This is a genomic window from Ruegeria sp. HKCCD4315, from assembly GCF_013112245.1.
GTDB lineage: Bacteria > Pseudomonadota > Alphaproteobacteria > Rhodobacterales > Rhodobacteraceae > Ruegeria.
The window spans coordinates 2,035,559-2,496,931 of record NZ_WVRN01000001.1 but is presented as its reverse complement, the minus strand read 5'-3'; the positions used below and the strand labels follow the sequence as shown (position 1 = coordinate 2,496,931).

436 protein-coding genes, 8 tRNA genes, 1 other RNA gene and 2 pseudogenes (2 of these 447 only partly in view) are annotated in these 461,373 nt (G+C 56.8%); 252 read left to right on the top strand and 195 right to left on the bottom strand.

Annotation, left to right across the window (positions count from 1 at the left end; genetic code table 11):
- Positions 1-180: the final stretch of an HAD family hydrolase gene (locus GS646_RS12415; RefSeq protein WP_171096351.1), read on the top strand. Its footprint begins 543 nt before the window's first position; 180 of the gene's 723 nt are visible here — the last part of the coding sequence; its start codon lies off the left edge, out of view; the stop codon is at positions 178-180.
- Between the two features lie 154 nt (positions 181-334).
- Here the strand turns inward: GS646_RS12415 and GS646_RS12410 are convergent, their stop codons facing one another.
- From GS646_RS12410 to thrC, 5 genes are all read right to left on the bottom strand, one after another.
- Entirely contained in the window at positions 335-958 is a 624-nt protein-coding gene (locus GS646_RS12410; protein WP_171096349.1) for an Isoquinoline 1-oxidoreductase subunit, read from the bottom strand.
- 14 nt (positions 959-972) lie between these two features.
- Complete coding sequence (locus tag GS646_RS12405; RefSeq protein ID WP_171646577.1) at positions 973-3,120, bottom strand: xanthine dehydrogenase family protein molybdopterin-binding subunit; 2,148 nt, start codon at positions 3,118-3,120, stop codon at positions 973-975.
- A gap of 3 nt (positions 3,121-3,123) precedes the next feature.
- A complete protein-coding gene (locus GS646_RS12400) occupies positions 3,124-3,582 on the bottom strand; it encodes a (2Fe-2S)-binding protein (protein WP_171646579.1) in 459 nt (152 codons plus the stop codon).
- Positions 3,583-4,053: 471 nt separating this feature from the next.
- Positions 4,054-4,842, bottom strand: a complete 789-nt coding sequence (locus GS646_RS12395) for a hypothetical protein (RefSeq protein ID WP_171646581.1) — start codon at positions 4,840-4,842, stop codon at positions 4,054-4,056.
- On the bottom strand, positions 4,839-6,248 hold the full coding sequence (gene thrC, locus GS646_RS12390) for a threonine synthase (protein ID WP_171646583.1): 1,410 nt from the start codon (positions 6,246-6,248) through the stop codon (positions 4,839-4,841). Before thrC ends, GS646_RS12395 begins: the two co-directional genes overlap by 4 nt.
- A gap of 73 nt (positions 6,249-6,321) precedes the next feature.
- Between thrC and GS646_RS12385 the strand changes: the two genes are divergently transcribed.
- The 8 genes from GS646_RS12385 (at position 6,322) to GS646_RS12350 (ending at position 17,349) form a co-directional block, all read left to right on the top strand.
- The gene (locus tag GS646_RS12385) at positions 6,322-6,915 is read left to right on the top strand and encodes a helix-turn-helix domain-containing protein (RefSeq protein ID WP_170335125.1); all 594 of its coding nucleotides are present in this window, start codon (positions 6,322-6,324) and stop codon (positions 6,913-6,915) included.
- Positions 6,916-7,178: 263 nt separating this feature from the next.
- A complete protein-coding gene (locus GS646_RS12380; protein ID WP_171646585.1) occupies positions 7,179-8,738 on the top strand; it encodes a trimethylamine methyltransferase family protein in 1,560 nt (519 codons plus the stop codon).
- A 172-nt stretch (positions 8,739-8,910) separates the two neighbouring features.
- Complete coding sequence (locus GS646_RS12375) at positions 8,911-11,361, top strand: FAD-dependent oxidoreductase (RefSeq protein WP_171185213.1); 2,451 nt, start codon at positions 8,911-8,913, stop codon at positions 11,359-11,361.
- Positions 11,362-11,375: 14 nt separating this feature from the next.
- Complete coding sequence (locus GS646_RS12370; RefSeq protein ID WP_170335119.1) at positions 11,376-12,374, top strand: GlxA family transcriptional regulator; 999 nt, start codon at positions 11,376-11,378, stop codon at positions 12,372-12,374.
- 260 nt (positions 12,375-12,634) lie between these two features.
- On the top strand, positions 12,635-13,981 hold the full coding sequence (gene dddP, locus GS646_RS12365; RefSeq protein ID WP_171646587.1) for a dimethylsulfonioproprionate lyase DddP: 1,347 nt from the start codon (positions 12,635-12,637) through the stop codon (positions 13,979-13,981).
- An 86-nt stretch (positions 13,982-14,067) separates the two neighbouring features.
- Complete coding sequence (locus GS646_RS12360; RefSeq protein WP_216600387.1) at positions 14,068-15,729, top strand: BCCT family transporter; 1,662 nt, start codon at positions 14,068-14,070, stop codon at positions 15,727-15,729.
- A gap of 28 nt (positions 15,730-15,757) precedes the next feature.
- Positions 15,758-16,714 (top strand): glycine betaine ABC transporter substrate-binding protein, encoded by a 957-nt coding sequence (locus tag GS646_RS12355; RefSeq protein ID WP_171185207.1) that lies wholly within the window; start codon positions 15,758-15,760, stop codon positions 16,712-16,714.
- Positions 16,715-17,070: 356 nt separating this feature from the next.
- Positions 17,071-17,349 (top strand): GFA family protein, encoded by a 279-nt coding sequence (locus GS646_RS12350; RefSeq protein WP_174825542.1) that lies wholly within the window; start codon positions 17,071-17,073, stop codon positions 17,347-17,349.
- Between the two features lie 136 nt (positions 17,350-17,485).
- Here the strand turns inward: GS646_RS12350 and GS646_RS12345 are convergent, their stop codons facing one another.
- The 4 genes from GS646_RS12345 to GS646_RS12330 all read right to left on the bottom strand — a co-directional run bounded on the left by GS646_RS12345 (position 17,486) and on the right by GS646_RS12330 (position 20,491).
- The gene (locus GS646_RS12345; protein ID WP_171185203.1) at positions 17,486-18,109 is read right to left on the bottom strand and encodes a class I SAM-dependent methyltransferase; all 624 of its coding nucleotides are present in this window, start codon (positions 18,107-18,109) and stop codon (positions 17,486-17,488) included.
- A gap of 9 nt (positions 18,110-18,118) precedes the next feature.
- Positions 18,119-18,865, bottom strand: coding sequence for a CDP-diacylglycerol--serine O-phosphatidyltransferase (gene pssA / locus GS646_RS12340; protein ID WP_171646589.1), 747 nt, complete (start codon positions 18,863-18,865; stop codon positions 18,119-18,121).
- Between the two features lie 12 nt (positions 18,866-18,877).
- Positions 18,878-19,552, bottom strand: a complete 675-nt coding sequence (locus GS646_RS12335) for a phosphatidylserine decarboxylase (RefSeq protein WP_171185201.1) — start codon at positions 19,550-19,552, stop codon at positions 18,878-18,880.
- 459 nt (positions 19,553-20,011) lie between these two features.
- Positions 20,012-20,491 (bottom strand): GNAT family N-acetyltransferase, encoded by a 480-nt coding sequence (locus GS646_RS12330; RefSeq protein ID WP_253746348.1) that lies wholly within the window; start codon positions 20,489-20,491, stop codon positions 20,012-20,014.
- A 411-nt stretch (positions 20,492-20,902) separates the two neighbouring features.
- Between GS646_RS12330 and GS646_RS12325 the strand changes: the two genes are divergently transcribed.
- Genes GS646_RS12325 through GS646_RS12315 form a run of 3 tightly spaced genes read left to right on the top strand, consistent with a single transcriptional unit; the run spans position 20,903 to position 23,204 of the window.
- The gene (locus tag GS646_RS12325) at positions 20,903-21,166 is read left to right on the top strand and encodes a DUF3489 domain-containing protein (RefSeq protein ID WP_058279951.1); all 264 of its coding nucleotides are present in this window, start codon (positions 20,903-20,905) and stop codon (positions 21,164-21,166) included.
- Complete coding sequence (locus tag GS646_RS12320; RefSeq protein ID WP_170476725.1) at positions 21,163-21,576, top strand: DUF2924 domain-containing protein; 414 nt, start codon at positions 21,163-21,165, stop codon at positions 21,574-21,576. Before GS646_RS12325 ends, GS646_RS12320 begins: the two co-directional genes overlap by 4 nt.
- Positions 21,576-23,204 (top strand): recombinase family protein, encoded by a 1,629-nt coding sequence (locus GS646_RS12315; protein ID WP_171646591.1) that lies wholly within the window; start codon positions 21,576-21,578, stop codon positions 23,202-23,204. Before GS646_RS12320 ends, GS646_RS12315 begins: the two co-directional genes overlap by 1 nt.
- Before the next feature lie 182 nt (positions 23,205-23,386).
- Here GS646_RS12315 and GS646_RS12310 read toward each other — a convergent pair.
- The 3 genes from GS646_RS12310 to GS646_RS12300 all read right to left on the bottom strand — a co-directional run bounded on the left by GS646_RS12310 (position 23,387) and on the right by GS646_RS12300 (position 25,093).
- A tRNA-Gln gene (locus GS646_RS12310) sits at positions 23,387-23,461 on the bottom strand.
- An 89-nt stretch (positions 23,462-23,550) separates the two neighbouring features.
- A complete protein-coding gene (locus GS646_RS12305; protein WP_171185195.1) occupies positions 23,551-24,540 on the bottom strand; it encodes an NADPH:quinone reductase in 990 nt (329 codons plus the stop codon).
- A gap of 91 nt (positions 24,541-24,631) precedes the next feature.
- Positions 24,632-25,093, bottom strand: coding sequence for an SH3 domain-containing protein (locus GS646_RS12300; RefSeq protein WP_171092660.1), 462 nt, complete (start codon positions 25,091-25,093; stop codon positions 24,632-24,634).
- Between the two features lie 198 nt (positions 25,094-25,291).
- On the opposite strand from GS646_RS12300, the gene GS646_RS12295 reads away from it, so the two are divergent.
- The 6 genes from GS646_RS12295 (at position 25,292) to GS646_RS12270 (ending at position 33,098) form a co-directional block, all read left to right on the top strand.
- The gene (locus GS646_RS12295) at positions 25,292-26,278 is read left to right on the top strand and encodes a D-glycerate dehydrogenase (protein WP_171185194.1); all 987 of its coding nucleotides are present in this window, start codon (positions 25,292-25,294) and stop codon (positions 26,276-26,278) included.
- A gap of 20 nt (positions 26,279-26,298) precedes the next feature.
- The gene (locus tag GS646_RS12290) at positions 26,299-26,682 is read left to right on the top strand and encodes a GFA family protein (protein ID WP_171185192.1); all 384 of its coding nucleotides are present in this window, start codon (positions 26,299-26,301) and stop codon (positions 26,680-26,682) included.
- Positions 26,683-26,793: 111 nt separating this feature from the next.
- Positions 26,794-28,581, top strand: a complete 1,788-nt coding sequence (gene ggt / locus GS646_RS12285; RefSeq protein WP_171185190.1) for a gamma-glutamyltransferase — start codon at positions 26,794-26,796, stop codon at positions 28,579-28,581.
- 93 nt (positions 28,582-28,674) lie between these two features.
- Positions 28,675-30,084 (top strand): FAD-binding oxidoreductase, encoded by a 1,410-nt coding sequence (locus GS646_RS12280; RefSeq protein ID WP_171185188.1) that lies wholly within the window; start codon positions 28,675-28,677, stop codon positions 30,082-30,084.
- Positions 30,085-30,169: 85 nt separating this feature from the next.
- A complete protein-coding gene (locus GS646_RS12275) occupies positions 30,170-30,448 on the top strand; it encodes a hypothetical protein (RefSeq protein ID WP_171185186.1) in 279 nt (92 codons plus the stop codon).
- A gap of 142 nt (positions 30,449-30,590) precedes the next feature.
- Entirely contained in the window at positions 30,591-33,098 is a 2,508-nt protein-coding gene (locus tag GS646_RS12270; protein ID WP_171646593.1) for an FAD-dependent oxidoreductase, read from the top strand.
- Positions 33,099-33,379: 281 nt separating this feature from the next.
- Here GS646_RS12270 and GS646_RS12265 read toward each other — a convergent pair whose 3' ends face one another.
- The 3 genes from GS646_RS12265 to GS646_RS12255 all read right to left on the bottom strand — a co-directional run bounded on the left by GS646_RS12265 (position 33,380) and on the right by GS646_RS12255 (position 35,511).
- The gene (locus GS646_RS12265; RefSeq protein WP_171646595.1) at positions 33,380-33,718 is read right to left on the bottom strand and encodes a carboxymuconolactone decarboxylase family protein; all 339 of its coding nucleotides are present in this window, start codon (positions 33,716-33,718) and stop codon (positions 33,380-33,382) included.
- A 69-nt stretch (positions 33,719-33,787) separates the two neighbouring features.
- Positions 33,788-34,441, bottom strand: a complete 654-nt coding sequence (locus tag GS646_RS12260) for a DUF938 domain-containing protein (RefSeq protein WP_171646597.1) — start codon at positions 34,439-34,441, stop codon at positions 33,788-33,790.
- Positions 34,438-35,511, bottom strand: coding sequence for an FAD-binding oxidoreductase (locus tag GS646_RS12255; protein ID WP_171185177.1), 1,074 nt, complete (start codon positions 35,509-35,511; stop codon positions 34,438-34,440). The genes GS646_RS12260 and GS646_RS12255 overlap by 4 nt, the downstream gene beginning before the upstream one ends.
- A 161-nt stretch (positions 35,512-35,672) precedes the next feature.
- On the opposite strand from GS646_RS12255, the gene GS646_RS12250 reads away from it, so the two are divergent.
- Together GS646_RS12250 and GS646_RS12245 are read left to right on the top strand one after the other, a co-directional pair.
- The gene (locus GS646_RS12250) at positions 35,673-36,101 is read left to right on the top strand and encodes a hypothetical protein (RefSeq protein ID WP_371732078.1); all 429 of its coding nucleotides are present in this window, start codon (positions 35,673-35,675) and stop codon (positions 36,099-36,101) included.
- Complete coding sequence (locus GS646_RS12245; RefSeq protein WP_171646599.1) at positions 36,098-37,330, top strand: HlyD family secretion protein; 1,233 nt, start codon at positions 36,098-36,100, stop codon at positions 37,328-37,330. The genes GS646_RS12250 and GS646_RS12245 overlap by 4 nt, the downstream gene beginning before the upstream one ends.
- 57 nt (positions 37,331-37,387) lie before the next feature.
- Here GS646_RS12245 and GS646_RS12240 read toward each other — a convergent pair whose 3' ends face one another.
- The 7 genes from GS646_RS12240 to GS646_RS12210 form a co-directional block, all read right to left on the bottom strand.
- The gene (locus GS646_RS12240) at positions 37,388-38,533 is read right to left on the bottom strand and encodes an iron-containing alcohol dehydrogenase (protein ID WP_171646601.1); all 1,146 of its coding nucleotides are present in this window, start codon (positions 38,531-38,533) and stop codon (positions 37,388-37,390) included.
- A 67-nt stretch (positions 38,534-38,600) separates the two neighbouring features.
- Positions 38,601-39,983 (bottom strand): aldehyde dehydrogenase family protein, encoded by a 1,383-nt coding sequence (locus tag GS646_RS12235; RefSeq protein ID WP_171185170.1) that lies wholly within the window; start codon positions 39,981-39,983, stop codon positions 38,601-38,603.
- A gap of 91 nt (positions 39,984-40,074) precedes the next feature.
- Positions 40,075-41,427: a glutamine synthetase family protein gene (locus tag GS646_RS12230; protein ID WP_171185169.1), complete on the bottom strand. Its 1,353-nt coding sequence runs from the start codon at positions 41,425-41,427 to the stop codon at positions 40,075-40,077.
- 88 nt (positions 41,428-41,515) lie between these two features.
- A complete protein-coding gene (locus GS646_RS12225; protein WP_171092576.1) occupies positions 41,516-42,547 on the bottom strand; it encodes a TRAP transporter substrate-binding protein in 1,032 nt (343 codons plus the stop codon).
- A gap of 67 nt (positions 42,548-42,614) precedes the next feature.
- A complete protein-coding gene (locus tag GS646_RS12220) occupies positions 42,615-43,940 on the bottom strand; it encodes a TRAP transporter large permease subunit (RefSeq protein WP_171185166.1) in 1,326 nt (441 codons plus the stop codon).
- The gene (locus GS646_RS12215) at positions 43,940-44,458 is read right to left on the bottom strand and encodes a TRAP transporter small permease subunit (RefSeq protein WP_171185164.1); all 519 of its coding nucleotides are present in this window, start codon (positions 44,456-44,458) and stop codon (positions 43,940-43,942) included. The genes GS646_RS12220 and GS646_RS12215 overlap by 1 nt, the downstream gene beginning before the upstream one ends.
- Positions 44,459-44,474: 16 nt before the next feature.
- Positions 44,475-45,260, bottom strand: coding sequence for an N-formylglutamate amidohydrolase (locus GS646_RS12210; RefSeq protein WP_171185162.1), 786 nt, complete (start codon positions 45,258-45,260; stop codon positions 44,475-44,477).
- Positions 45,261-45,363: 103 nt separating this feature from the next.
- Here GS646_RS12210 and GS646_RS12205 point away from each other — a divergent pair, with 103 nt between their 5' ends.
- The 5 genes from GS646_RS12205 (at position 45,364) to GS646_RS12185 (ending at position 51,349) form a co-directional block, all read left to right on the top strand.
- Complete coding sequence (locus GS646_RS12205; protein ID WP_171185160.1) at positions 45,364-46,236, top strand: MurR/RpiR family transcriptional regulator; 873 nt, start codon at positions 45,364-45,366, stop codon at positions 46,234-46,236.
- A gap of 105 nt (positions 46,237-46,341) precedes the next feature.
- Positions 46,342-46,415 (top strand) — tRNA-Gly (locus GS646_RS12200).
- A gap of 128 nt (positions 46,416-46,543) precedes the next feature.
- On the top strand, positions 46,544-48,364 hold the full coding sequence (locus GS646_RS12195; protein WP_171185158.1) for an ABC transporter transmembrane domain-containing protein: 1,821 nt from the start codon (positions 46,544-46,546) through the stop codon (positions 48,362-48,364).
- A gap of 159 nt (positions 48,365-48,523) precedes the next feature.
- Complete coding sequence (locus GS646_RS12190; protein WP_171185157.1) at positions 48,524-50,413, top strand: acyl-CoA synthetase; 1,890 nt, start codon at positions 48,524-48,526, stop codon at positions 50,411-50,413.
- 12 nt (positions 50,414-50,425) lie between these two features.
- Positions 50,426-51,349: an alpha/beta hydrolase gene (locus GS646_RS12185; protein ID WP_171185155.1), complete on the top strand. Its 924-nt coding sequence runs from the start codon at positions 50,426-50,428 to the stop codon at positions 51,347-51,349.
- 30 nt (positions 51,350-51,379) lie between these two features.
- On the opposite strand, the gene GS646_RS12180 is transcribed toward GS646_RS12185, so the two are convergent.
- The 14 genes from GS646_RS12180 to GS646_RS12115 all read right to left on the bottom strand — a co-directional run bounded on the left by GS646_RS12180 (position 51,380) and on the right by GS646_RS12115 (position 66,356).
- Positions 51,380-52,216 (bottom strand): alkaline phosphatase family protein, encoded by an 837-nt coding sequence (locus GS646_RS12180; RefSeq protein WP_171092558.1) that lies wholly within the window; start codon positions 52,214-52,216, stop codon positions 51,380-51,382.
- Positions 52,217-52,367: 151 nt separating this feature from the next.
- Entirely contained in the window at positions 52,368-54,005 is a 1,638-nt protein-coding gene (locus GS646_RS12175; RefSeq protein ID WP_171185153.1) for an ABC transporter ATP-binding protein, read from the bottom strand.
- The gene (locus GS646_RS12170; protein WP_171185151.1) at positions 54,002-54,817 is read right to left on the bottom strand and encodes an ABC transporter permease; all 816 of its coding nucleotides are present in this window, start codon (positions 54,815-54,817) and stop codon (positions 54,002-54,004) included. The genes GS646_RS12175 and GS646_RS12170 overlap by 4 nt, the downstream gene beginning before the upstream one ends.
- Entirely contained in the window at positions 54,814-55,770 is a 957-nt protein-coding gene (locus GS646_RS12165) for an ABC transporter permease (protein ID WP_171092552.1), read from the bottom strand. Before GS646_RS12165 ends, GS646_RS12170 begins: the two co-directional genes overlap by 4 nt.
- 15 nt (positions 55,771-55,785) lie before the next feature.
- A complete protein-coding gene (locus GS646_RS12160; RefSeq protein ID WP_171092551.1) occupies positions 55,786-57,372 on the bottom strand; it encodes an ABC transporter substrate-binding protein in 1,587 nt (528 codons plus the stop codon).
- Positions 57,373-57,607: 235 nt separating this feature from the next.
- Positions 57,608-58,711, bottom strand: coding sequence for a DUF4147 domain-containing protein (locus tag GS646_RS12155; protein ID WP_171646603.1), 1,104 nt, complete (start codon positions 58,709-58,711; stop codon positions 57,608-57,610).
- Complete coding sequence (gene dtd, locus GS646_RS12150; RefSeq protein WP_171646605.1) at positions 58,711-59,148, bottom strand: D-aminoacyl-tRNA deacylase; 438 nt, start codon at positions 59,146-59,148, stop codon at positions 58,711-58,713. The genes GS646_RS12155 and dtd overlap by 1 nt, the downstream gene beginning before the upstream one ends.
- Positions 59,149-59,190: 42 nt before the next feature.
- Positions 59,191-59,859, bottom strand: a complete 669-nt coding sequence (locus tag GS646_RS12145) for a nitroreductase family protein (RefSeq protein WP_171646606.1) — start codon at positions 59,857-59,859, stop codon at positions 59,191-59,193.
- A gap of 76 nt (positions 59,860-59,935) precedes the next feature.
- The gene (locus tag GS646_RS12140; protein ID WP_171646608.1) at positions 59,936-61,042 is read right to left on the bottom strand and encodes a TFIIB-type zinc finger domain-containing protein; all 1,107 of its coding nucleotides are present in this window, start codon (positions 61,040-61,042) and stop codon (positions 59,936-59,938) included.
- A gap of 46 nt (positions 61,043-61,088) precedes the next feature.
- On the bottom strand, positions 61,089-62,237 hold the full coding sequence (locus tag GS646_RS12135) for an SPFH domain-containing protein (RefSeq protein WP_171185142.1): 1,149 nt from the start codon (positions 62,235-62,237) through the stop codon (positions 61,089-61,091).
- Between the two features lie 22 nt (positions 62,238-62,259).
- On the bottom strand, positions 62,260-63,180 hold the full coding sequence (locus tag GS646_RS12130) for a DUF2927 domain-containing protein (RefSeq protein WP_371732108.1): 921 nt from the start codon (positions 63,178-63,180) through the stop codon (positions 62,260-62,262).
- A 49-nt stretch (positions 63,181-63,229) separates the two neighbouring features.
- Entirely contained in the window at positions 63,230-64,420 is a 1,191-nt protein-coding gene (locus GS646_RS12125) for a toxic anion resistance protein (RefSeq protein ID WP_171092540.1), read from the bottom strand.
- Positions 64,421-64,450: 30 nt separating this feature from the next.
- On the bottom strand, positions 64,451-65,365 hold the full coding sequence (locus GS646_RS12120) for a 5-bromo-4-chloroindolyl phosphate hydrolysis family protein (RefSeq protein ID WP_171646610.1): 915 nt from the start codon (positions 65,363-65,365) through the stop codon (positions 64,451-64,453).
- Positions 65,366-65,540: 175 nt separating this feature from the next.
- A complete protein-coding gene (locus GS646_RS12115; protein WP_253746349.1) occupies positions 65,541-66,356 on the bottom strand; it encodes a pseudouridine synthase in 816 nt (271 codons plus the stop codon).
- 61 nt (positions 66,357-66,417) lie between these two features.
- Here GS646_RS12115 and GS646_RS12110 point away from each other — a divergent pair, with 61 nt between their 5' ends.
- A complete protein-coding gene (locus tag GS646_RS12110) occupies positions 66,418-66,882 on the top strand; it encodes a nucleoside deaminase (RefSeq protein WP_171185136.1) in 465 nt (154 codons plus the stop codon).
- A gap of 8 nt (positions 66,883-66,890) precedes the next feature.
- Here the strand turns inward: GS646_RS12110 and GS646_RS12105 are convergent, their stop codons facing one another.
- Positions 66,891-67,583 (bottom strand): metal-dependent hydrolase, encoded by a 693-nt coding sequence (locus tag GS646_RS12105; RefSeq protein WP_171185134.1) that lies wholly within the window; start codon positions 67,581-67,583, stop codon positions 66,891-66,893.
- Positions 67,584-67,643: 60 nt separating this feature from the next.
- Here GS646_RS12105 and GS646_RS12100 point away from each other — a divergent pair, with 60 nt between their 5' ends.
- Positions 67,644-68,315 (top strand): ceramidase domain-containing protein, encoded by a 672-nt coding sequence (locus tag GS646_RS12100; protein WP_171185132.1) that lies wholly within the window; start codon positions 67,644-67,646, stop codon positions 68,313-68,315.
- Positions 68,316-68,388: 73 nt separating this feature from the next.
- Here GS646_RS12100 and GS646_RS12095 read toward each other — a convergent pair whose 3' ends face one another.
- Complete coding sequence (locus GS646_RS12095; RefSeq protein ID WP_171185130.1) at positions 68,389-68,952, bottom strand: DUF4202 domain-containing protein; 564 nt, start codon at positions 68,950-68,952, stop codon at positions 68,389-68,391.
- Between the two features lie 154 nt (positions 68,953-69,106).
- On the bottom strand, positions 69,107-69,265 hold the full coding sequence (locus tag GS646_RS12090) for a hypothetical protein (RefSeq protein WP_171092527.1): 159 nt from the start codon (positions 69,263-69,265) through the stop codon (positions 69,107-69,109).
- A gap of 228 nt (positions 69,266-69,493) precedes the next feature.
- Between GS646_RS12090 and gatC the strand changes: the two genes are divergently transcribed.
- From gatC to rnpB, 5 genes are all read left to right on the top strand, one after another.
- Positions 69,494-69,781: an Asp-tRNA(Asn)/Glu-tRNA(Gln) amidotransferase subunit GatC gene (gene gatC, locus GS646_RS12085; RefSeq protein ID WP_171092525.1), complete on the top strand. Its 288-nt coding sequence runs from the start codon at positions 69,494-69,496 to the stop codon at positions 69,779-69,781.
- A 3-nt stretch (positions 69,782-69,784) separates the two neighbouring features.
- Entirely contained in the window at positions 69,785-71,272 is a 1,488-nt protein-coding gene (gene gatA, locus GS646_RS12080) for an Asp-tRNA(Asn)/Glu-tRNA(Gln) amidotransferase subunit GatA (protein ID WP_171185128.1), read from the top strand.
- A 38-nt stretch (positions 71,273-71,310) separates the two neighbouring features.
- Entirely contained in the window at positions 71,311-72,015 is a 705-nt protein-coding gene (locus tag GS646_RS12075) for a hypothetical protein (protein WP_171185126.1), read from the top strand.
- Positions 71,966-72,682 (top strand): N-acetylmuramoyl-L-alanine amidase, encoded by a 717-nt coding sequence (locus tag GS646_RS12070; RefSeq protein WP_171185124.1) that lies wholly within the window; start codon positions 71,966-71,968, stop codon positions 72,680-72,682. The genes GS646_RS12075 and GS646_RS12070 overlap by 50 nt, the downstream gene beginning before the upstream one ends.
- 123 nt (positions 72,683-72,805) lie before the next feature.
- Positions 72,806-73,198: RNase P RNA component class A (gene rnpB, locus GS646_RS12065), an RNA gene on the top strand.
- Between the two features lie 6 nt (positions 73,199-73,204).
- On the opposite strand, the gene GS646_RS12060 is transcribed toward rnpB, so the two are convergent.
- The 3 genes from GS646_RS12060 to GS646_RS12050 form a co-directional block, all read right to left on the bottom strand.
- Positions 73,205-73,537: a GYD domain-containing protein gene (locus tag GS646_RS12060; RefSeq protein WP_171092518.1), complete on the bottom strand. Its 333-nt coding sequence runs from the start codon at positions 73,535-73,537 to the stop codon at positions 73,205-73,207.
- A gap of 67 nt (positions 73,538-73,604) precedes the next feature.
- Entirely contained in the window at positions 73,605-74,447 is an 843-nt protein-coding gene (locus GS646_RS12055; protein ID WP_171646612.1) for a DUF2182 domain-containing protein, read from the bottom strand.
- 13 nt (positions 74,448-74,460) lie between these two features.
- Positions 74,461-75,096: a DUF1326 domain-containing protein gene (locus GS646_RS12050; protein ID WP_171092514.1), complete on the bottom strand. Its 636-nt coding sequence runs from the start codon at positions 75,094-75,096 to the stop codon at positions 74,461-74,463.
- Positions 75,097-75,362: 266 nt separating this feature from the next.
- Between GS646_RS12050 and GS646_RS12045 the strand changes: the two genes are divergently transcribed.
- The 3 genes from GS646_RS12045 (at position 75,363) to GS646_RS12035 (ending at position 77,093) form a co-directional block, all read left to right on the top strand.
- A complete protein-coding gene (locus GS646_RS12045) occupies positions 75,363-76,070 on the top strand; it encodes a DUF533 domain-containing protein (RefSeq protein ID WP_171185120.1) in 708 nt (235 codons plus the stop codon).
- A 127-nt stretch (positions 76,071-76,197) separates the two neighbouring features.
- Positions 76,198-76,365: a 50S ribosomal protein L33 gene (rpmG, locus tag GS646_RS12040; RefSeq protein WP_037309480.1), complete on the top strand. Its 168-nt coding sequence runs from the start codon at positions 76,198-76,200 to the stop codon at positions 76,363-76,365.
- Positions 76,366-76,586: 221 nt separating this feature from the next.
- Positions 76,587-77,093 carry a hypothetical protein gene (locus GS646_RS12035; RefSeq protein WP_171185118.1) on the top strand — a complete coding sequence of 169 codons (507 nt, stop codon included), beginning with the start codon at positions 76,587-76,589 and terminating at the stop codon, positions 77,091-77,093.
- Between the two features lie 129 nt (positions 77,094-77,222).
- Here GS646_RS12035 and GS646_RS12030 read toward each other — a convergent pair whose 3' ends face one another.
- Positions 77,223-77,960 (bottom strand): Bax inhibitor-1/YccA family protein, encoded by a 738-nt coding sequence (locus GS646_RS12030; protein WP_171092507.1) that lies wholly within the window; start codon positions 77,958-77,960, stop codon positions 77,223-77,225.
- Positions 77,961-78,143: 183 nt separating this feature from the next.
- Positions 78,144-78,353 (bottom strand): DUF1127 domain-containing protein, encoded by a 210-nt coding sequence (locus GS646_RS12025; protein ID WP_171092506.1) that lies wholly within the window; start codon positions 78,351-78,353, stop codon positions 78,144-78,146.
- Positions 78,354-78,480: 127 nt separating this feature from the next.
- Between GS646_RS12025 and GS646_RS12020 the strand changes: the two genes are divergently transcribed.
- Entirely contained in the window at positions 78,481-79,362 is an 882-nt protein-coding gene (locus GS646_RS12020) for a LysR family transcriptional regulator (RefSeq protein WP_171185116.1), read from the top strand.
- A gap of 6 nt (positions 79,363-79,368) precedes the next feature.
- Here the strand turns inward: GS646_RS12020 and GS646_RS12015 are convergent, their stop codons facing one another.
- Positions 79,369-80,325, bottom strand: coding sequence for an NADPH:quinone oxidoreductase family protein (locus tag GS646_RS12015; protein ID WP_171647041.1), 957 nt, complete (start codon positions 80,323-80,325; stop codon positions 79,369-79,371).
- A 330-nt stretch (positions 80,326-80,655) separates the two neighbouring features.
- On the opposite strand from GS646_RS12015, the gene GS646_RS12010 reads away from it, so the two are divergent.
- The 3 genes from GS646_RS12010 (at position 80,656) to GS646_RS12000 (ending at position 83,308) form a co-directional block, all read left to right on the top strand.
- Positions 80,656-81,027 (top strand): helix-turn-helix domain-containing protein, encoded by a 372-nt coding sequence (locus GS646_RS12010; RefSeq protein WP_171092502.1) that lies wholly within the window; start codon positions 80,656-80,658, stop codon positions 81,025-81,027.
- A 40-nt stretch (positions 81,028-81,067) separates the two neighbouring features.
- Complete coding sequence (hisN, locus tag GS646_RS12005; RefSeq protein ID WP_171646614.1) at positions 81,068-81,859, top strand: histidinol-phosphatase; 792 nt, start codon at positions 81,068-81,070, stop codon at positions 81,857-81,859.
- A gap of 114 nt (positions 81,860-81,973) precedes the next feature.
- Entirely contained in the window at positions 81,974-83,308 is a 1,335-nt protein-coding gene (locus tag GS646_RS12000; protein WP_171646616.1) for an 8-oxoguanine deaminase, read from the top strand.
- Here GS646_RS12000 and guaD read toward each other — a convergent pair.
- On the bottom strand, positions 83,305-84,591 hold the full coding sequence (guaD, locus tag GS646_RS11995; protein WP_171185108.1) for a guanine deaminase: 1,287 nt from the start codon (positions 84,589-84,591) through the stop codon (positions 83,305-83,307). The genes GS646_RS12000 and guaD overlap by 4 nt on opposite strands.
- A gap of 139 nt (positions 84,592-84,730) precedes the next feature.
- On the opposite strand from guaD, the gene mgtE reads away from it, so the two are divergent.
- Together mgtE and GS646_RS11985 are read left to right on the top strand one after the other, a co-directional pair.
- Entirely contained in the window at positions 84,731-86,125 is a 1,395-nt protein-coding gene (gene mgtE / locus GS646_RS11990; protein WP_171185106.1) for a magnesium transporter, read from the top strand.
- On the top strand, positions 86,122-86,679 hold the full coding sequence (locus tag GS646_RS11985) for a 5-formyltetrahydrofolate cyclo-ligase (protein WP_171185104.1): 558 nt from the start codon (positions 86,122-86,124) through the stop codon (positions 86,677-86,679). Before mgtE ends, GS646_RS11985 begins: the two co-directional genes overlap by 4 nt.
- 3 nt (positions 86,680-86,682) lie before the next feature.
- Here the strand turns inward: GS646_RS11985 and GS646_RS11980 are convergent, their stop codons facing one another.
- A complete protein-coding gene (locus GS646_RS11980) occupies positions 86,683-86,910 on the bottom strand; it encodes a DUF333 domain-containing protein (RefSeq protein WP_171092489.1) in 228 nt (75 codons plus the stop codon).
- A 133-nt stretch (positions 86,911-87,043) separates the two neighbouring features.
- Here GS646_RS11980 and GS646_RS11975 point away from each other — a divergent pair, with 133 nt between their 5' ends.
- The 3 genes from GS646_RS11975 to GS646_RS11965 all read left to right on the top strand — a co-directional run bounded on the left by GS646_RS11975 (position 87,044) and on the right by GS646_RS11965 (position 90,558).
- A complete protein-coding gene (locus GS646_RS11975) occupies positions 87,044-87,859 on the top strand; it encodes a TIGR00282 family metallophosphoesterase (protein ID WP_171092487.1) in 816 nt (271 codons plus the stop codon).
- Positions 87,860-87,946: 87 nt separating this feature from the next.
- Positions 87,947-89,725 (top strand): SLC13 family permease, encoded by a 1,779-nt coding sequence (locus GS646_RS11970; protein WP_171092485.1) that lies wholly within the window; start codon positions 87,947-87,949, stop codon positions 89,723-89,725.
- A 95-nt stretch (positions 89,726-89,820) separates the two neighbouring features.
- Entirely contained in the window at positions 89,821-90,558 is a 738-nt protein-coding gene (locus GS646_RS11965) for a YbaY family lipoprotein (protein ID WP_171185102.1), read from the top strand.
- A gap of 13 nt (positions 90,559-90,571) precedes the next feature.
- On the opposite strand, the gene GS646_RS11960 is transcribed toward GS646_RS11965, so the two are convergent.
- From GS646_RS11960 to GS646_RS11945, 4 genes are all read right to left on the bottom strand, one after another.
- Complete coding sequence (locus tag GS646_RS11960; protein ID WP_171185100.1) at positions 90,572-92,233, bottom strand: FAD-binding dehydrogenase; 1,662 nt, start codon at positions 92,231-92,233, stop codon at positions 90,572-90,574.
- Between the two features lie 11 nt (positions 92,234-92,244).
- Positions 92,245-93,102, bottom strand: a complete 858-nt coding sequence (locus GS646_RS11955) for a bile acid:sodium symporter family protein (RefSeq protein WP_171185098.1) — start codon at positions 93,100-93,102, stop codon at positions 92,245-92,247.
- Between the two features lie 73 nt (positions 93,103-93,175).
- Positions 93,176-93,910 (bottom strand): glutamine amidotransferase, encoded by a 735-nt coding sequence (locus GS646_RS11950; RefSeq protein ID WP_171185096.1) that lies wholly within the window; start codon positions 93,908-93,910, stop codon positions 93,176-93,178.
- A gap of 16 nt (positions 93,911-93,926) precedes the next feature.
- Positions 93,927-95,699, bottom strand: a complete 1,773-nt coding sequence (locus GS646_RS11945) for an SLC13 family permease (protein WP_171185094.1) — start codon at positions 95,697-95,699, stop codon at positions 93,927-93,929.
- Positions 95,700-95,809: 110 nt separating this feature from the next.
- Here GS646_RS11945 and GS646_RS11940 point away from each other — a divergent pair, with 110 nt between their 5' ends.
- Positions 95,810-96,550, top strand: a complete 741-nt coding sequence (locus tag GS646_RS11940) for a YebC/PmpR family DNA-binding transcriptional regulator (protein ID WP_170352472.1) — start codon at positions 95,810-95,812, stop codon at positions 96,548-96,550.
- Between the two features lie 146 nt (positions 96,551-96,696).
- A complete protein-coding gene (locus tag GS646_RS11935; RefSeq protein ID WP_171185091.1) occupies positions 96,697-97,977 on the top strand; it encodes a permease in 1,281 nt (426 codons plus the stop codon).
- An 11-nt stretch (positions 97,978-97,988) separates the two neighbouring features.
- Here GS646_RS11935 and GS646_RS11930 read toward each other — a convergent pair whose 3' ends face one another.
- Together GS646_RS11930 and GS646_RS11925 are read right to left on the bottom strand one after the other, a co-directional pair.
- Positions 97,989-98,678, bottom strand: coding sequence for a nitroreductase family protein (locus GS646_RS11930; protein ID WP_171105729.1), 690 nt, complete (start codon positions 98,676-98,678; stop codon positions 97,989-97,991).
- Between the two features lie 27 nt (positions 98,679-98,705).
- A complete protein-coding gene (locus GS646_RS11925) occupies positions 98,706-99,599 on the bottom strand; it encodes a LysR family transcriptional regulator ArgP (protein ID WP_171185087.1) in 894 nt (297 codons plus the stop codon).
- Between the two features lie 88 nt (positions 99,600-99,687).
- Between GS646_RS11925 and GS646_RS11920 the strand changes: the two genes are divergently transcribed.
- From GS646_RS11920 to GS646_RS11890, 7 genes are all read left to right on the top strand, one after another.
- Complete coding sequence (locus tag GS646_RS11920) at positions 99,688-100,287, top strand: LysE/ArgO family amino acid transporter (RefSeq protein ID WP_171185085.1); 600 nt, start codon at positions 99,688-99,690, stop codon at positions 100,285-100,287.
- A gap of 40 nt (positions 100,288-100,327) precedes the next feature.
- Positions 100,328-101,236, top strand: a complete 909-nt coding sequence (locus GS646_RS11915; protein WP_171092466.1) for a DMT family transporter — start codon at positions 100,328-100,330, stop codon at positions 101,234-101,236.
- Between the two features lie 86 nt (positions 101,237-101,322).
- On the top strand, positions 101,323-101,895 hold the full coding sequence (gene betI / locus GS646_RS11910; RefSeq protein ID WP_171092463.1) for a transcriptional regulator BetI: 573 nt from the start codon (positions 101,323-101,325) through the stop codon (positions 101,893-101,895).
- A complete protein-coding gene (gene betC / locus GS646_RS11905; RefSeq protein WP_171646618.1) occupies positions 101,892-103,400 on the top strand; it encodes a choline-sulfatase in 1,509 nt (502 codons plus the stop codon). The genes betI and betC overlap by 4 nt, the downstream gene beginning before the upstream one ends.
- 70 nt (positions 103,401-103,470) lie before the next feature.
- Positions 103,471-105,129, top strand: a complete 1,659-nt coding sequence (betA, locus tag GS646_RS11900) for a choline dehydrogenase (RefSeq protein WP_171646620.1) — start codon at positions 103,471-103,473, stop codon at positions 105,127-105,129.
- 180 nt (positions 105,130-105,309) lie between these two features.
- Complete coding sequence (locus GS646_RS11895) at positions 105,310-105,831, top strand: thermonuclease family protein (RefSeq protein ID WP_371732076.1); 522 nt, start codon at positions 105,310-105,312, stop codon at positions 105,829-105,831.
- A gap of 100 nt (positions 105,832-105,931) precedes the next feature.
- A complete protein-coding gene (locus tag GS646_RS11890; RefSeq protein ID WP_171185079.1) occupies positions 105,932-106,171 on the top strand; it encodes a YdcH family protein in 240 nt (79 codons plus the stop codon).
- Positions 106,172-106,246: 75 nt separating this feature from the next.
- Here GS646_RS11890 and GS646_RS11885 read toward each other — a convergent pair whose 3' ends face one another.
- Both GS646_RS11885 and GS646_RS11880 read right to left on the bottom strand, forming a co-directional pair.
- The gene (locus GS646_RS11885; protein WP_171185078.1) at positions 106,247-107,647 is read right to left on the bottom strand and encodes a short-chain fatty acyl-CoA regulator family protein; all 1,401 of its coding nucleotides are present in this window, start codon (positions 107,645-107,647) and stop codon (positions 106,247-106,249) included.
- A gap of 63 nt (positions 107,648-107,710) precedes the next feature.
- Positions 107,711-108,916 (bottom strand): multidrug effflux MFS transporter, encoded by a 1,206-nt coding sequence (locus GS646_RS11880; RefSeq protein WP_171185075.1) that lies wholly within the window; start codon positions 108,914-108,916, stop codon positions 107,711-107,713.
- 183 nt (positions 108,917-109,099) lie between these two features.
- On the opposite strand from GS646_RS11880, the gene GS646_RS11875 reads away from it, so the two are divergent.
- From GS646_RS11875 to GS646_RS11865, 3 genes are all read left to right on the top strand, one after another.
- Positions 109,100-110,632, top strand: a complete 1,533-nt coding sequence (locus GS646_RS11875) for an acyl-CoA carboxylase subunit beta (RefSeq protein ID WP_171092450.1) — start codon at positions 109,100-109,102, stop codon at positions 110,630-110,632.
- Between the two features lie 112 nt (positions 110,633-110,744).
- Complete coding sequence (locus tag GS646_RS22900; RefSeq protein ID WP_171185074.1) at positions 110,745-111,230, top strand: DUF6497 family protein; 486 nt, start codon at positions 110,745-110,747, stop codon at positions 111,228-111,230.
- A 133-nt stretch (positions 111,231-111,363) separates the two neighbouring features.
- The gene (locus GS646_RS11865) at positions 111,364-111,717 is read left to right on the top strand and encodes a hypothetical protein (protein ID WP_171185072.1); all 354 of its coding nucleotides are present in this window, start codon (positions 111,364-111,366) and stop codon (positions 111,715-111,717) included.
- Between the two features lie 86 nt (positions 111,718-111,803).
- On the opposite strand, the gene GS646_RS11860 is transcribed toward GS646_RS11865, so the two are convergent.
- Positions 111,804-112,955 (bottom strand): DcaP family trimeric outer membrane transporter, encoded by a 1,152-nt coding sequence (locus GS646_RS11860; RefSeq protein WP_253746352.1) that lies wholly within the window; start codon positions 112,953-112,955, stop codon positions 111,804-111,806.
- A 650-nt stretch (positions 112,956-113,605) separates the two neighbouring features.
- Here GS646_RS11860 and GS646_RS11855 point away from each other — a divergent pair.
- Both GS646_RS11855 and GS646_RS11850 read left to right on the top strand, forming a co-directional pair.
- Positions 113,606-113,809 (top strand): hypothetical protein, encoded by a 204-nt coding sequence (locus GS646_RS11855; RefSeq protein WP_171185070.1) that lies wholly within the window; start codon positions 113,606-113,608, stop codon positions 113,807-113,809.
- A 116-nt stretch (positions 113,810-113,925) separates the two neighbouring features.
- Positions 113,926-115,971 carry an acetyl/propionyl/methylcrotonyl-CoA carboxylase subunit alpha gene (locus GS646_RS11850; protein ID WP_171646624.1) on the top strand — a complete coding sequence of 682 codons (2,046 nt, stop codon included), beginning with the start codon at positions 113,926-113,928 and terminating at the stop codon, positions 115,969-115,971.
- A gap of 76 nt (positions 115,972-116,047) precedes the next feature.
- Here GS646_RS11850 and GS646_RS11845 read toward each other — a convergent pair whose 3' ends face one another.
- Entirely contained in the window at positions 116,048-116,494 is a 447-nt protein-coding gene (locus GS646_RS11845; RefSeq protein ID WP_171092440.1) for a DUF4174 domain-containing protein, read from the bottom strand.
- Positions 116,495-116,662: 168 nt separating this feature from the next.
- Here GS646_RS11845 and scpA point away from each other — a divergent pair, with 168 nt between their 5' ends.
- From scpA to GS646_RS11815, 6 genes are all read left to right on the top strand, one after another.
- The gene (scpA, locus tag GS646_RS11840; RefSeq protein WP_171646626.1) at positions 116,663-118,789 is read left to right on the top strand and encodes a methylmalonyl-CoA mutase; all 2,127 of its coding nucleotides are present in this window, start codon (positions 116,663-116,665) and stop codon (positions 118,787-118,789) included.
- A 106-nt stretch (positions 118,790-118,895) separates the two neighbouring features.
- Positions 118,896-119,498: a VOC family protein gene (locus GS646_RS11835; RefSeq protein ID WP_171185064.1), complete on the top strand. Its 603-nt coding sequence runs from the start codon at positions 118,896-118,898 to the stop codon at positions 119,496-119,498.
- The gene (locus GS646_RS11830) at positions 119,495-119,983 is read left to right on the top strand and encodes a GNAT family N-acetyltransferase (protein ID WP_171185062.1); all 489 of its coding nucleotides are present in this window, start codon (positions 119,495-119,497) and stop codon (positions 119,981-119,983) included. Before GS646_RS11835 ends, GS646_RS11830 begins: the two co-directional genes overlap by 4 nt.
- A gap of 45 nt (positions 119,984-120,028) precedes the next feature.
- Positions 120,029-120,709 (top strand): molecular chaperone DjiA, encoded by a 681-nt coding sequence (locus tag GS646_RS11825; RefSeq protein WP_171092432.1) that lies wholly within the window; start codon positions 120,029-120,031, stop codon positions 120,707-120,709.
- 4 nt (positions 120,710-120,713) lie between these two features.
- Positions 120,714-121,715 (top strand): endonuclease/exonuclease/phosphatase family protein, encoded by a 1,002-nt coding sequence (locus tag GS646_RS11820; RefSeq protein ID WP_171185061.1) that lies wholly within the window; start codon positions 120,714-120,716, stop codon positions 121,713-121,715.
- A gap of 37 nt (positions 121,716-121,752) precedes the next feature.
- On the top strand, positions 121,753-122,127 hold the full coding sequence (locus GS646_RS11815) for a hypothetical protein (RefSeq protein WP_171092430.1): 375 nt from the start codon (positions 121,753-121,755) through the stop codon (positions 122,125-122,127).
- Between the two features lie 7 nt (positions 122,128-122,134).
- Here GS646_RS11815 and GS646_RS11810 read toward each other — a convergent pair whose 3' ends face one another.
- From GS646_RS11810 to GS646_RS11790, 5 genes are all read right to left on the bottom strand, one after another.
- Positions 122,135-123,679 (bottom strand): Ppx/GppA family phosphatase, encoded by a 1,545-nt coding sequence (locus GS646_RS11810; protein ID WP_171646628.1) that lies wholly within the window; start codon positions 123,677-123,679, stop codon positions 122,135-122,137.
- Between the two features lie 49 nt (positions 123,680-123,728).
- Positions 123,729-124,418 (bottom strand): DnaA ATPase domain-containing protein, encoded by a 690-nt coding sequence (locus tag GS646_RS11805; protein ID WP_171092427.1) that lies wholly within the window; start codon positions 124,416-124,418, stop codon positions 123,729-123,731.
- A complete protein-coding gene (locus GS646_RS11800; protein WP_171185058.1) occupies positions 124,419-125,492 on the bottom strand; it encodes an AI-2E family transporter in 1,074 nt (357 codons plus the stop codon).
- Positions 125,493-125,581: 89 nt separating this feature from the next.
- Positions 125,582-126,556: an isopenicillin N synthase family oxygenase gene (locus GS646_RS11795; RefSeq protein WP_171185056.1), complete on the bottom strand. Its 975-nt coding sequence runs from the start codon at positions 126,554-126,556 to the stop codon at positions 125,582-125,584.
- On the bottom strand, positions 126,556-127,920 hold the full coding sequence (locus GS646_RS11790) for an FAD-dependent oxidoreductase (RefSeq protein ID WP_171185054.1): 1,365 nt from the start codon (positions 127,918-127,920) through the stop codon (positions 126,556-126,558). The genes GS646_RS11795 and GS646_RS11790 overlap by 1 nt, the downstream gene beginning before the upstream one ends.
- Before the next feature lie 169 nt (positions 127,921-128,089).
- On the opposite strand from GS646_RS11790, the gene proS reads away from it, so the two are divergent.
- A complete protein-coding gene (gene proS / locus GS646_RS11785) occupies positions 128,090-129,430 on the top strand; it encodes a proline--tRNA ligase (RefSeq protein ID WP_171646630.1) in 1,341 nt (446 codons plus the stop codon).
- 116 nt (positions 129,431-129,546) lie between these two features.
- Here proS and GS646_RS11780 read toward each other — a convergent pair whose 3' ends face one another.
- The gene (locus GS646_RS11780; protein ID WP_171185051.1) at positions 129,547-129,906 is read right to left on the bottom strand and encodes a hypothetical protein; all 360 of its coding nucleotides are present in this window, start codon (positions 129,904-129,906) and stop codon (positions 129,547-129,549) included.
- A gap of 357 nt (positions 129,907-130,263) precedes the next feature.
- Between GS646_RS11780 and GS646_RS11775 the strand changes: the two genes are divergently transcribed.
- Positions 130,264-131,559 carry a lipoprotein-releasing ABC transporter permease subunit gene (locus GS646_RS11775; RefSeq protein WP_171185049.1) on the top strand — a complete coding sequence of 432 codons (1,296 nt, stop codon included), beginning with the start codon at positions 130,264-130,266 and terminating at the stop codon, positions 131,557-131,559.
- Positions 131,552-132,238 (top strand): ABC transporter ATP-binding protein, encoded by a 687-nt coding sequence (locus GS646_RS11770; protein ID WP_171092414.1) that lies wholly within the window; start codon positions 131,552-131,554, stop codon positions 132,236-132,238. Before GS646_RS11775 ends, GS646_RS11770 begins: the two co-directional genes overlap by 8 nt.
- Here the strand turns inward: GS646_RS11770 and GS646_RS11765 are convergent.
- Positions 132,222-132,659 (bottom strand): DMT family transporter, encoded by a 438-nt coding sequence (locus tag GS646_RS11765; protein WP_171092412.1) that lies wholly within the window; start codon positions 132,657-132,659, stop codon positions 132,222-132,224. The genes GS646_RS11770 and GS646_RS11765 overlap by 17 nt on opposite strands.
- 93 nt (positions 132,660-132,752) lie before the next feature.
- On the opposite strand from GS646_RS11765, the gene GS646_RS11760 reads away from it, so the two are divergent.
- Complete coding sequence (locus tag GS646_RS11760) at positions 132,753-133,157, top strand: cytochrome c (RefSeq protein ID WP_171092411.1); 405 nt, start codon at positions 132,753-132,755, stop codon at positions 133,155-133,157.
- Here the strand turns inward: GS646_RS11760 and GS646_RS11755 are convergent.
- Together GS646_RS11755 and GS646_RS11750 are read right to left on the bottom strand one after the other, a co-directional pair.
- Positions 133,148-133,840: a hypothetical protein gene (locus tag GS646_RS11755; protein ID WP_171092409.1), complete on the bottom strand. Its 693-nt coding sequence runs from the start codon at positions 133,838-133,840 to the stop codon at positions 133,148-133,150. The two genes, GS646_RS11760 and GS646_RS11755, sit on opposite strands and share 10 nt — an antisense overlap.
- A 42-nt stretch (positions 133,841-133,882) precedes the next feature.
- Positions 133,883-134,545 (bottom strand): DNA-3-methyladenine glycosylase I, encoded by a 663-nt coding sequence (locus GS646_RS11750; RefSeq protein WP_171185048.1) that lies wholly within the window; start codon positions 134,543-134,545, stop codon positions 133,883-133,885.
- Positions 134,546-134,968: 423 nt separating this feature from the next.
- Between GS646_RS11750 and GS646_RS11745 the strand changes: the two genes are divergently transcribed.
- The 7 genes from GS646_RS11745 to GS646_RS11715 all read left to right on the top strand — a co-directional run bounded on the left by GS646_RS11745 (position 134,969) and on the right by GS646_RS11715 (position 142,855).
- Entirely contained in the window at positions 134,969-135,919 is a 951-nt protein-coding gene (locus GS646_RS11745) for an ABC transporter substrate-binding protein (protein WP_171185046.1), read from the top strand.
- Positions 135,920-135,927: 8 nt separating this feature from the next.
- Complete coding sequence (locus tag GS646_RS11740; protein WP_171185043.1) at positions 135,928-136,977, top strand: betaine/proline/choline family ABC transporter ATP-binding protein; 1,050 nt, start codon at positions 135,928-135,930, stop codon at positions 136,975-136,977.
- Positions 136,974-139,040 (top strand): proline/glycine betaine ABC transporter permease, encoded by a 2,067-nt coding sequence (locus GS646_RS11735; protein WP_171185041.1) that lies wholly within the window; start codon positions 136,974-136,976, stop codon positions 139,038-139,040. The genes GS646_RS11740 and GS646_RS11735 overlap by 4 nt, the downstream gene beginning before the upstream one ends.
- Positions 139,041-139,145: 105 nt before the next feature.
- Positions 139,146-139,811, top strand: coding sequence for an NnrU family protein (locus GS646_RS11730; protein ID WP_171185039.1), 666 nt, complete (start codon positions 139,146-139,148; stop codon positions 139,809-139,811).
- Positions 139,812-139,880: 69 nt separating this feature from the next.
- Entirely contained in the window at positions 139,881-140,402 is a 522-nt protein-coding gene (locus GS646_RS11725) for a DUF2478 domain-containing protein (RefSeq protein WP_171185037.1), read from the top strand.
- Positions 140,403-140,489: 87 nt separating this feature from the next.
- Entirely contained in the window at positions 140,490-141,737 is a 1,248-nt protein-coding gene (locus tag GS646_RS11720) for a D-arabinono-1,4-lactone oxidase (protein ID WP_171646631.1), read from the top strand.
- Complete coding sequence (locus GS646_RS11715; RefSeq protein WP_171646634.1) at positions 141,734-142,855, top strand: alanine racemase; 1,122 nt, start codon at positions 141,734-141,736, stop codon at positions 142,853-142,855. The genes GS646_RS11720 and GS646_RS11715 overlap by 4 nt, the downstream gene beginning before the upstream one ends.
- A gap of 35 nt (positions 142,856-142,890) precedes the next feature.
- Here GS646_RS11715 and GS646_RS11710 read toward each other — a convergent pair.
- A tRNA-Tyr gene (locus GS646_RS11710) sits at positions 142,891-142,974 on the bottom strand.
- Between the two features lie 116 nt (positions 142,975-143,090).
- Here GS646_RS11710 and rlmB point away from each other — a divergent pair.
- The 4 genes from rlmB to GS646_RS11690 all read left to right on the top strand — a co-directional run bounded on the left by rlmB (position 143,091) and on the right by GS646_RS11690 (position 145,382).
- Positions 143,091-143,861: a 23S rRNA (guanosine(2251)-2'-O)-methyltransferase RlmB gene (rlmB, locus tag GS646_RS11705; RefSeq protein WP_171185032.1), complete on the top strand. Its 771-nt coding sequence runs from the start codon at positions 143,091-143,093 to the stop codon at positions 143,859-143,861.
- Between the two features lie 15 nt (positions 143,862-143,876).
- A complete protein-coding gene (locus GS646_RS11700; RefSeq protein ID WP_171185258.1) occupies positions 143,877-144,158 on the top strand; it encodes a hypothetical protein in 282 nt (93 codons plus the stop codon).
- Between the two features lie 98 nt (positions 144,159-144,256).
- On the top strand, positions 144,257-144,715 hold the full coding sequence (locus GS646_RS11695) for a YHS domain-containing (seleno)protein (RefSeq protein WP_171092397.1): 459 nt from the start codon (positions 144,257-144,259) through the stop codon (positions 144,713-144,715).
- Positions 144,716-144,911: 196 nt separating this feature from the next.
- Complete coding sequence (locus GS646_RS11690) at positions 144,912-145,382, top strand: CoA-binding protein (protein WP_171185030.1); 471 nt, start codon at positions 144,912-144,914, stop codon at positions 145,380-145,382.
- Here the strand turns inward: GS646_RS11690 and GS646_RS11685 are convergent.
- From GS646_RS11685 to GS646_RS11670, 4 genes are all read right to left on the bottom strand, one after another.
- Positions 145,379-145,951 carry a hypothetical protein gene (locus GS646_RS11685; protein ID WP_171185028.1) on the bottom strand — a complete coding sequence of 191 codons (573 nt, stop codon included), beginning with the start codon at positions 145,949-145,951 and terminating at the stop codon, positions 145,379-145,381. The two genes, GS646_RS11690 and GS646_RS11685, sit on opposite strands and share 4 nt — an antisense overlap.
- Before the next feature lie 69 nt (positions 145,952-146,020).
- The gene (locus GS646_RS11680; protein ID WP_171092391.1) at positions 146,021-146,338 is read right to left on the bottom strand and encodes a phosphoribosyl-ATP diphosphatase; all 318 of its coding nucleotides are present in this window, start codon (positions 146,336-146,338) and stop codon (positions 146,021-146,023) included.
- A complete protein-coding gene (hisF, locus tag GS646_RS11675; protein WP_171185026.1) occupies positions 146,335-147,096 on the bottom strand; it encodes an imidazole glycerol phosphate synthase subunit HisF in 762 nt (253 codons plus the stop codon). Before hisF ends, GS646_RS11680 begins: the two co-directional genes overlap by 4 nt.
- Positions 147,097-147,206: 110 nt before the next feature.
- Positions 147,207-149,429: a spermidine synthase gene (locus GS646_RS11670; protein WP_371732075.1), complete on the bottom strand. Its 2,223-nt coding sequence runs from the start codon at positions 149,427-149,429 to the stop codon at positions 147,207-147,209.
- Positions 149,430-149,654: 225 nt separating this feature from the next.
- Here GS646_RS11670 and GS646_RS11665 point away from each other — a divergent pair, with 225 nt between their 5' ends.
- A complete protein-coding gene (locus GS646_RS11665) occupies positions 149,655-150,101 on the top strand; it encodes a DUF302 domain-containing protein (RefSeq protein ID WP_253746353.1) in 447 nt (148 codons plus the stop codon).
- 4 nt (positions 150,102-150,105) lie between these two features.
- Here the strand turns inward: GS646_RS11665 and hisA are convergent, their stop codons facing one another.
- Positions 150,106-150,825, bottom strand: coding sequence for a 1-(5-phosphoribosyl)-5-[(5-phosphoribosylamino)methylideneamino]imidazole-4-carboxamide isomerase (hisA, locus tag GS646_RS11660; protein WP_171185024.1), 720 nt, complete (start codon positions 150,823-150,825; stop codon positions 150,106-150,108).
- Positions 150,826-150,959: 134 nt separating this feature from the next.
- Between hisA and GS646_RS11655 the strand changes: the two genes are divergently transcribed.
- On the top strand, positions 150,960-151,361 hold the full coding sequence (locus GS646_RS11655) for a DUF2147 domain-containing protein (RefSeq protein ID WP_171092385.1): 402 nt from the start codon (positions 150,960-150,962) through the stop codon (positions 151,359-151,361).
- Between the two features lie 3 nt (positions 151,362-151,364).
- Here the strand turns inward: GS646_RS11655 and hisH are convergent, their stop codons facing one another.
- Positions 151,365-152,003, bottom strand: a complete 639-nt coding sequence (gene hisH / locus GS646_RS11650) for an imidazole glycerol phosphate synthase subunit HisH (protein WP_171185022.1) — start codon at positions 152,001-152,003, stop codon at positions 151,365-151,367.
- A complete protein-coding gene (gene hisB, locus GS646_RS11645; RefSeq protein ID WP_171092381.1) occupies positions 152,004-152,591 on the bottom strand; it encodes an imidazoleglycerol-phosphate dehydratase HisB in 588 nt (195 codons plus the stop codon).
- Positions 152,592-152,745: 154 nt separating this feature from the next.
- Here hisB and GS646_RS11640 point away from each other — a divergent pair, with 154 nt between their 5' ends.
- Positions 152,746-152,985: an Lrp/AsnC family transcriptional regulator gene (locus GS646_RS11640; RefSeq protein WP_050602861.1), complete on the top strand. Its 240-nt coding sequence runs from the start codon at positions 152,746-152,748 to the stop codon at positions 152,983-152,985.
- On the opposite strand, the gene GS646_RS11635 is transcribed toward GS646_RS11640, so the two are convergent.
- The 3 genes from GS646_RS11635 to GS646_RS11625 form a co-directional block, all read right to left on the bottom strand.
- Positions 152,982-153,848, bottom strand: a complete 867-nt coding sequence (locus GS646_RS11635; protein WP_171185020.1) for a GNAT family N-acetyltransferase — start codon at positions 153,846-153,848, stop codon at positions 152,982-152,984. The genes GS646_RS11640 and GS646_RS11635 overlap by 4 nt on opposite strands.
- Before the next feature lie 81 nt (positions 153,849-153,929).
- Positions 153,930-154,004 (bottom strand) — tRNA-Gly (locus GS646_RS11630).
- A 33-nt stretch (positions 154,005-154,037) separates the two neighbouring features.
- Positions 154,038-154,112, bottom strand: a tRNA-Gly gene (locus GS646_RS11625).
- 148 nt (positions 154,113-154,260) lie between these two features.
- On the opposite strand from GS646_RS11625, the gene GS646_RS11620 reads away from it, so the two are divergent.
- Complete coding sequence (locus GS646_RS11620; protein WP_171185018.1) at positions 154,261-154,413, top strand: hypothetical protein; 153 nt, start codon at positions 154,261-154,263, stop codon at positions 154,411-154,413.
- 12 nt (positions 154,414-154,425) lie between these two features.
- Here the strand turns inward: GS646_RS11620 and GS646_RS11615 are convergent, their stop codons facing one another.
- From GS646_RS11615 to GS646_RS23220, 5 genes are all read right to left on the bottom strand, one after another.
- Positions 154,426-154,809 (bottom strand): MAPEG family protein, encoded by a 384-nt coding sequence (locus GS646_RS11615; RefSeq protein WP_171185016.1) that lies wholly within the window; start codon positions 154,807-154,809, stop codon positions 154,426-154,428.
- A gap of 78 nt (positions 154,810-154,887) precedes the next feature.
- Positions 154,888-158,325: a pyruvate carboxylase gene (locus tag GS646_RS11610; protein ID WP_171646636.1), complete on the bottom strand. Its 3,438-nt coding sequence runs from the start codon at positions 158,323-158,325 to the stop codon at positions 154,888-154,890.
- 160 nt (positions 158,326-158,485) lie between these two features.
- Positions 158,486-159,607 carry an alpha-hydroxy acid oxidase gene (locus GS646_RS11605; RefSeq protein WP_171185012.1) on the bottom strand — a complete coding sequence of 374 codons (1,122 nt, stop codon included), beginning with the start codon at positions 159,605-159,607 and terminating at the stop codon, positions 158,486-158,488.
- Between the two features lie 38 nt (positions 159,608-159,645).
- Complete coding sequence (locus tag GS646_RS11600; protein WP_371732074.1) at positions 159,646-160,824, bottom strand: diguanylate cyclase; 1,179 nt, start codon at positions 160,822-160,824, stop codon at positions 159,646-159,648.
- Positions 160,825-160,992: 168 nt separating this feature from the next.
- Positions 160,993-161,421 (bottom strand): hypothetical protein, encoded by a 429-nt coding sequence (locus tag GS646_RS23220; protein ID WP_371732073.1) that lies wholly within the window; start codon positions 161,419-161,421, stop codon positions 160,993-160,995.
- A 177-nt stretch (positions 161,422-161,598) separates the two neighbouring features.
- Here GS646_RS23220 and GS646_RS11595 point away from each other — a divergent pair, with 177 nt between their 5' ends.
- Positions 161,599-164,208 (top strand): ATP-dependent helicase, encoded by a 2,610-nt coding sequence (locus GS646_RS11595; protein WP_171646638.1) that lies wholly within the window; start codon positions 161,599-161,601, stop codon positions 164,206-164,208.
- A gap of 4 nt (positions 164,209-164,212) precedes the next feature.
- On the opposite strand, the gene GS646_RS11590 is transcribed toward GS646_RS11595, so the two are convergent.
- Positions 164,213-164,503, bottom strand: coding sequence for a DUF1330 domain-containing protein (locus GS646_RS11590; protein ID WP_171185007.1), 291 nt, complete (start codon positions 164,501-164,503; stop codon positions 164,213-164,215).
- Positions 164,504-164,876: 373 nt separating this feature from the next.
- On the bottom strand, positions 164,877-165,101 hold the full coding sequence (locus GS646_RS11585) for a DUF1127 domain-containing protein (RefSeq protein ID WP_171092343.1): 225 nt from the start codon (positions 165,099-165,101) through the stop codon (positions 164,877-164,879).
- A 993-nt stretch (positions 165,102-166,094) separates the two neighbouring features.
- Here GS646_RS11585 and mraZ point away from each other — a divergent pair.
- From mraZ to GS646_RS11535, 10 genes are all read left to right on the top strand, one after another.
- Positions 166,095-166,598: a division/cell wall cluster transcriptional repressor MraZ gene (mraZ, locus tag GS646_RS11580; RefSeq protein WP_171185005.1), complete on the top strand. Its 504-nt coding sequence runs from the start codon at positions 166,095-166,097 to the stop codon at positions 166,596-166,598.
- 4 nt (positions 166,599-166,602) lie between these two features.
- Entirely contained in the window at positions 166,603-167,595 is a 993-nt protein-coding gene (rsmH, locus tag GS646_RS11575; RefSeq protein ID WP_171646640.1) for a 16S rRNA (cytosine(1402)-N(4))-methyltransferase RsmH, read from the top strand.
- Positions 167,592-167,960, top strand: a complete 369-nt coding sequence (locus GS646_RS11570) for a cell division protein FtsL (protein ID WP_171092339.1) — start codon at positions 167,592-167,594, stop codon at positions 167,958-167,960. Before rsmH ends, GS646_RS11570 begins: the two co-directional genes overlap by 4 nt.
- Positions 167,957-169,744: a penicillin-binding protein 2 gene (locus GS646_RS11565; RefSeq protein ID WP_171185001.1), complete on the top strand. Its 1,788-nt coding sequence runs from the start codon at positions 167,957-167,959 to the stop codon at positions 169,742-169,744. The genes GS646_RS11570 and GS646_RS11565 overlap by 4 nt, the downstream gene beginning before the upstream one ends.
- 22 nt (positions 169,745-169,766) lie before the next feature.
- On the top strand, positions 169,767-171,266 hold the full coding sequence (locus GS646_RS11560) for a UDP-N-acetylmuramoyl-L-alanyl-D-glutamate--2,6-diaminopimelate ligase (RefSeq protein WP_171184999.1): 1,500 nt from the start codon (positions 169,767-169,769) through the stop codon (positions 171,264-171,266).
- On the top strand, positions 171,263-172,657 hold the full coding sequence (murF, locus tag GS646_RS11555; RefSeq protein WP_171184997.1) for a UDP-N-acetylmuramoyl-tripeptide--D-alanyl-D-alanine ligase: 1,395 nt from the start codon (positions 171,263-171,265) through the stop codon (positions 172,655-172,657). The genes GS646_RS11560 and murF overlap by 4 nt, the downstream gene beginning before the upstream one ends.
- Positions 172,658-172,693: 36 nt before the next feature.
- Complete coding sequence (mraY, locus tag GS646_RS11550; protein WP_171184995.1) at positions 172,694-173,776, top strand: phospho-N-acetylmuramoyl-pentapeptide-transferase; 1,083 nt, start codon at positions 172,694-172,696, stop codon at positions 173,774-173,776.
- Entirely contained in the window at positions 173,773-174,318 is a 546-nt protein-coding gene (locus tag GS646_RS11545) for an AAA family ATPase (RefSeq protein WP_171184993.1), read from the top strand. Before mraY ends, GS646_RS11545 begins: the two co-directional genes overlap by 4 nt.
- Positions 174,315-175,712 carry a UDP-N-acetylmuramoyl-L-alanine--D-glutamate ligase gene (gene murD, locus GS646_RS11540; protein ID WP_171184992.1) on the top strand — a complete coding sequence of 466 codons (1,398 nt, stop codon included), beginning with the start codon at positions 174,315-174,317 and terminating at the stop codon, positions 175,710-175,712. Before GS646_RS11545 ends, murD begins: the two co-directional genes overlap by 4 nt.
- A 99-nt stretch (positions 175,713-175,811) precedes the next feature.
- Positions 175,812-176,186, top strand: a complete 375-nt coding sequence (locus tag GS646_RS11535; RefSeq protein WP_171092324.1) for a glycine zipper family protein — start codon at positions 175,812-175,814, stop codon at positions 176,184-176,186.
- Here GS646_RS11535 and GS646_RS11530 read toward each other — a convergent pair.
- Complete coding sequence (locus tag GS646_RS11530; protein WP_171184990.1) at positions 176,183-177,364, bottom strand: NAD(P)/FAD-dependent oxidoreductase; 1,182 nt, start codon at positions 177,362-177,364, stop codon at positions 176,183-176,185. The genes GS646_RS11535 and GS646_RS11530 overlap by 4 nt on opposite strands.
- Positions 177,365-178,175: 811 nt before the next feature.
- On the opposite strand from GS646_RS11530, the gene GS646_RS11525 reads away from it, so the two are divergent.
- The 19 genes from GS646_RS11525 (at position 178,176) to GS646_RS11435 (ending at position 199,698) form a co-directional block, all read left to right on the top strand.
- Complete coding sequence (locus tag GS646_RS11525) at positions 178,176-179,999, top strand: adenylate/guanylate cyclase domain-containing protein (RefSeq protein WP_171646643.1); 1,824 nt, start codon at positions 178,176-178,178, stop codon at positions 179,997-179,999.
- Positions 180,000-180,020: 21 nt separating this feature from the next.
- Positions 180,021-181,157 carry a phosphatase PAP2 family protein gene (locus GS646_RS11520; RefSeq protein WP_171646645.1) on the top strand — a complete coding sequence of 379 codons (1,137 nt, stop codon included), beginning with the start codon at positions 180,021-180,023 and terminating at the stop codon, positions 181,155-181,157.
- Between the two features lie 18 nt (positions 181,158-181,175).
- Positions 181,176-182,753, top strand: coding sequence for a S8 family serine peptidase (locus tag GS646_RS11515; RefSeq protein ID WP_171646647.1), 1,578 nt, complete (start codon positions 181,176-181,178; stop codon positions 182,751-182,753).
- Positions 182,754-182,890: 137 nt separating this feature from the next.
- The gene (ftsW, locus tag GS646_RS11510; protein WP_171092315.1) at positions 182,891-184,054 is read left to right on the top strand and encodes a putative lipid II flippase FtsW; all 1,164 of its coding nucleotides are present in this window, start codon (positions 182,891-182,893) and stop codon (positions 184,052-184,054) included.
- Complete coding sequence (locus GS646_RS11505) at positions 184,054-185,151, top strand: UDP-N-acetylglucosamine--N-acetylmuramyl-(pentapeptide) pyrophosphoryl-undecaprenol N-acetylglucosamine transferase (RefSeq protein ID WP_171184986.1); 1,098 nt, start codon at positions 184,054-184,056, stop codon at positions 185,149-185,151. The genes ftsW and GS646_RS11505 overlap by 1 nt, the downstream gene beginning before the upstream one ends.
- Entirely contained in the window at positions 185,148-186,557 is a 1,410-nt protein-coding gene (gene murC / locus GS646_RS11500; RefSeq protein ID WP_171646649.1) for a UDP-N-acetylmuramate--L-alanine ligase, read from the top strand. Before GS646_RS11505 ends, murC begins: the two co-directional genes overlap by 4 nt.
- 75 nt (positions 186,558-186,632) lie before the next feature.
- On the top strand, positions 186,633-186,881 hold the full coding sequence (locus GS646_RS11495; RefSeq protein WP_171184982.1) for a DUF2484 family protein: 249 nt from the start codon (positions 186,633-186,635) through the stop codon (positions 186,879-186,881).
- Positions 186,878-187,144, top strand: coding sequence for a DUF2484 family protein (locus GS646_RS11490; protein ID WP_171184980.1), 267 nt, complete (start codon positions 186,878-186,880; stop codon positions 187,142-187,144). The genes GS646_RS11495 and GS646_RS11490 overlap by 4 nt, the downstream gene beginning before the upstream one ends.
- Positions 187,145-187,165: 21 nt before the next feature.
- Positions 187,166-187,459 (top strand): hypothetical protein, encoded by a 294-nt coding sequence (locus tag GS646_RS11485; RefSeq protein WP_171184978.1) that lies wholly within the window; start codon positions 187,166-187,168, stop codon positions 187,457-187,459.
- Positions 187,456-188,382 carry a UDP-N-acetylmuramate dehydrogenase gene (murB, locus tag GS646_RS11480; RefSeq protein WP_171184977.1) on the top strand — a complete coding sequence of 309 codons (927 nt, stop codon included), beginning with the start codon at positions 187,456-187,458 and terminating at the stop codon, positions 188,380-188,382. The genes GS646_RS11485 and murB overlap by 4 nt, the downstream gene beginning before the upstream one ends.
- 108 nt (positions 188,383-188,490) lie before the next feature.
- Positions 188,491-189,408: a D-alanine--D-alanine ligase gene (locus GS646_RS11475; protein ID WP_171184975.1), complete on the top strand. Its 918-nt coding sequence runs from the start codon at positions 188,491-188,493 to the stop codon at positions 189,406-189,408.
- Complete coding sequence (locus tag GS646_RS11470) at positions 189,396-190,403, top strand: cell division protein FtsQ/DivIB (protein WP_171184973.1); 1,008 nt, start codon at positions 189,396-189,398, stop codon at positions 190,401-190,403. Before GS646_RS11475 ends, GS646_RS11470 begins: the two co-directional genes overlap by 13 nt.
- Before the next feature lie 8 nt (positions 190,404-190,411).
- On the top strand, positions 190,412-191,746 hold the full coding sequence (gene ftsA / locus GS646_RS11465) for a cell division protein FtsA (protein ID WP_171092297.1): 1,335 nt from the start codon (positions 190,412-190,414) through the stop codon (positions 191,744-191,746).
- A complete protein-coding gene (locus GS646_RS11460) occupies positions 191,733-192,152 on the top strand; it encodes a hypothetical protein (RefSeq protein WP_171092295.1) in 420 nt (139 codons plus the stop codon). The genes ftsA and GS646_RS11460 overlap by 14 nt, the downstream gene beginning before the upstream one ends.
- A gap of 345 nt (positions 192,153-192,497) precedes the next feature.
- Positions 192,498-194,102, top strand: coding sequence for a cell division protein FtsZ (ftsZ, locus tag GS646_RS11455; RefSeq protein WP_171184971.1), 1,605 nt, complete (start codon positions 192,498-192,500; stop codon positions 194,100-194,102).
- Positions 194,103-194,315: 213 nt separating this feature from the next.
- On the top strand, positions 194,316-195,236 hold the full coding sequence (gene lpxC / locus GS646_RS11450) for a UDP-3-O-acyl-N-acetylglucosamine deacetylase (RefSeq protein WP_171184970.1): 921 nt from the start codon (positions 194,316-194,318) through the stop codon (positions 195,234-195,236).
- 126 nt (positions 195,237-195,362) lie between these two features.
- Positions 195,363-196,226, top strand: a complete 864-nt coding sequence (locus GS646_RS11445; RefSeq protein WP_171184968.1) for an outer membrane protein assembly factor BamD — start codon at positions 195,363-195,365, stop codon at positions 196,224-196,226.
- A gap of 36 nt (positions 196,227-196,262) precedes the next feature.
- The gene (gene recN / locus GS646_RS11440; RefSeq protein ID WP_171646651.1) at positions 196,263-197,912 is read left to right on the top strand and encodes a DNA repair protein RecN; all 1,650 of its coding nucleotides are present in this window, start codon (positions 196,263-196,265) and stop codon (positions 197,910-197,912) included.
- A gap of 100 nt (positions 197,913-198,012) precedes the next feature.
- Entirely contained in the window at positions 198,013-199,698 is a 1,686-nt protein-coding gene (locus GS646_RS11435) for a chloride channel protein (RefSeq protein ID WP_171184964.1), read from the top strand.
- A 3-nt stretch (positions 199,699-199,701) separates the two neighbouring features.
- Here the strand turns inward: GS646_RS11435 and GS646_RS11430 are convergent, their stop codons facing one another.
- The 5 genes from GS646_RS11430 to cobS form a co-directional block, all read right to left on the bottom strand.
- Positions 199,702-201,069, bottom strand: a complete 1,368-nt coding sequence (locus GS646_RS11430) for a DUF3179 domain-containing protein (RefSeq protein WP_171646653.1) — start codon at positions 201,067-201,069, stop codon at positions 199,702-199,704.
- A gap of 176 nt (positions 201,070-201,245) precedes the next feature.
- Positions 201,246-201,587, bottom strand: coding sequence for a DUF427 domain-containing protein (locus GS646_RS11425; RefSeq protein ID WP_171184960.1), 342 nt, complete (start codon positions 201,585-201,587; stop codon positions 201,246-201,248).
- Between the two features lie 63 nt (positions 201,588-201,650).
- Positions 201,651-203,441, bottom strand: a complete 1,791-nt coding sequence (locus tag GS646_RS11420) for an aminopeptidase P family protein (RefSeq protein WP_171184958.1) — start codon at positions 203,439-203,441, stop codon at positions 201,651-201,653.
- A 136-nt stretch (positions 203,442-203,577) separates the two neighbouring features.
- Positions 203,578-205,455, bottom strand: a complete 1,878-nt coding sequence (gene cobT, locus GS646_RS11415; RefSeq protein ID WP_171092276.1) for a cobaltochelatase subunit CobT — start codon at positions 205,453-205,455, stop codon at positions 203,578-203,580.
- A 123-nt stretch (positions 205,456-205,578) separates the two neighbouring features.
- A complete protein-coding gene (gene cobS / locus GS646_RS11410) occupies positions 205,579-206,565 on the bottom strand; it encodes a cobaltochelatase subunit CobS (protein ID WP_171092274.1) in 987 nt (328 codons plus the stop codon).
- 330 nt (positions 206,566-206,895) lie between these two features.
- On the opposite strand from cobS, the gene GS646_RS11405 reads away from it, so the two are divergent.
- The gene (locus GS646_RS11405; protein ID WP_171678505.1) at positions 206,896-207,753 is read left to right on the top strand and encodes a Hint domain-containing protein; all 858 of its coding nucleotides are present in this window, start codon (positions 206,896-206,898) and stop codon (positions 207,751-207,753) included.
- Positions 207,754-207,954: 201 nt separating this feature from the next.
- Here the strand turns inward: GS646_RS11405 and GS646_RS11400 are convergent, their stop codons facing one another.
- Complete coding sequence (locus GS646_RS11400; protein ID WP_171184955.1) at positions 207,955-208,503, bottom strand: hypothetical protein; 549 nt, start codon at positions 208,501-208,503, stop codon at positions 207,955-207,957.
- A gap of 137 nt (positions 208,504-208,640) precedes the next feature.
- On the bottom strand, positions 208,641-209,267 hold the full coding sequence (locus tag GS646_RS11395) for a J domain-containing protein (protein ID WP_171092268.1): 627 nt from the start codon (positions 209,265-209,267) through the stop codon (positions 208,641-208,643).
- A gap of 108 nt (positions 209,268-209,375) precedes the next feature.
- Between GS646_RS11395 and GS646_RS11390 the strand changes: the two genes are divergently transcribed.
- A complete protein-coding gene (locus tag GS646_RS11390) occupies positions 209,376-209,630 on the top strand; it encodes a BolA family transcriptional regulator (protein ID WP_171184953.1) in 255 nt (84 codons plus the stop codon).
- A gap of 12 nt (positions 209,631-209,642) precedes the next feature.
- Here the strand turns inward: GS646_RS11390 and GS646_RS11385 are convergent, their stop codons facing one another.
- The 7 genes from GS646_RS11385 to pepN form a co-directional block, all read right to left on the bottom strand.
- Positions 209,643-210,719, bottom strand: a complete 1,077-nt coding sequence (locus tag GS646_RS11385; RefSeq protein ID WP_171646657.1) for a PLP-dependent cysteine synthase family protein — start codon at positions 210,717-210,719, stop codon at positions 209,643-209,645.
- Between the two features lie 328 nt (positions 210,720-211,047).
- Positions 211,048-211,467 carry a DUF4177 domain-containing protein gene (locus GS646_RS11380; protein ID WP_171646659.1) on the bottom strand — a complete coding sequence of 140 codons (420 nt, stop codon included), beginning with the start codon at positions 211,465-211,467 and terminating at the stop codon, positions 211,048-211,050.
- An 80-nt stretch (positions 211,468-211,547) separates the two neighbouring features.
- Positions 211,548-212,804, bottom strand: a complete 1,257-nt coding sequence (pepT, locus tag GS646_RS11375; RefSeq protein ID WP_171184947.1) for a peptidase T — start codon at positions 212,802-212,804, stop codon at positions 211,548-211,550.
- Positions 212,805-212,951: 147 nt separating this feature from the next.
- Entirely contained in the window at positions 212,952-214,463 is a 1,512-nt protein-coding gene (gene gatB, locus GS646_RS11370; protein WP_171184945.1) for an Asp-tRNA(Asn)/Glu-tRNA(Gln) amidotransferase subunit GatB, read from the bottom strand.
- An 81-nt stretch (positions 214,464-214,544) separates the two neighbouring features.
- On the bottom strand, positions 214,545-215,804 hold the full coding sequence (locus GS646_RS11365; protein ID WP_171184943.1) for a hypothetical protein: 1,260 nt from the start codon (positions 215,802-215,804) through the stop codon (positions 214,545-214,547).
- A gap of 129 nt (positions 215,805-215,933) precedes the next feature.
- Positions 215,934-216,362: a hypothetical protein gene (locus GS646_RS11360; protein WP_171184941.1), complete on the bottom strand. Its 429-nt coding sequence runs from the start codon at positions 216,360-216,362 to the stop codon at positions 215,934-215,936.
- On the bottom strand, positions 216,359-218,911 hold the full coding sequence (gene pepN, locus GS646_RS11355; protein WP_171646661.1) for an aminopeptidase N: 2,553 nt from the start codon (positions 218,909-218,911) through the stop codon (positions 216,359-216,361). The genes GS646_RS11360 and pepN overlap by 4 nt, the downstream gene beginning before the upstream one ends.
- Positions 218,912-219,120: 209 nt before the next feature.
- On the opposite strand from pepN, the gene GS646_RS11350 reads away from it, so the two are divergent.
- The 5 genes from GS646_RS11350 to GS646_RS11330 all read left to right on the top strand — a co-directional run bounded on the left by GS646_RS11350 (position 219,121) and on the right by GS646_RS11330 (position 224,526).
- Positions 219,121-221,256, top strand: a complete 2,136-nt coding sequence (locus tag GS646_RS11350; RefSeq protein ID WP_171184937.1) for a malate synthase G — start codon at positions 219,121-219,123, stop codon at positions 221,254-221,256.
- 78 nt (positions 221,257-221,334) lie between these two features.
- A complete protein-coding gene (locus GS646_RS11345) occupies positions 221,335-221,760 on the top strand; it encodes a heme-binding protein (protein WP_171092247.1) in 426 nt (141 codons plus the stop codon).
- 219 nt (positions 221,761-221,979) lie between these two features.
- On the top strand, positions 221,980-222,756 hold the full coding sequence (locus tag GS646_RS11340; protein WP_171184935.1) for a gamma-glutamyl-gamma-aminobutyrate hydrolase family protein: 777 nt from the start codon (positions 221,980-221,982) through the stop codon (positions 222,754-222,756).
- 493 nt (positions 222,757-223,249) lie between these two features.
- Positions 223,250-223,636 (top strand): hypothetical protein, encoded by a 387-nt coding sequence (locus GS646_RS11335; protein WP_171646663.1) that lies wholly within the window; start codon positions 223,250-223,252, stop codon positions 223,634-223,636.
- A gap of 80 nt (positions 223,637-223,716) precedes the next feature.
- Positions 223,717-224,526: an autotransporter outer membrane beta-barrel domain-containing protein gene (locus tag GS646_RS11330; RefSeq protein ID WP_171184932.1), complete on the top strand. Its 810-nt coding sequence runs from the start codon at positions 223,717-223,719 to the stop codon at positions 224,524-224,526.
- A gap of 56 nt (positions 224,527-224,582) precedes the next feature.
- Here the strand turns inward: GS646_RS11330 and GS646_RS11325 are convergent, their stop codons facing one another.
- Together GS646_RS11325 and GS646_RS11320 are read right to left on the bottom strand one after the other, a co-directional pair.
- The gene (locus GS646_RS11325) at positions 224,583-226,823 is read right to left on the bottom strand and encodes a xanthine dehydrogenase family protein molybdopterin-binding subunit (protein ID WP_171646667.1); all 2,241 of its coding nucleotides are present in this window, start codon (positions 226,821-226,823) and stop codon (positions 224,583-224,585) included.
- Between the two features lie 3 nt (positions 226,824-226,826).
- Positions 226,827-227,291 (bottom strand): (2Fe-2S)-binding protein, encoded by a 465-nt coding sequence (locus tag GS646_RS11320; RefSeq protein ID WP_171184928.1) that lies wholly within the window; start codon positions 227,289-227,291, stop codon positions 226,827-226,829.
- Between the two features lie 99 nt (positions 227,292-227,390).
- Between GS646_RS11320 and GS646_RS11315 the strand changes: the two genes are divergently transcribed.
- Entirely contained in the window at positions 227,391-227,969 is a 579-nt protein-coding gene (locus GS646_RS11315; RefSeq protein ID WP_171184925.1) for a TetR/AcrR family transcriptional regulator, read from the top strand.
- On the opposite strand, the gene kynU is transcribed toward GS646_RS11315, so the two are convergent.
- Positions 227,962-229,155, bottom strand: a complete 1,194-nt coding sequence (gene kynU, locus GS646_RS11310; RefSeq protein WP_171184923.1) for a kynureninase — start codon at positions 229,153-229,155, stop codon at positions 227,962-227,964. The two genes, GS646_RS11315 and kynU, sit on opposite strands and share 8 nt — an antisense overlap.
- A gap of 175 nt (positions 229,156-229,330) precedes the next feature.
- Here kynU and GS646_RS11305 point away from each other — a divergent pair, with 175 nt between their 5' ends.
- From GS646_RS11305 to GS646_RS11280, 6 genes are all read left to right on the top strand, one after another.
- Positions 229,331-229,780 (top strand): isoprenylcysteine carboxylmethyltransferase family protein, encoded by a 450-nt coding sequence (locus tag GS646_RS11305; RefSeq protein WP_171184920.1) that lies wholly within the window; start codon positions 229,331-229,333, stop codon positions 229,778-229,780.
- Positions 229,781-229,907: 127 nt separating this feature from the next.
- The gene (locus GS646_RS11300; protein ID WP_171092230.1) at positions 229,908-231,479 is read left to right on the top strand and encodes a Re/Si-specific NAD(P)(+) transhydrogenase subunit alpha; all 1,572 of its coding nucleotides are present in this window, start codon (positions 229,908-229,910) and stop codon (positions 231,477-231,479) included.
- A 13-nt stretch (positions 231,480-231,492) separates the two neighbouring features.
- Entirely contained in the window at positions 231,493-232,947 is a 1,455-nt protein-coding gene (locus tag GS646_RS11295) for an NAD(P)(+) transhydrogenase (Re/Si-specific) subunit beta (protein ID WP_171184918.1), read from the top strand.
- 149 nt (positions 232,948-233,096) lie between these two features.
- Positions 233,097-233,453 carry a VOC family protein gene (locus tag GS646_RS11290; protein ID WP_171184916.1) on the top strand — a complete coding sequence of 119 codons (357 nt, stop codon included), beginning with the start codon at positions 233,097-233,099 and terminating at the stop codon, positions 233,451-233,453.
- Between the two features lie 107 nt (positions 233,454-233,560).
- Entirely contained in the window at positions 233,561-234,838 is a 1,278-nt protein-coding gene (locus tag GS646_RS11285) for a DUF3422 family protein (RefSeq protein ID WP_171092224.1), read from the top strand.
- Positions 234,839-234,945: 107 nt separating this feature from the next.
- The gene (locus tag GS646_RS11280) at positions 234,946-236,043 is read left to right on the top strand and encodes an MFS transporter (RefSeq protein ID WP_171184914.1); all 1,098 of its coding nucleotides are present in this window, start codon (positions 234,946-234,948) and stop codon (positions 236,041-236,043) included.
- 6 nt (positions 236,044-236,049) lie between these two features.
- Here GS646_RS11280 and GS646_RS11275 read toward each other — a convergent pair whose 3' ends face one another.
- From GS646_RS11275 to GS646_RS11265, 3 genes are all read right to left on the bottom strand, one after another.
- Entirely contained in the window at positions 236,050-237,030 is a 981-nt protein-coding gene (locus GS646_RS11275) for an ABC transporter permease (protein WP_171184912.1), read from the bottom strand.
- A complete protein-coding gene (locus GS646_RS11270; RefSeq protein WP_170375080.1) occupies positions 237,023-238,030 on the bottom strand; it encodes an ABC transporter permease in 1,008 nt (335 codons plus the stop codon). Before GS646_RS11270 ends, GS646_RS11275 begins: the two co-directional genes overlap by 8 nt.
- A gap of 96 nt (positions 238,031-238,126) precedes the next feature.
- On the bottom strand, positions 238,127-239,833 hold the full coding sequence (locus tag GS646_RS11265) for a peptide ABC transporter substrate-binding protein (RefSeq protein WP_171184910.1): 1,707 nt from the start codon (positions 239,831-239,833) through the stop codon (positions 238,127-238,129).
- Positions 239,834-240,117: 284 nt separating this feature from the next.
- Here GS646_RS11265 and GS646_RS11260 point away from each other — a divergent pair, with 284 nt between their 5' ends.
- Genes GS646_RS11260 through GS646_RS11240 form a run of 5 tightly spaced genes read left to right on the top strand, consistent with a single transcriptional unit; the run spans position 240,118 to position 246,680 of the window.
- On the top strand, positions 240,118-241,938 hold the full coding sequence (locus tag GS646_RS11260; protein ID WP_171184909.1) for an ABC transporter ATP-binding protein: 1,821 nt from the start codon (positions 240,118-240,120) through the stop codon (positions 241,936-241,938).
- Between the two features lie 5 nt (positions 241,939-241,943).
- On the top strand, positions 241,944-243,110 hold the full coding sequence (gene argE, locus GS646_RS11255; RefSeq protein WP_171184907.1) for an acetylornithine deacetylase: 1,167 nt from the start codon (positions 241,944-241,946) through the stop codon (positions 243,108-243,110).
- 43 nt (positions 243,111-243,153) lie between these two features.
- Complete coding sequence (locus GS646_RS11250) at positions 243,154-244,320, top strand: M20 aminoacylase family protein (RefSeq protein ID WP_171184905.1); 1,167 nt, start codon at positions 243,154-243,156, stop codon at positions 244,318-244,320.
- Between the two features lie 15 nt (positions 244,321-244,335).
- Positions 244,336-245,499 (top strand): M20 aminoacylase family protein, encoded by a 1,164-nt coding sequence (locus GS646_RS11245; protein WP_171184904.1) that lies wholly within the window; start codon positions 244,336-244,338, stop codon positions 245,497-245,499.
- Positions 245,500-245,516: 17 nt separating this feature from the next.
- Positions 245,517-246,680: a M20 aminoacylase family protein gene (locus GS646_RS11240; protein ID WP_171646669.1), complete on the top strand. Its 1,164-nt coding sequence runs from the start codon at positions 245,517-245,519 to the stop codon at positions 246,678-246,680.
- Positions 246,681-246,746: 66 nt separating this feature from the next.
- On the opposite strand, the gene GS646_RS11235 is transcribed toward GS646_RS11240, so the two are convergent.
- Positions 246,747-248,045, bottom strand: a complete 1,299-nt coding sequence (locus tag GS646_RS11235) for a 3-deoxy-D-manno-octulosonic acid transferase (RefSeq protein ID WP_171184901.1) — start codon at positions 248,043-248,045, stop codon at positions 246,747-246,749.
- A 1-nt stretch (position 248,046) separates the two neighbouring features.
- Positions 248,047-249,054: a GTP 3',8-cyclase MoaA gene (gene moaA, locus GS646_RS11230; RefSeq protein ID WP_171185253.1), complete on the bottom strand. Its 1,008-nt coding sequence runs from the start codon at positions 249,052-249,054 to the stop codon at positions 248,047-248,049.
- A gap of 91 nt (positions 249,055-249,145) precedes the next feature.
- Here moaA and GS646_RS11225 point away from each other — a divergent pair, with 91 nt between their 5' ends.
- A complete protein-coding gene (locus tag GS646_RS11225) occupies positions 249,146-249,577 on the top strand; it encodes a hypothetical protein (protein ID WP_171184898.1) in 432 nt (143 codons plus the stop codon).
- Here the strand turns inward: GS646_RS11225 and GS646_RS11220 are convergent.
- The 4 genes from GS646_RS11220 to glmU are packed head-to-tail and all read right to left on the bottom strand — an operon-like array spanning position 249,565 to position 253,982.
- The gene (locus GS646_RS11220) at positions 249,565-250,251 is read right to left on the bottom strand and encodes a DNA alkylation repair protein (protein ID WP_171184897.1); all 687 of its coding nucleotides are present in this window, start codon (positions 250,249-250,251) and stop codon (positions 249,565-249,567) included. The two genes, GS646_RS11225 and GS646_RS11220, sit on opposite strands and share 13 nt — an antisense overlap.
- Positions 250,252-250,255: 4 nt before the next feature.
- Positions 250,256-250,798, bottom strand: a complete 543-nt coding sequence (locus GS646_RS11215) for a pyridoxamine 5'-phosphate oxidase family protein (RefSeq protein ID WP_171184895.1) — start codon at positions 250,796-250,798, stop codon at positions 250,256-250,258.
- A 3-nt stretch (positions 250,799-250,801) separates the two neighbouring features.
- Positions 250,802-252,625, bottom strand: a complete 1,824-nt coding sequence (gene glmS, locus GS646_RS11210) for a glutamine--fructose-6-phosphate transaminase (isomerizing) (RefSeq protein ID WP_171646672.1) — start codon at positions 252,623-252,625, stop codon at positions 250,802-250,804.
- A gap of 4 nt (positions 252,626-252,629) precedes the next feature.
- Positions 252,630-253,982 carry a bifunctional UDP-N-acetylglucosamine diphosphorylase/glucosamine-1-phosphate N-acetyltransferase GlmU gene (gene glmU, locus GS646_RS11205; protein ID WP_171646674.1) on the bottom strand — a complete coding sequence of 451 codons (1,353 nt, stop codon included), beginning with the start codon at positions 253,980-253,982 and terminating at the stop codon, positions 252,630-252,632.
- Between the two features lie 134 nt (positions 253,983-254,116).
- Between glmU and GS646_RS11200 the strand changes: the two genes are divergently transcribed.
- The 3 genes from GS646_RS11200 to GS646_RS11190 all read left to right on the top strand — a co-directional run bounded on the left by GS646_RS11200 (position 254,117) and on the right by GS646_RS11190 (position 257,341).
- The gene (locus GS646_RS11200) at positions 254,117-254,788 is read left to right on the top strand and encodes an HAD-IA family hydrolase (RefSeq protein ID WP_171092199.1); all 672 of its coding nucleotides are present in this window, start codon (positions 254,117-254,119) and stop codon (positions 254,786-254,788) included.
- A gap of 39 nt (positions 254,789-254,827) precedes the next feature.
- A complete protein-coding gene (locus GS646_RS11195; protein WP_171092198.1) occupies positions 254,828-256,018 on the top strand; it encodes a DegT/DnrJ/EryC1/StrS aminotransferase family protein in 1,191 nt (396 codons plus the stop codon).
- A gap of 159 nt (positions 256,019-256,177) precedes the next feature.
- On the top strand, positions 256,178-257,341 hold the full coding sequence (locus tag GS646_RS11190; RefSeq protein WP_171184889.1) for an isovaleryl-CoA dehydrogenase: 1,164 nt from the start codon (positions 256,178-256,180) through the stop codon (positions 257,339-257,341).
- A gap of 53 nt (positions 257,342-257,394) precedes the next feature.
- On the opposite strand, the gene GS646_RS11185 is transcribed toward GS646_RS11190, so the two are convergent.
- Entirely contained in the window at positions 257,395-257,997 is a 603-nt protein-coding gene (locus GS646_RS11185; RefSeq protein WP_171184887.1) for an OmpW family protein, read from the bottom strand.
- Positions 257,998-258,133: 136 nt separating this feature from the next.
- Here GS646_RS11185 and GS646_RS11180 point away from each other — a divergent pair, with 136 nt between their 5' ends.
- From GS646_RS11180 to GS646_RS11025, 33 genes are all read left to right on the top strand, one after another.
- A complete protein-coding gene (locus GS646_RS11180) occupies positions 258,134-259,660 on the top strand; it encodes an AMP-binding protein (protein ID WP_371732072.1) in 1,527 nt (508 codons plus the stop codon).
- The gene (locus GS646_RS11175) at positions 259,657-260,121 is read left to right on the top strand and encodes a hypothetical protein (RefSeq protein WP_171184885.1); all 465 of its coding nucleotides are present in this window, start codon (positions 259,657-259,659) and stop codon (positions 260,119-260,121) included. The genes GS646_RS11180 and GS646_RS11175 overlap by 4 nt, the downstream gene beginning before the upstream one ends.
- Positions 260,118-261,725, top strand: a complete 1,608-nt coding sequence (locus tag GS646_RS11170) for a carboxyl transferase domain-containing protein (protein WP_171184883.1) — start codon at positions 260,118-260,120, stop codon at positions 261,723-261,725. The genes GS646_RS11175 and GS646_RS11170 overlap by 4 nt, the downstream gene beginning before the upstream one ends.
- Position 261,726: 1 nt before the next feature.
- Positions 261,727-262,152 carry an ASCH domain-containing protein gene (locus GS646_RS11165; RefSeq protein ID WP_171646678.1) on the top strand — a complete coding sequence of 142 codons (426 nt, stop codon included), beginning with the start codon at positions 261,727-261,729 and terminating at the stop codon, positions 262,150-262,152.
- Positions 262,153-262,157: 5 nt separating this feature from the next.
- Positions 262,158-264,089 (top strand): acetyl/propionyl/methylcrotonyl-CoA carboxylase subunit alpha, encoded by a 1,932-nt coding sequence (locus GS646_RS11160; protein ID WP_171646680.1) that lies wholly within the window; start codon positions 262,158-262,160, stop codon positions 264,087-264,089.
- 77 nt (positions 264,090-264,166) lie between these two features.
- Positions 264,167-265,018: a hydroxymethylglutaryl-CoA lyase gene (locus tag GS646_RS11155; RefSeq protein WP_171184876.1), complete on the top strand. Its 852-nt coding sequence runs from the start codon at positions 264,167-264,169 to the stop codon at positions 265,016-265,018.
- Position 265,019: 1 nt separating this feature from the next.
- On the top strand, positions 265,020-265,808 hold the full coding sequence (locus tag GS646_RS11150) for a crotonase/enoyl-CoA hydratase family protein (RefSeq protein ID WP_171184875.1): 789 nt from the start codon (positions 265,020-265,022) through the stop codon (positions 265,806-265,808).
- 187 nt (positions 265,809-265,995) lie between these two features.
- Complete coding sequence (locus tag GS646_RS11145; RefSeq protein ID WP_050602775.1) at positions 265,996-266,361, top strand: NADH-quinone oxidoreductase subunit A; 366 nt, start codon at positions 265,996-265,998, stop codon at positions 266,359-266,361.
- Positions 266,352-266,885, top strand: a complete 534-nt coding sequence (locus tag GS646_RS11140) for an NADH-quinone oxidoreductase subunit B family protein (protein ID WP_010442777.1) — start codon at positions 266,352-266,354, stop codon at positions 266,883-266,885. Before GS646_RS11145 ends, GS646_RS11140 begins: the two co-directional genes overlap by 10 nt.
- Positions 266,886-266,896: 11 nt before the next feature.
- Positions 266,897-267,499, top strand: coding sequence for an NADH-quinone oxidoreductase subunit C (locus GS646_RS11135; RefSeq protein WP_171092179.1), 603 nt, complete (start codon positions 266,897-266,899; stop codon positions 267,497-267,499).
- 24 nt (positions 267,500-267,523) lie between these two features.
- On the top strand, positions 267,524-267,646 hold the full coding sequence (locus tag GS646_RS23125; protein WP_256367953.1) for a hypothetical protein: 123 nt from the start codon (positions 267,524-267,526) through the stop codon (positions 267,644-267,646).
- The gene (locus tag GS646_RS11130) at positions 267,646-268,869 is read left to right on the top strand and encodes an NADH-quinone oxidoreductase subunit D (protein WP_171184871.1); all 1,224 of its coding nucleotides are present in this window, start codon (positions 267,646-267,648) and stop codon (positions 268,867-268,869) included. The genes GS646_RS23125 and GS646_RS11130 overlap by 1 nt, the downstream gene beginning before the upstream one ends.
- A complete protein-coding gene (nuoE, locus tag GS646_RS11125) occupies positions 268,869-269,987 on the top strand; it encodes an NADH-quinone oxidoreductase subunit NuoE (protein WP_171184869.1) in 1,119 nt (372 codons plus the stop codon). Before GS646_RS11130 ends, nuoE begins: the two co-directional genes overlap by 1 nt.
- A gap of 30 nt (positions 269,988-270,017) precedes the next feature.
- A complete protein-coding gene (locus GS646_RS11120) occupies positions 270,018-270,239 on the top strand; it encodes a DUF5337 domain-containing protein (RefSeq protein WP_171092174.1) in 222 nt (73 codons plus the stop codon).
- A gap of 12 nt (positions 270,240-270,251) precedes the next feature.
- Positions 270,252-271,550: an NADH-quinone oxidoreductase subunit NuoF gene (nuoF, locus tag GS646_RS11115; protein WP_171092173.1), complete on the top strand. Its 1,299-nt coding sequence runs from the start codon at positions 270,252-270,254 to the stop codon at positions 271,548-271,550.
- 5 nt (positions 271,551-271,555) lie between these two features.
- Positions 271,556-271,972 (top strand): MAPEG family protein, encoded by a 417-nt coding sequence (locus GS646_RS11110; RefSeq protein ID WP_171184867.1) that lies wholly within the window; start codon positions 271,556-271,558, stop codon positions 271,970-271,972.
- Between the two features lie 37 nt (positions 271,973-272,009).
- A complete protein-coding gene (locus GS646_RS11105) occupies positions 272,010-272,360 on the top strand; it encodes a hypothetical protein (protein ID WP_171092169.1) in 351 nt (116 codons plus the stop codon).
- 101 nt (positions 272,361-272,461) lie between these two features.
- Complete coding sequence (locus GS646_RS11100) at positions 272,462-272,866, top strand: DUF5333 domain-containing protein (protein ID WP_253746354.1); 405 nt, start codon at positions 272,462-272,464, stop codon at positions 272,864-272,866.
- A 3-nt stretch (positions 272,867-272,869) separates the two neighbouring features.
- Positions 272,870-273,316, top strand: coding sequence for a DUF5333 family protein (locus tag GS646_RS11095; protein WP_171184865.1), 447 nt, complete (start codon positions 272,870-272,872; stop codon positions 273,314-273,316).
- Positions 273,317-273,323: 7 nt separating this feature from the next.
- On the top strand, positions 273,324-275,345 hold the full coding sequence (gene nuoG / locus GS646_RS11090) for an NADH-quinone oxidoreductase subunit NuoG (RefSeq protein ID WP_171092166.1): 2,022 nt from the start codon (positions 273,324-273,326) through the stop codon (positions 275,343-275,345).
- Positions 275,342-275,557, top strand: coding sequence for a hypothetical protein (locus GS646_RS11085; RefSeq protein ID WP_171092164.1), 216 nt, complete (start codon positions 275,342-275,344; stop codon positions 275,555-275,557). The genes nuoG and GS646_RS11085 overlap by 4 nt, the downstream gene beginning before the upstream one ends.
- The gene (gene nuoH / locus GS646_RS11080) at positions 275,550-276,587 is read left to right on the top strand and encodes an NADH-quinone oxidoreductase subunit NuoH (protein ID WP_171092162.1); all 1,038 of its coding nucleotides are present in this window, start codon (positions 275,550-275,552) and stop codon (positions 276,585-276,587) included. The genes GS646_RS11085 and nuoH overlap by 8 nt, the downstream gene beginning before the upstream one ends.
- A complete protein-coding gene (locus GS646_RS11075; protein WP_171679255.1) occupies positions 276,556-277,365 on the top strand; it encodes a class I SAM-dependent methyltransferase in 810 nt (269 codons plus the stop codon). Before nuoH ends, GS646_RS11075 begins: the two co-directional genes overlap by 32 nt.
- On the top strand, positions 277,362-277,856 hold the full coding sequence (nuoI, locus tag GS646_RS11070; RefSeq protein ID WP_170331439.1) for an NADH-quinone oxidoreductase subunit NuoI: 495 nt from the start codon (positions 277,362-277,364) through the stop codon (positions 277,854-277,856). Before GS646_RS11075 ends, nuoI begins: the two co-directional genes overlap by 4 nt.
- The gene (locus GS646_RS11065; protein WP_171092158.1) at positions 277,853-278,263 is read left to right on the top strand and encodes a carboxymuconolactone decarboxylase family protein; all 411 of its coding nucleotides are present in this window, start codon (positions 277,853-277,855) and stop codon (positions 278,261-278,263) included. The genes nuoI and GS646_RS11065 overlap by 4 nt, the downstream gene beginning before the upstream one ends.
- On the top strand, positions 278,260-278,862 hold the full coding sequence (locus tag GS646_RS11060) for an NADH-quinone oxidoreductase subunit J (RefSeq protein ID WP_170615376.1): 603 nt from the start codon (positions 278,260-278,262) through the stop codon (positions 278,860-278,862). Before GS646_RS11065 ends, GS646_RS11060 begins: the two co-directional genes overlap by 4 nt.
- A gap of 4 nt (positions 278,863-278,866) precedes the next feature.
- Entirely contained in the window at positions 278,867-279,172 is a 306-nt protein-coding gene (gene nuoK, locus GS646_RS11055; RefSeq protein WP_005984024.1) for an NADH-quinone oxidoreductase subunit NuoK, read from the top strand.
- A gap of 7 nt (positions 279,173-279,179) precedes the next feature.
- A complete protein-coding gene (nuoL, locus tag GS646_RS11050) occupies positions 279,180-281,357 on the top strand; it encodes an NADH-quinone oxidoreductase subunit L (protein ID WP_171184861.1) in 2,178 nt (725 codons plus the stop codon).
- Positions 281,357-282,901 carry an NADH-quinone oxidoreductase subunit M gene (locus GS646_RS11045; protein ID WP_171184859.1) on the top strand — a complete coding sequence of 515 codons (1,545 nt, stop codon included), beginning with the start codon at positions 281,357-281,359 and terminating at the stop codon, positions 282,899-282,901. Before nuoL ends, GS646_RS11045 begins: the two co-directional genes overlap by 1 nt.
- A 15-nt stretch (positions 282,902-282,916) precedes the next feature.
- Positions 282,917-284,359 carry an NADH-quinone oxidoreductase subunit NuoN gene (gene nuoN / locus GS646_RS11040; RefSeq protein WP_171105703.1) on the top strand — a complete coding sequence of 481 codons (1,443 nt, stop codon included), beginning with the start codon at positions 282,917-282,919 and terminating at the stop codon, positions 284,357-284,359.
- A gap of 54 nt (positions 284,360-284,413) precedes the next feature.
- On the top strand, positions 284,414-285,163 hold the full coding sequence (locus GS646_RS11035; protein WP_171646685.1) for a biotin--[acetyl-CoA-carboxylase] ligase: 750 nt from the start codon (positions 284,414-284,416) through the stop codon (positions 285,161-285,163).
- Positions 285,164-285,175: 12 nt separating this feature from the next.
- Complete coding sequence (locus GS646_RS11030; RefSeq protein WP_171646687.1) at positions 285,176-285,955, top strand: type III pantothenate kinase; 780 nt, start codon at positions 285,176-285,178, stop codon at positions 285,953-285,955.
- Positions 285,952-287,619 carry a ribonuclease J gene (locus GS646_RS11025; RefSeq protein ID WP_171646689.1) on the top strand — a complete coding sequence of 556 codons (1,668 nt, stop codon included), beginning with the start codon at positions 285,952-285,954 and terminating at the stop codon, positions 287,617-287,619. The genes GS646_RS11030 and GS646_RS11025 overlap by 4 nt, the downstream gene beginning before the upstream one ends.
- A gap of 10 nt (positions 287,620-287,629) precedes the next feature.
- Here the strand turns inward: GS646_RS11025 and GS646_RS11020 are convergent, their stop codons facing one another.
- Together GS646_RS11020 and GS646_RS11015 are read right to left on the bottom strand one after the other, a co-directional pair.
- Entirely contained in the window at positions 287,630-288,331 is a 702-nt protein-coding gene (locus tag GS646_RS11020) for an NUDIX hydrolase (RefSeq protein WP_171184853.1), read from the bottom strand.
- Positions 288,332-288,356: 25 nt separating this feature from the next.
- On the bottom strand, positions 288,357-288,755 hold the full coding sequence (locus GS646_RS11015; RefSeq protein WP_171092142.1) for a DUF983 domain-containing protein: 399 nt from the start codon (positions 288,753-288,755) through the stop codon (positions 288,357-288,359).
- 220 nt (positions 288,756-288,975) lie between these two features.
- On the opposite strand from GS646_RS11015, the gene GS646_RS11010 reads away from it, so the two are divergent.
- Genes GS646_RS11010 through GS646_RS10995 form a run of 4 tightly spaced genes read left to right on the top strand, consistent with a single transcriptional unit; the run spans position 288,976 to position 290,883 of the window.
- The gene (locus tag GS646_RS11010) at positions 288,976-289,446 is read left to right on the top strand and encodes an EF-hand domain-containing protein (protein WP_171184851.1); all 471 of its coding nucleotides are present in this window, start codon (positions 288,976-288,978) and stop codon (positions 289,444-289,446) included.
- A gap of 6 nt (positions 289,447-289,452) precedes the next feature.
- Positions 289,453-290,070, top strand: a complete 618-nt coding sequence (locus GS646_RS11005; protein WP_171184849.1) for an RNA polymerase sigma factor — start codon at positions 289,453-289,455, stop codon at positions 290,068-290,070.
- Positions 290,060-290,413, top strand: a complete 354-nt coding sequence (locus GS646_RS11000) for a hypothetical protein (RefSeq protein ID WP_253746359.1) — start codon at positions 290,060-290,062, stop codon at positions 290,411-290,413. The genes GS646_RS11005 and GS646_RS11000 overlap by 11 nt, the downstream gene beginning before the upstream one ends.
- Complete coding sequence (locus GS646_RS10995) at positions 290,410-290,883, top strand: periplasmic heavy metal sensor (protein WP_171092134.1); 474 nt, start codon at positions 290,410-290,412, stop codon at positions 290,881-290,883. Before GS646_RS11000 ends, GS646_RS10995 begins: the two co-directional genes overlap by 4 nt.
- A 6-nt stretch (positions 290,884-290,889) precedes the next feature.
- On the opposite strand, the gene GS646_RS10990 is transcribed toward GS646_RS10995, so the two are convergent.
- A complete protein-coding gene (locus tag GS646_RS10990; protein ID WP_171184845.1) occupies positions 290,890-292,290 on the bottom strand; it encodes a diguanylate cyclase in 1,401 nt (466 codons plus the stop codon).
- An 88-nt stretch (positions 292,291-292,378) separates the two neighbouring features.
- On the opposite strand from GS646_RS10990, the gene GS646_RS10985 reads away from it, so the two are divergent.
- The 5 genes from GS646_RS10985 to GS646_RS10965 all read left to right on the top strand — a co-directional run bounded on the left by GS646_RS10985 (position 292,379) and on the right by GS646_RS10965 (position 296,752).
- On the top strand, positions 292,379-292,663 hold the full coding sequence (locus GS646_RS10985) for a DUF3572 domain-containing protein (protein ID WP_171184843.1): 285 nt from the start codon (positions 292,379-292,381) through the stop codon (positions 292,661-292,663).
- 24 nt (positions 292,664-292,687) lie between these two features.
- Positions 292,688-293,380 carry an HAD family hydrolase gene (locus GS646_RS10980; protein ID WP_171184841.1) on the top strand — a complete coding sequence of 231 codons (693 nt, stop codon included), beginning with the start codon at positions 292,688-292,690 and terminating at the stop codon, positions 293,378-293,380.
- Positions 293,381-293,497: 117 nt separating this feature from the next.
- The gene (locus GS646_RS10975; protein WP_171184840.1) at positions 293,498-295,057 is read left to right on the top strand and encodes a trimethylamine methyltransferase family protein; all 1,560 of its coding nucleotides are present in this window, start codon (positions 293,498-293,500) and stop codon (positions 295,055-295,057) included.
- 118 nt (positions 295,058-295,175) lie between these two features.
- A complete protein-coding gene (locus GS646_RS10970; protein WP_171184838.1) occupies positions 295,176-295,763 on the top strand; it encodes a heme NO-binding domain-containing protein in 588 nt (195 codons plus the stop codon).
- Positions 295,760-296,752: a GGDEF domain-containing protein gene (locus GS646_RS10965; protein ID WP_171646693.1), complete on the top strand. Its 993-nt coding sequence runs from the start codon at positions 295,760-295,762 to the stop codon at positions 296,750-296,752. Before GS646_RS10970 ends, GS646_RS10965 begins: the two co-directional genes overlap by 4 nt.
- A gap of 14 nt (positions 296,753-296,766) precedes the next feature.
- Here GS646_RS10965 and GS646_RS10960 read toward each other — a convergent pair whose 3' ends face one another.
- The 8 genes from GS646_RS10960 to GS646_RS23215 form a co-directional block, all read right to left on the bottom strand.
- On the bottom strand, positions 296,767-297,465 hold the full coding sequence (locus tag GS646_RS10960; RefSeq protein ID WP_171184836.1) for a CbiX/SirB N-terminal domain-containing protein: 699 nt from the start codon (positions 297,463-297,465) through the stop codon (positions 296,767-296,769).
- Positions 297,466-297,526: 61 nt separating this feature from the next.
- Complete coding sequence (locus GS646_RS10955; protein WP_171646694.1) at positions 297,527-298,459, bottom strand: AEC family transporter; 933 nt, start codon at positions 298,457-298,459, stop codon at positions 297,527-297,529.
- A gap of 54 nt (positions 298,460-298,513) precedes the next feature.
- Positions 298,514-299,311 (bottom strand): MBL fold metallo-hydrolase, encoded by a 798-nt coding sequence (locus GS646_RS10950; RefSeq protein ID WP_171184831.1) that lies wholly within the window; start codon positions 299,309-299,311, stop codon positions 298,514-298,516.
- Complete coding sequence (locus tag GS646_RS10945; RefSeq protein ID WP_171184830.1) at positions 299,308-300,114, bottom strand: TatD family hydrolase; 807 nt, start codon at positions 300,112-300,114, stop codon at positions 299,308-299,310. The genes GS646_RS10950 and GS646_RS10945 overlap by 4 nt, the downstream gene beginning before the upstream one ends.
- Entirely contained in the window at positions 300,111-301,232 is a 1,122-nt protein-coding gene (locus GS646_RS10940) for a DNA polymerase III subunit delta' (RefSeq protein WP_171184828.1), read from the bottom strand. Before GS646_RS10940 ends, GS646_RS10945 begins: the two co-directional genes overlap by 4 nt.
- A 3-nt stretch (positions 301,233-301,235) precedes the next feature.
- Positions 301,236-301,862, bottom strand: coding sequence for a dTMP kinase (gene tmk, locus GS646_RS10935; RefSeq protein ID WP_171184826.1), 627 nt, complete (start codon positions 301,860-301,862; stop codon positions 301,236-301,238).
- The gene (locus GS646_RS10930) at positions 301,859-303,025 is read right to left on the bottom strand and encodes a D-alanyl-D-alanine carboxypeptidase family protein (protein WP_171646696.1); all 1,167 of its coding nucleotides are present in this window, start codon (positions 303,023-303,025) and stop codon (positions 301,859-301,861) included. The genes tmk and GS646_RS10930 overlap by 4 nt, the downstream gene beginning before the upstream one ends.
- Positions 303,026-303,041: 16 nt before the next feature.
- Positions 303,042-304,346 (bottom strand): SPOR domain-containing protein, encoded by a 1,305-nt coding sequence (locus GS646_RS23215; RefSeq protein ID WP_171646698.1) that lies wholly within the window; start codon positions 304,344-304,346, stop codon positions 303,042-303,044.
- Between the two features lie 202 nt (positions 304,347-304,548).
- Between GS646_RS23215 and GS646_RS10920 the strand changes: the two genes are divergently transcribed.
- A tRNA-Ser gene (locus GS646_RS10920) sits at positions 304,549-304,638 on the top strand.
- 374 nt (positions 304,639-305,012) lie between these two features.
- On the opposite strand, the gene GS646_RS10915 is transcribed toward GS646_RS10920, so the two are convergent.
- The 3 genes from GS646_RS10915 to GS646_RS23210 are packed head-to-tail and all read right to left on the bottom strand — an operon-like array spanning position 305,013 to position 307,332.
- On the bottom strand, positions 305,013-306,692 hold the full coding sequence (locus tag GS646_RS10915; RefSeq protein ID WP_171646700.1) for a recombinase family protein: 1,680 nt from the start codon (positions 306,690-306,692) through the stop codon (positions 305,013-305,015).
- Entirely contained in the window at positions 306,689-307,105 is a 417-nt protein-coding gene (locus GS646_RS10910) for a DUF2924 domain-containing protein (protein WP_171646702.1), read from the bottom strand. Before GS646_RS10910 ends, GS646_RS10915 begins: the two co-directional genes overlap by 4 nt.
- Complete coding sequence (locus tag GS646_RS23210; RefSeq protein WP_170554399.1) at positions 307,102-307,332, bottom strand: DUF3489 domain-containing protein; 231 nt, start codon at positions 307,330-307,332, stop codon at positions 307,102-307,104. Before GS646_RS23210 ends, GS646_RS10910 begins: the two co-directional genes overlap by 4 nt.
- A gap of 448 nt (positions 307,333-307,780) precedes the next feature.
- Here GS646_RS23210 and GS646_RS10900 point away from each other — a divergent pair, with 448 nt between their 5' ends.
- From GS646_RS10900 to GS646_RS10885, 4 genes are all read left to right on the top strand, one after another.
- A complete protein-coding gene (locus GS646_RS10900; RefSeq protein WP_253746360.1) occupies positions 307,781-309,175 on the top strand; it encodes a DNA methyltransferase in 1,395 nt (464 codons plus the stop codon).
- Positions 309,168-309,599 carry a DUF5681 domain-containing protein gene (locus GS646_RS10895; protein WP_171646572.1) on the top strand — a complete coding sequence of 144 codons (432 nt, stop codon included), beginning with the start codon at positions 309,168-309,170 and terminating at the stop codon, positions 309,597-309,599. The genes GS646_RS10900 and GS646_RS10895 overlap by 8 nt, the downstream gene beginning before the upstream one ends.
- Positions 309,586-311,061: a phage terminase large subunit gene (gene terL / locus GS646_RS10890; protein ID WP_171646704.1), complete on the top strand. Its 1,476-nt coding sequence runs from the start codon at positions 309,586-309,588 to the stop codon at positions 311,059-311,061. Before GS646_RS10895 ends, terL begins: the two co-directional genes overlap by 14 nt.
- Positions 311,062-311,365: 304 nt before the next feature.
- Positions 311,366-312,259: an NAD(P)-dependent oxidoreductase gene (locus GS646_RS10885; protein WP_171119805.1), complete on the top strand. Its 894-nt coding sequence runs from the start codon at positions 311,366-311,368 to the stop codon at positions 312,257-312,259.
- Positions 312,260-312,947: 688 nt separating this feature from the next.
- Here GS646_RS10885 and GS646_RS10880 read toward each other — a convergent pair.
- The 6 genes from GS646_RS10880 to GS646_RS10855 form a co-directional block, all read right to left on the bottom strand.
- Positions 312,948-313,565: an N-acetyltransferase gene (locus GS646_RS10880; protein ID WP_171189178.1), complete on the bottom strand. Its 618-nt coding sequence runs from the start codon at positions 313,563-313,565 to the stop codon at positions 312,948-312,950.
- A gap of 223 nt (positions 313,566-313,788) precedes the next feature.
- Positions 313,789-315,105 (bottom strand): aspartate aminotransferase family protein, encoded by a 1,317-nt coding sequence (locus tag GS646_RS10875; protein WP_371732071.1) that lies wholly within the window; start codon positions 315,103-315,105, stop codon positions 313,789-313,791.
- Positions 315,106-315,546: 441 nt separating this feature from the next.
- Complete coding sequence (locus tag GS646_RS10870; protein WP_171189175.1) at positions 315,547-316,515, bottom strand: SMP-30/gluconolactonase/LRE family protein; 969 nt, start codon at positions 316,513-316,515, stop codon at positions 315,547-315,549.
- A 63-nt stretch (positions 316,516-316,578) separates the two neighbouring features.
- Entirely contained in the window at positions 316,579-317,538 is a 960-nt protein-coding gene (locus GS646_RS10865; RefSeq protein ID WP_171189173.1) for a glutaminase, read from the bottom strand.
- Positions 317,513-318,955 carry a sodium:alanine symporter family protein gene (locus tag GS646_RS10860; RefSeq protein WP_171646707.1) on the bottom strand — a complete coding sequence of 481 codons (1,443 nt, stop codon included), beginning with the start codon at positions 318,953-318,955 and terminating at the stop codon, positions 317,513-317,515. Before GS646_RS10860 ends, GS646_RS10865 begins: the two co-directional genes overlap by 26 nt.
- A gap of 391 nt (positions 318,956-319,346) precedes the next feature.
- Positions 319,347-320,225 carry a murein L,D-transpeptidase catalytic domain family protein gene (locus GS646_RS10855; protein ID WP_216600388.1) on the bottom strand — a complete coding sequence of 293 codons (879 nt, stop codon included), beginning with the start codon at positions 320,223-320,225 and terminating at the stop codon, positions 319,347-319,349.
- A 304-nt stretch (positions 320,226-320,529) separates the two neighbouring features.
- Between GS646_RS10855 and GS646_RS10850 the strand changes: the two genes are divergently transcribed.
- A complete protein-coding gene (locus GS646_RS10850; protein ID WP_171091906.1) occupies positions 320,530-321,507 on the top strand; it encodes a serine hydrolase in 978 nt (325 codons plus the stop codon).
- A gap of 507 nt (positions 321,508-322,014) precedes the next feature.
- Positions 322,015-323,124, top strand: a complete 1,110-nt coding sequence (locus tag GS646_RS10845) for an HlyD family secretion protein (protein ID WP_170788048.1) — start codon at positions 322,015-322,017, stop codon at positions 323,122-323,124.
- A gap of 128 nt (positions 323,125-323,252) precedes the next feature.
- On the opposite strand, the gene GS646_RS10840 is transcribed toward GS646_RS10845, so the two are convergent.
- Complete coding sequence (locus tag GS646_RS10840) at positions 323,253-324,152, bottom strand: LysR family transcriptional regulator (protein WP_171189101.1); 900 nt, start codon at positions 324,150-324,152, stop codon at positions 323,253-323,255.
- Between the two features lie 96 nt (positions 324,153-324,248).
- Between GS646_RS10840 and GS646_RS10835 the strand changes: the two genes are divergently transcribed.
- Positions 324,249-324,896 (top strand): class I SAM-dependent methyltransferase, encoded by a 648-nt coding sequence (locus tag GS646_RS10835; RefSeq protein WP_171189103.1) that lies wholly within the window; start codon positions 324,249-324,251, stop codon positions 324,894-324,896.
- A gap of 66 nt (positions 324,897-324,962) precedes the next feature.
- Entirely contained in the window at positions 324,963-325,436 is a 474-nt protein-coding gene (locus GS646_RS10830; protein ID WP_171189104.1) for a GNAT family N-acetyltransferase, read from the top strand.
- Here the strand turns inward: GS646_RS10830 and GS646_RS10825 are convergent.
- A complete protein-coding gene (locus GS646_RS10825; protein WP_216602072.1) occupies positions 325,403-326,554 on the bottom strand; it encodes an AraC family transcriptional regulator in 1,152 nt (383 codons plus the stop codon). The two genes, GS646_RS10830 and GS646_RS10825, sit on opposite strands and share 34 nt — an antisense overlap.
- On the opposite strand from GS646_RS10825, the gene GS646_RS10820 reads away from it, so the two are divergent.
- The 5 genes from GS646_RS10820 (at position 326,548) to GS646_RS10800 (ending at position 331,095) form a co-directional block, all read left to right on the top strand.
- Positions 326,548-327,375 carry an NmrA family NAD(P)-binding protein gene (locus GS646_RS10820; protein WP_171189105.1) on the top strand — a complete coding sequence of 276 codons (828 nt, stop codon included), beginning with the start codon at positions 326,548-326,550 and terminating at the stop codon, positions 327,373-327,375. The genes GS646_RS10825 and GS646_RS10820 overlap by 7 nt on opposite strands.
- Positions 327,376-327,403: 28 nt before the next feature.
- The gene (locus GS646_RS10815; protein WP_171241275.1) at positions 327,404-327,808 is read left to right on the top strand and encodes a DUF4345 domain-containing protein; all 405 of its coding nucleotides are present in this window, start codon (positions 327,404-327,406) and stop codon (positions 327,806-327,808) included.
- Positions 327,809-328,207: 399 nt separating this feature from the next.
- Complete coding sequence (locus GS646_RS10810; protein ID WP_171189109.1) at positions 328,208-328,510, top strand: DUF1254 domain-containing protein; 303 nt, start codon at positions 328,208-328,210, stop codon at positions 328,508-328,510.
- Between the two features lie 565 nt (positions 328,511-329,075).
- A complete protein-coding gene (locus GS646_RS10805; RefSeq protein ID WP_171646711.1) occupies positions 329,076-329,744 on the top strand; it encodes a glycosyltransferase in 669 nt (222 codons plus the stop codon).
- Positions 329,745-330,348: 604 nt separating this feature from the next.
- Complete coding sequence (locus GS646_RS10800) at positions 330,349-331,095, top strand: amino acid ABC transporter substrate-binding protein (protein WP_371732107.1); 747 nt, start codon at positions 330,349-330,351, stop codon at positions 331,093-331,095.
- Between the two features lie 253 nt (positions 331,096-331,348).
- Here the strand turns inward: GS646_RS10800 and GS646_RS10795 are convergent, their stop codons facing one another.
- From GS646_RS10795 to GS646_RS10780, 4 genes are all read right to left on the bottom strand, one after another.
- Complete coding sequence (locus GS646_RS10795; RefSeq protein ID WP_171189115.1) at positions 331,349-331,894, bottom strand: YdeI family protein; 546 nt, start codon at positions 331,892-331,894, stop codon at positions 331,349-331,351.
- Positions 331,895-332,319: 425 nt separating this feature from the next.
- Positions 332,320-333,585: an NAD(P)/FAD-dependent oxidoreductase gene (locus GS646_RS10790; RefSeq protein ID WP_170463992.1), complete on the bottom strand. Its 1,266-nt coding sequence runs from the start codon at positions 333,583-333,585 to the stop codon at positions 332,320-332,322.
- 127 nt (positions 333,586-333,712) lie between these two features.
- Positions 333,713-333,976 (bottom strand): hypothetical protein, encoded by a 264-nt coding sequence (locus GS646_RS10785; RefSeq protein ID WP_256367988.1) that lies wholly within the window; start codon positions 333,974-333,976, stop codon positions 333,713-333,715.
- Positions 333,973-335,178: an aromatic ring-hydroxylating dioxygenase subunit alpha gene (locus tag GS646_RS10780; protein ID WP_171646715.1), complete on the bottom strand. Its 1,206-nt coding sequence runs from the start codon at positions 335,176-335,178 to the stop codon at positions 333,973-333,975. The genes GS646_RS10785 and GS646_RS10780 overlap by 4 nt, the downstream gene beginning before the upstream one ends.
- Before the next feature lie 466 nt (positions 335,179-335,644).
- Between GS646_RS10780 and GS646_RS10775 the strand changes: the two genes are divergently transcribed.
- From GS646_RS10775 to GS646_RS10755, 5 genes are all read left to right on the top strand, one after another.
- Positions 335,645-336,754 (top strand): extracellular solute-binding protein, encoded by a 1,110-nt coding sequence (locus GS646_RS10775; protein ID WP_171646717.1) that lies wholly within the window; start codon positions 335,645-335,647, stop codon positions 336,752-336,754.
- Between the two features lie 88 nt (positions 336,755-336,842).
- Complete coding sequence (locus tag GS646_RS10770) at positions 336,843-337,985, top strand: ABC transporter ATP-binding protein (RefSeq protein ID WP_171646719.1); 1,143 nt, start codon at positions 336,843-336,845, stop codon at positions 337,983-337,985.
- A gap of 65 nt (positions 337,986-338,050) precedes the next feature.
- The gene (locus GS646_RS10765; RefSeq protein WP_216600400.1) at positions 338,051-338,944 is read left to right on the top strand and encodes an ABC transporter permease subunit; all 894 of its coding nucleotides are present in this window, start codon (positions 338,051-338,053) and stop codon (positions 338,942-338,944) included.
- Positions 338,945-339,787 carry an ABC transporter permease subunit gene (locus GS646_RS10760; RefSeq protein ID WP_171189117.1) on the top strand — a complete coding sequence of 281 codons (843 nt, stop codon included), beginning with the start codon at positions 338,945-338,947 and terminating at the stop codon, positions 339,785-339,787.
- A gap of 70 nt (positions 339,788-339,857) precedes the next feature.
- Entirely contained in the window at positions 339,858-340,421 is a 564-nt protein-coding gene (locus GS646_RS10755; protein ID WP_253746418.1) for a TetR/AcrR family transcriptional regulator, read from the top strand.
- A gap of 22 nt (positions 340,422-340,443) precedes the next feature.
- On the opposite strand, the gene GS646_RS10750 is transcribed toward GS646_RS10755, so the two are convergent.
- Entirely contained in the window at positions 340,444-342,903 is a 2,460-nt protein-coding gene (locus GS646_RS10750; RefSeq protein WP_171646725.1) for an FAD-dependent oxidoreductase, read from the bottom strand.
- 186 nt (positions 342,904-343,089) lie between these two features.
- On the opposite strand from GS646_RS10750, the gene GS646_RS10745 reads away from it, so the two are divergent.
- Positions 343,090-343,869, top strand: a complete 780-nt coding sequence (locus GS646_RS10745; RefSeq protein ID WP_171189123.1) for a class I SAM-dependent methyltransferase — start codon at positions 343,090-343,092, stop codon at positions 343,867-343,869.
- Positions 343,870-343,902: 33 nt separating this feature from the next.
- Here the strand turns inward: GS646_RS10745 and GS646_RS10740 are convergent, their stop codons facing one another.
- From GS646_RS10740 to GS646_RS10725, 4 genes are read right to left on the bottom strand one after another with little or no spacing between them, the layout of a single operon-like run.
- Positions 343,903-345,282, bottom strand: coding sequence for an aminotransferase (locus tag GS646_RS10740; RefSeq protein WP_171646727.1), 1,380 nt, complete (start codon positions 345,280-345,282; stop codon positions 343,903-343,905).
- 13 nt (positions 345,283-345,295) lie between these two features.
- The gene (locus GS646_RS10735; protein ID WP_170463977.1) at positions 345,296-346,471 is read right to left on the bottom strand and encodes an aminomethyltransferase family protein; all 1,176 of its coding nucleotides are present in this window, start codon (positions 346,469-346,471) and stop codon (positions 345,296-345,298) included.
- A complete protein-coding gene (locus GS646_RS10730) occupies positions 346,468-348,000 on the bottom strand; it encodes an NAD(P)/FAD-dependent oxidoreductase (protein ID WP_171646729.1) in 1,533 nt (510 codons plus the stop codon). The genes GS646_RS10735 and GS646_RS10730 overlap by 4 nt, the downstream gene beginning before the upstream one ends.
- Positions 347,997-349,610 (bottom strand): NAD(P)/FAD-dependent oxidoreductase, encoded by a 1,614-nt coding sequence (locus GS646_RS10725; protein WP_256367989.1) that lies wholly within the window; start codon positions 349,608-349,610, stop codon positions 347,997-347,999. Before GS646_RS10725 ends, GS646_RS10730 begins: the two co-directional genes overlap by 4 nt.
- Before the next feature lie 163 nt (positions 349,611-349,773).
- Between GS646_RS10725 and GS646_RS10720 the strand changes: the two genes are divergently transcribed.
- The gene (locus tag GS646_RS10720; protein ID WP_171189129.1) at positions 349,774-350,412 is read left to right on the top strand and encodes a TetR family transcriptional regulator C-terminal domain-containing protein; all 639 of its coding nucleotides are present in this window, start codon (positions 349,774-349,776) and stop codon (positions 350,410-350,412) included.
- A gap of 27 nt (positions 350,413-350,439) precedes the next feature.
- Positions 350,440-351,792, top strand: a complete 1,353-nt coding sequence (locus GS646_RS10715; protein WP_170463969.1) for an MATE family efflux transporter — start codon at positions 350,440-350,442, stop codon at positions 351,790-351,792.
- A 21-nt stretch (positions 351,793-351,813) separates the two neighbouring features.
- Here the strand turns inward: GS646_RS10715 and GS646_RS10710 are convergent, their stop codons facing one another.
- Positions 351,814-353,106 (bottom strand): FAD-binding oxidoreductase, encoded by a 1,293-nt coding sequence (locus tag GS646_RS10710; RefSeq protein ID WP_170463967.1) that lies wholly within the window; start codon positions 353,104-353,106, stop codon positions 351,814-351,816.
- 77 nt (positions 353,107-353,183) lie between these two features.
- Here GS646_RS10710 and GS646_RS10705 point away from each other — a divergent pair, with 77 nt between their 5' ends.
- The 6 genes from GS646_RS10705 to GS646_RS10680 all read left to right on the top strand — a co-directional run bounded on the left by GS646_RS10705 (position 353,184) and on the right by GS646_RS10680 (position 360,071).
- Positions 353,184-353,513, top strand: a complete 330-nt coding sequence (locus GS646_RS10705; protein WP_170463965.1) for a DUF6614 family protein — start codon at positions 353,184-353,186, stop codon at positions 353,511-353,513.
- Between the two features lie 235 nt (positions 353,514-353,748).
- On the top strand, positions 353,749-354,354 hold the full coding sequence (locus GS646_RS10700) for a TetR/AcrR family transcriptional regulator (protein ID WP_371732070.1): 606 nt from the start codon (positions 353,749-353,751) through the stop codon (positions 354,352-354,354).
- Between the two features lie 75 nt (positions 354,355-354,429).
- Positions 354,430-356,496 carry an FAD-dependent oxidoreductase gene (locus GS646_RS10695; protein ID WP_171646731.1) on the top strand — a complete coding sequence of 689 codons (2,067 nt, stop codon included), beginning with the start codon at positions 354,430-354,432 and terminating at the stop codon, positions 356,494-356,496.
- Positions 356,497-356,551: 55 nt separating this feature from the next.
- Positions 356,552-357,004, top strand: a complete 453-nt coding sequence (locus GS646_RS10690; protein WP_170353132.1) for a GNAT family N-acetyltransferase — start codon at positions 356,552-356,554, stop codon at positions 357,002-357,004.
- A 97-nt stretch (positions 357,005-357,101) separates the two neighbouring features.
- Positions 357,102-357,806, top strand: a complete 705-nt coding sequence (locus GS646_RS10685; protein WP_371732106.1) for an IS6 family transposase — start codon at positions 357,102-357,104, stop codon at positions 357,804-357,806.
- 285 nt (positions 357,807-358,091) lie between these two features.
- Positions 358,092-360,071 (top strand): bifunctional 2',3'-cyclic-nucleotide 2'-phosphodiesterase/3'-nucleotidase, encoded by a 1,980-nt coding sequence (locus tag GS646_RS10680; RefSeq protein WP_171646735.1) that lies wholly within the window; start codon positions 358,092-358,094, stop codon positions 360,069-360,071.
- A 307-nt stretch (positions 360,072-360,378) separates the two neighbouring features.
- Here the strand turns inward: GS646_RS10680 and GS646_RS10675 are convergent, their stop codons facing one another.
- The 9 genes from GS646_RS10675 to GS646_RS10635 form a co-directional block, all read right to left on the bottom strand.
- Complete coding sequence (locus GS646_RS10675; RefSeq protein WP_171646737.1) at positions 360,379-363,033, bottom strand: nitrate reductase; 2,655 nt, start codon at positions 363,031-363,033, stop codon at positions 360,379-360,381.
- Positions 363,033-363,365: a nitrite reductase small subunit NirD gene (nirD, locus tag GS646_RS10670; protein WP_171091868.1), complete on the bottom strand. Its 333-nt coding sequence runs from the start codon at positions 363,363-363,365 to the stop codon at positions 363,033-363,035. Before nirD ends, GS646_RS10675 begins: the two co-directional genes overlap by 1 nt.
- Positions 363,362-365,797, bottom strand: coding sequence for a nitrite reductase large subunit NirB (gene nirB, locus GS646_RS10665; protein WP_171182493.1), 2,436 nt, complete (start codon positions 365,795-365,797; stop codon positions 363,362-363,364). Before nirB ends, nirD begins: the two co-directional genes overlap by 4 nt.
- Before the next feature lie 4 nt (positions 365,798-365,801).
- Complete coding sequence (locus GS646_RS10660) at positions 365,802-367,481, bottom strand: ABC transporter ATP-binding protein (protein WP_171182495.1); 1,680 nt, start codon at positions 367,479-367,481, stop codon at positions 365,802-365,804.
- A gap of 5 nt (positions 367,482-367,486) precedes the next feature.
- Positions 367,487-368,569, bottom strand: a complete 1,083-nt coding sequence (locus GS646_RS10655; protein WP_171182497.1) for an ABC transporter permease — start codon at positions 368,567-368,569, stop codon at positions 367,487-367,489.
- Between the two features lie 73 nt (positions 368,570-368,642).
- Positions 368,643-370,007 (bottom strand): CmpA/NrtA family ABC transporter substrate-binding protein, encoded by a 1,365-nt coding sequence (locus GS646_RS10650; RefSeq protein ID WP_171182499.1) that lies wholly within the window; start codon positions 370,005-370,007, stop codon positions 368,643-368,645.
- 271 nt (positions 370,008-370,278) lie between these two features.
- Positions 370,279-371,448, bottom strand: coding sequence for an ABC transporter substrate-binding protein (locus GS646_RS10645; RefSeq protein WP_171646739.1), 1,170 nt, complete (start codon positions 371,446-371,448; stop codon positions 370,279-370,281).
- Entirely contained in the window at positions 371,445-372,029 is a 585-nt protein-coding gene (locus GS646_RS10640; RefSeq protein WP_171182502.1) for an ANTAR domain-containing response regulator, read from the bottom strand. The genes GS646_RS10645 and GS646_RS10640 overlap by 4 nt, the downstream gene beginning before the upstream one ends.
- Before the next feature lie 608 nt (positions 372,030-372,637).
- A complete protein-coding gene (locus GS646_RS10635) occupies positions 372,638-373,009 on the bottom strand; it encodes a helix-turn-helix domain-containing protein (protein WP_253746361.1) in 372 nt (123 codons plus the stop codon).
- Between the two features lie 124 nt (positions 373,010-373,133).
- Here GS646_RS10635 and GS646_RS10630 point away from each other — a divergent pair, with 124 nt between their 5' ends.
- From GS646_RS10630 to GS646_RS10610, 5 genes are all read left to right on the top strand, one after another.
- Positions 373,134-373,742 (top strand): NAD(P)H-dependent oxidoreductase, encoded by a 609-nt coding sequence (locus GS646_RS10630; protein ID WP_171182504.1) that lies wholly within the window; start codon positions 373,134-373,136, stop codon positions 373,740-373,742.
- Positions 373,729-374,448 carry a glutathione S-transferase family protein gene (locus GS646_RS10625; protein WP_171182506.1) on the top strand — a complete coding sequence of 240 codons (720 nt, stop codon included), beginning with the start codon at positions 373,729-373,731 and terminating at the stop codon, positions 374,446-374,448. The genes GS646_RS10630 and GS646_RS10625 overlap by 14 nt, the downstream gene beginning before the upstream one ends.
- A gap of 3 nt (positions 374,449-374,451) precedes the next feature.
- Positions 374,452-375,105, top strand: coding sequence for a DsbA family oxidoreductase (locus tag GS646_RS10620; RefSeq protein ID WP_171182508.1), 654 nt, complete (start codon positions 374,452-374,454; stop codon positions 375,103-375,105).
- Between the two features lie 199 nt (positions 375,106-375,304).
- Positions 375,305-376,495 (top strand): low temperature requirement protein A, encoded by a 1,191-nt coding sequence (locus GS646_RS10615; RefSeq protein WP_171646741.1) that lies wholly within the window; start codon positions 375,305-375,307, stop codon positions 376,493-376,495.
- Positions 376,488-377,450: an ion transporter gene (locus GS646_RS10610; protein WP_171646743.1), complete on the top strand. Its 963-nt coding sequence runs from the start codon at positions 376,488-376,490 to the stop codon at positions 377,448-377,450. The genes GS646_RS10615 and GS646_RS10610 overlap by 8 nt, the downstream gene beginning before the upstream one ends.
- Positions 377,451-377,555: 105 nt before the next feature.
- Here the strand turns inward: GS646_RS10610 and GS646_RS10605 are convergent, their stop codons facing one another.
- The gene (locus tag GS646_RS10605) at positions 377,556-377,831 is read right to left on the bottom strand and encodes a hypothetical protein (RefSeq protein ID WP_171182514.1); all 276 of its coding nucleotides are present in this window, start codon (positions 377,829-377,831) and stop codon (positions 377,556-377,558) included.
- Between the two features lie 130 nt (positions 377,832-377,961).
- Between GS646_RS10605 and GS646_RS10600 the strand changes: the two are divergent.
- Positions 377,962-378,669 (top strand): annotated as a pseudogene (locus GS646_RS10600) (IS6 family transposase).
- A 193-nt stretch (positions 378,670-378,862) separates the two neighbouring features.
- Here the strand turns inward: GS646_RS10600 and GS646_RS10595 are convergent.
- Positions 378,863-379,792 carry a LysR family transcriptional regulator gene (locus tag GS646_RS10595; protein ID WP_171182516.1) on the bottom strand — a complete coding sequence of 310 codons (930 nt, stop codon included), beginning with the start codon at positions 379,790-379,792 and terminating at the stop codon, positions 378,863-378,865.
- Positions 379,793-379,897: 105 nt separating this feature from the next.
- Between GS646_RS10595 and GS646_RS10590 the strand changes: the two genes are divergently transcribed.
- From GS646_RS10590 to GS646_RS10550, 9 genes are read left to right on the top strand one after another with little or no spacing between them, the layout of a single operon-like run.
- Positions 379,898-380,959 (top strand): maleylacetate reductase, encoded by a 1,062-nt coding sequence (locus GS646_RS10590; protein WP_171182518.1) that lies wholly within the window; start codon positions 379,898-379,900, stop codon positions 380,957-380,959.
- A gap of 25 nt (positions 380,960-380,984) precedes the next feature.
- Positions 380,985-382,259: an ABC transporter substrate-binding protein gene (locus GS646_RS10585; RefSeq protein WP_171182520.1), complete on the top strand. Its 1,275-nt coding sequence runs from the start codon at positions 380,985-380,987 to the stop codon at positions 382,257-382,259.
- Positions 382,260-382,308: 49 nt separating this feature from the next.
- Positions 382,309-383,028 carry an ABC transporter ATP-binding protein gene (locus tag GS646_RS10580; protein ID WP_171182522.1) on the top strand — a complete coding sequence of 240 codons (720 nt, stop codon included), beginning with the start codon at positions 382,309-382,311 and terminating at the stop codon, positions 383,026-383,028.
- A complete protein-coding gene (locus GS646_RS10575) occupies positions 383,028-383,738 on the top strand; it encodes an ABC transporter ATP-binding protein (protein WP_171182524.1) in 711 nt (236 codons plus the stop codon). The genes GS646_RS10580 and GS646_RS10575 overlap by 1 nt, the downstream gene beginning before the upstream one ends.
- Entirely contained in the window at positions 383,735-384,598 is an 864-nt protein-coding gene (locus tag GS646_RS10570) for a branched-chain amino acid ABC transporter permease (RefSeq protein ID WP_171646745.1), read from the top strand. The genes GS646_RS10575 and GS646_RS10570 overlap by 4 nt, the downstream gene beginning before the upstream one ends.
- Entirely contained in the window at positions 384,598-385,695 is a 1,098-nt protein-coding gene (locus GS646_RS10565; RefSeq protein ID WP_171182528.1) for a branched-chain amino acid ABC transporter permease, read from the top strand. Before GS646_RS10570 ends, GS646_RS10565 begins: the two co-directional genes overlap by 1 nt.
- A 1-nt stretch (position 385,696) precedes the next feature.
- On the top strand, positions 385,697-387,454 hold the full coding sequence (locus GS646_RS10560) for an FAD-dependent monooxygenase (protein ID WP_171182530.1): 1,758 nt from the start codon (positions 385,697-385,699) through the stop codon (positions 387,452-387,454).
- A gap of 39 nt (positions 387,455-387,493) precedes the next feature.
- Positions 387,494-388,378, top strand: a complete 885-nt coding sequence (locus tag GS646_RS10555) for an intradiol ring-cleavage dioxygenase (RefSeq protein ID WP_171182531.1) — start codon at positions 387,494-387,496, stop codon at positions 388,376-388,378.
- Between the two features lies 1 nt (position 388,379).
- Positions 388,380-389,201 carry a 3-keto-5-aminohexanoate cleavage protein gene (locus GS646_RS10550; RefSeq protein ID WP_171182533.1) on the top strand — a complete coding sequence of 274 codons (822 nt, stop codon included), beginning with the start codon at positions 388,380-388,382 and terminating at the stop codon, positions 389,199-389,201.
- A gap of 46 nt (positions 389,202-389,247) precedes the next feature.
- Here the strand turns inward: GS646_RS10550 and GS646_RS10545 are convergent.
- From GS646_RS10545 to GS646_RS10505, 9 genes and pseudogenes are all read right to left on the bottom strand, one after another.
- A pseudogene (locus GS646_RS10545) lies at positions 389,248-390,225 on the bottom strand (pirin family protein).
- An 81-nt stretch (positions 390,226-390,306) separates the two neighbouring features.
- Positions 390,307-392,487 (bottom strand): xanthine dehydrogenase family protein molybdopterin-binding subunit, encoded by a 2,181-nt coding sequence (locus GS646_RS10540; RefSeq protein ID WP_171182535.1) that lies wholly within the window; start codon positions 392,485-392,487, stop codon positions 390,307-390,309.
- Position 392,488: 1 nt separating this feature from the next.
- Positions 392,489-392,941, bottom strand: a complete 453-nt coding sequence (locus tag GS646_RS10535; protein WP_171182537.1) for a (2Fe-2S)-binding protein — start codon at positions 392,939-392,941, stop codon at positions 392,489-392,491.
- Between the two features lie 55 nt (positions 392,942-392,996).
- The gene (locus GS646_RS10530) at positions 392,997-393,899 is read right to left on the bottom strand and encodes an efflux RND transporter periplasmic adaptor subunit (RefSeq protein ID WP_171182539.1); all 903 of its coding nucleotides are present in this window, start codon (positions 393,897-393,899) and stop codon (positions 392,997-392,999) included.
- Entirely contained in the window at positions 393,896-395,506 is a 1,611-nt protein-coding gene (locus GS646_RS10525; protein ID WP_171646749.1) for an MFS transporter, read from the bottom strand. Before GS646_RS10525 ends, GS646_RS10530 begins: the two co-directional genes overlap by 4 nt.
- Positions 395,490-395,798, bottom strand: a complete 309-nt coding sequence (locus GS646_RS10520; RefSeq protein WP_171091841.1) for a GNAT family N-acetyltransferase — start codon at positions 395,796-395,798, stop codon at positions 395,490-395,492. The genes GS646_RS10525 and GS646_RS10520 overlap by 17 nt, the downstream gene beginning before the upstream one ends.
- Before the next feature lie 24 nt (positions 395,799-395,822).
- The gene (locus GS646_RS10515; RefSeq protein WP_171182543.1) at positions 395,823-397,556 is read right to left on the bottom strand and encodes an amidohydrolase; all 1,734 of its coding nucleotides are present in this window, start codon (positions 397,554-397,556) and stop codon (positions 395,823-395,825) included.
- 131 nt (positions 397,557-397,687) lie between these two features.
- Positions 397,688-398,392 (bottom strand): hydrolase, encoded by a 705-nt coding sequence (locus tag GS646_RS10510; RefSeq protein WP_171091846.1) that lies wholly within the window; start codon positions 398,390-398,392, stop codon positions 397,688-397,690.
- A 30-nt stretch (positions 398,393-398,422) separates the two neighbouring features.
- Positions 398,423-398,677, bottom strand: coding sequence for a DUF1427 family protein (locus GS646_RS10505; protein ID WP_171182544.1), 255 nt, complete (start codon positions 398,675-398,677; stop codon positions 398,423-398,425).
- A 283-nt stretch (positions 398,678-398,960) separates the two neighbouring features.
- Between GS646_RS10505 and GS646_RS10500 the strand changes: the two genes are divergently transcribed.
- Positions 398,961-399,935: a LysR family transcriptional regulator gene (locus tag GS646_RS10500; RefSeq protein ID WP_171182546.1), complete on the top strand. Its 975-nt coding sequence runs from the start codon at positions 398,961-398,963 to the stop codon at positions 399,933-399,935.
- Here the strand turns inward: GS646_RS10500 and GS646_RS10495 are convergent.
- A complete protein-coding gene (locus GS646_RS10495; protein ID WP_171091852.1) occupies positions 399,897-400,517 on the bottom strand; it encodes an alpha/beta hydrolase in 621 nt (206 codons plus the stop codon). The genes GS646_RS10500 and GS646_RS10495 overlap by 39 nt on opposite strands.
- 14 nt (positions 400,518-400,531) lie before the next feature.
- On the bottom strand, positions 400,532-401,467 hold the full coding sequence (locus GS646_RS10490; protein WP_171182548.1) for a VOC family protein: 936 nt from the start codon (positions 401,465-401,467) through the stop codon (positions 400,532-400,534).
- A gap of 113 nt (positions 401,468-401,580) precedes the next feature.
- Between GS646_RS10490 and GS646_RS10485 the strand changes: the two genes are divergently transcribed.
- On the top strand, positions 401,581-402,492 hold the full coding sequence (locus GS646_RS10485; RefSeq protein WP_171182549.1) for a LysR family transcriptional regulator: 912 nt from the start codon (positions 401,581-401,583) through the stop codon (positions 402,490-402,492).
- Between the two features lie 203 nt (positions 402,493-402,695).
- On the opposite strand, the gene GS646_RS10480 is transcribed toward GS646_RS10485, so the two are convergent.
- Genes GS646_RS10480 through GS646_RS10460 form a run of 5 tightly spaced genes read right to left on the bottom strand, consistent with a single transcriptional unit; the run spans position 402,696 to position 405,656 of the window.
- Positions 402,696-403,823 carry a TonB family protein gene (locus GS646_RS10480; protein ID WP_171646751.1) on the bottom strand — a complete coding sequence of 376 codons (1,128 nt, stop codon included), beginning with the start codon at positions 403,821-403,823 and terminating at the stop codon, positions 402,696-402,698.
- Positions 403,820-404,197 carry a biopolymer transporter ExbD gene (locus GS646_RS10475; protein ID WP_171646753.1) on the bottom strand — a complete coding sequence of 126 codons (378 nt, stop codon included), beginning with the start codon at positions 404,195-404,197 and terminating at the stop codon, positions 403,820-403,822. Before GS646_RS10475 ends, GS646_RS10480 begins: the two co-directional genes overlap by 4 nt.
- Positions 404,198-404,201: 4 nt before the next feature.
- Positions 404,202-404,528 (bottom strand): biopolymer transporter ExbD, encoded by a 327-nt coding sequence (locus GS646_RS10470; protein ID WP_171647049.1) that lies wholly within the window; start codon positions 404,526-404,528, stop codon positions 404,202-404,204.
- A 31-nt stretch (positions 404,529-404,559) separates the two neighbouring features.
- Positions 404,560-405,225, bottom strand: a complete 666-nt coding sequence (locus GS646_RS10465) for a MotA/TolQ/ExbB proton channel family protein (protein WP_171646755.1) — start codon at positions 405,223-405,225, stop codon at positions 404,560-404,562.
- Positions 405,222-405,656 carry a hypothetical protein gene (locus GS646_RS10460; RefSeq protein ID WP_171646757.1) on the bottom strand — a complete coding sequence of 145 codons (435 nt, stop codon included), beginning with the start codon at positions 405,654-405,656 and terminating at the stop codon, positions 405,222-405,224. The genes GS646_RS10465 and GS646_RS10460 overlap by 4 nt, the downstream gene beginning before the upstream one ends.
- A 469-nt stretch (positions 405,657-406,125) precedes the next feature.
- Between GS646_RS10460 and GS646_RS10455 the strand changes: the two genes are divergently transcribed.
- The 5 genes from GS646_RS10455 (at position 406,126) to GS646_RS10435 (ending at position 413,296) form a co-directional block, all read left to right on the top strand.
- Complete coding sequence (locus tag GS646_RS10455; protein WP_253746365.1) at positions 406,126-407,070, top strand: FecR domain-containing protein; 945 nt, start codon at positions 406,126-406,128, stop codon at positions 407,068-407,070.
- A gap of 54 nt (positions 407,071-407,124) precedes the next feature.
- A complete protein-coding gene (locus GS646_RS10450) occupies positions 407,125-409,356 on the top strand; it encodes a CHASE2 domain-containing protein (protein WP_371732069.1) in 2,232 nt (743 codons plus the stop codon).
- Positions 409,357-409,596: 240 nt separating this feature from the next.
- Positions 409,597-411,057: a xylulokinase gene (xylB, locus tag GS646_RS10445; protein WP_171182561.1), complete on the top strand. Its 1,461-nt coding sequence runs from the start codon at positions 409,597-409,599 to the stop codon at positions 411,055-411,057.
- Positions 411,054-412,001 carry an aldose epimerase family protein gene (locus tag GS646_RS10440; protein WP_171182563.1) on the top strand — a complete coding sequence of 316 codons (948 nt, stop codon included), beginning with the start codon at positions 411,054-411,056 and terminating at the stop codon, positions 411,999-412,001. The genes xylB and GS646_RS10440 overlap by 4 nt, the downstream gene beginning before the upstream one ends.
- Positions 411,998-413,296 (top strand): cytochrome-c peroxidase, encoded by a 1,299-nt coding sequence (locus tag GS646_RS10435; protein WP_171182565.1) that lies wholly within the window; start codon positions 411,998-412,000, stop codon positions 413,294-413,296. The genes GS646_RS10440 and GS646_RS10435 overlap by 4 nt, the downstream gene beginning before the upstream one ends.
- Positions 413,297-413,303: 7 nt before the next feature.
- On the opposite strand, the gene GS646_RS10430 is transcribed toward GS646_RS10435, so the two are convergent.
- Positions 413,304-414,815, bottom strand: a complete 1,512-nt coding sequence (locus GS646_RS10430; protein ID WP_171646759.1) for a CRTAC1 family protein — start codon at positions 414,813-414,815, stop codon at positions 413,304-413,306.
- Positions 414,805-416,022, bottom strand: coding sequence for an ROK family transcriptional regulator (locus tag GS646_RS10425; protein WP_171182569.1), 1,218 nt, complete (start codon positions 416,020-416,022; stop codon positions 414,805-414,807). Before GS646_RS10425 ends, GS646_RS10430 begins: the two co-directional genes overlap by 11 nt.
- Before the next feature lie 192 nt (positions 416,023-416,214).
- Here GS646_RS10425 and xylF point away from each other — a divergent pair, with 192 nt between their 5' ends.
- The 4 genes from xylF (at position 416,215) to xylA (ending at position 420,684) form a co-directional block, all read left to right on the top strand.
- Positions 416,215-417,195, top strand: a complete 981-nt coding sequence (gene xylF, locus GS646_RS10420; RefSeq protein ID WP_371732105.1) for a D-xylose ABC transporter substrate-binding protein — start codon at positions 416,215-416,217, stop codon at positions 417,193-417,195.
- A gap of 75 nt (positions 417,196-417,270) precedes the next feature.
- On the top strand, positions 417,271-418,569 hold the full coding sequence (locus tag GS646_RS10415; RefSeq protein WP_171182571.1) for a sugar ABC transporter permease: 1,299 nt from the start codon (positions 417,271-417,273) through the stop codon (positions 418,567-418,569).
- On the top strand, positions 418,569-419,366 hold the full coding sequence (locus GS646_RS10410; protein ID WP_171174927.1) for an ATP-binding cassette domain-containing protein: 798 nt from the start codon (positions 418,569-418,571) through the stop codon (positions 419,364-419,366). The genes GS646_RS10415 and GS646_RS10410 overlap by 1 nt, the downstream gene beginning before the upstream one ends.
- A 10-nt stretch (positions 419,367-419,376) precedes the next feature.
- On the top strand, positions 419,377-420,684 hold the full coding sequence (gene xylA, locus GS646_RS10405; protein ID WP_171182573.1) for a xylose isomerase: 1,308 nt from the start codon (positions 419,377-419,379) through the stop codon (positions 420,682-420,684).
- A gap of 44 nt (positions 420,685-420,728) precedes the next feature.
- On the opposite strand, the gene GS646_RS10400 is transcribed toward xylA, so the two are convergent.
- Positions 420,729-421,154: a VOC family protein gene (locus GS646_RS10400; protein WP_171182575.1), complete on the bottom strand. Its 426-nt coding sequence runs from the start codon at positions 421,152-421,154 to the stop codon at positions 420,729-420,731.
- 191 nt (positions 421,155-421,345) lie between these two features.
- On the opposite strand from GS646_RS10400, the gene GS646_RS10395 reads away from it, so the two are divergent.
- Positions 421,346-422,749 (top strand): MATE family efflux transporter, encoded by a 1,404-nt coding sequence (locus tag GS646_RS10395; protein WP_253746366.1) that lies wholly within the window; start codon positions 421,346-421,348, stop codon positions 422,747-422,749.
- Positions 422,750-422,759: 10 nt separating this feature from the next.
- On the opposite strand, the gene GS646_RS10390 is transcribed toward GS646_RS10395, so the two are convergent.
- From GS646_RS10390 to GS646_RS10355, 8 genes are all read right to left on the bottom strand, one after another.
- Positions 422,760-423,857, bottom strand: a complete 1,098-nt coding sequence (locus tag GS646_RS10390) for a M56 family metallopeptidase (RefSeq protein ID WP_171182577.1) — start codon at positions 423,855-423,857, stop codon at positions 422,760-422,762.
- Positions 423,844-424,239 (bottom strand): BlaI/MecI/CopY family transcriptional regulator, encoded by a 396-nt coding sequence (locus GS646_RS10385; RefSeq protein ID WP_171089177.1) that lies wholly within the window; start codon positions 424,237-424,239, stop codon positions 423,844-423,846. Before GS646_RS10385 ends, GS646_RS10390 begins: the two co-directional genes overlap by 14 nt.
- A gap of 65 nt (positions 424,240-424,304) precedes the next feature.
- Positions 424,305-424,706 carry a DUF2160 domain-containing protein gene (locus GS646_RS10380; protein ID WP_171182579.1) on the bottom strand — a complete coding sequence of 134 codons (402 nt, stop codon included), beginning with the start codon at positions 424,704-424,706 and terminating at the stop codon, positions 424,305-424,307.
- An 8-nt stretch (positions 424,707-424,714) separates the two neighbouring features.
- Complete coding sequence (locus tag GS646_RS10375) at positions 424,715-425,512, bottom strand: carbohydrate ABC transporter permease (RefSeq protein WP_008759087.1); 798 nt, start codon at positions 425,510-425,512, stop codon at positions 424,715-424,717.
- Complete coding sequence (locus tag GS646_RS10370; protein WP_171089183.1) at positions 425,509-426,372, bottom strand: carbohydrate ABC transporter permease; 864 nt, start codon at positions 426,370-426,372, stop codon at positions 425,509-425,511. Before GS646_RS10370 ends, GS646_RS10375 begins: the two co-directional genes overlap by 4 nt.
- Entirely contained in the window at positions 426,369-427,445 is a 1,077-nt protein-coding gene (locus tag GS646_RS10365; protein ID WP_171089185.1) for an ABC transporter ATP-binding protein, read from the bottom strand. The genes GS646_RS10370 and GS646_RS10365 overlap by 4 nt, the downstream gene beginning before the upstream one ends.
- Position 427,446: 1 nt before the next feature.
- Positions 427,447-428,496, bottom strand: a complete 1,050-nt coding sequence (locus GS646_RS10360; RefSeq protein WP_171182581.1) for an ABC transporter ATP-binding protein — start codon at positions 428,494-428,496, stop codon at positions 427,447-427,449.
- Between the two features lie 82 nt (positions 428,497-428,578).
- Positions 428,579-430,318 carry an ABC transporter substrate-binding protein gene (locus tag GS646_RS10355; protein ID WP_171089189.1) on the bottom strand — a complete coding sequence of 580 codons (1,740 nt, stop codon included), beginning with the start codon at positions 430,316-430,318 and terminating at the stop codon, positions 428,579-428,581.
- Between the two features lie 243 nt (positions 430,319-430,561).
- Here GS646_RS10355 and GS646_RS10350 point away from each other — a divergent pair, with 243 nt between their 5' ends.
- Genes GS646_RS10350 through GS646_RS10320 form a run of 7 tightly spaced genes read left to right on the top strand, consistent with a single transcriptional unit; the run spans position 430,562 to position 437,948 of the window.
- Positions 430,562-431,923, top strand: coding sequence for a V-type ATP synthase subunit B (locus GS646_RS10350; protein ID WP_171646761.1), 1,362 nt, complete (start codon positions 430,562-430,564; stop codon positions 431,921-431,923).
- Positions 431,901-432,506 carry a V-type ATP synthase subunit D gene (locus GS646_RS10345; protein ID WP_171182583.1) on the top strand — a complete coding sequence of 202 codons (606 nt, stop codon included), beginning with the start codon at positions 431,901-431,903 and terminating at the stop codon, positions 432,504-432,506. Before GS646_RS10350 ends, GS646_RS10345 begins: the two co-directional genes overlap by 23 nt.
- Positions 432,503-434,299: a V-type ATP synthase subunit I gene (locus GS646_RS10340; RefSeq protein ID WP_171182585.1), complete on the top strand. Its 1,797-nt coding sequence runs from the start codon at positions 432,503-432,505 to the stop codon at positions 434,297-434,299. The genes GS646_RS10345 and GS646_RS10340 overlap by 4 nt, the downstream gene beginning before the upstream one ends.
- Positions 434,296-434,739 (top strand): ATP synthase subunit C, encoded by a 444-nt coding sequence (locus GS646_RS10335; RefSeq protein ID WP_171089197.1) that lies wholly within the window; start codon positions 434,296-434,298, stop codon positions 434,737-434,739. Before GS646_RS10340 ends, GS646_RS10335 begins: the two co-directional genes overlap by 4 nt.
- The gene (locus GS646_RS10330) at positions 434,739-435,416 is read left to right on the top strand and encodes a hypothetical protein (protein WP_171089199.1); all 678 of its coding nucleotides are present in this window, start codon (positions 434,739-434,741) and stop codon (positions 435,414-435,416) included. Before GS646_RS10335 ends, GS646_RS10330 begins: the two co-directional genes overlap by 1 nt.
- A gap of 1 nt (position 435,417) precedes the next feature.
- Positions 435,418-436,110: a hypothetical protein gene (locus GS646_RS10325; protein WP_171182587.1), complete on the top strand. Its 693-nt coding sequence runs from the start codon at positions 435,418-435,420 to the stop codon at positions 436,108-436,110.
- Positions 436,107-437,948 (top strand): V-type ATP synthase subunit A, encoded by a 1,842-nt coding sequence (locus tag GS646_RS10320; RefSeq protein ID WP_171182589.1) that lies wholly within the window; start codon positions 436,107-436,109, stop codon positions 437,946-437,948. Before GS646_RS10325 ends, GS646_RS10320 begins: the two co-directional genes overlap by 4 nt.
- A 9-nt stretch (positions 437,949-437,957) precedes the next feature.
- On the opposite strand, the gene GS646_RS10315 is transcribed toward GS646_RS10320, so the two are convergent.
- The 6 genes from GS646_RS10315 to GS646_RS10290 all read right to left on the bottom strand — a co-directional run bounded on the left by GS646_RS10315 (position 437,958) and on the right by GS646_RS10290 (position 442,778).
- Positions 437,958-438,032, bottom strand: a tRNA-Glu gene (locus tag GS646_RS10315).
- A gap of 24 nt (positions 438,033-438,056) precedes the next feature.
- A tRNA-Glu gene (locus GS646_RS10310) sits at positions 438,057-438,131 on the bottom strand.
- Between the two features lie 98 nt (positions 438,132-438,229).
- Positions 438,230-439,972 (bottom strand): single-stranded-DNA-specific exonuclease RecJ, encoded by a 1,743-nt coding sequence (gene recJ / locus GS646_RS10305; protein ID WP_171182590.1) that lies wholly within the window; start codon positions 439,970-439,972, stop codon positions 438,230-438,232.
- 93 nt (positions 439,973-440,065) lie between these two features.
- On the bottom strand, positions 440,066-441,049 hold the full coding sequence (glpX, locus tag GS646_RS10300; RefSeq protein ID WP_171182592.1) for a class II fructose-bisphosphatase: 984 nt from the start codon (positions 441,047-441,049) through the stop codon (positions 440,066-440,068).
- Positions 441,050-441,118: 69 nt separating this feature from the next.
- Complete coding sequence (locus GS646_RS10295) at positions 441,119-442,405, bottom strand: homoserine dehydrogenase (protein ID WP_171182594.1); 1,287 nt, start codon at positions 442,403-442,405, stop codon at positions 441,119-441,121.
- A 124-nt stretch (positions 442,406-442,529) separates the two neighbouring features.
- Positions 442,530-442,778, bottom strand: a complete 249-nt coding sequence (locus GS646_RS10290) for a hypothetical protein (RefSeq protein WP_171182596.1) — start codon at positions 442,776-442,778, stop codon at positions 442,530-442,532.
- Positions 442,779-442,879: 101 nt separating this feature from the next.
- On the opposite strand from GS646_RS10290, the gene GS646_RS10285 reads away from it, so the two are divergent.
- Entirely contained in the window at positions 442,880-443,467 is a 588-nt protein-coding gene (locus tag GS646_RS10285; RefSeq protein ID WP_171182598.1) for a TetR/AcrR family transcriptional regulator, read from the top strand.
- Between the two features lie 21 nt (positions 443,468-443,488).
- Here GS646_RS10285 and GS646_RS10280 read toward each other — a convergent pair whose 3' ends face one another.
- The gene (locus GS646_RS10280) at positions 443,489-444,400 is read right to left on the bottom strand and encodes a pirin family protein (protein ID WP_171182599.1); all 912 of its coding nucleotides are present in this window, start codon (positions 444,398-444,400) and stop codon (positions 443,489-443,491) included.
- Between the two features lie 157 nt (positions 444,401-444,557).
- Between GS646_RS10280 and GS646_RS10275 the strand changes: the two genes are divergently transcribed.
- Positions 444,558-445,037 carry a hypothetical protein gene (locus tag GS646_RS10275; protein WP_171182601.1) on the top strand — a complete coding sequence of 160 codons (480 nt, stop codon included), beginning with the start codon at positions 444,558-444,560 and terminating at the stop codon, positions 445,035-445,037.
- Here GS646_RS10275 and GS646_RS10270 read toward each other — a convergent pair.
- From GS646_RS10270 to GS646_RS10260, 3 genes are read right to left on the bottom strand one after another with little or no spacing between them, the layout of a single operon-like run.
- Complete coding sequence (locus tag GS646_RS10270; protein ID WP_171182603.1) at positions 444,999-445,595, bottom strand: TadE/TadG family type IV pilus assembly protein; 597 nt, start codon at positions 445,593-445,595, stop codon at positions 444,999-445,001. The genes GS646_RS10275 and GS646_RS10270 overlap by 39 nt on opposite strands.
- A 4-nt stretch (positions 445,596-445,599) precedes the next feature.
- On the bottom strand, positions 445,600-446,136 hold the full coding sequence (locus GS646_RS10265) for a TadE/TadG family type IV pilus assembly protein (RefSeq protein ID WP_171182605.1): 537 nt from the start codon (positions 446,134-446,136) through the stop codon (positions 445,600-445,602).
- Entirely contained in the window at positions 446,133-447,821 is a 1,689-nt protein-coding gene (locus GS646_RS10260; protein ID WP_171182607.1) for a pilus assembly protein TadG-related protein, read from the bottom strand. Before GS646_RS10260 ends, GS646_RS10265 begins: the two co-directional genes overlap by 4 nt.
- 331 nt (positions 447,822-448,152) lie before the next feature.
- On the opposite strand from GS646_RS10260, the gene GS646_RS10255 reads away from it, so the two are divergent.
- The 4 genes from GS646_RS10255 (at position 448,153) to rpoD (ending at position 454,144) form a co-directional block, all read left to right on the top strand.
- Positions 448,153-449,583, top strand: a complete 1,431-nt coding sequence (locus GS646_RS10255) for a Glu/Leu/Phe/Val dehydrogenase (protein WP_171089223.1) — start codon at positions 448,153-448,155, stop codon at positions 449,581-449,583.
- Between the two features lie 134 nt (positions 449,584-449,717).
- Entirely contained in the window at positions 449,718-450,014 is a 297-nt protein-coding gene (locus GS646_RS10250) for a hypothetical protein (protein ID WP_171089225.1), read from the top strand.
- A gap of 80 nt (positions 450,015-450,094) precedes the next feature.
- Positions 450,095-452,041: a DNA primase gene (gene dnaG / locus GS646_RS10245; RefSeq protein WP_171182609.1), complete on the top strand. Its 1,947-nt coding sequence runs from the start codon at positions 450,095-450,097 to the stop codon at positions 452,039-452,041.
- Between the two features lie 114 nt (positions 452,042-452,155).
- Positions 452,156-454,144, top strand: coding sequence for an RNA polymerase sigma factor RpoD (rpoD, locus tag GS646_RS10240; RefSeq protein WP_171089229.1), 1,989 nt, complete (start codon positions 452,156-452,158; stop codon positions 454,142-454,144).
- A gap of 172 nt (positions 454,145-454,316) precedes the next feature.
- On the opposite strand, the gene GS646_RS10235 is transcribed toward rpoD, so the two are convergent.
- Positions 454,317-455,336 carry an AraC family transcriptional regulator gene (locus tag GS646_RS10235; protein ID WP_171646765.1) on the bottom strand — a complete coding sequence of 340 codons (1,020 nt, stop codon included), beginning with the start codon at positions 455,334-455,336 and terminating at the stop codon, positions 454,317-454,319.
- Positions 455,337-455,622: 286 nt separating this feature from the next.
- Between GS646_RS10235 and GS646_RS10230 the strand changes: the two genes are divergently transcribed.
- The 6 genes from GS646_RS10230 (at position 455,623) to ribD (ending at position 459,256) form a co-directional block, all read left to right on the top strand.
- On the top strand, positions 455,623-456,102 hold the full coding sequence (locus GS646_RS10230; protein ID WP_371732068.1) for a thiol-disulfide oxidoreductase DCC family protein: 480 nt from the start codon (positions 455,623-455,625) through the stop codon (positions 456,100-456,102).
- Positions 456,102-456,650, top strand: a complete 549-nt coding sequence (locus tag GS646_RS10225) for a DUF4166 domain-containing protein (RefSeq protein ID WP_171182614.1) — start codon at positions 456,102-456,104, stop codon at positions 456,648-456,650. Before GS646_RS10230 ends, GS646_RS10225 begins: the two co-directional genes overlap by 1 nt.
- 78 nt (positions 456,651-456,728) lie before the next feature.
- Positions 456,729-457,133 (top strand): hypothetical protein, encoded by a 405-nt coding sequence (locus GS646_RS10220; protein WP_171182616.1) that lies wholly within the window; start codon positions 456,729-456,731, stop codon positions 457,131-457,133.
- Positions 457,134-457,154: 21 nt separating this feature from the next.
- Positions 457,155-457,568, top strand: a complete 414-nt coding sequence (locus tag GS646_RS10215) for a secondary thiamine-phosphate synthase enzyme YjbQ (RefSeq protein ID WP_171182618.1) — start codon at positions 457,155-457,157, stop codon at positions 457,566-457,568.
- Between the two features lie 120 nt (positions 457,569-457,688).
- Positions 457,689-458,159, top strand: coding sequence for a transcriptional regulator NrdR (gene nrdR, locus GS646_RS10210; RefSeq protein ID WP_050602693.1), 471 nt, complete (start codon positions 457,689-457,691; stop codon positions 458,157-458,159).
- Positions 458,156-459,256 carry a bifunctional diaminohydroxyphosphoribosylaminopyrimidine deaminase/5-amino-6-(5-phosphoribosylamino)uracil reductase RibD gene (gene ribD / locus GS646_RS10205; RefSeq protein ID WP_171182620.1) on the top strand — a complete coding sequence of 367 codons (1,101 nt, stop codon included), beginning with the start codon at positions 458,156-458,158 and terminating at the stop codon, positions 459,254-459,256. Before nrdR ends, ribD begins: the two co-directional genes overlap by 4 nt.
- Before the next feature lie 2 nt (positions 459,257-459,258).
- On the opposite strand, the gene GS646_RS10200 is transcribed toward ribD, so the two are convergent.
- Complete coding sequence (locus GS646_RS10200) at positions 459,259-461,259, bottom strand: capsular polysaccharide biosynthesis protein (RefSeq protein WP_171182622.1); 2,001 nt, start codon at positions 461,257-461,259, stop codon at positions 459,259-459,261.
- A gap of 3 nt (positions 461,260-461,262) precedes the next feature.
- Positions 461,263-461,373, bottom strand: the 3' end of a protein-coding gene (locus tag GS646_RS10195) for a polysaccharide biosynthesis/export family protein (RefSeq protein ID WP_171183613.1). The gene runs 1,008 nt beyond the window's last position; only the last 111 of its 1,119 coding nucleotides appear in the window; the start codon falls outside the window, past its right edge; its stop codon occupies positions 461,263-461,265.

The following is a 461,373-nucleotide window of genomic DNA, read 5'->3' as shown; positions in this document are numbered from 1 at the left end:
GTCGCGTGTCACCCCTATGACCTCGACGCTGCAAGTCAGGTAGGGTTCCGCACGGCGCTGGTTCGGCGACCGCTGGAGTGGGGCAACAAGCCTTCCGAGACGCCGGATCGGGGTGAAACCGGCACTTATGACATCGAAGTGGACAGCTTTACTGAATTGGCCTCTGCCCTTCAGATTTAGGTTGGGCAAAACTGAAGTTCAATTTTCGGTTCAAACCGCGTTCGACAGCCGGAATTTGATTGTTTGAAACACGATCCAGACCATGCTGGCCATAGATGAACCGGAGGCAGCTTAACAGAAGCCTCCGGATTATTTCGTGTCAGATCAACTCGCCTCAGCCCGGGCAGGCCGCGCCGGTTTCGATCCAGTTTACGGCCAGTTCCGAAAACCCTTCCCAGGATCCGGGCGCGGGCTCGCGGCCTTCGCCGGGGGTCCAGGCCCAGCCGACCAGAGTGTCATGCCCCATATGATGCGCGACCTCTTCCAGGGTTCGGCCACCATTGCGTTCGGGGTCTTTCAACTGGGCGCAGATCTCGGGTACGGTCAGGCCGACCCAACCCATGCTCTGCGGGGCCAGTTGCCAGTGACCGTTGCCGGGCACCGAGCCGGTTTCACCCAGAAACGGGCGGTTTTCCTCGCCGTGACAGGTGGTGCAGCGCATTGCGACCACACCGAAATTGTCCTCGGTCCGCGGAATCGGCGGCGAGTGCGGTTTCTGGTTTTCGCCTTGCAGCGGGCCACCGGTGACCGGATGGCAGTTGACGCAGCGCGCATGAGTGATGACCTTGGCCATTTCCTCGAAGATCGCGACCGAGCGGGCTTGCTCGGATTCGATGCTTTCAAAGCTCGCCGCGGTTTTCAGGCCGTTGACTTCCTCGGCCTGCGCCGCGCTACCGGGCAGCAGCCCGGTCAGCGCGATTGCAGCGGTCAGCGCCGTGGCACGAATGTCGAATTTCATAGCTCGATCTCCTGTCAAACGCGCACAAGCGGCAGGCGGCGGACGGGCTCACCCTTGAGGATACGCCAGGCGTTGCTGACGGCGGGGGCGATGGGCGGCGTACCAGCCTCACCAATGCCGCCGGGCTTTTCAGTGTTCACCGCAAGATCAATTTCGACCTCGGGCATTTCGTTGATCCGCAGCAGACGATAGGTGTCAAAGTTTTCCTGCTCAACGCGGCCATCCTCGGCAAAGGTGATCTCGTTGAACAGCGCTGCGCTGAGGCCATAGCCCAGCCCGCCTTCGATCTGCGCCTTGACCACATCCGGGTTGACCGCAATGCCCACATCGGCAGCGACCCAGACCTTGTGCACGCGGGGTTCGCCATCGACTTCGGAGACCTCGGCGATATAGGCGAAGTGCGCGTCATAGCTGGGATGCAGCGCAACGCCAAAGGCCTTGCCGTCGGCGCCTTGCACACCCCTCCAGTTCGCCATCTCAGCGACGCGCTCCAACACCCGGCGGTCGCGCGGGGACTTGTCGCCCAGCAGCTCCAGGCGACCCTGAACCGGGTCCTTTCCCTGGCCTTGCAGCACCTCGTCCAGGAACACTTCGTTCGCGAATGCATTGTGCGAATGGCCGACAGAGCGCCACCACAGATGCGGCACCTTGCTGTCAGTGCGGACCCAGCGGGCCTCGAACGCGCCGAAGTCGTAAGGTTTATGGATGGAGCCCTCGATCGAGAACGGGTCAACGCCGTTCTGGATTACCGCTTCAAAGGCCGAGCCGCCCATGATGCTTTCGGTGGCGAATTTGTTGAACCATCCGATAATGCGGCCAGTTTCGTCCAGTGCGGCACGGTGGCGGTGAACGACCTGCGGCCGGTAATACCCGCCCTGAATGTCATCGCTGCGAGTCCAGACCAGCTTATAAGTGCCTTCGCCCCCGGCCTTGGCAACATGTGCCAGTTCCTGCGCGAATTGCCCGTCATACTGCGCGCGCCGTCCAAAGCTGCCGCCGCCCAGAAGGGTGTTGATCTCAACATTTTCCAGCGGAATGCCGAAGATGTCCGAGGTGACCATTTGGTCGACACTCTGCATCTGGCTGCCCATCCAGATTTCCACAGCGTCGCCGCGGTTCTCGATCACACCGTCCAGAGCTTCGAGCGGTGCGTGGGCAAGGAAGGGCAGGCGGTATTCGGCTTCGATCACCTGAGCGGCGTTTTCGAATGCCGCGTTCAGGTCGCCATAGGTATCGGCAACGACGCCTTCACCATCGCGAGCCGCCGTGGCGACCTCTTCCAGTTGTTCTTCGGCCGAGCGGGTTTCCGCCTCGCTCAGGTCCCAGTCGATCAGCAGCGCATCGCGCCCCTTGAGGGCTGAATAAGTGTTTCTGGCATAGACCGCGACGCCGGTCGGGATTTGTTCTACTTTTTCAACGCCGTCGACCGCCAGAGCGGCCGAACTGTCCACCGATGCAACTTTTCCGTTGATCCAGGGCGAATGCGCCACGACGACCGTCAGCATGCCGTCGCGATAGACGTCCAGCGTGAACTGGGCCTCGCCCGTGGTCTTGATGGCGCTGTCAAGCCGGCGGATTTCTTCTTTGCCGATCAGATTGAACTCGGCCGGGTCTTTCAGCTTGGGCTCGGCAGGCGGTGTGCTTTCGCTGGCTGCAGCGACCAGTTCACCGAATTGCGCAGTCTTGCCGCTGCCGGTGTGGCTGATCACGCCGTTTGCGACGGTGATCTCATCAGCCGAAACACCCCATTCGCGGGCAGCCGCATCAACTAGCATGGCGCGGGCGGCGGCGCCGGCCTGGCGCATCTGGGTAAAGGCGTTGCGCACGGCGGTTGAAGCGCCGGTGCCCTGAATGCCGAATGCAAAGTTCTGATAGGTTGCGGTGTCGGCAGGCGCATGTTCGGCACGCATCTGCGACCAGTCGGCGTCCAACTCTTCGGCTACCAAAGTGGCGAAGCCGGTGAATGGGCCCTGGCCGAATTCGATGTGTTTGACGATAACGGTAACCGTGTTGTCTTCGCCGATGCGGACAAAGGCGTTGAGGTCAACGGGGCCGGTCGCGGCTTTTGCGGCCATCTTGTTGCCCATCGGCAGATGCGCCCCAATAATCAGCGCGGCACCACCGGCCAGAAAGCCGCGACGGGTGGGAGAGAATGCGGTCATGGATCAGGCCTCCAGCATCTTGGCAGCATTGTGGATCGCCTTGCGGATGCGCACGTAGGTGGCGCAGCGGCAGGCGTTTCCAGCCATCGCAAAATCGATATCTTCATCCGTCGGCTGAGGAATCTCAGTCAGCAATGTAGCAGCGGCAATGATCTGACCGGACTGACAGTACCCGCATTGTGGCACATCCAGATCAACCCAGGCCTTGCGCACCGCATCAGCCTCGGGGCCTTCCAGCGCTTCGATCGTTGTTACATCCGAGCCTTCCAGATCTTCGACCGGGGTGATGCACGAGCGGACCGGCATGCCATCGACCATGACGGTGCAGGCACCGCACTGGGCCACGCCGCAGCCAAATTTCGTTCCGGTCAGGCGCAGGTTGTCGCGTAACGCCCATAGCAAAGGTGTGTCACCCGGTACGTCGAGCGACACGTCCTTTCCGTTGATGGTCAGGTCCGTCATTTTGGGGAGGTCCTCTTTTTGGCTTGTCGTCAAGATTTTCAGCAGAGCTTCAGGTTTACAGCGCCTGGGGGGTCGCCTTTAGTGGTTACCTACATCTCGCAGGGGCAATCTATCAACCAGTATACTTTTAGAAACCTTAAAGACGGAAGTTATGCGTTCGAAGCTCATTGGGTAATCGCAGCGATGCCGCTAGGCGCTTGGAGGCAGGCAAACTTCTCGTGCATGTTGCATCCGGGCTCATACGTGGGCGGTTTGGGCGGATTCCAACCGCAAAGCAGGCTTTTCCAGCATTGGCTTCCAGTTGGGAGATCGGTCCGGGTCAAACACTGCGGCCGCACTTAGGTCTCGTTCCAGATTGCGTTTGGGCGCAGGCGCCTCGCTGAGCGCGTCCGCTTGCCTGTGGGTGCCGCGCGCGGATCGCCCCTACAGAGGCGTCGTCTTGGTGGTGTTAGCAGGTTCGTCGATGAAGACTTAGGCGTATCGCAAATCTGCGGCACTAATAGATATGTCGCTGTGCTTAGCTAGTGCCGCAAATTTATCTCGCCTGACCGAAATTAGCTTCTGATACGACCAAAGCGCGAATTTCTTTGGGTCGACATCTTTATCCCGGTCTCCAGCCTTTGCCGTATAGTCGCGCCAATATTCCGAAAGCAGGTCCGGAGAATAGTAGATTGGCTTTGGTTTCTCAACGTACCTCGCTATCAAGTTCTGGACGAGTTCGTCGTTCTCCCTCAGCGAAACGATAAGGAACCTTTCTTTCAAAGCAGAAAATGTGGGGTCACCAGCCGCAAACAATTCGCAGAACGACCCGCTTGAATCAGCCAGAACTGGCTGACTGGAATCCAGGCTAAGAAGGTCTTCGACTGCGGTGAGTTCAGCCTGCCTATGAAAGTTCTGCCGTTTCACATATTCGTTGAATTCAATCCCGCCTCTGTCTGGGTCTCCAGGCATCCCCAAATAGGAAGTCAATGGCGCAAGAGTGTCCTTGCACAATTCGTCGTCCAAGTTGAGTATGCCCAATTCCTGCAACTTGGACAGCATAGCTCCCTTGCTGACCTCGGCATTGAATGCATCAAGTATCTGCTTGCGCAAATACTGCCCCTGGATTTGGGCGTCTATCGACACATAGCGCCACGCCCCGGATTGGTTCAAAAAGCTCGAAAGGAGCGTCTTTCCAATTCCCGACATCCCGATCAGGAGGATGTCACGCGGTTCACTCAGAAGAGATTGAACTTCCGGGGTTGCACACGTCAGCTTCATGGTGTTGCGAATTTTCCATCAATCACACTTTGCACCGCTTCAACCGTTGGATCGACAGTTGCGAACTCTTCTTCGCGGGCAAACAAGTCTTCCAGCCGCGCCGGAGTTTCTGGGAATGTTCCAAGCGCTTCTTCAACTGCCGTCGGGAATTTTGCCGGATGGGCTGTTTCAGCGACAACAATGGGTCCGTTAAGCGTTGCCCTCAGCTGATCCGCCGCGAAGTAGCCGGTTGCCGAATGTGGGCAAATGATCTTGCCGAACTGCTTATGGATCTGGCGCATGGTGTTTAAGGCATCGTCTTTGCCGCACTTCATCGCGTCGAAGTCTTTGGTCAGTCTTGAATGCTCGGATTGCGAAAGTTCGTAAAAAGACCTCTCAGCGAGCTGCGTTTGCATGTCACGCGTTGCGTTCCCGTCGCGTCCTTTCAGAATCCACAGCATTCGTTCAAAGTTGCTGGAAACCTGAATATCCATGCTCGGCGAGATCGTCGGTATTGTCTCTGCCTTCGACATCATACCAGTCTCGAACAGCCGGGGAAGGACATCATTTTCGTTCGAAGTGACGATCAACTTCCCGATGGGAGCGCCCATTTGCTTCGCGATATAGCCCGCAAAGACATTTCCAAAATTCCCGCTGGGGACAGCAAAGTTCACGTGTTGGCCGTAATCGTTGTGGATTTTGACCGAAGCGTAAATGTAGTAGGACGTCTGAAGGAGGATCCGGGCCAGGTTGATCGAATTCACAGCCGTATAGCTATATTCTTTGGCAACTTCGCATTGATACAGGTTTTTGACTATGCTTTGGCAGTCATCAAAGTCGCCTCGAACGGAAATTGCCTGAACGTTTGCGGCTCCCAGGCAGGTCATCTGCTTGCGTTGAACATCAGAGACGCGGCCCTCCGGAAACAGAATTACTGCATTGGCTCGCGAACGTCCCGCAAAGGCATTTGCGGTGGCTGCGCCAGTATCTCCCGACGTTGCGCAGAGTACGGTCGCGCGTTTGTCAGTGATTGTGAGTTCCCGATCGATCGCTTCCGCCAAAGGGGCGAGGGCGTAATCCTTGAAAGCGAGTGTGGGGCCATGGAAAAGCTCCATGCTCCACAGCTGGTCATTCAGGCGAGAGAGGGGTGGGCCATCATTGCGTTCGAAACCGGCCAGCGCTTTTCTTATGCCTGTGGGGAAGTCGCACTGTTGCCACTCAGCTCCGCCAAACAGTGCCAGAACATCCGATGCAATCTGGTCGTAGGCCCGTCCGCCCAGCGTGGCCAATTCGCTGGATGTAAGTTCGGGCCAGGCCTCAGGCACGTAAAGACCGCCATCTTCTGCAGTTCCACGGCTTAGCAACTCTCGGAGGGATCGAGCGGGTGCGTTCCCGCGAGTACTTGAGTAGAGCATGGCATTTTCCAAGATTTCTAATATTGTGGATTTAGCAAGACCTCCATCGTTCGTAAACAAAAATCTAATATAGTGGAACTACGGAATGAACATACCTTCACCTACACCTGAAATTGGGAAAATTATGAAGGAAGCCAGGAAATCGCTGGGCTTGACCCTTGAGCGACTCTCTGAGCGTACAGGGGTGTCCCGATCGATGCTATCCGCCATTGAGAGGGGTGCCACCAACCCGACCTTTTCCATAGTCTGGGCCCTTTCTCAGGCACTTGGCGTTGACCTTAGCTTGCTTGAGGGCACGCCTGGTGGCGAGGATCCAATCGAGCATCTTCATCACTATTCCACGCCGATGCAGCGAAGTGCGGACGGTAAATGCGAGATTTATATGCTGAGCCCGCGACGCACTGTTCTTCCCGTAGAGTGGCACAGGCTTCTCATGAAGGTCGGAGCAGAGCTTGATTCAAAGCCCCACGCGCCTGGAACCTTCGAGCACCTGACCTGCCTGTCCGGCTCACTGTCGGTAACGGTCGCTGGACGAACTGTTCGGGCTGAGGCGGGCGATACATTGCGATACCGCAGTGACTGCAATCATCGCATTAACAACGAGGCGGATGGAGAAACGGAGGCCATCCTTCTCGTGGCTCAGCCGACTCAATATCAGGAACCTACAGCGTCAGTCTGAGAAGGCCTATAAAGTGTATTGACTGAATCATGGTATTTATCCAATATACCGCATCTCGTGCGGCATATTGGAAAACCAAAAATGAAACAGCGACTGGTACCTCCAAGTAATAGCGGACTTTTCCGTTCGCGGGCCCACGCAGGATTGAGCGACGAATCGCGGTCAGGTTTCTTTGCCTGCCGCCCTAAGCGGTAAATGACTTGAGGCGTAACGCCCAAACCACTCGTTCTCAGGCTTAACTCCGGCAATGAAGGTACTATCGGATGACTACTGATCAACTGGCCCAAAAGGCGCGCGGACGCCGAGGGCGTCGCCGTGATGGCGGGGCACCAGCTCCGGCAATCGTACAGCGCCCGTTCGCGCAGCTTAGGCGTTCCTATCCGGCCGTTGAGCTGATTTCGGATGATCAGGTTGAGCATATTCACCAGGCATCCCTGAAACTGCTTTCAGAAACCGGCCTGGACGTGTTGCATGATGACGCGCGCGCCGTGATGAAAAAGGCAGGGGCCGATGTCCGGGACGGTGAAGAGCGTGTGCGCTTCGATCCCGATCTGATCAACGAAGCCATTGCAAGCGTGCCGTCTGAATTCACACTGCACGCGCGAAACGCCCAGCACAACGTGACCATGGGCGGAAACAACATTGTATTCAACATGATGGCAAGCGCGCCGAATTGCTCGGATACGGATCGGGGTCGGCGCGCGGGCAATCAGGAAGATTTTCGCAACTTCCTGCGATTGGCCCAGATGCACAATGTTCTGCATGTGACAGGTGGATATCCGGTGGAACCCGTCGATATTCACGCGTCTATCCGCCATCTTGATTGTATTCAGGATTACATCACGCTGACCGACAAGGCCTATTGCATCTACTCACTTGGTGAGGAGCGTGTCTCCGATGCAATCGAGATGACGCGGATTGCCCATGGTCTGACCCATGACCAGATGCGTGATCAGGCCTGCATGTTCTCGATCATCAACACGAACTCTCCTCTGCAGCTCGATATTCCGATGATGCAGGGCGTGATGGCGTTGTCCGAGATGGGCCAGCCTGTTGTAATCACACCCTTCACGCTGGCAGGGGCGATGGCGCCCGTTACGATTGCCGGTGCCGTAACCCTGCAAAACGCCGAAGCTCTGGCGGGTGTGGCCTTTACCCAGATGGTGCGGCCAGGCGCGCCGGTGATGTATGGCGGCTTCACGTCGAACGTGGATATGAAGACCGGCTCGCCCGCGTTTGGTACGCCGGAATACATGAAAGCGCAGCATATCGGCGGACAGCTGGCGCGGCGCTACGGCATTCCGTATCGCTCTTCGAATGTGTGCGCGGCCAATACGGTTGACTCGCAAGCGGCATACGAGGCGGTCTTCTCGCTTTGGGGTGCCATCAATGGCGGCGCCAACATGCTGATGCACGGGGCAGGGTGGCTCGAAGGAGGGCTGTGCTGCTCGTATGAGAAGGTGATGCTTGATATCGACCTGCTGCAGATGATCACGGAATTCCTTCAGCCGGTTTCGACCAGCCCGGAAGACCTGGCGCTGGAAGCCATCAATGAGGTCGGGCCAGCGGGTCACTTCTTTGGCACTGAACACACCCAGGCGCGTTATCGCGACGCCTTCTATTCGCCAATCCTGAGTGACTGGCGCAACTTTGAGACCTGGCAGGAGGCCGGATCGCCGATTGCGATCGAGCGTGCCAACGCAGAGTGGAAAAACCGCCTTGCCTCCTACGAAGCCCCAGCCCTGGATCCGGCGATAAAAGACGAGCTTGACGCCTTTGTTGCCAAACGCAAGGCCGAGGGTGGCGCTGCCACGGATTTCTGACATTTGCAGGTTCGGCAGGACGATCGCGATGACCGGGATCGTTCTGCCGACCAGCAATCCACTGCAAAGAAGAGAACCCCTTTTCACCGAGATAGATGCTTTGGGTCAAAACGAGGAGTGTGCACCCAAATGCAGTCAGAGTGAAAGCTGAATTCCTGAGGAAAAACGAAATATGCCTACTATTCAGACCGACGAGTCCACAGGCGGAAAGAAACTGCCGTCGCACGCCAAAGTCGTTGTTATTGGCGGCGGCGTTGTTGGTTGCTCGATCCTGTTCCACCTGGCCAAGTTCGGTTGGAAGGATGCGGTCCTGCTTGAACGTGACGAGCTGACATCCGGCTCATCCTGGCACGCGGCCGGCGGTATCCACACCATCAGCTCGGATCCGAATATCTCGCGCCTGCAATCATATACGATCAATCTTTACAAAGAGATCGAAGAACTGTCCGGCCAATCTGTTGGTCTGCATCAGACCGGTGGCTTCTACGCCGCTTCTACCAAGGAATGGTATGACTACCTGAAGGGCGAGCGTTCGAAAGCGCGTTACATGGGCCTGGATCAGGAATTCATCTCGCCCAAGGAACTGGCTGAGCGTCATCCGCTGATCGATCCGGACCACTATCACGCGGTTCTGTGGGACGCGCAGGACGGCCATCTGGACCCGTCTGGCACGACCTACGCTTTTGCCAAGGCGGCCAAGGCGCATGGCGCCCAGTATTTCACCCACTGTGGCGCCACCGATATGACACAGCGCCCCGACGGCAGCTGGGACATTGTCACCCCCAAAGGCACGATCAATGCCGAGCACGTCGTGAACTGCGGCGGTCTGTGGGCGCGTGAGGTGGGCCATATGGCGGGCCTTCATCTGCCGGTTCAGCCGATGGAGCACCATTACCTGATCACCGAGCGCATGGACGAGGTCGTGAACTTTGGTCAGCAGCTACCGCACGGCATCGACTTTGAGGCCAACGTGTACTGCCGTCAGGAAGGGCAGGGCATGTTGCTGGGTACCTATGAGGCCCAGGCGACCCCGTGGAAAGTCGGCGGGACACCTTGGGACTTCGGTCATGAACTGCTGCCACCGGATCTGGATCGTGTGGCGGATCGTCTGGAAACCGCGTTCGAGCGTCTTCCGGCCATGGCCAATGCCGGGATCAAGGATGTGATCAACGGTCCGTTCACGTTTGGTCCTGATGGCAACCCGCTGATCGGTCCTGTTCCGGGCATGAAGAACTACTGGGTGGCGGTTGGTGTCATGGCAGGCTTCTGCCAGGGCGGCGGCGTGGGCCTAACCCTTGCGGAATGGATGATCGACGGCGAGCCATCCATCGATGTCTGGGCGATGGACGTGGCGCGTTTTGGTGAATTCGCGACACCGGACTGGGGCACAATCAAGTCGTCGGAAAACTACGAACGCCGGTTCGTGATGACCTTCCCGAACGAAACCCTGCCCAAGGGCCGCAAGCAGAAGACGACCGCGCTTTATGATCGCATGATCGCCAAGGGTGCGGTGATGGATCAGGGTTTCGGCCTCGAAAACGTACTCTGGTATGCCGACGGCCCGGAAGATGCGCACGAGGTTCCAACCTTTGAACGCAACCGGTCGCACGACTATGTCGCCCGGGAAATCAAGGCCGTGCGCGAAGCTGTCGGCGGCATTGAGATCGCCAACTTTGCCAAGCATGAGTTCAAGGGTGATGGTGTTCGCGAATACCTGAACCATATCCTAGCCGGCTTTGTTCCCAAGCCCGGACGCCTGGCGCTGACGCCGATGCTGACGCCCAAGGGCAAGCTTTACGGCGATCTGACGGTTGCCTGCCTGGCCGAGGATCACTTTATGCTGTTCGGTTCCGGCGCAATGCAGGAAGCACACCGCCGCTGGTTCGAAAAAGACCTGCCCGCAGGCATTTCTTATGCCAACGTTTCGGACGACTGGCACGGGATTGCCCTGTCCGGCCCGAAATCGCGGGACCTGCTGGCCCGGATCACCCGTGACGATGTTTCAGCCGAAGCCTTCAAGTTCCGTGACCTGCGCCAGACCTTTGTCGGCGGCGTGCCGGTGATCATCAACCGGATCAGCTTCTCTGGCGAATTGGGCTACGAAATCTATTGCAAACCGCAATACCTGATGCGTCTGGCAGACGCCATCGAAGAGGCCGGCGCCGATCTGGGCTATCGCTGGTACGGCGCGCGTGCGTTGCTGTCGATGCGACTCGAGAAGGGCTGGGGTGTCTGGACGATGGAATACCGTCCCGACTTCGACGCTGTCGAATCCGGCATGGATGACTTCATCAACTGGAAGAAGGACTTCGTCGGCAAAGAAGCAACGCTGAAAGCCCGCGATGAAGGCGTCTCGCAGAAGTTGGTGACAATGACCATCGACGTCGAGGGGATCGACGTGGCCCATGACGAGGCGATCCTGAAAGATGGTGAACCGGTCGGCTACGTCAGCTCGGGCGGCTATGCGCACCATGTCGGCAAGTCGATGGCGATGGGTTACGTCGCAGCCGAGTTCGCAACGCCGGGAACGACGCTTCAAGTGGAAATTCTGGGCAACTTCTACGATGCGCTGGTTCTGGCAGGACCAATCTACGACGCCAACGGCGCAAACATGCGTTCTTGATCAGGAGAAAAACCATGGGGCGGCCAGAGAAAGACATAGATGTGGTTCTAAGTGAACTTGTTGAGGTGAACCGCTTCGTATTCTTATTGATGCCCGGGTTCTCTGCATTGGAACTGGGATCCGGTATCGACTCTCTGGCCGCCGCCAACGAAGCATTGGGTAAGGCTTTCTTTCAATGGAAAACAGCCAGCGAAACAGGGGATAGCATAGAATCTTCTTCAGGGCTGACAGTGACAGCCGATGGCGCCTTGCCTGATGTACGACGTGGGGATTGCATCGTTGTTTGCTGCGCCTTTAATTCCCAAGACTACCCCAAATCCGGGAAGACTGCGGCCTGGCTACGGCAAGCCGCACGACTTGGAGCACGGTTTTTCGGACTGGGAGGTGGCGCACTGTTTCTCGCCCGGATCGGCATAGCGAACGAGGGGCGCATCAGCGCGCACTGGAGAATGAAGCCTGTCTTTGAGGAAGGCTATCTGGATCTGGAGCCTGCCTGCACAATTTTTGAAGAGACATCCAACATCGTCTCCTGTGGGGGGGGAGCCGCTACTCTGGACCTTTTTTCTTCCGTGATCCGCGAAAAGGCGGGCCCGGAAACATCCAGTCAGGTCGCTGACCAACTCCTTTGTGGCTCTATGCGTGATGGAAATTGTCGTCAGAGTATGTCCAGCCTTTACGGTTCGAAACACCGGAACGAAAAGTTGTCCAAAGCACTGAGCTATATGCAGGAAACCTGGGAAGAGCCTGTTTCACCGTCGGTTATCGCTCGTCAGGTTGGGATATCGACACGGCAACTTGAAAGGTTGTTTAGCCGATATCTGGGAATGACCCCAAAAACCTACATGATGGTTCTAAGGCTCGAGAGGGCACGCGTATTGCTGCAGCAAACCCAGATGCGCGTGATCGACGTTGCTACGGCCTGCGGATTCTCAACACAAAGCGTGTTCTCCAAACACTACAGAAGGCACTTCGGCATAGCGCCTCGAGAAGAAAAGGTTGTGCTTGCGCACTAGCTTCGGAGAACGGCGTTGCAATCAACTCAGACAACACTGGTCACTACGGAACTAAACTGTGTCGGCGGCAAAGCAGAACACAGAACGATCTCTTATGCCTTCGGTGTCCCGATCAACAATACCGCAGAAAATCGCACCCCGCTTACGACAATGGGGGGACTTCGCAGATCAAGCTATGAACGCAGCTTGAATGAAAGGCCGCGCAAGTCGGGACGCGGCTTTTTTTGCTTGCAATCAAGCGTCTGAAAGGAAAGCACAAAATGAACACCCATTACAGTGATCGGCGCAAGATTGACCCTAGCCAGGGCTTTCGTCTTGGCGATGGGACGGCAAATGACGGCGACCGGGTCGAGATTGGGCCGACCGCACTTGCCCATGCTGAATGGCGCGAGGCGGGGTTGGCGCTGCCCGATTTGACCGAGATGCGCAAGGCCCGCCACAAGCGCCTGACCGACGCCATCGTGGCCCGCGGCTATGGGGGTCTGCTGATGTTCGATCCGCTGAACATCCGCTATGCGACCGACACGACGAACATGCAATTGTGGAACACCCACAACCCGTTCCGGGCCTGCCTGCTCTGTGCCGACGGATACATGGTGCTTTGGGATTACAAGAACGCGCCGTTCCTCGCCGAGTATAATCCGCTCGTCCGCGAGAGCCGATCTGGCGCTGACATGTTCTATTTCGCCCGTGGCGACCGGATTGGGCCAGCGGCCGACGCCTTCGCTGCTGAGGTGGCGGACCTGCTGGCCACCCATGCGCCGGGCTATACACAGATCGGGATAGACAAGATCCAGCCTGCGGGACTGGACGCGATCCGCCGAGCGGGGCTGGAGTATCGCGACGGCGAGGAAGTCACCGAACGCACACGGGGCATCAAGACCGAGCACGAGTTACGCGCCATGCGCTGCGCCATTCATTCCTGCGAGCGTTCGATGGCCGCCATGGAAGAGTTCGCGCGCGCAGAAATTCCAAACGGCGGGGTGACCGAGGACGATGTCTGGGCCGTGCTCCATGCCGAGAACATCAAGCGTGGCGGCGAATGGATCGAAACACGGCTGCTCACCTCGGGGCCACGCACGAACCCGTGGTTTCAGGAATGTGGGCCCCGGGTCATCGCCGAGAACGAGATCCTCGCCTTCGACACTGATCTGATCGGGCCATATGGCATTTGCGCGGACCTCAGCCGTACATGGTGGATCGGTGACGAACTGGCGCCGAAACATATGTGCGAGAGTTACGCCGAGGCCGTCGAGCACATCCGCTACAACACGGCGCTCCTGCGCCCCGGCCTCCACATGGAGGAGCTGACACGCTCATTGCATGTGCTGCAGGACAAGTATCAGGCGCTGAAATATTCCTCTCCGATGCATGGTGTGGGCCTGTGCGACGAATGGCCATTGATCGCCTATCCCGACCGACTGGTGGACGGCGCCTTCGACGCCATTCTCGAACCCGGGCTGACGCTGTGTGTCGAAGCGCTGGTGGGTGAGGTCGGCGGCGACCACATGGTCAAGCTGGAGGATCAGGGAGTTGTGACTGAAAGCGGGTTCGAAACGATTTCGACCTACCCGCTCGATAAGCGCCTGATGGGAGAAACGGCCTAGCTGGCATTCGCAATATCCAAAGCCCGCCAGCAAACCCATGACACGGTCCGCTGACGGTTCGAAATTAGCATACAATGGAGGAAAGTATGAAACCACCTTTAGGCGAGTTGGACATTCCAGTTTCAGAGAGCGGCTTTTACGCAGGGTTCTCAAAGAACGTTGCCGTGTCCGCGAAAATCTTGGTGGGTTTGCTCATCGTGTGGGCCGTGGCCTTTCCGGAGAGTGCTGCAGAGACACTAGGAGCATTGAATGGCTTAATTCTGGCGAGCTTTAACTCTTGGTACATCTACGCGGTAGCGTTTTTCCTGATACTCTGCCTTGTTCTTGCGGCATTGCCGGCTTCCGGCAGACTTCGGCTGGGCCAGGACGATGAAAGGCCTGAATTTTCGAATTTCTCATGGTTTTCAATGATGTTCAGCGCCGGGATCGGCATTGGGATGCTGACCTTTGCGACGGCCGAACCGATTTACCACTTTCAGAACAACCCCCACGTAATTATGGGAGAGGTTTCCGCGCAATCGGTAGAGACCGTAAGGTCGGCTTATATCTGGTCATTTGCGCACTGGGGGCTATCGGCCTGGGCGTGTTACGCGATTGCCGGGCTGGGGTTCGCCTACTTCTCTTATCGCAGAAATCTACCACTTACGGTGCGCACCGCTCTTATCCCGCTTTTCGGCAAGTCGCTTTCGGGCCCGATTGGTCATGTCATCGATATCGTAGCCGTGGTGGCAACTATCCTGGGCGTTGCCCAGACCCTTGGCTTTGGTGTCGAGCAGTTTGTAGCCGGCCTTAACCGGATTGGTTTCGGTGACTGGTTGTTGGTGACCGGTGAGGGAGGAACACAAAAAGCGTCCTTTGCCGCCATCATCTTCGCCCTTGTGGTTATCATGGGTGCATCGACCCTGTCCGCACTTTCCGGTGTCGGCAAGGGGATCAAATGGCTCTCCAATATCAATATGGGGCTGAGCTTTTTCTTGTTGGCGTTCTTCCTGATTTTCGGTGCAACATTCTTTAGTCTGCAGGCCATGTTTGTCGGTATCTGGGATTACCTGCTGGCGCTGCCGGGAATCAGCTTTACCGTCTGGTCAGATGATGGAACCGAAACGGGCGCCGCACTCGCCGGCTGGCAAGGCGGCTGGACGGTCTTTTACTGGGCCTGGTGGATCGCGGTGACCCCATTCGTTGGTCTGTTTCTTGCCAGGGTTTCGCGAGGGCGCACAGTGCGCGAGTTCGTGTTGGGTGCAATGCTTGTCCCGGCAATGATGTGTTTCATCTGGTTCGCCTTTGTTGGCGGTACGGCCATCCACCTTGAACTTACAGGTGAGGCTGGGGGCTCGATTCTGGGCGCGGGAATCTCAGACCAGCTGTTTGCGACACTGGCCGTTATTCTCAACGACAATCTGACATGGGTCTTCTCAGTTATCGTTGTGGTACTTCTTTTGACATATCTCGTGACCACGGCAGACTCCGCTGTTTTGATCGTAAATACAATCAACGCCGCGGGCGACGACGGCCCGAAAGCCAAGCCTCACATCTATTTCTGGGGTGTCGCTCTGGCATTGGTGGTCGGAGCCCTGCTTGTCATAGGGGGCCTGGGAGCCATTCAAACCGCCATGGTAATTGCAGCTTTGCCATTCAGTTTGGCGATGGTTCTGATGGGCTTTGCACTGATCAAGGCGATCTACAACGATAGCCGAAGACTTGCCGAAGGTGTTCCGACCACCGCCCCGGCATCTGCTGCGGAATGAAACTTGATAGTGATGAAAGGACTTGGAGATGAAAACGAGTAAATCTTTTGCAGCTATCAGTGTGGCGTCCGCGGTAACTGCCGCCTCCACAGCCTCGGCGGCCGACATGGTCATTGGCGTCCCGAACTGGCCATCGGGGGAAGCCACCGCACATATTCTGAAGGTTGCCTTGGAAAGTCGGCTGGACTTGGACGTCGAATTACAGGACAGCACCAATGCAGCCATGTTTGCGGCTATGGATGCCGGAACCCTGCATGTGCATCCTGAGGTCTGGCTGCCCAGTCTTGACTACCTTCGGCGGGAATATGTCGACGGCCGAAAAACGGTTCAGGTAAAGTCCAGTGGCCCCAAGGGGGCGCAAGGAATGTGCGTGACAAAGGACACGGCGGAACGCACCGGTATCACGGATATCAAGCAGCTTTCCGATCCGAAAATGGCTCAGAAATTTGATAGTAACGGAGACGGAAAAGGTGAAGTCTGGATCGGTGCAGAAGGTTGGACTTCCACTTCCATCGAACAGGTCCGTGCACGTTCTTACGGCTATCACAAGACTATGAGCCTCCGAATCATGGACGAAGCCGACGCCTTGGCAGAACTGGGGGCTGCTGCCGGGCGGAATGAGAATGTCGTATTCTATTGCTATCAACCGCACTACATGTTCGAAGTGCACGACCTTGTTGTTCTGAACGAGCCAGCACACGTTAGTTCAAAGTGGATTATCGTGCCGCCCAACTCGATCCCGGGCTGGTTGGAGAAATCAACTGCCGGTGTCGCCTGGGATACTGACGATCTTCATGTCAGCTACGCGACCAGCCTGGAAAGCGCGCAGCCTGATGCCGTCGCAATGCTAAGCAATGTCAATTTGGAGACCGAGATGCTCTCGGAAATGTCCTTTGCCTTGGCGGTCGAGAAAAAGGACCCCGAGGCATTTGCAAAGCAATGGGTTGAAGACAATTCGGCTGTTGTCGACAGTTGGTTCCAGTAGTGACAAACGTTATCAAAAATGCTTCGGGCGGTAACGAATTCCGCTAGAGTGTTTGATACTCTTACGCCTTCCGGTCCAGAAGACCGGGAGGCTGGCAATGGTGTTGATCGGCTTTGCTCTGATCAAGGTAATCATCAACGATAGCCGCCGGAACGCAGTTGGTGTTACCTCTACAGTTCCGGATGCAGACCCAATGGTGGCCGAATAAAGTTTGAATAGTCACTGAGTGCCTACAGATCGTTTGTGGGCGCTCTTTCCGCATTCAATCGGTGGAGTGAAAGGTGAAACAATTTCGAGGCAGCTGTCATTGCGGTTCTGTAGAATTCACATTTTCGGTTCCGGACATCGATCATGCAATGCGATGCGATTGTTCATTATGTTCCCGTAAAGGCATGGTGATGAGTGCAACAGTGGTACCGCCTGAAGATATAAAAATCAGGTGTGAGCAGGGTGTTCTCTCAACTTACCAATTTGGCACAGAAACGGCGCGGCACTATTTTTGCAATCGCTGTGGAATTCATACATTCGTCGAGACGCGGCTGAACCCGGGCCACTATCGAGTTAACCTCGGATGCATCGATGAGTTGGACGCTCTTCGCCTACCTGAGGTAATCTATGACGGAAGAAATCTCTGACGCGACCAAGGCGCCTCTTGTGGTCAGAACATCTGAAATGCAATGACGTGGCCAACGATCTAGCTCCGAGATGAATTGACATATGTGTACTGGCTCGGCTGCCCGAAACTGAAAAAGCGGCCAAAGGTACTGGGTACTACGCGGCTTCAGATTTCCTCAGCACCAGAAAGGTCATCATCCCCAGCGGTGGAAGGGGCCTTTGCTCTTCGACGGCAAGCATATCCTCTTGCAGCACCGTCTCGATCTCGAAATCAGAATGCCAGCCGATTGTATTTGCCAGCGGGGCAAATATGCGTTCCATAGATGCAAGCAGCCCTCGCTTACGTTGGAAATGGTTGGTGATCACCACTCTGCCACCCGGTTTGCAGACCCTCGCTATTTCCGCCATCACCGTTTCCGGTTCCGGAACGACGGACAGCACATGCATCGCTGCAACCGTGTCGAAATGGTTGTCGGGAAATTCTATCGTTCGGGCATCCATTTGCACCAGTGCTTTGACATGCTTTAGTGACATGGCCTGAACCTTGTCGCGGGCCTTTTCTAACATGTCTTCGCTGAAATCGATCCCTGTCACCAGCGTCTCGGCCCCGTAATGTTCCAGGGACAGTCCGGTGCCCACGCCAACCTCCAGAACCTTGCCGGGACGCCTATTGATGTATTCAACCGCGTGCTGTCTCCCGACATTGGTGACAGCCCCAAACGTCCTGTCATAGACGGGCGCCCAGCGAGCGTAAGAGGTTTGAACGGCCTTGATGTCCATATCGAGTCCTTAACGGTTAGAAGGTAATTCCCTGTCGAGCCATGCCCAGGCGACCATTCCCACATACCCGACACAAAGAGCGATGAGCGTGGCCCAGGCAAATGTCAGCAGCGCCGCCCCCGCAACAGCGACACCGATGAGCAAAAACTTCACGTTCTCGCGAGAAATCCGCGTGGCCTTGAAAGACCATGTTGGTATGCGACCGATGAGCAGAAGACCGATGATCACCATGTAAAGGCAGATCAATACACTCGGCAGCAACGGGGCATCGGCGAAAGCGAAAGACAAATACATTGGCAACATGACCAGAAGCGCCCCCGCAGGGGCGGGGACCCCCTCGAAATAGGCACTGTCCTGATCACATGTCTCGGATTTGCTGCTCACATTGAACCGGGCAAGGCGCATGACGCAGCACACAGCAAAGAACAATACCGCAATCCACGCCGCGCTGGGTATATCCTGTAGGACCCAAAAATAGAGAACGAGCGGCGGAGCCACTCCGAAGTTCAGAAAATCTGCAAGAGAGTCAAGCTCGGCCCCCAGCTTGCTGTCACTGCTGAGTAGGCGCGCAATGCGCCCATCTAATCCATCAAGCACACAGGCAGCAATTATCAACTGGACCGCGAGTACGTAGTTACCCTGAACACCAAATCTGATTGCTGACAGGCCCGCGCAAATGGCCGTTATGGTCAGCGCATTGGGCAGCAAATGGATTAGCGCAAACCCGGTCTCTTCCTGTTTGGGGGGGTCTCCCATTGATCCGCCTACCTATTTTTCTTTAGACATAGATAAACTGGCAAGGACGGTTTCACCCGCAATCATCGTTTGTCCGACACGCACTTGTGGATCCACGCCATCCGGAAGGTAAACATCCAGCCGAGACCCGAACCGGATCAATCCAAATCGCTCTCCGGTTTTAAGCGCTTCGCCTGGTTTTACGAAGCAGACGATCCGTCTGGCCACTAGACCAGCAATCTGGACAACAGCCAGATCCTGATTGTTTGTCATACGAATACGCAAGCTGTTGCGCTCGTTATCAGCACTGGCCTTGTCCAGGGATGCATTGAAAAACTTGCCGGGGCGGTAGGCAACTGCGGTAATCTCCCCTTCAATGGGGGTCCGGTTCACATGACAGTTGAAGACACTCATGAACACGCTGACACGGGTGAGAGGTGTGTCGGGCATCCCAAGTTCTTTCGGCGGTACCGCAGGTTCGATCAGCGAAACCACCCCGTCCGCCGGGCTAACAATCAGGCCTTCTTCTGTCGGTGGCACACGTTCAGGATCGCGAAAGAAATAGTAACACCAAACCGTGAAGCCGACGCCAATCCAGCCCAGAATGTCGGACAAGAGAAACAGACCGACCGTTATGGCGGCAAAGATTGCGACAAACCTAATGCCTTCGGGATGCATCGGTTTGATGAACGTATCGCGCATGCGCATTGCAAGCTTTCCCTCAGGTCATTTGACGGCACTGTCATAAGTGGATTGGTGTGGAACGCAAGTGTGACTAGCGCGACCGGCGTCAATTGATATTAGGGTGTTACAAGTTGATGGGCACTATTTACAGCACCTCGGCGCTTAGGCTTCGGCCTTGTGACCGGTAAGCCAAATTATGCCAAGTTGAAGGGCGTGGGCCTGATTTCGGACCTAATAGTTCAGTATCCGCTTCAGCCCCAAAGCGGTCCTTCAAAACCGAGTTTGCAATGTCCGAGATGCGGACAAAACAGCCGTCGGCATCGCAGAAACAAATGTCTGCTCTATGCTGATGATTCAAATGGGGGGCCGCGATACATCGGGCAAACTTTGTGCCAACTTTTCGTACTGCAAAGTCGTTCTCAGGCGCTCATTGAGCTGTTTGACGACCGCGCTTCTTGCCTTCATTTTGTTTCCAGCAAATCGCTATAAGAGCGGCTTTCTCATCAAAACGAATGGTCCCTCCGGGTACGTTTGGAATTCCACAAATTCATAGCCGAGGGCCAAATAAAATTCTCGCGCGGTCAGTGAGGAATGAAGCATCATTTCCGGGATTGCCCTTTGTCGCGCCTCCTCTTCTATTCTTGCAACCAGCATTTTGCCCAACCCTCGCCCCTGGTACTCAGGGTCTACAAACATTGAACGCAGATAGTCATCTCTCAGACCCACCGTTCCAACGAGTTCGGTGCCCATGAAGCAAAGAAGAATTAACTCGTTTTCAATTCTTTTGGTGACCGGCTCCGGCTCAAAAATCGTGCACAACCTGTCGATTGACTTTTGATCGTAGTCCTTGAAATTTGAAACGCGAATTGTGCGTCGGATCAACCCACTGAGCGGAATTACATCGGCAACTGTTGCCTGTCGGATTTTGAGCGACGTCATCGCGGCAAACTTATCCCGGGACATGAGACATCGAGAAGCTGGCAGATACGACTAAGGCAGGCCGGAAGCACTTGGACTTCTCTATGTCTTTCACAAGAGTAAGCGGTTTCACAAAATTCATGGCGTTTCCTACCGGAATTATCGGATCAGATGATCCCATCACTATTGCAGACATTCTTTCGACGCGCAGCATCGGCAACATTGGGCTCGATGCAGTCATCTGAGTCTTTCCGTCAGATGACCGCTTGTGGTCGGAAAGTGGGCACGGAAGCCATTACCCACTGATCTAAAAAAAGTTCGGGCTTTCTCCTTGAATGGACTGGACTTCACGACGGTTCAGAGCGGTACTGTCTGTGTCGAATACGCCCGGGATCACTGGGCTCCACTCAGTACAGGGCGAGGAATAAACCTTTGCCCTCAGAGTGGAGAAACACGATGACAACACCAATTGCGGCAACCCAAAATTCGGACAGAAACACGAAGGTTGCCAAAAAGCCGACCCGCCAAAAGCAGCTGTACAAAATGCTGACGCGGAAGTCCGGCGTCACAATCGCACAACTTCAACAGACCTTCGGCTGGCAACCGCATACGGCTCGGGCGGCGATATCCGCGCAGCGCAAAGCAGGACGTGTGGTCGACAGGGCGGAGACCGACAAGGGATCGATCTACCGAATTGTCGAAATGCAGGGCAACCAATGAAAGCGGAGCAAAACGAAGATGTTTCGATCCAAATATCAGAGATCGAAGCCCTTGATCGCGCAGCGTGCCTCGACCGATGGCGAGAGACCTTCGGGCGCTCACCACCGAAGTATCTTTCGCCACAGTTCATGAAGCGGGTGCTAATCTGGGAAACGCAGAACAGGGCGCTGGGCGGTGTGTCTGTTAAAACCACCCGACGACTGAAGCAGATTGCAGCTGGGAAAACGTTGACCACGACCGCCAAGCCCGGTTCTCAGCTTGTTCGAGAATGGAACGGGCGGACTTACCAGGTCGAGGTCGTTGAGGGTGGGTACGTCATGGACGGTAAAACCTGGCGTTCGCTGTCAGCCATCGCCAAGTATATCACCGGCGCCCATTGGTCCGGCCCGCGCTTCTTCGGGGTCCAGTGATGCGCCGGGTCCGCTGTGCGATCTATACCCGCAAGAGCTCGGAAGAAGGGCTTGAGCAGGACTTCAACTCTCTGGATGCGCAAAGAGAGGCCTGCGAAGCCTACATCGCTAGCCAGAAGCATGAAGGATGGGAGCTGCTCCCGGATCGCTACGACGATGGCGGGATCTCCGGCGGACATCTCGAGCGCCCCGCCTTGCAGGGGTTGATGCAAGCCGTTGATGACAAACGCGTCGATCAAATCGTGGTCTATAAGATCGACCGGTTGACCCGCTCACTGGCGGACTTCGCAAAGCTTGTGGAACGGTTGGATCAAGCCGAAGCGTCGTTTGTGTCGGTCACGCAAAGCTTCAATACAGCGACCAGCATGGGGCGGCTCACATTGAATGTTCTGCTCAGCTTTGCGCAATTTGAGCGAGAGGTCACGGCTGAGCGCATCCGCGACAAAATAGCTGCTTCTAAGCGCAAGGGGCTTTGGATGGGTGGCAACGTCCCTTTAGGCTATCAGGCAGATGGCCGGACGCTGAAGATTGAGCCGGAGGAAGCGGCGACTGTTAAAGCACTCTATGATCTCTATCTTGAGCATGGCCTCATCCGCGTTGTGAAAGAGTGCGCAGACGCGACGGACCTCAGATCTCGGCGGCGCGTGCGTGGGGAAGGGCTGGTGTCTGGCGGTATTCATATTGATCGCGGGCATATCCATCATATTCTGAGCAACCCGATTTATGCCGGGCGGATTCGTCACAAAGGCCAAGTTTATAACGGTCAGCATCCTGCGATCATCGCGCCTGACGTCTGGGACCGGGTTCAGCAGATGCTGCAAGACGGGGCCGCAAAATCGCGAGGGGCCAAAAGCAAAGCCCGGCGATCCCTATTGGCTAGCAAGCTGTTCGATGAAACCGGCGACCGCCTGACACCCAGCCACAGCAGGAAGAATGGCACACGCCTGCGGTACTACATCTCCCACCGACTGGTGAAGGGCCGCAGCCAGAAGCATCCAGATGCTTGGCGTCTGCCTGCGGATGAACTGGAAACTTTGATCGCTGACGTCATCAGAAAAAACCTGAGCTGTCCGGATTTTGCTATAGCCCTCCTGCGGGACGTATCTGCCGCAGAGATCCCGGGCATCTCCACGAAATTGCAATCCATTCAAAGTGCGAAACAGTGCCTTGCTCTTGTCGCGCGAGTTGATCTCAAACCAGGCCAGGTGACTGTTCTTCTTGGCCACAGGGAAATAGCCGAGCAGCTTGAGTGCAAACTAGATCGGTTAGACATATCTGCCCTGTGCATCGAAGCTCCGTTCCGGATGCGCCGACGAGGAGTCGAGCTGAAGTTACATCTGGGAGACGCACCCTCGGAGGCGGATCTCACTCTGGTTCAGAACATCGTCAAAGCGCAGCGGTGGATGGCTATGATCAAGAGCGGAAAGACCTTTACCGAAATCGCAAAGACGGAAAGCACATCCAAGCGCCGCGTTCAGGATGTAGTCGATCTGGCGATGCTGGCGCCGGACATTCTCGACTCCATCGCATTAGGCGAACAGCCGGATGGCCTCACGTCTAACTATCTCATCAGGTCAGGCGTCCCGGCTCTCTGGTCTGAGCAACGCGAACGGTTTGCTAAGCTCTGAGCAAAACCTCTCCAAAATCTACCAAACTCGTACCGCCGAATTGGCAAACCGAGATTAAGGGCCGAAATCGGCCGTTTTTACTGCCTATCCCATGTCTCTGTCGAAAGTTGCTTGAGCCAAGGTGCGGAAATCACGCAGCAATATCGACGCAAACTCTCGTGAGCTGAAGATTAGTGAGTGGGTGGCTGGGGTGGTAGGATTCGAACCTACGATACACGGTACCAAAAACCGCTGCCTTACCACTTGGCTACACCCCAACGGTGAGCGGCTGTCTACGATTGTTGCTGTCGGGGTTCAAGAGCTATTTGGCAAAAAAATGTGACGGCCGGAAAAATTTTTGGCGTGTTCATTTGGTAGCAACCAACACTGCCCCGACGCGGTTCCCATCCTGAACCATGTCATGAGCGGCAGCGCAGTCTTCTAGTGTAAAGACTCTCTGGACAGGGCAGGTCAGGGCACCTTCGGTCAGTGCATTGTGTAGGGTCTCAATGGCGGCAGAGCGTAAATTTGCTGGCAAGAGATATATCAGGATCATCTCGAGCGTTACAGCCTTGAACATCATTGGCCCAAAAGGGAAAACCGGTGCCATGTTTTGCGCTGAGCCGTAGGCGTTGATGCGGCCGTTTTCGGCAATTACGGCGGTGTTCGTTTCGATATTTGCTCCGAATTCGACATCGATGACGCGGCTGATTGTGCGCCCGTCATTTGCGCCCAATATCTGATCAGCAAGATCTGGGCTGTTGTAGTCAAGCACCACATCCGCGCCAGCCGATTTCACCCGGTCGAAGTTGCGGCGGCTGGCGGTTGCGATGACGCGTGCGCCCGCCCATTTTGCCAACTGAACAGCCAGATACCCGACCGTACCAGCACCACCGTGAATCAGAATCGTATGCCCTTTGGGAGTGCCCCCTGAGAAAACAGCGTGGCAGGCCGTCAGTCCAGGAATACCCAGAACCGCACCAGTCTCGAATGACACTGAATCTGGTAATTCAACGGCTTGAGCGCTGGGCAAGGTAATGTGGCTGGCGGCTGTTCCAAATGCGCGTTGCCATTGCCCGTTCCAGACCCACACGCGCTGCCCGATCCGAGATGCGGGAACGCTGTCGCCGACAGCTGTGATCACGCCAGAGCCGTCGCTATGGGGGATGATCAAAGGGAAAGGAGGTTCCGTCACGCCCGGTCGGGTTCCGGCGCGGGCCTTTATGTCGGATGGGTTGACGCCTGAAAATGCCAACTCGACAGTAACTTCACCCGGACCGGGAGGAACCGGGGGAAGGTCTTGAAGATGCAAGACTTTGACTGCGTCTCCGAAAGCGGAATAGGTAACTGCGCGCATGGAATCCTCCGTTTGCCTCAGTTACAACTTAAACCGGCAGTGAATTCAAACCTTTTGCAAAAGGTGATCAGCGCAACCCTGGGCAGGTGTCTTATTCGCGGATCTCTGAAGGGTCGACACCCCAAAGATTCGCCTTCAAAGTCCAGCCCCGATAGCCACCCGCCGTGATCCGGCACCAGTCCAGCGAACACGTGCCAAGGCGGGCCACGACGCCGGTCTCGAAATGTGCATTCACGGGCGAGTTGGGGTCGGGGCGGGTATAGACGGGCAGCATGTCAGATTCGATCAGTACCGTGCGCACACCTGACAACAGAGCATAGTGAACCCAGCCACCGGCCCCGTCTCGGTCCTGAACTTTGCGCCAGTTGCCGTACTCCGCCGTCACCTGCAGTGGCATACCGCGCCGTTTGAAGACCCAGTCGATTCGATGGCTTAGCGACGGCCCGCGCCGAACGTTCCCTTCGGCGGCTTTCATTGACACATAGCGGGGCAGGGGAAGGTTGGTAACCGATCCGCGCTTGTCCTCGGCATGCGCAGCCCAAGAGCTGAACATGACCAGAAATACGGATATCGCCGCCAGACATTGGCGCTTTACCGGTCGAATACCACTCACTGACTGCCTGCTCTTATGCCTGTTGATCCGGTTTCGAAAAAAGGTCGACTCAATGCCACTGGGGTTCTTGTGCCCCGCCTTATCCTGCGCCACGATGCCATGGCGCGCGTCTGTTTGCAAAGCAGTGGGAGGGCCAAGGTGCCAAGAGAACGTCTGAGTGTTGTCGTAACGCGACGGTTGCCCGAAGCGGTGGAAACCCGGTTGAGCGAGTTATTTGACGTGCGCCTGCGCGATGACGACACGCCGATGACAAGAGATGAGCTGGTGGCCGCGGTACAGGAAGCCGATGTGCTGGTGCCCACGGTGACCGATACGATCGATGGTGGCCTGCTGGGGCAGGCGGGTGAAAACCTTAAGCTGATCGCCAATTATGGGGCGGGTGTCGACAATATTGATGTGTCCACAGCCCGACAGCGCGGCATTCTGGTTTCGAACACGCCGGGTGTACTGACTGATGACACTGCCGACATGACAATGGCGTTGATCCTGGCCGTAACGCGCCGCATTCCCGAAGGGTTAAGCGTGATGCAGCAGGGTGACTGGGCCGGCTGGGCTCCAACCGCCTTTCTGGGCGGGCGCATCGGGGGGCGGCGTTTAGGTATTCTGGGCATGGGCCGGATCGGGCAGGCCGTTGCGCGGCGGGCAAGTGCGTTTGGAATGCAAGTGCACTATCATAACCGTCGCCGGCTGCGTCCCGAGACCGAGCAGGAACTGGAGGCAACCTATTGGGAAAGCCTTGACCAGATGGTGGCGCGAATGGATGTGATCTCGGTCAACTGCCCATCGACCCCATCGACATTCCACCTAATGAACGCACGCCGACTGAAGCTGATGAAGCCGTCAGCCGTGATTGTTAACACGTCACGCGGTGAAGTTGTCGACGAAAACGCCCTGACGCGGATGATCCGTGCGGGCGAAATCGCAGGCGCGGGGCTAGACGTTTACGAGCAAGGCACCGATGTGAACCCTCGACTGCGGCAGCTGCCCAACGTTGTGCTCTTGCCGCACATGGGATCGGCCACGCTGGAAGGGCGGATCGAAATGGGTGAGAAGGTTATCATCAACATCAAGACCTTCGAAGATGGCCACCGTCCGCCAGATCAGGTTGTGCCCTCGATGCTGTAAGCCACCAGAAAGGAGCCTTCATGGACCGGTTTGAAGGGGGATGCCGCTGCGGACGTTTGCGCATCACGGCTTTGGTCCGTCCTCTTCGGGTTGGGATTTGTCATTGCCTGGACTGTCGCAAGCATCATGGAGCGTTGTTTTATGCGGCAGCAATATTCCCCTGCGAGGCCGTCGAGATTTCCGGCCCGTCACAGGGCTATGCGGATCGATTTTTTTGCCCAACCTGTGGTTCTCCGGTGTTTGCGCGCAGCGGTTCTGAGGTCGAGGTGCATCTGGGATGTCTCGACGAGCCCAACCAATTGACGCCGACCTATGAATGCTGGGCCTCGCGGCGCGAAGACTGGTTGCCCGAGTTCACTGGAATGAAGCGGTTTGACCAGAATAGGGACGATGCCGCGCCCTAGATGGCGAGGCGAAACCTTGCTGTTAAATCACGCCTGTACAGCAAACCATTGCAGAGCGCGGTCATTGCTTACAGGTTTGAAACAAAACGAAGTATTGGAGGATTTGATCAGATGAGGTGTGTTTCCGCTTTGTTACTTTCGGCATATGCGCTTTATACGCCGGTCCTGGCTCAGGAGGCGGCTGATGCCGTTGCGCCAGAAACTGCCACTGAAGGGCAGGTGCAGGCCCTGACCGAAGAGGTCATCGCTGCGCTCGAGGCCAAGCTGGACCGTGTTCCGGTCACATCCGAGAACTGGATGGTGGCCGCCGCCAACCCACTGGCCGTTGAAGCCGGGGCAAAAGTATTGCGCGCAGGCGGGTCCGCTGCAGATGCAATGGTGGCTGTGCAGGTCGTGCTGGGTCTGGTCGAGCCGCAATCCTCGGGCTTGGGCGGCGGAGCGTTTTTGGTTTGGTATGACGCAGCAACTGGGCAGATGACAACACTGGACGGGCGCGAAACCGCCCCACAGACAGCCACACCGACGCTGTTTCAGGACGAAAATGGTGAGCCGCTGAAGTTCTTCGATGCGGTTGTAGGGGGATTGTCGGTGGGCACTCCGGGCACACCAGCCTTGCTGGAAGAGGCGCACCGCCGTTGGGGCCGATCCTCTTGGCCTGGTCTGTTCACCGATGGCATCCGGTTGGCGGACGAAGGTTTCCTGGTCTCGCCGCGCTTGGCCAGCCTTGTTGAAAACGACGCCGAGCGCCTGTCGCGCTTTCCCCAGACGGCCGCTTACTTTCTGCCAGACGGAGAGCCTTTGCAGCAAGGGCAACGGCTGACCAATCCGGCCTATGCTGATACCTTGCGTGTATTGGCCAGTGAAGGGGCCGCAGGGTTTTATGGCGGTGAGATTGCTGCGGATATTGTCCGCACGGTGCGCAACGCACCGGGCAATCCCGGTGTTCTGTCCGGCATTGATCTGGCATTGTATCAGGTGATCGAACGCGAACCGGTTTGTGCTGCATACCGCGAATACGACGTCTGCGGCATGGGGCCGCCATCCTCTGGTGCGTTGACTGTGGGGCAGATTCTGGGGATGCTGAACAGCTATGATCTGGCAGCGATGGGCCCCGAAAGCGCGGAAGCTTGGCGGCTGATCGGAGACGCCTCTCGCCTCGCTTTTGCGGATCGGGGTCGTTACATGGCCGATACTGATTTTGTTCCCATGCCGACAAAGGGGTTGGTTGATCCGGATTATCTTGCGCAGCGCGCGGCTTTGTTGGATGCCGAAGGTGCGCTGGCCGAAATCGCGCCGGGTCAACCCGAATTCGACCATGCGCTGAACTGGGCGGATGATGTGTCGCTCGAGCTGCCCTCGACCTCGCATATCTCGATTGTGGACAGCTATGGCAACGTGCTGTCGATGACGACGACGATCGAAAACGGCTTTGGTTCGCGTCTGATGACGAACGGGTTCCTTTTGAACAACGAGCTGACGGACTTCTCGTTTAAAACCCATAGCGACGGTGTGCCGATTGCCAACCGGCTGGAACCCGGAAAACGCCCGCGTTCGTCCATGAGCCCGACCATCGTGATGCAGGATGGTGCACCGGTTCTGGCGATTGGATCGCCTGGTGGCAGCCGCATCATCGGTTATGTCGCCAAAGCGATCATCGCGTGGGCCGATTGGGATATGGATGTGCAGCAAGCGCTGTCCTTGCCACACTTGGTCAATCGCTTCGGAACCTATGACGTCGAGGCAGGCACCGCAGCAGAAGGGTTCACGGATGCGCTGGTGCTGCAAGGTTTTGAGGTCAACCCACGCGATTTGACATCGGGTTTGCACGCTATTGAAATCGGTGACGGGCTGAGCGGGGGCGCCGACCCGCGCCGTGAAGGGATTGCACTGGGCGAGTAGGTCCTTGGTATTAGTGGGTATTGCCCAAACTTTGCGGGCCTTTTAGTCATTGGCTGAAAGGCCCGCAGTGTTTTGGGGCAGGGGAGGATGACGATGGTACAAGCTAAGGCGTTGCCTAGAAATGAAACAGGCATAGAAACCGCGATCAGCATTCTCAAACAACGTTTCGGCGACAGGCTGCAAACAAGCGCAGCGATCCGGGAACAGCACGGCCACACCACGACCTGGATTGAAAACCAAAGCCCGGATGCCGTGGTTTTCCCGCATACAACGCAGGAAGTTTCAGACATTGTTAAAACCTGCGCGGCGCACCGCGTACCGGTTATCCCCTTCGGCACTGGCACATCGTTGGAGGGGCATGTGAATGCGCCGGCAGGCGGCATCTCGGTCGATCTGACGCAAATGGACAAGGTGCTGGCGGTTCATGCCGAAGACCTGGACTGCGTTGTGCAACCCGGCGTGACCCGCGAGGCGCTGAATACGCATTTACGCGATCAGGGTCTGTTCTTTCCGATTGACCCCGGGGCCAATGCGTCGCTGGGCGGCATGGCCGCTACGCGCGCTTCGGGCACCAATGCAGTGCGATACGGGACGATGAAGGACAATGTTCTCAGCCTCGAGGCGGTCATGCCTGATGGCCAGATCATCCGCACAGGACAAAGGGCCAAGAAATCCTCGGCCGGGTATGATTTGGCCCGTCTATTGGTCGGGGCCGAAGGTACGCTTGGGATCATCACGGAGCTGACCCTGCGGCTGCAGGGTATCCCCGAAGCGATCAGTTCAGCGCGATGTTCGTTTCCAACGGTGGACGCGGCCTGCCGCGCGGTGATGATGACGATCCAATATGGTATCCCGGTCGCCCGGATCGAGCTATTGGACGAAATGTCGGTGCAAGCCGCTAACGCCTATTCCGGGCTAAGCCTGCCGGAAACGCCGTTATTGCTGCTGGAATTTCACGGCTCGGAAAGCGGCGCGGTTGAACAGGCTGAAACCTTTGGCCAGATCGCAGAAGAATTCGGCGGTACCGATTTTGCCGCGACCACGACTACCGAGGAACGGAACAAGCTGTGGCAGGCGCGGCATGATATGTATTGGGCGTGTCTGCAACTGCGCCCCGGCGCACGCGGTATTTCTACGGATGTCTGTGTACCGATCTCATGTTTGGCCGAATGTGTGACCCAGACCCAAAGAAAGGCAGCCGAACTTGGCTTGCTTGCTCCTGTGGTGGGCCATGTCGGGGATGGCAATTTTCACACGCTGTTGCTGATCGACATGGAAAATGCTGAAGAGGTCGCCAAGGCGGACGCCTTTGTTGGCTGGCTCAACGATCTTGCGATCTCGATGGAGGGCACCTGCACGGGGGAACATGGCATAGGGCAGGGCAAGCGACCTTACCTTGAGAAAGAGCTTGGGGTTGCCACACAATATATGGCCGCAATCAAGGCCGCGCTGGATCCCCTCAACATTATGAACCCCGGCAAAATTCTGTCTGATCAGCCCTAGCGGTTTCGCGATCTGGTCCGTTTTGTGCCCTTAAATCGTCCACATGTTTTGATCTGAAAGGCGCACAGACAGACAGGTGGTCGACATGAGTGCAAAATATCTGGCAGGCTTTATTACAATCTGCGGATTGGCTGTTGCTGGGCTGGATTTTTACCAGCAAGCCAAGGCATCGGAAGACGGTATGGGCATCAAAGGCTATCTGGCTTCAGTATCTTCGCGTGCTGGGTTCGCAGATAACCATGCTGAGTCAGAGGCACAGGTATCCCAACCACAGGAACCAGCAGCTCAGAAACCTTCAGACGAAGGCGGCAGGCTGGTTTGCACCACGGTCGGAACCAGTAAACGCTGCAGTTCCAGTGGTTGAAATCGGCGGCTGAATGATCGATCTGCGACCTGCATTTGTTGTTCGGGTCGTTTTTTTCCTATCACTGGTCGGATGAATGTCGCGCGCCGCCCCTTAACTGCGCCATATGGTGTCAGCTGAATTCAAGGGGAGACGCCCGGTTATGAAAACCCAAGTCAAAGCACTGGTCGTTGGCGGTGGCGCCATCGGAACCTCGATTGCCTATCATCTGGCCAAGGCTGGCTGGGATGACGTGATGCTGATCGAACGGGACGAGTTGACCTCTGGCTCGACCTGGCACGCAGCTGGCCTTTTGCCGCTGTTCAACATGTCTTACGCAACCACCCATATCCACAAATACTCGGTCGACTTCTACAAGACGCTGGAAGAGGAAACCGGTCTGAACGCGGGCTTCGCGGTGGTTGGCAACCTGCGCATGGCGCAGACGCAGGATCGCATGGATGAATACATGCTCTATGCCTCAACGGCCGAGACATGTGACGTCAAATACGAATGGCTGACCCCGGATCAGATCAAAGAGCGCTGGCCTTTGATTGAAACCGGCGATCTGAAAGGTGCGATCTATCACACCGAGGACGGCTATATTAACCCCGCAGACGTCACGCAGGCCATGGCCAAGGGCGCGCGCCAGCGTGGCGTGGATATCGTCCGCAAAATGCAGGCTGATGCCTTCCACTGGAACGGTACCCATTGGGAAGTCACCTGCACCAAGATGGTCGAACAGGGCGGCAACCTTGTCCCATCCGACGAGCAGGTCGTCATCACGGCCGAACACGTTGTGACTGCATCGGGCAACCATGCGCAGCGCACCGCCAAGATGCTGGGCATCAAGATGCCTGCAATCCCGGTCGAGCATACCTTCATCGTCATGGACAAAGACCCCGAGCTGGTCAAATGGCGTGAAGCCGGCAACCCCGAGCACCCCGTTGTGCGCGACGCCGACAACGAATCCTACGCGCGCGAAGAGCGCGGCGGCTGGATTCTGGGTATCTACGAGCACGGCGCGCCTGCGCGCTTCGAATACGGCGTGCCGGACAGCTTCCGTGCCGACCTGTTCCCCTTGGACATCGATCGTATCGCGGATCAGTATATGGCTATGGCTGAACGCGTGCCGTCCTGCGCTGACTCCGGCCTGAAAGACGATTTCAACGGCCCAATCTGCTATACCCCCGACGGCAACCCGCTGGTTGGCCCGGCTCCGGGTCTGCGCAACATGTGGCTGGCCGAGGGTTTCAGCTTCGGTATCACCGCCGCTGGCGGCACCGGTTATTATCTGGCGCAGATGATGGTCGATGGAGAAGCCGAGATCGACATGGCCTCGCTGGACCCCAAACGCTACAGCAGCAACTGGATGACCACCGAGTTCGCGGCGCGCAAGAACGAAGAGTGCTACGAACACGTCTACATCCTGCACCACCCCGATGAAGAGCGTGAAGCCTGCCGTCCGCTGCGCACCGTTCCGGCCTATGACCGCCAGAAAGCACGCGGCGCTCAGTTCGGCTGGGTCAACGGCTGGGAACGTCCGAACTATTTCGGCCCCGTCGATGCACCTGACAACTTCGACAAGGAAAGCCGGTCGTTCCGCCGTGGTGGCTGGTGGCAGTACGCCGTCGAAGAAGCCAAGGCGATCCGTGAAGGCGTTGGCCTGATCGACGCATCGGCCTTCACCAAACATGTCGTCAAAGGCCCCGGAGCGACCCAGTTCCTGGATTGGTTCACCTGCAACAAGCTGCCCAAGGTCGGTCGTATCAACCTGACCTACGCGCTGACCTCGCACGGCACCACCCGCACGGAATACACCATCGTCCGCAATGGTGAGAACAACTACTACATCGTCTCTGCCGGTGCTTGGACCGAGTATGATGCCGACTATCTGCGCAAGGCGGCCGAGGACAAGATGGAGGAGTTCGGTTATATCGAAATCCAGGACGTGACCACTCAGTGGGGCGTTTTTGCCATCGCCGGACCCAAGTCCCGCGACGTTCTGAAAGAGGTCATCAAAGATGCCGATCCAGAAACCGCGCTGTCCAACAAGCGCTTCCCGTGGCTGTCGGCGCGTCAGATCGAACTGGGCATGTGCCCGGTCAACGCGATCCGCGTGGCCTACACCGGTGAGCTGGGGTGGGAACTGCATCACCCGATCGAGATGCAGAACTACCTGTTCGACCTGCTGGAAAAAGCCGGTGAGAAACACGGTATGAAGCTGGTCGGTGCCCGTGCTCAGAACTGGCTGCGCCAGGAGAAATCCTATCGCGCTTTCGGTACCGAACTGGGACGAGATGCAACTCCGCTTGAGGCCGATTTACCGCGCTTTGTGGACCTGTCCAAGGAGTTCTACGGCAAGGCCAAGCTGGAAGAGACCGGTGTGCGCGTGAAGTGTTGTACCCTGTTGATCGACGGACCAGACGATGCCGACCCGTGGGGCCGTGAGGTGCTATATACACCGGAGGGTGAGCGTGTGGGTCGTCTGACTTCGGGCGGGTATTCGGTGGCTTTTGAGAAGTCCATCGGCATGGGTTACGTTAAGCCAGAGCTGGCGGTCGAAGGTACCAAGTTGAAAGTCAAAATGCAGGACAAGCTGTGGGATGCAGTTGTCACATGCGACAGCCCCTACGATCCGAAGAACGAGGTTATCCGCAAAGACGGATAAGCCGCAGTCAATGGCATCAGCTGTGCAATAAATGCGCCGCCTATGGCGGCACATGCCTCCGGCGGAGGTATTAAAAACAGAAGAAGAGGGGGCTGGGTTCAAAATTCAGCCCCCCTGCTTTTTTGCAAGGGGGCCTTCTCCTGTTGCGGTCATCGGCGCCTCCGCCTGTACCGCAAAACCATCATTCCCGTTCAGAGTTAACGATCCGTTACTTCTTCTGTTCAAAAATACCTCCGCCGGAGGCAAGCCTGCGTCAGCAGGCTTTTGGGGATGCTCCCAGACTACAGGGTATTCAATTCGTCGAAACACTCCAACGCTTTGGCAGCATACATCATGGCTGGTCCACCACCCATCTGAATGGCCATTGCCAAGACGTCCGACACTTCATCTCTTGTCGCGCCAACTTTGACCAAAGCTTCTGTGTGTAGGGAGATACAGGGCTCGCATCGGAGCGTAACCGACATGCCCAAAGCGATGAATTCCTTTGTCTTGTAGTCAAGTGTTCCGCCTTCCTTCACAACCTTCCCAAGCGTCCCGAAAGCGCGCGTGGTTTCCGGGATGGACCCGTTGAGATTGCGTAGGCTCTTGCGCGTTTCAGAGAGTTTTCCTTGCCAGTCCATTGCAGCCGCCTTTTCATATAACGTAATCAGAATATGAGGCGGATAATAGGGCTCTGACTTTGATCTCGATCAGTCCGCTGGTCGCGATGAGATAAATGCGAGGTTGTTGGCGGGCATATCAACAGTCTTCAGTACGTTGAGACCAAATTCTTCAAACAACGCAAGTATTTCGGTGTCATTTTTGTACCCAATGTCAGGGTCTTGTTCCGTCAGAGCTTGGTGAAATCTCTTGTCTCCATCACTGGTGAGCAGTCCCGACCGCATAAATGGTCCATAAAGAACAAACCGCCCGGATGGTGCGAGTGCCTTGGCGACCTCTGCGACAATAGTTCGTGTTTCCTGCCAACTGATCAAGTGTATCAGGTTGATCAACACGATCATGTTTTGTCCGGCGAACCGGGCATGCCAGCCTGCGGCGGTCGCATCCAGTTCTTCGGCCAAGGCGACATTCGGAAACTCACGCACGTAGGCATCGATACTGGCCCGCCGATCTGGGTCGATTTCCGTTGGCTGCCACTCCAAGTCGGGTAACTGGGCCGCAAAAGCCGCCATATGCTGACCGGTCCCACTGGCGATTTCTAACGACCGCCCTTGTGGCGGAGCCCAGTCGCTCAGCAATGCGCATAAGACGTCAGAGTTTCGCGATGCCGCAGGGGCCACCATTTTGCCGTCCTCGGCTGTATTGGCGACACTGGCAGAGGGGGGAAGCTTGCGTTTGATCATCGCTTCAACCTTTCCGGGGTCAGCATGGCAACACTCTTGGCATCAAGGGCAGGGGGGGTTCCGACCACCAAATCGCAAAGCAGCTGAGAGGCGGCTGGTGCTGTTTGGAAACCATAACCGCCTTGACCCGCACTCCAGATGAATGTTGGGTCATGAGGGTCCCGTCCGAGCACCAGAGTTCCGTCTGGGGCAAAACTGCGCAGGCCGGCCCAAGTTGTTTCGACACGTTTGACTACTTCGGTCATCAGGGCTTCGTAGCGTGCCAAACCTTCTGCCAGAACCAAATCGTCGGCATAAGCATCCTGAGGTGGAACTGGGTCTGCTTCGGATGGCGAGACCAACAGTTTCCCGGCATCTGGTTTGGCGTACCACGTTTCACCCACGCCAAGCATCATGGGCCAGCACGACACATCATGGCCTCCGGGGGCGGGCAGTCGGGCCATAGACCGGCGGCGAGGCGTGATACCGATAGGTGGAAGGTCAGCAAGTCTGGCGATTTCGTCGACCCAGGCCCCTGCAGCATTAACCATATTGCGTGCTTCAAAACTCTGACCGGCGGTGACGATCCAATGTGTGTCTTTGCAGATGGCTGTGACTTTGTGCTTGGTTGAAACCGTCCCGCCGTTGTGCCGGATGGTCCTGGCGAAGTCCTGCAACAAACGATCCGTGTCGATGTCAAATGCGGCCTCGCTGACTGCTGCAAAACCGACCTGTTCGGGGTTCAGGATCGGAACGCGCGCGATGGCCTCATCTACCGATATCTGGGCCATGTTCAGGTCGTTGGAATCGGCATCGAACTGCTGAGATTGTTCTTGTGCACCGACGAGCATCAAACCCCGTGGGGTTAGATAGCCACCATTCTGTGTGTGTAGAAAGTCACCCCCGGCTTTGTTCAAAGCGATCACTGAAGGTGGTCCATAGCTTTCTTCAAACAATGCCGCCGACCGCCCGGATGCGTGATAGCCCAAGGCGTCTTCGGCTTCGAGCACCATCACTTTTCCGTGCGTCGACAGACGCGCGCCCGCGCTAAGTCCGGCGATACCGCCTCCGATGATCAGGAAATCAATCATTTCTTGTTAACCCTACAGATCAGAGATGGCCCGGTTTTCGGGAGAACATTTTCGCCCGCGCGCCTCTGGTTCGTTTTGCGTTTTGCCTTCCGGACTATAAGCAGCCTTGAATTTGTGCTTCAACCCGGTCAAAGACGTATCAAAATAAACAGGAGGGTAATGTGACTGCTGCGGACCTTCATCCAATGGCGACAGGGCATATTCCCCGATACGTCGTCGCAGCTGACGGAAGCGACTACCTATTCTCAGCGATGGTTGTTTTCTTTGTCGTTCTGGTGGTGCTGATCGGTGTTGGTTATCTGACGCTTCATTCCGTTCCCGAGAAAATGGCCCACGAAAACAATCACCCACAATTTCAATTGGTAGGTATTCTGGCGCTGCTTGCATTGTTTACACATAATGGACTTTTCTGGGTTGCCGCCATACTGGTCGCAGGGTTTCAATTTCCGGATTTTGCCACTCCGCTCCGAAACATTGCTGACGCCATTCGTTCGCTTTCTCGGGTCCCAGCGCCCGAGCGGGTGCCTGAGGTGACAGAACCAACGCCACCTGTGTCCGAAACAGGCGAAGTGCAGGAGCACAGCAAATGATCGAGACTATGCTCTGCGCCTTGATCACGGTGCTGCCCGACTATTTGTTCCGCCGGTTTGTTCAGGGTAAACGTATCGGTCGCGAGATCACGTTGTTTACCATGTGGTATGAATTGCGTTGGGGTTTGACGACATGCGCCATTCTGGCGCTGACCGTGATCACCACGCTGTTCTATTTTCACCCGGCCAGCAAAACCGCCGCGTCCTATTTCCGTACCGTGACGATCCTGCCGCAACTGGGCGGTCGTGTGTCTGAAGTATTTGTCAAAAGCAACGAACTCGTCACAGCGGGTCAGCCGATTTTCCGGATCGAGGATTTTACTCAGACCGCACAGGTTCAGGCGGCAAATGCTCAGATTGCGCAGGTTCAAGCCTCGCTTAAGGTTGCAGAAACTGACCTGGCCGAGGCTGACGCAGGTATTGCCGGGTCCAAGGCGGCTCTGGCGCAGGCGCTTGAGGATTTGGAGCGCAACACAACCTTGCGGGACGAAGGATCAAGTGCGGTACGGCTGGCCGAGATCGAGCGCCTGGAGAACCTTGTCGCCGAGCGTGAGGCCCAGGTTTTTGCCGCAGAAGCCAAACGCGCAGCGGTCGAACAGCAAATCGAAGAGTTGATTCCGGCGCAACTGGCCAGTGCCATCGCGCAATTGGACGCCGCACAGACCGAACTGGACAAAACAGTGATACTTGCCGGTGTGACGGGCCGGGTGGAGCAGTTTAGCTTGCAAGTCGGCGACTATGTCAGCCCTTTGCTGCGCCCCGCTGGTATTCTGGTGCCGTCCCATACCGGACATGATCGGTTCCAGGCTGCATTCAACCAGCTGTCTGCTCAGGTTATCAAGCCCGGCATGATCGGTGAGTTGGGCTGTATGACCAAGCCGTTCACTGTTATCCCTACGGTCGTGGTCGAAGTGCAGGATGTCATTCCTTCTGGTCAGATTCGTCCCTCGGACGAACTCAGGGATGTGCAGGCCAACAACAATCCCGGCTCGATTCTGGTGTATATGGAACCGCTTTACAAAGGTATGGCCGATGACATCCCTCCTGGCAGCAACTGTCTGGCCAATGTTTACACCGACAACCATGAGCGGTTGGAGCATGAGGATCTCGGTTTTTGGGAGGCCGCATTCTTGCATGTGGTGGACACGATCGGTGTCGTTCACGCGGCCGGTCTGCGTTTGCGTCTGATCCTGATGCCGGTGAATACTCTGGTTCTAACCGGGCATTGATCCGGTTTAGGTAACCCAAACGCAAAGGGCCCGGCAGTTTTGCCGGGCCCTTTGACTTTAAAGCGCTGCTTTGAACAGCTGTGTCAGGTTTTCTTTCGTCAACTCAATCGGGTTGCCCCCGCAAGAGGGATCAATGACCGCGCCTTCCACCAGCTCGGGGATTGACGCTTCGGTGACCCCCAGATCAGAAAGAGTGCGCGGGATGCCGAGGCTGTCGTTGAATTCCTGCACAAAAGCGCGGAAGCCTTCAAAGCCACCATCAATGCCCAGATAAGCCGCTGCCTGCTGGAACCTGTCGGCGATGGCGGGGGCGTTGAACTCCAACACAGCGGGCATACACACCGCGTTGGTCGTGCCGTGATGAGTGTTGAACACCGCACCGATCGGGTGGCTCATCGCGTGGATGGCACCCAGACCTTTCTGGAAAGCTGTCGCGCCCATGGCTGCTGCGCTCATCATCTGGGCGCGGGCTTCGATGTCGGTGCCGTCGGCATAGGCGCGCGGCAGGTACTCTTTCACCAGGCGCATGCCTTCCAACGCAATGCCCTGACTCATCGGGTGATAGTGCGGGCTCGAGAAGGCTTCAACGCAGTGCGCAAATGCATCCAGACCGGTACCTGCGGTGATGAATTTGGGCATTCCCACGGTAAGCTCGGGGTCGCAGATCACCGCGGCCGGAAGCACTTTGGGATGGAAGATGATTTTCTTGGCGTGGGTTTCCGAGTTGGTGATGACGCTGGCACGCCCCACTTCTGATCCGGTCCCGGCGGTGGTCGGGACCGCAATGATTGGGGCGATCCCGTCCGCGTCTGCTCGGGTCCACCAGTCGCCGATATCCTCAAAATCCCAAACTGGGCGGGATTGGCCTGCCATAAAGGCAACCATTTTACCAAGGTCCAGACCAGACCCCCCGCCAAAGGCGATCACCCCGTCATGGCCGCCCGCGTTATATGCTGCGATACCTGCCTCAAGGTTCTTTTCGTTCGGGTTGGGATCTACGTCGCTGAACAGCCCACGGCCCAAACCGGCAGCTTCCATAATGTCCAGCGTTGCAGAGGTGATTGGCAGATCGGCCAAGCCCTTATCGGTGACCAGCAGAGGTTTTTTCATACCGGCTGCGGCACAGGCTTCGGGCAATTCCTTGATGCGTCCGGCACCGAATTTGATTGCGGTCGGATAAGACCAGTTTCCAACAAGTGACATGTCAGGTTTCCTTTGTAATGTGCAACCTGTCCGGGCGAGGGCGTAAGACCCGAGCAGGCCGTCGTCTTTAGCCCGTGACCTTCTTAAGGTGGTAGGATTTGGGACGGGTGAGATTGTGGTACCCAATGACCGACAGACCGCCGCCGCGCCCGGTATTCTTGCATCCGGTCCAGCACAGGCCAGGGTCCAGATAATCCGCACGGTTCATGAATACCGTGCCGGTCTCGATCTGGTCGCCCACTCGCGCTGCGCGATCTACATCACGCGTCCAGAGGCTGGCGGTCAGGCCAAATTCACTGTCATTCATCAGCGCGATTGCTTCGTCATCCGACGAGACCTTCATGATACCCACAACCGGTCCAAAGCTCTCATCCCGCATAACGCGCATGTCATGGGTCACATTGGTCAATATCTGAGGGGTCAGATAAGCGCCGCCATCGTCCTCAGGTAAGGTTTCGATATGCGCTACCGCGCCTGCTTCAACCGCCTCGGAAATCTGAGCGCGCACTTCATCAGCGAAACGGACGTTGGCCATGGGTCCGATGGTCGTCTCAGCGTCCAGCGGGTTGCCCAGCTTATATCCCTTCACGATCTCCACGGCCTTGGCGACAAAATCGTCATAAAGGCTTTCGTGCACATAAATCCGCTCGATCCCGCAGCAGCACTGGCCCGAGTTGAACATCGCGCCATCAATCAATGTATCGACGGCGGCATCCAGATCGGCATCTTCCATGACATAGCCCGGATCCTTGCCGCCCAGTTCGGTGCCGACGCCGGTAAAGGTACCAGCCGCCGCGCGCTCCATCGCCTGGCCGCCACCGACCGAGCCGGTGAAGTTCACCAAGTCAAACGCATTGCCCGCGATCAGGTCATTGGTAACGTCATGGCTGAGGAACACGTTCTGGAACACATCTTCAGGCACACCGACTGCATGGAAGGCTTGCGCCATACGTTCCCCCACCAGCAGGGTCTGCGTGGCGTGCTTCAGGATCACCGTATTGCCCGCGATCAGTGCAGGGGCAACAGTGTTGATCGCTGTCATGTAGGGATAGTTCCAAGGCGCCACCACAAACACGACCCCGTGTGGAATGCGCTTGATGTAACGCCGAAACGTTTCGTCCTCGCCTACCGCGATATCAGCCAGAGATGTTTCTGCAATCTCCGCCATATGGCTGGCACGTTCGTTGAAGCCGCCGAACTCGCCACCATAACGCACCGGGCGGCCCATCATATGCGCAAGTTCTGGCACGATCTCATCATTCATCGCGCCAACAGCGGCCACGCCTGCCATGACAAGATCAATCCGTTCCCGCAGCGGACGCGCCGCCCAATTTGCCTGAGCGGCGCGCGCCCGGCCTGCAACCTCAAATGCCGCATCCCGAGACAACACGTCTCGTTCCGCGAAAACCGATCCATCAATCGGCGAGACACATTTCAACATCTGCCCCATGTTCACTCCGTATAGAAAGAAAGCAGGATCCCTGCTTCATCTGGCTAAAAATACCTCGGGGGTCTGGGGGCAGAGCCCCCAGCCAGCCCCCCTAAGCGCGTTCGAAACCGCGTGCGACTTCCCAGTCAGTCACCACGCGCTCGAATTCCTCGATCTCGACTTCAGCGGCACGTGTGTAGTGGTCGACGACTTCATCTCCCATGGCCGCCCGCAACATGCCCGAGCCGTGCAACGCATCCCGTGCGGCACGCAAGTTGCCTGGGATCATACCGGTTTCACCCTGATACACGTCGCCCGTGGTGGGCGCTTGCAATTCCAACCCTTCCTCAATGCCTGCGATCCCGGCGGCCAGCATCCCGGCCATTGCCAGGTAAGGGTTCATGTCCGAACCCGGGATCCGGCATTCCACCCGCACTGCCTTGGTACCGTCCCCGCACAGTCGGAAACCGGCAGTGCGATTGTCCACTGACCAAATGATCCGCGTTGGTGCGAAGGTGCCCTTCATAAAGCGCTTGTAGCTGTTAATGTAAGGGGCCATGAAATAGGTGTAGTCGGCAGCATATTTCAACAAACCTGCCATGTAGCTCTTCATCAGAGCGGACATACCCAAGTCATCTGCTGCGTCATAAAACGCAGGCGTTCCATCTGACCAAAGCGATTGATGGACGTGGCTAGAACTACCCACCTTCTCATGGTGCCATTTCGGCAGGAATGTCGCGGCATGGCCATGCTGCCAGGCGATTTCTTTCACGGCATTCTTGGCGATCGAATGATACTCGGCCGTGTCCATCGCAGGCGCGTATTTGATGTTCAACTCTTCCTGTCCGGTCTCGGCTTCGCCCTTGGTGTTTTCGACCGGAATGCCCGCGTCCCACAAGTGATTGCGGATCGGGCGCATCACATGTTCTTCTTTAGTGGTTTGAAGAATGTGATAATCTTCGTTGTAGCCCGAGATTGGCTCCAGATCGCGGAACCCTTCCTTGCGGATCTGATCAAAGCTTTTTTCGAACAGGAAAAACTCCAGCTCGGTGGCACACATCGCGTCATAACCCATGGCCTTCAGGCGATTGACCTGACGTTTCAGGATCGAGCGCGGTGCGTGCGGCACTTCTTCATGTGTGTGGTGATCCAGCACATCGCACATCACCATGACTGTGCCCTCAAGCCACGGAACCGGGCGCAGCGTGCTCAGATCGGGCTTCATGACATAGTCGCCATAGCCGCGTTCCCAACTGGTCGACGCATAGCCGTCCGGCGTGGCCATTTCCAGATCAGTGGCCAAAAGGTAGTTGCAGCAATGCGTTTCTTCCCATGCGCTCGCCACAAAGTGACCTGCATGAAAGCGTTTGCCCATCAGTCGTCCTTGCATGTCGACCATGCAGACCAATACCGTATCCACCGTACCTTCAGAGACTTGCGTCTTCAGATGTTCGAACGTGAGCATGTGCCACCTTTTTCTTTGCCGAGTTTAACTTTCGGCTATTCGTCGTGATTGACCCGCCCCTTAAGGGGCAGGTCAGGCTTGCAGCAAGTTAGCCGTAGCGATAAGGCCGTCCAGCCTTGAGCATGTCGGCGTTGTATTGCTTGAAGATTTCAACGACCTTCGCTTTCGTCTCTGACTCGGCTGCGATCTCGTCCCAGAATGCAACGGCCGCCGCTTCGACAGTTGCCCATTCTTCGTCCGGAATTGACGTCAGCTGCATCTTGTCGCCGTTGACGCGAAGGCTGGCCTCGCCACCCCAATACCACCACTGGCGATAATAGTGCGACTGATCGGTGCAGACGCGGAACAAGGTTTGCAGGTCTTCCGGCAGCTCATTCCAGCGGTCCATATTGGCGAAGAATGAGCCCGCCCATGCGCCCGAGATGTTGTTGGTCAGGAAGTAGTTGGTCACATCCGCCCAACCCACGGTGTAGTCTTCGGTGATCCCTGACCACGCGATACCGTCCAGCTCGCCGGTTTGAACCGCAACTTCGATGTCTTCCCATGGCAGTGTCACCGGCACGACGCCAAACTGGCTCAGGAAGCGGCCCGCTGTCGGGAAGGTAAAGACACGCTTGCCCTGCAGGTCAGCGAGGCTGTTGATCGGGTCTTTGGTCGCGAAATGGCACGGGTCCCAGGCACCTGCCGAGATGTGCTTGACGCCAACTTTAGAATACTCGGCGTCCCAGATTTCGTTCAGCCCGTATTGATTGAACAGAACCGGCACGTCCAGCGAGTAGCGCGAGGCAAACGGGAAGTAACCGCCGAACACGGTGACTTCGGTCGGCGACGCCATCGAGTCGTCATCCGACTGCACTGCATCGATCGTGCCGCGCTGCATGGCGCGGAACAGCTCGCCCGTCGGGACCAGCTGGTCTGCATAGAACAGCTCAATCTGCATCCGATCACCGGCGATGGTGTTGAACATCTTGATGGCCGGATCGATCACGTGTTCGGCCAGCGCCGGGCCTGCATAGGTCTGCATCCGCCATCTGATCGTTGATTGCGCCAGTGCAGGTGTCGCCAGCGCTGCTGCGGGCGCGGCTGCTGCGCCTTTCAGAAATGTACGTCTGTTTGTCATTCTCTCTCTCCGTTGGTCAGTTTCAGCAATGCGGGGGATACCCGCGATGCCCCGGTTTGGTCCGGGATCATTTGTTGTAAACATACTCCGGCAGCCACAGCGCGATCTGCGGGAAGGTCATGATAATGGCCAGTGCAAGCGTCATCACAATCACGAAGGGCAGGATCGACCCGTAAATGTCACGCAGTGAAATCTCCGGTGGCGCCATCGCGCGCATCAGGAACAGATTATAGCCGAAGGGCGGTGTCATATACGCGATCTGGGTCGTGATCGTGTACAGCACGCCATACCAGATCAGGTCGAAACCCAATGCCCCCACCAGCGGCACGTATAGGGGGGCAACGATGACCAGCATGGCGGTGTCGTCCAGAAAAGTACCCATCAGGATAAAGCTGAGCTGCATGAAGATCAGGATCACCCAGGGGTTCAGGCCCAGACGTTCGGTAAACAGATTCTCGATCGCACGCACAGCGCCCAGCCCATCGAACACAGCGCCAAAGGCCAGTGCCGCGAGGATGATCCACATGAACATACAGGTGATGCCCAGTGTTGACCGCACCGAGGTTTCGAAAACCTCGCGGGTCATTCGGCCCTTCAGCACCGCAGCGATAAACGCCGTCAAAGCGCCGATGGCCGAGCTTTCAACCAGCGAGGTCCAGCCGTTCACAAATGGCACCATCATCGCGGCAAAAATGCCCAGCGGCAGCAGACCGGCACGCAAGAGACGCAGTTTCTCTGCCATAGGAACATCACGTTCTTCCGCTGATAAAGCAGGACCCAAAGCTGGGTTAATCCGGCAGCGGATCACGATGTAAAGGATGAACATCGCAGCCATCATCAGCCCGGGCAGAAGCCCCGCCAGCCAAAGCTGACCAACCGGTTGACGGGCGATCATTGCGTAAAGAACCAAGACCACCGAAGGCGGCACAAGGATGCCCAGTGACGATCCGGCTTGTATCACCCCCGTCACCATCTTCTTGTCGTACCCACGTTTCAGCAATTCAGGCAGCGCAATCGTTGCGCCAATGGCCATACCTGCAACGCTTAGACCGTTCATGGCCGAGATCAGAACCATCAGACCAATCGTGCCAATAGCCAGACCGCCGTTCAGCCCGCCCATCCAGACGTGGAACATCTTGTACAAGTCGTCTGCGATTTTGGATTCGGCCAGCACATAGCCCATGAAGATGAACATCGGCAGCGTCAGCAGCGGGTACCATTTCATCAGCTTCATGGCGGCGGAAAAGCCAATGTCGTACCCGCCACGATCCCCCCAAAGAAACAGCGCTGCCATAACGGCGACAAAGCCGATGGCTCCAAAAACGCGCTGCCCTGTCAGCAACATCAGCATCATGGTCGAAAACATCAGGATGGCGATCATCTCGTATGACATCAGATCACCTCGCGCGGGATGTCATCGCCCTTGAGGCGTAGTATATCTTTGAAGAGTTCCGAGATGGCTTGAAGCAACATCAGGAACAGCCCCACAACCATGATCACCTTGATTGGCCACAGGTAAGGACGCCATGCGGTGGGACTGCGCTCGCCATATTGCAGCGAATAACTCAGCGAGTCGTAGCCGCCATAGATCATCACACCCAGATAGACGATCAGGAAGAACACCGTGATCGCATCGGTCCAGGCCCGCCGACGGTTCGACCATTCACTATACAGCAGGTCCATACGGACGTTCGATCCCATCTGAATGGAATAGGGGCCGCCGAGCACATAGTAGGCCACCATCGCAAACTGGGCCATTTCAAGGGTCCACAGAGACGGCAAAAAGAACGTCTTCGAGATCGAGGACCAGAGCAGAATGCCCATCATGACAAAGATGCCATACATGACCACACGCCCGATCCAGCGGTTCGCGCGATCAATGACCGCCACATATCTCCGCATGAATTTCATTGAGATACTTTCTCTGTCATGCTGTGGCCTCGGTGTTCGAAAAGGCAGAAATGACGGATTGCAGGATCGGCGCGAGCTGCCCTGCCATTCGGTTCACACCCGCAGGAGTGTCGATCAGGTCATTGCGCACCTCGATCATGACATTGGGCAACCCGCGTTTGATCGCGTGTTCCTGCAACGTATGCGTGACGCCGTCAGAGGCTGAGTAGGGTTCGTTCAGCGCGACCTTCAGCCCGGTGCCTTGCGCCTGTTGCAACATGATCCGGGCCGCGCGGTCGTCTTTGTCATGCAATATACCCAGCTCAACCGAGCGCGTCTGTCCCTTGTAGATCGGGGTGAAGCTGTGGATCGTGATGACCACGGGCGGCTCGTTTCTTGCGTTCAAGGTGGACGACAAAAGGTGTCGGAATGGGTCATACACATCCCGCACGCGCTGGGTGCGCTGTGCCGCCGTCAGATTCGTGTTTCCGGGTACTGAAAACACTTCGCTGAGTTGCGGCATGGCGTCTTCACGTTCCGGCGGGCGGTTGCAATCATAGACAAGGCGACTGACCCGAGAATGGACCAATGGCGCGTCCAGCGCACCCATCAACTCAACCGAAAGCTCCATTGCGCCAATATCCCATGCAGCATGGGACCGGGCCGCCTCCTCATCCAAACCCAGGCCGTGCAAAGCGGCGGGAATAAAGCGACTGGCGTGTTCGCACACCAAAACCGCATTGGCGCTGCCGCGTGCATTGAGCAGACGTGCAGCCGGTGCCTCGACGGTTTGTAATAAGGATGACTCGGAATCGTGATGCATAGGTAGCATTTGTTACAGCAGTTTCCCAACTGTCAAGAAAATTACTGTAGACAAAATTACAGGTGAGAATATTCTGTAACAAACATAAGAAACGAGGGTGCCGATGGCCACCGTTGTGAAACTTGTCAAACAGCGGATTCAGGATGAACTGGACGACCTGACCCGATCAGAGCGCCAGTTGGCGTCTATCCTGTTGCAGGATTATCCGATGGCAGGGCTGCAATCGATCACCAAGCTGGCAGCTGCTGCGCAGGTCTCGACCCCGACCGTTATCCGTATGGCCCGCAAGCTTGGGTTCGATGGGTTTCCGGACCTGCAGGATGCCCTGCGCGAAGAAGTGGCAGCGCAGATCAAGAAACCGATCTCGAAACGAGATGCCTGGGTTGTCGATGACGATGCCGAACACCCGACAACGCGCTTTGCGCAGGCCGTCTGGACAAACATGCGCCACACGCTGGAGCGTCTGGACAAAGAGATGTTTGACACTGTCGCCCAGTTATTGGCTGAAACGGACCGGCATCTTTATGTGGTGGGTGGCCGCATCACCCGATCCAACGCGGATTATCTGTTCAATCACATGCAAATCATCCGTCCCAACGTGACCATGCTGGGCAATTCAGCCAATGTTTGGCCGCAGTACCTTTTGGACATGGACGCGTCCTCGGTCCTGGTGATCTTCGACATTCGGCGATACGAGGCGCATCTGGAAAAGCTGGCCCAGGTTGCCTCGAGCCGGGGCGTAACAGTTGTGCTGTTTACCGACCAATGGGGTTCACCCATCGGAAAGACCGCAAATTACACCTTCCACGCGTTGGTCGAGGCCCCTTCAAGTTGGGATTCGACGATAGCGCTGCAGCTGATTTCAGAAACTTTGATTGCAGAAGTGCAAGAGGCCCGGTGGGAGGAAAGTAAGGAACGGATCGAGGAACTGGAGCAGTTTTTTTCGTCAACCCGGCTATTCCGCAATCAGGATTGAACGATCGAATCTGATTAAGCGCTTTGGTGCAAAAACGGTGGCACAAAATTTGCCACTTCCTGCTTGACGCGCACCTGTGCATGACTTAACCAACGCAAACCATTTGCGGGTATAGCTTAATGGTAAAGCCCCTGCCTTCCAAGCAGGCTATGTCGGTTCGATTCCGTCTACCCGCTCCAATCACCCTTACTTTTCTGCGTCAAATGGCCCTTTCGGGTGGCTGATCCATGTCGTGATGCTTGACCAGAAGGGCGGCTGAGGCCAAGAAAGCGTTCACTTTCTAGCGTTCAATCCATAAGGGCCCGACATGGCAAGACAGACCGCCAACATACCAACTCAAGCCGCTGCCCCCGGTGCCAGCGAAGAGCGGGCCCGCTCAAAGAAAATTGGGGTACTGGCCTCGCTCTGGCCTTTCATGAAGCCGTACAAGCTTTTGATGATCGGCGCGACTCTGGCGTTGATTCTGACCGCAAGCATGACGCTGACCCTGCCACTTGCAGTGAGGCGCGTGATCGACAACTTCCGTATTCAGGATGGCGAACTGCTGGATTGGTATTTCCTGGCGGCACTGGGTATCGCCGCTGTTCTGGCTGTGGGCACCGGCATCCGGTATGCGCTGGTCACGCGGCTGGGCGAACGTGTAGTGGCCGATATTCGCAAGGCCGTGTTCGACCGCGTGATCGCGATGAGCCCTGAATTCTATGAACGCATCATGACCGGCGAGGTGCTCAGCCGGATCACAACGGACACCACCCTGATCCAATCGGTGCTCGGGTCATCCGTGTCGATCGCGTTGCGCAACATGCTGATGTTCTTTGGTGGGCTGGTTTTGATGCTGCTGACCTCGGCCAAATTGACCGGGCTGGTGCTTTTGTTGATCCCGATTGTCGTTGTTCCGATCCTGGTTCTGGGCCGCCGTTTGCGCGTGATCAGTCGTGAAAATCAGGATTGGATCGCAGCCTCGTCCGGAAATGCAGGTGAGGCATTGGGCGCTGTTCAGACCGTGCAGGCTTTTACCCATGAAAAAGAAAGCCGCAAGCAATTCGGAGAGATGACCGAAACCTCGTATGTGGTCTCGTTGCGTCGCATTCAGACCCGTGCGATTCTGACGGTCATCGTGATTTTCTTGGTCTTTTCTGGCATCGTCGGTGTCCTTTGGATGGGCGCCAATGACGTACGAAACGGTGTGATGACCGAAGGCGTTCTGGTGCAGTTCGTGATCTATTCGATCATCATGTCAGGCTCGGTTGCGGCCCTGTCAGAAATCTGGAGCGAACTTCAACGCGCGGCCGGGGCGACCGAGCGTCTGGTCGAACTTCTGAATGCCGAAGACACCGTGACCGATCCTGCCAAGCCCTTGACCCTGCCCAAAGATGTTAAAGGTGAAATCCGGTTTGAAGATGTCAGCTTCCGCTATCCAGCGCGCCCCGATACCGTCGCGCTGGATCATCTGTCGCTGCAGGTCAATCCGGGCGAAACTGTCGCGTTTGTCGGACCGTCAGGTGCAGGCAAGACGACCGTCATTCAATTGATCCAACGCTTCTATGATCCCAATTCGGGCCGTGTCACGTTGGATGGCCATGACCTGCGAGAGCTGGATCGGGCAGATTTCCGTGCCCATATGGCTCTGGTTCCGCAGGACCCTGTGATTTTTGCCGCCTCGGCCCGTGAAAACATCCGCTTCGGGCGTTTGGATGCAACCGATGCCGAAGTTGAAGCCGCGGCTCGTGCAGCCGCCGCACATGAGTTCATTGCGGCCTTGCCGGAAGGGTATGACAGCTTTGTCGGTGAACGCGGTGTGATGCTGTCCGGTGGGCAAAAGCAGCGCATTGCCATCGCCCGTGCCATCCTGAGAGACGCGCCGGTTTTGTTGCTGGACGAGGCGACCTCGGCTCTGGATGCAGAAAGCGAACGTGCGGTGCAGGGCGCGGTAGACCAGATGCGCGCCGGGCGCACGACGCTGATCGTCGCGCATCGATTGGCAACCGTAAAAAAAGCCGACCGTATCGTCGTGCTGGAAGAGGGTCGTATCGTGGCGCAAGGCAGCCATGATGATCTGGTTTCTCAGGACGGGCTGTATGCACGTCTGGCCCGGTTGCAATTCACCGACGGTGTTGCCGCAGAATAAGGGTGACGCACGGGCATTTTCCCATTCGCCGTAGCGTCATTCTACATTTTACCCGTTGTCACAGCTAAGCCCTCGCTTGCGCGTGGTCGGTTTTGATCCCATCTTGGAGGCGAACAACAAGCCCGCGCGAAATGCGGGAGATCATACGGGAGGAACCACATGGCTTTTGTGGGATTGGAAGACAAAACGCGCATGGAACAGGAAATGCCGTGGGAGGATCGGGATTTACCCGTCACCTTCCATCAGCTCTTGTCGCGCACGGCAGAGAAGTTTCCCAACCACAATGCCATCAGTTTTCAACTGTTCTCGGGGCCAACCGACAAGGCCGAGACCCTGACCTGGTCGCAACTGCAGGGCAAGGTTAACCAGGCGGCGAACCTGTTCCGTTCGCTGGGCGTTGGCGAAAAAGATGTAGTGGCCTATGTGCTGCCAAACTGTAACGAGACGCTGATCACGATGATGGGCGGAGCGGTAGCCGGGATCGTGAACCCGATCAACCCGCTGCTTGAGCCGGAACAGATCGCGGCCATCCTTCGCGAGACCGGCGCCAAGGTTGTGGTGACGCTGAAATCGTTCCCAAAAACGGATGTGGCCCAGAAGGTGGAAGAGGCTGTGCGTCACGCCCCCAAGGTCAACACCATTTTGGAAATCGACCTGAATCGTTATCTTACGCCACCCAAATCCTGGCTGGTGCCGTTCCTGCGCCCAAAGATGGGTGACAAGGAAAAACTGGCCCATGCGAACTACAAGAACTTTAATAAAGAGCTGGCCAAGCAGCCGACCACGCTGACGTTTGAAGACAGCAAGGAAGACCGCGTTGCCTGTTACTTCCATACGGGTGGTACGACGGGTATGCCAAAAGTGGCGCAGCACAAGTATTCCGGCCTCGTCTATAACGGCTGGCTGGGTCACACGCTGTTGTTTGACGAAAACGACGTCATCATGTGCCCGCTTCCCATGTTCCACGTCTTTGCGGTGCACGTGATTATGATGGCGGCCGTGTCCTCGGGCGCACATGTAATCTTCCCGACACCGGCCGGGTATCGCGGAGACGGCGTTTTCGACAATTTCTGGAAGCTGATCGAACGCTGGAAGGTGAGCTTTATCATCACCGTACCCACCGCTATTTCGGCCAAAATGCAGCGCCCGGTCGATGCCGATATCTCAAGCGTGAAAACGGCCTTCTCTGGCTCGGCCCCGCTGCCGGTTGAGTTGTTCCGTCGCTTTGAAGAAGCCACGGGTGTGAAGATCGTTGAAGGCTATGGCCTGACCGAGGCCACGTGTCTGGTGTCGTGCAATCCTGTGGATGGTGAGAAAAAGATCGGATCGATCGGTATTCCGTTCCCCTATACGGATGTAAAAATCCTGCAAAGCGGGCCGGATGGACCGGTCGAATGCGGTACGGATCAAATCGGAGAAATCTGTATCTCGAACCCCGGTGTCTATGCGGGCAACACCTATACCGAGGCCGACAAGAATGTCGATCTTTACTATTACGACAAGTATTTGCGCACGGGTGATCTGGGGCGGTTTGACGAAGACGGCTATCTGTGGATCACGGGTCGCGCCAAGGATCTGATCATTCGCGGTGGCCATAACATCGACCCAGCCGAGATCGAAGAAGCGCTATTGGGACATGAAGCTGTCGCGTTTGCAGGTGCCATCGGTCAACCAGACGCGCATTCCGGTGAAGTGCCATGTGCGTTTGTCGAACTGGTCGACGGGGCGTCGGTCACGGAAAAAGAGCTTATGGACTACTGCAAGGTTCATGTACATGAACGTGCGGCGCAGCCCAAGCATATGACCATTCTGGACGAACTGCCGAAAACTGCGGTTGGTAAGGTCTTTAAGCCCGATCTGCGCAAGCAGGCCATCACACGTATCTATAATGGTGCGCTTGAGGCAGCTGATGTTTCGGCACGTGTTGTTTCAGTGATCGACGACAAAAAGCGCGGTCTTGTCGCGCAGCTTGACGCGAACGGATCTTCGGAAGACGATGTCTCAAAAGTGCTGGGCGCATTTACCCAGCCATGGGAGTGGTCTGAGTAAGCCGGAGGGACAATGGACTATGAACGCCTGATTGACGAGGAAACCTGGGCGTTCATACGTCGCACGGCTGAAAGCTATCCCGATGATGCGGTTGATCTTTCAATTCAGGATCAGCGTCGCGTCTATGACACCATGTGTCAGGATTTCCGACAACCTTGCCCTGCGGGTGTAGAAACACAGGATCAGGCGGCTGATGGCGTTCCGGTCCGTATCTACACCGCCGGGCAACCCACCCGAACTATCGTCTATTTCCATGGTGGTGGGTTCGTTGTGGGTGGGTTGGACAGCCATGACGATGTCTGCGCCGAACTGTGCGCCCAGACAGGGTATCGTGTTGTTTCAGTTGACTACCGGCTGTGCCCGGAACACGTGCATCCTGCGCAGTTCGAGGACTGTTGGACGGCGGTGAATTGGGCGGCGCGTGAATATGGTGACCCGCTGATCCTGGCGGGAGACAGTGCCGGTGGGAACCTTTCCGCTGCCGTTGCCCATCACGCGCGTGGGCGATTGGACGGCATCTTAGGACAAGTGCTGATCTATCCGGGGCTTGGCGGCGACCGTAGTCAGGGTTCATATCTTGAACACGCCCATGCGCCATTGCTGACATTGGACGATATCAAGTTCTATGAGACCGTCCGATGTTCAGGTGAACAGCCGCAGAACGACCCGACCTACGCGCCCTTGCAGGACAGCGACTTTTCGAACCTGCCCCCGACTGTGGTTGTGACGGCCGATTGTGACCCGTTGCGTGATGACGGTCTGAACTACTGTCAGCGAATTACCGCAGCAGGGGGCCAGGCCCATTGGATCAACGAGCCTGGCCTTGTGCACGGCTATCTGCGGGCACGGACCTCGGTAAAACGCGCTGCGGAAAGCTTCGAACGTATCTCGGTCGCTGTCGAAGCCCTGGGACAAGGGATCTGGTCTTACGACTAAAAATTATCTTGGTGCAAAGACGCTTTCGCCTTATCGCAGGAACACTTCGCCTTTCATCGTCTCTGCAATGGGGGCACCCATTCGGCTCAGGATTGTCGGTGCCAATTGCAACTGGCTGATGACGGTCTCTGCGTCAGGTCCTTCTGCGTCGCCGAAGTAATACAGTGCTGTTTCCTGTTGCAACGGGCCACGACCGCCGTGATGGCCGCGCTCGTCCTGCCCGTGATCGGCGGTTACGATCACATCATATCCCAGCTGACGCCAGCGGGGTATAAAAGGGGCCAGCATCTCGTCAGCGACAAAGCAAGCATGATCCATTTCTTCGCAATCGTGGAAGAAACGGTGGCCCATACTGTCCAGCGTGCAGGTGTGAAGGATGCCATAGTCCAGCCCGAAGCGCAGGCACAGATTGGTAAGTGTCCCATACAGGTCCACGTCGGATGGCGTCATCTGGTTGTCTTTGCCATATCCCGTCATGCTGTGGAAACGACCATGGTTGATCGTCTGGCTTTCGGGCTCGTCATATTCAATGTCACGGACATAGTCGAACGGGTGGCGGTTGAAGAACTGGGACCAGTAGCTATGCGTTACTGCTCCGGTTACGCCGCCACCTTCGCGAACCTGACTGAATACGTCCTTGTGGCTCAAACGAAAGACGTTGCCGTTGCCGGTGCAGCCATGTTCCTGCGGTGTCACACCTGTGTGGATTGACGCATAGCAGCTGGCCGACGTCGAAGGCAGCACGGCCCGCAACTTCCAAACCCGTGCGTCGCCACTGTCGACCCAGCCTTCCAGATTGCCAAACAAACGACGAAAATTGCGGTAGGGGACGCCGTCAAGAATGATGAGCAGAAGTTTGCGGTCCATGCCCGAGCCTTTCAGTAAATTCTTCAGCCGAGCCTAGGAGATTCGCGGCCCTATACGCGACTGTTCACGCCCCCAATAGCAAAATCCCGACACCTGTCATCTGACAAAGCACCGGGATTTTCAGATTTCATGGAACTGTCACAAGCGTGGATCAGTTCCCTGCGCTCTCCATCTTGCGATGGGCGACAACCTCTTCCAGCCAACCCAGATGCATTTCGGGCACCGAGCTGAGCAGAAGGTCGGTATAGTCGTCAAACGGCGGGCTCAGCACCTGCGATTTCGGCCCGTAGCGCACCACGCGCCCCTGATACATCACCGCGATGCTGTCGCTGATCGCGCGGACCGTCGCCAGATCGTGGGTGATGAACAGATAGGCCACGTTCTCGATCTTTTGCAGATCCAGCAGCAGCTTGAGAATGCCATCCGCCACCAGAGGGTCGAGCGCCGAGGTGACCTCATCACAGATGATCATTTTCGGCTTTGCCGCCAGTGACCGGGCGATGCAGACACGCTGTTTTTGACCACCGGACAGCTCGGCCGGATAGCGGTCGATGAACTTTTCGCCCAACTCGATCTCATCCAGGAGTTCGATGACCCGCTTGCGCTTTTCCGCGCCCCGCATATTGAAGTAGAACTCCAGCGGCCGGCCGATGATGGTTCCTACGGTCTGACGCGGGTTCATCGCCACGTCGGCCATCTGGTAGATCATCTGTAATTCGCGCAGGTCTTCGCGGGTTCGGCCTTTGAGGTCTGGCGATAGTTTGCGCCCGGCAAAGGTGATTTCACCATCCCGAGGGGGCAACAACCCGGTGATGACCCGCGCCAGCGTCGATTTACCCGAGCCGGATTCGCCCACAACGGCCAGTGTCTGCCCCGGATGAAGCTCGACATTGACGTTGTGCAACACGTCGAAGTTCAACCCCTTGTAACGCGCGGTGATACCGTCAACGCTGAGCACCGGTTCAGGTGTCGGCTGCTTTTCTTCATGCTCAATTGAGCGAACCGAGACCAGCGCCTGCGTGTATTCCTCCTGCGGATTGTTGATGATCTGATCCGTGTTGCCGTACTCGACCGTATTGCCCATGCGCAGAACCATGATGTCATCGCTAACCTGCGCCACAACTGCCAAGTCATGGGTGATGTAAAGTGCAGCAACCCCGGTGTCTGCGATGGCTTCTTTGATCGCCATCAGAACATCGATTTGGGTAGTCACATCCAACGCCGTGGTGGGTTCATCGAAGACCACAAGATCAGGCTCGGGGCACAAGGCCAGAGCCGTCATGCAGCGCTGCAACTGTCCACCCGAAACCTGATGCGGGTACCTTTCGCCGATATTGTCCGGGTCGGGCAAACCCAGCTTGGCGAACAGTTCACGCGCCCGACCTTCGGCCTCTTTGCGGCTGAACTTTTTCTGTTCGACCGCAGCCTCGACCACCTGATCCATGATCTTCTTGGCCGGGTTGAAGGATGCCGCGGCGGACTGAGACACATACGTGACTTCGCCACCGCGCAGCTTGCGGATATCCCCGTGCGAGGTTTTCAGGATATCACGCCCGTTGACCCAAACCTCACCACCGGTGATCTTCACACCGCCCCGGCCATAAGCCATTGAGGCCAGACCGATGGTGGATTTCCCGGCGCCGGATTCCCCGATCAGGCCCAGCACCTTGCCGCGCTCGAGGTCAAAGCTGACCCCGTGCACGATCTCGATGTCATGAGGTTTTTCACCCGGTGGATACACGGTTGCGCCGATCTTGAGGTCGCGGACCTTGAGAAGTGGATCGCTCATCCCCGGCCTCCTTTCAGTGATGTGGTGCGGTTCAGGACCCAGTCAGCCACCAGGTTGACCGAAATCGCCAGCGTCGCGATGGCGACAGCGGGATACAGCGCCGCACCGATACCGTAGACGATGCCGTCCTTGTTTTCCTTCACGATGCCGCCCCAGTCCGCCAGCGGCGGCTGAACGCCCAGACCCAGGAAGGACAGGGTCGAGACAAACAGGACCATGAAGATGAAACGCAAACCCAGTTCAGCCACCAGCGGCGACAGAGCATTGGGAAGGATTTCGCGGAAGATCACCCAGATCTGGCCTTCACCCCGCAGGCGCGAGGCTTCGACGTAATCCATTACTGCGATGTCCACCGCAACAGCGCGCGCCAGACGATAGACGCGCGTGGCATCCAGCAGGCCCATGACAATGATCAGAACAGGGATGGTGACCGGAACCATGGCCAGAACCACCAATGCGAAGATCAGCGATGGAATCGACATGATCAGATCAACTGTACGTGACATGACCTGATCGACCCAGCCGCCCATAACTGCCGCCAGAAAACCCAGGACCGAGCCGGTCACAAAGCTGAGGATCGTTGCTGCCGTGGCGATGAAGATCGTCGTGCGCCCGCCATAGATCATGCGGCTGAGAAGATCGCGGCCAATGTTGTCCGTGCCCAGCCAGAATTGCGAGCTTGACGGCTCCCACACGTCGCCGACGACCTCGGCCATGCCATAAGGGGCCAGCAGGGGGGCAAAGATGGCAACAAAGAAGTACAGGCCGGTAAAGCCAAGACCGATCATTGCAGAGATAGGAATGTTCTTCATTTCGGATGCCTCAACCTTGGGTTGGCAAGGATCGAGACGATGTCTGCAATCATGTTCAAACCGATATAGATCGCGGCGAAGATTACACCGCAGGCCAGGACAACGGGCACGTCACGCTTGGTCACGTGATCCACCAGATATTGCCCCATGCCGGGATAGACGAAGACGACCTCGACCACGACGACGCCAACAACGAGGTAGGCCAGGTTCAGCATGACCACGTTTACAATAGGTGCGATGGCATTCGGAAATGCGTGGCGGTAGATCACCTGAAAGTTGCTCAGGCCCTTAAGCTCTGCCGTCTCGACATAGGCCGACTGCATCACGTTTAGGATTGCAGCGCGGGTCATACGCATCATGTGCGCCAAAACCACCAGAGTCAGCACGATGACAGGCAAAGCGATAGAGTTCAGCTTTTGCCCAAGGGTCATGCTGTCGTTGATCATTGCAAGCGGCGAGAAGAAGCCCAGTTTGACGGCAACGAAGTAGACCAGCACATAACCGATCAGGAATTCGGGGATAGAGATCGTGGTCAGTGTGACCGCCGAAATCATCTTGTCGGGCCAGCGGTTGCGGTAGCGGACCGCCAGAAGGCCCAGGAAGATAGCCAGTGGAACCGAAATAATAGCGGCCCAGAACGCCAGAAACAGTGTGTTGCCCAGACGGCTGCCAACGGATTCAGCGATGTCGAGCTTGTTTGTCAGTGATTGGCCCAGATCACCCTGAACAATGCCACCCAACCATTCAAAATAGCGGGTCAGGGCTGGCCGGTTGAGGCCCATTTCTTCGCGCAGGTTTGCCAGCGCTTCGGGGGTTGCGGATTGGCCAAGGACGGCTTGCGCCGCGTCCCCGGGAAGGGCTTCAGTGAGGCCGAATATCAGAGCCGATGCACCGAAGAGAAGCAAGAGTCCCAGCGCTAAGCGCTGGAACACCAGTTTGATGATGGGATGCATATACAGTAGCCCGGATCAGACGAACCACATTTTGCGGGACATATTGCCGTTCATCAGCTCTTGTGTCGGGTCGGTTTCCCAACCGTCCAACTGGTTGCTGATGCCCTCAACAAAGTCGTTGAACATCGGACAGATCAGACCGCCTTCATCGCGGACCATCATGCCCATCTGGCTGTAGATACCTTTGCGCTTTTCAGGGTCAAGTTCAGCACGTGCGGCGAACAGCAAGTCGTCGAAGGCCGGGACCTTGAACCGCGTGTCGTTCCAGTCCGCAGTCGACAGATAGGCAGTCGCATACATTTGATCCTGAACCGGACGGCCACCCCAGTAGGACGCGCAGAATGGCTGAACATTCCAGACTTCCGACCAGTAGCCATCATTTGGCTCACGCTTGATCTCAAGCGGAATTCCAGCTTCTGCTGCAGACTGTTGGAACAGGGCCGCTGCATCTACCGCACCAGGGAAGGCGCCATCTGCCACACGCAGAATAATTGGCGAACCGTCATGGCCCGACTTTTGATAATGCTCAGCGGCCTTTTCAACGCTGAATTCGCGCTGCGGAATAGTCTCATCAAACAGCGGGTAAGCCGCGTTGATCGGCATGTCGTTCCCGATCGAACCATAGCCTCGAAGCACTTTCTCAACCAGATCCTCTCGGTTGATGGCGTGTTTCAGAGCGAGGCGCAGTTCGTTGCTGTCGAACGGTGCAGTGTCAATGTGCATGATGAAGACATAGTGCCCGCGACCTGCGGTCGAGTGCACTGTCAGGTTTGGCGCGCGTCCCAAAAGGTCGGCCACTTTCGGTTCGACCCGGTTGATTGCGTGAACTTGTCCAGATTGAAGCGCGGCCGTGCGGGCCGTAGCATCGTTGATCACGATCACTTCTACACTGTCGAAATTTCCGAAATCCGAGTTCCAGTGGTTTTCGAACTTTGTGTAAAGGTGGCGTACACCGGGTTCATCCACTTCTACCTTATAAGGTCCGGTTCCGATGCCTGCGCCAGGATTCTCCATCCCTCCGTCAGGCTGAACGATCAAATGATAGTCGGCCATCAGATAGGGCAGGTCAGCGTTTGGCTCAGTCAGCGTGACTTGGAAGTTGTCCCCGTCAGCTTTCATGGACTCGATACCTTTCATGATGCCAAGCGCACCAGATTTCGAGTCTTCGTTCGAGTGACGCTGCATCGTTTTAAGCACGTCTTCGCTGGTCATCGTTTTTCCGTTGTGGAACTCAACGCCTTGACGCAGCTTAAATGTCCATACTTTGGCGTCTGCGCTACCTTCTACGCTTTCTGCCAGGCGCGGTTCGATGGTGCCATCGGGTGCCACTTCAACCAACTGATCGCCGAATTGTTTGCCGTTCTGGAAGGGAACTGAGCTTGCATAGGTCGCCGGGTCAAGCGAGTTAGTTGATTCGCCACCTTGCAGGCCAAACTTCAGGTCACCGCCTTTTTTGGGCCCTGCCGCCCGCGCGGCATCCGCAAACATCGTGCTGGCCATCGCTGCCGAGACGCCTAAAGCCGCAGCTTTCCCCATAAATTCGCGGCGGGTCATCTTCCCGGCGGTGACCTGGCCGGCCATGTGCGTGATTTGTTCGTTCATTGAGTATTCTCCCTATTGAGTGGTTTTAGCCCTTTGCGGACTTTTTATTGACGCATGAGTCAAAGTTGGCGCATTTCAGACAACCGAGCAAGGATATTTCGCGCGTGCACCGAAAACGATGGTCTTCACGATGACGTCACGAACGCCGCCTTCGTGATCTGTAGATTGAGAAACCGTCTGCATATTCTTTCATTTTCGGTTCTTGATGGAACAAAGTGTAGGAAAATGCGTCAAATCATACGCGTATTGCGACAATTAGATCCATTACGTTGGTCCCGGTTGGTCCTGTCACCAAAAGCGCACCCGCTGAATCCAGAAAAGTACCGCTGTCAGCGTTTTGAAGGTAGGTTTCGGCTGCGTCCACCCAAGTTGCGCCAGTCACGATCCCTCCGGCTGCGTTTGTTGGGCCGTCCGTGCCATCTGTACCACCAACAACAACCGTCAGGTTCGTTTGACCTGAGATCTCTTTGGCCAATGCAAGCGCCAGTGCCTGATTTCGCCCACCGCGCCCTGGGTGACCGGGTAGAACCACGGTCGGTTCACCGCCAAAGATCATCACACCCTTGTCCATGCCGCGTAGCATCGATCCAAGCTTTGCCGCCACTCGCAGATAGTCATCGTGCAGCGCTTCGTCATTGGCCAGAACCGTTTGACCCGCTTCGCTTGCTGCTAAGGCAGCCGCATTTCGGGCATGTGCGTTTGACGCCACGATCTGTGTCGTCGCAGTGAAGCTGTAGTCATCTGGCAAAGCTCCAATGCCCGAGCCAATGACATTGAGATCGTCGCCGGGCACGTCTGAAATCGCCAGAACAGTCGCCTGTGCGCCTTTGAAATGAGACAGCAAGCCGCCGCCCTTGATGCGTGACAGCTTGCGCCGCTCGGCGTTCATCGCCCGAATGTCCATTCCCTCAGACAGCAGTCTGCGGTTCAACGCCTCCAGATCGCGTAAAGATGTGCCGGTCACAAGATCCTCGGCCAACGAGGACGCGCCGCCTGAAACCAACAGAAGGACATGAGAGCCCGGCGGCATCTGCTCCATCGCAACGCGGAGCGCGCGCCCACCCGCAAGGCTGCGGTCATCCGGCACCGGATGAGAGGCCTCGATCACCTCGACCGACTCGGGAAGATCGCGACCGTGTTCGTCTTTGGTGACCACAAGAGTGGGGATCGGACCAAACTGAGCCAGCGCCGCACGTGCCATCGCGGCAGCGGGTTTGCCGACCGCGAGAATCCGATCGGGCTTGGGAACACCCGGCAGTGCGGCCTTGGTAGCAGCGAACCCATCGACCGCATCAACTCCGGCCTGCCAAAACGAAACGGCTTGCTTTGTGATATCCATCAATTCTCAATCCAGATCGTGACGGGGCCGTCATTTACAAGTTCGACCGCCATGTCAGCCCCAAACTGCCCGGTTTCCACCGCAACACCTTGCGCGGCCAAGTGATTTGCAAATTCTTTATACAGGCGTTCACCCTGATCCGGCGGGGCTGCGGTTGAAAACCCCGGCCGGTTGCCGCTTTTTGTATCGGCGGCGAGTGTAAACTGGCTGATCACCAACGCCGATCCGCCAATATCCAGAAGTGAGCGGTTCATTTTCCCCGCATCGTCTTTGAAGATGCGGATCTTGGCCGCCTTTTCGGCAAGCTTCTTGGCCTGCTCGTTGCCGTCGCCCTGCATGGCGCAAACAAGAATCATCAACCCCTGTCCACATGATCCTGCGACAGTGTCATCAACCGACACTTTGGCATGCGATACCCTCTGCAATACTGCGCGCAAGGGATTCCTCCTTGTTATGCGAAAGCCAACCTCTGGGATTGTTTAATCCCGCCATTCCACAAAGTCACTCGGTGCGGCGCGTTTTGTGCGAAAGCTGTTTGCAGGATGATCAGGGTCCGCATAGCCAAAAGAAATCGCGCACAGGATCAAGCGGTCTTCGGGGATCTGAAAATAGCGATGCAAGAATGGACCGTAAGTAGCCAATGCGGCTTGTGGTATGGTCGCGATCCCCAACGCTTGGGCTGCCAGCGCGAAGGCCGTGACAAAACCACCGCAATCCATCGCGCCATAGGGGCCAAGCTCAGCCGGGCTTGAAAGGATGGCGCAATGCGGTGCGCCAAACAGGGCAAAGTTCTGCATCATTTGCTGCGCCGACCCGGCGCGGTCCCCGCGTTCCACCCCAACAGCTTCGTACAGCGCCCAACCACAGGCGCGGCGGCGATCCTGGTACACGCCGGAGTAGGAGGTTGGAAACGGCAGATCCGGTGCTGGGGTTCCGCTGACAGCCTCAGCTAACATTGCTTTACGGAACGCATCTGTTTCATCTGCGCTGGTGATCACCAACTGCCAGGGTTGTGCATTGCACCAGCTAGGGACTTGGGATGCGCTGGTGACGATCTGTTCGATCTGCGCTCGCGGTACTGGTTCTGATAGAAACGCACGGCAGGAATAGCGGTCTTTCAGCAGAGTATTCAGTTCAGCTAACGACACGGCAGACCCATCCCTTTGTTTCCGCGCTGAACATGACCGGGCTTTGCCCGATGCACAAGCCTGTCCGCAGGTCCGACTATTGCCCGGTGGCCGCCAAATACCCGACACCCGCAGCCACCAACAAACCTAGTACAACAGCGATGGTGATTTTGATCGCTGACCAAGGACGTTCGCCTTGAACCCGTCCGGTCCGGCCATTGACCACAAATCGGTAGGTCTGGCCGCGGTATTTATAGGCGGCCATCCAAACCGGCAGAAGGATATGCTTGAACGTGACATCACGCACATCTGTATCGACCGCATGAATGCGCTGACGGTCCCCGCCGATGTCAAAACGAACGTCCCGTTCAATTACGCGCGCCATATGGGCGCGGGCTTCGGCGTATCCTTCCCGCAGTTCAACGCTGTAGGCTTCAGCACGGAAACCGGCCAGGTATTCGGGCTGATAAGGTTCCAGCGCGGGCAGATCCCAGGGCTCCAGCGCGTCGGTGTAGCGTTTTGGAAGCGATTTGGAGGCCAACACCAACACGTCGTCAAAAAACCGCGCGACGCGGCCGGACTTGGGGGTCCAGCGTACCTTTGGCACTTGTTGCTGAACCCGCTTGCCGTCTCGCATTACGGTGCGGGTTTCATAATAGACAGTGCCGCGTTCGCCGCGATACGAAGACTTGGTGTCGGCGTCGAAGGTCCAATAGGGCACGTAAATACCCTGCATCTTGCGCCCTTTGCGTGCATATTCCTTCAACCCGTTTGGTGCGAACCACAATCGCCCCAACCAATCGCCCATCGCCTTGTGGGCTGATCGTTCGTCGAATGCAAAAGGCAATACGCCTTTTGGTTTGATATGCCGGTTGATCCCGGTATCTGTCACGACTGGTGTGGCGCAAAACGGGCATTCTGCTGCATGCGTGTTCGGGTCGAACTCCACCTGCGCGGCACAGTTTGGGCAGGACAGAACGCGGGTTTCCTCGATCTCGCTGTCCGGCAGGCGGTCAGCGATGGCGGCGTCAAAGTCCAGCTCTCGCAGACTTGCACCGCCCCACGGCCCGGCACTGATCGGCTCGGAATGCCCGCAATGATCACAGGTTAAGGTACCATCACCAGGGTTGAACCGGTAGTCAGCGCCACACTGGTCGCAGGGGAAACGGTGTTCGGTCGGGTCAGGGGCGGTGACGTGTGTCATGAATTACCCGGTGGTCATGATGAATAGGAAGGAAGACCGTGTTTGTTCACGTTCCAGGCGGAGGAGGCGGCAGGATTGTGAACAACTGCGCAAGTTCCTGCACGTCGCCTGCCTTTTTCCAACCGTCTTGTCCTGCGGTCCAGACATATGTGTCACGTGTCAGTTCGCCTTCGCTGGCCATGCGTCCCATCTTGGCTTTGGAAAACGGCCCACTTGTCTGACCATCCACGGCGATATGCCACACATGCTCGACAGGTGGTGGCGGAGGCGGTGCCGCGTGTGCTGCTGGTTGTGGGGCAGCGGGGGCGGGCGATCCCCACGGGCCGCTCGGCTGGCCCGCTGCCATGTTCGACATTTGCTGTGCCATCGCCATGCCCATACCCATGCCAAGACCAGCACCCATGCCGCCGCCTTGACCCGGATTGTTGGCTGCCGCTGTCATCGCTTCTGCTGCTGAATACTGCGTGAACTTGCCCAGATCGCCCGCCAACCCCATCGAGGTCCGCTTATCCAGCGCTGCCTCGACCGCAGGCGGCAGCGAGATGTTTTCAATGTAAAATTCCGGCATTTCCAGCCCATAGCTGTCCAAGACCGGCGAAACTTCGGCAGCGATCAGCTTGCCCAAATCGGCGGTGTTTGCGGCCATGTCCAGCACTGGAATGCCTGAGCCCGAGATGACGCGGCTGAACTCCTGCACGATGATATTGCGCACCTGAAAGCTGATTTCATCCATTGTGAATTCGCCGTCTGTCCCGACGATTTCGACAAGGAACTTGGCTGGGTCCTTTACACGCACCGTGTAGGTGCCATAGGCCCGAATACGGGTTGGCCCGAACTCGGGGTCGCGCAGCATGATCGGGTTTTTGGTGCCCCATTTCAGGTCGTTGAACCGAGTTGTGTTGACGAAATAGATCTCGGATTTGAACGGCGACTGAAAGCCGTGATCCCAATGCTGAAGGGTGGTCATGATGGGCATGTTGTTGGTCTCAAGCATATAGAGACCCGGCGTAAACACGTCGGCCAATTGCCCTTCATGCACAAATACTGCCGCCTGACCTTCGCGCACGGTCAGTTTGGCACCGTACTTGATCTCGTGCCCCTCACGCTCAAACCGCCAGACCATCGTATCACGGGTGTCATCCACCCAATGAATAACGTCAATGAATTCTCCGGTCAGAAAATCGAAAATTCCCATTTGGGTTCTCCTGTCCTTGGGGTCAGAGCGGCTGACCCATTAACTCGCGGGCAATAATACGTACGACGGGGCGCGCATCATCCACGCCCACACCAGGTTGCAGGCGCTGATCATACAGCATCGTCAACAGTTTCTCGTCATGGCTGGTCAGCAGCGCAAACTCATCATCATCGTTGAAAATCGAAGGCCGTGCTGCGGGGCTGTCATTGGACAGACCAAGTCCCTGCGCAATCTCTTCGTGAATACAACTGCGGCGTACCAGATCGGTCAGTTCGGCCCGGATCAACGCGACTGCACGCACATATTTGTAGGGCGACGCCCTGGTCGCAGAGGCAAAGACCAGACAGTCGAAATTGGCGCGTGGGTTGGCAACAAGATCCAGCGAAGCCTGGCTGATATTCGGGATCAATTGCTTCAGGCGCGACGCGACATAGGCGCTGTCGTCCTTGCCTGCGAAAAAGACATGGAAGTTGGCGTTGCGCGACACAACCGAAATCGGGTGCTGGGTCAAACCGGCCAGACGGCCTGCGAACACGCGAACCTGATCCGCGTCCTTAGTCCGCGTTTCGGGCAAAACCGAAGGGCCAAACTCGGTCTGGATGCGCACGGGGCCGGACCAACGGCTCAGCTGCCCATCTGTCTGGCGAGAACCGATCGAAACACTCTGCGTCGGATATTCGCTGTAAAACGCGATTGCTTCGAAGTTACGGGCCAGATCGTCGGCATCATAGGGCGTATCCGGTCCGCCGCCATCTGTACGCAACAGCCCCCGAACCAGAAGGTCGCGTTCAACCCGCTGGTAGAAGCGCGCCAGATCCTGACTGGCGGCAGAGGGCGGTACATACGCATTAGCCGCTGTCGGTGCGGGTTCGGGCCGGGGTTGCGGCGCAACAGTGGATGTCAGGGTTTCATCGCAATTGGCCAAGGCCAACACCGAAGTCACCCCTAACGCAAGTTTCAGAGAGTTGAAGCGCCGCACGCGGATCCCGCCTTTAGCCAGGAACCGACGTACCGGAATTGTCACCAATCCCGTCCCGGCGCGCTTTGGCAGCGGCCAGCGTGTCACGCAATTCGGTCTCCATCTTTTGCAATTCGACCTCAGCCGCCGCGCGTTTCGCTTTACCTTCGTCCGCAATCGCCAAGCTTTCGTTGATAGTTCCGATCAGGTCAGCATTGGCCTGCTTGACGGCTTCAATGTCGAACACGCCGCGCTCCATTTCCTCGCGGATCATCTTGTTGGATTCCCGCAGGTTGGCTGCATTCGAGGTCAGCAGTTCGTTTGTCAGATCATTGGCGTCACGTACGGCGGCTGCAGCCTCGGCGCTGCGCTGGATGGTGACAGCTTGCGCCAGCTGGGTTTCCCACAGAGGAACTGTGTTCACCAGCGTCGAGTTGATCTTGGTCACCAGCGACTTGTCGTTTTCCTGCACCAACCGGATTGAGGGCAGCGACTGCATCGTGACTTGGCGGGTCAGCTTCAGGTCATGAACCCGGCGTTCCAGATCGTCGCGCGCGGCACGCATGTCGCGCAGCTCTTGCGCTTTCATAACCTGTTGATCTTCGGGCGCGGCCTCAACTTCGGCTTCTTTCTCGGGAATGTCGTGGCTGTCCAATTCGGTCAGCTTTTCCTCGCCTGCTGCGATATACAGTGCCAGTTCGTCATAAAAGCCCAGCGTCTTTTCATACAGCAGATCAAGCGATTTGATGTCCTTCAGCAGCGTATGCTCATGGCTCAGAAGGTCGTCGGTTATGCGGTCGATCTGGCCCTGAACTTCTTCGTACTGGGCGGTGAACTTGGCAAACGGCGCGGCCTTGCCCAGCAGTTTTTCCCACCAGCTGCGTTCGCGGCGCACGTCCAGTTCACTGACCGAGAACCCTCGTATCGTGGTGACGATATTGCGTAGGCTGTCCCCGGCGGGGCCCACATCCTTGTTGCGCACATCCGCCAGCATGGCCTGACTGATTTCCTGCAGTTCGGCCTGTGCGGACGATCCGAAAGACACGATCGAGTTGGTGTTGCCCATGTCGATTTCATCCATCCGCTTGCGGATTTCGGCACTGACGGGTTCGTCGGCGTCTTCCAGCGACACGACCTCGGCCTGAGGTTCAGGCAAAGCTACGGCTGTGACTTCCTGCACCAGAGTTTCGGCCTGAACTGCCTTGTTCTTGATCTCATCGGACATGGGGATGTTCCTCGCTCAAATAGTGGCCGGTCAGTCCAACCGGACGCCCTCGCGCTGCAACCTTTCGCGCAGCACGTCAATTTCAACCGTCAGATCACTGCGGTCATCCAATAGCATTTTGCGCGTACGCGCGGCGAAATTCTGTTCCAGATCGTCAAGCAGCGCAGAATAATCCGCAAGCGCCTGCGCATCGCGGGTTCGGGCGTAGACGTCAGCAAACTTGACGGTCGCGTCCCGTGCGCCCTGCAGATAGACAGTCAGGTACTTTCTGGCACCGGCCAGATCGCGGGGGTCTTCTTCGACCGTGCGGAACAGATCCCGCGCGGTGTCCTGAAACCGTTTGACGCGGGCTTCGACCCTGCGGTCGCCTGCGCGTTTGATGGCGTCGGTCATCTCAGACAGATGTTTCTCGGCATCATCGACAACGCGGGCCACGCGGTCTTGTTGAAAGGTGTCGATCCCTTCCATGCCTTTGTCTTTCATCGGATCAATGCCGAATGAGACCGAGTGCAGAACGGTTGCCGCCACTCCAAAAAGCACCGGGGCCAACAAGCTGGCTTGTGCGGCGGTTTCTGCATCCAGAAACTCGGTCCTGTACGTGGCAAGTCCTGCACCCAGACCAGTCAGAATGCTTGCAAATATCTTGCGCGGAAAAGCAGGCCGTCGGGCGGTCTTTCGGGCGTTATATGCGGCTTCGGCCCGCAGACCTTCGCGCAGCAGGAACGCGGCAGCTGTCAAGATACCAGCTGCGATAAGCCCGATGGTCATGCCGATCGCACCATCGTTCAGCGACAAAAACACCAAAGGAATGGCCGGAAGAAACAGAAGGTTCGCCCGCGCACCAGCAGGTTCAACCCGTGCGCCGTCAAATTGCCCCCTTGGCAGAGGTGAATCGCCCGAGGTATCGCCCTGCGGGCTGTACTTGCCGCCAAACCGCTTTGCCATGGCCTACAGCCCCCCAAGCAGGCCGGTGCAGACACCAAGCAACAGCAGCAACAAGACAGCGTAGGCGAGTTTTTGCACTCCGCTTCCGGACATCACGCCCCCCAAACAGCAGCATTCACTGAAAATTTAGGGGATGCGAGGGCTTAGCGCTAGGGGGAAGGTTGTCGAACCAGCATCACTTGCGAGGTTTCTTGCCGATTGGTGCCCGTTTTCTTTGCGGTCGGGCAGTGCGTTTTGGTGCGGCATCGGGTTTCACGTCTCCGTCCAGCCCAAGTTGATCGCGCATCACCCGGCGGCGGATCTCTTCAACCTCGCCTTGCTTCAGGCTACCCAATTGGAACGGGCCGTAAGACACGCGCAACAGGCGGTTCACAGTGAAGCCGATATCTTCCATCGCGCGGCGGATTTCGCGGTTCTTGCCTTCCCGTAGGCCAATGGTCAGCCAGGCATTAGCCCCTTGCTGGCGATCCAGCGATACGGTCATCGGCTGAAAGCGCTCGCCTTCGATCACTAACCCTTTGCGCAGTGGTTCGAAATCTTCGTCCTTTGGTCGACCATTCACCCGCACGCGATATTTGCGCAACCAACCGGTCGAGGGCAGTTCAAGCTTGCGCTTGATCCCGCCATCATTGGTCAGCAGCAGCAATCCTTCGGAGTTCAGGTCAAGCCGTCCGACGCTCATAACCCGCGGCATATCTTCGGGCAGCTTGTCGAAAATCGTTTCGCGGCCTTTTTCGTCGCGCGTGGTTGTCACCAATCCCGCAGGCTTGTGGTACAACCACAGGCGCGAGGGCTCGGGTTCCGAGACGGGTTTGCCATCGACAACGATCTTGTCTTTTGCCGTGACGTTCAGGGCAGGGCTATCGATGATCTTGCCATTCACGGCCACACGGCCTGCTTCGATCATGCGCTCAGCCTCACGCCGCGATGCGATGCCAGCACGGGCCAGAACTTTGGCGATCCGGTCGCCAGGAGGAGGGGTCTTGTTCATGTCAGGCCCATACCGCATCCCGCGCGCTTGCGAAAGGCAGGTTTCTGATGCAGTCAAGGGCATGATGTTCAAATCTTATATGGATCAGGCTCTGGCCGAGGCACGCGCGGCAGCGGATCGCGGCGAGGTGCCAGTAGGGGCCGTTATCGTCGGACCGGACGGTTCCGTTGTTGCAGCGGCAGGAAACCGGACGCGCGAATTGAACGACCCAACCGCGCATGCCGAAATTCTTACCCTACGGGAGGCATGCGCGCGTGCAGGGTCCGAGCGGTTGCCGGACCATGATCTCTACGTCACGCTGGAACCCTGTGCGATGTGTGCAGCGGCCATGGCAGCCGCGCGCATACGGCGAATTTACTACGGCGCGGCCGATCCCAAGTCAGGGGGCGTGGCGCATGGCGCGCGCGTGTTCTCACACCCGCAGGCGCATCACGTACCCGAGATTTACGATGGGATCGCCGGTGACGAAGCAGCAGAGCTTTTGAAAGACTTCTTTGCTTCGCGCCGCAAAGACGTGCCGGGCTGAAGCCCGGCCTACAGTTTGATGGGCTGCATCACTACGGGCTCTATCACGTTGACCTCTGGCAGCCCGTCGATCAGCGTCTGCGCCGATTGTTCCAGGATCGGGAAGGTCTTGTAATGGCACGGAATAACCGTTTTGAAGTTGAAGTAGCGTTTGGCCGCGTAGGCTGTGGCCTTCATGTCCATCGTGAAATGCCCGCCAGCTGATAATATGCCGATGTCGGGTTTGTAATAATCTCCCATCCAATCCATATCGGCCATGATGTCCGTGTCGCCCGAGACATAAAGCATGTGCCCCTCGGCCGCGATCATGAAACCAACCTCACTGCCGCCGGTACGCAGCCCGTCTGGCGTCGAAAAAGTCGAGCTGTGAGACGCCGGAACCATCGTGACCTTTACCCCGTTCAGATCGACGGTGCCGCCTTTGTTGAAGCCGATGGTCTCGATGCTTTCGGCTTCGTTCCAGTATCCCATCAGATCGTACTGACCGACGACGGGGATTTTCAGGTGTTTGGCCAGAGGCAGTACATCAGCCACATGGTCAAAATGGGTGTGCGTCAAAAGGATATGGGTGGCCCCATCCAACACCGCGTCGTGCTGATCTTCCGCTAGAACGGGATTGCCGGTTAGCCAGGGGTCAATCAATAGAACCTGTCCCCGGGTTTCGATGCGGAAACTACCATGCCCCAGCCAAATAATGTTCATTCCAAATTTCCTCCAAAATGGTGTCTTGGCAGCAGCCTAGCATCGGCTATGTAAATTTCCATGGATTGGATTCGAGAAATTGATGGCTATTGTGAACGGCTGTCTCCGGACTATTGGGCAGAGCCAATAAACGCGATTACAAACGCAGCTTTTCTGATTTCTGCTTGGATCATGTGGAGGCGGGTTCGCAATCAGGACATGCCGCTCGCCATGGTTCTTGTTGCGCTTCTGGCGATGATCGGAATCGGCAGCTATCTGTTTCACACGCATGCTCAAGTCTGGGCGGCCCTGGCAGATGTGGCTCCGATCCTTCTGTTCATCCTGGTTTACATTTTTGCCGTGAACAAAAACATCTGGCGGATGTCTTCGGGATTGGCTTTCGGGGGGACGTTGCTTTTCTTTCCCTACGCGGCAGCAACCGTTCCGCTGTTTCAGCTTATTCCCGGGTTGGGGGGATCGGCAGGCTATGCGCCGATTCCTCTGCTCATCCTGATCTATGCGACACTGCTGCGGGGCCGAGACCCGGTCCTTGCCAAAGGAATGTCTGTTGGAGCGTTGATACTGATCCTTTCAATCACCTTCCGTGCGCTGGACTTGCCGGTTTGCGGGCAGTGGCCATTGGGCACGCATTTCATGTGGCACATCCTGAATGCCATCATGCTGGGTTGGATGATCGAAGTGTATCGCGCGGCCCTAATACGGGGCCGCTTTGCAACAGGTCTTGAAGCCTGAAAGGCGACGGGACGGTCCCTATCGATCGTCCTCTAAGTAAGAAAAGAGCGTTCCAGACTGCGTCAGTTCCGACTCAATCCTGAAAAGCTGCGGCCAGTTTTTCCGGCAAGTCGAATTCATTCAAAACCCGCGCGCGGCCCTCGGGTGACATCTTGCGGGCCGTCTTTTCAACGATGCTTTGGATTTTCTCAGCCGAGTGTTTCGCGGCAAAGGGCTGGAAATACCATTTCAGGAACACAAAGCAGATCACATCTTCCAGTGCCTGTACCTCTTCTTCGCGCTTGATGCCCTGTTTGCGCAACATCCGCCCTGCGGCCTCGACCTGGTCTGATTCATAACCTTCACGGATCATCAAGCCCATGACCACTTCGGCGTGATGTACGGCCTGCGCCTTGCGCCAGGCCAGATAACCCGCCCGGCCTTGGGGATATTCACTACGGGCCAGTTTCCAGCGCTCTACATGCTGACCACGGGCTGCAATCTGAAGGGCGTCAGAAGCGTTCGGGAACAAACGGTCCAACTCGGCGGACATGCGTTCGCCGTAAAGCAGCGCTTCGGGTCGGCCCTCGTCGAGGTTGGGGTCATGTGCATTGGCTGCATCGATTGCGTCCAGAACCGCTTGCTTTTGCGCGCTCATATTTTGCTCCACTGGCTTGCCTACGCCACGAAAGTTTCGCAGCCGTCTTGGATATTGTCTCTCATGCTAACGGCTTGCAGTGGGATGCGCATCCTGGAAAATGCAAAAAGGCCGGGTCAGAGAGGGGATGTCCGACCCGGCCAGGACCTGCGCTTTATTTGGCAGGTTTAACCTGATCCTGCGTGACCGGTTCCGCGACAGGGGACGGGAAGGTCAACGTGCGTGTCAGGTTGCTTGTGTCGATACCCAAAGCCATGGCCGGCGCGGCCAAAAACGTGGCGGACAAGACTGCGGCTGTGATCAGGGATTTCATTTTGTTTCTCCGGTTTGCGTTGGGTCGCTGTTTATAAAATGAACAGTACAGTTCAGTTTTCAAGGTCGATAATGAACTAATCAGTTTACTTTTTCGTATACCCCTCATTCAGATTTGAATGGCAGGCAAAGGCACGGAGCTCGAAACTCGGGCTCGCCCGTGGCGCAGTGGTCTTGCGACTGCCGCAACAGACGGGTAAACGCCCCATAACGTATATGAGGGAAGCCGATGTCGATTGACCAAAGCACCGCCGCCAAAGTGGCCAAACTGGCCCGGATCAAGGTCGAGGATGACGCGCTGCCGGCGCTGGCATCCGAATTCAACACCATCCTGGGTTTCATCGAGCAACTGAACGAAGTGGATGTCGAAGGGGTTGAGCCGATGGTTTCGGTCACGCCAATGCGCCTTAAGCGTCGTCAGGACGAAGTGACCGACGGTAACCAGCAGGACAAGGTTCTGGCCAATGCCCCCGACGCGCGCGAAGGGTTCTTCGCAGTCCCCAAAGTGGTGGAGTAAGACATGAGCGATCTGAACAAACTGGGCCTTGCCGAGGCCCGCGACGCGCTGCGCAAAGGTGACGTGACCTCGGTTGAGCTGACCGAATCCTGCCTGAAGGCCATTGATGAGGCTGACGCGCTGAACGCTTTTGTCCACAAGACGCCCGAAATCGCGCTGGAGCGTGCCAAAGCAGCGGACGAGCGGATCAAGGGTGGCGACGCGCCGTCGATGTGCGGCCTGCCGATTGGCATCAAAGATCTGTTCTGCACTAAGGGCGTACCGTCGCAAGCTGCATCGGGCATTCTTGAAGGCTTCAAGCCTGAATACGAATCTACTGTCTCGCAGCAATTGGCCGATGCGGGTGCGGTGATGCTGGGCAAGCTGAACATGGACGAATTCGCCATGGGCTCGTCCAACGAAACCTCTGTCTACGGCAATGCGGTCAGCCCGTGGCGACGCGGCAATGATGATGCACAACTGACACCCGGTGGATCGTCGGGCGGGTCAGCCTCTGCCGTGGCGGCCGATCTGTGCCTCGCCGCGACCGGCACTGACACGGGCGGTTCGATCCGCCAGCCTGCCGCGTTTGTGGGCATCACGGGTATCAAACCCACCTATGGCCGTTGCTCGCGCTGGGGCATCGTTGCGTTTGCATCCTCGCTGGATCAGGCTGGGCCGATGACCAAAGACGTGCGCGACGCCGCCATCATGCTCGAAGCCATGTGCGGACATGATCCCAAGGATTCCACCAGCGCCGAGTTGGCCGTACCGAATTTCGAGGCGATGCTGACCGGCGACATCAAGGGTAAGAAAATCGGTATCCCCAAGGAATACCGCATGGACGGTATGCCAGGCGAGATTGAAAAGCTTTGGGCCGAAGGGGCTGAGATGCTGAAAGCTGCTGGGGCCGAGATCGTCGATATCTCGCTGCCGCACACCAAATACGCGCTGCCAGCCTATTATGTGATTGCCCCGGCCGAGGCGTCCTCGAACCTAGCCCGTTATGACGGTGTTCGCTACGGTCACCGCGCGCAGCTCGCACAGGGCGACGGCATCACCGAGATGTACGAAAAGACACGCGCCGAAGGTTTCGGTCACGAGGTGCAGCGCCGCGTGATGGTCGGTACCTATGTGTTGTCGGCAGGTTTCTACGATGCTTACTACAACCGCGCGCGCCGCGTCCGTACCCTGATCAAGAAAGACTTCGAGGATGTCTTCGCCGCAGACGTTGACGCGATCTTGACCCCGGCGACCCCTTCGGCAGCCTTTGGTCTGGGCGAAATGACCGAAGCGGATCCCGTTCAAATGTATTTGAACGACGTCTTCACAGTGACCGTTAACCTGGCTGGTTTGCCCGGTATTTCGGTGCCCGCAGGGCTCGACAAACAAGGTCTTCCGCTAGGTCTGCAGCTGATCGGACGCCCGTGGGAAGAAGGCGATCTGCTCAACACCGCCTATGCGCTGGAAAACGCGGCTGGTTTTGTGGCCAAGCCCGGGAAATGGTGGTAAGCCTCAGGCAACTGAAGCACGAGATACGGAGCCAAGTGATGCGCGTTTTGCTTTTGGTCCCTGCCCTGACGCTGGTTGCGGCCTGTACCGATGTCGCGCCTCTGACCAGCACCGGGTTCAATACGCCCGAGTATCAGGCACAGCGCGAGGCGCAGTTGGCCGGGCAAGGCGCAGCAGGCAACCCGCTGCTGGCTCCTGTCGATGTGTCCGAGCAGCCGCTGGGCGCGCCCGGTGCGGCAGGCTTCGCAACCGGTGAAAACGCTGATATTGCCAATCAGGCCGCTGCAGCCTTGGCCAGCACGTCGGGGCAGGGCTCTGGCGTTGTGCCTGCAGCACCGGCATCAAACAACAGCGCAATTTCCGACGAGCAGGACTTTGCTGCGGTGTCCGAACGGCGCAGCATCGAATCCGATGCCGCGCGGATCGAGCAGAACCGCCAAACTTACGAAGTTGTGGCCCCAACCGCCGTGCCAGAGCGCAACGCAAGCGGTCAGCCCAACATTGTGCAATACGCCCTTAGCACCTCGAACCCGGTCGGCACACAACTCTACAGCCGCGCAGGTTTTAACCTGCAAGCCAAGGCTCAGAGGAACTGCGCGCAATTCCCATCCCCCGATCAGGCTCAGATAGAATTCCTGTCAAATGGCGGACCACAGCGCGATCGCAAGGGGCTGGATCCGGACGGAGACGGCTATGCTTGCGGCTGGGACCCAAGCCCGTTCCGAAGTGCCGTCAACAATTGAACTCTCACCCATTTGGCATCCGTCGCCTAATTTCGGCGAACGCCGAGACGGTCTAACGCCGTCTTTGATCGTGATCCACTACACAGCCATGGACAGCGCCCAGGCAGCTCTGGAGCGTCTCTGTGACCCGAAGGCCGAGGTTTCAGCCCATTACCTGATCGGCAATGACGGAACGCTTTGGCAGATGGTGCGCGAAGAAGACCGCGCATGGCACGCTGGGGCAGGGGAGTGGGATGGCAAGGACGACATAAATTCTCGGTCGATCGGGATCGAATTGGATAACACAGGATTGCATCCTTTTTCCGAACCACAAATGACGACGCTCGAAACTTTGCTACCTCGGATCATGAACACCTGGTCCATCTCGGCGTCGGGTGTGATCGGCCATTCCGACATGGCTCCGGGTCGCAAATCAGACCCCGGTCCACATTTTGATTGGCAACGGCTAGAGCGGCAAGCTCTGGCAAAACCGCGCGGTTCAGACGTCCCGTCAGCGCCACCAAGTCTGATGGCATTCCGCGCCGCCGCGCGACGGGCAGGTTTCACTGCCCCGGTGGAAGATACTCAACTGCTGGCTGCCGTTCGGCTGCGGTTTCGCCCTTGGGCAAAAGGCCCTCTTGAAACTGCGGATTTGAATGCGCTAACGCAGCCCAACACAATAACCTGATCCGCTCTTCATCTGGCTAAAAATACCTCGGGGTTGAATTGGCCGCAGGCCAAGAAGGGGCTGGCCCCTTTCCCCGCTTTCCACTCTTGACGTCGCAGGGCGCAAAGCCTACCCATCCCCCGCGCGGAGGGCCGGATGGCCGCTGGGGTCGCAAGGCCCGAGAGGAAAGTCCGGACTCCACAAGACAACGGTGCCGGGTAACTCCCGGGCGGGGTAACCCGACGGAAAGCGCCACAGAAATCAGACCGCCACACATGTGGTAAGGGTGAAACGGTGGGGTAAGAGCCCACCGCGCCGCTGGCAACAGGGGCGGCACGGCAAGCCCCACCGGGAGCAATGCCAAATAGGGTCCCCGCGCGGGATGGTCGGCGTCTGCCGATACCACCGCTAAGCGCGTCTTGGCTGAGAGGGACCGGGTTGGCAGCTTGAGCCGTGCAGCAATGCACGGCCTAGAGGAATGGTCATCGAAGGGGGGTAACCCCGGAACAAGATCCGGCTTACAGGCCCTCCGCGCGTATTGAATTACCCTCCGGGCGGCGTGTAAGCCCCGGTCAGCCGGGCGGCTTTTTCGGTGACCGCGACGAATTCATCCGCGGTCCAGGCGCGGACTGTCTCGATATTCGTCACTGCACCCGACGCGGCAACGGCCATGCCCACTGCGACGGCGTCGGTCCCGTCGGGGGCTTCGCTGATCACAACAACATCGTTGCCACCCGTGGTCATGTAAAAAGACAGCAACCTGCCGCCGACTTTCTCGAGCAAGGTTTTGACCGGGCCTGTGCGGTTCTCGGGCTTCTGCAACATGCCTTTGACGCCAGCTTGCGAGTAAGATGCATAAGTAATGAAAATGGGCATTGAAACCTCCGAGTTTTGACAATCAATTGGGGCCATTGCATCGGCTGGCCCCTTGGGCCGATTGGTGTCAGCCGCCGGTAAGAAACGGGGCCGCGATTAACCAAACTCCTGCACCGATCAGTGCCAAACCCGAGACCGGAACCAGCCAACGGGCGGTGGGGAGCAGTTTTTCAAGCGCCACATAGGCGGCAATGCCGACGATCCAGTACAGGTTCATGATGCCGCCGACGAACAGCAGCAGCATCAAAGCCCAGCAGCACCCCAAGCAATAGGTGCCATGCAGGCCGCCGGTTCTGAACGCCCCCAAAAGACCGGGGTGGTTGTGGTCCGCCAGAAATCGGGCGGGGCTTTGGCAATGACGCAGGCACGCGGTCTTCAGCTCCGAAAATTGATAGGCGCCCGCAGCCAGCAAAACGATTCCTGCAAAGGCGCCGGAACTTATTGCCATCATCGGACCGTCAGACAGTCCGATATGCTCTAACCCCCATTGCAAGGCGGTTGCGGCAAGACTGAAGGCCGCCCACGCCACCAGATAGCCCGACAGAAAGCACAAGCTGAATGTCGCGGCACGCGCTTTGTCTGGCCCTACGCGCTTGAGCGCGGTGAACAAAAGCACAGCAGGCGCAGCGCTTGGGGTCATCATGGCAATCATCATGACCCACCACATAAGAAAGATCAGCAGGGCGTAACCGATGCTCCAGGCTGTGGCAGAACCCATGGTCATGGGCTCGCCAATCGGGCCCGCCATCCGCGTCATTTCAACTGCGGACATATTCATGCCAACCCCGGCCACCGTGTACCACGCGGCAGCAAGAACGATCAGCAGAACGCTGCCCAAAACGATCACAGTGTCCTGTCGCAACAGCCGTTCAACGGCTCCGGCGTGGTGCGAGGAGTGTTGCCTTGTCATGAGGCACCCAAGTTTAAGCGCCCAATACGCCGTGACCCGAGATGTTCAGATGCGCCAGATGGGCGTGCGTGGCATCAAAGGTCAGGCTTATCTTGCTGCCGGTGGTTTTTGCCGAACCCGACGCAGCTTCGGCCTGGCGGTATTCGAACCCGTTTGGCAGTTGGATCGCCGCCCGATGTGGCGCGCCTGAGACGATATGGGGAATTGGGCTGACTTCAACGTCGAAAACACCCGTTACCTTTGCATACCCGCTGCGATCTTCGCGGCTCCAGTCCAACTCAATCGGAACGAACAGTGTTTCGTGCTTGGTCGGGGCCATCGCGCTGAAGACGTACCAGAATGTGGCCATTTCGTCGGTGTCTTCTCCGGTCATGATTGCCTGCAAGGCGGCCCGCTGATCGGCCGAGGCGCTTTCATCGATGATCAGTTGCATCTGACCGTTGCCTTCATGAATAGGTCCCGGCCAATGGTAAACACCTGCCGCCCGAAGACCCCCCAGATCAGTGTCGCCATAGTGGCCGCTTTGAATGTCGAAGACGACGACCGCCTCGCAATTGCCATGAGACGGCAAAACGCTGAACTGGCAAGGGCAGCCAAAGTTGCAATTGCAATTGGCCAATTCTTCGGCCTGAATAACCCATTCTGTCATGATAACCCCCCAAGAAAAGTCGTTTAAAACAACTCTGCTCAACGCGGGGCGATCCCGCACATGCTGCCTCGGAAATCGAGCCTGGATTTGGCTTCTTGGATGCTCGAACGTATCACAAATCCGTGATATGTACAAACATGACTCCGATTAAGCTGCGAGATACAAGCTTTACTACGAGGTCTAATCGCGCGTGAGTTGAATGCGGTATTCGATTTTACGTTCGGCTGTTAGGTTTGAGGCACAGATTTTAATCCGGGAGGTTGATTATGAGTTTTATGAAAACGCTGGCGTCTGTGGCCATCGGGTTTGCTGCGGCAAAGGGCATGGACAAGTATCAGAAAATGGGTGGAATGGCGGGTCTGCAGGATATGATGCAGGGCTCGGGTGGTGGATTTGGTATGGACCAGCTGGGCAAAATGGCCGAGCAATTTGGCTTGCCCGGAGGTGCAGCAGGACTTCAGGACATGATGGGCAAAATGGGACTCGGCGGCAGCGCTGCTGGAGCTGCTGGTTTAGGAGGCTTGTTGAACGCAATGCAAGGGGCCGCGAAAACGGCCAACCAACAGACCGGTGACATGATGGAAACTGTGTTCAGTGGCACCCCGGCTGGCGCAGCGATGGAAGCACAAGCCAAACTGATGCTGCGCGCCATGATTCAGGCGGCCAAGGCGGATGGCGAGTTGGATGATCACGAAAAAGAAATCATCCTGGGTGAATTGGGCGACGACATCAGCGACGAGGAACGGGCGTTTGTACAAGAACAGTTGAATGCACCGATTGATGTCATGGGATTGGCGGCTGATTCTGGCGCGCCGCTGAGAGCACAAATCTACGCCACATCTCTTGCCGCCATTCGTCTGGATAACGCGCGCGAAGCGTCTTACCTGCGGCAATTGTCCACTGCGCTGGGCCTCTCAGACGCGGAAAGAGACCAGATTCACACGTATATGGGGGCCCCGACCCTGACGGATTGATCTCGGGAGGGATTCCTACTGCAGGATAGGCCGATTGGCCTTGACATAGTTGGTGCAGCGCGTAAAAGCGCACGCTCATAGGAATTCAACCGAAAGGCCCCTGCCTTTTCGGACGCAGGAGATAACCATGGCGAAGCCGACGACAATCAAGATCCGCCTGAACTCGACCGCGGGCACGGGCCACTTCTACGTGACCAAGAAAAACGCGCGTACCATGACCGAGAAAATGACCATCCGTAAATACGATCCGGTCGTTCGTAAGCATGTTGAGTACAAGGAAGGCAAGATTAAGTAATCTGCCGTTCCACGTGGACATTTTTGTAAAAGGGGCTCTGTTTGGCAGAGCCCCTTTTTTCTGTTCAGTTCCGCGGCCCTGTGGTGATAAGTCTGGGGCAATCTGATGCGCCTCCGTTGCAGCGGCGCATCAGCGGTCGGGGCAATCGCATCGGCTGCGGCTTGCTTTTTACGGCACCCTGCCAGTACGCTTCAGCAAACCGCCACAAAATGTTGAGCGCCATGAAAAAAATCTTGTTGTCCACATTCGCCGTCCTGACCCTCTCGGCCTGTGAAGATCCGTTTAACCGTGAAGGTGTCGGATTCACCGGAATCGATGGAGAGCCGCGCACTATCTCTGATGTACCGGGTGCTGTTGCCTTTCTTCCAGAGGCCACAAACGTGCCGGCAGAACTGGCAGAGCTTCCGACCGTGACTTTGCTGGTCGATGAGACCGATCCGTCCAAAGTTGCATCAGTGGCAATCGACAATGGTGGTCAGACGCCGAATACAGCTGTTCAGCTCGAGGGCAGCGACACCGACCTGTTCCTCAGCACTGTCAGCGTCAACGGAACGTTGTTCGGTGTATTGCGGACTTCAACCAACAGCGTGAAAGTCGACAACTCAATTGGGATCGGCTTTGCAGAAGAGACCGAGCGATTCACCGGATGCCTGCCCGCGGGCAACGTGTTTCGCAAAGGCACGTCCGAGCGGAGTTCCGGATTTGCAGTTCCTCTGAATTGTAGCTGAGCGGTTTGAACCAAGAATAGGGCCTCACCTGATTGGTGGGGCTTTTTTGATTCTGGGGATCGGGAAAAATGACGGGTAAAAAGAAAAGGGCCGGTCAATGACCGGCCCTTTCGACGAGAAAAGAAACTGTTATTCGCGGCTACCCAGCAGTTGCAGCAGGAACATGAACATGTTGATGAAGTCCAGATACAGGTTCAGCGCGCCCATGATTGCGGCTTTGCCCAACCACTCCTGATCGCCTGCGTGAGCCATCTGAAGGTAGGTGGTCTTGATTTTCTGAGTGTCATAAGCGGTCAAACCTGCAAAGATCAGAACGCCCAGGATGGATACGGCAAACATAACGGCAGGCGATTGCAGGAAAAGGTTGATGACCATTGCAACAACCAGACCAATCACGCCCATCATCAGGAAGGTCCCCATGCCCGAGAGGTCTTTCTTGGTGACATAGCCGTAAAGCGACAGCCCGGCGAAGGCGATTGAGGTTACCAGGAAGACCTGAGCAATCGAAATGCCGGTGAAGGCAACAAATATCCAGCTGAGCGACAGGCCCATGACCGCCGCAAAGACGTAGAAGAACAGTTGGGCACCCGCTGCCGACAACCGGTTGATTGCAGCACCAAAGCCAAACACCATGGCCAGCGGAGCAAACATGATGATCCAACCCAGGATGTTCGGGCTCAGCGTGACCGGATCACGGAATACCGAAAGCAATTGAGGGTTTGAACCAACGGCCCAGGCCACGGCGAACGTGATCAACATGCCCACGGACATTGTGCCGTAGACTTTGTTCATATGGGCGCGCAGGCCCTCATCAATCTCGGCGGCGCGCGCGCCGGATGCCGTCCGGATCGTGTCGAATTGTGCCATCAAAGGGTCTCCCTTATCGAAAAGTTTAGTCGCCCCGGCAGTGCGGGGCGGTTTCCCCGTAAATATCGGCAACTAGAGGCTGTGTTTCAAGAGATTCCGGGCGAAAACCGACTAAAACACGCAACAAATTCGGCGACAGGTGATGCAAAGCCACCCATCGCCGTTAAAAAGTGAGTTTTGAACTTATCTTTTCCAGAAATCAGGCGCATCCCAGAAGAGCCGACGCGCCTCGGCAGAGGCTTCAGCGCGGGTCACTCCGATGTCCTCAAGCGCGGCATCATCCAGTTGTGCCAGTTCACGACGCTGCCGGTTCAGTTCCAATGCCCGAAAAAACCGCGACATCAGGGACAGTTTGGCTGGGCTGCAAGTCGTATGAAGTGCAATTTGGGTCATGATCTTTGTCCTTTCCAGGTTTTTCGATGCTTTCTGTATTCGGCATCAATTTCCTTGATTGATATGGAGGCATATGACATATTTTAAAAACGAATATTTTTGATGACACACATAAGGAGTCGTGAAGATGCGAAATCTGGACATTACGACCCTGCGATCCTTCGTGGCGGTTGCGGATCAGGGCGGTGTCACACGCGCCGCTGGTTTTTTGCACCTCACGCAATCCGCAGTGTCCATGCAGTTAAAGCGGTTGGAAGAGCTGCTGGGTTTGGAATTGCTGGATCGCAGCGGTCGCACTATCGCTTTGACGGCGTCAGGCGAGCAGTTGCTGGCTTATGCCCGCCGGATGATTTCCCTGAATGATGAAGTCATCAGCCGTCTGACGGATCAGGCATTCGAGGGCGAAGTGGTTCTGGGTGTGCCCCATGACATCGTCTATCCGGCGATCCCGCGGGTTTTGCAGCGGTTCAACGTGGATTTTCCGCGTGTGCGTGTGCAATTGGTGTCGTCGTATTCGCTCCAGCTGAAAGACATGTACAAGCGTGGTGAATGCGACTTGATCCTGACAACCGAGCCATCCACGGCAGAGGGCTCAGAAACCATAGCAGAGCTTCCTTTGCGCTGGATTGGTGCGCCGGGCGGGTCTGCGTGGCGCAAACAGCCGCTGCCACTGGCGCTTGGGCGTCGATGTCTGTTCCGACCGCAGGTGATCTCGGCACTGGATGCCGCTGGAATCCCGTGGGAGCTGTCGGTTGAAACTGAAAATGACCGGACCATCGAAGCCACGGTCAGTGCCGATCTTGCGGTGCACGCGATGTTGGACGGAACCGAAGCCTCGCACCTTGAACAAATCGAGTCTGGTGGCGCATTGCCTGACTTGCCGGCCCACAAGATCAACCTCTATGGCGGCGAATCGGGCCGTGGCGCGGTCGTCGAGGCGTTGGCGCAGTTGGTGCGTCAGAACTTTCGGATGCTGGGTGGCACACCGCTGCGTGCGGTGGTGGGGTAAATGCGATCAGGGCGTGATCACGATCTTGCCCGTCGACTTCCGCTGTTTCAGCAGTTGCATTCCCTGGGCGACATCATCAAGCGGCAGAGTGTGGCTGATATGTGGTTTGATCCGCCCTTCTGTATGCCACTGGAAAAGGGTCTCGAAGCTGTTGCGCACAGCTTCGGGGCGAAACTTCAGGTATCCGCCGATATAGAAACCGATAACGGTCAGGTTCTTAACCAATAAGTGGTTTGCCGGAATCTGTGGAACCTCGCCCCCGGCAAAACCAATCGGAAGCAAACGGCCCTCGGGGTTGGTGGCGCGAAAGGCGGCTTTGAACACGTCGCCACCGATGGCGTCATAAACCACGTCAGCACCGCCCAACGCTTTGACGCGCTCCCTCAGGTCTTCTGAGGTGTCGATCAGGTGATCAGCCCCTGCGGCCTGGGCGACGGCAAGCTTTTCCGTACCGCGCGCCTGCGCGATCACCCGGGCACCCATAAGTTTGCCAATCTCGACAGCCGTCAAACCAACGCCGCCCGCCGCACCGGTGACCAACAGCGTCTCGCCCGGTTGCAATCTGGCCCTGTAATCCAGCGCCATGTGACTGGTGCCATAGGCGATCTGTATCGCTGCGGCATCTTCGAAACGCATGGCATCTGGCAACAGGATGGCTCGATTCGCGTCAAAAACGCCGAATTCTGCAAGCCCGTCCTTTCCAGAATAGACTGCGATCCGGTCCCCCGGCATCAAACTTGACACGTCCGGCCCGACCTCATCCACGACACCCGCTATTTCCATACCCAGCGTAAACGGGGCAGGGGGCGTGTCCTGATACGTGCCCTTTTGCATCAGAAGATCGGCAAAGTTCAGGCCACAAGCCTTGATCGCCACACGCACCTGACCCGGGCCCGGAACCGGGACATCAAGATTGCACAACTGCGCCGCTGCTCCGTCAAATTGAACGCAATAGGCCCGCATCACTTTCCTCGCATTTTGGGTCATAGGCGCGCGTGAGTTGGCGAAAGTCAATTAATTTAGCATGACGGCGGGCACCGGAAAGCAAAAGGTCCTTTGTCAACATTGCGATCCGGAGCGTTGGGTAATTCATTATACAACCACAACCCTTCTTAAGGGGGTGTGACTCAACCGTCTTGAAAAAAATTCAAAAACCGGCATTATAAACGCTTAGTGCTGTGTAGGGGGCGGTACAGTCCGTAATAGGGGGTAATTAAGGGGAACCCTCTATGCATGCGATAGCGGACGTCGCGACCTCCCACGCAGATGTTTGTGTAGTATAGGAGAATACCAATGACTCATCACGTCGATGTCCATGTGGGCAAGCGCGTTCGGCATCGCCGCTGGCTGATTGGCATGACCCAACAGCAGTTGGCGCAACAAGTTGGTATCAAGTTTCAGCAGATCCAAAAATATGAGACCGGAGCCAACCGAATCAGCGCATCCCGCCTTTGGGACATCGCCGAGGCATTGGAAGTGCCGGTCAGCTTTTTCTTCGAAGGACTGGAAGAAGCCCAAAAAAGCGACGCGGAAAAGAAATCCGTTCCTGCCGATCTTATGGGCGACAAGGAAGCGCTGGATCTGGTGCGTTCTTACTATGCGATTCCGGAAAACCAGCGCCGCCGTCTGTTCGAACTGGCGCGGGTTCTCAGCGACGTCGCCTGAGTGACTTGACTTTGTTGGGCGTTGCTCGCACCTGTGGGCCATGCAACCGACAGCTATGAACGACATCGAAATCGCCGAAGAAATGGCTGACGCAGCGCGCGCAGCCATTCTTCCTTTTTTTCGTCAAACCAATCTGGAAACAGCAAATAAGCTGACCGATGGGTTTGATCCGGTCACAGTGGCTGACCGTGCAGCCGAAAAGGCGATGCGAGAGGTTTTAGCCCTGCGCCGCCCCGAAGACAGCATTCTGGGTGAAGAGTTTGGTGAGCTTATAGGCAGCAGCGGCCGAACCTGGGTTCTAGACCCTATTGACGGCACACGCGGATTTATCAGCGGCACACCAACCTGGGGCGTTCTTATTGCGCTGAGCGATCAGAATGGGCCGTTTATGGGCGTCATTGATCAGCCTTATATAGGAGAGCGCTTTGTGGGATCGCCATCCGGCGCTCATTTTTCTGGTCCGTTGGGCACCCGCAGTATGAAAACCCGCGAAACCAATACTCTGGATCAGGCAACTCTGTTTACTACGTTTCCCGAAGTTGGGACCTTGGAAGACCGGAAAGGGTTTCAGACCGTATCCGAGCAGGTGCAACTGACGCGGTATGGAATGGATTGCTATGCTTATGCGCTGCTTGCGGCGGGGCAGGCGGATCTGGTGATCGAAGCAGGTTTGAACTCTTACGACATTCAAGCGCCCATAGCGGTCATTCAAGCGGCAGGCGGGATCGTGACAGATTGGCAAGGTGGCCCAGCGCATGATGGTGGTCGTGCCTTGGCAGCTGCAAACGTGGACATTCATGCCGCCGCCCTTGAGATACTGCGCCATTTCTGAACACTGTTGCCGCGCACACGAATGGCGGTTAAACCGGATATAGCCGGTTCTTGAGCCCGTTTTCCGCCGGTCAACGCACTCCTTGCATGAAACGGGCAGATGCAGGAGAGCGATATGACCGAAATCCTACTCAAGAACGCTGACCATATCCTGACGATGGACGACACCCGGCGGGAATTGTCTGGGGCTGACATTCTGATCCGCGATGGGCAGGTTGCCCAGGTCGGGAAGGATTTGCACACGCAGGGCGAAGTTCACGATGCCTCGGGCTGTCTGGTGACACCCGGTCTTGTGAACACTCATCACCACCTTTACCAAACCCTGACCCGTGCCGTTCCGGGTGGTCAGGATGCGTTGCTGTTTGGGTGGCTGCAAACGCTTTACCCGATCTGGGCAAGGTTCGGACCGGATGAGATGTTCACCTCTGCCCAGATTGGCTTGGCTGAACTGGCGCTTTCGGGCTGTACGCTCAGCTCCGATCATCTTTATCTCTACCCCAACGGCGCGCGGCTCGAAGACACGATTTCTGCTGCGTCCGAGCTGGGGATGCGGTTCCACCCAACGCGTGGCGCCATGAGCATCGGCGAGAGCGACGGTGGACTGCCGCCGGACATTCTGGTGGAAGACGAAACCGCCATTCTGGACGATATGATCCGTGTTGTTGACGCGTTTCATGACCCGTTAGAAGGGTCGATGTGCCGCGTTGGCCTTGCCCCGTGTTCGCCGTTCTCTGTCAGCCGTGAGCTGATGCGCGATGCAGCTTTGCTGGCGCGAGACAAAGGTGTGATGCTTCATACGCATTTGGCTGAAAATGATGAGGACATTGCTTATTCGCAGGCGCAGTTCGGGTGCCGCCCTGGTCAGTATGCCGAAGATTTAGGCTGGACCGGCCCCGATGTCTGGCACGCCCATTGTGTCAAGCTGGACGGGGCCGAAATTGATCTGTTTTCACGCACCAAAACAGGCGTGGCCCACTGCCCGTGTTCCAATTGCCGCCTTGGTTCCGGCATCGCACCGGTGCGTGCGATGCGCGACGCGGGCGTCAAGGTTGGTCTTGGTGCGGACGGATCGGCTAGCAATGACAACGGCAACCTGATGCTGGAAGCCCGGCAGGCCATGCTGCTGCAGCGCGCGGCCAATGGCGCAGATGCCATGTCGGCCCGCGAAGCGTTAGAGATCGCGACGCGTGGCGGGGCCGATGTGCTGGGCCGCACCGATTGCGGCCGGCTTATGCCCGGCAAACGCGCGGACATCGCGATGTGGGACACAGGCTGCATCGAAAGCGCAGGCAGTTGGGATCCTGCCGCGTTGCTTCTCGCGGGACCGATGACCGTTAAGCATCTGTTTGTCGAAGGCCGTCAGATTGTGCGCGATGGGCATATCACTACGATTGATCTGCCCCGTGTGATCGAGCGTCAGAATGCGCTTGCGCGGGCGTTGCAGGCTTAAGCAGCCTGTTGCCCGCCGATCCAAACCTCGGCCACGGCCCGATCATCACCCATCATGATGGTCGGGAAGACTGCCTCCCAAACATCGTTTGCATGGGCCTCGCGCTGGGCGATGGCTGGGGTCGAGGCGAGGTCCAGCACAACCAGATCCGCCTCCATCCCCGGTGCGACATTGCCGATGCAGTCATCCATGCGCAGGCTACGCGCGGACCCGACTGTGCCCAGCCACAGCAATTGCGCCGGATGCAGCGGGCGGCCACGCAGTTGGCCGATTTCATAGGCCGCCGCCATTGTGCGCAGCATCGAAAAACTGGACCCGCCGCCTGTATCCGTGGCCAGACCGATGCGGTGGCCATCATGGATCAGACCGCTCATGTCAAACAAACCCGACCCGATGAAGGTGTTCGAAGTGGGGCAGTGGATCAGTGAGGCATCAACTTCGCGCAGCCGATCGCGCTCTCGGTCCTCCAGATGGATGACGTGCCCGTACAGGCCGTTTTGACCCAGCAGGCCAAACTTCTCGTAAGTGTCCAGATAGTCCCGCGCGTCGGGGAACAGAGACTGAACCCATTCGATTTCATCTGTTTGCTCGCTCAGATGGGTTTGCATCAGGCAATGAGGATGCTCTGCCCAAAGCGCGCCCATCGCCTCAAGCTGTTCGGGGGTTGAGGTCGGCGAAAAGCGCGGGGTGATGGCATAGGACAGCCGGTCGATACGATGCCACTTTTCCAGCAGGGCTGCTGATTGATCGTAAGCAGTCTGCGCTGTGTCTCGCAGACCTTCTGGCGCATTGCGATCCATGCAGGTCTTGCCCGCCACCACCCGCTGTCCACGTTGCTGCGCAGCCGTAAAGAATGCATCCACACTTTCGGGGTGGATTGTGCAAAAGCTGCACATCGTAGTGGTGCCATGTGCGGTGGTCAGATCCAGATAGCGATTGGCGATTTCACTTGCATAGACGGGATCGCCAAACTTCATCTCTTCCGGGAAAGTGTAGGTGTTCAGCCAGTCAATCAGCCGCTTTCCCCAACTGGCAATCATTGCCGTCTGCGGGTAATGCACATGCGGGTCAACAAAACCGGCCATGATCAGATGATTGCCGTGATCCCTGGTGACCGCATCAGGATGAGCCAGCGCCAAAGCATCGACGGCGCCAACATCTGCGATGCGCCCGTCTTCTATCACAACCGCTTCGTCCAACCGCGTGGCGTCGGTCGGCTCTCCGTCAAAGGGTGAGCCGATAAAGCTCAGAACGCGCCCTTTCAAAAGCGTCTTTTGCGCCATTTGCCCTGTTCTCCACCTGTTTGGAACCACGCATCAGCATAGGCGGACGAAAGAAGTGGGTAAATCGGCGCATTGTCATTGTTTTCCGGTAGCTGCTTCTTCTATTTAGAAGCCAATCGCCGAATAAAGGGGGCAGCGCATGACGACAGGCAGTGACGAAGCCGGACACGATCTGCCCCGGGAGGACGACGCTTATGCACTGGATCCCAAAGCCGTGGCTGCGATCCTCTATGCAGTGGATATCGATGATCGCGAAAAGCTGATCGAGTTGATGGAGCCGCTGCACGCGGCTGACATCGCTGACCTTCTTGAACAGATCAACCCGTTTGACCGGGCCCGCCTGATCCGCCTGTATGACAAGGAATTCGACGGCGACATCCTATCCGAACTGGATGAATCGGTTCGGGAAGAGGTGATCTCGGTCCTGAAGCCTGATGTTCTGGCGGACGCTGTGCGCGAGATGGAAAGCGACGACGTCGTTGACCTGCTCGAAGACCTTGAGGAGCTTCAGCAGGAAACCATCCTGGATGCGCTGGAGGATTCCGAACGGATCGCCGCCGAACAGGCGCTGTCCTACCCTGAAAATTCGGCCGGCCGTCTCATGCAGCGCGAGGTCGTCATGGCGCCCGAGCATTGGACCGTTGGGCAAACGATTGATTTCATGCGCGCCAATGATGATCTGCCCGAGCAGTTTTATCACGTGGTGCTGGTCGATCCGCGCCTGAAGCCAGTGGCGCAGGTTACTTTGGGCAAGCTGATGGCGGCCCGACGTGAGGTGCCGTTGCATGATCTGACGGAAGAAGAATTCCATATCATCCCTGTCGATCAGGACGAGGAGGACGTGGCGTATGCCTTCAATCAGTACCACCTGATCTCGTCCCCGGTTGTGGATGCTGATGGACGTCTGGTTGGTGTCATCACCATCGACGATGCGATGGTGGTTCTGGATGAAGAACACGAAGAAGACATCCTGCGTCTTGCCGGTGTCAGTGACGAAAGCTCTATTTCCGACAGTGTCGCAGCGACCAGTCGGCGGCGGTTGCCTTGGCTGGCGGTTAACCTATGTACCGCGATCTGTGCCTCGCTGGTGATTTCACAGTTCGAGGCTGCGATTGATCAACTGGTCGCACTTGCCATACTGATGCCGATTGTGGCCTCGATGGGGGGCAATGCGGGCACGCAATCGCTGACGGTGGCGGTGCGTGCTTTGGCGACGCGAGACCTGACCAATGCAAACGTGATGCGTGTTATCCGGCGCGAATTGTTGGTCGGCATGCTCAACGGGCTATGCTTTGCCATCGTGTTGGGTACCGTGGGGATGTTGTGGTTTGACTCTCCGCTATTGGGTGTCGTGATCGGATCGGCCTTGGTCGTGAACATGATCATCGCCGGGTTCGCGGGTACGGTAGTACCTGTCGTGCTGGACCGTTTGGGTGTTGACCCGGCGCTGGCGTCCGGAACCTTTGTGACGACTACAACGGATGTCATGGGGTTCTTCATCTTTCTTGGCCTTGCCAGCGTGGTGCTCTTGTGACCGATCTGACCGAAATCAAAGCCGCAGCCCGTAAGGCGGCCTTTGCGCGCCGCAAGGCTGCATTCGATACGCGTTTGCCCGGTGCAGCCGGACGGTTGTCCGAGGTTCTGGCGGGGCATCGGGGCGTACCCATGTCAGGCTATATGCCCATCAGAACCGAGATCGACCCTCTGCCCGCGATGGCCGAGGCATCGGCTTACGGGCCGGTTGGCGTGCCGGTCATTCAGGCCGCTGGTCAACCTTTGAAATTCTCTCGCTGGACGCCCGAAGGTGTGCTGAAAGATGGCCCGTTTGGTGCCAAAGTGCCCGAGGTGGATGACTATTTCGATCCCGAGATTCTGGTCGTGCCGCTGGTCGCGTTTGATGCAAATGGCGGTCGGCTGGGCTATGGCGGCGGGTTCTATGATCGCACGCTAGAAGGTTTGCGCGCCAAACGCCCGACGCTGGCCATCGGTTTCGCCTTTGACGCGCAAGAGGCCGAGGGCCTGCCGTTGGAGCCAACAGACCAACCGTTGGACATGGTCATCACGGAAAGTCGGGTGCTGACCTTCTAGCTGTTATTGCTCGAAATGGCTGCGCAAGTAATCCCAGGCATCCACTTCGGTGCCGTCTTTAAGGATACAGACGCCGTAGACGCTGCCATCTTCGTTTTTCCGAAGTTGATACGTCCCGTCGTTTTCGATGCAAAATGTTGCTGCGGGGTTGGGCATGGAGGTTTTGGTGCCTTCGGCAACGGCAGCCGAAGCAAACAAGACGCTGGCCGTCAGTAGAACTAAAGATTTCACGAAGAATTCCTTCTATATTCAAACGCTCTTTAAAAACATTGCCACAGGTGAATGTGAATTCAACCCTCAACTTGGCGGCAAATTTCATGCTTCCGCCTTGTTATTGCCCTGCACAGCCCCTACGACCCGGATCATGAGGATTTTGTTTCTTGGTGACGTCATGGGGCGCGCGGGTCGCGCCGCCGTTCAGCAGCACTTGCCGCGCCTGCGCGACGAATGGCGGCTGGATTTTGTTGTGGTCAACGGTGAAAACGCGTCGAACGGTATGGGACTCAGCGGCGATCACGCCAAGCTGCTTTTGGATGCGGGTGCGGATTGCCTGACGCTCGGTGATCATGCCTTCGACCAGAAGGACATGTTGCAATATATCGAGAAAGAGCAGCGCATCGTGCGCCCTGTGAACTTTGCCAAAGGCGCGCCGGGGCGGGGTCATCGGCTGTTCAATGCACCGGGTGGGCGCAAGGTTCTGGTCGTGCAGGTGCTTGGGCAGGTTTTCATGAAACGGCCCTTTGACGATCCGTTCTCGGCCATCGAACCGATCCTGAAGTCGCATCCTCGCGGGGGGCAGGCGCAAGCCATTATCGTGGACATGCATTGCGAGGCGACGTCCGAGAAAATGGCGATGGGCCACTACTGCGACAAGCGTGCCAGCCTTGTGGTCGGGACGCATACCCATGTTCCGACCGCGGATTCTCAGATTCTACCGGGCGGTACAGCGTATCTGACAGATGCCGGTATGTGCGGTGACTACGACTCGGTCATCGGGATGGACAAGCAGGAACCGATGCGCCGATTTATCACGGGTATGCCCAAGGCGCGGTTCACCCCTGCAAACGGTGAAGCCACGCTGAGCGGCGTGTTCGTGGAGACCGATGATCGTGACGGTCAGGCCAAATCTGTTCAAATGGTGCGCGTCGGCGGGCGTTTGGAGCAGGCTGGGCCCGAATAATCAACGTCAGGCTTGCTCTGCTGCGCGCAATGCGTGAAACTGCATGTCATCAGGCGCTTGGGCCCGGGTTCGGACAGAATACCACGAATGAATTTCCTTTCACTGACAGACACGGGCAGCGCAGTTCTGGCGCTGCTTATTGTTGCGGGCATGTTCATCATGTTCCTGCGCGAGGTGTATCCGACCGAGGTTGTGGCCATTGGAGGCGTCTCGCTGATGCTTGTGACTGGTATCCTGCCCTATCAAAGCGCATTGGCGGTTTTGTCCAATCCTGCGCCGTGGACCATTGCGGCGATGTTCATCATCATGGGGGCCTTGGTGCGAACGGGGGCGTTGGACTCGTTCACTTCAACCGCGCAGAAGCAGGCGCAGGTGAACCCACGTATCGCGATTGGTTTGCTCATGGGGTTTGTTGTTGTGGCCTCGGCTGTGGTGTCGAACACGCCAGTTGTGGTGGTCATGATTCCGGTTTTTGTGCAAATCGCCCGCACCCTGAATGTGCCCGCGTCCAAACTGCTGATTCCGTTGAGTTATGCCGCCATTCTGGGCGGCACACTGACGCTGATTGGCACATCGACCAACCTGCTGGTCGATGGTGTGGCACGCGCTCAAGGGATGACACCCTTTACAATCTTCGAAGTCACGCCACTGGGGATCGTCCTTGTGATCTATGGGATGTTCTACCTGCGCTTCATTGCGCCCAAGCTTTTGCCCGAGCGCGACAGCATGGCGTCGCTGCTCAGCGACCGGTCGAAGATGAAGTTCTTTACCGAGGCCGTCATTCCGCCAGACAGCAACCTCATTGGGCGCGAGGTGACAGGTGTTCAATTGTTCAAGCGGCCGGGTGTACGCTTGATCGATGTTCTCCGAGGGGATGAATCTCTTCGGCGTAACCTGAAAGGCGTCGAACTGCGGGTCGGCGACCGTGTCGTGTTGCGGACCGAGATGACCGAGTTGTTGAGCTTGCAAAGCAACAAGGAACTCAAGCGCGTGGACCAGGTGTCTGCCGTTGAAACCAAGACGGTTGAGGTGCTGATCACGCCCGGCTGCCGTATGGTAGGGCGGGCTTTGGGCATGCTGCGACTGCGCCGGCGCTATGGCGTTTATGTCTTGGCCGTTCATCGCCGCAATCAAAACATCGGTCGTCAGTTGGACGAACTGGTAGTTCGCGTCGGTGACACCCTGCTGCTGGAAGGTGCACCCTCAGACATCCAGCGCCTTGCAGCGGAAATGGACATGGTCGATGTCACACAACCGTCCGCGCGGGCATTTCGCCGTCGTCACGCACCCATTGCAATTGGTGCGCTTGTCGGGATTGTCGCCCTGGCCGCGCTGGGCATCGCGCCGATCCTCCTGTTGTCGATTGTAGCAGTCGCTGTGGTCTTGATGACCCGCTGCATTGACGCGGACGAAGCGTTTTCCTTTGTGGAGGGTCGATTGTTGGCATTGATTTTTGCCATGCTCGCCATCGGTGCGGCACTGGACAACTCTGGCGCGGTGTCGCTGATCGTCGAGGCCGTTGCGCCCGGGCTAGGTGCCTTGCCGCCGTTCCTGATCATATGGGCGGTTTATCTGTTGACGTCGGTCCTGACCGAGCTGGTCTCAAACAATGCCGTGGCCGTCGTTGTTACACCGATTGCAATCGGGCTGGCTCAGGCTGTTGGGATGGACCCGCGCCCCCTTGTCGTCGCTGTCATGGTTGCGGCCTCGGCATCATTTGCAACGCCGATCGGCTATCAGACGAATATGATGGTATACGGTCCCGGCGGCTATCGGTTTACCGATTTCTTGAAGGTGGGCGTCCCGTTGAACCTGACGGTCGGATTGCTGGCATCCCTGCTTATCCCGTTGATCTGGCCTATCTAATGTCGGCGCGAAATCGCCACTCGTAAACTGCTAGACTTGTAAATCCCGGGTGACACACAATCTTTTGTGAATGTGATTTGCAAAGAGGATTTGCCATGCTGACAACAGCCCAAGCCACATTGGCAGGCGCAGCAATTGCAACCATGATCAGTGGTGCCGCAATGGCCGGTACGGTTGAGGGAACTGCAACCTACCGCGAGCGTCTTGCGCTTCCACCTGACGCAACCCTGTTTGTCGAGCTTCAGGATATTTCGCTGGCCGATGCACCAGCCGTAACACTCTCGGCGCAAAGATACGCTTTGACAGGTGTGCCCGCGCAGTTTGAATTGACCTATGACGACGCGTTGATCAAGGAAGGGCACAGCTATGCGGTGCGCGCGACGGTCACGCAGGGGCAAAAGCTGTTGTTCACTACAGACACGGTTTATCCGGTCCTGACAAACGAAGCGGGGAACTCGGCTGACCTGTTGCTGGTCCAGATTCAAAGCCAAAAAAGCGCAACACTTGAGAACACCGAATGGGTCGCGGCAACACTAAACGGCGCACCGCTGCAGGCTGAAAGACGCCCCGAACTGAGCTTTGGGCAAGGCGGGGCCTTTGGGGGCAGTGGCGGCTGCAACCGTTTCAGTGGTCAGGCAGAGGTTTCGGGCAACCGGATCAGCTTTCCCGACAACATGGCCGCTACCCTCATGGCTTGCCCGCCCGAGTTGGATGAGGTTGAGCGCGCGTTTCTGAAGTCGATGCAGGCCATCACATCCTTTGCGATGGAGGGGGACGCGCTGGCTCTTCTTGATGCTGAGGGAGAGCCAGTGATCAAGCTGGTCCGTAAATAGAGCTGCAAGGCCGTCAGGCGACGGCCCTAGACCGCCCTGCGTTGCGCCCCGAAAAGATGCATCCGCCCAGGAAGGTTCCTTCCAACGCGTTGTACCCATGATAGCCGCCTCCGCCAAAACCGGCGACTTCGCCTGCGGCGAACAGGCCGGGCACCAAGTTGCCATCTTCCCCGATCATCTGGCTGTCAAGGTTGGTTTGTAGCCCGCCTAGGGTTTTGCGGGTCAGGACGTGCAGCTTAACCGCAATAAGCGGGCCGTTGGACGGGTCGAGGAACTTGTGCGGTTTGGCAGTGCGGATCAACTTGTCTCCGCGATAGTTTCTGGCGGCCAGAATCGCCATCATCTGGGCGTCCTTGGAGAAAGGATTGTCGACCTGCGAGTCGCGCGCTTCGATCTGCCCGCGCAGGTGCGCTTCCTCGATTAGTCCACCGCCCAGATGGTTCATCCCGTTGACCAATTCAGTCAACGTGTTGGCGACGACGAAATCCTCGCCATGTTCTTTGAACGCCTCGACCGGGGCGGTTGCCTTGGACCCGGACAGGATGCGCTGACGGATGACTTCTTTCCAACTGCCCGAGGTAAAGTCCGGGTTCTGTTCAGACCCGGACAGGGCGAATTCTTTCTTGATCACTTTCTGCGTCAGAACAAACCAGCTGTACTCGTACCCTGTTTTCAGGATTTCCTTCAACGTCCCCAACGTATCGAATCCAGGCAGGCAGGGCGGTTCCAGACGGTTTCCTTTGGCGTCGAACCACATAGAGCTGGGGCCGGGTAAAATACGAATGCCATGGGCAGGCCAGATCGGATCCCAGTTGCGGACGCCTTCGGTGTAATGCCACATGCGGTCGCCATTGATGACGTGTCCGCCCGCTTTTTCGCTGATCCCGATCATGCGGCCGTCGACATGAAAGGGCACACCAGCCACCATGTCCTTTGGCGGTTCACCAAGACGATCTTTGGGCCAGTTCTGCCGAACCATTTCAAAGTTACCGCCAATACCGCCCGAGGTAACGATGACCGAAGGTGCATAAACCTCGAACTCACCCACTTCGTCACGGTTGGTCTTGCCGCCGCGTTGGGCGGTGTCGTCAGCTAAAACCTCGCCAGATACGCCTTTGGCAGTGCCGTTCTGCATAATGATGTGGCTGACCTGATGGCGGAACTTCAATTGGATCAGACCGGCGCTGACATGCTCTTTCACACGTCGGATGAAATGCTCCAGAACGCCGGGACCAGTGCCCCAAGTGATGTGAAAACGCGGGACAGAGTTGCCATGCCCGTTCGCAAAAGAGCCACCGCGTTCTGCCCAACCTACGACCGGAAACCAGCGCAAACCCATCTCGTGCAACCACGGGCGCATTTCACCAGCCGCAAACTCGACATAACTCTCGGCCCATTTGCGGGGCCAGGCGTCTTCCGTGCGGTCGAACTGTGCGCTGCCCATCCAGTCACGAAGGGCAAGCTCTTGGCTGTCGTGTATGCCCATCCGCCGTTGTTCAGGAGTGTCGACCATGAACAAACCACCGAGGCTCCAGAACGCCTGACCACCCAGAAAGCTCTCGGGCTCCTGATCGACAATGATCACCTTCTTGCCTCGGTCGCCCAGTTCAGCCGCTGCTGACAATCCAGCCAGGCCCGCGCCGACGACAATCGCATCTGCTGTGTTCTTGGTCATAAACTGTCCTTTCAGCGTCGGCGAAACCAAACGAGGAACGGCAGCACGACGGCATACATCGTGATCCCGTAGACTGCGGACGGCAGGGCCAGAGGGCTAAATCCGCTCTCTGTGCCTGTGATAAGGGCCGCCAGTGTAATGCCCAGTGTCGAGTTCTGGATGCCAGTGTCAATTGATATGCTTTTACACTCGGCCCATGACAGATTTGCAGCCCGTGCGATCCCCAACCCGATGAGTAAAAGTGCAACGTTGAGCGAGATCAGACCGGTGCCCATGATGCCCAGGTTATCAATAAAAATCTGCCAGTTCCCGGCCAGGGCGGCCACAACGATCAAAACGAACAAAGCGGTTGCGAGCGTTGAAAGCCCATTCTCGATGCGGTTTGCAAACCCGGTTGCAAACCTGCGAACTATGACCCCGATGGCGACGGGAAGGGTGGTGATCAGAAACATGGCAATGGCCAGACCGCTGATCGACACATCAGGTGCGTTTTCCCCCATGAAATAGGTGATGGACCACGCGGCCAGAAAGGGCACTGTCAGGATTGATAAGATGCTGATCACCGCAGTCAGGCTGACGGAAAGCGCCACGTCGCCCTTTGCCAATTTGGTCAGAATATTGCTCGTAACACCACCGGGGCAAAAGCTGAGCAGCATGAAGCCAACTGCGATTTCAGGGGGCAGGCCAAACAGAGTGACGGTGAGGAACGCAGCGATGGGCAAAAGCACCACCTGACAGACCGCACCGATTGCAAACGGGTATTTTCGGCTCAGTACGCGCCGGAAATCTGCGGTCTCGAGTCCAATGCCAAGTGACAGCATGATAATGGCCAGCGAGATCGGCAGGCCAACATTGATGAGCAAGTCCAAGAACAACTCCTCCCAAAGTCGTTTCGGATCAGCCTATGCGAGCATGAAAGGCGCAGGCAACCGCGCCGTTGGGTCACTTGTAGCGTTCGACAAAGCGGCGCAGGATTTCGCCGGGTTGGGTGACGTCTGCGGCGTTGCAGATGTCGATCAGGCGCTGGGCGTCTTCGGGCGGGAAATAGCCGTGATGCTTGTAGATGTTGATGCGCTGTTCGAAGTCTTTTGCATCCGCTTCGGGGTGAAACTGCGTGGCATAGACGTTCTGACCAAAGCGGATCATCTGAAACGGGCAGGGGTCTGAGGCGACAAGATGCACGCAGCCTTCAGGCAGTGCCTGAACAGCTTCTTTGTGACCAACGAAGGCGTCGAATTCCGGGATCAGCCCGGCTGTCAGCGGATCCGAGGAACCATCTTCTGTAAGGTGGCAAGCTGAGGGTCCGACTGGTTCGCTGTACTGGTCTTTGCTCACGTCACCGCCCAGATGCGCGGCCAGAACGCCCAAACCATAGCAGCAGCCCATGAAGGGGTGATCCTGCGCCGTGATCTGCGGCATCAGGCCCATAACCGCGCCTTCGATCTTTGCGTCCAGTTCAGATTTCGTTGCTGGATCGTCGCTGACACAGCCGGGACCTCCGCCCACGATGACGCCTGCATAGTCCGTGACATCCAGATCGTCAGGCAGGTTCTCACAATCCAGCCGGATGCGATGGGTCAGCTCGGGCGTCAAACCGGTCTTGTCCAGAATCGAAGCATATTCGGCGTCGGATGCATCCGTTTCCGGTCGCAGTTGCAGGATTAAAAAGCGTTTCATGTGCTGCCTTTACCCGTCAAAGCGGCCAGAAGACAAGGATGGCAGGGATCGAAACCGCGATGATCAGCACCTCAAGCGGCAGACCCATGCGCCAGTAATCGCCGAACCGATAGCCTCCGGGACCCAGAACCAGCGTATTGTTCTTGTGTCCAATTGGCGTGAGGAACGCGGCCGAGGCCGCAACGGCAACCGTCATCAGGAATGGGTCGGGCGAAACCTCGAGCGTGCGGGCCATTTGTATTCCGACCGGCGCGGCGACAATGGCGGTGGCGGTGTTGTTCAGTACATCCGACAAAGTCATGGTTACGACCATCAGCACAGTCAGGATCGCCCAGGCGGGCAGGCCATCGGTCAGCTGGATCAGCGCATTTGCGATCAATTCAGTCCCGCCAGAAGTCTCCAAAGCACTGCCGAGTGGGATCATCGAACCCAGGAGGACAACCACCGGCCATTCAATGTGATTGTAGATATCCGCAATCGGCATGATCTTGGTCAGCACATAGGCAATGACCACCAGTCCAAGGGCAATGGGTAGATATATCAATCCAATACTTGCGGCCAACACAGCGGAAGCAAAAAGGCCAATGGCCATCCACGCCTTATCGTTTGCTGTGACGTTCAGACCGCGTCCGGCAAGGGGCAGGCAACCCAACCATTCCGTGACATCCGCCGCCCGGTCACGCGGGCAGAGCAGCAGCAGAATGTCGCCGGGTTCAACATCGGTTTTACGAACCTGTTGGGTGATTTGTCGCCCCTGACGTGAGATGCCCATCAGCACTGTACTCTGCCGCCAGGCTAGTCCAAGACCCTGTGCGGTGCGCCCGGTGATGCGGGCGCTTTCTGGCACGACCACTTCGATGACGTCCAATCCGTCACCTTCTGCCGTCAACACTTCTTGCCGTCGCGTGTCAGAAAAGTCGAGATTCAGCGCGGCGCGAAATTCGTCCAACGCCTCGGGCCGGGCTTCCAGAACCAGTGCGTCGCCTTCTTTCAACGTGGCATGGGCGGATCGGCCATAACGCCGCTTGCCATCGCGGATCAGGCCGATGATGGCGACATCGGATTTTTCAGCGGCCTCATAAAGCTCGCTGACGCGTTTGCCGATATGCGCGGATTCAGGGGGGACAGTTAGCTCGGCTATATACTCCGCCAATGCTTCCGATGTTTCAGTTTGCGGCCCGCGGTTAGGGATCAGACGCCAGCCGACCAGAGCGACAAAGGCAAGACCAGCAATTGCGGCTATCCCGCCCACGGGCGCAAAATCGAACATGTGAAACGGCTCGCCCAGTGTTTCCTGTCGGATCGATGCGATGATGATGTTCGGAGGGGTGCCGATCAGTGTTGCCATCCCCCCAAGAATGGTGGCAAAGCTCAGCGGCATCAGCGACAGACCCACAGACCGCCCCGCCTTGCGCGCGGTTTGGATGTCCACCGGCATCAGCAAAGCCAGCGCAGCCACGTTGTTCATGAAGGCTGACAGGACCGCACCGATCCCGCCCATCAGCGCAATATGCGCGCCCAGCCCACGTGAGGCATCGACCAATGTGCGGGTGATCATGAACACCGCCCCTGACCGGACCAAACCGGCAGAGACGACCAGAACCAGCGCCACGATGATGGTGGCCGGGTGGCCGAACCCTGCAAAAGCGTCATCCACTGGCACAACACCCAGCACGACACCGATCATCAGTGCGGCAAAAGCCACAAGGTCGTAACGAAACCGACCCCAAAGCAGCATTCCAAAAACCGTAATGAATAGCGCAAAAAGAATAATCTGATCCGTCGTCATACAGTCACCATAGTCCCAGCCTCGCAAGGAGCAAGTCGCTCTCTTGATCCCGCCCCCTGCAAACGTCTATATGAGCGCCGAACACGTAATCACGATGACGAGGACGCACTATGGCAGGCCACTCCAAATGGGCCAACATCCAGCACCGCAAGGGACGTCAGGACGCCGCGCGGTCCAAACTGTTTTCCAAACTATCGAAAGAAATCACAGTGGCCGCCAAAATGGGCGACCCCGACCCCGACAAGAACCCGCGCCTGCGTCTGGCGGTGAAAGAGGCAAAGTCGAACTCGGTCCCCAAGGACGTGATCGACCGCGCAATCAAGAAATCGGTTGCAGGTGAAGGCGACGAATACGAAGAAATCCGCTACGAGGGTTACGGCCCGAACGGTGTCGCGGTGATCGTCGAGACCATGACAGACAACCGCAACCGCACCGCTTCGACCGTGCGCTCGACCTTTTCCAAGAACGGTGGAAATCTGGGCGAGACGGGCTCGGTCGGGTTTATGTTCGACCGTAAGGGCGAAGTTGTCTATCAGGCGGATGCTGGCGATGCAGACACAATTTTCGAAGCCGCGATCGAAGCCGGTGCCGAAGATGTCGAAAGCTCGGAAGATGGCCATATCATCTGGTGTGCGGACACGGACCTGAACGATGTGTCAAACGCATTGGAAGAAGCACTGGGTGAATCGGAATCCACCAAGCTGGTTTGGAAACCGACTACGACGACCGAGCTGGGTCTGGAAGACATGCAAAAGCTGATGAAGCTGGTCGATGCGCTGGAAGACGATGACGACGTGCAGCGCGTCACAACCAACTTCGAAGCCACTGACGAAGTGATGGCTCAGCTCTGAGCTGCTGCAAATCGCCAATACGAAGCCCGGCCAATCTGGTCGGGTTTTTCGTTTTGGTACAAATTCTGAGGGTTATTGGCTGAATCCCCGTAAACGCATAGGCTGGGCGGGTGTTGATCCGCAGGGAAGGCGCAACCGAAAGGCCAATGACATCCGAAACACCTGATACCGCCAAGCGCAATGTACCGGTTCTGACCGGCCAGAGTATTGTGTCACAGGTTGCGTGGACGCTGGGCAGCCCATCGGTGGTATTGCCGTTTCTGGCGGTGTCTTTCGAACTGCCCATGTTTGTGGCAGGCGCGCTGGTTTCGGTGCGGATGGTTGGAAGCATGATTTCCGATTTCTTTCTGGCGCAGTCCATTGCAGCAAAACCGCAAAAGAAGCGCGCAATTGCCATAACCGAGGCCGTTATCGGTGCCTGTCTTGTCCTTGCAATGGCCGCAGCCGCGACCGGCGTCGTCCCTTTGATCGCCGTAGTTTTCGTTTCAGTCTTTTTTGTGATCGGTCTGGTGGACGAGGTTCAGAACCTGATGTTCACCGATCTGCTGGGCGATCATGTCCATTCCCGATCTCGCATGGTGATGCACTATCTGCAGCTTGGCGGAGGTGGATTATGTGCCATTGGCCTTGCATTGCTGGTGCATCAGATCACCAAGGAAAACCCACCCTTTTCCCGCCATTCCACAATGATCGGCGTGTCTGTCGCGTTCTTTCTGCTATCGGGTCTGTTGATGTTGGCGATGACAGAGAATGCACGCTCTGCCGCACCGGCAAAACCGACTGAAACCAAAACAAGGTTGTCGCTCAGGTCCAATGTTCAAGGTATTCTGGGTATGTTCGAGCAGGCCTGGTTTCGGCGTTACATGGCCATGCGTATGCCTTTGGTGGCAGTCTCGTTATCTGTCCCGTTTTTTGCGCTCATCGCGGCCGAGGCGCATCACAGTTCGGCGAAAGGTCTGACTGCGATGATCGTGTCTTCCGCCTCGGGGTATCTCGTTTCAGGACCGCTGTGGCAAATCGTGAACATGAAGTCTCATCGCGCCGTCATGGTGGTTGGCACCTTGATGGTGGCGGCAACCGGAGCTGTTCTTTTGGCGTTCCACTACTTGGGCATCGATCACGAGGTTCATCTGCATGCCGTCGCGCTGTTTGTTGTCACGGTCGCGGTGACAGGGATCAGCAGTGCGCGCAAACTATATTTTCTGGATGTCGCGCCCAAGGAACAACGTGTGCAGGGATCAGCCGCAATCAAGTCGTTCACACGATTGTTCGCGGTTCTGCTTTCGGCGGCCTTGGCCGCTGTCGCGCATATGCACGAGGTCGCCTTGGCGGTCGGCTTCATCGTTGCCGCCAGTCTGGTGGCCTGCGCGACATGCTATCGCATGATGTCACCCGTACAGAAGGACGCGCCCCTTTCGCAGGAATAATCCAGGGGTCTTCAGAAGAACGAAGAAATCTCCTCAAGCGGTTTCTTCAGCTTTGCCACCGCAGGTACCGTTGCGTTTTCCGAAGGGTGACCTACTGCGATGATCATTGTCGGTTTTTCCGATGCAGGGCGGTCCAGTGCATCGTTCAGAAACCGCATCGGATTTGGGGTATGGGTCAAAGTGCTGAGGCCCGCGTGGTGTAGCGCAGCCAGCAGAAACCCGGTGGCAATGTTCACGCTTTCCGGCACGTAGTAGTTCTTGTACCGCGTCCCATCTTCGAAGTGTCCCCAGCGCTGGGCGAACACCACGATCAGCCAGGGTGCAATAGTCAGATGTTCTTTGACAGCGTTGGTGCCGATGGGCTCCAACGCTTTTATCCATTCGTCACCTGCGCCGCCTGCGTAGAACCGGCGCTCCTCTTCTTCAGCTTCTTCTCGAATGCGCTGCTTTAGGTCAGGGGCCGAGATCGCAGCAAAATGCCAGGGTTGATGATTGGCGCCAGACGGCGCGGTGCCTGCCGTACGCAGACACGTTTCGATCACAGAGCGGTCCACGGGGCGGAGGCTGAAATCTCGCACCGTATGGCGCTGGCGCATCTTGTCGTAGAACTCTTGTGCGGCACCTTGCATGTCAGCATCGCTGATCTCGGACCGGTCAGGCAATGGAATGGGATCATAGCTGAGGGCATCGCGTGAAAACATCGGTTCCTCCGAAACTTTGGTGTGCGATCAGTTCGCGCTGGGCGGCAGCAGGACCTGCTTGGCGGCACGTTGAACCGCATGTGTAAGCGGTTTGAGGGCAGGTGCAAGTACGCGACCAACCTGCCAGCTGAGGGCAACATCCAATGGAGCATTGGTCAGGAGTGGCAGCAATCGCCCCTGTTCCAAGGCGTCTTTGGCAAGGACCGCCGGGTTCATACCCCATCCCAGCCCGGCAATCGCGGCATCCACGAAGCCGTTCGAGGATGGCAGGAAATGAAACGGCGGCGACATCTGGCCCGCGATGTATTGCGACAGCCATGCCTTTTGCAAACCATCCTTTTGGTTGAAAACCAGGCAGGGCGCTTTGCTAAGCGTGCCCTCGTTCACACCATCTTTGAACCACGTGTTGATGAAGGAAGGGCTGGCTGTGGGCAGGTATCGCAGCACACCCAGCGCCGTCACGTCACATCCGGTCACGGGACGTCCGCCCACAGTGACGGCTGCGCTGACCTCTCCGCGTTTCAGCCAGTCCGCCGAATGGTCCTGGTCGTCAACGACTAAATCGAACAGCATATCGGGCACTTGCGCCATTGCATCGATAAACCATGTGGCCAGAACATCGGCGGGTACCGCGATGCGCACCCGCGCGGATCGCGGGTTCTGCTCCAACGCCAAATCGCGGGCAAGTTGCGCCTCAAGAAGACCGACATCCTCGGCATAGCGGGCGATGCGCAACCCTGCGGGCGTTCCGGTGCAAGGCGTAACCCGATGGATCAAGGATGCGCCGACCCGATCCTCCAGCGCTTTGATCCGCTGGGAAACTGCAGAAGGCGTGACAGCCAGTTCCGCAGCGGCGGCTTCAAAGCTCCCAAGGCGCAGGATGGCTGACAATGCGGACAGTTGGTTTGGATCCAGCAGCATTAGAGTTTCTTAAGTCAGAGCAGAATCTTTAATTTGATAGGTCAAGCCAAGGGGCTTAGTCAACGCTTGGAAAGGTTCAGGAGGTTCCATGCCAACATCCATGATTGCCGGTTTTGCACTGGGTTTCAGCCTGATCCTTGCGATCGGTGCGCAAAATGCCTTTATCCTGCGGCAGGGACTGCGGCGCGAGCATGTTTTCATTCTGTGCCTGACCTGTGCTGTGTCCGATGCTGTTTTGATCGGCGCGGGAGTGGCCGGTTTTGGCACTCTGGCGCAGGCGGTGCCATGGTTCGAAACCGTGATGCGCTATGGCGGTGCCGCGTTTCTGACCTGGTATGGGCTGCGTAGCCTTGGCTCGGCCTGGCAGGGTGGCGCAGTGATGGAGATCGGCAATGGTCAGCGCACTAGCTTGAAAACTGCGCTTCTCACGGTGCTCGCCTTCACCTGGCTGAACCCGCATGTCTATTTGGACACTGTCGTGCTGATCGGTTCAATCTCGGCGCAGTATGACGACCGTCTGGGGTTTGCACTGGGCGCAATGACGTCCAGCTTTGTTTTCTTCTTCTCGCTAGGGTACGGAGCAGGCGTTCTGTCGCCTGTTTTTACCCGCCCGAGGGCGTGGCAGGTGCTGGATGCCGGGATTGGCGTTGTCATGCTGGGGATCGCACTGAAACTTGTTGTCATGTGAAGGGTTGTTCCTGACCGGGTTTCGGTGTTCAACCTAAGCCATGACTTCACACGCCGTTTCATCCCGCCCCATAGCAGGCATGTTCTGGATGTTTTCCGCCGGGCTGTCTTTTGTTGTGATGACGGCTTTGGTGAAGTCCTTGGGGACGACCATGAACCCGATTCAGGCAGCGTTTCTGCGATACGCTTTGGGGCTGGTTTTCTTGCTTCCGGCTCTGCGGTCGATCATGGCAACACGGCTAACGCCCCGTTTGTTGACTCTGTTCGGCGTGCGGGGTGTGGTTCATGCTGTTGCGGTGATGCTGTGGTTCTTTGCCATGACGCAGATCCCGTTGGCTGAAGTTACGGCTATGAACTACATGACACCCGTCTACGTGACTTTGGGGGCAGCCCTTTTTCTGGGCGAAAAACTGGCCTTTCGGCGGATCGCAGCAATTCTGGTTGCTTTGGTCGGGGTGTTGATCATCCTGCGACCGGGCTTCCGAGAGGTGTCTCCGGGGCATCTGGCGATGCTGGGCACAGCTTTGACGCTGGGCGGTTCGTACCTGCTGGCTAAGCTGTTGGTGCGCGATGTGCCACCTTCGGTTGTTGTTGCGCATCTTTCGATTTGGGTGACATTAGCACTGATCCCCTTTGCTGTGGCGGTCTGGACTCAGCCCAGCCTTCGCGATCTCGGGGTTCTGTTTCTGGTAGCCTGTTTTGCCACTGCCGGGCATTATTTCATGACCTTGGCATTGCAAGCTGCACCAGTGGCCGTCACGCAGCCGATTACTTTTCTTCAGCTAATCTGGGCCACATTGCTGGGCGCTGTTGTATTTCACGAAAGCGTGGATGTTTGGGTCGTTGCCGGTGGAACTTTGATCTTATGCGCTGTCAGCTTCATCTCATGGCGCGAAGCCGTGCTGAATCGCCGAGACTTGACGCCTCCGAGTATTGCGCCGAAGCTATGAGGTAGGTCCTACCGCGCCTTTCATTGATTGACGAGTCAATAAAAAACTCCTAATTTGGGATCATAACGCCTGTTCAGGGGGGAATGATGCCTAAAGTAGGAATGGAGCCGATCCGCCGGGATGCAATTGTCCGTGCCACGATTGCCGAATTGGGCGTGCAGAAATCCCTTGATGTGACAGTCAGCCAGATTGCGAAACGAGCAGGCATGTCCAGTGCACTGGCGCATCACTATTTTGGCGGCAAGGATCAGATATTTTTGGCAGCCATGCGTCAAATCCTGACGGATTTTGGCGAAGAGGCGCGCGCAAAGTTAAAGGCGGCCGCGCCCGAGGAGCGAGCAAAAGCAATCATTCAGGCGTGCTTTGCCCCCTCATGTTTCACACCGGACGTGATTGCCGCGTGGATGACCTTTTATGTTCTGGCGCAAACCAATGATGACGCGCTGCGCCTTTGGCAGGTCTATCAAGCGCGCATCCGTTCGAACCTTATCGATGCGCTTCGCCCCAAGATGAAGGATCCGGTTGAGGCGGCCGAAAACATGATCGCCTTGATTGATGGGCTATACATCCGAGCGGCTCTCAGCGCCCCGGAAGAGCCGCAATTGGCGGTGAACCACGCAATGCGCGTGCTCAACACTCTGCTCGAGGCCGAAAAATGACAAAACCAAACATTCTGATCCTGATGGTGGATCAGCTGAACGGAACCCTCTTTCCCGACGGTCCCGCAGACTGGCTTCATGCCCCGAATCTGAAGAAGCTGGCCGAACGGTCGACCCGGTTTGCCAACGCTTACACGGCCTCGCCGTTATGCGCACCGGGGCGGGCCAGCTTCATGTCCGGCCAACTGCCTTCGCGCACCGGCGTCTATGACAACGCAGCCGAGTTCCGCAGCGACATCCCCACCTATGCACACCACCTGCGCAGGGCGGGATACTATACCTGCCTGTCCGGCAAAATGCATTTCGTCGGCCCCGACCAGATGCACGGGTTCGAGGATCGTCTGACCACCGACATCTACCCGGCCGATTTCGGCTGGACGCCGGATTACCGCAAACCGGGCGAGCGGATCGACTGGTGGTATCACAACATGGGTTCCGTCACCGGCGCGGGTGTTGCCGAAATCTCCAACCAGATGGAGTACGATGACGAGGTTGCCTATAACGCCAAGGCCAAGCTTTATGATCTGGCGCGCGGCAAGGATGAACGTCCATGGTGTGTGACCGTCAGCTTTACGCATCCCCACGACCCATACGTCGCCCGCCGCAAGTATTGGGACTTGTACGAGGATTGTGAGCATCTTCTGCCCGAGGTCGCTGATATCGGCTACGACAATCAGGACCCGCACGCCAAGCGTATCTTCGACGCCAATGATTGGCGCAGTTTTAACATCACCGAAGAAGACATTTGCAAATCCCGCCGCGCCTATTTCGCCAATATCTCCTATCTGGACGACAAGATCGGCGAGATCATCGAAGTATTGGAAACAACCCGTCAAGAGGCGATCATCCTGTTTGTCTCGGATCACGGTGACATGCTGGGCGAACGTGGCTTGTGGTTCAAAATGAACTTCTACGAAGGTTCCGCGCGTGTGCCGCTGATGATTTCATCCCCTGATCTGCCTGCCGGGCGGATCGACACGCCGGTTTCCACAATCGATGTAACGCCAACCCTTGGGGCATTGGCAGGTGTCGACATGGATGAAATCGCGCCATGGACGGATGGCGAAAACCTCGTTCCGCTGGCGAAAGGTGTCGAACGCACCGCGCCGGTGGCCATGGAATACGCTGCCGAGGCATCCTACGCGCCGCTGGTATCGCTGCGCTATGGCAAGTGGAAATACAACCGCTGCGCGTTGGACCCGGACCAGCTTTTTGATCTCGAGGCCGACCCGCACGAGATGACCAATCTGGCAGACAGCCCCGAACATGCGGGTACGCTGCAAACCTTGCGTGCTAAATCCGAAGCCCGTTGGGATCTGGCCCGCTTCGACGCCGACGTCCGCGCCAGCCAGGCGCGGCGCTGGGTCGTGTACGAAGCGCTGCGGCAAGGGGGATATTACCCATGGGATTACCAGCCGCTGCAAAAAGCATCGGAACGCTACATGCGCAATCACATGGATCTGAACATCGTCGAGGAAAACGCCCGGTTCCCACGCGGCGAATAACCTCTTCATCTTTTCGAAAATACTCCCGGCGGAGGCATCCAACCTTCTCGGCGGGACAGGAGTTGTGGAAATGGAAGCAGATTTTGTCATCGTAGGCGCAGGGTCCGCAGGCTGCGCAATGGCATATCGCCTTAGCGAAGCCGGGGCCTCGGTCCTGGTGATTGAACACGGCGGGACAGACGCGGGACCGTTTATTCAGATGCCAGCCGCGTTGAGCTATCCGATGAACATGTCGCGTTACGACTGGGGCTATCAGTCCGAGCCCGAGCCGCATCTGAACAACCGTCGTCTGGCTTGTCCGCGTGGTAAGGTGATCGGCGGCTCGTCTTCGATCAATGGCATGGTCTACGTTCGTGGCCATGCACGTGATTTCGATACGTGGGCCGAGATGGGCGCAGATGGTTGGTCCTATGCTGATGTCCTGCCATACTATAAACGCATGGAAAGCTGGCACGACGGGGGGCACGGTGGTGATCCGGCATGGCGTGGCACGAACGGTCCGCTGCATGTCTCGCGCGGTCCACGCGAAAATCCCTTGTTCAAAGCGTTTGTCGACGCGGGCCAGCAGGCCGGATACGAGGTCACGGGCGACTATAACGGCGAAAAGCAGGAAGGCTTTGGCCCGATGGAACAGACCGTCTGGAAAGGGCGGCGTTGGTCGGCGGCAAATGCCTATCTGAAGCCGGCGCTCAAGCGCGACAATTGCGATATCGTACGGGGCCTGGCGTCTCGGGTTGTGATGGAAAACGGGCGCGCCACCGGGGTGGAACTGATCCGCGGTGGCAAGACTGAGGTCATCAAAGCCCGGCGTGAGGTTGTTCTGGCAGCGTCCTCGATTAACTCGCCCAAGCTGTTGATGTTGTCCGGCATCGGCCCGGCCGCGCATCTGGCCGAGCACGGGATTGACGTTGTTGCGGATCGACCGGGCGTTGGTGCCAACCTGCAGGATCATCTGGAGCTTTACATCCAGCAAGCCTCGCTGCAGCCAATCACGCTGTACAAGCATTGGAACCTGTTCAGCAAAGGTCTGATCGGGGCACAATGGCTGTTCACAAAAACCGGTCTGGGCGCGTCGAACCAATTTGAAAGCGCGGCCTTCATCCGGTCGAAACCGGGCGTAGAATACCCTGACATTCAGTACCATTTCTTGCCCATCGCGGTTCGTTATGACGGGCAGGCGGCAGCGGAAGGCCACGGGTTCCAGGCGCATGTCGGTCCGATGCGGTCTCCGTCGCGTGGGGCTGTGACACTGCGGTCCGCACAAGCTGCGGACGCGCCAGTGATCAAGTTCAACTACATGAGCCATGAACAGGATTGGGAAGATTTCCGCACCTGTATCCGTCTGACTCGCGAAATCTTTGGTCAGAATGCATTCAAGCCCTACGCCGGCAAGGAAATTCAACCGGGTGCCGCCGTGCAATCAGATGAAGAGCTGAACGGCTTTATCGCGGAACATGCCGAAAGCGCTTATCACCCCTGTGGCACCTGTCGGATGGGGCGCGCGGATGACAAAAACGCCGTGGTTGATCCCGAAGGCCGTGTGATCGGTGTGGATGGGCTGCGCGTTGCTGACAGCTCGATCTTTCCTCAGATCACCAACGGTAACCTCAACGCGCCGTCGATCATGGTGGGTGAGAAAGTATCGGATTCCCTGCTGGGCAAAGACCCGTTGCCCAAGGCCAATGACCGGCCTTGGATCCACCCGAACTGGGCGACGGCACAGCGTTAACCCTTTGACATGCCCCCGGTTGAATATGCGTGATTTCAGGCGCATATCGGGGGCATGTTAAGGATTTGTTTAGTTTTTGTTCTTCTCCTGCCATCTGTGACACTGGCCGCTGAACGTCTTTCAGGCCAGGTTAATGTAATAGATGCAGATACTTGGGACGTCGGCGGCATCCGAGTTCGCTTGCATGGAATCGATGCGCCCGAGCTGGATCAAGCCTGTCAGGACGACGAAGGATCAACTTGGCCATGCGGTGCTTGGGTGACGCAGGAGGTTCGCCAGTTATTCCAGGGAAAAACAGCATCTTGCATGCCGGTGGACCGGGATCGATATGGCCGCGTTGTCGCAAGATGCATGTACGGTGTACAAGATGCAGCCGATCAATTGGTGCGGCTGGGTTTGGCCTTTGCCTATCGCAAGTATTCACATGCCTATGAAAGCGCTGAGAAAGAGGCAAAGGCACGGCATGTCGGGCTGCATCGGCAGCAGGTTCAAGTGCCTTGGGTGCATCGCGCCGCCAGGAAGTCCGCGTCATCAAACGGGTGCCGGATCAAAGGAAACATCTCGGCCAAGGGCGAAAAGATATACCACATCCCTGGCCAGACCTTCTATGCCAATACCCGCATCAATACATCAAGCGGCGAGCGTTGGTTCTATTCTGTCGCTGCCGCCCGCGCCGCAGGATGGCGCGCGTCACGGCGTTGAAATTTGTATGAATCATGTATGAAATTGATCCGGGTCAAAGCGGGTTCGTCTGAGCGCGTGTACGCCTGATTTGCAACGACTTATTATGGAGCGAACGGATATGTCCCACACCCCGCATGAACTGGCTGAAGAATTTCCGGACAAAGTTGAATTGATGAGCCAGCTCAAGCAATCGGACGCGCATTTTGCCCGGCTGGCCGACGAGTACCATGAAATCAACCGCGTGGTTCATCGGGCAGAAACGAACGTCGAACCAATGGAAGATCTGGCTGAGGTTGAGCTGCGCAAAAAACGCGCGGCCTTGAAGGATGAGATCTGGGCGATCCTGTCCAAAGCCTAAGCAAAAAGATGGGGGCTCTGCCCCCGTCGCGGCCTGTGTCGCGACTTCCCCGAGGTATTTTGGGCCAGGTGAAGATCAGGTGACTTCGTAGGGCAGAGTGCCGCGCAGATGGGTGTCTATGCTTAGGCGACGTTCCAAGGGCGGAACCGAGCGCTGGTGGCAGGTTTGCCGTTCGCAGATGCGGCAAGAGATGCCGATCGGTTCGTATGCACTGGCGTTATTGATATCGAGATTATCGGCATAGACGAGCGCAGGTGCGTGTCGCACTTCACACCCCAAAGCGATCGCATAGCGCCGGACAGGGGCGCCGAAGGACCCGCCGGACTTTGATACGTCACGTGCAAGAGAAATATAACGAACCCCATCTGGTGTTTCTGCCAGTTGGCGAAGAAAGTGCCCCGGTGTTTCAAAGGCGCGGTGCACGTTCCACAAGGGGCACGCACCGCCAAACCGCGCAAATTGCAGGCGCGTGGCCGAGTGTCGTTTGGTAATCGTGCCGGCCTGATCCACCCGAACAAAGAAGAAAGGAATACCCTTTGCTCCTGGGCGCTGAAGCGTCGATAGCCGATGGGCAATCTGCTCGATTGAAGCTCCGAACCGATTGCTGAGCAGTTCCAGATCGTGGCGCTCTTCTTGCGCGGCGGTCAGGAAGACGGAATAAGGCATCAAAGACGCGCCTGCGAAATAGTTGGCAAGGCCGATCTTTGCAATCGACCGGGCCTCGTCGCTTTGGAACTTTGCAAAATCCAGCGTTGCTTCCAACAGCTTGTCCTGGCTGATCAATGCAACCTGCAACAGCAATTGGAACACTTGGGTTTGCGGCGCAGCGCGCGAGGACAGGCGCAGAATCTTGCTTTCGGCGTCATAACTGCGCAGTGGGTCCATATCTGAAAAAACGACCTGAATACCGCGCTCTGACAGGCTGTTCAGGGCGGCCTGCCGTATCCCTCCGGGGCCGTCTGCCCGATTGGCGAACAATTCTGCCGCCCTGTCCACAGCGTCGATATAGTTGTCGCAATAATGAAAGAAATCGCGCACTTCTTCCCACGGGCTGGCCTGAATTCGCGCATCTTCGCGCCCCAAGGCTTCGTCCAGTGACGCAAGGCGTTCGTGTGTTTGGCGGTAGGTTTTGTGTAACTCGATAAAGGCACGCGCCAATGCGGGGGCGTTGGATGCGGTCAGGCGCAGATCAGCCAGTGGCGGTTGGGCATCGGCGAACACCGGGTCGGCCAATGCCTCACGCATGTCAGATACAAGCCGCTCACTGTCGCCAGTGCTGAGTTCGGTCACGTCCATGCCGAATTCCTGCGCCAAGGCTAACACAACCGTCGTCGAAATCGGTCTGTTGTTGTTCTCCATCTGGTTCAGATAAGGCAGGGAAACACCCAGTTTGGCTGCGAATTCCCGCTGGGTCAGAGTCAGACGTGTGCGCATCTCGCGGAGCTTTGCGCCCGCATAGAGTTTTTGAGTCGCCATTGGGGACCTTTGCAAGTTTCCTAAATCCGAGTCCTAACTTTGCAAAGTGATCCGCGCAACCGATTAGAGCCCAAGTTGCCGTTCCCGCCGGATGACTGCTGCAATCGCACAAATAGCCAAAAGGGCTGTTGCCAGCATCAACCATAAAAGAGGCATAGCGCCGGTTTCGTGTGTCAATAGCGCGCCCGCCAATGCGCTTAGACCCGCGCCGCCGCCCAACATGATGGCACCGCTCAAGCCTGATGCGGTTGCAGCCAGGTGCGGGCGGACAGACAGTGAGCCGGCAGTTGCATTGGGGATGACCATACCGTTTCCGATGCCGACAAAGGTCATGAGTCCAAAGAAGCTGAGCGCCGTTCCGGTGCCCACAAGAAAAAGCGTTGCCGATAGGACGACGCCGAAAGCATTTAGCAGGCTGCCCCAAAACACCATGCGGTTCACGCCGACGCGCATAGAATAGCGCCCGCTGATGAAGTTCCCCGCAAAGTACCCAACGGCAGGTGCGCCAAAATAGATGCCAACTTGCGCGGCGCTCAGTCCGAATAATTCAGTTCCAATAAATGGTGCGCCACCCAGATAAGCAAAGAACGCTCCCGACGAGAATGCGCAGGCCAGTGAGTAACCCCAGAAGCGAGGCGAGGTCAGCAATTCGGGGTATTCTTTGAATTGCTGTATGAGTGATTTTCCGCTTTTTGCTGCCGTTTCGCCAAAATCCGTAAATGTCAGGAAAAGCGTCAAGGCACCAATGGCGAATGGCAGCCAGAAGTTTGCTTTCCAGCCGAACGCCTCTTCGAGAATGCCGCCAATTGCAGGTCCGATCATGGGGACCACGGCCATGCCCATGGTCACATAACCGATCATGGATGCGGCCTGGTCTTGATCGTACATATCCCGCACGGCCGCGCGACTTAGCACGATACCTACGACAATGACTGCCTGACACATCCTGAAGACCAGGAATATCTCGGCGTTCGGCGCATAAATGCATCCCAAAGTGGCCAGTAGGAAAAGCGCGAGCCCCCAAAGCAAAACCGGTCTACGACCCGCCTTGTCGGCAATTGGGCCAATCACGATTTGCAAAACGGCATTGATCAGCAAGTACAAGGCAATCGAGAGCTGCATGACCTTGTAATCGGTGTCGAAGTACACGGCCATGTTTGGAAGGCTGGGTAGGAACAGGTTCATGCTCAGGGCGGACAGGCCTGAGAGCAAGACAAGTGTTGCCAATGTGGGTGGTGTGCGCTGCGCGGCGCCTAAGCTGAACTGCATAGTTCACATGTATAGCTATTGAAATTCGGAATGCCAGTCGTTGAGAAAAATCAATTCGATACTTAGCTAATTTGCGGTTATCCAGAATGTTGTTGCTGATACTTTGCAAATTTGCCGAAAAGAGCTTTGGCTCAGACTGTCTAGCAGGTAGTGTCCCGTCAAATTTTAAAAGGGATACGCGTCATGAAAGACATCCTTTCGGAGTTGGAAAATCGCCGAGATGAGGCACGACTGGGCGGTGGGCAAAGAAGGATCGATGCCCAACATTCACGCGGCAAACTGACAGCACGTGAACGGATCGAATTGCTGCTGGATGAAGGCAGCTTCGAAGAATTCGATATGTTTGTCAGCCACCGCTGCACTGAATTCGGTATGGAAAACCAAAAGCCTGCGGGTGATGGGGTCGTGACCGGGTGGGGCACAATCAACGGTCGTATGGTCTATGTTTTCAGCCAGGACTTTACCGTTTTCGGCGGGTCGCTCTCGGAAACCCACGCGCAGAAGATTTGCAAGATCATGGATATGGCTGTGCAGAACGGAGCGCCGGTCATAGGGATCAATGACTCGGGCGGGGCGCGAATCCAAGAGGGTGTTGCGTCGCTGGCTGGGTATGCCGAAGTGTTTCAGCGTAACATTACGGCATCGGGCGTTGTCCCGCAGATCAGTGTGATCATGGGCCCCTGTGCCGGTGGCGCTGTTTACAGCCCGGCGATGACCGACTTTATCTTCATGGTCAAAGACTCGTCTTACATGTTTGTGACCGGTCCCGACGTGGTCAAAACGGTTACAAACGAAGTGGTGACTGCCGAGGAGCTGGGTGGTGCGTCGACACACACCAAGAAGTCTTCGGTTGCGGACGCGGCGTTTGAAAACGATGTCGAGGCGTTGGCCGAAGTGCGCCGATTGGTGGATTTCCTGCCCCTTAACAACCGCGAGAAACCCCCGGTCCGTCCGTTCTTTGACGAGCCCGGACGGCTTGAGCCGTCGCTGGATACCTTGGTGCCCGACAATCCCAACACGCCTTACGACATGAAGGAACTTATCACCAAAGTGGCGGATGAAGGTGATTTCTACGAGATCCAGGAAGACTTTGCCAAGAACATCATCACCGGTTTTATCCGTCTGGAGGGTCAGACCGTTGGGGTCGTTGCCAACCAGCCGATGGTTCTGGCGGGATGTCTGGACATTGACAGCTCGCGCAAGGCGGCGCGCTTTGTGCGCTTCTGCGATTGTTTTGAAATCCCGATCCTGACCTTTGTGGATGTTCCGGGCTTCCTGCCGGGCACGCAGCAGGAATACAGCGGTGTCATTAAACACGGTGCCAAGCTGCTTTATGCTTATGGCGAGGCCACAGTGCCCAAAGTGACCGTGATTACGCGGAAAGCATATGGCGGTGCTTATGTGGTTATGGCGTCCAAGCATCTGCGTGGTGATTTCAACTATGCCTGGCCCACAGCCGAGATTGCGGTGATGGGGGCAAAAGGCGCAACCGAAATCATCCATCGCGCAGATCTTGGGGATGCAGAAAAGACCGCGCAGCACGTTGCAGATTACGAAGATCGGTTTGCCAACCCCTTCGTCGCGGCCGAGCGCGGCTTTGTCGATGAGGTGATCATGCCGCAATCGACCCGTCGTCGTGTGTCCAGAGCGTTTGCCAGCTTGCGGGGTAAGCAACTGAAGAACCCATGGAAAAAGCACGACAATATTCCGTTGTAACCGACCTGGGGCGGTCAGGCCGCTCCGGTGTTCCTGTGCGTCGTCAGGCCAAAAACTGGGCAAAACCCGCTCAAAATTGAGGCGGAATTGACAAGAATCGGCAAATAGTTGAATGATCCGACCCATCAGACATAGAACAGCGCAGTTCACAAGCACTGCGCGCGCGATCCCGGAAGGAGGAGCTCGCCCTTGGCGGGTCCGGGATCGCGCCATTTGTCTAATGATCTGCCTGGCCTGCTCACCCGTCTTTGCTCAATCAGATACGCCGTTGCCGGTGCCGTCTGGCCAACCTGTGCATTTGGATGATGTCTTGCTCGACAACAATCCGGGCGAGCTTTGGGTGCGCTTTCGCTTCATCGCTCCAAAAATTGGCGCGACGGTAGGACGGATCACTTACGATGTTGCGTCCAAAGACATGGAGCATCTGTGCCAAATACTGGCGGTTCCCTATGTGGCCCAGCATGACTTGCAGCCTGTGCGAGTTGTCATTTCATTGGCGGACCGACCTGTAGAATTTGGCGATGCTGCCCCGGACGCGACGCAGTTTTTTGAAGCCTACCGGCTGGAGCAGTCCCGGTGTATCTGGGAGGGGCTTTGACCATGAATTCTTTCTTTCATGACGTCAGAGCATCTCAGACCAACGGTGCGGCTTTGGAGGTGCGCAACATGATCCCATCCCTTTTCGGGTTTGATTTTTCTTTGTCTGTCAGCGTTAAGCCGGAGGTATTGCCATGCTGAAGCATCGCGGCTTCCCCGGGCGTCTGTCTGGCACGGATTTTCAGTTTACTATTCGCCGTGCCAATCCCAAGGGCGTGACGCCTTTGACACGTCGGGAACGGTTCCGCGACCGTAAGCCTGCCGACAAGCGTGCGGATACCGCGTTCATGGAAGCGCTTTGGGCGCATTTCGGGGATCAGCCCTTCGAGCGGGGCAATCTGGACGCGGGTCGCCTGAGCTGGTTGTTCGGGCGCGAAGTTGTGCCTGCAGAGGACCCGTTTGATCCGTCCAGCTATGACGCGCTTTTGGTCATTGATGTGGATGTGGCCCGCGCATCTTTTCCCGAAATCATCGACGGGGTGGGCTGATTTTGTTATTGGCTGCCGCATATCAGTATGCTGAATCCGGTGTCGCGGCGATCCTGCCCGCAACTGGGCAGGATCTGTGTGCGGCATCAGAAGTTGAGTTGAGCGGCCAGCTGAACGCGGCTACCGTCAAAGGTGCGGCCGGTGGGCGCGTCGTTCCGCTCACCATAGATGTACTCGGCGCTGAGCGTCAGGTTGTCAGTTGCCTTGTAGAAGGCGTTGACATGGATCGTCTCCAACTCGGTGAAGGACAATGTGCCGGTCGAGGTGGGAAGATCATAATTCTCGCGACCGTACGCAATGCCGACATTCCATTTTGGACTCAGGTCTTGCCTGAATTCGACGGTATAGCCATCCACATCGTTCGCTTGCCCGCCGACAATCGCATCGCCAAGGCCGATCAGATAGGGGCCAAGGGCCTCACCCGTCACGTAGTTGACTTGGAACAGCCCACCTTGCCACGGGCGAACCGAGGCAGAGGCAGTGAAACCCGTTTGGTCAACTTCCACACTGCCGGAATTGGCTTTGCCATACAGCACCGCGCCCCGCGCAATATATGTGCCGTCATTGTATTCCGCCGAAGCCGTCAAGACCGGATCGTCAGAGTTCGAACCGCTGACATTTTCTTCCAGAGAAACGGCGAACTGAGCGTCGCCCCCAAGTTGCCCGGTGTATCGCAGCTGCGGGACACGGGCGAAGGCAATCCCGACCGGGCCGTTGAATTCCACCGAGGTGGGATAGGTGTCCAGCGGCTGGAAGTTGGTCCAGTACTGGCCGATCAGGAACTGATCACCGATCGTGATGTTTGCGTGGCGTATACGCAGTTCGGCAGTGCCACCCGAGCCAAACAGATCAAGCTCCAGCTGACCCCCGATGTCGCCGATCCCACTTGGCGTGGTGGTCCGCAGGCCAATCCGCGATTGGCGTACTGTCGCACCAAAGGTGCCATCGGTTGCCGCAGACGGTTCACCGATGACGTTCACAAAGGCAGTATCGCCCTGATCAAAGTCGAAATCGTAGAAGAAATCGGCCTTGACGTAGCCATAAACGTCCAAAGTGGTGTTGCCGATCCGAAAATCTCCGTCAGCGGGGCTGCTATCGGCGGATTCCAGCGCCTCAACCCGTGCGCGCAAGGCATCGAGTTCGGCTTGAGTCTGGGCATCCTGAGCATAGGCAAGCGTGCCGGTCACACTAAGCGCCGAGGCAGCAAGCAGGAGTGCCTTCATTCGTGTCGTCATCATGTGGGTGTTTCCTTGTGTGCGAGTGTGCATCCGCACCGTTTCACGCGGCCGATGACGACGGAAATCACGAGAATGGGACGAAAAACCCCAAATATCTCAAGGAAATGTGCGACTCGGCCCTGGAAAAATCACGTCAGGGTGAACCGATCTGTCAACCATATGAATGTGAATGCACTTTTGCAGTGCAGAAAAATGTCGCTGCGTGATGCCGCACGTGCAAACGGCCGCCTCTGTTTGGGTAAATGTAACGGCAATGTGACGGGTAGGCAGGGGCTGTCACCGATTTACCAGAGATCCTGGATCGGCACGAATTTGCGTGAGCTGTCTCGGTGTGGGCAGAAACCAGCCGAGATATCGCGTGGAAACAATACTGTGTTTGCAGGTGATATTGTGGCGTGCACAGTGAGTGGGCCGTGCGGCTCTACTTTGCCTGCGCCGCACATGCACCTACTATTCCGTACCCCTTCCTTACGCGGGCAGGCTTGTGTTCCCCACAAAAACCTGTCCGCGTTTTTCTTTTTGCGCGCAACGCGCAAAAAGAGGCAAAAACCTGCACAAAAGTTGCCTGTGCGCCCTCTGATATTGAATAACACGTCGCGTTTCGCGCATCAGAGCGCAAACGAAACAAGACAACCAGAAGGGCAGTCACAATGCGAATCTCAAAACTTATCCTCGTTGCAGCGGCCTGCGCGGGCTTGGCGGCTTGCGGTGACACCACGGGCGAACAGGCAATCTTGGGTGGCGGGGCCGGCGCTGTTGGCGCAGCCGTTCTCAACGCAGACCCACTTTTCGGCGCGGCCGTCGGCGCAGCGGGCAACGTACTGTATTGCAAAACACAGAACACCTGTAACTAACGCATCTTTTTCGGGGCGCCTGTCGCCTCGTCCGTCATCTCGCATCACGCCGTCGTGGGGATCGCTCCCTGCGGCGGCGTTTTGCGTTTCCAGAACACCAAGCCAAAGGACGTTCCATGTTCAATAAGATCCTGATCGCCAACCGGGGCGAGATCGCCTGCCGAGTCATCAAGACCGCCCGCAAAATGGGTATCGGCACAGTTGCTATTTATTCGGATGCGGACAAGAACGCGCTGCATGTGTCGATGGCGGATGAAGCCGTGCATATTGGCCCGCCCCCGGCGAACCAGTCTTACATCGTGATCGACAAGGTCATGGATGCCATTCGCCAAAGCGGTGCGCAGGCGGTGCATCCGGGTTACGGGTTCCTGTCGGAAAACGCCAAATTCGCCGAAGCGCTGGAAGCTGAAGGTGTTGCCTTTGTCGGTCCCCCGAAGGGTGCAATCGAGGCGATGGGCGACAAGATCACGTCGAAGAAAATCGCTCAGGACGCAAACGTGTCGACGGTTCCGGGCTATATGGGGCTGATCGAGGATGCAGATGAGGCGGTCAAAATCTCGAATGAGATCGGCTATCCGGTCATGATCAAAGCCAGCGCCGGTGGCGGTGGTAAAGGCATGCGGATCGCGTGGAACGACGAAGAGGCGCGCGAGGGCTTCCAGTCGTCCAAGAACGAAGCTGCGAACTCGTTTGGGGATGACCGGATTTTTATCGAGAAATTCGTCACCCAGCCGCGCCACATCGAAATTCAGGTTCTGTGTGACAGCCATGGAAATGGTATCTATCTGGGCGAGCGCGAATGCTCGATCCAGCGCCGGAACCAGAAAGTGGTTGAAGAGGCGCCGTCGCCATTCCTTGATGAAGCAACGCGTAAGGCGATGGGCGAACAAGCCGTGGCCTTGGCTAAGGCGGTTGGCTATTCCAGCGCAGGCACGGTGGAATTCATCGTCGATGGGGAAAAGAACTTCTACTTCCTTGAAATGAACACCCGTCTGCAGGTGGAGCACCCGGTGACCGAGCTGATCACAGGCGTCGATCTGGTGGAACAGATGATCCGTGTGGCAGCGGGTGAGTCTTTGATGATCACGCAGAATGACGTGACGCTGACTGGTTGGGCCATTGAAAACCGCCTGTATGCGGAAGATCCCTATCGCAACTTCCTGCCGTCGATTGGCCGTCTGACCCGGTATCGTCCTCCGCAGGAAACTGCGGCCGGTCCGATGTTGGTCAACGGCAAATGGCAGGGCGACGCGCCTGAGGGTGAGGCCGCCGTACGCAACGATACCGGCGTCTACGAGGGCGGCGAGATCAGCATGTATTACGACCCGATGATCGCAAAACTCTGCACTTGGGCCCCGACCCGTGAAGCCGCGATTGAGGCGATGCGCGTTGCCTTGGACAGTTTCGAGGTTGAAGGCATCGGTCACAACCTTCCGTTCCTGTCGGCTGTGATGGACCACCCGAAATTCATCAGCGGCGACATGACCACGGCTTTCATTGCCGAAGAATATCCCGATGGGTTCGAGGGCGTATCCTTGCCCGAAGCTGATCTGCGCCGGATTGCAGCCTCCTGCGCAGCAATGCATCGCGTGGCCGAGATCCGCCGGACCCGCGTGTCGGGCCGGATGGACAATCACGAACGTAAAGTCGGCAAACGCTGGGTTGTATCGCTGGAAGGCCACGAGTTCCCGGTTCAGGTCAATGCTGACAAAGAAGGTGCGACCGTCAAGTTCGAAGATGGGTCGACCCTGCGTGTGGCCTCGGACTGGACGCCGGGTGATCAGCTGGCCATACTAGATGTCGATGGCAGCCCGTTGGTTCTGAAGGTCGGCAAGGTTTCGGGCGGGTTCCGCATTCGCAACCGTGGGGCCGATTTGAAGGTTCTGGTGCGCCGTCCGCGACAGGCAGAGCTGGCCAAACTGATGCCGGAAAAATTGCCGCCGGATACCTCGAAAATGCTGCTGTGCCCGATGCCTGGTCTGGTCGTGAAAATCGATGTCGAAGTGGGGCAGGAGGTGCAGGAAGGTCAGGCGCTGTGCACCATCGAGGCGATGAAGATGGAAAACATCTTGCGGGCCGAGAAGAAGGGCACGGTTGCAAAGATCAACGCTGGCCCCGGCGACAGCCTTGCCGTGGACGAAGTGATCATCGAGTTCGAGTGATCATGCCAGTGCTTTCACTATACCTCCGACGGTCTCCGGCGTTCTGCGCCGGAGCTGCGTGGTATTGCGAAAGCGCTCAACCGCCCTCGCGCCGGTCGCGGATTTCGCGCTCACGCAGGGGTGTCTTGTCGATGGACCGGCCGATTTCTCGCACGCTCCAAGGGGCAGGTTTGCGCAGTTTGACCACACCGTCCTTGTCGACGAACACCATCTGGAACCCACGTGGACGCAACTGTGACCGAATCGGAGACCGCGCCGATGGGTCGGTATCGGTCAAAACCACCACATCCCGGTCACGCATGGCCTCTTCGCCGTCCAGCAGCATGTCGATCTGTTGTTGGAAGCGCGGGTCGGCAGGTGTGTCCGCAAAAACTACGATAGGCCGGTTGACCCATAGAAATTCGCTGAGTTCGCTGTCCCCGACCGGGCGAACAAAGCTGTCATCCGAGGGCGCCGTGCCGTCCGCCGCCCAAGCGGCCAGAGGGATTAGTGCCGAGAAAACAAAGGCAAGCGTGCGAGTCATGTGGCCTCCTGTTCTTTCGAATATAGCCCCTGTCTCCGCGATTGCGACTGACGATTTACACAGAACGCTCAAAATTTCGCGCTTGCGCCCCGACGCAATGGTCAAGCGCAGGACCTCAATGCGGACGCTTTTTGCGGCCGCCACCCGAGTTGACGAGAGGAAATTCAAATGACCGACACGAAGGACTGGAAAGCGCTGGCCGAGAAAGAGCTGCGCGGACGTCCGTTGGACGATCTGACCAAGGAAACGCTGGAAGGCATCGCCGTCAAACCACTTTATACGCAGGAAGATACCGCTGACTTGCCGCATATGGGCTCTCTGCCCGGGTTTGGTCCGTTCACACGCGGGGTGAAGGCGACGATGTATGCCGGGCGTCCGTGGACGATCCGCCAGTATGCGGGCTTTTCGACAGCCGAGGAATCAAACGCCTTCTACCGCCGCAACCTGGCAGCAGGTCAGCAGGGTGTCTCGGTCGCTTTCGATCTGGCCACGCACCGTGGTTATGACAGTGATCACCCGCGTGTTGTAGGCGATGTGGGCAAGGCTGGTGTGGCCATCGACAGCGTGGAAGACATGAAGATCCTGTTCGACGGCATTCCGCTGGATAAGGTTTCCGTCTCGATGACCATGAACGGTGCGGTGGTTCCGATCTTGGCCAGTTTCATCGTCGCGGGCGAAGAGCAGGGACATGACAAATCGGTCCTGTCCGGCACAATTCAGAATGACATTCTGAAAGAGTTCATGGTGCGGAACACCTACATCTACCCGCCTGAACCGTCGATGAAGATCATCTCGGACATCATCGAATACACCTCAAACGAGATGCCCAAGTTCAACTCGATCTCAATCTCGGGCTACCACATGCAAGAGGCCGGGGCGAACCTGGTGCAGGAATTGGCCTATACGTTGGCGGACGGACGCGAATACGTGCGCGCCGCGACCGAGGCCGGGATGGACGTGGACAAGTTCGCGGGGCGTTTGTCGTTCTTCTTTGCCATTGGCATGAACTTCTTCATGGAGATCGCCAAACTGCGCGCCGCGCGGACACTGTGGCATCGCGTGATGACCGAGTTCGGGGCGAAGTCTGAACGATCCAAGATGTTGCGCACCCATTGCCAGACTTCAGGCGTCTCATTGCAGGAGCAGGATCCGTACAACAACGTGATCCGCACAGCCTATGAGGCAATGAGTGCGGTTCTGGGCGGCACGCAAAGCTTGCACACCAACGCGTTGGACGAGGCGATTGCTCTGCCAACTGATTTTTCGGCGCGTATCGCGCGGAACACGCAGTTGGTTTTGCAGGAAGAGACCGGCGTGACCGACGTGGTCGATCCTTTGGCCGGTTCGTATTACATCGAAAGCCTGACCAACGAACTGGTCGAAAAGGCCTGGGCCTTGATGGAAGAGGTCGAGGAGATGGGCGGCATGACCAAAGCCGTGGCCAGCGGCATGCCCAAACTGCGGATCGAGGAAAGCGCGGCGCGCCGTCAGGCGATGATCGACCGGGGCGACGAGGTGATCGTCGGTGTCAACAAGTACCGGAAAGAACAGGAAGACCCGATCGACATTCTGGATGTCGACAACGTTGCGGTGCGCGAAGCACAGGTCGCGCGACTGGAACGTATCCGCGCAACCCGCGACGAGGCAGCGTGTCAGGCTGCGCTGGACGCGCTGACCACAACTGCCCGCGAGGGTGGCAACCTGCTGGCTGCTGCGGTCGAGGCCGCCCGCGCCCGCGCATCCGTAGGAGAGATCAGCATGGCAATGGAAAAGGAATTCGGCCGCCACCGTGCCGAGGTGAAAACCCTGGCCGGGGTGTATGGCGCGGCATACGAAGGTGACGAAGGTTTTGCCGCGATCCAGAAGTCCATTGAGGAGTTTGCCGAAGCTGAAGGGCGTCGCCCCCGTTTGCTGGTGGTCAAGATGGGGCAGGACGGTCACGACCGAGGTGCCAAGGTCATCGCCACGGCCTTTGCCGATATTGGGTTTGACGTCGACGTTGGGCCTTTGTTCCAGACACCCGCCGAGGCCGCGCAGGATGCCGTGGACAATGACGTGCATGTGGTTGGGATTTCCTCGCAAGCTGCAGGGCACAAGACGCTGGCCCCGCAGTTGGTGGAAGAGCTGAAAAAAGCTGGTGCCGAGGACATCATCGTCATATGCGGTGGCGTTATCCCGCAGCAGGATTATCAGTTCCTGTACGATCATGGGGTGAAAGCGATCTTTGGGCCGGGCACCAATATCCCCGAAGCTGCGCAGGACATCCTGCGTCTGATTAGTGAAGCGCGCGGCTAAACAGTGGCTAAGGTTTTTCGTCGAAAAATCTTGTGATCGCGCGCCGATGGCGGAAACATGCGACCAGACCTGATTGGGTCTGGTCGAATTTTTTTAGGAGGGGCGCATGTTGCTCGATCATCTGGCTGTCGCCGGAGAAACGCTGGAAGAAGCATCCGCGCATGTCGAACAGGCTTTGGGCGTTGCACTGCAGGCGGGCGGCAAACACGAGAAGTTTGGCACCTATAATCGATTGCTGGGACTCAAGGACGGCCTGTATCTTGAGGCAATTGCCATTGATCCCGACGCGCCCACGCCGGAACGGACCCGCTGGTTCGATCTGGACCGGTTCACAGGTAAACCGCGGCTGACCAATTGGATTTGTCGCGTGCCGGATATCGAAGCGTCTCTTTCGGTGTTTCCCGATGGTGTTGGAACGCCGATTGATCTGACACGCGGGGCCCTGAGTTGGCGCATGGCCGTGCCACCGACCGGCCGACTTCCCTTTGATAACCTGTTTCCCGCGCTGATTCAGTGGCAGGGGGATCTGCACCCGGCGCAGATGTTGCAGGACAGCGGCTGCCGCCTACGCAGGTTGGTCGTGTTCCACCCGGATGCGCTAATACTGGCCACGCATCTTGGCGCGTTGGACTGGGTGGTGTTCGACACTGGGCCAGCCGCTTTGCGGGCCGAGTTTGAAACCCCGCACGGCGTGCGTGTGTTGGAATGAAGGTCCGACAGGCGCAGCCTGCAGATGCACACGCGATTGCCGAGATCACCAATCAGATCATTCGCGAGACGTTGGTGACGTTCACAACCGATACCCGCAGCGTTGAGAGTATCGCCGAAGATATCCTCGCCCGAGGTCCCGGGTTTCTGGTTGCAGAAATTGAAGGCCGCGTGGTCGGGTTTGCGACCTTTGGGCCTTTCCGCTCAGGCCCCGGGTATGTCCACAGCTCGGAACACTCGATCCAACTGGCACCCGACGCGCGCGGCAAGGGTGCTGGCCGCGCCCTGATGGCGGCACTTGAAAAGGCCGCGCGTGCCGAAGGCGTCCATGTGCTGGTTGCTGGCATCTCGTCCGCAAACCCGTCTGCCATTGCATTCCACACAGCGTTGGGGTTCGAACAGGTCGGACATATGCCTCAAGTCGGTTACAAATGGGGGCAGTGGCTGGATCTTGTGCTGATGCAGAAAATTCTTTCACCGGAATGATCTATCGCACCTGACAGTCCCGGATTGTGGCGCTAGGGTACGGCCATGTCGATCTGGACCCGCATATCTGACGCGCTCAGCGCTCTTGCACAGGGCGAAAGCCTGACCGCTGTTTTTGAAAAGCTACGCTCGCCGCCTGAACGCTCGGTTGCGTTCACGATTGCCGTCATTGCGCTGGGCGCAAAAATGGCCAAAGCGGACGGGCAGGTGACGCGGGACGAGGTCACGGCCTTCCGCGACGTGTTCCAGATTGCGCGCGAGGATGAAGAAGGCGCTGCGCGGGTTTTCAATATGGCGCGCACGGATGTTGCCGGATACCAGGACTATGCCCGCAAGATCGCTCGGATGTTTTCCGAAGACAACACGACCCTCTGCGACCTGATGGAAGGGCTGTTCCACATCGCTATGGCAGACGGGTTTTACCATCCCAATGAAAACGAATTCCTGGAAGAGGTCAGTCGCATCTTTGGTCAGACCGACGCGCAGTTTCTGGCCTTGCGCGCGCGGTTTGTACCCGAGGCACCCAATGACCCTTACGTGGTGCTGGGCGTATCACGGGACATGCCGGTAACTGAGATCCGCAAAGTCTGGCGTCAACTGGTACGCGAGACTCATCCGGATGCGATGATGGCACGCGGTGTCCCGGAAGAAGCGATCCGGTTGGCTGAAAAAAAGATGATCGATATCAACCGCGCCTGGGATGAAATCAACGGCGCGGCGGCCTGAGAAGATGCGGCTGGCGACCTATAATATCGAATGGTTCGCCAATCTTTTCGACAAAAACGACGCCCTCATTGTCGATGAAAGCTGGTCGGGCAGGCACGACGTCACCAAGGCCCAGCAGGTCGAGGCAATTGCCAAGGTTCTGACCGCGATAGATGCTGATGCGGTTCTGATCGTTGAGGCACCGAACACCGGCAAACGCCAGAACACGGTACGCGCATTACAGGCCTTTGCCGAGGCATTCGATCTTCGCACTTCTGACGCGGTGATGGGTTTTGCCAATGACACACACCAGGAGTTGGCATTGTTGTATGACAGGTCAGTTCTGGACGTGCGCCACGACCCAAAAGGAGACGCCGACGACCTGTCCTCCCCTCGGTTCGATGGTGAATTCAAAATTGACCTGGATGTTGATGCGACTGAAGACATCGTCCGATTTTCCAAACCGCCAATGGAACTGGCTCTGACAACTCGTTCGGGCAAGGACGTCAGGTTGATCGGGGCGCATCTAAAGTCAAAAGCGCCGCATGGGGCAGATTCAAGGGATGAGGCGATCCGCATTTCGATTGCCAACCGCCGCAAGCAACTTGCGCAGGCGGTTTGGCTGGCCAGAAGGGTCGAGGCGCATTTGGCGCAGAATGAGTCTGTCGTTTTGCTAGGCGATCTGAATGACGGACCGGGTCTGGATGAGTTTGAACATCTGTTCGGACGGTCGTCGGTTGAGATTTTGTTGCAAGCGGGGCTGTATGACCCGCATGCGATCAGGGCGCATGAGTTCAGGCCGGGATCAGTGCCGTCCACTGCACGTTTCGCGCGCCCCGACGAAGGCCAGTTTCTTGAGGCGTTGCTGGACTACATCATGATCTCAGAGGATTTGCGGGCCTTTGATCCAGCCTGGCGCATATGGCACCCGTTTCGGGATGTTGCATGCTGGTCTGAACCAGAGTTGCGGCAAGCGCTGTTGGCAGCCTCGGACCATTTCCCAGTCACTCTGGATATTGATCTGTAGCCTTTGCAGCTTGCATCTGAAGGCTTATATCAACGTTATGAAACGGATTGTTTTGATCAGCGTCGTGTGGGCGTCTTTGGCGGTGCCAACACTGGCACAAGAAGACACGGGCAAATCCCTGATGGAGCAGGGGGCCGAGCTGTTTTTCGAAGGGCTGCGCAAGGAAATGGAACCGGCACTGGATGAATTGCTTGGGATGGCGGACGAGTTTGGGCCGGCCATGCAATCTTTCCTGCAAGAGATGGGCCCTGCGCTGGCGGAACTGGCGGCTGAGGTCAAGGATTGGAGCGCTTATGAAGTGCCGGAAATCCTGCCCAACGGCGACATTATCATCCGCAAAAAACCGATTGAAGACCTGCCCGAGCCTGAAGACAAGGATGAAGAGGTTCCCGAAGGCGCAACTGATATCTGAGACAATCTCAGTTCTTGATGATCACGCGCATTTCGGATTTCAGTGCGCTTGCCAGTGAATTCAAGCGCGCTTCGGCCACTTCGCTGAACAATGGTGCCGCAGCTTCGGGCAGATACAGCTCTAGCTCGCGTTTTTTGGGATAGAGTTTCAGTCGTCCCATATTGGCATCGTTGTGCATCCACAGCATCGCGCCAAATCGCATAGCTTTGCCCAGGATCTCGGCCTGTTTTTGGTCTTTCTCGTCCAGTAATTCATACAACGGGGCAAAACGGTTGCCTTCACGTTTGTTGCGATACCGATGCTGCAATGCTAGCCCGATAAAAACACGCTCGGAATGCTTCAGGCCACCAAGATTTGCGCGAGTGACATAGTCGAAACATGCTTCGGCCCGGTAATCCGGGTGGGCCCGCCAAGTGACGTCGTGCAACAGGCAGGCCGCCTTGATCAGGCGTACCCGGCTGGGCGGTGCTGACCGGAACAAGGGCATTACAAAATCATAAAGGTGGCGACCAAAGCCGGGCAGGCGCGCATCTTTGGCTTCGGAAAAACGACTGGCCTCGATCAAAGGGTCGCGGTCGCGCAGTTCCTGTGACATCTGTTCGTAAAGCAGGCCTTCGCGGATGCCATAGCTTGAAATCGCGATATCCTTGGGCTTGAACGTTCGGATCAGCCGCGCCAGCACGTCCATCGCATAGGGAATCAATGACATGCGCGAGCTTGAGACCCCAGCTTGGCTGCGCAGCTTGTCGGGATCGTTCTTTTCGATGAACTTGATCGTTTCACGCACCTGTTTGGTGGTCATGCGGTATTCGTGCAGCACGTTCAGCGGATAGCCCCGCCGCAGCATGTCCAACCGCGCAAAGGCGCGCCAACTGCCACCGACCAGAAACAGACGGTCCCGCTGCGGGCCCATCTGATCGCGCAGTTCCTCCATTGTTGACTTGATATGCCCCTTGCGCGCCCGTCGCCCGCCCTTGATGTCGCGTAGCTTCAGCGGCCCGAGGGCTGAGGTCACACGGCGGCCGACCTGACCGTCGCCGATTTCGGCCAATTCCATGGACGAGCCGCCAATATCGCAGATCAGGCCATACGCACCGGGCCAACCCAGCAACACGCCTTGCGCTGACAGGCGGGCCTCTTCAGCGCCGTCGATCACGGCCACATGCAGCCCGGTTTCCGCTTTGACCTGCGCGCAGAAATCCGGGCCGTCTTCGGCCTCTCGCACTGCGGCTGTGGCCACCACGTGCAGCCCGGGCAGATCCAAATCCATTGCCAGATGCTGGAACCTGCGCAGTGCCGCCAGCGCGCGGTCGCGCCCACGCGGGTTCAAACTCCCTGTCTCGGACAGGCCCGCGCCCAGTTCGCACATCACCTTTTCGTTGTAGAAATATGCGGGTGATCGGGCCGCCCCGTCGAAGATGACCATTCGAACCGAGTTCGACCCAACATCGACCACCCCGACCCGTGACAGAGCCCGCGTGCCAGGGTCGTCGAACAATGGTTTTCCGAATGGTCCCCAGTCCGGGATGTCGGTTTCGACGGTCTGATCCATGTGTCTTCCAGATAGTGCAGTCAGAGGATGCGAAATTGGAGCTTGCGGGTCAATCACCCGTCTCGATCTCATCCGGGCTCGTGTTTAAAACCCGCACGGCCAATGCGCGGGTGATGTCACGTTTTTCCGTCAATGCCAGGTGGTCCAGCTGTTTGACAACATTTGCGGCGGTTTCAAACCGGCGGTCCATATGCTTGACGAGATAAGCAATGACCTCGGGGCCGGGATTCAACTGACGGTCCACAAACAGCTTGGCCAGCACTGCGCCCAGCAGCGCATCGTCGGGCGGATCCAACGCGACGTGGTGGGCCCCTTCAACCCGGCTTTGCAGATCTGCCAGCGGCATTTCCCAGAACTTCGGCGCAAGCCTGCCGGTCATCAACAGGGCGTGCCCCTCGGCCAGAACCAGATTGTGCAGGTGAAACAGCGTTTTCTGCTGTTCCAGATCACCGGCAACCATCGGCACGTCTTCGACCGCAATCGGCTTTCGCGCCAGTTCTGGTACATCGTCATAGCGCAATTCAGACGCTTGAATGATGCGACCGCCGGTTTCAGCGGCCCAGACATGCGCCAGGTGGGTTTTGCCGGCGCCAGCAGGGCCGCTCAGCACCAGTTTGTTTCCGGGCCAGGATGTGGCCGAGATCATGGCTACGGCCAAAGCATTGGCAGGCGAGACAAAGAAGTCCTCGCGCCCAAGCGCAGTTTTGGCGGGCAGATCAAAGCTGAGTTGTCGGGCCATTTACTCGGTTTCCTGATCCTGGCTTTCAAGACCGGTGTACAGGCGGCTGTCCAGATAGAGCGAGGTTCCAAACCGAGCCAAAACGCCAAGGGCCGCTGCGACCGGAACGGCAACCAACATCCCGACAAAGCCAAAGAGCGCGCCAAAGACCGACAGCGCTAGCAACAGCCAAACCGGGTGAAGCCCAACGGAGTTTCCGACCAGTTTGGGTGTCAGAAAATTGCCCTCGGTCACTTGCCCAATGGCAAAAATACCCGCGATCAGGCCGATATGAGCCCAGTCGCCCCAGAACTGGAACAGTGCCAGTCCGATGGCCAGCGTGCCACCGATCAAAGCACCCAGATAGGGAATGAACGTGACCAACCCCGCAATGAAACCCACGATCAGGCCGAATTGCAGACCCGCGAGCATCAGAGCTACCGCATAATACGTGCCAAGGATCAGACAGACAGTACCCATCCCGCGTACGAAAGAGGCCAGAACGGCATCAATCTCGCTCGCTAACCGTTTGATGGTTGGCGCGTGATCGCGCGGCAGCAACTCTCCAATCCGGGCGATCATGCGATCCCAGTCCAACAGAAGGTAGACTGCAACAACCGGCACGATCACCAGAAGAACCACGATGTTGATGGCAGACCCCAGCGAGGTCAGCACCGTTTGCAAAACGTCCCCGGTTTTAGACTTGAGCGTTTCGCCAAAAGACACGAGCATCTGGTGCGTGCTGGATTCCCGGTCCAACAGGGATGGGAACTGTTTTTCTACGAAACCACGCAATTGCTTGAACAGCTCAGGCATCACGTCCACAAGATCCAGCAACTGGGTGATCAGGGCTGGCACGACCATCAGGATAGCCAACACAAACCCCAGAATGCCAACAACGGTAATGATTGCTGTGGCCGCCATGCGTGACAGGCCAAGCCGTTCAAGCCGATCAGCGACGGGATCAAGGAAATAGGCGATGGCCCCGCCGATCACAAACGGCAGCAGGACATCTCCTAAAGCCCAGAGGATCAATACAAAAACAAAAGCGACGACGCCCCAGTATCTCATCTGATCCTTAACCGGCAATGCCATCGCGATCCCCTTTTGCAGGTCTTTGATGGTGTTCTTGGCGTATCAAGGCGAGTGATGCAAGCGCTTCATTTGGCCTGAAATTGCAGCCTTTAGTCCTGAAGTGTCCCCAGTTCCGGCGTATTGTCGTCTGCGGTCTCATCGGGCCAGTTGGTGCGCCAGATTTCTGCGGACCAATGCCCGCAATGAACAGCAGGGCGGTCGAAAACAGGCAGCGCAGCCAACAATGGTTCGACGATGACGTCGTGGCGGGGGACGGCGAAGTAGGGGAAAGAATACCGCTCTTTGCCTGACCGGTTAACCACCCGGTGCGGCGTGGATTTCAACCGGCCGCCTGACCAAAGCTCTAGCATGTCGCCGATATTGACGACAAACCCGCCCGGCGGGCAGTTTGGTGTGATCCATCCCCCAGTGCGCGTCTGTACTTCAAGTCCGCCCACCGGATCTGGAGCGATAATGGTCAGAGCGTCCGTGTCCTTGTGGGGATGGATGCCATAGCCCGCCTCGCCCTCAGCCTGCGGCGGATAGTGTAGCAGGGTCATGTTGGTCATCGGGTCCTGGAACGCACTGCGCAGCGTGTTTGGCTTCAGGTTCAGACCTGTCTCTAACGCCCCAAGCAAAAGATCGGCGACCCGATCCAGTTGGCTCCAGTAACCTAGAATGATCTCTTTGGCGCCGGGTACTTCGTCCGGCCACAGATTCGGCCCGTACAAAGAACAGACCGAGCGTATCGGGGCATTTGCCGCGACTTCGTGATGCAGCTTGTAGCCTTCGTATTTGTCCGCGTTGCCCGAGCCATCGTTGGGTGTGAAGAACCCCATGGGGATATACCCGCGATAGTTTTCGCGGGTAATGGCCTGATCCCATTTACGCGACTCATCGATGGCAAAAATCTCTCTGGTCGTCTGTCTGACTTGATCAACAGTTTCCTGAGCCACGCCTGTTCCGGTGATGGACAGGAACCCGATCCCGGTACAAGCCTCAAGGATGTGCTGCACCGTAGCTTCGTATGCATCGGTTTTTGGATCGGTCAAAGGCGAGATGTCGATTGTTGGAATGCTGTCCATCAGTGAATCCTGACCCCTTGGCGTTCCAGTTCCGTGTGAACAGGTGCCAAGTTCAACTGGTCCAGGTCCTGATTGCTTTTCAATGACAGCGCTGCCGCAATGCCTGCACCCTGACCCATAACGGCACAACAGGCCATGTTGCGCGTGGCGGCATGCGCTACTCGACCTGCACCATGCGACCGGCCTGCAACGAGCAACCCCTTGATACCCTTTGGCAGCATCGACCGGTAGGGAACCTGCATGTACCGTCCCGTGGTAGGCAGGATCAGAATGCCATAACCGTCAATGAATTCGGGATAGATGCCAATGGTATCTTCAAACCGACCCTGATGGCGGGCATCGTTTTCGGTCATGTTATACACCGCGTCGATCTTGCGCGTGTCGCGGATGCCAATGGTCATACCGAAGTTTCGAAGCCGCGCGTTTTCACAGCCCGGCATGAACCGGCGCAAAGCGTCAATAGCCAGCATCGACTGGCGGCGGCCCTCGATCTCGCCGCGTGTCAGGCTGTCGGGGTCGGTGCCGTCGATTTCGGCCAAGTGGATGAGGTTCATATACGTCAGCTCACCGGTGTCATGCATTGCGCCCCAGGTGCCTGCGATGGTGTTCAGATGCGGCGGGATCAGCCCTTCATCTATGGCTTGCTGAAATGGCTTGTGAACAAAGGGCGAGAACATGTCGTCTTCCTTGCCGCTAGTCTCGATATTCCACTCACCGCCGCCGCCCCAGTCCTTGTAGGTCTGCGGGTCGGCCTTCACGCCCTCCATGAACGCGCGTTTATCGACGCCAGCCAGATGGAACATGACCGAGGCGGCCATCATGTCTTCACGCGGGGTCTTGTGGGTCGGTGCGCCTGCGCGGTGCGCCACATCCGCGTCGCCGGTGGCGTCGATTACCACTTTGGTCAGGATCGCCTCGCGCCCGGCTTTGGATTCGGTGATGATGCCGGTGATCCGGTCGCCCTCCATGATAGGGGCGACAAACTGACGGTGCAGCATTGGATGCACGCCTGCCTCTTCGACCAGCTTGTCGGCGACCAGTTTGAACCCTTCGCTGTCCAGCTCATAACTCAGCGACTGGCTTTCGGGGACAGCCGCGCCCATGTCTTTGGCACGGGTTTCGAATTCCATGCCGATACCGCCGGCCTCGACCGTCTGTTCATGGCGATACCAGGCAAACCCCTCGACGCCCACAGCAGTGATGTTGCCGCCCATGCAACCAAAGCGGTCGACCAGAGATACTTCGGCCCCGGCCCGCGCCGCTGCCAGCGCTGCGGCCAGCCCTGCGGGACCAGAGCCAACAACCAACACGTCGGTCTGATGGATGACAGGGATTTGGCGGGCGGGTTCCAGAATTGTTTGCATCGGCGCCTCTTGAGTTTCGCAATTCTGTTACAATTGAAGCTCTCGATTGGCGGGTCAATCAAAAAACCGACTGACGCGAAGTCGCAAAACTGCCAATGTTCGATTGCCCCCGGCGGGGCTTTGGAATAATCACCTGTGCAGTCGAATTCTTACCTTTGAAGGTCCATCCATGCGCCTGAGCCGTTACTTTCTGCCCGTTCTCAAGGAAAACCCGTCTGAGGCCCAGATCGTCAGCCATAGGCTGATGCTGCGCGCGGGTATGATCAAGCAGGCCGCCGCCGGTATTTATTCGTGGCTGCCGCTGGGCTTCAAAGTGCTGCGCAAGCTGGAAAACATCGTGCACGAGGAACAGGCGCGTGCGGGCCACATCGCGATCCAGATGCCGATCCTGCAATCGGCCGACCTGTGGCGCGAATCCGGCCGTTATGATGATTACGGTCAGGAAATGCTGCGCATGCAGGACCGTCACGGTCGCGACATGCTGTATACGCCCACCGCTGAGGAACTGGTGACAGATATCTTTCGCGGTCACGTCACCAGCTATAAAGACTTGCCGCTGACGCTGTATCAGATCCAGTGGAAATTCCGCGACGAAATCCGCCCGCGTTTCGGCGTGATGCGCGGGCGCGAGTTCTACATGAAGGACGGCTACAATTTCGACCTGACCAAGGAAGACGCGCTGCACGCCTATAACCGCCATCTGGTCAGCTATCTGCGCACTTACGAACGCATGGGCCTGCAGGCCATTCCGATGCGCGCCGATTCAGGCCCGATCGGCGGCGATGACACGCATGAGTTCCTTGTGTTGGCCGATACCGGCGAATCCGAGGTCTTTTATGACAGCGCAGTCACTGACCTGACTTTTGGCGACCGCCAGATCGACTATGACAACCGCGAACAGTGCCAGGCTATTCTGGAAGAGTTCACCTCGAAATACGCGCGTACGGACGAGACGCATGATGAGGCATTGTTCAACCAAATCCCCGAGGAACGCCGTCGCGTGGCCCGAGGTATTGAGGTTGGTCAGATCTTTTACTTCGGCACCAAGTACTCTGAAGCGATGGGCGCAACGGTTCAGGGTCCTGACGGAAAATCCGTCCCTGTTCATATGGGCAGCCATGGTATCGGCGTCAGCCGCCTGATCGGCGCGATCATCGAGGCCAGTCATGACGACAAAGGCATCATCTGGCCCGAGGGCGTAACACCGTTCCACTGCGGAATTGTGAACCTGAAGCAGGGTGATGAAGAAGCAGATGCGGCCTGCGACAAGATCTATTCGGCGTTGACCGCCTTGTGTCTGGAGCCGCTGTATGATGATCGCAACGAACGGGCAGGGGGCAAGTTTGCAACCATGGACCTGATTGGTCTGCCCTGGCGCATTACCGTGGGACCGCGCGGCCTGAAGAACGGTGTGGTTGAACTGACCTGTCGCCGTACAGGCGAAAGCGAGGAGCTGAGCCCGGAAGCGGCAGTCACCAAGGTTGCAGAAATCTATGAGAAGATCGCCTGATCGCAATCTTCAGGTGCACAATTAACAGTCACCGTGAACTCGTTAGAACAAACTAGGCGGCCAGCATTCTGATCTGGCCGTCAACCGCGGCCAACTCAGGTGGCCTGGCTTTGCTCTCAGTCCTGGTCTGCCGTCGGGCGCTCTGCCAGAACGTCGCCATTGGCACCGTCACCGCGCGCGACCACAATCGGTCGGCCCAGACGGCTTACCAGTTCGCGAAACTCGAGACCCAGAAACCGCAGCCCGCAAACGCGTGCGTCGGTCGTCCGATCCGTGATGCACAAACGCCCCTGACGGAACGCCAGCCGGTATCCTTTTTCCTTGAGGATATCAGCCAGATTGCTCCAGCTTGCTGCGCTGACAAAGATCGGCCGAATGGCCGCGCGCAGCAGTGCCGCTGTCTCACAATCCAGTTCTGTTGATGCCTTGCGGGTTGGAATTGCGCCCACGCCATTGTTAGAGATTTGAAAATTCATTGAGCGACCCCCGCTCTTTAAATGTGTTCCCCCATAGTTAGGGTGACAAAGTTTCTGAAAATAATCAAAAAGAGTAATAAAATTTCGCCCTCATTGTTGCCTTTTCGATTCACAGACTCACAAAGTGCGATGATTAACTTCATAACTGAAACAATATCACCTTGTCTGTGAAGGGCTTCACAACTCACGGTGTAGCGCCGCGTTTTGAAGTCGTCCGTTTGGCTGCGACTTGTAAGCGGTGACCCGAATCACTGCTACGCATTCAGGCCGAGGAACCAAGTCTTGGTGACTACCGGCTTGACCATCGGGTGAAATGCCGAAACTGTCGCCGCAAACAAGAAACACCCCGGAGCAGGCATGGCCAACACACCCCCGCCCTTTGCCCCTTTTGAATGGAAGATTGCATGGCGTTACCTGAGGGCCCGCAGGGCCGAAGGTGGTGTCAGCGTCATGACGTGGATTTCATTGATCGGGATCACCCTCGCGGTGTTTGCGCTGATCGCGACATTGTCGGTCCGGTCGGGTTTCCGTTCGGAATTTGTGGGCACCATTCTGGGAGCAAACGCACATGTGACGGTTTATTCTTCCGGTGAGATCGACGCGCAGGGCCGGGTCGACCGAACAATGGCCGATTACGAGGACCGCTCGGCCCGGATCGCGCAGGTGCCCGGTGTTGAAAGAACAGCACCTTTGGTCAAAGGACAGGTGTTGATCACCAACCGCGACCGCAGCAGCGGGGTTGAGGTGTTTGGCATCCGACCTGACGATCTGCGCGACCTGCCAGGTATCGCGCAGGCAGAACAGTCTGCAGGAAATCTGACTGAGTTTCAAAGCGGTGAAGATGTCATTGCCATTGGATCCGGCGTCGCGCGTAGCATCGGTGCCACCGTGGGGGATGTTGTAAAACTGACCTCGCCCAATGGTGTCAAAACAGCCTTTGGCACCTCGCCGCGTGTGAACGCGTATCGCGTCGTTTATGTGTTCTCGGCAGGTCGTTATGATATCGACCGCACCCGCGTGTATATGCCGTTCTCGCAGGCGCAAAGTTTTTTCAACCGTGAAGGTGTGGCGGATGAGATTGAGGTGATGGTGGAAAAGCCAGAAGAACTGGGCCCGATCCTGATCTCGATTCTCGAAGCCTCTGGCGTACGCAGCCAGATATGGACTTGGCAGGATGCGTCGGGAGGCTTTCTGCGAGCGCTGGAAGTTGAAGACAACGTGATGTTCATTATCTTGTCGATCCTTGTCCTGATCGCTGCGATGAATATCGTTTCGGGCTTGATCATGCTGGTCAAAAACAAGGGGCGCGATATTGGCATCCTGCGCACCATTGGACTTAGCGAAGGGTCGGTGCTGCGGGTCTTTTTTATCTGTGGGGCGTTCACCGGCCTGATTGGAACGGCGATGGGAGTCATTTTGGGATGCCTCTTTGCGATCTATATCGATCCGATCTTTTCCTTCGTGAATTATGTGATGGGCGGCGGCGTCTGGGATCCGTCGATCCGCGGCATCTATGCTTTACCGGCCGAGCTGCACCTGAGCGACGTGCTCAAAGCCATAGGCCTGTCGCTTGGTCTGTCTTTCATCGTCACCTATTTTCCAGCGCGTCGTGCGGCGCGTCTGAACCCGGTTGAGGCGTTGCGCTATGAATGATGTCACATTGCGCCTGAATGGCCTGACCAAAACCTACCTCAAGGGTACGCCGGGTGAAGTACAGGTTCTGCGCGGTGTCGATCTGGACCTGCGCGCGGGTGAGGCCGTGGCGATGGTGGCTCCGTCCGGTGCGGGTAAATCTACGCTTCTGCACATTGCAGGACTGTTGGATATGCCCGACGACGGAACCGTTGAAATCGGAGGGCAGAACGTAAGCGGAAAGGGCGACCGAACCAGAACCGCGCTGCGCCGACAAGATGTCGGGTTTGTTTATCAGTTCCACCACTTGCTGCCCGAGTTTACAGCGCTCGAAAACATCACCCTGCCGCAGCTGGCGAACGGTATTTCCGAAAAAGCCGCGCAAAAGCGGGCCATGGATCTTCTGGACCGGGTGGGCGTTGCCCCGCGCGCCAGCCACCGCCCAGCCGCACTGTCGGGTGGTGAGCAACAGCGCGTGGCTTTTTGCCGGGCGCTGGCCAACAAGCCGCGGGTTTTGCTGGCGGATGAACCGACCGGAAATCTCGACCCCGAAACCTCGGATCAGGTGTTTGATGCGCTGATGGCACTGGTCCGGGACGAGGGGTTGTCGGCCTTGATTGCGACGCACAACCTTGAACTGGCGGCGCGTATGGATCGGACGGTTAGACTTGAGGCTGGGGTGCTCAGGCCAGTTGAGTGATTGCAACACCAACGGCCATCACGGCAATACCCCCGGCTCGCATCCATGTCAGCGGCGTGATCTGAGCTCCAAACAGGCCGAAATGGTCAATGGCCGCTGTGCTGATCAATTGGCCCAGCAAAACAAAGAACACTGCGTTGCCCACTCCGAAATGCGGGGCGACGTGGGTGATTGACAGAACGTAGAACGCGATCAGCACGCCTGCCAGCAGCAGGTGTTTCGGGGCCTCAGCGACCTTGGATAGCGCTTCGAACCCCGGGAACAGCAGCATCACAAGCGCTGACGCGGCAAAAGCGATTGCGAACAGGATCACGGCGGCAGTGGTCGGCGATCCGATCAGCTTGCCCAAGGCTGCGTTCAAAGCGGCCAGAATTGGCACTCCGATCCCGGCTGCCAACATTATGGCTGCGTATTGTGTCATGTCCTGCATCCTCTCGCCTGCGTTGATCTGGATCATTGCGCCAAGGTGTCCACCGGGCAACCCTGCAAATGTCTATCGTGGCAGGAGGATACGATGTTCAAAGCAAAACTTGGTGTGCTGGTTTTATCAACTTCGCTCGCCACCTCTCAGGCGGTTTTTGCGCAAGACGCCAAGATCGGTGAGGAGCTTTACATGCACTATTGTGCAACCTGCCACGGGATCGATGCGACCGGGCAGGGGCCGATGGCCAGCGTGCTGGTTGTGCAGCCGAGTGACCTGACCAGCTTGTCTGGCGAAGGCGGCGTATTCCCAACCGCACGTGTGGTTGCCCGAATCGATGGGCGTGACCCGTTGGTCAGCCACGGCAGCCCGATGCCGGTTTATGGTCCGTATTTCGACGGGCAAGACACGTCCATGAAAACACCGCAGGGCCAGCCGATCCTGACAAGTCAGCCTATTGTGGATCTGGTTGCCTATCTGGAAACGCTTCAGGACTGACTGCAAATTCCGTCCACTTCTGCCTCGCTCCATGGCAAAAGAACCGCTCGTTCACGCCCTTTTTCCGGCAAAGGGGACAGGTCGAAATGTGCACCCAACATAGTGTGGAGCCTCGCTGTGCGCTCGGCCTGAGGGTCCAGCGCACGGCAACACACGTATTCCTCGACAATCGCGCCCTGTTGTTCGAAGCCATAGGACAAAAAGTCAGGTGAGGTATCCAGATCGAACAGATACGGATCCCGTCTTCCACCGTGTTCTGCCGCTGCTCGCAGAGGGTGATAGCCGGTGGTTGCGCGATTCTGCCATTGCCATACATGGGTCAATTCATGAGCCAGTAACATCGCGGCGATCAGGTTCATCTGATCGGGAAAGTCGGTCATGTAATCTTCCAGATACCAGTCGCGTGCAAAATAGACCTTGTTGAACAGGGCGACGGCTGCGGGTTTGCCAGTAACAAACCCCGCTTCGACAGGCGGCAAAATAAGTTCACGGCAGGCCAAACGTGGGCGTTCTTCCCGGAAATACGTGACCGGTGCGACTGGGGCACCTTCGACCAATCGCACATTATCCAAATTCAGTGTGTCGCCTTGAATGCTCTCTGCAAACACGCGCTCTGGTTCTGTCAGCGGACGCCCGCAGGACGATAGAAATAAGAGAGAAACTAGAAAAACGCGCAGAACCATATGAAGAATCCTAGTCTGCTGCGCCCGTTCAGCAAACCGTTTTCAAACGCTCATAGCCAGAACCCGGCTGATTTCCGTCAAGGATCGCCCGGATTGATCCATCCAAGTGTTAAAGGCTTGCTGGACAGCCACCATCGCCTTTTTGGACGTGGCAGGTTTGTCGATCACGCCTTCGGCAATCAGCCGGGCGGTAACGTCCTGGGACAGAATGAAACTGTCGCGCCCAATGAACCGCATAGCATATTGCGCCGACGCCCCGCCCAGACGCGAGCCGCGCTTGGCCAACATTGCCAGCAAGCTGATATAGTCTTCCGAAGGCCAGCCACCCAGCACTTTGCCTGCGCCGCCTTCTTCACGCAATTCCATAAGAAAAACGGCGTTGTCACGCACCGTCGAAATCTTGGTGCCGTTGCGCACGATTCGCGTATCCTGCAACAACGCATCGAATTTTTCGTCATTCATAAAGGCACATCGTCCCACATCAAAACCGTCAAACGCGGCTTCGAAGCCATCCCATTTGTTTTCGATGACCTTCCAGTTGAACCCAGCCTGAAAGATGCATTTTGTAATGATGGCCAGCCAACGATCTTCTGGCAGGGCTACCAGTTCATCCTGGGTTTTGGGTTTGTACAGCATAGCTTGCAACGCATCTGGCCCGCCATGTCGTTCGGCAGCAATTTCGAAGATTTCGTCAAATGCGCGCATTTACCCAGCCTCAGATATCACCTCTTGAGTGTTTGCCTTTTGTTCCATCTTTGCAATCAAAAAATAAAGCCGCCAGTTCATGACTATTTAGCGACCAATTTTTTGGATGGAAAAGAAAAAGTACGCTTTTTTCAAAGAAATACTCGACAAACAGTCGAAAGTTGGTTTCTGATTGACTCGTCAGTCAATGTCCGGCGCCACAGACCGTGGGACTACGACGGGCCGGGTTGAGTGCGGTCGTCGCGCTCGGGGGGGGGCGAAAGTGATTTGGCAGAGGAGCACTTTCTGTCTTTCATAGTCGCGACACTTTCCTTTTCCGGCAAAATTTGTGCATGTTGCGACATGGTATTGTCATCGACCAAATATACCGGCGGGATAACCCTCGCCGGGGTGGGCAAAACAAAAAAGACAGGGAGAAAGTCCATGAAAAAACTTAGTGTAAGCCTAATGGCTCTGAGCGTCGCGGGCGCGGTGCAAGCTGCGGATATGGGCGCCGTGGACGAGCCGATCAAACTGGCGATCAACGAATGGACCGGCCAGCACGTGACCACTCATGTGGCAGGTGAGATGCTCAAGGCTGCAGGATATAACGTCGAATACGTGACGGCGGGCATGATGAACCAATTCCAGGCTCTGGCTGATGGTGACATCGACGCGACGTTGGAAATCTGGTCGTCCAACGTGTCGGACGAGTACGCCAAGAAGGTTGACGAAGGAACCGTTGTTGAAATCGGCGATCTGGGCCTAGATGCCAAGGAAGGCATAGCATACCCCGCGCATGTCGCTGATCTGTGCCCGGGCCTGCCCGCATGGGAAGCGTTGAAAGATTGCGCGCAGGTATTTGCTACGGCAGAAACTCTGCCCGGTGGTCGCCTGGTCGATTATCCGGCCGATTGGGGCACACCCGGCGCTGACCGTATGACCGGGCTTGAGTTGCCGTTCAAAGCTGTGCCGGCGGGGTCCGAGGGTGCCCTGATCGCCGAGCTGCGCGCCTCGACCGAGCGTAAATCGCCACTGCTGATCACGTTCTGGCAGCCGCATTGGGCGATGTCGGCCTATGACGTTCAGTTCGTTGAGCTGCCTGCGGGCGAAGAGGCGTGCTTTAACGATCCGGCATGGGGGCCGAACCCCAATGCGGTCAACGATTGCGACTTCTCGCCGTCCCGCATCTTCAAAGCCAGCTGGAGCGGCATGGAAGACAAATGGCCCGCCGCTTATGAAATCCTGTCCAACTACCAACTGGCGGTCGAAGACCAGCAGCCAATGATGGGCGCGATCGACGTTGACGGTGGTTCGGTTGAAGAAGTTGTTGCCGCTTGGATGTCTGAGAACGAAGGCAAGTGGCGTCCGGTTGTTGACGCAGCGACGCAGTGAGCACGTAAGTGACTGATACGACGACGCCAGCCATTGCCTGCCAGAGTCTCTGGCAAGTCTTTGGCCCCGGCGCTGACAAGGCCCTGACCGACGCGCTGTCTCGGTCAGGGAATGACGCTGACAAAGCCGCCTCTGATCTGCGGGAAAACGGGTTCATCCCGGCGGTGCAGGATGCCAATTTCGAGGTCAAAGAAGGCGAGTTGTTCGTCATCATGGGCCTGTCGGGCTCGGGCAAATCCACTTTGATCCGTTGTATCTCGCAACTGTTGCCCGGCACGGGTGGCGAGATTCGGGTGGACGGTGAAAATGTTATCGGAGCCTCAAAGAAGGCGCTGACCGAGTTGCGCCGAAAGAAGCTGGGCATGGTGTTCCAGCACTTTGGCCTGTTCCCGCACATGACTGTTGCCGAAAACGTGGCTTATCCGCTGCGCGTGCAGGGCGTGAGCAAAAAGGAGCGTCTGGCAAGAGCGCAAGAAGTCATCTCACTTGTTGGACTTGAAGGTCGCGAAGACAGTTTCCCCCGCCAGCTTTCCGGGGGTCAGCGTCAGCGTGTGGGTATAGCGCGGTCGTTGGCCGTGAACCCCGATATCTGGTTTCTGGATGAGCCGTTTTCGGCCCTTGACCCCTTGATCCGTCGCCAGTTGCAGGACGAGTTTCTGCGCATTCAGGCGACATTGAAGAAGTCTATCGTCTTCATCACCCACGATATTCAAGAGGCGCTGAAACTCGCTGACCGCATCGCGATCATGCGCGACGGCAAGATCGTTCAGATCGGTACCCCAACTGATATCGTGCTGCGACCGGTTGACGATTATGTGCGCGAGTTTTCCAAGGATGTGGCCAAGGGTCAGCACGCCAAGGTCGCTTCGGTCATGCGGAGCGAGGCGGAATGTGGCCCAGACGATCCCGGCCTGACCACTTCGATGACGCTGGATGCCGCTCTTGCGCATTGCATGGAACTGTACGAGCCCGTGCCGGTGCGGGATGCCAAAGGCAATGTCGTTGGCACGGTACATCCCTCGGATCTGGCCGCCGCATTGCAGGTGGACGAAGCATGACCGCTGTCACTGATCTTCCGACGCAACGCAGCGCGCAGGTGACAGCGGGCGCGAAAGCCGCGCTGATCACGGTCACCGTCGGTGCGGTTTGCCTTGCGCTTGAGGGCATCGCCCCGTGGCTGGTCAAATGGCCTGCAGCATGGGAACTGCCTGCAACCCAATGGGTCGGGGCATTTCTTGACTGGTTTCTCAACCTGATCAAACCAGCGATGCGGCTGTTCTCGGACATGATGACCTATCCAATGAACTGGGCGAATTTCGTGTTAGGCAATACGCCATGGCCCATTCTGATCGGTATTGTGACCGCGTTGGGGTGGTATCTGGGCGGCTTACCCATGGCCGCGTTGGGTTTTCTGGGGCTTAGTTTCGTTCTGGCGTCGGGGTATTGGGCTGAGAGTATGAATACGCTGGCCCTTGTTGCCGTGTCGGTCCCGGTGGCACTTATTTTGGGGGGTGGTATCGGCATCCTTGCCAATGAAGTGCCGAAGGTTAAAACCTTTGTTCAAGCCGTTCTGGATGTGATGCAGACGGTGCCGACTTTTGCGTATCTGACACCGCTTTTGCTGCTGTTCGGCTTTGGGCCTGTTGTTGGCCTGATCGCCTCGGCCATCTACGCTGCGCCGCCTATGGCGCGCAATGTGATGTTGGGGTTGGAGCGGGTCGAGCCCGAGATCAAAGAAGCCGCCATCATGTCTGGTGGCACCCGGTTCCAGCAATTGTTTCAGGTCGAAATCCCTGCTGCCACAACGCAGATCATGGTCGGTGTGAACCAATGTCTAATGGCCGCTCTGTCGATGGTCATCATTGCCGCCGTTATCGGAGGTTTCAACGATATCGGGTGGGAGGTTCTGCTGACCATGCGCAAGGCCCAGTTCGGTGAATCGCTGATGGCTGGTCTGGTCATCGTGGTCTTTGCCGTGGTGATCGACCGGATGAGCGGCACGCTGGCAACCGAGCGCAAACGCTATGACAGCCGCGTTGTCTGGGCGATGCTGGGCTTTGCAGTTGTCTTCACGGCCGCCTTCTGGGCGCGGCTGCCGAACCCGTCCGAGCTGACCCTACTGGACCCAATGGCCGAAGCTGTGGACAGCGGCCTGACGGAGTTTACGCAAAACAACGGCCCGTGGCTTGATGCGCTTAAGAACAACTCGCTGTTCTATGTGCTGCTGCCGTTGCGGATCGGGCTGGATCAGGCAGTTCTGCCTTTCACCTGGGGCTTTCAGTGGACAGCGGGCATGAGCTATGGCCTGTTCGCCGTAGGTGCCGTGATTGTGCTTTTGATGGCGTGGCGCGGGCGGCTAACGGGTGGGCTGATTGTTCTGATCCTGATTGGCATGCTGGAAACAGGCATTGCCAACCTGCCTTGGCCCTTTGTGCTGACTGGCGCAGCTGCTTTGGGCTGGGTCGCAGGTGGGTGGCGTCTTGCGGCGCTTTGCGTGGGGCTTCTTTGCACCATTCTCGTTTCGGGTCTTTGGGAAAGGGCGCTTCTGTCGCTCTACCTCAGTGGTGCGGCAGTGTTTTCCTGCGCAGTCGTCGGCGGTCTGATCGGCCTTGCCAGCGCTGTTTGGGAGCCGGTTTGGAAAGTGGTTCGCCCGATCTGCGATATGTTGCAGACGATTCCATTGTTTGTGTTCCTGATCCCCGTGCTGATGGTGTTCCAGATCGGCGAATTTTCAGCGTTCCTCGCAATTTGTGCCTACGCGATTGTCCCGATGATCCGTTACACACGGCACGGGCTGGTCAACACGCCAGAGGAAATGATGGAGGCCGCAATCTCCAGCGGCGCGACCGAGTGGCAGATCATGCGAGACGTTCGTGCGCCTTATGCTGCACCGACCATACTGCTGGGGCTGAACCAGACCATCCTTTATGCCTTTGCGATGCTGGTCATCGCGGCATTGATCGGGACCACTGGCTTGGGGCAGTCGATCTATCTGGCGCTGGGTCAGGCGGATGTCGGGCTGGGGATCTCAGCCGGGGCTGCGATGGCGATTCTGGCACTGATCGCAGACCGCATCGTGCAGGGCTTTGCCGAAGAACGCCGCGCGGCACTTGGCCTTTAATACGGGGCAGGGGCGGCATGCCCGCCCCCGCGCAAAACTTGATTTCGGACAAGGAACCCACCGCCATCCTGATCTAGACCGGTCACAATACGTTCGGAGATCACCATGACCGGTTGGGTTCTATTCCTTGCAGCGCTTGTCACCTTTCTTCTCAGCCATGCGATTCCCGTGCGGCCTGCCGTGCGCGGGTGGTTAATCGGTACGCTGGGACATCGCGGGTATTTTACAGGATACTCGATCCTGTCACTCGCCGTGCTGGCCTGGCTGATCGTCGCGGCGGCGAACGCCCCTTATGTTGAGGTCATCCCACCGTTTGCCGTCTTGCGTTGGGTGCCTGTCCTTATCATGCCGGTTGTCTGCTGGCTGGCCCTTGCGGGGATCATCATTCAGAACCCGTTCTCTTTTGGCGGGCTGGGTGATCGCCCTTTTGATCCAGAGCAGCCCGGTATCCTGCGCACCACCCGCCATCCGATCCTTGCCGCGTTGATGCTGTGGGCATTGGCCCACTTGCTGGCCAATGGCAGCCTGTCGCATGTCATCCTGTTTGGCCTGTTTGCCGGTTTCGCGGCCATGGGTATGGCCTTGATCGACCGCCGCAAACATAGCGAAATGGGCATGGAATGGATCCGTTTGTCGCGAAACACTGCGCGCTTTTCACTCCGCGCGCCGCGTCCTTGGCCGCGCCCCTGGGTGTGGCTGTCCGCACTGGCCGCTTATGCGGTTCTACTTCACCTGCACGCACCTGTGATCGGCCTGTCTCCGCTTCCGTAGCTGGGGGAGTGGTCGGATGTACCTGAGCGTGCTATTTGAAATGTCGCAATGAAAAACAAGAGGTCCAAGATGAATCTGGCCTATGTCACAACCACCGATCGCGGTGCCACTGATCGCCTGTTAAGCGCTGTTGCAGAACACCTGCTGGCTTCGGGTGCGAAACTTGCGGGCGTTGTTCAGACCAACACAGAATGCGCGGACAGCAGCAAATGCGATATGGATGTGCGCGTGCTGCCCGAAGGAGAGACCATCCGCATTTCGCAATCGCTGGGAACACAGTCGCGCGGTTGCCGTCTGGATCCGGCGGCGCTGGAGCAGGCGGTGGGCTATGTAACGTCGTCGCTGGCTGACGCGCCACAGCTGTTGATCATCAACAAGTTCGGCAAGCACGAGGCCGATGGCCGCGGGTTTCGCCCGGTGATCGCTGAAGCACTGGCACAGGACATCCCGGTACTGGTCGGTGTGAACGGTCTGAACAGTGAGAAGTTTCAGGACTTCACAGGTGGTGATGCGGAACAGCTGGACTCGGACCTGAGCGCAATCGTCGCTTGGTTCGAGCGCGTAAACGCGCAGCAGGCCACCGCGGCCTAAACCAAGTCACGTCACGTAACACGCTGAATCCCTGCCTTGTTTCGCTGACTTCGGGCTGCAATCCTCGCAATACGGAGGATGAGCTGAATGTGGTCAAACTGGGCAGGAAACGAAAACACAAATACTGCGGTCATGCGTCCGACAACACTGGATGCGTTGCAACGCGCTGTAATGTCGCCTCAGACCCTGAGGGTCGTTGGCGCTGGCCACTCTTTCACACCTATTGTGGCAGGGGCCGAGCGTATTCTGGACCTGTCGCAGCTTGAGGCCCCAACAATCCGTGCGGCTGAGGACGGGCAGGTCTGGGTGAACGCCAACGCACGCCTGCGCGATCTGTCCCCTGCTTTGGCTGACCGAGGGCTGGCTTTTCGCAATCTTGGCGACATCAATACTCAATCGCTGGCTGGGGCGGTTTCGACCGCGACCCATGGCACAGGACGTGAACTGCCCTGTCTTGCCGCAGAAATCACGGATGCGCGCTTTGTCGGTGCAAGCGGTGAGGCCTTAACCTCGGCCGATATTCCTTTGGACATGGCACAAGTAACGCTTGGGTTGCTGGGTGTTCTGACCGAAGCTCGCATAAATGTTGTGCCCAAATACAATCTGCGCCGTCAGGTCACGCTGACCGATTTGCCGGAGTGTCTGGCGAACATGCACAGGAACTGGGCTGAGAACCGCAACTTCGAATTTTTCTACATTCCTTTCACTGGCAAGGCCGTCGAACTTCGCCATTCAGTGGTCGACGCGCCCGAAACCAAGGCCCCGCGTGATCTGGATATGCTGGCGGTCAAGGTTCTGAAACTTGCCCGAAACGCAGGGCGGTTCAGCGGTGGTTTGCGCTCAGCGTTGCTTAGACTTTTGACGATGGCGCAATCCGATGAGGATTATGTAGGCGAAAGCTGGCGGGTTCTGTGCAGTGACCGCCATATTCGCTTTAAAGAGATGGAGTATCACCTGCCCCCTGAGGTCGCCAGCGATGTGTTGGCTGAGGTGTTCCGCCGTCTCGAACGGGACCACAGGGACATCTATTTCCCCATTGAGGTACGACAGACCGCAGGCGACACTGCGTGCCTTTCGCCGTTTCAGAGCGGCCCGCGTATCTCTGTTGCTATTCACACGGATGCGGATGAGGACCACAGTCGCTACTTCAACGCGCTGGAACCGCTTTTTGTCGAGGCCGGAGGTCGCCCGCATTGGGGCAAGATGCACAGCCTGACATACCGGGAACTATCCGGCCTTTACCCCGATTTCGACCGCTTCTGCGCCTTGCGTGAACAGCTTGATCCGCAGGGCAAGTTCCTGACACCTGCCTTGGCGACGCTGTTTCAGCCATGAACGACCCGTATGTCGCCCGTCTGTCGCAATCGCTGCGAATCTATGGTGTGGATCATCCGGTCATCGCAATTGACCTGAACCGGCTCGAGTCCAATTGCGCGACGGCGAGGGCCGGTGTTGATACCGGGCTTGAGAAACGCTTGGTTGCTAAATCTTTGCCCTGCTTGCCGCTTTTGGATCAAATCCGGAGTCTGATCCCAACCTCGGGGCTTATGACGTTCTCAGAACCAATGTTGACCGCCTTGTTGCAAGCCGAAGGTGGCACCGATCACCTGATTGGCAAGCCTTTGCCCGTTGGCTCTGCAGCGCGTGTGCTTCAGGCAAACCCCGATGCCGCAGATCGGGTGCAGTGGCTGATCGACACCCCCGAACGCTTGCAGGACTATCTGACGCTTGCGGACCAGACCGGCTTGTCTTTGCGTTTGTCGCTTGAATTGGACATTGGGTTGCATCGCGGTGGCCTGAGCGCGGATCAGGTTGCCAGTGTAGTAAAAACGATTGTCGCACACCCATTGGCGCGGTTGAGCGGCGTGATGGGATATGAGGCGCATCTGGCAAAGCTGCCTTCTTTACTCAGGCCCCAAGCCGAGCGGCGCTGCGCCGAAGCCTATCGCCAAGCCGTTGCAGCTCTGCCCTACAGCGGCGCAGGGCTGTGCCTAAATACAGGTGGCAGCCTGACCTTTCAGGCTTATGGCGCAACCGGTTCCGCAACGGAGGTCGCCTTTGGTTCGGTTCTCGTCAAGCCTTCGGATTTCGACCATCCTTCGACAGCGGCTTTTCAACCTGCAGCTTTTATCGCGACGCCAATACTCAAGACCATGCCCGGCAATGCTTTGCCCGGGTTAGAGTTCCTACCGCGACACAAGACGGATGTTGCCGTGTTTGGCGGGCATTTTCTTGCGCAACCGGTTTATCCAGAAGGATTTTCCTATTCCTCAATCTTCGGCCGATCCAGCAATCAGGAGGTCTGGACAGGCCCGGCGTCTAGTATTGTGCAACCTGGTGACATTGCCTTGCTACGCCCGACGCAAAGCGAAGCGGTGTTGAACCAATTTGGCAAGGTTTTGGCTGTACGGGATGGTGCGGTTGTACAGGAATGGGAAACCCTGCCGAATTAACAGCAGGTTGCAATGAATCACACATCTTTGGAAGATGGTGGGCGACCCTGGAATCGAACCAGGCGTGCGTCTCCGCGAGGGAGTTACAGTCCCCTGCCACACCTTGCGGCCTGTCGCCCACTGTCAGGCGTTGCACCTGACGTGGAGGCGTGATTACTAGCGCACCAAAGGAGCGTCAACAGGAAAATTCCGCTTTGACGCAGGAAACCGAATTCTCGGCCCGGAGGCCCCTAAAATGAAGAAACCCAAATGGGTCGTCGAAAAGGAACAGGCGCGCAAAGCTGCTGCCGCCGAAACCGTCTGGCTGTTTGGTTTGCACGCGGTGCGGGATGCTTTGATGAACACAAATCGTCAGAAATTGCGCCTGATCGTGACCCGAAACGCGCGGGACAAGCTGGCGGAAGCTATTGATTTTGCAGGGATCGAGGCCGAGATGGTTGATCCACGCAAATTTTCTGCGCCCATCGATGCGGGATCGGTTCACCAGGGTGCGGCACTTGAGGTCAAGCCGTTGGATTGGGGCGGTCTGGCAGAAAACTGTATCGGTCGGGAAAACCCGCGCGTCATCCTGCTGGATCGCGTGACCGATCCGCATAACGTCGGGGCGATTCTGCGTTCAGCCGAAGTTCTGGGGGCCAGCGCCGTGATTGGTACGCGCCATCACTCTGCACCTGAAACGGGCGCGCTGGCCAAAACCGCCAGCGGCGCACTTGAGCGTCAACCTTATCTGCGGGTACGCAATCTTGCGGATGCGATCATCGAACTTCAGGGCATGGGCTTTCTGGTCCTTGGGCTGGACGGCGAAGCCGAAGTGACGATCGAAGGCGCGCTGGGCGAGGGGCGTGATCGCCCGGTGGCCCTTGTGCTTGGCGCGGAAGGCCCAGGCTTGCGGCAAAAAACCAAAGAGACCGTGGATCAGTTGGTGAAAATTGACGCAGCAGGTGGGTTTGGGTCGCTGAACGTCTCAAACGCGACGGCAATCGCCTTATATGCATCTCGTCCCTGAGCAAAGGAGAGCGTTATTTCCGGCCCATCCAAAATCGCCACCTGCTGTTATTGCGGGACCCGTGCGGCCCTAGTCCTGAAAGGAAAAGAGCGGCATGAGCTTAGTTGTTCAAGCTGCGGTGCGCCGCTGCATGATTTGAAGATGTTGCCAAAGCGCAAGGCTGAGAAGACCAAACCGGCGCGACCTGCTGTGTCTCATGTGGTGCCTCCAAAAGCGAAACGCAAAAAGAAGAAAAAGAGCATGTTCTCGCGCGTGTTCGACGAGGCTTGGGATGTGATTGAGGATATTTTCGACTGATCTCCCTGGCGTTGAAACTCGATCACATCCTTGTCAACAGGGCTTCCGTTGCCCGTGAAAACTTGCATCTTGATACTCTCAAGAACGCAGATTCTGACATGACGATGCTGATCCGACGTACCATCCTTGGCGCGCTGAGTGCCCTTTTCCTTTCTTCTGTCGCGTTTGCGCAGGATAAACCCGTCTATTTCGCCACCGAAGGCGTGGCCTTGGCCGGGTATGACCCCGTGACCTATTTCGAAGGCGCGACGCCTGTAATGGGTGCCCCGGAAAACGCGGTGATGTGGAAAGGGGCAAAGTGGCACTTTTCGTCAGCCGAAAACCGCGAGCGTTTTGAAAGCAACCCGCGCGCTTTTGCTCCGCAGTTTGGTGGATATTGTTCTTACGCGATGGCCAAAGGCGTCCTGAAAAGCACGGATCCCAACGCATGGCAGGTTGTCGATGGTCGACTGTACCTGACGCATTCACCGCAGATCGAAGTGATGTGGCGGCAAGACAGGGCCGAGTACATTGAAATGGCAGAAGAAAACTGGCCGGTGATCTTGTATCAGAAATAGGCGAGAATCAGCTAATTGTGAAAAGTCATCACAAAAATGCGCGCCCCCTCTTTTTTTTAACCAACTCATGCCTAAATGTCACAGTGACCGCGGAACGGAACTGCCGCGGGTCATTTCACTGTCCCTCGTTCCAACAACTGGCGCCCAAGGTTTCTTGGGCGCTTTTTTCTTTTGGGAACCCTGTTAAGGATAGGGTATGTCAGACTATTCCGATCAGCACCTCAAGAACATTCTGCAACGGACCAAGACGGTTGCCGTTGTTGGGGTGTCAATGAACCCTGTGCGGCCCAGCTTTTACGTGGCGCGCTATCTTTCGCTGAAAGGGTTCGATGTGATCCCCGTCAATCCGGGACACGCGGGCAAGGAACTGTTTGGCCAGACGGTGCGTGGCAGTTTGTCAGAGATATCCGGGCCAGTGGACATGGTCGACATTTTCCGGCGGTCCGAAGCTGTACCGCCGATCGTTGACGAAGCATTGGCGGCCTTCCCTTCCCTCAGCACGATCTGGATGCAAATCGGTGTCGAACACCCCGAAGCAGCCGCCCTCGCCGAAGCCCGTGGTGTGGAGGTGGTGATGAACCGCTGTCCCAAGATCGAATATCAGCGCCTGTTTGGCGAACTGCGTATGGGCGGGTTTTCGACTGGGATTATCTCGTCCAAGCTTTAGGGCGTTGTGGGCTGATAGGGTTTCAACCCGGCCACCTGTTCCTGCCGCCGTTTCTCTAGCACCACGTCGCGCGGCACCCACTCGTATCGGGTGTCCTCGACCAGTGGAGACCAGAACAAAACTCCACCATAGCGCCACGGATCCAGCACAACACCGTCATACAGCGATTCCCCCTTGCGGCTGATGATTGCCGTGCTGTGGTCGATCCTAAACGGATTGTCGGCATTCGCGATCGCGCGGTGCATCTCCAACGTTTGAAAGTTTTCCTGTTTCAGGCGGCGCTCAATGTCTTCGGCCCAGTGCCAGCATAAGCCGCGCGGGCGTAGTCCCTTGTTGACTTTTGTATTGTGGATCAATGGCGGATCGGTGATCTGGTATTCATCGACAAGTTGCGCGGTGTAGGCATAAGCGACTTGCGCCGCGCGTTGGGCTTCGTCGGGATCTACATCGGGACCCAAGCTTTGGATTTGAGTTGCCAGCCGTTGGACCTCATCCCCGGTCGAGGTTGGTGGCGCAGAGCAGGCCGAAGCAATGGCAAGCGTTGCCAAAAGCATAAAAACTCGGATCATGTCGCGCCCTCGGCCTGCCAATCTGACGTCCGAGTATAGCGGCCTAAACAGCAGCGCGGAAGCCGGGCGTTACCCCTTGGGGCGGGATGCTTTTTCTGCGATGCCGCTGACGCCCTGACGACGTGCCAGTTCGGTCAGGACATCATCCAGTGCCACGTCCCGCGCGGCCAGCATGACCAGAAGGTGATACAGAACATCAGCCGCCTCAGAGGTCAGCTTGGCTTTGTCATCCTTGACGGCCTCGATGATCGCCTCAACGGCTTCTTCGCCAAACTTCTCGGCGCATTTCTCGGGACCTTTGGCCAGCAGCTTGGCTGTCCAGCTGGAGTCCGGGTCTGCGTCTTTGCGGTCTTCAATCGTCCGGGCCAGATCGTGCAGGATGCTCATGTCAGCCTCATGGGAATGCCCGCAGCGGCCATGTGTTCCTTGGCCTCGCGGATGGTGTATTCGCCGAAATGGAAGATCGAAGCAGCCAGTACGGCGCTTGCACCGCCTTTGGTGACACCTTCGACCAGATGGTCCAGATTACCGACGCCGCCGCTGGCGATCACCGGCACATTCACCGCGTCGGAAATGGCGCGGGTCAGGGGCAGGTTGAAGCCTGCCTTGGTGCCGTCACGATCCATCGAGGTCAAAAGGATTTCCCCGGCCCCTTTGGCAACAACTGTTTTGGCAAATTCGACCGCATCAATACCGGTGGGCTTGCGTCCGCCATGGGTGAAAATTTCCCACTTGCCGGGGCTGACGGTCTTGGCGTCGATGGCGCAAACGATGCATTGGCTGCCGAACTGGTCCGCCGATTCCGCGATCACATCTGGGTTGGCGACGGCTGCCGAGTTGAAACTGACCTTGTCCGCCCCTGCCAGCAACAGGGCACGCACATCATCCTTGGTGCGCACGCCACCGCCCACTGTCAGTGGCACAAAGCATTGCTCGGCCGTGCGTTGCACCACATCAAACATAGTGCCGCGGTTTTCGTGCGTCGCGTGGATATCCAGAAAACAGATTTCGTCCGCTCCAGCGGCGTCATACGCTTTCGCTGACTCCACGGGGTCGCCTGCATCGCGCAGGCCGACGAAGTTCACGCCTTTGACCACGCGGCCGTCAGCAACATCAAGGCAGGGGATGATCCGGGTTTTTAGCATGTGGGCGTCCTTTGTTGCCGGACCTTTACCGGCAAAGCGCCAGTGATGCCACAGACGTTTTGACGCCTATGGCCCGGATTGCGCGGGCCACGGGCGCATGAAGAACCGCTTTAGCTGTCCCCTTCCTTCAGCAACTTAAGTGCTGAAAGCAGGTTGGCCTTGTCGTCGGTCCAGGGTTGCGCGCCGTCAGTCTCGACGATTTGCCAGTTCCCACCTTGCACGAAACCGTTAATCCGGGTCGCGTCGGGGCTCAGGATTACCACACTGCTGGTGGCGGCCCCGGTTTCAACCTGCTCTTCGCCCACGGCCAGCCGCTGATGCGCGGCTGTCAGGTTCAGGCTGTCGGCAATGCGAGCCAATGGCGGAACCAGATCGTAGAAGCGGTTGGTGATATGAAACACCAGAAGTCCGTCTTCACTCAGGCGACGCGTATACATCTCAACCGCCTCCTGCGTAATCAAGTGCAGAGGGATCGCGTCTGAACTGTAGGCATCCAGAACAAGGATATCGAAGGCAAACGGCATTTGTTCCAGTACGATCCGGGCGTCACCCAGATGTGTTTCTGAATCGGGCGTGCATTCAGACAGGTAAGTGAACAGCGACGGATCGCGCGCGATCTGATCGACGGTTGCGTCAATCTCGAAGAAATCCCAATTTTGGCTAGGTTGGCGGTAGCAGGCCAACGCACCTGTGCCCAGGCCAACAATTCCGATGCTGTCAGATTGTTTGCCAAACTCAGAGGTGATCACCTGCGCCATCGGGCCTTCGGGGTGATAATAAGACAGCGGCGTTGGCCGTGTACCGTATTCCGATTCGCGCTGCCAGCCATGTACCGTAGTGCCGTTTTTGTAGACGCGGTAGCCGGCGCTGGAATAGACCGAATGCACGCCAAAAAAGCTGCGATCTTCGAAAACCGGATCGTTCTTGACTGCGAAGGCTGGTAGCAAAACGATGGCAAGTACGACCGGGATGCGCAGGGCTTGAGCCCGGAATAGATACAGAACCGCAAAGATAAGCACGAACAGCGCGCCTGCGCGGGGAATGTCTTCGCTCAGGATCGCAATGCTGCGAGTTGCACCTGCGGTGACAAGGATGAATACGCTGGCCGCGGCGCCAATGATGACATGGCGCAACGCAAAAACGGGTGCTCGAACAAGGAACAATCCCCCTGCCAGAATCATGGTGATCGGCGCCTCAAGCTCTCGGGTGAAGGCAAGTGGCGCTACAATCGAGTTGAATAACCCACCGATTGCGCCGCCCACGGACAGGGCGATGTAGAACACCGTCAATTGTTCGGCTGACGGGCGCATGTCGTAGAGCATGCGGTGTGCGAAGAGTGCGACAACGAATAGAACGGGGACGTAGAGCAGGATGACCACAGGTGCGTCATGTTCACTGACCACCTTGGACACCAGCACGACGCCAACAGCCAGTGCAACGAGCATTGGCACGTTCAACGCATCCAGGGTCAAGTGTTTCCACTTGGCGAAGGCAATGACGAAGGATAGGATGTAAACCGCCAAAGGAACAACCCAGATTAGTGGGAGTGCGCCAAGATCCGTGCTGACCCGTGTCGTGAAGGACAACATCAAAGACGAGGGGATGAAGGCAACAAACACCCAGACGGCGATCTGTTTCAGAGCTGGAAAACTGGTTTTGAGCGCTGCTCGCGTTGAAGTCTCGGCCTGTCGAGACCCTTGCAGTGCGATCAACCCGCTACCGAGTAATAGTGCCCCGAAAAGGACGAACCCGATCAACCAGGCAAAGCTGATTTCACCTGCCCCGAAGAACGGATCAGCGACCAGAGGGAAGGCCAACAAGGCCAGCAAAGACCCAACGTTACTGGCGCTGTACAGGAAATAGGGATCATCAGCCGACGGCCCGCCCGATTTGGCGTACCACGCCTGCAACAAAGGCGCGTTTGCAGACAGAACCGCAAATGGCACACCAACGCCCATGGCAAACAAGCCGAGCGTTTGCAGCGCGGTAGATGTTGATGCGTCGTAGCTCCATATATCGCTGGTGGACAGCGGCAAAAAGGTCAGCGCTGCGACCCAAAAGGCGAAATGTGTAATGATCTGCCAGCGCAACGGCAGGTATTTGGTTAAAAGGTGCGCATAGACGTAGCCGAGAATCAGGACGATCTGGAAGAACAGCATCGCAGTTGTCCAGACTGCCGGTGCGCCTCCGATCTTGGGTAGAACCAGTTTCGCAAACAGGGGCTGCACAAAGAACAGCAAGCTCGCGCTTGTAAAGATCGCCGCACAGAAGATCGCAACCGTTGCGGTTTTGAATCTGGATGTGTTCGGGACATCAATGCTGGAAAAACTCACGCGCGCCACCTGAATTGGATCGTTTGAGGCGTAAATTAGGCGCGAATTCCGGCTGAATTGGGGCTTGAGTGGGTGAAATGTTGGACTTTCGCCCGGATTGTTCGCGAATTTGAGGGTAAATTTGACGTTCTTAATCAGGCAAAGCTTTGCCGATGCCAGACTTGTGATTGTGAGAATTGTGAAACTTGAGACAATTGGGGTGAATTTCACAAAAGGAAATCCGATATGCGAACACTGATACTTGCTTCAATTCTCACGTTCGGAGGCGCGCTGTCCGCCATGGCTGACGACATCATCAAAGTACAAACAGATAAATCCGTTTCTGAAGCGCTGGATGCGCTGGAAGCTGCGGTTGGCAATGCCGGTGCCACTGTGTTTGCCCGCATTGACCACGCAGCTGGTGCGGAAAAGGTCGGTACGCCCATTCCCGCCAATCAGGTGCTGATTTTTGGCAATCCTGCACTGGGCACACCCGCGATGCAGATCGACCCACGCGCCGGTTTGTTCCTGCCGCTTAAGGTTCAGGCGTATGAGGACGCCAACGGCCAGGTCTGGCTGACCTATGAAGACCCCAAAGAGACGATGGATGAACTGGATGAGGTTGAAAAGTCACCCGTCATCGAAAAGATGCGCGGCGCACTGGCCAAGCTGACTGCCGCCGCCGCGCAGTAATCCATCAAGACAGGGCGCGAATGGCCTCAGCCAGGTCGATCGCGCCATCATAGAGCGCCCGGCCCGAGATCGCGCCGTTCAGCTCGATACCGCAATCGCGCAAAGCAATCAGGTCTTCCAGTGAGCTGACACCGCCCGAGGCGATAACTGGGATGGATACGGCCTGTGCAAGCGCGGCGGTGGCCTCGACATTCGGTCCCTGCATCGCGCCGTCCCGGTTGATGTCGGTATAAATGATGGCTGCGACGCCTGCGTCCTCGAAACTGCGGGCCAGATCGGTGACCTGAACATCAGTCTCCTCGGCCCAGCCTTTGGTCGCCACCATGCCGTTGCGCGCATCGATGCCCACGGCGACCTTGCCGGGGAAGGCTTTGGCCGCTTCGCGCACCAGATCAGGGTTTTCAACCGCAACTGTACCCAAAATGACCCGCGCCAATCCCTTGTCAATCCATGTTTCGATCGTGGCCATGTCCCGGATACCACCGCCTAACTGAGCAGGCACGTCGCAGGCTTTCAGAATCGCCTCAACCGGGGCGGCATTGACCGGCTCACCCGCAAATGCGCCGTTCAGATCCACCAAATGCAACCACTCACATCCGGCCTCGAAAAAGGCACGAGCCTGTGCGGCTGGGTCTTCGTTGAACACAGTGGCCTTGTCCATTTCACCGCGCAGCAGGCGCACGGCGTGGCCGTCTTTGAGATCGATGGCTGGGTAGAGGATCATGTCGAGCGGCCCTATATCTGTGTTACACGCGCGGGATATCGCACAGGCAGGGCAGGGGATGCAACGCGACGCTGGGTCATTCTTGCCCGTCGGTCCTTGGCGGGTCAGACTGCCCTCAAAACAGGGAGAAAACCATGAAGAAATTCACTTTTGCAGCGGGCTTGTCGCTTCTTGCGACTGGCGCTTTGGCAGCAGATCCTGTCGACGGTTTGTGGAAGACCGCACCTGGCGACACGGGCGGTTACCTGCATGTCACGATTTCTGAATGCGGGAGCGCGATTTGCGGCACCATCGACAGCGCATTTGACGCAGATGGCAACCAGCAGTTGGAATATGAAAATCTGGGCAAACAGATAATTTGGGACATGGTCCCTGAAGGTGGCGGCAGCTATGACAGCGGTAAGATCTGGGCCCCGGACCGCGACAAGACTTACAATTCGAAAATGTCGCTGGACGGCCAGAACAAGCTGACCGTCAAGGGGTGTGTGGCTGGCGGTTTGATCTGCCGGGGTCAGACCTGGACGCGCGTCCAGTAATCCTCAGGGTGTCCAGGTCAGGAAATTGCCCAGCATACGCAGACCAACATCCTGACTTTTCTCGGGGTGGAACTGCATCCCAACCATCGTGTCGCGGCCGATCACGGCCGTGACCTCTTGCCCATAGTCCACGTAAGCCAGCCGCTGTGCTGGGTCGTTCACACGAAAATGGTAGGAGTGGACGAAATAAGTGTGATCGCCAGTTTTCACCCCGTTGAACACTGGGTGATCGCTTTCCAAGACCAGATTGTTCCAGCCCATGTGGGGGACTTTCAGGGTAGCATCCGAAGGCTCGATTAGGACAACATCGCCCGCAACCCAGCCCAAACCTTCGGTTTCGCTGTACTCATGGCCCTTAGAGGCCATCAGCTGCATCCCAACGCATATTCCCAGAAACGGGCGACCTTTCTGTTCAACCGCCTCGACCATCGCGTCATAGATGCCCTTGTGCCCACGCAGTTCAGCTGCACATGCGGGAAAGGCTCCATCTCCGGGTAAAACCAAACGGTCCGCCCGGGCGACAACATCAGCGTCCGAGGTCACAACAACCTCACCGGCGCCGACCTCTTGCGCCATGCGCTGAAAGGCTTTTTCTGCCGAGTGAAGATTGCCGCTTTCGTAGTCGATAATGGCAGTCAGCATTTACAGCGCGCCTTTAGTCGACGGAATTGCATCCGCCTTGCGGGGGTCTGTTTCGACCGCATCACGCAGCGCACGCGCGACGGCTTTGAACGCAGCCTCGGCAATGTGGTGGCTGTTGAAGCCGTGCAACTGGTCGATGTGCAGGGTGATGCCACCATGGGTACTCAGGGCCTGAAAGAACTCCCGCACCAGTTCGGTGTCGAACGAGCCAATCTTAGGCGTCGGCAAGTCTACATTCCAAATCAAGAACGGACGGCCCGACAGATCCAGCGCACAGCGCACTTGCGCGTCATCCATGGGCAGATGGCATTCGCCATAACGGCGGATACCTTTCTTGTCGCCCAAAGCTTGTGTCAGTGCCTGACCCAGCGCGATGCCGGTATCTTCGACCGTGTGATGGTCGTCAATGTGATAATCACCCTTGGCGCTGATCGTCATGTCGATCAGCGAATGGCGCGCCAGCTGATCCAGCATGTGGTCAAAGAAGCCAACACCGGTCTGGTTGTCATAGGTGCCGGTGCCATCCAGATTGACCTGGACCGAGATCTCGGTTTCGGCGGTCTTGCGGCTGATCGAAGCGCTGCGCATGGGCGAATTCCTTTTGCTACAGGCGCGCTTATAGACGGGGTTGGGTAGCCTTATCCAGACCATAGGTGGCATTCAGGCCAAACTGTTGCAGGGGATTGCGCCCGGCTGTGCCCCGTGTCAGCTTGCAAGCAACACGAACCGATGGGGTCACACCATGTCCACCTGCGTTTTCATCCAGATCCGCTGCAAACCCGGCACCACCTACAAGGTGGCCGAAGAAATCGCCCTGCGCGAAATTCATTCCGAGCTGTATTCCACCAGCGGCGAATATGACCTTCTGCTCAAGCTCTACATCCCCGAAACCGAGGATGTGGGCCATTTTATCAACGAACACCTGCTGGTGATCCCTAACATCGAACGCTCGCTGACCACCATGACATTCAAGGCGTTCTAGCCCAGCTCGAACGTCGTCACGCCAAAGATTCGGTCCAGATCGATATCCGGCTGATGGCTGGAATACATCCGGGCGGTTTCAAACACTTTGTCCAGCCCAAGCGCGTCGGCCAAAGCGAAGGCTGATGTGTTGGGCTGCGGCATGTCCACAAAAACCTCATGCTCGTTGTGGTCTTCGGGAATCGCCGTCAGCAGAGCTGCTAACAGAGCCCTTGCAATGTCGGCATTGTCCGCAAACAGCGGACCAACCTTGTACCCGGTGAGGCAAGGGCGCAGCGTCGCGTAGCCTCGGATTCTGCCGTTGTCGGAATAGACCTTTGATACGTGATTGTAAGCGCTGAGCCAGCTTTCAAGGAACAAATCGCGTGAAGCGGGAAACATGTCGCGGTCATAGGCTTTTAGTTCATTTGACGCGCTGCTCAGATTCGCGACGCAATCATTCGACGATGTACCCAGCTTCGCCAGCATCCGCGTTTTTGTTCCGGCAAATCGGTAGTTGTTATACGCGAAGGTAAAGCCGGATTTGCGATAATTTTCCTGCTGCTCGACAACCCCATCCAGACCCATGTTACGACCGCCGCAATGAGCAAGCGCATGTTGCGCAATCTCAAGCCCGTGGCCATTGTGCCGGAATTCGGGTCTAACGATGTAAAAGCCCAGAAACGCGAAATCGGCGTTGTAATTTACCGCCGAGACCGAGGAAATCATCACTCCATCCAGAAAACCGCCCAGAAACCCGTCCGGGTCTGTTGGTCGAAAGCACTCGGCGTCATGTACGCCGGGGTTCCATCCCTCGCGCCCGGCCCAATCTACGGCGTGCTGGACTTCGGCGGCAGTGAGCGGGCGAATGGTATAATCAGACATGGGGTAATCCTGCATTGCGTAATGCAATCAGAATGGCGCAACGTGGCGTAAAGAACCAGCATGTTGAGAAAGTTTGGTATCTGGAGCGGGCGAGGCGATTCGAACGCCCGACCCTAACCTTGGCAAGGTTATGCTCTACCCCTGAGCTACGCCCGCATCAGATACATATGTGGTCCGAAGACCTCTCAATGGAGCGGGCGAGGCGATTCGAACGCCCGACCCTAACCTTGGCAAGGTTATGCTCTACCCCTGAGCTACGCCCGCGCCGTTGAGTGAGGAGGGATGTATAAATTCCCACGCGGGGCTGCAAGCGGAAAAACACAAAAAAGAGGAAAAATCTTTCGACGGAAATGCGCCTCTGGCGCGTTCTATTTTCAGAGCATCACAAAACAAGAGGGGCTAAGTGAAGGAAATGGCGAAAACAACAGACCTGAAAATGGCGGTGTTGGCTGTTTTGATCGTGCTGACAACGGTGATCTGCACGCAGGACGAAAACAGGGTGGCAGAGATCGAGCCGGTTCTGATTCAAGCTCCGGCGGTCGATACGCGAGTTTTGGCAAGTTGATCCCGCAGATGGTCAGAGCGCCAAAACCAGATTCGCAATGGCAGCGATCAATATCGAAGTGAAAGTCAGCCCCATCCCGATCTGTCGTAGGATGATGATTTGCGGGGTTCTGCCAAACCCGTAAGCGTGCAAAAGACGTCCAGCCAGCAACGTCAGGCCCAGCAGATGCACAAGCCAGCCACCCGCGCCCTGCAACTCAACCATCGCAATCAGCAAAAGGCCGATAGGCGCGTATTCGGCGCAATTGGAATGGGTCCTTATCGCCTTGATCATCATTTTGCTGCCGCCATCCCCGACCGAGATTTTGTCACTGCGACGCTGCAGAATCACTTTGACGCTGAGCGTCACATAAAGAACTGCGATCAGGGCCGCATAGATCGGAGTGATTGAAAGCAAGGTGTGTCTCCTTTCCGTCAATGAAAAAGGCCGCCCGGTTCCCCGCACGGCCCTTGTAACCTTAGAATGCTAAACCGGTTATTCCAGTTCGACCAGCAGGTCCTTGGCGTCAATCTGGCCGCCGGGCTGGATGTGAACGGCCTTGACCGTTGCATCACGCTCGGCATGAATGCCGGTTTCCATCTTCATCGCTTCGATGGTCAGCAGCATGTCGCCTTCCTTGACCTGTTGACCGGCAGTCACGGCGACGGTGGCCACAACACCAGGCATCGGGGCTCCGACATGGTTGGGGTTGCCGACTTCGGCTTTGGGCCGGGCTTGTGTGCTTGATGCAACCATCCGGTTCGGAACCCGGATCACGCGCGGTTGGCCGTTTAGTTCAAAGAACACGCGGACCTCGCCGTTTTCATCGGTTTCGCCAATCGCCTGACAGCGGATTTCCAGCGTTTTGCCCGGGTCAATCTCGGCCGTGATTTCCTCGCCCGGCTCCATGCCGTAGAAGAAGGTGCGTGTTGGCAGAGTACGGACCGGGCCATAGATCCGGTGGCGACCCATGTAGTCCAGGAACACCTTGGGATACATCAGGTAGCCGTTCAGATCTTCGTCATCGACGTCTTTGCCTTCCAATTGCTTGGACAGTTCGGCACGCGTGGCTTCCAGATCGACCGCAGGCACGTCCTTGCCGGGGCGCTGGGTGTTGGGGGCTTCGTCCTTCAGAACCTTCTTGATGATCGTGTCAGGGAATCCGCCCGGAGGCTGACCCAGATTGCCACGCATCATGTCCACGACCGAGTCGGGGAAGGCCACGTCAGTCGACGGGCTTTCCACATCGTCGCGCGTCAGGCCCTGGCTGACCATCATCAGCGCCATGTCGCCGACAACCTTAGAAGACGGTGTCACTTTTACGATGTCACCGAACATCTGGTTCACGTCGGCATACATCTGGGCGACCTCGTGCCAACGCTCTTCCAAACCCAAGCTGCGCGCCTGCGCCTTGAGGTTGGTGAACTGACCACCGGGCATCTCGTGCAGATACACTTCGGACGCCGGGGCCTGCAGGCTGGATTCAAACGCCGCATACTGACCGCGAACCGCTTCGAAATAATCGCTGATCTCACGGATTGCCTTGATGTCCAAGCCGGTGTCACGGTCGGTGTGGCGCAGGGCCTCAACAACAGTGCCCAGGGTTGCCTGCGAGGTGTTGCCCGAGAAGCTGTCCATCGCGCAGTCCACGGCATCTACACCCGCCTCGGACGCGGCCAGAATGGTCGCGCTGGCGATACCCGCCGTGTCGTGCGTGTGGAAGTGGATCGGCAGACCGACCTCTTCTTTCAGCGCGCGGATCAGGATTTTGGCCGAGGCCGGTTTCAACAGACCCGCCATATCTTTTAGGCCAAGGATATGCGCGCCTGCGTCGCGCAACTCTTTCGCCATTCCGACATAGTACTTCAGGTCATATTTGGCGCGGTCCGGGTCCAGAATATCACCGGTATAACAGACGGTGCCCTCGCAGATCTTGCCGTTTTCGACGACCGCATCCATCGCCACGCGCATGTTTTCAACCCAGTTCAGAGAGTCAAATACACGGAACACGTCGATGTTCTGCGACGCCTGGCGCACGAACTCCTGCACCACGTTGTCGGGGTAGTTGGTGTAGCCGACCCCATTTGCGCCACGCAGCAGCATCTGGGTCATCAGGTTCGGCATCGCCTCGCGCAGGTCGCGCAGTCGCTGCCACGGGCATTCCTGCAAGAAGCGATAGGCGACATCGAAGGTCGCTCCGCCCCAGCATTCGACCGAGAAAAGCTGTGGCAGGTTCGCCGCATAGGTCGGAGCCACTTTGATCATATCGATTGAGCGCATCCGGGTTGCCAGCAAAGACTGGTGCCCGTCGCGCATGGTGGTGTCCGTGATCAGCAGTTGACGCTGCGCCTTCATCCAGTCGGCAACGGCCTGCGGGCCTTTCTGTTCCAGCAGGTTGCGGGTGCCCATTTGTGGCTCGGCCTTCTGTGCGGGGGGCTTGGCCTCTTTCAGGTCTGCGCGCGGCTCGGGGCGATCCTTGGTCTCGGGGTGCCCGTTCACCGTAATGTCCGCGATATAGGTCAGAACCTTGGTGCCCCGGTCGCGGCGGCGTTTGAACGCAAACAGGTCCGGCGTCGTGTCGATGAATTTGGTGGTGTATTCATTCGACAGGAAAGTCGGGTGTTTCAGCAGGTTGATGACAAAGTCGATATTTGTGCTGACACCGCGAATACGGAATTCGCGCAGGGCGCGGTCCATCCGGTGAATCGCCTTGTCCGGTGTTGGGGCCCAGGCCGTCACTTTGGTCAGCAGTGAATCGTAGTACCGGGTGATCACACCACCCGCATATGCCGTACCACCATCCAAACGAATGCCCATGCCTGTGGCCGAGCGATAGGCGGTGATCCGGCCATAGTCGGGGATAAAGTTGTTCTGCGGATCTTCGGTCGTAATCCGGGTCTGCAGCGCGTGCCCGTTCAGATGTACGTCCGCCTGGCTGGCAGCACCGGTGGCTTCAGCCAGAGTCTTGCCTTCAGCAATCAGGATCTGTGCCTGTACGATGTCGATACCGGTGACTTCCTCGGTGACAGTGTGTTCCACCTGCACGCGCGGGTTCACTTCGATGAAATAGAACTTGCCGGTTTCCATATCCATCAGGAACTCGACCGTGCCCGCGCATTCATAATTCACATGAGCGCAGATTTTGCGGCCCAACTCGCAGATTTCAGCACGCTGTTCTTCGGACAGGTATGGGGCAGGGGCGCGTTCAACCACTTTCTGGTTCCGACGCTGGACCGAGCAGTCGCGTTCATAGAGGTGATAGATCTCACCATGCTTGTCGCCTAGGATCTGAACCTCGACATGGCGGGCGCGGGTGATCATCTTTTCCAGATAGCCCTCACCATTGCCAAAGGCAGCCTCGGCTTCGCGACGACCTTCCAGCACCTTTTCTTCCAGCTCGTCTTCCGAGTTGATCGGGCGCATGCCCCGACCGCCACCGCCCCAGCTGGCCTTGAGCATCAGCGGATAGCCGATCTCGGCGGCTTCCTTGCGGATGGCGTCCATGTCATCGCCCAGAACCTCGGTCGCTGGAATGACAGGAACATCTGCCGCAATAGCGACACGCCGTGCGCTGGCTTTGTCACCCAAGGCGCGCATGGTTTCCGCTTTGGGGCCGATGAAGGTGATACCGTTTTGAACACAGGCATCCACGAAGTCGGGGTTTTCTGACAGCAGGCCGTAACCTGGGTGGATCGCGTCAGCGCCGCATTGCTTGGCCACGCGGATGATCTCGTCGATCGACAAATAGGCTGCGACCGGACCCATGCCCTCGCCGATCTGATAAGCCTCATCCGCCTTGAAGCGGTGCAAGCCCAGCTTATCTTCCGCTGCGTAGACGGCGACGGTGCGTTTGCCCATCTCGTTCGCTGCGCGCATAACGCGGATGGCAATCTCGCCGCGGTTGGCGATCAGGATCTTGTTGAAGTCTGTCATAGTAGGTCCCGGTCTTTTGTGTTTGGGCGTCTTATTGGGCAAACAATACGCGCAGGTATATCCGTTCTTCTGGGTAGAACCGGCATGTTACCGCTCGCAAACGCCCTTTGGCCGCTGCAGCCTTATAGTCATGCCGCGCTGCAGCATCAAATGTTTAGCGTTATCTCTCGATTTGAGACAAATTTGCCAATCCCATTTGCCCCATATTCGCGTGCAGATCCTGTTGTAAAATGTCGATGACATGGGCAGGGCCACGTGCGCCAAGTGCTGCTAACCCATACAAAAAAGCGCGCCCCAGCATGACAAAGTCCGCTCCAAGGGATAGCGCGCGCAGAACGTCCAGCCCGCCTTCGATGCCACTGTCAAAGATCAGGGGAAGATGGGTGGCGGTTCTGATGGCTGGAAGAACCTCTATGCTGGCGGGCGCTGCATCAAACTGACGACCCCCGTGATTCGAGACCCAAAGCGCGTCCACCCCAACCTGTTCCAGACTGGGTGTATCTTCGGGCCGAAGGATGCCCTTTATCACCAAAGGTCCATCCCAGTGGTCGCGCAGCCACGAGACATAATCCAAATCCGGTGAGGTCCTGAGCAAGTATCCGATATGCGCCGTCGGCGGCAGATTGCCCGGATTTTCAATGTATTTTTCCAGACTGCGCATGCGCGGCGCGCCGCTGCGCAGCATTCCCATCGCCCAGGCAGGGCGCATCGCGATCTGTGCAAGTAAGCGCGGTGTCAGCTTTGGCGGCTGCCTTAAGCCTGAGCGGGTTTGCCTTTCCCTGCGGGATGCGACGGGAACGTCTACTGTCAGGACAAGCGTACGAAAACCGGCGTCACGTACACGGTTCAGCATATCCTTGCGAATCTCTGGATCCCTCGGTGGGTACAGTTGAAACCAAGCGTCTGGCCCGAGATACGGGGCCAGATCCTCGGGGCTCTGACTTGCGACGGTCGACAAGCTATAGGGAATCTTCGCTTGCGCGGCGGCCTGCGCCAACAAACGCTCTGCATTCGGCCAGACCAACCCGGACATTCCAATGGGCGCGATACCGCAGGGCAAAGCACAAATACGGTTCAGAATCGTCTTTGTCGTATCAAACTCCAACTCTCCGTGCAGGATGGAAGGAGCAAGGCAAACGTCATCCAGCGCTTTGCGGTTGCGTAGCAGGGCCGTTTCCGAACCTGTTCCGCTTTCGACATATTCCCACACGAAATGCGGCAAACGGCGGCGCGCGCGGCGTTTCAGGTCCGGGATGCCCGGAAAGGTGCTGTGCAAGTCCATGCGGATTGATCCGACCCACCGTGCGATTCGGCAAGGGGTTAGGCCGCATCTGAATTTTTCGGGTCACTGTCAGCTTCAGATCGTTTGGGTTGAATTTGCGACTCGCCAGCAACTTGAACTTGGTTGCGCCCTTGGTCCTTGGCGACGTAAAGCGCATCATCTGCTGCGCGCATAAGATCCCGCGGCATGGTTCCGTGTTTCGGGTAATGCGCAACGCCGACCGAGATCGTGATACGCGGCAACGCCTTTTCTCCATAGCGGACCGCGACTGCTTCAATCGCCTGACGCAATTGTTCGGCGCGCGTCATGGCGTCATCGGGGGTGTTGTCCGGCAGGATCAGCATGAATTCTTCACCGCCGACACGGCAGGCAACCTCGTCCCGGTCGCAACTCTGTTCCAACGCGCCCCCAACTGCTCGCAGGACCATGTCACCGGCGTCATGCCCATGCGTGTCGTTGAATTTCTTGAAGTGATCCACGTCCACGGCAATCAAGCTCAGCGCGGCACCCGTCTGTTGACTGCGGCTTATGGATTTCCGCAGCGTTTCGGTCATGTGACGTCGATTGAACAGGCCGGTCAGCGGGTCGCGCACCGATTGGTCATGCAGTTGATCGCGCATGCGGTCATTGGCAATCGCCATGCTGATCTGTTCGGCGCAAGGCTGTGCCAGTTTGCGGCTTTTGTGGAAGCAAGCCTCGCGCCCTTCAAGCGCACGCAGATGCAGCAGGCCAACGGCCTCCCCGTGGGCCAGAATGGGAAAGCAGAAATAGGGCCGTCCGTCATGCGGTTCCGCGTGTTCGCAGACAAAGTCGATCTCGGATGCGCCAAATTCATAGGTTCGCCCCCTTCGCAGACCCCAGCACCCTTCGGGATGAATATGCGCTTTGTGTGCGCCGCCATTCCAACTTGCACAGCCATCCAGCACATCGCGCGAGTTGGAATAGACATAAACACTGCCCTCGGCCTCGGGCAGAATGTGGGTCATGAACCGCGATACCATGTCGAATAGCTCGTCCAGCGATCGGCTGGACTGTAGCCATTCGTTCAACTCGCCCAATAAACGCACCTCGCGTGCCAGGCGGAGTTGATCATCCATCAATGCGCGTTCTTTCTGCGCCCGAAGCTCTAACACACCCAATTGCCTCTGGTTGGTGCGATACACCACAAGGCTCACGGTGCTCAGGGCGAGCAAAACCACTGTGCTGACGACGATCAAAGAAAGCCGCACGCGGCTGATAAACAGATTTCTTACATCTGAGATGTCAGAATTGAATTCGATTGCCCCAAGAAATCGGCCATTCTGGACCACGGGCGCATAGATTTCAGCAACGTGACGGGTATTGGTGTCAAAACCCTCTAGCTGGTGGGTATCCAGCGAGTCGACCTAGCCAATCGGTTTTTCAGCGTGTTTGTAGAACAAGTTACCCATCGCGACGACGTCAGCGAAGTAAGGTTTTGTGTTCACACTTCCAACATCAGACTCGCGCGTGGACCAGAACACGTGACCGGAGGCGTCGAATAGCTTAAATCTATAGATGTCAGAGGTTTCAGGCAGCAAAGCCAGAAAGGCTAGGTCATGCTGACTTAGAATGTGCCGTTCAAAACTCACCTGCAGATCATACAGTTGGCTTTCGACTTGGCGTCCCATCTGAACGGCACGATGGCGTAAATCGGATTCCAGCATATGATCGACGACCGGACCAGGGATGGCATAGATTCCCCAACCGGCCAGCGCGGTAAGCGCAAGCAGCGTTGTCGTTAACATGAAGGTCTTAAGCCTTGTGCTGATGCCTGCCGTCCCAGCCCCGTCCATGTCCGCACTCCCGCACATTGGTGGGGGCAGGATGCGGTGGGGTCTGAAAGAGCGTTAACTCAGCCCGGAACATACCAAAGCAAATGTTTAAGATTTATGCGAACAGAGGCAAAAAGCCTGTGAACAAGCCGTGAACAAACTCTTTCCCTTCGGGCTTATCCGGCGTAGTTTGGGCCCATGAGCAGTTTTGACGAAATGGACGCCTTTGAAGGCGCATCGCTGTCGGCGCGGGCTATGGCCGTGCGCCCGTCACCCTATCTGGATGAATTGAACCCCGCGCAACGGGACGCGGTCGAACATCTGGATGGCCCGGTTCTGATGCTGGCCGGGGCAGGGACGGGCAAAACCAAGGCTCTGACGGCCCGGATCGCGCACTTGCTCAATACGGCGCGGGCCCGTCCGAATGAGATTCTTTCGGTGACATTCACCAACAAAGCCGCGCGTGAGATGAAAGAGCGTGTCGGTCGCCTGCTGGGCCAGCCTGCCGAAGGGATGCCGTGGCTGGGCACGTTCCACTCGATCTGTGTCAAGCTGTTGCGCCGTCACGCGGAATTGGTCGATCTGAAATCGAATTTCACGATCCTGGACAGCGATGATCAAAAGCGACTGCTGAAACAGCTTACTCAGGCGGCGAACATCGATGACAAGCGTTGGCCTGCGCGCTTGCTGGCCAGTATCATCGACGATTGGAAAAACCGTGCGTTGACACCGGACAAGGTGCCTTCTGCCGATGCTGGGGCGTACAACAACAAGGGTATTGAGCTTTATGCACAGTACCAGACGCGCCTGCGCGAATTGAATGCGGTGGATTTTGGCGATCTGCTGCTGCACATGGTCACGATCTTCCAAACCCATCCGGACGTTTTGGAGCAATACCAGCGCTGGTTCCGCTACATTCTGGTGGACGAGTATCAGGACACCAACATTGCCCAATACCTTTGGCTGCGTCTGCTGGCCGGAGGACACAAGAATATATGTTGTGTGGGGGACGACGATCAGTCGATTTACGGCTGGCGCGGTGCCGAAGTGGGCAACATTTTACGGTTCGAAAAGGATTTCCCGGGCGCTTATGTGGTGCGGCTGGAGCAGAACTACCGCTCGACCCCGCATATTCTGGCGGCAGCATCGAACGTCATTCGAGGGAACGAAAACCGTCTGGGCAAGGAATTGTGGACTGACGTGGATCAGGAAGGTGAAAAAGTTCGCTTGATCGGTCATTGGGATGGTGAGGAAGAAGCCCGCTGGATCGGTGAGAGAATCGACGCATTGTTCGACGGGTCGTCGCGCTTAGCCAAGCAGCGTTACAATCCAAGATCCAAAGATATTGTTCAAGAGTTTGAACGCTTTGCAAAGCGCGGGAGCTTGCATGGTATAGCTTCCATTGATCAGCTGGAGCGGCAGCTAAGGACGCAGAATTTTCCTTACCAAGACTTCAAAACTTTGAACCTGGTATGGAGACTCAAAGGCTTTTCAGATGATGAAAAGCCCTTGGAACAAGCATTTTACAGGTTCAGTTACAACGAGATTGCGATTTTGGTCCGTGCGTCGCACCAAATGCGCGCATTTGAAGATCGGTTCCTGACCATTGGTCTACCATATAGAGTGATTGGAGGGCCGCGTTTTTTTGAACGGATGGAGATTCGCGACGCTATGGCCTATTTCCGGTTGGTGGTCAGTCCCGAAGACGATCTGGCCTTTGAGCGTATTGTGAACACACCAAAACGTGGCCTTGGAGACAAGGCACAGCTTACGATTCAAGCAGTGGCGCGTGAAAACGAAGTATCGCTGGTCGAAGGGGCTCGGATTGCTGTCGATAACGGGCTGATCAAGGGGAAGGGTGGCAAAGCCCTGCGCGAGTTGATCGATGGGCTGGCGCGGTGGAACGCCATGACGCGCGGCCCGCGGATCGAGGTAGACGACGACTCGGTGATTGATGACGGATCACCCCTGCGGTTCGGTGCGCCCGAGCATACGCATATCGAACTTGCTCAGATCATCCTCGATGAATCCGGCTACACGGCCCATTGGCAGAACGACAAGACACCCGAAGCGCCGGGGCGGCTGGAAAACCTGAAAGAATTGGTGAACCAACTGGACAATTTTGAGAATCTGCAAGGGTTTCTGGAACATGTCAGCCTTGTGATGGACAATGAGCAAGATGGCGACGGCGACAAAGTGTCGATCATGACGCTGCACGCCGCCAAGGGGCTTGAGTTTCCGGTTGTCTTCCTGCCGGGGTGGGAGGACGGGTTGTTCCCTTCGCAACGGTCGATGGACGAATCCGGCCTAAAGGGGCTCGAGGAAGAACGGCGTCTGGCCTATGTTGGCATCACCCGCGCCGAAGAGGTCTGTACGATTTCATTCGCCGCCAATCGGCGGGTTTTTGGGCAATGGCAGAACTCCATGCCTTCGCGTTTCATCGATGAATTGCCTGAAGAGCATGTAAAGGTGCTGACCCCTCCGGGTCTTTATGGCGGCGGGCACCAGACAGCGGGAATCGAAACGCGCGCAGCCGAAGCCAATGTTTACAACTCACCGGGCTGGAAGCGGATGCAGGCGCGGCAGGGGCAATATGGCATGTCGCAACCCCGCGAAAGTCGCGACACGGTGATCGACGCCACCGCCTTGGCCAGTTTCACGCTGGGCGAGCGTGTGTTTCACCAGAAGTTCGGCTATGGCGCGGTCATCGGTATCGAGGGCGACAAGGTTGAGGTCGACTTTGACAAGGCGGGCACCAAAAAGGTGGTGTCACGTTTTCTGACCAACAAAGATGACGTTCCGTTTTGACGCGTTAGATCCCATCCACCAAAACCAAATTAGTCGAGGCGGTGGCTTGCCGGATCTTCGCCAATTCGACGTAATCAGGGTCGTCTTTCCAGGCTTTCGCTGTGGCTAGGTCTGGAAACTCCATCAGCACAATTCCACCTTCCGGCCAATTGCCTTCGATTCGTTCGATCGGCTTCGATGAGACCGTGAGCAAACGGCCTTTGTGGCGGTCGAAGATCGGCATGAACCCTGCCAGATAATCTTGATACCCGTCTGGGTCGTGTATGTCGATTTGCGCGATGAAATAGGCAGCCATGGCGTTCTCCGGATCAGAAATCAGGATGCCATCCTACACCGGAGCCCGAAAAACAAAAAACGGCGGTTCCCAGGGAGGAGGAAGGGGAACCGCCGTCTTGTCAACATCAGAGCAGGGAGGAGGAGAGCCCCGATGTATGCGAACCCGGGTTTGAGCCCGGTATGGGGAAGACGCGGCGACGTCAGGGAGGAGGACGACGTCGCCGCGCGCTTTCAACATCAAGGCAGGGAGGAGGAGAGCCTCGATGTATCAGGTTCCGGCATCTTGAGGCCGGTATAGGGTGCGGCAACGTCAGGGAGGAGGAGAGACGTTGCCGCTGATTACAGACCCTAAAGGGAGGAGGAAGGGCCTGATCTCTGTATCTTTGGTGCGCTCAGCGCGCGGTGTGGTCTTCTGCCGCCTGCATGGCGACCCGGCGGATCATCGAACGGTGCAGGCCCAGATCAGCCAGCTCGCGGTTCGACAGGCCGGACAGTTCGTTCACAGTCTGGCGGTACATGCGATAGCGTGCAAAGCGTGTCTTGGCGTTTTCTACCAGTGTGTTCAGTCCGAACGCCGGTGCGCTCTTGGGTGCTGTTTGTGTGCTTGCAACTGCCATTTTCATCATCCGTCTATCTTGCGTTACCGATATCAGTCGGTCCGTGCTTGAGACTGAAGATAGGCAAATGCTGCGAATGCACAATGGGTCACGTCATCAATGCTGCTATGCAGCAAGCGCATAGATTGGTTCGCTTTTTTCCCGGCAACGATATGCGCCTTAAAAATATAGGTATTACCCAAGGGCACTTTGAGCCCCCCGGAAATCGCATCATTGTGAACTGCCTTGGAATTGAGCGCATTCGGCGAGAATTTGTGCGACTTGAAACGCAGAGGACGGATTCTGGATTTGCGCAGTATGTCAAAGAATGACTGTTTGTAGGGCCCAAAGTCGTCTTGCCGATTCTAACCGCTCGGGTTGGCGGTAGCGCGAAATAGGGCGTTTATAGTGCCAAGTGACGACCTATGGGAATTCGTGGGCGATCCTGGTGCGGGCAGGGAAATGCCGGAATCTTTGTTGTCTTTTTATGGTCGATTCTTGCGTTTGGCTGCTTCACGCGTGTCAAAAAATCCAGCCTGAACGAAAAGATTCAATTTTTTTCGGGAAAACGCGGGAAAAAATTTCCCCAGAAATTTGTTCTATATATAGGCAGCGGTCGATTAGGCTGCACTATTTGTGGTGTTTTGATGACAAAACTCTTGTATTTTAGTATATACATAGCGTGCCTCAGGTGTCACGGATGGAAAAATTCCTGTTGATTTCCATGAATTCCCATGTCATCCCTTATGCATCCGATGAGGACGAGGCAGCAGGGGCGCCAAACGACCCCGAACCAAAAATACAAATCAGGTTTCATACAGGCATCTCGCTTTCATCAACCAAGAGATCCGGCGCGCGGGCGAGCAGACATCCCCCCAGGTGGCGCGTGCAGCTGGACATCCCGCAAAGCGGGTCAATGCGGCGGGTTGATCAGTGGCAGCAGATCAACCCGCCGTTTTTCTTCCGGGGGGAACGTGAATTTGAGGTGGGGCGCAAGCGAAAGGGACAGTCGTCTTGGCGCGCAGGTTTAGAGGTGAAAGCCACCATAAGGTGGACACGAAGGGCAGGGTCTCGATCCCGGCCTCGTTTCGCCGTGTGCTTGAAGCGTCCGATCCCAACTGGCAGCCCGGTGACAATCCTGAGCTTGTGATTGTCTATGGCGACCACCGTCGCAAATACCTTGAGTGCTATACCATGCAGGCGATTGACGAGGTCGACGCCAAGATTGACGCGTTGCCGCGCGGCTCGATGGAACGCAAGATGCTGCAACGCATGTTCCACGGTCAGTCTTTTCCGACCAATGTCGATGAGACCGGTCGTCTGGTCTTGCCCGCCAAGCTGCGCGCCAAGATCGATCTTGAAAATGAGGCCTTCTTTATCGCCGCCGGTGACACCTTCCAGATCTGGAAGCCCGAGACTTATGAGGTCGAGGAGCTGGCCAAGGCCGAAGAGTGGATGGACGATCTGCCCGACGATTTCGACCCGATGGTCTATCTCGATGGCGTCGGGGACGCGTGACGGCATGTCCGGCGCTGTCCCTCCCTCCGATAAACCCCATATCCCTGTTCTGCTGCGCCCTCTGTTGGCCGCAGTGGCTCCGGTATCCGGTGTTTGGTTGGACGGCACCTTTGGGGCAGGCGGATATACGCGCGGGTTGCTAGATGCAGGGGCTGACAAGGTGATTGGCGTCGACCGTGATCCGCTTGCCTTTGAAATGACCGCTGATTGGGCAGGAGAGTACGGCGACCGGTTGGTGATGCAGCCCGGTGTGTTCTCACGGATGGACGAATACGCTCAGGATCTGGACGGCGTTGTTCTGGATCTTGGAGTGTCTTCGATGCAGCTGGATCAGGCTGAGCGCGGTTTTTCCTTCATGAAGGACGGCCCTTTGGACATGCGCATGAGTCAGGAAGGCGAAAGCGCCGCCGATCTGGTGAATGAAGCGACCGAGGCTCAATTGGCGGATATTCTGTTCCACTATGGCGAAGAACGTGCCAGCCGTCGGATTGCCAAAGCAATTGTCAAGGCACGGGCTGAAGAACCGATCACGACAACCTTGCGCCTGGCCGAGATCATAGAGTCCTGCTTGCCGCGTCCGAAACCGGGCCAATCGCACCCCGCGACGCGCAGCTTTCAGGGTCTGCGGATCGCGGTAAACGCGGAATATGAAGAGCTGTTTCAGGGTTTGATGGCTGCGGAACGCGCGTTGAAACCTGGCGGGCAACTGGCTGTCGTGACTTTCCATTCCATCGAGGATCGAATGGTCAAGCGGTTCTTCCAGTCCCGCGCGGGCAAGACAGGGCGTGCAAACCGTTACGCGCCTGAAATCGAACAGGATCAGCCGCAATTCACGCTGAAGACCCGTAAGGCCGTAGGCCCGGATGAGCTGGAATTGCAGGAAAACCCGCGCGCGCGCTCGGCCAAACTGCGCGTGGCAATCCGAACTGAGGCACCGGCAGGGGAAATTGAGGCCCGTGCCATAGGGATGCCGCAACTGGGGGGAAGGGCAAAATGAAGAGTATTTTGTATGTGTTGACCGCTTTGTCCGTTTTTGGGTTGGCGCTGTGGGCCTATCAGGAAAACTACCGCACCCAGCAGGTGGTGAAGGAAACGCAGAAACTCCAGCGCGAGATTGGCATGGCACAGGTTCGGCTGGCAGTTCTGAACGCGGAATGGGCTTACCTGAATCGTCCTGACCGACTGCGCGAATTGGCAGATTTGAATTTTGAGCGTCTGGGTCTGTTGCCGCTGCGGGCAGAACAGTTTGGGCGTGCCGATCAGATTGCCTATGCCGAAGACCCCGATCTACCCATCGTTGATCCGATCGAGTTGCAGGCCATCACCGACATTCAGGCGTTGGGCGAGGTGCAGATTCCATGACACGCACGCCGCTTCGCCCTCTGGCCCGAATTCTTGATGCCCGCGCCCGAGGTGAAAACCCAAAGGCGATTGAACGGGAAAACATCCGTAAACGCCACGAGGATATGAAAGACCGCGCCCGCGCCCGTGCAGAAGGGCGTCTGTTGGTGCTGGGGCTGTTCTTCTTTTGCGCCTTCTCGGTTGTCGGGGTCCGCATGGGTATGCTGGCCACATCCGAAGCGCAGGAGCCGGTGGCAAGTGCGCCGGGTGCGGCCATTGCCATGCAGCGTGCCAATATCGTTGACCGCGAAGGGCGCATCCTGGCGACCAATCTGGACACTTATTCGGTCTACGCGCAACCGCACCTGATGATCGACCCGATCGCCGCCGCAGATCAGTTGGTGGCAATCTTTCCGGATCTGGACAAAGAGCGTCTGGTCAAGGACTTCACGGGCAAGCGTAAGTTCCTGTGGATCAAGAAACGAATCTCACCCGAACAGAAACAGGCCGTACACGACATCGGGGATCCCGGCATTCTGTTTGGACCACGCGAAATGCGCCTTTACCCCAACGGCAAGCTTGCCGCGCATATTCTGGGCGGGTCCGGCTTTGGTCGGGAAGGTGTCAGCGCTGCGGAAGTGATCGGTGTTGCAGGTGTCGAGAAACAGTTCGACGACTATCTGCGCGACCCGGCCAACGGCAACAAGCCGCTGCAATTGTCGCTGGACCTGACGATTCAGGCGGCTGTGGAACAGGTGCTCTATGGCGGTATGAAGATCATGAACGCCAAGGGGGCCTCGGCCGTTCTGATGAACGTGCACACAGGTGAGGTTGTATCAGCCGCGTCTCTGCCGTCGTTTGATCCAAATGACCGTCCGCGCCCGCCGACCTCGGGGTTTGATCCATCGGACAGCCCGCTCTTCAACCGCTATGTGCAAGGCGTCTACGAACTGGGCTCGGTCTTCAAGATTTTTACTGCAGCGCAGGCCGTCCAACTGGGGCTGGTGAATTCTAATACGATCATCGACACTTCAGGTCCGATGAAGATTGGTCGCTTTCCCATCGGTGAGTTCAACGGCAAGAATTACGGCAAGATCAGCGTTGCGGACGTGATCGTTCACAGCTCGAACCGGGGTACGGGCCGTTTGGCGTTGCAGATCGGTGCGCAGCGGCAGCAGGATTTCCTGAACACGTTGGGCATGTTCGATCCAACGCCGTTTGAAATTGTAGAGGCCAAGGGCGGGGTGCCCCTGAAGCCCAAAAAATGGGGTGAACTGAGCACTGTAACCATTTCCTACGGTCATGGTCTGTCAACAAGCCCGATGCATCTGGCGGCCGGGTACGCGGCCATTGCAAATGGCGGGCATTATGTCAGCCCGACTATTCTAAGAAAAAATGGTCCGCAATACGGCCCTCGGGTCATGTCGGACAGCACGGCGCGTCAGGCTCAGAATATGCTGCGCAAAGTGGTGACTGACGGCACCGCCAGCTTTGCCGAGGTCAAAGGCTATGACGTGGCTGGCAAAACCGGCACAGCGGATAAGCCAAAGCCGCGTGGTGGGTATTACGATGACAAGGTCATTGCGACCTTCGCGACGATCTTTCCGGCCTATGATCCGAAATACGTTCTGATCGTCACATTGGACGAACCTTCGATCCTGGCATATGGCGAAAAGCGCCGCACTGCGGGCTGGACCGCCGTGCCCGTAGCCGCCGAACTTATTGGTCGCGTCGCACCCTTGCTGGGCCTGCGTCCTCGGCTTGAGCCTGAGGCGGGCGCTGCTATAACGCTGACCTCAAACTAGGCTGTCCGGCAAGAGGTGGGTCATGGGCACAAGGACAAAGAAACTCAACCAACTGGCCCTGACCGCACGCGGGGGCGCAAACCCTGACATCACAGGTCTGGCTGTTGACAGCCGTGAGGTGAAAGACGGCTTCCTGTTCGCGGCCCTTCCCGGCACGCGGGTGCATGGCGGAGAGTTCATTCAGTTTGCCCTGCGCATGGGTGCATCCGCGATCCTGACCGATGCCGAAGGGGCTCAGATCGCCGAGGTCGAGCTTTCTGCATCAGACGCCGCACTGATTGTGGTTGAAGACCCGCGTCAGGCGCTGGCCGGGGCGGCTGCGTTGTGGTTTGGAGCACAACCAAAAACCATCGTCGCCGTCACGGGAACCAATGGAAAAACATCTGTCGCCACCTTTGTGCGCCAGATTTGGTCTGAATTGGATCACGCTGCTGTCAATCTTGGAACCACCGGGGTTGAGGGCGCATGGACCGCACCGTTGGCGCACACCACCCCTGAACCAATCACCCTGCATTGCTGTCTGGCAGAGGCGGCTGAAAATGGTGTGACCCATGCCGCGATGGAAGCATCGTCCCACGGCCTGGAGCAACGTCGCCTGGATGGCGTGCACCTGACTGCCGCAGGGTTTTCCAACTTCACACAAGACCATCTGGACTATCACGAAACCTTCGAGGCGTATTTTGCCGCCAAGGCCGGGTTGTTCGACCGTGTGTTGCCGCAAGACGGCACGGCGGTGATCAATCTGAGTGACCCTAAGGGGGCGCAGGTCCAGCGGATCGCAAAATCCCGGGGCCAATCGGTGTTGACCGTTGGTCTTGGCGATGCTGACTTGTGCCTGATCAATCAGCGGTTTGACGCCACAGGACAGGACCTGCGCTTTTCGTGGCAAGGCCGAACCTACCAGACTCGTTTAAACCTGATTGGTGGATTTCAGGCCGAAAATATCCTGCTGGCCTGTGGGTTGGTCATCGCCGCTGGCGACAGCCCCGAGCAGGTCTTTGAAACTCTGCCGCATCTGACAACGGTACGGGGACGGATGCAACTGGCCGCAACGCGCGACAACGGTGCAACGGTTTTTGTGGATTACGCGCATACGCCCGACGCGGTGGCCACGGCCCTCAAGGCGCTGCGCCCGCATGTCATGGGGCGTCTGATCGCCATCGTTGGGGCAGGTGGGGATCGCGACGCCACGAAACGCCCTCTGATGGGCAAGGCGGCGGCGAACCATGCTGATGTGGTGTTTGTCACCGACGATAACCCACGCAGCGAAGACCCGGCCACTATCCGCGCTGCCGTCATGGAAGGTGCGCTTGAGGCCGCAGGTCAGGCCAGTGTGACCGAAGTCGGCGACCGTGCCGAAGCCATCCTGCGTGGCATCGACGCGCTGCAACCGGGCGATGCGCTGCTGATTGCTGGTAAGGGGCACGAAACCGGCCAGATCGTCGGAGATCAGGTTCTGCCCTTTGATGACGTTGAACAGGCCAGTATTTCTGTGGCCGCGCTTGACGGGAGGGTAGCATGACACTCTGGACAGCATCCGAAGCCGCTGAGGCCACGGGCGGTCAGGGGACGCGCGACTGGATCGCAAATGGAGTATCGATCGACACCCGCACCCTTCAGCCCGGAGACTTGTTCGTGGCGCTTAAAGCCGCGCGGGACGGTCATGATTTTGTGGCGCAGGCGTTGGAAAGGGGGGCGGGCGCTGCACTGGTGTCGCGCATACCCGATGATGTGCCGGACGGCGCACCTTTGCTAATCGTCGAAGACGTTCAGGCTGGACTTGAAGCCTTGGGTCAGGCCGCACGGGCGCGAACGGATGCGCGCGTGGTGGGCGTAACAGGCAGCGTCGGCAAGACCTCGACCAAGGAAATGCTGGCGACGATCCTCGAAACCCAAGGCAAGACCCATGCCAGCGTGGCCAGTTACAACAACCATTGGGGCGTGCCGCTGACCTTGGCGCGGATGCCGCGCGACACGGAATTCGCCGTTATTGAGATCGGTATGAATCACCCGGGTGAGATTGCCCCGCTGGCCAAACAGGCGCGCCCACATGTGGCGCTGGTCACAACCGTGGCTGCGGTGCACTTGGAAGCCTTTGAATCAGTTGCAGGCATCGCCCATGAAAAAGCGGCGATCTTTGAAGGGTTGGAGCCAGGCGGGGCCGCGATTGTAAATGCAGACATCAAGCACGCAGACATTCTGCGCCAAACCGCGCTGGGCCACGGGACGGGAATTGTTGATTTCGGCCGCAAGGCCTCGGATTACCGATTGACCGACGTACAGCAAGCGGCCAACGCCGTGAACGCCCAAGCCGTGATCGGCGATTATCCCATCCGCTTTGACGTCAATTCTGCCGGCACCCATTTTGCCATGAACGCGCTTGGGGCATTGGCCGCGTGCGTGGAATTGGGTGTCGATCTGGATCAGGCGATTGCGGGTTTGCGGGCGTGGTCTCCGGTCAAAGGGCGCGGTGTACGCGAAAACTTGCCGCTGTCCGGCGGTGGCCAAATCGAACTGCTGGACGATAGCTACAACGCCAACCCAACCTCGATGGAGGCCGCGCTGGACGTGCTGGCTGCGTCGCAAGGTACTCGCCGCATCGCATTTTTGGGTGACATGAAGGAACTGGGCTCGCAGGAAGTGGCGATGCACGCCGAAATGGCGAATGTTGCAGCCATGGGGAAAGTAAATCAGGTGCATTGCATCGGCCCCTTGATGCAGGCCATGCACAAGGCGCTACCCGATGACAAGCGCGGGCTCTGGTTCGAAACCAGCGCCGAGATGGCCGAGCATTTGCCTGCATTGATCAATGAAGGTGACACGGTATTGGCCAAAGGGTCACTCAGCATGGCATTGGCAACGATTGTTGACGGTCTGCGTAAAATGGGGCAAGGGAGCGCGCTTGATGGGTGATCGCACCCAGACGCCGCGTGTGAGAAAGGTATTGTCATGCTGTATTGGTTGACCGCCCTGTCGGATGGCGGGGACTTCTGGAACCTCTTCCGCTACATCACCTTCCGCGCGGGTGGCGCCTTTTTGACGGCGCTGATCTTTGGTTTCCTGTTCGGCAAGCCCTTGATCAATGTGCTGCGCAAAAAGCAAGGCAAGGGCCAACCGATCCGCGATGACGGCCCCGAAGGCCATTTTTCCAAGGCGGGCACGCCGACCATGGGCGGGTTGCTGATTGTTGGTGCGCTTGTGACATCGACCCTGATCTGGGCACGCTGGGACAACCCTTATGTCTGGATGGTTCTGTTCGTAACGCTGGCCTATGCGGCCATCGGTTTTGCGGATGACTATGCCAAAGTCTCCAAGCAAAATACGAAAGGCGTCTCAAGCAAGATGCGTCTGGCGTTGGGCGTCATCATTGCGGTTCTGGCCTCGCTCTGGGCATCTTTGCACCATCCCGAGGCGTTGCAGAACCAACTGGCGGTGCCCGTGTTTAAAGACACTCTGGTCAATCTAGGCCTGTTCTATATTCCGTTTGCGGTGGTCGTAATCGTGGGGGCCGCCAATGCGGTGAACCTGACTGATGGGCTGGACGGACTGGCGATCATGCCCGCAATGATTGCCGCCACGACCCTTGGAATCATCGCCTATGCGGTTGGACGTGTGGACTTTACCGAGTATCTGGACGTGCACTACGTGCCCGGAACCGGTGAAATCCTGATCTTTACGGCTGCTTTGTTCGGCGGCGGTTTGGGCTTTTTGTGGTACAACGCACCACCCGCGGCGGTCTTCATGGGTGACACCGGTTCATTGGCTCTAGGTGGTGCACTGGGTGCGATTGCCGTCGCCACCAAGCACGAGCTTGTTCTGGCCGTGGTTGGCGGTCTGTTCGTGGTCGAAGCGCTGAGTGTGATCATTCAGGTCCTCTACTTCAAACGCACCGGCAAGAGGGTCTTCCTGATGGCCCCGATCCACCACCATTATGAGAAAAAAGGCTGGGCTGAACCGACCATCGTCATCCGTTTCTGGATCATCTCGCTGATCCTGGCGATGATCGGACTGGCAACGCTGAAGGTAAGGTGAGCAACCGTCGCATTGTGCTGTCAGGCTGTTCAGGAGGCGGTAAATCCACCCTCCTGCAAGAGATGGCGCGGCGCGGCTATGAGACTGTTACAGAACCCGGTCGCCGCGTTGTGATCGCGGAACAGCAAGTCGATGGAACCGCCTTGCCTTGGACAGATCCCGAAGCGTTTTGTCGGAAAGTCATCGAGACGGCCTTCAACGATATGACCCAAGCCCCGGACGGTTTGGTTCTATTCGACCGGTCCGCATTGGATGCATTGATCTGGTTTGAGCGCACAGGCACTGATCTGGACAATGCCCTGCGAGACCAGATCGTCCGGCTTGACTATGACCGTCAGATTTTTCTGTTCCCGCCCTGGCCTGAAATCTATGTGAAAGACAGTCAGCGTCAGCACGATCTGGTTGACGCTCTTGCGGAATATGAGGGTTTGTGCGACCGCTTGCCCAAACTTGGTTTCAAGACCACCCTTATTCCAAAGCGACCTGTCGAAGAACGGGCGGATTGGCTTGAGGCACAGCTAGACGAAGGAAGTAAGACATGATCCCGGTCAAAGGCTTTTCAGGGCAAAAAGTTGCAGTTCTGGGGCTGGGCCGATCGGGCTTGGCGACAGCACGCGCTTTGCGTGCTGGCAAGGCTGAGCCTGTGTGCTGGGACGATAACCCGGCAGCTCGTGAAACTGCCGAAGGCGAGGGGTTCACCTGCGCCGATCTGCGTAAACACGGCGCGTTTGACGGCATTGCGTCGCTGATCGTCTCACCGGGCATTCCGCATCTTTATCCTGAACCGAACCCGGTCGTTTCCGCGGCTTTGGACGCTGGCGTGCCGGTGGACAACGACATCGGCCTGTTCTTCCGTTCCTTCGCGGGTTCGGAATGGAACAACTACGACACGCCGCCGCGCGTGATTGCGGTGACGGGCTCGAACGGGAAATCCACCACGGCGGCGTTGATCCACCACATCCTGACCGAGGCCGGGCGCGAGGCGCAATTGGCGGGCAATATCGGACGCGGGGTTCTGGATATTGATCCGGGCGGCGATGGTTCGGTGGTGGTTTTGGAACTCAGCAGCTATCAGACGGAACTTGCTCGTGCGTTGACTCCCGACGTGGCTGTATTCACCAACCTCTCACCCGATCATCTGGACCGACACGGCGGCATGGGCGGCTATTTTGCTGCCAAGCGGCGTCTCTTTGCTGAAGGCGGGCCAGACCGCGCGATCATTGGCATTGACGAGATCGAAGGCGCATTTCTGGCTGGGCAATTGTCCGAAGGGCCAACGGATGACCGGGTGATCCGCATCTCGGTTGCGCGCAAACTGACAGGTCCGGGGTGGCAAGTGTTTGCACGCAAAGGTTTCTTGTCGGAATACCGCAAGGGGCGTCAGGCAGGTTCCATCGACCTGCGCGCGATCAAGGGTCTGCCCGGTGCGCATAACCACCAAAACGCCTGCGCGGCCTACGCCGCCTGCCGGTCGTTGGGTCTTGCGCCGCGTGTGATCGAGGATGCGCTTCATTCCTATCCGGGCCTGCCGCACCGCAGCCAGATCATTGCCGAAGCGGGTGGGGTTACTTACGTCAACGATTCGAAGGCGACCAATGTCGACAGCGCCTTGAAGGCGCTGAGCGCGTTCAAGAATATCCGCTGGATTTGCGGTGGGCTTGAGAAAGAGGGCGGTATCGCAGCTCTGAACACGGCATCGGATCAGGTGCGCAAAGCTTATGTAATCGGTCGCGAAGCGGCGGGTTTTGCGATGCAGCTGGAAGCGGACGCCCAGGTTTGCACCACGATGGAGGCAGCAGTGGCGCAAGCTATCGAAGACGCAGAAGAGGGCGACACGGTGTTGCTGGCACCGGCGGCAGCCAGTTTCGATCAATACGATAATTTCGAGCAACGCGGCGATGACTTTACCGAGCAAGTGCGCAAACGACTGACGTAAGGCGACGCTCTGCCGGTTGATCTGGACTTTTCCCAATCAGATTGACACTTTGTGGGAAGTAAGGTTGCGTCACCTTCAGTTCACAAAGAGGTAGCGGATATGTCTGCACGCAAAATTTTCTTCGCCCTTCCTGTCGTTGCACTGGCCGGAGCCTGCGCCAATAGCGGGGCGAACTATGTCCCGATCATCGACGGGGCGGTAGGGCCCAATTATCAGTCCGATCTGGCCAATTGTCAGGCGCTTGCACGATCTCAGCCGACGCTCGACAGCAACACTGCCGGCGCCGCTGCCATCGGCGCCGCCGGTGCTGCGGCAACCACTGCAATCATCGACAACAGTGCCAGTGATCTAGGCCGTGCAGCAGCAGCCGGTGCGTTGATCGGTGCTGGTGCAAGCGCGATCAACAACACTCAGAATCAGGAAGTGATCGTGCGCAACTGTATGCGCGGGCGCGGGTATAACGTCGTCGGTTAATGCTTGGCGGCAATGGCAACACCAGCGGCATGGCCTGACGACCATGCCCATTGGAAGTTGTAGCCACCCAACCAGCCGGTGACATCCACCGCTTCGCCAATCGCGTAGAGGCCAGGGACATCCTTGGCCTCCATGGTTTTAGAAGACAAATCGTCGGTATCGATCCCACCCAGCGTGACTTCAGCCGTGCGATACCCTTCGGTCCCCGACGGTACCAATTGCCACGCTGAAAGGGCTGCGGCCAGATCTGTCAGTTTCGCATCTGACTGATCTGCAAGGTTCCCGGACATAGGAATGACCTTGCTCAGATAGTCGACCAACCGGGCGGGCAGATGGCGCGCCAGTTCTGTCGTCAAAGCCTTTCGACCCCCGCTCTGACGCTGTGTCCGCAACAGATCGAACAACGGCAGATCTGGGATCAGATTTACCCAGATCGCTTCACCCTCGGACCAATAGGATGACAACTGCAACACTGACGGCCCGCTGAGGCCGCGATGCGTGAACAGCAACGCTTCGTCAAAGCTGGTGCGATCGTTTGACAACCGCGCTGGCAAGGAAACACCGGACAAGTCCTTGAACCGACCATCCGAGAATGTGAACGGGACCAGCGCGGCGCGCGTGTCGGTCACGCGCAAGTCGAATTGCCCGGCAATGTCATAGGCAAGCCCGGTCGCGCCCATTTTCGGGATCGACTTGCCGCCGGTGGCCAGCACCAGATTGGCGCAGGTCAGGTGCTGCCGTTGCCCGTCACGTTCGACCTCCAATGCAAACCCGCTTTCGGTCTTGCGCAGATCGCGCAGGGACGTTTGCACCCACAGCTCTGCTCCTGCTTCGCGCATCTCGTCCAGCAGCATCTTAATAATCTGTTTCGATGACCCATCACAAAACAGCTGACCCAGCGTTTTCTCGTGCCAGGCGATATTGTGACGCCCAACCAGATCGACAAAATCCCACTGCGAATAACGTGCTAACGCAGATTTGCAGAAATGCGGGTTTTGCGACAGGAAGTTGCTCGGGCTTGCGTACATATTGGTGAAATTACAGCGCCCACCGCCCGATATGCGGATCTTTTCGCCCGGTGCTTTGGCGTGATCAATCACCAAAACGTGCCCGCCACAGTGGGCTGCGCACATCATGCCTGCGGCTCCGGCCCCCAATATGATAGTGTCGAACCTCATGCACCGCCATTGGCGCGGATTCTGTACAATGACAAGAGAGAAAGCCCTGCCAACCGTTGGTGATATTAAAATTCGTTGCAGGATTAACGATTCTCAGATAACCACGCGCGCCACTTTTCGAGCTGTTGAACAGGCAAAAATGTTCCTACTGCGTTGTGCAACTTGGGAACGGGCCCGCGAGAGCATCTGGATCACTTCGAAATAAACTGCGGGCGGTAAACTGTACATTCGTTATAGTTGAGACATTGGTAAGTTCTATCGAAGCAATAGGACACTTGTTTAGAACGTTATCTGTCCCTTTTGTTTGCATTGGGAAGGCAGCATAACACCATACGTCGATTGGGTTTTCCAGTTCGGTTGCCCCACGCGTTGGATGTGCAAGGCAGCAGTAACGTCGAGGTTTCTGGAGCACGTTCTCAATACTGTCCTTCAGTGTTTTAGCGGCGATTACACGCCCTCTGCGGGAAAGAAACGTCGTTTCTGGCCAATCTCGACCAGCTTGCCACCGCCCTCAGAGCCGTCAGGAAAAGTCCTGTTTGAGGGTGTAAAGCAAAATTAAGTCGACGAAAGTTCATAAAACACATACAATAAGCTGCATTAGATTGAACTTAACATATTTTAGAAACCGAATTTCTCCGTCAGGCCGACAACAGCCTTTTGAAGCCCATTCAGACCAAGGGTCGGTCCTGCGAAAAAAGACGGCGCCGAAACGTGCACAACCTCTGGATCTGCGCCACGCATGCATCGGATGCAGCTTGATCATTCTTGGGGCGGTGCATCCCAATTAGTTAAAGAAGTCAGAGATACGATCATGGGATTAAACCTGAATCTATACAGGCCGACCGAATTGCCTAAGGCACAGCTCAGGGCCATTCTGTTTTTGGATGCTTGCGACTATTCAGTTGAAGTACGCGAAGCTGAAATTGAAACTCTTGCCACAATCCGCCGCGACCTGAATTGCGCCAGCGAACTGGTCCAAAGCTTTCGCGGCTGCGTGACGGGCCTGACGGGTGACGGCCTGTGCGCCGTGTTCCCAAGCGCGCGTGCTGCGGTGGAAACCGCACTGGGGGTGCAGGAGGTGCTGACTCAAAGCGCTGAACGCTATGCAAAAGGGTATCGTATCGGCGTGCATCTGGGTGACACGTTTGAAGTCGATCATCAGATTATTGGTGACGCGGTCAACACGGCAGCCCGGATCGAAAGTGTGGGCTCACCCGGCGAAGTTCTGGTTTCAAGCGTTGTGCGCAATGCATTACGTGGTCGAAACGACTTTCTCTTTAACTCTGTCGGCCGTCCCAAGCTCAAGAATATCGGCGCTTCGCTTGAGCTGTTCACGGTGTCGCGGGCGACGATAGAGGGTGCGCTTGAGCAGGCATCAGCAGCAGGCCCCATGCCGGTACCAACAAGCCAGCCTGCGCGTGTTTCACTGCCGTCTTCGATTGCACACCCCCGTCCGAATTTTGTGGTTGGTCTGTTGTCTCCGGATGTGGGGGCAGGGTCCGAGACGGCCACTTTTGTCTCCAACATCGTTGCTGAACAATTGTCAAAATCGCTGATCGAGATCGAAGCGCTTGAAGTGCAGGATTACCGGGTGTCACAGATCCCGCTCCCGACCGATCCGCTGACGGCAGGGCCTGATCTTTTCTTGCAATGCCGGGCGGCGAGTTGCGGTGACATGCTGCAAGTGTCTGCAACTGCCATGAGGTCTGAAGACCGGAAAGTGATCTGGAGCCAGAACGTCGTGGCTGATCAGGGTGACTTTCTGGGACAAAACTGTTCTGGCCTGACGTCCTTTATCAGCTATGCCACTGATGCATTGCTCACCGCCCTGCTCAACGGGCGTCATATGCGTGATCCGGCAGCGCATCATGCGGCCAAGACGGCGGTTGCGGCCGTGCATCATCTGTTGACGATGAGTGGGCCGGGGTTGGACGAACTGGAAGCCGACATCCTGGCCGCGTACGAGCTTGACCCCAAGCCGGTCTATCTGGCCTGGCTGGCCTATGTGACCACGTTCAAGGTCGGCGAGCGATATGGCACTTGGGACGCTACGCTTGAGGCACAGGCGCGCGACCTGGCCCGCCGCGCTGTCGAGGCTGACCCCAATAATGGCACTGTGCTAGGTCTTGTTGCCCATGTGCATTCCTACGTTTTCCGCGAGTTTTCGGTCGCACAGGATCTGGTGGACCGCGCGTTGGAACTTAGCCCGTATCGCGCCATGAGCTGGGATTCGGCCGCAATGCTCTACTGCTATACGGACCGACCCGCGTTGGCGCGGGAAGCTGCGCAGCAGGCCAGGTTGGTTGGGCGTCACAGCCCGTATCGGCATCTGTTCGACGGTGCGGCATGTGTTGCATCTCTGGTCAGTGGCGATTTTGAAACATCCATCGAATTTGGTGAATCCGTGATGGAAGTTCAGCCACAGTTCAAAACCGTCATGCGCTATCTGGCGGCAGCTTACGGACATGCGGGAAACCGCCAGATGGGGGAACAGGCTTTGAAGCGGCTGATCAACCTGGAGCCGGACATGTCACTGGCGTGCATTCAGCAGGATCGTTTCCCGGTGCCGACCCGGTTCAGCGCGCATCTGATGGAAAGTGGCCTGTCACGGATCGGGTTGCCACAACAGGTTTAAGAGTTTTGGAAGGGGGACAATATGGATTATGTATTCACGCTCAACGCGTTTGGCATGCTTGCGCGACGTGGTGAGTTGATTTCCTGCAAGGCGTTAAAAGCCGCAAGCCTGGGCCTGGGTCAGGGTGATCCGCGTGCAGCAGTTGAAGCCGCGTTGTTTGCCACACAAAGTAAAAACGCTCTGATCTTTATTGAGGCGCTGAGCAAGATCAATCCGACATTGATCACCGCTGATCACCTTGAAGAAATTAGAAAGTACTTTAGCGATAGTGAAGTTTTGCGCTTGTTCGAAGTCGGTGAGGTTAAGGATGCAGTTCAGGACGAACTTCTGAACAGATCCGCTTTTGGGGTCGCCGCACTATCGCTCAGCCAAAGCTCGGCCTTTGCGCTCAACCGAAACCGGAACAGAAATCGGAACCGGAACAGAAACCGGAACAGAAATCGCAACCGCAACCGAAATCGGAACCGTAGCGATTTTGCCTTTGAGGGCAGCGAGGCCGCTTTCGGTTGGCGTGAGATCCGCGATATATGCCAGATCGGCGTTCCGTTGGCAGATCAGCTCAAAGGCAAGATCTGGGAAAACATTGATCTGCTTCCGCCTCCTGGGCCGGATGATAGTCTTGAAGAGACGCGCTATCTGCTCAAACTGCAAGGTGCATTGAAAAACGCTGACCAAGCGTTGCGCCGTGAAGAAATCGTTGCGCAGGCCAGTTTCGGGATCGATGACTACCTGTCGCCCCTTGGCATCGAAGACGACGGAGGTTTTGGTGCTACACGAGCGCTCATGGTTATCCTTTTGGAGCTGACCAATGAGGTCGGGCTGACCTATAAGAACCGGTTCAGCCGACCGCGCCCGAACATTATTCAGCCGTTGATCCGGCCTTACATTGCGGTGCCATACCACGCCGCTTACCCTTCAAACCATTCCTTCCAGTCCTTCGCAATTGCCGAGATGTTTTCGCGTATCCTGCCCGAACACCCTGGTACGATCGCCCTTTTCCATCGGGCACAGCGTATTGCTGAAAACCGCGAATGGGCAGGGCTGCACTATCCCAGCGACACGGCGGCAGGGCGGGAACTGGCCCGCAAGACAGTCGCCTACATGGCCGAGGTTCTGGACGAGCTTATGGACGCCGCCCAGGACGAGTGGCTGGGTTGAGGTAGGGGAGGATTTGAGATGACCGACGGTCAGGAAAACTATGAACGTTTCTACTATCTTTGGCATCTGGTCGCGATCAACGCGATCACGGTACCGACCCCTCCGGCAAGCGGTGAGATTTGCCCGGTGATTGGGGATGTGGCTTGGGATTTCACCCCGCCGCCGGACAGCAAGGCACATATCGCTCTGATCGATATGGGGGTCGCGCCCTATCACCCGAATCTGGATGCACCAACAGGGGACGGACAGATTCTATGGGACGACGCGATTGATCTTGCCAGCCATCCATATGGGGTGAAATACGATCTGCTGACCTCTTTCCCAGCGGCTGCCAAGCATCGGGAAGAAAAGGTTTCTTGGCTGAATGGCTTGCCCGCAGGCTCGACCATCGGCACGCTCACTCCGGCAGAAGAAAAGATCGTCGATGAAATCCGGTCAGGGTGCGGTGTCAAACGGTATGTTCACGCCTATGATGACCGCTATGCCGCGCACGGGACCAGCTGCGCAGGTCTAACCAGCGGCACCTCATATGCGGCTGATCAGTTCGGTAACGCGGGCAACATCGCAACCTATTTCGGTGTCGACCCGCTGAGCAAAGTCCTGCCAATCACCACCTCAATCTCTCCCAGTCCGCGAGAACTGATTGCAGCGTTCCTGTATGCCTTTTCGAAGGATGTCGAGGTGATCCTTTTCCCAAGGGATGTTGCGGACCCGAACCATTGGCCGGGGTATCCTGATCTGGATGACGACGAAAAGACGCGGATTCACGAAACCAAGCTAGGTGAGCCGTCACAGGATGCACTTGGCATCAGCGCGGACTGGGCTCTTCTGAGCAAGGTCATCACATGGGTCAGCAAAAAAATCCCTGTGGTTTGCGCTGCGGGCAATGATGGCAGAAGCAAGTTGATCTACCCCGCCAGCTTGTCGTCCGACACGGATAACGGTGTCATTTCTGTAGGTGCCGTGAGTTATCAGGCTTTTCGGTCTGGCTATTCAAACTATTCGTCCGACGACCACCTGACCGTTGTGGCCCCTTCGGATGACGGAGAGGTGTATAACCGGAACCAGATCCGCCTTGACCGGCAAGCCGCTTCAGCTGGCGATTTTCACGTAGATCCCGACTTGCACAAGAAACCGGGATCTTGCACGGAAAAAATACCTTACCTTAGCTATTCACCTCAGCGACTTGTCACGCTCGATGTGCCGGGACCTCGTGGTCATGTCGAAGGAACGCTTGCGGGGCCGGTCGCTGCTCGGGCAAAAGCAGGAGACGATCCGGCTGGGCTGTACACAGAGTTTGGCGGTACGTCTGGCGCTTGTGCTCTGGTCGCCGGGGCGATTGCCTTGATGCAGCGAAAATCTGCGGCCAATTTGTCCGGAAAGGACATCAAGGACCTGTTTGAGGGGCTGAATGCAAGTCCAACTCGACACAGTGTTGCGCATTGGTATTGGTTGCCCGCCGCAGTTAGTGAACTTCAGGTGGACGACGTGAACGGGAAAAAGGATGCCGCCGGTAATCCGGTCATGCCTTCCAAGGATGAGCTTTTTGGAAAAGCGGGCCTTCTGGACGTTGCAAAGCTGCTGGCGTTGGTCTGATCTTTCGAACTGAACAACATGAAGGCCGAAAATCCAGCTCGGCCCTCATTCCACTAGCCCAAACACCAAATTGCATGTAGACTCTCGAACAGATCCCGAAAACGGGACGTTAACGAGGCAGAGAGTGGCGGTATCTCATGACTGAGATGGTGTATGGCGCGGTCCAGGACCAGCGCGGAGAACCGATTCTACCAAAGTGGTGGCGTACAATTGATCGCTGGACGATGTCCTGCGTGTTGATCCTTTTCACCATCGGTCTGTTGTTGGGTTTGGCCTCATCGCCGCCGCTGGCCGGGCGCAACGGGTTCGATCCTTTCCATTATGTCGAGCGTCAGGCCATCTTCGGCGGATTGGCGCTGATCGCGATGCTGCTGACATCGATGATGTCGCCGACCTTGGTGCGGCGTCTGGCTGTTCTTGGTTTTCTGGCGTCATTTGTGGCGCTGGTCTTCCTTCCGGTCTTTGGAACCGACTTTGGAAAAGGCGCGGTGCGTTGGTATTCGCTGGGCTTTGCCTCTCTGCAACCGTCCGAGTTCTTGAAACCCGGCTTCATAGTTGTGGCGGCATGGTTGCTGGCCGCGTCGCAAGAGATCAATGGCCCTCCTGGGCGTATCTGGTCCTTTGCGCTGTGCATGTCGATCGTTGGGATGTTGGTGATGCAGCCCGATTTCGGTCAGGCCTGCCTGATCCTGTTCGGCTGGGGCGTGATGTATTTCGTGGCGGGCGCCCCGATGCTTTTGCTCGTCGGCATGGCGGGGGCGGTCGTTTTGGCTGGTATGTTTGCCTATTCAAACTCCGAACACTTTGCCCGCCGCATCGATGGCTTCTTGAATCAAGAGGTCGATCCGACCACCCAGCTTGGCTATGCCACTAACGCCATTCGCGAAGGCGGGTTGTTCGGCGTTGGTGTCGGGGAAGGGCAAGTGAAATGGTCGCTGCCTGATGCGCACACCGATTTCATCATTGCTGTCGCGGCCGAGGAATACGGCCTGATCCTGGTGCTGATTATCATCGCGCTCTATGCGTTGATTGTCGTGCGCTCGTTGCTGCGGCTGATGCGCGAACGGGACATGTTCATACGTCTGGCAGGCACCGGATTGGCCTGCATGTTCGGCGTTCAGGCGATGATCAACATGGGCGTCGCCGTGCGCCTGTTGCCCGCCAAGGGCATGACGTTGCCTTTTGTCAGTTATGGCGGCTCGTCGCTGATTGCGGGCGGCATTGCCATCGGCATGTTGCTGGCCTTTACCCGAACCCGTCCACAGGGCGAGCTTGGCGATATTCTGCGCGGACGAGGATAATGGGGAACCCTTACCTGTTAATTGCGGCTGGCGGAACCGGGGGACATATGTTCCCCGCTCAGGCCCTGGCCGAGGCTTTGCTTCACAAAGGTTGGCGCGTGCGCTTGTCCACCGATGCACGCGGTGCGCGCTATACCGGCGCCTTCCCGGATGCGACCGAGATTACCGAGGTGTCCTCGGCCACCTTTGCTCGCGGCGGTTTAGCAGCCAAGGCGCTGGTCGGCCCCAAGATCGTGGGCGGCGTGACCAGCATGGCGTTCCAGATGATGCGTGATAAGCCCGACGTGGTTGTCGGGTTTGGCGGGTATCCGTCGATCCCTGCGCTGGGCGCGGCAACGCTGCTGAAAATCCCGCGCATGATCCATGAACAGAACGGTGTGTTGGGCCGTGTGAACAAGCTGTTCGCCACTCGCGTTGCACAGGTTGCATGCGGTGTCTGGCCAACGGACCTGCCCGAAGGGGCGCAGGGCGTCCACACCGGCAATCCGGTACGCGCCGCCGTTCTGGACCGCGCCGCCGCAGGATACATTCCACCCGGCGATTACCCGATGTCGATTTTGGTCATGGGCGGCTCACAAGGTGCGCGTATCCTGAGCGATGTGGTGCCCGAGGCCATTGCCGCCTTGCCTGAAAACATCCGTAACCACATCCGCGTTTCACATCAGGCCCGGGATGAAGACAGCGCGCGAGTCACAGCGTTCTACACTGATCATGGTATCCGCGCCGAAGTTCAGACCTTTTTCGCGGACGTGCCCCGTCGCATGTCGGACGCCCAATTGGTCATTTCGCGTTCGGGTGCATCCAGCGTGGCCGATATCTCGGTCATCGGGCGACCCTCAATCCTGATCCCCTTTGCCGCTGCTGCCGGAGATCACCAAACCGCCAATGCGCGTGGATTGGTACAGGCGGGCGGTGCGATAATGATCCCTGAAAATGCGCTTGACGTTCGCGCCTTGACGCAGCAAATCACCACGGTTCTGACCAACCCCGAAGCCGCACAGAAAATGGCCCATGCCGCCCTTTCGACCGGTGCCCCCGACGCGACCGAGCGTTTGGTACATCTTGTCGAACAACTGGCGCAGAAGGAGACCGCATGAATCCCGCAACCAAACTGCCGCAAGACGTAGGACCGATCCACTTTGTTGGAATCGGAGGGATCGGGATGTCCGGCATCGCCGAGGTGCTTTTGAATCTGGGGTATCGGGTGCAGGGCTCGGACCTGAAGGCATCCAAGATCACCGACCGGCTGGCGGGTTTGGGGGCTGAAATCTTTGTCGGGCAGCGGGCTGAAAACCTTGAAAACGCCGCTGTTGTGGTTGTTTCGACTGCGATTAAACCCGGCAACCCGGAACTGGATGAGGCACGCGCCCAAGGACTGCCCGTTGTCCGGCGTGCTGACATGCTGGCCGAGTTGATGCGCCTACGCTCGAACATCGCGATTGCGGGCACACACGGCAAGACCACCACGACCACGATGATGGCTGAGCTAATGGTGGCGGGTGACTTCGACCCGACCGTGATCAATGGCGGCATCATCCACGCTTATGGCTCGAATGCGCGCATGGGGCAGGGCGAATGGATGGTGGTTGAGGCTGACGAATCCGACGGCTCGTTCAATCGTCTGCCCGCGACCATCGCCATCGTTACCAATATCGACCCCGAGCATATGGAGCATTGGGGGGATTTCGACAAATTGCGTGATGGGTTCCACGAATTCGTCTCGAACCTGCCTTTCTATGGTCTGGCCGTTTGCTGCACGGATCATGCCGAGGTGCAGGCTTTGGTCGGGCGCATCACGGACCGCCGTGTGCGCACCTATGGCTTCAATGCTCAGGCAGACGTGCGGGCCGAGAATCTGACCTACAAAGGCGGCGTTGCGCATTTCGACATTCACCTGCAATACGAAGACAAAGTGATCGAAGGCTGTACCCTGCCGATGCCTGGGGACCACAACGTCTCGAACGCGCTGTCTGCGGTGGCGGTTGCCCGCCATTTGGGTATGAAAGCGAATGAGATCCGCGAGGCCCTGGCCAATTTCGGTGGGGTCAACCGTCGCTTCACCAAGGTCGGGGAGGTCGATGGGGTTACCATCATCGACGATTATGGCCATCACCCGGTCGAAATCGCTGCGGTCCTCAAAGCTGCGCGCCAAGCGACCGAAGGCCGTGTCATCGCTGTCCACCAACCTCACCGTTACTCACGTCTGTCCAACCTGTTTGACGACTTCTGCACCTGCTTCAACGATGCGGATGTCGTGGCCATCGCCGAAGTGTTTGCGGCCGGGGAGGACCCGATTGAAGGGGCCAGCCGCGATGATCTGGTGCAAGGGCTTATCCGCCATGGACACCGTCACGCACGAGCGCTGTTGGATGAAAACGATCTTGAACGTCTGGTTCGGGAACAAGCCCGTCCAGGGGACATGGTCGTCTGTCTCGGGGCGGGGACCATCAGTGCATGGGCCAATGGTCTGCCAGAGAGACTGATGAGAAAACAAGCCGTTTGACATTCCGGGTTGTTGATGCGCAACCATAGGATGTATTGACCTGCTACCCGCCATCACCATCCTTCGGAGGGGGAAATGGATTTTTCCGTGATCTTTTCAGCCCTCTGGGTGATCTGTGCCACTGTTGTGGCGATGATGCCAATGCGGCTGCAATTCCCACCGGGGATTGTACTTTTGATTTGTGCGCCGGTTTTGATCGTTTGGTTGGGATATGACCATGGCTGGGTTTGGTCTGCTCTCGCTTTTGGCGGCTTTGTTTCGATGTTTCGCAATCCGATCCGCTATTTCTGGCGTAAATGGACGGGCCGAGAGGTGGCGGAATGAGTTGGTCCCTTGCTCTGGCCGCTCTTTGGGGGTTGTCCGCCAATATCCTTGCGATGGTTCCCAGCAAGGATAACCACTGGACACGTGCTTATGTCCTGATTGTCGTGGGAATCCCAATTCTGGGTTATGTCACATATCAGCACGGTCCGTGGATCGGCCTGTTGGTGCTGGGTATGGGCATGTCGATGCTGCGCTGGCCGGTGATTTACCTGAGCCGTTGGACAAAAGCGAAAATGCAGGGCATGAAGGCGGCTAACAAGTAACGGCCATATTCAGGAGGCCACATGGTCGATATTGCCACATTCGCCTATTTGCCACTTATTTCTTTGATACTTGGCGGAGTTGCCGGGCTAATTGCCGGGCTCTGGATCGGTGTCAGAGGATTGTTTTGGCTCATCGGCCTGACCTCGGCAGTTGCGTTGGCGCTGATCGTGATGCTGGCGGGCGTCAGCACGGGCGAGGAAGAGCAGGCATTTGGTCCCTTCATCTGGCTGACTGGATCGGTCCTGCCGTTCCTGCTTGCTGTTATCGTGGGTGGAGTTGGCGCGCGCAGCCTAGTGAAAAAGTCAACCACATGAGCAATCTGCCCGAAGTTCGGGGTCGTCTGACCCCGGCCCGACCGCTGAACGATCTGACATGGCTGCGCGTTGGTGGCCCCGCAGACTACTTATTCCAACCCGCCGACGTCGAGGACCTGCAAACGTTTTTGCGCGGTCTTCCGTCGGATGTTCCGGTTTTCCCAATGGGTGTCGGTTCAAACCTGATCGTGCGTGACGGTGGCTTGCGCGCTGTGGTGATCCGCTTGGGACGCGGTTTCAACGGGATCGAGATCGAAGGAAACACGGTCACCGCAGGCGCGGCGGCATTGGACGCCCATGTGGCGCGCAAAGCAGCGGATGCCGGGGTCGATCTGACCTTTTTGCGTACCATACCCGGTTCTGTTGGCGGGGCGGTTCGGATGAACGCGGGCTGTTATGGCAGCTACACGGCGGATGTCTTGCGCAAAGCGACTATTGTCACCCGACGGGGTGAATTGCTTGACCTGACCCCCGAAGATCTGAACTTCCGCTACCGCCAGTCCGATCTGCCTGAAGGCTCCGTGTTGATTTCGGCGACGTTTCAAGGGCCCTCTGGCGACCCGGCAGAGCTTCACGCCCGCATGGAAGCGCAACTGAAAATGCGTGATGAAACCCAGCCCACTAAAGATCGTAGCGCCGGGTCAACTTTCCGCAATCCGGCCGGGTTTTCGTCGACGGGGCAGGCGGATGACGTGCATGATCTCAAGGCGTGGAAAGTGATTGATGACGCCGGAATGCGTGGCGCGACGCTGGGTGGTGCACAGATGAGCCCCAAACACTCGAATTTCCTGATCAATACCGGTGCGGCCACTGCCGCTGACCTGGAAGGTCTGGGCGAAGAAGTGCGAAAAAAGGTTTACGAAACAAGCGGCATCACGCTAGAGTGGGAAATCATGCGGGTCGGTGATCCGCTGAAAGAATAAAGCCCCAACCGTCAGACCAATAACAGGCTAATTCAGGCGACGGATCAAAGGCATAACGCAGTACGGACCACCACATAAGGTCCGGGGACATTGAGGCGCACGTTGGGAATGTCGAGCAGGACAAACCCCAAAGTGGCGGTATTGATGGGTGGACCCTCGGCGGAACGCGAGGTGTCTCTCAGCTCTGGGCGCGAATGCGCAGCCGCCCTTGTGGGAGAAGGCTTTGAAGTGGTCGAACTGGACGCAGGTCCCGACCTTTATGCGCGCCTTTTGGACATCAAACCGGATGTGGCTTTCAACGCCCTGCATGGACGCTGGGGTGAAGATGGTTGTGTGCAGGGTCTGCTGGAGTGGATGCGGATTCCCTACACCCATTCCGGCGTTTTGGCCTCGGCCCTCGCGATGGATAAACAGCGCAGCAAAGAAGTGTATCAGGCCGAGGGCTTGCCGATCGTGCCCAGCGTGATCGTGCCAAAGGTCGAAGTCATCGAAGTCCACGTGATGGAGCCACCCTATGTGGCCAAGCCCAATAATGAGGGTTCAAGCGTCGGTATCTACATCGTGCACGAAAACGCCAATGGTCCGCCGCAGCTGGATGAAGCGATGCCCGATCAGGTCATGGTCGAGAAATACGTGGCCGGGCGCGAGCTGACCGTGACTGTGATGGGGGACCGACCCCTGACCGTGACCGAAATCATGACGGATGATGGCTGGTACGACTACGACGCCAAGTACAAACCCGGCGGATCTTGGCATGTTCTGCCCGCTGACGTTCCGCAAGACATTTTCGATCGTTGCATGGATTACGCCGTGCGCGCGCATGATGTGTTGGGGTGCAGGGGCGTCAGCCGTACCGATTTCCGGTGGGATGACAGCATGGGCGCTGATGGTCTGTTTCTGCTGGAAACCAACACGCAACCCGGAATGACGCCCACGTCGCTGGCCCCGGAACAGGCCGCCCATCTGGGCATGACATTTGGCCAGCTATGCGCCTGGATGGTGGAGGACGCCTCATGCGACCGTTGACCGCCAGCCGTTCACTGGAAATCCATCGATCCAAACCGCTTGCGGGGCCGGATGCTGATTTCGCATCCGCAGACACGGAAACGCACGAAGCAGAGCCGATTTTGCGCCTGCGCGGGGCGCGGGTGTTTTCCCGCACCGCACGCCGCAACGATCCGGCACCGTCGCGCCTGAGCTACAGGCTTCAGCGCTGGATGCTCACGCCGGGCATCCGCATGGGTGTCAAAGTCGGTTTGCCGATCTGTGCTGTTGCTGCGGCCGTTGGGCTTTACTTCGCCTCGCCAGAGCGGCGCGATGCTGTCACGGCCTTTGTTGCCGATATACGCACTTCGATTCAGGAACGTCCTGAGTTCATGGTCAATCTGATGGCCATTGATGGGGCTGGCACCAGCTTGTCCGAGGACATCCGCGAGGTCGTGCCTTTGGATTTCCCGATCAGTTCCTGGGACCTGGATGTCGAACACATGCGCGATACGATAACCGGCCTGGACCCGGTGAAATCAGCAACCGTGCGCATCCGTCCGGGCGGTATCCTGCAGGTGGATGTAGTTGAGCGTCAGCCAGCGATAGTCTGGCGCACCCGCGATGGGCTGGAATTGTTGGATGATACCGGAGCCCACGTCAAAGAGACTCCTTCGCGTAAGGACCATTCAGACCTGCCTTTGATTGCCGGCAAGGGCGCGGACGCTCATGTCGCTGAAGCGCTTGAGATCTTTCAAACCTCGCGCAGCCTGGGCAACCGCGTGCGTGGGCTGGTGCGCGTGGGCGAGCGGCGCTGGGATCTGGTTCTGGACCGTGGCCAGCGCATCATGTTGCCGACCACCCGCCCGGTGCGTGCGCTCGAACGCGTGCTGGCTGTCAACGAAGTGCAGGACCTTCTGGAACGTGATGTGGCCGTTGTCGACATGCGCCTTGGCCAGCGTCCAACCATCCGAATGAGCAAAGCCGCCAGCGAAGACTGGTGGAATACAAAAGTGAACGTGAGTAACGGGCAGTAACGACCATGATGACCGATCTTTATCAGTCCCAACGCGCTATGCGCCAGATGCGGCGGCAGGCATTGCAACGCGGTGTGATTGCCATTCTGGATGTGGGTAGCTCAAAGATCGCCTGCCTTGTTTTGCGTTTTGACGGCACGGGTCGGCTGAGTGAAGACAACACCATCGGTTCGATGGCAGGCCAGACAGGGTTCCGCGTCATTGGCGCGGCGACCACGCGCTCGCGCGGTGTACAATTTGGCGAAGTCACCGCCATGCAGGAAACCGAACGCGCCATCCGTACCGCGTTGCAAGCGGCGCAGAAGATGGCCGATATGCGCGTCGATCACGTGATCGCCTGCTTTTCGGGGGCCAATCCGCGCTCTTATGGGTTGGATGCGCAAGTCGACCTTGATGGTCAGCTTGTTACCGAGGCCGAGGTCGGCCGTGTTCTGAACGCCTGCGACGTGCCAGATTACGGTGAGGGGCGCGAGGTGTTGCATGCGCAGCCGGTGAACTTTGCGCTCGACAACCGATCGGGTCTGATCGATCCCCGCGGCCAGATGGGTCAAAGCCTCGCGGTCGACATGCATATGTTGACCGTAGACGCGATGGCGATCCAGAATATCGTGCGTTGTATCAAGCGTTGTGATCTTGAGCTCGCAGGTATTGCCAACTCGGCCTATGTGTCGGGTATCTCCGCTTTGGTCGAAGATGAGCAGGAGCTGGGCGCAGCCTGTATCGACATGGGTGGTGGCACCACCAGCGTGTCGATCTTCATGAAGAAGCACATGATCTACGCGGATTGCGTCGGAATGGGCGGCGATCACGTAACCAGCGACATCTCGATGGGTCTGGGTGTGCCTGCGGCTGTGGCCGAACGGATCAAAACCTTCAACGGGGGCGTGCACGCAACCGGGGCCGATGACCGGGATATGATCGATATCGGTGGTGACACCGGTGACTGGGAACATGACCGTCGCACTGTAAGTCGGGCCGAGCTGATCGGCATCATGCGCCCGCGCGTCGAAGAGATTCTGGAAGAGGTCCGCGTGCGTCTTGACGCCGCTGGGTTCGAACATATGCCAAGCCAACAAATCGTTCTGACAGGAGGCGGTAGCCAGATCATGGGGCTGGACGGACTTGCCACCCGCATTCTGGGACAGCGCGTGCGTCTGGGACGCCCGTTGCGTGTGCATGGCCTGCCGCAATCGGCGACGGGCCCTGCGTTTTCCTCTGCCGTGGGTCTCAGCCTGTTTGCGGCCCATCCTCAGGATGAATGGTGGGATTTCGAGATCCCGGTCGACACCTATGCTGCGCGCCCGTTCAAACGCGCAGTGCGGTGGTTCCGTGATAACTGGTAAGCACTTGCGCTGGGCCGCGCTTGGCGCTGCCCTGTTGCCTGGCTGGGCCACGGCGCAGAGTATGATCACGCCAGACGCGTTTCTGGACGCTGCGGTCGGCAAAACTCTTACGTTTTACGAGATTCGCAGTGGCGATCTGGTCGGGACCGAGCAATTTCTGAACCGTCGCGTCTCGGTTTGGCGGGAAGAGGGCCGGGGATGTGTTTATGGGCAAATCACGACGCCAAACGGTCAGATCTGCTTTCTTTATGACAACGATCCGGACGGAATCCCGGTTTGCTGGTGGCCGTTTTTGCACGAAGGCCGTCTGATGGTGAGGCTGGCTTCATTTGCAGACGGAGAAATTCAGGAAGTGCGTAGTATCACGGAAAGCAGCCTGAACTGTCCAAACGCCCCGACCAGTTGAAGTTTCCGGTTGCGGCGCGCAGTTTTATCCCTCAAAATATCCACAGGGCCCGTCAGAGGTCTCGCGGCAGGACCTGAGCAGTTTTCCGCAGTGTAGAAATAGTCTGTCTGTGCGCGAAGGAGGGGATTCCTTCGCGGGGTGATGGGTGTCTTGTTATGGTCGCCGATGTTTCCGCTATATCTGGCAGTGCCTGCGAAATGCCGCCGGTTGCTGCCTTATTTTCTCCATATTTTGTGGCAAAACGCGATTTTTGACGTGACCTTTTCGCATCATCCGGCTAGAATCGAACAAGGATAGGTAAGAAAAACACCGCTTTGGCGGGACATAAATACAGGCGGACAGAGCATGACATTGAATCTTTCGATGCCCGGGCACGACGAACTGAAGCCTCGGATTACAGTATTTGGCGTTGGCGGTGCAGGCGGGAACGCCGTCAATAATATGATTGAGAAACAGCTGGACGGCGTCGACTTTGTGGTCGCCAACACCGACGCGCAGGCGCTGCAGCAAAGCCAGTCTTCGGCACGCGTGCAGTTGGGCGTGAAGGTCACCGAAGGTCTGGGCGCAGGGGCTCGTCCAACCGTTGGCGCGGCAGCCGCCGAAGAAAGCATCGAGCAGATCGTCGATCATCTGGCAGGCGCGCATATGTGCTTTATCACCGCCGGTATGGGCGGCGGCACCGGCACCGGCGCTGCACCGATCATCGCGCAAGCCGCCCGTGAATTGGGTGTGCTGACGGTGGGTGTCGTCACCAAGCCTTTCCAATTCGAAGGCGCCAAGCGGATGCGTCAGGCCGAAGACGGCGTTGAAGCACTGCAAAAGGTTGTCGACACGCTGATTATCATTCCGAACCAGAACCTGTTCCGTCTGGCCAACGAAAAGACCACCTTTACCGAAGCCTTCTCGATGGCAGACGACGTTCTGTATCAAGGCGTTAAGGGTGTGACGGACCTGATGGTTCGTCCTGGCCTGATCAACCTCGATTTTGCCGATGTTCGTGCCGTGATGGACGAGATGGGCAAAGCGATGATGGGAACCGGCGAGGCAACCGGCGAAGATCGTGCGGTTCAAGCGGCAGAAAAAGCCATTGCCAACCCGCTGCTGGACGAAATCAGCCTCAAAGGCGCGAAGGGCGTGCTGATCAACATCACCGGCAGCCACGACCTGACCCTGTTCGAACTGGACGAAGCGGCCAACCGCATTCGCGAAGAAGTGGACCCCGAAGCAAACATCATCGTCGGGTCGACGCTGGACACAGCCATGGAAGGCGGCATGCGTGTATCGGTCGTTGCGACCGGTATCGACGCCAGCGAAAAACCCGTGGATGTACCTGTTGCGCGTCGGTCAATGTCCGAGCCACTGACACGCACCGTTTCGGCGGAAGAGCACATTCAGGAAGACGCACCTGTTGCAGCCGAAATGGTAGAAGCCGCGCCTCAGATGGAAGAGCCTCGTGAACCTTCGCTGTTTGAGGCAGCGGAAGAGCCTGCGCAACCGCAGTTCCTGCCGCGAGACGAGCGGGAAGAGGATGATCTGCCGCCTCCGGCGTACCAGCCGCGCGTCGCCGACTTTGAGCCGCAGCCCGAACACGTCGAACCCGCGTCCGAAAGCTTTGTCGCCCCGCGCGGCCATGCGGCAGGGACACCGTCGCCTGAAGCGCTGCAGCGTCTGCAGGCGGCTGTACAAAAGGTTCCGTCTGCGCCGCAGCGTCCGGCTGCACCGCGTCAGCCCGAGGCCGTTTCGCAGCCCGAACCTGAAGAGCGGTCGCGTTTTGGCTTCAATCGTCTGATCGATCGGATGACCGGTCATGCTGCGGATACACCGGCGCAAGCACCGCGTCAGCAACCGGTTCTGCGCCAGTCCGAGGCCACCGCGCCGGTCCAGGATGAGGCCGATCCGGAGCAGGATCGTATCGAAATTCCTGCCTTCCTGCGCCGTCAAGCCAACTGATCGCGGTAACAAAATCCACTCACAGGGCCGCTTCTTAGCGGCCCTTTATCGTTTAGAAATGGTGGTTTACGAATATGTAAGCAGGGTTTTGCCGATCTGTTACATACATGTTTCATTCGGTTACAAAGAGTGAGTTGAGCCTTGACGCAGGCTTCCTTAACTGAGTGTCCAACACAGCCCTCGCAGGCTGGACACTGCTCACCGAGGCCCATTTTGCAACATACGCTCAAATCTCCGGTCACGTTCAAAGGCGTTGGACTGCATGGCGGCCAACCCGCAACCATGGTTCTAAAGCCTGCTGCGGCGGGGCATGGGATTTGGTTCAAACGTACGGATATTCATCTGGGCGATGCGATGATCCCGGCCATCTACCATGCGGTCGAGCGTTCCCCGCTCTGCACGCGACTGGTGAATGACTCAGGCGTCTCGGTCTCGACCATTGAACATATCATGGCCGCATTGGCCGGATGTGGTGTACACAATGCGCTGATCGAGATTGATGGTCCCGAAGTGCCGATCATGGACGGGTCTTCGATCGACTTCGTGCGCGGTATCATGGCAAAAGGCGTGCGCCGTCAAGCCAGCCCGGTTCTGGCCTATGAGGTTCTGAAGCCCGTGACCGCGTCGCGCGAAGGCGCGGATGCCAGTATCGTTCCTGCCGACGGTTTGATCATCGACTTCCACATTGATTTCGAAGACAGCGCAATCGGCAGCCAGACCAAAACGCTGGATATGCGCAACGGTTCCTTTGCGCGCGAACTCAGCGATTGCCGTACATTCTGCCGTCGCACGGATGTCGAAGCCATGCGTGCCAACGGGCTGGCCTTGGGCGGTACGCTGGACAATGCCGTTGTTGTTCAGGGCGACGAGGTACTGACGCCCGGTGGTTTCCGCCGCGCCGACGAAGCTGTGCGTCACAAGATGCTGGATGCTCTGGGTGACCTCTATCTGGCAGGTGGTCCGATTTTGGGCCACTTCACCGGTAACAAATCGGGCCATTCTCTGACCAACACCCTTCTGCGCAACCTGTTCGAGACACCCGGTGCGGTGCGTCCGATGCTGTGTACGCCGCAGCAGGCCGCACGTCTGCCGGGGCAGGGCCTTATTGTAAACGAAATTCCGGAAGTCGCCTGATCTGATCAACTCTGACGACATTTGCGCCAGAAGTTGCATAAGGCGTTTTGCACCGGAATTTTCTGTGCTAGACCATGGCTCAATTCGGGGCGAACCCCCTTAAGTAAGACGACAAGGATGGGCGGTATGGTTGGCAGCAAAGCGGCAGTCAGACTCGCAGGCGCGATTCTTCTGACAGCAGTTTTGGCAGCGTGTGGTAACGGAGGCGGCCTTTTCGGCAACAAAGGCGCTGACCGGAGCCAGAACCTTGAAGGGTTCACGCCGGAACAGATCTACACCCGTGGTGAATACGAACTGTCGCAGAATCGCTCGGACGATGCGGCTTGGTATTTCTCGGAAGTTGAACGCCTGTATCCTTATTCCGATTGGGCCAAACGTGCGCTGATCATGCAGGCGTTTTCGTTCCACTCGGACAAGAACTATGAAGAAAGCCGGGCTGCGGCGCAGAGATACATCGACTTCTACCCCACGGATGAAGATGCAGCTTACGCGCAATACCTGCTGGCGCTCAGCTACTATGATCAGATCGATGAGGTCGGGCGCGATCAGGGCCTGACCTTTCAGGCGTTGCAATCGCTGCGCACCGTGATCGAGGTGTATCCCGACAGCGAATATGCCACCTCGGCGGTTTTGAAATTCGACCTCGCCTTTGACCATCTGGCAGGCAAAGAGATGGAGATCGGGCGCTATTACCTGCGTCAGGATCACTACATCGCGGCGATCAATCGATTCCGCGTTGTTGTTGAAGATTTCCAGACGACCTCTCACACCGCTGAAGCGCTCTATCGTCTGGTCGAGGCTTATTTGTCCCTTGGCCTGCTGGACGAAGCGCAGACAGCCGGTGCCATCCTTGGCTATAACTATCAGTCCTCGGAATGGTATGACGATGCATACAAGCTGCTGACGTCGCGCGGTCTTGATCTCAAGAGCCGTGGCAACAACTGGCTCAGCACGATCTATCGTCAGACCATCAAGGGTGAATGGTTGTAATCGCCATGGCTTCTGGCTTGGGACGCTAAAGACCCGATGCTGCGCGCCCTAGATATCCGCGACATGCTCATCATCGACCGGTTGGAACTGACCTTCCAACCGGGTTTGAACGCTTTGACCGGGGAAACAGGGGCTGGCAAATCGATCCTTCTGGATTCGCTTGGGTTCGTATTGGGCTGGCGCGGACGGGCCGAATTAGTGCGGCAGGGTGCAGCACAGGGCGAGGTCGTCGCCGAGTTTGAACTCTCCACCGACCATCCCGCTCATGCGATTCTGTCTGAAGCCGGCTTGCCGGGGGGCGAAGAACTGATCCTGCGTCGGGTCAACACCGCCGAGGGTCGTAAGACCGCCTGGGTCAATGACCGGCGCTGCTCGGGCGACGTGTTGCGGGCTCTGTCTGAAACCTTAATCGAATTGCACGGCCAGCATGACGATCGTGGGTTGCTGAATCCGCGCGGGCATCAGGCGATGCTGGACGATTTCGCTGATGTATCGGGGCATTTGGCCAAAGTGCGTGCGGCCTGGTCCGAGATGTCCCGTGCGCGTAAAGCCCTTGCCGAAACCGAGGCCGCACTGGAAGCTGTCCGCAGCGAAGAAGAATTCCTGCGCCACGCTGTGGCCGAACTGGACCAGCTTGATCCGCAACCGGGCGAAGACGCCGAACTGGATGCCCGCCGCCGCATGATGCAGGGGGCCGAACGCATCCGGGATGATGTCGCCCGCGCCTTCGCGCTGTTGTCCGGGGATGGGGCCGAAGGCGCAATGTCTGACGCTATCCGCTGGTTGGAAGGCGTGTCAGACAACGCAGGTGGTCAATTGGAAGAACCGATTGCCGCGCTTGGGCGGGCGATGATCGAACTGGGCGAGGCGCAGGACGGCGTGAATGCATGCCTTCAGGCGCTGGATTTCAACCCGGCGGAACTGGAACAGGCCGAAGAACGCCTGTTCGCCATCCGTGCACAAGCGCGAAAGCATGATGTATCACCGGATGATCTGGGAACATTTGCCGACACTCTGCGCGACCGGTTGAATCGGTTGGAGGCGGGTGACGCCGATCTGGCGGATAAACGTGCAGCCGTGAACGCGGCGCAGGACGCTTATGACACTGCCGCTGCCGAGCTGAGCGCAGCCCGCAAGGCGGCTGCTGGGCGGCTTGATACTGCCGTCATGACTGAACTGGCCCCGCTCAAGATGGAACGCGCCGTGTTCCAAACCGAGCTCACTTTGGCAGAGCCGGGCCCCGAAGGCACTGACGCAGTTGCGTTCACCGTGGCGACCAATCCCGGCGCTTCGGCCGGTCCTTTGAACAAGATTGCATCGGGCGGTGAACTCAGCCGCTTTTTGCTGGCGCTTAAGGTCTGTCTTACTGGCGATGACAGCGCGCGCACGATGATCTTTGACGAGATTGACCGGGGCGTTGGCGGTGCCACAGCCGATGCGGTTGGGCGCAGGTTGGCGTCACTGGCGCAGGGGGGGCAGGTTCTCGTCGTCACCCATTCGCCTCAGGTTGCCGCCCGTGCCGCGCATCACTGGCGTGTGCAGAAACAGGTGACAAAGGGACAAACTCTGTCCACCGTAATTCCCTTGGCGGAACCGGACCGTGTGGATGAGATCGCGCGTATGGTGGCAGGTGATACAATCACCGAGGAAGCACGCGCTGCTGCCCGGGCCCTGCTGCAAGCCTGATATGCCTGTGGCGTGAATCAGTGCTCACACTGTCGCTATCTCACTTTTATATGGACGCTCCGTGGCTTACTAAGGGTTAAGAGATGATCCCCGAGGGCCAATGACCCAATCGACCCGCACCGTTCTGCGCAACCAGTTCAATCAGGCTCTGGCCGCGATTAAGGATGCGTGGCGGGTGATGTTGCGCCGGGGGCCAAGCCAGATCCAGTTTTGGTTCATCGCACTGGCCATCGGTATCGCGGCAGGGTTCATGGCGCTTGGCTTCCGCAAAGCCATCCGTTCCCTGCAGGCTTATCTTTATGACACGGATGATATCCTGCTGCTGCACAGCCATGCCGAGAAACTGCCGTGGTTCATGGTTCTGATCATTCCCATCGTCGGCGGCCTGCTTGTGGGCGTCATCTTGAACCGTTTCACCAATGACGGGCGTGTGCGGTCTGTGGCCGATGTAATCGAAGGTGCTGCCGTGACGGACGGCCGGGTTGAGGTCAAGGCCGGGATCGCGTCGTTTTTTGCTTCTCTGATCACGCTCAGTTCGGGCGGGTCAACGGGCCGGGAAGGGCCCGTGGTGCATATGGCCGGAGTGATTTCCACTTGGGTCAGCAACCGCATCCACGCGGACGGGATCACAGGACGTGACCTTTTGGGATGTGCCGTTGCCGCCGCTGTTTCAGCCAGTTTCAACGCGCCTATCGCGGGGGCTTTGTTCGCGCTCGAGGTCGTGCTGCGTCACTTCGCCGTTCATGCCTTTGCGCCGATCGTTATCGCCTCGGTCGCGGGAACGGTGATTAACCGGCTGGAATACGGCGATGTTACCGAATTCACCCTGGATACGCCGGGGTCGCTGCAATTTTATGTCGAACTACCGGCTTTCCTGATCCTCGGTCTGATCTGTGGATTTGTCGCCCTACTGCTGATGCGATCGATCTTCTTTGCCGAGGATATCGGCAGTCATATCCAAAGCCGTCTATCCATCCCGGGGTGGCTGCGCCCGGCGGTCTCTGGCGCGATGCTGGGGCTTATGGCGATCTGGTTCCCGCATATCATCGGCGTGGGATACGAGACCACAATCCGTGCTTTGACCGGTGATCTGGTTCTGACAACGGCCATCCTGTTTGCCGTTACCAAAACCGTTGCCGTCGCCATCACCATGGGCGGGCGCATGGGCGGTGGTGTGTTTTCTCCCTCACTTATGGTGGGCGCGCTGACCGGGCTGGCCTTTGGACTGATCGCCACCGGTCTGTTGCCGGACGTGTCCGGAACACACACGCTTTATGCCTTTGCCGGAATGGGTGCTGTGGCTGCGGCGGTGCTGGGTGCACCTATTTCGACCACACTGATTGTCTTTGAACTGACCGGGGATTGGCAGATCGGTCTTGCGGTGATGGTGACGGTTTCTATGTCCACTGCGCTGGCCTCGCGTCTTGTGGATCGGTCCTTCTTCCTGACCCAACTGGAACGGCGGGATGTCCATCTGGCGGCCGGGCCGCAGGCATATCTGTTGGCCATGCTGCGCGCCGGGGCCGTGATGCGCCCAATCGGTGACCCGCGTTCGATCACCAAGGAAGAAGCGCAGGGACTGATCGAACAGGGCCTGTGCATTCAGGCCAGCGCCACACTGGAAGCTGCTATGCCCTATTTCGACCGGGCGGACATCCCTTGTATTCCGGTGGTTATTCTGGATGCCGATGGAACTGAAACACCGGTAGGTGCGCTTTACCACATTGATGCGCTCAAGGCCTACAACAGAGCGCTTGCCGCCACCGCGGCCGAGGAACATTCCTGATCCTCAACCACCGTAGACGCTGGCTGCATCTCCCAGGTAATTGTCCCACGCAAACCAATAAGAGATGTGGCCCGCAACCCGAGACAAGCGTGTGCCATCCGGTCCGATCAACGCGTCTTCAGTCACGGTCCAGCTTTGACCTCTGCCATCCTGCAAACCTGTTTGCGTGGCCTTGAATGTATGACCTTTGCGCTCATAGGCGCGTACGCTGCGTTCTTTTGGGTCCCCGATCAGAACCAGTGGCGTTTGGGCAATGGCGTCGTTTATCACCGGCTTGCGCTTGAATGCATCCAGCGGCCAAGCGCGCGCGGCTCCGAACTGGCGCACGGCAAAGATGTAGTCTTTCTGCCGATGTCTGGACTGATCCACCACTGCCGGGAACATCAACTCGCTTGAGGCGAAGTAATCTCGATAGACAACGCCCGACCCATAGTTGCGCCGATGCCCGGTATTCAGAGACAAGACGCGCGTCTTTGGGTGCGAGGTTTTCCAACTGTCCCACGTAGTGATCACAACCGGGCGCTGTTTCAACGTGATGCCGCTATTCACCAAAGGACCCACAACAGGTTTGCCGGTGTATTGGTTCCAAAGCGAATGTGTCTCGCGGTCAAACATCAGCTTGTTCGAGCGATAAAGGAACCCTGACGAACCGAAAATGAACGGTTTTCGCCGCCCCGCCACCTGCGTTTCAAAAAGAATGCCGGACCCGCAAAGCGTGCAATAGGCCAGCGCCACGGGTACTCCGCCGATCACTTCATTGAACATCTCGTGCCAGCCCATGATCCGCAACGGATAGGCGCGCTCGTCCCCGTTGATTGCTACGCCGAAGACCAGATCATCGCCTTTAAGATATCCGGCATTCGAAGGTGAAATCAGAGTTGGGTTGTCCAAAGACGGAATACCGTCTTTATGCACTCCGCCCCAAGCGATTTCTTCCAAACGGATCCTCATCCGGTCGCGTTGCAGGTATTCGGGTTGCAAGAACACGTCGAAGTTCGGGTCGATCCGCAGCAGAACCTCGCGCTTGAACGGGATAAGCGACGGATGAGGGGTAATCTGCGGGTTCCGCTCCTGCCACAGCATCCACTCGAACCAGTCATTGCCATAGCGCTGCCCGGTCAGAGCCTCCATCACCTCGACGATCTCGTCTCGCCGACGGTCGGCATAACGCATCGCGGTCAACAACCCAGGAACAACATCCGGCTGCCCACGATCCTTGAGGTACGCCATCTGCGCCTCAAACGCGGTACGTCGCCCCTCCAGCGTGCTACGCAAAGCTTCAAGCACTGGATCCTGCTGTGCCCAAAGCGCGCTTGGGGCAAGCGCACCAGCCCCGATCATCCCTGCAAAACCGCGACGTGAAATCAACATGGAAGCCTCCGGTGATACCCGCAGGTAAGTGTGCCGCAATTGCCGCTCACATGCATTCCACAGCTGCGTGAGGGTAGGAAATAGAGAGCGCTTTCGCTTCCAGAATCTTTACAATAGTCACAAAAAACGGGCCTTCCGGCCCGTTTGAATGCGCAACAAAGATCGCTAAGCAGAGACTAAATCTGCTCTACCTTCACTGATTCCACAGGATAAAATGCCAGATGATCTTTGATCTCAGCCACGTCCGGGATTGGGTCCTCGTAGCTCCAGACTGCATTTTCGGTCACGGATGATTTGTTGACGATGGAAAAATGCGTTGCGTCGCCCTTGCCGGGGCAATGGGTCACTTTGTCGGTACGGTCTAAAAAGGCCATCGCGATGTCGTTGCGCGGGAAGTAGATCACCGGATCCTTGTCGCCTTCGTGCAGTTCCAGCGCATTGTTTGTCTCGCCCAGGATCGCACCGCCCGAGCGGACACTCCATTTGCCCGGCGCTTTTTGGATCGTGATCTCGGTCATTCCTGTTCCTTCCTTCGTCGTATTCGGGCCTCTCCTCTGCCCGTTCTATGTAACAGCCCGGTGTCAGACCGGCGCAGTTGCGGCATCCAACCACAGTTGCGCGTCACGTCCCAGCCTTGGGCGGATCTTTTCCGCAACGTCGCGGTGGTAGGCATTCAGCCAGTCACGTTCGTCGGGTGTCAACATATCGACCAGGATCAGCCTGCGGTCAATCGGTACGAAAGTCAGGGTCTGCCAGTTCAGCATTGCACGCTCTGCGTCGCTGCCGGGCAGGGCGGGAGCCTCTTCCACTACGACAAGGTTTTCAATGCGGATGCCAAAAGCGCCTTCACGATAGTACCCAGGCTCGTTTGACAGGATCATACCTGGCTGCAACGGCACATGGCTTACCCTTGACAGGCGCTGCGGCCCTTCGTGAACACTCAGATAAGCTCCGACCCCGTGGCCGACCCCATGATTGAAGTCTTGCCCTGCGGCCCAAAGCGGCGTTCGCGCCACGCATTCGATGTCACGACCTGCAAGCCCTGCAGGCCAGCGCAACATCGACATGGCAATCATGCCTTTCAGAACACGTGTGAAACAGGTTTTCTCTTCATCGCCAACTTCGCCGATGGCAATGGTTCGTGTGATATCGGTTGTACCGTCCAGATATTGCCCGCCGCTGTCCAGAACCAGAATGTGACCGTCTTCCAAGCGGCTGTCGGTTTCTTCGGTCACGCGATAATGCATGATCGCACCGTTTGGCCCGGTCCCTGCGATGGTGTCGAACGAGATATCCTGAAGCGCATTGTCCTTGCGCCGGTTCTCTTCCAAGCGCGTGACCACTTGAGTCTCGGTCACACTGGCAGGGGCTTGCTCGTCCAGCCAGCAGAGGGTCTCGATCACGGCCACTGCATCACGCAAATGCGCTTCGGCGCTGCCCGCGATTTCGGCAGGGTTTTTGCAGGCTTTGGGCAGGGCACAAGGATCGCCACCTTCAGTCATCGCGGTCCCCACCACATCCGCTACGATCTGGGGCAGGGTGCCAATGTCCACTTGAACTGGTCCCTCCAGTGCGCCGACCGTGTCGAGAAAAGTCTGCGGGTCATGCACGGTCACATTTGAACCTAGATGATCCCTGACTTCGGCCAGCTTGTCGGCTGTCATGAACAGGTCGACCCTGCCATCTGCATGTAAAATCGCAAAACCATGTGCGACCGGGTTATAGGCAATGTCAGATCCGCGAATATTCAACAGCCACATTATCGAATCCGGCAGGGTGAGGACCGCAGCACTATTCCCATTCCGCTGCAAATCTTTGGCCAGACGCGTAATTTTGCTGTCCGACGACTCCCCGGCAAATTCAATCGGATGCACCTTGACCGGGTTCATGGGTGGTGCAGGTTGATCCGCCCAGATCCGGTCAACAAGGTTCTCACATCTCACTGGTTCGATACCGGTACCGTCCAGGTCACGTATCAAGTCGGAAATCTGACCTGCAGCGTGCAGCCAAGGATCAAACCCCACCTTGCCCCCGTTGGGCAGCTGCTCTTTCAGCCACGCGCTCAGGCTGACCTCGGGCCAGGGCACTGGCGTGAAGTCATCGGCAACCTGTGCCTTAACCTGCGTACGATAGCGCCCGTCAATGAAGACCCCGGCGACATCAGGCAAGGCGGCGCAAAACCCGGCCGAGCCTGTAAAACCCGTTAACCAAGCCAAACGTTCATCACGTGGGGCCACATATTCCCCTTGATGGGCGTCCGCGCGCGGTATCAGAAACCCATCCAAACCCGCTTGCGCCATTTCCGCTCGCAGCGCGGTCAACCTTGGTGGGCCTTGTTCCGGGCGGGCAGTCACTTGAAAGGATTGGAACATGAAGGGCCTCATTCACTGTGGTACCGGCAGACCCTGAGGCGCAGTGGAACAAATGTCCAGATCAGTATGACCCGAACAAAAGCCGATCCCAGACTTCATCTTTTCAAAAATACTCCCGCCGGAGGCAAGGCCAGCCTCAGCTGGCCTTTCGCATCCCCATCACCCGGGCCCGTGCGCGCGGATCACTGTCGAACAAAGCCGCCAACTGTTCGGTCATAGCTCCTGCCAGCTGTTCCACATCGGTGATTGTCACGGCGCGGTCATAATACCGGGTCACGTCGTGGCCGATCCCGATGGCCAACAGTTCCACCATCTTGCGCTTTTCGACCATGGCGATCACATCGCGAAGGTGTTTTTCCAGATAGTTGGCCGGGTTCACGCTCAGCGTGGAATCATCGACCGGAGCACCATCCGAAATGACCATCAGGATCTTTCGCGCCTCGCGCCGCGCCAGCATCCTACGATGCGCCCATTCCAAGGCCTCACCGTCGATGTTTTCCTTCAGTAAGCCCTCTTTCATCATCAGGCCCAGATTGGGGCGCGCTCGACGCCAGGGCGCGTCGGCACCCTTATAAATGATATGGCGCAGATCGTTCAGACGCCCCGGCTGCTGCGGGCGGCCATCGTTTAGCCAAGCCTCGCGCGCCTGACCACCTTTCCACGCCCGCGTGGTAAAACCCAGAATCTCGACCTTCACATTGCAGCGTTCCAGCGTCCGCGCCAGAACATCCGCACAGATGGCCGCGATCGAAATCGGACGTCCCCGCATCGAGCCGGAATTGTCCAGTAGCAGTGTGACCACTGTATCGCGGAATTCGGTATCTTTCTCGACCTTGAAGCTCAATGGTGTGGTTGGATTCGCCACCACACGCGCCAGACGACCGGCATCCAGAATACCTTCTTCACGGTCGAACTCCCAACTGCGGTTCTGTTGTGCCTGCAGTCGACGCTGTAGCTTGTTGGCCAGGCGGCTCACAGCCCCCTTCAGCGGTTCCAGCTGCTGATCAAGATAGGCACGCAACCGTTCCAGCTCGGCAGGTTCCGCCAGGTCCTCGGCAGCGATTTCTTCGTCATGGGTATCCAGATAGACTTTGTAATCCGGGTCAGCCTCGGATGCTGGCGGCGGGGCAGGTGGCTCCATCGGGGCCTCACCTTCAGGCATCTCCGCCTCATCGCCCAGCTCATCCTCGGCCATCTCATCCATCGAGACCTGTGCCTGAGATTGATCCTGTTGCTCTTCCTGGCTTTGTTCAGGGGTGGCGTCGGCGTCCTGCTCGTCCTGATCATCCTGACCGGTGCTGTCTGGGTCGGGCTGTTCTTCAGCGTCTTCCTCGGCCTGATCTTCCTGCTCATCGTCCAGCTCATCAGGGTCATCCCCAAGCTGGTCGCCATAGCCCAGATCCTTGATCACCTGACGGGCAAATTTGGCAAACTCGGCCTGATCCGAGAGAATTTCGTCCAGATTCTCCAGCGTGCCTCCGGCCTGTTCCTCGATGAAGCCGCGCCACAGGTTCATGATGTTCTCGGCCGCAGGCGGCAGATCGCGCCCGGTGGCCAGATGCCGGATCAGATATCCTGCTGCCACGGCCAGAGGCGCATCGGCAGGCTGTTTGCATTGGTCATAGCCACGCCGGATCGCCTCATGCCCGATCTTGACGTCGATATTGCTGGCGGTGCCGGGCATATCCCGAGCGCCCATCGCTTCGCAGCGAGCGGTCTCCATCGCCTCATAGAGGTCCCGCGCCATATCACCCGGCGGGGCATAGCGTGCATGAGTGGCATCGTCGTGATATTTGCGCTGCAAGGCCAGAGCGTCGGCAGTGCCGCGCGCCAGAAGCACCTCTTCGCGCGTCATCCGGCGCGATACCTGAGGCAAACGCATCGACTCGCCGGACATGCCCGAAGGATCAACCGTATAGGTTACGGACAGCTCGGGGTCATCGGCCATGACCTTGGTTGCCTCGGCCAAAGCCTTCTTGAACGGATCAGCAGGGTTGTCGTTCTTCTGTGCCATGTCCCCAAGCCTTTCACATTGCAGCCCCGATTTCCATCAGCAGGGAAACAGGATCCGCCTTCATCTGGCTAAAAATACCTCCGCCGGAGGCATTGCGCCCGCAAACGGGCGCAATTCGGCGTACTACCCTAAGCTCACACTCGCCGCGCTTTCCGGCAGCTCTTCGTCGAAGCAGCGTTGATAGAACTCGGCCACGGTCTGACGCTCCAGCTCGTCACATTTGTTCAGGAAAGACAGGCGGAAAGCATACCCGACATCGCGGAAAATCTCGGCGTTCTGAGCCCAGTTGATCACCGTACGGGGGCTCATGACGGTCGACAGATCGCCATTCATGAAGGCAGTCCGGGTCAGGTCGGCCACAGTGACCATCTGACTGACGGTCTTGCGGCCGTCGGCGGTGTTGTAATGTGGCGCTTTCGACAGCACGATCATTGTTTCGGCATCGTGGCTGAGGTAGTTCAGGGTCGAGACCAAAGACCAGCGGTCCATCTGTGCCTGGTTGATCTGCTGCGTGCCGTGGTACAGACCCGTGGTGTCGCCCAGACCAACCGTGTTGGCGGTGGCAAACAGGCGGAAGTTCGGGTTCGGTGTGATGATCTCGTTCTGGTCCAGCAGGGTCAGTTTGCCGTCATGCTCAAGAACACGCTGGATTACGAACATCACGTCCGCGCGGCCCGCGTCATATTCGTCGAACACGATGGCGACCGGGTTACGCAGAGCCCAGGGCAGGATGCCTTCGTGGAACTCAGTGACTTGCTTGCCATCGCGCAGCTTGATCGCGTCCTTACCGATCAGGTCGATCCGGCTGATATGGCTATCCAGGTTCACGCGTACCGCAGGCCAGTTCAGCCGCGCCGCAACCTGTTCAATGTGAGTCGATTTACCCGTACCGTGATAGCCCTGGATCATCACACGACGGTTGTGGGCAAAACCCGCCAGAATGGCCAGCGTGGTTTCAGGATCGAATTTATAGGTCGGGTCGATGGCCGGCACACGATCTGTGGCCTCGGCAAAGCCTTTGACCTTCATTTCCGTATCAATGCCGAATACGTCGCGGACCGAGATATCTTCGGTTGGTTTTGCGTTTACGTCGATCGATCCGTCAGCCATTCGTCTTGTCCTTATCCTTTGGCCCGCCTTGCCGGGTCTGAACCCGTGTGTGGTGCAACATATTGCGGGCAAGGGCAAGGGAAAGAGGCAGACCTGAAAAGCTGAGGGGATGTTTCTTTGAAACTGGCCTTTTTGAAACTGGCCTTATCGTTATCGCGCGCCGAGGCTTGTGACTTTCGGCTCAAACCGAGAAAGGAACGTTATCCCCGGGGCTTGCAGCTTAAAAGAAATTAAATATAAAAATATTACAATTATATTATGTGAAAGGTTAATCTGGCTATATGCTCATGCATAAGTCGCTCTAGGTGTTTGTTAACGGAAAAAGTTCGAATGGCGCTTACAATTCTAGGCCCATCTTCAATTGCGGTCCCCACTGTGTCGTCTTCCGTTATGCAACAATACACTGCAACCAAAGCCGGAGCTTCATGGAATGTTGTTGTTACGGGAACAGGGGGATTGAACCCTTCCGATTACTCTGTTTCGATTTCGTCGAGCGGGGTTTTAACTGTTGACCTCACCCCGGGTGTCGTCATTCCTCCCAACACGCAACTGGCCGTCGAAATATTCGCGTCTACGGGTCCTGGAAATGGCAACAACGACACACTCTTAGTGACGGTCGCGCTTCCGGCTGGAACTGTGCCGTGTTTCGTGAAGGGCACTATGATAGCAACCGAAAAAGGGTATTGTGCTGTCGAAGATCTTTCAGTCGGAGAGAAAGTGCGCCTTTCCAGCGGTGATCTGCTGCCCATTGAGTGGATTGGAGAAAAGACCCTGAGCGCGGAGGATTTGAGGCGCAACCCTCAATTGCACCCCGTTTGTATCCAAAAGGGAGCGTTGGGAGAAGGCATTCCTCACCGCGATTTGTACGTATCTCCGCAACACAGAATTGTTCTGGAAGGATGGCGCGCAGAACTTCTGTACGGAGAGCCTAGAGTCTTTGCCGCAGCAATCCATCTGGTGAACGACAAAACCATTCGTCAGGTTCATTTCAATGAGCCAGTCACGTACTACCACATTGCTTGTTGTCGCCACGCAATACTGATGTCCAACGGTTTGCCAACTGAAAGTTTATTTCTGGGTGATATAGCGCTGAAATCCTTCCACCGCGAAGACGTAAAAGAGTTGCTAACGCTATTTTCGGAATTAAGTGATCGCTCGACAGTGCCCTCACAAGCTCGCCTGAGTTGATTGAAGCGTTGGGAAGCACTTGTAATTCGAAGTTAAGCTCGCGGAGAAAGCCCTGCCATTTACTGATCTACACCGCGGTCAAGCAAGTTAGTGCAAAGTTTGCTTCTCTAGATCGACTACCATCAATTGAAATGAGGGCGGCACACAAAGTACGTCACAGCGCCGCGCGCAAACTTTAGCTTTGAAACGACGGTCACCTACTCATTGCGAAAACCAAAGCTCATCGTTACGAAAGCCGCCTTTCACGAGGCGATCCGCTTTCAAAACATCCGGAAACTCGTCCACCCAATCCCGAAACCGGTCATTTGTGATAATGCGTGCCTTGCTGTCCCGCGACGCTTGTAAAATCAAAGGATCCGCCGGCGTTCCTTTGGGTGCGATCATGACCTGCTTGGTGCGCAGACCTAAAGCGCGGCTCAGCGCCCGGTCGTTCATGTATTCGCCGTCGAGCTTATAGCCGACATTTGCATCGAATACGACACCCGGTTTGAACCCGGCCATCTTCAGCGCCGACAGCACCAGCCGCAATGTGCCCAGATCCGGCTTACCCTCTTTCCAATGGATCACGTTGGACCCGTCCACGATGATCCATGTGTTTGCCTTGCGCCACCTGAGCCACGCGCGCAGTCCCCAAACCAAGCTGATGACAATGAATAGCAGGCTCAGTTCTCGGGCGAACGCGAATTCAGTCGGAAGAAACGGGGCCGCGAAATAAACGCCCAGCGAAAAAAGCAAAAGGAGGTATGGCATTCGCACAGCGGCTGCTCCGTTAATACCTGTGTTCAAACCCCACCACTATTGCGGGTATTGAACAAGGTTTCCCGTGAGCTTGATCGCAATTGGGCCGGGCAGTGTACACACAAAGCCACAGCTGTCGGATCGCAGAATTATTTAAAATTCCGGCTGTCCTTGATCTGATCCCAGGCCCAGACGACCTCTTGTAGCTGCTCTTCCTGGCTGCGATCACCGCCATTCATGTCCGGGTGCAAGACTTTAATCAGCTTCTTGTAAGCCTTGCGCACCTCTGCCTTGGACCAGCTGTCATTGGCTTCCAGAATCTCGATAGCGCGGCGTTCGGTGGGGGGCAGGCGACGGCCACCACCGCCCGACGTGCGGCCTTTGTTTTGCGTGCTGTTGGCACCCAGAACCTGATGCGGGTCCTCGATGCCCAGACGGGCCCAGGCGCGCGCCTCGGGGTCGCCCATCGGTTTTGTTTCGCGTTCCCACACTTTGTCTTTCGACCGCTGCGCGTTTAACTCGGCCTCTGTGGTGCCGTCGAAGAAGTTCCATTTCTGATTGTATTCGCGCACATGCTGCTGGCAGAACCAGAAGAAATCATCCAGCACATCCGGTGCCTTGGGCGCGCGGAACTTGCCCGGCTCGTTGCAGCCCTCATGATCACAGATCCGGACCGACGTCTCGGACGCGCCTGACATGCCCCGACGCCCGCGCGGGTTCTTTTTCTTGGCGCTGGAAACGGACATATCAAATCCGAAGGGGTCTGACTTCGTCATGCTCTCAATCCTCACGAACGCATCTTTTCGACTCGGAGGCAGCAGTTTAATCTAAGCAGCCGAAAGTAGAAGAGGGGGGCGGTAAAATTTTTACCGCTGAGCGAAAAAATGAGCGTGACCGACGAGATCCGAACCTGCCTGCAAGCCGCCTTTGACCCGCGCGAGCTTGAGGTGATCGACGACAGCGAAAGCCACCGCGGCCACGCGGGTTTTCAGGAAGGCGGCGAGAGCCATTTCAACGTCCGCATTCGCGCCGCCGCCTTTGAAGGGCAATCTCGCGTTGCCCGCCATCGTGCGGTTCACAAAGCTTTGGGTGATATCGTGCCCCGCATTCACGCGCTGGCGTTGGATATCGATACTTGAACGCGCAGAACGTCAGTCTGCGCTCATCTGCGCCGAGGGCGTTGATGCCGAAATCGCATATTCTTCTTCGGTCATGTCGTCCTCGATGCCTTCGAACAAAGGGGTCGACAAATAACGCTCGCCAGTGTCCGGCAGCATGACCAGGAAAACGGATCCTTCCGGTGCGGATTCGGCCATCTTCATCGCGACGGCAAAGGTCGACCCGCCCGAGATTCCGGTGAAAATACCTTCTTCCGAGGCAAGTCGGCGCGACCACGCGATCCCTTCGGGTCCGGGTACGGGGATCAGTTCGTCGTAATACTTATTGTCTATGGCTTCCTGCAGGACCCAAGGAATGAAGTCCGGCGTCCATCCCTGAATCGGGTGCGGCTCGAAATTCGGGTGGCTCTCGGTCGGCTGATGATCCCCGTTGCGGGTGTTAGTGTACCCCGATGACACGATGGCTGCATTGGCTGGTTCGGTCAGGATGATCTTCGTTTCGGGCCGCTCTTTCCGCAAGGCACGCGAGACACCTGAAACTGTGCCGCCGGTCCCGTATCCTGTCACCCAGTAATCCAGCCGCTGCCCTTCGAAATCGGCAAGAATCTCCCGCGCAGTCGTGTTTTCGTGAATATCGGCATTGGCAGAGGTTTCGAACTGGCTGGCCAGAAACCACCCGTTTTCCTCGGCCAGTTCCTTGGCCTTGGTGTACATGCCAAACCCTTTTTGCGCCTTGGGGGTCAGAACGACCTTGGCCCCCAAAAACCGCATCAACTTGCGCCGCTCGACCGAGAAACTTTCAGCCATCGTGACAACCAGAGGATAGCCCTTTGCGGCGCAAACCATGGCCAGTCCTATCCCGGTATTGCCAGATGTCGCCTCGACAACAGTCTGACCCGGTTTCAATCGCCCGTCGCGTTCCGCTGCTTCGATGATATTCAGCGCCAGCCTGTCTTTGACCGAACCGGCGGGATTGAACGCTTCGAACTTCACATAGACGGTTACATGATCTGGCGCGATACGATTGACTCGGATGCAAGGCGTGTCGCCCACGGTGTCGAGAATGCTGTCATAAAGGCGTGCCCGCCCTTGCGTCTGCCGAATAGCCATTTTGATGTCCCTCCCGGTTGTTCGGTTAACATGATACAGATTTTCGGGGTGCGTATCCCTTTTTCAAATGGAGTGCCCTGCTTGTGTTCAAGTCAACGCCAGTCTTTTAACGCGTCTGTACTTTTTCGGACGAGATCACGCATGGACAGGCGTCTGTTCCGGTCATTTGCAACCCGAGTGCGCTGGAACCCACACCGGACAAGCCTGGACGCGGGTTCCGCCGGGCAACCTGTGTTGAAAGCGTGGCAAATGACTAAAGATGTTGGACTTATCTCAAAACAGCAGGTGTCTAGTGCCCTGACTCAGATACCCAACCCTTCGACATAGACTAAGATTTTGAAGCGTCATCGGCCTCGGATACTTCATCAGACCGTTTCAACGACAACGGCTGTTCGTCTGCCTCGGCCGCAATCGGTTTCGGCGCCTGAACCTCGTCGGGGCCCGGAACCGGCTGGGCCAACGGGGTGCTGTCCATATCTGGTGCTGTGCCGATTTCGGATGCGTCAACTTCTTCTTCCACCACGCGCCGAAACACCAGCACGTTGCGCCAGTTCGTTGTCGATCCGGTCAGGCCCGCGCGTTCCTCGCTGGGTAGCAGCTCGGCGCGTTGGTATTCCCAGCCGTCCTGACCCATTTGGTTCAGGACCTGTTCAACCGAGACCGCAAAGCGGCCCTCGGGTGTTTTCACCCCTTTGGCTTTGACACCTTTTTGTGGGGCGGGGATCACCTTGTATTCGTAGCGCTGCATCAACTGTTCCTAAACACCTGTTCGCGCCAAACTAACACGCTGATCCCCGAGGGAAAGAGCCGTTGCCCAACCGGCGGATTTCAGCCCTGATGATTACCGCCTGCCTGTGCCGCCTTGGTCACAACCGACAGGCACAGTTCTGTCGCCAGCGCCATATCCTGTACTGAGATCCACTCCATCGGCCCGTGAATACACTGCATCCCAGTGAAAAGGTTGGGGCAGGGGGTGCCGAACTCGGTCAGGCGCGACCCGTCGGTGCCGCCACGGATCGGGACGGACAGAGGTTCGATCCCCAATTCGCGGCAGGCATCGCGGGCCAGATCGACTGGCGTCATGTCGTTTTCCAGCCAATAGCGCATATTGCGATACTGATGGCTGATTTCGCAGGTGATATTTGCGCGTGGTTCGGTGGCCTGTACAGCGGCACAAACCTGTCGCACGATGTTGCGCTGGGCTTCCAGTGCGTCCATTTCGAAATCACGCAGGATCAGCTTGATCTCCATCTCGGACGAGACGCCATTCATGTCGGTGACATGGATGAATCCCTCGCGCCCATCTGTGGTTTCCGGGGTCATGGTGGCTTGAGGTAGCGTTTGAACGATCTTTGCAGCCAGATGTGCTGCGTTCACCATTTTGTCTTTCGCCAAACCGGGATGGATCGAAACGCCTTCGATCTTGATCACAGCACGGTCGGCTGAAAAGCTCTCGTACTCGATTTCACCGACTTCCTGACCGTCCAGCGTATAGGCGAAATCCGCGCCCAGATCCTTGGGAAGCTGTTCGGTTACACCGCGCCCGATCTCTTCATCCGGGGTAAAGGCGATGCGGATCGGTCCGTGCGGAATATCCGGGTTTTCGATCAGGTGCCGCGCCATGGTCATCAGGATCGACACGCCCGCCTTGTCATCCGCACCCAGCAGGGTTGTACCCGAAGCGGTGATCAGGTCATGGCCAATCTTCTCGGCCAGATAGGGGTTTTCTTCTGGCGACAAAACCAGATCAGGATCGTCTGGGAATGAGATATCGCCGCCATTGTATCCCTTGATCACCCGTGGCTTGACGCCTGTGGCGTTGAACTGAGGGGCGGTATCCACATGCGCCAAAAAGCCCACTGTCGGCCCCGGAGCGGTTCCGGGAATGGTAGCAATCACCACGCTGTCGCCTGTGATCTCGATATCCTGCGCGCCGATCTGGGTCAACTCGTCGCGCAACAGGTTCAGCATGTCGAACTGGATTTGCGTGCTGGGGGTTGTGGGAGAAGTCTCGTCACTTTGACTGTCGATGGCCGCGTACCGCACCAGCCGGTCTTCGAGTTCCTGATCAAATCTGTTCTGCATGATACCTCACCTCTCTGGAGGCGAAGAAAGAGCGCGAACAGGGGGAAGTCAAGCCGATGGCTTGACCCCAAGTCTTAAGATTTCGTGAGAATAGGATGTGTACAAGTCCACCCGTTGCCGCTGGCAGACCTCTACACATAAAACGGGTTACGACCCAAGCTTTTTGCTGACCAGTTCGTTCACGGCCTTCGGGTTCGCCTTGCCTCCGGTCGCCTTCATGACCTGGCCCACGAACCAACCCGCCAGTTTCGGGTTCACTTTGGCCTTTTCGACCTGCGCCGGGTTGGCAGCGATGATTTCATCCAGAGCAGCTTCGATGGCGCCGGTATCGGTCACCTGCTTCATGCCACGCTCTTCAACGATCTGCGCCGGGTCACCGCCTTCGGTATAGACAATCTCGAACAGGTCCTTGGCGATCTTGCCCGAAATGGCATCCGACGAGATCAGGTCAATGATCCCACCCAACTGTGCCGGGGAAACCGGCGAGTCGGTGATGTCGTGGTCTTCTTTTTTCAACCGGCCGAACAGCTCGTTGATGACCCAGTTCGCAGCCAGTTTCCCGTTGCGGCCCTTGGCGACCTCTTCGAAATACGCAGCGGATTCCACCTCAGCAGTCAGAACCGACGCGTCATAGTCGGTCAGGCCGAATTCGCTGATAAAGCGCGCCTTTTTCTCGTCGGGCAGTTCAGGCAGCTTCGCGGCGATGTCATCGACCCACGCTTGCTCGATTTCCAGCGGCAGCAGATCAGGGTCGGGGAAGTAACGATAGTCATGCGCCTCTTCCTTGGACCGCATCGAGCGGGTCTCACCCTTGTCCGGGTCATACAGGCGGGTTTCCTGTTCGACCTCACCACCCCCTTCGACGATGGCGATCTGGCGGCGGGCTTCGACTTCAATCGCCTGCTGGATGAACCGCATCGAGTTCATGTTCTTGATCTCGCAGCGCGTGCCCAAATGCGAGAAATCCTGCGTTTCCTGATACTTCTCATAGGCACCCGGCAAACAGATAGAGACGTTGACGTCCGCCCGCAGGTTGCCGTTTTGCATGTTGCCATCACAAGTGCCCAGATAGCGCATGATCTGGCGCAGCTTGGCGATATAGGCGGCAGCCTCTTCCGGCCCGCGAATATCTGGGCGGCTGACGATCTCCATCAGACAGACGCCGGTCCGGTTCAGGTCGACGAAGGACATATGCGGGTCCATGTCGTGGATCGATTTACCCGCGTCCTGCTCCATGTGGATGCGTTCGATGCGAACCATGCGTGCGGTGCCGTCACCCATCTCAACCAGCACTTCGCCTTCGCCCACGATAGGGTGGTACAGCTGCGAAATCTGATAGCCCTGCGGCAGGTCAGGGTAGAAATAGTTCTTACGGTCGAACGCCGATTTCAGGTTTATATCCGCCTTCAGGCCCAGCCCTGTGCGCACAGCTTGCTCAACGCAGTATTCGTTGATCACCGGCAGCATCCCCGGCATCGCCGCGTCCACGAAAGCCACGTTCGAGTTCGGTTCGGCTCCGAATTGGGTCGACGCACCCGAGAACAGCTTGGCATTAGACGAGACCTGAGCGTGCACCTCCATCCCGATCACCAGTTCCCAATCGTGCTTGGCCCCGGCAATGGTCTTGGGTTTGGGCATTTCGTATGTCAGATCGAGCATGGCGCGCCTCATTTCCGCAGAAGTCTAAGCCTGCGTATTAGGCCCGGCAGGGCCTAGGGGCAAGGGGGAATCCTGACGTGTTCAGTTCTGGGAAAACTGTAGGCCCGTTGGAGTGAAGGTCACGTCCATACCATTGCGCAATTCTTCCCGGAACAGATCCGAGATCGCCCGCAAGGCATCCCGCTGGCCCCGTGCGGCAAACCGCTCGGGCGAGTTGATGCGCACCGAGTTGTTGAAGCCTGCTGTCGCGTGGGCCCAGATCAATGGGTGCAACTCGGTCAGGTGATCGCGGATCAGCCAGTTCGCAGTATCGCGCATCTGTACACGGAACTGGTCGGCTTGTTCGTTCCGGCCTCGTCCGTTTTGGATGGTGATTGCACAATAGGCCGACAGCATGTTGATCATTTGCTGATCCGGCCGAAGCCGCACGATGTCGCGCAAACCGTCCAGGAAATACTCGGTATCGACCCGCGCACAGGCTTCTTCATCCAGCGCGATGGCGTCGAACTGAACCCAAGTGTAGCCGCCAGCGCCCCAGACGCCCTGGGTCCGAGCCGCTGTGCGCATCGCTTGTAATTCCAATTCATCGTAGCTTCCGAACCACCGAGGCAACAGATGGCTGCCCATGGCACGCATGTGCCGTTGGTTGCGCGGATCCAGCGTGATCAGGCGCTCATATTCATCAGACACCCGCGCGTTGGCGCGGCGTTGACCGGCCAAAAGCGCGCAGCCTGCCGCAGCAATCAGCGGGCTGTCCGGGGCATCAGTCCGGCATTTGGGCAAGATCGACGCGGCCCGGTCGAAATGTGCCGCACAGCGCGAACGGTGCAAGGGCGGCAGTGCCGTGTCTGACGCTGTACCACGCCACGCCCAGGCCAGATCGATATGGGCAAGTGCCACAACGGCGGCGATCATGGGGTCATCAGGATTGTCCGCCATTTCGCCTTCAAGCTCAGATATGCCTCCCAACAGGTCGTAATCCGAAATGGCTTTGCCGTCCGTCAGTGCGTGTTCCGCAGCCAGAACCACATCCGATCTTGCCCCAAACGCCAGAAGATCGGCAATTGGCATCCCGTCCGACACCGCCGCGCGATCCTGATCTGCGGTTCGCATTTCCTTGGACAGGTCGGTCCAACGATCCTGCCTGGCCAAATAGCGGCCATGTTCGATTGTGGAATGTCCGATCAGGTTTTCATTACCCGTTTGCACAACAGGAATGTTGAGTTGTCCTTGTTCAGGCAAGGCAGCCGCCAACGCAGACTTCGTCGCGCACAATTCTGGTGCGGCAGGAGCGGATGAGGCTGAGGGTTGGGCAAACATTGCCCGAAACGACCGAAACATGGCGAAACTCAAAAACTGTAAAAACACTTAACGTCTTTCAAATCTGGCGAGATATTGGGCTCAGATCAAGTTAAATGCTTAGCAGTTTTCGGTTTTTGTGTCCAATTTACCGGCTAGAGGCTCAGTGTTTCAGAAAACAGTAAAATGATGGCGCTCAACACGGAATCCGGCCTGTGTCAGGACCGGTTCAAGGTCTCGATGCTGCGGAAGCGACTCATCGGGTAAACGGATTCGTTTGCCCGAATGCAGAACGATGGAAACGCGTACCGACAAGTCCCACCGCGTGTCAAACCGGAAAAAATCAATGTCCTGCAGCAGGACCTCTGCCTGGCGCTTGCCGGTAAACCAGCGTATGGCGGTCGCATCGATCTGCACGCCGGCGCGCGTATTCTGGATCACGTCCCACACAGCTGGTAGGGTGCCCAATGCCAGCAGCCATACGATCCACCAGGCGGCATCGAACAGGACGACCAGAGCCATCAAGCCGGAATAGACCGCAGCCAGAATGACCAATGTTCGCGTGTTTCGGTTCTGGCGGGCGAATGTGAATTCAGTCATGCGCCAAGGATACGCGATACCATTTCACTGGTGTCACGCGACAAGTTCGGGGTTCCAGCAATGCGAGAAAGCTGCGCACGCATCAGGTCCTGACGGTCGGCATCATACCGTTTCCACGTTTGAAATGTCGAACACATGCGTGCAGTGGTTTGCGGATTCACCGGATCCAGTCGGATCAGCCAATCAGCCAGCAGGGCATAGCCAGCCCCGTCAGGCTGATGGAACCCGGCATGATTCATCGCTAGCGCGCCCATAACGGCGCGGAACCGGTTGGGGTTCTTCCAGTTGAAGTCGGCATGTTGTGTCAGAGATTGTGCCACGCCGGGTGTCGCCTCGGGTGCGGCCATTGTCACCTGCAGGCCAAACCATTTGTCCATAACCAGTCGGTCATGCTGCCACTGGTTGTAGAACGCAGCGAGTTCTGTTTCTCCTTTGCGCGCGCGCAACAGACAAGACAGGGCAGTCAATTGCAGGGTCATGTTATCTGCGTTGCCATACGCCTCAGCCGCCATTGCCCCGCCATCCAGTCGGGTGGTCAGCGCCAGCGCGGCGCTGCCAAGGGCGCGTTTGCCGGATTGCGCAGCGTCCGGCGCATAGGGGCCATCCACCAAGGCTTCGCTGTGTAGCCGGGGCAACAGATCCTGTACGTGCTGGGCCGTGGCCTGCCGCAGTGTCTCTACCGCAGACCAAATCTCCATCGGATCAGGGGTCTGGCCGCGCTCGTACAAGGTTGCCGCCAGCTCGGATTGCGTTGGCAGCCCAAGCATTAGGGCCCGGTAGGCTGGGTCCAATTCTCCGTCACGCAGCACGGCCAGCAGACCATCGAGGTAATCGGCATCCGGCGCGGCATCATCCTGGATCATTCGCAGCAAAGTATCCTGCGCCAGAGACCGCCCAGCCTGCCAACGGTTGAAGGGGTCGGTGTCATTTGCCAGCAGAAACGCCCGCTCGGCGTTGCTGACGTCATGCTCAAGAATAACCGGCGCTGAGAAATCACGCAGGATCGACGGTGTGGGTTTTGCGGCCAGCCCGGTGAATTGAAAGCTTTGCTCAGCTTCCGTCAGTTCCAACACTTCGGTCGGGCGGACCTCATCCCCATTTGCACCTAACAGGCCCACAGCAACCGGGATCACTTGAGTTTGCTTTTCATTTTGCCCTGGCGTCGGCTCGGTGCGCTGTTTCAACGTCAGGGTATAAATGCCGTCCGCCCAGTCTTCCGAAACGGTGACGCGTGGCGTGCCCGATTGGCTGTACCAGCGTTTGAATTGGGTCAGGTCGCGGCCTGTGGTGTCTTCAAAAACCTTGATCCAATCCTCGATGGTACAGGCCTGGCCGTCATGGCGATCAAAATACAGGTCCAGCGCTTTGGCATAGGCGTCATCCCCGACCAAACGTTTCAACATTCCGATTACTTCAGCACCTTTCTCATAGACGGTCGCGGTGTAGAAGTTGTTGATCTCCTGAAAGCTCTCGGGCCGTACCGGGTGTGACAGGGGGCCGTTGTCTTCGGGGAACTGGCGCGCGCGCAGGTCTATGGCGTCGTGAATGCGTTTCACAGGGGCCGAGCGCATGTCGGACGTGAACTGCGCATCGCGGAATACCGTCAGTCCTTCTTTCAGACACAGCTGAAACCAGTCGCGGCAGGTGATGCGGTTGCCGGTCCAATTGTGGAAATACTCATGTGCGATGATCGCTTCGATGCGTTCGAAATTCGCATCGGTCGACGTTTCGGGGCTTGCCAGAACAGCCGAGGAGTTGAAGATGTTCAGACCCTTGTTTTCCATCGCTCCCATGTTGAAATCGTCCACGGCGACGATGTTGAACACATCGAGATCGTATTCGCGGCCATAGACGTCTTCGTCCCATTTCATCGACTTTTTCAAGGCTTCCATGCCAAAGGCGCATTTGCCTTCATCGCCGGGACGAACCCAAAGGTTCAGCGCGACGTCACGGCCCGACTTGGTGGTAAACTGGCTGGCGTGGGAGATTAGGTCGCCTGCAACCAGAGCAAACAGATAGGCCGGTTTTGGCCATGGGTCGGTCCATTCGGCCCAGCCGTCGCCCTTGCCCGACGGGTTGCCGTTGGACAGCAGCACCGGAAGGTCTCCGTTGATGCGTACGGTAAAGGTGGACATCACGTCCGGGCGGTCGGGGTAGTAGGTGATCTTGCGAAACCCCTCTGCCTCGCATTGCGTGCAGTACATACCGTTTGACATGTAAAGCCCTTCCAGCGCGGTGTTATTGCCGGGATCGATCTCGACCTCGGCCTCCCAGATGAAGGGCGCATCCGGTACGGCAGCGGTCAGGCCCTTTTCAGTTACATCCGGCGTGATCTTTGCACCGTCAATTGCAGCGCGGATTAGCGTCAGGTCTTCCCCATGCAGAAAGAATGTTCGGTCCTTGGCATCAGGATTCGGGCGAAAGGCGACGCGCGATTTGACCCGGGTGGCATGGTCGGCAAGGTCGAAGGTCAGGTGCACGCTATCCACCAAATAACCGAACGGCGTGTAGTCCTTCAGGTAAATTGTTGTGGGGGCAGCGTCGCGCATCTTGGGCCTCGTATCCGTACTGGTTTGGCGCGACGTTAGGGGCTTCGTACAGGGGCTGCAACTGGCCTGCGTCATTCGCTTGCTGATTTTAAGGCAGCTTTTTGAAGGACCGAATACTGCTAATCACTCGACAAAAGTTGCCTATCGGAAACTTTCCCCCTAAATGCACCTGAGCATACAGTGGCACACAATCGCGGGAGAGCGGGAACATGACTGGCAGACACACCCTGAACGGGCTGCAGATCGATCCGATTTTGGCAGAATTTATCGAGACGCAAGCACTGCCAGGAACCGGAGTGTCCGCGCAGCAGTTTTGGGCGGGCCTGGCGCGATTGGTGAACGATTTGGGGCCGAAGAATCGCGACCTTCTTGCGAAACGGTCTGAAATTCAAAGCCGTATCGACGGCTGGCATATGGCCCGCAAGGGGCAGGAGATTGATCCTGCCGAATACCATACTTTCCTGAAAGAGATCGGTTATCTGGTCCCAGAAGGGGATGGGTTTCAGATCGAGACAGCAAACGTGGATCCCGAGATTGCCCTTACCCCCGGTCCCCAACTTGTTGTGCCGATCACCAATGCCCGTTTTGCCTTGAATGCTGCCAATGCCCGTTGGGGCAGTCTTTACGACGCGCTTTATGGAACTGACGCTATGGGTGATTTGCCAGCGGGCGGTGGCTATGATGCCGCGCGCGGGGCGCGTGTGATCGCATGGGCCAAAGCCTTTCTGGACGACGTCGTACCACTGGCGTCCGGGTCTTGGGCGGACGTGTCCAGCCTTACAGTGAAGGACGGAGGATTGGTTCCTGCGCTGGGCGACCCCGCGCAATTTGCTGGGTTTGGTGGTGCGGCGGACAAACCGGAATTCGTGCTGCTTAAGAACAATGGCCTGCACATCCAGATCATGATCGATCCTTCCAGTACCATTGGCGCAACCGATCCTGCTGGCATCGCGGACGTCCGGCTCGAGTCAGCGCTGTCGACGATTATGGATTGCGAGGACTCGGTGGCTTGTGTTGATGCCGCCGACAAAGTTGTCGCATACGGCAACTGGCTGGGTCTGATGAAGGGCGACCTGACCGAAGAAGTCACGAAGGGCGGCACAACCTTTACCCGTAAGCTTGCGGACGACCTGAGTTTCACCACGCCGTCGGGCGATCAGGCCACGCTGAAAGGCCGGTCGCTGATGTTGGTACGTAACGTAGGTCACCTGATGACCAACCCGGCTGTGCTGGACGCTGAAGGGCGCGAGATTGGTGAAGGGCTGATGGATGCCCTCTGCACTACGTTGATCGCCATGCACGATATGAAGCGCGAAGGCGGTAACTCGGTCGAAGGTTCGGTCTACGTCGTAAAGCCCAAGATGCACGGGCCCAAGGAAGTTGCGTTCTCGGTCGAGATTTTCGACATGGTCGAAGACATTCTTGGCTTGCCCCGCAACACCGTGAAGCTGGGCATCATGGATGAGGAACGGCGCACTTCGGCCAACCTCAAAGAATGTATTCGGGCGGCGAAGTCGCGCGTGGCGTTCATCAACACCGGGTTTTTGGACCGGACCGGGGATGAAATCCACACGTCAATGGAAGCTGGCCCAATGCTGCCCAAGGGCGATATCAAAAATACGCCTTGGATCGCGTCCTACGAGGACCGCAATGTCGACATCGGTCTGGCCTGCGGCCTGAAAGGCAAAGCACAGATTGGCAAGGGCATGTGGGCGATGCCGGATCGCATGGGCGACATGCTGGACGCCAAGATCGGCCACCCGATGTCTGGCGCAACTTGCGCCTGGGTGCCGTCGCCGACCGCCGCGACATTGCACGCGACGCATTATCACAAGGTTGATGTGCTTGCGCGCCAGGATGAACTGGCTGCCGGAGGTGCGCGCGGTACGCTGGATGACCTGCTGACCATTCCACTGCTGGATGGTCGGAATTTAAGCGACGATGAAATCACTCGTGAGATCGAAAACAACGCTCAGGGCATTCTGGGCTATGTGGTGCGCTGGGTCGATCAGGGCGTGGGTTGCTCCAAGGTGCCGGACATCAACGACATCGGCCTCATGGAAGACCGCGCAACCTGCCGGATTTCGTCTCAGGCGCTGGCCAATTGGCTGCACCATGGCGTCGTAGGCGAAGCGCAGGTAATGGCCGCGATGCAGAAAATGGCGGCTGTTGTGGATCGTCAGAACGATAGCGACCCCAGCTATACGCCTATGGCGCCAAGCTTTGACGGCATCGCCTTTCAGGCAGCCTGCGATCTGGTGTTCAAGGGGCGGGTGCAGCCTTCGGGCTATACCGAGCCGGTTCTGCACGCCCGTCGTCTGGAGTTGAAGGCAAGCCAGGTGTAAGCGGTTCGGGTCGGGGCAAGGGGTATGTCTACCCCTTGTTTTCCAAAGAAGATTTTATCCAAATGAAAGGGATCAGGGATGGCTATTTCTTTGCGCAAGGCGCGCACCATCATTCGTAAGGCTCTCGAGAAGGGGCGCGAGATGGAGTTGAAGCCTCTGTCCGCTGTGGTTCTGGACGCGGGCGGTCATGTTATCGCCTTCGAACGTGAAGACGGTGCCGCCCCGGGTCGTTTCGCGATTGCGCATGGCAAGGCCTACGGCTCGGTCATGTTGGGCATGGCCGGGACCGCACAGATGCAACGCGCCGAGGCGCAGGCCTATTTCATGGCCGCAGTGAATGGCGTCTATGGCGGGCAGGTTGTGCCGGTTCCAGGTGGTGTTCTGTTACGCGACCGAAAAGGCGCTGTCATCGGGGCTGTCGGAGTAACAGGTGACACTTCGGACAATGATGCGATTGCCGCAATGGCTGGAATTGAGGCAGCCGGTTTGATTGGTGAGATTTAAGTCTCCGCTTGGTTTGTCCTGCCAATGCCAAAACTTTGGAATTATTTCCCGGTTGATAGATCTTCTCGGGAAATAATTCCATACAAAATGTCTTTTGAGGGATTGTATTGTGCACCCCTGAACACGTCCCTGCGCTGTCATGCAGGGCGTGTATTCTTGCACGTCTGAGAGGCTGCCGCTAGCTTCCATGTTAAGCAATGGAACAACAAGGAAAGCGGAATGTCTCGTCCTGTCGTCGGTATCATCGGCAACTCGTATCTCATGAATGACCAATACCCGACACATGCGGGTGGGACGATGAACTCGGACGCGGTTGCCAATGTGTCGGGATGTCTGCCGCTGCTGATCCCTGCGGACCCGCGCTATGTGACGGTTGATGAGTTGCTGTCGGTATGCGACGGCTTTCTGCTGACCGGCGGACGCCCTAATGTTCATCCAGAAGAATACGGCGAACCCGAAACCGAAGCGCATGGAGAGTTCGACCGGGCACGCGACGCCATCACCCTGCCACTGGTTCGGGCCTGTGTGGAACGTGGGCAACCCTTTATGGGCATTTGCCGCGGGTTTCAGGAGGTCAACGTGGCGATGGGTGGAACACTGTATCCCGAAATTCGCGATCTACCGGGCCGGATGAATCATCGGATGCCGCCCGACGGTACGCTGGAAGAGAAGTTTGCGCTGCGGCATGTGGTGACACTGGATGAGGGCGGAGTGTTCCACAATGTGTTTGGCGCGACCGAGGTCATGACCAACACCCTACATGGGCAGGGCATCAAGACGATTGGCGAACGTGTCGTCATCGAAGGTCACGCGCCCGACGGCACGCCCGAGGCGATCTTTATCAAAGACGCGCCTGGCTTTACGCTGTCTGTTCAGTGGCACCCGGAATGGGATGCCATCAACGACCCGGTGTCGCGCCCTCTGTTCGAGGCTTTTGGAAACGCTGTCCGGGTTTGGAATCGTGGCGGCTGCACCGCGATCAAGCAGTCTGCTTAACTGTACTTGCCCGCTGGTCTCTTGAGTCACGTCACTGCATCGCAACATTCAAATATTTATTTCTGAGGTCCGTCGAATAACCTTTTGAGCTAACCAGAGGGTCTGAGAGCCTGTCGCTGTTGACATGAAACAGGGCAGGATCGAGCGATGAGCGAGTCAACCCAAAGGCGAAGAGGCCGGACAAGGCTGCTTGCGGGAACATTGATAGTGTTTTCCGGTTTCGCGGCTGAGGCGGTCGCGCAGCAATGTGGCTCTCTGGGAGAATTGTTCTATATCGGGCGCACGCCCGACTCATCCTCTTCGGTGTGGTTGTCAGCGACAGAGCAAGGTGACTATCGCCTCGAAGCTGCGCAACGGAACACAACAGTAGACACCTGGGCCAAGTCCCGTCGAGGTGTTCATCTAAGCTATTCGCCCTTTGTTTCGAATGGAAACGGTGGAGTGCACCGGTTGTTTGCAGTTGGCGGAGCACCTAATGGCCGGGATTGCTTGATTGATACGCAAAATCAACAGCGAAACTGGAGCTTGCCCGGTGGCGGTGGTGGCTCTGGTGGCGGTGGCGGTGGTGGTTCTGGTGGCGGTTCAGGTGGCTCCGGTGGCGGCTTTGGCGGAGGCGGTGGTTCTGGCGGTTCCGGAGGTGGTTTTGGAGGCGGCGGTGGTTCTGGTGGATCCGGCGGCGGCTTTGGCGGCGGTGGCGGTTCAGGTGGCTCAGGTGGTGGCTTTGGCGGCGGCGGCGGTTCTGGTGGATCCGGTGGCGGCTTTGGCGGTGGCGGCGGTTCTGGCGGGACCGGTGGTGGTTTTGGTGGAGGTGGAACAACGGCTACCTTGCCTCGTACGCAACCCCAAGGTGCTTCTGCAGGGGCATATGCTGTCGGCGTAGAGTGCGTTGACGCAGCGACAGGTAAACTTGACGCGGCACTTTGTGATCCCACTGTAACAGCGCCCATTGCAGGCCCCCCTTTGACAGAGGGCCGTGATCTTGCACCGCCATCCACGTGGAATGTGTGGACAGACTTCACCTATACCGAAATCGAAGACACGCGCGGGGTCACTGAAGTCGACGTAAATGACAATTATTTTGCGGCAGGTTTCGACAGGCTTGTCACGCCGGACTTGGTCATTGGATTTCAGGTTGAATACGAAGACCTTGATGTCGAAGGGTTCCAGGGACAGTTCAGACAAGACACCAAAGGGTTGGCCGTCGGGCCTTATTTTGCCTGGCGTATGTCCGAGAGGTGGGTGCTGAACGGGTTGGCGACTGTTGGAGAGTTTTCAACGGATGCAAACGTCTTGGGATTGACTGGTGATTTTGATCGCACGCGTTGGCGTGCCAATCTGGAAGCTGTTGGCCAATATGAGGCCGGGCGATTCCTGCTCCGCCCGTCGGTTGCCTTTGACTACTACAATTACAGCGCGGAAGATTATGATCTGAGCGGTAGTTTGGCAGGGGTTCCGGTAAACATCATTGGTGAAGTTGCTTCTGCGACTTACAGCGCCTTGACGCCTGAGTTGGAAGTTAGCAGGCCATTTGTCACGTCACGATCGATTGTATCTCCATTCGCGACGCTAAGCGCAACGTACTGGTTGGACCGTGACAATATTGGCATTGGCGGGGGATCACAGACTGATTTGACCTGGGCCACACGCGTCGGGGTTCGCGGACGCGCAAGTGAAGCCGTCTTTTTCGAAGCAACGCTGGGTTATCTGAGTTTGTTCGAGGATGATCTGGACGCAACGGAAGCGTCGATTTTCCTGTCAGTCAATTTCTGATGCTAAGTGCAAAAAGTAAAAACGCCGGCTCATGCCATTGAGCCGGCGTTTTGTGATCAAACCAGCAGGTTGAACTGGTTGATCAGCGGCAGGCTGCGGGCACGTTCTCCGGTCAGATCAAACAGGGCATTTCCGAGCGCGGGCATCGAGGGGGGCGTGCCGGGCTCTCCTGCGCCACCCATGTGACGGTTGGTCTCGAGAACGCGCACCTCGACCTGCGGGGTCGTGTGCATGCGCATGGCGTCATAGTCAGGGAAGTTGAACTGCTCGGCTTCACCGTCTGCAAAGGTGATCTCGCCGTAACAAGCAGCGGACAGGCCATAGATCATACCGCCGAACATCTGCGCCTTGACGTTGTCAGGATCCAGCGCCAGCCCCATGTCGCAGGCGATCCACGCCTTGTTGATGCGGATGGTGCCGTCCTCGTCGGCAACCTCGATCACTTGTGCCACGGGTGTGCCAAAGCTGTAGGTAAAGGCGACGCCGCGGCCTACGCCATCAGGCGTTTTGCCGGTCCAGCCCGACATCTCTTTCACGGCTTCAAGACACCCGGCAGAGGGGGCGTGTTCGGATTTCATCAGCTCAAGCCGGAACTCAAGCGGATCGCGCCCAGCTGCATGGGCCATTTCATCCATGAAGGTTTCATGGAAGAAGCCATTGTGGCTGTTGCCGACCGAGCGCCAAAAGCCGACCGGGACGGCCAGATCCGCGATATGACCACTCATGCGGTAGTTCGGCACGGCGTAGGGTTGGTTGAAGAACCCTTCGACCAGCACCTTGTCGGGGCCGCCACCGGGGAAGCCGGTGTAGCGTTCAACCGCCTGCTGGGTTGGGGATTGCGAAGAAACCTTGCCGTCGATCAGAACGGCTTTGCCGTCCTGCACTGCGCCGCGCATCCGGGCAATGGCCCCGGGGCGGTAAAAATCATGGCGCATGTCTTCTTCGCGGCTCCAGGTCGTTTGAACCGGCGTGCCGGGCATGGCCATGGCAACCTTGGTGGCGATCTCGCTAAAGTCCAGTTCGCCCCGGCGACCAAATCCGCCACCCAGATAGGTGGTGTGAATTTGCACTGCCTCGGTGTCCAGATTGGCGGTGTTCGCGACGCGGAACTGAATCAGGGTCGGGGCCTGGTTGCCGCACCACAACTCCACAGCGTTTCCGGTATATAGCGCGGTGGCATTCATCGGTTCCATCGTGGCGTGGGCCAGATAGGGCACTTGGTATTCGGCGGTGACTTCCGTCGCGCCCTCGGGGGTCACGCTGACATCGCCATCGTCGCGCATGGTCGAATTCGGCGCGTCGTCAAACGCCTCGGCTATCTTGGCAAAGATACCGTCGGTGTCCGGCGGGTAGGGCGCATCGCCCCAGTCAACGTCGATGGCCTCAACCGCCTGGTTTGCCAACCAGGTGTTGTTGGCGATCACGGCCACACCTGTACCCAGATCGACAATTTTCTCGACCCCCGGCATGGATTTTGCAGTGCTGTCATCAAAGCCATTCATCGCGCCGCCCAGTTTGGGGTTCATGCGCACGGCCGCGAATTTCATGCCCGGCAGGCGGACATCAACGCCGAATTCGGCGGTGCCGGTCACCTTGCCAACCATGTCCAGACGCGGTTGCGTCCGGCCCAGATAGCGCCATTCGGACGGATCGCGCAAAGACACTTCAACCGGTTCCAATCCGGCCGCATCTTCGGCAAGCTCGGAATAGGCGATCTTGTCGCCGTTGGGCGCAATAACGTGGCCCGAGGCCGTTTGCAGCTCTGAAGGGTCAACGCCTAACCGGTCAGCGGCTGCGCGTTTCAGCGTTTCGCGCGCCGAAGCACCAGCTTGCCGCATCCGCTCGAACCCGTCTTTCATCGAGGTCGAACCACCGGTGACCTGCAGGCTCAGCGTCTTGCCCAGAACGCCCAGTGCCTCACCCAGATTGTGCTGGAAATTCGAGATGTCATAACCCTTGTTGGGCAGTCCTTCGCCCACCAGGGCGGAGTTGTAATAGGCCGCTGCCGCCGGGCCATGCAGAACGGTGATCTGATCCAGGTCGACGTCCAGTTCCTCGGCAATCAGCGCGGCCCAAGTGGTTTTCACGCCCTGACCCATTTCAGCGCGGGGGGCGAACAGGGTGACGCCATTTTGGTCGATCAGCACAAACGGGTTCAACGCCGCTTCGCCTTCGCCAGGTTTCAACGGGTTGGCGGCTGGGCGGGTGACGTAATACGCGCCAAAGGCTACGCCGCCAACAATTGCGGCAGAGCCGATCAGGAACGTGCGGCGGAGGATCTTACCAACTTTTCCCATGACTTATGCCTCCTTCAGCTTGCCAGCGGCATCGTGAATCGCTGCACGAATTCGGGGGTATGTGCCACAGCGGCAGAGGTTACCTTGCATCGCGTCGTCAATGTCAGCATCGGTGGGCGAAGGGTTTTCTGCCAGCAAGGCGGCAGCCTGCATGATCTGTCCAGACTGGCAGTAGCCGCATTGCGCAACCTGATGATCGACCCAGGCTTGTTGCAGCGCGGACAATGCATTCGGTGCACCAATGCCTTCGATTGTGGTCACGTCACCCCAAACATCCGACAACGCGACCTGACAGGATCGCACGGCCTCGCCGTCGATATGAACGGTGCATGCTCCACAGGCGGCGACGCCGCAGCCGAATTTGGTGCCGGTCAACCCGACCTCATCCCGCAGAACCCAGAGCAGGGGGACGTCATCAGGCAAGTCTACCTGATGTTGTTTTCCATTGATCTTTAGGGCCGTCGCCATGGCGCACCTCTCGTTGCTGTGGCTGGTTACTGACATAATTAGCGAAAAGTGTCAGGGTGTCAATTGACAATTTAATCAAAAAGTGTCAGTTCTTCAGACATGAAAGACACGACTGACGATTCACGGCAAAAGGCGATCCTGAACTCGGCGTTTCAAGCCTTTTCTACGTACGGGTATCGCAAGACCTCGATGGACGATATTGCGCGCGGTGCGGGGATGTCCCGGCCTGCAGTCTATCTGCACTACAAAAACAAAGAGGCAATCGTCAGCAAGCTGACAGAGTTATACTATGCCGAAAAAACCGTCGGTGTGGCGAAGGCACTGGCGACACAAGGATCGGTGCCCGAGGTGTTGATCCGCGCGATACAGGCTCAGACGGACGGGATGGCGAAAATTCTGGCCTCGCCACATGGGCTTGAAATACTGGACAACACCAAATCTCTGTCTTCTGAAATTATCGCCGCGGGTGAGGCAAAGCTGGCGGGACTATACGCAGACTGGCTGACGCAGCAGGAACAGGCGGGCCGCGTGCGCCTGCTGGCTGACGCGGCCGAGACCGGACGAACGATCGCGGCCACGCTCAAGGGGCTAAAGCTGATCGGTGCAGGGGCAGAGGTCTACGAACAGCAGGTGGCGCAGGTTGCCGCCCTTTTTGGTGCGGGGCTTGAGGTCAGGTAACGCGCTGGCGGACCTTGTATTCGGGCGCGTCCCACAGCTTGTTCTGCATGACATCGGCCAGAATCTCGGTTGCCTTGATCACATCGCCTTCGTCGATATAGAGCGGCGTGAAGCCAAACCGCATGATATCTGGCGCACGGAAGTCGCCGATCACGCCATGCGCGATCAGGGCCTGCATTGCGGCATAGCCTTCCTCGAAACGGAATGAAACCTGGCTGCCACGTAACTCTGGTGTGCGTGGGCTGGCCAGTTTCAACTCGGGGCAGGTTGCCTCAACACGGCTGATAAACAACTCGGTCAATTCAATGGACTTTGCCCGGACATCAGTCATTTCTGCCATATCCCATATATCCATGGCCGCAGACAACGCCGTCATTTGGATCACGGGGGGCGTGCCCACGCGCATGCGTTCGATCCCGTTGCCGGGGCGATAGTCCAGATCAAAGGCAAACGGGGCTTCGTGTCCCAGCCAACCGGACAGGGCAGGTCGCACTGTTTCCGCCAGTCGTGGCGCGACATAGATAAAGGCCGGGGCACCGGGACCGCCGTTGAGGTATTTATATGTGCAACCCACAGCAAAGTCGGCATTGCAGCCTGCAAGATCGACCGGAATTGCCCCGGCCGAATGAGCCAGATCCCATACGGTGACGACGCCATTGGCATGAGCCAATTCAGTCAGGGCTTTCATGTCATGCATTCTGCCCGATCGGTAATCCACTTCGGTCAACATCAAGACCGCTATCTCTTCCGTGATAGCAGCGGCCACGTCCTCGGGATCTACGACGCGCAGTTCATACTCTTCACCCAGCGAACGCAGCAGACCGTCGGCCATGTACAGGTCCGACGGGAAATTGCCATTGTCTGACAGAACTACTTTGCGCGAGGGGTTGAGCTCCAGCGCGGCGGCGACGGCCTGATACACTTTGATCGACAAGGTGTCGCCTGTGACAACACTGCCCTGTTCGGCACCGATCAGACGTCCGATGCGGTCGCCCAGCCCGGTGGGTAGTCCCATCCAACCGGCCTTGTTCCAACCGGTAATCAACATCTGACCCCATTCATCTGTCAGCATCTCCTGTACGCGCGAGGTCGCTGATTTAGGCAGAGGCCCAAGAGAGTTGCCATCAAGATAAAGGATACCTTCGGGTAGAGAGAACATGGCTTTGGTTGCGGCGAAATCGGTCATGAAAGCTCGTTTTTTGTGTTTGTCTGTCGCTGTTTGTCCTCGGGCGTACCCTATCCAAACTAACCTGTCCACTGATGCGACATCGTGGGGTTTTGCTATTCTGTTCTGAAAACGATAGGACAGCGCCCAGAAACGACACGTATCTTTACGTTACGTCATCCACAAAGGACCAACTATGCGCTGGATCGATGTTCCCCCTGTGTGGCTTGCGGGCTTTGTCCTGTTGGCATGGTTGCAGGGCCGGTACGTGGGATTGGGCCTGTCGCTTGAAGGCGGGCTGACCGACCTGATCAGTGGTGTTTTGATCGGAGGTGGCGTCCTGTTAGCGGTTGTGGCAGTTGTCGAATTCCGCCGACATCAGACCACTGTCATTCCGCATGAAACACCAAGTGCGATGGTGCAATCCGGAATTTACAAACGCAGCCGCAACCCAATCTATCTGGGTGATGTGCTGATCCTGGCGGGTCTGATCCTGCGGTTTGATGCTGTCCTTTCGCTGGTGCTGGTGCCCGTCTTTGTCTGGGTGCTCGAACGTCGGTTCATTTTGCCTGAAGAGGATCGCCTGCGTCGCACCTTCCGCGCGGATTTTGCACGCTATGAGCGCAAAACGCGTCGGTGGGTGTAAGAGGGGCCGGCTCATGACACTACGTAACCGATGCTGCGCTTGCGAAATAAAATTACGCAAGATACATCTTTTCTTAACAAACCATACCCGAGGACCTGCTCGGCCTTAGACTCTAGGGGGACTGCCAGTGAAGATAGGCACACCGAAAGAAATATTGGATGGCGAGAACCGGGTCGCGATGACGCCGGACTCTGCTGTGCAGTTGCAGAAACTGGGCTATGAGTGCCAGATTGAGAAAGGGGCAGGTGCAGCCGCCGGTTTCTCGGATGAGGCGTATAAAGCCGTGGGCGTCGAAATCGTGAAGACGGCTGCGTCCCTGTGGAAGAGTTCGGACATCGTCGCCAAGGTGCGTATCCCGACTGAGACCGAGATGAAGCGTCTGACCAAGGGCAAGACGCTGATTTCCTTCTTTAACCCGGCGGGCAATGAAGACGGGATGGAGCTGGCCAAATCCAAGGGCGCGAATGTGATCGCGATGGAGATGGTGCCGCGTATCAGCCGTGCGCAGAAGATGGATGCGCTGTCGTCGATGGCCAATATCGCAGGTTATCGCGCGGTTATCGAAGCTGGTAATAACTTTGGTCGCTTCTTCACCGGTCAGGTGACTGCCGCCGGTAAAGTACCGCCTGCCAAGGTGCTGATCGTGGGCGCGGGTGTGGCTGGACTTGCCGCCATCGGGACCTCGACGTCTCTGGGCGCGATCACCTATGCGTTTGATGTGCGCCCGGAAGTGGCCGAACAGGTCGAATCCATGGGGGCCGAGTTCGTCTATCTGGACTTTGAAGAAGAACAGCAGGATGGCGCGGCCACTGGCGGCTATGCCAGCGTTCAGTCCGAAGAGTTCCGCAACGCGCAGCTGGCCAAGTTCCGAGAGCTGGCGCCCGAGATGGACATCGTCATCACCACCGCCCTGATCCCCAACCGCCCGGCACCCAAGCTGTGGCTGGAGGATATGGTCAAGGCGATGAAGCCGGGCTCGGTCATCGTTGACCTCGCGGCCGAGCGGGGCGGCAACGTTGAAGGCACCGTGCCGGATGAGAAGGTTGTGACCGACAATGGCGTGACCATCATCGGCTATACCGACTTCCCCAGCCGGATGGCGGCGCAATCGTCTTCTTTGTATGCGACCAACATCCGTCACATGATGACTGACCTGACGCCTGAAAAAGACGGTCAGATCAACCATGACATGGAAGATGACGTGATCCGCGGCGCAACCGTGACCCATGAGGGTGAGATCACGTTCCCGCCGCCGCCGCCCAAGGTGCAGGCGATTGCGGCGCAGAAGAAGCCGGAAGTCAAAGAACTGACCCCGGAAGAGAAAAAGGCGCAGGAGATTGCGGCCTTCAAGGCGCAAACAAAGCAGCAATTCACCCTGCTGGGTGTCGGTGGCGCGCTCATGCTGCTGGTGGGGCTGGTTGCTCCGGCCAGCTTCATGCAGCACTTCATCGTGTTTGTGCTGGCCGTGTTTGTGGGCTTCCAGGTGATCTGGGGCGTGGCGCATTCACTGCACACACCGCTGATGGCGATCACCAACGCGATCTCGTCGATCATTATCGTTGGGGCCTTGATGCAGATCGGATCGGGGTCTTTCCTGGTCATTCTGCTGGCGGCGCTGTCTGTCTTCATGGCCGGGATCAACATCTTCGGCGGCTTCCTCGTAACACGGCGCATGCTTGCCATGTTCCAGAAATCTTAAGGAGGCCGGGCACATGGAATTTGGCTTCACCACTGCCGCTTATGTTGTTGCGGCTGTTCTTTTCATCCTCGCTTTGGGCGGGTTGTCGAACCAGGAAAGCGCCAAGCGTGCGGTCTGGTACGGCATTGTTGGTATGGCGCTGGCGGTCTTTGCTACGCTTGTGGGTCCGGGCTCGGGCCTGTGGCTGCTGTCGCTGCTGCTGATCATCGGCGGCGGTCTGATCGGTCAATATGTGGCGCAGCGCGTCCAGATGACCGAGATGCCGCAGCTTGTGGCTGCGATGCACTCGCTGGTTGGTTTAGCAGCGGTCTTCGTGGGCTTCAACGCGCATTTTGAAGTTCAGAACGTGGCCGAGGTCTTTGCGATTGCCGACGCCGCGAAAGAGGTTGAACTGGACGGTCTGGGGTCCTTTGCGCAACTGATCGCTAAGAAGACCCCGGCGGAGCTGGCAATTCTGCATGTGGAACTGTTCCTGGGCATCTTCATCGGTGCGATCACCTTTACCGGCTCGGTCGTGGCTTATGGCAAGCTGGCGGGCAAAGTGACGAGCGCGGCGACCAAACTGCCCGGCGGTCATGCGCTGAACGCGGCTGCTGCGGGCCTCTCGCTAATCTGCCTGTTCTGGTACACCAGCACCGGCGGGTTCTTCCCGCTGTTCCTGATGACGCTGGCTGCGTTGTTCATCGGCTATCACCTGATCATGGGCATCGGTGGCGCCGACATGCCGGTGGTTGTGTCGATGCTGAACAGCTATTCGGGCTGGGCGGCGGCAGCGATAGGCTTCTCGCTGGGCAACGACCTGCTGATCGTGGTTGGTGCGCTGGTGGGCTCGTCGGGTGCGATCCTGTCTTACATCATGTGTAAGGCGATGAACCGTCACTTTGTCAGCGTGATCCTTGGGGGCTTTGGTGGCCCGCAGGGGGAACAGATGGCCGTTGAAGGTGAACAGATCGCCATTGAAGCGGACGGCGTTGCGGCTGCTCTGAATGACGCGGACAGTGTCATTATCATCCCAGGATACGGTATGGCCGTGGCGCAGGCGCAGCAGTCAGTCAGCGAGCTTGTTCGCAAGCTGCGTGCCAAGGGCAAAGAGGTGCGCTTTGCAATCCACCCGGTTGCAGGTCGTCTGCCTGGCCACATGAACGTGCTGTTGGCCGAGGCAAAGGTGCCTTATGACATCGTGCTGGAAATGGACGAGATCAACGACGATTTCCCCGACACAGACGTGGCCATCGTGATCGGTTCAAATGACATCGTGAACCCGGCCGCACAAGAAGATCCCAACAGCCCCATCGCCGGGATGCCGGTTCTTGAGTGCTGGAAGGCGAAGCAGGTGTTTGTGTCGAAACGTGGTCAGGGCACCGGCTATTCAGGTATCGAAAACCCGCTGTTCTTCAAAGAGAACACACGCATGTTCTATGGCGACGCGAAACAGTCGCTCGATAAACTGCTGCCCATGATCGACTGATCAAAAGACTTAATCCAATTGCAAAGGGCGCCTTCGGGCGCCCTTTTCTTTTTTTGTATTGCAGGAGGCTTTGCCTCCTGACCTCCAAGGTATTTTTAGCCAGATGAAGCAGCGGATTGTGGTAAAATGGATTGGTCAGGAGGTTTGTGATGCAGAAGGTGAATGGCATAGGAGGCGTGTTTTTTCGCGCCCGCGATCCAAAAGCTTTGAGCGCGTGGTACGCGGAACACCTGGGCGTCGATCATTACGATCCCGTGCCTTGGAAACAACGCGAAGGCTATACTGTCTTTGCTCCGTTTGCGCAGGACACCGAGTATTTCGGGCGGGAAGATCAGCAATGGATGATCAACTTCCGTGTCGATGATCTGGCGGCCATGACTCGGCAACTGGAGGCGGCTGGAATCGCCGTTGAAACGCATCCGGATTGGGACAGCGAGGTTGGGAAATTCGCGCGCATCCACGATCCTGAGGGCAATCCCATCGAGCTGTGGCAGCCAAATCAATGAGATAGCCGGCTTGTATACCTTAGTATCCCTGTAAGTATATGAAACAAAAAGAGAATTGATGTAACTGATATGTGTCGTATAGTGCGCGTGACGAGGCGGAGCCCTGAATGACACCGATTGACGACCACCCCCTTCGCTATGCGCTGGCCAATGAACTGCACGCACGACCATTCCCGGTTGCGTCTATGCCATGCACAGTGGTTTTTTTAGCAATCAAGAAACCCGAGGCTGCGGTTGCGCGTGATCGTAGTCAGGATTTGGCCCATTTGATCAATCTTCTGGATCGCCATGGCGCGCAGCATCCTCAGCCTGATGCCACGCATTACGCCGGTCAGATCGGTCGGCATTGGCTAAAATGGGAGCAACACACAGAGTTTGTCACCTACACGGCAATCGCGCAGAACGTGAGTGACCGTGCGTTCAACCCGGCCGATTTCGAAGTTTTTCCTCTTGATTGGTTGATGGCCAGTCCGGGCCAAAGGGTCACATCTGTGATGGTTCGTGTCGTAGAGCGCGAAAGTGACGACGCGATTAAGTCCAAATTGCTGGACTGGTTCGAGCCTGAAAGCCTGGCCGTGGCCAGGGTATTGGATGATGCCGCCGTATGCGCCAGCGATTTTCGCATCGATCCGGCAGGCCATATGCGGTTTGCTTTGTTCGTGGCCGAAGGAACAGGTCGCCGCCGAACGGGGCGAATTGTCCAGCGCTTGTGCGAAATTGAAACCTATAAGGCGATGTCCATGTTGGGTTTTGCGCGCGTTAAGCAGTTGATGCCGCGTATCGGAGAGTTGGATGGGCAGTTAACCCGGTTGATGGGACAGATGACCGACAACTCGGCTCAGCCCGACTCGCTTTTGCAGGATCTGCTGTCGACGTCGATTGAACTTGAAACTCTGTCAGCCCGGTGCTCGTTCCGGTTCGGGGCAACGGGTGCCTATGAAGCTATCGTCAATCAACGGATTGAAGTGTTGCGGGAAGAGCGGTTCCAGGGCGGTCAGAACTTTGCCGATTTCATGATGCGGCGCTATGACCCTGCGATTCGTACCGTAAAATCCACTGAACGCCGTCTTCAGGCTTTGTCTGACAGGGCTATCCGCGCGGGCGAGTTGCTGCGAACCAGGGTGGATGTGGAACGCAGTGCGCAGAACCAGGCATTGTTGGAAAGCATGGACCGTCGGGCGGACCTGGCCTTGCGGCTGCAGCATACTGTCGAAGGGCTGTCCGTTGTTGCCATCAGCTACTACGCGGTTTCATTGGTGAGCTATCTTCTGTATCCGCTGACGGCTTCGGGCATTAGCAAAGGTATGTTGACGGCAGCGGTTACAGTTCCCGTTGTGGCCGGAGTATGGTTCGCAATCCGTCGGATCCGCAAGCGGCTTGGCTGAAGGTCAATTGCCAAATTTGGAAAGACCTGTAGAACAAAGGCGTTTGGCGAGCTACGCGAGGGTTTCCTGTGATTTCTTTAGGTGCAGCATGGCGGGCTGTTGCCGCCATGTTCATTCTGAATGGTGCTTTGTTCGGGATATGGGCCTCGCGCATTCCTGCCGTGCGCGACCGGTTGGGCCTGTCTCATGAAGAACTGGGCTACGGGTTGCTGTTCATGGCGGCTGGTGCTGTATGTTCTTTTCCCATCACCGGGCGGCTTACGGATCGGTTCGGCGCTGTTGCTATCACCCGCGTCATTGCGGTGCTCTACACCCTGTCGCTGATCCTGCTGGCCATTGCCGGGGGGTTTTGGGGGCTGGCGGTCTTTCTGTTCATCTTTGGTGCTTTCCATGGCTCCATGGACGTGGCGATGAATGCCTGGGCGGCAGAGGTTGAACAGGCATATGACAAGCCTGTGATGTCTTCTTTCCACGCGATGTGGAGCCTTGGCGCGGGTCTTGGTGCGCTGAGTGGCTACGCTGCTGTTCAGATGGGGTTGAGCGTTCTTGCGCACTTCCTAACGGCAGGTGGGATTGTTGTGGGCTTTGCGCTGACCTTGTCTTGGGTGCACTGGACTTCAAAACGCTCGGAAGGGGAGCAAGGGTCCGTCTTTGCGTTGCCGTCCGGCATATTGGTGTTGGTAGGGTTTACTGCATTGTGCGGGGCATTGGGCGAAGGTGCCGTTGCAGATTGGAGCGCGATCTATTTGCGTGACATCACGAATGCGACTGAAAGCGTTGCGGCCCTGGGATATGCCGTCTTTTCCGTTACAATGGTGGCGTTTCGCCTTGCCGGTGCTTTTGTCATTACGCGCTTCGGCCCGGTTGCCACGGCCCGGTTCGGTGGGCTCTGTGCCGCTTTGGGCGTGTTTGGCGTGGTGTCAGCGGTGGCGCCAGAGCTTGCCTTGGCGGGCTTTGCCCTGATGGGGGTAGGCTATGCCGTTATAATGCCGCTGGCATTCAGTCGGGCTGCAAGTGACCTAGATGTGCCGCCGGGGCAGGCCATCGCCAGTGTTGCAACTTTGGGATATGGGGGGCTGTTGATCGGGCCGCCATTGATCGGCTTTTTAGCGGAATTGTTTGGCCTGCGTCTGGCATTCTCGGTGTTGTTGCCGTTGGCGGTCCTGATCATTGTATTGGCCGGCGCGCTAAGGCGCGCCGACTGAATTTGCTTAACGTCCGCGAATGCGCGGATCCAGCGCGTCGCGCAGACCATCGCCCAGGTAATTCACGCTGAGCACGGTCAACGAGATTGCCAGTCCGGGCCAGAACACGCGCTCGGGGTATTGCTGCAAGTAGTCGACACCGTCGAACAGCAGCCGACCCCAGGTCGGGAAATCAGGCGGGAAGCCCAGCCCAAGGAAGGACAATGCGCTTTCGGTGATGATCGCCGTGGCAATCCCCAGTGTCGCGGACACCATGATCGGCGACAGCACGTTGGGCAGAATATGCCGTGTGATGATCTGACTGTTGCTGGTGCCGATAGAGCGCGCCGCCAGAACGAATTCACGTTCCTTGATGGCCAGCACGTCGCCCCGCACGATCCGGGCGGTTGGCATCCAAGAGGTGATGCCGATAGCGCAGACAATCAGGATGAAGATGCCCCGCTCCAACCCAAAGGCAGCCGATAATGGCTCGCGGAACAGAAGCATCATGACCAACAGCAGGGGCAGCAGGGGCAGGGCCAGGAACAGGTCCGTCAGGCGCATCAGCGGTCCGTCAAGCCGTTTGAAGAACCCGGCCAAGACACCGATAAACGACCCCAGGAAAAGCGCCAGAAGCATTGCCGTAATACCGACAGAGACCGAGGTCTGCCCGCCTGACATCATGCGCGCCAGAATGTCCCGGCCCAACTGGTCGGTTCCAAACGGATGTGCCCAGCTTGGCCCTTGATTGCGCGCACGGATGTCGATCTGCGTTGGATCAATGCTCCATAGTAACGGCCCCAAGTAGACGCCAGCCACAATGAAGATGAACAGGATCGCACCGATCATCGCGCCCTTATGGGTTTTGAACTGATCCCACACATCGCGCCATTGGCTGCGGGGTGGGGTGGTCAGTTCCTCCATCACGTCAGCGGTTGGCAACGCGGTGGAAGCAGGTGCTAGTCCTTCATCCGGGATCAGCGTGTCTGATTTGTCGGCATCAGTCATAGCGAATCCTCGGGTCCAGAATGCCGTACAGAACATCGGCGATCAGGTTGAACAGCACGATCAGCACGGCGAAGATGAAGGTCAGGGTTTGCACCATCGGCAAGTCGTTGGCCTGAATTGCGCCGATCAGCAACTGGCCGATACCATTCACCTTAAACACCTGCTCGGTGATGATAGCGCCGCCAAAGATGGCCGGGATACCCAGCGCAATCACAGTGACCACCGGGATCATCGAGTTGCGCAGGACGTGAACCATAACCACGGTGTATTCGCTAAGCCCCTTGGCGCGGGCGGTGCGGACGTAATCCTGATTGAGGTTGTCCAGCATCGAGGCGCGCATGAAGCGTGAAAGCTGTGCCGTGATTTGCAAGGCCAGAACCATGACCGGCATGATCATCTGTTTTAGCTGTACAACAAAGCTGTCCCAGCTGTTGACCACATGGGTGGTGTCATAGATCGACGGGAACCAACCCAGCTGGACCGAGAAGATCACGATCACCAGAACGCCCGAGAAAAAGGGCGGGACCGAAAAGCCGACCATCGACACGAAGGTGCCCATCTGGTCGAACCAAGAATACTGGCGATAAGCGGAATAGATACCGATGGGCAGGGCGATCAGAATGGCGACCACATAGGCGGTGCCAACAACCCACAGAGTCTGTGGGATACGTTGAACGACGATGTCCATAACGGGCGAGCGGGTCTGCCACGAAATCACACGCAGGTCACCTTCGGAAAAGGTGGTGCCAAACATGTGGTCGATCAGAACCTGCGGTTCGATCCAGAAGAATTGCACGATCCATTTCCAGAACCGGATATGCATGGGTTGGCCAAGGCCAAGCGCTTCGCGCATCTTCTCTTTGACTTCGGGCGGGACGGTAAGCGGGACCTGCGCCATCGGGTCGCCGGGGGCAAGCTCGAGCAGCAGGAAAATGACGAGGCTGATGAACAGCAGCGTGGGTACGGCCAGCACCAGTCGTCTGATTGTAAAGTTGAGCATTCAAAGGCGCCTTTGTTGATGCGTCTTTTTGTTGGAGTGGTCTGCAAATGACCGCGCCCCGATACGGGTCGGGGCGCGGCTTTGCAAGACTAATGCTTAGGAACCGGTCTTGCGGTACCAGTCCGCAATGTTCCACAGCTCGCTGTCCCAAACGTTCAGGACAACGCCACCCAGCGTGTTTGCGTGCGCCGACAGACGACCACGGTGGACCAGCGGGATCATGCCGCCGTTCTGAACCATGATGTCGTTCAGCTGCTTCGCAATCTCAGCGCGGGCTTCCAGACCCGCAGTTTCGGCCAGCTGACCATGCAGCTTGTCAAACTCTTCGTTGCAGAAGCGGCTGATGTTTTCACCCTGCCACTGGCTTTCCGGCTTCGGTGCTTTGTCGCACAGGCCGTTGCCCAGGTAAGACTGCGGGTCAGTGCCGTTGAAGGTGTTGGCGTACATTTCAACGTCAGCATAGAACTTCTGGAAGGTGTCAGGCGAACCCGGGTCACCACCAAAGAAGACCGACGCGTTGATGTTGCGCAGTTCGGTTTCAACACCGATCTGGCTCCACCATTCTTTGATCAGCGCCTGGAAGTCCTGACGAACGGCGTTGGTCGATGTCTGATAGACAATCTTCAGCGGAACGCCGTCTTTTTCGCGAACGCCGTCGCCATCGGAGTCAACGATGCCAGCGTCATCCAGCAGTTTCTTCGCGCCTTCGATATCCTGCGTGTCGCAAGTCATTGAAGTCGAGTTGAACGCAGCAGGAGCCGGAACCCAGTTACAGGTCACTTTACCCGCCTGGCCATAGCCGATCTCAACCAGCAGCGGGCGGTCGATTGCCATGGACAGGGCCTTGTAGACCGCAGGGTCTTGCAGGAACGGGTGCGGATGTTTGGCCGTCGAACGCTCGCCTTCCGGCAGGTCCGGTGACGGGTTGGTCTGGTTCAGCATGATGCGCTCGACCAGCGGACCAAAGCCTGCAACCGGAGTACCTTTGCCGCCTTCCTGCATCTGAGCAATCACTTCAGGCGCCAGTTGTAGGTTCCAGGCATAGTCAAACTCGCCTGTCTCCATAACGGCACGACCGGCAGCGGTTGCGTCGCCGCCACCTTTGAAGGTTACGGTCGCGAAGGCGGGTTTGGCCGGATCACGATAGTTGTCATTGGCTTTGAAGGTGATCACGTCGTTCGGCTTGAACTCGGTCACGACAAACGGGCCGGTCCCGATCGGGTTGAAGTTCTGATCGGTGCACTCAGGAGCCTTCGCGCCCAGGCAATCGGCGAACTGAGCCGCTTGAATAATTGGGCTTTCACCACCTACGAAGGGTCCGTACGGGAACGGGGTGGGCGCGTCAAAAGTGACCTTAACAGTCAGGTCGTCCAAAGCCTCGACCGAGGTGACGCCTTCAAACTTTGTGACCTGCGCACAGCCGCCTTCGGGGTGCATGCAGTAATCAGCAGTGAATTTCACGTCTGCCGAGGTGAATGGGGTGCCATCCGACCAGGTGATTCCAGGTGCGATTTTCCAAGTGATCGAGGTCAGGTCTTCGCTGACACCGCCGTTCTCAACAGTCGGGATTTCAGAGGCCAGGAAAGGAACCATGTTGCCGTCTTGGTCATAGCGCGCCAGCGGTTCGATCACCAACGAGGCTGATTCCACATCTTTCGTACCACCCGACAGGAACGGGTTCAGGATCGACGGAGCTTGCCAATAAATGATGCTGACGTTGCCGTCCGATCCACGCTCGGCAAAGGCCATCGGAGCCATTGCCGTGCTTGCAATCGCACCAAGCAAAAGGGTTTTGATTTTCATAATTTACTCCCGAATTGGACACGTTTGTGTCTCGATTATTTCCGCATGGCCTGCGGACTTGGCGTTGCCGCTTTGGGGCAAGGTTTTGATCGATAAAGATAATAGCGCTAACGTTTTTCAGCGCGCGCTCTCCCCAAAGCAGTTACGTGGGGTATCGAAACAGAACTTGCAAAAAATGCAAGTGGTGCCGTCGCGAAAATGTGTATTGCGTTTGACTTTTCCCGGTAGCCCGCCGTAGCGTTCGGCACTCAGAACAAAAATGACAACGTCAGGGGAGCGTGCGCGTGCTGGATCAGCCTATTGCACAAATCAAAAAACTGCGGGTGGAATTTCAGACCAAGGACGGCCCTGTCGTCGGCGTCGAAGACGTCTCGTTCGAGGTCAATCCGGGCGAAACCGTTTGTATCGTTGGTGAATCGGGCTCTGGAAAGTCGGTGTCATCGCTGTCTCTGATGCGGTTGGTCGAGTTTGGCGGGGGCGAGATTGCGGGCGGCGAACTGCTGTTCGATCGCCGCGATGGCGAAGAGATGGACCTTTCCAATGCCGACCAGGATCTGATGAAACAGATTCGCGGAAACGAGATCGGGATGATCTTTCAGGAGCCGATGACCGCCCTGAACCCGGTGTTTACTGTCGGCCGCCAGTTGACCGAAGGGCTGCGCATCCACAAGGAAATGTCGAAAGCGCAGGCTGAAGAAAGGGCATTGGAACTGCTGCGTCAGGTTCGCATTCCGGAACCGGAACGCCGCCTTAAGCAATACCCGCACGAGCTGTCCGGTGGGATGCGCCAGCGTGTGGTCATCGCGATGGCCATGGCGTGCGAACCGCGCCTGTTGATCGCGGATGAACCCACCACGGCTTTGGATGTGACCATTCAGGCCGAGATTTTGGCTCTGATGGACCGTCTCAAGCGGGAAACCGGCACAGCAGTGATGTTCATCACCCACGATATGGCAGTGGTTGCACAGATGGCTGACCGCGTGGTGGTTATGTTCCGCGGCAACAAGGTCGAAGAGGGTACCGTCAAGGAAATCTTCGAGAACCCGCAGCACGACTATACCAAGGCCCTTCTGGCCGCGGTGCCAAAACTGGGTGAGATGCGGGGTAAATCCGCACCCGAGCCCATGAAGCTGTTGGGGGTGGAGGGGCAGAATATTGCCCCCATCCCCGGCACCGAAGATGTTCTGCTGACCGTCAAGAATCTGACGACGCGTTTTCCGGTCAAAGGCGGGTTGTTGCGGCGCACGATTTCGAACGTCCATGCAGTTGAAGACGTCTCATTCACGCTGAACAAGGGCCAGACCCTCAGCCTTGTGGGTGAATCCGGGTGCGGCAAATCCTCGGCCGGACGCTCGATCCTGCGGCTGGTCGAGCCCATGGCGGGTGAGGTCAATCTGGACGGCGTCGATATCATGAAGCTTGACCCTGCCGGTCTGCGCAAGGCGCGGTTGGACATGCAGATGATCTTTCAGGATCCCTTCGCGTCGCTGAACCCGCAAATGCAGTTGGTGGATCAGGTGGCTGAACCGATGCGCAACTACGGGGTTGCGACTGGATCAGAGCTGCAAGACCGCGTCGCACAGCTGTTCGACAAGGTGCAGCTGCCCCGCAGTTTCATGCGCCGTTTCCCGCATGAAATGTCAGGTGGTCAGCGTCAACGGATCGCCATTGCCCGGGCCTTGGCCCTTAACCCAAAGCTGATCATCGCGGATGAAGCCGTTTCGGCCCTCGACGTGTCGGTGCAGGCACAGGTGCTGAACCTGATGATGGAACTGCAATCCGAGCTGGGCCTGTCCTATCTGTTCATCAGCCATGATATGGCAGTGGTTGAACGGGTCAGCCATTATGTCGGGGTCATGTATCTGGGTCGCATCGTCGAGCTTGGCCCACGCGCCCGGGTCTTCGAAAACCCCCAGCATGCCTATACGCAGGCGCTGATGAAGGCGGTTCCGATCGCGGACCCCAACAAGCGGAAGTCCGAAAAAGACCTGAACTTCAAGCCGATTCCGTCTCCGATTCATCCTGTGGGCCACACGCCGGAACCTTCGCAATATCAAGAGGTTGAGCCGGGTCACTTCATCCTGACGACGGACAGCGGATACTAATACCAATGGCAAATCGCCTGACGCCGCTTGAGATCATGACCAAGCTGATCTCTTTTCCAACCGTAAGCCGCGAAACCAATCTGCCACTGGTGGATTGGGTTGAGGAGTATTTGCTAGGTCACGGGATTAAACCGCATCGCTGGCCCGACCCGGATCAACCGCACAAGGCTGCGATCTTTGCGCATGTTGGTCCATTTGAAGAAGGCGCAGTGGTTCTGTCTGGTCACACTGACGTCGTGCCGGTGGATGGTCAGCCGTGGGATACGGACCCGTTTCGCGTGACCGAGAAAGACGGCAAGTATTTTGGGCGGGGCACGTGCGACATGAAGGGCTTCGATGCTTTGGCCATTTGGGCCCTTGTCGAAGCGCATCACGCCGGGGTCAAACGGCCATTGCAGCTTGCGCTCAGCTTTGATGAAGAGGTCGGCTGCACTGGTGCGCCGCCTATGATCCAGGCGATGCAGGAAGTTCTGCCCAAAGGATCCGCCGTGATCGTGGGTGAACCATCCATGATGCAGGCCGTGACAGGGCACAAAGGTGGTTTCGGCTTTGATACCCACATCACGGGATTCGAAGTTCATAGCTCGATCATGCACACAGGCGTCAACGCGATTATGGAGGCCGCGCCTCTGATCGATTGGGCGAACCGGCAGAACGCAGCAAATATGGCGGCGGACCCCAGCCCGGTTGCCGCCGTTTTCGATCCGCCATGGACGACCTGCCATGTTGGCATGATTGAAGGTGGCACAGCGCACAATATTACCGCCAAGGACTGCAAGTTCATGATGGATTTCCGAACCGTGCCGGATGAATCCAAGGCGCAATGGCAGGATGCTTATTTTCAGCAGGTCCGCGCGATTGAGGCCCGTATGCAGCAAGTGCACCCCGAGGCCCGTATCGAACTTTCCGAAAACTTTTCTATCCCGGGACTCGTGCCTGAACAGGATGGTGAAGCGGAAACTCTGGTGCGCGCGTTGACGGGCGACAATGCCAGCCATGTTGTCAGCTATGGAACCGAGGCGGGGCAGTTTCAGGAAGCTGGATATTCGGCGGTGATTTGCGGCCCCGGCGATATTGCGCAGGCCCATCAGCCGAATGAGTTCATTTCGGTCGCTCAGTTCGAAGCTGGGCAAAAGTTCATGCAGCGCTTGGTTGAAAAGCTGGGCACCTGATCCGACGTAAAGCGGTAATCGCAGCCGAAGGGGAGGTTTTGAGATGCCGGTAAAAAACAGACTTGCGGAAATGCATGGCGAGATTACCAAGTGGCGCCGTTATCTACATGCACATCCTGAGCTCATGTATGACGTTCACGAAACCGCAGCATTTGTTGCGGACCGTCTGAAAGAATTTGGCGTAGACGAGATTACTCCGGGGATTGGCAAAACTGGTGTTGTTGGAGTGATCAAAGGGCGCACGGATACGCAGGGGCGTGTCATTGGCCTGCGGGCGGATATGGATGCGCTGCCGATTGAAGAGGCGACAGGGCTGGACTATGCCTCAACCGTTTCAGGTAAGATGCACGCCTGCGGTCATGACGGTCACACCTCGATGCTGCTGGGGGCAGCGCAATATCTGGCCGAGACACGCAATTTCGACGGCACTGTGGTTCTGATCTTTCAGCCAGCCGAAGAAGGTGGCGCAGGTGGACTGGCCATGTGTCAGGACGGGTTGATGGACCGCTGGGGCATTCAGGAAGTTTATGGCATGCACAACATGCCCGGTCTTCCTGTGGGTGAGTTTGCCATTCGACCGGGTGCGCTGCTGGCTTCATCTGACGAGTTCAAAATTACCGTAACCGGCAAAGGCGGGCACGCTGCCGCACCTCATGACGCGGTGGACACGACGCTGGTTGCCTCGCATATCGTTGTTTCGTTGCAATCCGTGGTGTCGCGCACGGTTGACCCGATCAAGCGCGTTGTCTTGACAGTTGGAACTTTCGAAACGGACAGTGTGGCGTCAAACGTGATTGCGCACACCGTACGTTTGCAGGGAACAGTTCGGACGCTGGATCCTGAATACCGCGCAATCGCGGAAGACCGGGTGCGCCGGATCGCCGAGGATACGGCGTCGGCCTTTGGAGCCACGGCAGAGGTAGTTTGGGAGTCTGGTTACCCTGTGACCGTGAACTCGGATGCCGAAACAACATACGCAGCCGAGGCAGCCCAAGCTGTCGCGGGTAAGGTCAACGACAGCACGGACCCGATCATGCCGTCCGAAGATTTTGCCTATATGCTTGAAGAACGGCCCGGAGCTTACATCTTTATCGGGAACGGGGATACGGCCATGTGCCATCACCCCGAATATAATTTTGATGACGACGCCATTCCCGCCGGCTGCAGTTGGTTTGCCGAGCTTGTGGAACGACGATTGCCCGTCGCATAAATCAGGGAGAATGACATGCCGATTAAAAACCGCCTTGCAGAGATGCACGATGAAATCACAGGTTGGCGGCGTGACATTCACCAACATCCGGAAATTCTGTATGACACCCACCGCACCAGCGCACTGGTTGCCGAAAAGCTGAAGGAGTTCGGCTGTGATGAGGTTGTCACTGGCATTGGTCGGACCGGTGTAGTCGGGGTCATTCGCGGCAAAAGCGACACGCAGGGCCGCGTGATCGGGCTGCGCGCGGACATGGATGCGCTGCCGATGCAGGAGCAGACCGGGCTGGACTATGCCTCGAAAACAGAAAATGCGATGCATGCCTGCGGTCATGACGGGCATACGGCCATGGTTTTGGGCGCAGCGAAATACCTGTCTGAAACACGCAATTTCGACGGAACCGCTGTGGTGATTTTCCAACCCGCCGAAGAAGGCGGCAATGGCGCAGAAGCCATGTGCAAAGACGGTTTGATGGACCGGTTCGGCATTCAGGAAGTCTACGCCATGCACAATGTTCCGGGTTTGCCTACCGGGCAATTTGCGATCCGGTCGGGGCCGTTGCTTGCGGCAGCGGATGAGTTCTCGATTCAGCTGGAAGGGCGGGGCGGTCACGCGGCGAAACCACATGAGACTGTGGATACGACGGTGATGATGTCGCAATTGATCGTGGCTTTGCAGACCATTGTGTCACGCAACGCAGACCCAATTCAGCAGGGTGTCCTGTCTGTGACGTCGGTCGAGACGTCGTCCAAAGCATTCAACGTGATCCCGCAATCGGCGCAGATACGCGGTACGGTGCGCACGCATTCGAACGAGATGCGCGACTTGATTGAGAAACGCCTCAAAGAGGTCGCCGAAGGGATCGCCGCGACGTTCGGTGGTTCGGTGAACGTCAATTACACGCGCGGTGTACCGGTGACGATCAATGCTGAAGAGCAAACAGGTTATGCCGAACAGGCCGCGGTATCTGTTGGTGGCAGTTGTGTCGAGGCTTCGATGGTGATGGGGGGCGAGGATTTCTCGTTCATGTTGGAAGAACGGCCCGGAGCCTTCATTGTTCTGGGTAACGGAGACAGCGCCGGGTTGCACCACCCCGAATACAATTTCAACGACCAGATCATCCCGATCGGGTGCTCGTGGTTTGCGGAAATGGTCGAGCGCCGGATGCCGGCGGCTTGAATTAGGAGAGAGAAGAAATGCCAGTTAAAAACCGATTTGCCGAATTACAGAATGAGATCACCGCTTGGCGACGGGATCTGCACGAAAACCCGGAAATCCTGTTTGAAACCCACCGTACCAGCGCAGTTGTGGCCGAGAAACTCAAAGAGTTCGGTTGTGATGAGGTTGTCACCGGCATCGGACGCACCGGTGTCGTGGGTGTGATCAAGGGCAAGTCGGACAGCAGGGGCAAGGTGATTGGTCTGCGCGCAGACATGGATGCACTGCCGGTTCATGAGGCGACAGGGCTGGATTATGCCTCGAAAACACCGGGTGCTATGCATGCCTGCGGTCATGACGGTCACACAGCGATGCTGTTGGGGGCGGCAAAGTACTTGTCTGAAACACGCAATTTCGACGGCACTGTGGTGGTGATTTTCCAACCCGCCGAAGAAGGTGGCGGTGGTGGCCGTGAAATGTGTGAAGACGGCATGATGGACCGCTGGAACATTCAGGAAGTCTATGGAATGCACAACTGGCCGGGTAAACCGGTTGGCAGCTTTGCCATTCGTCCCGGCTCGTTCTTTGCAGCTACTGATCAGTTCGACATCACCTTTGAAGGTCGCGGCGGGCACGCAGCCAAACCGCAAGAGACGGTGGACACGACCGTGATGACGGCGCAGGCGGTTTTGGCTTTGCAAACCATTGCGTCCCGAAATGCGGATCCGATTGATCAGGTCGTTGTGTCGGTGACGTCTTTTGAAACCTCATCAAAGGCTTTCAACGTGATCCCGCAAACTGTGCAGATCAAAGGTACCGTGCGTACCATGAGCAAGGATATGCGCGATTTGGCTGAAAAGCGGATCAATGAGATTTGTGCAGGCGTGGCAACAACGTTCGGGGGCACCGCGGACGTGACCTATATCCGTGGCTATCCGGTAATGGTGAACAGCGACGAGCAGACCGCGTTTGCAGCGGATGTGGCAAAGTCAGTGTCTGGCGATTGTGAAGAGGCCCCGTTGGTGATGGGCGGCGAGGATTTCGCGTTCATGCTGGAAGAGCGTCCAGGTGCTTATATCCTTGTGGGCAACGGCGACACAGCCATGGTTCATCACCCGGAATACAATTTCAACGACGAGGCCATCCCGGCCGGTTGTAGCTGGTGGGCAGAGATTGTTGAACAACGGATGCCGGCCGCTTGATGAACAGCGTGGGGGCTCTGCCCCCACACCCCCGAGGTATTTTCAGCCAGATGAAGAAGGATCCTGTTAGTGCAGATCAAGCTCTGCACAGAGGGTGTCGATGACGGATTCAAGAGCATCTGACTGCGTGTGTACGCAAGATTGCGCGGCTTTTTGTGCAGATTGCAGGGCGTTCTGGTCTGACAACCAATGCGCCACGATTTGGGAGAGTTCAGCCGCAGTTTGAACCTCGATTGCGCCGCCGGATTTAATCAGCGGGGCAAAGGTCTCGGCAAAGTTAAAGTAACCCGGACCCGTGATCACCGCCGCCCCGGCTTGAGCAGGCTCAAAAGGATTGTGGCCCCCGATTTCTTTCAGTGAGCCGCCGAGGAATACAATCGGGCACAAGGCGTACCAGGTTCCGGTTTCTCCCAGTGTATCAGCGACGTAAATTTGGGTGTTTTCTCTGATCAGTTCGCCCCTGGATCGGAAAGATGCAGGCATATCAGCAACTTTGATCAGCGTTGCAATGTCGTCTCGGCGCTCTGGGTGGCGTGGGATCAACAGCAAGAGCAAGTTCGGCCAGCGTTCAAGCAGTGTCTTGTGCGCGGTCAGAACGGTTTCTTCCTCGCCCGCATGGGTGGAACTTGCAATCCAGACCGGGCGGTCTGCGATCTGTGTTTGGATGTCCTGAAATGTCGCTTGATCCACCGGCAGGGGATCGGACATTGCCTTTAGATTGGTGCCCGGCTGCACGCGGCTTGGCGTTGCGCCGATGTCGATCAGGTTGGCTGCGGTTTTGTCATTCTGGGTCAGAATCAGGTGGAATTTGGATAAAATGAAACGCGCGGTGTTAGGGCGTTTCTTCCAGCCTCTGACAGATTTTTCAGACAGGCGGGCGTTTAGAAGTGCCAGCGGGATGTTCTGCCGATGGCTTTCCACGATCAGGCGGGGCCATATTTCGCTTTCGACGAAGATGCCCGCATCGGGTCGCCAATGAGAGAGAAAGCGAGTTACAGGGCCTGCGGTATCCAGCGGTGGGTATTGATGCCGTGTTCGGGGCGGCATGCGTTTGGCGATCAATGCGGCAGAGGTGGGCGTACCTGAGGTGATCAGGAACTCGGCATCCGGCAGACGGTCAGCCAACCGTTTGATCAGGCTGAGGACCGACAGGCTTTCGCCGACGCTGGCGGCATGAAACCAGATCAGACGCCCAGATGGACGGGGCAGGCTGGCGTGGCCAAGACGCTCTCTTTCTCGGTCTTCAGGTACATCGGCTGCGCGCAGCTTGTTGCGCACGGTTCGCCATGCCAGGGGTTGCACAAGAGCAGTAAAGCCGCAGTACAGTCTGTACAGCAGCGTCGGGCGGTCGTCTGTGCCGGGCATGTCAGCCGCCTGTATGGCTCATGTGACGGCTCATCTGGCCATCGACGGCCTGACGGGAATAGTCGAAGTCGTGACCCTTTGGCTTGAGGTTGATCGCGGCCCGAATTGCGTCCTCTAGTGGCGCTTCGCATTCGGGGTGATCACGCAGCGGGGCACGCAGATCGGCCATATCTTCCTGGCCCAAACACATATACAACTCGCCGGTACAGGTTAGGCGCACGCGGTTGCAGCTTTCGCAAAAGTTATGAGACAGCGGTGTGATGAACCCGATCTTTTGGCCTGTTTCCTCTAGGCGAACATAGCGGGCCGGGCCACCGGTGCGTTCGGCCAAGTCGGTAACTGAATAGTGGTTTTCGTATTCTTTGCGAACGTCCTTAAGCGACCAATATTGATCCAGACGGTCTTCGTTGCCGATGTCGCCCATGGGCATGACCTCGATCCAGGTCAGGTCCATGTCGCGTTCGGCACACCACTCGGTGATTTTGGGCAGTTCGGGCTCGTTGAACCCTTTCAACGCGACCGCGTTGATTTTGATCCGCAAGCCTGCTTTCTGCGCGGCGTCGATGCCGTTCAGGACTTGTTTCAAGCGCCCCCAGCGCGTGACTTTGGCGAATTTGTCATCGTCCAACGTATCCAGCGAAACATTCACCCGCCGCACACCTGCGGCATAGAGGTCCTCTGAGAAGCGATGCAATTGCGAACCGTTTGTGGTCAGCGTGAGTTCTTTCAGTGCGCCGCTGTCCAGGTGACGGGTCATGGCGTTGAAGAAAGTCATGATATTGCGGCGGACCAAGGGCTCTCCGCCCGTAATGCGCAACTTCTCCACACCCATCTTCACAAAGGTCGAGCACATCCGATCCAGCTCTTCCAGCGTTAGCAGGTCTTTCTTGGGCAGAAAGGTCATGTTCTCGGACATGCAATACACGCAGCGGAAATCGCAGCGGTCCGTGACGGAAACGCGGAGATACGTGATGGCGCGGGCAAACGGGTCGATAAGCGGAGCTGTCATGGCGTAATAGGTAAAGCCGGAACCGGGTCCCGACAAGGGTGAACTGTGCTTTGCGCTGGTACAGATGCGCGCAGGGCTGTAGGATTTGGGCATGAAGAAAGCACTTGTAATTCTGTGTGTGTTGGCCGCCGGTTGCGATACAGTCCGGTCCACCACCGACCGCGTCTTCGGACGAAGCGACGCACCCGAGCAGACCGTTGCCGAGGATGAGACCGCGACCGCTGTTTCCGAGGAAGTTCTGCAGCCGGAACCTGTTTCAGCGCGCCCCAGTTGGGCTGGGGCCAGAACCACTATTGCCGGGTTGGGAGACCCGACCACGCCGGGGCGTTGGATGCAGACACCCTTGGTCGAAAGCGAGGTAACAGCGCGCGTAGTGGTGCCAAGAACTGGGGCGCAAGCCTATATCACTCTGGTTCCGATCCCGGGCCCTGCCAGCGGTGGCAGCCGGTTGTCGCTGGACGCCATGCGAGCTTTGCTGGTGCCGCTGGATGAACTGGTTGAGGTCGACGTCTACGCCAACTGATCCTTCAGATACTTGCCGGCTTCACGGTGGGCAAATGGCTTCATCGCGTTGCCGTATTCTTCCAGGAATGCAATCACGCGATCTGGGTCATGCTTGGACAGCTCACGCAGCCACCAAGCGATGGCCTTCTGGATGAACCAGTCGCGATCTGGGACATATCCGGCAGCCCAGCTTAGAATCCGATCGCGGCGCTGCAGGTCTTCCGGCTTGGGGTGGTTCTGTTTTGTCCAGGGCAGAGTTGCAACCAGCGCGGCGCGGCGGGTCCACATATGGTCAGATAGGGCCCACTGTTCAACTTCGTCCAGTCGATCAGGGTTAGCTGAAAGCCGCTTTTGCATTGCCGTGCTGGCGTGGTCGGCGATAGCCCAGGCATCGAAATCAGGCAGCCAGCTTTGCAAAAGGTCCCAAACCGCGTCATCTGGCCGGATGCGCGCCTGAGTCAGCAACTTGGCCGCTAAAACGCGAGCTTCGTGAATGTTGGTCTGCCACAGTCCGTTTGCCACTTCGACACGCGCGGCGACGTCCAGTTCTGTTCGCCATGCTTTGCTCAGGTCGTTCAAAACGGGGTTCGCGACACCAAGATAGACGCGATCCACCTTGTGGTAGCTGGCCATTTGATCCGCACGCTCAGCGTCGGCATGGGCTTTGATTTGATCGAGGAGCCTGGCGGACATCAGATCAGACCGGAACGCCGGTGGGCTTGCCGTCGATTGTCTGCCCGTTTTTCTCTGCCCAGTAGGCGCGGATTTCGTTGTCGGATTTTCCGTCGACCCATTTCTGCATTGTATCGCGGTCGGACTGGAACTCCATGAATGGAACGGCATAGCCACACGAAGTCTGAACTATTTCTATGGACTGGTCATAGATTTGCCGCGCGCTGCGATGATGTGGGAAAAGGTCAGCCAGTTCGTCCCAACCTTCATCCCCGACATGAAGGGTTTGCGCCGTTCCATAGGTGCGCAGGATCAGGGGCCGGGTGCTGAACGAACACCACATCAGCGTCATGCGGTTGACCTGCATCAGGTGGCCTGCTGTTTCGTTGCCACTGCCGGTAAGGTTCATCCAGACGATGCGGTTGGGCCCCAATACCCGCAGCGAGTCCATCCCTTTCGGGGAAATATTGACCTGTCCCTCAGCTCCGGCGGTGCCAACGAAGAACATATGCTGATCTTCGATGAATTTCCGGTGCGCATCTTCGAGCTGAGGGAATTGTTTGGCCATGGTTCACTCTACCGTTACTGATTTTGCCAGATTGCGGGGCTGATCCACATCGGTGCCCTTGGCGACGGCAGTGTGATAGGCCAGCAGCTGTGCAGGAACGGAATAAAGGATCGGTGTCAGATTGTGATGGACATGGGGCATGCGGATCTTGCTCCAAACCTCATCCCCGGCTTCGGCGATACCGTCATCATCCGACACAAGGATCACTTTACCTTTGCGCGCCATGACTTCTTGCATGTTTGAAACGGTCTTGTCGAACACAGTATCCCGCGGGGCCATGACAACCACAGGCATGTGCTTGTCGATCAGGGCGATGGGGCCGTGCTTCAGCTCTCCCGACGCGTAACCTTCGGCGTGAATGTAGCTGATTTCCTTCAGTTTCAACGCACCTTCCAGAGCCAGAGGATACATCAGGCCACGGCCCAGAAACAGAACGTCACGTGCTTCAGACAAGCGCTGGGCGGCTTTGCGGATCGCCCGGTTCTGGTCCAGCGCCGCGTTCAGAACAGTTGGCAATCCGCGGAGCGCCGCAGCGTGATCGGCAATTTCTTCGTCTGTCATCGTGCCCCGGTCAGCAGCGGCCTTCAAAGCCAGCATCAACAGCACGCTCAACTGACAGGTGAATGCCTTGGTCGAGGCCACACCAATCTCGACACCGGCATGGATCGGCAGAGCGATATCGCTTTCGCGCGCAATCGAGCTTTCCGGGACGTTCACAACTGAAACGATCTTCTCGGCCTTGCCTTCGCAATAACGCAATGCGGCCAGCGTGTCGGCGGTTTCGCCCGACTGGCTGACAAACAGCGCCAGAGTTCGGTCGGTGATCGGAGGTTCGCGATAGCGGAACTCGCTGGCGATATCGACCTCAACCGGCATCTTGGCCAGTTGCTCGAACCAGTATTTGGCAGTCAAGCAGGCATAAAAAGCAGTGCCACAGGCTACCATGGTCAGGCGGTCCAGCTTGCTGAAATCCAGATCTGTATCGGGCAACACCACCCGGTCTCCGCTGGTGGGCAGGTAGGACCGGATTGCTTCGGCCACAACGATGGGCTGTTCGGCAATTTCTTTGGCCATGAAGTGCTTGTGTTCGCCCTTGTCCGCGCGTGTATGATCCAGCTTGATCTTGCGCTTTTCGCGGTTGGCCAACTCGCCAGCTTCGGTTCGGATTTCCAGCGAAGTGCGGGTCAGAACCGCACGGTCGCCCTCCTCAAGATACGTGATCTGATTGGTCAACGGCGCCAGCGCGATGGCGTCAGATCCGACATACATCTCACCATCGCCATGGCCAATGGCCAGCGGTGATCCCTTGCGGGCGGCCACGATCAGGTCGTCTTCACCGTCGAACAGAAAGGCTAGTGCAAACGCCCCTTCCAACTGCTCGATAGTCTTGAACGCAGCTTCAACCGGCGACAGGCCCGCGTTGAGGTGATGCTCGGTCATCAGGGCTACGGTTTCCGTATCAGTCTCGGTCTGGAAATCGACGCCATGTTCCGCCAGTTCGGCCCGTAACTCACGATAGTTTTCAACGATGCCATTATGCACCACGGCCACAGGCCCCGCCTTGTGCGGATGCGCATTGTTGACCGAAGGCGCGCCATGTGTGGCCCAACGGGTGTGGCCGATGCCGGATTTGCCAGGCAACGGGTCATGCACCAGCAGATCGCTGAGGTTAACCAGCTTACCGACCGCGCGCCGTCGACCCAACGCGCCATCATTGACTGTTGCTATCCCGGCGCTGTCATAGCCGCGATACTCCAGCCGTTTCAAAGCCTCTACCAGAATAGGGGCCGCCTCGTGCTGCCCCAGAACACCTACTATTCCACACATAACCTCAGGCCTCTTTATCGCGGCGAGCCTTCTTCGCCTTCAACATATCAAACAATTTACGCGCATATCCGGGTTTGTTTTCCTGCTTGGCGCGAGCCACAGCCAACGCGTCAGGTTCCACATTCTTGGTCACGACTGTGCCCGTTGCGGTCATCGCGCCATCACCCACGGTCACAGGGGCCACAAGCATGGTGTTCGACCCAATAAAGACGTTCTCACCAATGGTGGTCTTGTGCTTCATCACGCCGTCATAGTTGCAGGTGATCGTACCAGCGCCGATATTTGTCGCAGCCCCCACCGATGCATCGCCGATGTAGCTCAGGTGGTTGACCTTCGCGCCTTCGGCAATTTCAGCATTCTTGATTTCGACGAAGTTTCCAACCCGCGTGTTTTCCGCCAACTCGGCGCCGGGGCGCAAACGGGCATAAGGTCCGATGATAGCGCCACGGCTGACATGGCACCCTTCCAGATGCGAAAACGCCCGGATCGTCGCACCGCTTTCAACCGTGACACCGGGACCAAACACCACATTGGGTTCGATCACTGTATCGCGCCCGATTACAGTGTCAGCGGCCAGATACACTGTTTCAGGGGCCATCAAGGTGACACCCATATCCAAAAGCTCAGCACGTGCGCGGGCTTGGTACACCGCATCCGCCGCGGCCAGATCCGCGCGCGAATTCACACCCAGCGTTTGTGCCTCGTCACAGGCGACGGCGGTCACGTTCAACTCACGTTTGCGCGCGATTTCTACAACGTCAGTCAGGTAGTATTCACCCGAAGCGTTGTCGTTGCTGACATCATCGATCAGTGAAAACAACAGCTGCGCGTCACAGGCGAGAAGTCCCGAGTTACAAAAGGTTAGCGCCCGTTCTTCATCAGTGGCGTCTTTAAATTCGACAATGCGTTCCAGGCTGTCGCCCTTCATCACCAACCGACCATAACGTGCGGGGTCGGCAGCTTCGAACCCGAGAATGACCAGATCGTTCCGCGACCGCGCCTCGATCATCCGTTCCAGCGTGTCCGGTTGTAGAAACGGGGTGTCGCCGTAAAGAACCACAACATCGCCCTCAAACCCTTCCAGCGCTTGCCGCGCCTGAGCAACTGCGTGAGCGGTGCCTTGTTGTTCTTCCTGAACGGCAATCTGCGCGGCTTCGTCTTCGCCTTGCGCAACCTTTGCCACAGCTTCGGACCCGTGGCCGGTGACAATCACTGTTCGCTCGGGCGACAGCACGGACCCGGCGCGCATCGCGTGAACAAGCATCGGCACTTGGGCGATGGGATGCAGGACTTTGGGAATTTCCGAATTCATCCTGGTGCCTTTTCCGGCGGCAAGGATGACAAGGGCAATGCTCATGAAATCGTTTTCTCTTTGTGTTTTGGTGCCGACCGTTTTATCCGCTGAGGTCAAAGGCGCAAGCCGTTCGGCCATCAAACAAGATTGCCGATTGAAACAGGGCACGGCGAAAACCTGCCGAATAAGGAGGCGATATGCGCACCGTCATATTCGATTTGGACGGCACATTGGCGGACACGTCAGGCGATTTGCTGGCCGCAGCGAACCATTGTTTTCGCGAAATGGGGCATGGTGACGTGCTGGTCCAGGGGCAGGACTCTGGTATCGCGTTGCGCGGTGGGCGCATGATGTTGACCCATGGGCTAAAACGCGTCGGTGCCTTTGATGAGGACACGGTCCACACCTATTACCCGGTGCTGCTTGAAGCCTATGCGCAGGACATAGACAACCACACCAGTTTCTATCCCGGAGCGTTGCAGGCGGTCGAGATGCTTAGCAACGCTGGATACGGTGTTGGCATATGCACGAACAAACCCGAGCATTTGGCTGAATTGTTGCTGACCCGCATGGGGGTGCGGGACCGTTTTGCCTCATTGGTTGGGGCAGATACCTTGCCGGTCCGCAAACCTGACCCAGCCCCTCTGCGTGAGGCTGCACGTCGCGCTGGGGGCGACCCTGATTTTTGCGTGCTGATCGGAGACTCGGATACGGACCGCAACACCGCCAAAGCCGCAGGTGTTCCGTCGGTCCTCGTGACCTTCGGCCCGTCAGGGGATGACATGGCGGCATTGGAACCCGAGGCCTTGCTGCATCATTTTGACGATTTACCTTCCCTTGTGCCTGCCTTGATTGGTGCGGCGGCGTAACGTCTTGACCGAACCTTGTCGGAGCCTCAGAACGAGATCATGACCGAAAAATTCTCAGGCAATTTCACCCAGCAGGAACCGCTTCCCGAGGACGCGATTGAGGCGGCTTTGGCCGTTCTGCGACACGGGCGTCTGCATCGCTACAACGTAGCGGCAGGTGAATTGGGGGAAACGGCCCTGCTGGAGCAGGAATTCGCGGCGCAGATGGGGGCAAAATACTGTCTGGCTGTGTCGTCTGGCGGCTATGCGCTGGCCACCGCCCTTCGTGCGGTTGGGGTTCAGCCCGGTGATCCGGTGCTGACCAACGCCTTCACGCTGGCCCCGGTGCCAGGGTCGATTGCTTCGGTTGGGGGGCGGGCCATCTTCGTGGGCGTGACGGAAAGCCTGACCATCGATTTGGACGACCTTGAGCGCAAGCTGGGGCAGGCGCGCGTGCTGATGCTGAGTCATATGCGCGGGCATCTGTGTGATATGGACCGGCTGATGCAGATGTGCGACGCCGCCGGGGTGATCGTGATTGAAGACTGCGCGCATACGATGGGCGCGGCCTGGCGCGGCCAGTTGTCGGGGCGGCAGGGCGCAATCGGCTGCTATTCCTGTCAGACGTACAAGCACGTCAACTCGGGTGAGGGCGGTTTGCTTGTCACCGATGACGAAGAATTGGCGGCCAAAGCTACGATGCTGTCAGGGTCCTACATGCTGTACGAGCGCCACCTGGCCGCGCCGGGGCCCGAGGTGTTCGATCGGATCAAATACACCACGCCAAACGTTTCCGGTCGCATGGACAATTTGCGGGCTGCGATCCTGCGTCCGCAATTGCGAGATTTGGACCGTCAGGTGGAGCGTTGGAATGAGCGCTATCGCGAGATCGAGACCGGGCTGCGTGGAACACCGGGCCTGACCATGGTTGAGCGGCCCGAGGAGGAAACCTATGTAGGGTCTTCGATCCAGTTCCTGCTGTTGGATTGGTTGCCCGAACGGATCGCCGACGTGATCAGCCGTTGCGCGGCGCGTGGGGTCGAGCTGAAATGGTTTGGGGGGGCCGAGCCAACCGGGTTCACGTCACGGTATGACAGTTGGCGCTATTTCGACAGTGAGCGTATGCCGGAAAGTGATCGAGTTCTGGCTGGTGTCATGGACATGCGTGTACCTCTGACGTTTTCATTGGAAGACTGCCAATTGATTGCGCGCATTATCCGAGCTGAGGTGGGCGCGGTCTACCAATCGTAACCAAGTGGAGTGCGCTTGCTGCGCGCGCTCAATCCTTTGCATCGCCGCCCGTATGGGCGGCGTTTTGCGTTTTGGCTGGTTCACAAAGATTGACCGGGCTCGGATTCGCTGGTAATCGTTTATTGAACACTTGTTCATTAACGCGGAGGGAGGACGCAGATGTTCATGGCCACGATGAAGTTCGATCTGGGTGAGGATGTGAACGCCCTGCGCGAGATGGTGCATCGCTGGGCACAGGAACGGGTTAAGCCGATGGCGGCTGAGATCGACCAAACCAACGCCTTTCCGAACGAGTTGTGGAAAGAGATGGGAGAGCTTGGCCTATTAGGTGTCACTGTGCCCGAGGAATATGGCGGTGCGGGTATGTCCTATCTGGCGCACACCATCGCGGTCGAAGAAATCGCGCGTGCCTCGGCTTCGGTTTCACTGTCATACGGGGCGCATTCGAACCTCTGCGTGAACCAAATCAAGCTGAACGGCAGTGAGGAGCAGAAGCAGAAATACCTGCCGCGCCTGATCTCGGGTGATCATGTCGGTGCGTTGGCCATGTCGGAACCTTCAGCCGGGTCCGACGTCGTGTCGATGAAGTTGCGGGCGGAGAAGCGGAACGATCATTACCGTCTGAATGGCAATAAATACTGGATCACCAACGGACCGGACGCAGATACTCTGGTCGTTTACGCCAAGACAGATCCGGATGCCGGGTCAAAGGGGATCACGGCCTTTCTGATCGAGAAAGAAATGAAAGGGTTCTCGACCTCACCTCATTTCGACAAGCTGGGGATGCGCGGGTCGAACACGGCTGAACTGATCTTTGAAGACGTCGAGGTGCCGTTTGAGAACGTGTTGGGTGAAGAGGGGAAAGGCGTGGCCGTGCTCATGTCGGGGCTGGACTATGAGCGTGTGGTTCTGGCCGGTATCGGCACCGGTATCATGGCCGCTTGTCTGGATGAGGTGATGCCTTATCTGGCCGAGCGCAAACAGTTCGGCAAACCCATCGGCAGCTTCCAGTTAATGCAGGGCAAGATCGCCGACATGTACACGGCGATGAACTCGGCGCGGGCGTATGTGTACGAGGTCGCCAAGGCGTGTGATCGGGGGGATGTGACGCGTCAGGATGCGGCGGCGTGTTGCCTTTACGCTTCGGAACAGGCGATGGCGCAGGCGCATCAGGCGGTTCAGGCGCTGGGTGGTGCAGGCTTTCTGTCCGATGCGCCAGTAAGCCGGATCTTCCGTGATGCCAAGCTGATGGAGATCGGCGCGGGCACCAGCGAGATTCGCCGGATGCTGATTGGCCGTGAGTTGATGGCTGAAATGCTCTGAACACAAAAAACGCCCTGCGGACGAGGGAACCGCAGGGCGCTTGAAAGACAGGATCAGAACTTATGGACGTAGGAAACGCCGACAAGGAACGGATCGATTTCCGCGGTGCCGATATTGGTGCCGTTCAGCGAAACGTCCGAGTCGATGTCGAACCAACGTACGTTCAGACGGACCGCGCCATTGTCGCTGACCATGTAGTCCAGACCGGCCTGCAGCGAAACACCGAAGGAGTCATCGACCTTGAGATCGCCCAAAGCCGTCTGTTCGTCGAAGAAGATGGTGTAGTTCAGGCCGGCACCGACATAGGGTTTCCACGCGCTGTTGGTTGGGAAGTGATAGTTCACCGACAGGGTGGGCGGCAGGTGCTTGACCGTAGCCGCATCAACACCGCCCAAAGCGATTGTGTGTTTGAACGGGGTTGCGGCCAGCAGTTCGATACCCAGATTGTCACGGATAAAGTATTCAGCGGTGAAGATCGGGCGCGTATCTGCGTCGATAGTGGCAGGTGCACCTGCAATCGTGCCGTTGTCGGATTTCGGGTCCAGATAACCCACACCGACGCCGACGGTCCAGTCACCTTGCGATTGAGCAAACGCAGGGGCGGCCATCGCAATCAGCGCGGTGGACAGGGTCAATGCGGCGAGCTTTTTGGTCATTGTTTTGCCTTTGGTTCTGTTGATGCGTCTGACGTCGCAGAACAGAGCCTTGAGCACTCTGATCTGCATCAAGTTCCTGTGAAAGCTGGTGGCGACGAGATTCAGGGAAGTGACAGCAAAATAAGGAGAATTTGCCGTGCTAACCACTGAGCGCATACCGGGATTGCGCCCGGAGGGAAGCTGGGACCTGCCGGATCGGCTCAATATGGCGCAGCAATGCCTGCGCCATGCAAAAGATCAGGTGGCGGTTGTTGATCTGACTGGTTCGGATCCCCGCAATGTCACCTATGGCCAACTGGATCAGATAGCGGATGATCTTGCCCGCGCGCTGTTGCGCCGCGTACAGCCCGGAGATCGCGTCGGCGTGTTGCTCAGCCAGTCCCCGTGGTGCGCTGCAGCTCATCTGGCGATCTGGAAGATCGGGGCGATCTCAGTTCCGCTGTTCAAACTGTTCAAACAAGATGCCCTGCGGTCGCGGGTCGGCGATGCTGGTGCCAAAATTGTGCTGACCGATGCCGAGGGCGCTGAATTGCTGGGCGATCTGGCCGAGGCTCTGATTGCATCTGAAATAGGCGAGGCGGGCCCATCCCTGCCATTCGCCGACACTGGCCCCAATGACCCGGCGGTGCTGATCTATACTTCGGGCACCACCGGCAGCCCAAAGGGGGCATTGCACGGGCACCGGGTGCTGACAGGGCATCTGCCGGGTGTCTCGATCAGTCATAACCATTTGCGTGGGGGCGATTGCCTTTGGACACCGGCGGATTGGGCATGGATCGGCGGTTTGTTCGATGTGCTGATGCCGGGCCTGGCGCTTGGTATTCCCGTGGTCGCGGCGCGGCTTGAGAAATTCACGCCCGAAGCCTGCGCCGATATTGTTGCGCGCGGCGGGGTGCGCAACGTGTTTTTTCCGCCCACGGCCTTGCGAATGCTGAAAGCGGCAGATCAGGGCATTCCCGGCCTGCGCTCGGTCGCGTCCGGGGGCGAGCCCTTGGGGGCCGAGATGCTGGCCTGGGGTCAAAAGGCGTTTGGTCTGACGATCAATGAATTCTACGGCCAGACAGAATGTAATATGGTCGTGTCCTCTTGCGCCGAGGATTTCCCAGTGCAGCCCGGCTGCATCGGCAAACCCGTGCCGGGGCATGAGGTGGCGGTGATTGACGAGAAAGGCAACCCAACGACCGAGGAAGGCGACGTGGCGATCCGGCGCGGCTCGGCTTCGATGCTGCTGGAATACTGGAACAGGCCCGAGGCGACGGCTGAGAAATTCCGAGGCGATTGGTTGATCACCGGAGATCGCGGCGTTTGGGAGGGCGACTACCTGCGCTTTGTCGGACGCGACGACGACGTAATTACCTCAGCCGGATACCGCATCGGCCCTGCCGAGATCGAGGATTGCCTGCTGACCCACCCGGCGGTGGCGACCGTGGGTGTGGTCGGCAAACCCGACCCGCTGCGGACCGAGATCGTCAAGGCGTATGTGGTGTTGAAACCGGGGGCTGCGGCTGCAGAGCGTGAGTTGCAGGATTGGGTCAAAGATCGTCTGGCGCATTACTCCTACCCGCGTGAGGTGGCGTTTCTGGAGGAACTGCCGATGACGGTGACGGGGAAGGTGATCCGGAAGGAACTGAAGGCGCGTGCGGCGGGGGAAGGGGTGCTATGATGAAGAGCTTATACGTCGCGACTTCGTTCGTCGTTGCCTGCATTGCAGCGCCAGCTGTGAGCTTGGCAGACCAAAGTAGTCCCTATGCTTGGACAGAACGCTGCCTTGCAAGTGCAGAAGGCAAACTGGATCAGGCTGGAAAAACACAAGAGTGTATAGCGGTGATCCTAGGCTATTGTCGTTTTTCCACAGACAGTCATTCTTGCTTTAAAAACTTGGCTTCATATTTCGTAGACCGGTCCAAAGCAAATGTGGATGGTCTTCCAGAAAACCTGGAGGCTTTGTCCCAGCAAAAACACTTCTATCAAAAGCGATTGGAGCTTTTGAACAACACAAGCGTTGCCAGTCGTTGTGAAACACCAAGCTTTGACACGGAATGTGCTGCCTTAGTGTCTTTCGGACGTTACCTGGGAGCGGTGTCTTTGGCCGATTGGGTGGAAAAGAGGGAGGAGAGCCAATGAAGCTCACGAGTAAAGCAATAACAACCTCTGAAGGCTTCAAAGCAAACCGCGCGGCCCATCTCGACGCGCTGGCCCAAATCTCAGCTGCTGCCGAAGCGGCCCGCATGGGCGGGGGCGAGAAATCTCGCGCGCGGCATGAATCACGGGGCAAGATGCTGCCTCGGCGCAGGGTCGCGAACCTTTTGGACGCGGGCTCTCCGTTTCTGGAAATCGGCGCGACTGCGGCACATGGGATGTATGGCGATGCCGCACCTTGTGCTGGGGTGATCGCCGGCATCGGCCAGGTGCAGGGGCGTGAGGTCATGGTGGTCTGCAACGACGCCACTGTAAAGGGCGGCACGTATTACCCGCTGTCGGTGAAGAAACACCTGCGCGCGCAAGAGATTGCCGAGGAAAATCATCTGCCCTGCATCTATCTGGTCGATAGCGGCGGTGCGAACCTGCCAAATCAGGATGAGGTCTTCCCTGACCGCGACCACTTTGGCCGCATTTTCTACAATCAGGCGCGGATGAGCGCGAAGGGGATCGCTCAGATCGCGGTGGTGATGGGGTCGTGTACGGCGGGCGGGGCTTATGTGCCCGCGATGTCTGATGTGACGATCATCGTGAAAGAGCAGGGCACGATTTTTCTGGCTGGGCCACCTCTGGTTAAGGCCGCGACGGGCGAGGTCGTCAGTGCCGAGGAACTGGGTGGGGGAGACGTCCACACCCGCTTGTCCGGCGTGGCGGATTATCTGGCCGAGGATGACGCGCACGCGCTGGCGCTCGCACGGCGGGCCGTGGCGTCGTTGGGCGGTGCCGGGCTGAAGTCCGGTCTACAGTTTGAATCCCCTGAAGAGCCTGCTTACGACCCCGAAGAGATTCTTGGCGTCGTCCCCGCCGATCTGCGCACGCCCTACGACATCCGCGAGGTCATTGCGAGGCTGGTTGATGGCTCTCGGTTCGATGAGTTCAAACCGCGCTTTGGCGACACGTTGGTAACCGGGTTCGCCCATGTCAAAGGCTGCCCGGTCGGCATAATTGCCAACAATGGTGTGTTGTTTTCCGAGGCCGCTCAGAAGGGCGCGCATTTTGTGGAGCTGTGTTCGCAGCGACAGACGCCGATCGTGTTCCTGCAGAACATCACTGGCTTCATGGTGGGACGGAAATACGAAAACGAAGGCATCGCCCGGCACGGGGCCAAGATGGTAACGGCGGTGGCGACGACCTCGGTACCCAAGATTACCATGCTGGTGGGCGGCTCGTTCGGGGCTGGGAACTATGGCATGGCCGGTCGGGCCTATCAGCCAAGGTTCTTGTGGACATGGCCGAACTCGCGCATTTCCGTGATGGGCGGTGAGCAGGCGGCAGGGGTTTTGGCCACAGTCAAACGTGAAGGGATCGAACGGCAAGGCGGCACATGGTCGGCCGAAGAAGAGGCCGAGTTCAAACGCCCAACGCTGGAGATGTTCGAAGAACAATCGCACCCGCTCTACGCCTCGGCGCGGCTCTGGGATGACGGCATCATCGATCCGCGCAAGTCGCGCGACGTACTGGCCCTGTCGCTGAGTGCGGCGCTGAACGCACCTATTGAGGAGACACGTTTCGGCGTGTTCAGGATGTAAGATGAGCGTGAGCTTGAAAACCCTTACGGCCCGCTATCCCGGCGCTCAGACATTCAAATTTGACGACAACGCAGAGCTGAGCGCTGAACTTCTGGCATTGGTTCGCAGTGGCCGCAAAACAGCGACCTGCGACGCGCTGAGTAACTATCCTGATGGTAGCTCTGAAATGCCCAAGCGGGGTCGCCGCGATATTGCGCTGAACTGGGACGATACACCGGCATTGGTCATTGAAACCGTGGATGTTTCAATTCAGCGGTACTGCGATGTGACCGAGGATTTCGCTTTGGCGGAAGGCGAGACTGAAACGCTCGAAGAATGGCAAGACCATCATCGTCGCTATTTCCAACGAAACGGTGGGTTTGATCCCGAGATGAAACTCGTGTGCGAACGGTTTCGACTGGTGGAAGACTTGGCCTTGGAAGGGTGAAAAAGATGTTCAACAAAATCCTGATTGCCAACCGGGGAGAGATCGCCTGCCGCGTCATAGAAACCGCTCAGAAGATGGGCGTGTCCTGCGTTGCGGTGTATTCGGACGCGGACGCCGCGGCCAAGCATGTGCAGATGGCGGATCAGGCCGTGCATATCGGCGGTGCGGCCCCGGCTGAGAGTTATCTGAAAGGCGATGTGATCATTCAGGCCGCGTTGGATACGGGTGCGCAGGCGATCCATCCCGGCTATGGGTTTCTGTCCGAAAACCCGGATTTCGTGGATGCGGTCGAGGCCGCAGGGCTGACATTTATTGGTCCGTCAGCGGATGCGATCCGCAAGATGGGTCTTAAAGATGCGGCCAAGGTGCTGATGGAGCAGGCGGGTGTCCCTGTTGTGCCCGGCTATCATGGGGACAACCAAGACCCCGAACATCTTGCCGGTGCTGCTGAAACCATCGGCTATCCGGTTCTTATCAAGGCCGTGGCAGGCGGTGGTGGCAAAGGCATGCGGCTTGTCGAACGGCCTGAGGATTTTGCCGCTGCGCTGGACAGCGCTCGCGGTGAGGCCAAGACCGCGTTCGGCAATGATGCGGTACTGGTCGAGAAGTTCGTGGTCAAGCCGCGACATATCGAGGTGCAGGTTTTTGGCGATGGCACCCGTGCGGTGCACTTGTTTGAACGCGATTGCTCTCTGCAGAGGCGACATCAGAAGGTGATCGAAGAGGCTCCGGCCCCGGGCATGACGCTGGAAATGCGCGAGGCGATGGGGCAGGCGGGCGTGCGTGCGGCTGAGGCTATTGGCTACAAAGGCGCAGGCACGGTTGAGTTCATCGTGGACGCCTCGGACGGGCTACGCCCAGACAGGTTCTGGTTCATGGAGATGAACACACGCTTGCAGGTGGAACACCCTGTGACCGAAGCGATTACGGGTGTTGATCTTGTCGAATGGCAATTGCGCGTCGCGGCGGGTGAAAGCTTACCGAAGCAGCAGGAAGACCTGTATATTCAAGGGCATGCCTTCGAGGCACGGCTTTATGCGGAAGATGTTCCGAAAGGGTTCCTGCCTGCGACGGGTACGCTGACGCATCTGGATTTCCCAGCCAATTGCCGCGCCGACAGTGGCGTGCGGGCAGGGGATACGATCAGTCCCTGGTATGACCCGATGATTGCCAAAGTGGTTTTGCACGGGCCGACCCGCTCTGTCGCACTTGAGACGTTGCACCGGGTTTTACAGACAACCAAAGTGGCGGGTACTGTAACAAACCTTGCCTTTTTGGGCGCGTTGACCCGCCATGCGGGGTTTGCCTCGGGCGATGTGGATACGGGTTTGATCGGGCGGGACCTTGAGACATTGGTTCAAGAGCCAGAACCTTCGGTCGAGGCAGTTGTTGCTGCTGCGATGACAGCTTTGGAGCTGGTGAATGTCGCGCCTGAAACCGGGTTCTCTCTTTGGGCTCCGTTGCATCGCGCCGTGCAACTCTTTGCTGAGGGAGAAACCTTGGATCTGGATGTGCAAGTCGACGGACCGGATCGTCAGATTTGGCAAATGGGAGAGGATCAGGTCTTGGCCGAGCGGACCTTGGATCGCTGGACACTGAACGGTGCGCCGATGCCAGACGTTTCTGTAAGTGGGTCGACCCTGACCGTGTTCTCGGACTATGGCCGCAGCTTTGATCTGATCGACCCGCTGGATCGGGATACCAGTGCTACGGGCGATACCAATGCAATCGAGGCGCCGATGCCGGGTCTGGTCAAAGCGGTCTTTGCGACAGCGGGGCAAGCGGTACAAGAGGGTGATCGCCTGGCCATTCTTGAGGCAATGAAGATGGAGCATTCCCTGCTGGCTGCGCGCGACGGCGTTGTGGCCGAGGTGTTGGTCGAAGAGGGTACTCAGGTCGAGGCCGGGGCAGCGCTGGTGCGTTTGGAGGAAGAGTGATCTGTACCCGCACCGCCGCACGTGGCACGGTCGGGCGATCCGTAGTGGAATGAGAATAAGCCGGGAGGAGCGCAGACATGGGTGATCAGGTCGAGATTTATGAAGTAGGGCCGCGCGACGGGCTGCAGAACGAAAAAAATGAGATACCGGTTGCTGACAAGGTTGCATTGATCGACTGCCTCAGCCGGGCCGGGTTCCGCCGGATTGAAGTCGCAAGCTTTGTGTCCCCAAAATGGGTGCCGCAGATGGCCGGGTCGGCGCAAGTTCTGGCCGGGATCAACCGTGTGGATGGAATCCGCTACGCGGCGCTAACGCCCAATATGCGTGGGTATGAGGATGCGCTGGCGGCCAAGGCAGACGAGATTGCCGTGTTTGCTTCGGCCTCCGAGGGTTTTTCCAAAGCTAATGTCAACGCGTCAATCGAGGAATCGATAGAGCGGTTCACGTCGATTCTTGAAGCAGCGCGCCACATCGACCTGCCGGTCCGTGGTTACGTCTCTTGCGTGACCGATTGCCCCTACGATGGTCCGACCCCGCCCGAGAAGGTGGCCGAGGTGGCAGACCGGTTGTTTGCTCTGGGCTGCTACGAGGTCTCGTTAGGTGATACGATCGGGCAGGGGACGCCCGACAAGATCGCGCACATGCTTTTGGCGGTGCGTGAAAGGGTTCCTGTAACGCGGCTGGCGGGGCATTTCCACGACACCAATGGGCGCGCAATCGACAATATCGATGCGGCGCTGGCGCTGGGCGTCCGCGTGTTTGACGCGGCCGTGGGCGGGTTGGGCGGTTGCCCTTATGCGCCGGGGGCTGAAGGCAATGTGCCAACCGAAGCCGTCGCCGCCCATTTGCAGAGACTTGGATACGAGACGGGGCTGGATCTGGCTGTGATTGAAGACGCTGCACGGATGGCAAACGCGCTAAGAGGCTGACATGTTTGAAACACTCGCGATTTCAACCGATTCACGTGGTGTTGCCACTCTGACTCTGAATCGGCCAGAGAAGCACAATGCCCTGTCAGGTCTGATGATCACCGAATTGACCCAAGCCGCAGGGCAGTTGGGTCAGGATGCTGATGTTCGAGTAGTTGTCCTTGCGGCGCATGGCAAAAGCTTTTGTGCAGGTGGTGATCTGGGTTGGATGCAGGACCAGATGACAGCGGATAAAGCGACGCGCTTTACCGAGGCCCGCAAGCTTGCCGAGATGTTGCAAGCCCTGAATACGATGCCCAAGCCCTTGATCGGGGTATTGCAAGGCAACGCCTTTGGCGGTGGCGTCGGGATGGCGGCTGTGTGCGACATCGCTATTGGGGTCGACAGCTTGAAGATGGGATTGACCGAAACGCGGCTGGGTCTGATCCCGGCAACAATCGGGCCATACGTCACCGCCCGTATGGGCGAAGCGCGCGCACGACGCGTTTTTATGTCGGCCCGTCTGATTGATGCTGCCGAAGCCGTTGATCTGGGATTGTTGGCGCGAAGTGTACCTGCGGATCAATTGTCAGCTGCTGTCGAGACGGAAATTCGACCCTATCTGACCTGCGCACCAGGGGCCGTTGCTTCGGCCAAGGCGCTTGTTCAGAGCCTCGGGCCGCGCATTGACGATGCTGTGATCGATCGAACCATACATGCGCTGGTCGAACGGTGGGAAACCGAAGAGGCGCAGGAAGGGATTTCGGCGTTTTTTGAGAAACGTAGCCCATCCTGGAACAACGCGGGATAAGCGGTCTCTGCTTATTTGTTCTGGAACACCAGCGCTGCGATTCTATGCCGCGCTGTCAAGTGCATGTTTGATGTCGTGGGGCATTGTGTTCGGTTGACCACCTGACCCCGCACGGATAGAGAATGTCCAGTCAACACGCCAATTGACGGCGCACCCTTTTGGGAGATGCGCAGGAAAGGAGCTATTCGTGGAAGACCTGCTGCGGGAGTACCTCCCGATTCTGGTGTTTCTGGCCGTTGCCGTGGGCCTTGGGATCGTCTTGATTCTGGCCGCTGTGGTACTGGCCGTCCGCAATCCCGACCCCGAAAAGGTCAGCGCATATGAATGTGGATTCAACGCCTTCGACGATGCGCGGATGAAATTCGACGTTCGGTTTTATCTGGTGTCGATTCTCTTCATCATTTTCGATCTGGAAATTGCCTTCCTGTTTCCTTGGGCCGTCGGCTTTAAGGACATCAGCGATGTCGGCTTCTGGTCCATGATGGTGTTCCTGGGCGTTCTGACCATTGGCTTTGCCTATGAATGGAAGAAAGGGGCCCTGGAATGGGAGTGATGACGGGTGCAAACACCGCCGGTGTCGACAAAGAAGTTGCCACTCAGGCCCTGAACGCGGAACTGCAGGACAAAGGGTTTCTGCTGACCTCGACCGAGGATATTATCAACTGGGCCCGCACCGGTTCGCTGCACTGGATGACCTTTGGTCTGGCCTGCTGCGCGGTTGAGATGATGCATACCTCGATGCCGCGCTACGATGCGGAACGGTTTGGCATCGCACCGCGTGCGTCCCCGCGCCAGTCGGACGTGATGATCGTGGCCGGAACGCTGACCAACAAGATGGCCCCCGCGCTGCGTAAGGTTTACGACCAGATGCCCGAGCCGCGTTATGTGATCTCGATGGGTTCCTGCGCCAACGGTGGTGGGTATTACCACTATTCCTATTCGGTCGTGCGTGGCTGTGACCGTGTTGTGCCGGTGGACATTTACGTGCCCGGCTGTCCTCCGACCGCTGAAGCGCTGCTTTATGGCCTGATGCAGCTGCAACGCAAAATCCGCCGTACCGGCACCATCGTCCGCTGAGGAGAGAGTTGATGAGCGAAGCACTCAAAGAACTCGGCGCACAGCTGGAGCTGAAGCGGGCAGATTGTGTTTTGTCCTGGGATGTGACCCATGACGAGCTGAACGTGGATGTGGCCCCGTCGAACCTGGTGGAATTTGTCGAATTCCTGAAAACCGACCGGTCCTGCCAATTCTCATCTTTGGTGGACATCACCGGTGTCGACTATCCCGAACGCGCCAAGCGGTTCGATGTGGTCTATCATTTCCTGTCGATGTACCAAAATCAGCGCATCCGCCTGCGGGTTTCGATCCGCGAGGAAGACATGGTGCCGTCCATCGTTGACGTTCACCCCTCGGCCAACTGGTTCGAGCGTGAGGTATTCGACATGTTCGGCATCCTGTTCTCGGGCCACCCGGATCTGCGGCGCATCCTGACCGACTATGGATTCCGCGGCTATCCGCTGCGCAAGGATTTCCCGACCACCGGCTACACCGAAGTACGGTATGACGAGGCGCAAAAGCGAGTGGTCTACGAACCGGTCAGTCTGGTGCAGGAATATCGGCAGTTCGATTTCATGTCCCCGTGGGAAGGTGCGAATTACATCCTTCCGGGCGATGAAAAGCAGGAAAGCTGACACTGATGATGGAGCGTTGCTGAGATGTTGGGAGAACTGATCATGCTCGGGGCGCTTGGAGTTTTGCTTGCTGGGGCTGCTGCCAAGGCGGCCGAGGCCGAAAAGGTCCGGGTTCGGGCCGAAGCGAAGAAGAAACGAGGGCGTTGATGGACGGCTCAAGATACGATGACGGCAGCACGGACGCGCTGAGCGGAGAACAGAAGATCCGCAACTTCAACATTAACTTCGGCCCGCAACACCCTGCGGCGCACGGGGTTCTGCGTTTGGTGCTCGAGCTGGACGGTGAGATCGTCGAACGCTGCGACCCGCATATCGGCCTGCTGCACCGTGGTACCGAAAAGCTGATGGAAAGCCGGACCTACCTGCAGAATCTGCCGTATTTCGACCGTCTGGATTACGTGGCGCCGATGAATCAGGAACATGCCTGGTGTCTGGCCATCGAAAAGCTGACCGGTGTTGAGGTGCCGCGCCGGGGCTCGTTGATCCGGGTGCTGTATTCCGAGATCGGGCGCATCCTGAACCATCTGCTGAACGTGACCACGCAAGCGATGGACGTTGGCGCGCTGACCCCGCCTCTGTGGGGGTTCGAAGAGCGCGAAAAGCTGATGGTCTTCTATGAGCGCGCCTGTGGTGCGCGCCTGCACGCCGCCTATTTCCGCCCCGGTGGTGTGCATCAGGACCTGCCGCCTGAACTGCTGGATGATATCGAGGCGTGGAGCCACGAATTCCCCGCCGTTCTGGACGACATTGACGGTCTGCTGACCGAAAACCGCATCTTTAAACAGCGCAACGCCGATATTGGCGTCGTGACCGAAGATGACATTCAGAAATACGGCTTCTCGGGCGTGATGGTCCGTGGGTCCGGTCTGGCCTGGGACCTGCGTCGTGCGCAGCCCTATGAATGCTATGACGAGTTCGAGTTCCAGATCCCCGTCGGTAAGAATGGCGACTGCTATGACCGTTACCTCGTCCGCATGGAAGAGATGCGCCAGTCGCTGCTGATCATCCGTCAGGCCATCTCCAAAATCCGTGACTGTCCCGGGGATGTTCTGGCACGCGGCAAGATTACCCCGCCGAAACGCTCGGACATGAAGACGTCGATGGAAAGCCTGATCCATCACTTCAAACTGTATACCGAAGGTTTCCACGTCCCCGCAGGCGAGGTTTATGCCGCCGTCGAGGCCCCCAAGGGCGAGTTCGGCGTCTATCTGGTCGCGGACGGCACCAACAAGCCTTACAGGGCCAAACTGCGCGCGCCGGGCTTCCTGCACCTGCAAGCCATGGACCACGTTGCCAAAGGCCACCAACTGGCCGACGTCGCCGCCATCATCGGCACAATGGACGTCGTATTTGGAGAGATTGACCGCTAATGCTCCGCCGTCTTCATCCCGAACAACCCGAAAGCTTCGCCTTCACCGCTGCCAACCAGCAGTGGGCCGAAGCGCAGATGACCAAATACCCCGAAGGCCGTCAGGCCAGCGCGGTGATCCCGCTGCTGTGGCGCGCGCAGGAGCAGGAGGGCTGGCTGTCCCGCCCGGCGATTGAATCCGTCGCCGACATGCTGGGCATGGCCTATATTCGCGTGCTCGAAGTTGCGTCCTTTTACTTCATGTTCCAACTGCAGCCGGTTGGCTCGGTGGCGCATATTCAGGTGTGCGGCACGACCTCCTGTATGATCTGCGGGGCCGAGGATCTGATTGCGGTCTGCAAGGAAAAGATTGCCGCCAAACCGCATGAGCTGTCTTCCGATGGCAAGCTCAGCTGGGAAGAGGTCGAATGCCTCGGCTCTTGCACCAATGCGCCGATGGCGCAGATCGGCAAGGATTACTACGAAGACCTGACGGCTGAGAGTTTTGGTAAGATCATCGATGATCTGGCCGCTGGAAAGGTACCGACACCCGGACCGCAGAGCGGGCGCTATGCGGCTGAGCCGTTGAAGGGGCTGAGCAGCCTGTCGGAATATGAAGCTGGCAAGCCGCAATACAACGCAAGCGTTGAGCTGGCGATGGATCTGGGTGACACGGTCAAGCGCATCGACGGCACCGAAGTGCCGATCCTGACGCCTTGGTTGGGCAGGGATGGCAAGCAGGCCGGAGCCTCGGCTGCGGCGAAGCCTCCCAAAGCACCAGAACCCGCGAAACCTGCGGTGAAGCAGGCGGAAGAAGCGAAAGCCAAGGCTGAGCCGGAAGCTGTCAAAGAAGACGCGCCCAGAACGCTGACCGAGGCGCGTGGCGGATTGCCGGACAACCTCAAGCTGTTGAAAGGCGTGGGACCGAAGCTGGAAGAAACGCTGAATGAGCTGGGTTTCTATCACTACGACCAGATCGCGGCCTGGACACCCGAACATGTGGCCTGGGTTGATGCACGTCTGAAGTTCAAAGGCCGGATCGAACGCGACGGCTGGATCGAACAGGCGGCCAAGCTTGCGGTGGGTGACGAAACCGAATTCGCCAAACGTGCCAAGGAAGACGGCACCTACGAAGACTAAGCGGATGCCCACCCGGGGCATCAGGGAAAGATGGACAAAGATAAGGAACAGGCCATAGCCCGCAAGGGTCGACACATCGGAGTGGTCATCGCCGTGACCATGCTGATTTGGCTTGCCATGAACCTGTTCATCGGCCCCGCGCTGGGTTTGACCACCCGGCACGCCTTGCTATTTGATCTCGCTGCATTGGCGGGTTTCATCTATGCAGGCATCAACATTTTTCAACTCTGGCGCATGCGTCAGGACAGCTGAAGGTAACACGCGATGCTGAAGGATCAGGACCGGATCTTTACCAACATCTACGGGATGCATGAGCGCACGCTGAAGGGCGCACAGGCCCGCGGGCATTGGGACGGCACTGCTGGCCTGATCGAAAAGGGCCGCGACTGGATCATCCAGACGATGAAGGACTCGGGTCTGCGCGGTCGCGGCGGCGCGGGCTTCCCGACGGGCCTGAAATGGTCGTTCATGCCCAAGGAAAGCGACGGGCGTCCGGCCTATCTGGTGGTGAACGCTGACGAATCCGAGCCCGGCACCTGCAAAGACCGTGAGATCATGCGCCATGATCCGCATACGCTGATCGAAGGTTGTCTGATCGCCTCTTTCGCGATGAACGCGCACACCTGCTATATCTACCTGCGCGGCGAATACATCCGCGAGCGCGAGGCGCTGCAGGCCGCGATTGACGAGGCTTATGACGCTGGTCTTTTGGGCAAGAACGCCGCTGGTTCGGGTTGGGATTTCGATATCTTCCTGCATCACGGGGCCGGGGCCTATATTTGCGGCGAGGAAACCGCCCTGATCGAAAGCCTTGAGGGCAAGAAGGGTATGCCAAGGATGAAACCTCCGTTCCCGGCGGGGGCTGGCCTTTATGGCTGCCCGACCACGGTGAACAACGTGGAATCCATTGCTGTCGTGCCGACCATCCTGCGCCGTGGCGCGGACTGGTTCGCAGGCTTTGGCCGTCAGAACAACGCGGGCACCAAGCTGTTTGCGATCTCGGGCCATGTGAACAACCCGTGTGTCGTCGAAGAGGCCATGTCGATCTCATTCGAAGAGCTGATTGAAACTCATTGCGGCGGCATTCGCGGCGGTTGGGACAACCTGTTGGCGGTAATCCCGGGTGGGTCCTCTGTTCCTTGCGTGCGCGGTGAAAACATGCGCGACGCGATCATGGATTTTGATTACCTGCGCAATGATCTGGGCTCGGGCCTTGGTACTGCTGCGGTGATCGTAATGGACAAGTCGACGGACATCATCAAGGCGATCTGGCGGCTGTCGAAGTTCTACAAGCACGAAAGCTGCGGCCAGTGTACGCCGTGCCGGGAAGGCACCGGATGGATGATGCGCGTTATGGACCGTCTTGTGCGCGGCGAGGCCGAATTGGAAGAGATCGACATGCTGTTTGATGTGACCAAACAGGTCGAAGGCCATACCATCTGTGCCTTGGGTGACGCGGCCGCTTGGCCGATCCAGGGCCTGATCCGCAACTTCCGGGAAGAGATCGAGGACCGCATCAAGGCCCAGAAGTCGGGCCGCATGGGTGCGATGGCAGCGGAGTAAACCGAATGGAAGCCTTTGATGAATATTCACACGCCATAGCATCCGTTGTGTTTTTCACGTTGGTGGTTCTGTTTTTGGCCCCGTTTTCTGCGCTGGCCAAGCAGGGCAAGGGACTGGCACCGGGTGCGACGCCTGAACAAGACTACGGTGATCAAGCCTATCGATTGAACCGGGCCTACCTCAACGGAACTGAAACGCTTCCGGCGTTTCTGACTGTTGTAGTTGCAGCAATTTTGCTGGGGGTCAGCCCATTCTGGGTCAACCTTCTGGCGTCAGTTGCTTTGGTTGCGCGCTTGCTCATGCTGGTGGTGCATCTTAGGGGGATCGGCAAGCCGAACAGCGGTTTGCGGTCCGTGCTGTATGTGCTGGGTTGGGCCTGCATGTTTGTAATCGGCCTTATGGCCTTGGTGGCGGCGTTTTAACGGCAAGGCGGCGGTAAAGACTGCAATGAGGGAAAGTATGAAGATCTCGAAGACCCTGGTTGTTGTTCTGGCTTTGGTCAGTGTATCCGCCTGCGGATTGATCAGACCGTCCGAGGACCGGCTTTTGTTCGATGGTCAGGCGTTCCGGACCAAGGCCAAAGCTGTCGACAAGAAGAAGTCGCCCGCTGACTTTACTGTGGTCGTCAAAGGTGTGTCTGCGTCATTGGATGGCGCGCGTGAGGCCGGGCGCCACGAAGGCACAAAGTTCTGTGTGCAAAACTTCGGATCGTCGCGGATTGATTGGAAAGTGGGGCCGGACACGGAACCGCAACAGCTTACCATCGCGGATGATCAACTCACATTTGCAGGAACCTGCAAACGCCCATGATGTCCAGTGTTTTTGCATATCACGAAAGGGCGCGCAGGGCGTTATTGCCTAGCAAACGCGCATCCTTTCGTCTTGGAAATTCCGAGACGAAAGGAAAACCTATGTCCTATGCAAAAACAATCGCTATGGCTGCCTTGATGGCTGTTCCTGCGGCAGCAGAGGCAAAGCCGCCCTTGAGGGATGTCAAAGAGATCGACAATGAACTCTATTACATCGCCATCGCAAACGAGATTTCGGAATACTGCCCCTCGATCAGCGGGCGACGACTGAAGGCGATCAGTGTGATGTGGGGGCTGCGCTCCAAAGCGAACGACTTGGGATACACAGACCGGGAAATCCGGTCTTATGTCGAGTCGGACGCAGAAAAAGACCGCATGCGCGCCAAGGGTGAGGCTTATCTGGCCTCAAACGGGGTGACTTATGAAAACCCCACCACGTTTTGCACGTTGGGCCAAAAGGAAATTCAACGAAACAGCGCCATTGGCGTTTACTTGAGGGCGGATTGACGGATGAGTGTTCAGGTTCTCAGATCCGGGGCAGTTGGTGTGGCATTGCTGATGTCATTATCGGCGTGCGAAACGCCAACCAGCTCTGCGACCGACACTGCCGCCTCTCGGGCAGAGTTTCGCGCCGAGCTGCCGCCGGAACTGTACGATTTCGCGTTCTCTGCAGCCGTGGCTGAGCAAATCGCTGGCGAATGCCGGGCGATTTCGTTTAATCGACCCGAGGCGCAGGCGCAGATGAAATCACTGGACGCCGAGCTCAAGGCCAAGGGCTATCAAGAAAGCGATATCCGCTATTTGGCCGATGCCATTCCGCCAAAGCGCGCGCAGGACGACCTAATCAAATACATCCAGCAAAGCGGCGTTGTCGTGGGTCAGCCCGACACGTTCTGCGCAGCTGGCCAACGCGAGATTGCCAACGGCACCCGGATCGGTGCATTCCTGAAAGGCTAACGAAATCATGTCTGACCTCCGCAAGATCAATATCGACGGGCAGGAAATCGAAGTCGAAGGCGCGATGACCCTGATCCAGGCTTGTGAGCAAGCCGGGGTCGAAGTGCCGCGTTTTTGTTATCATGAACGTTTGTCGATCGCTGGAAACTGCCGGATGTGCCTGGTCGAGGTTGTGGGCGGCCCGCCCAAGCCGGCGGCTTCGTGCGCAATGCAGGTGCGCGACCTGCGCCCAGGGCCGGAAGGTCAGCCTCCGGTCGTCAAGACAAACTCGCCCATGGTCAAAAAGGCCCGCGAAGGGGTGATGGAGTTTCTGCTGATCAACCACCCGCTGGATTGTCCGATTTGCGACCAAGGCGGAGAGTGTGACCTTCAGGATCAGGCCATGGCTTATGGTGTCTCGGGCTCGCGTTTCAAAGAAGCGAAGCGCGCAGTTGATGATCTGGATCTTGGCCCGCTGGTTGGCACGGCAATGACGCGCTGCATTAGCTGCACCCGCTGCGTGCGTTTCACGACCGAGGTCGCCGGGATCACGCAGATGGGTCAGACCGGGCGGGGCGAGGATGCCGAGATCACCTCGTACCTGAACGAAACACTGCAGTCGAACCTGCAGGGCAATATCATCGACTTGTGCCCGGTGGGCGCACTGACGTCGAAACCTTACGCCTTTACCGCTCGCCCATGGGAACTGACCAAGACCGAGAGCATAGACGTCATGGACGCCCTTGGTTCGAACATCCGCGTGGACACCAAAGGGCGCGAAGTGATGCGCTTCCTGCCGCGCAACCATGATGGCGTGAATGAAGAGTGGATCAGCGACAAAACCCGCTTTGTCTGGGATGGCCTGCGTCGTCAGCGCTTGGACAAGCCCTACATTCGCGAAAACGGCAAGTTGCGCCCGGCTTCATGGCCCGAGGCGCTGACCAAAGCTGCTGAGGCGCTGAAGGGCGCCGAAAAACCTGCTGGGATCGTGGGCGATCTGGCCTCGGTCGAGGCGACCTTTGCTTTGAAGCAGATGATCGAAGGGCAGGGCGGTGTTGTCGAATGCCGCACGGATGGTGCCAAGTTGCCTGCTGGCAACCGCGGGGCTTATGTCGGAACCGCTACGATTGAAGACATAGACTCGGCCGAACGCATTCTGCTGATCGGGACCAATCCGCGTGATGAGGCTCCGGTACTGAACGCGCGGATCCGCAAAGCCTGGGCGCATGGTGCCGAGGTGGCTCTGGTCGGTCCCGCAGTAGATCTGACCTATGACTACCATCACATGGGCGATGATCGCGCGGCCTTGCAGAAGGTCGTCGACAGGGGGCGTGACGACGCCATCAAGGGCAAACCCTCGCTGGTGATCGTGGGGCAGGGTGCCCTGCAAGAAGCGGATGGTGCTGCAGTATTGGCGTCCGCGCAAACCATTGCAGCCAATACCGAAAGCAGGCTTTTGGTACTGCACACTGCGGCCTCGCGAGTGGGTGCGATGGATGTAGATGCGACCAACGAAGGTGGCATGGATGCCGTCAACGCTGCCGACGTGATTTACAATCTCGGTGCCGATGAGGTCGAGATCGGCGAAGGCGCGTTTGTTATCTACCAGGGCAGCCACGGAGACCGTGGCGCTCACCGCGCCGACGTGATCTTGCCGGGCGCGGCCTATACCGAAGAAAACGGTTTGTTCGTGAACACTGAAGGACGCCCGCAACTGGCGATGCGTGCCGGTTTTGCGCCGGGCGAAGCTAAGGAAAACTGGGCCATTCTGCGGGCATTGTCGGCCGAGTTGGGCGCGAAACTTCCATTCGACTCACTGGCGCAATTGCGAACCGCACTCATTGAAGCTGTGCCGCATCTGGCCCGGATCGATGAGGTGATCGAGAATGAGGTTCAACCGCTCGACGCAGCGCCGCTGGGTCAGGCCACGTTCCGCAATGCGGTCAAGGATTTCTATCTGACCAACCCGATTGCCCGTGCGTCGCAACTGATGGCCGAGCTTTCGGCACAGGCGCAGGCACGTCAGACCGGAAAGATCGCGGCAGAATGAGCCGGAACCGTTTCATATCACAAGCAAAGGCGGCTGCCGGGTGGCAGTTCGCCGCGCTGGATTTGTGTGTGAAACTGAAGATTAAGGGTGGCGCTGAAGCGGCAGATGCTGTTTACACCAACGCGCCGACCCAGTCGCACTTTGCGCAGGCACCTGGCCTTTGCATCGCGCGCGGAAAACGGAATACCCACGGTGTGAGGACCAATGGCTGATTTCTTTAACACCCCAGGCGGAATAGCCATCATCATTCTGGCGCAAGTGCTTGCAGTTGTTGCGTTTGTGATGATCTCGCTGTTGTTCCTTGTTTACGGCGATCGCAAGATCTGGGCCGCTGTCCAGATGCGTCGCGGACCGAACGTGGTTGGCGCGTACGGCTTGCTGCAATCGGTGGCCGATGCATTGAAATATGTGGTCAAAGAGGTCGTCATCCCGGCGGGGGCAGACAGGACCGTCTTTATCCTTGCACCGCTCACCTCTTTTGTACTGGCGATGATTGCCTGGGCAGTGATCCCGTTCAATGATGGCTGGGTGCTGTCGGACATCAACGTCGCCATTCTCTATGTGTTCGCTGTGTCTTCACTGGAAGTTTATGGCGTGATTATGGGGGGTTGGGCGTCGAACTCAAAGTACCCGTTCCTTGGGTCTTTGCGCTCTGCTGCGCAGATGATTTCGTACGAGGTTTCGATTGGCCTGATCATCATCGGTGTGATCATCTCGACCGGGTCGATGAATTTTGGTGACATTGTGCGTGCGCAGGACGGCTCGTTCGGCTTCTTCAGCTGGTACTGGCTGCCGCACTTCCCGATGGTCTTCTTGTTCTTCATTTCGGCGCTGGCTGAAACCAACCGACCGCCATTCGACCTTCCCGAAGCGGAATCTGAACTGGTCGCCGGTTACCAGGTTGAATACTCTGCCACACCCTTCCTTCTGTTCATGGCTGGTGAATACATCGCGATCTTCCTGATGTGCGCGCTGACCACGCTGCTGTTCTTCGGCGGCTGGCTGTCACCGATCCCGGGCCTGCCCGATGGCGTGCTGTGGATGGTCGCGAAGATGGCGTTCTTCTTCTTCCTCTTCGCAATGGTCAAGGCGATCACGCCGCGCTACCGCTATGACCAGTTGATGCGGTTGGGTTGGAAAGTCTTCCTGCCGTTCTCGCTGGCCTGGGTGGTCTTTGTGGCCTTCGCGGCAAAGTTCGACTGGTTCTGGGGTGCGTTCGCCCGTTGGAGCACAGGGGGCTAACGCGTTGGGTATCGATTTCACAGTCTTCTCCAAGCTTGTCGAGTTTTCGACACGGCACTCTGTGGAAGGCCGTTCATTGATGCTGGGCCGTCAGGAATTTGTTCGCCTGCGGCCGCCCAGAATCTTTCAGCGCAAACTGCGCCGAGAGGGGCTGGACCATATTCAGTTGGAAGACCTTCAGCAGTCGGATGGCTACAGCGAGACGTTCTTTCGCAAGCTGGGGTTCGGTGAAATCGAAACTATGGATTTCTCGGACCACGAAGGCGCGACGATCCTTCAGGACCTAAATCGTCCCATTCCGAAAGAACTTGCAGGTCAATTCGATTTCATCTTCGACGGTGGAACGATTGAGCATGTGTTTAACGTTCCCGTTGCGCTGGAAAACGTGTTCCACATGCTGAAGCCCGGCGGGCATTTCATCTCGGTGAATGGCCTGAACGGCTGGGCCGGGCATGGGATGTATCAGTTCAATCCGGAACTGGTCTATTCGTTCTGGCGTCGGAACGCGGGCTGCGTGGTCAACGCGTGCCAGGCGATTCAACGCAGCCGTGCCTTCCACCAGGCGGTTTTGGATCTACAAGATCCGGCGGATGGAGAACAACGGATCGACCTGGGCGATGCCCTCCCGGATGGGCAGGTCTATTTGTACTGTGAAATCCAGCGCGGTTCCGAAGCGGCTCTCATGGACACGGTTCTTCAAAGTGACTACGAGACGCACTGGCGTGACTACTCCAATGCCGGTGGAACGCGATATGATCAGAAGGTTAGCTCTCTATGACTCAAATCGACTACACCCGCGCCGCCAAGTACTTTCTGCTACAGGACTTCTGGGTCGGTATGAAACTGGGGCTCAAGTACTTCTTTGCCCCGAAGGCCACCGTGAACTATCCGCACGAAAAGGGCCCTCTGTCGCCGCGATTCCGTGGGGAACATGCGCTGCGTCGTTATCCCAACGGTGAAGAACGCTGCATCGCTTGCAAACTGTGTGAAGCGGTTTGTCCCGCGCAAGCCATCACCATCGACGCCGAGCCGCGCGAAGACGGCAGCCGCCGCACGACACGTTACGACATCGACATGACCAAATGCATCTATTGCGGCTTCTGCCAAGAGGCATGCCCGGTTGATGCCATCGTTGAAGGGCCGAATTTCGAATTCGCCACGGAAACCCGCGAAGAGCTGTTCTACGACAAGGAAAAACTGCTGGATAACGGCGAACGCTGGGAGGCCGAGATCGCCCGCAATCTGGAAATGGACGCGCCGTATCGATGACTGACAGCCCGACAAATCCGTTCGAGTTGATGATGAAGCAGGCTCAGGACATGGCCAAGGCGATGAACCCGGCGATGGAAAGCTTTTCGCCCAAAGGGTTCGAAGCGCTGTGGCCGACCATGCCTAAAGAGGTCATGGAGATGATGTTCGGCAACACCGTCAACAAAGACGGGCTGGATGCCAAAACCCGCCTGCTGTTGACGCTGGCCGGGCTGACCTGTCAGGGCGCGCAAGCGGATAGTGCCGTGCGCCAAACTGTGCGCCACGCGCTGGAAGCGGGTGCCAAGAAACAAGAGATCGTGGAAACGATCGGTCAGATGTCGGTCTTTGCCGGCATCCCGGCCATGACCCGCGCGCTGGATCTGGCGCAAGAGGTCATGGGCGGCAACGAGGATGAGGATCAATGACCGTCTTTGCCTTCTATCTGTTTGCCATCAGCGCCATCACCGGCGGGCTGTTCACGGTGATCAGCCGCCAGCCAGTGCACTCGGTGCTGTGGCTGATCCTGTCCTTCCTGTCGGCGGCGGGGCTGTTCGTGCTGCTGGGGGCCGAGTTTGTGGCGATGCTGCTGATCATCGTCTATGTAGGCGCGGTCGCGGTTCTGTTCCTGTTCGTGGTGATGATGTTGGACGTGGACTTTGCCGAACTCAAGGCCGAGATGGCACGCTATATGCCGCTGGCCCTGCTGATCGGTCTGGTCATCCTGATGCAGTTCGTCATGGCCTTTGGCGCTTGGGACAGCGCGCAGGGTGCGGCGGCCAATCTGGCCCAGCCAGTTCCAGCGGACCGCCACAACACCGAGGCGTTGGGTGTCATCCTTTATGATCAATATTTCCTTCTGTTCCAACTGGCGGGCCTGATCCTGCTGGTGGCCATGATCGGCGCCATCGTGCTGACATTGCGCCACCGTCAGGACATCAAGCGTCAGGACATCGTCGGCCAGATGATGCGAGACCCGGCCAAGGCGATGGAGTTGAAGGACGTTAAACCGGGGCAGGGACTTTGAGACGATGATCGGACTTGAACACTATCTTACGGTCGCGGCGACGCTGTTCGTCATCGGCATCTTCGGTCTCTTCCTGAACCGCAAGAACGTCATCATCCTGCTGATGAGCATCGAACTGATGCTGCTGGCGGTGAATATCAACCTCGTGGCGTTTTCCAGCTTCCTCGGCGATCTTGTCGGGCAGGTGTTTACGCTGTTCGTGCTGACCGTTGCGGCGGCCGAGGCGGCGATTGGTCTGGCCATTCTGGTCTGCTTCTTCCGTAACCGTGGCACGATCGCGGTTGAAGACGTCAATATGATGAAGGGCTAAGAGAACTATGGAAACCACCATCCTCTTTGCCCCGCTCGTGGGCGCGCTGATCTGCGGCTTTGGCTGGAAGTTCATTGGCGAGAAAGCCGCCATGTGGACGTCCACCGGTCTGCTGTTTCTGGCCTGTCTGCTGTCGTGGATCGTTTTCTTCACATTTGATGGGGTGACCCAGCAGATTGAGATCATGCGCTGGATCGAAAGCGGCTCGTTGTCGACAAGCTGGGCTATTCGACTGGACCGTCTGACCGCGATCATGCTGATCGTGGTGACAACCGTTTCGGCGCTCGTGCACCTCTATTCCTTCGGCTACATGGATCACGACCCGCAGTGGCGTGAGGGCGAAAGCTATAAGCCGCGTTTCTTTGCCTATCTGTCCTTCTTCACCTTCGCCATGCTGATGCTGGTGACGGCGGACAATCTGGTGCAGATGTTCTTTGGCTGGGAAGGCGTGGGTGTCGCTTCGTACCTGTTGATCGGCTTCTATTATCGCAAGTCTTCGGCCAATGCGGCGGCGATGAAAGCGTTCATCGTGAACCGGGTGGGTGACTTCGGCTTTGCGCTTGGGATCTTCGCGATCTTCTTCCTGACCGATAGCATCAATTTCTCGGACATCTTTGCGTCCGCCCCGGCGCTGGCCGAAGAAAAGCTGCACTTCCTGTGGGGCGAGTGGACAGCGATTGAAGTCATCTGTGTGCTGCTGTTCATCGGCGCGATGGGTAAATCGGCTCAGTTGATCCTGCACACCTGGTTGCCGGACGCGATGGAAGGCCCGACGCCTGTGTCGGCCCTGATCCACGCTGCAACCATGGTGACGGCAGGTGTCTTCCTGGTCTGCCGCATGTCGCCGCTGATGGAGTTTGCGCCGGGCGCAACCGGCTTCATCACTGTGCTAGGCGCATCCACCGCGTTCTTTGCGGCCACGGTAGGTTTGGTGCAAACCGACATCAAGCGTGTGATTGCGTATTCGACCTGTTCTCAGCTTGGATACATGTTCGTGGCTGCTGGTGTGGGCATGTACTCGGCGGCGATGTTCCACCTGTTCACTCACGCCTTCTTCAAAGCCCTATTGTTCCTGGGTGCGGGTTCCGTGATCCACGCCATGCATCACGAGCAGGAGATGACCGAATACGGCGGTTTGCGGAAGAAAATCCCATATACCTTCTGGGCGATGGTGATCGGCACGCTGGCCATCACCGGCGTTGGTATTCCGCTGACCACATTTGGCTTTGCCGGGTTCCTGTCCAAGGACGCCATCATCGAGAGCGCTTATGCGGGCGGCTCGGGCTATGGCTTCTGGTTACTGGTTGTGGCGGCTGCGTTCACCTCGTTCTACAGCTGGCGTCTGATCTTCCTGACCTTCTACGGTGAGCCGCGTGGCGACAAACATACGCATGATCACGCGCATGAAAGCCCGATGGTCATGCTGGTGCCGCTGGGCGTTCTGTCACTGGGCGCGGTTTTTGCCGGGATGATCTGGTACGGCAATTTCTTTGGCCACGCCGACAAGGTTGGCAAGTTCTATGGCATCCCTGTTGCCGAAGCGTCTGAGCACGCAGAGGCCGGCGATCACGGCAAAGCAGAAGAGCATGACGATGCCGCACATTCGGATGACGGTCATGCGGATGATGGTCATGGCACTGAAACACATGCGGATGAGGGCCATGCAGACGACGGCCACGGTGACAAAGCTGCTCACGGCGGTGATCACCACTATGCCTTTGTTGGCGAACCGGGCGAGGGCGCGCTGTATATGGCACCGGACAACCACGTGTTGGACGATGCGCACGCCGCTCCGAAATGGGTTAAGGTCTCGCCCTTTGTTGCGATGGTCCTCGGCTTTATCGTGGCCTATTGGTTCTACATCGTGAACACGACGCTGCCTGCGCGGTTGGCCGAGAACCAGCGCCCGCTGTACCTGTTCCTCAAGAACAAGTGGTACTTTGACGAGATCTACAACGTGATCTTTGTCAAACCCACCATCGCTCTTGGCCGGTTCCTGTGGAAACGCGGCGATGGAAATACAATTGATGGCTTCCTGAACGGAGTAGCAATGGGCGTTGTTCCCTTCTTTACCCGCCTCGCAGGCAAGGCTCAGACCGGGTACATCTTTACCTATGCCTTCTGGATGGTGCTGGGCATCGCAGCCCTTGTAACGTGGATGTCTATCGGCGGAGGGGCCAACTAATGGACAATATCCTTTCCATCGTTACGTTCATCCCGGCGATTGCAGCAGGTATTCTGGCCCTGTTCCTGCATGGGGATGACGCTGCGGCCCAACGCAATGCCAAGTGGATTGCGCTGCTGGCGACGACCGTGACTTTCCTGGTATCGATTGGCATCTATACCGGTTTTGATCCCTCGAACCCCGGCTTCCAGATGGTGGAAGAAGGTGAGTGGCTGATGGGTCTCAAGTACAAGATGGGCGTTGATGGCATCAGCATTCTGTTCGTGCTGTTGACCACCTTCATCATGCCTCTAACCATTCTGGCCAGTTGGAATGTGACCGACCGCGTCAAGGAATACATGGTGGCTTTCCTGCTGCTGGAAACCCTGATGCTGGGCGTGTTCATGGCGCTGGATCTGGTGCTGTTTTACCTGTTCTTCGAGGCTGGCCTGATCCCAATGTTCCTGATCATCGGTATCTGGGGCGGCAAGGATCGTATCTATGCCAGCTTCAAGTTCTTTCTCTACACCTTCCTCGGCTCGGTGCTGATGCTGGTGGCGATGGTGGCGATGTACGCAGATGCGGGCACTACGGATATTGAGGCTCTGATGAGCCACCAATTCTCATCGGAAAGCTTCAGCGTGCTGGGCATCTATGTTGTCGGCGGTATGCAGACTTTGATGTTCTTGGCCTTCTTTGCGTCGTTTGCGGTGAAAATGCCGATGTGGCCGGTGCACACTTGGTTGCCGGACGCGCACGTTCAGGCCCCAACTGCAGGGTCGGTCGTTCTGGCGGCGATCCTGCTGAAGATGGGTGGCTATGGCTTCCTGCGGTTCAGCCTGCCAATGTTCCCCGTAGGTTCGGCGGTGATGACCGATCTGGTGCTTTGGATGTCTGCGATTGCGGTTGTCTACACCTCGCTGGTGGCGCTGGTGCAAGAGGACATGAAGAAGCTGATCGCTTACTCGTCGGTCGCGCATATGGGCTTTGTGACTATGGGTATCTTTGCGGCAAACCAGCAGGGCATCGACGGCGCGATCTTCCAGATGCTGAGCCACGGGTTCATCTCGGCCGCGTTGTTCCTGTGTGTGGGCGTGATCTATGATCGGATGCATACTCGGGATATCGAGGCTTATGGCGGTCTGGTCATTCGGATGCCTGCTTATGCGCTTGTCTTCATGCTGTTCACCATGGCCAATGTCGGCTTGCCGGGCACATCCGGGTTCATTGGTGAATTCCTGACCCTGATGGGCGCGTTCCAGGTCAACACCTGGGTGACGGCTGTGGCTGCGACCGGTGTCATCTTTTCGGCCGGTTACGCACTGTGGCTGTACCGCCGCGTGGTTTTTGGCGACCTGATCAAGGAAAGCCTGAAGGCGATGACCGACATGAGCTCGCGCGAGCGTTTGATCTTTGCCCCACTGATTGTGATGACCATCCTTTTGGGCGTTTACCCGTCGCTGGTAACGGATGTGATCGGGCAATCTACCGCCGCGCTGATTTCGAAATATGACACGGCTCTGGCCGCGGCTGAGGCTGCGACCCAGACAGCCGCCTCGCACTAAGGGAGCTTTGGAGACATGATCCAGGCTGATCTGACAATTATCCTGCCGGAAATCATTCTGGCGCTCTACGCGATGGCGGCGCTCTTGGGGGCTGTCTATACGACGAAAGACGGCATGGCACCTTTGTTGGTCTGGACCACAGCTGGTCTGATGGCCCTTCTGGCAATCTGGATCGCCACACAAGGCGAGGGGACCAACGTGGCCTTCAATGGCATGTTCGTCGACGACGGGTTCGCCCGTTTCGCCAAGGTTGCGATCCTGCTTTCGGCAGGTGCTGTTCTGGTCATGAGCCAGGATTACATGGCGCGCCGCGACTTGCTGCGTTTTGAGTATCCGCTACTGGTCGCACTTGCCGCTGTTGGCATGATGATGATGGTTAGCGCGGGCGATCTGATGTCGCTTTACATGGGGCTCGAGCTGCAATCGCTGTCGCTCTATGTTGTCGCGGCATTGCGTCGTGACAGCGCGAAATCGACCGAAGCGGGTCTGAAGTATTTCGTGCTGGGTGCGCTCAGCTCGGGCTTGCTGCTTTATGGTGCGTCACTGGTTTATGGCTTTACTGGAACCACGCTCTTTTCAGGCATCATTACGACCGTTCAGGCCGGAGAAGTTTCGATTGGCCTGCTGTTTGGTCTGATCTTCCTGATCTCTGGTCTGGCCTTCAAAGTCTCGGCCGTGCCGTTCCACATGTGGACACCGGACGTGTACGAAGGCTCGCCAACGCCGATTACAGCCTTTTTCGCCACCGCGCCGAAAGTGGCTGCCATGGCCCTTTTTGCGCGACTGATGCATGACGCGTTTGGTGGCATTGTGAAAGACTGGCAGCAGGTGATTGTCCTGCTTTCGGTTCTGTCGATGCTGCTGGGTGCTGTCGCCGCGATTGGTCAGCGCGACATCAAACGTCTGATGGCGTTCTCGTCGATTGCCCATATGGGTTATGCTCTGATCGGTCTGGCAGCAGGTACCGAGTTGGGCATCAAAGCGATGCTGATGTATCTGGCCATCTACGTGACTATGAACATCGGAACCTTTGCCTTCATCCTGATGATGGAACGGGACGGCAAACCGATCACCGATATTGACGCCCTGCGCCAGTATTCCAAGCGCGATCCGGGCAAAGCCCTTGCCGTTCTGATCCTGATGTTCTCGCTGGCCGGTGTGCCACCGATGCTGGGTTTCTTTGCGAAATTTGGCGTTTGGCAAGCAGGTGTCAGCGCGGGTCTGACCGGCCTTGTGATCGTCTCGGCCATCGCGTCCGTCATTGGTGCCTTCTATTACCTGCGGATCGTGTTCTACATGTATTTCGGGGCTGAAAACGAAGACCCGATTGAAACCCGGTCGACGCCGGTGTTGTGGGTCGCCTTGATGGGCTCGGCCGCCTTGATGCTGATCGGCATCTTCTATCAGTTTGGTGTCGAGGGCGCGGCGGCAGCTGCGGCAGCGACGCTTGTCAACTGAATATCTTGAACACTCGGAAGGAGGGGCTCGGTCGCGTGACCGGGCCTTTTTGATATGACAAAATGGCCCCAAGGCTATGGGCTGCACGAGCTGCAGGAAGTCGATAGCACTCTCAATGAGGCAGCGCGGATTGCACCCACTGCCCGAGGTCCCGTTTGGATTATGGCACATCACCAAACGGCGGCGCGCGGACGGCGGGGGCGGGCCTGGGCCAATCCGATGGGTAATCTGGCCGCGACGTTGCTGATGCGCCCGCAAGGTGCGCCGGAACAGGCAGCGCTACGCAGCTTTATGGCCGCATTGGCCTTGTTCGACGCCTGTGTTGCTGTGACCGGAAGAACGGCCGGGCTGTCGCTGAAATGGCCCAATGATGTTCTGCTGAACGGGGGTAAGCTGGCCGGTATCTTGCTGGAAAGCACCGGGCAGGGGCAAGATGTTGCGCATCTGGCGATCGGCATCGGTGTGAACCTGGCCAATGCACCTGACGCGGATGCGGTCGAACCTGGTGCCATGCGACCCGTTTCATTGCTGTCGGAAACCGGTTCAAATGTATCGCCCGAAGATTTCCTAACCGAACTGGCCGCAGCTTATGCCAGGTATGAAACCCAATTCGTCACCTATGGGTTCGAACCGATCCGCACCGCGTGGCTGGCCCGCGCCGCGCGATTGGGAGAGGTCATCACCGCGCGTACCGGAACGTCAGAGACGGTTGGAACCTTCGAAACAGTAGACGCAAGCGGCAACCTTGTCTTAAACACCGCCAAAGGCCGCGTGAGCATTCCTGCGGCAGACGTGTATTTCTGAAAGGGGCGTTAAATGCTTCTGGCCATTGATTGCGGCAACACCAACACCGTTTTCTCGATCTGGGACGGCGAGAAGTTTCTGTGCACCTTACGCACGTCGACCCACCATGCGCGCACGGCAGACGCATATTTCACCTGGTATTCGACGCTGGTGAAACATTACGGCATAGAAGCGGTCATAACAGATGTCGTCATTGCTTCGACCGTGCCGCGTGTGGTGTTCAATCTGCGCATTTTTGCGGATCGCTTCTTCGGGTGCCGCCCGCTGGTGGTTGGCAAGCCTGACTGCCTATTGCCTGTGCCGCCGCGTGTCGACGAAGGAACTGTCCCAGGTCCTGACCGGCTGGCCAATGCAGTGGGCGCGTTTGATCGTCACGGTGGCAATGTGGTTGTTGTGGATTTTGGCACAGCAACAAACTTTGACGTTGTTGCCGCCGATGGGGCCTATGTCGGGGGCATTATCGCGCCTGGTGTAAACCTGAGCCTTGAAGCTCTGCATCAGGGGGCGGCTGCGCTTCCGCATATCGATATTACCCGACCGGATAAAGTGATCGGGACGAATACGGTTGGATGTATCCAATCGGGCGTGTATTGGGGCTACTCCGGCCTGATCGAAGGGCTGATAGCCCGGATCAAAACCGAATACGGAATGCCGATGAAAGTTGTGGGTACTGGTGGACTGGCCCCTTTGTTCGATCAGGCCGACGTAGGGTTCGACGCAATCGAAGATGATCTGACGATGCACGGTTTGACCGTGATCCATCGCTATAACAAGGATAATGGCTCCGAATGAGCAGTGAAAGATTGATCTACCTGCCGCTGGGTGGCGCGGGTGAAATTGGCATGAATGCCTATGTGTATGGCTATGGCAAACCCGGTCAGGAACGCCTGATCCTTGTTGATTTGGGTGTCACTTTTCCGGACATGGACACAACACCCGGTGTTGACCTGATCTACGCGGATATTTCGTGGTTGAAAGAGCGTGCAGACCAGCTGGACGGCGTTTTTATCACCCACGCGCATGAGGACCATGTTGGCGCGGTGGCGCATTGCTATGAAGCCTCGGGTGCGCCGATTTATGCCCGCGCGTTCACGGCCAATATCGCGCGCCGCAAGATGGAAGAACACGCGCACCCAACCGAGGCCGTAACAACCGTATCCGCCTGGCCTGAACAGGTCTCGGTCGGGCCTTTTACGGTTGGTTTCCTGCCTGTATCGCACTCGATCCCCGAAAGCGCGGCGTTGGTCATCGATACGCCTGCGGGACGGGTCGTGCATTCGGGCGACTTCAAACTGGATGCGCAGCCTGTCGTGGGTGAGGCTTTTGATCCAGATTTGTGGGCTGAGGTCGCCAAGCCCGGCGTCAAGGCGTTGGTTTGCGACAGCACAAACGTGTTCTCGGCGCATCCGGGCCGTTCAGAATCCGAAGTTGGGCCGGAAATCACCAAACTGGTCGAAAACGCCGAAGGCATGGTCGTGGCGACCACGTTTGCCTCAAACGTTGCGCGGGTCAAAACACTGGCCGAAGCGGGTCAGCGGGCAGGGCGGTCGGTTGTTCTGTTGGGCCGCGCCATGCGCCGAATGATCGAAGCCGCAACCGAAACCGGCATCCTGTCGGATTTCCCAAAGGTGATCAGCGCGGAAGAGGCGTTGGATCTTCCGCGCCAGAATCTGATGCTGATCGTGACCGGCAGCCAGGGGGAGCGTAGGGCAGCCAGCGCTCAACTGGCCCGTGGCAAGTACCGGGGTCTGGAACTGGCAGAGGGTGACCTGTTCCTGTTTTCCTCGAAAACCATTCCGGGCAATGAGCGGGGCGTGATCTTTATCATGAACCAGCTCAGCGAAAAGGGTGTGGATGTCGTCGATGACAGCTCGGGTCTCTATCACGTGTCAGGCCATGCCAACCGGCCTGATCTTGAGAAGGTCCATGCGCTGATCGATCCGCAGGTCGTGATCCCGATGCACGGTGAACACCGTCATCTGCGCGAGCACGTCAAACTGGCCGAGCAAGGCGGCAGATCCGGTGTGCTGGCCGTGAACGGCACCATGCTGGATATCAGCGGCAACGCCCCGGCTGTTGTCGACTATGTCGAAACCGGGCGCACATATCTGGACGGGTCGGTCAAGATCGGCGCTTTGGACGGCGTGGTGCGGGATCGTATCCGCATGGCATTGAACGGCCATGTCACGGTCACTGTGGTCTTGGACGAGGAAGACGAACCGCTGGGTGAACCTTGGTGCGATACCATGGGCCTGCCCGAGATCGGAACTTCGCGCGCGGCTTTGGTGGAGATTCTGGAGGAGGACCTGAATCAATTCCTGATGCGGGCCGCGGCCAAAACTTTACGCGATGATGACAAGCTGGAAGACGAGATGCGCCGGATCGTGCGGCAGACCGCCAAAGCGGAAATCGGCAAGAAGCCCGAAGTAACAGTGGTTGTCAGCCGGATGCGGTGAGTCGGAGCGGTCAATCGTGTTCCGGCATCGGGTAGCCCCTGAGTCGCAAAAATAGATTGGCTTCTTCGTCGTTCTTATAGAATGGCACTGACGCAGGCGGCTCGGGTTTTGTGACCCGGGCTGCTATTTCTGCCAAAACAACCTCGGTTATGAAGGGCAGGTCAAGATCACGCGCGCGGTCAAGTTGCACCCATTGCAGGTGCGACAGCTCGTCTGAGGCGCGACTGAAATCGTCCAGATCACCTTGCAGGGCTTCCGCATCGACCAAAAAGAACCGTGCGTCAAACCGTCGAGGTCGACCGGGCGGAGTTACAGCGCGGAAAACGAATTGCAACGCAGCTGCAGACGGCACAAACCCCATCGCCGAAAAACTCTGCCAGTCGTCAGGTGCTTGACCTGACCACGCACCCGGCTGGCCCAGAACAAGCCCGGTTTCTTCCCAGAGCTCTCGAATGGCAGCGGCGGCCAGCGCGTGTTGCAGTCCGGACTCGGCCTGTTCTGCCAAACGGTCACGGCACAGATCGGGCAGCTTGGTCGCCAGGGGCACTTCTGAATCCGCTGGATCAACTGCACCGCCAGGGAACACAAACTTGTTCGGCATGAATACGGCTTTGGAGCCGCGTTGCCCCATAAGGATCGATGGGTTGGTCCATCTGTCCCGCAAAACGATGACAGTAGCGGCGTCACGGATGGCGGTCTTGTCTACTGTCATATCTGCGCCACGCGACCGGTTGGGTTCACTTGGAGGTTCCGAAACCGTGCATACGGCGGGCCCACTGATACGCGACAACGGCGCCTTTCAAACGGGGCAGCAGGTACAGCGACAGAGCAACGCAACCGATTGAGAAACCGATGGCCATGGTCCAGGGGTCTGGCCGCCAATGGACGTAGGACACGTGCAAAGCAGGTGCCAGCAAGTGACCAACAAGAAGGATGGTCAGATAAGCCGGACCGTCATCGGCGCGGTGATGAAACAGCTCTTGCCCGCAATTCGAGCAGCTGTCATTGACCTTGAGATAGCTGTGCAACAGCTTGCCCTCACCACAGTTGGGGCACTTGCACCGAAACCCTTTGACAAGGGCGGGCCATGTTTCACGCTCTGTGTCGGTCGCGGTGTCGATCGTCTGATCCGTCATAATATAACTCGCGCATTAATCTTTGCGCGATAATGCGCTTGAATGGGCGGATTTGAAAGGGGGGTGCGTCGCTTTGCAACGCTCAGTACCCGATGCGCCGAAAACGCTTCTGATTCCATTCTCAATAAAATCCACTTTTCTGCGACGGAATTTCCGCTGCCCCGCGTTTGAATTGATATGAGCAGCGGCACTGGGGCCGCGTCAACAAGGGAAAACCGAAATGAAAAACGCGACATTCATCACGGCCATTGTTTTGTCCGCAGTAGCAGTTACAGGCACATCCGTTCTGGCTGCCGGAAAAGGTGGGCGCGAGCCTGTATCCTTTCAGGAACTCGACACCGATGGCGACGGTCAGGTGACGCAGCAAGAGATGGAGGCCCACCGCACCGCGCGTTTCACGCAGGCGGATGCCGACGGTGATGGCCAGCTGAGCCTTGACGAGATGCAAGCCGCTGCACAGAAAAAGGCAAGTGACCGCGTCGCCAAGATGTTCGAAAAAAACGATGCGAACAACGACGGGTTTCTGAGCCAGGACGAGTTGCCGAAACCCCGCCGGGCTGACAAGATGTTTGATCGGATGGACGCGGATAACAGTGGCGGAATCTCGGAACAGGAATTTGCCGATGCCAAAGACAAGATGGGGCGGCACCACAAGAAGAAGCATCACAATTCGGACGCAGACGATAGCTGATGCAGGATGGAGGATCTGACCTCCCACCCACAAGATGTCCGCGATGCGATGTGCAGCGCGGGCAGCCTCAGCGACGATGCGTTGCTGGGGCGCTTTGCCGATGGCGACGCCGAAGCCGCGCGGGTTCTTACTGACCGTCTTGGGCCACGGTGTTACTCGGTCGCGTTGCGCATGTTGGGCAATCGGGCTGAGGCGGAAGATGTGACGCAAGAGGCGATGATGCGTCTGTGGCAAATGGCACCGGATTGGGTGTCTGGTCAGGCCAAAGTCTCGACCTGGCTGTACCGGGTGACGCTGAACCTGTGTGTGGACATCCGGCGCAAGAAAACACCCGACAGGCTGTCGGATGTTCCCGAGCCTGAAGATGGTCAAGCCAGTGTAGTTGACCGGATGCAGGACGAGGCTCGCAAGGACGCGTTGCAGATCGCCTTGGCCGAATTGCCCGAACGGCAGCGACAAGCGGTTGTGCTGCGCCATATTGAAGAATTGCCCAACCCCGAAATCGCCGGGATCATGGGCGTTTCCGTGGAAGCGGTGGAAAGTCTGACAGCGCGTGGCAAACGAAGTCTGGCCGCTATTCTGGCGGGACGGCGCGAAGAACTGGGGTATGACAATGGCGGATAACGATCTGGAACTGGATCATTTGTTTGCTCAGGCGCGGAAACAACGGCCGGCCTTGCCAGACGATTTGGCCGTGCGCATTCAAACGGATGCCGAGGCGGTGCGCTTGGGCCGCATGAAATCCGCGCCACAACCGGGGCCTGCGTTGTGGGACAGGCTGGTGCGCAATTTGGGTGGCTGGCAGGGGTTGAGTGGCCTTGTTGCGGCCAGTGCGGCCGGAGTCTGGATCGGGTTTTCCGCGCCTGCCTTTTTGCCCGATCCTGCCAACCTGCTGACAACGCAAGAGACGGCCTTTCTTGTGGCCGACCTTGGCTATGACACGAGTTTTCTGGAGACCACGGAATGAACGCTGATCCCAAACCCAAACGCCGGTGGATGCCCGTTGTCCTGGTTGTGTCTCTGGCTCTGAATCTGTTGATCGTTGGCGTTGCTGTAGGCACTGTGTTGCGTCTGAAAGGCGGGGATCACGCCAAAGCACCGCCGGGATTTGGCCCGGCCTTGTACCGAGCGTTGCCAAAAGACGACCGCAAAGCGATGCGGGGTGAGCTGTCCGGGCTGCACAAAAAAGGGACCAGTGGTCGCAAACAGGATTTTGAGGCGATGAGCCAGGCTTTGCGCACGGTACCCTTTGATCCGGGTGCCGTTGAAGTGCTGTTGCTACAGCAGGCACAGGCAACGGCTGCATTGCAGGAGGCTTTGCAAACGCAATGGTTGGCGCGCGTTACCGCCATGAGCGATCAGGACAGACAGGCGTATGCAGATCGATTACAGGACATTGTCGAACGCGGCCCGCATAAACACAAGAAAAAGGACTAATCGGCTTTAAGCTGCGTTTTGCCGGACGCTCACCTGATTGCGACCGGCTTTTTTCGCCGCATAAAGTGCGGTGTCAGCGGACTTAATCAGGTTCTCAATATGTGGCGTGGGACTTTCTTGGTCGGGGAACGGGCCTTGGGACATTTTCATCCCGACGCTGACTGTCACGTTGACTTGCGGTCCCTGATCCAAGAGCTGAAACGGCGCACTGCAAATGCTGTCACAGAGGGATTCAGCGAGCCGCATCGCTTGTTTGGGTGTTACATTTGGCACGCCTATCATGAACTCTTCTCCACCGATACGGGCGACAAATCCGTTGGTGCCAAGGGCACCACGCATACGTTCTGCCGCCTGCTTCAGCACGAGATCGCCACTCGCGTGACCGTGGTCATCGTTGATTGCCTTGAAGTGGTCGAGGTCTGCCAGCATGACAGCAAAACTGTTTCCTGTTCGCGCAGATTCGCGTGCGATCTGGTCCAGCGCTCGCATAGCAAACCGGCGATTGTGCAGCCCGGTCAACGAGTCGATCCACGAGTCCGCAAGTCCCTTTTTCAGAGATACACGCATGTGATCCAGCCGGGCTTTGCGTGCGATTTGATTGTCCAGCCGAAGCAGGATCTCCTGCGCGCAGAATCCATCCAGGCAAACGGCGTCGGCACCTCGATCCAATGCCTCTGAAGCCTGAACGGCATTGTCGTCTTTAAGCACACCGATCAACACCGTGTTTCGCGTGACGTTACGCGATCTGAGATCAGCCAGAATATTCAGATCTGACGGATGAGCGCCCAATTCGACAACGATGGCGTCCGGGACAGCGCCAGACAGGACGCTTTGAAGGTTCGATTGCAGGTGCCAGGACAAAGAAAACTGACGCTGATCGTTGAGCGCCTTGTGCCACATGACGCCGGTTTGCGCGGCATGTGTCAGAATATGAACTTTCGCGGCTTTTGGCGGGCGGATAACGCTTGGTGCCGGTTCCCCGAACCCGATCGGCTGCGAACCGTTGCTGACCTGAAGGTCTTGAGTGGCAGCATGGGCACGCAACAAGCTTCGGATGCGCGCCAACAGCAAGGTATCCTTGAAAGGATGCGTCAGCACATCGTCCAACCCATCCTGCAAGGCACGCAGCCGCGCATCCCTGTCGTTTTGTGCGGCAAGTACAACAACTGGTACATCTTCAAGCCCGGGAACGGTCTTGGTCACCTTTTTGACATCCGCAGCTGTTCCATCTGGCAAGGTCTGAGCTGTCAGAACAAGATCAGGCTGAGTGCGACGCACAAGCGACAACAGCCCTTCAAGCTTTTCACCTTGGACTACGTGATACCAAGCCGCTGTCAGCTGAACTTTCAGCATGATGCGATTGGTTGCTACCCCGTCGAGGACAAGGATGGTTCCCTGCACAGACATAGTTGTTCACCGTTGATTGCATGCGTGAACAAAGTGTTTATGAGTCTGGTTAACAAACCCTTTCCAAAAGTGGATCTGAGCACAGTTTATGTCGATATCATCCGAATCCGCGGAAACGCTGGCTCTGACAGCTTTGGGCTGGTTGGCCGGAAATGAAGAGCTTTTTCCTGTATTTTTGGGCTCGACGGGCGCGTCGGTGCAAGATGTCCGCGAGCGTGCAGCAGACCCGGAATTTCTGGCGTCGGTGCTGGATTTTCTGGTACTTGACGACTCGTGGGTCATGGCGTTTTGTGATGCCAACGCGCTAGCCTATGATCTTCCTGCTCAGGCGCGGACGGTCTTGTCCGGCGGCGCTGATGTATATTGGACCTGAAATCCTCTTCCGCTGGAGAACTTGATGCCGATAGATGCAATCGTCTTCGATAAAGACGGCACGCTGTTTGATTTTGCAAACACATGGGGTGGCTTTGGCCGCTCTTTGCTGCTGCGACTGACAAATGGTGACACAACCCGCGCCGCCGAACTTGGAAAGATTATCGGCTATGACCTGGACCAAGAGCGATACACCGCAGACAGTATCGTTATCGCTGCGACTGTTGAAGAAATCGCCGACGTATTGGCCGCTCATGTCGACAGCATGACCGTTGAAGAGATCGTGGATCTGATGAACGCCGAAGCCGCCGCTGCCCCTCAGTCGCCTGCTGTTCCTCTGGTCCCGTTTCTGGAAAGTTTGCAGAATGCGGGGATTAAGCTGGGTGTGGCCACCAATGACAGTGAACATCCGGCCATGCAGCACCTTGAGTCCGCCGGGATTCGAGAGCATTTCGACTTTGTTGCGGGCTATGACAGTGGTCACGGGTTCAAGCCAGGCCCTGGTCAACTGCTGGCCTTTGCCGCGCATGTTGGGGTTGAACCTTCACGGGTGGCAATGGTCGGTGACAGCCTTCACGATCTCCAAGCCGGGCGGGCTGCCGGGATGACGACGATAGGTGTTTTGACGGGTTTGGCCGAAGCAGAGGCGCTGGCGCCCATGGCTGACGTCGTCCTGCCCGATATCGGACATATCCCTGAATGGTTGGCCAGCAAGTAAACGGTTAAATCCGGCAATCGACGGCCAAAATAGAAAACCGACATATTCTGTCGCAGACAGAGCGGCCATCATCGTGTCTTCCGGGCTTGCTTGTTTAAAGCAGGAATGGAGGCCGTGATGGGCGATACAACAACACGCAAGCGTCGCGGCGGTGGCCGCGCTGGGGCTGCAGCGCGCAGAGGAACTGCAGCGATCGATCAGATGCCCTGGGATCCGCCCATCAACATCGACCATCCCACAGAGCCCTTGGATCAGGCTGGCATCGAAGCGATCCATGACGGGGCCATGCGTATCCTGGAAGAGATCGGGATCGAATTTTACAATGAAGAGGCAATAGGCATCCTGCGTGAGGTAGGCTGTACCATCGAAGGTGACAATGTGCGCATGGGGCGCGACTTTGTCATGGAGATGATTGCGAAAGCCCCCAGTCAATTTTCGATCACGCCACGCAATCCGGATCGCAAGATCGAGATTGGTGGAAAGAACATTCTGTTCGGCAATGTCTCATCGCCGCCGAATTATTGGGATATGGAGATCGGCACAAAAGTTCCCGGCAACCGGGAGATGTGCCGAAATCTGTTGAAACTGACGCAATATTTCAACTGCATCCATTTCGCCGGAGGTTATCCGGTCGAACCTGTCGATATTCACGCCAGTATAAGGCATCTGGACGTCCTTTACGACAAGCTGACGCTGACCGACAAAACCATGCATGCTTACTCTCTGGGCAAAGAGCGCGTCGAGGATGTGATGGAAATGGTGCGCATCGCAGGCGGTCTGAGCCACGAAGAATTCGATGCCGCTCCACGCATGTACACCAACATTAACTCTACCTCTCCTCTAAAGCATGACCAACCTATGATCGACGGGTGCCTACGGCTGGCCCGACGTGGACAGGCAATTGTGGTGACACCCTTTACGTTGGCCGGGGCCATGGCACCGGTGACAATGGCAGGTGCGGTGGCCCAGTCACTTGCCGAGGCGCTATGTGCTATAGCCCTGTTCCAATATGTGCGCCCGGGAACTCCGTGCGTGATCGGCACATTTACGTCGAATGTCGATATGAAAACCGGAGCACCCGCTTTTGGGACGCCGGAATACATGCGCTCGACCCAGATGACCGGCCAGATGGCGCGGTTCTACGGGCTGCCGATGCGATCGTCGGGTGTTTGTGCTGCAAACGTGCCCGATGGTCAGTCGATTTGGGAGACGTCAAACTCGCTTTGGGCATCCGTACAATCGGGCACCAACATGGTCTATCACGCGGCTGGATGGCTGGAAGGTGGCCTGATTGCAAGCCCGGAAAAGTTCATTATGGATTGCGAAATCCTGCAACAAATTCAGCGTTATATGAACCCGGAATTGACTGCCACCGGCCCTGATGAGATCGCGCTTGATGCGATCCGCTCAGTTGGCAATGACGGTCATTTCTTCGGCATTCAGCACACACAGGACCGTTATACCACCGCGTTCTATCAACCCTTCCTGAGCGACTGGAAGAACTATGAAGGGTGGGAGGTTGCTGGTGGCATTTGGACAGCCGAACGCGCCCACCACATGTTCAAAGAGATCATTTCGAGCTTTGACGCTCCACCAATGGACGAAGCCATTCGCGAAGAACTGGCAGAGTTTGTGGAACGCCGCAAAGCCGAGGGTGGCGCGCCGACAGATTTCTGAGCAATCGACAAATGTCGAAGTGATACCCGGTTGCATTCGCTGCAACTCAGGGTGGATTTTGTCTATTTGTTAAGATTTGTCAGCACAGAGTGCAGGGGACACCAAGTTGGGGTTTCCGATGCATGATCTGATCAATCGGGCGATACAGTCTTTTGTCTGCGCTACCTATGGGCAGGCCTGCTGGCTGCGTGTGACCGAAGATGCGCGGTTGGGGTTTCGCGAGTTTGAAGCCATGCTCATCTATGATGATGACATGACGACAAGAGTGTTGGATGCGCTGAGTGGCGATCTGAACCGACCAAAGGCCGAGATTCTTGAGGATTTGGGGACATATCTTGTGTCCCACCCGAACATGGAAGGGCTGCGTCGCCTGCTCAGGTTTGGCGGCGTAAGCTATGTAGAGTTTCTGCATTCGCTGGACGATCTGGCCGACCGGGTGCGGTTGGCCGTGTCAGATTTGACTTTGCCGGCCCTTGAGCTGCGAGAGCTATCGGCCACGGAGTATCAGCTATGCTCCTTTCCAGGCTTGCCCGGCTATTCCAGTGTCATGGTTGGTGTTTTGCGTGCCATGGCAGACGACTACGGCGCATTGGTCATACTGTCACATGAAGGGCAGCAGCAGGACAGTGACGTCATTTCCATCATGTTGGTTGAAAGCGCTTTCGCGGAAGGGCGTCACTTTGATTTGGGGGCGCACAGCAGATGACCGATACTTACGAACTTGCGGGCCTTCTGGAAACGCTTTGTCCAATGTTCCTGTTGGTCGAACAAGACGGACGAATACAACAAGCGGGGCCAACACTTCAAAAACTGCGACCAGAATTGCCGCTGATCGGGCAGGGGTTTCTGGAAGTGTTTGAGCTGATCCGTCCCAGAACAGTCACAACCATACCGGCGTTGTTATCGATGGCCGGGGCTAAGTTGCACCTGAAGTTCAAGGATGAACCGCGTACGCCCCTCAAGGGCTTGGTCGCCCCTTTGCCGCGGTCCGGTGGTGCGGTCATCAACCTGTCATTCGGGATTTCAATTCTGGATGCGGTGCGGGATTACGCGCTGACAAGTGCGGATTTCTCGGGCACCGACCTTGCCATCGAACTGCTTTATCTGGTCGAGGCCAAATCTGCCGCGATGGAGGCGTCGCGGTCGCTAAACCTGAGGCTTCAAGGCGCCATGCTCGCCGCTGAGGAACAGGCCTATACCGACACATTAACCGGGCTAAAAAACCGCAGGGCCATGGATCACGTGCTGGCAAATCTGATCTCAAGTAATTCAACTTTTGCCTTGATGCATCTGGATCTGGATTTCTTCAAATCCGTGAATGACAGTCTGGGTCACGCTGCTGGTGATTTCGTCCTGCAACAGGCGGCCCGCATCATGATTGAGGAGACGCGCAGCGAAGATACGGTTGCCCGTGTTGGCGGGGACGAGTTTGTCATTGTTTTCAAAGACCTGACACGAGACGACAGATTGAAGGCAATTGCTGACCGACTCATCCAACGCTTGAACGAACCTATGATGTTTCAAAACCAACACTGTACTGTGTCAGCCAGCATCGGCACGGCTCTGTCCACTCAGTTTCAAGTTCCCAAAGCGGCTGATATCTTACATGCTGCAGATTTGGCTTTGTATCAGGCCAAACGGGATGGTCGATCGTGCCATCGGCTTTATTCGACACTGAGCAAGGCGCAATCCTGAACGTCCACCGAGGATCACGCTGATGCGAACGCCTCGGTGACCTTTTGCGCGATCTGCCGCTGAATGGGGGCGAGCTCTCCGACAACGGGCATGACGATACCTTTGAATTGGGCGCGCTCCAGCTCTTCGGGTACGTCTTCTAGAACATGACCTCCGGTACATGCGAAGAACGGTAGGCAAATCGCTTGATTAGATGCATCGCGCGCTGCTTCGGCAATCGAGGGCGGTTCTTCGACAAAGCCAACCCGGATCGATTGAAATGCAACCTGCCTGCCTAGCCGGTTCGCAAATTCATTGGCCACCGCCGATGGATTCCGGCTGCGGCCCGACCCGTGCGCAGCGATCACCAAATCCGTCGCATTGGCCGCCCAATGCTCTTCTCGCAACTTCGCTTCTAGCGCGTTCGCCGTCAGCGCGGGCAGATCGGGATCAATGCCCAAAGGATCCAAAATACGTGCCCTGTGATCTCCAACTCGCTTCGGCAGGGCACTTGTTACAAACCACCCCTTCGCCATGAAAAGCGGGTAGATGACTGAATTTTCAGGAAGGCCGTCCAATTTGGCCTCAAGCGCGCCGGGCTTGGCCAGCGTCGCAGAACTCACCGTTACATGTTCGGCCAACGCGTCGACCTTGGCTGCAAATGCAGCCAACGCGGCCTCAGCGGGATCTGGGTCAGAGGGCTGGCCGTGGGCGACGACTATGGCGTGTGGCATTCGGATCTCCTGCTGCGTTCTGCGATAGGTGTTACTGCGAAAACCGAAGTCAACACCTGTGTTAGCCCAGAAGGCTCAACCAAAGCCAGACGGTGATTATAGATGCTGCTGTTCCGATCAAAACGGACGAAGCCGCAACGCGTTTGGCGCGGCCATACATATTCGCAAAGATATAGGCGTTAAAGCCCGGTGCCATGGCGGCATTCAACACGCCTGATCGAAACAGGTCCTGCGGCAGGCCGGTGGATGTTCCGAATAACCAAACTAGGCTGGGGTGCAGCATCAGAGAGATGCAGCAGACAAAACCAATGGTGCGCAAGTCGCCTTCGGGTTTGTATTTAACCAACACACCCCCCAACGCAAACAGCGCCCCCGGTAAGGCGGCGCGGGTAACAAGCTCAAGCGCTTCGTCCACGACTGCTGGGATGACCAGACCAGTTATGTTGACGACAAAACCAAGCGCGATACCAAGAATCAGTGCGTTTTTGAACATCGCTGACAGAACTGATCGCGCCATATGTACACCGCCGTTGCCGCGATTGCGCACGACCTCCATCACCGTGATCCCAACGCCGTAACAAAACGGAGAATGGAAGGCGATGATCGCGTAGTTGCCCGTCAGGTTCTCAGGGCCATAAGCACGTTCGGTTATCGGCAGGCCCAGCAGGACCGAGTTGGAAAACAGACAACAGAATCCGATGGCCACGCAGTCTTCCCAGTCCCTGCCAAAAATGATCCTTGCTCCAAAGAGACCCGCAGTGAAGCACAACGCAGCGGCGGAATAGAAGCTGGCCAAAAGCCGGGGATCGAAACTGGCGCTAAGGTCCAGATGCGCGATGGCCAAGAACAACAGGCAGGGAATCGCAAAACCTTGGGTGAATTTCATCAACCCATCGACGTGCTCTTGTTTGAAATAGCCCGTGCGGGTCGCCGTGTATCCGGCACCGATCACAAGGAAGACCGGAAGAATGACGTCGATCAGGCTTTGCAGCATTTGGCCCCCGTGCGGCAGGCGCGCTGTGATATCTTGAGCGCGCGGGGCAGGGCCTTATTGCGCCTGATAGATCACCATCCCGTCAAAAGCGGGGGTGATATAGTCGGGAGTTTCCGCGTCAACCGTCGCATAGTCCAGATCGATATGCATATTGGTGAGCACCGCGCGTTTTGGTCGCAGTTGTTCGATCCATCCCAGCGTCTTTTCCAGATGCGCGTGCGTGGGATGCGGGTTGCGGCGCAATGCATCGATGATCAGCCAGTCCAACCCTTCCATCTCGGGCCAGGCGTCGTCGTAAATCTCGGCGACATCCGGCAGATAGGCCAGCTGACCGATGCGGAACCCAAGAGAGTCGATCGAGCCGTGGTTCACTTTGAACGGGCGCAACGTAATGGGCCCACCGGGACCATCGATGTCGAAAGGGCCATCAATGGATTTGAGGTCCAGGATCGGAGGATAAGGTGAACCTTCAGGCTGAATGAAGGCGTATCCGAAACGGCCCAGCAACGCGTTCTGTGTGTCCCCATCCGCCCAGACGGGTACGCGCGTTTTCATGTTAAACACGATCATGCGCAGGTCGTCGATCCCGTGTACATGATCCGCGTGCGAGTGGGTATAGACCACCCCATCCAACCGCCCGGTGCCGGTGTCCAGCAACTGGCTGCGCATATCCGGCGTGGTATCGACCAGAACCGAGGTCGTTCCATCCGGCCCCTCGCGTTCAATCAGCAGCGAGCAGCGGCGGCGCACGTTTTTCGGGTTTGTAGGATCGCAGTCGCCCCATTGGCCGCCCAGCCTTGGTACGCCGCCCGAGGAACCGCAGCCCAGAATTGTAAAACGCACCCCGGTCATGCAGCGGCCTTGTACAGCGCGGCCTTGGTGAACAAGCGGTCAAAATTGGCCTGTGTCTGGGCTGCAAAAGCGGCGTAATCCATGCCGAAAACCTCAGCCCCTTTCCGGGCTGTGTGGGCGGTGTAGGCGGGTTCGTTACGTTTGCCGCGATAGGGTGGTGGGGCCAGATAGGGCGCATCGGTCTCCACCAGAACGCGGTCCACCGGTGCGGTTGCGAAAATATCGCGCAACTCCTGGCTTTTGGGGAAGGCGGTGATGCCGGACATGGACAGGTAAAAGCCCAGATCCAGCGCGGCCTTGGCCAATTCGGCAGAAGAAGAGAAGCAGTGCATAACGCAGGAATAGGGTGCGTTGCGATACTCCTCGGCCAGAATTGGGGCCATGTCATCATCCGCTGCGCGGGCGTGAATGATCAGGGGCAGGCCAGTGCGCTGGGCCGCTTCGATATGGATGCGCAAGGATTGTTTCTGCACTTCCGCACTGTCGGCGGTATAGTGGTAGTCCAGACCAGACTCTCCAATACCGACGAATTTCGGGTGCTGGGCCAAGGCAACCAGTTCGTCGACCGACGTTATCGGCTCATCCGCCGCACTCATCGGGTGCGTGCCGGCGGCATAGAAGACGGGCGCATGGGCTTCGGCAATCGCACGGACGCTGGGTTCGTTGCGTAGCTTGGTGCAAATCGTGACCATGCGGGTCACACCAGCCTCGGCCGCGCGCGTGATGATCTCGTCCAACTGGCCGTCGAAATCCGGGAAGTCCAGATGGCAGTGGCTGTCGGTAATCTGGGGGGTGTCGCTCATCTGTTCTGACCGGCGGTTTCCTGTATCTTGAACACCGTATCTAGGACCAGAGCGGCAGGGTCAAGGTTCACCGCCTGACCATGCCGTGCGCGTGCCGTGATTGTCGCGGCGACTTCTGCCCAGCGGCGGGCTTGATCGGGGGAAGCCGAAAGACGCATCAGCGTTTCACCTTCGTTTGGGGCCGCTTCGGGAACGGGGGGGGTACCGGTTGCGCCAGTCAAAGCCAGCCGTGACAAGGCGACGTCGATCAGCGTTAGCAACAACTCGAAACGATCAGCGGCACCGCGCTGTGCTGCGGCTTCGGCCAACGCCAGTGCGCGTTGCCGGTCCATACGGGGCAGGGTGCCCAGAATGGCGATCAGCTCGGCATAAATGTCCAGACCGCCAAGATTGATTAACCGCACAGCATCCCCAACTGATCCTGCCGCAAGTGCGGCCAGGTGTTCAGTCTGGGCGGGAACTTCTGTTCCGGTTTGCGACAGGGCGGTTTGCATGTCCTGCGGACTCAGCGGGCCAAGGCGCAGCGTGCGGCAGCGCGACCGGATGGTTGGCAGCAAGCGCGAAGGTTGGTGCGATACGAGCAAAAGTGTGGTGCGCGCAGGCGGCTCTTCCAGCATCTTCAACAGCGCGTTGGCAGCACTGATGTTCATTTCATCCGCCGAATCCACAATCACCACCCGGCGTCCGCCATCAGCCGAGGACAGACCAAAGAACTTACCCAGCTTGCGGATATCGTCCACGACAATTTCGCCGCGCAACCGCCCCTGATCGTTTGGTGATCGGGTGACCACAGCCAATCCTGGTTCGGCTCCGGCCTGCATGCGATGTGATACCGGATGATCGGGATCAATTTCGAGCGTTTCTGGCGGCGGCGGCGCTCCGAACAAGCCGCCGTCATCTGCCGGGGGTGTGGCCAGCAAAAATCGCGCGATCCGCCACGCCAGCGTTGCTTTGCCGACGCCGCGCGGCCCGGTCAGCAACCAACCGTGGTGCAGCCTGTCGGAATTGTAGGCCGTCAGAAATGCGTGTTGAGCCGCGTCCTGGCCAAATAGCCGAGCGGTTTCGCGCGGATGCGGTGCACCCGGCACCTGATCCGGAGAAGGAGTATCGTCGCTCATCGTTTACCGCAAAGCTGCTTGAACGATATCTGTCACATCCTGCGCAACGCTGTCCATGTCCCTGTTGCCATTTACGACGCGAAACCGGCCCGAGAATTCATCAGCCAGCGACAGAAACCCTGCGCGCATTTTCTTTTGCAGATCGGGACCGAAATCCTCGAACCGCTCTTCGGTACCTTGCCTGCCTTTAGCGCGCGACAATCCCGTTTCCGGGTCCATATCGATAAGCAGCGTCATATCCGGCTCGCGGCCGATCATCAGGTTGTGCAATTGGTCTACCAGACTGCGCAGGTCGCCGCGTGACAAGCCCTGATACATACGTGTGCTGTCTGCGAAACGGTCGCAAATCACCACTTTACCTGCCGCAAGGGCGGGTTCGATGGTGCGCTCCAGATGGTCGCGGCGGGCTGCGGTGAACAACAGCAACTCTGTCTCGGCCGACCACCGATCCGGGTCGCCTTCCAGAACAAGGCGGCGAATTTCCTCAGCCCCCGGTGAGCCGCCCGGTTCGCGCGTCAGCACGACCTCATGTCCCTGCGCGCGCAGACGATCCGCCAGCATCCGCGCTTGGGTTGACTTGCCTGATCCGTCAATGCCTTCGAAGGTCAGAAATAACCCTGCTTTCGTCACATCGACTCCAGCGGGTTGTTGATCACGTCTTTCAATACGATGCCGCCAACCGTCAACATGCGCACGACAAAGCCACCGACGGCCACGTCCTCGGCTGCCACCAGTGGGCGCCGGATCTCGGGCAGTCCTTCGGGCTTGATCACCAGTTCAGCCAGTTGCTGTCCTTTTTGGACTGGCGCGTTGATTGGGCCGTCATACACAACTTCGGCCTCGACATTTTGAGTCCCCAGAACCGGGAACAGCACGTTCAGATCACCTTCGGCAACAAGCCCGACGGTCTTTTTCTCACCCATCCACAGTTGGGCTTCGGCTATCGGCGTTTCCGCGTTGGCAACTGTCCTCTCGACAAAATTTCGAAACGACCAGTTAACCACGGCCTCAGCCTCCTCTGCCCGCTGGCCGGTGGTGTCGAGCCCGGTCAGGACGAAAATGACACGCCGGTCACCTTGTTTGGCAGAGCCGACAAGGCCATAGCCGGCCTCTTGCGTGTGGCCGGTTTTCAAACCGTCCGCGCCGATATCCAGCTTCAACAACGGGTTGCGATTGCGGGCATTTGACGGCGCGCGACCGTCGAATTCAAAAACCTCCTCGGCGAAGAGAGGGTAATATTCAGGGAAGTCCGAAATCAAGCGATCCGCAAGAACGGCCAGATCATGCACTGACATCATATGACCGGCGGCAGGCCAGCCGTTCGAGTTGGCAAAATTGGAATTGTTCATGCCCATTTGCTGCGCGCGTTGGGTCATGTACCGCGCAAACCCGGCCTCGGTTCCGTCGGGGCTAAGTGCTTCGGCGATAACGACGCAGGCATCATTGCCCGACAAAACGATGATGCCGCGCAGCAGGTCTTCGACGGTGACGCGGTCCTGCGTGTTCAGGAACATGGTCGAGCCGCCATAGCTCATCGCGTGTTCGGACACGGGCAGGGTTTCATTCAGTGTCAGTCGGCCATCGCGCAAAGCCTCGAAGGCCACATACAGCGTCATCAGCTTTGACATCGACGCGGGCGGCAGGGGCTGGTCGGCGTCTTTTGACAGAAGAACAGTGCCGGTGGTCTGGTCAATCACATAAGCTGCGCGAGCTGTGGTATCAAAAGCGTGTGCGGGCAGTCCCATGAGGGCAATCCCCATGGCCAGAACGGATGTGCGCATCAAGGCTGGCATGCTGCGTCTCCCTGTTTCAGTCGGATACGGTGAACGCGTCTTTGAAACCAAGGTCTTTTACGTCCTTCTGAATGGCTTTGCGTTCGGCCCGGGTTGCGGCAGGGCCAACCAGCACCCGCCAGACGGTGTTATTTGCGGTTTTCAGTTCCCGAACAACTGCGGACATACCGTTCCTGCGCACCTTCTGTGCGGCAGAGTTGGCGTTATCCTCGACGCTGAAGGTTCCGATCTGAACAAACGGTTTGCTCAGCGGTGATGCGGTGGTCGCGGCAGCCGCAGCCGTCGCCGCTGCTGGTGTTGCTTCGGTCGCATCAATTGCGGCGGCGGCACCTTCGATCGGGTCCAGTGGCGTTTCAGTGATCTCTGCGGGATCCTTCTTTTGCCACCATTTCCGCTTGGCGGGTTTCTCGGCCGGGGCTTCGACCGGCGCATCTGACAAAGCCGGAGAGGTTACGGCAGCAGCAGCCTCGGTTGCAACTTCGGCGCTATCTGTGGCTGCATCTGTTGCAGCCGCTGCGGTTCCAGCGGCAGCAGCAGCGGGTGCTTTCTTCTGCCACCACTTCCGCTTGGCCGGTTTTTCAGCGGGCGCTTCGGTTTGCTCCTCTGCGGTTTCCTGAGCAGAATCGCTGACCGTTTCCGTTTCTGCTGTTGTGTCCTCTTCGGATTCCGAGGCGCTTGCTACAACAGCGGCGGTACCGGCAGCAGCAACTGCGGGCTCTTTCTTTTGCCACCATTTCCGTTTGGCGAGCTTTTCAGGATCACCCGTGGCTTGGCCATCGGCTGCTGTATCTGCCGATGCGGTCTCGTTTTCTGCGGTTACGTCCTCAGCTTGTGGTGATTCTTCAGCCGTGGGTTCTTCGATCTTCTCGCGACGCAGCGCCACAACGCTAAGCTTTGTAGGTGACCCTGCCAGCAATCCAAGCTGTTCCGCTGCAGCGGATGAGACCTGAAGCGCCGGACCGGGCAAGTTACGCTCGCGCCGGAACAAGGCACCAGTCACGGATTTGTTGTTGGCGGTGTTTTTGATCACAACACGCTCGGGTTGGTTCACGTCTGGATGTGCCACCCATATGCCCCCCAGCGAGGGTCGCCCATCCCAAAGCCCCGCTTCGGTAACGCGGAAAACGTCCGGTGCTTCTACGTCGCGCTGCGAACCACTGGTCACCTGGGGTATAAGTTCGATTTTCCCATCGTTGTCCTGGGATTTTTCGGCGGTTTCAGCTGTACCCAAAGCCTCTTCACATCCGGCCAAAATCGTCAAAGTCAACGCCAGATACGCCAGCCTTTTGGGCCCCGGGCGTGTCTCGATCGCTCGCTTCATCTGCTTATCCCTTGCCTGAAGGGGTTTCGTTTCACGAACCCCGTTGCCGGTCTGCTGGTTCTGTATGCCAGCCTGTTACGGTCTTTACACCCAATCATAACGTGGCTGAAGGGTCATGGAAAGAGCGCTGAAAACTCTTCGGCAAGATTTCCCGTTTTCGACTTGCCTCTGAGCGAACTTGGCCTTAGACCCGGCTTCCGACGGGGAGGTGGCAGAGTGGTCGAATGCGGCGGTCTTGAAAACCGTTGGGCGTGAGAGCGTCCCCAGGGTTCGAATCCCTGTCTCCCCGCCACTCATACCTGTCTCACTTCAGTTGTGTTTTCTGACCCGAAATTGTGCCGCAATTCCCGCGCGTTGGCGCATGCGCTTTCAATCAGAGACGAAGCAAACCGTACATTCAGAGGACAATTCAGGCGCAAGTCTCAGTGTCGCATTTTGGTGGGGTCGCTTTGGGCTGGATTTCCCTGATAACCTGCAATTTACAGGGAATTTTCGCAAACCGGGACTGATTTCCGTCATTTCTTCTATCAGAACTGTATGTTTTCAGAGGTTTATGCTGCAAATTCCCTAAAAGGCGGAACAGGGAATTTTCTCGTGGGAACAGGGAATTGTGCCGACGGATCAGGGAGGGCGAACCCTGTATCAGGGACGCAGGATCTGGAGATGTCAGAAGCCGAACAGGCGTTCCTGTTCGGACCATTCAAGTGGGTGGGTCACGCTGACCAGACGCTTGAGTGTGAGTTCGGGCGGCTGGGTCCCGTCGAGAATCGCCGTTTGAATCTTCGGTGAGAGAAAGGCGAGCTGAGCACGGGTGCGGATGAAGGCGTCAGGGACGCTTTCGCGGCGGGCAATCTCCATCAGTTGAACTCCGGCCTTCAGATCACGGGCCCAGCCATGTGCGCGGATCAGCATGGACCGGAGGTGGGGATCAGGTTGGGGTGCCATGTCTCCGGCGATGACCTTGGCCTCGACGCCGCGGCGGCGCAGATCGAAAGATGCGGTGACGTGGGTGAGATCCGGGTGCAGATGATCGGCCGCGATGCCAAGTGCGCTTGCCAGAGTTTTGTGGTTAAATTCGAGGTCGATCTGTCCTCGTGCAAGTTTGCCTTTGGCCAGAAGAGCAGCGCCGATCTGACAGCCTTGGCCTAGAAGCCGGGTTACTAAATCCGCAACTGAAGTCTGAACTGGCTCGGCTGACCCGGCCACCGGTTGCGCCAGTACTTGGTGCGCCGCGGCGGCGTCTTGCAAATGTCTGACGATGACGTCCATGACGGCGTGTTCCAGCGCCGGGCCGGGCAGTCGCCAGCCAGAGATATCCTTGCCACCTGAGATCAGTCGATTGGAGATATAGTAGCGCAACCGTCGGCCTTTGCGCGTGGTGTGGGTCGGCGTCAACCGATCACCAGTTTCGTCATACAGCAGACCGGTGAGCCAGGCCCCGGGGTCAGTGGAGCGTTGGCGCGCATCGGAGTCGCCGCGTGCCCGCGAGCGGTTGGAGGCCTGTCGCATTTTTTCCTGCACCCGGTCCCAGATGTCCTGATCGATGATCGCCGGATGTTGTCCGTCCCAGATCTTATCCTTGTGGCGGATTTTTCCGAGATAGACCGGATTGCGCAGCAGGTAATAGATTTGACCCCGTGACAGCGGACAATCCCCCTTCACACTGCCATCTGTCCGAACAACCCGTTTTGACCGCAGCCCTTCTGCCGTTGCCCGTTCTTCTACTTTGCGCAGGCAACCCAGCTCATCATAAAGCCCAAAGAGATGCCGGACCGTTCTGGCCTCCTCTTCATTCACCACCAGCGTTCTTGCCTTCGGATCGGGGTGGCGATCATAGCCCAGAGGCAGGTTGCCACCCATCCAAAGCCCCTTATTCTTCGACGCTGCAATCTTGTCGCGAATACGTTCGGCGGTGACTTCCCGTTCAAACTGAGCAAAGGACAACAGCACATTCAGCGTTAACCGGCCCATGGAAGATGAGGTATTGAAGGCCTGCGTGACGGACACAAAAGAACAGTTTGCCTGTTCGAGCCGGTCGACCAGCTTAGAGAAGTCGGCAAGCGACCGGGTCAGCCGGTCAATCTTGTAGACCACCACCATGTCAATACGCCCGGCATCGATCTCTTCAAGAAGGCGCTGAAGGGCGGGGCGCTCTAGGGTGCCGCCCGACAGGCCACCGTCATCGTAGCGCCCGGACAGCAGGGTCCAGCCTTCATGTCGCTGGCTTGCGACATAGGCCGCACAGGCCTCATATTGCGCATCCAGCGAATTGAAGTCCTGATCCAGACCATCTTCTGAGGACTTGCGCGTGTAGATGGCGCATCGGATTTTACGGCGCGGGCTCATTTGGCGGCCTTGCCGGTGAGCCCAAGGAAACGCGGCCCCGACCAATGCGCGCCGGAAATCTCTCGGGCGATGGCCGAGAGTGAGCGATAGGACCGACCGTTCCAAGTGAAGCCGTCTTCTGTAACGTCGACTACATGGGTCACACTATTCCACTCGCGTAGCAGGCGCCCGCCGGGTTTTAGGGCAGGGCATGTAGGCCGGGGTTTCTTCCCAGAGCCCTTTTCCAGCGTGGCTTTGACTTGACGGGGTAGCCTGCCATGACGGCGGGACTGCATCTCAAAGGCGATAAAGCGGCGCAGGAAGGGTTGGCTGAGCATGGCGGGGGCGGGTTGATCAAACAGTTGCTGCCAAAGCGTGACCAGATCCGATCGTCCCATGACGGCCAGATCGGCAACATCGCTAGTCTTGGTCATGACTCTTCTCCTGTTCCCACCGTCAGGTGATAGGTGGAAGAACCATCTGGTTTGTCGGATGTCCGCCTTTCAATTGTGACGCCTTTTTTCCGCAGGCCGCTTAGAGCCGCTCGGACCGAATGAAGCTGCCACCCCGTTGCTTTGCAGAGCGCCTCAAGGCTGGCGCCGCTCGGGCGACGCAACAAAGCTTGAACCTTGTCAATTTTGGTTTGCTTCCGTTTGGACATGAACTGTCTCCTCTGATCTTGGGTCAGCGAGATGCCGAACCCCGGTACCGAGGAGCGCCCGAATGGCTCGGGCGTGGGTTCAGTGATGCGTGGTTGACGGCAACAGTCCAGCTCTTTCTGAAACGATTACTGGAGGCGTGTGTTTTGAAGTGCGACGCTGCCGTACCCCCGATTATTCGTCAACAATCTTAATTGGTTACTTTTAGTTTGGGGGGTTGCGTCTCGTATTGATGGCACCTACATTCGACCTAATCGCCCGGACTATCGGGGCGGGAAACTGCTCCCGCAGGCAGCACTCATTGGAAACACAGGTTTCCGCCGAGAGCATTCAAAGGAGCAACGTCTCGGATCGATTGGTCCGGGGAGTTGCGATTTGTGCTCTCTCCGATTTTCCAACGCGATCCCTCCATCTCGACGTCCGCGCGGCGTCACGCAAAAGGAGGCGGTTATGCCTGCTGAAAACACACACAGCGACGTCCAGGCGTCCAATACGCCTATCTGGATGGCGGAGAAAGTTATCCAATCCCAGATCAGCCAGATCAAGCCCTACGCCAACAACAACCGCGTGCACGCGGCCAAGAATGTCGACAAACTGAAGGCATCGGTGGCCCAGTTTGGCTTTGTCACTCCGATCCTGTTGGATGCTGAAGGTACCATCATCGCGGGTCATGGTCGCTATGAGGCCGCCAAGGCCCTGGGGTTGAATTCCGTACCGACTGTTGTCGCGGATCACTTGTCAGAAGCGGAAGTGCGCGCTCTGCGCATTGCGGACAACAAGCTGGCGGAATTGTCCGACTGGAACGAAGCTGCTCTGCAGATTGAGTTTGCCGAGCTGATGAATCTCAGCCTTGATGGCGAGCTGGATTTTGATCTGGACATCACAGGGTTCGAAACACCGGAGATCGACATCATTATCGACAGCGTCGGTGAGGTGACGGAATCTGTGGCGGAAACTGTTGAGACGCCGGACCCTGCGGCACCCGTAGTCACGGAGCCGGGCGACCTCTGGGTTCTCGGAGATCATCGCATTTTCTGCGGGGACGCCCTTCAAACCCAGAGCTACGACACCTTGCTGGAAGGCGAGACCCCGCAGATAGTCTTCACCGATCCGCCTTACAACGTGCCGGTCAATGGGCATGTGCGGTCCGGCAATAGCGCCGAACACCGCGAGTTTGCCATGGCGTCGGGAGAAATGTCGGATAGCGAGTTCCGCGGCTTTCTTTCAGGCGTGATCACCCAGTTGTTTGGCCGTCTGCCAGACGGGCGTATTGCGATGATCTGCATGGACTGGCGTCATATCGAAGAGTTGATTGCGGCGGGCAAGGCAGGTGGCTTTGATCTCATCAATCTCTGCGTCTGGAATAAAACCAACGGAGGGATGGGCAGCCTTTATCGTTCCAAGCATGAGCTGGTTGCGATCTTCAAGAAACCAGGTGCTGCGCATGTCAACAATGTCGAATTGGGCAAGCACGGGCGCAACCGGACCAATGTCTGGGATTATACCGGTGTGAACAGCTTTGGGGCAGGGCGCGAGGCGGATCTCGCGGATCATCCCACGGTGAAGCCGACAGCTCTGGTTGCAGATGCCATCATGGATGTGAGCCACCGCGGCGACGTCGTGCTGGACGCCTTTGGCGGGTCCGGGGCGACCTTGCTGGCAGCAGAGAAAACCGGGCGGCGGGCGCGGCTCATTGAGCTCGACCCGGCCTATGTCGATGTCGCCATCCGCCGTTGGCAGGAGATGACTGGTGAGAACGCCGTGCACGCGGTGACAGGCGAGACGTTCGATGCGCGTTCTGCGGCCAACGATACCACTTCAGAACAGGAGGTGGGTCATGTCTGACGATACGAAAGACTACGAGGTGGGTTACGGCAAGCCGCCCAAAGCGACCCAGTTCAAAAAAGGCCGATCCGGCAATCCGAAAGGGCGGCCGAAAGGTGCCAAAGGGGTGAATGCCGGCTTGAAACGCGAATTGGAAACCAAGATTACGGTTCGCGAAGGCAGCCACGAAATCCGGATTTCCAAGGCTGAGGCAATTGCCAAGCGGTTCACGGCAGGCGCGTTGAAGGGCGACACGAAATTGTTGATGGCGCTGCTTAAGCTGGACACAGATCTGTTCAACGCAAGTGAATTGGACGCGCAAGAAAGCGTCCGTACGGTTGAGCCGGACGCTGTCGACTACGACATCCTCCGGGATTTCTTTTCCAGCCAACTGGACGGTGACGGTGATCTGGAAAACGAGGAGGCGGAAGATGACGACTCCTGATCCAAAAATCGTGCAAGCCGCTCGCGAGGTTTGCCGAGACAATATCTTTCCCTTCGTGTGGCGTGTGTTTGGCACGCTGCACCAGGGAACTGACCGCAGCTTTGATCCGGCCTGGCATGTGCGGGCCATGTGCCATGAGTTGGACAATGTCCGTCGAGGCGAAAACAAGCGACTGATCATCAACATCCCGCCACGTTGCCTGAAATCGGTCACCGTGGCCGTTGCATATGTCGCTTATCTTCTCGGTCATAACCCCAGCGCCAAGATCATCGTTGCCAGCTATGGGTTGGATCTGGCGCGCAAACATTCCGAAGATTGTCGTCGGATCATGTCTGCGCGCTGGTACCGGGAAATGTTCCCTGAAACGGTCTTGGCTAAAAAGGGCAACACCTCAGAAGAAATCCGCACCACAAAGGGAGGCAGCCGTAAGGCTGTCTCCATTGGAAGTTCTGTCACCGGTCATGGCGCCGATTACATCATCATCGATGACCTGCTGAGAGCCGGAGATGCCGGCTCCGAAGCCGAGCTGGTCAAGGCGCAGGAGTTCATTGAGGGGACCTTGTTGTCGCGCTTCGACAATCCGGCCGAAGGGCGTGTGGTTATGGTTGCGCAACGGTTGCACGAGATGGATCCGCCGGGTTATCTGCTCGAACGCGGGACCTACCGGCATCTGAATCTGCCTGCCATCGCAGAAGGCCATGAGGTGGTTCCTCTTGGGCGTGGAAGGGTCATGCGCCGCAAACCGGGTGATCTCCTGTGCCCGTCCCGTTTGGATCAGCAAACGCTGGATACCAAGCGTCGCGAAATGGGCGCGGCCGTGTTCAATTGCCAGTATCAGCAGAACCCCATTGCTCCCGACGGGTCGCCCTTGCGCTGGGAGTGGTTTGGCACCTACGAGACCATCGAAGATCGCCGCTGGTTCCAACTGGTGGTTCAGAGCTGGGATACGGGCATGTCGGCAGACCCCCGGTCTGATTTCTCTGTCTGTACAACCTGGGGGTTCCGCGAAAATGCGTGGTATCTTATCGACGTCTGGCGCGGGCAGGTAGACTACCCAGACCTGAAAGCCAAGGCACTGCAACTTGTCGGCCGTTGGGATCCCGATCGTGTCCTGATCGAAGATGCGGCCTCCGGCAAACCTCTTTTGGACGAATTGTTTCGTGATGACCGTCGGCGCTACGAACGCATTAAACCCGACAAGGACAAGGAAACCCGGTTCCAGTCCGCTTGCGGTCCTGTCGAAGAGGGCAAGGTTTATCTGCCTGCAGATGCATCCTGGCTGCCGGTATTCAAACGGGAGCTTCAGTCCTTTCCACGCGGACGCAACGATGATCAGGTCGACAGCTTTGCCCACTTTCTGAACTGGTCCAAGGGACCGGGCTTCTACCGGGCATTGGGCCGCGACCACCGGATCAACATCGAACGTCGGGAGCGTAATCGAGATAGGGTCAGGCGACGGTAGGATCTCGGAGTTGAGCTTGAAAACTCGTTGAATAGTACTGGGAGGGCCGATGTCGGACCAATCCTGAGAGCGGCCCCAATGACCGCTCGCAACCACAAACCGGTCTAATCGCTAATGCCGTCGGATGACGGCTTTGAGCCCAATGCAGACATTTGGATCAAGCGAAGCATCTGTCGAAAGGGACTAGAAACGTTCATTCGCTGCGTCCTGCGCCTTGGTTTACGAAGCAAAGTTAAGCCGCCATTGCTTTTTCATTCTGTACTAGTCCACACTGACTCTCCGTGAATGGTAAAGGGAGAACTCGATGAGCGAAGAAACGATCGGATTTGTTGGTGTTGGCTTGATGGGTCAAGGTATGGCCTCGAATCTGTTAAAAGCCGGCTTCACAGTTAACGTGATTGCTCATCGAAACCGTGGGCCTGTTGATGAGTTGGTCGCTGAGGGCGCGACGGAGGCGGAAAACCTCGCGGAGCTTGCGGCAGTATCGTCAGTTACCCATATTTGTGCGCCCGGCTCTCCTCAGGTCGAGGCAATCGTGGCCGCCATGATGCCAACCATTCAGGCCGGTAGCGTCGTTGTGGATTGTTCCACGTCAGACCCGAATTCCACTATGGCACTCGCGACTAAGTTAGCGCAGGCCGGTCACCATATGGCGGACGCGCCGTTGGGCGGGACACCCGTGCAGGCACAGAACGGAGAGCTGGCGACCATGGTCGGCGCTGATCCTGTTGTTTTTGAGCGGTTGAAGCCTGTTATCTCAGCTTGGGCAAAGACCATCGTTCACATCGGCCCATGTGCTGCAGGGCACAAAATGAAGCTTCTGAATAATTTTCTTTCACTGGGATACGCGGCGCTTTATTCGGAAGCGTTGGCACTGTCCGAAAAAGTCGGAATATCCACCAAGGAATTCGACTCTGTCATTCGTGGCAGCAGGATGGATTGCGGGTTTTATCAAACCTTCATGGGGTACGCCGTTGAAGGCAATCGAGAGTCCCACAAATTCACTCTATCCAATGCTCTAAAAGACTTGCGTTACCTAGAAGCCATGGCAGATGAAGTGGGGTTGTCCAATCCAATCGGAAACGCCGCAAAAAACAGTTTTGCAATGGCGCTCGCCGCTGGGGGTGACGGACCGAACGACTATGTTCCTCACCTTGTGGATTTCGTAGCTGCGAGAAACGGCGTATCCAAGGCTTGATTCTGGTCGCATTGCACACGCAGTTTAATGCGAACTCTTTAAGATGCGGCAACAAGGATTTCAGGTAGTCCCACCAATCATGCTGAGGATCAAAACTTAGAAGTCTTTTTGCTTTGGCGTTTGAATAGAAGGTTTCATCCTGCGTCATTTCCTTCTTAACATCAAAGCCTTCGTAAAACCGCGCTACTAACTCTGACGTCGTAAAATTTACAGAGTGGTTGTCGTTTGTTACGTTGAAATTCGGATAACTAAAATCACGGATGCTCACGAACTGTTGGCGCTCGGAACAAAAACCAATCAAGTGACCTCCTCCGAACCGCTTCCCAATGCGGCCTGCTGCCAGTTAATTGAGCTCAACTGGCGGGCTGAATGAAAAGGCACGGGACTTCTTTGCCAAGTCACTCACGCAATAATAAAAATGAATAATGAAATATTTGCTCCAAACCCCAAGTGCCAGAGCAATCCTGATGGCACTCTTCATAATCATTGTTGTGAGGGTGTGCAGCCATGAAGGAACTGGATATAAAGAGCCTGATAAAGAGTATTTGGACGGCAGAGGCAGGCCTTAACCCGCACTGCCATACCCTTATGTGTCTACTTTCCGCTCATAAGCTGTCATCTGAAAAAAATGTTCAGATGACCAAGTTGAGCCCAAAGCAGACTGCTTTGCTCTATGCCTTTCGGACAATCAGAATTTAGCTGAAATATCGAGCTCCATTAGCACACAAGCACCTTCGTCCTTGATATCCAGAAAAGGCCGTTGTCCGTCCAGCTCGAAGTCTTCGTATTCAATTGAATGAACGCCGTCGAAGCCCGCTTTCAAAAAAATGCTTTGTGAGAAACGGTTTGTCGCTTCCGCAAAAGCAATTTGGTAGCCGGATCTCTTGGCCTGATTTACACAAGAATCCAGCAAGTATTGAGCAATTCCCTTTCTCGAGAAATCGTCACGCACAGCGATCATGAAAATATGAAGATACTTCTTTGCCTGAATGTTGTGCCTATTCAAAAACGCGCTTTCTAGCTCATCAATTAACGTGATGACTGGCTCGGAAGCTAAATCCATCGCACTAATCGAATCGGGCGGCGGCTGACCGAAATCATGTGCTAGAACAGCGCCTACAATTTCACCAGAAGCGTCATCAAGAGCGACAGATGACAAACCTTCTTTTGCAGATTTTGATCCAAATAGTGCGGCGAGCTTTTCGAGCTTTTCGGGTGAGAATTTGGTTGAAACGGCGGGTGGATCTCGCCTGCTGAAAACGTCGCCAAGCAGCTTTGACATTTCACCATTATCTGCTTCCGACATTCATCGTACTACGATCTCTGAACTGGCCACTTGGTGCTACCCCAAAAGCAAGTGGCGACATTCTACTCAAACACAATCCGTTTTGTCGAACAGTTTCCGTTTCGTAGCGATCGGACGCATTATCCGCACAGCAGGCTCTGGGACCGCTGGAACCGGGTCAATGAAGCATTGAAACCGTCAGATGTCCGTTTTGAATCCCAAACGCAAGTAGAAGGAGAGTAATTTAAGACTTTTGTTCACGGTCGATTTCCGCTGCGATTTGTAGCAAGTCTTTGAGGAAACCATCGATATCTTCACGCTGTGTACGATGATTGTTAAAGGCACAACGTAGGCCGTGTTTGCCTTGAACCGTAGTGTCCGAAGGCACGGCGAGGCCGCGCTCCTGTAGTCGCAGCATTATTTCAGTATTGAGGGATTTCGATGCCTCCTCATCCCCAGCAATATGTCGAAAACAAACGATGTTGAGATCAACCGGTGCAAACAATTCCAGAAGCGGATGCGCCTCAACCTGCCCTGCCATGTACCTCGCAAGGCTAATGTCCTTGGCGATGAGCCTACCAAACTTGGCAGCGCCTTGCTCTTTAAACGCCATCCAGATCTTGAGCGCGCGGAAGCCGCGACTGAGTTCCAGTCCATAGTCAGCAAGAAACTTGCCCGCAATCATTCCTCGATCCTGAAGTTGCAGATAGGGTCCGTGCATCTCGAATGTCGCGAAATGCGCTTCCGGGTTCTTGATCAACACGGCGCCAGCTTCGAAGGGCGTGTGAAGCCATTTATGAGGATCAATAGCGACTGAGCCTGCCCGCTCTATCCCGTCGACCAAGTGCGCATGGTCCGGAGCCAGCCGGAGCACGCCACCGATGCATCCGTCAACGTGAAACCAGAGGCCTTCGCGCTCACAGATGTCCGCAATGGCGCCCAGATCGTCAATGGCGCCTGTATTCGTTGTTCCAGCCGTGCCAATAACACAACTTGGTTGCAGCCCGTTTGCCCGATCTTCTGCGATCGCGGCTTCAAGCGCATCAAGTCGAATCCGCTGACGTTCATCGCTGGCAACCTCCACCAACGCTTTTGCGCCAAGACCTAAGACTTCCAATGCTTTTTGGTGACAACTGTGCACCTGATCGGACGCATAAAATCGCAACGGCTTCTTCAATCCAGCGATGCCTTCTTTGCGAACATCATAGCCAGCGGCAAGATTACGAATTACGGTGTGCCCTACAAGGTTTGCCACAGATCCACCGCTGGTCAATGTGCCGCTTGCGGTTGTAGGAAAGCCTGCAATCTCTTTAAGCCAATCGACGACTTGTTGTTCAACCTGCGCCGCACCTGTGTTGCCGCCGCCAAGGTTGCTGCCGTCTACCGCGGCCAGAAAGTCGCCCAAAGCACCTGTGAAGTTGCTTGCGCCCATGTACCAGCCCCAGAAACGAGGGTGGACATTGCCCATGGGGAAGGCCGCGACGTTTTGTTGATACTCGGCATAGACGTCGTCCAGTGGTGTTGGTTCTTCTGGCAAACCCATTTGCAGGCGGGCACGCACATCTTCGGGCATTGGTGTCCAAACGCGGCGCTCTCGAACATGCGCCAAGTGCTCCACCGCCTCGTCGACCATCCGATGCGCCAGCGCGCGTGTAGCCTCCCAATCGTCCGGGTCTAGCGTTTCTTCTTTGTTTTTCGCCATTTCCCAACCTCATTGTTTCAGTGAAAGCTGCATTAAACGCTGGGCATTTGCAAATTATAGGTTTGTTGTACCGGCATTTTTAGCCTTGGCGTTTCGCAGTATCGATCGGCGCCGCTCGAATCTGTTTGTAAATTGAAATCCCCAATGACCGTTACGTCCGCATAGCAGTCCCTCGGACAGATCACAGCGAACGACAGCACCGAGCCCAAAGTTGTCGCTTAAAAAGGGAGCCAGGAGATTTGAGAGCCCATTAGGTAAACCGCTATTCCTAATCGCGCAGAAGCCCACCAGAGAGCAGTGTTATCCTCCCGCCACGCCAGCGACGTTGACATATAGGGCGTACACAGAATGGCTTGCTGCCATGAAAAGCCGGCTGTTGGCACGGCCTCCAAAGCAGAGATTGGCACATCGTTCAGGCAAAGCGACGCGACCTATAGGAGTTCCATCAGGGGCAAAGACCATAACTCCGTCCAGTTCGGCATCACCCATGCCCCAACCGCACCAGAGATTACCGTCCACATCCACGCGGAATCCATCTGGCGTGCCTGGACCTGCATCGATTAGCACTCGCTTGTTCTGGATCGAGGCACCATCTGTATTCACGTCATAAGCCAGAATCTTTCGAGACGGTTCACCACGCGATTCAACAATGTACAGCACGGTCTCATCGGGGCTGAAGGCCAAGCCGTTTGGCCCTAGAATGTCATCGGCTACTACTCTCAGTTTTCCGGTGCCGGGGTCCAGTCGGTATACGTTCTGGCCTAACTCTGGTTCGGCGCGATGACCTTCGTAGTTGCCCGAGATGCCAAACGGTGGATCCGTGAACCAGACACTGCCGTCGGATTTGACGATCACATCATTGGGCGAGTTTAGACGCTTTCCGTCAAAGCTCTCGGCTAGCACAGTGATTGACCCATCATATTCTGTACGCGTAACCCGTCGTCCACCGTGCTCGCACGTAATCAGGCGACCTTGCCTGTCCCGGGTCTGACCATTGGCGAAATTCGAGGGCTGACGATACGCCGATGACTGTCCGGTAACCTCGTCCCAGCGCATGATCCGGTTATTCGGAATATCACTCCATAGCAGATATCGCCCGTCACCGAACCACACTGGCCCTTCACACCAGCGACAACCAGTTGCCAATCGTTCTACGCCGGCCAACGGCAGCCTGTACTTTTCAAAGCGCGGATCGAGCGCCACAACGGATGGGTCTGGATACCGCTGGGAGGGTTGCCAGCTATTTTCGAAGTCATTTTTGTCCGTCATAGATCATCCTCAGTGTGGCGCCTGCTCAAGCTATGTGACTGGTCTTGAATTGAACAGGGCAGGCTATGCACTCGGTCCAAAGATCGACCAGCCTGTCGCACGAACTAACTCCTGAAATGCGATAGTCGCCAAATGGGAGTTGCCTTTTTGATCTAGCCCGGGGCTCCAGGCGACTACAGATGCGATACCAGGTACAATGCACAAGATTCCGCCACCAACACCGCTTTTCGCTGGAAGGCCAACACGGAAGGCGAACTCACCCGAGGCATCATAAGAACCACACATCATCATCAGTGCGGTTACTCTTCTGGCTCGCTGTGCCGACAATACTGTGGCACCGGTGGCCGGATTTTGACCCGCTGCGGCGAGAAAACGGCCCGCCAATGCTAGCTGTTCACATGACATTGCGATGCTACATTGGCGAAAGTACAGAGACAAAACATCCTCTACCGGCGCGTTTAGATTTCCTTCCGCCTGCATAAAATGCGCAAGAGCGCGGTTTCTGGACCCAGTTCGCATCTCAGACTCTGCAACTGACGCATCGACCTCGATCGAGTTGTCCTCCGAAAGCTCTTGGCACAATCCCAAAAGGTCGTTGACTGCTTCATCAGAAGAACGGTCTTCGAGCAGAACATCTGCCACTATGATCGCACCTGGGTTGATAAACGGGTTCCTTGGGATTCCGCGTTCGTGTTCAAGCTGAACGATTGAATTGAATGGATCGCCGGAAGGTTCCCGACCGACTCTTTGCCACAAAGTGGCACCAACCTGTTGAAGCGCCAATGTGAGCGAGAACACTTTTGAAATGCTCTGAATCGAGAATAGCGTGCTCGCGTCTCCAGCGGAAATTAACGGGCCGTTGATTGGTGCAATGGCAATACCGAATTGGTTCAGATCAACTTTGGCGAGTTCTGGAATGTATTGCGCCACTTTCCCCCTTTCGGACATGCCGGAAATGCGATCTGCGATATCGTCCAAGACTTCCTGAAGCGTCTCGCTATCGGTGGTTTTGAGTATCGGCATAGATCTCCTCCGTCCAGACAGTGTGATCTACGCCCTTGCTAAGTTCGGGAAATTTGCTTGCGACAAAGCGAGGTTCAAGGTTCTGTCGGCGTTGCGAAAAATAGTCCACCGTTAATTTGTATACGGTGCCAGACAGGAGCACTATTGCCACCAAATTGATGGTTGCCATTATTCCCATGGCGGCATCCGCGAAATTGAACACTGTGGCAACAGCTTGCACAGCGCCCCAAACAACCATTGCAAGGCAGCCCAAACGCAAGATGTAAATCGGCAGCTTCCCTTCCAATTTTAAGAACGTCATCGCGTTTTCGGCATATGAGTAGTTGCCAAGTATGGATGTGAAGCCAAAAAAGACGATAGCAATCGCTATGAAGTGGCGACCGATTTCGCCGAGATGGACCGCCGCCGCGTCTTGAGTCAGTCGCATTCCGGTAGGTCCATCAATTTCGATTGCGCCTGACAAGAGAATTAGCAATGCAGTTGCCGTCGCGACCAAAATCGTATCCACAAAACACCCGAATGCCTGAACGAAGCCTTGGCTGGAAGGGTGGTGGGGCTCAGGTGTGGCAACCGCTGCAATGTTCGGTGCTGAGCCCATGCCCGCTTCGTTGGAGAAAAGTCCCCGTTTTATGCCGTTAAGGGCAGCAGCCATGACGCCGCCTGTCACGCCTCCGGCAGCTTCTTGAAGGCCAAATGCCCCTGCAACAATCGACCACAACATAGCGGGTACTTCGGAAATGTTCAGGACTACCACAACACAGGCAAGCAAGAGGTAGAGACCTGCCATGAGCGGCACGACAATCTCAGCGAACTTTGCGATGGTCCTTATTCCACCGAATATGACCACGGCTGCGGCTGCGGCCAGCGCTATGCCAACGATCAATTTGTTCAACCCGAACGCGCCCTCGAAAGCTTCGGCGATCGAGTTGGATTGGACGGCGACAAAAACCAAACCAAAGCTAACAATCAGGCAGATCGAAAAAATGACTCCGGCCCAAGGAGCATTCAAGGCGTTGGCCATGTAGAACGCTGGGCCTCCTCTGAACCTGCCGTTGGACGATGTGACTTTATAGAGTTGGGCCAAAGTACTTTCAGAATAAGCCGTGGCCATTCCAACCAATGCTACGATCCACATCCAAAAGATGGCGCCCGGACCTCCTAAGGTCAGGGCCACAGCTACGCCAGCCAGGTTTCCAGTGCCGACGCGTGAAGCCAAGCTTACCGTCAGCGCTTGAAACGGAGTAATACCTCTTTTGTCCGTGCTCTTCGAAGACGTGAGTACGCGCACCATTTCCCCAAAATGAAGAAACTGAAGTGCGCCAAGACGAATTGTAAAAAAGATACCGGTTCCAAGAAGTCCGTAAATTAATACGTAGTTCCAAAGAACCGTGTTTATGCCATTAACCAATACTTCCATAGCACGCCTCTTAATAATTCAAACACTTCCCGGAAGACAAAAACAGTCTGCCTAGTTTTTCATCATGCACAAAGATGCGAAAATTGTCAGGAATAAGCTGCGCGGTATCAATAAAAGGTTGACGTGGATAGCACTGAAATTGAGGCACAGGCATATAGCTACGTATCCATTTGGCAATTCGCTTAGCAGTAGTTCAGGCCAATTGCTGCGAACGACAGCGTCGAACCCAAAGAGGCAAATGCTGCGCATTATGCGACTGTCCCATTTGATTGGATTCTTCGGAAAGCGGCAAAGCGTTCGTACAATCCCAGTGCAGCCGACGGCTGCTACTATCACAATGCAGAAATGCTTGAAGGGCAGCGTGCTCTTAAGTTGTCCCGCGCTGTTTCAACTAGTTGCAGATAGGCAATTCTAGTGGCCGTTGTTTAGGCAAGGAAGCTCTCCAACTATTTATGATCGGTTGGAGGCTACTTTTGGGCCAGAACTTTGGTGTGCCTATTGCTTGCAAGCAAGCTGCGTTCCAATAAACTCCTGCTCGCGATAGTGATTTCCCCTTTTTCACAGCCTTAGCGACAGCATTGATATCCTTGGATTCCGGGTAGATATACAGGGTCGTCGGATTCCCTTCCACAAGGGCCAATATCTCTTTTGAGGCAGACTGTGACCAGGTTGTGCAGCCGTTGCTACGGCCACCAGTGTAGTTCACAAGTTTTCCGTAGGGGACATAGCCGTCGTTGTCTGCATGAGTGCTTCGAGGACTTTTGAACCTACATTGCCACTTAAGGAAAACAGCAGGATGGCCTCCGATGGCGCGCTCCCGAGCATTGCTCGTTTCTCCTTCCCCATCGAACAAAAGAAAAGTGCGGTAAAACGGCTGCGTTTTGCCGGAGCGACTGTAATAACCTTTGAACGACGTGCGGGTTTCAGCCGTCACATAGGCACCGCCGGCGGTAAGTTTAGATCCTTCTGCATTGCTGAAGTTCTTCGCGCATTGCCGACCATTCGAAAAATTGGCGTTCTTTAGTTTTCGGCCATTGCCATAGCCGGACGAAACCGCACGGAAGGACTTTTGTGACTCGCAAATGACGTAAAACCGCTTGCCCGGATTGCCGTTTCTTGCAGTGCTGGGGCGGGTTGCATCCTTGGCAAGGTAGCAGGGGTTCTTTACTTCGCCTCGTCGTACTTTCTCGATGTAAAGCGCACGCGCCCTGTTCAGAACAATTGGTGCGATTTGCCCATCACCTGTTCCCACGTGTTTTTGTAACCACACTGGGACATCTTGCGATATCGCCTCGACGCGGTCTGGGAGTACGCCCGCCGAGATGGCAATTGTAGTGGCAGTGAGTGCGAGACGGAGTGAATTCGGTAGCAACTGGAGATCTCCTGCTAGAATGTCCTCCTGGCCAGTCTAACACAGTTCTTATACTTCACGACGCCAGCCAGGTGTACCAACGAAGCTTCGTGTTGCCACAAATCCCACACTACGTTTTTTGGGGGGCTAACACGTTGCGCAATTAGGCTGCCATGTTGCGTAGAATTCTGGACATTCAGAGTTTTGCTTCCAAATAAATGCTATGGCCACACGTCGAAAGTTCCTGTTCTTAACCGTAACCGCAATGGCTGCTCCGTACATAGCGCGGGGACAAACGGTAGCGCTGAATAATGTGATAAGCGGTCTGCCGCAGTTGCATTCACTTCAAATTCAACGCGGAGATGAAGTCATTTTCGCTAAGACTCAACAGGGTGCAGGCCTAGACAGGCCAGCTAACATAAAGTCCTGTTCGAAAAGCATTGTGGCTCTGTTGCTTGGGACGGCGATCGATCGGCAGGAAATCCCATCTGTAGACGCCACCCTGCGGGAGGTCGCTCCGCAGCTCTTGCCTGCCAATGCTACACCCGGCACCGAAAGCATAACCATGGAGGATCTGGTGACGCTGCGAGCCGGTCTCGAAAGAACCTCTGGCAGTAACTATGGGGAATGGATCAGCTCTCCTAACTGGGTCGCGGATGTATTGACACGGCCGATGGTTGCTGAGCCAGGACAACAGATGCTCTATTCCACTGGATCAACTCATGTTCTTGGTGCAGCGTTGACCGAGGCTGCCGGCCAAAATCTTTTGACGCTCACGCGTGAGAGGCTGGGAATACCTCTTGGTATTGAGATACCTGCTTGGACGAGAGATCCACAGGGTTACTACCTAGGAGGCAATGAGATGGCAATTACTCCAAAGTCGATGTTGAAGATCGCGGTGTTGCTTCGGGACCGCGGGGCCTTTGCTGAAAGGCAAATTATTCCTGAAAGCTGGGTCTCGGAATCGACCAAGCCATATGGCCGCTCGGCTTACTCTGGGTTAGACTATGGGTATGGTTGGTTTCTGACGCCTTCGGGTTATGCTTTGGCGCGTGGGTACGGAGGGCAAATTTTAGCTGCTCATACTGACCGAAACCTAGCCGTAGCAATCACATCTGATCCTACTCGTCCGGCTCGTTCCGGAGGATACTTTGGAGAATTGGTAAGATTATTGGACGGTCCAATCTTGAACGCCACCTAATTAGAGCTTTCTGTGGAAGTTGCCGAGTGCGTTACAAGGGTCAATATCCGCAACGGGGGCGTAGCGCATTAATGTCGTCGATTTTCCTTGATTGAGCCCCATCTAGTTGAGGAAATCGACGTGGAATTTAATGGCCACGTTGACAACACGGTCATACCCAGATTGGATGGAGCTCGCCGGATTTCCTCCTCCAAGTTCGGCGAGAAATTGAAAAAAACCTTTCCAGAAACAACTATAACTGAATGGCTCTCGCAGCCAACATTAACCAAGGCTGTACGATCACAGTTAAAAGTCAGCTTTGTCCGCAAAGCGGTAATTCTGATAGAACGCAGTGAACGACCGCTGTGAGCCCAAAGCGGATTTTCAAAATTCTTAACCCGTATGGACGACGAGCTGACTGTGGGCATTGGAAATCGCATAGTATTGCGAGCGTGCTACGGCCTATCCCTAGATTTTTGTCGCCTCCTTAATGCTATAGTGAATTGGCTTGGTTCCGGAGGTTGGTTGATGCTCATCGTCTTAAGTCTTTACTTCGGCTTGATTTGGTTGGTTTTTTCTAAACTCAAATGGCTTCCGTGGAACGCTTTCTGGAAAACAGTTATCTATGGTGGCGCTGCAGTAATTGCCCTTGTGGTCTTGGGAGCTCTCAACCACACAACACCGACAGGGCCAGTTTCAGTTCAAGGAATTGAGACAAACATCGCACCTAACGTATCCGGAACGGTTGTCGAGGTGGCTGTCGAGGCCAATCAATCCGTTAATGAGGGTGATCTACTCTTCAAAATTGATCCTGAGGTTTTTGCTGCTGAAGTGTCACGTCTTGAGGCCTCTCTTGAAACGGCTAAGTCTTCGGCTGACCAGTTACTGACTGATCTCACCGCAGCCGAGGCAGAAATCGAGTCTTTGAATGTTCAGCTTCTCTTTGGGCAGCAGAGGCGCGACGACATCATCCAATTGGAAGAGCGAGGCGCATCGACAACTTTTCAACTCCAAGAAGCCGTTGCTACGATTGATCAATTGACCGCGAATATCCGAGCAGCTGAAGCGCGCAAAAAGGGACTGGAGCGTCGAATTTCCGCTACGATTGACGGCCGAGACGCCGCAGTTGTGGAAGCTGAAATGGCACTCGAGCAGGCCAGATGGAGCCTTGAAGAGACAGAGGTTCATTCACCCGGAAATGGCGTTGTTTCTGCTGTTACACTACGGCCTGGAAACCGCGCCACCACGTTTCAAGGTGCGATAACATTTATTGATCCGTCGGATTTTGCAATTGTAGCCTCCCTTCCACAATCGAGCCGCCAAAACGTAAACATCGGAGACGAGATTAGGTTGGCACTGCGGACACAGCCTGGCACAGAGCTCTCTGGCATCATTGTTGCTTTACCGGTGGGATCCGCCGAGGGGACACTCGATCTGCGCGCGGGGCTTCCTTCAATACGAGAGCTGGCCGGGATCTCTAGCTACCCAGTGCTGATCGAGTTATCTGAGGTTTCCGATTTGGAAGATCTTCCTTTTGGTACATCAGGAACAGCATTGGTAATGACTGAAAAAGCAGGCGCAATCGGGGTTCTTGCCGAAATCCTGTTCTGGGTAACTAAACAGCTGAATTATTTGTGACCGGTAATGGGTGCCATGTTGCAACGAATGGCAGCATTGTCCGCATTGCAGGCATTCTTTGAATTCTGCCGTATGACTGCTTCGAGCCCGAAGCAGACTCCAGTTCACGACACCAGACCAACTCACGTTCAATAATTTGTCCGCGAGCCGAGGTGGTCTGCAAGCTGATCAAAAACCAACCTGATCCTTCGCGCTGTTTGTAACTCAGAGTGTGTGGCCAACCAGATAGGAAATTTGAATGGCTCGCGTTCGGGCAGAACACGCTCCACACCGGGTGTAAGGGCTGCCACATCGTCTGACATAACACTAATGCCGAAGCCTTGGCGCACAAGCTCCCATGACACTATCCCGCTCTGCGATCCAATCCGAAAATTCTTGCGGGTTACTTCGATGCCAGCCGGATTGAGAAATCCAATCATCGTGTCAAGATCGCCAAAGCTGACGAAATCCATCTTAGCAAGTTCGTCTTCATTTCGTGGTCGCCCAACCTGTTCGAGGTATGAAGGGGCAGCGTAAAAATGTGCCGTCGCTTCTGCCACGAGCTTTGCAATCAGGTCCGGCTGTGTCGGGCGCACATGCCGAATTGCGATATCTGCCTCGCGCCGCTGTATGTCTCGTATGTCATTTGCTGCGACAACGTCGATCTCAAGCCGCGGTGCCGCGATCCTGATCTGTTTGAGAATAGGCGGTAGCTGATAGGCTGACATCACGTCGGAAGCAGTGATCCTGACTTGCCCTTCAACTGCTTGTGACTGGCTTGTTGCGGTCAGAGAAATTCTGTTCGCGACATTTGCCATTTCACTGACATGCACCAAAAGCTCAGCACCGGCTGTTGTCAGATTAAGCGACTTGCCAACCCTTTCAAACAAGGTGACGCCTAGCGCCTGTTCCAGCGCGGCGACCTGACGACCCACGGTTGGCTGGGTCTGTTCAAGCACGCGCGCCGCGGCGGAAAACGAGCCTTCTTCTGCCGTTGCAAGAAAAGACCGAGCCTGGTTCCAATCGAAATTGATTGCCTTCCAATTCATGCATTAATGCATAACAGTTCTGCAATATCTGGCAATTTAATAAATTGGCGTTTTAAGATATTGGCTGCGGTGACGCCAAAGGAAAAGAGAAACGATATGGCTACATTATCCAAAGATGCCGCATTTTGGAGCAAGATTTCGCGCAAATATGCGGCTGATCCTATCCGAAATATGGAAGGGTATCTGAACACGCTCGAACGTACAAAGTCCTACCTGAAAGCCGAAGACAGCGTGCTGGAAATCGGCTGTGGAACGGGGTCGACCGCGTTGTTGCTGGCACCGGATGTGGCTCAAATAACTGCCTCCGATCTCGCACCGGGGATGATCGAAATCGCTAACGAAAAACTCGCTGAAGAAGAGCTGGAGAATGTAACGTTCAAAGTGGCCGAGGTTCTGCAGCACGATCCTAACGACGGTTCTTACGACGCTGTCCTCGCACATAATCTGCTGCACCTTGTTCCCGATCTGGGCAAAGCACTCGAACACATTGCGACCCTTACAAAACCCGGTGGAGTATTCATTTCCAAAACCGTCTGCGCTCCGGAGAGTGGAGGGTTGAAATATGGCATGATCAGCCGAATAGCGATCCCGATTATGCAGTTGCTCGGGAAAGCTCCGTTCGTAAATTTTGTGTCCGTAGCTGAACTCCAGCAAGCCGTTGAACTTGCGGGCTTCGATATCGTCGAGACGGCGGATCAAGCCGGGTTATTGCTGAGCCGGTACATTGTCGCGAGAAAGCCTTAAAAAAAGCATTCGCGCCATAATTATGTGCATGCAAGGGACAGCTCGGGCCATCAAATTAGTATAATGATGAAAGATGGGATTTCATTTGCACGCCTTTCGGAAATCGATCCGAATGACATTGCGATTCATATGTCCGACCCCCGGGTAGCAGAGCATATGCCGCTTTTGACGTTCAAATGGAGTATCGAGGTCGCAAGAGAGTTTATCACTAAGAAGGAAGGCTACTGGGCGCGGGACGGTCTTGGACATTGGGCGTTTTTGTCAGGCGGTCAGTATGTTGGTTGGGGGGGCTTTCAAAAAGAAGATGACGAGTGGGATTTTGGGTTGGTTTTGCGGCCCGACGCCTTTGGCCTTGGGAAACGGATTTCCAAAATGGCAATCGACTTTGCGATCGCTGACAAACGTATCCCCTTTGTCACGTTTCTGTTGCCACCAAGTCGAAAAAATCTGGGTGCGCTCCGGAAACTCGGCGCCAATCACATAGGCGAGATCGAATACGAAGATGCTCAGTTTCTCAAGTTTCGCCTGGATACGGAGTGAACTCCGTTCTTCCTGATTTTTCCCGGTGGTGCGCCATACACCCGTTTGAAGGCTTTGTTGAACGCAGGCTCTGACAAGTATCCGATGTCAGCGGCAATCTGCGAGATAGGTTGATCGGTGGACACCAACCTTTCTCTGGCCAGGTGCATACGCCACGTTGCAAGATACTGGATTGCCGGAACACCTACCAACTCAGTAAACCGCGCCGCGAAAGCGGATCTGGACATACCAGCAACCTCCGCGAGTGACTCGACTGTCCAAGCCGCAGCAGGCGCACGGTGAATTGCGACTATCGTGCGCCCGATCTGCGGGTCTCGCGCAGCTTTTAACCAGCCTCGATCCGCATCGGGTGCGCTGTTCAACCAACGACGAATGGCCTCAATGACAACCACATCGGCCAGTCGTGTGATCACGGTTTCGCCGCCCGGTCTCAATTCCCGCGCCTCTTTTGCGATGAATTGCAAAGTTGCCTGTAACCAGCTTCCGGCGTCCTCCTCCCACGGGTCGATTTTGAGTACATCTGGAAGCAAGCGCATCAACATATCACTGGCGGCGTGATCTATTCGGACCAAGCCGTACATGATGCCCGTCTCCGCGCCGCCGCCGCCGTATTCCAGTGTTTCATAAAGCTCGGTTACCTTGCGAATAGGCAACTCCTCCAGCGTTAAAAGCGGCGTGTCTTCTGAGCTAAAGAAACCGACCGGAGCTCCGTTGGTCATCAAGACAAGATCGCCTTTTTCGACCTCGAACGGGTCATCGTCACCGACCTTCATTAAGCACCGCCCGTGTGTGATGACCGCAAAGCTCAGTACACCGGGAAATCCCGGTATCGATACGCCCCAGGGTGCTGTCATGCGAGACTGGCAATAGAATGTGCCAGTGAGTTTCAGAAGATGAAGGATTTCCCCCAGCGGATCGCCGATCGGCTTTGCCAGTGCATCTGGGTCAGGGACATGTGGTTCAACCTTGTTCATGTCGCGACTTTGGCTGAAATTTGGCTCTTCGTCTATACTTTTAGGACGATTGGATAATATTAATGGATTTTGAAGAATAGAATATCTCAATTGACTGTCTAATTTCGGGTCATCAACTGAACTCATGGAGATGACCAATGACACAGCAAACCATTCTTGTACTTGGCGCAACAGGCAAAACCGGATCGCGGATCGCGACACGTCTGGAAGAAAAAGGGCAGACAGTCCGGCGCGCATCGCGGAACAGTGAAACGCCATTTGACTGGGAACAACCGCAGACCTGGCCCGCAATCCTGGAAGGCGTCTCGTCTGCCTATATTTCTTACTTTCCTGACATCGCTTTTCCAGGTGCGGTTGAGCAAGTCGAAGCCTTCACAGCATTGGCTCGTGAAAAGGGATTACGGCGTTTTGTGCTGCTAACCGGGCGTGGCGAGTTTCATGCGCAACGAGCGGAAGCAGTCGTACGCAATTCCGGAGTTCCGTTCACTATCGTTCGTGCAGCATGGTTTGCCCAAAACTTCTCTGAAGGGGCATTGCTTGGTCCGGTCATGGCAGGTGTCTTGCCAATGCCCGCCGGCGATGTACGCGAACCAATCATCGACGTGGACGACATCGCCGATGTTGCCGTAGCTGCTTTGACAGAAGAAGGACACGACGGCGAACTTTACGAAGTCACGGGACCACGTCTCATGACGTTTGCCGACATGGCTGCAGAGCTTTCGCGCGCAATGGGCAAGACTGTGCAATACCTGCCCATTTCATTCGAAGACTTCCACGCGGAAATCGCGCACGCGAATGGCGAGATGATTGCTGATGTGATTACGGACATCGCGCGTGAAACGCTGGACGGGCGCAATGCGAACCTCGCGGACGGGGTCCAGCGTGCGCTTGGACGCGCGCCACGCGACTTCGCCGACTTCGCAAACAAAGCTGAAATGTCTGGCGCGTGGACCAAAGCCGCTTAAGCCAAGCCAAAGGACATTGGAGAAAAACATGAAACTTGAACTTAAACGCAGACTTATCTTGGGTCTGTCCGGATTAACGGCATTTGCCATAGGTCTGGCCATCACTCTGGACCCACGGTCTTTCTACGCCAACTACGGCATCGTACTCTCGCCGCAGCCAAACCTGATGAGCGAGTTGCGTGCACCTGCTGCCAATCTTGCGGTACTTGGCCTGATCATTTTGTGCGGAGCATTTTATCAAAAGTTAGTCCAGGCCTCAGCCTTGCTTGGGGCCACGGTTTTCTCAGCTTTCGCCGTGGGCAGGACAATCAGTTTCGTCCTCGATGGTTGGCCATCCGAAAACATTCTTGCCGCATTTGCGATAGAGGTTTTGCTTGGGGTGTTGTGTTTGTGGGTTGTCGGTGGAAATGCGAAATCTGCAGCGCCGGCCTGAGACGGCTTTGTCCGCGTAGCGGTCACTCAGACAGAACCCGGCAAACGGCTGCTCTCAGCCCAAAGCTGTCGGACTATCCATGCCGATCGTGTTGGCGATGTCTTTTCGCCTGCAAAAAACTCGTTGATCGACTCAATCAGGTGAAGCCCAATTCTCCGGTGTTAGCGATTGAGTGGCGTCGTTTTTTTTTGCACCTTCTGCTGCGCAATTCGGCCGGTGAATGTGCGGCTTCTTGGTCCGCGCGCAGTAGAGGACGACGACATGCAAGCCAACAGAATAAACGCGGCGACGATTGGGATGGCATTCGCAACCCTCGAAACGAGCGCCTTCGCACAGCCCGTCGAGCTGACCGAAGACGAACTGCGCAACCTCGTGTAGCGCTCCTACCAGTACGTCGCGATGTTCAACGTGAACAACAAGTTCGCAGACTCCCGCAGCGGCTGGCACACCGTGCTCGCAGACACGGAGTTGAAGGACCACACCTTCACCGACATCGCGCGGCCGAATAACGATAGGCTCTATATCACGGCCATGCTGGATTTGCGGACGGAACCGATGGTCGTTCAGTTCCCAGCCTTCGACTCCACTAACGTTTCGATCATGATCACGGGCTACGATCACTACGTCGACGCGCCGATGAGCACTTGTCTTGGCGACTTTGCCGAGCCGTCCTTTCTCAATAGTAAGTTTTGGTTGGTCTGAAGGTTGGAAAGTGTAGATTCCAGCACGGCACCCAGATTGACGCGAAGGAACGGAATACGCGGACAGCGGCCTTCTCTTTACGAAACGGAATCATCTAGACGTGCGGGGGAACAGCATGAAGCATACGCTTGTACGGTTTGTTTGCGCCCATCCAAACCTGCCCTCTTGGGCCAAGCGCCTGGAAGCACAGAGGAGTGCGTCGGTCTTGGACCTGTGGAGGTCATTTTTAGAGGGCGCCGTCTTCTCCAACGGCGGTGGCCCAGACGCCTGGCTCGCAGTCACGATCGCTCGATGGCGTAGGTTGGGTGCGGCCTTCGAGGTAGCAACAACCTTCGCGCGCGACCGTATAAACGTCACGCATGCACTTGCATGTCCTCCAAAGGAGCGATTTGATCCCGATCATTTCGTGCTAATGTGCTGCGGAGAATTTGTCGACGCCGTGGGTCATGTCCGAGTCTTTCAGAACCGACACACTGCGCGGCATGGCCGTGGTTACTTCGTTCCGCATTGGCCTCAGCCCGGATTACTGCCACGTGACCCAACTAGGCTAGAGGCGGTGAAGCGAATGGCATATGTTGGATATGCGCCGGAGATGTTGCCGTCGCTCAATGGCGCGGAGGTTTCGCAGGCGCTGTCGCAACGTGACATTGAGTTTTGCTGTCCTAGCATCCTTGATTGGCACGATTACCGGAATGTCGACCTCGTCGTGGGCCTTCGTCCGGCCGAAGGCATTCGTTCCACCGCAAATTGGCAAGCCACAAAGCCTGCATCAAAACTTGTAAATGCCTGGCATGCCGGTGTCCCAGCAATCCTTGGAGACGAGTTGGCGTATCGGGAAGTTCTGAAATCGCCACTCGATTATCTCGCTGTCGCGCCCAGGGCGGAAGCCGTCTTACACGCGGTTGATAGACTAAGCAATGATCCTGGAGTGTACAACGCGATGGTTCGTAATGGACGTGTTCGCGCTCAAAGCTTCTCGAATGATCGGATTTTGGGTGTATGGAACGATTTGCTCCAGACAACGGCGAGCAAGGCTTTTTCGTCATGGCGCGCATCGCCCATTCGACAAAGAGAGATACTGCACGACCAGCTCTTGGGCGGACATAAGGCGCCGTGGGAATGGTTCGACTACCAGAGCGCTGGTGAGAACGACCCGCTCCGAGGTGCGTTCTCTTCCCTGCGAACATACCAGTCCGACGCGTTTGAAGACTTTGAGATCACCCTTGCGTCCTAGAGTCAGGACTTATGACCGGTCTTGTCAGATGAACACTGCTTTAGCTGGGCAGGGCAGTTGCGTAGCATTTGCCCATGACCAGACCCGCCTTTTTCAATCTACCTAGGAAATGGCATTTCAATGGTGCTCAACATATTGATGGTCTTAGGTATCGTTATTCATGCCGGTTTTACATTCTGAACTGGTCAGGCTAAAATTCGCCATGCGGCAGCTGTGTCCGCAACCCGGTCCTAGCCGCGTTTTCTACCAGTGTCTGCTCTGGATCAAAGCGGCCGTTGACGCTCCGACCTGCAAACGGTCCAGAGCCTAGACATGCGCACATGAGCTCGGCCAAATAAGGCTTTGCATTTAAGAAACTGCGTTAGCAACCTATAGCACGAGGATTTGGTTTCTTCCCCGCCATGCGCCTCTGGTCATCAATAATCCAACTGCTTTTTGCCTCAATGTGTTTTAACCTCGGCAAACGATTTTTTTCGCATCCAATGGTATGGAAACCGGACAAAAAGGACAACCCATGCGCTTGCTTCCTGCACTTATTGCAACGGCTCTTTTCGCAACTGGAGCGGTTGCTCAAACAATTGACAGAATCTAAAAAAACAACGAAATCCGATTTGGCTTTCGAACAGATGCTGCTCCATTGTCTTACGTTAACGACCAAGGTCGGCCGTTTGGCTTGTCACCGTTGATTTGCGACCAAGTAGCGCAATATCTTGCGAAGAAACTGGAATTGCAGGATCTAAACGTCCAGTTCATTCCAGTGGACGCCAAGGATCGTTTCGAGAAAGTCGCCTCCGGCGAGGTGGATATGCTTTGTGGGGCCGCGACCATAACACTTTCCCGTCGCGAAGTCGTTGATTTCTCAATTCCAATTTATGTCGATGGCACGTCCATATTATCACCAATTGAGGCCGAGGGCACAATGAGCGCGCTGGTGGGGAAGAAGGTTGGCATGAGAAGCAGCACAACGACAGAGGCATCCGTTCTCAATTCCTTTGAAGCGGCAGGTAAAGAAGCAAATATGGTGCGGTTCGCTTCACTCCCTGATGGTATCAAGGCGTTACGAGACGGCGAAATCGATGCCTATTTTGCAGATCAGTCGATTTTGTTGGTCAACTACATTGCTGCCGGACTAAAGGGTAAATTTAAGTTGTCCCAAGAAATACTGACGATAGAAAAGCAAGGGTTAGCAATACCGAAAGGAGACTATGACTTTCGATTGCTTGTGGACCGCATTTTGTCAGAAATGTATGCTCAAGGCAAAATGGAGGAGATCTTTCGCATTGCTTTGCCAGGGATCGAGCCCAGCGAAGCATTGAAAGCTCTCTACGTTATCGCCCCTACCAATCCTTGAGACGCATTGCATCAAACAGTTTTGTTGCGTGTCTATTGCCCTGAGCGATTGAGACTTGTTGGCTCGGATAGCGGTCGTTCAGGAGACTTCCACCAAGCGCCGCATCGACGCCGGAGCGCAAAGTCGTTCTTTTGCATAGAGGGCGTAAGACTTCCCCTTTCGAAACTGTCATTTGGTTCGCTGACTTCCCGGTTGAATCAGTGTTTTCATGCCAACATTGACCAGAAGCAAATGGAACATTTACCGACCAAGTTTACATTTGTGGAAGCTTCTTATTCAGACGAGTTGCATCGGCGGCCGCGGTTAACCTTTTACGTCGTGTAGTGGGCTTCTTCGCAAGTTTGATCCATCTCAAAACGTTCCGCCTATACGATGGGGCGAGTTCTTTCCACTTCTCGTGGTCTAAAATGGCCGATAAATCCTCGGGCACGAAGAGCGCGTCAACATCGTCAAAAAAGTTCCAAAGTCCCGACTTGCGGCTTTCAGAAACCGCCGCTTCGCCGGCTGGATGCATGCGGCCCGCATTTCGTAGACGCTCAACGCGATCTTTGTAAGTCTTTGACCAAGCTTGTTGTTTGCGTGGCGCAATCAGTTGCGCTGTTCGGGCGTCGTCCACAACAAATCTACGACCGTCTATCCATCCGTGAGCAATGAGCGCGTCTAGAACCTCTTCTTGGCTTACGTACCTGTCGGTATACGCCGCCTTCCAAGTGACAAGTCGGACGCTTTTGCTCGCCGCATGGTTCTCCGCAAACCAAGACCACAATTGGTCTGAAGATGTGATTTCAAGCAGCTCCATAACTCTAAGGTAGGCACCACACTCCAAAAGTCACTGACCGGCATTTGGCTATTAGTGGTGCTTGAGAACCAATTGAAACTGCGTGGAGCGCACTACAACACCCGCAATCCGAACGACCGTGTAGTCCGCACAGCAGACATAGTCGTTTTACGACACAAAGTCTGGTTCCGTTCTTTAGCGGACATCCAGGAAAACTGCTCAAGACAGAGAGTATCTGGTCCCCATCGAGCCACCCCGCTGAAACATGGTCAGCTTTTGTTCTTCAAAACTTTCAATTTCTTATCATCTTTCTGTGACCGGATAGCTTACCCTGAACTGGTCGCGGAGCATGCGAAAGATGAACTTGGCCTTGTGACTTATAGTCAAAGGTTCATTCGAAATTCTAAGACTGTTCCACTTGCTGGAGCAAGTTGATCGCCAGGTGTTCAGCGTAGCTGCGCCAACACATCTTCCGCGGCCCTTAATCCTTCTAGGTGGGCTCCGCTGACCGAGCATTGTTGGTTAGGATGTGTAGCTTCACCGGCGAAGTGCACCCGCTCAGCATGAGACTGGCGTAAGACAGCGCGTTTGTTGTGGCCTCCCGGCTTGGCTCCAGCGTAAGAACCACGCACATAGGGTTCATTTCGCCAAGCGGTAGCGTGGCCTTTGATGAAGGCTTTTCTGACTGTTGTGCCGAAAAAGCCAACCAATGTTTCGAGCGCGTGCTCTATGGCGCTTTCAGGCCCCGCGTCCTGCAAAAGTCTGGAAAAGCTTCCAGAACTTTCAAAGCTGGTAAGGCCGGTGTTTGAGATGTTGCAAAGAAAACCGCCTCCGCGGGCTACCCCGTTGGCGTCGGGTTCTAAGTGGTACGTCAACCAAGTATCGGGTTGCACTGGCAAAGCTCCGGAGCGGAAAAGGAGGCCAGCGTGATTGTAGTCTCCCATAGTGATGAGCTCGAGCGCTGAGCGTCGGTCGGATTCTAGCGGGGGATCAAAGTGGATGATGTCTTCGGCTAGGACGCCGACGGAAACTGTAACAATTACGGTTCGAGCTTTGATCTTGCCAGTGGCCGTAGTTATCTGCACCCCTTCAGTGAGAGATTTTATTTCTGTGACCGGAGTGGCCAATTTAATTGGCAGCCCCTTTGCAGTGCATGCAATTAGGTGTCCGAAGCCTTCGCGACAAAACCAATCGTCTCCGCCCTCCCAGGCACTGATGTCTCGCAGAGATGTATCCGGCAAATCTCTGGCAATCGACAAGGCAAATGTCATCGCTGCCGTGAACGACCAATGCCCTTTGTTCTGCCAAATGTCTGCCAAGGACCGGTCTGTTGGAATTCCGGTACTTGCTTCAATTTCTGCATCAATGCGCGCCGCTTCAGTGATCGCGCTATGAAGCTCGTCGACTTCGTCCCACAGAACAGCGTCATCCTCCAAGCCATATGTCACCGCGTTGTCTGGGGCTGCATAGAGATCAAGGCCGAGTGCGAGACCTGGAGCTTTCAGAGCGTTTGCATGTTCGGTGTGCATCCAGTGCGCACCCATGTCGAACGGGACGCCAAAGATTTCCGTGTCCGTGTGTGTGCGCCCCCCGACGCGGTTGGATGCCTCGATGCAGACTACTGAGAGTCCCGCGGATTTGAGAGCGTGAGTAGCTGCAATTCCTGCTGCTCCGGCGCCAACGACAACGACGTCAAAGTCGTGAACTTTCAATGCTTTCGCTCCAGAAATGAGATTGGCATGAGAGATGGTTTTCGGAGTGGGTTTGCGCTTTCCTTACATTTTGAGAATTTACAAGGATTTGAGTTATCCAAGGATTTTGTCGTTTGCGCGGAAGCAGTCATTGATTGGTTCTTGAGTTTAGATTGCAAACGAATTCTGGAATTGAAACGCCCTCGTATCCAGCCAGATCGAGCGGATCTTCCGTGTCAAGCTTGCTGCATCTTCGGTAGATTTCCAGCATCTCGGCAGAAAGCTCGCCGCTCTTAAAAAAATACATCGCGGCAGCATATCTTGTGGCGCCAGAGCCAGGTTTTCCGATGGCTGTTACCAGGAACTGCGTTTGAGCTTCTGCTTCCTCCACTTTGAATATACCTTTAGTCACGATTTCGGCTCAGCGGACATCGCATCATTCAACGCGGCAACTTCATCTTCTCCAGGCGCTGATTCAGAGTTGTAGATTGGCAGAATGTTCCTGAGATGGTCATGATGAGAGCGCACGCCGTACTCGAGATCAGAAAGATAGAAGCCTTCAAACGCCTCCGAAGCCATGGCTTCGTTGGACCATATCGTGAGCTGAATATCTTCTTCCACTGTCTCTCGATCAATCCGGGCGGCAAGGTAGCGTGCCGCTCTTTGTTGGCGGTCTTCGTTCGGGTTTCGGTATGTCGCGCTCCGTAGAATGGATTTATCCGTCGTGATCGGAAACTCTTGATAAAAGAGGGTCGTCTCAGGTGTGACGGCTATGACCGCATTTGGAAAAATGCCGTAGTAAAGCCAAGTTTTGTGCAAGTGTTCTGGCAGGTGAGGCTGTGGTTTAGTGAATTTCTTGTAGTTGCGAACGGCCCACCTCCGGCCCTTTGTCGGAGTGAATTTTCCGTCAGAACGTGAGATACCATCGACATATGGTTCGTCTGAATAGGTCGAGCCATACAGATCCTGAAGGGCAGGGTGCGCGAGCGGGACATGATACCCTTCGTTGTCGACATCTCTGATCGATTTCCAGTTTACAGGAGTCTCCTCGGTCCAGATTCCGTCCGTCGGGACATGTTCGGCCATTTTGTAGGCAGAGACTTCCTGTTCAATCGGGGCTAGCAGTTCGGCTACTGATGGCTGGGGTCCAGGTTTGAATCGGACGAAGAAAAAACCCTGCCAGATTTCCATTTCAATCTCTTTCAGGCCAAACTCGTGCTTGTCTAGATCGGGGAACGACTCCGGACGGGCGGCGCCGCGTAGCGTTCCATCAAGATTGTAAACCCAGCCGTGAAATGGGCAGACTAGAGCGTTTGCACATTTTCCTTGCTCTTTCGAGACCAGCCGAGAACCGCGGTGACGACAAACGTTTAGAAACGCGCGGATGTCCGAGTTGCTGTCCTTCAAGATCAGGGCGCGCTCACCGCACATGTCAAAACATAGAAAATTACCGGGTTCCGGAACATCCGAAACATGGCACGCGATTTGCCAATGCGTTTTGAAAAGTTCGCTCTTCTCAAGTTCAAGAAGGGCATTGCTGTGATAGCACCAACCGGGCAACCCGCGACGGTCCCAATTGGTAGGAATTTCTGTGTTTCTTACTTCGTCGCGCATCGGAACAACCCGCATAGTTTTGGTTTGGTCAGTTTGGGTCTCAGATGGGGACAGTATCCAGGAGTGAAAATTTGGCCTTGCTGGATCCGCCACTCTTCGACTGAGCGTAGGTGTCGCTTAAATTGACTTGCTCGTCAACTTTTTCTGACTGAATGATCATTCAGAAATGTGCCGCTAGTCACGCCTGTGAGGTTTCCTTGGTCGATGGTTTTCGATTTACCTGCTCAAATCAGGTGCAAAACCAGTGATACGTAAAGATATGATCAAAATTCATTCAGCCAAGCTTGACAGTGCAGATTTCAGCGGACTACCGTTCTGAATGACCAGTCAGATAAAAACATAGCGACTTGGGGGAATGGGGTGCTTGGTGATCGCGCCGGCAACGCAGGCGCGATCATTCGAGAAGACAGACTAGCAAACAAGGCAAGACAAATTCAGCCACCACTCAGGGAGAGGAAGCGAAGTTATGAACTCAATCAGGAAAATCGCCGGAATTACAGTTATAGCAGCAACTACTACTGCAGTTTCGGGATCGGCTTACGCGCAAGAGCGTGTGTTGAAGGTTACGAATTGGGGAGAATACATCGCTGAAGACACAATCGAGAACTTCGAAAAAGAATACGGTATCAAGGTGATCTATGATCCGTATGACTCTGCCGAAGCAATTGATGCCAAGCTACTCGCGGGAAACAGCGGATATGATGTGGTTAGTCATGCCGGCAGTGATACGGCTCGTCTGATTAAGGCGGGAATTGTTGCGCCGTTGGATATGTCGAAGCTGGACAATATCAAGCACATCGACCCGGCAATCATGGAGCAGTTGTCAAGTGAATGGGATCCAGGCAACCAACACTTCATTCCTTATATGTGGGGAACGCACGGCGTCACATACAACGAAGAATTGGTGAAAGAGACGTATCCAGATGCCCCCATAGGCTCGATGGATATGGTTTTCGATCCTGTTCACATGAAAGAGCTGTCCAAGTGTGGAGTTTCATTCCTGGATTCCCCGGGCGACATCATTCCGATGGCTTTAGCGCATATGGGCCTGGATGCGAACTCCACAAACAAGGAAGACTATGAGAAGGTTGGGGAGATGTTGGCGGAAATCAGGCCATACATCAAAACCTTCGATAACTATGCTTATCAACGGATGCCTCAGAAAGAGTTCTGTGTCTCAACCCCATGGGGCCCTGACGGTCTCCTTGCCATGTCTGGCGCAGCGGAAGCCGACACTGGTGTAGTGCTAGACTTCTTCCTGCCCGAAGGTGATCGTACAGCGCAGCTGTGGATTGATGGTTGGCTAATCCCGGAAGACGCCGCGAACAAAGAAGACGCTCATCTTTTCCTGAACTATATGATGCGCCCCGAGGTTGCGGCCAATGATAGTAACTTCACCTGGTATGCGACCGCCAACCTGACGGCCAAGCCCATGGTTGATGAGGCTGTAACCTCCAGCCCAGCCGCGTTCCCAACATCGGATCAGGTTGCCAAGATGTACACGACTGCCGTTCTTCCTCCCAAGGTCGAGCGCTTGCAGACACGTACCTGGACTGACTTTAAGGCCGGAAACTAAATCCACTCACACCGGCAAATGAAGTAGCGGACCAGACCGGTTCGCTACTGCATCCCCAGATCCCGACTGGCAGACTAAGAGGCCCAAATTGACTGTTTCCACGGCTGTCAGCCCAGAACCATGGCTCAATCAAAAAGAACAGGAACCTCTGGTCAAAATCAGAGGCGTAACCAAAAAATACGGTGCAGTGACTGCTGTCGATAACGTTGATCTGGATATCTACAAAGGAGAGTTATTCTGCCTTTTAGGCGGATCTGGATGTGGAAAGTCGACACTACTTCGAATGCTTGCTGGGTTTGAGGATTTGAACAGTGGTACAATCACTATCGACGGAGTCGATATGGCCGATGTGCCAGCTTACGAACGTCCGACCAATATGATGTTCCAAAGCTATGCGCTGTTTCCGCATATGACCGTCGAAAAAAACGTGGCTTTCGGGTTGGAGCAAGACCATGTCCCCAAGCTAGACATTGCGGACAGAGTTCACGACATCCTCAAGCTTGTTGAGTTGGAAGATTTCAAAAAGAGAAAACCTAAACAATTGTCCGGTGGGCAACGCCAGCGTGTTGCATTGGCGCGGGCCTTGGTCAAACGTCCCAAGTTGCTGCTCCTGGATGAACCTTTGGCTGCTCTGGACAAAAAACTGCGTAAGCAAACGCAGTTTGAGCTTGCCAACATTCAGGACAAGGTCGGCGTCACGTTCATCGTCGTGACTCACGATCAGGAAGAAGCAATGACCCTGTCTTCGCGAATGGCCGTTATGGACGCGGGTCGCTTCAAACAGATTGGAACTCCGACAGAGATCTACGAGTTTCCAGAATCCCGCTTTGTGGCTGACTTTATCGGATCAGCAAATATTTTTGAGGGCAGGGTGACCGAGGATGGGGTCGACCATGTTCGGGTCGAAACCGAGTTCTGCGAAGTTTATATTGATCACGGTCATTCTGTTAAGGCTGGCAGCAAGATTTGGGTTGCGCTGAGGCCCGAGAAAATTCGACTTGAGAAATCTGATACAATTGCTGAGGGCGCGAACCAGACAGCGGCCGTTATCGACGATGTTGGGTATTTGGGAGAGACATCGATCTACAAGGTAAGGCTTCCCAATGGCGAAATCTTCGACGTCACTCAGCCCAACCAGTCACGTCCGACGCATGCTGCGCAGCGATTAACCTGGGAAGACAAGGTAAATATCAGCTGGGATCCGTCTAGCGCCATGTTGCTCCACTCATGACGGATTTCACCGAGGATATGTTCGAACCGCCGCAGGTTGAACGACAACCCATGATCCGTTTAGTGATGCGGCGTATCCATAGCAGATGGCGTCAGATCGTCACCGTCATACCGTTCTTCTGGTTGCTTGTATTCTTTCTGGCACCGTTCTTCATTGTCGCCAAGATAAGCTTAGCTGAACTGGCGATTGCGAGCCCGCCATTCACAAGTTTAATTGAGTGGACAGGTGACGGGATCATGACAATCCGCCTGGTCTTCGACAATTTTGTCTACATCTGGGAAGACAGCCTGTACTTTGACACTTACGTAAATTCACTCAAGATTTCAGTAACGTGTACGTTCTTGTGCCTCTTGTTTGGCTACCCTATTGCCTATGCAATTGTACGATCGGGGCCGGTTGCGAAGCCGCTCTTGTTGTTTGCAATCATTCTTCCGTTTTGGACGTCTTTCTTGTTGCGGGTCTATTCGTGGATGGGCCTGCTTGCGGATCAAGGCACGATCAACAACCTTCTGATAGCGCTGGGGGTGATCGATGAGCCGATCCGCATGCTTTACACGGAATTCGCCGTCTATATCGGGATCGTCTACACCTATATGCCGTTCATGATCCTGCCGCTGTACGCGAATATGGAGAAGCTGGACAACAGCCTGAACGAGGCGGCCGCCGACCTTGGTTCCAAACCAACGAACACTTTCTTCAAAATCACATTGCCCCTAACGATTCCTGGAATTGTCGCTGGTTCACTGCTGGTCTTTATCCCTGCGACCGGCGAGTACGTTATCCCCGATCTGTTAGGTGGCGGCAACGTGCAGATGATTGGGCGGGTTCTCTACAATGAGTTCTCTAGAAACAGCGATTGGCCAGTGGCCGCCGCAGTTGCGATTGTTCTGCTGTTCATACTGGTGCTGCCAATCATGGTTTTCCAGCACTACCAAGGCAAAGCAGCGGAGGAGCAATAGATGTACGCCAAACGCTCCCGTTTCTTAACCATCATGCTGACCTTGGGACTGGCATTCTTTTACATCCCAATGATCCTGTTGGTTATTTACTCATTCAACTACTCAAAGCTGGTACCGGTATGGGGTGGATGGTCGTTGCGCTGGTACAAGGAGCTTTTTCAATCTGCCGAAGTCTGGAGTGCTGTTTCACTCAGTCTTCAAATTGCCGTTGTCAACGCTACTTTTGCCACGGCGCTTGGGACCTTGGCAGGTCTGGCTATGGTGCGCTTTGGACGGTTCAAGGGGCGGACTTTGTTCGGTGGCATGTTGGTCGCGCCTTTGGTGATGCCCGAGGTGATAACCGGATTGTCCTTGCTGGTTTTCTTCATCTCGCTGAACCAGCTGATCGGATGGCCCGCTGAGCGCGGTTTTGCGACGATTACGATCGCGCATATTACCTTTTCAATGGCCTATGTGGCGGTGACAATTCAGGCACGCTTAACCGGTGTGGGGCAAACACTGGAAGAAGCGGCCGCTGATCTTGGTGCAAAACCGTTCAAAGTTCTAACAGCTATTACGATCCCACAGCTGACGCCGGCTCTAATTTCGGGATGGTTGCTGGCCTTCACGCTGTCTCTCGATGATTTGGTCATAGCGAGTTTTGTTACTGGTCCCGGCGCAAATACCTTGCCAATTTTGATCTTTTCGCGCATTCGACTGGGCCTCAGGCCGGACATTAACGCGCTAGCGACTATCATGATTCTTGTAATTGCGATTTGTGTTGCTATTGCAGCGGTAATTATGTTCCGGCAACAAAGAGCGGATCTGCTGGACAGGCAAATGGCTGAGCGAGAGGAGAGTTAAATTGGAGACGCATGAGCTTCAGAAAAAACGACGCACCGAACCTCCTGAAGTTCGTCGCTTGCAGTTGATCATGGCCGCCATAGACTCGATTTCGAAACGCGGGTTTTCTGACACGACGCTTAAACACGTGACAGAAACAGCCAATCTGTCCCATGGCGTGGTGAATTATCACTTCGACAGTAAGGAAGCGCTGTATGACGCAACGCTAGGTTTCCTTGCGCAAGAACACTATGAGAATTGGCTAAAGTCTTACGACGCCGCGGAACCTACAGCCGCACATAGGCTGGCTGCCATCATTCGAGCGGATTTTGACAAAAGCATCTGCACACACAAGCGCTTGGCTGTCTGGTTTGCTTTCTGGGGTCAAGCGAAGTATCGTCCTAATTATTTGAAAATACATAACAAATATGACAACGAAAGATACGACCGAATTCTGCAACTGTGTGGTGAATTGATCACCGACGGCGGTTACGACGATCTTGATCCAGAAAAAACAGCCCGAGCAGTAGAGGCGATGTCAGATGGGGCCTGGCTCAGCTTGATGTTGTACCCCAAAGTGGCCGATCGTCGGGAATTCAGGGATGTTTGCATGCTTTCGCTGTCGCGGTTTTTCCCAAAACACTTTCCGGTCTAAGGGAAAACAACGGACGGGGGCTTCAGCACCTTATCTTGTGCATTCCGGGGTCATAGAGCGGTTTTAACGAGGCGGTCGCATCGTACTTCTCGTCTGCGATTTCGATCTGCCACTGCCCCGATGCGATTAAGTCTGCAGTCAACGGCTCGTCAATCTCTGCAAAACCAATGCCGACAGCAGCGCCGAGCGTGTGCCCATATCCGCCAACTTGAATATATCCGACTTCCTTGCCGTTTAGATAAATCATCTCGTTGCCATACATCAGAGGCTCTGGGTCTTTTAGCAGGAACTGCAACATCCGGTTATTGGGCGTGCCTTTCGCCTTGATCGCGGCGAGTGCTTCCTTACCGATGAAACCACCGGGTTTGTCCAGTTTTACGGCAAACCCAAGCCCGGCTTCGATCGGGTTGTCTGTGTTGTCCACATCGATTCCGAAATCACGATAAGCTTTCTCTAGCCGCAGGGAGTTAAGGGTTTGCATTCCGGCATTGCGAACGCCCAAATCAAGACCTGCATCCATAAGCAGGTCGTAGGTCTGTACTGCCTGAGTGGCGGGCACGTGAAGTTCCCAGCCGAGCTCGCCGATAAAGGTCACGCGATAGGCCATAACTATGGCGTAACCGATGTCGATTTCTCGAGCAGTCATGAAGGGAAAGCCTTCGTCGGACAAATCAGCACCAGATATTCTGCTCAAAAGTTCGCGTGACTTTGGACCGTGAACGTTGATCTGGCAGCGTCCTGAAGTGATGTCTGTGATAACAACGTTTTCACCGTCCAAGATGTGCCGTCGCATGCGCATCTCGGTATGACCCGCCGAGTTTTCACCCACGATGACCCAGAATTTATGATCGGATAGTCGGGTAACTGTAAGGTCAGCCTCAAATCCACCTCGTTCATTTACCCAGGCTGTATAGACGACACGACCGGGATCAACATCAACTTCATTGCAAGAGAGGCGAGAGAGGAGGGCGCAGGCGTCTGGTCCTTCGACGCTGAAACACGCCATTGATGTCATGTCCATTACGATGACATCCTCGCGTGCTGCCCGGTGTTCTTCAGCGTGCCATTCAAACCAGTTTTGACGATACCAACTGTATTTCTCGACCTTGGCTTGTTCGGACGTCGGAGCAAACCAATCAGGTTGTTCCCAACCATTTCCTTCGCCAAAAAAGGCTCCGGCCTCTATGAGACGGTCATAGAGCACTGAACGCTTAACGTTCCTGGCCGTTTTGTAGTTCTCATTGTGGTAGTGCTGGCCAAATAACTTTCCGAGCAACTCAGGTGTCCTGTCGCGTCGAAAGGCCGGTGTTGCCATTTCACGGGAGAAACGATTGACGTTGATACCGGTGACATCGATTGGCGGCAACCCGTCCACCATCCAATGGGCCAGCACCATTCCTGTGCCTGCACCGTTCAGGATGCCAAGTGAGTTCATCCCACATGCAACCCAAAGATTGCGCAGTTCGGGCGTTGGGCCAACAAGTGGTGCAAGATCAGGCGTAAAGCTTTCTGGTCCGCAGAACAGTTTCTTAACGCCGTAGCTCATCGTGTCAGGTACGCGCGAATAGGCTTTCTCTAAGTCGGGCCCAACACGTTCCCAATCTGGCTCGATCTCTCCAAATTGCCATTCATCCGGGATACCATCGACCTTCCAAGCCGCAGCGCCTGGTTCAAAAAGCCCCAACATCATCCCGCCGACTTCTTCACGGTAATACGTGTATGTGGAAGGGTCTTCGAGAACAGGTAGGTCGCGTGGCAGTCCTGGGATGCTTTCCGTTATCAGATAGTAATGTTCAGCCGCCTGGAGGGGCAGATTAACACCATGTTTAGCCCCCAGTTGGCGGGACCACATGCCACCGCAAATCACAATGTTCTCTGCTGTTATGGTGTGACCACTTGCGGTCCGGACCCCCGTAGCGGTGCCGTTTCTGGCCAAAATCTCTTCGACCCGCACGCCTTCGTAGAAACGCGCACCTCTGTTTCTGGCTCCCTTGGTCAGGGACATTGTCACGTCCACTGGGTTGGCCCGACCGTCCTCGGGAATTAGGAATGCTCCAACGACGTCTGAGAGGTCCCCAATGGGGAACATATCCTGCGCTTCTTTTACCGAAACTTCGTGGTTGTTTATCCCGAAACGCCGCATGAAGGCGGCGACGCGGCGCATCTCATGCAGGCGTTCGTCATTGGTTGCAATCTGCAGATATCCAACGTCGCGGAAACCTGTGGATATACCGGTTTCCTTCTCTAGGTTCGCATAAAGGTCTCGACCGTGCGTGTAGATAGCGCACTCAGCTTCGGATTTAAGGAGGCCGGCTACGATCAGGCCTGCGGCATGCCAAGTGGTCCCTGATGTCAGTTGTCCCTGTTCCAGAACGACAACATCGGAATGGCCGAGCTTAGTCAAGTGATAGGCCGTGTTCGCGCCGATCGACCCCCCACCAATAATCACGGTTTGGGCATGCGTCGGTAGGGTGTCAGCCATTGCGAGAAAATCCTTCTAGGCGTTCTTTTCTCCGAATACCAGTCAAATCACTTGATGTCTACTGACTGAATGATCATTCAATTAAAGCTGAATCTTTGACCTGCGATTTCGCGATAAAGCTTGTCTGAGATGAGAGAAAAGGTTTCACTACAGTGACTGACTGACAATCAGATGCGGGGGAATCCTATGTCAGACGAAATCCTATATGATCAACAGGCAATCAGCTTTCTGGAGGAGCTTTGGGGGGAGGGATTTCTTTCACCGGGAGGCCCTGAAGAAGTTGCTCGTGTTGTTGAAGGGGTTGATCTGAAAGATAAGCATATCCTTGATATAGGATGCGGATCTGGGGCGATCGCAGTGTTGATGGCAAGGGAGTTCGGCGCCGCTAGAGTTACGGGGATTGATGTAGAGGCCCCGGTTTGCGCGGCTGCGAAAGAGCGAGTTGGGCAGGCGGATCTGGAGAGAAAGGTCGATATCATACAGGTCACTCCAGGTCCAATGCCATTCGAAGATGGTATTTTTGACGTAGTGTTTTCGAAGGACTCGATCATCCATATCCCCGACAAAGTAGCGATGGCTGCGGAAGCTTATCGTGTGCTCAAACCAGGCGGTTATTTCGCTGCTTCTGACTGGCTGACCAATCATGATGGTGAGATGTCACCGGAAATGGCGCACTACGTAAAGATGGAAGCCTTAGAGTTTCAGATGGCGTCGCCCTCAAAGTACCGAGCTGCTATGGAGCTGGCTGGCTTTGAAGACGTAGAGTTAGTCAACCGCAACGCTTGGTATGCTCAGGTATCAGCTGATGAGCTGGAGGAATTGACCGGGCCAAACCGAGCCGACTGGGAAGCTCGTCATGGTGCGGAGTTTATTGAACATCAGATCGAGATCTGGGACGCTATGCAGCCAGTGTTGAAAACCGGAGAGCATTGCCCTCATCACATCCGTGGTCGGAAACCTGCCTGATCTGACTGGAACTTTAAATGGACGCGATGACCGTTATGCGTCGTAGTCCTTGCTGACCTGCGCCATACCAGCTTCCATGATGTCGAACATTTCGTCTATCTGCGACGGAGTTATGATCAGAGGGGGCGAGAACACGGCCATGTTTCCAAATGGTCGCAAGAGGAGTCCCATCTCCTCGCACGCATCGTCCAGTTTCTGTCCAAACTTCACATGCGCTTCGTAACTCTCGACGTTCAGTCCAGGGCGACATTCTATGCACCCGAGGAGCCCGTCACCGCGCACATCCCCAACTATCGGAAACTTCTCCTTTATTTGATTTAGGCGGTCCTGGAAATGCGGTGTGACGCGTTGAACGTGTCCTAGAATGTCCTCGTGCTCCATGATTTCAATATTCTTAATGGCAGCCGCGCAGCTCACAGGGTGCCCGGAGTATGTGTAGCCGTTGTAGAAAACATCGTCGCCCGGTGCGTCTGAAATGCGTTTCATTACTGCGTCCGAGATTATGCAGGCACCTAACGGCAGATAGCCCGAGGTTAAACCTTTTGCGCAGGTAATAATGTCAGGGACGATGCCAAAGACGTCTTCTGAGGCGAACCAGTGTCCCAACCTACCAAAGCCGGTTACGACTTCATCCGAAATGTACAGAATGTCGTTTGCCCGGCAAATTTCGAGCGTGCGCTTGTGATAACCCGGAGGTGGAACGATCACGCCACCGGAACACAGGATCGGTTCCGCGATAAAGGCGGCAACACGGTCGGCGCCTACGTCAGCAATCAGGCTCTCAAGGTCAGCAACTTTGGCGTCGCACCATGCATCAACTGTTATGCCTTCTGGCCGGTGGTAGGGGTTCACGTCGGGCAGAAAACGCACCAGATCCTGAGCTTTTTCAAAGCTTGTTTCGAAACGTTCTTTTCCAGTGACAGTCGCGGCGAGAAAGGTTGATCCGTGGTAGCCTTTTTCCCGGCCGATCACGATCCTCTTCTCCGGTCGGCCAAGCCGTTTGTTCATGAAAAGTGCGGTCCTCAGTGCGGTGTCAACGGCGGTAGACCCACCGGTCGTGAAGTGCACCGTGTTCAGATCGCCTGGTGTACGTTCCGCGATCATTCGCGCCAGAACGGCCGCGGGTTCGGTCGTAAACGACCACGGCGACGCATAGGGCATCTTCATAACCTGTTGGGAAATGGTATCGGCCATCTCTTGACGCCCGTATCCGATCTGTGTGCACCACATTCCGCCAGGGCCATCAATATATCGCTTCCCGGCAGCATCCCAGAGGTAGATACCATCCGCTGTATTTACCCGCATGTACTCGTCGGACCCAAAGCCGTCGGTTCCGGCCCAAGGATGTAGGTGATGGTCGCGATCCCAAGCGACAAGGTCGCCGTCGGTTGGTGTATTATCCAGGGTGTTCACGTCTGCTTCTCCTTTAGGTGCGGGCCGGTGGCGTAGCTCGTGCGCGGGGCGGTGCGAAGAAGGCTTTGGTGACAGGAGTGAGGCGCGCCATCCTGGTGCGCCATTTGCCTTCTTGCAGAGTGTAGATCTCGGCCTTTAAGCCAGATGACCGGCCAGCATCCGGCATACGGACATGGGCCAACGCAATGCTGCGCTTGGCGGTCGGCGACCATATCCCGGATGTTATGTGCCCAACTTCTTTTTTGCGTCGATTGTAGATCAACGACCCTTCCGAGGGTTTGAATCCTTCGACATCGAAACGTAGGAGGAGGCTTCTTGGATTCTCTCGCTTGGACAGCAGCTCTCGCCGGCCATTGAAATGTCCTTTGTTGAAATCGACGAGCCGACCCAGACCAAGTTCGAAGGGTGTTTGGCCTCGGTGCAACCGTTCGGTCGCATGAACCGGTTGAAAATCCACACCTGCGGTCAGAAAACCGGCTTCGATGCGGGCCAAGTTTACAGCTTCGTATCCAATGGCGCGCAGTCCCTGATGTGTGCCACCTTTCCAAATTCTGTCCCAAAGCGCTTCTGCCTTGTCCCAGTCGCACCAGAGCTCGTAACCTAAGTCACCGGTAAAACCCGTCCGCGAGATCATGAGACTGTGTTCAATTTGAGCGAGATCGAATGGCTTCAGCTTGCTGACATCTAAACCAGCGGCTTCCAAAACTGCATAAGAGGTCGGCCCTTGCAGCGAAAGTCCAGCAACACTGTGAGTTTCGTCGACGACTGAAACGTCAAAACCCCATGCAGCGTCGAGTAGCCATGTCAGCATTTGTTCCTGACAACAAAGGCGCCAATCGTTGTCGCCAAGATGGAAAAGAGTCCCGTCATCGATTACCATACCCTCTTCATCACACCAGACCGCGTACCCCACGCGACCAACGCTGATTTTTCGGACGTCCCGTGTCACGAGGCGATTGAGCATCGCGGTCGTGTCCGGCCCGGTCAATCGGTACTTGTGCATTGGTGAGATATCAAACAAAGAGGCCTGATTTCGCAGCGCGAAGTACTCGAACTCGACACTGTCCAGCACACCCGGGGCAGCATAACCGGCCCAATCGTACCAATTTTGTGCGCGATTTTGCTCTTCGAGTTTTTTGTGAAATGGCCCGGGTATCAAACCGAGTTTTGGATCGGTAAAGATGCTCATGGCGGAGCCTCCAGCGCCGCCAGGGCCGCATTGCGACCAGCGAGGCCCATGACGTCGCCACCGGGATGCGTTGCTGCACCGCATTGGAACAGCCCTTTCGGCCCCATGGAGTATCTGGACATCCCGTTCGTGGGCCGAAGTGTCAGGAGCTGGTCCAAAGACATTTCTGCATGGTGCCAGTGCCCGCCGGGCGCTCCGGTTGCGCTTTCGATTTTATCCGGTGTTATGACCTGCTTACCTGCAATTTGATCACCCAAGCCGGGCAGGGCGCGGCTAAGAGTTTCGACTGCAATTTCCACAAGCTGTTCCTTTGCAGTCTCAGTCCAGCCGCCTTCAAGGTCAGATGGCGCATATTGCACTATGGTTGACAGCCAGCTTGCTCCGTCGGCTGTCTGCATTTTGAAAGCTTCAATCACAGGTGCTTTGGACATTTGACCATACTTAGCCGGATTGATCGCAGCTTCGACGTATTCCACAGAAGGAGCATAGATCAGACGTTCGTGTGCCAATTCGTCACTCAGGCTAGGCAGGGCGGAGCTATCCTTGAGCCGTAGATTGACCTTAGCCGTTGTTCCACGCGCCCGTATATTTCGCACTCGCCGCATCGTTTCGATGTCAAAGGCAGAGGGACCGGTCATTCGGCTTGTTAGTTTCGGGGCAAGGCTGCTGAGCACATTAGGCGCGGCAATGGTTCGTCCATCGGTGGTTTCCACTCCGGAGACTGCATCGTTGTCCAACAGAATGCGGGATACTTCAGTGTCCGGCATCAGCAGGCAACCTGCCTTTTGCGCAGCTTCCACCATCAAATCGGTTAACGCGCACATCCCGCCTGCTGGTTGAGTGATGGTCCCTCCGTGACCCAAACGATAGATCAGATTGAACACAGTGCCCGGAGATCTTGGACCAGTGGCTGTCCCCCAGATTGCATCAGCAGCAAGCATTCCAGCCACCGGTCCTTCCGACAGGTCATCTAGGATAATGTCGTGGACATTAGATAAGACGACCTGCAGGAAACGCCGCATTTCAGATTTGCCCAGCTTTTTCAGGCCTATGCCCAGTTTCGCCAGGCGCAAGAACTCGTTGAGCGCACCCCGGGAAAGGATGGCCTTTTGCCCCCCGGGAGGTGGAGCCTCGGCGAGTTGGCGCAAAAGGTCTCCATATGTAATCAGCTGGCGTGTCAGATCAGACCAGGCATCTGATTCCCGGTGTTTTGTCCCGTCGCTCCAATACACGCCGTCGTTCTTGAAGACGATGTGCCGCCCATCCTCAGACAGAGAGACCGTGGAGACGGGTTTGCTGGACAGGACAGGGTGTTGAATACCTATGCCGATGTCACCCAATGCCCGCGGGCTCAGGTTGTATAGCGAATGTGCAAGGGTCGGACCGCCGTCCACAGAATAAGACGCCATGCCGCCGAACCTGTCGGATTTCTCAATGATACAGACATTCTTGCCGCGTCGACCAAGGAGTGTTCCGGCAATCAGGCCGTTTACACCGCCGCCAATGACAATCGCATCAAATTGGCTCATGCGGCATACCCCTTCATTCGGCCATGCCGTGTTTCTTTCCTGAGAATAGCGCGGGCAGCGTTTGCACCTGGGGCCCCCATAACCCCACCGCCGGGATGGGCGGACGACCCGCACAGATAAAGCCCCTTGATGGGTAAATTGTACTGCGACCAACCCGGGACGGGCCGATTGAAGAAAAGCTGATCAAAAGTTAGTTCGCCTTGGAAAATGTTGCCCTCTGTCAGACCGACCTCGCGCTCAATTTCCAATGGTGAACGAACTTCCATATGAACAACGCGCTCGCGAATGTCGGGACACGCCACAGACATCTGGTCGAGTACAGTTTCTGCCATCGCGTTGCGCTGTTTGTCGTCCCAATTTTCGGCAGATCTAACGCCGTCGACTACTAAGTCATACGGCGCATATTGGACGAAAACCGTCATCATGTGGGCACCTGTCGGCGCCATAGTCGGATCAATCTGGCTTGGGATGAGCATGTCGATATAAGGCTTTTCCGACCAGCGTCCGACTTTCCAATCATCATAGGCCTTTTCAAGTTCAAAGAGGCTCTGCGACACATGTAAATCACCCCTGAGGAAGCTGGTGTGCTCGGGTGCTGCAGGGAAATTTGGAAAGCGGTCAAGCGCAATATTGAGCTTTGCCGAGGACCCCCGAATTTTGAAGTTTCGCACCGCCTTGGTGAAATCATCCGGCAACTCGGCCATATCTAAATGGTGCAGAATTGTGCGTTTGATATCCATATTGGAGGCAACGACAGGGGCATGAAAAACCTTGCCGTCCTCCAAAGCTACGCCTTCAACGCGTCCGTCTTTGCTGAGGATTTTCTCAATCCCCGAACCTGTGTGGATAGTACCGCCGTGATCCTTGAAAGAGGCAGCAATGGCATTCGAAATTGCACCCATCCCTCCACGCGCGAAGCCCCATGCTCCGATGCCGCCGTCAATGTCACCCATGTAGTGGTGCAGCAGCACATATGCCGTTCCGGGTGAGTACACTCCGAGGCCGGTGCCGATAATGCCTGAGCCTGCCAAATGGGCCTTAATCAAGTCGTTTTCGAAATGCTCATCCAGAAAGTCACCAATGGACATTGTCCAGAATTTCAGCGTTTCACCAAGCTCCCGACTGCCCAAACCATGTGCTTTTTTTACGAGGTACGCCAGTTCGCCGAGATCGCGCGGATGGAGAGAAGCGGGGTCCGGTGCGTCCCGAAGTAAAAACGGACGGATAAAACGGCATTGCCGCATGATGGCTCGCGAATAGCGGCGATAGGCGTCGGCATCTTTTGCGGAATGACGTGCCATCTCACGCTTCAGTGCGTTGTGATCGGAATAGTAGGCGAAGTAATCCCCATCGCGCGTAAAGCTCGCGCCGCCTTCATACGGAATTACCTGAAGTCCGTATTTTGGTAGCTCAAGGTCCCTGGCAATCTCGCGCCGCAAAAGAGAGCAAACGTATGAGCAATTCGAGTATGTCCAGCCCTCGTGTAGCGACCGGCTGACTGCGGCGCCACCGATCCAGTCGTTCTTTTCGACCACCAAAACACGCATGCCAGCGCGCGCCAAATAGGCTGCAGCGGTTAATCCGTTGTGACCAGCGCCGGCCACAATCACATCGTATCTGTTCTCAACCGTCAAATTTCTCCATCCCCTTCTCTCCCGTTTACAGATCGGGTGCGCGTTCGTAAAGTTTATTTGAGCGCTCAAATAAATTTCAAGCTATTGACGCATCTTTTTTGCGCGCTGTAGATGGCTGCATTCGTAGGAGGAGCGACAATTGGTCGAAGCTGAGCGGAAACGTCCTCGCAAAGAGAGGAAGGAGAACGCAGATCGTCGTCGCCGGCAGCTGCTGGACGCAGCTTGCCGCTCAATATTGACCCATGGATTGGCAAAAACGACGCTTGCAACAGTCGCGTCTGAGGCAGAGCTTTCTCAGGGTGTTGCGGCATTTTATTTCAAATCAAAGCTAGGTCTTCTGACCGAAACTTTGCGTGACCTGTACCAGCGTTACGAGAAGCACTGGACAGCTTCTTTAGAGCGAGCAGGGGACAAGCCCGCCGAAAAGATAAGGGCTTTGATAAAAGCTGACTTCCACCCTGATGCGTGTGGTCCGGATGTCTTACCCCTTTGGTATGCATTCTGGGGCGAGCTTCGATTTCAACTGCAGTATGATGAAGTTGCCGAGCATTTTGAGACACGTCGAAGAGAGACCTTGAGGTTGATCTGGAAAGAATTGCTCTCAGCAGACGACGTTACTTCAGCAGATCAAATGGCTGAATGGATGGAGACATTAACAGATGGCTATTGGCAACGATTGCATCTCGCTCCGGAAGGCCTGAGCCGAAAGCAGGCGGAGCAAGCTGCCTGGGGATGCCTTGTTCGTTTGGTTCCAGAATTACTTGGAGATACGGCTTAGTCAATTTCGACTGAAAGGCCCAGCAATATGACGCGAGTGCGGATATCGCAGCAGCCTCGGCCATCCTGGGGTGCGATCTTAAAAGAGGCGCGTTACCTTGCGCGGCTTGCTCTTCCGATAGTCATTTCTCTTGCTGCTGCTGCTTTGATTGGTGTCGTTGACACAGTGATGGTGGCCCCGTTGGGCACACTTCCTCTGGCGGCGGTCTCAATTACGGCCTCGGTGCTGATCATTTTCTATTCAGCGCTCTACGGCTTTGTGTCCGCAATTGGTGTGCGCATGGCAGAAGCTTTTGGGAAAACAAGTGACCAAGGGCTGGCAGCAGCAACAAGCGCCGGAATTTTTGTTTCCTTAGTCGTGGGGGCAGTTGGCGCTGTTGCAATGATCTGCCTTAAGCCTGCTCTCTCTTGGATTGGGCAGCCGCCTGAAGTGGTCAGTCTAATAGGCGGGTACTGGATCGCGATGAGCCTTCTTTTGGTGCCCTTCACGGTTTTCTACACGCTTAAGGCTCTCTTTGACGCCATGAACCATCCGTGGATTGGCGTTGGTCTTGCGTTTCTTGCGGTCGGTTTCAACATCCCTTCAAATTATGTTTTGATCCACGGAGTTGGTGGCTGGCCGGGTCTGGGTCTCCTCGGCGCCGGGATGGCAAGTCTGTTGTCTCAGATAGTGCCGTTGATCATAGCGCTCGTGATTTTGCGAGTGTGGAAAAGTAAGAGAGGCCTTCTGAGGTCCGCGAGTTTCGACAGGTCCGAGGTCAAAGCGCAGCTCAAAGAAGGATTCATTATCTCCGTTGGCTATTTGGGGGAGGGGGCCGCTTACGCAGTTGCCGGCCTTATGCTTGGTTGGTTCAGCGCCGCCGCGCTCGCCGCCCATCAAATCGTTTCGGCAGTCAGCGACGTCATTTACATGGTGCCACTAGGCGTTTCGATTGCGATTTCTATACGCGTAGCTCAAGCAATTGGTGCCGATGAAAGAGAAAGGTTGAATCCGATCGTTTTAGCGTCGCTGTTGGTCGTCGTTGGTTGGATGACCGTGGTCGTCACTGGTATTTTGTTTGGCCGTGCCCCTTTGGCAAATAGCCTTTCAGATGACCCAGAGGTCGTTTCTCTTGCGATATCAATGTTCCTTGTGATTGCAGCAATGCAGATTGCAGATGGTGTGCAAGGGACAATGCTAGGCGCATTTCGGGGCATGATGGACAATCATGTTCCTGTCGCCATTACCCTGATTGCCTATTGGGTCTTTGCTTTGCCGCTTGGATATGCGCTGGGCTTTTGGCTTGGGTTCGGTCCCAACGGAGTTTGGATCGGATACGGCTCAGGTCTCTCATTGGCCGCTATCGCGTTGACCTATCGCTTCTTCTCCCAAAACCGCTAGGCGGCGCTGTTTGCGGGCCTTCTAAAGGCCCAACTTGTCTAAGAGTTTCAGGCGCAGGATTTCTGCTTCGACAAGAGTCTCTTTCGCGAAGGAAAAAGGCAGTGGTCTGAGAGGGGTGACAGGAAATTCCAGCTCGTCTGATTTGGTTCCAGTCGCCCATTTGGCGAGGACGCGCCCCATTGCCGTGGCGATGGCAACGCCGCGCCCATTGTATCCCAAACCTGTCACAATCCCTGGTGCGAGCTCATGCAGATGCGGATAGTGATCTTTAGTCAAAGCAACAAAGCCGCCCCACTCGTATTCCCACTGAACTCCAGATAATTGGGGGAAAAGTTCAACAGAAATGCGTTTCAACCGCTCAATTTGTTTGAGAGTGGACTTGTCGTTGTAGGTACCGCGTCCTCCCATAAGAAAGCGACCTTCCGCGTCTTGCCTGAAGTACAGAAGCAGGCGTCGTGCGTCTGACAAAGCGTTGCCTTCTGGCAGAATTGACTGGCGGACATTGTCGGACAGGGGCGCCGTAGCGACTTGGACCGAGCGAACGGGCAAAACGGATTTAGCCAAGCGCGGATGCAGATCTCCAGAATAGGCGTTCGTACAGATCAGCACTTTTTCTGAGATAACCGCTCCTTTGGGAGTTTCAATACGAAAGCGACCGGCCTCTGACAAAATCTGCTTGGCAGGCGTTCCACCGAAAATTTGCACGCCATTGCGGCGACCTGCTTCGGCCAGCCCAAGTGCATAGTTTAACGGGTGCAAAACACCGCCGCGGCGATCCAGAACGCCGCCAAGGTAAGCTTCGGTCCCGGTCAGTCGCTGCATTTCGCTTTGATCAAGCGATACCATACCCCCGCCGTGGTTGTCCCAATCCTCGGCTAGTTTGTGTAGTTCACTGAGTGTTTTTTTACTATGCGCCGCGCGCAGCCAGCCAGGACGATTTGCGTCGCACTCAATCCCGTGCCGAGTTATTAAGTCAAACACAAGATCGGCGGCGTCACCGGCCATTCGGATCATTCTGGTTCCCCAGATGTCACCAAATTTGGTTTTGATGCCCGTCGGCCCGTCCTTTAGGCCTACATTGATTTGACCGCCATTACGTCCAGAAGCTCCCCAGCCCGGATGATGCGCATCGATGACAACAGCTTTGACGCCTTTCTCGGCCAGGTGAAGTGCTGCCGAAAGCCCGGTAAACCCGGCGCCAATCACGGTCACGTCAGAGTGCTGTTCGCCAACCAATTGTGGACATTCTGACGAATAGCCTGCTGTTGCTGACCACAGGCTATTTGCGATGACTGGGTTTTCGTTTCGGATCATCTAGTGGCCTCGCGCTTGCCTTGTGGGGGGAACTACGTAGGTTTGGCTCGTGATACTTGCCGGATAGTATGTGACGAATGCCCAGACTTTTGAACCAATTCGAATTGAAACCAACCGTCGAGCTCGATGCATTCGAGCAGGCGTGGAACGCGTTTGTCGAACACTTGATCAAGACGGACCTTGCCGCCGAGGGTACGCCTTTGTGCAGGCGCATCCCCGCAAGTGGTTACGATACCGACGAGCTGCGCAACCATACGCTTATGGCTGTTGTAGAGTTCAGGGATCAATCGCAGGCAGACGCGGCTTGGGCCGCCATTGAAGGCCGCGTTGAGCCTTTGGGGGCTTTGCATCGTAGAGTTATTTCTTTGGTGCACGATCCGGTTTTCACTTTTTGGTCGGAACTCTAGATCTGCGATTGCGTACGTCCGGATGTTTTCAAATCATTTTCTCTTTTCCATTGAATGATCGTTCAATCAATGGCATCTATCGCTTAGATGTCAATCGTCCACGCGCTGAGTGAGAACGGCTGTTGGGGGCAGGCAAGACAAAAGAAGTGCTTAGTAGATGGGATGCATTTTGGTGAGACAATCGCCAATCGAAAAAACAAACCCTGAGGGACGGCGTCGTACCGAGACCAAGGAGGTGAGGAGACAACAACTCATCAATGCGACAATCGACTCGATTGCCGAAAACGGGATTGGTGGAACGACCATGTCCACAGTGACCGAGATTGCAGGTTTGTCATTGGGCATCGTCAACTTCCACTTCAAAAGTAAGCAGAACTTGCTGGAAGAAACGTTGCTGTTTCTAGCAAAGGAACACCACGAACAGTGGTTGGAAGCCTTTGACAATGCAGGATTGTCAGCGCCTGAAAAATTGTTGGCGATCGTCGATGCGCACTTTTACCCTCAGATTTGCACGCCAAAAAAGCTAGCTGTTTGGTTTGCGTTTTTTGGAGAGGCAGGACGGCGCGAAGTCTATCGCAGTCTGATCAATGACATCGATCAGGAGCGGTACGACGTAGCACTGAGACTGTGTTCAGAGATTGCTGAAGACGGTGGATACAAGGACATACCGCCAAGGCAAGTCGTCAATATTCTGGAATCTCTGTACGACGGAATCTGGTTGGAGCTTTTGACCTATCCCGAGAACTTTCAACGTTCGGTTGCCCGGGATCACATTGCCGCCTTTCTTGCCAAGATCTACCCAGATCACTTTCGAATGCCCGCGTTCAAAAACGGTGGTTGAAACAGAGCGGCTTTCAAACCGGACACTCCAGACAAGATCAGCCAGCGCATGGCGCAGCCAACCAAGGATCAAAAAATGGATAGGGACCCTCGCTACGATATCCTTTTCGAACCGGTTCAAATCGGGCCAGTTACTGCGCCAAATCGGTTCTATCAGGTGCCGCACTGTACAGGTATGGGTTGGCAATATCCGCGTACTCTTGCTGCAATGCGAAAAGTGAAGGCGCAAGGGGGGTGGGGCGTCATATGCACAGAGTATAACTCGATCCACCCGTCGTCTGATGACCTACCGCATCCTTATGCTTCGCTTTGGGATGAAAGTGATGTTCGGGCGCACACACTTATGACCGATGCCGTACACGAATACGGTAGCCTGGCAGGTGCTGAGCTTTGGTACGGAGGCGCCAACTCGAACAACTTGTTTTCCCGGTTGCCGAGCATGGACGTCGACAGCCGTCCCAATACGAAAGGGCACCCTTTTCAGACCCGTGCAATGGACAAGCAGGACATCCGGGATCTACGCCGCTGGCATCGAAAGGCCGCATTGAGGGCACGGGACGCTGGATTTGACGTTGTCTATGTCTATGCAACGCACGGATACCTGATCTCGAGTTTTTTGCATCCGCGCGTGAATACGCGCGGTGACGAATATGGTGGCAACTTAGAAAATAGGGTGCGTCTCACCCGAGAATTGATTCAGGAAACCAAGGACGCCGTTGGCGACCGGTGCGCCGTGGCCGTTCGGTTCTCGGCTGACGAAGAGATCGGCGAGGATGGCCAGCCAATCTATGGTGAGCGACGAGAGATGTTTGAGATGCTCTCCGATCTTCCGGATTTGTGGGATATCAACATCGCAGATTACTCGGTTGAGATGGGTGTCTCCCGTTTTACTAAAGAAGCTGCTCTTGAACCCTATATGCATTGGGTCAAGTCCGTGACGGATAAGCCCGTCGTGACCGTTGGTCGCTTCACGTCACCTGATACCATGGTCTCGCAAGTCAGGCGGGGGATTACGGATTTCATTGGGGCTGCACGCCCCTCAATCGCTGATCCTTACCTTCCAAAGAAGATCGAAGAAGGACGCTTGTCCGCGATCCGCGAGTGTATCGGATGCAATGTTTGTTACGCCAGTGACTCGATAGGGGTACCTATTCGATGCACTCAGAACCCAACAATGGGAGAGGAGTGGCGCAAAGGCTGGCACCCTGAAATCATTCGTAAGAAATCCTCAGATGCGCGCGTCTTGATTGTCGGGGCAGGCGCTGCCGGACTGGAAGCGGCACGGGCACTTGGCGTGCGTGGGTATGATGTCCAATTGGCGGAAGCTACTCGTGAGTTGGGTGGCAGGGTCTCGCGCGAAGCGGCTCTGCCTGGAATGAGCGAGTACATTCGCGTCAAAGATTATCGCGAGCAGCAATTGATGGAGATGCCCAACGTTGAAATCTACCGTGAAAGCCCGCTGACAGTTGACGATATCTTGGCCGTCGATGCTGACCACGTTGCGATCGCAACCGGCGCGACTTGGCGAAAAGAGCATTTTGACGAAGAACGTTTCGCCCCGGTCGCAAAAGGGTCAGCCTTAGGTCGGGTCTTTACTCCCGATGACATCATGGATGGGAATCTTCCCATTGGACCAACGCTCGTTTTTGATGGTGATGGCTACTACATGGCCAGTGTTGTTGCTGAAAAAATCAGAACGCAGGGACATCCCGTCACGCTGGTCACACCGTTTGACAGTGTTTCTGACTGGGCAAGAAATACGTCCGAACGTTGGCGCATCAGAACGCATTTGATTCGCTTAGGGGTCGAGGTCCTGCCGTCAAAGTCGCTTAAGCAATTTGATGGCGAAATCGCAGAGTTGGAGTGCGCCTATGGCGGTCCAAATGTGAATGTTCCGGTTGCCAACATAGTGATGGTTACTGCTCGGAAGCCAAATGATGGTCTCTACAGGGGATTGCTGGGGCGGGCGAGTTCCGAGGATTTGCCGTTCAGCCTTCGTCGCATAGGAGATTGCGACGCTCCGGCGATAATTGCGGCAGCGGTTTATTCAGGCCATCGATACGCGCAGGAATTGGACGAAGCAGTGGATGAGGACATTCCACTTAGACATGATCGTCTGGATGTCCGGCAGCAGCCGATTTGACTGCGCTGGACGATCTCGGTTGTACGCACTCAAGGGAACGCAGGAGAAATCACCCATGCCGGAAGGCTTAATCATCCGTCCGCTTGAATTGAAAGACAACGAAGAGTGGCGGCGCTTATGGACGGCATACTTGGATTTCTACGAGACCTCTGTCTCAGAAGAAGTCTACGAGGTTTCGTTCAACAGATTGTTGTCAACAGATGCAGGTGAATACAATTGCCTCATCGCTGAGTTAGAAGGGAAACCGGTTGGACTAGCGCACTACCTTTACCATAGGTTCATGTGGTCGGTGGAGGATACCTGTTATTTGATGGATCTCTTCGCTGATCAGCAGGTTAGAGGAAAAGGTGTTGGTCGAGCTCTAATCGAAACTGTCTTCCAGATCGCCAAGCAGGACGGTGTTCCGACCACCTACTGGACAACTCAAGAATTTAATTATCCCGGTCGAGTTCTGTACGACAAAGTCGCTAAGAGAACGCCATTTATAGTTTATGAAAAAGATGAATAATTGGTAGCGACTTGCCAGAAAAACTCGTCTTAGCGCTGGTCTTGTCAGAAGAACTTGTCTTGAGGCAGGCAGGACGGTTGCGTAGCTTTTGCCCATGATCAAACCTGCCTCTTTCAAGTACTTCAAAACCAGTCCCGAGGTCATCCGCCTTGCGGTGATGCTGTACATCCGTTTCCCGCTCTCGCTTCGAAATGTCGAAGATCTGTTGCACGAGCGAGGCATCGACGTGAGCCACGAAACCGTCCGATATTGGTGGAACAGGTTTGGTCCAATGTTTGCAGCTGAGATCCGACGGAAGCGTGTGCAGCAGCTGCGCGCGTTCTCGAAATGGAAGTGGCACGTGGACGAGGTTTTTGTAAAGGTGAATGGCAAGCGACATTATCTGTGGCGTGCAGTAGTTCACGAAGGTGAAGTGCTGGAAGCCGTTGTCACCAAGCGCCGAAACAAGGCTGCAGCACTAAAATTCCTAAGGAAATTGATGAAACGGCACGGTTGCGCCAAGGAGGTCGTCACAGATCGCTTCGCTTCCTACAAGGCTGCGCTCAGAGAAATAGGCGCGTTCGAAAAACAACAGACGGGCAGGTGGCTCAACAACCGCGCCGAGAATTCACACCTGCCGTTTCGACGACGCGAACGCGCGATGCAGCGTTTCAGGCGCATGCGAAGTCTACAGAAATTCGCCTCCGTCCATTCCTCCGTCTACAATCACTTCAACCAGGAAAGATCGCTAGCCAGTCGAGACACCTTCAAGCTGACCCGCGCCGCCGCTCTTAGCGAGTGGCATCAGCTTTGTTCCGGATAGGTTCGCGGTTTCCGCGGCAAACTGAGACTGGTTCGAATTCGTCTGACAGCACCCTCCGCTTCATTCAACTTCGTATCTTCAGGAAATTTAAGGGTTAGTTTGATCAAGCAAAGAGAAGCTTAAGTTCACTACCTGCGACACCATAGCAAAATCCGGGTATTTGGGTATGGTATTGAATACACCCGCCTATGAATAACGCGACAGATGTTCTCGCAACTCGTGTCATACGGATGTTGTGAATAGCCAGAACAAGACGCGTTGACCAACCCACTTGAGAGGTGCCCCATGTCGTTCTCTAACCGTCCGCTATTTTCGCGTCGCCAGTTTCTGTACACGACAGCTGCGAGTGCTGCTGCAGTTACGCTTCATCCTTTCTCTGCTGCCGCGGCCAACAACCAAGCGCATCTTCGGATCATGGAAACTACAGACATTCATGTTCACGTCTTCCCCTATGATTACTATGCCGACAAGCCCCGCGACACGGTAGGACTGTCCCGTACGGCCTCGATCATCAATGAAATCCGCGCGGAAGCGACCAACTCGATTTTGGTTGATAACGGAGACTTTCTTCAAGGCAATCCGATGGGTGATTACATCGCCTATGAACGCGGTATGAAAGAAGGTGACAGCCACCCAATAATCACCGCATTCAACACAGTTGGTTATGATGCGACCACACTGGGCAATCACGAGTTTAATTATGGGTTGAACTTTCTTGAGACCTCTTTGGCAGGTGCGGATTTCCCAGTGGTTCTGGCTAACGTAGCAAAGGAGAAAGGCGCAAGCCCGCGCGAGGACAAGACGTTCGTTCAACCCTACGCCATTCTCGACCGAGAGATTGAAGTGGGTGACGGCACAAAGCATCCGATCAAGATTGGTGTGATCGGGTTCACCCCGCCGCAGATTATGAACTGGGATCGCAAGCATCTCGAGGGCAATGTCGAAGCGCGGGATATTGTTGAGACGGCCAAAGCCTATGTGCCTGAGATGCAGGAACAGGGCTGCGACCTGATCATTGCGTTGTCGCATTCGGGAATTGGCGACGCCAACCATGAAGACGGTATGGAAAACGCTTCGGTCGTGCTGGCTGGCGTTGAAGGGATCGACGCGCTTGCCACGGGTCACAACCATTTGGTCTTTCCGTCGCCAACATTTGCGGACCGTCCCGGCATCGATGTTGAAAAAGGCACACTGATGGGCAAGCCCGCCGTCATGGGCGGCTTCTGGGGCTCGCATCTTGGTGTACTGGATCTGCTGCTGGAACGGGATGGAAATAAATGGCGTGTGGTGACAACCACATCCGAGGCGCGACCTATTTCCCAAAGGAACGAAGACCGATCCATCACCGCCTTGGTCGAAGATGATCAGCGAGTCCTCGACTCGGTTGCGACAGTTCACGACGAAACGCTGGCCTATGTGCGTCGCGCTGTTGGTAAGACCTCGGCCCCGCTGCACAGCTATTTCGCGCTGGTCGCGGATGACCCGTCTGTCCAAATCGTATCAATTGCACAGAAGTGGTATGTCGAAGAGATGTTGAAAGGCACCGAACATGAAGGCCTGCCGATCCTGTCTGCGGCAGCACCTTTCAAAGCTGGTGGCCGCGGCGGTCCGGAATACTACACCGATGTTCCCGTTGGTGACGTTGCCATCAAAAACGTTGCCGATCTGTATCTCTATCCGAATACGGTCCGCGCGGTCCGCGTGAATGGTGCGCAAGTCAGAGGCTGGCTTGAACGGTCGGCCGGAATGTTCAATCAGGTTGAAACGGGTTCAAAAGATGCAATCCTGCTGAACCCGGAATTCCCATCTTACAACTTCGACGTCATGGATGGCGTGACCTATGAAATTGACCTGTCCCAACCCTCGCGCTTCGGACCCAAAGGCGAAGAGATTAACCCGGATGCAGCGCGGGTTGTGAATCTTTCGTACAACGGCGAACCGGTTACCAAAGACATGGAGTTCATTATCGCCACCAACAATTATCGTGCGTCAGGCGGTGGATCCTTCCCCGGAGCGTTGGGTGACACAATTGTATTCGAAGCCCCAGATACGAACCGCGATGTCATCGTGCGCTACATTGTCGAGCAAGGAACGATTGATCCAAAGGCAGATGCCAACTGGTCTTTTGCTCCGCTTGCGGACACGACTGTATTGTTCGAGACCGGCCCAAAAGCACGAGACTATATGGGCGACGTCAAGGGAGTCACAATCGAGGACGCCGGAGAAGGTGCTGACGGCTTTGCAGCCTTCCGGATCAAGCTCTGACTCAATTTGGGCGCGAATATCACCCGCCATCAAATAAGGAAGGTGGCGGGCTTGCTTCAGTTGACTCGAGGCCCGTAGTGGCGATGCGAATTTCGGCGCTGTAGCTACAGTGCGGCTCGTCAGAGGAGACATTTACTTCAGACGCGAAACTCGGACACGGGTGGAGTTCTGGAATAGAAGGCAAAGCCGTCGTCGTCCCCAAGTAAGGCTAAATTGGATATGTGGTATAGAATGAACAGAACCCATGCTTAATTAGAACGCCAACTAAAGCAAACCGCAGTTCTGCTCGAAGATCCCACGCCAATCTTTATTGTTCTTGAAGGCAATTCTTCGGGTTTTTGCGTTTCAACTTCGAATGCTCGGTGACCAAGTCAGCCAACTCTGGTCGGCATGAACCGCAGTTCGTTCCAGCTTGAAGGGCATTTCCGATATCGTCCACATTGATCAACCGTTTTTCTTGAATGGCGTCGATGATGGTTTTTAGCCCGACGCCGAAACACGAACAGACGATCGGTCCGCAATCTTCAGACGCAGTAGATGACCGGCCAGACAGAATCTGATGGAATGAGACCTCAGGCAATGTTGCCAAATAATCTCGCATCAGTGTGATAGGTTGGCGCGAGACAAAGAGCGCTGCCAAAAGGCGCTGACCGTCAGACAACGCGATCCTGTGCGAGCCGCGTTTGGGATCTTCGATTGAGGTCACTACGGCATCGGGTAGTCCAAACCAATCTCGGGCTTTCTGTTCCCAATCGTCAATGTCTTGCTTCCCTGCTAACTCGATCCTGTAACCCTTGGCCGTTTTGCTCATTGCCCAGTATTCTGCCGTAGGTGAGACCGCATCGACAGACACGGCGAAGCCGTACCACGAAGCATTCATACGTCGCACCGAAACAGCCGCCGCCTTGCTCTCAGGTTGTCCAGAGACTGGATCAACTACACTTGGAACAAGCGCATCCACACGGGCTGTTGGTGCCGTTTCACCTGTCCAATGAATGGGAGCAAACACTTGACCTGGAGCGACCGTGTCTGTGATGCGAAGTCGAAAGATGCCGTTTCCGACTGCGCTGTTGAGCTCGACCAAGTCTGCGGCACCAATACCCAACCGATCAACGTCTTTCGGATTAACCTCGACATATGGTTCAGCCAAATGGGCCGAAAGACGCGGAGACAACCCAGACCGGGTCATAGTGTGCCACTGATCCCGGTTTCGTCCTGTATTCAACAGAAACGGGTATTGTTCAGAAGTCGCCGCTTTGGGTGAACGATGGGTGACGGGAACAAAACGTGCTTTGCCATCAGGATGAAAAAACTGCGCATCACCAAAAAAACGACCATTCGAATTGCGGGATGTCGTCGGCCACATTGTCGGGCTCAGCGCTTCGTAGCCCGCGTCATCAATGTCCGAAAATTCTGTAATATCCAAGTCTTTGCCAAATGCTACGGCAAGCGAGGTCATCTTAGCGTATTCTCGAAAAATCTGAGCAGGGGTCTTATAGCTAAATGCCTCGGTCCACCCCATGCGGCGACCCACCTCGGCCAAAATATCCCAATCCGCGCGTGCCTGTCCCGGAGGGGTTAAAACGGCGCGTTGTCGGCTGATCGTGCGGTCTGAATTGGTTACAGTGCCGCATTTTTCGCCCCATCCTGCCGCTGGAAGCAATACGTCTGCGAGACGCGCGGTGTCTGTCCGGGCAGTCAGGTCGCTGACAACTGTGAATGGACAACTTTCGATCGCTGACTTCACCCGGTCGGCATCCGGCATGGTGGCCGCCGGATTGGTGTGGATGATCCAAAGTGCTTTTATCTGACCGCGTTCGACAGCGCGAAACAAGTCCACCGCTTTAAGCCCTTGCTCCTCCGGCATCGTTGGTGCTTTCCAGAAGTCCCGGACGGCTGATCTGTGGGCCTCGTTTTCAATATCCAAGTGACATGCGAGCATGTTGGCCAGACCGCCAACCTCTCGACCACCCATGGCGTTTGGCTGACCGGTGACCGAGAACGGACCCATCCCTGCGCGCCCGATCCGCCCGGTGGCCAGATGGCAGTTCAGGATCGCGTTGACCTTATCTGTACCACTGGAAGACTGGTTCACGCCCTGACTGAAAATCGTAACAACCCGCTCGGTTCCAATCCACAGATCGCAAAACGCTTCGATTTCATCTGGGGTAAGCCCGGTCTCATCAGGATCATCAAGCTGGGCGAGTTCGAGGGCTTCATTGTACCCATGGCTGCGATCCAGAAAATCCGGTGCCACATGCCCCGTCTGGTGAATTCTGGTTAGCAGTCGATTAAACAGCGCCACGTCGCTGCCAGGTTGCAACGCCAGATGAAGATCTGCTTGATCGCAGCTTGCTGTTCGACGCGGATCGACAACCACAATCCTTGTACCGCGCGCCTGACGTGCGGCTATCACGCGCTGATAGAGAACGGGGTGGCACCAAGCAAGGTTTGAGCCAACCAAGACAACCAAATCAGCCTCGTCCAGATCCTCATAAGTCCCGGGCACCGTATCTGTGCCAAAGGCGCGTTTGTGTCCGGCCACTGTTGACGCCATACACAGTCGAGAATTGGTGTCGATGTTGGCCGACCCCATGAAACCCTTCATCAGCTTGTTGGCGACGTAGTAATCCTCTGTCAGCAACTGCCCCGAGACGTAAAATGCCACGCTGTCCGGTCCATGGTTCTTGATTGCAGCAGAAAACCGATCTGCGACCAGCTGCAGCGCCTTGTCCCAGTTTGTGTCCAGGCCGAAGGCGCGAGGAGCCAGCAACCGATGTTCCAGCCCGACTGTTTCGCCCAAAGCCAAGCCTTTCGAGCACAAACGCCCGAAATTCGCCGGATGATCCGGATCACCGCGAACAGTCAAGCCTCCGGCCCCATCGGGTCGCAGAAGCACACCGCAACCGACCCCGCAATAGGCGCAAGTCGAGCGAACTTCGGGCAGACCACTTCCGTCCATCAGGCGGCGCTCCGCCGGGTAACTGCGCTGTCGTCCAACAGGATACGGTCCTCTTCAAGGCGCACGGGATAGATGGTGATGCGGCCAGCATCAGCGCCCTGCGCCTCGCCCGTGTTCAGGTCAAATACCCAATTGTGCAAAGGACAGGTCACCGACTGCCCGTGCACGATACCCTCAGACAACGGACCGCCCTTGTGCGGGCAGCTGTTGGTCGCGGCAAAGACCTCCGCCTCGGCAGTACGGAAGACTGCGATGCAGCCAATATGCGTCTTGACCAGACGCGCCCCTCGCAAGGGAACCTCGTCGATATGTCCGATGTCGATCCAGCTCATTCCGCGGCCTCCAGTGTGAAATCTGCAATTGGCGCGTAGGTCCGCGCTTTTTCTTTGACGTGTTCGGCCCACGGGTCTTTGCGGTAGATGCTCTGCGACAGTTCGAACCGGGCGACCAGGGCGGCGCGGTTTTCAAGGTCTTCAACAACCTGAGCTTGGACCCAGCCCATTCCGACCTTACCCAACCATTTATACAGGCGATCCAGATATTTACCGCCTTCGCGATAGGCCTGCGTGACGGCCATCACAATCTCGATTGCTTCGTCTTCGGTGGGAACCTGGCAGAGCAATTCGGTTTCTTTGACGTCCATGCCTGCGGCCCCGCCGATGCTGATCTGATAGCCTGAGTCCACGCAGACCACGCCGATGTCCTTGCACGTCGCCTCGGCACAGTTTCGAGGGCAGCCGGATACGGCCAGCTTCAGCTTGTGCGGCGTCCACGACCCCCACAGGATTTTCTCAAGCTTGATGCCAAGCCCAGTGCTGTCCTGTGTACCAAACCGGCAATGATCGGTGCCGACGCAGGTTTTGACCGTGCGCAGACCTTTGGAATAGGCGTGGCCAGAGACCAGCCCGGCCTTGTTCAGGTCTGACCATATGGCGGGCAGATCTTCGCCTTTGACGCCCAGCAGATCGATCCGCTGACCGCCAGTAACCTTGACGGTGGGCACATCGTACTTGTCCGCCGCATTTGCAATGGCGCGCAGTTCGTCAGGCGTGGTGATCCCGCCCCACATACGCGGTACAACGCTAAATGTGCCGTCCTTCTGGATGTTGGCGTGTTTGCGTTCGTTCACAAAGCGGCTTTGCGGGTCGTCCTGATACTCCAGCGGCCAATCCGTCAGCAGGTAATAGTTGATCGCCGGACGGCAGACATGGCAGCCATTGGGCGTCGTCCAGCCAAGATCTTGCCAGACGGCAGCCTGACTTTTAAGTTCCTGGCCCTTGATCAGACGACGTACATCCTCATGCGTCAGATCGGTGCAGCCGCAGATTGGTTGCGCCGTTGGCATCTGGAAGTCGTCACCCAATGTGACCTGCAACACCTGTTCCACCAGCCCAGTACAGGTGCCGCAGGACGCACTCGCCTTGGTGCCTGCACGAACCGCGTCCAGATCGTCGGCGCCTGCGTTGATCGCCTCGACAATCTCGCCTTTGCATACGCCGTTGCAGCCGCAAATCTCCGCCTCAGGCGGCAATGCTGCAACGGCTGAGAGAGGGTCCGCGGTATCGCCCCCCTGATAGGCCGGGCCGAAGATCAGTGTCTCTCGCATCTCTTCGATGCTGGTGCCATCCTTGATCAGGCCAAAGAACCAGCTGCCATCGGCCGTGTCGCCATACATAACGGCGCCAACCAGACGATCCTCTTCGATCACAAGGCGTTTGTAGACCCCGCGCGAGGGGTCTCGGAACACGATATCCTCACGTCCTGGCCCTTCGGCGAAGTCGCCAGCGCTGAACAGATCGCAGCCGGTGACCTTCAACTTGGTCGACAGTGTTTTCTGCATGAAAGCAGCGTCTTCCTCCAGCAATGCCTGCGCTGCGACTTTCGCTTGATCGTAGAGCGGTGCGACAAGGCCAAAGACCTCTCCGTCATGTTCGACACACTCACCAACCGCAAAGACATCCGGGTCCGAGGTCACCATCTGGTCATCCACATGAATGCCACGCCCGGTGGCCAGACCAGCCTCTTGCGCCAGCGCCGTATTGGGTCGGATGCCCACCGCCATGACCAGCAGATCACAGGGCAGTTCGGTCCCGTCATCCAGCAACAAAGCGCGGACCTTGCCGTCTTCCCCAAGGATTTCTTTGGAGTTCGCCTGCAGGCAGATCTTGATACCTTTGTCTTCCAGCGACTTCTTCAGCAAATACCCTGCGGCTTCGTCCAGCTGACGCTCCATCAGGTGGCCCATGATGTGAACGACGGTCACGTCGACCCCATGCGCGGCCATGCCCGCAGCGGCCTCAAGCCCCAGCAGGCCGCCGCCGATCACGACAACCTTGTTGTTCGGGCCCATACCCATCATCTGCTGGGTGTCTTCCAGATCGCGATAGGCAATCACTCCGTCCAGATTATGGCCGGGCAGAGGGATCATGAACGGGTTCGACCCCGTCGCGATAACCAGTTTGTCGTATGGAATGTGGCCATTTGCACCCTCGACCACCTTCATCTCGCGGTCGATTTTCTCAACCTTCTCACCAAAGCGGCAGGCAATGCCCCGCGCGGCGTACCAGGCATCGTCGTGGGTCACGATCTCTTCATAGGTTTTCTCGCCCGACAGCACCGGGCTGAGCATGATGCGGTTGTAATTCCCGCGCGGCTCGGCGTTGAACAGGGTGATGTCGAACGCATCCGGCGCGGCGTCGGTCAGGTGCTCCAGCACCCGCCCCGAGGCCATACCTGCGCCAATGACTACAAGTCTTTGCTTCATGATCTCACTCCGCTGCAATCGCCTTGGGGGCAGGTGTTTTGGGTTTGGCGCCATGTTCGTATTCTTCCAGAAAATCGAGGACTTCCTGCCTGTAGGCGTAGTAATCTGGGTGCTCTAACAGGGCTTTGCGCGTGCGTGGGCGTGGCAGGTCGACCTTGGTGATTTTGCCGATGGTCGCCTGTGGGCCGTTGGTCATCATCACCACGCGGTCGGCCAGCAGGATCGCCTCGTCCACATCATGGGTCACACAGATCGCGGTGACCTTGGTGCGGGACCAGACCTCCATCAGCACTTCCTGCAATTCCCAGCGGGTGAGGCTGTCGAGCATTCCAAAAGGTTCATCCAGCAACAGGAGTTTGGGAGACAGGGCAAAAGCGCGGGCGATGCCGACGCGCTGCTTCATCCCGTTCGACAGGTCAGAGGCGGATTTGTCCATCGCATCGGCCAGACCAACGCGTTCCAGATAGTATTCGACCACATCCTGCCGCTCGGCCATGCTGGCTTTTGGGTAGACCTTATCCACACCGATCGCGACATTCTCTTTGGCGCTGAGCCAGGGGAACAGGTTAGGCGATTGGAACACCACGGCGCGTTCTGGATCAGCCCCTTCGACGTGACGACCGTCCAGTTTGATCGCGCCTTTCGAGATGCCGTTAAGCCCGGCTGCCATGGTCAAAACGGTGGACTTGCCGCAGCCCGAATGGCCGATCAACGAGATGAACTCGCCCTTGTCGATTTTCAGGTCGAAATCTTCGACCACGGTCAGAGGGCCCTTGGGCGTAGGGTAGACCTTGTGCAATTGTGAGAAGTCGAGGAACCGGTCCTGGATCATCCCCTTCTGCGCCTCTGCTACCGCCGTGGGCACGCCATGAATTGGCGTCACGTCGGGCAGGATGCGCGAGCCTTCAACCTTGGCCTCGATCCCCACATCCATCAGGTATTTGGTGACATCAGCGCGCAGGCGCTTGAACGTCTCATCGTTGTTCATGGCACTGCGTTCGCGCGGGCGCGGGATCGACACGCGGAACTCCTGACCCAGCGTTCCATCAGGGTTCAGGGCAATTATGCGGTCGGCCAGAATGATCGCTTCGTCCACATCATTGGTGATCAGAACGCAGGTTTTCTTGTCAGCTTCCCAGATATGCTCGATCTCATCCGCCAGATTGGCGCGGGTGAGCGCGTCAAGCGCCGATAAAGGCTCATCCAGCAGCAGAACCTCAGGGTTCATCGACAAGGCGCGCGCCACGTTGACCCGCTGGCGCATCCCGCCGGACAGTTCTGCGGGGCGGCGCGTAGCAGCATGGCTAAGGCCCACCATCTGCACATAATGCGCTACCTTCTCGGCCTTTTCGGTCTTACTAAGACCGGGGAAGACCGTATCGACCGCCAACCCCACATTGCCGCTGACCGTTAGCCACGGCATCAGCGAGTAGTTCTGAAAGATCACGCCCCGTTCCGGGCCTGGCCCTTTGACCGGAGCGCCTTTGAACGTGACCTCTCCGCTGGTCGGGCTATCAAGCCCCGCCATCAGGTTGATCAGGGTGGTCTTGCCGGTGCCCGAGAAGCCGAGGATCACCAGAAACTCGCCCTCTTGCACGTCCAGATCGATGCCTTTCAGCACATCCGTGCGCGCAGTGCCCTCGCCGAAGGATTTCGAGGCGTTCTTGAAGCTAAGAATGCTCATCTCGATCACCGGTTATTCGTGAAGGTAAACAGGGATTGCAGCGCGTACATCACCCGGTCCAGCAGGAAGCCAATGATGCCGATGGTGAAGACTGCAACCATGATCTTGGCGAGCGAACTGGAGGAACCGTTCTGGAACTCATCCCAGACAAATTTGCCCAGACCGGGGTTCTGCGCCAGCATTTCCGCGGCGATTAGAACCATCCAGCCGACACCCAGTGACAGGCGCAGGCCGGTGAAAATCAGCGGCAGCGCTGAAGGCAGCACCAGCTTGGTGATCTTGGTATAAGTGTTCATTTTCAGAACTTTGGAGACGTTCACTAGGTCCTTGTCGATGGACGCCACGCCCAGTGCGGTATTGATCAGGGTCGGCCACAACGAACAAAGTGTCACGGTGATGGCCGAGATCAGAAAGGATTTCGCGAACCAGCCGTCATTGGTGACGTAAACCGCCGAGACGATCATGGTCACAATCGGCAGCCATGCCAGCGGCGAGACCGGCTTGAAGATCTGGATCAGTGGGTTCAGAGCCGCATTCGCAGTTGGGGACAGACCAGCGGCGATCCCCAAAGGTACGGCTACTACGGTCGCGATCAGGAACCCGAAGAACACGGTTTTGATCGAGGTCCAGATCTGCTGATAGTAGGACGGCGCACCGGTATAGGCGACTTGCTTGACCTCATCCGCCCGGCCCGCATCGATCAGCTTCTGGTTCCGTTTCTCTACCATAGCCTCGAACTTGGCGCGTTTGGCAGCCTTCGCTTGTGCGTCCTCGTTGAGGTTGAGCATTTCTTCCCAGACCTGAGCCGGTCCGGGTACTGCACCCAAAGAGGTCTGCACTTTCGGGGCCAGTGTCGCCCACAGAAGCAGGAAGGCACAGATCGACAACAAAGGCACGATCAGCAAACGCCAGATCTCGGTCACCTGGGCCCGAGGATTGTCTCCGGCGGCAGCCTTCAGAACAGGGGTGGCCCAGCTAAGGCCAAGCACCTGAAACCACTTGTCTGCGGCGTTGATGCGGGTGAACAGGCGGGCGCGGCGCGCCTCTCGGGCGGCGTCTGCGTTGAATTCTGGATCGACCGTTGTCATCTGATCTTGTCCTTGCGATGGCGGGGCAATATTTGGGCCACGCCCGGCAGATGCCGGGCGCGGATTTTCGGGATTAGCCTTGCACGTCCGAGCCGACGATCTTCTGATCGCCCTTCAGACCGATGGACAGGCTTTCGAGATAGGCGTTGGGGGTACGGCCGTCATAGGCGATGCCGTCGATGATATCCTCGGCTGGGGTCGGCGCTTTGTAACCATCGCTCTCCCAAGGAAAGTCGGCCTCATTCGCAAGGCCTTCGTCGACAAGCAGGCGTGCGGCTTCCAGATAGATTTCGGGCTTGTAGACAGACTTTGCGACTTCGTCATACCAGCTGTCTGGTTTCGCTTCGGCGATCTGACCCCAACGGCGCATCTGGGTCAGGTACCAGACCGCGTCCGAATAGAAGGGATAGGTCGCGTTGTAGCGGAAGAACACGTTGAAATCGGGAACCTCACGCTTGTCGCCTTTCTCATACTCAAACGTTCCGGTCATCGAGTTGGCGATGACCTCATAGTCTGCGCCCACATATTCCGGGCGGCTGAGCATTTCGACCGCTTCGGGGCGGTTGGCGTTTTCGTTCTCGTCCAGCCACATCGCGGCCCGGATCAGGGCCTTGGTCACGGCCAGAGTGGTGTTGGGGTACTGTTCAGCGAACTCGGCATTGAGGCCAAAGACCTTTTCGGGGTTGTTCTTCCACAGCTCATAGTCAGTGATCACCGGTACGCCGATACCCTTGAACACAGCCTGCTGGTTCCACGGCTCACCCACGCAGTAGCCGAAGATCGTACCGGCCTCCAACGTGGCAGGCATCTGCGGCGGAGGCGTCACCGACAGGAACACATCCGCGCCGATCTGACCGGTCACATTTTCGGGGCTATAGAAACCTGGATGCAGTCCACCTGCCGCCAGCCAATAACGCAGTTCGTAGTTGTGTGTCGAAACCGGGAAGACCATGCCCATGTTAAAGGGTTTTCCCTCGGATTTGTACTTCTCGACTACCGGAGCAAGCGCCTCGGCGCTGATCGGGTGCTGCGGGCGACCATCCTCCATCTTGGGGATGTTCGGCTTCATTTCTTCCCAAACTTCGTTGGATACGGTGATGCCGTTGCCGTTCAGGTCCATCGAAAATGGCGTGATGATATGGGCTTCGGTACCGTAGCCAATGGTTGCGGCCAAAGGCTGTCCGGCCAGCATATGCGCGCCATCCAGCTGCCCGTCGATCACACCGTCCAGCAGGACTTTCCAGTTAGCCTGTGCCTCAAGCGTCACGAACAGACCCTCGTCCAGAAAATATCCGTTCTCATAGGCGACGGCCAACGGTGCCATGTCGGTCAGCTTGATAAAGCCAAAGGTCAGCTCGTCTTTTTCCAGTTCCAGTTCGGCCAGTGCCGGAGACACAAGCGCCGTTGTCGCAGCGAGGCCTAGTAAAAGCTTTTTCATTTCGATCCCTTTCGGTTCAGCCCAACCCGCTGGGCAAACAAAAAAGCCGCCGACACACACCGCCGGGAGGAGTTGGCGGTTGGTCGAGCGGCTTTGCTCTTGTGAGGTGCCCAAACAGTTGGGCGAATTCCGACGGTGGGCTTCGTTGCCTACCGATGACCCGATTAAGACATCCTTGATCTAGGCGGTCATCCAGTTTTTGGCGTCAAAACGCGATTTTTCTGCATTGCAGCGTGAATTGATGCTGCAATGCAAAAAAAAATAGGCGATCTTACCCTGTCGGCTCGAAAATACGACGGTCGAAGAAGACATTCGGCGGCAGAATCAGGCTTCCGTTTGTCGACGCTACAGCAGTCGACACTGGAAGCGCCCCCTCCAGCTTCTCCGACGCTCCGGGGGTTTCGGCACCTAACCCGAACAGTTCGCGCCGGTAGAGATCGCTGCGAAACACTCGGGCTGCCTGACGTTCGGCCGTGCTAACATCGATCCCGTTCCGTAGTGCCAGCTGATGCGCGATCCACTTGGCCTGACTGCGCCAAGGGAAGGTGGCAGCACCGTCGTAGAACTCGACAAACCCTTTTACACGGCGTTGCTCACCGCGTGCCGAGATAGTGAATTCGCCCATCAGCGCTCGGTCAATCAGCTCGGGAGAGACGTTAAGGTATGTTTTACGCGACAGCATCTCGGATGCGGTTGTTCGGCTGTCCGCGTTTGACAGCCAACGACCCGCACGCCAAACGGCCCGCATGAGTGCGCCCAGCAAATGCGGTTCGTTTTCTGCCCAGTGATTTCTGACCGCCAACACTTTTTCAGGTGCGCAGGTCCAGATCGCCTTACCGGGCAAAAGCAAGGCTCCAACATTGTCATCCACAGCGAATGAGCCCCAAGGCTCGCCCACGCAGAAGGCGTCAATCTCGCCACCCGCAAGCGCCTGCGCCATGAGAGGGGGCGGAACGGTGCGGATTTCGACCTGCTTCGAGGCGAGTCCGGTTCCCGCAACCCAATAGCGCAGCAACTCAACATGCATTGAAAACGGAAAGGGCACGCCAAACACCAAAACGTCGCCAGCGGCCTTTGCCAGCGCGGCCCCAGCGGCGGCGGCATCGGAGAAATCGAAGTCATAGCCCTGATCGGCCAGACGCTCAGCCAATTGAGATCCAACGCCAATAACGTTGCCATTCAAGGACAAGACAGACACAGCGGATAGCGGTGTGGCAATGCCACCAAGACCCAAGGCCATGGCAACTGGGACAGGTGACAGCAGATGTGCTGCGTCCACATGCCCAAAGGCCAGCATGTCGCGCAGAGAGGACCATGAAGGGGCCGGACGCAGGTCGAGCGAGATGCCTTCGGCATGGTCAAAACCCATCTCGCGCGCAACGATCAGCGGAGCCGCGTCGACCAGAGGCATGTAGGCGACGGGTAGGGCAACGGTTCTCATGACAACAACCCCGAAGCAGTGACCAGGGCTTCCGCCACATCCGCGACCCGGCGGTTCTGGTTCATCGCGGTTTTGCGCAGCAGGGCATAAGCTTCGTCCTCTGACACGCCCTTTGCTTTCATCAACAGCCCTTTGGCGCGGTCGATCACTTTTCTCTCTTCCAGCGCACGGCGGGTTTCGGCCAGTTCGGTCCGCATCTGGCGTAGTACCTGAAAGCGGGCGATGGCCGTATCGATCACAGGTTTGATGCGTTCAGCCTGCAACCCGTCGACCACATATGCTGACACCCCAGCCTCAACAGCGGCTTTCGCCAACCCGCCCGCTGCGCCCGAGACGAACATAGCAACGGGACGTTCCAATGGACCCGACGCGACGGTCAGCTCTTCCAGCATATCGCGCGAGGGATTGTCGATATCAATCAGAACAATGTCTGGGCCATGCGTAGCGATTTTGCGTGCCAGCCCGGAGACATTGCCGATCACAAAAACCTCCACGTCCCCAGACTCTTTTAAGGCGTCTACAATTGCAAAGGCACGTTCTTGATTCTGCTCTACTACAACGACAGTCAGGTGTTGTTTCATAGAAACTCAAGTGAGCCCAAGCCTCATTGATCGCAATTGCAACGTCATCAAACGCAGTCATCGGACTGCCGGTCCGCCCAATTTCTCAGCTTATATTTTGCGTGTAGCGCAATATCTGCACAGTTTTTTTGCATGCCATCAAAGAAAGCTGCCGTAGTGGCTTTCCTAGCGAATTGAGGCTTCGTTGCGTTTTGCGACAATTGCGAAATACAATATGGGCGGATGGCAGACATTCGCTGCGCTTAGTGCCAATGGCCGAAACGCGGGGCAAAGCGGAAATCGCAATGCATATCGACTGGTCTTTGCTGCCGCTTACTTGGCAAAGCCGCTGCCGCGTTGCGGCCACCAAAGCAGCCGTTCGCTGTGGATGCCAGAACCTAGTTCAAAAAAACTTGTTGCCTGCGGGACAGCTGTTACGTCACCTGTCGGTTCAAATGGCACTGAGCGGAGGGCAGAAATTTGTTCACACTGCTTTCTTCGGGAAAGCAAACCCTTGGACTACCGTTGCAAGTAACCTTGTCACTTCATCGACAGATTGGTGAAAACCTCGTTCGGTACGCAGTCAGAACAACTCAAGCTTTAAGATCATTGAAAATTGACTAAAGTCATCACTGTAAGCGGTTAGGCAACTCCTCGCTCCACTTTCGCAATTCGTCGAGAAACCCAAGTGCCGTGCGTCCAAGGTCAGTGATAGAATACTGCACGGAAACCGGCGCGGTATCCATCACGTGTCGGCTCACCAGCCCCTGATCCTCTAGCTGGCGCAACCGCTCAGCGATCATCTTCTTGCTTGCTCCACCGATCATACGCGACAGATCGTTGAAACGTACGGGACCATCTTTGAGGTGCCACAAGATCGATCCGGTCCATTTTCCACCAATGATCCGCATCCCTCTTTCGATTGCGCATGGCTCCAGACAGGTCTCTGAGACCTGTCGACGGCCCTTGGCGTCCTCTTCAATCCGCGCTCGCATCGTCATCCTTTCGCTCAGATAGCTAGGTTACTAAAAGTATACTAGTTGATTTCTCACACCTGCACTCTCAAATGCTCTCTGAACCCGGCGAAAGTCAAGGGTTCAGAGAATGCACATATAGGATACGGACATGAGTAAAATCCTCATCGTGAACGGCGCCCAGCCCTACGAGTTCGCCCCCGGACAGTTGAACGCCAGCCTCGTCGAACGCGCACGTGACACGTTGGCCGCAATGGGCCACGAAGTACGCATGACCACCGTTGCTGATGGCTATGACGCAAATTCAGAGGTCGAGGCGCACGTTTGGGCAGATACGGTCATCATGCAGTTCCCGGTAAACTGGATGGGCGTCCCATGGATCTTCAAAAAATATATGGATGAGGTCTACACAGCCGGAATGGATGGCCGCCTATGCACAGGCGACGGTCGCACCGCCGACGCACCAAAAGCCAACTACGGCATGGGTGGATCACTGAACGGAATGACATACATGCTGTCGGTGACATTCAATGCGCCGAAAGAAGCATTCGACAACCCCGCCGAGCCGTTCTTTGCTGGAGCAAGCGTCGACGATCTGCTGCGCCCGATTCATCTGAACGCCAAGTTCTTCGGTATGCAGGCCCTACCGACATTCGCTGCCTTCGATGTTATGAAGAACCCCGAAATCGAGGCCGATTTCGCTCGATTTGACGCGCATCTGAAATCCACTTTTGTCGAGGTTGAACATGTCCCAGCCTGATATTCACCTGTATACCGCAGGCACGATGAACGGCTACAAGCCGGTCATTTTTCTGGAAGAGGCAGGTATCCCCTACGAACTGACCCATATCAACTTTTCCAAACAGGAACAGAAGGCGCCGGATTACCTAGCGCTGAACCCAAACGGAAAGATCCCAACGATTGAGGACCGCTCGGAAGGCCGTGCCATCTTCGAATCCGGCGCGATCCTGTGGCATCTGGCCGAGAAATATGGAAAATTCCTGCCGTCGGACCCGGTCAAGCGGTCCGAGGTTGTGCAGTGGATGCTGTTTCAGGTCGGCCATGTGGGACCGATGATGGGACAGGCGATGTATTTCCAGCATATCGCTGCGCCAAATGGCCATGAAGAGCCGTTCTCGATCCGTCGCTACGTGGACGAAAGCCGCCGATTGATGGAGGTGATGAACACACGGCTGGACGGGCGTGAATGGATTGCAGCGGACGAATACACCATCGCTGACATGATGCTGTACCCGTGGGCGCGTGCCTATGTCTGGGCCCGGGTGGATGTGTCGGATCTTCCGCATCTGAACGCCTGGTTTGACCGTATCGATGCCCGGCCCGCCGTGCAGCGAGCGCTGACCATCCCCAAGGCTAACCCTCAGTTCTGGGACACCAGCGCAGATGCCAGCGCCTTTGCCAAGGAAAACGCGGCGCGTTTTTCCGGCGACGTGAAAGGAACCTAAGCCGTGCCAGATGCTCCCCCACTCCGTGTCGATATCGTGTCCGACGTTGTTTGTCCGTGGTGTGTGATTGGTTACTACCAGCTGGCCAAAGCCGCACGCGACACCGGCGTCGAACTTGATCTCCACTGGCAACCATTCGAACTGAACCCTGAGATGGCAGAAGGCGGCGAGAACCTGCGCGACCATCTGGCATCGAAATACGGGACCACGTTGGAAGGGTCGATCCAGGCACGAGCCCGCCTGACCGAGATGGGTGCAGCACTGGGGTTCACGTTCAATTACGCCGATGACATGCGCATGTATAACACCTTCTGCGCGCATCAATTGATTGACTGGGCCGCCGAGCAAGGCAAAGGCCACGAAATGAAGCAGGCGCTTTTTTCGGCGTTCTTTACACACCGCGAGGACATCTCGGACATAAAGGTTCTGGCCGATGCGGCCGCTGGCATCGGGCTGAACCACGCGGACGCGCAGGCAATGTTGCAAAGCCGTGACCGGACTGACCGCATACGCCAGAAAGAGCAATACTGGATCAGCCGAGGTGTTCAGGGTGTGCCCGCAATGGTGTTCGATCACCATCACCTTGTGACCGGCGCACAGGGCGAGGAAAACTACGCCCGCATCCTGCTGCATTTACGAGACAACAGGGCCGCTTAACGCCCGTGACTTCCGGACCCTTCCGGCGCAACAACTCCACGATCGAACGGGTGTTGCCCGGCGTGCCATCGCTGAATAACCATTGTTGGGGTTGCATGACGTTAGTCTCCGCGACAACCTTCCTCTTAAAGTAAAACCTCAGTCGGGGTGGCCGCATGCCGGCCACTATAGCCTCTCAACCTGTAAGAGTTCCTAATTCATGGCACTGCATGATCACCCCATCTGGCGGAAGCCGCAACATCACCAAGACCTCGACCACGCGCACGACCATGTCCACTGGGCCGAGCTGTTTTACGACCTGATCCATGTCGTGACGATCTTTCTGCTGGGCAACTACTTGTCGCATCATCTCGATCTACATGGGTTTCTTGTGTTCGCTGGGGTCTTCATCACGCTCTGGTACGCATGGGGCGAACTCAGCATATTCAACTCAATCTACGTCAGCACCGATTTCTGGCACCGGCTGATTATGGCCGTGATGATCTGCACTGTGATGTTCATGGCAGCTGCGATCCCGGCTATTGACGGAAAGGGTTGGGTTTTCTTCGCGTTAGGATTTGCTGCGAACAGGGCCATGATCGCGGCGCTGTACTATCGCGCCCGGCGAGCCAATTCATCAGGCAAGTCGATGTCGACCGCCCAGATCCGCAATTTTTCGGTCTTTGCGGTGATCTTTGCCATCGCGGCTTTTTTGCCAACTTCGCTTACCTATTGGGTATTCGCGGCAGCTATGGTGGCCACGCAGGCAATGTACATGATCCCGGGAGTCACTGTCCTGCGGTTTGAGCGGTTCGTTCCCCGCCTTGGCCACATGGCCGAACGGTTTGCTCTGCTGACACTGATCGTTTTGGGCGAAGGGTTCTTCAAACTGGTCGTCACCTTGTCCGAGAAAGGCATTTACAAAGTATCACCTGATGTGCTGGTCAACTTCGTCATCGGTGGCGTTTCGATGTTCGTGATGTGTTGGATCTATTTCGACTTTGTCGGCAACGCCAAACCAAAGGACAAAAAGGTGTCGACGTTGGTCATCTGGTGGCTTGCGCACCTGATCTTGATGCTTTGCGGCGTCATGGTCGGCGTGGCTCTTGCTGCCGAGGTCAAAGTCGGATTTTGGGAACCATATCCTACCGAATATGCCGCCATAGGCTGTTTCGGCCTGGCAGGATATATCGCTATGCTTTGGGTGCTTCAGAACGTTATTGAACACCGCCTCGCATCGGACTTTGGACGCTGGGATGTGCGGGTGTTTGGGATCATTCTTGCAATCGGCTGTTTCTTTGTCGTCCCACATGTCCCCTCTTTGGTAGGCAATCTGATCTGGGGGACAGCTTTGCTATCGCAAATCGTGATCCCCCTGACGCGCGCCTGGACGCAGTTTCGACATGAGTGAGGCACTTACAAGTTCAAGCTATCTAAAAAGAAAAGTCTATTGGTGGCTCGAGCGCCCGGACCGGGCGGCCACCGGTCCCTGGTTGCTTGAAATAGCTCTAATTGCCCTAATCACGCTGAACGTGGCCGCCGTTATCCTGGAAACGGTTGACTCCATATATTTCCGTTGGGGCTTGGCGCTGAACTTCTTTGAGGGTCTTTCTTTGTTTGTTTTCGTGGTCGAATACGCGGCAAGGCTGTGGGTCGCCACTGAAAACCCAAATTACAAAACGCGCGCTGCATGGGCCGTCTCCCCGATCGCCATCATCGATTTACTGGCGATTTTACCTGCGCTGCTCTACTTGATCTTCCCGGTTGATCTGCGTCTACTGCGAACCTTCCGTATGTTGCGGCTACTCAAACTCACTCGGTACTCGCCTGCACTCGGCATGCTGCTTGCTGTGTTTGAGGAAGAGGCTGGCGCATTCTTTGCGGGTTTCTTCATCCTGATGGTGATGCTGATCTTTGCGGCCAGCGGTGCTTGGCTGGCAGAGCACGAGGCGCAACCGGAGGCATTCGGCTCGATCCCAGCGGCGATGTGGTGGGCGATGGCAACGCTGACGACCGTTGGTTACGGCGACGTGACGCCCGTGACAGTTGCCGGTAAGATCTTCGGCGCTGCGATCACGGTGATTGGAATCGGTATGGCTGCGTTGCCTGCAGGGATCATTGCCAGTGGCCTGAACGACCAATTGCACCGCCGACGGGCCAGCCTGGAACGTGAATTTCGAAAGGCATTGGAAGACGGCGATATCTGCGAGGCCGATGAGAAAGAAATTGACGCAGTTCGCAAGCAATTGGGTCTCTCGCGCCGCGCTGCCGATCATATCCGAAACCGCGTGCATACCGAAACGATGTCACAGGTTGATCACTGTCCTACCTGCGGTCAGCCAACGAAGCAAAGTGACAGGCCTTGAACAGTCTCTTCCGTTCTGCACTCGTCAGCGTGACGACCCGAACAAGCTGTCTACCGTGTCTGAGATTTGCTTGGAAAAACGAGCCGTCAGTTCGCCGGTATTCGTTTATCCGTACATTCCCCCAATCGCGTTCATCGAAATGGCAAAATACCGCACGGCTCCGATCAGTTGAAATACCCGGGCGTGGAGTTTGATTTTACTTAATTCCTGCCCGACCGGGGTGTGGCTGGCGATCTCATTCAAGCTGTCCAGATAGGCCTTCATAGGCCAAACTTTGGCATTTGCGTGAACGTCCAATAACGCTCGCACAGTCAGCTGCGCGTCATCAGGCAGCGACAAGTTGGACGCCAGAAATCGATCGAGATAGGTCTTTAGGTGCATTACTGGATCGGGCTGTTTCGCCGCTTCGATTTTAGCAAATTGCCTGTTCGCGAGACCGGATAGAACCTCGGAGGGTCTTGTCACAAGAACGTGGGTTGAGCCGGGCAGGGGTGTTGCGCAGCTTTTGCCAATGATCAGACCTACCTCTTTCAATTACTTTTTTACTAGTCCCAAGATCATCCGCCTTGCGGTGATGCTGTTCATCCCGTTCCCGCTCTCGCCTCGGAGTGTCGTAGATTTGTTGCACGAGCGAGGCATCGACGTGAGTCGCGAAACTGTCCGATATTGGTGGAACAGGTTTGGCCCGATGTTTGCCGCTTAGATAAGCCGGAAGCGTTTTTAGCAACTGCGCGCGTTCTCGAAATGGAAATGGCACGTGGACAAGGTTTTCGTGAAGATAAATGGCAAGCGGCATTATCTTTGGCGGACTGTTTATAACGAAGGCGAGGTACTGAAAGCCGTTGTCACCAAACGCCGAAACACAGCTTCAGTACTGAAATTCCACAAGAAATTGATGAAGCGGCACGGCAAAGCGGAAACTGTCGTCACGGATCGTTTCGCATCGTACCGGGCCGCTCTCAGATTGCTTGGCGTTACCGAAAAACAAAGGACGAACAGGTGGCTCAACAACCACGTCGGGAATTCGCACCTTCCGTTCCGACGGCGCGAACGCGCCATGCAACGTTTCAGGCGCATGCGAAGCCTGCAGAAGTTCGCCTCCTTCCACTCCTCTGTCGACAACAACTTCAACAAGGAAAGAACGCTAGCCAGCCGAGACACCTTCAAGCTGACACGCACCGCTGTTCTCACCGAGTGGCGTCAACTTTGTTCCAGATAGGTACGCGGTTTTAGCGTCAAACTGAGGCTGGTTAGAATTCGTCTTACAGCACCTTGAAACACACAGATGACCACCAAACCCAAAAGGACCCTTGAGGCTGCACGCATTGAACAACATCCGCCCCAAACTTCGTGTGGGCTTCACATAGTCACCCCATCTCTCATGTTTTATTACACAAGACCATTCAGAAAGATCATCCCGCGTTACAAATCAATCGATCAAGCATTTCAAACTTCTGCTTTATGAACTCAAGCACGCGGTTTGACGAAGCCGGCATGCTTCGGGCGCTTAGCGTAACGCAACCCAAGTGTCGGTCGGGATCACCGATTTTTATCGGCAGTGCTGTCAGAGTTTTTTGCTTTTGCATCATGTAGACTACAGAAAAAGGCAAAACGGTTAGGGAATCTGAGCCCGTCAGAACGTTGACAACCGCACTCAAAGACCCGCCGGTAAAACTGATTTTCAAGTCTCGCATACCGATGCCGTCCAGCGTGTTTCTCAAGTCACGAAACAGCGGGCTGTTCGCAGGTGGCGCGATCCAGGAAAACTCGGTGATATCTTCCAGCTTTACCTCTTTTTTGCGCGCCAATGGATGCCCAACGCGGCACGCAATGACGTTTCGACCAGGCAGAATTTGACGAAATTCGTACTCATCAGAAACGTCAGCCGGGCGCATTGGAAGAATGGCGAGGTCCAGAGTTTCGGCGGACAGTTGGGACAAAAGTTCAGTGGGGTACCCATAGGATTGGTCGATCCGAATATTGGGGTACTCGGCCTGAAACTCTGCAATCACGTTCGAGATGACGCCGTCCATGAAGATCGGTGTGCCCGCAACCCGAACCGCACCAGCAAGGCCTTGACGGTGCTCGTCGACCAGTCGGCTCGCATGACGACCCGCGTTCAGAATTCTTTGTCCCTCCTGAGCCAAAGCGAGACCAAGCTCAGTTGGTTGCAAGGGCCTTCGGGTGGGCAGGAACAAAGGCTCCCCCACTCGGTCTTCTAACAACGAGACACTTCTGGAGACACTGGGTTGAGATTTCCCAAGTAAAGCAGCGCCTTCGGTCAACCCTCCGGCCTCGACAATAGCCGCGAGAATCTCGAGATGTCTTGGATCAAGCTTCATACCTCAAAGTTATATTAACAGCCGATAATTCGATCAAGAGCGCTGTCTTTGCCTGCTAGCGTTCCCTCCAGACCCGCAATCCAACGCTTGTCAGGAACCCGCCCAATGGCTCTCAGCACTACCAGCATCAATGGCCAGAAAGTCCGGTTCGGCGCAGGTTTGCGCAACGACATCTGCGCGGAGCTGGCGGAGCTGGGATCGAACAAGGCGCTGATCCTGTCGACGCCTCAGCAAGTCGATATGGCAATGGAGCTTGCAACATCTGTTGGGGATCGAGCGGCAGGCGTCTTCACCCGGGCAACGATGCACACACCTGTCGACGTGACCGAAGAAGCGGTTGAACACGCGTTGTCAGTCAAAGCCGATAGCATTGTTTCTATCGGTGGAGGTTCGACGATTGGCTTAGGCAAAGCGATTGCTCTTCGGACCGGTTTGCCACAAATCGCCATCCCGACCACATATGCCGGCAGCGAGGCTACTCCGATCCTGGGTCAGACTGAGGATGGCATCAAAACCACCCTTACAGACCTAAAGGTTCTGCCGCGGGTCATTCTGTACGATCCCGAACTTGTGGCGTCATTGCCACCCGCAATGACCGTGACCAGCGCCTTGAACGCAATGGCTCATGCAACTGAGGCGCTTTATGCCAAGGATCGTACGGATCAGACCACGGAATTGGCTATCGATGGCCTTAAAGCGTTTGCGGAGGGCCTGCCGACCGTTGTGGCAAGCCCCGACGACCTGAAAGCCAGAGAAGAAACGCAGCGTGGCGCATGGGCCTGCGGTACGGTGCTTGGTCTGGTCGGAATGGCGTTGCATCACAAGCTTTGCCATACGCTGGGCGGGTCCTTCAATCTGCCACACGCGGAAACCCACGCAGTCATTCTGCCCCATGCCATCGCCTACAACGCGGCGGGTGTACCGGGCCTGTTGACGCCTGTGTCGGACATTCTTGGAGGCTCCGAGCCCGGTCAGGCGCTTTGGAATTTTTCCAAATCCATGGGCGCACCGATGGCTCTAAAAGACTTTGGCCTGTCTGAGGCCGATCTGGACCGCGCCACAGAAATCGCACTCAAGAACCCGTATTGGAACCCGCAGCCGGTCACTGCTGATGGACTGCGGGCGCTGCTTCAAAATGCTTGGGCAGGAAACGCCCCAGGCGTTTGAGTTCACCGTGTCAAGGGAGGGACACATGATCACACGTCGCAAATTGCTGCAATCCAGCGCTGCAACCGGCCTCGGGCTGGCCGCCGGCACGCTCGCCGCGCCCGCTATCGCTCAGGGCGCAAAGATCAAACTAGGCTACGTTAGCCCACAATCAGGGCCTTTGGCTGCGTTCTCTGAGGCAGACAGGTACATTTTGGAAAACTTCGCCGCGTCCGAGGCCGGTGCGAATTTTGAGGTCATCGTTAAGGACAGTCAGTCGAACCCGAACCGCGCCGCAGATGTCGCGGGCGAGCTGATCGTGGACGATGAGATCGACCTCATGTTGGTTGCCTCGACACCCGAAACCACCAACCCGGTTGCCTCGACCTGTGAGGCCGAGGAAGTGCCCTGCATTTCGACCGTTGCCCCGTGGCAGCCATGGTTCATTGGCCAGCAGGGCAATCCCGGTGATCCAGCCAGTTGGGAGCCGTTCTATTACGCTTATCACTTTTTCTGGGGTCTTGAGGACGTGATCTCGGTCTTCACGGCAATGTGGAACCAGTTGGAGACCAACAAACAAGTCGGCGCTCTGTTCCCAAATGACGGTGATGGCAATGCCTGGGGCGACCCGAATGTAGGTTTCCCACCTGTTCTCTCAGAGTTGGGTTATACGCTGACGGATCCCGGGCGGTACCAGAACCTGACTGACGATTTCTCCGCCCAGATCAACGCGTTCCGGCAGGCGAATGTTGAAATCGTAACCGGCGTTCCGATCCCGCCTGACTTCACCACATTCTGGAGCCAAGCCAAGCAGCAAGGTTTCACCCCGAAAGCCGCGAGTATCGGCAAGGCCATCTTGTTCCCGCAAGCGGTCGAGGCATTGGGCGACGCAGGCAACAACCTGAGCTCTGAAGTTTGGTGGTCCCCCACCCATCCGTTCTCGTCATCGCTGACCGGCGCAAGCTCAGCTGAACTGGCGCAAGGATACATGGCCGCCACCAACCGTCAGTGGACCCAACCCATCGGCTTTGTGCATGCGCTGTTCGAAATGGCAGCAAATGTCATGGGCCGCGTTGATGACGCGGGTGATGGCGATGCGGTCGCCGAAGCCATCGCAGCTACGCAGCTGGACTCGATCGTTGGCCGGATCGCCTTTGATGGTGCGGGCCTACCGCCCTTCGCCGCGCAGAACGTTGCGAAAACACCCTTGGTCGGGGGGCAATGGCGGCTACTCGACAATGGCAGCTATGACCTCGTGATCGTCGACAACTCCTCGGCACCCGAAATCCCGACCGCAGGTGTGATGGAAGAAATCTCCTGATCGCAACGAAACCAGTGCCCCGGATCTTTTCCGGGGCAGGAACTCCGGTATGACCATTCTTTCGCTCAAAAACGTCTCAAAAAGCTTCGGTGCGCTCACTGTCACTGACGATGTCAGTTTTGATGTCTCGCAGGGGCAGGCCCTTGGGATCATTGGTCCGAATGGCGCGGGCAAGTCCACGTTGTTCAACCTGATAACGGGCAATCTGACTTCTGACGCGGGATCGATCCATTTTGACGGGACGGATGTGACCCGCGTGCCCCCCATGCAACGCTGCCTGTCAGGTATAGGGCGCTCGTTCCAGATCCCTCAGCCGTTTGATCATCTGACAGTGTTCGAAAACCTGCTGGTGGCCGCGACGCACGGGCAGAGCAAATCCGAACACGAGGTTGAACAGGATTGCGCCCGCATTCTTGAGCAAACGGAATTGTTGGATGTGGCCAATGACACGGCCGGTGGATTGCGGCTGTTGCAACGCAAGCGGTTGGAGTTGGCCCGTGCGATGGCAACCAATCCTAAGCTGCTGCTGCTGGACGAAATCGCCGGGGGTTTGACCGACGCAGAATGCACCGCGCTGATCAACACGATCAAAGGGCTGCATAGCAGTGGCGTCACGATCATCTGGATCGAACATGTCCTGCATGCGCTCACCTCAGTCGTTGAACGGCTGCTGGTTCTGGATTTCGGCAAGGTCATCGGTCTGGGCGATCCGGACGAGATCATGAACAGCCGGGAAGTCAAAGAAATCTATCTGGGGATCGAAGTCTGATGAGCCTGCTGGAAACCCACGCGCTGACCGCCCATTACGGAGACTTCCAAGCCCTGTACGGTGTGGACGTCCACCTGAACGAAGGTGAAACCGTCGCCATCATCGGCGCAAACGGGGCCGGGAAATCGACCCTCATGCGCTCGATTTCGGGGGTTCTGACCAACGGGTCTGATCAGGTGCGTTTTGACGGCCAGCCCATCGGCGATCTGACCTCAGATGAGATCATGGCACGCGGAGTGGCAATGGTGCCCGAGGGGCGTCGGCTGTTTCCTTCCCTAAGTGTCGAGGAAAACCTACTGATAGGCACCTATGGCCGAAAGGTATCGGGCCATTGGTCCCTGCAAACAATCTACGACCTGTTCCCGATCCTGAAAGAGCGTCGAAACCACCCGGGCACAGCCCTTTCTGGTGGGCAACAGCAGATGGTAGCCATAGGCCGCGCCCTGATCAGCAACCCGCGCGTTCTGCTCTGTGACGAGATTAGCCTTGGTCTGGCACCCGTGGTCATCAAGGACATCTACGATGCCGTCCCTCGCATTCAGGAGGCCGGAGCTAGCCTGATCGTGGTGGAGCAGGACATTGGCCAGGCGATGAAAGTCGCAGACCGCGTCTACTGCATGATGGAGGGTCGCGTCACGCTGGAAGGCACCGCAGACACGCTCAGCCGCGAGGCCATTCACGATGCCTATTTCGGAGGAGCCGCCGCATGATCTGGATCGACACCATCATTCAAGGCGTTCTGTTGGGCGGGCTCTACGCGCTGTTTGCGGCAGGCCTGAGCCTCGTGTTCGGGATCATGCGATTGGTCAACTTGGCCCATGGCGATCTGATTGTCTTTGCCGCCTATCTGATCCTTCTGCTGGTTTCGTTGCTTGGTCTTTCTCCGTTTCTGGCCGCGATCATAGCCGCGCCGATTATGTTTGGCGTGGGCTGGGCCTTGCAGAGACATGTGCTGAACCGCGTGCTGGGGCCTGATATCCTGCCGCCCTTGCTCGTGACGTTCGGTTTGTCGGTCGTCTTGCAGAACGCATTACTCGAAGGGTTCTCGGCGGATAGCCAACGTCTGCCTGCGGGTGAAATCGCAACGGCGTCCGTTCAGATGGGCGGGCTGAACCTCGGCGTGCTGCCGCTGCTGACCTTTGCCTCGGCGATCCTTGTGATCGTCAGTCTGAACCAACTTTTCTACCGCACGGAGTTGGGCCGCGCGTTTCGCGCGACCTCGGATGATGCGGTGACGGCGGGTTTGATGGGTATCCGCCCAGAACGTATTTTCGCCAGCGCTACAGCCATCGCAATGCTCGTGGTGACCTTGGCAGCGCTTTATCTGGGCATGCGGGCGAATTTTGACCCCAATATCGGCCCAGCGCGCCTGATCTATGCCTTTGAGGCTGTGATCATTGGTGGCCTCGGCAGCCTATGGGGCACGCTTGTCGGAGGCATCATTATCGGTGTCGCTCAGACTGTCGGCGCGGCGATCAATCCCGAATGGCAAATCCTGGCCGGTCATCTGGCCTTTCTCATCGTGCTTCTGATCAAGCCCAGAGGCCTGTTTCCAAGGGCGGTGGACTGATGGCTGATATTTCGACGTATCGTGTCCAGACCCAGACCCGCGCCTCTTATAGCGCCGGAGCTGTCTGTATCGCTCTGATCATCCTGTTCATCCTGCTGCCGACCTTCGCCAGCAGAGGCTTGATCCAAGACCTGTTCTTTATCTTCACGATGTTGGTTTTGGCGCAATTCTGGAACCTGCTCGCAGGATATGGCGGGCTGGTGTCCGTCGGGCAGCAAGCCTTCGTAGGCATCGGAGCCTATGCCATGTTTGGCGGTGTCATCCTTTGGGGGATGGACCCGGTTCCGGCGATCCTTTTGGGCGGTGTTGCAGCCCTGATTGTAGCCATACCCACAGCCTTTTTCGCCTTCCGCCTGCAAGGGGCATATTTTGCCATCGGCACATGGGTCATCGCCGAGGTTATGCGTCTGCTAGTGGCGCAATGGAAAGTGCTCGGCGGAGGCACCGGAACCTCTCTGCCGCGCACCGCAACGCGTGAGATGTGGGCCACCGAATGGATACAGACCACGTTTGACGTTCGCGGTGCAGCAGCGCGGGACATCCTGACCTATTGGCTGGCCTTGGCGCTGGTGATCGCAACGATTGCGGGTATCTACTGGCTGCTCAGAACAAAGCGCGGGCTGGCATTGGCTGCGGTACGCGACAATGTCGAAGCAGCGAAATCCGTCGGCGTGGATGCGGTGCGGATGAAATGGCTGGTCTACTTGGTCTCAGCCGCAGGAACCGGGCTGACCGGTGCTTTGATCTATGTGCAGAAACTGCGCATCTCTCCGGATGCAGCGTTCTCGGTCACCGACTGGACGGCCTATGTGATCTTCATCGTCGTGATCGGCGGAATTGGAACCATTGAAGGCCCGATCCTGGGCGTGCTGATCTTCTTCATCTTGCAGAGCCTGCTGGCCGACTACGGCTCGTGGTATCTCATGGTGCTTGGTCTAATCGGGATCGCCGTCATGCTCTTCGCCCCCCGCGGTCTGTGGGGGCTGATCTCAGAAAAGACTGGGCTTCAGATTTTCCCTGTGCGCCGTCGCCTTGTGCTGACGAACCCAAAGGACGGCCTCAACTCAATTCAATCTGACAAACAGAGGGAGGCGTAACATGGCCACCATCACAACGGATGTTCTGATTATCGGGACCGGACCTGCGGGTTCTGCAACGGCGGCTTTGCTGTCCAGCTACGACGTCGAGAATATGGTCATCAACCGCTATCGCTGGCTGGCCAATACGCCGCGGGCACATATCACCAATCAGCGCACGATGGAGGTGCTGCGCGATCTGGGTCACGAGGTCGAGGCCGAAGCCTATATGCATGCCGCGCATCAGGACTTGATGGGTGAAAATGTGTTCTGCGAAAGCCTCGCGGGTGAGGAAATCGGACGGATGAAAAGCTGGGGCAATCATCCACTGTCCAAGGCTGAACACCTGCTGTCCAGCCCGACGATGATGAACGACCTTCCGCAAACATTCATGGAGCCGATCTTATTTGGCACGGCCTGCCGCCGAGGCACGCAAGCGCGGATGAGCACCGAATACTTGCGACATGAGCAAGATGCAGATGGTGTGACAACGACGTGTTTGGATCGATTGTCGGGCGAAGAAATCACGATCCGGTCGAAATATCTGGTGGGCGCGGATGGGGGCAATTCTCTGGTCGCCGAACATGCCGGTCTGCCTTTCGAAGGTCAGATGGGCGTCGGCGGGTCCATGAACATCCTGTTCCGGGCAGATCTCAGTAAATATGTCGCGCATCGGCCTTCGGTCCTATACTGGGTGATGCAACCGGGTGCGAATGTCGGTGGCATCGGCATGGGTTTGGTCCGCATGGTCCGCCCTTGGAACGAATGGCTCATTGTTTGGGGCTATGACATCAACCAACCAGCACCCGAAGTTGACGAGGCCATGGCAACGCAGGTAGCGCGCCAGCTTGTTGGCGACCCCGAGCTTGAGATCGAACTGATCAGCGCTAACACCTGGACCGTCAACAACATGTACGCGACCCATATGCAGAAAGATCGCGTCTTCATCATGGGCGACGCGGCGCACCGACACCCTCCGTCGAACGGACTGGGGTCGAACACGTCGATTCAGGATAGCTTCAACCTCGCCTGGAAACTGGCGGCTGTCCTGAAAGGCCATGCCGGAGAGAACCTGCTGGAAAGCTACAGCGAAGAACGTTCGCCAGTGGCAAAGCAGATCGTCACACGGGCCAATCAATCCATCGGTGAATTCGGACCGATCTTTGAATCGCTCGGAATGGCCGAAGGCGTCGATCCAGAGGTCATGCAAAGCAACCTTGAGGCACGCTCGGGATCAACGCCTGAAGCTGCGGCACAAAGACAAGCCATTCGCGAGGCGATTGCCTTCAAGAAATATGAGTTCGATGCGCATGGCGTGGAAATGAACCAACGCTACGACTCCTGTGCGATTGAAACGGATGGTCAAACCAATCCCGGTTTTGATCAGGATGCTGAGTTGCACTACCAGCCGACGACTTGGCCTGGTGCGCGCATTCCACATGTCTGGGTGTTTGATCATGATACTGGGAACAAGCATTCAACTTTGGATTTGTGCGGTCGCGGAGAATTCACTGTGCTGACCGGAATTGGTGGCGAGGCCTGGGTAAAAGCGGCTGAAATGATCGCGAAAGAGCTGGGCATGCCCATTCGCTGTCACGTCATCGGCCCGCGCCAGACCTATGTTGACCACACCGGGGATTGGGCGCGGGCGTCCGAGATTTCAGATACGGGCTGTTTGTTGGTCCGCCCTGATCAACACGTCGCATGGCGCTCAGCCGAGATGGCTACGGATGCCGAAGCCGAACTGCGCCGCGCTTTGACCAAGGTGCTTTCCCGATGACCCAATCCAGAGCAAACTTATACAAGTTAGGAGGCCAAAATGGACTCGCATGAGATGGGATACTTTACCGAAGAAAACTCGGCCGAGGTCGTCACCGCACGGAACAAAAACGCAGAAAGCGAACGGCTGAAGCAGGTGATGGAGGTCATCACCCGAAAGCTTCATGAAGCAGTGAAGGAAATCGAACCAACGCAGCAGGAATGGTTCGAGGCGATCATGTTCCTGACCAAGGTCGGGCACATGTGCGATGACTGGCGGCAGGAGTATATTCTCCTGTCCGATGTTCTGGGCGTGTCGATGCTGGTGGATGCCGTGAATTCTCGTCGCCCAACCGGAGCCTCCGAAAACACCGTGTTGGGCCCATTTCACGTTGGCGATGCCCCTGAATACGCAATGGGGCATAACATATGCCTTGATCAAAAGGGCGAAGATATGGTGGTGCGCGGGCGTGTGACAGACGTTGACGGCAAACCGTTGGAAGGCGTCAAAATCGACGTCTGGCAGGCAAACGACGAAGGGTTCTATGACGTTCAGCAAAAAGGCATCCAACCCGACTTTAACCTGCGCGGTGTTTTTAGAACGGGACCGGACGGAAAATACTGGTTCCGCGCTGTCAGGCCCAAACATTATTCTATTCCTGACGATGGCCCCGTCGGAGATTTGTTGAACCGGTTGGGTCGCCATCCGTTTCGCCCGGCCCATTTGCACTACATTGTGTCAAAGGAAGGGTATGACGAACTGACAACCCACATTTTTGACCCCGAGGACAAATACCTCCATTCGGATTCCGTTTTTGGTGTCAAAGAAAGCCTGATCGCCGAATTCCGCCGCGTCGATGACCCGACACGTTCTGCGGGAGTTGGCTTTGAGGGGCCCTATTGGGATGTCGAATTCGACTTTGTCCTCGCACCGAAAGAGGCCTGAAATGTCCGAACCCTGTATCATCTGTGTTGCAATAACCGGGTCCTTGCCAACCAAGGCCAATAACCCGGCGGTGCCCATAACAGTCGAGGAACAAGTCGAAAGTACACAGGCAGCTTTTGAGGCAGGGGCATCCATCTGCCATGCCCATGTTCGAAATGACAACGAAACGCCTTCGAGTGACCCTGATAAGTTCGCACGGTTGAAAGAGGGGCTTGAGAAACACTGCCCTGGCATGATCATCCAGTTTTCGACAGGAGGGCGGTCGGGGGCAGGCAAGACGCGCGGCGGCATGTTGCCCTTGCGGCCGGATATGGCCTCGTTGTCGGTAGGGTCGAACAACTTTCCCACGCGCGTTTACGAAAATCCACCCGATCTCGTCGATTGGCTGGCAGCAGAGATGGTGACTTATGACGTCAAACCAGAGATCGAAGCCTTCGACCTGAGCCACATCCTGAAGGCGGCCGAGATGCACAAGAAAGGGCAAATCAAGGACACGCCTTATGTGCAATTTGTCATGGGTGTGAAAAACGCAATGCCTGCGGATCGGGACGTATTCGACTTCTACGTGAAGACAGTTGACCGACTGTTTCCGGGTGCACCGTGGTGCGCTGCTGGCATTGGCGCCCAGCAGGAGGTTCTGAACCACTGGGCAATTTCGTCTGGCGGCCATGCACGAACCGGCCTCGAAGACAACGTACGCCTGGATCGCAATACGCTGGCACCATCAAATGCAGCGCTTGTAACGCGCACTGCAGAGATCTGTGACCAATACAACCGCCCGGTTGCGACAGCCGGCCAGGCACGAAATATTTTGGGCCTCTAGACCGGGTTTTGCGCACTTTGGAAATCCTACAATCCCGGTCTGACAGTCAGGCCGAAGGCTCGGTTATTCTATTGGGCAAGGTTTGCTCAAGTTCTGGCGTGATCGGGATATGCTCGGCGTCGTCACCCGGCGGCAGTTTGAATGGACCATTGGCCCAATCCGCCGCTTTTCAAGACTCTTTGGCCTCTTCAATCCTGTCTCGCGACGATGAAACGAAGTTCCACCAGATATAACGCTCCTCGCTCAGGGTTGCACCGCCCAGCGCCATGAGACGCGCACCCTTTTCAACAGCCCGAACGCTGATTTTGTCACCGGGTCGAAAGACCATCATTTGCCCGGCTTCGAAGACGTCGCCAGCAACCTCAACAGACCCTTCAGTGACATAGATTCCACGATCCTCCTGATCGTCAGGCAATGGAAAATGCGCGCCCGGAGAAAGAATGACGTCGATGTAAAACGTCTCGGACTGCATCGTCACGGGGCCGGTTTTGCCATAGGCAGATCCGAGTATGAGCTTTGCTTGGATGCCTGTATCTTGAAGCTCTGGAAGAGCCGCGTTCTTGTGATGTTCAAAGTCCGGTGCCATCTCCTCGCGGTCTTTTGGCAACGCGATCCAGGTTTGAATACCAAACAACCGGTTGCGCTTCGCCCGCGTTTCCGCGCTGGTGCGTTCGGAATGCGTGACGCCCTTGCCTGCAACCATCCAGTTCACTTCTCCCGGATAGATCATCTGATGGGTGCCGAGGCTGTCGCGGTGTTCAAATTCGCCATCATATAAATAGGTTACGGTTCCAAGACCAATATGCGGATGTGGGCGAACGTCTATGCCGCCTTCCGTGATGAACTCTGCTGGACCCATCTGATCGAAAAAGATGAATGGCCCGACCATCTGGCGTTCAGGCGCAGGCAACGCGCGCCTGACTTCAAAGCCACCTAGATCACGGGCGCGCGGAATGATCAGAGTTTCAACACTGTCTGCTGAGGCATTTGGGCACTCAGGGTTATGCGTGGGGTTCCAGCTCATGCAGTGGGTCCTTTGTTTGTAGTCGGGTCTTGGCAAATGCGCCGCCGGTCACAGGAAATGACCGGCAGCATCCTTAGGCCCCTACGTTTCCAGCGTGGCGGTGACGCGATCCGGTGTAAACGGCATGTGGCGCAAGCGCTTGCCTTGTGCGGCGTAGAACGCGTTAGCAATGGCCGCAGGCACCATCGGAGTGCCAACCTCGCCGACACCAACAGGCGGCGCATCGACCTCCGCGACGTAGATCTCTATCTCAGGCATCTGCGACGCGCGTGTGATCTCGTAGTCCCAGAAGTTGCTCTGCACCACCTCGCCGTTTTCGATGTCGATCTTTTCGGAAAGAGCCATCGAGATTCCAAATACGATCCCACCTTCGATTTGATTGAGCGCGTTGTCCGGCGTGACAATCAGGCCCGCATCGATGGCCGCCCAGAAGTTGGTGATCTGTATCTCTCCGCTGTCCGCGTCGACTTCAACTTCCGCCACACCTGCCGCCATTGATGAACTGTAGCCAGCGAAGGAAAGACCTAAGTTTCGATCACCCCGATTGTACCAATCGGACATTTCGGCCACTTTCTCGAGCAGGTGCCGCCCGCGCGGGTTTTCTGAAACAAGGTCCAGCCGGAACTCCAACGGATCCCGCCTGGCTTGTTCTGCCAGTTCGTCCATAAAACACTCTGCCGCAAAGGCCGTGTAGGACGCGCCAATACCGCGATAGGGGGCAAGGCGCGCGTGCCTTTCCATGATCAGGTGATCGGCGCGGAAATCCTTAATCCCATAGAATTTGCTCTCTGCACCGCGCATCGAGATCACATCGTTCGGGTTAACCGCGTCCCAACGCACGGGATTGAAAAACCCGATCACCGTTGGTGTAGCGACCTTGTGATACCACCCGTCGAGTTTTCCGTCCGCAGTCAGACCTGCCTCAAGCTTTTGCGCTGCAGCGGGACGGAAGGTTCCCTGCTTTAAGTCGTCTTCACGCGGCCAGATCACTTTGACAGGGCGTCCAATAGCTTTCGAGCACAGCACTGCATCGCGCACATAGTTCTGCATCAGGGCTGTGCGTCGACCAAATCCTCCGCCCATTGTCATCATGTTCAGTCGAACGCTTTCGACAGGGATGCCCAACACCTCCGACACGGTGCGCGCGGTCCACGACTGCGTTTGCGTGCCTGCCCAAACCTCAGCACCTTGCCCGTCCGCATCGACTGCCGCGACAGCTGCCATCGGCTCAATCTGAGCGTGGTAGGCATAATCCGACAAATAAAGCTGCGAATACTGACGGTCAGCGTTGCCAATGGCTGCGGGGGCGTCGCCTTTCTCGGCCCAGGTTGCACCCGACGCTTCAGGAGCGCTGACAGCTGCGGCGTATTCGGCCAGCGTCTCTTCGCTTTTTGAGGTTCGGAAGGGTGAGGTGGTGGACCATTCGACCTCAAGCAAGCCCCGTGCCCCCAAGGCAGACCAAAGGCTTTCCGCGACGACGGCGACGCCGTCCGGTACTGTTACGATATCGATGACGCCCGGTACTTCGCGTGCGGCAGCGTCGTTGATGGAAAGCGGCACCTCGTCCTCGACTGGTGCGCGCAGGACAGCTGCATAGGCCATATTGGGCACTTCCACATCAATGGCATATTCAGCCTGACCTGTGCTTTTGGCCGGAACGTCGCGACGCGGTAGGTCTTGCCCGATGATCCGAAACGCGGATGGGTCTTTCAGAGGCACGGTTTCAGCGTCTGGTACCGTCACATCCCTTGAACCGAGCGCCGCAAGTTCACCATACCCTGCCTGCTGGCCATCCGGGCCCAAAACAACACTTGGTTCGGTCCTAAGGCTGGCTTTGTCCACACCCCATTCGCGCGCTGCGATTTGCAATAGAACGTCGCGCGCCTGCCCGCCTGCCTTGCGCATCGGGTCAAAGTAGAACTGCGTTCCAGTGCTGCCAGCCGTGTACAAAACACCGCCAAAAAGCTGATTTCCAAAGCGCCGATCATCAGCGTTCAACTGTTCGATCTCAACGTCGTCCCATGCTGCATCCAGTTCCTCAGCGAGGATCTGCGGCAGTGTGGAATAGCTGCTTTGCCCCATTTCGGTCGAGGGGAAGACGATCCGGATGCTTCCGTCGGCCCGGATCGTCAACCAATGATTGACATCCAGCGTTCCAACTGCGGCCTCAGAGCGGACCGATGACAGCCCGCCCACTCCAATGAAGAACGTCAGGCCAGCGGCGCCTTTTAGAAAACCTCGGCGGTTCATGGTCATAGTCATCTCAAACCTCCTTGGCTGCGCGTTCGATGGCTTTGAAAATGCGGTTGTAGGTTCCGCAGCGACAAAGGTTCGCGCTCATCTCATCGACGATTTCCTGTCGTGTCGGGGATGGATTGCCCGCCAGAAGTGCCGCTGCGCGCATGATTTGGCCCGACTGGCAATAGCCGCATTGTGCAACCTGCTCTTCGATCCAGGCCCTCTGAACAGGATGCGAGCCGTCTTCGGACAATCCTTCGATCGTCGTGACTTGCGCATCCTCCACGTCGCTAACCGACATCTGACACGCGAAGCTCGCAACACCATCCACATGCACCGTGCAGGCCCCACACATGGCAGCACCGCATCCGTATTTCGTGCCCTTCAGTTTGAGTGTGTCCCGAAGGACCAGCAGCAACATTTCGTCAGGGGGGGTATCAACCTCTACGGGTCGGCCGTTCAATTCGAATTTGATCATTTGGAACAGTCCTTTTGATGCCTGATATTGATGGGGTCGCGTGGAGTGGGTTTCGTCATGGCCTGACCATGGAGTGGTTTTGCCGGACTCCGGTGCCCGAAGGGACCACAGGCGTGACACGAACTTTCAATCCCGGCAGCAAAGCCGGGTTGGGGTTCTCCAAATCCGCCCACACCCGAATTTTGCCGTTTTTGTCGTCCACCCAGACGGCCGAACCAGTTTGCGTGAATGGCTTTTGCAATACCGCGCCAGTTTCCGACACAATGCGAAACTGGGCCAAATCCGAAGATGCCCTTGGACGCGCGTCATTCCCGTTCATCTCCTCAACCCAGTGGGCGTAAGGGATCTCAAAAACAACGCGCAGGCGGTCAAGGTTCACGATCTGAAACAAGGGCGGGTCACCAGAGCTGAACTCAACCAGTGACCCCGGCCCGACCTGTGGATCTTCAACATGGCCAGAGATCGGCGCGCGGATGAACGTGTCGTCGTAATTCGTTTGCGCGACCTTCAACTCCGTTTCCACCAATGCGGTTTCCGCCTCAGCCAATTTCAGGTTGGTTTCCGCTTCGAACAAGGCGACCTCTGTTGCGGTTCCTCGCGTGGACAACTGAGCGGCGCGTTCCATTTTATCGCGCGCTTGATCCAGCAAAGCCTCGGCCTTGGCCAGCTCTGAAATTGCGGCATCAACCGCCAGTTTTTCGAGATCATTTCGCAGCCAAAGCAGTGGAGTGCCTGCCTCCACATAATCGCCTTGGGCGACAAGTACCTCTTCGACAATGCCTTCTGCGCGGCTGTACACGTCCGACCGTTCAACTGCTTCGATACGGCCTTCAAATCCTAGGTCTCCCGCTGACGCGCAGTCAGGCCCGTGAAATCCGAACAAAGCTGCAAGAACCATGACCGGCAAACCGCGCCATTTTGACGTGGATGGGCAAAGCATCTCAAACACTCTCATCATGGCGCAATCAGATGGCGGACGACGGGTCCGCTTTCTCTTGTGTCGAAAGCTGCGACGGTCTTTTGAACATCCTGATCCTGCCGCGACACCCGAGCGTGCTGAGCCAGATGTTCTTCCCAAGATGAAACCATGAAGGCTTCGACCCATAGCTCGGGGTCTTCGGCACTTTGGAAGACACGCCAATCATAGGCGCCATCGCGCCAGCGCTCGCCCGACCATTCCTGGATCGCGGACAGGAATGCCGCTTCGTCTTCGGGGCGGATGCGATAATCGACTTCGACCATGACAGGACCGCGGGATTCCATGCCGTCCTCCTCAAGGGCAACCTGTGGTGCAGGCCAATGCATAGAGGGCGTTAGGTCCAGATCGACGCCCTGACCAAGCTGGAACTTGCGTGTTAGAAGCATGCCGACGATCAGGCCTCCTGCTGCGAGTAGCAAGGTAATCGACACAGATGATGCCGTGGCCACCTGGCCCCAGATTGCTGATCCAAACGCCATGGACCCGAAGAAAACCATCAGATTCACAGACAATCCTCGGGCCCTGACCCAATTGGGCAGCGCCGTCTGCGCCGAAACATTGAACGTGGTGAGAACGGCAATCCAGCTAAAGCCACCCAACAATGCGGCGACATAAGCCAACGGAGGTGTTGTCGCCGTTGCAAGAATAGCCATGGCAACGGCAGTGCCGATGGTGCCGCCTGCAGCTGTCGTGCTTGCATCAAGCCTCGCGCGGAACTGCGGGAGGGTCAAAGCACCCGCAACAGCCCCTGCACCGATCAAAGTCAGCAACAGACCATAAAGCGTCGCCCCGCCGCCTTCGATTGTCCGGACAACCAATGGCAATAGCGCCCAATAGGCAGAGGCAAAGATGAAGAAGGCAAAGGATCGGATCAATGTTGCCTTGAGCGGTCCGTTATGAGCGACGTGCCGCATGCCAGTCATCATTGCGTTGAATACAGGCTGAGATGTCTTCGAAACACCGCCTTCGTGCTTCCAAAGCAACAGAGCGCCGATGATCACAAGGTAGCTGACCGCGTTGACAGCAAACGGGGCCGCCAGACTGACCGATGCAATCAGAACGCCCGCCAAAGCAGGGCCAATGGCACGGCTGATGTTGATGCCCATTGAATTCAACGCAATGGCTGGCTGCAACGCATCACGCGGCACCAGGGTTGGCACGATCGCTTGCCAAGCAGGAGCCATGAAAGCTGTGCCAGTTCCGATGGCCAACGTGAACAGGATCAGCAGCGTGGGTGTTACCAGTTCAAGCTGAACCAACACGGTTAGCACCGACACCAGTACCAGAAGCACCACGTTCACTGTGATTAGCAATTTGCGTTTATCAAGCCGATCCGCCAGCGTTCCGGCGTACAAGGCAAAGACAAAAACCGGCAGGGTTGTTGCCGCCTGCACCAACGAGACCACAGCAGGGGATGAGTTGAGCGTTGTCATCAACCAACCCGCGCCCACATCATGCATCCACGTGCCGACGTTGGAGATTAGGGTCGCGACCCAAAGAAGTGCAAACGCCCGATGTTTGAACGGGGCCCAAGCCGAGTTTGATGCCGCAGGTGCAGGTTTTGCGATGCTACCACTGGATGACATCTGCCAACTCCTCGCGGTTTTTTTCGGCGTAGGACCGCACAAACGGGCAAAGAGGCACTATGCGGAGACCCTTGTCGCGCGCGTCTGCCACAAGCTGTGCAGCCAAGGCCCTCGCCAGGCCACGGCCACGCAGCTCATCCGGGACAAACGTATGATCGGCGATGACAAGGCTGGGCGTGACCTTAGATAGTGTCAGTTCCGCCTCACTCACGATCCCGGACACCGAAGCGCCGTACCGAGCTTTTGTGTCGCTTTCGCTGTAAGTGATTTTTAGCTTTTGGTCGTCCAACATGGGATATCTCCTGAGGTCTTTCCGCTATTCAGCGGCAAGGCTGCCTTGGTTTTGCGCCGTAGCGCCGGGGGCACCGAAAATAGGAACGGGTGACCAATCGGGAAGCTCCGGCAATGGGGCTGGTTCATGCGCCGCAAAACGGGCCTTGGCGTGCACGATCTTGCCGCCTGTCAGCGTCAGGTCGGCCTCGATCTCGGTGATCTCGTCCTCGGCGATCGAGAAATAATCCCGGTCGAGCACGGCGATATCTGCCCATTGACCTGCTTTGATCTGACCCTTCTTGCCGTTTTCCCGGCTGAACCAAGCCCCTGCAGCTGTCCAATGACGCAACGCGTCGTGCCGATCCAAGCGGTTCGCCGCACTCCAGATGACGTCTCCGCCGCGACCCTTGCCAGAAACGGCCCAGTGAATGGCCAACCACGGATTGTATGAGGATACTCGCGTGGCGTCCGTGCCAGCGGCAAGAGGCACACCAGATGCCATCATCTTCTTGACCGGCATAACCTCGCGCAGGGCGTCTTCACCGTATCGGTCGCGATAGGCTGTCGTCTGAAAAGCGATGCGGTTTTGGTAGCTGATACCGCCGCCAAGCCGGGCGACCCATTCCATGGTGGATTCCGAAATCGTCTCACCGTGATCGAAAATCCAGTTCAGCTCTTCCAGCCCTTTGTCACGACCGACCTCTTCGATAAGGCTCAGCAACCGGTGGGCGCTTTCTTCATACGTGCAGTGGAAACGGATCGGCCATCGGTTTTCGAACAGAAACTCCAGTACTGGCCTGAGGTCTCCTTCCATCCGCTTGGGCAGATCGGGGCGTGGGTAGCTGAAGTCTTCGAAATCATAGGCCGACGCGACCAGCATCTCGCCCGCTCCCACGCATTTCAGGTAGTCGTTGCCTTCATCTGGTTTGACGATGTCATTCCACCGTTTGAAATCGTCCAGTTCGAACATCGGACGTTGTGCAAAAAGCTGATAGCCGATGCGCACCGTTTGCTCGCCGCGCTTATTTAACTCGGTGATCACACCGTAATCATCGGGATAGTTCAGGAAGCCACCCGCGCAATCCAAAGCTGAGGTCAATCCAAGCCCATTCAGCGCCTTGAAATAGTGCTTGGTCGAGGTGACCTGCTGCTCGAAATCCAGCTTGGGTGCCATGTCCAACAGCGCATAAAGCGGCTGAGCGTTGGGCCGCGCCAGTGCCAACCCGGTCGGGTTGCCCTGATTGTCCCGCTCAAGACGGCCCGAGACAAAGGGTTCGTAGAAATGCTTGTCGATGCCGATTGCACGCAGGGCGGCTTTGTTCAGCCACGCGCGATCATACAGGTGCAACACGTAGACAGGCACGTCCGGCGCAACCGCATTGATCTCATCAATTGTTGGCAGACGCTTTTCGGCGAATTGGTCAACGGACCAGCCGCCTACGACACGGATCCATTGACCCGCAGGTGTACGCTCCGCCTGCGCCTTTAGCATACGCAGACCGTCGGCAAGAGACGGAACGTGGTCCCAGCGCAGCTCCATCGCGAAGTTATTGCCTTGCCGAATGATATGCGTGTGGCTGTCGATCAGCCCGGGGATCACACGTTGGCCGCCCAGATCGATTGTCTCGGTTTTAGGACCCGCAAGCCCGAGTGTCTCCTTGTCTGTACCAACAGCCGTGATCTGATCCCCCGATATGGCCACAGCTGTAGCTTCGGGCATGTCGGGATCCATTGTCGTGATCTTGCCGTTGAAGAGTATCTTGTCTGGGGCGGCCATGATTTGCATCCTTTGGCAAAGCGGGACTGGTCGGTGCCCGCCGGTCGGGCACAGATGAGAATGGTTTGAGAAATCGCCCGCTCGGTTTCACGGGGAGGGATGAGGGGACCGAGCGAGCGCGGCGCGGCAGATTATTCTGCGGCGACCTTGCCGGCGGGCACCGCGTCCAGTGTCGGACCAGTGTGACGGGTGCGCGATGGGGCCTTGTGGACCATCGTATAGGCGTAATCCACGCCCATGCCGTAGGCACCGGAGTGTTCGCGCACCAGGTCCATGACAGCGTCGTACGTGTCGCGCCGTGCCCAGTCTCGTTGCCATTCCAGCAGAACTTGCTGCCAGGTCACAGGGATGACTCCGGCTTGAACCATCCGGTCCATCGCGTATTTGTGGGCATCAACCGACGTACCCCCCGACGCGTCCGCAACCATGTAGATTTCGTAATCCGTATCGGCCATGCAGCTCAGCGCGAAGGTGATATTGCAGACCTCGGTCCAAAGGCCGGAGACCACGATTTTCTTGCGGCCTTCAACTGCCCCGCGTGCCAGCGCATCGCGGACTTTCTGGTCGTCCCAAGAGTTCATGGACGTGCGTTCCAGCAAAGGCGCCTGGGGGTCAACGTCCAGAAGTTCAGGATAGGTTTGCCCCGAAAAGCTGTCTGTTTCGACCGTTGTGATGATTGTGGGCACGCCGAAAATCTTGGCGGCTTTAGCCAGGGCAACGGTGTTGTTCTTCAGCGTCTGACGATCAATCGATTGCACACCAAACGCCATCTGCGGCTGATGGTCGATGAAGATGATCTGGCTGTTCTCTGGGGTCAGGACATCAAGTTTGGACATTGTTCGTTCCTTGGTTGAGTTTGGATGGGGTTAAAGGGTTTCGGTTTTGCTGGGTTCTGCGACTTGGTCCGCCTTCGTCACGGCGAAGGATTTCAGATGCAGGGCCTGCGACACGGCGTCGGAATGGCCCCTGATCCATTGCACGGCGGCTTCTCCGGCAAGCATGCCCAAGAGGCCCAAAAGGGCGATGATTGGTGGGGCCGGACTGCGGACTGCGATCAGGCCGTAGATGACCCCGATGCCAAGGCCCGCTGCGAGCGATATAAGGTAGGGTTGCCAAGTCACGTTGGACCTCGTTGGAATTTGGATGCGATTGCTTTGACGACTGAGTTTTCTGGGCGTGCGGTCCCCATGTTGGTTCGGTGCTGAAACCGACGGCACGAGGCTGTTTGACGGCTGTCCAGCCCTCCGTCCAGCGCACGTCCTTGCAAGGCCTTTTGGTAAATCGCGATCATTTCACTCAGTTCCAGGTTCTGTTGTGTAACGATGTGGGGTGTAGTTTGAACTCGACAAAGCAGAAGTTCTGCGGGTATGCATTAGCTGGGCTAAACTATAAATTTGAGCTGCCATGCCACTGACCCGATTGCCTTCCTTGCTGAGTTTGCGCGCCTTTGAGGCGGCGGCCCGGCGCGGATCAATCAAGGAAGCAGCCTATGAACTTTCGGTCACGCCGGGCGCGGTCAGCCAGCAGATAAAGGCGCTGGAAGCCGACCTTGGAGTGCCTTTGTTTGTGCGAAAGACCCGCGCGATCCATCTGACACCTGAAGGACAGCGCTTGCAGCCGACGATCAGCGAAGCGTTTCTGCAGATTCGCCAAGTGGTCGATGAGGTCCGCCCCAAGAAAGCACCGAAGCTTCGTATAAGCTCCAGTAATGCGCTGATCAGTAAGTGGCTTTTGCCTAGGCTTCACAAGTTTACCAAGGACCACCCTGACGTTCAGGTCCATATCGAGTCCGAAAACCCCTCGGACCACAAAACCCACGCCACGGCCGATATCGAGATCCGATATGCAAGCGAGCCGCCTTCGGACCGGTATGCGCAGTTGCTCCACCGTGAGCTGATGCTGGTTGTTGCCAGCCCGGCTGTGCTGAACACATTTGGCATAAGGTCTCCTGCCGATATTAACGCCGCGCAGGTTTTGTACGACACAACGCCGATGCTGGCCGGATCGGTTCCCAGCTGGGTTCTTTGGAGCCAACACGCTGGTCTCCCGAATGCGGTAGACCCTTCCAAAGCCATGCGGTTCGAAAGACCACCGGGCGGTCAGATTGTGGACGCCGCGATCGCAGGCGCGGGTGTAGCGCTGTGTGGATCGCTGCTGGTTTACTCGGCACTTTCTGACGGTCGGCTGATCTGCCCATTCGGTCCTGTAGTAGAGACAGGGTTCAACTATTTCATTTGTTGCCACCCGGGGCGCGAGCGTGAAGAGCATATCCATGAGTTCATGTCCTGGGCGCGCAAAGAAGCCGCTGTGTTGTCTACGTTGAATGCGCTGCTTGATCATTCAGCCGAGGCTGACGTCCCCGTTGAAGTGGGTCGCTAGGGCCGTCAGCTCGGAGTTGCGCAATTCGTGCCCGCCTTCGTGAATATCTGATGTGACCACGGCGCCATTCTCGGACAGCCATTTGATCAGGCGTTCCGACATCGTCAGCGGCGTGATCGGATCGCGCCGACCCGCCGTCACCAGAACCTTCCGTCCCTTTAGCTGCGGATTTACTTCGGGTTCCCAAGTCACCATCGGATGCAAGAGCCCGACCGCTTCGAAAAGGTCCGGACGTTTAAGAAAGACGGACGCCAGAATATTTGCCCCGTTCGAATAGCCGAAACCATAGACGGGGTGGCCGGGATATTCTGAGCGATGGGCTTCGATGAACGCGATCATCTTTTCAGTCGCGCGCGCAAGGTCCTCCATGTCATAAATCCCCTCTGCGGCGCGACGGAAAAACCGCGCCGCGCCCATCTCAGAGACATCACCGCGCGGCGAGACCACTCCGCCTCCGGCAACAAGCTCGCCAGCCAGTTCGAAAAGCTGATGCTCGTCCCCTCCGGTGCCGTGAAAGGCAAAAACCAGCGGACGGGCAGATTGCGGCGCCCGCACCAGCGCCTGATAGAGATCTTTGGACATCTCAACCTCCGTCATCATGGTTCAAGTGAGGGCAGAAGACTTTCTATCTTGCTGCGATGTGGCTCGTAACGGGTGGGCAGCTTGAGCGCTTCACCCAGATGGGCCGTATCTTCGTCACGGTCAAAACCGGGCTCGTTCGTGGCGATTTCGAACAGCACACCACCCGGCGTGCGGAAATAGATCGCCCAGAAGTAGTCGCGGTCAATAACCGGCGTGACCTGATAGCCGGTATCCAGCAAAGCCTGCCGAACACGCAGCTGCGCGGCGCGGTCTTCGACGGCAAAAGCGATGTGATGAACGGACCCAGCGCCTTGACCAGCGGTCGGAGCACCTGACGGTAGCTGTTGCAGATCAATCGTGTCTGCAGCGTTACCCCCCTCGATCACGTAACGAGTAGCGTCACCTTCGGATTCAGCTTTCTGGTACCCCATGAATGTCAGCAGTTCACCCGTCGCGTCGACGTCCTTCAACGCAAAGCGTGCGCCTCGGAAACCCAAAATTCCAGCGTCATCGGGAACACCGCCCTGGGTCCAGGCTGTCCGACCTCGCACGTCAGTTTCGACCAAGGCAAAGCTGTCGCCATCGGGACCGTCGAAGGACAAACGCTTTTCTCCGAAGACGGTGTTTTCGGTCAGCCCGGTCACACCGCCAGATGCAAGATGCTGTTTCCAGAACGCGATACCACCTGTAGGGATGGCAAACTCCGTTATTCCAACCTCTCCGGCACCACGACGCCCCCGAGGCATCTGGCCGAATGGAAAATAGGTCATGACCGAGCCCGGCGTGCCGATCTCATCCCCGTAATAAAGGTGATAAACCTCAGGTGCGTCGAAATTGACCGTCTTTTTCACCCGGCGCAGACCCAGGGTGTTGGTGAAGAAAGCATTGTTGATGCTGGCGTCTGCAGCCATCGATGTGACGTGGTGCAGCCCTTTGATGTCTTTGATCATGTTCCGCTCCTGGGCGAGTGTTCAACTTGCATCAAAGATGGCGTATCTATTATTGAAGTGAATAGACAATCATGTAGGTTTATTATTGACGAAAACGGAATTATTAAGCTGACATGATCGAGCTTAAGCCCATCCGCGTCCTGCGCGCTGTATCAGACCAGAAAAGCTTTTCCTTGGCCGCGCGCGAACTGGGTATCGCTCCGGCATCAGCAACACGCATCATAGCGCAGCTTGAGAAAGACCTCGGCACACAGCTTCTGGTACGCACCACACGTCAAGTTTCATTAACCAGCGCCGGAGCAACTGTCCTTGCGCAGTACCGACCGTTGTTGGAGGGGTTTGAGGAGGTTACACGAAACCTTCAACGGGCCAACCAACCTGACAAGGGCCATCTGCGTCTGACCGCGCCGGTATCACTGGGCGTAACTTTGCTGCCGCAAGTGATCTCGGGGTTTCGTCTCGTCTATCCGAATATTTCAGTCGAGATCAACTTCACCGATACCCTGCTCGATGTGATCGAGGAAAACTGCGATTTAGCTGTACGTGTATCGGGCCCGCCTACCGATAAATCAACAATTTGGCGCAAACTGTGCGAAGTCCCACGACACATGATTGCTGCGCCGTCTCTGTTTGACCGCATTCCCAGGCCTGATCATCCGCGCGATCTGAACCCAGACTTTCTTATGTCATACAGCGCGCAAGGTCGCTCCGAAACCTGGGAATTCTCTCATGCAGGTAGCAACGTTTCGATTCAAGCAGGCGGAAAGGTAATCTCCAACAATGGAGACTTCCTCTACGCTCTTGCGGTCGCTGGAGACGGCATATGTGTTCTACCCGATTTCATAACTTACAAGGGATTGGCCAGCGGGCAAGTCGAGCAGGTGATGCCAAACTGGTCTATCACATCGTTGTGGCTTACGCTGTACTACCCGCCATACGAACAACTCCCACCGATCGTCGGAACGTTTGCCGAGTACTTTGAAGCGTTTGTGCAGAGCCATCCGAACCTGGAAACAACAGCTTAGCACGTGGACTTGCCGAGTGCTGTCAACTTTGTACCAAATAAGATCACGGTTTTCGCGGCAAACTCAGACTGGTTCGAATTCGTCTGACCGCAGCGCCATCAAAGCCCACAGCGTTTTTGACTGGCAAAAAGTCCAGCGCGCCTGCAAAGCAAGCACGTCCCATCTTTGCCAGAACTCTGGTTGCCCCTTCGATGCAGATCAGATCACCGTATCTGGTAATAGAATGACAGCTTGCGACTGGCGCCTCCGGGCGGGCGTGGGAAAGGTGCGGCGGTTCGGACCTGTTCCTTTGCGGCACGTTCTATGTCGGGTGAGCCAGAGCTTTCGACGACTTCGACCCAAGCCAAAGAGCCATCGGGATCAATCTGAAAAAAAACGCGCGCATATCCGCGCGCAGCAACGTAGACGATTGGCGCTCGGTTCAAATGAACCAGAACCTCACCGGCATAGTTTGTTGTGTCCGAGTTTCCGGGGCCACGTCCCCCAGACCGATTGCTGCCTCTGCTTTGTCGGAAGACATCCACACCTTCTCGTTTGAAGGCCGTGAGAGGCGATTCAACTGTCTGTTCGGGAAAGCGCAGATTGTCGAAGTTTCTGAAAACCTCCAATGATCTTGGCTGTTCTGTTTGCGCATTGCGATTTGGTGGTCGTGGTCGAAGCGACGATGTAGGGGCCTGATCCGTTTGGTCTGATTCCGCTTCGGGAAGAGGCACATCAGCGTCATCCTCCAAAGGGTTCAACGCTGTATCCGGTGTCACGGGCTCGATGGTTTCAGCTTCTTCGGTGTCGACCGGAGAGAGCTCGGGTGGCAATGCGGCAATCTGTACGTCATTTACCGGTTCTTCGACAGAAGAGGGCTCGACCGGGGAAATGGTTTGATCGGGCGTTGCTTCCGGGTTTTCAGTCGCGGTATCGGACCCTGCGGCTTCAGCGCTTTCACCATTGTCATCAAGGGCTTGTTCCACAGGTTCGGTGACGGCTTCGTCAGGCGCTCTGGGCTGAATGATCGTCGAGTCTCCGGTATCGGGCGCATAGGTTTGCTTTGGGTCGGGCGACGCGACACGGGCATCGCTTGTGGGAATTTCGGCCTCGCGCGGCTCAACTGGTGGTTCTTCTGGCGGGGGCGGAGCTTCGGTCAGCTCCGGCTGAACGGGTTCAAGTTGGGTATCGACAAACTCTTCGAATGTATTGCCTAGCTCGACAGTGTCAGTTTGGTCTTCTCCGGTGGCTTGGTTTGAAAAGTTTGGCACAGTCAGGGTTAGGCCCCCAATATGCACCAGCACAGAAACCGAGATCGCAAGGAGTGCGACGAATAAAGACCGCCGGATCATTCGAGGGCCTGTTCTGTCACCAGAAAAACCGAAGGCGCACCTAACCGGCGCAGATTGCTGGTAATCTCCATCAACACGGGGGCAGGTGCATTTCTATCCGGCACGATCCGCACAGGCCCGCCGTCGTGGTCTTGCATGAATGCCTCGGCGCTTATCGGTCTGCCTCGAAAGCGCAACGTGCCATCCGGATACAGGACAAGCGCATCTGGGGGCTCGCGGCCTTCAAGATCTGCGGTGTTTACCAGATCCAGTTCTGAGTCCAGCGGCGGCGCTATCGTGCCCGCGATCAGAAAAAAGATCAGAATGAGGAAGACGACATTGATCAGCGGAATAGTTGAATCTCGGTGTCGGCCGGGTCGGATTTTGCGGATCATCGACTTACTCCAGCACGCTAACCGTCAGACCTTCGCGACCACGCAGCCGAACAAGAAGATCCACAAGACGTTGTGCGGACGTGTCGTTATCAAGGCTGACCAGAACCTGACCGGTCAGGGTTTGCTCGGCCAAGTCGTCAAGCGACATGGGCTGGCCATTCAACACCGCCCGCGTGGCGCCAAGTTGAACAAAAAAGCGCTCGGTTGGTTCCGCGTCGCTTGACCCGCCCGCAGCCGCACTGCTGAGTTCAATCTCGCTGAACCGTGAAAAGGTCGAGGACAGCATGAAAAACAGCAAAAGCAGAAAGATCACATCGATCAGGGGCGTCATCGACATACGCCGCCGGACAAATGGCGCGGTGTTACGCATGTTCCGGTGCAACTGAGACCGCGCCAGCCTCTACTGCGCTTGTTATCGAGGGTCCTGGCACCAGAACCGTGCGAAGAGCCTTGTCCGCAAAAACACGCTCGCGTGCGGTGCGACTTTCCAGCCAGGACAAAACCATCGAAGTCGGCATTGCAACGGCCAGACCTACGGCAGTTGTAATCAAGGCCACCCAAATCCCACCGGCCAGAACCGATGGATCAACTGATGACCCTGCGGCTTGCAGGCTTTGGAATGCGCTGATCATACCCAGAACCGTGCCAAAAAGACCCAACAAGGGTGCAAGCTGTGCCACTGTGTCCAGCAGGCGGAAGCCTCGCTCCAACCCGGCGAGAACAAGGCTCGCCTCGGCATCCAGCCTGTCATCGGCACCGGGCACATCCGATGCGTCCATTGCAGCGCCAACGATAGGCGCAAGATAGCTTTTGCTGCCAGTCAGCTTTGCGCGTGCTGCATTCTGGTCACCTGCGTCCCACGCGGCGAGTGCTTCGGACAGAACCGTGTGCCGACCGACACCACAGACCGCAAATTGCCAGAGTTTGTAAAGCGTGACGGCCAGTGTCAGAACCGACATCGCGATCAGGATCGCGACGACGGGCCCACCAAGGGCAAAGATTTCGCGAAGTGCGGTCAGTGGACTCATCCCAAAAGCTCCATGTCTACCCGGCTGCTCGGCGACAGGGCATCTTCGCAAACTTCACTTTCGGACCCGTCCACCACGCAGGACTGTGCGCCATTGATCAAGGCTTTCCCAACCGAGGCGCAAGTCAGGTTTGGTAATTCGAACTGACGAACGCGTGCTTTGTCGGCCGGCAATTCACCGAACCTGAAAATAGAGAGTTGCAAAAGGCCACCATCGACATCAAACAAGACCGTTTCAAACACCGCGTTGTCTATCGAATGTCCGGTTTCATTCTTGACCAGAAACGTAAACCTGCAGGAGCCCTCGATATTCTCGATCGTGTTCAACTCCATAAACAGCTTGCCTGATTGTTCGGCGTCAGATTGCGCAAGCGCGTATGACGACAGCCCCCCGCACAACACGGCCGCTGCAAAAAGGCGACTAAGAAACATAAGTTTACTCCAATTTTGTTGCGCTCAGTTTGCGGGCGATGACCATCAGTTGGCCGTTTGTTTGTTGTCCCAGTTGTTCGTTATGTAAAGGGTAACGAAGGGTCGAGGAGTAAAAGGATCGTCATCGTAAGTTGATGAGTGCGTCTACATCGTAAGAAATACGAAGCACAAAAAGAATTTCAACAGCGCTTGTGAACATCAAACCCAGCCGTAGCGGCGCCGCGAGCAAAGGGCGAAAGTTTCAATCTAGGGCAGACACAACAGCTTGCCCGCTTAAATGCTGGGTTACGCCAGAACGGTGGATTGGACATGCTTTGCATATAAAACTTGCTAATCGCGCATCAAATAATGCATATTTGTCTATATTTTTTCGTCATTATAATAACAAAAAGTATACTTTTTAAGGGGCGGACATCGAGCACAGTGCAATTTGCACGTATCAGGACCCAAAGGGGGAAGGGGCTCGATTTTGTCGTGGTTAAAGATTGTGTTGGTTCTTTGCTTTGTTGTGATCATGCCGTTGCAAGCCGTTGCCAGCATTGGAAAAGTTATCAGTGCCAAGCAAGGTGCCCAGCTTATTCGTGAGGGAAAAGCTCAGCCTGTGTATTCAGGGATGGATGTCGTGTCAGGGGATACGATTTCCACGGACCGGACTGGGTTGATCCAAATTGTCTTTGTGGATGACACCAAGATCGCAATCGGCCCCAACGCGCGCATGGTGTTGGATGTGACTCTTTTACGTGGCAATCGTAAAGCCAAGAACTTTGCTGTTCAGGCGCTTGGCGGCAGCTTTCGGTTTATTTCCGGCAAAAGCCGAAAGAGGGCTTATTCGATAAAAACACCTTCAGCGACGATGGCGGTTCGCGGCACAACTTTCGATATGTGGGTCGTGTCGGAACAGCAAAGCGCGATGCTTGTGCTTGAGGGGACTGTCCGAATGTGCGGCCTCAAGGGATCCTGCAGATCTTCGGGGCGTCAGTGCAGCATGTACGCGACAGGCGGCAGCGGAGCCGTCGGGCGCCCTGCCAGCCAGGCACAATATGAACAGGCGTTACAAAGCGGGTTTCCCTTTGTTCAATCCCAGGAAGGTCTTTTGCCACCGTTGCAAGTAAGGGTCGAAGGCTGTGCCGGGGAAGCTGCGCCGATACGACGTGTCAAACCCAATAGGGCAGAGCCACGCGCAGCGCCTTTGGAACGTGGGGAGAGAACGACCACGGTGGAAGCGACGCCATCCGCAAGCCCGGCCCCTTCAGGGCAAAGTGAGCCCGAACACGTGGATCCCGATCCGCAAGAGCCCGAGTACGAGGATCCTGATCCACAAGAGCCGGATTATGAGGACCCCGATCCGCAAGAACCTGAACGCGAAGAAACTGACCCTGAAGATCCCGACCTACAAGAGCCTGAAAGGGAATAGTTCGACGGACGCTTTTGAGTAACAGCGTGTTTTTCCTCTTACCCGGAGGAGGATGTGAGCAAAAAGATACATAAACCCAAGAACGGGCGATGGGCCTTTCGTCTGGTGGGGTTGATCCTGATCCTACTTGGCTGCACTGTACGAGCATTGGATCCTTACCCTGTTCGCATGACGCGTTTGATCTACTTCGACGTTTTGCAAAGGTTGTCCCCGCGAGAGTTCAATCCGGATCTTCCCATACGCGTCGTGGATATCGATGAAGATGCTTTGGCCAATTGGGGGCAGTGGCCCTGGCCACGCACTTTGGTTACGCAGATGGTGCAAAACCTTGGGGAATACGGTGCTGCAGCCATCGCATTCGATATGCTGTTTGCGGAGCCGGACAGGTATTCGCCGTCACGGCTTTTAAACGATCCGTCATTGGCTGGCATTCTGACGGTGGAACACCACGCCAAGCGGCTGGACAATGATGTGCTGCTGGGTATGGAAATTGCCTATTGGCCAGTGGTTCTGGGTGCCGCCGCGCGGTTGTCTGAGGAAGGCAAAAGTATCGCGGCCAAAGCGGGTATCGTCGAATTTGGAGAAAATCCCACTGCGGGTCTGATCTCGGTTCCACATTGGACGCCTATTGCGCCTCCGCTGGATCGTACTGCCGCCGGTATTGGTGGAGTCAACGTCTCACCCATCGGCGGAACAGGCATCGTGCGCCGCGTGCCGGTGCTTTGGGATGGGCCGGATGGGCCTATGCCTGGTCTGGCTATAGAGTCTTTGCGGGTCGCGTTGGGAGAAACCAATATCTTCGCCGAAGGCGCTGTGGACGAAGAAGGGATCATGTTGGCGGTTGAGGTTGGCGGATACCAGGTGCCAACGACCGAGAATGGCGAGCTTTGGCTGAAGTATCGGCGAGACACACCCGACCTGTATATTTCGGCCAACGACGTTATGAAGGGTTCTTCGGATGCGTCTTTACGGGCCGAAATCGAAGGGCGCATAATACTCGTCGGAACATCCGCTGCCGGATTGTTCGACATTCATCAAACGGCGCTTGGGGAAAGCGTTCCCGGTGTTTCCATTCATGCGCAGATGATCGAACAGGTTCTGACCCAAGACATGCTCAGCCGTTCTGACGTGACGGCTGCGCAAGAACTGCTTGCTTTTGTCTTTCTGGGGCTTGTGGTCATCGCCGTCATGTCCAGCTTCGGCGCTGTCGCGTCTTTCGTCGCCGGAGGTATTGCCGCAGCTGCAGTTCTTTCGATCAGTTGGATGGTCTTTCAAAACCAATCGGTGTTGTTCGACGCAACATTTCCTTTGATCGGCGGCATGGCAAATTTCGGTCTTTTGGCGGGGTACCTGTTCATATCGACCGAGCGCGAAAAGCGTGAGATCCGAAAGGTGTTCTCGCATTACGTCGCCCCTGAGATCCTTGATGAAATGGAGTACTCGGGTCACCAACTGCAACTGGGGGGGGAAACTCAGGAAATCACGGTGATGTTTTCAGATATCCGTGGGTTCACCTCTCTGTCCGAGTCGGCATCCGCCACTGAACTTGTTTCAGTACTGAATGCGTTGTTCTCCAAAATCGGGGACCAGGTGTTGTACGAGCGGGGAACGATCGACAAGTTCATTGGCGACGCAATAATGGCCTTTTGGAATGCGCCAATACCCGTCGCGGACCATCCGTGTCGCGCGGCATTCGCCGCGCTCAAGATGCGGGATGCTTTGGCGGACTTCAACGCATCCGACATTATGAAAAGCCGTCAACCCATTGCATTGGCAACAGGAATTGCCACTGGGCAGGCGTGTGTTGGTAACATCGGGTCCGAAAAACGTTTCAACTATACTGTCATCGGCGATGTCGTGAACGTTTCGGCACGGCTCGAACAAAGCTGCCGTACGGTCGACTATGACATTGTTGTTTCAAACGGGGTTGCTCAAGCCGGGCAAGCGGACCTGGCCCTGTTGGAAGCCGGACATGTTGATCTGAAAGGCAAAGCCAACCCGGAACCTGTGTACGTGTTGGTAGGTGACAAACTTGTGCTGGAGACTGCGGCGTTCAAAGACCTCAAAGTTCTGCACAGCGAATTGATTTCTGCGATCACTGGTCGACACCCGCAAAGCAGAATTGAAGATTTGTGCCGGTGCTGCGAGGGCTTGGCTGAAAATATCGAACCTGGGCTGCGCCGGTTCTATCGCGCGCTTCTTGGGCGAACGGCCGATTTCAGATCAGACATACCTGCAGGTGAGCTTATCTTCACCAGATACAATCAAAGGCTTGGATCTGAGTAGGCGGGGTCACGTCCCGGAAAACGATCTGCTTTAACCAGACTTCATTGAAATGGCCCGTGCGCGTGAATTTGGCAACTCGACGCCGGGTGATCTTCTGTTTTGACGCCTTTGGCGCGCGGGATATCGCACAAAAAGATGTCGCATTCCTTGAATTTGGCGTAAGACGTTAGCGCAAACTGTTTTGCAAGAAGCCAGCAATAGCCTGGTCGTAAATTGCGACGGACAAAAGGGGGAGAGCAGGTGTATCTTGGTCTGGATCTGGGGACATCCGGTCTCCGCGGTATTGTTGTGGACGACGGGGGGCGTGTGCTTGCGGATGCCGAAGCGGGTGTTGAAACCTCAACGCCGCGCTCTGGCTGGTCGGAGCAAGCGCCATCGGACTGGATCAAGGCTTGCCAAAAGGTGGTTGTCCAATTGCGCCAGGCGAATTCTGCAGCGTTTTCTGCTGTGCGTGCCATTGGGCTAAGCGGGCATATGCATGGTGCCACGTTACTTGACCACGAAGGCTCGGTGTTGCGGCCATGTATCTTGTGGAATGACACGCGATCCGCGTCCGAAGCAGCCGAGTTAGACGGTTCCACCGGGATGCGCGAGGTTACAGGGAATATCGTTTTTCCAGGATTTACGGCGCCAAAGCTGGAATGGGTGCGCGTACATGAACCCGAGATCTTCGAAAAAGTGTCTAAGGTTCTGCTTCCCAAGGATTACCTGCGTTTTTGGCTCACAGGCGAATATATCAGTGACGTGTCGGACAGTGCCGGGACAGCGTGGCTGGATGTTGGTCGCCGCGAATGGTCTGACACGGCGCTTGAGCTGGGGCATATGCGCCGAGATCAGATGCCTCAACTGGTAGAAGGCAGCGCAGTTGGAGGGCAATTACGGACCGAGATCTTGCAGAGCTGGGGCCTGACCGGGCCTGTACTGATTGCAGGAGGAGCAGGAGATAACGCTGCAGCAGCCTGCGGTATCGGCAGCATCCAAGAAGGCACGGGTTTTCTGTCACTGGGAACTTCGGGGGTGCTGCTGGTGGCGAAAGAAAGCTATGCGCCCGCGCCGGAAACGGCGGTTCATTGCTTTTGCCACGCGGTGCCAGACCGTTGGATTCAAATGGGTGTCATCCTGTCCGCCACAAACAGTCTGAACTGGCTTTCACGCAACGTTGGGCAGCCTGTTTCAGCGCTGGCGTCTGCCTTGCCGGACCGGATCGATGGGCCCTCGGATACGACTTTTCTGCCTTACCTGTCGGGCGAGCGGACACCCCATAACGACAGCGCCATCAGGGGGGCATTTCTGGGGTTGGATATAGCGGCGGATCCCAAGGCGCTGACACAGTCTGTAATGGAAGGTGTCGCCTTTGCCATGCGCGATTGCCTTGAGGCGCTCAGGGGTACGGGAACAACGCCCCAAAGTCTTCTCGTCGTGGGGGGCGGGGCACGATCGCGGTTTTGGCTGGAAACGCTGGCGACTGCTCTGAACACACCGCTGGCTTTGCCCAAGGGAAGTGAGTTTGGCGCAGCGACTGGCGCGGCACGTCTGGCCGTCTGCGCCTCTGAACGGGCAGATCCAAAGGACATTATGACCCCGCCGGACATTTCCGAGGTCATTTTGCCCAGAACAGAACTGTGCGATGGGTATGATGACGCGTACGAACGCTATCGCCAATATTACAGGGCCCTGTCGCCGCTGTCGGTGCAAAGATGACGGATCAGTCTTCTGCGACCATTGAGCGGGTCACCTTGCAAGACGGTGACATGTCTGTTGCCTTGCTGAACTATGGCGCGATCACACAAGGTTGGTGGATGGGACAAACGCCGTTGATACTGGGCTATGACTCTCCGCAGGATTACCTCACAGATCCGTATTATCTGGGCGCAACTGTCGGACGCGTGGCCAACCGCATCAGCGGAGCCCGGTTCGACTTGCTGGGCGAAACCTGTCGCTTGACCGCGAATGAGGGGCAAAACACCTTGCATGGCGGCGGGACCGGGTTGTCCAGAAGACACTGGAATTTCCGTGAAGTTTCTAGAAATCAAGCTGTTCTGTCCGTGGTTTCACCTGGCGGCGACGGCGGCTTCCCCGGCTCAGTGCGGTTTGAGTTGGGCGTAGAGCTTAAGTTCCCGCGCCTGACCTACACGATCACCGCGCGTCCGGATCGACCCACGCCGATCAGCATCGCGCAGCATAATTATTACACTCTTGGCTGTTCGCAGGGCATTCTCGATTGTCGTCTCAAATTAAATGCCGATCAGTTTCTGGAACTAAACGAAAGCGCTGTTCCCACAGGCCGCATTCTGAACACCAAGGACGAAAATCTGGATTTCTCGTGCCGTCGAATTATTGGTCAAGAAACAGGCTGTCTTGACCATTACTTCGTGTTTGCGGACGGGAGAGATGTGAAAATGCCTGTGGCAGAAGTCGACGCACCAACGGGTTTAAGTATGAAAGTCTATTCCGATCAACCCGGTGCTCAGGTCTATGCGGCGGCGCATTTGTCGGATCCGTTCAGACCTGGGGCAGCGCTTTGCATTGAACCCGCCGGATACACGGACGCGGTCAACCATCCCGCGTTCCCGTCTGTGATCTGCACGCCGGAAAAGCCATATCATCAGAACCTTACGTTAGAGATAGATGGGGTGCGCACATGAGAGGTCAGATTTCGGCTGCCGTTGCCGGCCTGTGGCTATTCGTGCCTGCGGTTCAGGCACAGGACCTTGGCCCTGTTCCGACATTTGTTGAGCCGGATCTGGAACGTGTCGAGTTGGGGCAACTGCTGTTCTACGACCCCATCCTGTCGGGAAACAAAAACATCAGCTGCGCGACCTGCCATCATCCTGAACTGGGCACATCTGACGGGCTCTCGCTTGGAATTGGCGAGGGCGGCGTTGGGCTCGGGTCCGAGCGCAAGATCACTGAAGACAACACGCCCGAACAAAGAATCCCGCGAAACTCGCCGGGGTTATGGAATTTGGGCGCGATGCAGTTCACGACCTTTTTCCATGATGGGCGGTTAGAGGCTGATCCGACACAGCCAAATGGCATCCGAACACCGTTAGGAACGGATATGCGGCCCGGTTTTCAATCGGCTCTGGCCGCGCAAGCGATGTTCCCGGTGCTTTCACCCGACGAGATGGCCGGGCACTATTCCGAAAACGAGGTGAGCAAGGCCGTGCGGCTTGGCTTGTTGACCCAGGAGGGCGGGGCCTGGGACCTGATCGCGGCCCGGGTGGCGGCGATACCGGAATACTCGCAGCGATTTGAGGATATCGCGCCCGGCGAAGAGATCACCTTTACCGCCATCGCCAATGTCATCGCGGATTTCATCGCGTTTGAATGGCGAGCAGACAACAGCCTTTTAGACCGCGCGATGCGGGGTGAAGAAACTCTGCCCGCGTCAGCGCAATTGGGTATGACACTGTTTTATGGTGAGGCCGGTTGCAGCAGCTGTCATTCTGGATGGTTCCAGACGGATCACAGTTTCCATTCCATCGCCATGCCCCAGATCGGCCCCGGAAAAGCGGCCCGGTTCGAAAACCACGTGCGTGATGACGGGCGGTTGCGCGTCACGGGCGATACAGAGGATGCGTTTGCCTTTCGTACACCATCGCTACGGAACGTGACGTTGACCGCGCCTTACGGGCACAGCGGCGCTTATGCGAAGCTTGAGGATGTGGTGCGCCATCATTTGGATCCGGTGGCAGCATTGCGCAATTATTCGGTCGAGAAAGCCGAACTGCCCGGATTTCATGGGGCCGAGGATGCCCAGGCCATGCAGGACCCGGCACACGTCGAAGCGATTGCCGCTTCTAACACACTGGCTCCTGTTAGCCTGAGCGACGATGACGTCAGCGCCATCCTGAGTTTCCTCAGCACTCTGGAGGACCCGGCAGTTCGGTTGGGTGTGCCCAAGGCAGTTCCCAGTGGTTTGCCCGTTGACCAATAGTCAGCGGTCAGCGGCTAAGACGTATCACCTGATTGGGGTTTGCGGTCTGCCAATCACTTGCCTTGCCATCGGGCCAGATCACCCTGATCTGCAAGCTTTCCGCATCGCCCAAGCCAAAATGGTGAAATCCAGCAACGCCACTGGCATGGCCGCCGCCAACTGTGACTTCCCGCGTCTGCACTTTGCCGTCCATTTTGACTTCGATAAAGCTGCCAATAGCCAAGCGGTTGGGTTGCGATTGACTCAGATCTACCATCAACCAGTTGCCGTCATGCGGCGTGTTCTGAAAAACCTCCAGCGGAGAGCCGCGATTGACCACAACCATGTCCAGCCAGCCATCCCCGTTCAGATCGGCCAAGGCTCCGCCACGGGATTTTTGCATAGAAGCGACGCCTGCGTCTGATGCTGTTTCGACAAACTGACCATTGTCGTTTTGCATCAGCAGGTTGTTTGGATCAGTTTGCGCAGCGTCGGGCATCTGCTCGACGTTACCTTTGGTGACAAAAATATCGTCCAGCCCGTCATTATTCACGTCACCAAACTGCGCATGCCAACCGGTTGAAGGGCGACCATCTTCACCTATATGCGGCCTGTGTGCTGTTGTTCCCCGATCATAGGTCGCATCCCGCCATGTCGGTCCCGCAGTTGACGGATCAAATGTTTGGAATTTCTGATCCCCCATCGAGGTCAGGTAAACGTCTGGAAACCCGTCTCCGGTCAAATCGCGCGAGGCGATACCCATGCCCCAGATCGAATAGGGCAGCCATCCGTCCGCCTGACCATACAGACGCGGGGTGTCTTCCATCGCCCACAATTGCTCTTGCCCGTCGCGCACATAGTAGTGTCGGTCGTTACTGACACGAAGGTCCGCGCGCCCTGACCGCGCCCAGTCTGAAAACAGAAGCGAGAGGGAACAATGCCCGGGTTCCAGATAGACGGGTGCGCCATGGGCTTCGCCGTCCGGCCGGTACAACACGGTTGGTCCACAAGTCTCAAACGGTCCGTCCGGATCGCTGCGGTCAACATAAGTACCAAACGCCAGCGTAGGTAGCGCTTGCCCGCTTTCCCAAGTGGCCGAGAAACCGGTGGTCCAATGATCTTCCGAATTGAAGTTCAGCGTCGGGAAAGGCGCGAATGTACAATCCGGCCCGCCGCGCAGCAACAGATCAGGACCGACTCGCAGAATTGCGAGATCAAGCTGCCCGTCGCCATCTACATCCAAAGGGTACGCGCCGGTCACACCCGTCAGGGATAGTGCGCTGGGCGTATCTGCTTGAAACCGAATATCTGCCTTGGACAGGTTAACAAATAGCTGCGCGGGATTGGAGCCTCCGGCGGCGTAAAGCTCGGGGCGGTTGTCGCCGTTGCAGTCGAAGACGGCGAGCCCGCCGCCGACGAAATGTTCCCAGCCACCGTCATACACGTGGGGCGGAACGTCAACGCCAAGAAACTGCGGGGAAAGTACATCCGCAGAAACGGTTGTTGCTGTGATCAGCAGGAAAGCCAGACTAGTTCGCATGTGCTGCCAATTCCCTGACTTTCAGGATCGAGACCTGTTCGATTCCATAAGCAGCCGCTCCCTTTGCCCACATTGAATCCCCCCAATGGTTCACTTTGATTTCGGGGAGGGGCGCGTCGACGCTGACGACACCGCTTTTGACGCGCGCCATGACCTCCTCTGAATGCAGGTACTCAAAACTTCCGCGTGTTCCGGAAAGAATAATACACTCGGGGTCGAACAGGTTGATCAGGTTCGAAAGACCCATTCCAAACATCTGCCCGGCACGTGCCAAAACCGAGATCGACCTTGCATCCCCGGCTTTTGCGGCTTCGAGAATATCGGTAAGTGTTTGCGGGTCTGTGGCTTGGCTTGCGATCGTCGCTTCACGGATCAGGGCGTATTCTCCGACATAAGCCTCAAGGCAGCCGCGTTGTCCACATTGGCACAGCGCGCCGTCCAGTTGAACTTTCAAATGCCCGAACTCCGCCCCGCAACCGCGTTCGCCGCGATAAAGCTTGCCATCAAACACAATGCCCAGACCTATCCCATGTTCAATGGTAACGACCAGAAAGGTCTTTAGCCCTTTGCCCAACCCAAAAAGCTGCTCGGCTTTGGCCACCAGATTGGCATCGTTTTCGATAAAGGCGGGGCAGGGCAGGGCCTTGGACAAGAGCGGGCTCAGGTCCACATTTCGCTCGGTTAAAGACGATGACCAATGAACAAAGTTCTTTTCAGCGTCGATCAGCCCTGCGATGCCGATGCACACTCCGGACAGATCCGTCAGCGAACGATGCGCCGCGTCGCAGGCATGGGACAGGGCCGTGTAGATCATCTGTGTGAAGCCCTCGGGTGCCATGCGTGCCTCATCCAACGGATGGATATAGGACGCGATTTCCGTACCCTCGAAATCCACCAAAATGACCGAGATCTGATGCCGGGCGACTTTCACGCCAGCGATCACGTGGCATCCACCTTGCAGCTTGAGAAGCACACGCGGTCTACCGCGACGCGTGGATTTTGACGACGACTCCCCTTCAATTTCCTGGATAAGACCGGCGGACAGCAGGTCTGCCGTGGCCGAGGTGACCGTAGCGGGGCTGGTCTCAAGCGCGGTGGCAATGTCGATTCGCGAGATGGCTTCCGTTGCGCGAATCTGTTCCAGCACCCGCAACCGGGTGATGTTTCTTTGGTCTGTGGCGTTTGAAGAAGCTTTGCTTTTCAGCATCTTGCCCTCGCGAATCTAATCCCTGTTTCAACCTAGGTGGTTTTTTCTGTTACCGATAGCATAAATATTTTACCGACTGAAATAAATATGCTACTCAGAATTATCGGGGCCACGAATCATGAAACGATGGCTCAATGAAACCGGGAGGAAATCATGAAAAGAATTCTCAGCGCTTCCGCTTTGGCGGTGTTGATGGGTACGGCCGCTTTTGCCGAACCTGTTGTGGGCGTCAGCTGGTCGAATTTCCAGGAAGAGCGTTGGAAGACCGACGAAGCCGCGATCAAAGCCGCGCTTGAGGCGGGTGGAGCCGAATACATTTCGTCGGATGCGCAATCATCCTCGGCCAAGCAGTTGTCGGATATCGAGAGCCTGATTGCACAGGGCGTTGATGCACTGATCATTCTGGCGCAAGACTCTCAGGCCATTGGTCCGGCGGTTCAGGCCGCTGCTGACGAAGGCATTCCAGTCATTGCCTATGACCGCCTGATCGAAGATGACCGTGCGTTTTATCTTACCTTCGACAACGTCGAAGTTGGTCGGATGCAAGCGCGCGCGGTATTCGACGCGATGCCCAAGGGTAATTACGTGATGATCAAGGGTTCGCCCACCGACCCCAACGCGGATTTCCTGCGTGGTGGTCAGCAAGAGATCATTCAGGGCGCCGTTGACAGTGGTGACATCGTGATTGTGGGTGAGGCTTATACTGACGGCTGGCTGCCTGCGAACGCGCAACGCAACATGGAACAGATCCTGACTGCCAACGAAAACAACGTTGATGCCGTGGTCGCCTCGAATGACGGTACTGCTGGTGGCGTTGTTGCTGCACTGACCGCACAAGGCATGGACGGTATTCCGGTCTCGGGCCAGGATGGTGACCACGCGGCGCTGAACCGTGTTGCCAAGGGCACGCAGACCGTCTCGGTCTGGAAAGACGCACGTGAGCTGGGCAAAGCTGCCGGTGAAATCGCGGTTGCGTTGAGCAGCGGAACAAGCCCTGCAGATGTCGAAGGCGCGATCAGCTGGACTTCGCCCGGCGGCACCGAGATGAACTCTGTCTTCCTGGCTCCTGTGCCGATCACCAAGGACAACCTGACAGTTGTGGTCGACGCGGGCTGGATCCCGCTGGAAGACCTGTGCCAGGGCGTCGAAAACGGCCCTGCGCCTTGTAACTAAACCAAGTTCCAAACCATAATGTCTCTGGCCCGCAAGGGTGGGCCAGAGATCATAGCTGAACATGAAAGATCGGATATGACCGAAACTTCGTCTCAGCCGGTACCCCAAAAAGCAAAGGCCAACCTGTTCCAGCAGCTGGAACTGGATATGCGGCTATTGGGCATGATCGGCGCCTTCATCATCCTGTGCATCGGCTTCAACATCGTTACGGATGGCCGTTTTCTGACACCCAGAAACCTGTTCAACCTGTCGATCCAGACCGTTTCGGTCGCGATCATGGCCTGTGGTATGGTGTTTATCATCGTCATGCGCCACATTGACCTTTCGGTCGGCGCACTTTTGGCGACCACATCTGCTGTCATGGCGATGACCCAGACCGAGCTGTTGCCCAACGTATTGGGAATGGGTTTGAACCACCCGGCGACCTGGGCGATCACTTTGGTTGTGGGCCTTGTAGTGGGCACATTAATCGGCGCGTTCCACGGTTGGATGGTGGGCTACCTGACCATTCCAGCCTTTATTGTGACGCTTGGCGGTTTTCTGGTCTGGCGCAACGTGGCCTGGTACATGACCGATGGCCAGACAATCGGGCCGCTGGACAGCACTTTCCTGATGTTCGGGGGGACAAACGGCACGTTGGGAACAACCGTCAGCCTTCTGTTCGGCCTTGCCGCCACTGCTATTGCGATCTGGGCGTTGTGGAGCGGCCGCCGGTCCAAAGCCGCCCATGGGTTTCCTGTGAAACCTGTTTGGGCCGAAACGACACTGGCTGGGATCATTGGCATCGCCATCATGGGCTATGTCCTGATTGTCAACAGCTATGCGATCCCGACCCGCCGTCTGGAACGGATGTTCGAAGCGCGGGGTGAGACCATGCCCGAGGGGCTGATTGTTGGCTACGGCATTCCGATCTCGGTCCTGATCCTGATCCTTGTGGCCGTGACATTGACGGTTGTGGCCCGCAAAACCCGCTTTGGCCGCTATATCTTTGCCACTGGCGGCAACCCGGACGCGGCAGAGTTGTCGGGTATCAACACCCGGATGATGACCGTCAAAATCTTTGCTCTGATGGGGTTCCTGTGCGCGCTCTCAGCCGTTGTGGCCTCGGCTCGTCTGGCCAACCATTCGAACGACATCGGCACGCTGGATGAACTGCGCGTGATTGCTGCGGCCGTGATCGGTGGAACCGCTCTGTCGGGTGGTATCGGCACGATCTATGGTGCAATCCTTGGCGCGCTGATCATGCAGGCGCTGCAATCTGGTATGGCCATGGTCGGAGTTGATGCGCCGTTTCAGAACATCGTCGTCGGCTCTGTTCTTGTCTTGGCCGTGTATATCGACATCGTCTATCGCAAACGTCTGGGGGCGAAATGATGCAAGCTCAAGAAACACAGAACCAAGCATCAGGCCGTGGCTCCGGCCAGCCTCCGCTTGTGGAAATGCGCGATATCTCGATTTCTTTCGGGGGCATCAAGGCGGTAGACCACGTCTCAGTTGATCTGTACCCGGGCGAAGTTGTGGGCCTTCTGGGTCACAACGGGGCCGGTAAGTCCACTCTGATCAAGGTGCTTTCGGGTGCCTATCAGATGGACCATGGTGAAATCCTGATTGATGGCAAGAAGGTTGAGATCAACAACCCGCGTGACGCGCGGGCCAACAATATCGAGACGATCTATCAGACGCTGGCGCTGGCAGACAATCTGGATGCAAGCTCGAACCTGTTTTTGGGGCGCGAGATGGTCACGCCCTTTGGTCTGGTCAACGATGCCGCGATGGAGGCTGAATGCCGCAAGATCATGGCGCAGCTGAACCCGAACTTTCAGAAGTTCAACGACCCGGTTTCGGCCCTGTCGGGTGGTCAGCGGCAATCGGTGGCCATTGCACGCGCGGTGTATTTCAACGCACGCATCCTGATCATGGACGAGCCTACGGCAGCGTTGGGTCCTCATGAAACGCAAATGGTGGCGGACCTGATCCAACAGCTAAAGGCGCAAGGCATCGGGATTTTCCTGATCGACCACGATGTGCACGCGGTGATGGAGCTGTGCGACCGGGCCTCGGTCATGAAGAACGGGCAACTGGTTGGTACCGTGGACATCCCTGATGTCACTGATGACGACCTGTTGTCGATGATCATTCTGGGCAAGAAGCCCGGCGAAAAGACGGAATGAGGTAAACGAGATGACGAGCGGTTTCTTTCAAGGGATCGAGCAGGTCCAATTCGAGGGCGAGGGCAGTAAGAACCCGCTCGCATTCCGTCACTACAACCCGGACGAGATCGTCATGGGCAAACGCATGGAGGATCACCTTCGTTTTGCCGTGGCGTGGTGGCATTCGTTCGCGTGGGAGGGCGGGGATCCGTTTGGCGGCCCCACTTTCGAACGCCCCTGGCACCCGCAAGACGATATGGGGCGGGCCAAGATGAAGGCCGATGTGGCCTTTGAGATGTTTCAGATTCTGGGGCAGCCTTATTTCTGCTGGCATGATGCGGACATTCGCCCAGAGCAGGGGAATTTTGCGGACAATTTGCGGACGCTGAACGAGATCACCGACTATATCGGTGAAAAGATGCAGGTGTCGGGCACCAAGCTTCTGTGGGGCACGGCCAATATGTTCAGCCACCGCCGTTGGATGGGCGGTGCCAGCACCAACCCTGATCCCGATGTCTATGCTTTTGCCGCAGCCACGGTGAAATCCTGTCTGGACGCCACCCACAAGCTGGGCGGCGAGAACTATGTGCTTTGGGGCGGGCGTGAAGGCTATGAGACGCTGCTCAACACTGACATGAAGACCGAGCTGGACCATATGGGCCGGTTCCTGAACATGGTGGTCGAGTACAAGCACAAGATCGGGTTCAAGGGCGCGATCCTTGTTGAGCCCAAGCCGCAGGAACCGTCAAAGCACCAGTATGATTTTGACGCTGCCACCTGCATCGGGTTTCTGCGCAAGTATGGTCTGGAGGATGAGGTCAAACTGAACCTTGAACAGGGGCACGCGATCCTTGCGGGGCATAGCTTTGAGCACGAAATCGCCGTGGCCGCAGCTGAAGGTATGTTGGGCTCAATCGATATGAACCGGAACGACTATCAATCGGGTTGGGACACGGATCAGTTCCCTAACAACACGCCCGAAGTCGCGCTGGCCTATTACCACATCCTGAAATCAGGCGGGTTTACCTCGGGCGGCACCAATTTCGACGCCAAGCTGCGCAGACAATCCATCGACGCCGAAGATCTGATTGCCGCGCATGTGGGCGGGATGGATATCTGTGCCCGAGGTCTGAAAGCAGCGGCTGCAATGCTTGAAGATGGCGGTTTAGAGCAGGCGCTGACGGACCGCTATGCAGGCTGGAAGACGCCCGAGGCGCAAGCGATGCTAGCTTCGGGCCTGGACGAGATTTCCGCGCGGGTTCTGGACGAGGGGATCAATCCGCAGCCGAGATCAGGGCGTCAAGAAATACTGGAAAACTACGTCAACAGATTTGTCTGAGAGCCAGTGTCCGGGAGAGGGCGGTTGGCTCCGCCCTTTGCGGATCAGTCGTCCTGAACGACCTGCTGATGGACTTCGATCACATTGCCTTCGGGGTCGTGAAAGAACACCTGATGCCATTCTTTCGCAAACGTTGTGCCATAGTCTGAATAGGGGATGCCGCGCTCATCCAGCAGCTTCAGGAAGGCGGGTAGATCATCGGTGCGAAAGGCGATGTGGCCACGCTCGACGGGGTTAATCACCCGCCCGTTCTTGAAGGCTACGTCAAAGCTGCGCTCGGCCAGATGCATTTGCATGTTGCCCTCGGTCGCAAAGCGGATATTGCCGTCATAGCCGCTGTCTTTGTCGGCTTCGGTACGTGGAAAATTGTCTTGCGGAATATCATCCAGACCCAGCACGTTAGTATAAAAATCATGCATACGATCAACATCATCAGCCACGAAGTTGATGTGGTGGAATTCCAGTTTCATGCTCTGCCTCGCCTCGGACAATAGGTGCTTGGGCAGTTCTAACACGTCCTCATGGGGCTGTGGATGGCAAAACGGGATGGCGGGTTGCGTCGGGTGTTTATCCGCGACCACAAAGATCGGAACGAAACCGTTGACGTGTGGCGGTGATCTGTGATGCTGGCGAGATAACACACCGACCACCACAGGTTAGAATGTCCAACCAATCTCAAACCGAAGCCGTATTCCTGAGCGGCAGTCTGATGCGGCATGTCACCCGCATGTCGTTGACGACAAGCATCGGGCTGATGGCAATTTTTGCCGTCGACTTTGTAGACATGGTCTTCATTTCGATGCTGGGCAACGACGCGCTGGCGGCGGCGGTGGGTTACGCTGGAACGCTGTTGTTTTTTACCAATGCGATCAATATCGGCCTTTCGATTTCTGCCGGGGCGCTGGTTGCGCGGGAACTGGGTGCGGGGCGGGCCGAACAGGCAAGGCATTATGCGTCCAGTGTAGCGGTGCTGGGTTTGATCGTCGGGTTGGTCGTACCCGTTCTGGTTTTGTTGAACCTTGGTCACCTGCTGTCATTGCTTGGCGCAGAAGGTGAGGTTCTGAAGCTGGCCACACGCTATGTCTCGATCATCCTGCCAACAATGTGCGTCATGTCGATTGCTATGGCGGCCATGGCCGTATTACGCGCCCATGGCGATGCGCGGCGGTCGATGATGGCCACGATCTATGGCGGCGTGGTGAATGCGGTTCTGGATCCGATCCTGATCTTTGCCGTGGGGCTGGGGCTGGATGGGGCGGCAATAGCCTCGGTTCTGGCGCGGCTGTGCATGTTGGCGGCGGCGCTATGGCCTGCGCTGCGGGTTCATCAAGGGTTTGCGCGCCCGTCTTTGAAACAGGTGGCTCAGGACTTGCGTCCGGTTCGCGCCATCGCAATTCCTGCCGTTCTGACAAACGTGGCCACGCCCATCGGGAATGCGATCGTAGTGCGAGAGATCGCCCAATACGGAACCGATGCGGTGGCGGGTATGGCCGTCATTGGTCGACTATTGCCAGTGGCCTTTTCGGTCATCTTTGCCCTGTCAGGCGCAATAGGGCCAATCATCGGGCAAAATTTCGGGGCCGAGAAGATTGACCGGGTACGCGCCGCTTTTCTGGCCGGGATCAAATTCACCGCACTTTATGTTCTTGGCATGGCCGCGATCTTGTTTCTGCTTCGCGCACCCATTGCAGACTTGTTCGCGGCCCAAGGGGAAACACGAGTTCTGATTTATCTGTTCTGCGGGCCTTTGGCGCTGGCCTCGTTTTTCAACGGCGTGATTTTCGTCTCGAATGCCAGTTTCAACAACCTTGGGCACCCGGTTTATTCCACATGGATCAATTGGGGGCGTCACACGATTGGAACGTGGGTTTTCGCAACCATCGGATCAAATCTCGCGGGGGCATCTGGTGTTCTGTTGGGACAAGCATTTGGCGGCGTCATTTTCGCCATAATCAGCTGGGTTATGGTCGAGCGTGTGGTGGCGCGCTTGGGCCGGTCACATGCGCCCGAACCTTTTGTGGATCAGGGTCGTATTCATTCCCTGTTCGGGCGTCGCGGCTGGTGAGGCAGCGGCATCAGTTGCCCTGATTGCGCGCCTGAAGACGTTCCAGATTGACCACCGTCGACAGCATAAGGCGATCATGACTCCAGTCCTGAGTTTGCTGGATCGAAGCCGCACCCAGCGCCAAAAGGATGGCGAAGGTCAGTGACATACCAAGGAACAGCGCCGGTAGGGGGGCTTCTGCGGGCTGTGCATCCGTCAATGCTATGACACGTTGGCGAAGCACGCGTTTGGCTTTTCCACCGGTCACAAAGGCAACGTTTAAGACGCGCGGATTTCTTGTCGAAAGCGTGCGCGCGCAATAGTCCAGCAGACACGTGGTGTATTCACGCGCATCAATCCTTTTGCGTGCAACGACGGATTGGTCACATGCCAGTTCACGTAAGCGGCCGAACTGGTACTTGAGCATCAGATATGCGGGGTTCCAGAACAGCAGAGGGCGCAGAAGTTCAAAGCCGAGTTCCCATTCCACATCGCCCGCACGAATGTGCTGAAACTCGTGGGCCAGCGCAAAGCGTAGTTCGCGCGGTGTGTCCAGAAGATGGCTTGGCAGAACGACGTGACGGCGGCGCAGGCCGCGCACCGCGAACGGTACGGTGATGCGATCCGACAGGCGGATATCCACCTTTGTCGATTTCCGCCAAAGGAAACTGGACTTGACCGTTTGCCGGATCATCACAGCGTCCCGAAAAGCTCGAACGGCATATACAACTGCGACGACAGCGAATAGGGCGGCGAGTGAGATGAAAACGGGCTGCTGTCCTGACAAAGCAAGATCAACCCATCTTTCACGTGTATTCAGCAGGGCCTCAAATTGCACGGCAGGCATGGCGATATCACCACGCAGATAAGCGGCAACCGCTATGTCACCAAGGGCGACGGCGCCCCCCGGCCATGCGTGAGCGGCCAAAGACGATACGCCCAATGCAAGAAAGGGGCTGATCAGAATACAAACGCACAGAACCTTGAGTGCGCGTAGCTGTGCGACATAGCCATGGCGCAGGGTCGTGCGGGTCAGGGCGACGCGTGCCATCAACCAGATGGCCGCCGACAATGCCAGCACAATGTTGAGTTCGATATATGCGTCGAGAACCGGTCTAACCGCTGTCATTTTGCAGTCTCCTCTCTACCAGCGCTCGAATATCCTCCAGGTCGGCTTCGCTCAGCCCCGCATCATCGACAAGTCGCGCCACCAGCGTGGCAGGCGTGTCATCGAACAAAGTGCGGGACAGGTTTTGCAGCGAACGGGCCTGATATCTGTCCTTTTCCAAAAGCGGCGTATAGATCAGGGTTTTTCCTGACTTACGGCTTTCCACAAAACCCTTTTCATCCAGAATACGCAGGATCGTGGCACCGGACGTGTAGGCCAGATTGCGGTCTGAGGGCAGGCGGTCCAGGACATCGCGCACCGAGCCTTCCCCGAGGGCCCAGAGTTCGTTCATGAACTCCAGTTCGACCTCGGTCAGCAGATTTGTCGTCTTTTTCTTTCGCATCGATCTCGGTGCCGTCATGTTTAGTATGCCTGACAGACAAGCATCCTTTCGCTGTTTCGCAAAGCTTAAACTTTCCAGAAGACGAAGATACCCCAGCCGATGGACAGGAAAAGTGGCGTCCAGACCGGTTGCCCGACAAATCCCAGCCAAGCGAGGAAGATATAGGCCGAGCCAAGCAAAGTGATGAACAACCGGTCGCCCAATGTGGTTGTCAGCCCCAGCACACCACGGCGTTCGATTCCGTCGCGGTACTTGAACCCTTCGAGCAAGCCGATCAGGGCGATGGCCGAAAAGATACCGACGAACAGGGCCAGAGTTGCTGGCGTCCATGCCATCCAGAAATCGGGCCAAAGGGGATCGGTCCAGGAAAAGCCCTTTTCTTCTTGCTGTCCGACATTGCCCCAACCCGCTTGCTGAGCGACAGCCACGGTGGGCAGGAAGGGGAGAGTGAATAGTAATTTACGCATATCGAACCTCACACTCGGCCCATCGCGAAACCGCGCGCGATGTAGTTGCGGACAAACCAGATGACTATCGCACCGGGTATGATGGTCAGCGTCCCGGCTGCAGCCAGCAGACCCAGCTCATACCCCGCGCTTGAGGCGGTGCGGGTCATTACGGCTGCGATGGGTTTGGCTTCGACTGCGGTCAGGGTTTTGGCCAGCAGCATTTCCACCCAGGAGAACATGAAGCAGAAGAAGGCTGCGACGCCGACGCCCGCTTTGATGTTGGGCAGGAAGATCGTCACGAAAAAGCGCGGGAAGGAATAGCCGTCGACATAGGCTGTTTCATCCAGTTCTTTCGGGATGCCGCGCATGAAGCCCTCCAGAATCCACACCGCCAGCGGCACGTTGAACAATGTGTGCGCCAGCGCCACTGCCAGATGCGTGTCGAACAACCCGATCGAAGAATAAAGCTGGAAGAACGGCAACGCGAACACCGCAGCTGGTGCCATCCGGTTTGTCAGCAGCCAGAAGAACAGCTGCTTGTCCCCCAGGAACCGATAGCGCGAGAACGCATAGGCCGCAGGTAGTGCCACACAGACCGACAGCACCGTGTTAATCGTCACATAGATGATCGAGTTGATATAGCCCCAATACCAAGTCGGATCGGTGAAGATGGTGATGTAGTTCTCCAGTGTAAAGGTCTGGGGAAACAGGGAAAAGCCCGACAAGATCTCGTTCGTTGTCTTAAAGGACATCGCCACCAGCCAATAGATCGGCAGCATCAGGAACGCGATATAGAGGATCGGGATAAGGGACCGCTTTTTCATTCCGCGTCATCCTTTGTCATCAGTGTGTAGAAGACCCAAGAGACCAGCAGCGTGATGGCGAAATAGATCAGGCTCATCGCGGCCGCCGGGCCAAGGTCGAACTGTCCCAGCGCAATCTTGACTAGGTCGATCGACAGCAAGGTGGTTGAGTTGCCGGGGCCGCCGCCTGTTAGAACGAAGGGCTCGGTGTAGATGTTGAAACTGTCCATAAAGCGCAGCAGAACGGCGATGGTCAGGACGGTCTTCATCTTGGGCAATTGAATATAGCGGAACACCGACCATGGGCTGGCGCCGTCGATCTTGGCCGCCTGATAATAGGCATCCGGGATCGATACGAGGCCCGCGTAGCACAGCAGCACAACCAGTGATGTCCAGTGCCAGACATCCATGACAATCACAGTGATCCAGGCCGAGATCGGCTGTTGCGTCATGTCATAGTTGATGCCCAAAACATCATTCAAGAAGTATCCCAGCAGGCCGATCTTGGGCAGGGTAAAGATGTTCCACATCGAGCCGACCACGTTCCATGGGATCAACATGGGCAGCGCCATCAGGACCAGACAGACCGGCACCCAGAAGCCTTTGCGTGGCATTGACAGGGCCACGATGATGCCCAGAGGGACCTCAATGATCAGGATCAGGAAGGTGAACAGGAATTGCCGACCGAGGGCGGCCTGGAACCGGTCCGAGCGCAGAATTTGTTCAAACCAGCCCAGGCCTTCCCAGAAGAACTGGTTGTTGCCGAAGGTTTCCTGCACCGAGTAGTTGACCACTGTCATCATCGGCACCAGCGCATTGAACGCGACCAGCGCCAGCACGGGCAGGACAAAGAACCAGGCTTTTTGGTTTTCCGTTCTCATTGCGCCCGCTCCTGAGTTGCGATCCAGCCGTCACGGTAGACGCGGGATTGTTCTGGTTTGAATTGCAGGAAGACATGCGAGCCTGGGTTGGGCGCGTTGTGTTCCGCCACCGCCTTTACCGGCGTGTCTCCGACCATGGCGCTGACCACATAGTGACGACCGATATCCGCAACTTTGGTCACATGCGCGGGGACGCCTGTTTCGCCAAAGCTTATGTATTCCGGGCGAATACCCAGATCGGTGCGGCCACCTTCGCCTAGGGTTGGACCTTCCAGCATGACCTCATGTCCTTCGAAGACCGCGCGGTCACCCTTGGCCTCGCAGGGCAGAACATTCATGCCCGGTGAGCCGATGAAGTGGCCGACAAAGGTGTGCTGAGGGCGTTCGAACAGTTCGACCGGGGTGCCAATCTGCACGACCTCGCCCTCTTGCATGACGACCACTTCGTCCGCGAAGGTCAGCGCTTCGGTCTGGTCGTGGGTCACGTAAATCATGGTGGCTTTGACACGCTGGTGCAGCTCTTTCAGCTTGGACCGCAGTTTCCATTTTAGGTGCGGGTCAATCACTGTCAGCGGTTCGTCGAACATGACCGCATTCACGTCGTCGCGGACCAGACCGCGCCCCATCGAGATCTTCTGCTTGTTGTCCGGGCTGAGGCCGCTGGCGCGGGTATTCAGCATGTCCGTGACATCCAGCATCTCGGCAATCTCATCGACGCGACGCTTGATCGTCGCTGCATCGACGCCCCGGTTTTTGAGCGGGAAGGCCAGGTTTTCGCCCACGGTCATCGTGTCGTAGATCACCGGGAACTGGAACACCTGTGCGATGTTGCGCTGATCGGGGGGCAGCGCCGTCACGTCCCGGTCATCAAATAGGATCCGACCTTCCGAGGGGGTAAGAAGGCCGGATATGATGTTCAGCAGCGTTGACTTGCCGCAGCCCGACGGCCCGAGCAGAGCGTATGCCCCACCATCGCGCCAGGTCACATCAATTTCTTTCAGCGCATAGTCCTCGGGGCCTTTCGGCGCGGGCATGTAGCTGTGTCGTAGGTTTGAAAGCTTGATCTGTGCCATGTCAGGCCACCCTTTTGCCGTCTTGGCTGAAATACCGGCAATGTGCCGGGTTCATGTAGAAACTGTGATCCTCGCCGACTTGATACGGGTGCACGCCAGCAGCCAGAGACACCCAGTCATCCGATCCGTGCCGGAAATGCGCGCTGGAGTCAGAGCCGGACAGCTCTGTCACGATCACACGGCCTGTCAGTTCCACATCTGCTTCAGATGTCCGATATGGAGTCACCCTGTGCGGGCGCACGGCGACCATGTAATCCCCATCAGCCATATCTGAGACGACCCATCCGCCGCCTCCGGCCAACTGCGCCTGAGCACCGGCTACGGTAATCCGTGCGACGTTGATCGGCGGATCCGAGAAGACGCGCGCAGCGGCGATGTTTTCAGGGTTGCGGTAAATGTCTGCAGTTGGACCGAATTGAGTCACGCGGCCATCTTCCATCAAGGCAGTGTATCCGCCCAGCAAAAGGGCCTCTTCGGGTTCCGAGGTGGCGTAAACCACGACTGCGCCGCGTCCTGCGAACAGGTCTGGCAGTTGTTCGCGCAGTTCTTCGCGCAGTTTGTAGTCAAGGTTGGCCAGCGGCTCATCCAGGAACACGGCGCGGCTTTCTTTCGCGATGGCCCGAGCCAGCGCGGTGCGTTGTTGTTGCCCACCCGAAAGCTCATGCGGGCGACGGTGTAGCATGGGGCGCAGTTGCAGCAGGTCAGCGGCCTCTTCCACACGGCCTTCGATCTCGGATTTCGCCATGCCAGCCACGCGAAGGGGCGAGGCGATGTTGTCGAAAACAGTCATATGCGGGTAGTTCACGAAGAATTGGTGCACCAGGCTGATCTGCCGCTTTTGCGTGTTCAGTCGTGTCACGTCTTGCCCATCCATAAAGACCTTGCCCGAGGCGATCGGGTCCAGCCCGGCCATCATCTTGATCAGAGAGGTCTTACCCGATCCCGTCGCACCGAGCAGCACGTTGAAATGGCCGGTCTGCAGCGTCAGGTTCGTGGGTTTGATATGAATGACATTGCCAACCCGTTTGGTGGCGTCTTGAAGTTCGATCATGTCCGTGAGTTCCGGTCCTTCAGTGCATTGCACTGGCATTGGGGTGGGGATGCCTGACGCGGCACCCCCGGTTGCTTTTGGCTTACTGAGACTGCCAGCGCTGAACCAGTTCGTCATAGTTGACGGTCTGGCCCTGCGGCTTTTCGTTCTCAAGCTTGGCCTTGGGTGAACCTGCTTTTTCCAACCAGAAGGACGGATCCTGCGGCTCGTTCAGGCGCGGACCACAGCCGCCATAGACACCGGCGCTTTCATCCGCGGCCTGCATACGGGCCATGGTGATGTCCATTTCCTCGGCCAGACGGTCCATCGCCTCTTGCGGGGTGAACGCACCCGAGTTCACGTCACCGATCTGCTGCCACCAGATCTGGGCCAGCTTCGGATAGTCCGGAACGTTGATGCCGGTCGGCGACCACGCCACACGGTCAGGCGAGCGGTAGAACTCGACCAGACCACCCAGCTTGGGTGCGCGCTCGGTGAACGACTCGTGATTGACCGAGCTGTCGCGGATGAAGGTCAGACCCACATGGGACTTCTTCACGTCAACAGTCTTGGACGTCACGAACTGAGCATAGAGCCACGCGGCCTGAGCTCGATCCTCAGGGGTCGATTTCAGGAAGGTCCACGAACCCACGTCTTGGTAACCAACCTTCTGGCCTTCTTCCCAATAGGGGCCGTGCGGGCTGGGTGCCATCCGCCACAGCGGCGTGCCTTCGTCATCCACGGTGTTGTTGCCTTCGGACTTCGGCTTCACCATGTCGGCCGTAAAGGCGGTGTACCAGAATATCTGCTGAGCCACGTTGCCTTGGCTGAGTGCCGGTAGCGACTGATAGAAGTCATAAGACGCCGCACCCGGAGGCGCATAGGCCCGCAGCCACTCATCCCATTTGCGGATCGCGTAGACCGCAGCCGGACCGTTCGCCGCTCCACCGCGTGACACGGACGCACCAACAGGGTTACAGGTTCCCGCTTCCATGCGGATGCCCCATTCGTCGACGGGAACACCGTTCGGTTCGCCTACGTCGCCGGCACCGGCCATCGACAGCCAGGCGTCGGTCATACGCCAGCCAAGGTCAGGCGCACGTTTGCCATAGTCCATGTGGCCATAGATCGTCACGCCGTCGACTTCTTTCACGTCATTGGTGAAGAATTCAGCAATGTCCTCATAGGCCGACCAGTTGACCGGAACACCCAGGTCATAGCCATACTTTTCCTTGAACGCAGCCTTGTTGGCCTCATCATCGAACCAGTCCTTACGGAACCAGTACAGGTTCGCAAACTGCTGGTCGGGCAGCTGATACAGCTTGCCGTCAGGGCCGGTCGTGAACTGAATGCCCATGAAGTCATCCAGATCCAAAGTCGGCGATGTTGTCGCCGCCCAGTCACCACCCATCATGTCGGTCAGCGGATAGGCGAGTTGCAGGCGTGAGTGGGTACCGATCAGGTCACTGTCGTTGACATAGCCGTCATACAGGTTCCGGCCCGTTTGCATCTGGGTCTGAACAGCCTGAACCACTTCACCTTCACCGAGGATTTGGTGGTTTACCTTGATGCCGGTGATTTCCTCGAACGCCTTGGTCAGAACCTCGGACTCATAGGAATGGGTCGGGATGCCCTCGGACAGGACGTTGATTTCCATGCCAGCATAAGGTTGTGCAGCTTCGATGAACCACTGCATCTCGGCCATCTGTTCGTCTTTCGACAGGGTTGATGGCTGGAATTCGTCGTCGATCCAACGTTGTGCTGCGGCTTCGTCGGCCCAAGCAGAACCGTGCCCCGCAATGACGGCAGCCGCCGCCACTGCGGAAAGTAGATGTCTCCGCATCTGTCTCCTCCCAAAGATTATGGTTTCCGGCGGTAACCGGATGCCAGACAGCATCAGCGATTTGTCGCGCATGTGTCAAACTAAATTTTTAGTAATTGACGCTCGGGCATCCGAGGGCGGGTGAAATCGAACTCATTTGCCAAATTGTGAATTCGTTGTAAGCTAGGGTTGTTATTATAAAAAATGCCGGTGAACGACGCGGCGCGGTTTGCAAAAAACAACTTGAACCAGCGAGGATGTGTAATGTCCCGAAGCCTGTTGAAGTACACGCGAGTTCTGGAAATTGTGGGGGACACGATCAAGGTACGGGTGCCGGTTGAGGGCGATGGAAACCCTGCGGTTCGGTTCAACGACCTTGCAGTGATCGAGACCGTAGACGGCCGTAAAACATTGGCACAGGCGATCTTCATCGACCGGGATGTTGTGACGCTTCAGGTGTTTTCCGGGACCAAAGGAATCTCGACCGAGGCGACGGCGACCTTTCTGGGCCATCCGATGCAAACGCCGTATTCGGCCAACATTCTGGGGCGGGTTTTTGATGGCGCAGGTGTGCCGATTGACGGTGGACCAGACTTGTCTTCTGAACCCCGAACCGACATTGGCGGACCTACCGTGAACCCGGCGGAACGGGCTGTGCCAAACAAGATGATCCGCACTGATGTACCGATGATCGATGTGTTCAACACGCTGGTCGAAAGCCAGAAAATCCCGATCTTTTCGGTCTCGGGCGAACCCTTCAACGCCTTCCTCAGCCGAATCGGTATCCAGGCGGATGCGGATATTGTCGTCTTCGGAGGTCTGGGTTTGATCTTTGATGATTACCACACCTTCCGCACGTCGTTCGAGGATGCGGGCGTGTTCTCGCGCACTGTGATGTTCGTCAATCAGGCGATGGATCCTCTGGTCGAGCGGTTGTTGGTCCCTGACATGGCCTTGGCGGTGGCCGAGAAATTCGCGGTAGAGGAGGGCAAGCGCGTGCTTGTTCTGCTGACCGACATGACAGCTTATGCCGATGCAATGAAAGAAGTGGGGATAAGTCAGGAACGCGTGCCCTCGCAGCGTGGTTATATGGGTGATCTCTATTCGCAGCTGGCACGCAGGTACGAGAAAGCCTGCGATTATGCCAAGGGTGGATCTGTCACGGTGCTAACCGTGACCACCATGCCCGGCAACGACGTGACCCATCCAGTGCCGGACAACACCGGCTACATTACCGAAGGCCAGTTCTATCTCCACTCTGGGGTGATTGATCCGTTCGGCAGCCTGTCGCGCCTAAAGCAGAATGTAATCGGCAAGACCACGCGCGAAGATCACGGGCAGATCATGAATACGATGATCCGATTCTATTCCGAAAGTCGCGATGCCGCGCAAAAACAGGCGATGGCGTTTGATTTGTCTGACTACGACCATCAGTTGCTGAAGTTTGGCGCCCTGTTCCGGTCGCGGTTCATGGACATTAACGTCTCGATCCCACTTGAAGACGCGTTGGATCTTGGCTGGAAAACGCTGGCCGAGTGCTTTGCGCCGGAACAGTTGCTGATGAAGCAGGCCTTGATCGACAAGTATTTCCCGAAGGATGCCAATGGCGCGGTTGCAGCTGAATAAATCGTCGCTGGCCCGCCAGCAGACGCAGCTGAAAAGCTATGAGCGGTTCCTGCCGTCGCTGGACCTGAAGCGCCAGCAGTTGATGGCCGAACGGGTGAAAGCGCGCGAGGACGTCAAACGCCTTGAGCATGAGGTTAAGGCCCTAGCGCAGCAGGTGGGCGAAAAGCTTCCTATGTTGGCCCAGCAGGGTATCGATCTGGACGGGTTGGTTGAGCTTAAGGATTACAAGGTCAAAGAGGTCAACGTGGTTGGCGTCAAGATGCCTGACCTTGACCGGATCGAAGTTGTTGTGCGTCCTTATTCGGTACTGGCCAAACCTCATTGGGTTGATGCCGCCGCACAGTTGTTGCACGACATGATCGAAGCGCGCCTGCGGGTTAAAATCGCCGAAGAACGCGTGCGTATTTTCGACAAGGCCGTGGCCACGATTACGCAGCGGGTCAACCTGTTCGAAAAGGTTCTGATCCCCCGCGCCAAGGCCAATATCAAGAAGATTCGCATCTATCTGAGTGACGAACAGATGCAGGCGGTCGTGCGGTCAAAAATCTCCAAACGCAAACACGCGCGAGAGGTTTTGACATGAGTGTCGCGCGATTGAAGAAGATGTCTCTGGTCGGGCCTGCAGAGCACAAGGCAGATACGCTTGAGGCGCTACAAGACCTTGGCTGTATGCATGTTCTGCCACTTGTTCCGCCACCAAATGAACCAGAAAAGATCAGCGAGCGTGGTGCAAGAGAAGCGTATAAGGCGTTGCGTTTCCTTGCAGAAGTTCCCGAGCCACGGCGCCAGATTCAGCGAGACCCCGATTTTGACATGGACCGCTTTGTGCATGAGGTGACTGACCTCATGCAGCGTACACGGGGTACGATGGACCGGCGGGACTTTCTGGCGCATCGTATCGCCCAAGTGCGTCCGTGGGGTGATCTGGACTTCCCGCCAACGGATGTGTTGGCAGGCAATCGGCTGTGGTTCTATCAGTTGCCACTCAAACACCGTGAAGCTCTGTCAGAGGTCAAATTGCCCTGGGCGATTTTGGAAGAAGATCACCGGTTTCTTTACGCGGTTCTAATCTCACCCGACGAACCCGACGATGACATTCTTCCGATCCCGCGCACACATGTGGGCTCGTTGCCCATTCACGAGCTTGAGGCGCAACTGGAGGAAGCCGAAATCGCGCTTGAGGCGCTCGAGGCTGAGCGCGTGGCGCAAACCCGCTATCTGACCTTGATGCGCCAAAACCTGTCCGTAGCTGAAAGCGCCGCCGAACTGGCCCATGCTACGCAAAAGGTGCGCGACGATGAGGCGATGTTTGCTGTGCAGGGGTGGGTCCCCGAAGATCGGGTGGATGCTGTATTGGAATTGGCGAAAGCAAAAGATGCGGCAGTTCTGATCGAAGAACCGGGGCCGGAAGATAACCCGCCCACATTGTTGGAACAGCCTGAAAAACGTAGTTCTGCTGTGGACTTGGCGCTGTTTTATCAAGTGCCTGGCTATAAGGATTGGGACCCCAGCGTGATCGTCGCAGCCTCGTTCGCGTTCTTCTTCGCAATGATCGTGGCAGATGCGGGATACGGCGCCGTAATCCTGCTGGGCCTTTTGCTGTTCTGGAAGCGAATGGGCGGGACTGCGGGTCAACGGTCTTGGCGGCTTTACGGGCTGATCATTTCGGGGGCGACGATCCTGTATGGTATTTTGGTTGGCAGCTATTTTGGCGTGGCTCCGCCCGAGGGGTCGGTCATTGCCAAGCTCAAGGTACTGGATTTGAACAATTTCGGGGCCATGATGATGGTGTCGATTGTGGTTGGCGTCTTGCATCTGGTTCTTGCCAACGCACTTGCGGCCCGCGCGGCATGGGGGCAACGCAAGGCGATTGCCAATCTGGGTTGGATTGCTGCCTTGATCGGCGGGTTTGTATTGTGGCTCAGTTATATGAGCGGCAAATCACCTGTGCCGGGGTCGGCGATCCTGATCCTTGGCGTTGTGGCCATTGTCTTGTTTTCCAGCGAGCGGATCATCCAAAAGCCGACAGACTGGATCTGGCGTCTGATTGAGGGCGTGCAAAGCCTTGCCGGAGCAATGGGCGCTTTTGGCGACGTGCTCAGCTATATGCGCCTGTTCGCGCTGGGACTTGCTTCGGCATCGCTGGCCATCACGTTCAACGATCTGGCCGTTTCCGTCATGCAGGCGCTGAAGGGGCCAGGCATTCTGTTTGGGTTGCTGATCCTGATCATTGGTCACGTTTTGAATTTCGCCCTCGCTATGATGAGCGGCGTCGTCCACGGCTTACGTCTCAATTACATCGAATTCTTTAAATGGGGTCTGCCGGATGAAGGCATCGTCTTTCGTCCGTTTGCCCGCAAGGAGGTTCAGGAATGAATGAGCTTGTTCTTACACTGGGTTGGCTGGGCATCTACGCGCCTATGGCGTTGGGGGCTGCGGCAAGCGCCATTGGCTGTTCGATTGCGGGGATGGCCAGTATCGGAGCCATGACAGAAACCGAAGGCGGCTATGGTCGTTTCGTCGGCGTTTCGGCCTTTCCGTCCACGATGGTGATCTATGGGATTGTCATCATGTTCACCCTGAACCGCGCTGTGACGCCGGAAAACGCAGGGGGGCTGTTCGGCATTGGCATCCTGTCCGGCATTGCACTGATGTATTGCGGTATCTGGCAAGGTCGGGCCTGTGCAGCGGCAATCAACGCCACCAAGGAAAAGCCCGAAATTTTTGGCCTCGCGCTCGCACCGGCTGCGATCATCGAAGGCTTTGGTGTTTTTGCCTTTGTATTCGCCTTGGTCATTAGTGCGGGGATCAGCTGATGGCACAGACCGGAGCAATTTCACATGGCGTTGATGCCCTGATCGACAAGCTGCGCAACGATGGGGTTGCCGCAGGTCAGGCCGAAGCCGAAAAGCTGCGCGAAGACGCCAAGGCCGAGGCCGCGCACATTCTGGCAGATGCCAAACGCGAAGCCGATGAGTTCAAAAAGAAAGCCCGCACAGAATCCGACAACTACCGTGCAGCGGGTGAGGAGGCGTTGAACACCGCGATGCGGGACGCTGTACTGACCATGAAGGCCGGTCTGACAGATCGCTTCAAAGAAGACGTTGAACGCCTTGTGACCAAAGAGATGTCCGATCCTGAGCTTCTTAGGCAAATGATCCTTGAGGTTGTCGGTCGGGCCAGTGAGGGGGTCAATCTTCACGGCAAGGTTCAGGTCATTTTGCCTGTCAAGGTCGCCACACAGGAGGACATCAAGCAAAACGCGGATGACATTCAGTCTGGTAAGTTGACGAAGTATGTTCTTGGACTGACGGCGAAGATGCTGCGCGAGAATGTTGAACTACACACAACCGATGACAATCAGGAAGGTATCCGCGTGCGGGCGGAAGATCAGGGCGTGGTTCTGGACCTGACCGACAAGGCGGTGGCTTCGTTGTTGATGGAACATCTGCAACCCCGGTTTCGTGCCGTGTTGGAAGGGGTCATCCGCTGAGATGTCAAAACAGGACGCCTATATCGCGTTGATGTGCAGTCTTCCGGGGTCGGAGCGCTTGTTTGTTGCCAAACAGCCTCCGCTTTCGCGTATCAGGCTCGAGCGTCGGTTGACGGCTTTGACAGCGGATGATGCCAAGGTCCTGAATGTGCTGGAACACACACTAAGCTGGAGCGCGTATGACATGGATGTCACAGACGTTCAGGCGATCCAGCGCTGTAAACAGGCGTTGAAGGACATCCCACAGCCCACCTTGCGCAAACTCTTCATGGAACGCATGGAACTCCGCTCGGTCATTGCGGCACTGCGCCTGAGAAAACGAGGAGAGCCCGCGCCTTCAGGCCCATTCGGCGTCGGACGATGGAGCCGCCACATTCCAGCCCACTGGACCGATCCTACATTTGGGCTGGATACGCCCATGCCGTGGTTGAAAGAGGCGCACCAATTGCTCGAAGACGAAGATCCGCTTGGACTGGAACGTCTGCTTTTGTCGATCAGCCAAAAGCAACTCAAGCGACACGCGGCCCGCCATATGTTCGATTTCGAGGCGGTCGCAATCTACGTCCTAATCTGGAACATTTTTGACCGCTGGGCACAAAGCAGCGCCACCGAAGCGGCCAAGCGATTTGAGAAACTGGCGCAGCAGGCCATGGCCGATGTCGCCGATATCGATTTTGAGGGAGCAAGCGTATGACAGCCCCAACCTCAGCTAAGCAAACCTCGACCGCGCGGGTCGTCTCGGTTCAGGAAGGGCTTGTGCAAATACAAGCCAACCCGGATGCGACCGGTCAGCCCGGCCAATTGGTCAAAAACGAAGTGGTATTCATCCTGCCATCGCGCCCCGGTCCCGGTGGGCGTCAGGAACGTCTGAAAGCCGAGGTGTTGCGTGTGCGTGGAGATACCGCAGACGTACAGGTCTATGAAAGTACCGACGGTGTGGCCGTTGGCGATCCGGTTGAGCAATCGGGTCAGTTGCTGTCGGTTGAGCTGGGGCCGGGACTATTGGGGCAGGTGTTTGACGGGTTGCAATCGCCTCTGCCCAAAGTGGCCGCCGAATTTGGCACCTTCCTGCCGCGCGGTGCAGATGTGGCACCCTTGGATGAACTGGCGAAATGGTCCTTCACGCCTTCGGTCAAAGTTGGCGACACAGTAACCGCCGGGGATAGTATCGGGACAGTGCCCGAAGGCCACTTCAGCCACAAGATCATGCTGCCGTTCAATTGGTCCGGCACGTACAAGGTGGTCTGGGTACAAAAAGGCGCGGCCACGATCCATGACATTGTGGCCCGTCTGGAAGACGAAAACGGGGGCGAGCATACTCTGACCCTGTCGCAGAAATGGCCGGTTCGACGGCCATTGCCGGAAAACATCCTGAAACGCATCTTGTCCGAGCGCCTGTATCCGACCGAGCCTGTTCTGACTTCGCAACGTCTGATCGACACCTTCTTCCCGATTGCCCGCGGCGGAACCGCCTGTATTCCCGGACCGTTCGGGGCAGGCAAGACCGTGCTACAAAACCTGATCGCGCGGAACGCAAAGGTCGATATCGTGATCGTTGTGGCCTGCGGTGAACGGGCAGGGGAGGTGGTGGAAACCATCGAAGAGTTCCCGAAGATGACCGATCCAACCACGGGCGGCAGCCTGATGGACAGAACGATCATCATCTGTAACACCTCATCCATGCCGGTTGCAGCGCGCGAGGCATCTATCTTCACCGGCATTACCTTGGGCGAATACTATCGCCAGATGGGCTATGACGTATTGCTGATCGCCGACAGCACCAGCCGCTGGGCGCAAGCCATGCGGGAAACATCAGGCAAGCTTGAGGAAATTCCCGGCGAGGAAGGGTTCCCTGCCTACCTGGAAAGCTCTATCAAAGGGTTGTACGAACGCGCAGGGGCCCTGAAAACCAATGACGGTGATCTGGGCAGCCTGACGCTGATCGGAACGGTTTCACCTGCGGGCGGCAACTTTGACGAGCCGGTGACCCAATCCACCCTGTCGACGGTCAAGTGCTTCCTCGGCCTGTCGTCCGAGCGTGCCTACAAACGCTTTTATCCGGCGGTTGACCCGATGCTCAGTTGGTCTCGGTACACCGACCAGTTGTCGGATTGGTACGACAGGAACGCCGAACCGGGCTGGTCGGATAAAGTGCGCGACCTGATCGCCCTGATCGAAAAGGGCGAACAAGTTGACCAGATGATGCAGGTCACGGGGGAAGAGGGTGTCACGATCGAAGACTTTGTCACCCAGCAAAAAGCGCTGTTTGTTGACATGGTCTATCTGCAGCAGGACGCCTTCGACAAGGTTGATGCGACCGTACCGCTGGAGCGGCAGAAAATGACGTTCAAGCTTGTCTATGATGTCACACAGTCTACGGCGGCCTTCTCGGACAAAGCCGAAGTACGGCAGGTGTTCACGCAGCTGACCGGGCTGATGAAGAACTTCCATTATGCAGCGGAAAACACACCGGAATACAAATCGATCTGGACTCAGATCGAAGACCTGTGTCGCGAAAAGTTCGGAAGTTAGCGAAGGAAATGGCAGCCCGTAGGGGAATCGAACCCCTCTTTCCAGGTTGAAAACCTGGCGTCCTAACCGATAGACGAACGGGCCATTTGGTAGTGGCACAAGCACAAGTGGCAGCCCGTAGGGGAATCGAACCCCTCTTTCCAGGTTGAAAACCTGGCGTCCTAACCGATAGACGAACGGGCCACGCTGGCTTGTGGAGGGCCTTTTACGGTTTCACCGTGACCCCCGCAAGCGGAAAAATGCAGGGATGTGAAAGTTTTTTGGGCCTCTGACGCAGAGCGTCAATTGGCCTCTGCCGCATCCTCCAGCCGAAGTTGTACGGATTGTCGCCCACCCCATGTGTTCACCTCAAGCCGACCCGCAAAATGAAAGCGTGCACCGCCGTGATTTGACAATTTCTCGCCCATCGGGCCGTCAAAGGCACCAAAGGCAATTGCGTCCAGGCCACCACCCATTCCATCGGCCAGTGAAAGCTTCAGATGGGTTTCCCCCACTCGTTTGGCAAAGCGCACCTGCAGGTCTGGCAAAGCATAGCGTGGGGCAGGGGCGCTGGCCCCAAATGGCCCCGCCTGTTCAACCTGTTCTATCAGATCAACGGTTGCCGCACCGGGCATAAGCGCGCCGTCCAGCTTCAGATCGGCTGGGCCGCCCTGACCGGCACCCTGCTTGGCCAGCAACTCGCTCAAGCGCTCCATTGCGGGTTCAAGCTTGTCGCGCATCACGGTAAGACCAGCGGCCATCTTGTGACCGCCCCCTTTGACCAGCAGTCCTTCGGCGGCAAGGCGCTGGATTGAGGCCCCCAGATCAGCGCCCGAAACCGACCGGCCCGAGCCTTTGCCTTCATCTCCATCAAAGCCAATCACGATAGCAGGGCGGTTGGCAGTTTCTTTCAGGCGCGAGGCTACGATCCCGACCACACCGGGGTGCCAGCCTTCGCCAGCCGCCCACACCAATGGCGCGTCTAGGCCGCGGTGTTCGGCCTGTTCCACAGCAGCGGCGCGCACCGCGTTTTCAATGTCCCTACGTTCGGTATTCAAGGCGTCCAGACGTTCGGACAAAGCTTGCGCTTCGTGCAGGGACTCCGTGCTTAGCAACCGCGCGCCCAGATCGGCCTGACCGATCCGCCCGCCTGCGTTCACACGGGGACCCAGCAGAAATCCAAGATGATAACTGTTCGGCGCGGTGTCCATGCGCGAAACATCGGACAGGGCCACAAGGCCGGGGCGCTGTCGCTGCGCCATCACTTTCAACCCCTGCCGAACCAGAGCGCGATTGGCGTCGATCAAAGGTGCAACGTCAGCCACAGTGGCCAGCGCCACCAGATCCAGCATCGACATCAGATCCGGCCCCTTTACGCCTGTTTGACGCAATTGGCGCCCGGCTTCGACCAGCATCAGAAACACAACGCCCGCAGCACACAGATAGCCAAGATCGCCGCTTTCGTCCTGACGGTTGGGGTTCACGACAGCGACGCAATCTGGCAGCGTCTCACCTCCAAGGTGATGATCCAGAACGATCACGTCTGCACCCTTGGCCGCTGCGATCGGATCATGGCTAAGCGTCCCGCAATCGACGCATATGATCAAGTCATGCGCCGCTGCCAGTTCCCGCATGGCATGCACGTTGGGGCCGTATCCTTCATCGATCCGGTCGGGCACATATAGCGTTGCCTGCAATCCCATCTGGCGCAACCAGACCAGCAGCAACGCGGCGGAACTGCCGCCGTCGACATCATAATCTGCAAACACTGCGATCTTCTGGCGATGCCGAACGGCGTCCAGAAAGCGTGCCGCTGCAATCTCCATGTCTTTCATCGCGCGCGGGTCGGGCAACAATTCCTTGAGCTTGGGATCCAGAAAGCCGCGTGCCTCCATCGCGGGCACGCCGCGTCGGGCCAGAACCTGGCACACCGCGCGTGGCAGATCGGTCTGTTGCGCCATCATCTCGGCAGCGCGCTCTACCTCGGCGCTGGGACCAACCCAACGCCGCCCTGTCAATGATTGCTCTACCCCAAGAAAACTCATCTCTCGCCTCTTATGCGCCAAGGCCGGACCCTTGCGGACCCGGCCTTTTCATCTTTTCAAAAATACTCTCGCCGAAGGCAACGGCGCAAGCCGTTACGCCTTGTCGTGCGGCCAGGTGGGCGTGCGGTAAGACATGCGGCGCACGGACCCGGTTTTTGACCGCATAAGCAACGTTGTGGTTTCAACCCAGCCCGGCTCTCGCTTGATGCGTGGCAGCAGCGAACCGCCTGTGACACCGGTTGCTGCAAAAATCACATCTGCGGTCACCATCTCATCACGTGCATAAACGCGATCCAGATCAGTGATACCAGCCTTGGCGGCGCGGCCACGCTCGTCGTCGTTGCGGAACAACAGGCGACCAAAGATCTGACCGCCCATGCATTTCAGCGCGGCGGCAGCCAGAACGCCTTCGGGCGCACCACCCTGGCCCATGTACATGTCAATGCCGGTCACTTCGCTTTCGGCACAATGCATGACGCCAGCCACGTCACCATCGGTGATGAGGCGGATCGAGGCACCGGTTTCGCGTACTTCGGCGATCATGGCTTCATGGCGCGGACGCTCCAGAATGCAGACGGTGATGTCGGCCGGTTTACAACCTTTGGCCTTTGCCAAAGCTTCGACCCGTTCACGCGGGGACATGTCCAGATTAACCACGCCTTCAGGCAGGCCCGGACCAACGGCCAGCTTGTCCATGTACACATCCGGCGCGTGCAGCATAGACCCACGCGGCCCCATGGCGATCACGGTCAGCGCGTTAGGCATGTCCTTTGCGGTCAGCGTAGTGCCTTCCAGCGGGTCCAGCGCGATGTCTACACCGGGGCCGTTTCCGGTGCCGACTTCTTCACCGATATACAGCATCGGCGCCTCGTCGCGTTCACCTTCACCGATCACCACGACACCGGCAATGTCCAGCAGGTTCAACTGCTCGCGCATGGCGTTTACAGCTGCCTGATCGGCGGCTTTCTCATCGCCGCGCCCCACCAGCGAGGCCGAGGCCAGTGCAGCCTGCTCCGCCACCCTTGCCAGCCCCAGAGACAGCAGGCGGTCGTTGAAATCGGTTTTGGCAGCACTCATTGTTCAGTATCCCTTGGTCAGTAAAGCCGTTTCTTCCGGCATAACGTGCGTTTCATGCAGGCCGCAAGATCAAACCTCTTCAATCCGCAACGCAACAGGCTCACCGGCCACTACATCCGTGTTGCGGAAACCATCCAGCGCGACGTCCAGAGCGGCGCGAGTGGTTTTGTGGGTGACGATCAGCACGGGTGCGGTGCTTTCGGCATGGGCATACTGGCGCATCCGATCGATCGAAACGCCAGCGTCGCCCAAAATGGCGGCCACCTTGGCCAGAGCACCCGGTTTGTCCATTAGGCCCAGCCGCAAATAATATGGCGCAGGCAGACCTGTCACCGCCGGTTTGGCGGCCTCAAGAGATGTGGCAGGGCGGCCAAAGGTCGAGATCTGAAGACCGCGTGCCAGATCGCACACATCCCCCATAACGGCACTGGCCGTCGGGCCTTCACCCGCTCCGGGACCGCGCAACACGACCTGTTCGACCGAGTCTCCTTCGATCACCACCATATTGGTGCCACCCTCCAACTGACCCAGGGGCGAGTCGCTGGGCACGAGGCAGGGTTGCATACGTTGCTCAAGCCCGCGTGCGGTGCGCTGCGCCACGCCCAGCAGTTTGATGCGAAAGCCCATATCCTCGGCCTGATCGATATCGTCCAGGCTGATCTGCTGAATACCTTCAATCTCGATTCCGTCGAAATTCGGCTTGGTGCCAAAAGCGATCGAGGCCAGCAGCGCCAGTTTATGCGCCGCGTCGATGCCCCCCACGTCCAGATTGGGGTCAGCCTCAAGATAGCCCAGTTCGGCGCACTCATCGAACAGTGCATTATACCCCTGACGCTGCGATTGCATCCGGGTCAGGATGTAGTTGCAGGTGCCGTTCATCACGCCCATCACACGCGTAATCTCGTTTCCTGCCAGACCCTCGGTGAGGGATTTGATCACCGGGATGCCACCGGCAACTGCCGCCTCGAACCGGATGACACGACCTGTGGCCTCGGCCTGTTCCGCCAGTTCCTGACCGTGGATGGCCAGCAGTGCTTTGTTGGCCGTGACAACATCCTTGCCTGACGCCAAAGCCGCTTCAACCGAAGCTTTTGCAGGGCCGTTTTCGCCACCCATCAACTCGACATAAACATCGATATCGTCGCGCTTCGCCAAAGCGACCGGATCGGTTTCCCAGGCGTAATCCGACAGGTTCACTCCGCGGTCTTTGTTTGGATCTCGTGCGGATACGGCCACGATCTCAATCGAACGGCCTGTGCGGGCTTTAAGCAGGTCGGCATGGCGGCGCACAATCTTGACGACACCGACGCCGACTGTTCCCAAGCCCGCAATTCCCAGCCGCAGTGCCTGTGTCATGTCGCGTGTCCCTTTCCGCCGGAATCTAACTGAATTCGGATGCTTTTCCGATCAGCGCTGCCTTAGCGGGTTCGGGCCAAGGGTGCAATCCATCAGCGGGTGATTGTGGGGGGAATGCCGTGCTTTAGTTGGTTTGCGCGTTTTGCAGCGCTTCCGCCTTTTGTGCCAAAGCCTCGCTGCGTTGAGTCAGGTCTTCTTCAACCGCCACAGCTTCGCTTACTGGATCAATGGGGGCGCCAAGTGTTTCCTGTAGCGGTACAAGACGCGGGTAGGGGGCTTTTTTAACTGAAGCAGGTTCGCTTCCTTCCAACTCAGGAAAATCCGCGCACCCGGCACAAAGAAAAACAAGAGGAAGTAAAGGCAGCAGTTTCATAGGGCACGCTTTTGGTTTCTCGAGCCCTCTTGTGATGCACGTTTTGATGTCTTCGATCAAGCAGGGTTCTATCTGAACAATTGTTCAGATACTGTGAAGACATGGCACGAACCCAAGGCTCTCATTCTGACATTACCGGCCCCCGCATTCGTAAGGCTGCGCTGCACCTGTTTGCACGTCACGGTTATGCCGCTGTTTCGATGCGGCAGATTGCGAAAGAAGTCGGTGTACAGGCGGGGGCCCTGTACAATTACACACCAGACAAGCAGAGCCTGCTGTACCGTTTGATGCGGGAACATATGCAAGAGCTGCTGTCAGCGTTTCACGATTTGCAAGGTGGCGATGACGCGGAGGAAGCGCTGCGCCAGTTCGTCGGGTTTCACATCCGGTTCCATTTACAACGCCCTGATGAGGTTTTCATTGCCTACATGGAGCTGCGAAACCTTTCGCCCGACAACTTCGCAGAAATTGAGGACCTTCGCCGACAATACGAAAACGCGTTGGAAAACATCCTTCACGCCGGGCAGCAAGCTGGTCAGTTTGCTATACCAGACACCAAGATTGCGACGCTTGCCGTGATTGCGATGTTGAACGGTGTGATGACCTGGTATCGATCCGGTGGCCGATTGTCGCTGGATGAGGTCGAACAGACCTATTGGAACATGGTGCACAAGGCTGTGACGGCCTGACAGGATCAGGCCGCCGATGTGTCAGTGCGCGGGGCGAATGAATGTCCCGTTTCTGAGTTCCCGAAAGGCTTGTTCCAGCTCGGCGCGTGTGTTCATCACGATAGGACCGTGCCACGCGACCGGCTCATCAATCGGGGCGCCTGAGATCAACAAGAACCGAACGCCTTCCTCGCCTGCCTGAACCGTGATTTCATCTCCGGTTCCAAAACGGACAAGGGTTCTGTCGCCTGACATGTCGCGGATGTTGACCTCTTGCCCTGCGACCTCTTTCTCTAACAGCACACCTGTTGGCTGCGAGGCGTCGGCAAAGGCGGCCTGCCCCTGAAATACATAAGCGAAGGCCCGGCGGTAGGTGTCGATCCGAAACGTCTTTTTCACACCTGCTGGGATCGAGATGTCCAGGTATTGTGGGTCTGCCGCGATACCATCCACCGGCCCGGTTTTACCCCAGAACTCTCCGACAATTACCCGAACAGTTGTGCCGTCGTCATCGGTGACTTCGGGAATGTCCTTGCTTTGAACATCCTGATAGCGAGGGGCGGTCATCTTCTGATCCGAGGGCAGGTTGCCCCACAATTGGAATCCATGCATCTGCCCCGAGGTGTTTCCGTGCGGCATTTCCTGATGCAAGATACCTGACCCTGCCGTCATCCATTGCACATCGCCAGCACCCAGGGTGCCGGTGTTGCCCAGTGAATCGGAATGCTCGACCGATCCGGCCAGAACATAGGTTATTGTCTCGATCCCGCGATGAGGATGCCAGGGAAACCCGGCCTGATAGTCCTGCGGCCGTTCGTTTCGAAAATCGTCGAACAACAGGAAAGGGTCCAGCTCGGACGGGTCCTGAAACCCGAATGCGCGATGCAGTTTCACGCCGGCCCCTTCCATCGTTGGAATGGCCCTGCGCGTTTCCAATGTAGGTCTGAGAGACATGGCAACCTCCGATTTGTTTGAGCAGCATGTAAACTCTGCGCTTGCGCAGTCAATTCGCGCGGAAAAACCGAACCTGTGCGAATTTGCAGATAAACCAAACCCCTGTTGTTTCCTGCGCAAAGCGGCTAAATCCAGAGGATCGAAACAGGAGATTTCCATGCAGGAAGAAGTGCTGGCAACGATTGAGGCATCTTCGCCCAGACGCTGGGCCGGGGTAGGGATGCTGACGACGGTTGGGGCACTGGTCACATATGTCGCTCTGGCGTCCCCGCCCGAGCCGATATGGCAGGCGTTCCTGTTCGCCGTGGGTGGAGCGTCGCTGTGGCTGGCATATCGTGTCTGGTACGCGACACAGGACCGTATCGAGTTGACCCGTTCGGAACTGCGCACGGGGTCAGGTCAGATCATTGCGAAAGTCGAAGACATCGAAACTGTTGATCGCGGCGTGTTCGCGTTCAAACCGTCAAACGGTTTTCTGGTTCGGATGCGTCACAAAGCATCAAACAAATGGGCGCCGGGCCTGTGGTGGCGACTAGGGCGCAGGGTGGGCGTGGGCGGCATGACAGCTGCCGCCGAAGCCAAGTTCATGTCAGAGGCCCTAGTCTTCCTTCTTACAGATGACCGGGGGTCTCTCTAGGTCACATGCAACCTTGCCGGCAAAGCGGGGGCTTGTGAAGATGAAGTTTTCAAAGGTAATTCCGGTTGCAAAGTCCCAACCCGGTTTGAACATCGGAATATATTCGTTCGATGTTTCCACCAAAATAATCGTGTCTTGGTCGGGCATCGGCGGCAGACGATCTTTGAGTTCTTCGACATTGGTGTCGTCCCAAACCCAATCGTATCCGCGTGCGGTTGACCAGCGCACATCGTGTCGGTCTTCATCTTCTTCGTACCGCAACAATGAGATCCGAACATCCACATCGGAACGGTTGTTGATCATCCGTCCCATCAACTCTTGTAGCGAGTCGATATATATGTCGGTCACTTCCTGTGATTCACGCGAGATCAGGTCGCTGACTGTATAAGCCGCCTTTTGATTCGACGCGCTCTGCCGAAACCCTTCAAATGCTGTGAAAGAGAATGTGACAGTCCAAAGCAACAGAGGGAAGATCATCAGGGCTTCTACTGTCAGAATGCCGCTTTCATCTTCCTTGAAGGCTTGGACGCGTTTTTTCACGTTTCGCATGACAGACATGGCTTTACCGTGGCTCCTGTACGAATGCCGTCGTCGCAGTCAAAGAGTAATGACCGGATTCGTCGGGGACTTCACGCGCGATGACAGACGTCTTGAATACGGGGTCAACACGGAGGCAGGCGCGAAGGATCATCAACTCGTTTGATTCACCGCTGTCGAACTTAAACTCATGCAGCGGGTTAACCTCTTCCGTGCTATCGGTGCAGTCTGGTTTTTCAGGAAGATTTATTCCTACGAACGCGTTCTGCCTGATCATTTCCAAACGCAGGTTCGCCTCGCAGTTCTGGATGCCAGAAATTTCACAGATCCGGATTTTAATGACGTCATGATCCCATTTTGTACCAGTGTTCAGTCGAATGTCCCGAACCACCCTATCTACGCCTTGTTCCAGAGCGCCGTGTTGCGTGGTGATAACGTTCATTTCCGCCCCAATCCCCAAAAACGCCAGGAAGAAGGGAACGATCATAACAAATTCGATCGTCGCGTTTCCGGTCTCTGATCGCTTGAAGAAGCTAAGTTTTGACTTGGTCTTACGGATCATTGGGTCAGCCTCAGTTTGCGGATAGAGGACGCGATCGATGCAAACGCCTTTTCCAGGTTCAGCCCGCTTACGTTGTAAACATGACTATCCGAGCTGGCGCAGGACTTGATGGTGTTCAGGCCGTTGGTCGGTGCCTCGAACGCAATGCCGTAAATGATGACACCCTCGTCTTTCGCTGCGCCACAAATGCTGGCCGTACGCGTATTTTTTGTGGATGAGCCGACAGATTTCCGAAGGTTCCAATACCAGTTGCTTTCATGGTTGGACTGCCAGTAGTAGTTATTCTTGGCATTCCACCACAGCGAGGCCAGATCGAACAGTTCGGGATAGGTCAGGCGCGTTGCAGTTCCGATCTCTTCGTTCGAGTCGTTCTCATTGGGGGGGTTCCCGAACGGATGCTCCGCAGTGACGTAACTACCGCCGTTTTCTTCGGTATGTTGCATCCAAACCCACCGATCAGGGTTGCGCGCATAACGAACGCTGTATTCGCCTTTCTTGCCATCTGCCCGCTCAAATTCGGGGTTGAACCAGATATCGGTCTGTCCACTGCGGACAGACGAGTCCAGCATGTATTGCGTGGTGTTTTGACCGTCGGTCATGACGATCACGACCTTCAGAACATCCGAGTCGAAGGATTCAGGGCGAACCGAGAATTTCGCAGGCACTTTGCCTTCGGCCGCCAGATCGTTGATCACCGGCTGGAATGTCGGATCCAACATTCCAACACCCCACTTCATACCCACATCAATAGAGGTGTTGCCGCTTGCCGTCAGGGCGTCGATGCGATTGTGCAGATACTCAACGTTGTCCGTAACAGGTGTGATCTCACTGCCATTACGCACTGGACACACATAATAAGCGGGGCTCTGTTCACCATCAGTATACCCACCGTTTACATATGCGCTGCTGTAGCGCCATGGGTCGAAATGAGCGGTGCGTTGGTAAAAGACTGACGGGTCAAGCGTCGCAGAGCTAAATTGACCCGATGTGAAATTCACGCAGTGCGAATAAGCATGTTCCGACGTTACATTGTCGAACTTGCCCAAAATGTCCTGCCCCGCATTGACCTGCGTTGCATAAGGCACAATCGACATTGAAATTTTAGTCTCGCCGGATTCTTCAAGCATCAGCGTGACAAATTCCTTGGCTGCGCTTCGCAGAACTTCGATTTTCGACTTCCCCGCGGTGGCAGACGATCTTGTCATAGACCCAGACATGTCCAGAACCAGAGAAATCTCGACCGAACCGATCGACTCTTCGGCAGTACTTGCCGCTACAATCCCCAGCTCTGTCACAGTACCGAACCGCAGGAAACGCGTTGGCACGACCGCCTCTGCCGTCGCTGACACTGTTCTCGAGCCGAACCCTTCGACAACTGTAATCGTCTTTTCAAGATGGCCCAGACCGGCCTTTTCCATATAGTCTTCGACAACCTGTTGCGGAGGAAGTTTTTGGTCCAGGTCTGCGGCAGCCAGAACGGCACGGTCCAAGGTGGATTGCACGTTGGCGCGATCACGTTCATGAGTCATGATGTCCATGGACATGCCGGTGATCGCAAGCATCAGGATCAGGATGAGTAGAGTGAAGATTGTAAAAGTGCCGTCTTCCCTGTCAACGAACGCGCGCAATTGGGAAGCTTTGCGTTTCGGCATCGAGCCGTCGTTCTGAAGCGAGTGTTTAATCATTTGATGACTCCGCACCGCACGTAGAATTCGTGCGACATAAAAAGAGATTTGGTATAAATTTAGTTTTCAAACATGGCGTGAATTGGGCGAAAAAGGCTTGGTTTTGGCCTTTTTACGCGCAAATCGGCTATAAAACCTGTCGCCCAGACCGATCTGTCAATGAAATGAAAACAATTCGTTAAGGATTCAGTCGGTAGACCGACTCATCCACAGGCGGTGACGTATTTGTTAATGAAATGATGAAAAAAAGTGCAATGTTTGATTGCAGCCTGACGCAACTGGTGCGACAAAAAGTCATGACGTTGCGTCTGGTATCGATACGGAGGATTGTATGACCGGCATCAAAGAACCCAGCTTTCGTGAGAGTGTTGACTTGATGTTCAATAGGGCGGCGTCCCTGATGGACCTACCGCCGGGGCTGGAGCAAAAGATCCGGGTTTGCAACGCGACCTACACCGTACGATTTGGTGTGCGGCTCAGGGGGGAAATCCATACCTTCACCGGATACCGTTCTGTGCATTCCGAACATATGGAGCCTGTCAAAGGCGGTATCCGCTATGCTTTGGCCGTGAACCAGGACGAAGTTGAAGCGCTGGCTGCGCTGATGACCTATAAGTGCGCGCTGGTTGAGACGCCGTTTGGCGGATCGAAAGGCGGTTTGTGCATTGATCCCAGAAAGTACGAAGAACATGAGATGGAGCAGATCACCCGACGCTTTGCCTATGAACTGGCCAAGCGTGACCTGATCAACCCGTCTCAGAACGTCCCGGCCCCCGATATGGGAACGGGTGAACGAGAAATGGCATGGATGGCCGACCAATACGCGCGGATGAACACCACGGACATCAACGCGCGCGCTTGTGTAACGGGTAAGCCTCTGAACGCGGGTGGCATTGCCGGACGGGTTGAGGCAACGGGACGCGGCATCCAATACGCGCTGCGCGAGTTCTTCCGTCATCCGGAAGACGTGCAGAAAGCTGGCCTGTCCGGCAAGCTGGACGGTAAGCGCGTAGTGGTGCAGGGATTGGGTAATGTGGGGTACCACGCGGCCAAGTTCCTCAGCGAACAGGACGGCTCAATCATCGTTGGCATCATCGAATGGGACGGTGCGCTGTACAATCCCGACGGCATCGACGTTGAAGCGGTCCGCCAGTGGATCGTCAAACATGGCGGGGTCAAGGATTACCCCGATGCGACCCACTCGGCCGAAGGTGGAAGCGTGCTGGAAGCGGAATGTGACATCCTGATCCCGGCTGCACTGGAAGGTGTTATCAACTTGTCCAATGCCGAACGGATCAAAGCGCCCTTGATCATCGAAGCCGCAAACGGGCCGGTGACGGCAGGTGCGGATGAAATTCTGCGCAAGAAGGGCACAGTGATCATCCCGGATATGTATGCCAACGCTGGTGGTGTGACCGTTTCTTACTTCGAATGGGTCAAAAACCTCAGCCATATCCGCTTTGGCCGGATGCAGCGGCGACAGGAAGAAGCGCGGCATGAGTTGATCGTGAGCGAATTGGAAAGGCTGGACCGCTATCTTGGCGATGCCTGGACGATGTCGCCTGACTTTAAGACGCAGTATCTGAAAGGGGCTGACGAGTTGGAACTGGTTCGGTCCGGTCTGGATGACACCATGCGCATTGCTTACCAGTCGATGCGCGAGGTCTGGCACAGCCGAGACGATGTAGAGGACCTGCGTACAGCGGCCTATATCGTGGCCATTGACCGCGTGGCGAAAAGCTACCGCGCCAAAGGGCTCTGACGTCAAAACGGGTGGGGCAGGCTGGCTGCCCCACTCTCAAGTTGTTCAGCAGTGCCAGGTGGCAAAAAGGATTATGGCAGCCCGAGACCCAGACAGGTAAGCTGCGCCGAAAGAAACGAATCCGGGAGAACCCCATGTTGCGTATCGCCATCGTCGCGGCCTTGCTTGCCACCCCTTCACTGGCTCAGGACAGCGCCGAGCAAAGCTGTAAATATCAGGCCGATGTGGTGGCCGCGATCCAGAAGGCACGGTTGGACAGGGTAAAAGAGCGCGACGTCGCACAGGCGATTGCGGACAGTTCACCGACCTGGCCCGAGAACTATAATGCGGCGATTCCGCTGATTACGCCCTGGGTTTATGAGCAAAAGATGCGCGATGTGCGCAAGAAGGATCTGGGTGCCGCGTGGTTGGAGCTGTGTCTGCAGCAATAATCCACAGTTACGCCAATTCCTTGTGGATAAGCCCGCGCCGTCCCCTTGGCGCGGGTTTTCATTTCTGGCAGGTTTGACCCATGTCTTTGCCCCCCGGATTTCTGGATGAGTTGCGTACCCGGCTAAGCCTGTCTCAGGTCGTCGGGCGCAAAGTTATGTGGGATCAGCGCAAGTCCAACCAAGGCAAGGGGGATATGTGGGCCCCATGCCCGTTTCACCATGAAAAGACGGCCTCGTTCCACGTCGATGACCAGAAGGGGTTTTATTACTGCTTCGGCTGTCACGCCAAAGGCGACGCAATCAGTTTTGTGAAGGAAACCGAGAATGTCTCATTCATCGAAGCGGTTGAGATTTTGGCGCGTGAGGCCGGGATGCCCATGCCCGCCCGTGATCCCAAAGCGCAGGAAAAGCAGGACCGCCGGTCGCAATTGGCTGATGTGATGGAGCAGGCAGTGCAGTTCTTCCGACTGCAACTCAAAACAGGGGCGGGTGCGCCTGCACGCGATTACTTGACGGGTCGAGGGTTGGACGCGCAAGCGCTGGATCGGTGGGAGATCGGATTTGCCCCGGATGGGTGGCAGGCGCTGTGGGATCATCTGCGCGGCAAGAATGTGGCTGAGGATCTGATCCTTGGGGCAGGGCTGGCCAAGCCGTCCAACAAGGGTAAGAAACCTTATGACACGTTCCGTAACCGGATCATGTTCCCTATCCGCGATCCGCGTGGACGGTGTATCGCGTTTGGTGGGCGGGCGATGGACCCCAATGATAACGCTAAATACCTGAACTCGCCCGAGACCGAGTTGTTCGATAAAGGGCGCAGCCTGTTCAACCATGGCCCTGCGCGGCAGGCGGCGGGCAAAGGGCAGCCTTTGATCGTGGCCGAAGGGTATATGGACGTGATTGCGCTGGCCGAGGCGGGCTTTGGCGCGTCGGTCGCCCCTTTGGGCACGGCAATCACCGAGCATCAGTTGCAATTGCTCTGGCGCGTTTCCAACGAACCGATCATTGCGCTGGATGGTGATACGGCGGGACTGCGTGCTGCGATGCGAGCGGTCGATCTGGCTTTGCCGTTGCTCGAAGCGGGTAAATCACTGCGCTTTGCACTGATGCCCGAAGGCAAGGATCCCGACGATTTGTTGCGGGCAGAAGGGTCTGGGGCTGTGCAATCGGTGCTGGAAAGCGCCATTCCGATGGTCAAACTGCTGTGGCAGCGTGAGACCGAAGGGAAAGTCTTTGACAGCCCCGAGCGCAAGGCGGCGCTGGACAAATCGTTGCGCGACAAGATCAAACTGATCCGCGACCCCTCGATCCGCTCGCATTATGGGCAAGAGATCAAGGATTTGCGCTGGCAGCTATTCCGTCCCCAGCGCCAACCACAGAACCGACAGTGGCAGCCGCGTGGCAAGTGGCAGCCTCCGCAGAGCGCCTCGCCGGGTGCGCGGGCGTCTTTCCTGGCGTCGTCCGAGACCGCTGATATCCAACTGCGCGAGGCGGCCATTCTCGCCATCGCCATCCTAAACCCACAGGTCGTTGTCCAGTTCGAGCACCAGCTTGAAGACATGGAATGCCTCAACCCCGAATACGCTGCCCTGCGAGACGCCATTCTGCGTCACGCGATTGATGATCCGGATCATCTGAAAGACCACATTGTAGATTCTTTGGGGGCTCAGCCCCTTGAAAACCTGCTGGTCCTTCGCCATGTCGCAGTGATCCCCTGTGTGTATAAACCAGGCGACGTTGAAAAGGCCGAGATGACGCTGGCCGAGGAACTCGCAAAGATCAAAGCTCTCCAGGGGTTGGATGCTGAGATAGCCGAAGCGGCGGAGGAATTGTCTGATCTGGCCGATGAGGCGCTGACATATCGGCTGGCGCAAGCCGCCGAAGAGCGCAACCGTACAAGCCGCAGCCAGAACGAAGACAGGGCCGTATTCGACATTGCCGACAACGGTGCGCGAATCAATCGCGACGAGAAAGACGCGTTTAAGGCAATCATGTCCGGTATCAAATTCGAGCGGAAACGCCGGTAAAGTGGTGTTTTCATAAGGCACTGGAAAAGAAAAACGGGTAAACGGGTGGCCGAATCACTTCTACGCGCTAATGATTCGGTTCAAACGAATCACCCATCCCTGCAGGAGCATTGAATGGCCGCCAAAGACACGACCGAAGATCGCAAATCCGAAGAGCAGGAACAGGAAATCTCGCTGGACATGAGCCAGGCCCAGGTCAAGAAGATGATCGCCGAGGCCCGCGAGAAAGGTTACATCACCTACGACCAGCTCAATCAGGTTCTGCCACCAGATCAGGTCAGCTCGGAGCAAATCGAAGACGTTATGTCGATGCTGTCCGAGATGGGCATCAACATCATCGAAGATGAAGAGGCAGAAGAGGAAGAGAACAAAGGCTCGACCGAACTGACCACCACCGATAGCAACCGTGAAGTTGCATTGGCTGGGGCCGCCACAGAAAAACTGGACCGAACAGATGACCCCGTCCGCATGTATCTGCGCGAGATGGGTTCGGTTGAACTGCTGAGCCGCGAGGGCGAAATTGCTATCGCCAAGCGGATTGAAGCGGGTCGGAACACCATGATCCAGGGGCTGTGCGAAAGCCCTCTGACCTTCCAGGCGATCACCATCTGGCATGACGAATTGTTGTCCGAAGACATTCTTCTGCGCGACGTCATCGATCTGGAGGCCACATTTGGCAATCAGATGGACGAAGACGGTGATGTGGAAGAGCCTGTGGTCGACACATCCACAGTGCAGGCAGCCAAGCCCGCAAAGGACACCGGCCCCGAGCTGGATGCTGACGGCAATCCGCTGAACAATGACGATGACGACGATGATGACGATCAGGCCAACATGTCGCTGGCCGCGATGGAAGCGGCGCTGAAGGATCAGGTCCTGACCACGCTTGAACGCATCTCGACCGATTTCTCGATGTTGTCGGAAATGCAGGATAGCCGGATTTCGGCCACTCTGAATGAAGATGGCTCGTTCAGTGAAAAAGACGAAGAAACCTATCAGAAGCTGCGCGCCGAAATCGTTGAGCTGGTGAATGGCCTTCATCTGCACAACAACCGGATCGAAGCGCTGATCGACCAGCTTTATGGTATTAACCGCCGTGTCATGTCTCTGGACAGCGCGATGGTGAAGCTTGCCGATCAGGCCCGTATCAACCGTCGTGAGTTCATCGAAGCCTACCGGGGTCGCGAACTGGATCCGAACTGGTTGTCCGAGATGGCTGAAAAGCCGGGCCGGGGGTGGCAGATGTTCATCGAACGCTCGACGGCTAAGGTCGAAGAACTGCGCAACGATATGGCTCAGGTCGGTCAATATGTCGGTCTGGATATCTCTGAATTCCGCCGCATCGTGCAACAGGTTCAGAAGGGCGAGAAAGAGGCGCGTCAGGCCAAGAAGGAAATGGTCGAGGCCAACCTACGTCTGGTGATCTCGATTGCCAAAAAATACACGAACCGCGGCCTGCAATTCCTTGATCTTATTCAGGAAGGTAACATCGGCTTGATGAAGGCGGTGGACAAGTTCGAATACCGCCGCGGCTATAAGTTCTCGACCTATGCGACTTGGTGGATTCGTCAGGCGATCACGCGGTCTATCGCGGATCAGGCCCGCACGATCCGTATTCCGGTTCACATGATCGAAACGATAAACAAGCTGGTTCGGACCGGTCGTCAGATGCTGCACGAAATCGGACGCGAGCCGACGCCGGAAGAACTGGCAGAAAAGCTGCAAATGCCGCTTGAGAAGGTTCGCAAGGTGATGAAAATCGCCAAAGAACCAATCTCGCTGGAAACGCCAATCGGTGACGAAGAAGACAGCCAGCTGGGCGATTTCATCGAGGACAAGAATGCCGTGCTGCCTCTGGACAGCGCCATTCAAGAGAACCTCAAGGAAACGACCACTCGGGTTCTGGCCTCGCTCACGCCGCGTGAGGAACGGGTTCTGCGGATGCGTTTCGGCATCGGTATGAACACCGACCACACTCTGGAAGAGGTTGGCCAGCAGTTCAGCGTGACCCGCGAACGGATCCGCCAGATCGAGGCGAAGGCACTGCGCAAGTTGAAGCACCCCAGCCGATCTCGAAAGCTACGGTCTTTCCTGGATCAGTAGATACAGAGGCGCCTCACACGAGGCGCCTTTTTCGTTTGGCCATCACATTGGCCTGTTCTCTCATCACATTGGCGGGAATTCACACGGCACGGGCGCTGTCGATTTCTATATCGGTCTTGTCCACTCATGGGACAGGGCCGGGGCGAGGCCTAAGGGCCGATGACCCCCGGTCTTACGTTCGAATGGGATGTTCGACACGGGTTTTGAAGGCGCTTGGTGGCTGCCCTGTCCAGCGTTTGAAGGCGGTTGAGAAGGCGGCCTGATCCGCATACCCCAGCGAAAACGAAATCTCTGACAAGGACATCCGGTTGTTCAGAAAGGTCTGTGCCAAATCACACCTTAGGTCGTCCACGATGTCGCGATAGCTTGTACCTTCTTCTTTCAGGCGGCGGCTAAAGGTTCGCAAGCTCATCCCAAGCTCAGACGCAATGGCTTCGGCCTGCGGTATGGTGCCGGGCAGGGACTTAGTGATCATGCCTTCGGTCCGCGCGCGGATCGAGCGGTTTGGTTTTTCGCATTCGGCCAGCAGGCGTTCACCGTATTCCAGAAGATGTTCACGCAGTTTGGGATCATATGTGGGAACCGGTAGCTCCAGCGCTGAAAGTGGCAGCACGATCTCCATTTTCTCCGAGCCAAAGATCACCGGAAAACCAGCAATCTTTTCAAAGCTTTTGGCTTGATCCCCGACCTTGTGATGAAACCGAATTTCAATCGGTTGCAGGTTGATCTGGGTCAGATTGCGCATTCTTGCCAGTGCGGCGAAGATCAGAAATTCGGTGCGTCGATGGTAGCGTGCAAATCCAGCATCTTTCCAATCCGCTTCCAAAGCTGCAAAGTTGCCTGCGACGCGCAAACTGAGCGCGATAGCCGGGTCAATAATCCCGTGAAACCGTGAAAGGTTCTCCATCACCTGTTTCAGGTCTCTGGAATATTTGCTGATATATGCCGTCACGGTTGAGGCCGAGGTGACCTCAAGCCCGGTGCGGGCCGCAAATGTTATATCTTTGGTGGCGTCACAGGCATACCGGATGAAGAGGGCTTCTTTCTGAATGCTGCATGTCTCAACCGGGGGGGCGATGTCTTGCGGCTTCAGTCCGGTTTGGCCCAGAACAGCCCGAGACATGTTCGCATTGCCGCTGTAGCGATCCAACGCCTGAACAAAGAAATGAAGACGGCCAACATCCACGTCCATCGCAATAACAATACCTTACGATTACAAAACCATAGGCAGCATATCATAGAATTCCGTAAGGCGATTGTGATTTTCGCAGACCCGCGATCGTCGATGGCAGAATCCCGCAAGGAATTGACCAGGCCTCACATGAACATCACGGTCTGAATACCCAGATAAGGCGTGTTGCCGGGTTAGCACCTTCATGGGGATGAGGTCAGAGCCTTCGGAGAAATCACCACTCTCTGCTCAGCGCTCCCCGGCACGCTTCCTTTCGCAGATGTCGCATTGTTCCGAGGCCAAAGATTTGCGACCTTTCTGGAAAAGCGAGGTCTCGGATACCAAAGACGTGCGAGAAAGTGGCTTAAATTCAGAAGGCTACGGCCCGAACCTGATTGTGTTCGACGGCGAATGCGTCCTGTGTTCGTGGTTCTTCAAGTTCATGCTCAGACATGACAAGTTGCGGTGTTTTCAGTTTGCAACTGCGCAATCTCCGCTTGGGCAAAAGCTCTACCAACAGCTGGGTTTGCCGACACGGAACTTTGAAACCAACTTGGTAATCGTCGATGGTGTGGTCTATCAGCATCTGGATGCGTTTGCCGCAGCCATGCGTCAATTGCCGGGAATGTGGAAGCTGTTGTCGATATGCCGCTTCCTGCCCAAAGCGCTGAAAGTTCCCGTATACCGCCTGATAGCACGGAACAGGTACAATCTGTTCGGCAGATCCGGCACATGTCTGATACCGGGTGCCGACGTGAAAGCGCGATTTGCAAGCGACGGCTTTTGATGTCAAGTGACCCGTTTTTGCAAGCTTTGGCCCCCAATCACAGCTTGCCCAATGCGGTTCAGTGGCTGCACAGCACGGAAGGTCAGTATTCAGGCCAATGCGACATCGAGCGGGGCACCGGTTTTCTCACCAAGATCGCGACAAATTTGGCCGGGTTTCCTCCCGGCGGCAAAGACGTTCCTGTATCTGTTACGATAAACAGGATGGGCGAAACCTTAACTTGGACCCGCGACTTTGGTGGCCATTGCACCACTTCGCATCTGGTCTACGACGCAAATCGGAACTGTGTCCGAGAAAAATTCGGGGCGATTTCTATCTGGTTGCGGCCGAGCCTGCAAAACGGCGTGTTGCGCATTGAAATTCTCCGACTGAGCGTATTTGGCGTTCCTTTGCCCGCTTTTGCATTGCCGCGTTCGAACACGCGTGAATGGCAGGACGCGCAAGGCCGGTTCAGGTTCGACGTTTCGGCCAATGCGCCCGGGTTGGGATTGCTGATCCGGTACCAAGGTTGGCTCACACCTGATCACACAATGCGCGGAGCTGGCTGAATTGATCGTGAGGGGCACTGTGCAATTTGCGAAGCTGGACTAACCTAACTGGGACACACAATCAGGGAAGATTTAACGATGAAAATGTTTTCTACACTTGCCGCATTGGCCATAGTTGCCTTCAGTGTTCCCTTGACTGCGGATGCTGCGCGAAACGGGTATCGAACTGAACCGATCAACGCCACAGACTTCGAGGTTATCCCGCGAGGCGATCAGCGTACGGAAGGGTACTGGTGTGCGGCTGCGGATTATGCACGTCGAACCCTGGGACTTGGCTGGATGGACCGGATCTATGTCTTGCGCGGTTATGGGCCCAGTGTCACCACCGGACGCAGAACGGCGATTCAGTTTTCGATCAAGCAACCCCAGTCCGTCGATGTGCAACCCAGCAGCTTTATCTCGTTCGGCTTTCAGCCCGGCAACAGTGAATCTGTACAAGGTGCAAACGCCCAGTGTAATTATCGGCCGTTCTTCAACGACTGATAAACCAACAGGATCGTCACGATGCAGACTGAATTCGTAGTGCACACCCAAGGACCGGGGCTATACGAATTCACGTCTGACGTCCGTCACTGGGTTGATCAGGGGGCTGGTGATGGCGTTCTGACGCTGTTTGTCCGCCATACCTCGTGCTCACTGCTGATCCAGGAAAACGCCGACCCCGAGGTTCAAACCGATCTTCAGGCCTTTTTCGAACGCCTTGTGCCTCCGTCTGACCATCCGGCTATGTCCTATCTGCGCCATACTTATGAAGGGCCGGATGACATGCCAGCACATATCAAGGCAGCACTCATGCCTGTGTCATTGTCGATCCCAGTGTCGAAGGGCCGAATGGTTCTTGGAACCTGGCAGGGGATTTACCTGTTTGAACACCGCACTGCGCCTCATCAAAGACATGTCGCTGCACATTTGGCCTGACCCTTTATCTTGCGGTTGAAAATTCCGACTACCCAAACCCTAGCGGCTGCCCTATAGTTGTGGATAAGTAAGCCGCAGCGCTTACAAAAAGAGGCCGAACATGGGACGAGGAGACGGCGGATGCGCTGCCCGTTTTGCGGAAATATCGACACTCAGGTAAAAGACTCACGTCCGGCAGAGGACCATGTGGCAATTCGCCGACGCCGGTTCTGTCCAGCCTGTGGGGGGCGGTTCACGACGTATGAGCGTGTGCAACTGCGCGATCTGGTGGTGATCAAAACCAACGGTAAGCGCGAGGATTTCGACCGCGACAAGCTGGAGCGTTCGATCCGCATCTCGATGCAGAAACGGCCTGTTGATCCGGAACGGATCGATCAGATGATCTCGGGCATCGTGCGCCGGCTGGAAAGTATGGGCGACACGGATATTCCGTCCAACAAGATCGGTGAGATTGTCATGGAAGCTCTGGCGCGGATCGATACCGTCGCCTATGTTCGCTTTGCGAGTGTGTATAAGAATTTCCAGGCGGCCGATGATTTCGAGGAGTTTGTCCACGAACTGCGACCGCCGCAGCCTCCGACGGACGAGTGAACGAAACAGATAAGCGATTTATGGCGCTGGCCCTGTCTTTAGGGCGGCGCGGTCAAGGGACGTGCTGGCCAAACCCGGCTGTCGGGTGTGTCGTCGTGCGCGAAGGCCGAATAATTGGGCGTGGCTGGACACAGCCCGGGGGGCGTCCTCATGCCGAGACCGAGGCTTTGGCCCAAGCCGGACAGGCTGCGCGTGGCGCCACCGCCTACGTGACACTAGAGCCCTGTTCCCATCATGGAAAAACCCCGCCCTGTGCCGAGGCTTTGATCGCAGCAGGTGTATCTCGTGTTGTTGCTGCCGTTGAGGACAGCGATCCACGCGTGGCCGGACAGGGCTTTGCAATGCTGCGTGAGGCCGGAATTGAGGTTCAAACCGGTATTCTGGCAGAACAAGCAGAACGGGATTTGGAAGGTTTTTTCTTAAAGACCGAACAGGGCAGGCCATTTGTCACCCTCAAACTGGCCAGCAGTTTTGATGGACGGATTGCAACCTCGACAGGGCACAGTCAGTGGATCACCGGGCCACAAGCGCGCCGCGTTGTTCACGCAATGCGGGCACGTCACGATGCGGTCATGGTCGGGGCAGGAACAGCGCGCGCAGATGACCCGTCGCTGACGGTGCGGGACCTAGGTATTGCGCATCAGCCTGTGCGCGTAGTGGTATCGCGCCACATGGACATATCCCTGATGGGGCAGTTGGCGCGCACAGCCTCGAAAACGCCAGTCTGGCTCTGTCATGCGCATCACCCCGATGCCGAGCGTGCACGCGCTTGGGAAGGGCTTGGGGCAAAGCTCATCCCGTGCGCCTTGAAAGACCACCATATCGACGCGCTGGATCTGCTTCAGCAATTGGGGCAGGCCGGTCTGACAAGCGTGTTCTGTGAAGGCGGAGCAGCACTTGCGGCTTCGCTTCTGGCCGAGGATTTGGTGGATGAACTGGTTGGCTTTACGGCCGGTCTGACAATCGGGGCCGACGGGCTTTCATCCGTTGGAACCTTGGGGTTTGAAACACTTGAAGCCGCGCCGCGGTTCGAGCTTATCGAAACGCAGGTTGTGGGGGACGATATCCTGCACCGTTGGCGCAAACCCCCTGCGTAAGTCTAGCGCCAAAAATGAGCATGCGTTGCGAACGCACCCTGGAGTTTTGAAAGCAATCGATTGATCGGACCTGTCGCAGCGGCGTTTCCCTGTGACAGACGCTCGACTGCTACTTCGACAGGGCAGGCTTGACCGGTAACAGGATCGAAATAGCGGGGATAGTCGATCAGCGTGGCGTGGACCAAACCCAACAATGACGGTCTTGCGCCCCGACGGGCTGGAACGACCCCAAGGTCTGTGGTCAAGCCCCACCCGGCATAGAAAGGTGCGCCAAGGGTTGTCACCTTTACCCTGCGCAACAAAGCTTCGAACCCCAAAAGCGAGGTCATTGTCCAAACTTCCTGAACTTGGGTCAGCAACGCAGCGGGATCCGTGTGGGGTACGACAACGTCTGCCAAGACCGTTGCGTCAATCTTGCCTTCACGCAATCCGGCCTCGACGTCGGGATGTGGCTTGTAGATCAGGATCGCGTTTGGGTTGGCGTCGCGAGCAGCTTGCAGCAAATCCATATTGCTGCGCACTGCGCCTGTGCCCAACAGGATCGAAGCATCATCCTCGACCTGTCCGGGAACCAGGATGCGGTGCCCTTCAGGCAAGGTAGGGGCGGGTTGGCCCGTGTTGTACTTGCTCAATCCCTCAGCCAATAGCCGCTCTAGCAGGCGTTCGGCACGCATCTCCTGATCTGGGCGCAGTGTTTCGCGCAGGCTGATCAGGTCCTCCAACCGGCTGGGTTTTGTGGGGTCGTAATAGATGCCGATTTCGTCCGTGACCAATGACAGTGGAGGCACCAGTTCCGCCCCCAATCCGCGCGACCTGAGGAACCCGTCTTCAACCCGCACCGCTCCTTCGGTGTTTCTTGCCTGACTGGCCCAGACCATATGCGGGCGATCTGAGTGTTCTGGCTGCGCGGATGTGAATCTTAGTTTTCCGTGCCGCCCAAAAATCTGCTGCATGTGTTTGCGTTTCCACAGACGCATGCCCGAGGCAGTCCAGCCTTTATGGTCCTGACGCCAGGCGCGGGTTTGAGCTTCAAGCGTGTCCAGCGCCATCTCCAGATCGCAGATCTCGTCCCGGTATGGATCGTACCATGTGGGGTACAGCAGCATAGCTGCAGCGAAAAGTTGCGCGCGGGTCAGGTTGCGTTGGCGACGCGCAATCGGGTTTTCGTCCTGCGTCAGGCCCCAACCAGCATAGAAGGGTTGACCAAACACACGCGGTTTGTGCCCGGCCAGGATGGCTTCGAACCCCAGTTGAGAGGACACTGTATAAACGGCGACAGCACCTTCCAACAGTGGCCAAGGGCTGATCGGGGCGTCGAACAGCGAGATCCGATCTGAAAGATCCTGATCGGTGAAATGCCCTTGGCGATGACCCGCCTGCGTTTCCGGATGTGTCTTGATTAGTATCTGTGCGCCAGGGTTTTCTTCTTGCGCGACAAACAGCATTTCAAGGAAACGAGCCCGGTCCGCTCCGCTGGCTGTGACTGCAGCGTCTCCCACCGTTTGATCGACGACCAGTACGTAGCCGGGATCTGGAGGAGCCTCGTCCAGATCAAATGCGGAATATTTGCTGAGGTGCAATTCCTTGATCCGTTCGATTGCTGCGCGCGCGCGATTGAGCAGAGCGGTGTTGTCCAACGGATCGTTGATCAGAATCTTCTCAAGATCGGACGGTCGTGACGCATCGAAATGCAAGCCCGAGCGATCCAGAAGCAGACCCAGCGGCGGTTCGCCTTCGCGTCCGGGATGCAGTGACCTGAGAAGCGCATCTTCGATGCGCAGAACTGGAACTTCGTGCTTTTCGGCGACCCTCAAGCCTCGATGAGCCGTGGGACTGTTGCCCCAGACGCCCACGCAATCTTCGCTCTGGGGGATGCCCAAACGAATATCAAAGCCAGTCAGAGACAGTATTCTCTTGAGACGCTTTTGCGTCAAAAACCCGCCGTTATAGACAAACAACCGGGTGCGACTGGCCCCGGTTGCTTTGTCGGTGTCAGGTATCATGCATCAGTTGCCAGTCAGCGTGGCAACATTCGCAATTGGCGTCAGGCCACCTGCAATAAGCGAGATCGATTTGCTCCACTGTGCGTAGGGCGCTTCAGTCACGTAGATCGTGTC

Coding starts and splice junctions, on each gene's coding strand:
- GS646_RS12410 (WP_171096349.1), bottom strand. CDS start 958: ATGAAATTCGACATTCGTGCCACGGCGCTGACCGCTGCAATCGCGCTG.
- GS646_RS12405 (WP_171646577.1), bottom strand. CDS start 3,120: ATGACCGCATTCTCTCCCACCCGTCGCGGCTTTCTGGCCGGTGGTGCC.
- GS646_RS12400 (WP_171646579.1), bottom strand. CDS start 3,582: ATGACGGACCTGACCATCAACGGAAAGGACGTGTCGCTCGACGTACCG.
- GS646_RS12395 (WP_171646581.1), bottom strand. CDS start 4,842: ATGAAGCTGACGTGTGCAACCCCGGAAGTTCAATCTCTTCTGAGTGAA.
- GS646_RS12385 (WP_170335125.1), top strand. CDS start 6,322: ATGAACATACCTTCACCTACACCTGAAATTGGGAAAATTATGAAGGAA.
- GS646_RS12380 (WP_171646585.1), top strand. CDS start 7,179: ATGACTACTGATCAACTGGCCCAAAAGGCGCGCGGACGCCGAGGGCGT.
- GS646_RS12375 (WP_171185213.1), top strand. CDS start 8,911: ATGCCTACTATTCAGACCGACGAGTCCACAGGCGGAAAGAAACTGCCG.
- GS646_RS12370 (WP_170335119.1), top strand. CDS start 11,376: ATGGGGCGGCCAGAGAAAGACATAGATGTGGTTCTAAGTGAACTTGTT.
- dddP (WP_171646587.1), top strand. CDS start 12,635: ATGAACACCCATTACAGTGATCGGCGCAAGATTGACCCTAGCCAGGGC.
- GS646_RS12360 (WP_216600387.1), top strand. CDS start 14,068: ATGAAACCACCTTTAGGCGAGTTGGACATTCCAGTTTCAGAGAGCGGC.
- GS646_RS12355 (WP_171185207.1), top strand. CDS start 15,758: ATGAAAACGAGTAAATCTTTTGCAGCTATCAGTGTGGCGTCCGCGGTA.
- GS646_RS12350 (WP_174825542.1), top strand. CDS start 17,071: ATGCGATGCGATTGTTCATTATGTTCCCGTAAAGGCATGGTGATGAGT.
- GS646_RS12345 (WP_171185203.1), bottom strand. CDS start 18,109: ATGGACATCAAGGCCGTTCAAACCTCTTACGCTCGCTGGGCGCCCGTC.
- pssA (WP_171646589.1), bottom strand. CDS start 18,865: ATGGGAGACCCCCCCAAACAGGAAGAGACCGGGTTTGCGCTAATCCAT.
- GS646_RS12335 (WP_171185201.1), bottom strand. CDS start 19,552: ATGCGCATGCGCGATACGTTCATCAAACCGATGCATCCCGAAGGCATT.
- GS646_RS12330 (WP_253746348.1), bottom strand. CDS start 20,491: ATGTCCCGGGATAAGTTTGCCGCGATGACGTCGCTCAAAATCCGACAG.
- GS646_RS12325 (WP_058279951.1), top strand. CDS start 20,903: ATGACAACACCAATTGCGGCAACCCAAAATTCGGACAGAAACACGAAG.
- GS646_RS12320 (WP_170476725.1), top strand. CDS start 21,163: ATGAAAGCGGAGCAAAACGAAGATGTTTCGATCCAAATATCAGAGATC.
- GS646_RS12315 (WP_171646591.1), top strand. CDS start 21,576: ATGCGCCGGGTCCGCTGTGCGATCTATACCCGCAAGAGCTCGGAAGAA.
- GS646_RS12305 (WP_171185195.1), bottom strand. CDS start 24,540: ATGCGCGCAGTTACCTATTCCGCTTTCGGAGACGCAGTCAAAGTCTTG.
- GS646_RS12300 (WP_171092660.1), bottom strand. CDS start 25,093: ATGTTCAGCTCTTGGGCTGCGCATGCCGAGGACAAGCGCGGATCGGTT.
- GS646_RS12290 (WP_171185192.1), top strand. CDS start 26,299: ATGGACCGGTTTGAAGGGGGATGCCGCTGCGGACGTTTGCGCATCACG.
- ggt (WP_171185190.1), top strand. CDS start 26,794: ATGAGGTGTGTTTCCGCTTTGTTACTTTCGGCATATGCGCTTTATACG.
- GS646_RS12280 (WP_171185188.1), top strand. CDS start 28,675: ATGGTACAAGCTAAGGCGTTGCCTAGAAATGAAACAGGCATAGAAACC.
- GS646_RS12275 (WP_171185186.1), top strand. CDS start 30,170: ATGAGTGCAAAATATCTGGCAGGCTTTATTACAATCTGCGGATTGGCT.
- GS646_RS12270 (WP_171646593.1), top strand. CDS start 30,591: ATGAAAACCCAAGTCAAAGCACTGGTCGTTGGCGGTGGCGCCATCGGA.
- GS646_RS12265 (WP_171646595.1), bottom strand. CDS start 33,718: ATGGACTGGCAAGGAAAACTCTCTGAAACGCGCAAGAGCCTACGCAAT.
- GS646_RS12260 (WP_171646597.1), bottom strand. CDS start 34,441: ATGATCAAACGCAAGCTTCCCCCCTCTGCCAGTGTCGCCAATACAGCC.
- GS646_RS12255 (WP_171185177.1), bottom strand. CDS start 35,511: ATGATTGATTTCCTGATCATCGGAGGCGGTATCGCCGGACTTAGCGCG.
- GS646_RS12245 (WP_171646599.1), top strand. CDS start 36,098: ATGATCGAGACTATGCTCTGCGCCTTGATCACGGTGCTGCCCGACTAT.
- GS646_RS12240 (WP_171646601.1), bottom strand. CDS start 38,533: ATGTCACTTGTTGGAAACTGGTCTTATCCGACCGCAATCAAATTCGGT.
- GS646_RS12235 (WP_171185170.1), bottom strand. CDS start 39,983: ATGGGGCAGATGTTGAAATGTGTCTCGCCGATTGATGGATCGGTTTTC.
- GS646_RS12230 (WP_171185169.1), bottom strand. CDS start 41,427: ATGCTCACGTTCGAACATCTGAAGACGCAAGTCTCTGAAGGTACGGTG.
- GS646_RS12225 (WP_171092576.1), bottom strand. CDS start 42,547: ATGACAAACAGACGTACATTTCTGAAAGGCGCAGCAGCCGCGCCCGCA.
- GS646_RS12220 (WP_171185166.1), bottom strand. CDS start 43,940: ATGTCATACGAGATGATCGCCATCCTGATGTTTTCGACCATGATGCTG.
- GS646_RS12215 (WP_171185164.1), bottom strand. CDS start 44,458: ATGAAATTCATGCGGAGATATGTGGCGGTCATTGATCGCGCGAACCGC.
- GS646_RS12210 (WP_171185162.1), bottom strand. CDS start 45,260: ATGCATCACGATTCCGAGTCATCCTTATTACAAACCGTCGAGGCACCG.
- GS646_RS12205 (WP_171185160.1), top strand. CDS start 45,364: ATGGCCACCGTTGTGAAACTTGTCAAACAGCGGATTCAGGATGAACTG.
- GS646_RS12195 (WP_171185158.1), top strand. CDS start 46,544: ATGGCAAGACAGACCGCCAACATACCAACTCAAGCCGCTGCCCCCGGT.
- GS646_RS12190 (WP_171185157.1), top strand. CDS start 48,524: ATGGCTTTTGTGGGATTGGAAGACAAAACGCGCATGGAACAGGAAATG.
- GS646_RS12185 (WP_171185155.1), top strand. CDS start 50,426: ATGGACTATGAACGCCTGATTGACGAGGAAACCTGGGCGTTCATACGT.
- GS646_RS12180 (WP_171092558.1), bottom strand. CDS start 52,216: ATGGACCGCAAACTTCTGCTCATCATTCTTGACGGCGTCCCCTACCGC.
- GS646_RS12175 (WP_171185153.1), bottom strand. CDS start 54,005: ATGAGCGATCCACTTCTCAAGGTCCGCGACCTCAAGATCGGCGCAACC.
- GS646_RS12170 (WP_171185151.1), bottom strand. CDS start 54,817: ATGAAGAACATTCCTATCTCTGCAATGATCGGTCTTGGCTTTACCGGC.
- GS646_RS12165 (WP_171092552.1), bottom strand. CDS start 55,770: ATGCATCCCATCATCAAACTGGTGTTCCAGCGCTTAGCGCTGGGACTC.
- GS646_RS12160 (WP_171092551.1), bottom strand. CDS start 57,372: ATGAACGAACAAATCACGCACATGGCCGGCCAGGTCACCGCCGGGAAG.
- GS646_RS12155 (WP_171646603.1), bottom strand. CDS start 58,711: ATGGATATCACAAAGCAAGCCGTTTCGTTTTGGCAGGCCGGAGTTGAT.
- GS646_RS12140 (WP_171646608.1), bottom strand. CDS start 61,042: ATGACACACGTCACCGCCCCTGACCCGACCGAACACCGTTTCCCCTGC.
- GS646_RS12135 (WP_171185142.1), bottom strand. CDS start 62,237: ATGGGAATTTTCGATTTTCTGACCGGAGAATTCATTGACGTTATTCAT.
- GS646_RS12125 (WP_171092540.1), bottom strand. CDS start 64,420: ATGTCCGATGAGATCAAGAACAAGGCAGTTCAGGCCGAAACTCTGGTG.
- GS646_RS12120 (WP_171646610.1), bottom strand. CDS start 65,365: ATGGCAAAGCGGTTTGGCGGCAAGTACAGCCCGCAGGGCGATACCTCG.
- GS646_RS12115 (WP_253746349.1), bottom strand. CDS start 66,356: ATGAACAAGACCCCTCCTCCTGGCGACCGGATCGCCAAAGTTCTGGCC.
- GS646_RS12110 (WP_171185136.1), top strand. CDS start 66,418: ATGATGTTCAAATCTTATATGGATCAGGCTCTGGCCGAGGCACGCGCG.
- GS646_RS12105 (WP_171185134.1), bottom strand. CDS start 67,583: ATGAACATTATTTGGCTGGGGCATGGTAGTTTCCGCATCGAAACCCGG.
- GS646_RS12100 (WP_171185132.1), top strand. CDS start 67,644: ATGGATTGGATTCGAGAAATTGATGGCTATTGTGAACGGCTGTCTCCG.
- GS646_RS12095 (WP_171185130.1), bottom strand. CDS start 68,952: ATGAGCGCGCAAAAGCAAGCGGTTCTGGACGCAATCGATGCAGCCAAT.
- GS646_RS12090 (WP_171092527.1), bottom strand. CDS start 69,265: ATGAAATCCCTGATCACAGCCGCAGTCTTGTCCGCCACGTTTTTGGCC.
- gatC (WP_171092525.1), top strand. CDS start 69,494: ATGTCGATTGACCAAAGCACCGCCGCCAAAGTGGCCAAACTGGCCCGG.
- gatA (WP_171185128.1), top strand. CDS start 69,785: ATGAGCGATCTGAACAAACTGGGCCTTGCCGAGGCCCGCGACGCGCTG.
- GS646_RS12075 (WP_171185126.1), top strand. CDS start 71,311: ATGCGCGTTTTGCTTTTGGTCCCTGCCCTGACGCTGGTTGCGGCCTGT.
- GS646_RS12070 (WP_171185124.1), top strand. CDS start 71,966: ATGCTTGCGGCTGGGACCCAAGCCCGTTCCGAAGTGCCGTCAACAATT.
- GS646_RS12060 (WP_171092518.1), bottom strand. CDS start 73,537: ATGCCCATTTTCATTACTTATGCATCTTACTCGCAAGCTGGCGTCAAA.
- GS646_RS12055 (WP_171646612.1), bottom strand. CDS start 74,447: ATGACAAGGCAACACTCCTCGCACCACGCCGGAGCCGTTGAACGGCTG.
- GS646_RS12050 (WP_171092514.1), bottom strand. CDS start 75,096: ATGACAGAATGGGTTATTCAGGCCGAAGAATTGGCCAATTGCAATTGC.
- GS646_RS12045 (WP_171185120.1), top strand. CDS start 75,363: ATGAGTTTTATGAAAACGCTGGCGTCTGTGGCCATCGGGTTTGCTGCG.
- rpmG (WP_037309480.1), top strand. CDS start 76,198: ATGGCGAAGCCGACGACAATCAAGATCCGCCTGAACTCGACCGCGGGC.
- GS646_RS12035 (WP_171185118.1), top strand. CDS start 76,587: ATGAAAAAAATCTTGTTGTCCACATTCGCCGTCCTGACCCTCTCGGCC.
- GS646_RS12030 (WP_171092507.1), bottom strand. CDS start 77,960: ATGGCACAATTCGACACGATCCGGACGGCATCCGGCGCGCGCGCCGCC.
- GS646_RS12025 (WP_171092506.1), bottom strand. CDS start 78,353: ATGACCCAAATTGCACTTCATACGACTTGCAGCCCAGCCAAACTGTCC.
- GS646_RS12020 (WP_171185116.1), top strand. CDS start 78,481: ATGCGAAATCTGGACATTACGACCCTGCGATCCTTCGTGGCGGTTGCG.
- GS646_RS12015 (WP_171647041.1), bottom strand. CDS start 80,325: ATGCGGGCCTATTGCGTTCAATTTGACGGAGCAGCGGCGCAGTTGTGC.
- GS646_RS12010 (WP_171092502.1), top strand. CDS start 80,656: ATGACTCATCACGTCGATGTCCATGTGGGCAAGCGCGTTCGGCATCGC.
- hisN (WP_171646614.1), top strand. CDS start 81,068: ATGCAACCGACAGCTATGAACGACATCGAAATCGCCGAAGAAATGGCT.
- GS646_RS12000 (WP_171646616.1), top strand. CDS start 81,974: ATGACCGAAATCCTACTCAAGAACGCTGACCATATCCTGACGATGGAC.
- guaD (WP_171185108.1), bottom strand. CDS start 84,591: ATGGCGCAAAAGACGCTTTTGAAAGGGCGCGTTCTGAGCTTTATCGGC.
- mgtE (WP_171185106.1), top strand. CDS start 84,731: ATGACGACAGGCAGTGACGAAGCCGGACACGATCTGCCCCGGGAGGAC.
- GS646_RS11975 (WP_171092487.1), top strand. CDS start 87,044: ATGAGGATTTTGTTTCTTGGTGACGTCATGGGGCGCGCGGGTCGCGCC.
- GS646_RS11970 (WP_171092485.1), top strand. CDS start 87,947: ATGAATTTCCTTTCACTGACAGACACGGGCAGCGCAGTTCTGGCGCTG.
- GS646_RS11965 (WP_171185102.1), top strand. CDS start 89,821: ATGCTGACAACAGCCCAAGCCACATTGGCAGGCGCAGCAATTGCAACC.
- GS646_RS11960 (WP_171185100.1), bottom strand. CDS start 92,233: ATGACCAAGAACACAGCAGATGCGATTGTCGTCGGCGCGGGCCTGGCT.
- GS646_RS11950 (WP_171185096.1), bottom strand. CDS start 93,910: ATGAAACGCTTTTTAATCCTGCAACTGCGACCGGAAACGGATGCATCC.
- GS646_RS11945 (WP_171185094.1), bottom strand. CDS start 95,699: ATGACGACGGATCAGATTATTCTTTTTGCGCTATTCATTACGGTTTTT.
- GS646_RS11940 (WP_170352472.1), top strand. CDS start 95,810: ATGGCAGGCCACTCCAAATGGGCCAACATCCAGCACCGCAAGGGACGT.
- GS646_RS11935 (WP_171185091.1), top strand. CDS start 96,697: ATGACATCCGAAACACCTGATACCGCCAAGCGCAATGTACCGGTTCTG.
- GS646_RS11930 (WP_171105729.1), bottom strand. CDS start 98,678: ATGTTTTCACGCGATGCCCTCAGCTATGATCCCATTCCATTGCCTGAC.
- GS646_RS11925 (WP_171185087.1), bottom strand. CDS start 99,599: ATGCTGCTGGATCCAAACCAACTGTCCGCATTGTCAGCCATCCTGCGC.
- GS646_RS11920 (WP_171185085.1), top strand. CDS start 99,688: ATGCCAACATCCATGATTGCCGGTTTTGCACTGGGTTTCAGCCTGATC.
- GS646_RS11915 (WP_171092466.1), top strand. CDS start 100,328: ATGACTTCACACGCCGTTTCATCCCGCCCCATAGCAGGCATGTTCTGG.
- betI (WP_171092463.1), top strand. CDS start 101,323: ATGCCTAAAGTAGGAATGGAGCCGATCCGCCGGGATGCAATTGTCCGT.
- betC (WP_171646618.1), top strand. CDS start 101,892: ATGACAAAACCAAACATTCTGATCCTGATGGTGGATCAGCTGAACGGA.
- betA (WP_171646620.1), top strand. CDS start 103,471: ATGGAAGCAGATTTTGTCATCGTAGGCGCAGGGTCCGCAGGCTGCGCA.
- GS646_RS11890 (WP_171185079.1), top strand. CDS start 105,932: ATGTCCCACACCCCGCATGAACTGGCTGAAGAATTTCCGGACAAAGTT.
- GS646_RS11885 (WP_171185078.1), bottom strand. CDS start 107,647: ATGGCGACTCAAAAACTCTATGCGGGCGCAAAGCTCCGCGAGATGCGC.
- GS646_RS11880 (WP_171185075.1), bottom strand. CDS start 108,916: ATGCAGTTCAGCTTAGGCGCCGCGCAGCGCACACCACCCACATTGGCA.
- GS646_RS11875 (WP_171092450.1), top strand. CDS start 109,100: ATGAAAGACATCCTTTCGGAGTTGGAAAATCGCCGAGATGAGGCACGA.
- GS646_RS22900 (WP_171185074.1), top strand. CDS start 110,745: ATGATCCGACCCATCAGACATAGAACAGCGCAGTTCACAAGCACTGCG.
- GS646_RS11865 (WP_171185072.1), top strand. CDS start 111,364: ATGCTGAAGCATCGCGGCTTCCCCGGGCGTCTGTCTGGCACGGATTTT.
- GS646_RS11860 (WP_253746352.1), bottom strand. CDS start 112,955: ATGATGACGACACGAATGAAGGCACTCCTGCTTGCTGCCTCGGCGCTT.
- GS646_RS11855 (WP_171185070.1), top strand. CDS start 113,606: ATGCGAATCTCAAAACTTATCCTCGTTGCAGCGGCCTGCGCGGGCTTG.
- GS646_RS11850 (WP_171646624.1), top strand. CDS start 113,926: ATGTTCAATAAGATCCTGATCGCCAACCGGGGCGAGATCGCCTGCCGA.
- GS646_RS11845 (WP_171092440.1), bottom strand. CDS start 116,494: ATGACTCGCACGCTTGCCTTTGTTTTCTCGGCACTAATCCCTCTGGCC.
- scpA (WP_171646626.1), top strand. CDS start 116,663: ATGACCGACACGAAGGACTGGAAAGCGCTGGCCGAGAAAGAGCTGCGC.
- GS646_RS11835 (WP_171185064.1), top strand. CDS start 118,896: ATGTTGCTCGATCATCTGGCTGTCGCCGGAGAAACGCTGGAAGAAGCA.
- GS646_RS11830 (WP_171185062.1), top strand. CDS start 119,495: ATGAAGGTCCGACAGGCGCAGCCTGCAGATGCACACGCGATTGCCGAG.
- GS646_RS11825 (WP_171092432.1), top strand. CDS start 120,029: ATGTCGATCTGGACCCGCATATCTGACGCGCTCAGCGCTCTTGCACAG.
- GS646_RS11820 (WP_171185061.1), top strand. CDS start 120,714: ATGCGGCTGGCGACCTATAATATCGAATGGTTCGCCAATCTTTTCGAC.
- GS646_RS11815 (WP_171092430.1), top strand. CDS start 121,753: ATGAAACGGATTGTTTTGATCAGCGTCGTGTGGGCGTCTTTGGCGGTG.
- GS646_RS11810 (WP_171646628.1), bottom strand. CDS start 123,679: ATGGATCAGACCGTCGAAACCGACATCCCGGACTGGGGACCATTCGGA.
- GS646_RS11805 (WP_171092427.1), bottom strand. CDS start 124,418: ATGGCCCGACAACTCAGCTTTGATCTGCCCGCCAAAACTGCGCTTGGG.
- GS646_RS11800 (WP_171185058.1), bottom strand. CDS start 125,492: ATGGCATTGCCGGTTAAGGATCAGATGAGATACTGGGGCGTCGTCGCT.
- GS646_RS11795 (WP_171185056.1), bottom strand. CDS start 126,556: ATGGACAGCATTCCAACAATCGACATCTCGCCTTTGACCGATCCAAAA.
- GS646_RS11790 (WP_171185054.1), bottom strand. CDS start 127,920: ATGCAAACAATTCTGGAACCCGCCCGCCAAATCCCTGTCATCCATCAG.
- proS (WP_171646630.1), top strand. CDS start 128,090: ATGCGCCTGAGCCGTTACTTTCTGCCCGTTCTCAAGGAAAACCCGTCT.
- GS646_RS11780 (WP_171185051.1), bottom strand. CDS start 129,906: ATGAATTTTCAAATCTCTAACAATGGCGTGGGCGCAATTCCAACCCGC.
- GS646_RS11775 (WP_171185049.1), top strand. CDS start 130,264: ATGGCCAACACACCCCCGCCCTTTGCCCCTTTTGAATGGAAGATTGCA.
- GS646_RS11770 (WP_171092414.1), top strand. CDS start 131,552: ATGAATGATGTCACATTGCGCCTGAATGGCCTGACCAAAACCTACCTC.
- GS646_RS11765 (WP_171092412.1), bottom strand. CDS start 132,659: ATGACACAATACGCAGCCATAATGTTGGCAGCCGGGATCGGAGTGCCA.
- GS646_RS11760 (WP_171092411.1), top strand. CDS start 132,753: ATGTTCAAAGCAAAACTTGGTGTGCTGGTTTTATCAACTTCGCTCGCC.
- GS646_RS11755 (WP_171092409.1), bottom strand. CDS start 133,840: ATGGTTCTGCGCGTTTTTCTAGTTTCTCTCTTATTTCTATCGTCCTGC.
- GS646_RS11750 (WP_171185048.1), bottom strand. CDS start 134,545: ATGCGCGCATTTGACGAAATCTTCGAAATTGCTGCCGAACGACATGGC.
- GS646_RS11745 (WP_171185046.1), top strand. CDS start 134,969: ATGAAAAAACTTAGTGTAAGCCTAATGGCTCTGAGCGTCGCGGGCGCG.
- GS646_RS11735 (WP_171185041.1), top strand. CDS start 136,974: ATGACCGCTGTCACTGATCTTCCGACGCAACGCAGCGCGCAGGTGACA.
- GS646_RS11730 (WP_171185039.1), top strand. CDS start 139,146: ATGACCGGTTGGGTTCTATTCCTTGCAGCGCTTGTCACCTTTCTTCTC.
- GS646_RS11725 (WP_171185037.1), top strand. CDS start 139,881: ATGAATCTGGCCTATGTCACAACCACCGATCGCGGTGCCACTGATCGC.
- GS646_RS11720 (WP_171646631.1), top strand. CDS start 140,490: ATGTGGTCAAACTGGGCAGGAAACGAAAACACAAATACTGCGGTCATG.
- GS646_RS11715 (WP_171646634.1), top strand. CDS start 141,734: ATGAACGACCCGTATGTCGCCCGTCTGTCGCAATCGCTGCGAATCTAT.
- rlmB (WP_171185032.1), top strand. CDS start 143,091: ATGAAGAAACCCAAATGGGTCGTCGAAAAGGAACAGGCGCGCAAAGCT.
- GS646_RS11695 (WP_171092397.1), top strand. CDS start 144,257: ATGACGATGCTGATCCGACGTACCATCCTTGGCGCGCTGAGTGCCCTT.
- GS646_RS11690 (WP_171185030.1), top strand. CDS start 144,912: ATGTCAGACTATTCCGATCAGCACCTCAAGAACATTCTGCAACGGACC.
- GS646_RS11685 (WP_171185028.1), bottom strand. CDS start 145,951: ATGATCCGAGTTTTTATGCTTTTGGCAACGCTTGCCATTGCTTCGGCC.
- GS646_RS11680 (WP_171092391.1), bottom strand. CDS start 146,338: ATGAGCATCCTGCACGATCTGGCCCGGACGATTGAAGACCGCAAAGAC.
- hisF (WP_171185026.1), bottom strand. CDS start 147,096: ATGCTAAAAACCCGGATCATCCCCTGCCTTGATGTTGCTGACGGCCGC.
- GS646_RS11665 (WP_253746353.1), top strand. CDS start 149,655: ATGCGAACACTGATACTTGCTTCAATTCTCACGTTCGGAGGCGCGCTG.
- hisA (WP_171185024.1), bottom strand. CDS start 150,825: ATGATCCTCTACCCAGCCATCGATCTCAAAGACGGCCACGCCGTGCGC.
- GS646_RS11655 (WP_171092385.1), top strand. CDS start 150,960: ATGAAGAAATTCACTTTTGCAGCGGGCTTGTCGCTTCTTGCGACTGGC.
- hisH (WP_171185022.1), bottom strand. CDS start 152,003: ATGCTGACTGCCATTATCGACTACGAAAGCGGCAATCTTCACTCGGCA.
- hisB (WP_171092381.1), bottom strand. CDS start 152,591: ATGCGCAGCGCTTCGATCAGCCGCAAGACCGCCGAAACCGAGATCTCG.
- GS646_RS11640 (WP_050602861.1), top strand. CDS start 152,746: ATGTCCACCTGCGTTTTCATCCAGATCCGCTGCAAACCCGGCACCACC.
- GS646_RS11635 (WP_171185020.1), bottom strand. CDS start 153,848: ATGTCTGATTATACCATTCGCCCGCTCACTGCCGCCGAAGTCCAGCAC.
- GS646_RS11620 (WP_171185018.1), top strand. CDS start 154,261: ATGGCGAAAACAACAGACCTGAAAATGGCGGTGTTGGCTGTTTTGATC.
- GS646_RS11610 (WP_171646636.1), bottom strand. CDS start 158,325: ATGACAGACTTCAACAAGATCCTGATCGCCAACCGCGGCGAGATTGCC.
- GS646_RS11605 (WP_171185012.1), bottom strand. CDS start 159,607: ATGGACTTGCACAGCACCTTTCCGGGCATCCCGGACCTGAAACGCCGC.
- GS646_RS23220 (WP_371732073.1), bottom strand. CDS start 161,421: ATGGACGGGGCTGGGACGGCAGGCATCAGCACAAGGCTTAAGACCTTC.
- GS646_RS11595 (WP_171646638.1), top strand. CDS start 161,599: ATGAGCAGTTTTGACGAAATGGACGCCTTTGAAGGCGCATCGCTGTCG.
- GS646_RS11590 (WP_171185007.1), bottom strand. CDS start 164,503: ATGGCTGCCTATTTCATCGCGCAAATCGACATACACGACCCAGACGGG.
- GS646_RS11585 (WP_171092343.1), bottom strand. CDS start 165,101: ATGGCAGTTGCAAGCACACAAACAGCACCCAAGAGCGCACCGGCGTTC.
- rsmH (WP_171646640.1), top strand. CDS start 166,603: ATGTCCGGCGCTGTCCCTCCCTCCGATAAACCCCATATCCCTGTTCTG.
- GS646_RS11570 (WP_171092339.1), top strand. CDS start 167,592: ATGAAGAGTATTTTGTATGTGTTGACCGCTTTGTCCGTTTTTGGGTTG.
- GS646_RS11565 (WP_171185001.1), top strand. CDS start 167,957: ATGACACGCACGCCGCTTCGCCCTCTGGCCCGAATTCTTGATGCCCGC.
- GS646_RS11560 (WP_171184999.1), top strand. CDS start 169,767: ATGGGCACAAGGACAAAGAAACTCAACCAACTGGCCCTGACCGCACGC.
- murF (WP_171184997.1), top strand. CDS start 171,263: ATGACACTCTGGACAGCATCCGAAGCCGCTGAGGCCACGGGCGGTCAG.
- mraY (WP_171184995.1), top strand. CDS start 172,694: ATGCTGTATTGGTTGACCGCCCTGTCGGATGGCGGGGACTTCTGGAAC.
- murD (WP_171184992.1), top strand. CDS start 174,315: ATGATCCCGGTCAAAGGCTTTTCAGGGCAAAAAGTTGCAGTTCTGGGG.
- GS646_RS11535 (WP_171092324.1), top strand. CDS start 175,812: ATGTCTGCACGCAAAATTTTCTTCGCCCTTCCTGTCGTTGCACTGGCC.
- GS646_RS11530 (WP_171184990.1), bottom strand. CDS start 177,364: ATGAGGTTCGACACTATCATATTGGGGGCCGGAGCCGCAGGCATGATG.
- GS646_RS11525 (WP_171646643.1), top strand. CDS start 178,176: ATGGGATTAAACCTGAATCTATACAGGCCGACCGAATTGCCTAAGGCA.
- GS646_RS11520 (WP_171646645.1), top strand. CDS start 180,021: ATGGATTATGTATTCACGCTCAACGCGTTTGGCATGCTTGCGCGACGT.
- GS646_RS11515 (WP_171646647.1), top strand. CDS start 181,176: ATGACCGACGGTCAGGAAAACTATGAACGTTTCTACTATCTTTGGCAT.
- ftsW (WP_171092315.1), top strand. CDS start 182,891: ATGACTGAGATGGTGTATGGCGCGGTCCAGGACCAGCGCGGAGAACCG.
- GS646_RS11505 (WP_171184986.1), top strand. CDS start 184,054: ATGGGGAACCCTTACCTGTTAATTGCGGCTGGCGGAACCGGGGGACAT.
- murC (WP_171646649.1), top strand. CDS start 185,148: ATGAATCCCGCAACCAAACTGCCGCAAGACGTAGGACCGATCCACTTT.
- GS646_RS11495 (WP_171184982.1), top strand. CDS start 186,633: ATGGATTTTTCCGTGATCTTTTCAGCCCTCTGGGTGATCTGTGCCACT.
- GS646_RS11490 (WP_171184980.1), top strand. CDS start 186,878: ATGAGTTGGTCCCTTGCTCTGGCCGCTCTTTGGGGGTTGTCCGCCAAT.
- GS646_RS11485 (WP_171184978.1), top strand. CDS start 187,166: ATGGTCGATATTGCCACATTCGCCTATTTGCCACTTATTTCTTTGATA.
- murB (WP_171184977.1), top strand. CDS start 187,456: ATGAGCAATCTGCCCGAAGTTCGGGGTCGTCTGACCCCGGCCCGACCG.
- GS646_RS11475 (WP_171184975.1), top strand. CDS start 188,491: ATGTCGAGCAGGACAAACCCCAAAGTGGCGGTATTGATGGGTGGACCC.
- GS646_RS11470 (WP_171184973.1), top strand. CDS start 189,396: ATGCGACCGTTGACCGCCAGCCGTTCACTGGAAATCCATCGATCCAAA.
- ftsA (WP_171092297.1), top strand. CDS start 190,412: ATGACCGATCTTTATCAGTCCCAACGCGCTATGCGCCAGATGCGGCGG.
- ftsZ (WP_171184971.1), top strand. CDS start 192,498: ATGACATTGAATCTTTCGATGCCCGGGCACGACGAACTGAAGCCTCGG.
- GS646_RS11445 (WP_171184968.1), top strand. CDS start 195,363: ATGGTTGGCAGCAAAGCGGCAGTCAGACTCGCAGGCGCGATTCTTCTG.
- recN (WP_171646651.1), top strand. CDS start 196,263: ATGCTGCGCGCCCTAGATATCCGCGACATGCTCATCATCGACCGGTTG.
- GS646_RS11435 (WP_171184964.1), top strand. CDS start 198,013: ATGACCCAATCGACCCGCACCGTTCTGCGCAACCAGTTCAATCAGGCT.
- GS646_RS11430 (WP_171646653.1), bottom strand. CDS start 201,069: ATGTTGATTTCACGTCGCGGTTTTGCAGGGATGATCGGGGCTGGTGCG.
- GS646_RS11425 (WP_171184960.1), bottom strand. CDS start 201,587: ATGACCGAGATCACGATCCAAAAAGCGCCGGGCAAATGGAGTGTCCGC.
- GS646_RS11420 (WP_171184958.1), bottom strand. CDS start 203,441: ATGTTCCAATCCTTTCAAGTGACTGCCCGCCCGGAACAAGGCCCACCA.
- cobT (WP_171092276.1), bottom strand. CDS start 205,455: ATGGCACAGAAGAACGACAACCCTGCTGATCCGTTCAAGAAGGCTTTG.
- cobS (WP_171092274.1), bottom strand. CDS start 206,565: ATGGCTGACGGATCGATCGACGTAAACGCAAAACCAACCGAAGATATC.
- GS646_RS11405 (WP_171678505.1), top strand. CDS start 206,896: ATGGCGCTTACAATTCTAGGCCCATCTTCAATTGCGGTCCCCACTGTG.
- GS646_RS11400 (WP_171184955.1), bottom strand. CDS start 208,503: ATGCCATACCTCCTTTTGCTTTTTTCGCTGGGCGTTTATTTCGCGGCC.
- GS646_RS11395 (WP_171092268.1), bottom strand. CDS start 209,267: ATGACGAAGTCAGACCCCTTCGGATTTGATATGTCCGTTTCCAGCGCC.
- GS646_RS11390 (WP_171184953.1), top strand. CDS start 209,376: ATGAGCGTGACCGACGAGATCCGAACCTGCCTGCAAGCCGCCTTTGAC.
- GS646_RS11385 (WP_171646657.1), bottom strand. CDS start 210,719: ATGGCTATTCGGCAGACGCAAGGGCGGGCACGCCTTTATGACAGCATT.
- GS646_RS11380 (WP_171646659.1), bottom strand. CDS start 211,467: ATGCAGCGCTACGAATACAAGGTGATCCCCGCCCCACAAAAAGGTGTC.
- pepT (WP_171184947.1), bottom strand. CDS start 212,804: ATGCAGAACAGATTTGATCAGGAACTCGAAGACCGGCTGGTGCGGTAC.
- gatB (WP_171184945.1), bottom strand. CDS start 214,463: ATGCTCGATCTGACATACGAAATGCCCAAACCCAAGACCATTGCCGGG.
- GS646_RS11365 (WP_171184943.1), bottom strand. CDS start 215,804: ATGTTTCGGTCGTTTCGGGCAATGTTTGCCCAACCCTCAGCCTCATCC.
- GS646_RS11360 (WP_171184941.1), bottom strand. CDS start 216,362: ATGACTGAATTCACATTCGCCCGCCAGAACCGAAACACGCGAACATTG.
- pepN (WP_171646661.1), bottom strand. CDS start 218,911: ATGCGCGACGCTGCCCCCACAACAATTTACCTGAAGGACTACACGCCG.
- GS646_RS11350 (WP_171184937.1), top strand. CDS start 219,121: ATGACTGGCAGACACACCCTGAACGGGCTGCAGATCGATCCGATTTTG.
- GS646_RS11345 (WP_171092247.1), top strand. CDS start 221,335: ATGGCTATTTCTTTGCGCAAGGCGCGCACCATCATTCGTAAGGCTCTC.
- GS646_RS11340 (WP_171184935.1), top strand. CDS start 221,980: ATGTCTCGTCCTGTCGTCGGTATCATCGGCAACTCGTATCTCATGAAT.
- GS646_RS11325 (WP_171646667.1), bottom strand. CDS start 226,823: ATGGGAAAAGTTGGTAAGATCCTCCGCCGCACGTTCCTGATCGGCTCT.
- GS646_RS11320 (WP_171184928.1), bottom strand. CDS start 227,291: ATGGCGACGGCCCTAAAGATCAATGGAAAACAACATCAGGTAGACTTG.
- GS646_RS11315 (WP_171184925.1), top strand. CDS start 227,391: ATGAAAGACACGACTGACGATTCACGGCAAAAGGCGATCCTGAACTCG.
- kynU (WP_171184923.1), bottom strand. CDS start 229,155: ATGACCGATTTCGCCGCAACCAAAGCCATGTTCTCTCTACCCGAAGGT.
- GS646_RS11305 (WP_171184920.1), top strand. CDS start 229,331: ATGCGCTGGATCGATGTTCCCCCTGTGTGGCTTGCGGGCTTTGTCCTG.
- GS646_RS11295 (WP_171184918.1), top strand. CDS start 231,493: ATGGAATTTGGCTTCACCACTGCCGCTTATGTTGTTGCGGCTGTTCTT.
- GS646_RS11290 (WP_171184916.1), top strand. CDS start 233,097: ATGCAGAAGGTGAATGGCATAGGAGGCGTGTTTTTTCGCGCCCGCGAT.
- GS646_RS11285 (WP_171092224.1), top strand. CDS start 233,561: ATGACACCGATTGACGACCACCCCCTTCGCTATGCGCTGGCCAATGAA.
- GS646_RS11280 (WP_171184914.1), top strand. CDS start 234,946: ATGTTCATTCTGAATGGTGCTTTGTTCGGGATATGGGCCTCGCGCATT.
- GS646_RS11275 (WP_171184912.1), bottom strand. CDS start 237,030: ATGACTGATGCCGACAAATCAGACACGCTGATCCCGGATGAAGGACTA.
- GS646_RS11270 (WP_170375080.1), bottom strand. CDS start 238,030: ATGCTCAACTTTACAATCAGACGACTGGTGCTGGCCGTACCCACGCTG.
- GS646_RS11265 (WP_171184910.1), bottom strand. CDS start 239,833: ATGAAAATCAAAACCCTTTTGCTTGGTGCGATTGCAAGCACGGCAATG.
- argE (WP_171184907.1), top strand. CDS start 241,944: ATGGCAAATCGCCTGACGCCGCTTGAGATCATGACCAAGCTGATCTCT.
- GS646_RS11250 (WP_171184905.1), top strand. CDS start 243,154: ATGCCGGTAAAAAACAGACTTGCGGAAATGCATGGCGAGATTACCAAG.
- GS646_RS11245 (WP_171184904.1), top strand. CDS start 244,336: ATGCCGATTAAAAACCGCCTTGCAGAGATGCACGATGAAATCACAGGT.
- GS646_RS11240 (WP_171646669.1), top strand. CDS start 245,517: ATGCCAGTTAAAAACCGATTTGCCGAATTACAGAATGAGATCACCGCT.
- GS646_RS11235 (WP_171184901.1), bottom strand. CDS start 248,045: ATGCCCGGCACAGACGACCGCCCGACGCTGCTGTACAGACTGTACTGC.
- moaA (WP_171185253.1), bottom strand. CDS start 249,054: ATGACAGCTCCGCTTATCGACCCGTTTGCCCGCGCCATCACGTATCTC.
- GS646_RS11225 (WP_171184898.1), top strand. CDS start 249,146: ATGAAGAAAGCACTTGTAATTCTGTGTGTGTTGGCCGCCGGTTGCGAT.
- GS646_RS11220 (WP_171184897.1), bottom strand. CDS start 250,251: ATGTCCGCCAGGCTCCTCGATCAAATCAAAGCCCATGCCGACGCTGAG.
- GS646_RS11215 (WP_171184895.1), bottom strand. CDS start 250,798: ATGGCCAAACAATTCCCTCAGCTCGAAGATGCGCACCGGAAATTCATC.
- glmS (WP_171646672.1), bottom strand. CDS start 252,625: ATGTGTGGAATAGTAGGTGTTCTGGGGCAGCACGAGGCGGCCCCTATT.
- glmU (WP_171646674.1), bottom strand. CDS start 253,982: ATGAGCATTGCCCTTGTCATCCTTGCCGCCGGAAAAGGCACCAGGATG.
- GS646_RS11200 (WP_171092199.1), top strand. CDS start 254,117: ATGCGCACCGTCATATTCGATTTGGACGGCACATTGGCGGACACGTCA.
- GS646_RS11195 (WP_171092198.1), top strand. CDS start 254,828: ATGACCGAAAAATTCTCAGGCAATTTCACCCAGCAGGAACCGCTTCCC.
- GS646_RS11190 (WP_171184889.1), top strand. CDS start 256,178: ATGTTCATGGCCACGATGAAGTTCGATCTGGGTGAGGATGTGAACGCC.
- GS646_RS11185 (WP_171184887.1), bottom strand. CDS start 257,997: ATGACCAAAAAGCTCGCCGCATTGACCCTGTCCACCGCGCTGATTGCG.
- GS646_RS11175 (WP_171184885.1), top strand. CDS start 259,657: ATGATGAAGAGCTTATACGTCGCGACTTCGTTCGTCGTTGCCTGCATT.
- GS646_RS11170 (WP_171184883.1), top strand. CDS start 260,118: ATGAAGCTCACGAGTAAAGCAATAACAACCTCTGAAGGCTTCAAAGCA.
- GS646_RS11165 (WP_171646678.1), top strand. CDS start 261,727: ATGAGCGTGAGCTTGAAAACCCTTACGGCCCGCTATCCCGGCGCTCAG.
- GS646_RS11160 (WP_171646680.1), top strand. CDS start 262,158: ATGTTCAACAAAATCCTGATTGCCAACCGGGGAGAGATCGCCTGCCGC.
- GS646_RS11155 (WP_171184876.1), top strand. CDS start 264,167: ATGGGTGATCAGGTCGAGATTTATGAAGTAGGGCCGCGCGACGGGCTG.
- GS646_RS11150 (WP_171184875.1), top strand. CDS start 265,020: ATGTTTGAAACACTCGCGATTTCAACCGATTCACGTGGTGTTGCCACT.
- GS646_RS11140 (WP_010442777.1), top strand. CDS start 266,352: ATGGGAGTGATGACGGGTGCAAACACCGCCGGTGTCGACAAAGAAGTT.
- GS646_RS11135 (WP_171092179.1), top strand. CDS start 266,897: ATGAGCGAAGCACTCAAAGAACTCGGCGCACAGCTGGAGCTGAAGCGG.
- GS646_RS23125 (WP_256367953.1), top strand. CDS start 267,524: ATGTTGGGAGAACTGATCATGCTCGGGGCGCTTGGAGTTTTGCTTGCT.
- GS646_RS11130 (WP_171184871.1), top strand. CDS start 267,646: ATGGACGGCTCAAGATACGATGACGGCAGCACGGACGCGCTGAGCGGA.
- nuoE (WP_171184869.1), top strand. CDS start 268,869: ATGCTCCGCCGTCTTCATCCCGAACAACCCGAAAGCTTCGCCTTCACC.
- GS646_RS11120 (WP_171092174.1), top strand. CDS start 270,018: ATGGACAAAGATAAGGAACAGGCCATAGCCCGCAAGGGTCGACACATC.
- nuoF (WP_171092173.1), top strand. CDS start 270,252: ATGCTGAAGGATCAGGACCGGATCTTTACCAACATCTACGGGATGCAT.
- GS646_RS11110 (WP_171184867.1), top strand. CDS start 271,556: ATGGAAGCCTTTGATGAATATTCACACGCCATAGCATCCGTTGTGTTT.
- GS646_RS11105 (WP_171092169.1), top strand. CDS start 272,010: ATGAAGATCTCGAAGACCCTGGTTGTTGTTCTGGCTTTGGTCAGTGTA.
- GS646_RS11100 (WP_253746354.1), top strand. CDS start 272,462: ATGTCCTATGCAAAAACAATCGCTATGGCTGCCTTGATGGCTGTTCCT.
- GS646_RS11095 (WP_171184865.1), top strand. CDS start 272,870: ATGAGTGTTCAGGTTCTCAGATCCGGGGCAGTTGGTGTGGCATTGCTG.
- nuoG (WP_171092166.1), top strand. CDS start 273,324: ATGTCTGACCTCCGCAAGATCAATATCGACGGGCAGGAAATCGAAGTC.
- GS646_RS11085 (WP_171092164.1), top strand. CDS start 275,342: ATGAGCCGGAACCGTTTCATATCACAAGCAAAGGCGGCTGCCGGGTGG.
- nuoH (WP_171092162.1), top strand. CDS start 275,550: ATGGCTGATTTCTTTAACACCCCAGGCGGAATAGCCATCATCATTCTG.
- nuoI (WP_170331439.1), top strand. CDS start 277,362: ATGACTCAAATCGACTACACCCGCGCCGCCAAGTACTTTCTGCTACAG.
- GS646_RS11065 (WP_171092158.1), top strand. CDS start 277,853: ATGACTGACAGCCCGACAAATCCGTTCGAGTTGATGATGAAGCAGGCT.
- GS646_RS11060 (WP_170615376.1), top strand. CDS start 278,260: ATGACCGTCTTTGCCTTCTATCTGTTTGCCATCAGCGCCATCACCGGC.
- nuoK (WP_005984024.1), top strand. CDS start 278,867: ATGATCGGACTTGAACACTATCTTACGGTCGCGGCGACGCTGTTCGTC.
- nuoL (WP_171184861.1), top strand. CDS start 279,180: ATGGAAACCACCATCCTCTTTGCCCCGCTCGTGGGCGCGCTGATCTGC.
- GS646_RS11045 (WP_171184859.1), top strand. CDS start 281,357: ATGGACAATATCCTTTCCATCGTTACGTTCATCCCGGCGATTGCAGCA.
- nuoN (WP_171105703.1), top strand. CDS start 282,917: ATGATCCAGGCTGATCTGACAATTATCCTGCCGGAAATCATTCTGGCG.
- GS646_RS11035 (WP_171646685.1), top strand. CDS start 284,414: ATGACAAAATGGCCCCAAGGCTATGGGCTGCACGAGCTGCAGGAAGTC.
- GS646_RS11030 (WP_171646687.1), top strand. CDS start 285,176: ATGCTTCTGGCCATTGATTGCGGCAACACCAACACCGTTTTCTCGATC.
- GS646_RS11025 (WP_171646689.1), top strand. CDS start 285,952: ATGAGCAGTGAAAGATTGATCTACCTGCCGCTGGGTGGCGCGGGTGAA.
- GS646_RS11020 (WP_171184853.1), bottom strand. CDS start 288,331: ATGACAGTAGACAAGACCGCCATCCGTGACGCCGCTACTGTCATCGTT.
- GS646_RS11015 (WP_171092142.1), bottom strand. CDS start 288,755: ATGACGGATCAGACGATCGACACCGCGACCGACACAGAGCGTGAAACA.
- GS646_RS11010 (WP_171184851.1), top strand. CDS start 288,976: ATGAAAAACGCGACATTCATCACGGCCATTGTTTTGTCCGCAGTAGCA.
- GS646_RS11005 (WP_171184849.1), top strand. CDS start 289,453: ATGGAGGATCTGACCTCCCACCCACAAGATGTCCGCGATGCGATGTGC.
- GS646_RS11000 (WP_253746359.1), top strand. CDS start 290,060: ATGGCGGATAACGATCTGGAACTGGATCATTTGTTTGCTCAGGCGCGG.
- GS646_RS10995 (WP_171092134.1), top strand. CDS start 290,410: ATGAACGCTGATCCCAAACCCAAACGCCGGTGGATGCCCGTTGTCCTG.
- GS646_RS10990 (WP_171184845.1), bottom strand. CDS start 292,290: ATGTCTGTGCAGGGAACCATCCTTGTCCTCGACGGGGTAGCAACCAAT.
- GS646_RS10985 (WP_171184843.1), top strand. CDS start 292,379: ATGTCGATATCATCCGAATCCGCGGAAACGCTGGCTCTGACAGCTTTG.
- GS646_RS10980 (WP_171184841.1), top strand. CDS start 292,688: ATGCCGATAGATGCAATCGTCTTCGATAAAGACGGCACGCTGTTTGAT.
- GS646_RS10975 (WP_171184840.1), top strand. CDS start 293,498: ATGGGCGATACAACAACACGCAAGCGTCGCGGCGGTGGCCGCGCTGGG.
- GS646_RS10970 (WP_171184838.1), top strand. CDS start 295,176: ATGCATGATCTGATCAATCGGGCGATACAGTCTTTTGTCTGCGCTACC.
- GS646_RS10965 (WP_171646693.1), top strand. CDS start 295,760: ATGACCGATACTTACGAACTTGCGGGCCTTCTGGAAACGCTTTGTCCA.
- GS646_RS10960 (WP_171184836.1), bottom strand. CDS start 297,465: ATGCCACACGCCATAGTCGTCGCCCACGGCCAGCCCTCTGACCCAGAT.
- GS646_RS10955 (WP_171646694.1), bottom strand. CDS start 298,459: ATGCTGCAAAGCCTGATCGACGTCATTCTTCCGGTCTTCCTTGTGATC.
- GS646_RS10950 (WP_171184831.1), bottom strand. CDS start 299,311: ATGACCGGGGTGCGTTTTACAATTCTGGGCTGCGGTTCCTCGGGCGGC.
- GS646_RS10945 (WP_171184830.1), bottom strand. CDS start 300,114: ATGAGCGACACCCCCCAGATTACCGACAGCCACTGCCATCTGGACTTC.
- GS646_RS10940 (WP_171184828.1), bottom strand. CDS start 301,232: ATGAGCGACGATACTCCTTCTCCGGATCAGGTGCCGGGTGCACCGCAT.
- GS646_RS10930 (WP_171646696.1), bottom strand. CDS start 303,025: ATGCCAGCCTTGATGCGCACATCCGTTCTGGCCATGGGGATTGCCCTC.
- GS646_RS23215 (WP_171646698.1), bottom strand. CDS start 304,346: ATGAAGCGAGCGATCGAGACACGCCCGGGGCCCAAAAGGCTGGCGTAT.
- GS646_RS10915 (WP_171646700.1), bottom strand. CDS start 306,692: ATGAGCCCGCGCCGTAAAATCCGATGCGCCATCTACACGCGCAAGTCC.
- GS646_RS10910 (WP_171646702.1), bottom strand. CDS start 307,105: ATGACCAAGACTAGCGATGTTGCCGATCTGGCCGTCATGGGACGATCG.
- GS646_RS23210 (WP_170554399.1), bottom strand. CDS start 307,332: ATGTCCAAACGGAAGCAAACCAAAATTGACAAGGTTCAAGCTTTGTTG.
- GS646_RS10900 (WP_253746360.1), top strand. CDS start 307,781: ATGCCTGCTGAAAACACACACAGCGACGTCCAGGCGTCCAATACGCCT.
- GS646_RS10895 (WP_171646572.1), top strand. CDS start 309,168: ATGTCTGACGATACGAAAGACTACGAGGTGGGTTACGGCAAGCCGCCC.
- terL (WP_171646704.1), top strand. CDS start 309,586: ATGACGACTCCTGATCCAAAAATCGTGCAAGCCGCTCGCGAGGTTTGC.
- GS646_RS10885 (WP_171119805.1), top strand. CDS start 311,366: ATGAGCGAAGAAACGATCGGATTTGTTGGTGTTGGCTTGATGGGTCAA.
- GS646_RS10880 (WP_171189178.1), bottom strand. CDS start 313,565: ATGTCGGAAGCAGATAATGGTGAAATGTCAAAGCTGCTTGGCGACGTT.
- GS646_RS10870 (WP_171189175.1), bottom strand. CDS start 316,515: ATGACGGACAAAAATGACTTCGAAAATAGCTGGCAACCCTCCCAGCGG.
- GS646_RS10865 (WP_171189173.1), bottom strand. CDS start 317,538: ATGCCGATACTCAAAACCACCGATAGCGAGACGCTTCAGGAAGTCTTG.
- GS646_RS10860 (WP_171646707.1), bottom strand. CDS start 318,955: ATGGAAGTATTGGTTAATGGCATAAACACGGTTCTTTGGAACTACGTA.
- GS646_RS10850 (WP_171091906.1), top strand. CDS start 320,530: ATGGCCACACGTCGAAAGTTCCTGTTCTTAACCGTAACCGCAATGGCT.
- GS646_RS10845 (WP_170788048.1), top strand. CDS start 322,015: ATGCTCATCGTCTTAAGTCTTTACTTCGGCTTGATTTGGTTGGTTTTT.
- GS646_RS10840 (WP_171189101.1), bottom strand. CDS start 324,152: ATGAATTGGAAGGCAATCAATTTCGATTGGAACCAGGCTCGGTCTTTT.
- GS646_RS10835 (WP_171189103.1), top strand. CDS start 324,249: ATGGCTACATTATCCAAAGATGCCGCATTTTGGAGCAAGATTTCGCGC.
- GS646_RS10830 (WP_171189104.1), top strand. CDS start 324,963: ATGAAAGATGGGATTTCATTTGCACGCCTTTCGGAAATCGATCCGAAT.
- GS646_RS10820 (WP_171189105.1), top strand. CDS start 326,548: ATGACACAGCAAACCATTCTTGTACTTGGCGCAACAGGCAAAACCGGA.
- GS646_RS10815 (WP_171241275.1), top strand. CDS start 327,404: ATGAAACTTGAACTTAAACGCAGACTTATCTTGGGTCTGTCCGGATTA.
- GS646_RS10810 (WP_171189109.1), top strand. CDS start 328,208: ATGTTCAACGTGAACAACAAGTTCGCAGACTCCCGCAGCGGCTGGCAC.
- GS646_RS10805 (WP_171646711.1), top strand. CDS start 329,076: ATGGCATATGTTGGATATGCGCCGGAGATGTTGCCGTCGCTCAATGGC.
- GS646_RS10795 (WP_171189115.1), bottom strand. CDS start 331,894: ATGGAGCTGCTTGAAATCACATCTTCAGACCAATTGTGGTCTTGGTTT.
- GS646_RS10780 (WP_171646715.1), bottom strand. CDS start 335,178: ATGCGCGACGAAGTAAGAAACACAGAAATTCCTACCAATTGGGACCGT.
- GS646_RS10775 (WP_171646717.1), top strand. CDS start 335,645: ATGAACTCAATCAGGAAAATCGCCGGAATTACAGTTATAGCAGCAACT.
- GS646_RS10765 (WP_216600400.1), top strand. CDS start 338,051: ATGCGGCGTATCCATAGCAGATGGCGTCAGATCGTCACCGTCATACCG.
- GS646_RS10760 (WP_171189117.1), top strand. CDS start 338,945: ATGTACGCCAAACGCTCCCGTTTCTTAACCATCATGCTGACCTTGGGA.
- GS646_RS10755 (WP_253746418.1), top strand. CDS start 339,858: ATGGCCGCCATAGACTCGATTTCGAAACGCGGGTTTTCTGACACGACG.
- GS646_RS10750 (WP_171646725.1), bottom strand. CDS start 342,903: ATGGCTGACACCCTACCGACGCATGCCCAAACCGTGATTATTGGTGGG.
- GS646_RS10745 (WP_171189123.1), top strand. CDS start 343,090: ATGTCAGACGAAATCCTATATGATCAACAGGCAATCAGCTTTCTGGAG.
- GS646_RS10735 (WP_170463977.1), bottom strand. CDS start 346,471: ATGAGCATCTTTACCGATCCAAAACTCGGTTTGATACCCGGGCCATTT.
- GS646_RS10730 (WP_171646729.1), bottom strand. CDS start 348,000: ATGAGCCAATTTGATGCGATTGTCATTGGCGGCGGTGTAAACGGCCTG.
- GS646_RS10715 (WP_170463969.1), top strand. CDS start 350,440: ATGACGCGAGTGCGGATATCGCAGCAGCCTCGGCCATCCTGGGGTGCG.
- GS646_RS10710 (WP_170463967.1), bottom strand. CDS start 353,106: ATGATCCGAAACGAAAACCCAGTCATCGCAAATAGCCTGTGGTCAGCA.
- GS646_RS10705 (WP_170463965.1), top strand. CDS start 353,184: ATGCCCAGACTTTTGAACCAATTCGAATTGAAACCAACCGTCGAGCTC.
- GS646_RS10695 (WP_171646731.1), top strand. CDS start 354,430: ATGGATAGGGACCCTCGCTACGATATCCTTTTCGAACCGGTTCAAATC.
- GS646_RS10690 (WP_170353132.1), top strand. CDS start 356,552: ATGCCGGAAGGCTTAATCATCCGTCCGCTTGAATTGAAAGACAACGAA.
- GS646_RS10680 (WP_171646735.1), top strand. CDS start 358,092: ATGTCGTTCTCTAACCGTCCGCTATTTTCGCGTCGCCAGTTTCTGTAC.
- GS646_RS10675 (WP_171646737.1), bottom strand. CDS start 363,033: ATGGACGGAAGTGGTCTGCCCGAAGTTCGCTCGACTTGCGCCTATTGC.
- nirD (WP_171091868.1), bottom strand. CDS start 363,365: ATGAGCTGGATCGACATCGGACATATCGACGAGGTTCCCTTGCGAGGG.
- nirB (WP_171182493.1), bottom strand. CDS start 365,797: ATGAAGCAAAGACTTGTAGTCATTGGCGCAGGTATGGCCTCGGGGCGG.
- GS646_RS10660 (WP_171182495.1), bottom strand. CDS start 367,481: ATGAGCATTCTTAGCTTCAAGAACGCCTCGAAATCCTTCGGCGAGGGC.
- GS646_RS10655 (WP_171182497.1), bottom strand. CDS start 368,569: ATGACAACGGTCGATCCAGAATTCAACGCAGACGCCGCCCGAGAGGCG.
- GS646_RS10650 (WP_171182499.1), bottom strand. CDS start 370,007: ATGAAAAAGCTTTTACTAGGCCTCGCTGCGACAACGGCGCTTGTGTCT.
- GS646_RS10645 (WP_171646739.1), bottom strand. CDS start 371,448: ATGAGAACCGTTGCCCTACCCGTCGCCTACATGCCTCTGGTCGACGCG.
- GS646_RS10640 (WP_171182502.1), bottom strand. CDS start 372,029: ATGAAACAACACCTGACTGTCGTTGTAGTAGAGCAGAATCAAGAACGT.
- GS646_RS10635 (WP_253746361.1), bottom strand. CDS start 373,009: ATGACGATGCGAGCGCGGATTGAAGAGGACGCCAAGGGCCGTCGACAG.
- GS646_RS10630 (WP_171182504.1), top strand. CDS start 373,134: ATGAGTAAAATCCTCATCGTGAACGGCGCCCAGCCCTACGAGTTCGCC.
- GS646_RS10625 (WP_171182506.1), top strand. CDS start 373,729: ATGTCCCAGCCTGATATTCACCTGTATACCGCAGGCACGATGAACGGC.
- GS646_RS10615 (WP_171646741.1), top strand. CDS start 375,305: ATGGCACTGCATGATCACCCCATCTGGCGGAAGCCGCAACATCACCAA.
- GS646_RS10610 (WP_171646743.1), top strand. CDS start 376,488: ATGAGTGAGGCACTTACAAGTTCAAGCTATCTAAAAAGAAAAGTCTAT.
- GS646_RS10605 (WP_171182514.1), bottom strand. CDS start 377,831: ATGCACCTAAAGACCTATCTCGATCGATTTCTGGCGTCCAACTTGTCG.
- GS646_RS10595 (WP_171182516.1), bottom strand. CDS start 379,792: ATGAAGCTTGATCCAAGACATCTCGAGATTCTCGCGGCTATTGTCGAG.
- GS646_RS10590 (WP_171182518.1), top strand. CDS start 379,898: ATGGCTCTCAGCACTACCAGCATCAATGGCCAGAAAGTCCGGTTCGGC.
- GS646_RS10585 (WP_171182520.1), top strand. CDS start 380,985: ATGATCACACGTCGCAAATTGCTGCAATCCAGCGCTGCAACCGGCCTC.
- GS646_RS10580 (WP_171182522.1), top strand. CDS start 382,309: ATGACCATTCTTTCGCTCAAAAACGTCTCAAAAAGCTTCGGTGCGCTC.
- GS646_RS10575 (WP_171182524.1), top strand. CDS start 383,028: ATGAGCCTGCTGGAAACCCACGCGCTGACCGCCCATTACGGAGACTTC.
- GS646_RS10570 (WP_171646745.1), top strand. CDS start 383,735: ATGATCTGGATCGACACCATCATTCAAGGCGTTCTGTTGGGCGGGCTC.
- GS646_RS10565 (WP_171182528.1), top strand. CDS start 384,598: ATGGCTGATATTTCGACGTATCGTGTCCAGACCCAGACCCGCGCCTCT.
- GS646_RS10560 (WP_171182530.1), top strand. CDS start 385,697: ATGGCCACCATCACAACGGATGTTCTGATTATCGGGACCGGACCTGCG.
- GS646_RS10555 (WP_171182531.1), top strand. CDS start 387,494: ATGGACTCGCATGAGATGGGATACTTTACCGAAGAAAACTCGGCCGAG.
- GS646_RS10550 (WP_171182533.1), top strand. CDS start 388,380: ATGTCCGAACCCTGTATCATCTGTGTTGCAATAACCGGGTCCTTGCCA.
- GS646_RS10540 (WP_171182535.1), bottom strand. CDS start 392,487: ATGACTATGACCATGAACCGCCGAGGTTTTCTAAAAGGCGCCGCTGGC.
- GS646_RS10535 (WP_171182537.1), bottom strand. CDS start 392,941: ATGATCAAATTCGAATTGAACGGCCGACCCGTAGAGGTTGATACCCCC.
- GS646_RS10530 (WP_171182539.1), bottom strand. CDS start 393,899: ATGATGAGAGTGTTTGAGATGCTTTGCCCATCCACGTCAAAATGGCGC.
- GS646_RS10525 (WP_171646749.1), bottom strand. CDS start 395,506: ATGTCATCCAGTGGTAGCATCGCAAAACCTGCACCTGCGGCATCAAAC.
- GS646_RS10520 (WP_171091841.1), bottom strand. CDS start 395,798: ATGTTGGACGACCAAAAGCTAAAAATCACTTACAGCGAAAGCGACACA.
- GS646_RS10515 (WP_171182543.1), bottom strand. CDS start 397,556: ATGGCCGCCCCAGACAAGATACTCTTCAACGGCAAGATCACGACAATG.
- GS646_RS10510 (WP_171091846.1), bottom strand. CDS start 398,392: ATGTCCAAACTTGATGTCCTGACCCCAGAGAACAGCCAGATCATCTTC.
- GS646_RS10500 (WP_171182546.1), top strand. CDS start 398,961: ATGCCACTGACCCGATTGCCTTCCTTGCTGAGTTTGCGCGCCTTTGAG.
- GS646_RS10495 (WP_171091852.1), bottom strand. CDS start 400,517: ATGTCCAAAGATCTCTATCAGGCGCTGGTGCGGGCGCCGCAATCTGCC.
- GS646_RS10490 (WP_171182548.1), bottom strand. CDS start 401,467: ATGATCAAAGACATCAAAGGGCTGCACCACGTCACATCGATGGCTGCA.
- GS646_RS10485 (WP_171182549.1), top strand. CDS start 401,581: ATGATCGAGCTTAAGCCCATCCGCGTCCTGCGCGCTGTATCAGACCAG.
- GS646_RS10480 (WP_171646751.1), bottom strand. CDS start 403,823: ATGATCCGGCGGTCTTTATTCGTCGCACTCCTTGCGATCTCGGTTTCT.
- GS646_RS10475 (WP_171646753.1), bottom strand. CDS start 404,197: ATGATCCGCAAAATCCGACCCGGCCGACACCGAGATTCAACTATTCCG.
- GS646_RS10470 (WP_171647049.1), bottom strand. CDS start 404,528: ATGACGCCCCTGATCGATGTGATCTTTCTGCTTTTGCTGTTTTTCATG.
- GS646_RS10465 (WP_171646755.1), bottom strand. CDS start 405,225: ATGAGTCCACTGACCGCACTTCGCGAAATCTTTGCCCTTGGTGGGCCC.
- GS646_RS10460 (WP_171646757.1), bottom strand. CDS start 405,656: ATGTTTCTTAGTCGCCTTTTTGCAGCGGCCGTGTTGTGCGGGGGGCTG.
- GS646_RS10440 (WP_171182563.1), top strand. CDS start 411,054: ATGACGGATCAGTCTTCTGCGACCATTGAGCGGGTCACCTTGCAAGAC.
- GS646_RS10435 (WP_171182565.1), top strand. CDS start 411,998: ATGAGAGGTCAGATTTCGGCTGCCGTTGCCGGCCTGTGGCTATTCGTG.
- GS646_RS10430 (WP_171646759.1), bottom strand. CDS start 414,815: ATGCGAACTAGTCTGGCTTTCCTGCTGATCACAGCAACAACCGTTTCT.
- GS646_RS10425 (WP_171182569.1), bottom strand. CDS start 416,022: ATGCTGAAAAGCAAAGCTTCTTCAAACGCCACAGACCAAAGAAACATC.
- xylF (WP_371732105.1), top strand. CDS start 416,215: ATGGGTACGGCCGCTTTTGCCGAACCTGTTGTGGGCGTCAGCTGGTCG.
- GS646_RS10415 (WP_171182571.1), top strand. CDS start 417,271: ATGACCGAAACTTCGTCTCAGCCGGTACCCCAAAAAGCAAAGGCCAAC.
- GS646_RS10410 (WP_171174927.1), top strand. CDS start 418,569: ATGCAAGCTCAAGAAACACAGAACCAAGCATCAGGCCGTGGCTCCGGC.
- xylA (WP_171182573.1), top strand. CDS start 419,377: ATGACGAGCGGTTTCTTTCAAGGGATCGAGCAGGTCCAATTCGAGGGC.
- GS646_RS10400 (WP_171182575.1), bottom strand. CDS start 421,154: ATGAAACTGGAATTCCACCACATCAACTTCGTGGCTGATGATGTTGAT.
- GS646_RS10395 (WP_253746366.1), top strand. CDS start 421,346: ATGTCCAACCAATCTCAAACCGAAGCCGTATTCCTGAGCGGCAGTCTG.
- GS646_RS10390 (WP_171182577.1), bottom strand. CDS start 423,857: ATGACAGCGGTTAGACCGGTTCTCGACGCATATATCGAACTCAACATT.
- GS646_RS10385 (WP_171089177.1), bottom strand. CDS start 424,239: ATGCGAAAGAAAAAGACGACAAATCTGCTGACCGAGGTCGAACTGGAG.
- GS646_RS10380 (WP_171182579.1), bottom strand. CDS start 424,706: ATGCGTAAATTACTATTCACTCTCCCCTTCCTGCCCACCGTGGCTGTC.
- GS646_RS10375 (WP_008759087.1), bottom strand. CDS start 425,512: ATGAAAAAGCGGTCCCTTATCCCGATCCTCTATATCGCGTTCCTGATG.
- GS646_RS10370 (WP_171089183.1), bottom strand. CDS start 426,372: ATGAGAACGGAAAACCAAAAAGCCTGGTTCTTTGTCCTGCCCGTGCTG.
- GS646_RS10365 (WP_171089185.1), bottom strand. CDS start 427,445: ATGGCACAGATCAAGCTTTCAAACCTACGACACAGCTACATGCCCGCG.
- GS646_RS10360 (WP_171182581.1), bottom strand. CDS start 428,496: ATGATCGAACTTCAAGACGCCACCAAACGGGTTGGCAATGTCATTCAT.
- GS646_RS10355 (WP_171089189.1), bottom strand. CDS start 430,318: ATGCGGAGACATCTACTTTCCGCAGTGGCGGCGGCTGCCGTCATTGCG.
- GS646_RS10350 (WP_171646761.1), top strand. CDS start 430,562: ATGTCCCGAAGCCTGTTGAAGTACACGCGAGTTCTGGAAATTGTGGGG.
- GS646_RS10345 (WP_171182583.1), top strand. CDS start 431,901: ATGGCGCGGTTGCAGCTGAATAAATCGTCGCTGGCCCGCCAGCAGACG.
- GS646_RS10340 (WP_171182585.1), top strand. CDS start 432,503: ATGAGTGTCGCGCGATTGAAGAAGATGTCTCTGGTCGGGCCTGCAGAG.
- GS646_RS10335 (WP_171089197.1), top strand. CDS start 434,296: ATGAATGAGCTTGTTCTTACACTGGGTTGGCTGGGCATCTACGCGCCT.
- GS646_RS10330 (WP_171089199.1), top strand. CDS start 434,739: ATGGCACAGACCGGAGCAATTTCACATGGCGTTGATGCCCTGATCGAC.
- GS646_RS10325 (WP_171182587.1), top strand. CDS start 435,418: ATGTCAAAACAGGACGCCTATATCGCGTTGATGTGCAGTCTTCCGGGG.
- GS646_RS10320 (WP_171182589.1), top strand. CDS start 436,107: ATGACAGCCCCAACCTCAGCTAAGCAAACCTCGACCGCGCGGGTCGTC.
- recJ (WP_171182590.1), bottom strand. CDS start 439,972: ATGAGTTTTCTTGGGGTAGAGCAATCATTGACAGGGCGGCGTTGGGTT.
- glpX (WP_171182592.1), bottom strand. CDS start 441,049: ATGAGTGCTGCCAAAACCGATTTCAACGACCGCCTGCTGTCTCTGGGG.
- GS646_RS10295 (WP_171182594.1), bottom strand. CDS start 442,405: ATGACACAGGCACTGCGGCTGGGAATTGCGGGCTTGGGAACAGTCGGC.
- GS646_RS10290 (WP_171182596.1), bottom strand. CDS start 442,778: ATGAAACTGCTGCCTTTACTTCCTCTTGTTTTTCTTTGTGCCGGGTGC.
- GS646_RS10285 (WP_171182598.1), top strand. CDS start 442,880: ATGGCACGAACCCAAGGCTCTCATTCTGACATTACCGGCCCCCGCATT.
- GS646_RS10280 (WP_171182599.1), bottom strand. CDS start 444,400: ATGTCTCTCAGACCTACATTGGAAACGCGCAGGGCCATTCCAACGATG.
- GS646_RS10275 (WP_171182601.1), top strand. CDS start 444,558: ATGCAGGAAGAAGTGCTGGCAACGATTGAGGCATCTTCGCCCAGACGC.
- GS646_RS10270 (WP_171182603.1), bottom strand. CDS start 445,595: ATGTCTGTCATGCGAAACGTGAAAAAACGCGTCCAAGCCTTCAAGGAA.
- GS646_RS10265 (WP_171182605.1), bottom strand. CDS start 446,136: ATGATCCGTAAGACCAAGTCAAAACTTAGCTTCTTCAAGCGATCAGAG.
- GS646_RS10260 (WP_171182607.1), bottom strand. CDS start 447,821: ATGATTAAACACTCGCTTCAGAACGACGGCTCGATGCCGAAACGCAAA.
- GS646_RS10255 (WP_171089223.1), top strand. CDS start 448,153: ATGACCGGCATCAAAGAACCCAGCTTTCGTGAGAGTGTTGACTTGATG.
- GS646_RS10250 (WP_171089225.1), top strand. CDS start 449,718: ATGTTGCGTATCGCCATCGTCGCGGCCTTGCTTGCCACCCCTTCACTG.
- dnaG (WP_171182609.1), top strand. CDS start 450,095: ATGTCTTTGCCCCCCGGATTTCTGGATGAGTTGCGTACCCGGCTAAGC.
- rpoD (WP_171089229.1), top strand. CDS start 452,156: ATGGCCGCCAAAGACACGACCGAAGATCGCAAATCCGAAGAGCAGGAA.
- GS646_RS10235 (WP_171646765.1), bottom strand. CDS start 455,336: ATGGACGTGGATGTTGGCCGTCTTCATTTCTTTGTTCAGGCGTTGGAT.
- GS646_RS10225 (WP_171182614.1), top strand. CDS start 456,102: ATGTCAAGTGACCCGTTTTTGCAAGCTTTGGCCCCCAATCACAGCTTG.
- GS646_RS10220 (WP_171182616.1), top strand. CDS start 456,729: ATGAAAATGTTTTCTACACTTGCCGCATTGGCCATAGTTGCCTTCAGT.
- GS646_RS10215 (WP_171182618.1), top strand. CDS start 457,155: ATGCAGACTGAATTCGTAGTGCACACCCAAGGACCGGGGCTATACGAA.
- nrdR (WP_050602693.1), top strand. CDS start 457,689: ATGCGCTGCCCGTTTTGCGGAAATATCGACACTCAGGTAAAAGACTCA.
- GS646_RS10200 (WP_171182622.1), bottom strand. CDS start 461,259: ATGATACCTGACACCGACAAAGCAACCGGGGCCAGTCGCACCCGGTTG.